413 protein-coding genes, 6 tRNA genes and 2 pseudogenes (2 of these 421 running past the window's edge) are annotated in these 461,373 nt (G+C 39.3%); 287 read left to right on the top strand and 134 right to left on the bottom strand.

All coding sequences use genetic code 11. From position 1 onward, the window contains the following. From RCC89_19860 to RCC89_19840, 5 genes are all read left to right on the top strand, one after another. Positions 1-125: the 3' portion of a hypothetical protein gene (locus RCC89_19860; GenBank protein ID WMJ75397.1), read on the top strand. The gene continues 379 nt to the left of window position 1, outside the view; 125 of the gene's 504 nt are visible here — the last part of the coding sequence; the start codon falls outside the window, past its left edge; it ends in the stop codon at positions 123-125. A 778-nt stretch (positions 126-903) separates the two neighbouring features. After that, positions 904-1,407, top strand: a complete 504-nt coding sequence (locus tag RCC89_19855; protein WMJ75396.1) for a hypothetical protein — start codon at positions 904-906, stop codon at positions 1,405-1,407. A 161-nt stretch (positions 1,408-1,568) separates the two neighbouring features. Further along, positions 1,569-2,528: a hypothetical protein gene (locus tag RCC89_19850; GenBank protein ID WMJ75395.1), complete on the top strand. Its 960-nt coding sequence runs from the start codon at positions 1,569-1,571 to the stop codon at positions 2,526-2,528. 1,899 nt (positions 2,529-4,427) lie between these two features. After that, positions 4,428-5,195, top strand: a complete 768-nt coding sequence (locus tag RCC89_19845) for an abortive infection family protein (GenBank protein ID WMJ75394.1) — start codon at positions 4,428-4,430, stop codon at positions 5,193-5,195. A gap of 221 nt (positions 5,196-5,416) precedes the next feature. Beyond that, positions 5,417-5,890 carry a hypothetical protein gene (locus RCC89_19840; GenBank protein WMJ75393.1) on the top strand — a complete coding sequence of 158 codons (474 nt, stop codon included), beginning with the start codon at positions 5,417-5,419 and terminating at the stop codon, positions 5,888-5,890. 291 nt (positions 5,891-6,181) lie between these two features. Here RCC89_19840 and RCC89_19835 read toward each other — a convergent pair whose 3' ends face one another. Together RCC89_19835 and RCC89_19830 are read right to left on the bottom strand one after the other, a co-directional pair. Next, complete coding sequence (locus RCC89_19835) at positions 6,182-7,330, bottom strand: IS91 family transposase (protein ID WMJ75392.1); 1,149 nt, start codon at positions 7,328-7,330, stop codon at positions 6,182-6,184. Further along, positions 7,327-8,031 (bottom strand): tyrosine-type recombinase/integrase, encoded by a 705-nt coding sequence (locus tag RCC89_19830; protein ID WMJ75391.1) that lies wholly within the window; start codon positions 8,029-8,031, stop codon positions 7,327-7,329. The genes RCC89_19835 and RCC89_19830 overlap by 4 nt, the downstream gene beginning before the upstream one ends. A 579-nt stretch (positions 8,032-8,610) precedes the next feature. On the opposite strand from RCC89_19830, the gene RCC89_19825 reads away from it, so the two are divergent. The 40 genes from RCC89_19825 to RCC89_19630 all read left to right on the top strand — a co-directional run bounded on the left by RCC89_19825 (position 8,611) and on the right by RCC89_19630 (position 56,062). Continuing rightward, a complete protein-coding gene (locus RCC89_19825) occupies positions 8,611-8,823 on the top strand; it encodes a helix-turn-helix transcriptional regulator (protein ID WMJ75390.1) in 213 nt (70 codons plus the stop codon). A 4-nt stretch (positions 8,824-8,827) separates the two neighbouring features. Next, complete coding sequence (locus RCC89_19820; GenBank protein WMJ75389.1) at positions 8,828-11,119, top strand: N-6 DNA methylase; 2,292 nt, start codon at positions 8,828-8,830, stop codon at positions 11,117-11,119. Positions 11,120-11,123: 4 nt separating this feature from the next. Further along, entirely contained in the window at positions 11,124-12,461 is a 1,338-nt protein-coding gene (locus RCC89_19815; protein ID WMJ75388.1) for a restriction endonuclease subunit S, read from the top strand. Further along, positions 12,458-14,143 (top strand): AAA family ATPase, encoded by a 1,686-nt coding sequence (locus tag RCC89_19810; GenBank protein ID WMJ75387.1) that lies wholly within the window; start codon positions 12,458-12,460, stop codon positions 14,141-14,143. The genes RCC89_19815 and RCC89_19810 overlap by 4 nt, the downstream gene beginning before the upstream one ends. A gap of 1,415 nt (positions 14,144-15,558) precedes the next feature. Continuing rightward, positions 15,559-17,361, top strand: coding sequence for a hypothetical protein (locus tag RCC89_19805; protein WMJ75386.1), 1,803 nt, complete (start codon positions 15,559-15,561; stop codon positions 17,359-17,361). Positions 17,362-17,547: 186 nt separating this feature from the next. Beyond that, a complete protein-coding gene (locus tag RCC89_19800) occupies positions 17,548-17,715 on the top strand; it encodes a hypothetical protein (GenBank protein ID WMJ75385.1) in 168 nt (55 codons plus the stop codon). 368 nt (positions 17,716-18,083) lie between these two features. Further along, the gene (gene ltrA, locus RCC89_19795; protein ID WMJ75384.1) at positions 18,084-19,325 is read left to right on the top strand and encodes a group II intron reverse transcriptase/maturase; all 1,242 of its coding nucleotides are present in this window, start codon (positions 18,084-18,086) and stop codon (positions 19,323-19,325) included. A 3,564-nt stretch (positions 19,326-22,889) separates the two neighbouring features. Next, a complete protein-coding gene (locus tag RCC89_19790; GenBank protein WMJ75383.1) occupies positions 22,890-23,765 on the top strand; it encodes a hypothetical protein in 876 nt (291 codons plus the stop codon). Positions 23,766-23,975: 210 nt separating this feature from the next. Beyond that, positions 23,976-24,143, top strand: coding sequence for a hypothetical protein (locus RCC89_19785; GenBank protein ID WMJ75382.1), 168 nt, complete (start codon positions 23,976-23,978; stop codon positions 24,141-24,143). 368 nt (positions 24,144-24,511) lie between these two features. Continuing rightward, positions 24,512-25,753: a group II intron reverse transcriptase/maturase gene (gene ltrA, locus RCC89_19780; protein WMJ75381.1), complete on the top strand. Its 1,242-nt coding sequence runs from the start codon at positions 24,512-24,514 to the stop codon at positions 25,751-25,753. Between the two features lie 167 nt (positions 25,754-25,920). Continuing rightward, on the top strand, positions 25,921-26,262 hold the full coding sequence (locus RCC89_19775) for a type II toxin-antitoxin system RelE/ParE family toxin (GenBank protein WMJ75380.1): 342 nt from the start codon (positions 25,921-25,923) through the stop codon (positions 26,260-26,262). Between the two features lie 2 nt (positions 26,263-26,264). Next, complete coding sequence (locus tag RCC89_19770; GenBank protein WMJ75379.1) at positions 26,265-26,585, top strand: helix-turn-helix transcriptional regulator; 321 nt, start codon at positions 26,265-26,267, stop codon at positions 26,583-26,585. 1,325 nt (positions 26,586-27,910) lie between these two features. Then, positions 27,911-28,534, top strand: a complete 624-nt coding sequence (locus RCC89_19765) for a hypothetical protein (protein ID WMJ75378.1) — start codon at positions 27,911-27,913, stop codon at positions 28,532-28,534. Between the two features lie 5 nt (positions 28,535-28,539). Further along, positions 28,540-29,895: a ParB N-terminal domain-containing protein gene (locus RCC89_19760; protein WMJ75377.1), complete on the top strand. Its 1,356-nt coding sequence runs from the start codon at positions 28,540-28,542 to the stop codon at positions 29,893-29,895. Beyond that, a complete protein-coding gene (locus RCC89_19755; protein WMJ75376.1) occupies positions 29,880-30,839 on the top strand; it encodes a DNA adenine methylase in 960 nt (319 codons plus the stop codon). The genes RCC89_19760 and RCC89_19755 overlap by 16 nt, the downstream gene beginning before the upstream one ends. Before the next feature lie 153 nt (positions 30,840-30,992). Further along, on the top strand, positions 30,993-31,892 hold the full coding sequence (locus RCC89_19750; protein ID WMJ75375.1) for a hypothetical protein: 900 nt from the start codon (positions 30,993-30,995) through the stop codon (positions 31,890-31,892). A 253-nt stretch (positions 31,893-32,145) separates the two neighbouring features. Next, positions 32,146-32,961: a KilA-N domain-containing protein gene (locus RCC89_19745; GenBank protein WMJ75374.1), complete on the top strand. Its 816-nt coding sequence runs from the start codon at positions 32,146-32,148 to the stop codon at positions 32,959-32,961. A gap of 309 nt (positions 32,962-33,270) precedes the next feature. Beyond that, positions 33,271-33,456, top strand: coding sequence for a hypothetical protein (locus RCC89_19740; protein WMJ75373.1), 186 nt, complete (start codon positions 33,271-33,273; stop codon positions 33,454-33,456). 205 nt (positions 33,457-33,661) lie between these two features. Then, a complete protein-coding gene (ltrA, locus tag RCC89_19735) occupies positions 33,662-34,912 on the top strand; it encodes a group II intron reverse transcriptase/maturase (GenBank protein ID WMJ75372.1) in 1,251 nt (416 codons plus the stop codon). 179 nt (positions 34,913-35,091) lie between these two features. Continuing rightward, entirely contained in the window at positions 35,092-35,931 is an 840-nt protein-coding gene (locus tag RCC89_19730; protein ID WMJ75371.1) for a hypothetical protein, read from the top strand. Between the two features lie 9 nt (positions 35,932-35,940). Further along, positions 35,941-36,174, top strand: a complete 234-nt coding sequence (locus RCC89_19725; GenBank protein ID WMJ75370.1) for a hypothetical protein — start codon at positions 35,941-35,943, stop codon at positions 36,172-36,174. Continuing rightward, positions 36,165-37,862, top strand: coding sequence for a DUF2326 domain-containing protein (locus RCC89_19720; protein ID WMJ75369.1), 1,698 nt, complete (start codon positions 36,165-36,167; stop codon positions 37,860-37,862). Before RCC89_19725 ends, RCC89_19720 begins: the two co-directional genes overlap by 10 nt. A gap of 211 nt (positions 37,863-38,073) precedes the next feature. After that, positions 38,074-38,934: a toll/interleukin-1 receptor domain-containing protein gene (locus RCC89_19715; GenBank protein WMJ75368.1), complete on the top strand. Its 861-nt coding sequence runs from the start codon at positions 38,074-38,076 to the stop codon at positions 38,932-38,934. Positions 38,935-39,007: 73 nt separating this feature from the next. Then, entirely contained in the window at positions 39,008-39,388 is a 381-nt protein-coding gene (locus tag RCC89_19710) for a hypothetical protein (GenBank protein WMJ75367.1), read from the top strand. Between the two features lie 10 nt (positions 39,389-39,398). Next, entirely contained in the window at positions 39,399-39,917 is a 519-nt protein-coding gene (locus RCC89_19705) for a hypothetical protein (GenBank protein ID WMJ75366.1), read from the top strand. A 158-nt stretch (positions 39,918-40,075) separates the two neighbouring features. Beyond that, the gene (locus RCC89_19700) at positions 40,076-40,633 is read left to right on the top strand and encodes a hypothetical protein (protein WMJ75365.1); all 558 of its coding nucleotides are present in this window, start codon (positions 40,076-40,078) and stop codon (positions 40,631-40,633) included. A 62-nt stretch (positions 40,634-40,695) separates the two neighbouring features. Then, positions 40,696-41,931 (top strand): phospholipase D-like domain-containing protein, encoded by a 1,236-nt coding sequence (locus RCC89_19695; GenBank protein ID WMJ75364.1) that lies wholly within the window; start codon positions 40,696-40,698, stop codon positions 41,929-41,931. A 747-nt stretch (positions 41,932-42,678) separates the two neighbouring features. Next, positions 42,679-43,497 (top strand): DNA alkylation repair protein, encoded by an 819-nt coding sequence (locus RCC89_19690; protein ID WMJ75363.1) that lies wholly within the window; start codon positions 42,679-42,681, stop codon positions 43,495-43,497. 647 nt (positions 43,498-44,144) lie between these two features. Further along, positions 44,145-44,238, top strand: a tRNA-OTHER gene (locus RCC89_19685). 55 nt (positions 44,239-44,293) lie between these two features. Further along, complete coding sequence (locus tag RCC89_19680; GenBank protein ID WMJ75362.1) at positions 44,294-44,980, top strand: hypothetical protein; 687 nt, start codon at positions 44,294-44,296, stop codon at positions 44,978-44,980. 209 nt (positions 44,981-45,189) lie between these two features. Then, a complete protein-coding gene (locus RCC89_19675) occupies positions 45,190-46,182 on the top strand; it encodes a virulence RhuM family protein (protein WMJ75361.1) in 993 nt (330 codons plus the stop codon). A gap of 213 nt (positions 46,183-46,395) precedes the next feature. Next, positions 46,396-49,740 carry an AAA domain-containing protein gene (locus tag RCC89_19670; GenBank protein ID WMJ75360.1) on the top strand — a complete coding sequence of 1,115 codons (3,345 nt, stop codon included), beginning with the start codon at positions 46,396-46,398 and terminating at the stop codon, positions 49,738-49,740. Beyond that, the gene (locus RCC89_19665; GenBank protein WMJ75359.1) at positions 49,740-51,074 is read left to right on the top strand and encodes a hypothetical protein; all 1,335 of its coding nucleotides are present in this window, start codon (positions 49,740-49,742) and stop codon (positions 51,072-51,074) included. The genes RCC89_19670 and RCC89_19665 overlap by 1 nt, the downstream gene beginning before the upstream one ends. A 159-nt stretch (positions 51,075-51,233) precedes the next feature. Further along, positions 51,234-51,809: a hypothetical protein gene (locus tag RCC89_19660; GenBank protein WMJ75358.1), complete on the top strand. Its 576-nt coding sequence runs from the start codon at positions 51,234-51,236 to the stop codon at positions 51,807-51,809. Positions 51,810-52,046: 237 nt separating this feature from the next. Next, a complete protein-coding gene (locus RCC89_19655) occupies positions 52,047-52,625 on the top strand; it encodes a zeta toxin family protein (protein ID WMJ75357.1) in 579 nt (192 codons plus the stop codon). Continuing rightward, positions 52,615-52,767: a hypothetical protein gene (locus RCC89_19650; GenBank protein WMJ75356.1), complete on the top strand. Its 153-nt coding sequence runs from the start codon at positions 52,615-52,617 to the stop codon at positions 52,765-52,767. The genes RCC89_19655 and RCC89_19650 overlap by 11 nt, the downstream gene beginning before the upstream one ends. A 211-nt stretch (positions 52,768-52,978) precedes the next feature. Further along, on the top strand, positions 52,979-53,146 hold the full coding sequence (locus RCC89_19645; GenBank protein WMJ75355.1) for a hypothetical protein: 168 nt from the start codon (positions 52,979-52,981) through the stop codon (positions 53,144-53,146). Positions 53,147-53,514: 368 nt separating this feature from the next. Further along, positions 53,515-54,756, top strand: a complete 1,242-nt coding sequence (ltrA, locus tag RCC89_19640) for a group II intron reverse transcriptase/maturase (protein ID WMJ75354.1) — start codon at positions 53,515-53,517, stop codon at positions 54,754-54,756. A 115-nt stretch (positions 54,757-54,871) separates the two neighbouring features. Further along, positions 54,872-55,300, top strand: a complete 429-nt coding sequence (locus RCC89_19635) for a hypothetical protein (GenBank protein WMJ75353.1) — start codon at positions 54,872-54,874, stop codon at positions 55,298-55,300. Positions 55,301-55,489: 189 nt separating this feature from the next. Beyond that, positions 55,490-56,062 (top strand): hypothetical protein, encoded by a 573-nt coding sequence (locus tag RCC89_19630; protein WMJ75352.1) that lies wholly within the window; start codon positions 55,490-55,492, stop codon positions 56,060-56,062. 276 nt (positions 56,063-56,338) lie between these two features. Here RCC89_19630 and RCC89_19625 read toward each other — a convergent pair whose 3' ends face one another. Continuing rightward, positions 56,339-57,487 carry an IS91 family transposase gene (locus tag RCC89_19625; GenBank protein WMJ75351.1) on the bottom strand — a complete coding sequence of 383 codons (1,149 nt, stop codon included), beginning with the start codon at positions 57,485-57,487 and terminating at the stop codon, positions 56,339-56,341. Next, positions 57,484-58,188, bottom strand: coding sequence for a tyrosine-type recombinase/integrase (locus tag RCC89_19620; protein ID WMJ75350.1), 705 nt, complete (start codon positions 58,186-58,188; stop codon positions 57,484-57,486). Before RCC89_19620 ends, RCC89_19625 begins: the two co-directional genes overlap by 4 nt. A gap of 493 nt (positions 58,189-58,681) precedes the next feature. Here RCC89_19620 and RCC89_19615 point away from each other — a divergent pair, with 493 nt between their 5' ends. From RCC89_19615 to RCC89_19595, 5 genes are all read left to right on the top strand, one after another. Next, positions 58,682-59,683: a PDDEXK nuclease domain-containing protein gene (locus RCC89_19615; GenBank protein WMJ75349.1), complete on the top strand. Its 1,002-nt coding sequence runs from the start codon at positions 58,682-58,684 to the stop codon at positions 59,681-59,683. 849 nt (positions 59,684-60,532) lie between these two features. Continuing rightward, entirely contained in the window at positions 60,533-61,264 is a 732-nt protein-coding gene (locus RCC89_19610) for a hypothetical protein (protein ID WMJ75348.1), read from the top strand. A gap of 166 nt (positions 61,265-61,430) precedes the next feature. After that, positions 61,431-61,616: a hypothetical protein gene (locus RCC89_19605; protein ID WMJ75347.1), complete on the top strand. Its 186-nt coding sequence runs from the start codon at positions 61,431-61,433 to the stop codon at positions 61,614-61,616. A gap of 107 nt (positions 61,617-61,723) precedes the next feature. Next, entirely contained in the window at positions 61,724-62,152 is a 429-nt protein-coding gene (locus RCC89_19600) for a hypothetical protein (protein WMJ75346.1), read from the top strand. 199 nt (positions 62,153-62,351) lie between these two features. Next, complete coding sequence (locus RCC89_19595) at positions 62,352-62,825, top strand: GNAT family N-acetyltransferase (GenBank protein WMJ75345.1); 474 nt, start codon at positions 62,352-62,354, stop codon at positions 62,823-62,825. A gap of 506 nt (positions 62,826-63,331) precedes the next feature. Here RCC89_19595 and RCC89_19590 read toward each other — a convergent pair. After that, positions 63,332-63,454, bottom strand: a pseudogene (locus RCC89_19590) (transposase). Between the two features lie 197 nt (positions 63,455-63,651). On the opposite strand from RCC89_19590, the gene RCC89_19585 reads away from it, so the two are divergent. After that, positions 63,652-64,989 carry a transposase gene (locus RCC89_19585; GenBank protein WMJ75344.1) on the top strand — a complete coding sequence of 446 codons (1,338 nt, stop codon included), beginning with the start codon at positions 63,652-63,654 and terminating at the stop codon, positions 64,987-64,989. Positions 64,990-65,282: 293 nt separating this feature from the next. Here RCC89_19585 and RCC89_19580 read toward each other — a convergent pair whose 3' ends face one another. Continuing rightward, positions 65,283-65,525 (bottom strand): hypothetical protein, encoded by a 243-nt coding sequence (locus tag RCC89_19580; GenBank protein ID WMJ75343.1) that lies wholly within the window; start codon positions 65,523-65,525, stop codon positions 65,283-65,285. Positions 65,526-66,281: 756 nt separating this feature from the next. Between RCC89_19580 and RCC89_19575 the strand changes: the two genes are divergently transcribed. The 13 genes from RCC89_19575 (at position 66,282) to RCC89_19515 (ending at position 93,096) form a co-directional block, all read left to right on the top strand. After that, positions 66,282-76,736 carry a hypothetical protein gene (locus tag RCC89_19575; GenBank protein WMJ75342.1) on the top strand — a complete coding sequence of 3,485 codons (10,455 nt, stop codon included), beginning with the start codon at positions 66,282-66,284 and terminating at the stop codon, positions 76,734-76,736. A gap of 9 nt (positions 76,737-76,745) precedes the next feature. Next, complete coding sequence (locus RCC89_19570; GenBank protein WMJ75341.1) at positions 76,746-77,873, top strand: glycosyltransferase family A protein; 1,128 nt, start codon at positions 76,746-76,748, stop codon at positions 77,871-77,873. Positions 77,874-77,884: 11 nt separating this feature from the next. Then, positions 77,885-78,730, top strand: a complete 846-nt coding sequence (locus RCC89_19565; GenBank protein WMJ75340.1) for a hypothetical protein — start codon at positions 77,885-77,887, stop codon at positions 78,728-78,730. 267 nt (positions 78,731-78,997) lie between these two features. Then, positions 78,998-86,266: a SpvB/TcaC N-terminal domain-containing protein gene (locus RCC89_19560; GenBank protein ID WMJ75339.1), complete on the top strand. Its 7,269-nt coding sequence runs from the start codon at positions 78,998-79,000 to the stop codon at positions 86,264-86,266. Positions 86,267-86,271: 5 nt separating this feature from the next. Beyond that, on the top strand, positions 86,272-86,835 hold the full coding sequence (locus tag RCC89_19555; protein ID WMJ75338.1) for a hypothetical protein: 564 nt from the start codon (positions 86,272-86,274) through the stop codon (positions 86,833-86,835). A gap of 222 nt (positions 86,836-87,057) precedes the next feature. After that, positions 87,058-87,594 carry a hypothetical protein gene (locus RCC89_19550; protein ID WMJ75337.1) on the top strand — a complete coding sequence of 179 codons (537 nt, stop codon included), beginning with the start codon at positions 87,058-87,060 and terminating at the stop codon, positions 87,592-87,594. Between the two features lie 177 nt (positions 87,595-87,771). Further along, positions 87,772-87,906, top strand: coding sequence for a hypothetical protein (locus RCC89_19545; GenBank protein ID WMJ75336.1), 135 nt, complete (start codon positions 87,772-87,774; stop codon positions 87,904-87,906). Then, the gene (locus tag RCC89_19540; protein ID WMJ75335.1) at positions 87,890-88,462 is read left to right on the top strand and encodes a hypothetical protein; all 573 of its coding nucleotides are present in this window, start codon (positions 87,890-87,892) and stop codon (positions 88,460-88,462) included. Before RCC89_19545 ends, RCC89_19540 begins: the two co-directional genes overlap by 17 nt. Before the next feature lie 11 nt (positions 88,463-88,473). Then, on the top strand, positions 88,474-88,647 hold the full coding sequence (locus RCC89_19535; GenBank protein ID WMJ75334.1) for a hypothetical protein: 174 nt from the start codon (positions 88,474-88,476) through the stop codon (positions 88,645-88,647). A 330-nt stretch (positions 88,648-88,977) separates the two neighbouring features. Next, the gene (locus RCC89_19530) at positions 88,978-90,918 is read left to right on the top strand and encodes an RHS repeat-associated core domain-containing protein (protein ID WMJ75333.1); all 1,941 of its coding nucleotides are present in this window, start codon (positions 88,978-88,980) and stop codon (positions 90,916-90,918) included. Between the two features lie 76 nt (positions 90,919-90,994). Beyond that, complete coding sequence (locus RCC89_19525) at positions 90,995-92,080, top strand: hypothetical protein (protein ID WMJ75332.1); 1,086 nt, start codon at positions 90,995-90,997, stop codon at positions 92,078-92,080. 69 nt (positions 92,081-92,149) lie between these two features. Beyond that, entirely contained in the window at positions 92,150-92,458 is a 309-nt protein-coding gene (locus RCC89_19520; GenBank protein ID WMJ75331.1) for a hypothetical protein, read from the top strand. Beyond that, positions 92,455-93,096 carry a hypothetical protein gene (locus tag RCC89_19515; protein ID WMJ75330.1) on the top strand — a complete coding sequence of 214 codons (642 nt, stop codon included), beginning with the start codon at positions 92,455-92,457 and terminating at the stop codon, positions 93,094-93,096. The genes RCC89_19520 and RCC89_19515 overlap by 4 nt, the downstream gene beginning before the upstream one ends. A 34-nt stretch (positions 93,097-93,130) precedes the next feature. Here RCC89_19515 and RCC89_19510 read toward each other — a convergent pair whose 3' ends face one another. Continuing rightward, positions 93,131-93,496, bottom strand: a complete 366-nt coding sequence (locus RCC89_19510) for a helix-turn-helix transcriptional regulator (GenBank protein WMJ75329.1) — start codon at positions 93,494-93,496, stop codon at positions 93,131-93,133. Between the two features lie 358 nt (positions 93,497-93,854). Between RCC89_19510 and RCC89_19505 the strand changes: the two genes are divergently transcribed. The 4 genes from RCC89_19505 (at position 93,855) to RCC89_19490 (ending at position 97,054) form a co-directional block, all read left to right on the top strand. Continuing rightward, positions 93,855-94,040 (top strand): hypothetical protein, encoded by a 186-nt coding sequence (locus RCC89_19505; GenBank protein ID WMJ75328.1) that lies wholly within the window; start codon positions 93,855-93,857, stop codon positions 94,038-94,040. Positions 94,041-94,314: 274 nt separating this feature from the next. Further along, on the top strand, positions 94,315-95,856 hold the full coding sequence (locus RCC89_19500) for an RHS repeat-associated core domain-containing protein (GenBank protein WMJ75327.1): 1,542 nt from the start codon (positions 94,315-94,317) through the stop codon (positions 95,854-95,856). Positions 95,857-95,862: 6 nt separating this feature from the next. Beyond that, positions 95,863-96,378, top strand: coding sequence for a hypothetical protein (locus RCC89_19495; GenBank protein WMJ75326.1), 516 nt, complete (start codon positions 95,863-95,865; stop codon positions 96,376-96,378). Between the two features lie 103 nt (positions 96,379-96,481). Beyond that, positions 96,482-97,054 (top strand): hypothetical protein, encoded by a 573-nt coding sequence (locus RCC89_19490; GenBank protein WMJ75325.1) that lies wholly within the window; start codon positions 96,482-96,484, stop codon positions 97,052-97,054. A 188-nt stretch (positions 97,055-97,242) separates the two neighbouring features. Here the strand turns inward: RCC89_19490 and RCC89_19485 are convergent, their stop codons facing one another. Next, positions 97,243-98,049, bottom strand: a complete 807-nt coding sequence (locus tag RCC89_19485) for an IS3 family transposase (GenBank protein WMJ75324.1) — start codon at positions 98,047-98,049, stop codon at positions 97,243-97,245. Between the two features lie 14 nt (positions 98,050-98,063). Then, positions 98,064-98,357: a transposase gene (locus tag RCC89_19480; protein WMJ75323.1), complete on the bottom strand. Its 294-nt coding sequence runs from the start codon at positions 98,355-98,357 to the stop codon at positions 98,064-98,066. Between the two features lie 324 nt (positions 98,358-98,681). Here RCC89_19480 and RCC89_19475 point away from each other — a divergent pair, with 324 nt between their 5' ends. The 9 genes from RCC89_19475 to RCC89_19435 all read left to right on the top strand — a co-directional run bounded on the left by RCC89_19475 (position 98,682) and on the right by RCC89_19435 (position 105,683). Next, positions 98,682-100,163: an RHS repeat-associated core domain-containing protein gene (locus RCC89_19475; protein ID WMJ75322.1), complete on the top strand. Its 1,482-nt coding sequence runs from the start codon at positions 98,682-98,684 to the stop codon at positions 100,161-100,163. A gap of 2 nt (positions 100,164-100,165) precedes the next feature. Continuing rightward, positions 100,166-100,528: a hypothetical protein gene (locus tag RCC89_19470; protein WMJ75321.1), complete on the top strand. Its 363-nt coding sequence runs from the start codon at positions 100,166-100,168 to the stop codon at positions 100,526-100,528. Between the two features lie 131 nt (positions 100,529-100,659). After that, the gene (locus RCC89_19465; protein WMJ75320.1) at positions 100,660-101,601 is read left to right on the top strand and encodes a hypothetical protein; all 942 of its coding nucleotides are present in this window, start codon (positions 100,660-100,662) and stop codon (positions 101,599-101,601) included. A gap of 11 nt (positions 101,602-101,612) precedes the next feature. Beyond that, positions 101,613-102,011 (top strand): hypothetical protein, encoded by a 399-nt coding sequence (locus RCC89_19460; protein WMJ75319.1) that lies wholly within the window; start codon positions 101,613-101,615, stop codon positions 102,009-102,011. 240 nt (positions 102,012-102,251) lie between these two features. Beyond that, positions 102,252-102,437 carry a hypothetical protein gene (locus tag RCC89_19455; GenBank protein ID WMJ75318.1) on the top strand — a complete coding sequence of 62 codons (186 nt, stop codon included), beginning with the start codon at positions 102,252-102,254 and terminating at the stop codon, positions 102,435-102,437. Positions 102,438-102,711: 274 nt separating this feature from the next. After that, complete coding sequence (locus RCC89_19450) at positions 102,712-104,223, top strand: RHS repeat-associated core domain-containing protein (protein ID WMJ75317.1); 1,512 nt, start codon at positions 102,712-102,714, stop codon at positions 104,221-104,223. A 9-nt stretch (positions 104,224-104,232) separates the two neighbouring features. After that, complete coding sequence (locus tag RCC89_19445; GenBank protein ID WMJ75316.1) at positions 104,233-104,763, top strand: hypothetical protein; 531 nt, start codon at positions 104,233-104,235, stop codon at positions 104,761-104,763. Positions 104,764-104,848: 85 nt separating this feature from the next. After that, complete coding sequence (locus RCC89_19440) at positions 104,849-105,181, top strand: hypothetical protein (protein ID WMJ75315.1); 333 nt, start codon at positions 104,849-104,851, stop codon at positions 105,179-105,181. 7 nt (positions 105,182-105,188) lie between these two features. Then, positions 105,189-105,683, top strand: coding sequence for a hypothetical protein (locus tag RCC89_19435; GenBank protein ID WMJ75314.1), 495 nt, complete (start codon positions 105,189-105,191; stop codon positions 105,681-105,683). Positions 105,684-105,932: 249 nt separating this feature from the next. Here the strand turns inward: RCC89_19435 and RCC89_19430 are convergent, their stop codons facing one another. Beyond that, complete coding sequence (locus RCC89_19430) at positions 105,933-106,298, bottom strand: helix-turn-helix transcriptional regulator (GenBank protein ID WMJ75313.1); 366 nt, start codon at positions 106,296-106,298, stop codon at positions 105,933-105,935. 292 nt (positions 106,299-106,590) lie between these two features. On the opposite strand from RCC89_19430, the gene RCC89_19425 reads away from it, so the two are divergent. From RCC89_19425 to RCC89_19400, 6 genes and pseudogenes are all read left to right on the top strand, one after another. Continuing rightward, a complete protein-coding gene (locus RCC89_19425) occupies positions 106,591-106,776 on the top strand; it encodes a hypothetical protein (protein ID WMJ75312.1) in 186 nt (61 codons plus the stop codon). 274 nt (positions 106,777-107,050) lie between these two features. After that, positions 107,051-108,505: an RHS repeat-associated core domain-containing protein gene (locus RCC89_19420; GenBank protein WMJ75311.1), complete on the top strand. Its 1,455-nt coding sequence runs from the start codon at positions 107,051-107,053 to the stop codon at positions 108,503-108,505. 19 nt (positions 108,506-108,524) lie between these two features. After that, complete coding sequence (locus RCC89_19415) at positions 108,525-109,664, top strand: WG repeat-containing protein (GenBank protein ID WMJ75310.1); 1,140 nt, start codon at positions 108,525-108,527, stop codon at positions 109,662-109,664. Continuing rightward, positions 109,633-110,649 carry a LysM peptidoglycan-binding domain-containing protein gene (locus tag RCC89_19410; protein WMJ75309.1) on the top strand — a complete coding sequence of 339 codons (1,017 nt, stop codon included), beginning with the start codon at positions 109,633-109,635 and terminating at the stop codon, positions 110,647-110,649. The genes RCC89_19415 and RCC89_19410 overlap by 32 nt, the downstream gene beginning before the upstream one ends. A 5-nt stretch (positions 110,650-110,654) precedes the next feature. Continuing rightward, the gene (locus tag RCC89_19405; GenBank protein WMJ75308.1) at positions 110,655-111,041 is read left to right on the top strand and encodes a hypothetical protein; all 387 of its coding nucleotides are present in this window, start codon (positions 110,655-110,657) and stop codon (positions 111,039-111,041) included. Positions 111,042-111,084: 43 nt separating this feature from the next. After that, positions 111,085-112,206: pseudogene (locus RCC89_19400) on the top strand (RHS repeat-associated core domain-containing protein). A 253-nt stretch (positions 112,207-112,459) separates the two neighbouring features. Here RCC89_19400 and RCC89_19395 read toward each other — a convergent pair. Further along, positions 112,460-113,797 carry a transposase gene (locus tag RCC89_19395; protein WMJ75307.1) on the bottom strand — a complete coding sequence of 446 codons (1,338 nt, stop codon included), beginning with the start codon at positions 113,795-113,797 and terminating at the stop codon, positions 112,460-112,462. Positions 113,798-113,931: 134 nt separating this feature from the next. Then, positions 113,932-114,954 carry an ISAs1 family transposase gene (locus tag RCC89_19390; GenBank protein WMJ75306.1) on the bottom strand — a complete coding sequence of 341 codons (1,023 nt, stop codon included), beginning with the start codon at positions 114,952-114,954 and terminating at the stop codon, positions 113,932-113,934. 296 nt (positions 114,955-115,250) lie between these two features. On the opposite strand from RCC89_19390, the gene RCC89_19385 reads away from it, so the two are divergent. Continuing rightward, positions 115,251-115,733, top strand: coding sequence for an Imm26 family immunity protein (locus tag RCC89_19385; GenBank protein WMJ75305.1), 483 nt, complete (start codon positions 115,251-115,253; stop codon positions 115,731-115,733). A gap of 1 nt (position 115,734) precedes the next feature. Here the strand turns inward: RCC89_19385 and RCC89_19380 are convergent, their stop codons facing one another. Beyond that, on the bottom strand, positions 115,735-116,130 hold the full coding sequence (locus tag RCC89_19380) for a DUF4259 domain-containing protein (GenBank protein WMJ75304.1): 396 nt from the start codon (positions 116,128-116,130) through the stop codon (positions 115,735-115,737). 39 nt (positions 116,131-116,169) lie between these two features. Beyond that, positions 116,170-116,508, bottom strand: a complete 339-nt coding sequence (locus RCC89_19375; protein ID WMJ75303.1) for a helix-turn-helix transcriptional regulator — start codon at positions 116,506-116,508, stop codon at positions 116,170-116,172. 152 nt (positions 116,509-116,660) lie between these two features. Between RCC89_19375 and RCC89_19370 the strand changes: the two genes are divergently transcribed. The 8 genes from RCC89_19370 to RCC89_19335 all read left to right on the top strand — a co-directional run bounded on the left by RCC89_19370 (position 116,661) and on the right by RCC89_19335 (position 124,486). Next, entirely contained in the window at positions 116,661-116,879 is a 219-nt protein-coding gene (locus RCC89_19370) for a hypothetical protein (protein ID WMJ75302.1), read from the top strand. Position 116,880: 1 nt separating this feature from the next. Beyond that, positions 116,881-117,582 (top strand): CHC2 zinc finger domain-containing protein, encoded by a 702-nt coding sequence (locus tag RCC89_19365; GenBank protein ID WMJ75301.1) that lies wholly within the window; start codon positions 116,881-116,883, stop codon positions 117,580-117,582. Beyond that, entirely contained in the window at positions 117,533-119,842 is a 2,310-nt protein-coding gene (locus RCC89_19360; GenBank protein WMJ75300.1) for an RHS repeat-associated core domain-containing protein, read from the top strand. Before RCC89_19365 ends, RCC89_19360 begins: the two co-directional genes overlap by 50 nt. 1 nt (position 119,843) lies before the next feature. After that, positions 119,844-120,398, top strand: a complete 555-nt coding sequence (locus RCC89_19355) for a hypothetical protein (protein WMJ75299.1) — start codon at positions 119,844-119,846, stop codon at positions 120,396-120,398. Between the two features lie 129 nt (positions 120,399-120,527). Continuing rightward, positions 120,528-121,688, top strand: a complete 1,161-nt coding sequence (locus RCC89_19350; GenBank protein ID WMJ75298.1) for an RHS repeat-associated core domain-containing protein — start codon at positions 120,528-120,530, stop codon at positions 121,686-121,688. Beyond that, positions 121,675-122,352: a hypothetical protein gene (locus RCC89_19345; protein ID WMJ75297.1), complete on the top strand. Its 678-nt coding sequence runs from the start codon at positions 121,675-121,677 to the stop codon at positions 122,350-122,352. Before RCC89_19350 ends, RCC89_19345 begins: the two co-directional genes overlap by 14 nt. Positions 122,353-122,648: 296 nt before the next feature. Beyond that, positions 122,649-123,998: a hypothetical protein gene (locus tag RCC89_19340; protein WMJ75296.1), complete on the top strand. Its 1,350-nt coding sequence runs from the start codon at positions 122,649-122,651 to the stop codon at positions 123,996-123,998. A 5-nt stretch (positions 123,999-124,003) separates the two neighbouring features. Then, the gene (locus RCC89_19335; GenBank protein WMJ75295.1) at positions 124,004-124,486 is read left to right on the top strand and encodes an Imm26 family immunity protein; all 483 of its coding nucleotides are present in this window, start codon (positions 124,004-124,006) and stop codon (positions 124,484-124,486) included. A 1-nt stretch (position 124,487) separates the two neighbouring features. Here RCC89_19335 and RCC89_19330 read toward each other — a convergent pair whose 3' ends face one another. Together RCC89_19330 and RCC89_19325 are read right to left on the bottom strand one after the other, a co-directional pair. Further along, the gene (locus RCC89_19330) at positions 124,488-124,883 is read right to left on the bottom strand and encodes a DUF4259 domain-containing protein (protein WMJ75294.1); all 396 of its coding nucleotides are present in this window, start codon (positions 124,881-124,883) and stop codon (positions 124,488-124,490) included. Between the two features lie 39 nt (positions 124,884-124,922). Next, the gene (locus RCC89_19325; protein ID WMJ75293.1) at positions 124,923-125,261 is read right to left on the bottom strand and encodes a helix-turn-helix transcriptional regulator; all 339 of its coding nucleotides are present in this window, start codon (positions 125,259-125,261) and stop codon (positions 124,923-124,925) included. 151 nt (positions 125,262-125,412) lie between these two features. On the opposite strand from RCC89_19325, the gene RCC89_19320 reads away from it, so the two are divergent. The 6 genes from RCC89_19320 (at position 125,413) to RCC89_19295 (ending at position 132,685) form a co-directional block, all read left to right on the top strand. Then, a complete protein-coding gene (locus RCC89_19320) occupies positions 125,413-125,631 on the top strand; it encodes a hypothetical protein (GenBank protein ID WMJ75292.1) in 219 nt (72 codons plus the stop codon). Between the two features lies 1 nt (position 125,632). Continuing rightward, positions 125,633-125,983 (top strand): CHC2 zinc finger domain-containing protein, encoded by a 351-nt coding sequence (locus RCC89_19315; protein WMJ75291.1) that lies wholly within the window; start codon positions 125,633-125,635, stop codon positions 125,981-125,983. A 301-nt stretch (positions 125,984-126,284) separates the two neighbouring features. After that, complete coding sequence (locus RCC89_19310) at positions 126,285-128,663, top strand: RHS repeat-associated core domain-containing protein (protein WMJ75290.1); 2,379 nt, start codon at positions 126,285-126,287, stop codon at positions 128,661-128,663. After that, entirely contained in the window at positions 128,650-129,327 is a 678-nt protein-coding gene (locus RCC89_19305; protein WMJ75289.1) for a hypothetical protein, read from the top strand. Before RCC89_19310 ends, RCC89_19305 begins: the two co-directional genes overlap by 14 nt. Positions 129,328-129,413: 86 nt before the next feature. Then, complete coding sequence (locus tag RCC89_19300; protein ID WMJ75288.1) at positions 129,414-131,864, top strand: RHS repeat-associated core domain-containing protein; 2,451 nt, start codon at positions 129,414-129,416, stop codon at positions 131,862-131,864. After that, positions 131,864-132,685 carry a tetratricopeptide repeat protein gene (locus RCC89_19295; GenBank protein WMJ75287.1) on the top strand — a complete coding sequence of 274 codons (822 nt, stop codon included), beginning with the start codon at positions 131,864-131,866 and terminating at the stop codon, positions 132,683-132,685. Before RCC89_19300 ends, RCC89_19295 begins: the two co-directional genes overlap by 1 nt. A 99-nt stretch (positions 132,686-132,784) precedes the next feature. Here the strand turns inward: RCC89_19295 and RCC89_19290 are convergent, their stop codons facing one another. Continuing rightward, positions 132,785-134,083, bottom strand: a complete 1,299-nt coding sequence (locus RCC89_19290; protein WMJ75677.1) for an IS4 family transposase — start codon at positions 134,081-134,083, stop codon at positions 132,785-132,787. A 347-nt stretch (positions 134,084-134,430) separates the two neighbouring features. Here RCC89_19290 and RCC89_19285 point away from each other — a divergent pair, with 347 nt between their 5' ends. The 4 genes from RCC89_19285 (at position 134,431) to RCC89_19270 (ending at position 137,262) form a co-directional block, all read left to right on the top strand. After that, the gene (locus RCC89_19285; GenBank protein WMJ75286.1) at positions 134,431-135,027 is read left to right on the top strand and encodes a hypothetical protein; all 597 of its coding nucleotides are present in this window, start codon (positions 134,431-134,433) and stop codon (positions 135,025-135,027) included. Positions 135,028-135,037: 10 nt separating this feature from the next. Next, on the top strand, positions 135,038-135,298 hold the full coding sequence (locus RCC89_19280) for a hypothetical protein (GenBank protein ID WMJ75285.1): 261 nt from the start codon (positions 135,038-135,040) through the stop codon (positions 135,296-135,298). A 295-nt stretch (positions 135,299-135,593) separates the two neighbouring features. Next, positions 135,594-135,938, top strand: a complete 345-nt coding sequence (locus tag RCC89_19275; GenBank protein ID WMJ75284.1) for a hypothetical protein — start codon at positions 135,594-135,596, stop codon at positions 135,936-135,938. A 673-nt stretch (positions 135,939-136,611) separates the two neighbouring features. Further along, on the top strand, positions 136,612-137,262 hold the full coding sequence (locus RCC89_19270; GenBank protein ID WMJ75283.1) for a hypothetical protein: 651 nt from the start codon (positions 136,612-136,614) through the stop codon (positions 137,260-137,262). Positions 137,263-138,039: 777 nt separating this feature from the next. On the opposite strand, the gene RCC89_19265 is transcribed toward RCC89_19270, so the two are convergent. The 8 genes from RCC89_19265 to RCC89_19230 form a co-directional block, all read right to left on the bottom strand. Beyond that, positions 138,040-138,951, bottom strand: a complete 912-nt coding sequence (locus tag RCC89_19265; protein WMJ75282.1) for an SDR family oxidoreductase — start codon at positions 138,949-138,951, stop codon at positions 138,040-138,042. A 26-nt stretch (positions 138,952-138,977) separates the two neighbouring features. After that, entirely contained in the window at positions 138,978-139,595 is a 618-nt protein-coding gene (locus tag RCC89_19260) for a peptidylprolyl isomerase (GenBank protein WMJ75281.1), read from the bottom strand. A 54-nt stretch (positions 139,596-139,649) separates the two neighbouring features. Next, positions 139,650-140,585, bottom strand: coding sequence for a hydroxymethylbilane synthase (gene hemC, locus RCC89_19255; GenBank protein ID WMJ75280.1), 936 nt, complete (start codon positions 140,583-140,585; stop codon positions 139,650-139,652). Between the two features lie 2 nt (positions 140,586-140,587). Continuing rightward, positions 140,588-141,466, bottom strand: a complete 879-nt coding sequence (rimK, locus tag RCC89_19250) for a 30S ribosomal protein S6--L-glutamate ligase (protein ID WMJ75279.1) — start codon at positions 141,464-141,466, stop codon at positions 140,588-140,590. A 12-nt stretch (positions 141,467-141,478) separates the two neighbouring features. Continuing rightward, positions 141,479-141,919 (bottom strand): RimK/LysX family protein, encoded by a 441-nt coding sequence (locus RCC89_19245; protein WMJ75278.1) that lies wholly within the window; start codon positions 141,917-141,919, stop codon positions 141,479-141,481. Between the two features lie 2 nt (positions 141,920-141,921). Next, on the bottom strand, positions 141,922-143,022 hold the full coding sequence (holB, locus tag RCC89_19240; GenBank protein ID WMJ75277.1) for a DNA polymerase III subunit delta': 1,101 nt from the start codon (positions 143,020-143,022) through the stop codon (positions 141,922-141,924). 97 nt (positions 143,023-143,119) lie between these two features. Next, positions 143,120-144,271: a GlmU family protein gene (locus tag RCC89_19235; protein WMJ75276.1), complete on the bottom strand. Its 1,152-nt coding sequence runs from the start codon at positions 144,269-144,271 to the stop codon at positions 143,120-143,122. A 63-nt stretch (positions 144,272-144,334) separates the two neighbouring features. Further along, positions 144,335-144,577, bottom strand: a complete 243-nt coding sequence (locus RCC89_19230; protein ID WMJ75275.1) for a type B 50S ribosomal protein L31 — start codon at positions 144,575-144,577, stop codon at positions 144,335-144,337. A 134-nt stretch (positions 144,578-144,711) separates the two neighbouring features. Between RCC89_19230 and RCC89_19225 the strand changes: the two genes are divergently transcribed. Beyond that, positions 144,712-145,218 (top strand): phosphoribosyltransferase family protein, encoded by a 507-nt coding sequence (locus RCC89_19225; protein ID WMJ75274.1) that lies wholly within the window; start codon positions 144,712-144,714, stop codon positions 145,216-145,218. A 9-nt stretch (positions 145,219-145,227) separates the two neighbouring features. Next, entirely contained in the window at positions 145,228-145,800 is a 573-nt protein-coding gene (nadD, locus tag RCC89_19220) for a nicotinate (nicotinamide) nucleotide adenylyltransferase (protein WMJ75273.1), read from the top strand. A 51-nt stretch (positions 145,801-145,851) separates the two neighbouring features. On the opposite strand, the gene frr is transcribed toward nadD, so the two are convergent. From frr to RCC89_19205, 3 genes are all read right to left on the bottom strand, one after another. Next, positions 145,852-146,412: a ribosome recycling factor gene (gene frr / locus RCC89_19215; GenBank protein WMJ75272.1), complete on the bottom strand. Its 561-nt coding sequence runs from the start codon at positions 146,410-146,412 to the stop codon at positions 145,852-145,854. Positions 146,413-146,444: 32 nt separating this feature from the next. Continuing rightward, complete coding sequence (gene pyrH / locus RCC89_19210; GenBank protein ID WMJ75271.1) at positions 146,445-147,155, bottom strand: UMP kinase; 711 nt, start codon at positions 147,153-147,155, stop codon at positions 146,445-146,447. A 124-nt stretch (positions 147,156-147,279) separates the two neighbouring features. Then, complete coding sequence (locus RCC89_19205) at positions 147,280-147,777, bottom strand: biotin/lipoyl-containing protein (GenBank protein WMJ75270.1); 498 nt, start codon at positions 147,775-147,777, stop codon at positions 147,280-147,282. A 140-nt stretch (positions 147,778-147,917) separates the two neighbouring features. Here RCC89_19205 and RCC89_19200 point away from each other — a divergent pair, with 140 nt between their 5' ends. From RCC89_19200 to RCC89_18945, 52 genes are all read left to right on the top strand, one after another. Next, positions 147,918-150,284, top strand: a complete 2,367-nt coding sequence (locus RCC89_19200; GenBank protein WMJ75269.1) for a M1 family metallopeptidase — start codon at positions 147,918-147,920, stop codon at positions 150,282-150,284. Between the two features lie 167 nt (positions 150,285-150,451). After that, a tRNA-Tyr gene (locus RCC89_19195) sits at positions 150,452-150,538 on the top strand. Positions 150,539-150,571: 33 nt separating this feature from the next. Continuing rightward, positions 150,572-150,644 (top strand) — tRNA-Gly (locus RCC89_19190). A gap of 60 nt (positions 150,645-150,704) precedes the next feature. Beyond that, positions 150,705-150,776, top strand: a tRNA-Thr gene (locus tag RCC89_19185). A 69-nt stretch (positions 150,777-150,845) separates the two neighbouring features. Further along, a complete protein-coding gene (gene tuf / locus RCC89_19180; GenBank protein WMJ75268.1) occupies positions 150,846-152,033 on the top strand; it encodes an elongation factor Tu in 1,188 nt (395 codons plus the stop codon). A 103-nt stretch (positions 152,034-152,136) separates the two neighbouring features. Next, a tRNA-Trp gene (locus RCC89_19175) sits at positions 152,137-152,209 on the top strand. Positions 152,210-152,238: 29 nt separating this feature from the next. Further along, complete coding sequence (gene secE, locus RCC89_19170; protein WMJ75267.1) at positions 152,239-152,421, top strand: preprotein translocase subunit SecE; 183 nt, start codon at positions 152,239-152,241, stop codon at positions 152,419-152,421. Between the two features lie 31 nt (positions 152,422-152,452). Then, the gene (gene nusG, locus RCC89_19165; GenBank protein WMJ75266.1) at positions 152,453-153,010 is read left to right on the top strand and encodes a transcription termination/antitermination protein NusG; all 558 of its coding nucleotides are present in this window, start codon (positions 152,453-152,455) and stop codon (positions 153,008-153,010) included. Positions 153,011-153,016: 6 nt separating this feature from the next. Next, positions 153,017-153,463, top strand: coding sequence for a 50S ribosomal protein L11 (gene rplK / locus RCC89_19160; GenBank protein ID WMJ75265.1), 447 nt, complete (start codon positions 153,017-153,019; stop codon positions 153,461-153,463). 12 nt (positions 153,464-153,475) lie between these two features. Continuing rightward, on the top strand, positions 153,476-154,174 hold the full coding sequence (gene rplA / locus RCC89_19155; protein WMJ75264.1) for a 50S ribosomal protein L1: 699 nt from the start codon (positions 153,476-153,478) through the stop codon (positions 154,172-154,174). Positions 154,175-154,184: 10 nt separating this feature from the next. Continuing rightward, on the top strand, positions 154,185-154,715 hold the full coding sequence (rplJ, locus tag RCC89_19150) for a 50S ribosomal protein L10 (GenBank protein ID WMJ75263.1): 531 nt from the start codon (positions 154,185-154,187) through the stop codon (positions 154,713-154,715). A gap of 54 nt (positions 154,716-154,769) precedes the next feature. Then, positions 154,770-155,147, top strand: a complete 378-nt coding sequence (gene rplL, locus RCC89_19145) for a 50S ribosomal protein L7/L12 (GenBank protein WMJ75262.1) — start codon at positions 154,770-154,772, stop codon at positions 155,145-155,147. A 164-nt stretch (positions 155,148-155,311) separates the two neighbouring features. Further along, a complete protein-coding gene (gene rpoB / locus RCC89_19140) occupies positions 155,312-159,181 on the top strand; it encodes a DNA-directed RNA polymerase subunit beta (GenBank protein ID WMJ75261.1) in 3,870 nt (1,289 codons plus the stop codon). An 88-nt stretch (positions 159,182-159,269) separates the two neighbouring features. Further along, a complete protein-coding gene (gene rpoC / locus RCC89_19135) occupies positions 159,270-163,580 on the top strand; it encodes a DNA-directed RNA polymerase subunit beta' (GenBank protein WMJ75260.1) in 4,311 nt (1,436 codons plus the stop codon). 5 nt (positions 163,581-163,585) lie between these two features. Continuing rightward, positions 163,586-163,921, top strand: a complete 336-nt coding sequence (locus RCC89_19130) for a DUF3467 domain-containing protein (GenBank protein ID WMJ75259.1) — start codon at positions 163,586-163,588, stop codon at positions 163,919-163,921. Positions 163,922-164,020: 99 nt separating this feature from the next. After that, the gene (gene rpsL, locus RCC89_19125) at positions 164,021-164,404 is read left to right on the top strand and encodes a 30S ribosomal protein S12 (GenBank protein WMJ75258.1); all 384 of its coding nucleotides are present in this window, start codon (positions 164,021-164,023) and stop codon (positions 164,402-164,404) included. Between the two features lie 15 nt (positions 164,405-164,419). Then, positions 164,420-164,887, top strand: coding sequence for a 30S ribosomal protein S7 (gene rpsG, locus RCC89_19120; GenBank protein WMJ75257.1), 468 nt, complete (start codon positions 164,420-164,422; stop codon positions 164,885-164,887). A gap of 9 nt (positions 164,888-164,896) precedes the next feature. Continuing rightward, positions 164,897-167,002, top strand: coding sequence for an elongation factor G (gene fusA, locus RCC89_19115; GenBank protein WMJ75256.1), 2,106 nt, complete (start codon positions 164,897-164,899; stop codon positions 167,000-167,002). Positions 167,003-167,006: 4 nt separating this feature from the next. After that, entirely contained in the window at positions 167,007-167,312 is a 306-nt protein-coding gene (gene rpsJ / locus RCC89_19110; GenBank protein ID WMJ75255.1) for a 30S ribosomal protein S10, read from the top strand. 198 nt (positions 167,313-167,510) lie between these two features. Next, the gene (gene rplC / locus RCC89_19105) at positions 167,511-168,149 is read left to right on the top strand and encodes a 50S ribosomal protein L3 (protein WMJ75254.1); all 639 of its coding nucleotides are present in this window, start codon (positions 167,511-167,513) and stop codon (positions 168,147-168,149) included. 5 nt (positions 168,150-168,154) lie between these two features. Beyond that, on the top strand, positions 168,155-168,781 hold the full coding sequence (rplD, locus tag RCC89_19100; protein WMJ75253.1) for a 50S ribosomal protein L4: 627 nt from the start codon (positions 168,155-168,157) through the stop codon (positions 168,779-168,781). Between the two features lie 5 nt (positions 168,782-168,786). Further along, entirely contained in the window at positions 168,787-169,074 is a 288-nt protein-coding gene (gene rplW, locus RCC89_19095) for a 50S ribosomal protein L23 (protein WMJ75252.1), read from the top strand. Positions 169,075-169,090: 16 nt separating this feature from the next. After that, positions 169,091-169,915 carry a 50S ribosomal protein L2 gene (gene rplB / locus RCC89_19090; protein WMJ75251.1) on the top strand — a complete coding sequence of 275 codons (825 nt, stop codon included), beginning with the start codon at positions 169,091-169,093 and terminating at the stop codon, positions 169,913-169,915. Between the two features lie 10 nt (positions 169,916-169,925). Further along, entirely contained in the window at positions 169,926-170,198 is a 273-nt protein-coding gene (gene rpsS / locus RCC89_19085) for a 30S ribosomal protein S19 (GenBank protein ID WMJ75250.1), read from the top strand. Between the two features lie 3 nt (positions 170,199-170,201). Continuing rightward, complete coding sequence (gene rplV, locus RCC89_19080; protein ID WMJ75249.1) at positions 170,202-170,723, top strand: 50S ribosomal protein L22; 522 nt, start codon at positions 170,202-170,204, stop codon at positions 170,721-170,723. A 5-nt stretch (positions 170,724-170,728) separates the two neighbouring features. After that, on the top strand, positions 170,729-171,451 hold the full coding sequence (gene rpsC, locus RCC89_19075; protein ID WMJ75248.1) for a 30S ribosomal protein S3: 723 nt from the start codon (positions 170,729-170,731) through the stop codon (positions 171,449-171,451). Between the two features lie 20 nt (positions 171,452-171,471). Then, on the top strand, positions 171,472-171,891 hold the full coding sequence (gene rplP / locus RCC89_19070; GenBank protein ID WMJ75247.1) for a 50S ribosomal protein L16: 420 nt from the start codon (positions 171,472-171,474) through the stop codon (positions 171,889-171,891). A 12-nt stretch (positions 171,892-171,903) separates the two neighbouring features. Next, entirely contained in the window at positions 171,904-172,098 is a 195-nt protein-coding gene (rpmC, locus tag RCC89_19065; protein WMJ75246.1) for a 50S ribosomal protein L29, read from the top strand. Between the two features lie 12 nt (positions 172,099-172,110). Further along, a complete protein-coding gene (gene rpsQ / locus RCC89_19060) occupies positions 172,111-172,368 on the top strand; it encodes a 30S ribosomal protein S17 (protein WMJ75245.1) in 258 nt (85 codons plus the stop codon). Between the two features lies 1 nt (position 172,369). After that, positions 172,370-172,738: a 50S ribosomal protein L14 gene (gene rplN, locus RCC89_19055; GenBank protein ID WMJ75244.1), complete on the top strand. Its 369-nt coding sequence runs from the start codon at positions 172,370-172,372 to the stop codon at positions 172,736-172,738. A 2-nt stretch (positions 172,739-172,740) separates the two neighbouring features. Then, the gene (gene rplX / locus RCC89_19050; GenBank protein WMJ75243.1) at positions 172,741-173,076 is read left to right on the top strand and encodes a 50S ribosomal protein L24; all 336 of its coding nucleotides are present in this window, start codon (positions 172,741-172,743) and stop codon (positions 173,074-173,076) included. Then, the gene (gene rplE, locus RCC89_19045) at positions 173,069-173,623 is read left to right on the top strand and encodes a 50S ribosomal protein L5 (GenBank protein WMJ75242.1); all 555 of its coding nucleotides are present in this window, start codon (positions 173,069-173,071) and stop codon (positions 173,621-173,623) included. Before rplX ends, rplE begins: the two co-directional genes overlap by 8 nt. A 24-nt stretch (positions 173,624-173,647) precedes the next feature. Then, positions 173,648-173,917 carry a 30S ribosomal protein S14 gene (gene rpsN / locus RCC89_19040; protein ID WMJ75241.1) on the top strand — a complete coding sequence of 90 codons (270 nt, stop codon included), beginning with the start codon at positions 173,648-173,650 and terminating at the stop codon, positions 173,915-173,917. Positions 173,918-174,051: 134 nt separating this feature from the next. Beyond that, positions 174,052-174,447, top strand: a complete 396-nt coding sequence (rpsH, locus tag RCC89_19035) for a 30S ribosomal protein S8 (protein WMJ75240.1) — start codon at positions 174,052-174,054, stop codon at positions 174,445-174,447. Positions 174,448-174,460: 13 nt separating this feature from the next. Beyond that, positions 174,461-175,015 carry a 50S ribosomal protein L6 gene (gene rplF, locus RCC89_19030; GenBank protein ID WMJ75239.1) on the top strand — a complete coding sequence of 185 codons (555 nt, stop codon included), beginning with the start codon at positions 174,461-174,463 and terminating at the stop codon, positions 175,013-175,015. 8 nt (positions 175,016-175,023) lie between these two features. Further along, positions 175,024-175,374, top strand: coding sequence for a 50S ribosomal protein L18 (rplR, locus tag RCC89_19025; GenBank protein WMJ75238.1), 351 nt, complete (start codon positions 175,024-175,026; stop codon positions 175,372-175,374). 5 nt (positions 175,375-175,379) lie between these two features. Next, positions 175,380-175,898 (top strand): 30S ribosomal protein S5, encoded by a 519-nt coding sequence (rpsE, locus tag RCC89_19020; protein WMJ75237.1) that lies wholly within the window; start codon positions 175,380-175,382, stop codon positions 175,896-175,898. A 4-nt stretch (positions 175,899-175,902) separates the two neighbouring features. Further along, positions 175,903-176,082 carry a 50S ribosomal protein L30 gene (rpmD, locus tag RCC89_19015; GenBank protein ID WMJ75676.1) on the top strand — a complete coding sequence of 60 codons (180 nt, stop codon included), beginning with the start codon at positions 175,903-175,905 and terminating at the stop codon, positions 176,080-176,082. 50 nt (positions 176,083-176,132) lie between these two features. Further along, the gene (rplO, locus tag RCC89_19010; protein ID WMJ75236.1) at positions 176,133-176,579 is read left to right on the top strand and encodes a 50S ribosomal protein L15; all 447 of its coding nucleotides are present in this window, start codon (positions 176,133-176,135) and stop codon (positions 176,577-176,579) included. A gap of 3 nt (positions 176,580-176,582) precedes the next feature. Then, the gene (secY, locus tag RCC89_19005) at positions 176,583-177,914 is read left to right on the top strand and encodes a preprotein translocase subunit SecY (protein ID WMJ75235.1); all 1,332 of its coding nucleotides are present in this window, start codon (positions 176,583-176,585) and stop codon (positions 177,912-177,914) included. Next, positions 177,914-178,690: a type I methionyl aminopeptidase gene (map, locus tag RCC89_19000; protein WMJ75234.1), complete on the top strand. Its 777-nt coding sequence runs from the start codon at positions 177,914-177,916 to the stop codon at positions 178,688-178,690. Before secY ends, map begins: the two co-directional genes overlap by 1 nt. Next, complete coding sequence (gene infA, locus RCC89_18995; GenBank protein WMJ75233.1) at positions 178,690-178,908, top strand: translation initiation factor IF-1; 219 nt, start codon at positions 178,690-178,692, stop codon at positions 178,906-178,908. Before map ends, infA begins: the two co-directional genes overlap by 1 nt. A 7-nt stretch (positions 178,909-178,915) precedes the next feature. Next, a complete protein-coding gene (gene rpmJ / locus RCC89_18990) occupies positions 178,916-179,032 on the top strand; it encodes a 50S ribosomal protein L36 (GenBank protein ID WMJ75232.1) in 117 nt (38 codons plus the stop codon). A gap of 6 nt (positions 179,033-179,038) precedes the next feature. Further along, entirely contained in the window at positions 179,039-179,416 is a 378-nt protein-coding gene (gene rpsM, locus RCC89_18985; protein WMJ75231.1) for a 30S ribosomal protein S13, read from the top strand. A gap of 11 nt (positions 179,417-179,427) precedes the next feature. Further along, a complete protein-coding gene (rpsK, locus tag RCC89_18980; protein WMJ75230.1) occupies positions 179,428-179,829 on the top strand; it encodes a 30S ribosomal protein S11 in 402 nt (133 codons plus the stop codon). Between the two features lie 36 nt (positions 179,830-179,865). Next, the gene (rpsD, locus tag RCC89_18975) at positions 179,866-180,471 is read left to right on the top strand and encodes a 30S ribosomal protein S4 (protein WMJ75229.1); all 606 of its coding nucleotides are present in this window, start codon (positions 179,866-179,868) and stop codon (positions 180,469-180,471) included. A gap of 37 nt (positions 180,472-180,508) precedes the next feature. After that, on the top strand, positions 180,509-181,498 hold the full coding sequence (locus RCC89_18970) for a DNA-directed RNA polymerase subunit alpha (GenBank protein ID WMJ75228.1): 990 nt from the start codon (positions 180,509-180,511) through the stop codon (positions 181,496-181,498). A 5-nt stretch (positions 181,499-181,503) separates the two neighbouring features. Beyond that, positions 181,504-182,064, top strand: coding sequence for a 50S ribosomal protein L17 (gene rplQ, locus RCC89_18965; protein ID WMJ75227.1), 561 nt, complete (start codon positions 181,504-181,506; stop codon positions 182,062-182,064). An 88-nt stretch (positions 182,065-182,152) separates the two neighbouring features. Next, positions 182,153-183,250, top strand: coding sequence for a glutamine-hydrolyzing carbamoyl-phosphate synthase small subunit (gene carA, locus RCC89_18960; protein ID WMJ75675.1), 1,098 nt, complete (start codon positions 182,153-182,155; stop codon positions 183,248-183,250). 27 nt (positions 183,251-183,277) lie between these two features. Beyond that, complete coding sequence (gene eno, locus RCC89_18955; GenBank protein ID WMJ75226.1) at positions 183,278-184,561, top strand: phosphopyruvate hydratase; 1,284 nt, start codon at positions 183,278-183,280, stop codon at positions 184,559-184,561. 267 nt (positions 184,562-184,828) lie between these two features. Beyond that, positions 184,829-185,146 carry a septum formation initiator family protein gene (locus RCC89_18950; GenBank protein WMJ75225.1) on the top strand — a complete coding sequence of 106 codons (318 nt, stop codon included), beginning with the start codon at positions 184,829-184,831 and terminating at the stop codon, positions 185,144-185,146. Positions 185,147-185,243: 97 nt separating this feature from the next. Then, entirely contained in the window at positions 185,244-185,573 is a 330-nt protein-coding gene (locus RCC89_18945; protein ID WMJ75224.1) for a hypothetical protein, read from the top strand. Between the two features lie 255 nt (positions 185,574-185,828). Here RCC89_18945 and RCC89_18940 read toward each other — a convergent pair whose 3' ends face one another. From RCC89_18940 to RCC89_18930, 3 genes are all read right to left on the bottom strand, one after another. Continuing rightward, a complete protein-coding gene (locus RCC89_18940) occupies positions 185,829-187,454 on the bottom strand; it encodes an alpha-amylase family protein (GenBank protein ID WMJ75223.1) in 1,626 nt (541 codons plus the stop codon). Positions 187,455-187,473: 19 nt separating this feature from the next. After that, positions 187,474-187,848, bottom strand: coding sequence for a sensory rhodopsin transducer (locus RCC89_18935; GenBank protein ID WMJ75222.1), 375 nt, complete (start codon positions 187,846-187,848; stop codon positions 187,474-187,476). A gap of 373 nt (positions 187,849-188,221) precedes the next feature. Continuing rightward, positions 188,222-188,926 (bottom strand): NUDIX domain-containing protein, encoded by a 705-nt coding sequence (locus RCC89_18930; protein WMJ75221.1) that lies wholly within the window; start codon positions 188,924-188,926, stop codon positions 188,222-188,224. Between the two features lie 173 nt (positions 188,927-189,099). Here RCC89_18930 and RCC89_18925 point away from each other — a divergent pair, with 173 nt between their 5' ends. The 5 genes from RCC89_18925 (at position 189,100) to ligD (ending at position 196,141) form a co-directional block, all read left to right on the top strand. Continuing rightward, entirely contained in the window at positions 189,100-191,433 is a 2,334-nt protein-coding gene (locus tag RCC89_18925; protein WMJ75220.1) for a glycoside hydrolase family 3 N-terminal domain-containing protein, read from the top strand. A gap of 127 nt (positions 191,434-191,560) precedes the next feature. After that, positions 191,561-192,097: a DUF4468 domain-containing protein gene (locus tag RCC89_18920; GenBank protein WMJ75219.1), complete on the top strand. Its 537-nt coding sequence runs from the start codon at positions 191,561-191,563 to the stop codon at positions 192,095-192,097. Between the two features lie 107 nt (positions 192,098-192,204). Continuing rightward, entirely contained in the window at positions 192,205-192,399 is a 195-nt protein-coding gene (locus RCC89_18915) for a hypothetical protein (GenBank protein WMJ75218.1), read from the top strand. Positions 192,400-192,685: 286 nt separating this feature from the next. Then, positions 192,686-193,510 carry a Ku protein gene (locus RCC89_18910; GenBank protein ID WMJ75217.1) on the top strand — a complete coding sequence of 275 codons (825 nt, stop codon included), beginning with the start codon at positions 192,686-192,688 and terminating at the stop codon, positions 193,508-193,510. A gap of 18 nt (positions 193,511-193,528) precedes the next feature. Further along, positions 193,529-196,141 carry a DNA ligase D gene (gene ligD, locus RCC89_18905; protein WMJ75216.1) on the top strand — a complete coding sequence of 871 codons (2,613 nt, stop codon included), beginning with the start codon at positions 193,529-193,531 and terminating at the stop codon, positions 196,139-196,141. Between the two features lie 454 nt (positions 196,142-196,595). Here the strand turns inward: ligD and RCC89_18900 are convergent, their stop codons facing one another. Beyond that, a complete protein-coding gene (locus tag RCC89_18900) occupies positions 196,596-197,171 on the bottom strand; it encodes a DUF4142 domain-containing protein (GenBank protein ID WMJ75215.1) in 576 nt (191 codons plus the stop codon). 447 nt (positions 197,172-197,618) lie between these two features. Continuing rightward, on the bottom strand, positions 197,619-198,386 hold the full coding sequence (locus RCC89_18895) for a cyclase family protein (GenBank protein WMJ75214.1): 768 nt from the start codon (positions 198,384-198,386) through the stop codon (positions 197,619-197,621). Between the two features lie 200 nt (positions 198,387-198,586). Between RCC89_18895 and RCC89_18890 the strand changes: the two genes are divergently transcribed. Next, positions 198,587-199,183, top strand: a complete 597-nt coding sequence (locus RCC89_18890) for a hypothetical protein (GenBank protein ID WMJ75213.1) — start codon at positions 198,587-198,589, stop codon at positions 199,181-199,183. Between the two features lie 69 nt (positions 199,184-199,252). Then, positions 199,253-200,143, top strand: coding sequence for an alpha/beta fold hydrolase (locus tag RCC89_18885; GenBank protein ID WMJ75212.1), 891 nt, complete (start codon positions 199,253-199,255; stop codon positions 200,141-200,143). 49 nt (positions 200,144-200,192) lie between these two features. Here RCC89_18885 and RCC89_18880 read toward each other — a convergent pair whose 3' ends face one another. The 8 genes from RCC89_18880 to RCC89_18845 form a co-directional block, all read right to left on the bottom strand. Continuing rightward, complete coding sequence (locus tag RCC89_18880; GenBank protein WMJ75211.1) at positions 200,193-200,978, bottom strand: methyltransferase domain-containing protein; 786 nt, start codon at positions 200,976-200,978, stop codon at positions 200,193-200,195. 24 nt (positions 200,979-201,002) lie between these two features. Then, positions 201,003-201,362 carry a DUF3127 domain-containing protein gene (locus RCC89_18875; GenBank protein ID WMJ75210.1) on the bottom strand — a complete coding sequence of 120 codons (360 nt, stop codon included), beginning with the start codon at positions 201,360-201,362 and terminating at the stop codon, positions 201,003-201,005. A 229-nt stretch (positions 201,363-201,591) separates the two neighbouring features. Beyond that, complete coding sequence (locus tag RCC89_18870; protein WMJ75209.1) at positions 201,592-202,314, bottom strand: DUF4136 domain-containing protein; 723 nt, start codon at positions 202,312-202,314, stop codon at positions 201,592-201,594. Between the two features lie 166 nt (positions 202,315-202,480). Beyond that, the gene (locus tag RCC89_18865) at positions 202,481-202,774 is read right to left on the bottom strand and encodes a hypothetical protein (GenBank protein ID WMJ75208.1); all 294 of its coding nucleotides are present in this window, start codon (positions 202,772-202,774) and stop codon (positions 202,481-202,483) included. Between the two features lies 1 nt (position 202,775). Continuing rightward, positions 202,776-202,997, bottom strand: a complete 222-nt coding sequence (locus RCC89_18860) for a hypothetical protein (protein WMJ75207.1) — start codon at positions 202,995-202,997, stop codon at positions 202,776-202,778. Positions 202,998-203,032: 35 nt separating this feature from the next. Next, positions 203,033-203,284: a hypothetical protein gene (locus RCC89_18855; protein ID WMJ75206.1), complete on the bottom strand. Its 252-nt coding sequence runs from the start codon at positions 203,282-203,284 to the stop codon at positions 203,033-203,035. Positions 203,285-203,349: 65 nt separating this feature from the next. Beyond that, a complete protein-coding gene (locus RCC89_18850) occupies positions 203,350-204,090 on the bottom strand; it encodes a hypothetical protein (protein ID WMJ75205.1) in 741 nt (246 codons plus the stop codon). Between the two features lie 139 nt (positions 204,091-204,229). After that, positions 204,230-204,670: an NADAR family protein gene (locus RCC89_18845; GenBank protein ID WMJ75204.1), complete on the bottom strand. Its 441-nt coding sequence runs from the start codon at positions 204,668-204,670 to the stop codon at positions 204,230-204,232. Positions 204,671-204,734: 64 nt separating this feature from the next. Here RCC89_18845 and RCC89_18840 point away from each other — a divergent pair, with 64 nt between their 5' ends. Continuing rightward, positions 204,735-206,111, top strand: coding sequence for an IS4 family transposase (locus tag RCC89_18840; protein ID WMJ75674.1), 1,377 nt, complete (start codon positions 204,735-204,737; stop codon positions 206,109-206,111). 253 nt (positions 206,112-206,364) lie between these two features. Here RCC89_18840 and RCC89_18835 read toward each other — a convergent pair whose 3' ends face one another. From RCC89_18835 to RCC89_18820, 4 genes are all read right to left on the bottom strand, one after another. Beyond that, positions 206,365-206,715, bottom strand: a complete 351-nt coding sequence (locus tag RCC89_18835; protein WMJ75203.1) for a hypothetical protein — start codon at positions 206,713-206,715, stop codon at positions 206,365-206,367. Positions 206,716-206,717: 2 nt separating this feature from the next. Continuing rightward, on the bottom strand, positions 206,718-208,124 hold the full coding sequence (locus tag RCC89_18830; protein WMJ75202.1) for an RHS repeat-associated core domain-containing protein: 1,407 nt from the start codon (positions 208,122-208,124) through the stop codon (positions 206,718-206,720). 857 nt (positions 208,125-208,981) lie between these two features. Continuing rightward, on the bottom strand, positions 208,982-209,428 hold the full coding sequence (locus RCC89_18825) for a hypothetical protein (GenBank protein ID WMJ75201.1): 447 nt from the start codon (positions 209,426-209,428) through the stop codon (positions 208,982-208,984). Positions 209,429-209,434: 6 nt separating this feature from the next. After that, positions 209,435-213,493: a DUF6531 domain-containing protein gene (locus RCC89_18820; protein ID WMJ75200.1), complete on the bottom strand. Its 4,059-nt coding sequence runs from the start codon at positions 213,491-213,493 to the stop codon at positions 209,435-209,437. Between the two features lie 703 nt (positions 213,494-214,196). Between RCC89_18820 and RCC89_18815 the strand changes: the two genes are divergently transcribed. The 4 genes from RCC89_18815 to RCC89_18800 all read left to right on the top strand — a co-directional run bounded on the left by RCC89_18815 (position 214,197) and on the right by RCC89_18800 (position 222,926). Further along, the gene (locus RCC89_18815; GenBank protein WMJ75199.1) at positions 214,197-214,982 is read left to right on the top strand and encodes a helical backbone metal receptor; all 786 of its coding nucleotides are present in this window, start codon (positions 214,197-214,199) and stop codon (positions 214,980-214,982) included. Positions 214,983-215,210: 228 nt separating this feature from the next. Beyond that, complete coding sequence (locus RCC89_18810) at positions 215,211-216,458, top strand: tetratricopeptide repeat protein (protein ID WMJ75198.1); 1,248 nt, start codon at positions 215,211-215,213, stop codon at positions 216,456-216,458. Between the two features lie 56 nt (positions 216,459-216,514). Further along, positions 216,515-220,426: a hypothetical protein gene (locus tag RCC89_18805; GenBank protein ID WMJ75197.1), complete on the top strand. Its 3,912-nt coding sequence runs from the start codon at positions 216,515-216,517 to the stop codon at positions 220,424-220,426. 226 nt (positions 220,427-220,652) lie between these two features. After that, positions 220,653-222,926 (top strand): TonB-dependent receptor, encoded by a 2,274-nt coding sequence (locus tag RCC89_18800; GenBank protein WMJ75196.1) that lies wholly within the window; start codon positions 220,653-220,655, stop codon positions 222,924-222,926. A 65-nt stretch (positions 222,927-222,991) separates the two neighbouring features. Here the strand turns inward: RCC89_18800 and RCC89_18795 are convergent, their stop codons facing one another. The 6 genes from RCC89_18795 to RCC89_18770 form a co-directional block, all read right to left on the bottom strand. Further along, positions 222,992-225,136, bottom strand: a complete 2,145-nt coding sequence (locus RCC89_18795) for a hypothetical protein (protein ID WMJ75195.1) — start codon at positions 225,134-225,136, stop codon at positions 222,992-222,994. A gap of 319 nt (positions 225,137-225,455) precedes the next feature. After that, positions 225,456-225,746, bottom strand: a complete 291-nt coding sequence (locus RCC89_18790) for a hypothetical protein (GenBank protein WMJ75194.1) — start codon at positions 225,744-225,746, stop codon at positions 225,456-225,458. Positions 225,747-225,833: 87 nt separating this feature from the next. Further along, positions 225,834-226,238 (bottom strand): DUF4783 domain-containing protein, encoded by a 405-nt coding sequence (locus RCC89_18785; GenBank protein WMJ75193.1) that lies wholly within the window; start codon positions 226,236-226,238, stop codon positions 225,834-225,836. Between the two features lie 307 nt (positions 226,239-226,545). Then, positions 226,546-227,775 (bottom strand): 3-phosphoshikimate 1-carboxyvinyltransferase, encoded by a 1,230-nt coding sequence (locus tag RCC89_18780; protein ID WMJ75673.1) that lies wholly within the window; start codon positions 227,773-227,775, stop codon positions 226,546-226,548. Positions 227,776-227,794: 19 nt separating this feature from the next. Continuing rightward, positions 227,795-228,829: a 3-dehydroquinate synthase gene (gene aroB, locus RCC89_18775; GenBank protein WMJ75192.1), complete on the bottom strand. Its 1,035-nt coding sequence runs from the start codon at positions 228,827-228,829 to the stop codon at positions 227,795-227,797. Position 228,830: 1 nt separating this feature from the next. Beyond that, the gene (locus tag RCC89_18770; GenBank protein WMJ75191.1) at positions 228,831-229,937 is read right to left on the bottom strand and encodes a bifunctional 3-deoxy-7-phosphoheptulonate synthase/chorismate mutase type II; all 1,107 of its coding nucleotides are present in this window, start codon (positions 229,935-229,937) and stop codon (positions 228,831-228,833) included. 269 nt (positions 229,938-230,206) lie between these two features. Between RCC89_18770 and RCC89_18765 the strand changes: the two genes are divergently transcribed. Both RCC89_18765 and lysS read left to right on the top strand, forming a co-directional pair. Then, positions 230,207-231,244: a proline dehydrogenase family protein gene (locus RCC89_18765; protein WMJ75190.1), complete on the top strand. Its 1,038-nt coding sequence runs from the start codon at positions 230,207-230,209 to the stop codon at positions 231,242-231,244. 73 nt (positions 231,245-231,317) lie between these two features. Beyond that, the gene (gene lysS, locus RCC89_18760; protein WMJ75189.1) at positions 231,318-233,045 is read left to right on the top strand and encodes a lysine--tRNA ligase; all 1,728 of its coding nucleotides are present in this window, start codon (positions 231,318-231,320) and stop codon (positions 233,043-233,045) included. Here the strand turns inward: lysS and RCC89_18755 are convergent. Further along, a complete protein-coding gene (locus RCC89_18755) occupies positions 233,042-233,464 on the bottom strand; it encodes a hypothetical protein (GenBank protein WMJ75188.1) in 423 nt (140 codons plus the stop codon). The two genes, lysS and RCC89_18755, sit on opposite strands and share 4 nt — an antisense overlap. Positions 233,465-233,515: 51 nt before the next feature. On the opposite strand from RCC89_18755, the gene RCC89_18750 reads away from it, so the two are divergent. The 3 genes from RCC89_18750 to RCC89_18740 all read left to right on the top strand — a co-directional run bounded on the left by RCC89_18750 (position 233,516) and on the right by RCC89_18740 (position 237,565). Then, positions 233,516-234,409, top strand: a complete 894-nt coding sequence (locus RCC89_18750) for a class I SAM-dependent methyltransferase (GenBank protein WMJ75187.1) — start codon at positions 233,516-233,518, stop codon at positions 234,407-234,409. A gap of 174 nt (positions 234,410-234,583) precedes the next feature. Continuing rightward, positions 234,584-234,910 carry a hypothetical protein gene (locus RCC89_18745; GenBank protein ID WMJ75186.1) on the top strand — a complete coding sequence of 109 codons (327 nt, stop codon included), beginning with the start codon at positions 234,584-234,586 and terminating at the stop codon, positions 234,908-234,910. 255 nt (positions 234,911-235,165) lie between these two features. Further along, entirely contained in the window at positions 235,166-237,565 is a 2,400-nt protein-coding gene (locus tag RCC89_18740) for a heavy metal translocating P-type ATPase metal-binding domain-containing protein (protein WMJ75185.1), read from the top strand. Between the two features lie 141 nt (positions 237,566-237,706). On the opposite strand, the gene RCC89_18735 is transcribed toward RCC89_18740, so the two are convergent. Beyond that, a complete protein-coding gene (locus RCC89_18735; GenBank protein ID WMJ75184.1) occupies positions 237,707-237,976 on the bottom strand; it encodes a hypothetical protein in 270 nt (89 codons plus the stop codon). 391 nt (positions 237,977-238,367) lie between these two features. Between RCC89_18735 and RCC89_18730 the strand changes: the two genes are divergently transcribed. After that, positions 238,368-240,566: a catalase gene (locus RCC89_18730; protein WMJ75183.1), complete on the top strand. Its 2,199-nt coding sequence runs from the start codon at positions 238,368-238,370 to the stop codon at positions 240,564-240,566. A gap of 99 nt (positions 240,567-240,665) precedes the next feature. Here RCC89_18730 and RCC89_18725 read toward each other — a convergent pair whose 3' ends face one another. Further along, complete coding sequence (locus RCC89_18725; GenBank protein WMJ75182.1) at positions 240,666-241,316, bottom strand: 2OG-Fe(II) oxygenase; 651 nt, start codon at positions 241,314-241,316, stop codon at positions 240,666-240,668. Between the two features lie 122 nt (positions 241,317-241,438). Here RCC89_18725 and RCC89_18720 point away from each other — a divergent pair, with 122 nt between their 5' ends. Next, positions 241,439-243,283, top strand: a complete 1,845-nt coding sequence (locus RCC89_18720; protein ID WMJ75181.1) for a DUF885 domain-containing protein — start codon at positions 241,439-241,441, stop codon at positions 243,281-243,283. A 29-nt stretch (positions 243,284-243,312) separates the two neighbouring features. Here RCC89_18720 and RCC89_18715 read toward each other — a convergent pair whose 3' ends face one another. Both RCC89_18715 and RCC89_18710 read right to left on the bottom strand, forming a co-directional pair. Continuing rightward, complete coding sequence (locus tag RCC89_18715; protein ID WMJ75180.1) at positions 243,313-244,434, bottom strand: serine protease; 1,122 nt, start codon at positions 244,432-244,434, stop codon at positions 243,313-243,315. Further along, positions 244,427-245,017 (bottom strand): sigma-70 family RNA polymerase sigma factor, encoded by a 591-nt coding sequence (locus tag RCC89_18710; GenBank protein WMJ75179.1) that lies wholly within the window; start codon positions 245,015-245,017, stop codon positions 244,427-244,429. Before RCC89_18710 ends, RCC89_18715 begins: the two co-directional genes overlap by 8 nt. Before the next feature lie 191 nt (positions 245,018-245,208). Here RCC89_18710 and RCC89_18705 point away from each other — a divergent pair, with 191 nt between their 5' ends. The 3 genes from RCC89_18705 to RCC89_18695 all read left to right on the top strand — a co-directional run bounded on the left by RCC89_18705 (position 245,209) and on the right by RCC89_18695 (position 247,223). Continuing rightward, complete coding sequence (locus tag RCC89_18705; GenBank protein WMJ75178.1) at positions 245,209-245,430, top strand: hypothetical protein; 222 nt, start codon at positions 245,209-245,211, stop codon at positions 245,428-245,430. A gap of 106 nt (positions 245,431-245,536) precedes the next feature. After that, positions 245,537-246,538 (top strand): WYL domain-containing protein, encoded by a 1,002-nt coding sequence (locus RCC89_18700; protein WMJ75177.1) that lies wholly within the window; start codon positions 245,537-245,539, stop codon positions 246,536-246,538. Positions 246,539-246,734: 196 nt separating this feature from the next. Continuing rightward, complete coding sequence (locus tag RCC89_18695; GenBank protein ID WMJ75176.1) at positions 246,735-247,223, top strand: hypothetical protein; 489 nt, start codon at positions 246,735-246,737, stop codon at positions 247,221-247,223. Between the two features lie 177 nt (positions 247,224-247,400). On the opposite strand, the gene RCC89_18690 is transcribed toward RCC89_18695, so the two are convergent. After that, positions 247,401-247,601 (bottom strand): hypothetical protein, encoded by a 201-nt coding sequence (locus tag RCC89_18690; GenBank protein WMJ75175.1) that lies wholly within the window; start codon positions 247,599-247,601, stop codon positions 247,401-247,403. 245 nt (positions 247,602-247,846) lie between these two features. Here RCC89_18690 and RCC89_18685 point away from each other — a divergent pair, with 245 nt between their 5' ends. Beyond that, a complete protein-coding gene (locus tag RCC89_18685; protein ID WMJ75174.1) occupies positions 247,847-249,028 on the top strand; it encodes a serine hydrolase domain-containing protein in 1,182 nt (393 codons plus the stop codon). 92 nt (positions 249,029-249,120) lie between these two features. Here RCC89_18685 and RCC89_18680 read toward each other — a convergent pair whose 3' ends face one another. Both RCC89_18680 and RCC89_18675 read right to left on the bottom strand, forming a co-directional pair. Beyond that, positions 249,121-250,374, bottom strand: a complete 1,254-nt coding sequence (locus tag RCC89_18680) for an ammonium transporter (GenBank protein ID WMJ75173.1) — start codon at positions 250,372-250,374, stop codon at positions 249,121-249,123. A gap of 78 nt (positions 250,375-250,452) precedes the next feature. Further along, on the bottom strand, positions 250,453-250,791 hold the full coding sequence (locus tag RCC89_18675; GenBank protein ID WMJ75172.1) for a P-II family nitrogen regulator: 339 nt from the start codon (positions 250,789-250,791) through the stop codon (positions 250,453-250,455). A gap of 803 nt (positions 250,792-251,594) precedes the next feature. On the opposite strand from RCC89_18675, the gene RCC89_18670 reads away from it, so the two are divergent. The 9 genes from RCC89_18670 to RCC89_18630 all read left to right on the top strand — a co-directional run bounded on the left by RCC89_18670 (position 251,595) and on the right by RCC89_18630 (position 266,535). Beyond that, positions 251,595-253,688, top strand: coding sequence for a hypothetical protein (locus RCC89_18670; GenBank protein ID WMJ75171.1), 2,094 nt, complete (start codon positions 251,595-251,597; stop codon positions 253,686-253,688). 351 nt (positions 253,689-254,039) lie between these two features. Further along, a complete protein-coding gene (locus tag RCC89_18665) occupies positions 254,040-256,130 on the top strand; it encodes a hypothetical protein (protein ID WMJ75170.1) in 2,091 nt (696 codons plus the stop codon). A 22-nt stretch (positions 256,131-256,152) separates the two neighbouring features. Further along, positions 256,153-257,910 (top strand): hypothetical protein, encoded by a 1,758-nt coding sequence (locus RCC89_18660; protein WMJ75169.1) that lies wholly within the window; start codon positions 256,153-256,155, stop codon positions 257,908-257,910. A 22-nt stretch (positions 257,911-257,932) separates the two neighbouring features. Beyond that, the gene (locus RCC89_18655; protein WMJ75168.1) at positions 257,933-259,042 is read left to right on the top strand and encodes a hypothetical protein; all 1,110 of its coding nucleotides are present in this window, start codon (positions 257,933-257,935) and stop codon (positions 259,040-259,042) included. 17 nt (positions 259,043-259,059) lie between these two features. Beyond that, positions 259,060-260,391, top strand: a complete 1,332-nt coding sequence (locus tag RCC89_18650) for a hypothetical protein (GenBank protein WMJ75167.1) — start codon at positions 259,060-259,062, stop codon at positions 260,389-260,391. 26 nt (positions 260,392-260,417) lie between these two features. After that, positions 260,418-261,014, top strand: coding sequence for a hypothetical protein (locus RCC89_18645; GenBank protein WMJ75166.1), 597 nt, complete (start codon positions 260,418-260,420; stop codon positions 261,012-261,014). A 104-nt stretch (positions 261,015-261,118) separates the two neighbouring features. After that, positions 261,119-263,458: a glycoside hydrolase family 3 N-terminal domain-containing protein gene (locus RCC89_18640; GenBank protein WMJ75165.1), complete on the top strand. Its 2,340-nt coding sequence runs from the start codon at positions 261,119-261,121 to the stop codon at positions 263,456-263,458. 126 nt (positions 263,459-263,584) lie between these two features. Then, entirely contained in the window at positions 263,585-264,949 is a 1,365-nt protein-coding gene (locus RCC89_18635; GenBank protein ID WMJ75164.1) for an NAD-dependent succinate-semialdehyde dehydrogenase, read from the top strand. Positions 264,950-265,320: 371 nt separating this feature from the next. After that, positions 265,321-266,535 (top strand): glycosyltransferase, encoded by a 1,215-nt coding sequence (locus RCC89_18630; GenBank protein ID WMJ75163.1) that lies wholly within the window; start codon positions 265,321-265,323, stop codon positions 266,533-266,535. Positions 266,536-266,765: 230 nt separating this feature from the next. Here the strand turns inward: RCC89_18630 and RCC89_18625 are convergent, their stop codons facing one another. The 5 genes from RCC89_18625 to RCC89_18605 form a co-directional block, all read right to left on the bottom strand. Continuing rightward, a complete protein-coding gene (locus RCC89_18625; GenBank protein WMJ75162.1) occupies positions 266,766-266,945 on the bottom strand; it encodes a hypothetical protein in 180 nt (59 codons plus the stop codon). 194 nt (positions 266,946-267,139) lie between these two features. Then, entirely contained in the window at positions 267,140-267,955 is an 816-nt protein-coding gene (locus RCC89_18620; GenBank protein ID WMJ75161.1) for an ion transporter, read from the bottom strand. Positions 267,956-268,097: 142 nt separating this feature from the next. Further along, positions 268,098-268,259: a hypothetical protein gene (locus RCC89_18615; GenBank protein WMJ75160.1), complete on the bottom strand. Its 162-nt coding sequence runs from the start codon at positions 268,257-268,259 to the stop codon at positions 268,098-268,100. 141 nt (positions 268,260-268,400) lie between these two features. Further along, positions 268,401-269,486, bottom strand: a complete 1,086-nt coding sequence (locus tag RCC89_18610; protein WMJ75159.1) for a DUF695 domain-containing protein — start codon at positions 269,484-269,486, stop codon at positions 268,401-268,403. A 289-nt stretch (positions 269,487-269,775) separates the two neighbouring features. Continuing rightward, the gene (locus tag RCC89_18605) at positions 269,776-271,752 is read right to left on the bottom strand and encodes a glycosyl hydrolase family 8 (protein WMJ75158.1); all 1,977 of its coding nucleotides are present in this window, start codon (positions 271,750-271,752) and stop codon (positions 269,776-269,778) included. 360 nt (positions 271,753-272,112) lie between these two features. On the opposite strand from RCC89_18605, the gene RCC89_18600 reads away from it, so the two are divergent. The 5 genes from RCC89_18600 (at position 272,113) to RCC89_18580 (ending at position 279,976) form a co-directional block, all read left to right on the top strand. Beyond that, entirely contained in the window at positions 272,113-272,556 is a 444-nt protein-coding gene (locus RCC89_18600) for a hypothetical protein (protein WMJ75157.1), read from the top strand. Between the two features lie 350 nt (positions 272,557-272,906). Further along, positions 272,907-276,002: an efflux RND transporter permease subunit gene (locus RCC89_18595; protein ID WMJ75156.1), complete on the top strand. Its 3,096-nt coding sequence runs from the start codon at positions 272,907-272,909 to the stop codon at positions 276,000-276,002. A gap of 6 nt (positions 276,003-276,008) precedes the next feature. Further along, positions 276,009-277,100: an efflux RND transporter periplasmic adaptor subunit gene (locus RCC89_18590; GenBank protein ID WMJ75155.1), complete on the top strand. Its 1,092-nt coding sequence runs from the start codon at positions 276,009-276,011 to the stop codon at positions 277,098-277,100. A 41-nt stretch (positions 277,101-277,141) separates the two neighbouring features. Beyond that, a complete protein-coding gene (locus RCC89_18585) occupies positions 277,142-278,452 on the top strand; it encodes a TolC family protein (protein ID WMJ75154.1) in 1,311 nt (436 codons plus the stop codon). A 459-nt stretch (positions 278,453-278,911) separates the two neighbouring features. Beyond that, entirely contained in the window at positions 278,912-279,976 is a 1,065-nt protein-coding gene (locus tag RCC89_18580; GenBank protein ID WMJ75153.1) for a hypothetical protein, read from the top strand. Between the two features lie 502 nt (positions 279,977-280,478). On the opposite strand, the gene RCC89_18575 is transcribed toward RCC89_18580, so the two are convergent. The 4 genes from RCC89_18575 to RCC89_18560 form a co-directional block, all read right to left on the bottom strand. Then, on the bottom strand, positions 280,479-280,937 hold the full coding sequence (locus RCC89_18575) for a thioredoxin family protein (GenBank protein ID WMJ75152.1): 459 nt from the start codon (positions 280,935-280,937) through the stop codon (positions 280,479-280,481). A gap of 16 nt (positions 280,938-280,953) precedes the next feature. Next, entirely contained in the window at positions 280,954-281,913 is a 960-nt protein-coding gene (locus RCC89_18570; GenBank protein WMJ75151.1) for a type IX secretion system membrane protein PorP/SprF, read from the bottom strand. 20 nt (positions 281,914-281,933) lie between these two features. Next, complete coding sequence (locus tag RCC89_18565; GenBank protein ID WMJ75150.1) at positions 281,934-288,770, bottom strand: gliding motility-associated C-terminal domain-containing protein; 6,837 nt, start codon at positions 288,768-288,770, stop codon at positions 281,934-281,936. A gap of 368 nt (positions 288,771-289,138) precedes the next feature. After that, the gene (locus RCC89_18560) at positions 289,139-295,993 is read right to left on the bottom strand and encodes a gliding motility-associated C-terminal domain-containing protein (protein WMJ75149.1); all 6,855 of its coding nucleotides are present in this window, start codon (positions 295,991-295,993) and stop codon (positions 289,139-289,141) included. Positions 295,994-296,477: 484 nt separating this feature from the next. On the opposite strand from RCC89_18560, the gene RCC89_18555 reads away from it, so the two are divergent. The 8 genes from RCC89_18555 to RCC89_18520 all read left to right on the top strand — a co-directional run bounded on the left by RCC89_18555 (position 296,478) and on the right by RCC89_18520 (position 306,919). Beyond that, entirely contained in the window at positions 296,478-297,893 is a 1,416-nt protein-coding gene (locus RCC89_18555; protein WMJ75148.1) for a hypothetical protein, read from the top strand. A 150-nt stretch (positions 297,894-298,043) separates the two neighbouring features. Then, positions 298,044-298,967 carry an SH3 domain-containing protein gene (locus RCC89_18550; protein WMJ75147.1) on the top strand — a complete coding sequence of 308 codons (924 nt, stop codon included), beginning with the start codon at positions 298,044-298,046 and terminating at the stop codon, positions 298,965-298,967. 517 nt (positions 298,968-299,484) lie between these two features. Continuing rightward, positions 299,485-300,519: a hypothetical protein gene (locus RCC89_18545; protein ID WMJ75146.1), complete on the top strand. Its 1,035-nt coding sequence runs from the start codon at positions 299,485-299,487 to the stop codon at positions 300,517-300,519. 8 nt (positions 300,520-300,527) lie between these two features. Further along, a complete protein-coding gene (locus tag RCC89_18540; GenBank protein WMJ75145.1) occupies positions 300,528-303,131 on the top strand; it encodes a hypothetical protein in 2,604 nt (867 codons plus the stop codon). Positions 303,132-303,134: 3 nt separating this feature from the next. Continuing rightward, positions 303,135-304,259: a hypothetical protein gene (locus RCC89_18535; protein ID WMJ75144.1), complete on the top strand. Its 1,125-nt coding sequence runs from the start codon at positions 303,135-303,137 to the stop codon at positions 304,257-304,259. A gap of 605 nt (positions 304,260-304,864) precedes the next feature. Beyond that, on the top strand, positions 304,865-306,139 hold the full coding sequence (locus tag RCC89_18530) for a hypothetical protein (GenBank protein WMJ75143.1): 1,275 nt from the start codon (positions 304,865-304,867) through the stop codon (positions 306,137-306,139). Positions 306,140-306,318: 179 nt separating this feature from the next. After that, positions 306,319-306,705, top strand: coding sequence for a hypothetical protein (locus RCC89_18525; protein WMJ75142.1), 387 nt, complete (start codon positions 306,319-306,321; stop codon positions 306,703-306,705). A 31-nt stretch (positions 306,706-306,736) separates the two neighbouring features. Continuing rightward, complete coding sequence (locus RCC89_18520; protein WMJ75141.1) at positions 306,737-306,919, top strand: hypothetical protein; 183 nt, start codon at positions 306,737-306,739, stop codon at positions 306,917-306,919. Here the strand turns inward: RCC89_18520 and RCC89_18515 are convergent. From RCC89_18515 to RCC89_18505, 3 genes are read right to left on the bottom strand one after another with little or no spacing between them, the layout of a single operon-like run. After that, positions 306,914-308,368: an IS66 family transposase gene (locus RCC89_18515; protein WMJ75140.1), complete on the bottom strand. Its 1,455-nt coding sequence runs from the start codon at positions 308,366-308,368 to the stop codon at positions 306,914-306,916. The genes RCC89_18520 and RCC89_18515 overlap by 6 nt on opposite strands. A 56-nt stretch (positions 308,369-308,424) precedes the next feature. Then, positions 308,425-308,784, bottom strand: coding sequence for an IS66 family insertion sequence element accessory protein TnpB (gene tnpB, locus RCC89_18510; protein WMJ75139.1), 360 nt, complete (start codon positions 308,782-308,784; stop codon positions 308,425-308,427). Positions 308,785-308,786: 2 nt separating this feature from the next. Further along, positions 308,787-309,086, bottom strand: a complete 300-nt coding sequence (locus RCC89_18505) for a hypothetical protein (GenBank protein WMJ75138.1) — start codon at positions 309,084-309,086, stop codon at positions 308,787-308,789. Between the two features lie 32 nt (positions 309,087-309,118). Here RCC89_18505 and RCC89_18500 point away from each other — a divergent pair, with 32 nt between their 5' ends. The 8 genes from RCC89_18500 to RCC89_18465 all read left to right on the top strand — a co-directional run bounded on the left by RCC89_18500 (position 309,119) and on the right by RCC89_18465 (position 315,616). Further along, positions 309,119-309,946: a transposase gene (locus RCC89_18500; GenBank protein ID WMJ75137.1), complete on the top strand. Its 828-nt coding sequence runs from the start codon at positions 309,119-309,121 to the stop codon at positions 309,944-309,946. Positions 309,947-309,980: 34 nt separating this feature from the next. Next, a complete protein-coding gene (istA, locus tag RCC89_18495) occupies positions 309,981-311,468 on the top strand; it encodes an IS21 family transposase (GenBank protein WMJ75136.1) in 1,488 nt (495 codons plus the stop codon). Between the two features lie 27 nt (positions 311,469-311,495). Continuing rightward, on the top strand, positions 311,496-312,230 hold the full coding sequence (gene istB / locus RCC89_18490) for an IS21-like element helper ATPase IstB (GenBank protein ID WMJ75135.1): 735 nt from the start codon (positions 311,496-311,498) through the stop codon (positions 312,228-312,230). Between the two features lie 114 nt (positions 312,231-312,344). After that, on the top strand, positions 312,345-312,605 hold the full coding sequence (locus RCC89_18485) for a hypothetical protein (GenBank protein ID WMJ75134.1): 261 nt from the start codon (positions 312,345-312,347) through the stop codon (positions 312,603-312,605). 32 nt (positions 312,606-312,637) lie between these two features. Next, a complete protein-coding gene (locus RCC89_18480) occupies positions 312,638-313,123 on the top strand; it encodes a hypothetical protein (GenBank protein ID WMJ75133.1) in 486 nt (161 codons plus the stop codon). Positions 313,124-313,176: 53 nt separating this feature from the next. Next, positions 313,177-313,623, top strand: a complete 447-nt coding sequence (locus tag RCC89_18475) for a hypothetical protein (GenBank protein WMJ75132.1) — start codon at positions 313,177-313,179, stop codon at positions 313,621-313,623. 478 nt (positions 313,624-314,101) lie between these two features. Then, positions 314,102-314,293 (top strand): hypothetical protein, encoded by a 192-nt coding sequence (locus RCC89_18470; GenBank protein WMJ75131.1) that lies wholly within the window; start codon positions 314,102-314,104, stop codon positions 314,291-314,293. A 513-nt stretch (positions 314,294-314,806) separates the two neighbouring features. Next, the gene (locus tag RCC89_18465; GenBank protein WMJ75130.1) at positions 314,807-315,616 is read left to right on the top strand and encodes a methyltransferase domain-containing protein; all 810 of its coding nucleotides are present in this window, start codon (positions 314,807-314,809) and stop codon (positions 315,614-315,616) included. A 209-nt stretch (positions 315,617-315,825) separates the two neighbouring features. Here the strand turns inward: RCC89_18465 and RCC89_18460 are convergent, their stop codons facing one another. Continuing rightward, entirely contained in the window at positions 315,826-316,131 is a 306-nt protein-coding gene (locus RCC89_18460; protein ID WMJ75672.1) for a DsbA family protein, read from the bottom strand. Between the two features lie 246 nt (positions 316,132-316,377). After that, positions 316,378-316,782 (bottom strand): DsbA family oxidoreductase, encoded by a 405-nt coding sequence (locus RCC89_18455; GenBank protein ID WMJ75129.1) that lies wholly within the window; start codon positions 316,780-316,782, stop codon positions 316,378-316,380. 90 nt (positions 316,783-316,872) lie between these two features. Between RCC89_18455 and RCC89_18450 the strand changes: the two genes are divergently transcribed. Continuing rightward, positions 316,873-317,586 (top strand): DNA alkylation repair protein, encoded by a 714-nt coding sequence (locus RCC89_18450; GenBank protein ID WMJ75128.1) that lies wholly within the window; start codon positions 316,873-316,875, stop codon positions 317,584-317,586. A gap of 64 nt (positions 317,587-317,650) precedes the next feature. Further along, positions 317,651-317,989 (top strand): hypothetical protein, encoded by a 339-nt coding sequence (locus RCC89_18445; protein ID WMJ75127.1) that lies wholly within the window; start codon positions 317,651-317,653, stop codon positions 317,987-317,989. A 100-nt stretch (positions 317,990-318,089) separates the two neighbouring features. On the opposite strand, the gene RCC89_18440 is transcribed toward RCC89_18445, so the two are convergent. The 3 genes from RCC89_18440 to RCC89_18430 form a co-directional block, all read right to left on the bottom strand. Next, a complete protein-coding gene (locus RCC89_18440) occupies positions 318,090-319,976 on the bottom strand; it encodes a sulfatase-like hydrolase/transferase (GenBank protein ID WMJ75126.1) in 1,887 nt (628 codons plus the stop codon). A 125-nt stretch (positions 319,977-320,101) separates the two neighbouring features. Beyond that, entirely contained in the window at positions 320,102-320,728 is a 627-nt protein-coding gene (locus RCC89_18435; protein WMJ75125.1) for a hypothetical protein, read from the bottom strand. Continuing rightward, positions 320,728-321,561 (bottom strand): metallophosphoesterase, encoded by an 834-nt coding sequence (locus tag RCC89_18430; GenBank protein WMJ75124.1) that lies wholly within the window; start codon positions 321,559-321,561, stop codon positions 320,728-320,730. The genes RCC89_18435 and RCC89_18430 overlap by 1 nt, the downstream gene beginning before the upstream one ends. Positions 321,562-321,815: 254 nt before the next feature. Here RCC89_18430 and RCC89_18425 point away from each other — a divergent pair, with 254 nt between their 5' ends. The 6 genes from RCC89_18425 to RCC89_18400 all read left to right on the top strand — a co-directional run bounded on the left by RCC89_18425 (position 321,816) and on the right by RCC89_18400 (position 328,986). Beyond that, entirely contained in the window at positions 321,816-322,052 is a 237-nt protein-coding gene (locus RCC89_18425) for a helix-turn-helix transcriptional regulator (GenBank protein WMJ75123.1), read from the top strand. Then, on the top strand, positions 322,039-322,371 hold the full coding sequence (locus RCC89_18420; protein WMJ75122.1) for a HipA N-terminal domain-containing protein: 333 nt from the start codon (positions 322,039-322,041) through the stop codon (positions 322,369-322,371). The genes RCC89_18425 and RCC89_18420 overlap by 14 nt, the downstream gene beginning before the upstream one ends. Next, on the top strand, positions 322,364-323,317 hold the full coding sequence (locus RCC89_18415; GenBank protein ID WMJ75121.1) for a HipA domain-containing protein: 954 nt from the start codon (positions 322,364-322,366) through the stop codon (positions 323,315-323,317). The genes RCC89_18420 and RCC89_18415 overlap by 8 nt, the downstream gene beginning before the upstream one ends. A gap of 254 nt (positions 323,318-323,571) precedes the next feature. Next, positions 323,572-324,777: a hypothetical protein gene (locus RCC89_18410; GenBank protein ID WMJ75120.1), complete on the top strand. Its 1,206-nt coding sequence runs from the start codon at positions 323,572-323,574 to the stop codon at positions 324,775-324,777. Between the two features lie 2 nt (positions 324,778-324,779). Then, positions 324,780-325,334, top strand: a complete 555-nt coding sequence (locus tag RCC89_18405) for a hypothetical protein (GenBank protein WMJ75119.1) — start codon at positions 324,780-324,782, stop codon at positions 325,332-325,334. Further along, positions 325,306-328,986: an ATP-binding protein gene (locus RCC89_18400; protein ID WMJ75118.1), complete on the top strand. Its 3,681-nt coding sequence runs from the start codon at positions 325,306-325,308 to the stop codon at positions 328,984-328,986. Before RCC89_18405 ends, RCC89_18400 begins: the two co-directional genes overlap by 29 nt. Before the next feature lie 293 nt (positions 328,987-329,279). On the opposite strand, the gene RCC89_18395 is transcribed toward RCC89_18400, so the two are convergent. Continuing rightward, the gene (locus RCC89_18395) at positions 329,280-329,660 is read right to left on the bottom strand and encodes a DUF2267 domain-containing protein (GenBank protein ID WMJ75117.1); all 381 of its coding nucleotides are present in this window, start codon (positions 329,658-329,660) and stop codon (positions 329,280-329,282) included. A 156-nt stretch (positions 329,661-329,816) separates the two neighbouring features. Here RCC89_18395 and RCC89_18390 point away from each other — a divergent pair, with 156 nt between their 5' ends. After that, the gene (locus RCC89_18390; GenBank protein ID WMJ75116.1) at positions 329,817-330,455 is read left to right on the top strand and encodes a hypothetical protein; all 639 of its coding nucleotides are present in this window, start codon (positions 329,817-329,819) and stop codon (positions 330,453-330,455) included. Between the two features lie 198 nt (positions 330,456-330,653). Here the strand turns inward: RCC89_18390 and RCC89_18385 are convergent, their stop codons facing one another. After that, the gene (locus tag RCC89_18385; GenBank protein ID WMJ75115.1) at positions 330,654-331,202 is read right to left on the bottom strand and encodes a DUF421 domain-containing protein; all 549 of its coding nucleotides are present in this window, start codon (positions 331,200-331,202) and stop codon (positions 330,654-330,656) included. Positions 331,203-331,525: 323 nt separating this feature from the next. Between RCC89_18385 and RCC89_18380 the strand changes: the two genes are divergently transcribed. From RCC89_18380 to RCC89_18365, 4 genes are all read left to right on the top strand, one after another. Next, positions 331,526-331,599, top strand: a tRNA-Ile gene (locus RCC89_18380). A 214-nt stretch (positions 331,600-331,813) separates the two neighbouring features. Further along, on the top strand, positions 331,814-332,449 hold the full coding sequence (locus tag RCC89_18375; protein ID WMJ75114.1) for an HAD family phosphatase: 636 nt from the start codon (positions 331,814-331,816) through the stop codon (positions 332,447-332,449). Beyond that, on the top strand, positions 332,433-333,617 hold the full coding sequence (locus RCC89_18370; GenBank protein ID WMJ75113.1) for a site-2 protease family protein: 1,185 nt from the start codon (positions 332,433-332,435) through the stop codon (positions 333,615-333,617). Before RCC89_18375 ends, RCC89_18370 begins: the two co-directional genes overlap by 17 nt. A gap of 42 nt (positions 333,618-333,659) precedes the next feature. After that, positions 333,660-334,418: a hypothetical protein gene (locus RCC89_18365; GenBank protein ID WMJ75112.1), complete on the top strand. Its 759-nt coding sequence runs from the start codon at positions 333,660-333,662 to the stop codon at positions 334,416-334,418. Between the two features lie 93 nt (positions 334,419-334,511). On the opposite strand, the gene RCC89_18360 is transcribed toward RCC89_18365, so the two are convergent. The 5 genes from RCC89_18360 to RCC89_18340 all read right to left on the bottom strand — a co-directional run bounded on the left by RCC89_18360 (position 334,512) and on the right by RCC89_18340 (position 341,300). Further along, positions 334,512-336,395 carry a T9SS type A sorting domain-containing protein gene (locus RCC89_18360; GenBank protein WMJ75111.1) on the bottom strand — a complete coding sequence of 628 codons (1,884 nt, stop codon included), beginning with the start codon at positions 336,393-336,395 and terminating at the stop codon, positions 334,512-334,514. A gap of 29 nt (positions 336,396-336,424) precedes the next feature. Beyond that, entirely contained in the window at positions 336,425-337,177 is a 753-nt protein-coding gene (locus RCC89_18355; protein ID WMJ75110.1) for a PASTA domain-containing protein, read from the bottom strand. Further along, positions 337,158-339,863: a D-alanine--D-alanine ligase gene (locus tag RCC89_18350; protein ID WMJ75109.1), complete on the bottom strand. Its 2,706-nt coding sequence runs from the start codon at positions 339,861-339,863 to the stop codon at positions 337,158-337,160. Before RCC89_18350 ends, RCC89_18355 begins: the two co-directional genes overlap by 20 nt. Before the next feature lie 74 nt (positions 339,864-339,937). Next, a complete protein-coding gene (locus RCC89_18345; protein ID WMJ75108.1) occupies positions 339,938-340,183 on the bottom strand; it encodes a NifU family protein in 246 nt (81 codons plus the stop codon). A gap of 22 nt (positions 340,184-340,205) precedes the next feature. After that, entirely contained in the window at positions 340,206-341,300 is a 1,095-nt protein-coding gene (locus RCC89_18340; GenBank protein ID WMJ75107.1) for an Mrp/NBP35 family ATP-binding protein, read from the bottom strand. A gap of 215 nt (positions 341,301-341,515) precedes the next feature. Here RCC89_18340 and RCC89_18335 point away from each other — a divergent pair, with 215 nt between their 5' ends. Further along, the gene (locus tag RCC89_18335; GenBank protein WMJ75106.1) at positions 341,516-341,866 is read left to right on the top strand and encodes a hypothetical protein; all 351 of its coding nucleotides are present in this window, start codon (positions 341,516-341,518) and stop codon (positions 341,864-341,866) included. A gap of 185 nt (positions 341,867-342,051) precedes the next feature. Next, a complete protein-coding gene (locus RCC89_18330; GenBank protein ID WMJ75105.1) occupies positions 342,052-342,576 on the top strand; it encodes a ferritin in 525 nt (174 codons plus the stop codon). Positions 342,577-342,654: 78 nt separating this feature from the next. On the opposite strand, the gene RCC89_18325 is transcribed toward RCC89_18330, so the two are convergent. After that, a complete protein-coding gene (locus RCC89_18325) occupies positions 342,655-342,936 on the bottom strand; it encodes a (2Fe-2S) ferredoxin domain-containing protein (protein ID WMJ75104.1) in 282 nt (93 codons plus the stop codon). A 170-nt stretch (positions 342,937-343,106) separates the two neighbouring features. Here RCC89_18325 and dnaG point away from each other — a divergent pair, with 170 nt between their 5' ends. Next, entirely contained in the window at positions 343,107-345,038 is a 1,932-nt protein-coding gene (dnaG, locus tag RCC89_18320; GenBank protein WMJ75103.1) for a DNA primase, read from the top strand. A gap of 27 nt (positions 345,039-345,065) precedes the next feature. On the opposite strand, the gene RCC89_18315 is transcribed toward dnaG, so the two are convergent. After that, complete coding sequence (locus RCC89_18315) at positions 345,066-345,800, bottom strand: FkbM family methyltransferase (protein ID WMJ75102.1); 735 nt, start codon at positions 345,798-345,800, stop codon at positions 345,066-345,068. A 57-nt stretch (positions 345,801-345,857) separates the two neighbouring features. Here RCC89_18315 and RCC89_18310 point away from each other — a divergent pair, with 57 nt between their 5' ends. The 6 genes from RCC89_18310 to RCC89_18285 all read left to right on the top strand — a co-directional run bounded on the left by RCC89_18310 (position 345,858) and on the right by RCC89_18285 (position 351,786). Next, complete coding sequence (locus tag RCC89_18310; protein WMJ75101.1) at positions 345,858-346,997, top strand: glycosyltransferase family 1 protein; 1,140 nt, start codon at positions 345,858-345,860, stop codon at positions 346,995-346,997. Continuing rightward, the gene (locus tag RCC89_18305; protein ID WMJ75100.1) at positions 346,994-348,184 is read left to right on the top strand and encodes a glycosyltransferase family 4 protein; all 1,191 of its coding nucleotides are present in this window, start codon (positions 346,994-346,996) and stop codon (positions 348,182-348,184) included. Before RCC89_18310 ends, RCC89_18305 begins: the two co-directional genes overlap by 4 nt. Further along, on the top strand, positions 348,181-349,350 hold the full coding sequence (locus RCC89_18300; GenBank protein WMJ75099.1) for a glycosyltransferase: 1,170 nt from the start codon (positions 348,181-348,183) through the stop codon (positions 349,348-349,350). Before RCC89_18305 ends, RCC89_18300 begins: the two co-directional genes overlap by 4 nt. Before the next feature lie 32 nt (positions 349,351-349,382). After that, complete coding sequence (locus RCC89_18295) at positions 349,383-350,603, top strand: bifunctional 3,4-dihydroxy-2-butanone-4-phosphate synthase/GTP cyclohydrolase II (protein ID WMJ75098.1); 1,221 nt, start codon at positions 349,383-349,385, stop codon at positions 350,601-350,603. A 169-nt stretch (positions 350,604-350,772) separates the two neighbouring features. Continuing rightward, complete coding sequence (locus RCC89_18290) at positions 350,773-351,387, top strand: porin family protein (protein WMJ75097.1); 615 nt, start codon at positions 350,773-350,775, stop codon at positions 351,385-351,387. 264 nt (positions 351,388-351,651) lie between these two features. Beyond that, entirely contained in the window at positions 351,652-351,786 is a 135-nt protein-coding gene (locus RCC89_18285; protein ID WMJ75096.1) for a hypothetical protein, read from the top strand. A 102-nt stretch (positions 351,787-351,888) separates the two neighbouring features. Here the strand turns inward: RCC89_18285 and RCC89_18280 are convergent, their stop codons facing one another. Together RCC89_18280 and RCC89_18275 are read right to left on the bottom strand one after the other, a co-directional pair. After that, the gene (locus RCC89_18280) at positions 351,889-352,779 is read right to left on the bottom strand and encodes a hypothetical protein (protein WMJ75095.1); all 891 of its coding nucleotides are present in this window, start codon (positions 352,777-352,779) and stop codon (positions 351,889-351,891) included. Positions 352,780-352,823: 44 nt separating this feature from the next. Then, positions 352,824-353,519: a DUF2490 domain-containing protein gene (locus tag RCC89_18275; GenBank protein WMJ75094.1), complete on the bottom strand. Its 696-nt coding sequence runs from the start codon at positions 353,517-353,519 to the stop codon at positions 352,824-352,826. 161 nt (positions 353,520-353,680) lie between these two features. Here RCC89_18275 and RCC89_18270 point away from each other — a divergent pair, with 161 nt between their 5' ends. Then, positions 353,681-355,219: an IS5 family transposase gene (locus RCC89_18270; protein WMJ75093.1), complete on the top strand. Its 1,539-nt coding sequence runs from the start codon at positions 353,681-353,683 to the stop codon at positions 355,217-355,219. 77 nt (positions 355,220-355,296) lie between these two features. On the opposite strand, the gene RCC89_18265 is transcribed toward RCC89_18270, so the two are convergent. After that, complete coding sequence (locus RCC89_18265) at positions 355,297-357,255, bottom strand: hypothetical protein (protein WMJ75092.1); 1,959 nt, start codon at positions 357,253-357,255, stop codon at positions 355,297-355,299. Positions 357,256-357,887: 632 nt separating this feature from the next. On the opposite strand from RCC89_18265, the gene surE reads away from it, so the two are divergent. The 4 genes from surE to RCC89_18245 all read left to right on the top strand — a co-directional run bounded on the left by surE (position 357,888) and on the right by RCC89_18245 (position 360,311). Further along, on the top strand, positions 357,888-358,658 hold the full coding sequence (surE, locus tag RCC89_18260; protein WMJ75091.1) for a 5'/3'-nucleotidase SurE: 771 nt from the start codon (positions 357,888-357,890) through the stop codon (positions 358,656-358,658). Positions 358,659-358,757: 99 nt separating this feature from the next. After that, a complete protein-coding gene (locus RCC89_18255) occupies positions 358,758-359,393 on the top strand; it encodes a TIGR02117 family protein (protein ID WMJ75090.1) in 636 nt (211 codons plus the stop codon). 66 nt (positions 359,394-359,459) lie between these two features. After that, the gene (locus RCC89_18250) at positions 359,460-359,993 is read left to right on the top strand and encodes a LiaF-related protein (protein ID WMJ75089.1); all 534 of its coding nucleotides are present in this window, start codon (positions 359,460-359,462) and stop codon (positions 359,991-359,993) included. Between the two features lie 111 nt (positions 359,994-360,104). Beyond that, on the top strand, positions 360,105-360,311 hold the full coding sequence (locus RCC89_18245) for a hypothetical protein (protein WMJ75088.1): 207 nt from the start codon (positions 360,105-360,107) through the stop codon (positions 360,309-360,311). 191 nt (positions 360,312-360,502) lie between these two features. Here the strand turns inward: RCC89_18245 and RCC89_18240 are convergent, their stop codons facing one another. Next, complete coding sequence (locus tag RCC89_18240) at positions 360,503-365,911, bottom strand: DUF2272 domain-containing protein (GenBank protein WMJ75087.1); 5,409 nt, start codon at positions 365,909-365,911, stop codon at positions 360,503-360,505. Between the two features lie 367 nt (positions 365,912-366,278). Between RCC89_18240 and RCC89_18235 the strand changes: the two genes are divergently transcribed. After that, complete coding sequence (locus tag RCC89_18235; protein WMJ75086.1) at positions 366,279-366,602, top strand: thioredoxin domain-containing protein; 324 nt, start codon at positions 366,279-366,281, stop codon at positions 366,600-366,602. Positions 366,603-366,645: 43 nt separating this feature from the next. On the opposite strand, the gene RCC89_18230 is transcribed toward RCC89_18235, so the two are convergent. The 3 genes from RCC89_18230 to RCC89_18220 all read right to left on the bottom strand — a co-directional run bounded on the left by RCC89_18230 (position 366,646) and on the right by RCC89_18220 (position 369,966). After that, complete coding sequence (locus tag RCC89_18230; GenBank protein ID WMJ75085.1) at positions 366,646-367,953, bottom strand: T9SS type A sorting domain-containing protein; 1,308 nt, start codon at positions 367,951-367,953, stop codon at positions 366,646-366,648. Positions 367,954-368,177: 224 nt separating this feature from the next. Continuing rightward, complete coding sequence (locus RCC89_18225; GenBank protein ID WMJ75084.1) at positions 368,178-368,981, bottom strand: type 1 glutamine amidotransferase; 804 nt, start codon at positions 368,979-368,981, stop codon at positions 368,178-368,180. Beyond that, on the bottom strand, positions 368,968-369,966 hold the full coding sequence (locus RCC89_18220) for an amidoligase family protein (GenBank protein ID WMJ75083.1): 999 nt from the start codon (positions 369,964-369,966) through the stop codon (positions 368,968-368,970). The genes RCC89_18225 and RCC89_18220 overlap by 14 nt, the downstream gene beginning before the upstream one ends. Positions 369,967-370,125: 159 nt before the next feature. On the opposite strand from RCC89_18220, the gene RCC89_18215 reads away from it, so the two are divergent. Next, positions 370,126-370,557 carry a DUF2267 domain-containing protein gene (locus tag RCC89_18215; protein ID WMJ75082.1) on the top strand — a complete coding sequence of 144 codons (432 nt, stop codon included), beginning with the start codon at positions 370,126-370,128 and terminating at the stop codon, positions 370,555-370,557. Positions 370,558-370,621: 64 nt separating this feature from the next. Further along, positions 370,622-373,063 carry a phosphoenolpyruvate synthase gene (gene ppsA / locus RCC89_18210; protein ID WMJ75081.1) on the top strand — a complete coding sequence of 814 codons (2,442 nt, stop codon included), beginning with the start codon at positions 370,622-370,624 and terminating at the stop codon, positions 373,061-373,063. 63 nt (positions 373,064-373,126) lie between these two features. On the opposite strand, the gene RCC89_18205 is transcribed toward ppsA, so the two are convergent. Continuing rightward, positions 373,127-374,179, bottom strand: coding sequence for a porin (locus tag RCC89_18205; protein WMJ75080.1), 1,053 nt, complete (start codon positions 374,177-374,179; stop codon positions 373,127-373,129). Beyond that, the gene (locus RCC89_18200; GenBank protein WMJ75079.1) at positions 374,180-375,061 is read right to left on the bottom strand and encodes a cation diffusion facilitator family transporter; all 882 of its coding nucleotides are present in this window, start codon (positions 375,059-375,061) and stop codon (positions 374,180-374,182) included. It abuts the gene before it with no gap. A gap of 70 nt (positions 375,062-375,131) precedes the next feature. Between RCC89_18200 and RCC89_18195 the strand changes: the two genes are divergently transcribed. Further along, on the top strand, positions 375,132-376,496 hold the full coding sequence (locus tag RCC89_18195; protein ID WMJ75078.1) for an MBL fold metallo-hydrolase: 1,365 nt from the start codon (positions 375,132-375,134) through the stop codon (positions 376,494-376,496). A gap of 224 nt (positions 376,497-376,720) precedes the next feature. On the opposite strand, the gene RCC89_18190 is transcribed toward RCC89_18195, so the two are convergent. The 4 genes from RCC89_18190 to RCC89_18175 form a co-directional block, all read right to left on the bottom strand. Then, the gene (locus RCC89_18190; GenBank protein ID WMJ75077.1) at positions 376,721-377,557 is read right to left on the bottom strand and encodes a universal stress protein; all 837 of its coding nucleotides are present in this window, start codon (positions 377,555-377,557) and stop codon (positions 376,721-376,723) included. 137 nt (positions 377,558-377,694) lie between these two features. Further along, on the bottom strand, positions 377,695-378,780 hold the full coding sequence (locus RCC89_18185) for an IS3 family transposase (protein WMJ75671.1): 1,086 nt from the start codon (positions 378,778-378,780) through the stop codon (positions 377,695-377,697). Between the two features lie 11 nt (positions 378,781-378,791). Next, positions 378,792-379,109 (bottom strand): transposase, encoded by a 318-nt coding sequence (locus RCC89_18180; GenBank protein WMJ75076.1) that lies wholly within the window; start codon positions 379,107-379,109, stop codon positions 378,792-378,794. Between the two features lie 172 nt (positions 379,110-379,281). Further along, positions 379,282-379,653 carry a DUF983 domain-containing protein gene (locus RCC89_18175; protein WMJ75670.1) on the bottom strand — a complete coding sequence of 124 codons (372 nt, stop codon included), beginning with the start codon at positions 379,651-379,653 and terminating at the stop codon, positions 379,282-379,284. Between the two features lie 314 nt (positions 379,654-379,967). Between RCC89_18175 and RCC89_18170 the strand changes: the two genes are divergently transcribed. After that, positions 379,968-381,185: a T9SS type A sorting domain-containing protein gene (locus tag RCC89_18170; GenBank protein ID WMJ75075.1), complete on the top strand. Its 1,218-nt coding sequence runs from the start codon at positions 379,968-379,970 to the stop codon at positions 381,183-381,185. Between the two features lie 110 nt (positions 381,186-381,295). Here RCC89_18170 and RCC89_18165 read toward each other — a convergent pair whose 3' ends face one another. Continuing rightward, positions 381,296-382,207: an ROK family protein gene (locus RCC89_18165; protein ID WMJ75074.1), complete on the bottom strand. Its 912-nt coding sequence runs from the start codon at positions 382,205-382,207 to the stop codon at positions 381,296-381,298. A 178-nt stretch (positions 382,208-382,385) separates the two neighbouring features. Between RCC89_18165 and RCC89_18160 the strand changes: the two genes are divergently transcribed. The 3 genes from RCC89_18160 (at position 382,386) to RCC89_18150 (ending at position 385,007) form a co-directional block, all read left to right on the top strand. Then, on the top strand, positions 382,386-383,231 hold the full coding sequence (locus RCC89_18160; GenBank protein ID WMJ75073.1) for a universal stress protein: 846 nt from the start codon (positions 382,386-382,388) through the stop codon (positions 383,229-383,231). A 61-nt stretch (positions 383,232-383,292) separates the two neighbouring features. Beyond that, entirely contained in the window at positions 383,293-384,120 is an 828-nt protein-coding gene (locus RCC89_18155; protein ID WMJ75072.1) for a universal stress protein, read from the top strand. A 29-nt stretch (positions 384,121-384,149) separates the two neighbouring features. Continuing rightward, complete coding sequence (locus tag RCC89_18150) at positions 384,150-385,007, top strand: universal stress protein (GenBank protein WMJ75071.1); 858 nt, start codon at positions 384,150-384,152, stop codon at positions 385,005-385,007. Between the two features lie 140 nt (positions 385,008-385,147). Here RCC89_18150 and RCC89_18145 read toward each other — a convergent pair whose 3' ends face one another. From RCC89_18145 to RCC89_18120, 6 genes are all read right to left on the bottom strand, one after another. Beyond that, positions 385,148-386,962 (bottom strand): gliding motility-associated C-terminal domain-containing protein, encoded by a 1,815-nt coding sequence (locus RCC89_18145; GenBank protein ID WMJ75070.1) that lies wholly within the window; start codon positions 386,960-386,962, stop codon positions 385,148-385,150. A gap of 184 nt (positions 386,963-387,146) precedes the next feature. After that, positions 387,147-388,001 carry an IS3 family transposase gene (locus RCC89_18140; protein WMJ75069.1) on the bottom strand — a complete coding sequence of 285 codons (855 nt, stop codon included), beginning with the start codon at positions 387,999-388,001 and terminating at the stop codon, positions 387,147-387,149. Then, complete coding sequence (locus tag RCC89_18135) at positions 388,001-388,318, bottom strand: transposase (GenBank protein ID WMJ75068.1); 318 nt, start codon at positions 388,316-388,318, stop codon at positions 388,001-388,003. The genes RCC89_18140 and RCC89_18135 overlap by 1 nt, the downstream gene beginning before the upstream one ends. A 320-nt stretch (positions 388,319-388,638) precedes the next feature. Continuing rightward, positions 388,639-389,376 (bottom strand): ribonuclease III, encoded by a 738-nt coding sequence (rnc, locus tag RCC89_18130; protein ID WMJ75067.1) that lies wholly within the window; start codon positions 389,374-389,376, stop codon positions 388,639-388,641. Next, a complete protein-coding gene (fabF, locus tag RCC89_18125) occupies positions 389,376-390,629 on the bottom strand; it encodes a beta-ketoacyl-ACP synthase II (protein WMJ75066.1) in 1,254 nt (417 codons plus the stop codon). Before fabF (RCC89_18125) ends, rnc begins: the two co-directional genes overlap by 1 nt. A 40-nt stretch (positions 390,630-390,669) precedes the next feature. Then, complete coding sequence (locus tag RCC89_18120; protein ID WMJ75065.1) at positions 390,670-390,906, bottom strand: acyl carrier protein; 237 nt, start codon at positions 390,904-390,906, stop codon at positions 390,670-390,672. A gap of 152 nt (positions 390,907-391,058) precedes the next feature. On the opposite strand from RCC89_18120, the gene RCC89_18115 reads away from it, so the two are divergent. From RCC89_18115 to RCC89_18060, 12 genes are all read left to right on the top strand, one after another. Further along, the gene (locus RCC89_18115) at positions 391,059-391,487 is read left to right on the top strand and encodes an IPExxxVDY family protein (protein ID WMJ75064.1); all 429 of its coding nucleotides are present in this window, start codon (positions 391,059-391,061) and stop codon (positions 391,485-391,487) included. Between the two features lie 2 nt (positions 391,488-391,489). Continuing rightward, complete coding sequence (gene pyk / locus RCC89_18110) at positions 391,490-392,929, top strand: pyruvate kinase (protein WMJ75063.1); 1,440 nt, start codon at positions 391,490-391,492, stop codon at positions 392,927-392,929. A 183-nt stretch (positions 392,930-393,112) separates the two neighbouring features. Then, positions 393,113-394,171 (top strand): M42 family metallopeptidase, encoded by a 1,059-nt coding sequence (locus RCC89_18105; protein ID WMJ75062.1) that lies wholly within the window; start codon positions 393,113-393,115, stop codon positions 394,169-394,171. A gap of 272 nt (positions 394,172-394,443) precedes the next feature. Continuing rightward, on the top strand, positions 394,444-395,580 hold the full coding sequence (locus RCC89_18100; protein WMJ75061.1) for a Re/Si-specific NAD(P)(+) transhydrogenase subunit alpha: 1,137 nt from the start codon (positions 394,444-394,446) through the stop codon (positions 395,578-395,580). 37 nt (positions 395,581-395,617) lie between these two features. Continuing rightward, entirely contained in the window at positions 395,618-395,911 is a 294-nt protein-coding gene (locus RCC89_18095; GenBank protein WMJ75060.1) for an NAD(P) transhydrogenase subunit alpha, read from the top strand. A gap of 3 nt (positions 395,912-395,914) precedes the next feature. Continuing rightward, positions 395,915-397,321, top strand: coding sequence for an NAD(P)(+) transhydrogenase (Re/Si-specific) subunit beta (locus RCC89_18090; GenBank protein WMJ75059.1), 1,407 nt, complete (start codon positions 395,915-395,917; stop codon positions 397,319-397,321). Between the two features lie 258 nt (positions 397,322-397,579). Continuing rightward, positions 397,580-399,109: a glutamine-hydrolyzing GMP synthase gene (guaA, locus tag RCC89_18085; protein ID WMJ75058.1), complete on the top strand. Its 1,530-nt coding sequence runs from the start codon at positions 397,580-397,582 to the stop codon at positions 399,107-399,109. A 7-nt stretch (positions 399,110-399,116) separates the two neighbouring features. Then, a complete protein-coding gene (locus RCC89_18080) occupies positions 399,117-400,868 on the top strand; it encodes an ABC transporter substrate-binding protein (protein WMJ75057.1) in 1,752 nt (583 codons plus the stop codon). After that, entirely contained in the window at positions 400,865-402,163 is a 1,299-nt protein-coding gene (hemL, locus tag RCC89_18075; protein WMJ75056.1) for a glutamate-1-semialdehyde 2,1-aminomutase, read from the top strand. The genes RCC89_18080 and hemL overlap by 4 nt, the downstream gene beginning before the upstream one ends. A gap of 38 nt (positions 402,164-402,201) precedes the next feature. After that, positions 402,202-403,005: a pyrroline-5-carboxylate reductase gene (gene proC / locus RCC89_18070; GenBank protein WMJ75055.1), complete on the top strand. Its 804-nt coding sequence runs from the start codon at positions 402,202-402,204 to the stop codon at positions 403,003-403,005. Positions 403,006-403,106: 101 nt separating this feature from the next. After that, positions 403,107-403,505 carry a hypothetical protein gene (locus RCC89_18065; GenBank protein ID WMJ75054.1) on the top strand — a complete coding sequence of 133 codons (399 nt, stop codon included), beginning with the start codon at positions 403,107-403,109 and terminating at the stop codon, positions 403,503-403,505. Between the two features lie 112 nt (positions 403,506-403,617). Next, positions 403,618-404,271: a hypothetical protein gene (locus RCC89_18060; GenBank protein ID WMJ75053.1), complete on the top strand. Its 654-nt coding sequence runs from the start codon at positions 403,618-403,620 to the stop codon at positions 404,269-404,271. 583 nt (positions 404,272-404,854) lie between these two features. Here the strand turns inward: RCC89_18060 and gldC are convergent. Next, entirely contained in the window at positions 404,855-405,190 is a 336-nt protein-coding gene (gldC, locus tag RCC89_18055) for a gliding motility protein GldC (GenBank protein ID WMJ75052.1), read from the bottom strand. Between the two features lie 71 nt (positions 405,191-405,261). Here gldC and RCC89_18050 point away from each other — a divergent pair, with 71 nt between their 5' ends. Further along, a complete protein-coding gene (locus tag RCC89_18050; GenBank protein WMJ75051.1) occupies positions 405,262-406,353 on the top strand; it encodes a hypothetical protein in 1,092 nt (363 codons plus the stop codon). Positions 406,354-406,467: 114 nt separating this feature from the next. On the opposite strand, the gene RCC89_18045 is transcribed toward RCC89_18050, so the two are convergent. The 7 genes from RCC89_18045 to RCC89_18015 all read right to left on the bottom strand — a co-directional run bounded on the left by RCC89_18045 (position 406,468) and on the right by RCC89_18015 (position 411,703). Then, positions 406,468-407,262 carry a M48 family metalloprotease gene (locus tag RCC89_18045; GenBank protein ID WMJ75050.1) on the bottom strand — a complete coding sequence of 265 codons (795 nt, stop codon included), beginning with the start codon at positions 407,260-407,262 and terminating at the stop codon, positions 406,468-406,470. A 35-nt stretch (positions 407,263-407,297) separates the two neighbouring features. After that, entirely contained in the window at positions 407,298-408,239 is a 942-nt protein-coding gene (locus RCC89_18040) for a bifunctional riboflavin kinase/FAD synthetase (protein ID WMJ75049.1), read from the bottom strand. Continuing rightward, a complete protein-coding gene (truB, locus tag RCC89_18035) occupies positions 408,226-408,909 on the bottom strand; it encodes a tRNA pseudouridine(55) synthase TruB (GenBank protein ID WMJ75048.1) in 684 nt (227 codons plus the stop codon). Before truB ends, RCC89_18040 begins: the two co-directional genes overlap by 14 nt. A 95-nt stretch (positions 408,910-409,004) precedes the next feature. Further along, positions 409,005-409,220 (bottom strand): DUF3098 domain-containing protein, encoded by a 216-nt coding sequence (locus tag RCC89_18030; protein ID WMJ75047.1) that lies wholly within the window; start codon positions 409,218-409,220, stop codon positions 409,005-409,007. 10 nt (positions 409,221-409,230) lie between these two features. Beyond that, complete coding sequence (locus RCC89_18025; protein ID WMJ75046.1) at positions 409,231-410,136, bottom strand: permease-like cell division protein FtsX; 906 nt, start codon at positions 410,134-410,136, stop codon at positions 409,231-409,233. 69 nt (positions 410,137-410,205) lie between these two features. Then, positions 410,206-411,162 (bottom strand): hypothetical protein, encoded by a 957-nt coding sequence (locus tag RCC89_18020; GenBank protein ID WMJ75045.1) that lies wholly within the window; start codon positions 411,160-411,162, stop codon positions 410,206-410,208. A gap of 1 nt (position 411,163) precedes the next feature. Beyond that, positions 411,164-411,703 carry a sigma-70 family RNA polymerase sigma factor gene (locus RCC89_18015; GenBank protein WMJ75044.1) on the bottom strand — a complete coding sequence of 180 codons (540 nt, stop codon included), beginning with the start codon at positions 411,701-411,703 and terminating at the stop codon, positions 411,164-411,166. Between the two features lie 211 nt (positions 411,704-411,914). Here RCC89_18015 and RCC89_18010 point away from each other — a divergent pair, with 211 nt between their 5' ends. After that, positions 411,915-412,352 carry a hypothetical protein gene (locus tag RCC89_18010; protein ID WMJ75043.1) on the top strand — a complete coding sequence of 146 codons (438 nt, stop codon included), beginning with the start codon at positions 411,915-411,917 and terminating at the stop codon, positions 412,350-412,352. Positions 412,353-412,542: 190 nt separating this feature from the next. Here RCC89_18010 and RCC89_18005 read toward each other — a convergent pair whose 3' ends face one another. The 3 genes from RCC89_18005 to RCC89_17995 form a co-directional block, all read right to left on the bottom strand. Beyond that, positions 412,543-413,733 (bottom strand): hypothetical protein, encoded by a 1,191-nt coding sequence (locus RCC89_18005; protein WMJ75042.1) that lies wholly within the window; start codon positions 413,731-413,733, stop codon positions 412,543-412,545. A 132-nt stretch (positions 413,734-413,865) separates the two neighbouring features. Continuing rightward, a complete protein-coding gene (locus tag RCC89_18000; protein ID WMJ75041.1) occupies positions 413,866-415,047 on the bottom strand; it encodes an aminotransferase class I/II-fold pyridoxal phosphate-dependent enzyme in 1,182 nt (393 codons plus the stop codon). A 20-nt stretch (positions 415,048-415,067) separates the two neighbouring features. Beyond that, positions 415,068-415,478: an OsmC family protein gene (locus tag RCC89_17995; protein ID WMJ75040.1), complete on the bottom strand. Its 411-nt coding sequence runs from the start codon at positions 415,476-415,478 to the stop codon at positions 415,068-415,070. A 355-nt stretch (positions 415,479-415,833) separates the two neighbouring features. Here RCC89_17995 and RCC89_17990 point away from each other — a divergent pair, with 355 nt between their 5' ends. Genes RCC89_17990 through RCC89_17980 form a run of 3 tightly spaced genes read left to right on the top strand, consistent with a single transcriptional unit; the run spans position 415,834 to position 419,413 of the window. Next, a complete protein-coding gene (locus tag RCC89_17990; GenBank protein ID WMJ75039.1) occupies positions 415,834-417,966 on the top strand; it encodes a nitrite reductase in 2,133 nt (710 codons plus the stop codon). A 5-nt stretch (positions 417,967-417,971) separates the two neighbouring features. Continuing rightward, positions 417,972-418,799 (top strand): uroporphyrinogen-III C-methyltransferase, encoded by an 828-nt coding sequence (gene cobA / locus RCC89_17985; GenBank protein ID WMJ75038.1) that lies wholly within the window; start codon positions 417,972-417,974, stop codon positions 418,797-418,799. Between the two features lie 5 nt (positions 418,800-418,804). Then, positions 418,805-419,413 carry a bifunctional precorrin-2 dehydrogenase/sirohydrochlorin ferrochelatase gene (locus tag RCC89_17980; protein WMJ75037.1) on the top strand — a complete coding sequence of 203 codons (609 nt, stop codon included), beginning with the start codon at positions 418,805-418,807 and terminating at the stop codon, positions 419,411-419,413. Between the two features lies 1 nt (position 419,414). On the opposite strand, the gene RCC89_17975 is transcribed toward RCC89_17980, so the two are convergent. Continuing rightward, the gene (locus RCC89_17975; GenBank protein WMJ75036.1) at positions 419,415-420,311 is read right to left on the bottom strand and encodes a DMT family transporter; all 897 of its coding nucleotides are present in this window, start codon (positions 420,309-420,311) and stop codon (positions 419,415-419,417) included. A 173-nt stretch (positions 420,312-420,484) separates the two neighbouring features. Here RCC89_17975 and RCC89_17970 point away from each other — a divergent pair, with 173 nt between their 5' ends. Continuing rightward, positions 420,485-421,750 carry a replication-associated recombination protein A gene (locus RCC89_17970; protein WMJ75035.1) on the top strand — a complete coding sequence of 422 codons (1,266 nt, stop codon included), beginning with the start codon at positions 420,485-420,487 and terminating at the stop codon, positions 421,748-421,750. 380 nt (positions 421,751-422,130) lie between these two features. Here RCC89_17970 and RCC89_17965 read toward each other — a convergent pair whose 3' ends face one another. Then, on the bottom strand, positions 422,131-423,708 hold the full coding sequence (locus tag RCC89_17965) for a tetratricopeptide repeat protein (protein WMJ75034.1): 1,578 nt from the start codon (positions 423,706-423,708) through the stop codon (positions 422,131-422,133). Positions 423,709-423,863: 155 nt separating this feature from the next. Continuing rightward, complete coding sequence (locus tag RCC89_17960) at positions 423,864-424,799, bottom strand: zinc dependent phospholipase C family protein (protein ID WMJ75033.1); 936 nt, start codon at positions 424,797-424,799, stop codon at positions 423,864-423,866. 148 nt (positions 424,800-424,947) lie between these two features. On the opposite strand from RCC89_17960, the gene rpsT reads away from it, so the two are divergent. The 8 genes from rpsT (at position 424,948) to RCC89_17920 (ending at position 432,401) form a co-directional block, all read left to right on the top strand. Beyond that, complete coding sequence (gene rpsT, locus RCC89_17955) at positions 424,948-425,199, top strand: 30S ribosomal protein S20 (GenBank protein WMJ75032.1); 252 nt, start codon at positions 424,948-424,950, stop codon at positions 425,197-425,199. 127 nt (positions 425,200-425,326) lie between these two features. After that, the gene (gene radC, locus RCC89_17950) at positions 425,327-426,031 is read left to right on the top strand and encodes a DNA repair protein RadC (GenBank protein ID WMJ75031.1); all 705 of its coding nucleotides are present in this window, start codon (positions 425,327-425,329) and stop codon (positions 426,029-426,031) included. Beyond that, positions 426,015-426,662, top strand: coding sequence for a DUF1684 domain-containing protein (locus tag RCC89_17945; protein ID WMJ75030.1), 648 nt, complete (start codon positions 426,015-426,017; stop codon positions 426,660-426,662). Before radC ends, RCC89_17945 begins: the two co-directional genes overlap by 17 nt. A 48-nt stretch (positions 426,663-426,710) precedes the next feature. After that, positions 426,711-429,125, top strand: a complete 2,415-nt coding sequence (gene pheT / locus RCC89_17940) for a phenylalanine--tRNA ligase subunit beta (GenBank protein WMJ75029.1) — start codon at positions 426,711-426,713, stop codon at positions 429,123-429,125. 2 nt (positions 429,126-429,127) lie between these two features. Then, the gene (locus RCC89_17935; GenBank protein WMJ75028.1) at positions 429,128-429,424 is read left to right on the top strand and encodes a hypothetical protein; all 297 of its coding nucleotides are present in this window, start codon (positions 429,128-429,130) and stop codon (positions 429,422-429,424) included. Positions 429,425-429,440: 16 nt separating this feature from the next. Beyond that, a complete protein-coding gene (locus RCC89_17930; protein ID WMJ75027.1) occupies positions 429,441-429,734 on the top strand; it encodes a cell division protein ZapA in 294 nt (97 codons plus the stop codon). Between the two features lie 87 nt (positions 429,735-429,821). Further along, positions 429,822-431,387, top strand: a complete 1,566-nt coding sequence (gene rny, locus RCC89_17925) for a ribonuclease Y (protein ID WMJ75669.1) — start codon at positions 429,822-429,824, stop codon at positions 431,385-431,387. A 417-nt stretch (positions 431,388-431,804) separates the two neighbouring features. Next, on the top strand, positions 431,805-432,401 hold the full coding sequence (locus RCC89_17920; GenBank protein ID WMJ75026.1) for a hypothetical protein: 597 nt from the start codon (positions 431,805-431,807) through the stop codon (positions 432,399-432,401). Between the two features lie 99 nt (positions 432,402-432,500). Here the strand turns inward: RCC89_17920 and sucD are convergent, their stop codons facing one another. Together sucD and RCC89_17910 are read right to left on the bottom strand one after the other, a co-directional pair. Beyond that, on the bottom strand, positions 432,501-433,388 hold the full coding sequence (gene sucD / locus RCC89_17915) for a succinate--CoA ligase subunit alpha (GenBank protein WMJ75025.1): 888 nt from the start codon (positions 433,386-433,388) through the stop codon (positions 432,501-432,503). A gap of 311 nt (positions 433,389-433,699) precedes the next feature. Beyond that, positions 433,700-434,191 carry a ferritin-like domain-containing protein gene (locus RCC89_17910; GenBank protein ID WMJ75024.1) on the bottom strand — a complete coding sequence of 164 codons (492 nt, stop codon included), beginning with the start codon at positions 434,189-434,191 and terminating at the stop codon, positions 433,700-433,702. Positions 434,192-434,335: 144 nt separating this feature from the next. Between RCC89_17910 and RCC89_17905 the strand changes: the two genes are divergently transcribed. After that, positions 434,336-435,721, top strand: coding sequence for an ATP-binding protein (locus RCC89_17905; GenBank protein ID WMJ75023.1), 1,386 nt, complete (start codon positions 434,336-434,338; stop codon positions 435,719-435,721). A gap of 32 nt (positions 435,722-435,753) precedes the next feature. On the opposite strand, the gene ettA is transcribed toward RCC89_17905, so the two are convergent. After that, the gene (ettA, locus tag RCC89_17900) at positions 435,754-437,427 is read right to left on the bottom strand and encodes an energy-dependent translational throttle protein EttA (GenBank protein ID WMJ75022.1); all 1,674 of its coding nucleotides are present in this window, start codon (positions 437,425-437,427) and stop codon (positions 435,754-435,756) included. Between the two features lie 194 nt (positions 437,428-437,621). On the opposite strand from ettA, the gene RCC89_17895 reads away from it, so the two are divergent. Together RCC89_17895 and RCC89_17890 are read left to right on the top strand one after the other, a co-directional pair. Then, entirely contained in the window at positions 437,622-437,843 is a 222-nt protein-coding gene (locus RCC89_17895) for a DUF2795 domain-containing protein (GenBank protein ID WMJ75021.1), read from the top strand. A gap of 13 nt (positions 437,844-437,856) precedes the next feature. Beyond that, positions 437,857-438,576, top strand: a complete 720-nt coding sequence (locus RCC89_17890) for an ABC transporter ATP-binding protein (GenBank protein WMJ75020.1) — start codon at positions 437,857-437,859, stop codon at positions 438,574-438,576. 19 nt (positions 438,577-438,595) lie between these two features. Here the strand turns inward: RCC89_17890 and RCC89_17885 are convergent, their stop codons facing one another. After that, positions 438,596-439,015, bottom strand: coding sequence for a transcriptional repressor (locus RCC89_17885; protein WMJ75019.1), 420 nt, complete (start codon positions 439,013-439,015; stop codon positions 438,596-438,598). A gap of 109 nt (positions 439,016-439,124) precedes the next feature. Here RCC89_17885 and RCC89_17880 point away from each other — a divergent pair, with 109 nt between their 5' ends. Together RCC89_17880 and menB are read left to right on the top strand one after the other, a co-directional pair. Then, the gene (locus tag RCC89_17880; GenBank protein ID WMJ75018.1) at positions 439,125-439,688 is read left to right on the top strand and encodes a VTT domain-containing protein; all 564 of its coding nucleotides are present in this window, start codon (positions 439,125-439,127) and stop codon (positions 439,686-439,688) included. A 42-nt stretch (positions 439,689-439,730) separates the two neighbouring features. Next, entirely contained in the window at positions 439,731-440,555 is an 825-nt protein-coding gene (menB, locus tag RCC89_17875; protein ID WMJ75017.1) for a 1,4-dihydroxy-2-naphthoyl-CoA synthase, read from the top strand. 54 nt (positions 440,556-440,609) lie between these two features. Here the strand turns inward: menB and RCC89_17870 are convergent, their stop codons facing one another. Both RCC89_17870 and RCC89_17865 read right to left on the bottom strand, forming a co-directional pair. After that, a complete protein-coding gene (locus tag RCC89_17870) occupies positions 440,610-440,945 on the bottom strand; it encodes a four-helix bundle copper-binding protein (GenBank protein WMJ75016.1) in 336 nt (111 codons plus the stop codon). 29 nt (positions 440,946-440,974) lie between these two features. After that, positions 440,975-441,211 (bottom strand): heavy-metal-associated domain-containing protein, encoded by a 237-nt coding sequence (locus RCC89_17865; GenBank protein WMJ75015.1) that lies wholly within the window; start codon positions 441,209-441,211, stop codon positions 440,975-440,977. 464 nt (positions 441,212-441,675) lie between these two features. On the opposite strand from RCC89_17865, the gene arsB reads away from it, so the two are divergent. The 6 genes from arsB to RCC89_17835 all read left to right on the top strand — a co-directional run bounded on the left by arsB (position 441,676) and on the right by RCC89_17835 (position 447,189). Then, positions 441,676-442,749, top strand: coding sequence for an ACR3 family arsenite efflux transporter (gene arsB / locus RCC89_17860; GenBank protein WMJ75014.1), 1,074 nt, complete (start codon positions 441,676-441,678; stop codon positions 442,747-442,749). A gap of 56 nt (positions 442,750-442,805) precedes the next feature. Beyond that, positions 442,806-443,474 carry a hypothetical protein gene (locus RCC89_17855; GenBank protein ID WMJ75013.1) on the top strand — a complete coding sequence of 223 codons (669 nt, stop codon included), beginning with the start codon at positions 442,806-442,808 and terminating at the stop codon, positions 443,472-443,474. Positions 443,475-443,627: 153 nt separating this feature from the next. Continuing rightward, positions 443,628-444,032, top strand: a complete 405-nt coding sequence (locus RCC89_17850) for a response regulator (GenBank protein WMJ75012.1) — start codon at positions 443,628-443,630, stop codon at positions 444,030-444,032. 14 nt (positions 444,033-444,046) lie between these two features. Continuing rightward, complete coding sequence (locus RCC89_17845; GenBank protein ID WMJ75011.1) at positions 444,047-444,454, top strand: response regulator; 408 nt, start codon at positions 444,047-444,049, stop codon at positions 444,452-444,454. Between the two features lie 587 nt (positions 444,455-445,041). After that, positions 445,042-445,569, top strand: coding sequence for a molybdopterin adenylyltransferase (mog, locus tag RCC89_17840; protein ID WMJ75010.1), 528 nt, complete (start codon positions 445,042-445,044; stop codon positions 445,567-445,569). Between the two features lie 168 nt (positions 445,570-445,737). Further along, on the top strand, positions 445,738-447,189 hold the full coding sequence (locus tag RCC89_17835) for a potassium/proton antiporter (GenBank protein ID WMJ75009.1): 1,452 nt from the start codon (positions 445,738-445,740) through the stop codon (positions 447,187-447,189). Between the two features lie 45 nt (positions 447,190-447,234). Here the strand turns inward: RCC89_17835 and menD are convergent, their stop codons facing one another. The 3 genes from menD to RCC89_17820 form a co-directional block, all read right to left on the bottom strand. Next, positions 447,235-448,914, bottom strand: coding sequence for a 2-succinyl-5-enolpyruvyl-6-hydroxy-3-cyclohexene-1-carboxylic-acid synthase (gene menD, locus RCC89_17830; GenBank protein WMJ75008.1), 1,680 nt, complete (start codon positions 448,912-448,914; stop codon positions 447,235-447,237). Between the two features lie 88 nt (positions 448,915-449,002). Beyond that, positions 449,003-450,199 carry a chorismate-binding protein gene (locus RCC89_17825; protein ID WMJ75007.1) on the bottom strand — a complete coding sequence of 399 codons (1,197 nt, stop codon included), beginning with the start codon at positions 450,197-450,199 and terminating at the stop codon, positions 449,003-449,005. A 13-nt stretch (positions 450,200-450,212) separates the two neighbouring features. Continuing rightward, positions 450,213-450,632 carry a hotdog fold thioesterase gene (locus RCC89_17820; GenBank protein WMJ75006.1) on the bottom strand — a complete coding sequence of 140 codons (420 nt, stop codon included), beginning with the start codon at positions 450,630-450,632 and terminating at the stop codon, positions 450,213-450,215. 34 nt (positions 450,633-450,666) lie between these two features. Between RCC89_17820 and RCC89_17815 the strand changes: the two genes are divergently transcribed. The 3 genes from RCC89_17815 (at position 450,667) to RCC89_17805 (ending at position 453,533) form a co-directional block, all read left to right on the top strand. Further along, positions 450,667-451,302, top strand: a complete 636-nt coding sequence (locus RCC89_17815; protein ID WMJ75005.1) for a histidine phosphatase family protein — start codon at positions 450,667-450,669, stop codon at positions 451,300-451,302. A gap of 84 nt (positions 451,303-451,386) precedes the next feature. Continuing rightward, a complete protein-coding gene (locus tag RCC89_17810) occupies positions 451,387-452,508 on the top strand; it encodes an acyl-CoA desaturase (protein ID WMJ75004.1) in 1,122 nt (373 codons plus the stop codon). 77 nt (positions 452,509-452,585) lie between these two features. After that, positions 452,586-453,533, top strand: coding sequence for an isoaspartyl peptidase/L-asparaginase (locus RCC89_17805; GenBank protein WMJ75003.1), 948 nt, complete (start codon positions 452,586-452,588; stop codon positions 453,531-453,533). 144 nt (positions 453,534-453,677) lie between these two features. Here RCC89_17805 and RCC89_17800 read toward each other — a convergent pair whose 3' ends face one another. Continuing rightward, positions 453,678-454,238, bottom strand: a complete 561-nt coding sequence (locus RCC89_17800) for a hypothetical protein (GenBank protein WMJ75002.1) — start codon at positions 454,236-454,238, stop codon at positions 453,678-453,680. Positions 454,239-454,264: 26 nt separating this feature from the next. Here RCC89_17800 and RCC89_17795 point away from each other — a divergent pair, with 26 nt between their 5' ends. After that, positions 454,265-454,582: a transposase gene (locus RCC89_17795; GenBank protein ID WMJ75001.1), complete on the top strand. Its 318-nt coding sequence runs from the start codon at positions 454,265-454,267 to the stop codon at positions 454,580-454,582. Beyond that, a complete protein-coding gene (locus RCC89_17790; GenBank protein ID WMJ75668.1) occupies positions 454,561-455,679 on the top strand; it encodes an IS3 family transposase in 1,119 nt (372 codons plus the stop codon). Before RCC89_17795 ends, RCC89_17790 begins: the two co-directional genes overlap by 22 nt. A 330-nt stretch (positions 455,680-456,009) precedes the next feature. Here the strand turns inward: RCC89_17790 and RCC89_17785 are convergent, their stop codons facing one another. Further along, positions 456,010-456,525 (bottom strand): hypothetical protein, encoded by a 516-nt coding sequence (locus RCC89_17785; GenBank protein WMJ75000.1) that lies wholly within the window; start codon positions 456,523-456,525, stop codon positions 456,010-456,012. A gap of 316 nt (positions 456,526-456,841) precedes the next feature. Further along, positions 456,842-457,777, bottom strand: coding sequence for a hypothetical protein (locus tag RCC89_17780; GenBank protein WMJ74999.1), 936 nt, complete (start codon positions 457,775-457,777; stop codon positions 456,842-456,844). Positions 457,778-457,872: 95 nt separating this feature from the next. Between RCC89_17780 and RCC89_17775 the strand changes: the two genes are divergently transcribed. After that, positions 457,873-458,211, top strand: a complete 339-nt coding sequence (locus RCC89_17775; protein ID WMJ74998.1) for an isoaspartyl peptidase/L-asparaginase — start codon at positions 457,873-457,875, stop codon at positions 458,209-458,211. Between the two features lie 492 nt (positions 458,212-458,703). On the opposite strand, the gene RCC89_17770 is transcribed toward RCC89_17775, so the two are convergent. The 3 genes from RCC89_17770 to RCC89_17760 form a co-directional block, all read right to left on the bottom strand. Further along, positions 458,704-459,111, bottom strand: coding sequence for a GNAT family N-acetyltransferase (locus tag RCC89_17770; GenBank protein WMJ74997.1), 408 nt, complete (start codon positions 459,109-459,111; stop codon positions 458,704-458,706). A gap of 40 nt (positions 459,112-459,151) precedes the next feature. Then, positions 459,152-460,390, bottom strand: coding sequence for a beta-ketoacyl-ACP synthase II (gene fabF / locus RCC89_17765; protein ID WMJ74996.1), 1,239 nt, complete (start codon positions 460,388-460,390; stop codon positions 459,152-459,154). A 337-nt stretch (positions 460,391-460,727) separates the two neighbouring features. Then, positions 460,728-461,373 carry the 3' portion of a sulfite exporter TauE/SafE family protein gene (locus tag RCC89_17760; GenBank protein ID WMJ74995.1) on the bottom strand. It continues 110 nt past the right edge of the window, so 646 of the gene's 756 nt are visible here — the last part of the coding sequence; the start codon falls outside the window, past its right edge; the stop codon is at positions 460,728-460,730.

Raw genomic sequence — 461,373 nt, 5'->3', positions numbered from 1 at the left:
GAGAGGGAAGTGATGGACGGTCGAATATTAAGGATTATGAAAAAAAGGATAATATCTGCTCTTTGGCTATTTACTTTAATGGAGGATATACAAATACAATGTACTCTAAAAATTTATTGAATTAGCAGAGATAGAGAATAAGATATGTTGAGTGAAAAATGATTAATCAAGCTATTGAATAAAGAAAGCCCAGCGCCCAACAGCATATATACCTCAGAGGGGGTGGGCGTTGTTAGTCTGACTGTTTCTCATTATCTTACTTCGGCATCGGCGGATAGTGCACTGCTTTGAAATCCCCCTCCGAAGGTATATATCAACGTTGGGGGCTATAGATTGCGAATCTCAGGCATATCTGCTATAAAACCATGTTCCTAAAAAGGGGCAGGTTGGTAAGCTATCGCAGGATAAAATACGATTCCTTTACTAACTTATAGTTACGGCGCCGGAACGGATTTTCTTTCGTCGCGGCAAAACGCAGCTGCTCATTAATATGATACTGCACCGCCAACAGGAAAGCTGTTAAAAGTTAAAAAATAAAGAGATATCTTTTTAACAGGAGAATGGCTTAAACCTAATATCTATACTTTCTTTAACTATCTAACCTGAACGGGTTTTTGGTATGTGAAGATAAGAGTTAACTAAACAGAACCACAAAAGCTGTGATTCTAAGATGCTCTTGCCGTCAGGTGTTAACCAACCGGAAAGAAAGCTGTTAAAACACCGATAGCCACCAGCAGAAGAGCTTTGTCAATATACTACAGCCCCCAACAATAGCTATAAGAGACCGCAGGTAATCGTTGATATTTCTCTGTTATTCGTTATATTTAAGCTTTACAAGGCTTCGAGGGTGGCGTACATAAACTGCGGCCTCTCATAGCCTGACGTTAGCAAACATTTAAAAAAATGAAGTATGCCTTTTTATTTTTTGTATTAGTATTGTTTAGTTCTCTCGATGGATTAGGATATACTTTAATCTTTGAAACAGAGAAGCATTTGATAAAAACAGATACGAATTCTTTTTATGACTTAGTCAGAAAAAATTATAGAGAAACGAGAATTCTTGAAATTAAAAATGAAATTAATTATAGAAGTAAAAAAAGTGATGATGGAAATGTAAAAATGGACGGCATAAATTTGAATTTATATCTGGACGAAAAAAGACTTTCTTATGAAGCATCATGCTTAAGATATAATGAAATTTATAAATTAATTGAAAATAATAAAGCCCAAATTATCTATAAAAATGATTTAAAAGAAGTATCTAAAATTAAGATAAAAAAGAAAGGTTCTAAGTCAAAAGGAGAAATTTTAAAAATCTATTATGACAAAAGGAATAAAGAGGTGATTTTAAAAAGAGTTATTTATAGAATAGTTTGCAGAGGAGGTCCACGGTGGAGAAATGAGTAAAAACGTTTGCTAACAGCATATATGCCTCAGTGGTGGCGGGCGTTGCAAGTCAGGCTGTTTCTCATTATCTTTCTTCTCTGCCGGCGGATAGTGAACTACTTTAAAATCCACCACCGAAGGCATATATCAACGTTATGTGGAATTAAAAATAACCCAATCAAGTGACAGTTGACAATTTAATAATTATAAAAGGTGGTGCTTACAACGACGTAAAGAGAGCGTTAAAGCAATGGATTGACCTTTATTCAAATGACCTTGAGGACGGTTTGACTTTTAAATTGTTTAAGAATGGTCGTGGTAATCATATGATACAAGCAGATGAACGACTTGATAATGACAAATTCTATTATCTCATAAACTACCTTAAATATCCTGAAGGTGTTGATTATAAAATTGATGTTGAGGGTTTTACAGTAGGCAAAGATGATAATTTGTTGAAAGGCAGGAGATTATTAGTTTATATTTCCCAGTCTGATAAAGATTATGATAATGTTTTTGTTGTTACTAATGAGAACAATAGCTATAAAGTTGACTTTGGTGGTAAAATATTAAAAGCATTAGAAAGTAGAGTTTTCGTATTTCCGGTAAATCTTTCATTTGAAAATCCTGAAATATTGAAAATCAATCAGAAAGAATTTGCTAAGAAGAAATTAGAAACTAATAAAAGTTACATAGATAAGCGATTCAAATTAATTTCCGTTATTGTACTTGGCCTAATGCTAATCAGTGCATTTACTTGTTTTTACGACCAGAAAGTATTTATTAAATTCACATTCTTTATTGGTTTGGGTTTAGGGGTATGGTTTTTTGGTGATTATAAAATGTTGCAATCAAACAAATATTATGCATACTGTTTGTTATTATCTATAGCTTTTTTGTCCTATTCAATTCTAATAAATCAAGAATTGAATTTAAAAGATGGAATTATTGACTTAGGGGCACTATGCCCAATAGCATTATTAATTGTTCAAAAGCCAACGAGGTTTATTTTTAAATCTCTTTTAAATAGAGAGCCAGTGATTGACAGACCACCTCCAACTTTTTGGGATGGGGTTTATACAGTAATATTGTTTTTAAGTTTTGTAATCGTGCCATTCATAATTATGGATAGCTTGAAATAGAATGAAAACGCCACATAACAGCATATATGCCTCAGAGGGGGTAAGCGTTGTTAGTCAGGTTGTTTCTCAATATCTTGCTTCGGCATCGGTGGATATTGAACTGCTATAAAATCCCCCTCCGAAGGCATATATAAACGTTGGCGGCTATAGATTGCGAATCTCAGGCATATCTGCTATAAAACCATGTTCCTAAAAAGGGGCAGGTTGGTAAGCTATCGCAGGATAAAATACGATTCCTTTACTAACTTATAGTTACGGCGCCGGAACGGATTTTCTTTCGTCGCGGCAAAACGCAGCTGCTCATTAATATGATACTGCACCGCCAACAGGAAAGCTGTTAAAAGTTAAAAAATAAAGAGATATCTTTTTAACAGGAGAATGGCTTAAACCTAATATCTATACTTTCTTTAACTATCTAACCTGAACGGGTTTTTGGTATGTGAAGATAAGAGATTGAATAAGAGTTGACTAAACAGAACCACAAAAGCTGTGATTCTAAGATGCTCTTGCCGTCAGGTGTTAACCAACCGGAAAGAAAGCTGTTAAAACACCGATAGCCACCAGCTGAAGAGCTTTGTCAATATACTACAGCCCCCAACAATAGCTATAAGAGACCGCAGGTAATCGTTGATATTTCTCTGTTATTCGTTATATTTAAGCTTTACAAGGCTTCGAGGTTGGCGTACATAAACTGCGGCCTCTCATAGCCTGACGTTGGGGGCTATAGATTGCGAATCTCAGGCATATCTGCTATAAAACCATGTTCCTAAAAAGGGGCAGGTTGGTAAGCTATCGCAGGATAAAATACGATTCCTTTACTAACTTATAGTTACGGCGCCGGAACGGATTTTCTTTCGTCGCGGCAAAACGCAGCTGCTCATTAATATGATACTGCACCGCCAATAGGAAAGCTGTTAAAAGTTAAAAAATAAAGAGATATCTTTTTAACAGGCGAATGGCTTAAACCTAATACCTGTTCTTCGTTTAACTGCCTGCCCCGAACGGGTTCTTGTTTGTAAAGATAAGAGGTTGAACAAGAGTAACTAAACAGAACCGCAAAAGCTGTGATTCGAAGATGCTCATGCCGTCAGGTATTAACCAACCGGAAAGAAAGCTGTTAAAACACCGGTAGCCACCAGCTGAAGAGCTTTATCAATATACTACAGCCCCCAACAATAGCTATAAGAGACCGCAGGTAATCGTTGATATTTCTCTGTTATTCGTTATATTTAAGCTTTACAAGGCTTCGAGGTTGGCGTACATAAACTGCGGCCTCTCATAGCCTGACGTTGGGGGCTATAGATTACGAATCTCAACCATATCTGCTATAAAACCATGTTCCAATAACGGGGGCAAGTTGGTAAGCTGTCGCAGGATAAAATACGATTCCTTTACTAACTTATAGTTACGGCGCCGGAACGGATTTTCTTCCGTCGCGGCAAAACGCAGCTGCTCATTAATATGATACTGCACCGCCAATAGGAAAGCTGTTAAAAGTTAAAAAATAAAGAGATATCTTTTTAACAGGCGAATGGCTTAAACCTAATACCTGTTCTTCGTTTAACTGCCTGCCCCGAACGGGTTCTTGTTTGTAAAGATAAGAGGTTGAACAAGAGTAACTAAACAGAACCGCAAAAGCTGTGATTCGAAGATGCTCATGCCGTCAGGTATTAACCAACCGGAAAGAAAGCTGTTAAAACACCGGTAGCCACCAGCTGAAGAGCTTTATCAATATACTACAGCCCCCAACAATAGCTATAAGAGACCGCAGGTAATCGTTGATATTTCTCTGTTATTCGTTATATTTAAGCTTTACAAGGCTTCGAGGTTGGCGTACATAAACTGCGGCCTCTCATAGCCTGACGTTAGCTGTCACCACAAAAACATCAATTATCAAACATGAACGAATTAATTTCGCCTAAATACCAAATGAAACTTGTAGCAGAAGTGGAAAAAGCTATTTGGGGTGAATATAACTCGTATAAAAATGCTAAAAATTATATCCTTAAATGGTATGTGTATGACGAGCAAAACTTTCATTGGGAAAATTTTAGAATTATAGAAAAGGAAGATAAAAATATTGATTTAAATTCCACCTTGCATTCAATGCCAGGAGATATTCTTTTAAAAATTGCAATAGACTTAGGGGTAGATACGCCTGATTTTATTCCCTCTATTCCTACTTTCAAAAACGAGATAAAGTCTGAATACAAAACTGCATATGATACTTTTAATAAAGCATATAAACAAATTGAATCAGACCCTGGTACAGCTATAGGGCTTGCAAACTCTGCACTTGAAAGTATTATCAAAGAGATATTAAAAGATGATAGAATTCAATCAAAAATAAAAGGCAATGAAACGCTCTATCAATTGAGTTCAATTGTACTTAAGGAATTTAAATTAACTTGCACAGAACATCCTAAAGAAATTAAGACAATTGGAAATTCTTTGCTTGCTATTAACCAAGCCATTGAAAAGCTAAGAAGTGAAAGAACTCATTTTCACGGAAAAACGAGTGATGATTTAGTGATTGAAGACACAATCTATGCATATTTCATTGTGAATTCTGTTGCAACCGTTGGATTATTTTTGAATAAATTTTTTAAATCAAAATATCCAAAATCCGAACCTGAAATTGATGATTATAATGATTTGCCATTTTGAAAAATAAAAAGGCGAACAGCTAGCACTGTGTATATGTCATGGGGCGGTTCTGCTTGTAAGTCATGCTGTTTATCTTTATCTTGCTTTGGTACTGTGGGATAGAGAACTGCTTTAAAAACGCCCCACGCCACATACACTAAACGTTGTGGTGCATTTTAAAAATGAGCTAACATTGAATAATAACACAATTTACTGCTTTATAGCTACAAAAGAATGAATTTATGAATTTGAGAATAACTGCATTAATTTTAGTACTGCTCACCTCTTGCGAATCTTTTAATCAAGAAAAAATTGAATCTATAACCCAAGGTTATTCAAAAGATAATTTTAGAGGTTTATGGCAGGCTCAACTGATTAATACTTATGAAATAAGTAAAGAAAATGATTCTGAAGGATCATTGGTTGATTATCTTTCAGCGGTTGAATTTGAAGAGGAAATTGCAATAGACTCTTTGAATTTTAATTTTTTTAAAGATTCTGTTGTGATTATAGCCAATAGAGAAAGATATAAGTTTTATTATGAGATTGATACTACTTATAATCCTAAAATCACTCTTATTGATAAAGGACAACTTTCTATCCTTGATATTGAAAAGTTTAACAATGATACAATTGTCTTAAGAAATATGGCTATAAGTACCGAAAGAAAAGAAGGAAAAAGATTTATAGGAAGTCATTATTTATTAACTAGATAATATTTAAAAAAACGCACCACAACAACTAAGGCTTCGTTGGGTATGTAATGCCCACAATGAAGCCAGTGTTGTACGAAACCGGGGGTAACGCTATGGGGATTGCTGTTCTGGGTTGGGGTTTTCTGTAGGTTAGAATTGAGGGCCAATGCAGTTTTTTGCAAATTATGATTTCGCAGTTTTGGGTTTATAAGTTAAATCTACCGCCTCAATTTTCGATTTTTTGACCTTTTAAAGCTGTTTTTGTTGCCGTATAGGCATACCTTTCCCATTGCCACCAATGTGGCTGTGTTTTTAATTGGTTATATAGTCCAGGGACTTTTTCCAGACAGGAGGGCCTCTTTTGTTTATGACACCAATCGGGATCAACGCTTCTTCTTTGCAACAAGGGCAAACTTTTGGGTTGTAGGTTTCCAGGGTTCGTACCTCCTTGGCTTTGTTGATATCTTTTTCCAGTTGCCCTAATATTTCCGGAATGCTTGCCTTTTTGGAGGAGCTGCTCAAAATACCATAATGCCTGATGCGCATAAAGCCTCTTGGCAGGACATGCATAGAGAACCTTCGTATAAACTCCATGGCATCAAGTTCCATCTCAAGCTTTTTGGCGCCTTGCCGGTAATCCTTATACCCGAACGTGACGGTGTCCTTTCCTACTTCCCTGATGCGGTGATTGCTTATGGCGATCTTGTGGGTGTACCTTCCGAGGTATTCCAGGACAGCTTTGGGATGCCCAAATGGACGTTTGGCATATATGACCCAATCTTTTTCAAAAAGGGAGCTTGCCAAAGCTTTGTCTAAATCCGGGATCTTATATTTCAGCTTTTCAACATATTTTGCCCTAAACACCTTGCTCATGGCCTTTACCGGAAAAAGGTATTTGGCCTTGCGTTTTCCTGACTTCTTTTTTCCTTTTGCCGCTTTCCACTTTCCCTGTTTTGTAAGCCCGCCCCCCGGGACGATACAGTGCAGGTGGGGGTGCAGGGACAAGGTCTGCCCCCATGTATGGAGGATCGAAACCATACCTGCCTTTGCCCCCAGGTGTTGAGGGTCTGAGGCAAAAGTGGCCACTGTTTCCCAGGCGGCCTCAAAAAGTGTGTCATACACTTCCTTGGGCTTGCCCATTGCCAAACCGTTCAGTGCATCTGGCAAGGTGAACACCACATGGAAATATGGTACGGGCAAAAGCTCCCCCTCCCGTTTTCGGATCCAATCTTCCCGGTTCTTGCCCTGGCACTTTGGGCAATGACGGTTCCTGCAACTGTTATAGCTGATCCGTTCCACGCCACATGCTTTACAGGCATATATATGCCCGCCCATGGCATTGGTACGGCAGCGCATAAGGGCACCTAAAGTGCGGAGCTGCCACCTGTTTATGTTGGGGTGGCTTTCCACTTTTGGCCAATGTTTTTTCAGGACATGGGCCACTTCATGTTGCGCCCTCATTGCTTAGAGGGGTATAAAGAGTCAAGCGGGCTGAACGGTTTTTGCCTGCCGGACTGGGCGACATGGAGGTAGACCATGGTTGTCTGGACACATGCATGGCCGAGGAGGTCTTTAATGGTCATGATGTTGAGCCCGTCCTCCAAAAGGTGCGTAGCGTAAGTATGCCGCAGGGTGTGTACGTTTACCGCTTTTTCAATGCCCGCATCTTTGGCAGCCTGTCTTATGGCCCACTGGACACCGCGCTGTGAATACCTGCCGTCAAAGTCTCCACCTGCACAGCCTTCGGGTTTTCCGTTAAAAAGCCATTCCTCGGGCCGCTCGGCATCAATATAAGTTTTTAGGCCTCTGATGAGCATATCGCTGAGGGGGACATATCGGTCTTTGTTGCCTTTGCCATGTACAAGGAGCGCTTTTCGGTCAAAGTCCAGATCTGCAAGTTTGATGCCCCGTCCTTCAAAACATCTCAGCCCACAGCCATACAGCAGTCCGATAAGGACCCGGTGCTTGAGCAGCTTTGGAGTGCACAGTAGCCGTTTTACTTCTTCACGGCTCAGTACGACAGGTAGCCTTTTGTCCTTTTTGATAGACGGTAGCTCGATGCGTTTGTCTTTGAGCCCTTCTATCCGGTAAGCATAGCGGAGGGCATAAACGGTAAATTTAAAATAGGTTTCCGATGGGCTTTCGTGCTGCTCTTTTACCAAGAAGAGGTAGTCGTTGATCTGGTCGGGGTCTACTTCTGTGGGAACTTGGTCAAAGTGGAGGGCAATTTTTGCAAGGTGCCGGGTGTAATTGTTGACGGTACTTTGACTCTTTCCGGCAACAGTTATTTTTTTGCGAAACTTTTCATAAAATTCCTGAAAACCTGCTACCTTAGAACATGCGGTTTGAATAATGGTTGGCTTTTTTTTTCATGGTAATTAATTTAAAGTGAAAATTTACTTTGATAAAAAGTTAACCTTTATTCGCTGCTTTCAAAAACTACCGTAGGTTTAGTACAACAACATATATACCTCAGAGGGGGTGGGCGTTGTTTGTCAGGCTGTTTCTCATTATCTTACTTCGGCATCGGTGGATAATGGACTGCTATAAAATCCCCCTCCGAAGGTATATATAAACGTTGTGCGGCATACAAAAAAAGCCAACGCTCGGTCAAGCACATTTGGTTTTTGCCGACACACAAAGCCAAACGCTGAAAAACCAAAAGAGCTTGCCCTTTCCCACCGCTGAAAAAGACGATATTTCATTAAAAGTTTATATATTTGCATCTGATGCTAATTAATATGAATAAAAAAGCAATTAACAGGCTGAAAGTAGTTTTAGTAGAACACGGAAAGACCAATAAATGGCTTGCCGAAAAACTAGATAAAAACGAAACGACTGTTTCAAGATGGTGCACAAACGAGGTTCAGCCTTCTTTGGAAACTTTGATACAAATAAGCGAACTGCTGAACATTGATGTAAAAGAACTGATTTACTCAACTCAAAAAGATTAAACGGATGAAATTAGAACTAAAAATAGAAGACAATAAAATATTTGCCCCATTAAAGGACAAATGGTTAGTGCTAACACCAGAGGAAAAAGTTAGACAGACCTACATCTGCCGACTTGTAAATCATTACGGTTACTCGCTTGAACAAATGCAACAAGAGGTTACTGTTGCCGAAGGCAACAAAAGAGGCACAGGCAGAGCCAGTGCCGATATTGTTGTTTGGAAAAGTAAAGAAGAAGTTGAGAAAAAAGCACCTTCGATTGTAGTTGAGTGTAAAGCTGACAATATTGATATTGTTGAGGGCGATTACTTTCAGGGTTCGCATTATGCTCGTTACGTAAAGTCACCGTTTTTTGTAACTACCAATCTAAAGCATACCAAAGTTTTTAAAGTAAATCTTGACGGCTATCCAAAAGACTTGGAAGATGAAATTCTTGATATTCCTACCAATCAAGATTTACAAAGTGAGAAAAAAGTAAAAGACTTATTAACTCAAACCAAAGCATTTACAAGAGACGAATTCAGTAATCTACTTTTTAGATGCCATAACATCATTAGAAATAATGATAAACTTTCACCCGAAGCTGCATTTGACGAAACAAGTAAAATTCTTTTTATGAAAATCCGCTACGAGCGGAATCCAGACGAAGACAATATATTTTCACTTAAACAATTCAAAAAACAAGAATCTCAATACGAGAAAAACATACGACCAATTAACGTAAAACGAAACGGACCAAAAGACGACATTCCGTATATGGATTATTGGTTTGAATTGACAAAAGACGAGTTTAAGGATGATGACCTTTTCGACTCAAACGAAAAGATAAAAATCAAACAAGGAAGTTTTGAAGCGATTGTAAAAGCATTAGAAATATATAACCTTTCAACAACTTCTGATGACATTAAAGGAATTGCCTTTGAAAAATTTCTTGGCAGAACATTCAGAGGTGAATTAGGACAATTCTTTACACCAAGAACTGTAGTTGATTATATAGTTGAAATTCTAGACCCACAAGAGGGCGAAACTGTTTGCGACCCTTGTTGTGGTAGTGGTGGATTTTTAATTAAGGCTTTTGAATATGTAAGAAGCAAAATTGAAAATGAAATCAAAGAAGCTAAAGATCAGGTAAAACTAAAATATTACACAGACGAGTATTACAATGCTTCAAAAAAGGAGCAAGAGAAAATTGACCAAAAAGTAAACGACCAATTTACACTACTCAATTCTGAACTTGATATATTAAATCCTGAAAGCCGTTTAAGACGTCTTTCCTATGATTGCATTTTTGGCACGGATGCCAACCCAAGAATGGCACGAACAGCAAAAATGAATATGATAATGCACGGTGACGGTCACGGTGGCGTTCACCATCACGATGGATTATTAAATGTAAACGGAATATTTGACGGTCGTTTTGATATTATATTAACCAATCCACCTTTTGGAGCAAGGGTTGAAAAATCTTTAAAAATTACCGAGCAAGACAAATACACAGATATCGAGCGTATTGCAAAATATACTGAACGCTACAAAGAGGATTATGTAAAAGCACTAAAACAAATCAATGACAACATTGGAAAGCCCGTTTTAAGTCTATTTGACACAGGCAAAATGAGCAGTTTAACAGAAGTGCTTTTTATAGAGCGTTGTCTTGACTTACTTAAACCAGGCGGGAGAATGGGAATTGTTTTACCTGAAGGAGTTTTGAATAATACCAAACTTCAAAAAGTACGAGATTATGTAGAAGGCAAGGCAAAAATCATCAACATTACTTCTATTCCGCAAGATGTATTTATTGCTTCGGGTGCTACTGTAAAACCAAGTTTGCTATTCTTCAAAAAATTTACTGAGGAAGAAGCAAAACAATATGCTTCCATTCTTAAAACAGCCAAAACAAACGCCAAAAATAAATACAGTAAAGAAATTGCCGACTTGCAAGAAAAGATAAAAACAAGAGGTCTTGATAAAGACGAGAAAAAAGAACTGCGAGACAAACTAAATCAAGTACAGCAACAAATGGAAGATGAAATTAAATTGGAAGTGAAGACCAATTTTGATTATGAAATCCCAATTGTTGAAGTTGAAAAGGCAGGTATTAGCACAACAGGTGCAAAAATTGAAAACGAATTAGAACCAGTAGCTAAAGAGTTCACCAAATACCGTATTGAGAAACAACTTTGGAAAGAACGTTATACCACAGTTCAATATGATGAGTATGATGAAAAATTTCAACGAGTAGTTGCGTTTGGCGAACCAGAAACATTTTACACGAATTATGCAAAAATCAATCAATAACACAATGGAATGGTTTAAAACAATCCCATTCAGTGATGTTGTGTTATGGGATGTAAAACGATATTCGTTTGAGAAAATAAAGTCGCAATACCCTATTGTAAAATTGGGAATGCACATTCAAGAAGAAAGCCATAAAGTTAAATTGGCTGACTATCCTGATGCAGAATTTGGCATTTTAGGCGTAAACAACAAAATTGGCATTTTTGATGCCTACAAAGAAAAGGGAGCTAACATTAACCAATCCTACAAGAAAATGGAAAAGGGTTGGTTGGCTTACAATCCGTATCGTGTAAATGTGGGTAGTATCGGTTTGCGAACGAATGAACACGAAAACGAATATATAAGCCCTGCTTATGTAGTATTTAGTTGCAAACAAACTTTGTTACCCGATTTTCTTTTTAAACTCTTTAAAACAGAACGATTTAATAAAGTAATAAACGCAAGCACCACAGGCTCGGTAAGGCAAAATTTGACTATTGATATTTTAAAGTCATTGGATATTCCTTTGCCACCAATTGAAGTTCAAAAAAAGATTCTTGATAAATACTATTCTGAAAGCAAAAAATCAATAGATTTTGCCAAAAAATCAAATCAGATTGGTTTTGAAATAGATGCATTCCTTTTAAAAGAGTTGGGAATTAACCTAACGTTAAAAGAGCGTAAAACAGGTTTGTCTTTTACTCAGTTCTCAACAATAGATAGATGGTCAGTAGATTATTTATTTAACCTATCATCAATTGATGGTTTACAGAACGCTAAATACCCTTTACACCCGATTAGTCGATACATCATCGAATCCCAGTATGGTTTATCATCAAAAGCTTCACCTAATCCTGTTGGAACTCCAATGTTAAGAATGAATAATATCAACAATTCTGAATTAGACATCAGTGACTTAAAATATATTACACTTTCCAAGGATGAAAAGAAGAAATATCTATTAGAAAAGGGAGATCTTCTTTTTAATAGAACCAACAGTAAAGAGCTTGTGGGTAAAACAGCAGTATTCAAAGAAGATGAGGAATACACATTTGCATCATATTTAATAAGATTGAAATTAAACAATCTAAAATTAGATGTTGATTACATAAACTTCCTTTTTAATTCACCAATAGGACGTGTACAGATTGACCTTATTAGTCGGCAAGTATTAGGACAAGCTAATGTCAATGCCCAAGAATTAAGAGAGTTTGTTTTCCCGATTCCAGATATTGATATACAAAAAAAGATAGCAAACGAGGCATTATTGATGAAGGAAAAACAAAATTCATTGCTTGCCCAATCTGAAGAACAGAAAATCAATGCCATTACTAATGTTCAAAATTCGGTACTTTCAATATGAGACTAGAAAAGCTAGAAATCAACACACGTTTTAAGAATTTGGAAAATTTCGAAATAGATTTTTCAAACAAAGAAGGCATTACGGTTTTGATTGGCAACAATGGAAGTGGGAAAAGTAATATTTTAGAAGCTATTAGTAGTGTTTTTGCAGGCTTGTACGATAATAAACACAATCCAAGTTTCAATTATGATCTTACCTACACAAAAGACACTTACAGTGTGCAGGTGAAATTTGAAAATGGTAATTATGAAACCAAAGTAAATGGAACTGATACTTCTTTAAAATCAGAACATTTACCGAGCCAATTAATAAGCTCATATAGCGGAGAAGAAAGTCGTCTTTGGGAAACCTACTACAAACCATTTTATGATGAATACACCAAAGCTTTAAAAGGTGCATCAATTCCAGATTCTGAATTAATTTACATCAATAAATATTATTGGAATATTGCTCTTTTAACTCTTCATTTCTACGATTTTGCCGCATTTGAAGATATTAGAAAGTTTTGCCACGCCACATTGGGCATTCAAACGGTCAACTACATCAAATTCGATTTTGATATTCCGACTCTAGGAACTTGGTTAAAAAATCCAAATCCTGTTACCAACTTGGTTATGACTTTGAACCCGAACAAAGACGCTTCGGTTCAAATGACTTTAGAAGAGTTTAAGGAAAAACTTGACTTCATTAACGAGATTGATTTGTTCAAATATCTTGCTGCGGCATTTATGCCAAAGGATGATAAGGTAATCACCAAAATTGAAATCGACTACAACACAGGATTAAAAGCCGAAAGTTTAAGCGAAGGCGAAAAGAAACTTTTACTCATAATGCTGATTTTGGAAGTTATTGGAGATGAGAATTCTTTGATACTTCTTGACGAGCCAGACAGTCATATCCACCTTTCCAACAAGGAACAAATTGAAAAGCTTTTAAAAGCCTATTCAAACCGAGAAAATATAATTACGACTCACTCGCCAACACTTACACATAATTTCGACTTAAAACACATTACAATGCTTTCTAAAAAAGCAAATAATGATGCACAAGTGGAAGCAATGGAAAAGCAGAAAATTGTTTACGAGTTAACGAAAGGCATTTGGAGTTATCAAGAGCAAAACATTTTTCTCAACTCTCAAAAAGATATATTACTAGTTGAAGGGAAAACAGATGAAGTTTTCCTTAAAAAGGCTTTGGAAGTATTGAAACAAACAGAACCTAGATACTCCAACCTTGAATTCGAATATCTACCTTGTGGCGGAGCTGAAGGAGTTAAATTGTTAACTGAAAAATTTACACCAAAAGTAGGACAACATATAATCGCTTTTTTCGATAGCGACCAATCAGGATGGGGTGCAGTCAATAAAATATTTAACCGAACAAGTGCAAATGCATTTAATAATGGTAATTTCAACAAATACCGCAAGAAGGGCGAAATATGGATTTCAATTTATCCAACACGCCAATGGTATAGAGGAGGTCTAAATTTTAATATAGAGGACTACTTTAGTAAAAATCTGCTAAATCAATATGTTTTAAGTTCATTTAAAGGATTAGACTCGATTGTCACTAAAAATCAAGTAAAAAGATTATTAGAGCAAGACTGTAATGGATTTCCCGACTCTGAATTCAAGCACTTTAAAAGTGTTTTTGATTTGATATTGGAAATAAAAACGAAATAATGCCAACGCTAAAGCCATACACATTTGCAATTCGCACAAGCCGACACGCAAGCCGAAATTTGCAAAAGAGTATGTCTTTGCCAACGCTGACAAACGACCGAAAAAAAAGTACGACCGCACAACATTGTATAAGAGCAATAGCGGGTGAAGCGGTAAAATCAAGGTCTGTGCATTTAATAAACTTTGGTGGTGTCGGACAGGTAATCGCCTTGAAATCCGCTACTGCTCTTATACTTGACCGTTGGGGGCTATAGATTGCGAATCTCAGGCATATCTGCTATAAAACCATGTTCCTAAAAAGGGGCAGGTTGGTAAGCTATCGCAGGATAAAATACGATTCCTTTACTAACTTATAGTTACGGCGCCGGAAACGGATTTTCTTTCGTCGCGGCAAAACGCAGCTGCTCATTAATATGATACTGCACCGCCAACAGGAAAGCTGTTAAAAGTTAAAAAATAAAGAGATATCTTTTTAACAGGAGAATAGCTTAAACCTAATATCTATACTTTCTTTAACTATCTAACCTGAACGGGTTCTTGTTTGTGAAGATAAGAGGTTGAACAAGAGTAACTAAACAGAACCACAAAAGCTGTGATTCGAAGATGCTCATGCCGTCAGGTATTAACCAACCGGAAAGAAAGCTGTTAAAATACCGGTAGCCACCAGCTGAAGAGCTTTATCAATATACTACAGCCCCCAACAATAGCTATAAGAGACCGCAGGTAATCGTTGATATTTCTCTGTTATTCGTTATATTTAAGCTTTACAAGGCTTCGAGGTTGGCGCACATAAACTGCGGCCTCTCATAGCCTGACGTTGGGGGCTATAGATTGCGAATCTCAGGCATATCTGCTATAAAACCATGTTCCTAAAAAGGGGCAGGTTGGTAAGCTATCGCAGGATAAAATACGATTCCTTTACTAACTTATAGTTACGGCGCCGAAACGGATTTTCTTTCGTCGCGGCAAAACGCAGCTGCTCATTAATTTGATACTGCACCGCCAACAGGAAAGCTGTTAAAAGTTAAAAAATAAAGAGATATCTTTTTAACAGGAGAATGGCTTAAACCTAATACTATACTTTCTTTAACTATCTAACCTGAACGGGTTTTTGGTATGTGAAGATAAGAGATTGAATAAGAGTTGACTAAACAGAACCACAAAAGCTGTGATTCTAAGATGCTCTTGCCGTCAGGTGTTAACCAACCGGAAAGAAAGCTGTTAAAACACCGATAGCCACCAGCTGAAGAGCTTTGTCAATATACTACAGCCCCCAACAATAGCTATAAGAGACCGCAGGTAATCGTTGATATTTCTCTGTTATTCGTTATATTTAAGCTTTACAAGGCTTCGAGGTTGGCGCACATAAACTGCGGCCTCTCATAGCCTGACGTTATCGGCAATAAAATAAGTACATGCCAAAAAAAATATCATATAATGTTCCTGGGATAGGGAATCTAACTGCCAATTTGTTTAACTATACAATAAATCTGTATGATTTTATTGACCAATATGGGCATATAAAACGATTTAGAAGAATACACCAATTGGGAAGACTAATTGATGTTTTTCAAGGGGCACATCATAATAGATATGAATATGTTTTTCTTCAATTGTCCTTGATTTCAGAATTGTGTGCTAATAAAAATTCCGATTTAGGCCTTTCTGGGAAGAGGGAATTTTGTGGTAAAATGAGTAATGACTCAAAATATCCTTCAACTGGAGAACTACTACAATGTTTAGTTCTATTAAATAATATGGGATACCTAGAAGGTACTTTTTCAACATCAAGGGCATGGTTAACCTTGCTTAAAGAACAAAAATCAATATATAAATTTTTTAAAAGTGGACTTGATCCTATCGATAGGCCATTTCTAAATGAGGTTGTGGAAAATTATGACTATTACAGATTTCACTTGGTAATTGCATTATTTCAGCTGCAACGTTATAAGAGGAAAGATAATCATATGGTCGAGTTCGCTACAAAACTTTTAAGAGTATATACAAATCCTGATTGGTCAAACATTCAAATGATTCAGTTAAGAAAGCTGTATGACACTATTAGGCAAATCTCTTTTATAACTCTTGATTCAATTTATGCACCTGTTCCATTTAATCTCGATCTATCTTCAATTCTGCTAAATTTTGATAGCCTCTTAGAGTCACTTTTTATAAAAAATACAACTTACAGGATTGCTTTACATAATTTGGAGCAAGTCTTGCAAAACTCAGTATATATGTCCTCGGACTCTTGTATTAATACAGCTAGGGCTTCTGAAATCATGCTTGTTCAAATTGAAAAGCATATTCCTGTTACTAAAGGAATAACTGATATTCAGCATATATTGAGTCCAAAACAAAGTTTTGAGAATGAAATTCATGACGTTTTAGAATTAGATTGGATAAGGGAGAGGAAAATAATTCAAGAGTTCAGGCTAAGGCCTCAGGATAGAGATAACCTACCAGAACCATTAAAGAATGAAGTTAGATGGGAAATGGAGATAAGAAAAAAACTGGGTGTTTCTAGAGCACGAGTTGGACTGCTAGTAAATGCAAGAAAGAATACAGTAAAACTTGCTTTTGGGATTACAACAATTGATAATCATCAAAGTATCAGAGTTGCCTTAAAAATTTGTTCAGAAATAATTAAATTTAAATCATATATACCTGATAATAGTCCTAATCTAAGAGCGATAGATAATGATGAATTATTATTATCATTTTTACTAAAATCAATTTTTGGATGGAACAAAAGATTTATTCTTGAGAATAAAAATAGGACTAGTAAAGCAGTTATGATTAGTAATGGTAAAACTTCAATGATAAAACAATTAGATGAATATCTTAAATCATCTCCTGATTATCTAAATCAGGATGAAATATTTGAAGTACAGAAGATGAAAGACCTAATTAATAATCTGAACTATTCTGGTTTAACAATCGCTTTCGTGGGAGGGGCCAAGTTATTTATTGAAAATAGCAATGATGGAAGTGCTGAGTTTGATGGAATAGTTTTTTTCCCTAGTATTAATCCGTTAACTAACTTTGGATTTATTCTTGAAGCCAAAAATTATAACAAAGGTGTAACAGATGCGAAAGCTCAACTAAATGATAGAATCAACAAACATATTTCATCTGAATTAGAAATGACTGTTATTGAATTGAATAATCGTTCTGCATTTGCGGGAATAAAATTAAAAGCCGATAACACTGTATAAAAAAGAGCAGCGGGTTCTGTGGTAGCGGAGCCTTCGGTTCTTTTCGCTGGCTGCGGTTTCGGGGGATACTTAACTGCTTGTAAAACCGCTGCCCGTTTTTTATACTAAACGTGTGTGTCTTGAATCTCCTGACACTAAAACAAAAGGAGAGTGCTGTACAAATGATGGAAGACATTTCAGGACATTGTGTTTCAGAAGGAGGTCGAGCGAACTGAACCGGCCAAAGAAGCAATGAATCAAGAAATGAATAGGCCTTCCGCAGACGGTTGTCAGAAACAGTTTGCAAACCACCTTATGCTGCATTGGGCGGAAACTTCCTTTGTGGTGAACGATAAGGAAAAACGGGAGCTATGATTCCCGTAGGTGCGGACTGAGGAGTTGAATAGATTAAACCAGCGGTTAAATTACGTCTCGTAATGTAAAAGAAACGGTGTTGAAAGCAGGTAAGTACGTTTGTACCTGTTATAAGTGCAATGGGCGCTCTGATTACTGATTGCATAACACCCGGGGCAAAGCTGGCAAGAACTCAGTACAGGCATTTGTATGGAACAAGAGAAGTCGCTGTTGCTCTGTGAACCCTAACAGGGAAGCAGACATGCAAGGATAGCATGAAACAGCGGTGGCGGACTAAGTCGTAGTAGTGATGAAGCTCCTGTAATGGGAGTGGAGCGAAGGGCTTAGCCTGTTTAGTCTTAGAATTATTAACAACCATTAAGAATGGGATGATTGACTATTACGAGACAAAGTCACAGCCAATAACCAGAATCATGGTGTGGCGTGCATATAAGAAAGTAAGAGCCAACAAAGGCAGCCATGGCATAGATAAAATGGACTGGGATATGTTAGATAAAGATCTACAGCCTCAGATCTATAAACTATGGAACAGGCTGAGCTCAGGCAGTTACTTTCCAATGCCCGTCAGAGAATCAGCGATTAAGAAAAAGTCAGGCGGGGTACGCAAATTAGGAATCCCCACCATTTTAGATCGTATAGCTCAGGAAGTAGTAAAAACCCATCTTGAGCGGATCATGGAACCTCAGTTTCACAACAGCTCCTTTGGGTATCGTCCAGGTAGAAACTGCCATCAGGCGGTAAATCAGGCATGGGCCAATGTCTTTAACCACGAATGGGCAATAGACCTCGATATCAAAAGCTTCTTTGATACAATTGATCATGACATGCTCCTAAAGGCAGTTGAGCATTACTGCCAGGATAAGTGGGTTCTGTTGTATGTGAAAAGATGGTTAGAGGCAGGGATCATACAAGGGGATGGATGCTATATAGACAGGACAAGTGGAACACCTCAGGGTGGAGTAATTAGCCCTTTACTGGCCAATATCTTTCTGCATGTATGCTTTGACAAGTGGATGGAGAAATACCATCCGCGAAAACCGTTTGAGAGGTATGCTGATGACATAGTGGTGCATTGCAAATCAGAAAGTCAGGCTCTATACATGCGTGACAAGATTCAGAGACGCATGTCAGCCTGTAAGCTGGAACTGAACAAGGAGAAATCTAAAATAATAAACCTTCGGGGGGAATCTGAAAATAAGTATTGCCGGAGCTTTGATTTTCTGGGCTTCACCTTTCGTCCGGAATGGACAAGACTGAAGTCAGGTCTGCGTTTAATGCCACGATTCCATATCAGCCATAAATCCGTAATCAGTGTGCTGGAAAAGTTCAGGAGAAAGAAAATTCATAAGTGGCGTAAAAGCCTTGAAGAACTTGCCCGTGAACTGAATCCTGTAATCAGGGGAGTAATTAATTATTATTGCTATAAATGGTCAAACCACACCCGCAGGATATGGTACGAACTAAACAACAGATTATTGAAGTGGGTGAAATGGGAGAAGGGGTTGTACAAGCGCTCTGCTAACAGATGGCTCAGGGAAAAGTATAAAGCAAAACCAGACTTATTCGCACACTGGAAATTGGTATATCCAAAAGTAGCAATACATTTGTGACTGAACAGGAAGAGCCGTATGAAGGGAGACTTTCACGTACGGTTCTGTGAGAACCTTGGGGTGAAACTCCCCGGGGTGACTCGACTGGGGGCTATAGATTACGAATCTCAACCATATCTGCTATAAAACCATGTTCCAATAAAGGGAGCAGGTTGGTAAGCTATCGCAGGATAAAATACGATTCCTTTACTAACTTATAGTTACGGCGCCGGAACGGATTTTCTTTCGTCGCGGCAAAACGCAGCTGCTCATTAATATGATACTGCACCGCCAACAGGAAAGCTGTTAAAAGTTAAAAAATAAAGAGATATCTTTTTAACAGGAGAATGGCTTAAACCTAATATCTATACTTTCTTTAACTATCTAACCTGAACGGGTTTTTGGTATGTGAAGATAAGAGATTGAATAAGAGTTGACTAAACAGAACCACAAAAGCTGTGATTCTAAGATGCTCTTGCCGTCAGGTGTTAACCAACCGGAAAGAAAGCTGTTAAAACACCGATAGCCACCAGCTGAAGAGCTTTGTCAATATACTACAGCCCCCAACAATAGCTATAAGAGACCGCAGGTAATCGTTGATATTTCTCTGTTATTCGTTATATTTAAGCTTTACAAGGCTTCGAGGTTGGCGTACATAAACTGCGGCCTCTCATAGCCTGACGTTGGGGGCTATAGATTGCGAATCTCAGGCATATCTGCTATAAAACCATGTTCCTAAAAAGGGGCAGGTTGGTAAGCTATCGCAGGATAAAATACGATTCCTTTACTAACTTATAGTTACGGCGCCGAAACGGATTTTCTTTCGTCGCGGCAAAACGCAGCTGCTCATTAATATGATACTGCACCGCCAACAGGAAAGCTGTTAAAAGTTAAAAAATAAAGAGATATCTTTTTAACAGGAGAATAGCTTAAACCTAATATCTATACTTTCTTTAACTATCTAACCTGAACGGGTTTTTGGTATGTGAAGATAAGAGATTGAATAAGAGTTGACTAAACAGAACCACAAAAGCTGTGATTCTAAAATGCTCTTGCCGTCAGGTGTTAACCAACCGGAAAGAAAGCTGTTAAAACACCGATAGCCACCAGCTGAAGAGCTTTGTCAATATACTACAGCCCCCAACAATAGCTATAAGAGACCGCAGGTAATCGTTGATATTTCTCTGTTATTCGTTATATTTAAGCTTTACAAGGCTTCGAGGTTGGCGTACATAAACTGCGGCCTCTCATAGCCTGACGTTGGGGGCTATAGATTGCGAATCTCAGGCATATCTGCTATAAAACCATGTTCCTAAAAAGGGGCAGGTTGGTAAGCTATCGCAGGATAAAATACGATTCCTTTACTAACTTATAGTTACGGCGCCGGAACGGATTTTCTTTCGTCGCGGCAAAACGCAGCTGCTCATTAATATGATACTGCACCGCCAACAGGAAAGCTGTTAAAAGTTAAAAAATAAAGAGATATCTTTTTAACAGGAGAATGGCTTAAACCTAATATCTATACTTTCTTTAACTATCTAACCTGAACGGGTTTTTGGTATGTGAAGATAAGAGTTAACTAAACAGAACCACAAAAGCTGTGATTCTAAGATGCTCTTGCCGTCAGGTGTTAACCAACCGGAAAGAAAGCTGTTAAAACACCGATAGCCACCAGCAGAAGAGCTTTGTCAATATACTACAGCCCCCAACAATAGCTATAAGAGACCGCAGGTAATCGTTGATATTTCTCTGTTATTCGTTATATTTAAGCTTTACAAGGCTTCGAGGTTGGCGTACATAAACTGCGGCCTCTCATAGCCTGACGTTGGGGGCTATAGATTGCGAATCTCAGGCATATCTGCTATAAAACCATGTTCCTAAAAAGGGGCAGGTTGGTAAGCTATCGCAGGATAAAATACGATTCCTTTACTAACTTATAGTTACGGCGCCGGAACGGATTTTCTTTCGTCGCGGCAAAACGCAGCTGCTCATTAATATGATACTGCACCGCCAACAGGAAAGCTGTTAAAAGTTAAAAAATAAAGAGATATCTTTTTAACAGGAGAATGGCTTAAACCTAATATCTATACTTTCTTTAACTATCTAACCTGAACGGGTTTTTGGTATGTGAAGATAAGAGATTGAATAAGAGTTGACTAAACAGAACCACAAAAGCTGTGATTCTAAGATGCTCTTGCCGTCAGGTGTTAACCAACCGGAAAGAAAGCTGTTAAAACACCGATAGCCACCAGCTGAAGAGCTTTGTCAATATACTACAGCCCCCAACAATAGCTATAAGAGACCGCAGGTAATCGTTGATATTTCTCTGTTATTCGTTATATTTAAACTTTACAAGGCTTCGAGGTTGGCGTACATAAACTGCGGCCTCTCATAGCCTGACGTTGGGGGCTATAGATTGCGAATCTCAGGCATATCTGCTATAAAACCATGTTCCTAAAAAGGGGCAGGTTGGTAAGCTATCGCAGGATAAAATACGATTCCTTTACTAACTTATAGTTACGGCGCCGAAACGGATTTTCTTTCGTCGCGGCAAAACGCAGCTGCTCATTAATTTGATACTGCACCGCCAACAGGAAAGCTGTTAAAAGTTAAAAAATAAAGAGATATCTTTTTAACAGGAGAATGGCTTAAACCTAATACTATACTTTCTTTAACTATCTAACCTGAACGGGTTTTTGGTATGTGAAGATAAGAGATTGAATAAGAGTTGACTAAACAGAACCACAAAAGCTGTGATTCTAAGATGCTCTTGCCGTCAGGTGTTAACCAACCGGAAAGAAAGCTGTTAAAACACCGATAGCCACCAGCTGAAGAGCTTTGTCAATATACTACAGCCCCCAACAATAGCTATAAGAGACCGCAGGTAATCGTTGATATTTCTCTGTTATTCGTTATATTTAAGCTTTACAAGGCTTCGAGGTTGGCGCACATAAACTGCGGCCTCTCATAGCCTGACGTTGGGGGCTATAGATTGCGAATCTCAGGCATATCTGCTATAAAACCATGTTCCTAAAAAGGGGCAGGTTGGTAAGCTATCGCAGGATAAAATACGATTCCTTTACTAACTTATAGTTACGGCGCCGGAACGGATTTTCTTTCGTCGCGGCAAAACGCAGCTGCTCATTAATATGATACTGCACCGCCAACAGGAAAGCTGTTAAAAGTTAAAAAATAAAGAGATATCTTTTTAACAGGAGAATGGCTTAAACCTAATATCTATACTTTCTTTAACTATCTAACCTGAACGGGTTTTTGGTATGTGAAGATAAGAGTTAACTAAACAGAACCACAAAAGCTGTGATTCTAAGATGCTCTTGCCGTCAGGTGTTAACCAACCGGAAAGAAAGCTGTTAAAACACCGATAGCCACCAGCAGAAGAGCTTTGTCAATATACTACAGCCCCCAACAATAGCTATAAGAGACCGCAGGTAATCGTTGATATTTCTCTGTTATTCGTTATATTTAAGCTTTACAAGGCTTCGAGGTTGGCGTACATAAACTGCGGCCTCTCATAGCCTGACGTTAGCAGCAACCTAATAAAACCACACATTCTTCAATTGAAAAATGAATAAACTTGAAAAACTTAAAGCGATTTTGACAGGCAAACAAAAACCAATGGAAATTGTCGGCAAATCAGTTGACATATATGCAAAGGAAATTTTGAAGTATACTCCGCAGTTATACACCAAATTATCAAATGAAACAGAGAACATAATACCTCAAGCAGAAGCAAGTGGCATTCTAATTGAAGTAAAGAATACAAGGTTTTTAATTACAGCAGGACATTTTTTGGTGTCAAATACACCTGATGACATCGGAATTATGATTGAGGACATGTTTTATGTTCTAAATGGAATAGTAAAATATGTCAATCCAAGCGAAAGTGAAGATGCTGACAAGACAGACATTGCTGTTTGGAAACTTGAAGATGATGTTGCAAATGCACTTTCGAGTAAATACTCATTTTTACAATACGAAGACATAGACTTCAACCACATAGTTTCTTCTGAATCAAAATACTTAATTGTTGGATTCCCTTGGCGGAATACAGTTGAGAAAAAGGAAACAAAAAAGCTGATTGTTTCACCATTTGTTTTTTTAACTAAAGCTTCCGCTAAAAATTTCTATAAAAATTTAAACTTTGACCAGCATTCTAATATTTTACTTGACTATCGACAAATGAAAGTAAAAAATTTTGGTAATGGAATGGTGCAAGCCAATAAAAGTCCTGAAGGAGTAAGCGGTTGTGGTGTTTGGTATCTGCCGACTTTCTTAATCAACGGAACTCCAAAACCAAAGTTAGTTGGTCAGATAATTGAACAAAATAAATTAAACTCAATTCTTATATCGACAAGAATTCATTTGGTATTGGAAGTATTGAGAACAGAATTTGAAATTGATATCCCTGCATCAAGCATTACAAGACTAAAAAATGAGTAAAAGGCTGCTGCTAACAATATATAAAAAAGAGCAGCGGGTTCAGTGGTAGCCGAGCCTTCAGTTCTTTTCTCTGGCTGCGGTTTCGGGGGATACTTAACTGCTTTTAAAACTGCTGCCCGTTTTTTATACAAACCGTGTGTGTCTTGAATCTCCTGACACTAAAACAAAAGGAGAGTGCTGTACAAATGATGGAAGACATTTCAGGACATTGTGTTTCAGAAGGAGGTCGAGCGAACTGAACCGGCCAAAGAAGCAATGAATCAAGAAATGAATAGGCCTTCCGCAGACGGTTGTCAGAAACAGTTTGCAAACCACCTTATGCTGCATTGGGCGGAAACTTCCTTTGTGGTGAACGATAAGGAAAAACGGGAGCTATGATTCCCGTAGGTGCGGACTGAGGAGTTGAATAGATTAAACCAGCGGTTAAATTACGTCTCGTAATGTAAAAGAAACGGTGTTGAAAGCAGGTAAGTACGTTTGTACCTGTTATAAGTGCAATGGGCGCTCTGATTACTGATTGCATAACACCCGGGGCAAAGCTGGCAAGAACTCAGTACAGGCATTTGTATGGAACAAGAGAAGTCGCTGTTGCTCTGTGAACCCTAACAGGGAAGCAGACATGCAAGGATAGCATGAAACAGCGGTGGCGGACTAAGTCGTAGTAGTGATGAAGCTCCTGTAATGGGAGTGGAGCGAAGGGCTTAGCCTGTTTAGTCTTAGAATTATTAACAACCATTAAGAATGGGATGATTGACTATTACGAGACAAAGTCACAGCCAATAACCAGAATCATGGTGTGGCGTGCATATAAGAAAGTAAGAGCCAACAAAGGCAGCCATGGCATAGATAAAATGGACTGGGATATGTTAGATAAAGATCTACAGCCTCAGATCTATAAACTATGGAACAGGCTGAGCTCAGGCAGTTACTTTCCAATGCCCGTCAGAGAATCAGCGATTAAGAAAAAGTCAGGCGGGGTACGCAAATTAGGAATCCCCACCATTTTAGATCGTATAGCTCAGGAAGTAGTAAAAACCCATCTTGAGCGGATCATGGAACCTCAGTTTCACAACAGCTCCTTTGGGTATCGTCCAGGTAGAAACTGCCATCAGGCGGTAAATCAGGCATGGGCCAATGTCTTTAACCACGAATGGGCAATAGACCTCGATATCAAAAGCTTCTTTGATACAATTGATCATGACATGCTCCTAAAGGCAGTTGAGCATTACTGCCAGGATAAGTGGGTTCTGTTGTATGTGAAAAGATGGTTAGAGGCAGGGATCATACAAGGGGATGGATGCTATATAGACAGGACAAGTGGAACACCTCAGGGTGGAGTAATTAGCCCTTTACTGGCCAATATCTTTCTGCATGTATGCTTTGACAAGTGGATGGAGAAATACCATCCGCGAAAACCGTTTGAGAGGTATGCTGATGACATAGTGGTGCATTGCAAATCAGAAAGTCAGGCTCTATACATGCGTGACAAGATTCAGAGACGCATGTCAGCCTGTAAGCTGGAACTGAACAAGGAGAAATCTAAAATAATAAACCTTCGGGGGGAATCTGAAAATAAGTATTGCCGGAGCTTTGATTTTCTGGGCTTCACCTTTCGTCCGGAATGGACAAGACTGAAGTCAGGTCTGCGTTTAATGCCACGATTCCATATCAGCCATAAATCCGTAATCAGTGTGCTGGAAAAGTTCAGGAGAAAGAAAATTCATAAGTGGCGTAAAAGCCTTGAAGAACTTGCCCGTGAACTGAATCCTGTAATCAGGGGAGTAATTAATTATTATTGCTATAAATGGTCAAACCACACCCGCAGGATATGGTACGAACTAAACAACAGATTATTGAAGTGGGTGAAATGGGAGAAGGGGTTGTACAAGCGCTCTGCTAACAGATGGCTCAGGGAAAAGTATAAAGCAAAACCAGACTTATTCGCACACTGGAAATTGGTATATCCAAAAGTAGCAATACATTTGTGACTGAACAGGAAGAGCCGTATGAAGGGAGACTTTCACGTACGGTTCTGTGAGAACCTTGGGGTGAAACTCCCCGGGGTGACTCGACTCTCGGCAAGTTCAAAAAATCCTACCCATTATAATTTGTTTCCTTATTAAGAAACTTTTACCTTTGTACAAACGTTAAATACTTGGAACAGAAATTTAAAGTTGAATTTCTGGAGGAGGCTGCGGAATTTCTTGATAGTTTGGATGATAAGGCAAGGGAAAAGATAATCTTTAACATCCGGAAAGCTCAGGTAATAAATGATAATGAGCTTTTTAAGAAACTATCCGGCGAAATCTGGGAATTCAGAACATTGTATAAGAAGACTTATTACAGGCTATTTGCTTTTTGGGATAAGTCTGATAAGTCCAGCACAGTTGTAATTTCAACGCATGGACTTATTAAAAAAACAGGCAAGACTCCTACGGGAGAACTTGATAAAGCAGAACGGCTTAGAAAATTATACTTTGAACAAAAAGGTAATTGAAAATGAAAAAAATAAAGAAATATACTCTTGAGGAGATAACAGATAAACATATTGGGGAAAGAGGGACTCCTAAACGTGAGGCTTTTGAGTATGAATTGCAACTTGATTTGATAGGAGAAGCGATTAAAAAAGCAAGAAAAGAAAGAAATTTGACTCAGGAACAATTAGGTGAACTTGTTGGGGTAAAGAAAGCTCAGATTTCCAAATTAGAAAATAGCCTTACCGATGCCAGATTTGAAACAATAATTAAGGTATTTAAAGCTCTAAATGCTAAAATCAGCTTTAATGTGGAATTGTTAAATCAAAAAATGGACATTGCCTAACCGGAAGAATAATAAAACCTGCCGAGAACAATGTGTAACCAATACTGGGGGGGTGAAGCTTGTAAGTCAGGCGTTTTCTCTCTATCTTTCTTTCTGCCGGTGGATAAAGAACTGCTTTTAAAATCCCCAGCATCGGTTACACCAACGTTGGGGGCTATAGATTACGAATCTCAACCATATCTGCTATAAAACCATGTTGCAATAAAGGGAGCAGGTTGGTAAGCTATCGCAGGATAAAATACGATTCCTTTACTAACTTATAGTTACGGCGCCGGAACGGATTTTCTTTCGTCGCGGTAAAACGCAGCTGCTCATTAATATGGTACTGCACCGCCAACAGGAAAGCTGTTAAAAGTTAAAAAATAAAGAGATATCTTTTTAACAGGCGAATGGCTTAAATCTAATATCTATACTTTCTTTAACTATCTAACCTGAGCGGGTTTTTGGTTTGTGAAGATAAGAGGTTGAACAAGTTCAACTAAACAGAACCACAAAAGCTGTGATTCTAAGATGCTCTTGCCGTCAGGTATTAACCAACCGGAAAGAAGGCTGTTAAAACACCGATAGCCACCAGCTGAAGAGCTTTATCAATATACTACAGCCCCCAACAATAGCTATAAGAGACCGCAGGAATCGTTGACTTTTCCCTGTTAATCGTTATATTTAAGCTTTACAGGGCTTCAAGGGTTGGCGCACATAAACTGCGGCCTCTCATAGCCTGACGTTGGGGGCTATAGATTGCGAATCTCAGGCATATCTGCTATAAAACCATGTTCCTAAAAAGGGGCAGGTTGGTAAGCTATCGCAGGATAAAATACGATTCCTTTACTAACTTATAGTTACGGCGCCGGAACGGATTTTCTTTCGTCGCGGCAAAACGCAGCTGCTCATTAATATGATACTGCACCGCCAACAGGAAAGCTGTTAAAAGTTAAAAAATAAAGAGATATCTTTTTAACAGGAGAATGGCTTAAACCTAATATCTATACTTTCTTTAACTATCTAACCTGAACGGGTTTTTGGTATGTGAAGATAAGAGATTGAATAAGAGTTGACTAAACAGAACCACAAAAGCTGTGATTCTAAGATGCTCTTGCCGTCAGGTGTTAACCAACCGGAAAGAAAGCTGTTAAAACACCGATAGCCACCAGCTGAAGAGCTTTGTCAATATACTACAGCCCCCAACAATAGCTATAAGAGACCGCAGGTAATCGTTGATATTTCTCTGTTATTCGTTATATTTAAACTTTACAAGGCTTCGAGGTTGGCGTACATAAACTGCGGCCTCTCATAGCCTGACGTTGGGCACAATATAAAACAACACTATGCCAATAGCAGACTTTAACGGAAATACATTTGTTGCATTTACTGACATTTCAGGTTTTAAAGAACTAATGAAAAATGACGCAACTGCACTAGAAGCCATAAAATATTTTTATCAGACGGGCTTCAATGTGCTAAGAGAAACTGACAATGTAGAAGGATTCTTTGTATCTGATTGTGGAATTTTGTTTTCTCGAAATGGAGACAACCAGACAAAACTTTTGAGTATTTTGGATGCCGTGAAGAAAATTAACAAAAGAATGATCGAAAGGAACTATATGTTGACGACATCAATTTCATTCGGTTCTTTTGATTATCAGGGAAAAATTGAATTTCAGGGAATTGAAAAGAATGCGATTTATGGTGGTGCATACGTTCAGTCATTTTTAGACAACGAAACGGGTAAGCCAAAAATTCAGCCCGGTCAATGCAGGTTGGTAAAGCAAAATTTACCACAGCTTAATATAGAAAACATTCCGCTTTTAGTAGAAAGGGGAAACGACAGACAGCATCTGTATTATTATTGGCATCTAGAGAACCCCGAAGAGATTCAAAACTTTGAAAATAATTATCGAGACAGTTATTCTTTAAAATATGCAGGAATGATTAACGCTTTAAAGTCATAAACAAAATGAGCCATAAACGAACATTATTGGACATAGCCGATTTACACATAAATATCGAAAATCCCAGATTTGAGATGGTCGGCAATCAAAGGGAAGCAATCAAGACAATGATTGAAGACCAAGGAGAAAAATTGGCCAAGTTAGCTGAAGACATTACCAATGAAGGGTTAAACCCAGGCGACCCAATTTTTGTAACAAAACACGAAAAACAGCCAAATCAATATAATGTATTAGAAGGTAATCGAAGAGTTACTGCACTAAAGCTGCTTGAAAATCCCGACCTAATTCCTGAAACGAATAAGTCCCTTTTAAATAAGTTCAAAAAGCTATCTGAACAATACTCAAAATCACCTATTGAAAAGGTGCCTTGTATACTTTTTGATGAAGAAAAGGAAGCAGAGCATTGGATTGAATTAAAGCATACAGGCCAAAACGATGGAGTTGGAACTGTTGTTTGGGATGCTCAACAAAAAGCCCGTTACGATGAGCGAGTTAAAGGAACTTCAAGTTATGCACTACAAGTAATTGATTTTTTGCAAAAAGAAGATTCCGTTGACTCTGAACTTAAAAAGAATTTAAGCAAAGTAAAATCTTCTTCACTTCAACGTTTGGTTACCGACCCTGACTTTAGAAGAGTTGCAGGAATTGATATCAAAGATGGCAAGGTCATTACTAGATATGAACCATCAGAAGTAGCAAAACCTTTAAGCAAAGCCGCAAATGATTTATTGAGAAAAGATTTTACAGTTAAAGACATTTACTATAAAGACGACCGTCTCAACTATCTTGAAACTTTTAAGAAAACAGACCTGCCTGACAAAACTCAGGAACTATCAGGAAATTGGGAATTGATTAGCACAACTAGACCAAAGAAAGCTGACCCCAAAAAAGACAAGCCAAAAGGCAAAAAAAGTAATCCGTTGATTTCTAAACGGCACACAATTATTCCTAAAAGCACAATAATTCCTATTAGTCAGCCTAGAGTTAATAAAATTTACCACGAACTCAAAGACCTTGATTTAAGGGATTTTGAAAACTCAGGTGCCATTGCTTTTCGTGTGTTCATTGAATTGTCGATGGATAGTTACATAGAAAAAAATCCAATTACAGGAGTTAACGAGAATAGTAAATTAAGTCATAAACTAAAATCCGTAGCATCAGACTTAGAAAGTAAAGGAGTGCTTGATAAAAACAAATTAAAAGGTGCATATACTGCTTCTACAATGAAAGACAGTATTTTTTCAATTGACACATTCAATGCCTTTGTACATAACAAAGACTTCAATCCAGATGCTGAACAGTTGAAAAAGAATTGGGATAACTTAGAAATATTTTTTGTAAAACTATGGGAATTAATTTAAACACAAATTATTATTCGCCCCTTCGTTACCCAGGCGGAAAAGGAAAACTGTCGCATTACGTTCAATTACTTATTGAATATAACCTATTGACAGATGGCCACTATGTTGAACCATATGCGGGTGGTGCGTCCGTTGCTCTTTCATTGCTATTCAACGAATACGTCCAAAAAATCCATATTAATGATTATGACTTTCGAATTTATGCATTTTGGGACAGCGTATTAAACCAAACAGACGAACTTTGCGAAAAAATAATTGAAACTGATATTACAATAAAGAATTGGGAAAAGCAGAAGGAAATACAGCAAGCCCCTAATAACTACAATAACCTTGAAATTGGGTTTTCAACTTTTTTCCTAAACAGAACTAATAGGTCAGGAATCTTAAAAGCAGGAGTAATTGGCGGTAAAAATCAAACCGGTGATTGGAAAATTGACGCAAGATTTAATAAAGACGATTTAATCCAGCGAATAAAGAAAATAAGCCGTTACAAAAATAGAATTGCCTTATACAACTTAGATGCGGTTGATTTAACGAATAGATTGGATAAGGAACTGCCCGACAAGACTCTTTTTTATTTTGACCCACCTTATTACAACAAAGGAAAAGACCTTTATATCAACTTTTACGAGCACGCAGACCATCAACAGATTTCTCAAATAATCTCAAAGCTAAAAAATAGATTTTGGCTAGTTTCGTATGACAATGACGTGAATATCAGAAATCTTTATCAACCTTTCCTACAAAGAACGTACGAGCTGAATTACCACGCAGCTAATGCTTCAAAAGGAACAGAAATAATGATTTACTCACATAATTTAATAGTACCTGAAATCCATAACCCGACAAATAAGATTGAAATAAAAAAGATTGACTTACTTGGTTTAAAGGCCAATTGGATTGAAAAAAGGAAGAATACTGTGCCCAACAAAGTGTATAAGTAATAGCGGGTTAAGTGGTAAATCGAAGGTCTGTGCTTCTAAAAAACCTTGTGCTAAGCGGAAAGGAAAGTGCTTCGAAATCCGCTACTACTTATACACTCAAACGTTAGGCGGCAGCTAGAATAAAGACACTACCCAATATATACCTGAATTAGAATGGAACAAAAACTAATAGAATATAAAAACGCAGGTTTCCTAGAAACAAGGACTGTTGATGACGATGAACTATTTCATTTGAGTACGCCATGCAGATTTCGAGTAAATGAAGAAATTGTGTCTGACTTAAAAAGAAACTATAAAACAGACGAAGAAATAGGTGGTGTTCTATGGGCGAAGCCAACTAGAAAAAATGAAGAATTTATTCTCATTATTGACAAAGTAAGCTACATTAGAAATGCTATTGAAGATAATCCGAGAAATGATGGCCGAAATAAATCAAACGCCTATTTGTCTGACAGAATACAATTAAATCAAGCCTTAAACGAACTTTTTTCACAAGGTTATCTTCCTGTAAAATTTCATACACACCCAGTTAAGGGAAAAAATTTTTTGAACTCCTTGACATACCCCAGCCTAAAAACTGAAACATCTAAGCAGGACAAACGAGAAAGTTCTTTGCCTCATATTATCGGAAATAAAAAATTATTAATGCCTCGTGCACTTATTGTTGGCAACGATATTTCAAGTAGTGACATTTTTTTTGGGGTTTACAGTGGATTTATTGCGCCAGCAGAATTTGAGAACAGTAAAAAGGAAGTTCAACATGAAAATTTTCAAAAAACCGCAGAACTTATTTCCTCAATAAAACTTTCTGATGGGGAAAAGATAGGGCTTGCAGTTGGTGCAGCATTGCTGCTTTTTGTAATCGCAAAATATCCGAAACATAGTGTAACGGTAATAATTGGACTTGTAGCTATTTTGCCATTACTTTTGACAAATACGCATAATATTGAAAACCCAAATTATTTCAACAAACTCTCATTTGGAAGTGTAGATATTTTTATTCCAAATCATGAGAAGATGAATAACGAACAGAAAATAAAGCCGTCCGCATAACAGTATATATACCTCAGTGGGGGCGGGTATTGTAAGTCAGGCTGTTTCTCATTATCTTACTTTGGTATCGGTGGATAATTAACTGCTTTGAAATCCCCCACCGAGGCATATATCAACGTTGGCGGTCATTGTAACGAACGACACAGCAATAAATCATGCTCTGACAAATACCAAACGAAAAATTAAAATTATAGGAAGATAGGGACACCAAATACCTTGTTTTTCTTAATTTTATTGTCTACAAGAGCTGAATATGGCAAAAAGTAAGAAAATACAAGTAGAAGGCAAAGAAATAACTATTATTCTTGACAACAAGCAAGAATATATTTCCTTAACCGATATGCTTAAAGCCAAAGACGGAGATTTTTTTATTTCCGATTGGCTTCGTAACAGAAATACTGTTGAATATCTTGGAATTTGGGAGACAGTTTACAACCCAGATTTTAATTATGGCGAATTCGCCATAATTAAAAGTCAGGCAGGATTGAATAGCTACAAACTTAGTGTCAAAGATTGGGTTGAAAAAACAAATGCTATTGGATTGAAAGCAACAGCAGGTCGATATGGGGGGACTTACGCACATCCCGACATTGCCTTTGAGTTTGGAATGTGGATTAGTCCGCAATTCAAAATCTATCTGATTAAGGAATTTCAACGCCTAAAGAACGAAGAAAACGACCGTCTGAAATTAGAATGGAACTTACAACGAACTTTGGCGAAAGTAAATTACCACATTCACACAGACGCAATCAAAGAAAACTTAATACCGAGTGAAATTACTAAACAACAAGCAAGTTATGTTTACGCCAACGAAGCTGATTTATTGAACGTTGCACTTTTCGGGGTTACCGCAAAAGAATGGCGAGACAACAATCCCAACAAAGACGGAAACATCAGAGATAATGCGACATTGGAGCAGTTGGTTGTGTTAAGCAATATGGAAAGCATAAACGCTTTACTTATCCGGCAAGGTTTGACACAAAACGAGCGACTAATCCAACTCAATAAAACTGCCATAACACAAATGAAATCATTGCTTGAAAGTAGAACAATGACGAAACTAAAATAGACGGACGAAAAAAACAACGAACCGCCAACAATGCATATAGCAGACCAGCAGGTTCTGTAGGAACCGAAGCTTTAGAGCTTTATCAATCCTAGTCTCGGAGGATACGTAACTGCTTTAAAAACTGCTGGCCATGCCATAGTGTGCCAAGAAGCAGTGTCGGCATTAAACACACTGCATGCTTTAATTGAGATGGTGGAGACCGTTTGTAAGGTTGGCCCACCGGAATCGTCTTACAGGAGAGGGTTCCAAACCACCTGAAGGTGCTGTAGTAAAGAGCTATGGTGCTGAGCGTTCAGGAAAAGTAGTACCATGAGTACTACAGGTAAGAATAAAAGAGATGAACTAACCGTAACCGCTGATGAGGTGTCGAGAACCAGCCACATTCCATCAAAAGCTGTAGAGTATGCTATGCAGTTAAGAGTTCAGCGGAAACCTGTCTACTGGCTGAACGATGGGCGTCATTCAGGCGGCATGACTTTATTCAGGCTCAATTAAGGAACTTGGGAACCTGCATAGTGTTGAGGCTGGGGACAGTTCCAGCCCTCAAAGGGAAATGCACAATAGGAACAACCTAAAGGCAAAATACCGGTGCATTATGCAGGGGCGGACTAACTCGTAGTAGTGATGAAGCTCCTGTAATGGGAGTGGAGCGAAGGGGTTAGGTTATACAGTCAATTACATTTAACAACTCCGAAAGAGGATGATTTTATGGAATGAGACAAAATCAGTACCCATAAGCCGTCAAATGGTTTGGGGAGCTTATAAGAAAGTCAAAGCCAACAAAGGGAAGGCAGGTATAGACTCTGTCAGCATGGAAGAATTTGATGCCGATAGGTCAAAATACCTGTACAAACTTTGGAACCGGCTGGCTTCAGGAAGCTACTTCCCCCCACCAGTTAAAGAGGTAGAAATACCAAAAGACGACGGTAAATTGCGGAAGCTGGGAATCCCCACCATAAGTGACAGGGTAGCTCAAATGGTAATCAAGGAATATCTGGAACCAAGGTTCGAAGAGGTCTTCAGTCCCGACTCATATGGTTATCGTCCAAGCAAGAGTGCACACCATGCATTACAAGCTGTTCGATTAAACTGTAAAAGGTCTGACTGGGTAATAGACCTTGATATCAAAGGATTCTTTGACAATATAGACCATTCCAAGTTATTACTGGCAGTAAAGAAGCATGTGCCGGAAAAATGGTGCCTGCTATATATCGAGAGGTGGTTAAAAGCCCCCGTGCAAAGTAAATCAGGTTCCCTGATTGAAAAGCAAGGAAAAGGCACGCCACAAGGAGGTGTTATCAGCCCGTTACTGGCAAACCTGTTTCTTCATTATGGTATGGATAAATGGCTTGACCGCAACCACCCTTCAGTGAAATATGTCAGATATGCCGATGATGCCATACTTCACTGTCGTTCAAAGCCTCATGCAGAATATGTTCTAAGGTCTCTTCAGTACCGTATGGAGGAGTGTAAACTAGAACTTCATCCAGAAAAGACCAAACTTGTCTACTGTCGCGACTATCGAAGAACAGAAAAATTCCCTGTTGTAAAGTTTGACTTTTTAGGTTTCTCTTTTCAACCACGAACCACAAGTTCGAAAGAAGCGGGGAAACTGTTCGTAGGTTATGACTGTGCTATCAGTATAAAGTCAAAGAAGCGAATTGCAGATAAATTGGAAGCGTTGGATTTTGAAAAGCTGAGTTTCCACTGCATTGTCGGAATAGCAGGATACTTAAATCCCTTTATAAGGGGTTGGGTAAACTATTATGGCAAATATCGGAAGTCAGCACTTCATCCGGTATTTCGTATACTGTCACAGAGGATTGTCCGGTGGGCAAGGAAAAGGTACAAGCGTTATAAAACAAGCCTGAAAAAGGCCTACAATTGGCTTGAGCAGATTAGAGAGCAATTTCCTAATCTATTTTACCATTGGCAATTAGGATTTAAATAGGCTAACGCTTAAGATTGTATAACAAGAGCCGTATGATGGGAGACTATCAAGTACGGTTCTGTGAGAGGCTTGGGGTGAAATTCCCCTTGCCTACTCGACTGCTAAACGTTATAGGGCATTTTAGGTACACAGAATGACAAACAAATTAAGTAACTTTGCAAAATATCAGTAGATGAATAATGGGGAAAAAGGAATCGAAAGACAAGGCTAGACAATACAAGCCTTCAACAGTAAGGAGGTTAGATACTCTTTCGGGAAATGAATGCGCCCATCCCAGTTGCTCAAAGAAATTGATTGCTGAAGATGGAATCTCAATAATTAGTAAAATTTGTCATATTGCAGCAGCTAGTAAGGAAGGCCCAAGGTTTGATGAGAATATGACCGATGATAAAAGAAGGGGATTTGATAATTTAATTTTGCTTTGTGACGAACATCACGTGATAATTGATAATAAGGAAAATGAAAATCAATATCCAACTCCTCTTTTAAAAGAGTGGAAAAGTACCCACGAAAAAAAGATATTAGAATTGATTTCAAGTAAAAATTTATTATCAAAACATCCATTAGCTTTAAACAAAGTAATTAATACAATTGGCTCTAAAATGGATGAAATTCTTGATTTACCTGAAACAGAAAGAGCGCCTAATACAGAAGTAAAGATTTTATTCAATAACGTCATAAGATATGAATCAGTAATAAGAGAGTTTGCTCCATATCAAGTGAAACTTAATAAGATTTATGAGATAATTGAGAAAGAAGGTTCCACCAAAAAGGAGTTAGTCTTACATAATATTAAACGAATTTATCTTAGTGTAAAATCGGAATACAAAGACATTGAAGAAATAAGGAATAATGCTGATATTATTCTGGATAAAGTGATTGAAACTGTTTGGGATAATGTATGTAAAGCACCAAACAAGTTAGATGAATTTGACCAAGAAACAATTGATTTTAGCTTAATGATAGTAATCGTTGATGCATTTATGCGTTGTAATATTTTGGAAGAACCTCCTAAATAGATTTAAGACATGATAATTGATAAAAATATTAATCCGGAAAGAGATTTGTATTATTTAGGTGGTATTCTAATTGATGTTCTTCAAAAAAAGGACAATAAAGAAGTCGATTATATGGATTTATACGCATTAATAAATAATGAAAAAGAAATTACTATTAATTTATATTCATTAACATTGGACTGGTTATTTATTCTAGGATTAGTAGCTAAAGGAGAAAACGGTAAAATAAAAAAATGTTTCTAAAGAGACTGAAAATAGAGAATAAGTTAGGTTTAATCCGTGAAATTGAATTTCATAAAGGACTTAATTTGATAGTGGATGAAACCGTAGAGAAGGATAAAAAAACTACTGGTAATAATGTCGGAAAAACGACGGTGTTACGACTTGTGGATTTTTGTCTGGGTTCAAGTGGAAAAAACATTTACCAAGATTCAGAATTCAAAGAGCAAGAAAATAGTACAATCAAGGATTTTTTAATTAACACAGAGGTTCTGGTTATTTTAACCATGGTTGACGACTTGGATTTTCCGATAGATTCGATTACCATAAAAAAGAATTTCTTAAAGTACGGAAAGAAAATTCAAGAAATTAATGGGGAGACAATCATAAACGAGAAAGAATTTGATTTAAAACTCAAGGAGTTAATATTTAATACAAGCGTTGAGAAGCCTACATTTAAGCAGATTGTTTCTAAAAACATTCGTGACGAAAAGAACAAGTTGGCAAATATTGTAAAAGTTTTAAATCCTTTTACAAAAATTGAAGAATATGAAGCTCTATTCCTTTTTTGGTTAGGAATAAATACAGACACACATAATCAGAAGGAACTTTTAGGTAAAGAAAAAACTCGAGAAGAAAGTTTCCAAAAAAGACTCAAAAAAGAAGGCGAACTATCATTAATTGAACAACAACTTGAATTAGTTCATACAAAAATTAAGGAACTTCAACAAACAAAGGCGAATTTCAATTTTAATGAGAAATTTGAAGCACAGTTAGATGAGCTAAATATTTTAAAGTTAAACCTTTCAAAACTTTCTACTGAACTAAGTAGATTAAATATGAGACGAGAATTAATTCTCGAAAGCAAAGCAGAATTAGAAAACGAAAGAACTAACATTGATGTCAACCAGATAGAATCATTATATAGTAAAGCGTCAAAACTAATACCTAATTTACAGGTATCTTTTGAAGAAACTGTTAAATTTCACAATGACCTTTTGGATGAGAAAATCAAATACATTGAAGTTGAGTTACCCTCATTAACAGAAAAATTAAAATCTATTTCAAAGGATATTTCTTCATTAAGAAGACGTGAAAAGGAATTGTCTGAGTTTGTAAGTGCTTCAGAATATAGTGATGATTATGACAAAGTTCTAATTGAATTGAATTCATTTTTTGAAAGGAAAGGCAATTTAGAAGAAAGAAAGAAACTCTGGATTACATCTAATGAAAAGCTTAATCGCATTAATGAAGAATTAGAAACTATTAATTCAGAAATTAATTCAAAGGACAGCATAATCCAAAAACGAATTACTCTCTTTAATAAGTACTTCACAAAAGTATCAAGTCAACTTTATGGGGAAGAGTATTTATTAAGTACTCAAAAAAGCGAAAAGGGTTACGACCTAATTGTAACAAATATTGAAGGAAACCCAAGTACAGGAAAAAAGAAGGGACAAATAGCTGCTTTTGATTTCGCCTATGTATTATTTGCAGAAGAAATTGAACTTAAATTTATTCACTTCATAATGCACGACCAGCTTGAAAATATGCACGATAATCAATTAAGTACTATTTTAGTTGATTTAGCTAACTCGATAAATTGCCAATTCATTCTTCCCATAGTTAGGGATAAAATTCCATCTGACATTGATATTGAAAAATACATAATATTAAGGCTTGCTGAGAATAACAAATTGTTTAAAAGATAAACGCCCTATAACACTGCATATACTCGACCACCGGGTGCAGTGGGAGCCGAAAGTTCAGAGCTTTTAGCTATCATCAGTTCTCGGCGGATACTTTTCTACTTAAAAACCGGTGGCCAGAGTATATGCTAAACGTTAGCGGCAAGCAAAGGAATACTACTGCTGACCATGACCTTTATTAAGACCTAAAATTATAGATAAAATAAGTGAAAGTATGAGTGTTTTTATCAGTTACTCAACAAAAGATAGTGAGTTTGTAACAAGGCTTTCAACTGAGTTAGTTAAAAGAAGGATCCGTGTTTGGCTTGATAAGTGGGAAATGCAGCCCGGTGATTCACTAGTTGACAAAATACAAGCAGGTCTTAGTGATTCCTCATATTTGCTTGTTGTCCTTTCTAATAATTCAATAAATAGTGAATGGTGTAAAAAAGAATTAAATTCTGGAATAATGAGGGAACTTGAGGAGAAAAAGGTTGTGGTTATTCCAATAATAATTGACGATTGCAAGATACCGATATTCCTAAAAGAAAAAGTATATGCCGATTTTCGGAAAGATTTTGACGAAGGTTTAAAATCATTATTGCGGCCACTTTCTAAGTTCTTTTCTGAACATATGGGAAGGTCTTCAAATGATGAAGTTATTTCTGATTATGCCATAAATTGGGGAATAAAGGATGACTTGTATTATATGACCATTGATATAGTAAACTGGATGGTGAAGGATAAAAAGTCAATTTTACTACAAGTTGAAATAAATGGTTGTGAAAATGCAACAGATAGGTTCATGATGCAAGTAAAATCAGGAATGGGATGGCTAATGAAGGAAACGATTATTTCTATGATGTTTATGAATGATGATTTTAGAAATTTAAATATTCTGGTTAAAAATGACGAAGTTTTTGTCTGTCAATTTAAAACTAAAGACATTAAAATGAACATTTTTTTTGATGTTAAATTTAGGGCAATTTTAATGGGTGAAGATAATGGGAATGATATTTTAGTGAATTTTATAGACTTTATAGAAATGCTGGATGGAAGTAGACAAGAACGAAAAGAAAAATATGGAAATCCTTAGTCTGGTTCTTTTTATATAATAGGGTGGATTAATGTTATTACAATAATTAAATAATCATCATATTATCAAATTAATGCTTACAGAACAGAATATATTATCTCTTTTTGAATCTCATGGAGTTCCACAAAAAGGAATACCATTAGATTTTTTACCATCAGACCAATTAGTTTTAAAACTTACATTGAGATTTAAAATTGAGTTTGCGGTTATGTTTACAATTGGCCAGTTTAACTACTACCTTTATTCCGGAAATCAAAATAGTGTTAATTTGCCTATTTCTTCAAATGAAATTCTCCTTAAACACACACATCCACGAGGGACACCTTTTCCAAGTCCAGATGATATAAATTGGTTGATAACTGCTCAATCTTTTGGTTTACCTCAAGTTCAATCAGTAATTCTTCCTATAGGTAAAAATAGAGTTACTTTTAGGTCAACTACACCAACAAGCTAAATTAGATATTATGAATATTCAACAAGAAATATTGAACAATATAAATAATAGATACATTCTTTTGAAAAAAGGGGACATATATTCTATAATTGATAAAATTAGACGAACGATGGTAGTGATTGATGATCCAATTATTGATAAATCTGAATTGATTAAAGCAATGTTAGACTTAAAGGTTGAAATATATGACGACCCTAAAAAACTGCCACTTGCAACTGAAAAACCTGTTTCAGATTTTAAATTTCCTGACACAATCAAGGTTTTCATTAAAAAAATTTATGACCAAAACACCAAGGAGACAGGATCAATAATTTCTGCAATTACCCAATCTATGGTCAATTATGAGCAGAAAAGAGAAATAGAATCTTTGCTTGAGCATTATGCCTTTACAGTTTTATACCCAGGAGAGGGTTTAAATTTATATTCAGACATAAATAGTGATACTGTATCTATTGTGGTTATAAAAGGAATAAACTATTTGCCTTATAAAGATATTGACGGACAAGAGACCAATTTATTTAACTGGTAATCAGTGTTAATTATATATGCCTGCCGCTAACATTAGGTATAAGCAAGCGGGCGGATTGTAGAAGACAAAACTGCATCGCTTTATATAGACTTTTTATCACGACGGATACGAACTGCAAGTCAAATGCCCGCCTGCTCATACCCGTAACGTTATGGGCAATGCAAAATTCCGTTATAGCTACTCTTAGCGGCAAAGAAATAAAAAAACATGTGCAACTCATGAATAAATTAAAACAACCAATTTTCTATCTACAGTGGATATTAATTATTTTTTCAACCGTAGCTTTTGCATTCGCATCTTTAGAAGGATTTAAAATGAGTTTTGAATTTTCAAATAATGCATTTAAAGAATACTTAGAATTATTTAATCCATATTCATTATTATTTGCGGCAACTTTTATTGTAATAACTGCACAATTAGCAATTGAACGGCTTGGTTTAATGAGTGATGCAAATTACACCTCTTTTAAAGCAGGTAATCGTACAATATGGATACAAACAACCAAAGAATTCTTGGGAGACTTGAAAGACGAAAATCCATTCATGTGCAAAGAGTTGACGAAACAACTCTTAACTATACATGACTATCTATTTGAAAAACAATATAAAATTTCATCGAAGGTTGATACACAAGAATTTTTTAATAAATTTTTCAAAAATAGAGTCCAATTTTTTGAAGAAATGAATACAAAATTTTATAAATGCTTCAACCTTTGAGTTTGGGTATAAAGAATATATTGATAAAAAGCTGAGAGGGGTTGAGCTTAAATGATTTTAACATGATACCATATTTTGAAAATATCGACGAACGATTAGTTGAACAATTAAATCTTGCAACAGACAATATTAAAGTTGCTGTAGCTTGGATTTCCGACCCAAAATTAATTAAAACTCTTGCATTTAAGGCTATGCAAGGGGTAAAAGTTGAGATTATTGTTTCCGCTAAACCATTTAGTGAAAACTTTAAACGTAATCAAGACTTGGCATTCAGGGTTTTATTTATGAATAAATGCAAAATCTATAAAATAGGAAGCTCTTATAATGATTTTTCGCCTTTAATGCATAATAAATTCTGCATCATTGATAATAATGTTATAATTACTGGTTCGTATAATTGGACAGTTAAAGCGCCAAAAAATCAGGAAAATATAATTATAATTAAAGATTCTAAAGTCGCAAAACAGTATGTTGATAAATTTGAAGAGATTAAACAAGGGGTTCATCAAAATATTCTGTGGTTTAATGAATTAGATATTAGGTGGCAAGAAAGAATTAAAGAAATTTTGAGTTTGTCAAGCGAACCAACAGATAAAGAAATCGAGGGATTGCTTAGATTATCAGAAATTGATATAAGTGATGCACCGTTTTCTATGCGCGAAATGTGGGTTGAAGACCGTTTAGATAATCTAATTGGGAAGGGGGAAATATCCAATAACGACATAAATTTTTATAAATCAATATTTTTAGATGAAGTTAGGTCAATAAGTGACCTTTCGCCATTGTCATATTTCAAGGAACTAAAAGCCTTAAATTGTTCTGGAACTGATGTGAAATCCTTGAAACCAATAAGCAATCTTATAAAGTTGGAGAAATTAGATATTGGAGGAATTGAATGTATTGAATTAGACTTTGAACATTTAAAAGAGCTAACAAATTTGAAGTCTTTGTCATGCGGCCATTTAAAAATAAAGAATTTTGAAGCTATAAGGTTTTTAAAGAATCTTGAGGAGATATGTTTTAGTTATGGAGTCATAACTAAAAATGATGATATACAATCTTTGGAACCATTAAGAAATTTGAAAAAATTAAAAATTTTAGATATATCAGGGCTACAGGTATCTAACATAGAACCTCTTTCTGACCTAATTGATTTAGAAATTTTTAGAGCTGAATATACTAATGTAAAAGATTTAAGCATTCTTTTTAGATTGCCTAAACTTAAGATAGTAGATGTCTTTACAGCTCCGGTTGATGAACATGAATTAAATAAACTTAAGAAACGACTTGCTGTATAGGATTTAAAAATATATGCACATGCCCATAACAATGCATATAGCAGACCAGCAGGTTCTGTAGTAGTAGATTCTTTAGAGCTTTACCTATCTTCTGTTTCAGTGGATAGTTTACTGCTTTAAAATCTGCCGGCCATGCCATATGCTCACGTTGGGGGCTATAGGTTACGAATCTCAACCATATCTGCTATAAAACCATGTTGCAATAAAGGGGGCAGGTTGGTAAGCTATCGCAGGATAAAATACGATTCCTTTACTAACTTATAGTTACGGCGCCGGAACGGATTTTCTTCCGTCGCGGCAAAACGCAGCTGCTCATTAATATGATACTGCACCGCCAATAGGAAAGCTGTTAAAAGTTAACAAATAAAGCAATCTATTTAACAGGAGAATAGCTTAAACCTAATACCTGTTCTTCGTTTAGCTGCCTGCCCCTAACGGGTTCTTGTTTGTGAAGATAAGAGGTTGAACAAGAGTAACTAAACAGAAACATAATGTCTAAAATCCAAAAAGTCTCTTACCATGAGGTGTAAATCAACCGGAAAGAAAGCTGTTAAAACACCGATAGCCACCAGCAGAAGAGCTTTATCAATATACTACAGCCCCCAACAATAGCTATAAGAGACCGCAGGAATCGTTGACTTTTCCCTGTTAATCGTTATATTTAAGCTTTACAAGGCTTCGAGGTTGGCGCACATAAACTGCGGCCTCTCATAGCCTGACGTTGTGCGTCATGCTAACAGACCGCTAATGCCAAACGAACAGATGACAGAAATTAAAAGAAAAGGTGCAAAGTCAATAAAGGATATTCCGAATGAAATTATGGGACAACTTAACCGTGGCGAAATTGAAACCGCAAATCTTGTGGAATGGCTTGCCATTGACCAAAGGGCATTGATTGAGAACATTTTGACCCAACACGACAGAAGAAAATATCTGAAACCAATTTTAGAACAAATTGACAATTTGAAAAAGCAAACCGTTAACACGATTAACGAAGCTATTGGGACAGGACTTTTTGAACAAGCAACCAAACACAAAGACAGCGAATTTTTACTGATAACTTCAACTCATCAATCGGACGTAGTTCGTTGTTGGGCAACATATACTATCGTAAGAGATGCTTCGCTGAACATCAAGCAAAAACTTCAAAAAATACAACAGTTTGCAGCAGACAAGCATTTTGGCGTTCGAGAAATTTCGTGGTTAGCCGTTAGAAAAACCATTGCTCAAAATTTGGAAGAAAGCCTCGAAATTTTGTCAAAGTGGACAAATCACGCAGACGAAAATGTTAGACGATTTGCAAGTGAAGCCACACGACCACGTGGCGTTTGGTGCGAACACATTGAAGAACTAAAACAGAATCCAGAATTAGGTTTGACAATTTTAGAGCCGCTAAAATCCGACAAAGCAAAATATGTGCAAGACAGCGTTGGAAATTGGCTGAACGATGCAAGTAAAACACGACCAGAATTTGTAATAAACCTTTGCCATCGTTGGGGAAATGAAAGCAACTCTAAGGAAACAAAATATATAATTAAAAGAGCATTAAGGACGCTTGAAAAATAAGCACGAACGCACAACAATGCATATAGCAGACCAGCAGGTTCAGTAGAAGCCGATACTTTACAGTTTTATCCATCTTCAGTTTCGGTGGATACTTTACTGATTTAAAATCTGCTGGCCGTGCCATTTTCTTTCGTCGCGGCAAAAGGCAGCTGCTCATTAATATGATACTGCACCGCCAATAGGAAAGCTGTTAAAAGTTAAAAAATAAAGAGATATCTATTTAACAGGAGAATAGCCTAAACCTAATACCTGTTCTTCGTTTAACTGCCTGCCCCGAACGGGTTCTTGTTAGTGAAGATAAGAGGATGAACAAGAGTAACTAAACAGAACCACAAAAGCTGTGATTCGAAGATGTTCTTGCCGTTAGGTATTAACCAACCGGAAAGAAAGCTGTTAAAACACCGATAGTCACCAGCTGTAGAGCTTTATCAATATACTACAGCCCCCAACAATAGCTATAAAAGACCGCAGGTAATCGTTGATATTTCTCTGTTATTCGTTATATTTAAACTTTACAAGGCTTCGAGGTTGGCGCACATAAACTGCGGCCTCTCATAGCCTGGCGTTAGCGGATATAAAAATAAATAGAGTGCCAACAAGAGCTCAAAAGAGAAAAATGCATATATTTAGGAAAAATATTTTTAGATGTCTCAATAGTTTAACGGGCAAAACATGGCGGCATTTAAACAAGGAGCAAAGACTTTTAACCATCATTTGTAGGTTCGAGTCCTGCTTGAGACACTAAAGCTCCTTGTTATAGACTGACTCTAAGCGGGGTCAGTCTTTTTTTTAGATTATGAGTAACTTAAAGAATATACAAAGAAAGATAAGCGAAGGTGTGTCAGGTTGGCTTTTGTTTGAGTTCAACTGCTTCAGGGGCTATTTATTTAATGAAAAGTACTTATCCTATCCTGTTGGTCAAATTTTAAATAGTATAGCAGAATATAAGACCCTAACTGAAATAAATCATCCATGTACTAATGATGGTCAAGGACGACCGCTTCAGGTTGACTTTGTTTTGATGGATGAAAAATCAAAGTGGAAATTTGCATTTGAGTCAAAGTGGATTGGCAATTCAATAATTTCTTTGGGTTCTGTTATTTGGGACTTAATTCGACTTCAAAATCTTGACATATATCACCAAGACATAAAGTGTTATTTTATACTTGCCGGTTTCAATAAGAAAATAAATATTCTACTCGAAGAATTTGATATCTGCTATGATAAGAATTCAGAGAAGAAAAATGAAATAGCAAAAGCAAACTCCACCTATTTAATTTTTGACTTATTCAAGCTTGATGATTCAACAAAAAGTTATATCAATGAGAAGGCAAAAAAGTATCCCAACTTTAAGATATACTCGAAAATTCGATGCAGACCTGCTCACAGATTTCCAAAAAATGATGTTATTAATATGACGTTTACGACTTACATTCTTGAAATTTTAAAACCAGATAAGACACACAAAATTAATGAACTGTGAAAAAATTACATCCGCTAACAATGTATATAAGCCAGAGGGCGTGTTGGTTGTAAATCAGGCTAATGTTGGGTATCTTTACTTTGGTATCGGAGGATAAGTCCGAATGGTAAAATTCGCCCTCCGTCCTATATACAAACGTTGGCATTCATGCAAAGAAACCATACATTAAAGGACATCAGTAAAAGTTTTATTTTTTGAATGAAAATTAAATGTCAAAAGAATCAGAAATAATTTTTTATAAGGGAGATGATGGCAGCATCAAAATAGAGGTATTCTATCAGGATGAAACTTTTTGGATGACTCAAAAAACTCTAGGCGAACTTTTTGGGGTTCAAAGACCCGCAATCACTAAACATTTAAAGAATATATTTGAAAGCGGTGAATTACAGGAAGATTCAGTTAGTTCCATTTTGGAACATACTGCCGATGATGGTAAAAAATATAAGACAACGTTTTATAGTCTTGATGCAATTATTGCAGTTGGATACAGAGTAAATTCAAGTAAAGCCACAAAATTTAGGATATGGGCAACTAAGGTATTAAAAGAATTTATTACCAAAGGGTTTGTTTTAGATGATGAACGATTAAAACAAGGAAAACAATTTGGCAAGGATTATTTCGATGAATTACTTGAACGAATTCGTGAAATCCGGGCAAGTGAGAGAAGGTTTTACCAAAAAATTACCGATATATATTCCCTCTCAATCGATTACGACAGTAATGATTCATTGACAAAAGATTTTTTTGCAACTGTTCAAAACAAGTTGCATTGGGCAATCACCGGAAAGACAGCAGCTGAGATAATATACAGTTCAGCTGATGCTACAAAATTATACATGGGACTGACCAATTGGAAGCATGCACCAGATGGTAAAATATTAAAATCGGATGTATCGATTGCAAAGAACTACTTAAATGAACAACACATTCGAGAACTTAACAGGATTGTTTCCGCGTACTTGGACTTAGCCGAAAGTAGGGCAGAACGACAAATTCCTACAACCATGGAAGATTGGTTAAAATTTTTACACCAATTTTTAGAATTATCAAACTATCCAATTCTAAATGATAAAGGAAAAATATCTGCATTAGAAGCTAAATTAAAAGCGGAACAAGAATTTGATAAATATCGAATCATCCAAGATAAGAATTACGAATCTGACTTTGATAAAGAGATAAAAAAGATTAAAGGAAAAGAATAAAGCACGAAATGCCAACAAGGTGTATAAAATATGCCTGGCTGTTGATGTAAAGGAAAGAGCAGAGCTTCTAAATCCCGCACATTTTGTTTATTTTTAAAGGTGTGCGGGGTTCAGTACTAGAGGATAGTTCAGAGCTTTTAAACCCGGCACATTTCATACACTTAACGTTAGCCACTATATAAACAAACCGTACTGCAAGCAAGAAATAATAGAATGATATTAAACAAATACCAAACACATAAAGAGATTGAAAACAGAGGATATTCTTCAACAGCAAGAGTTGAAAATCAAGATGGAGATGTGTTTTTTGCAAAGTGGTTAAAAGGGATTAAAAAGAACTCCCAACAAAGTAAAATCTTAAATGACAAATTAAGACAGTTGAAAAAGGCTGTTCACCCCTCTTTACCACAAATCATTGAATGCGATTGGGATGAAAGTCAAAATGCTTATTGTATAGTCTTTGAAAACAAAAATGCTCAAACACTCGAAGAAAAAGTTTGGGATATAAGACCAGTCTATTTCCTAAAAGGTATTGAGCAAATTATTGGTTGTTTGCAACAACTACAGCAGAAACACAGAATTTCGCACGGAGATTTAACTCCTGCAAACATTCTTGTAGATGACAGTAACGATTTTTACTTGATTGATTTTGGGATTTCAGACATAGCCAACACACTTAGTCAAGAACAAGAGTTAGAAGTATTTGCAAAAGAATTTGCTGCTCCTGAAAAATGGAATCGTGAGATACCCAAAGGGTTTGCTCATCAATCAGACATTTTTTCAATTGGAAAAGTTGTTGAGTGGTATTTTGAAAGCAAGAAAATAAAAGAACATAATATTATTGAAGAACTTGTAAATAATTGCTGTAAACAAATACCATCTGAAAGAACTAACTACAACTTTTTAATTGAAAGCATATCAAAAGTTAATAGTGAAACTTCTTTTGATAATCAGAATATTATTCACATCGCATTTTCAGATTACAGTAGTATCGAGCTAATTGATGAGTTGAATAATGAATATGTTGGAGAAGAAAGCTTTCTTCCAATATTTGATGTGTCGCCTAAAACAGGCGGAAATGTTCTGCTAGATATAAATACAAAAAGCTTTTCAATCCATTGCTTATGGATAATTGAAGAACAAAAATTACTTATCCGAAATTATTCTCACAAAACTGAAAATGAGGAAAAGTATTCTCGTGTTCAGAGATTTGGACAAAAATTAGGTTTGCCAGTTGTTTTTAAAACGGATTGTTACTTAAATGAGAAATTCAACTTAACACCAATTCTCCAAAAGATTCAGAAGGAAAAGCAACACGAAGGAAGTTACAAATCGGGAAAGAGAGAAATATCAAAAGAACTTCAATTCTTTAAGGATTTGTTGAATCAAGAACTAAAAGTAATTGAAAAGAATTCTTTAAAACTGCGTTTTTCGAGTTTTGACAAAAAAGGTAACTATGGAATCTCATTTAAAATTCAAGAAAATGAGAAATACTCATCCAACGGATTTATCTTTAATCATATTGATAAAGCAACTCCTCCAAACCCAGAAGAATTTGAATATATCATCAGCGAAACAGCCGATAAAAAACAAATGAAAGTCCCTATGAGGTTTTCGGGAATTGCTTTTGATTTCAATACCAAAGAAAGAATATTGAAATTCAAAGACTGTGAAAGGTTAGACTTTGATAAAATCCCCAAAAACGGTTACATATTTCAAAACACTAGCAAACAGGAAGAAGAAAAGAAACGTCAATTAGAGGCAATAAGAAAGGTTGAATTTAACGAGGTTCAAAACAGAGATTTAATCCACTACTTATTCAATCCGACTAGCTTACAAGGTAAGAACCTTGACATATACGAATTAGAAAAAATCTATCAGACTGACGAAAAAGGTAATGGTTTTCTTTATAGCTATAATCAGCAACAAGCTATTATAAATGCTATTCACCGAGAGCCATTAACAGTAATTCAAGGTCCACCTGGAACAGGTAAAACAACCGTAATTACCGAAATTGTTTATCAAATTATCGAAAAAAAAACAGATGCAAAAATTCTGATAACTTCTCAAACCAATGATGCGGTTGATAATGTTTTGGATAATCTTTTAGAAAAGGAAATCCCAATTGTTCGTCTAAGTGGAGTCAGAAAACCTAAAGAGAATCTAAGAAAGCATACTTTAGACAGGAAAATTGAAGGTTGGAAAGAGGAAGTAAAGAAAAAGGCAAAAGCAAATTGGAAACCTCAGAATGATAAGTTCAAAAAGCAATTAGAAAAGCAAAACATTCTATTGTTGCCAATTTTTGAAATCCTTTCATCCAACAAGCAATGGAAAGTAAAGAAACAACAGATTGAGAAACAGCTTGACCGCATTAGCCAATTCCGAAGCCTTACAAACTCACTAAATTCCGAAAGTGAATTTATAGCTTCATTAGAAAGTGAAGCAAATATTAACCTGACTGAGTATTTTCAAAAACAGCAGATATATAATGACTGGTTAGTTGCTATCAGCTCATTAGATGAAAATAGTAGCATAAATCAGAAGCTGATTGATAGTATTCGCGTCATAGGTGCAACAACAAATCATATTGCATCAAAGAAATATGCTAAGTATAATTTCGATTTTGATTATGTAATAATGGATGAAAGTGGTAAAGCAACTACTGCAGAAGCTTTGATTCCATTAGTTTTAGGAAATAGAGCGGTATTGGTTGGAGACCACCGCCAATTAAGGCCGATGCTGACATCAAATAGAGATGTTGAAAAGTGGCTTCGAGAAAAGTATAAATCTGAAACAGATGAATACGATAGTTGGGATGATTATTTTAACAGGCCAAGCTTGTTCGAGCAAATAATAACAAAAATAGATGGTGACTTTAAAAGCCAACTAGATGAATGTCGAAGAAGTTCAAAAGAGCAAGTCCTTTTAACATCAAAATGTTTCTATGAGCAATATGGAGATGAACCAATTCAGCCTGTAGATCGACCACAAGAAAAAGAACATAACTTAGATTTGAAAATTGACAGTTCAATTATATTCTTAAACACAGGAAATTCATACAAAAGCGAAGTTGATGGTAATGGTTCTACAAGAAACAGAGAAAGTGCAAAGCTGATACCTGAAATGCTTCATAATTTGGATGCATTCGACAAAATAAGGAATTACAACATAGGTGTCATTACAGGCTATACAGCACAACTTAAAGAAATTAGAAATAATATAAGAAGGCAACTTTACAACAAGAAGCTTAAAAATATTGACATACATAATCGCTTAGCTGTATCAGTTGTGGATAAGTTCCAAGGGCTTGAAAAGGATATTATAATCTTTGATTTAGCAAGAAGTCGTCAAAATACTCTTGGATTCTTAGCAAATGCAAATAGGATTAATGTTGCTTTATCAAGACAAAAGCGTTTGCTGATAATTATTGGTAATTATGATTGGCTTGTTCAGGCAAAAGCACCAAAATCAAGTATTAATGGTAAAGTTGCTTTGCAAGAATATTTGAAAGAGATAAAAAAGGAATGGGTTGTAAACAGCATTGAGCAGATATTTTAATGGATATAAAAGAAATACATAAAAAGCTAGTAAAGCAGTGCCCTTATGATTATAAAATTAATGAGATAATACCGTTTGCATACCCTTTTCGCAGAGTCAGAATAAATGCAACTGTTAATAAATCTCCCGAGAAATCAATTCAACAGGTTTATTCTGTTTTATTGAGGTCAATTCAGATTGGGTGCAATACAGAAATACAAATAATTAATTTTCTAGGCTTGCACAAAGAAGATTTCATTTTACGTGAATTGTACTTTTTACGTGAGAGAGGATTTGTAGATTTTGTTTCGGGTGTTTGGTTGGTTACAGAACAAGGTCAAGAATTTATAAAAGATAATAGCATATTAAAAGTACTTGAAGAGGTAGAGTATGAATTTCTAATTGATACGATTACCAACGATGCACTACAAAAAGAATTTAGACTTTTCTCTGACAAGAAGACCGAAAATAAACTTCAACCTGAATTTGACTTTGGAATAAAATCACCTGAACTACTGAATAATAAATCAGAACAGATATCTGACATTTACAAAAAAGAAAATAAAGGGAAAGCGTACTTGGTTGACTTTGATAAATCCAATATCCTGTTTGATAAAAAAGAATATCAGGATTTTTATTTAATCGAATACATACCCAATTCAGGAAAAGCGAATGATTTAGAACCGAGAATAGAAATCCGAAACACAGATAAAGACTATTCTCTTGATAGAAGATTAACTAAAATCTTATCAAACAGATACCCTTCCCTTTTATATGATTTCACCAATTCTGAGAGAGCTTCAATTGCTAGGATTGAAAATGAAAATACGACATTAGTAAATGAGTTTAAAGTTTCTGAAAAACCAGAAATTGAAACTCAAACCCTTTCTATTTGGGAGACTCAGGCAAAATTTGAAGAATCTTTAAAAACGGTAAAAAAGAGAATCCTAATTGAAAGTCCTTGGATAAAGCAAGCGACCCTGAGGTATGTTGGCTTAATGGAAAAAGCACTGACAAATGGAGTGACTATTTACATTCTCTACGGCATTGAAGGCAATGACGAACACCATCGAAAAGCAGAAAAAGAAATGGAACGTTTACAAAGAGAACATAAAGGATTTAATCTAATTCATTTGCCGACACATTTTGAAAGCATAGGAAATTATCAAATGACTGGGACACACAGAAAACTAGTAATTAAAGATGACGAATTCTTTATTCAGGGAAGTTTTAACTTTTTATCCTTTAACAAAAAAGAAGGACAGAAAGTAGCGAATGAAGAAAGCATTTTGATTACAAAAAACATTGATAATAAATGGAATAGTGTGTTTGAAGAATATGAAATAAGGAAATAAGGTGGCTAACATTTTGTATAGGTCATAGCGGATAAAGTGCTAACTTCAAGGTCGTTTCTCGCATCAACTTTGGTGCGGTATGACGGGAAATCACTCCGTAATCCGCTACGCCCCATACAATTTACCGTTAGGCGTCAGCTTATAAAAGGTACAACAAATATGGTATCATTAATTCATTTAATAATTACACTTTTCAAGATTACCATCCTTGCAATTATATATGCAACCTTAACTCTTTTGATATTTAAATTGATTGCCAAATTTCAACCAAACAGCTGGTTCGATAGAATTACAAGGAAGAAATTTAAATTTTGGTTTATAAGTGGTTTCATTATTTCTGGAGGACTTTTTTGGTTCATGTTTTCGCACTTTGGAAAGCACGGATTTGGGGACAGTGCAAGAATTCCAATAGGCCACTTTAGGAGCATTCAAGAAATAGATGGGATTCAAGCTTATATTCAAGATGTAGAGAACGGAGTTTATGCTTTGGATATTAATAAATTTTATATTACGGACGACTTTGTTTACGGAATTACTGGAAGCCATTATGAAAATTATAATGGTGGATACTTCCTCTATGACTTGGATAAAAATAAAGTGAGAACATTTGAGCTAATAGATGATTATAAAAACGAACTAATTAAAATCGGACTTGAACCAAATGTTGAGTATAAAGAATTTAATTATTACTACAAGCAATATTGGAATGGATGGCGATTTTGGTTACTTCCATAAGTAAAATGGTGAAATTATAAGAGCCGAACGCCTAACAATAGGTTGTAGCCAGTGCAGGGTGTAGTGGAATAGTCGAGTGTGAAGCTTTAAAACTCGCACTTTTTTATTGTTTTTATAAGGCGTGCTGGCTTTTGTGTAGGAGGATAGTAATGCTCATTCAAGTCCTGCACCGTCTACAACCATAACCGTTATGCCCTATGCAGAAAAAATCGTACTTTAGTCAAAAATAACAGCTGAATGCCAAATCTTTATATAATTTCTGGATGTAACGGAGCAGGAAAAACAACTGCTTCCTATAATATACTTCCTGAAATACTTAATTGTAAGGAATTTGTAAATGCAGATGAAATTGCAAAAGGACTTTCCCCTTTCCAGCCGGAAAAAGTTTCTTTAGAGGCCGGAAGGATAATGTTGGAAAGAATTGAAGATTTATTGAGAATTAAAGCTGATTTTGCCTTTGAGACAACTTTATCTACCAGAAGTTACGTTAATACTGTAAAACGGGCAAAAGAAAGTGGATATGAGGTGACCTTGTTGTACTTTTGGCTCAACTCTCAGGAACTTGCAATAGAAAGAGTAAAAGAACGGGTTAGAGAGGGAGGACATAATATTCCTGAGCAAGTTATAAGGAGAAGGTATAACAAAGGTATTAAAAATCTGATTAACCTGTTTATTCCTGTAGTGGGCAACTGGCTGGTTATAGATAATTCAGAGAATCCATTTCTAACAGTTGCTGAAGGACAACAAGGAGAGAATATGATAATTCATGATAAAAATATTTGGAACAGAATAATTGAAATTTCAAATGGACAATAAAGAATTAAGAGAAAAAATAATTTCAGGACTGGAACTAAGCTTTAAAAGACTGGTAAGTTCAAAAAGCAAAGAGGATAAAGAACTGGTTTTTTCTAAGGATGGCAAAATTGTGAAAATAAAAGCCAGAGACCTTGAAAAATGAAATGCACAAGGGCATAACAATGTATAAAAAAGAGCAGCGGGTTCAGTGCTATTAGAACTTTCTGCTCTTTTTCATATATTGGATTCGGGGGATACTTTATCGTATTTAATCCGCTGCCCATTTTTTATACTAAACGTGTGTGTCTTGAATCTCCTGACACTAAAACAAAAGGAGAGTGCTGTACAAATGATGGAAGACATTTCAGGACATTGTGTTTCAGAAGGAGGTCGAGCGAACTGAACCGGCCAAAGAAGCAATGAATCAAGAAATGAATAGGCCTTCCGCAGACGGTTGTCAGAAACAGTTTGCAAACCACCTTATGCTGCATTGGGCGGAAACTTCCTTTGTGGTGAACGATAAGGAAAAACGGGAGCTATGATTCCCGTAGGTGCGGACTGAGGAGTTGAATAGATTAAACCAGCGGTTAAATTACGTCTCGTAATGTAAAAGAAACGGTGTTGAAAGCAGGTAAGTACGTTTGTACCTGTTATAAGTGCAATGGGCGCTCTGATTACTGATTGCATAACACCCGGGGCAAAGCTGGCAAGAACTCAGTACAGGCATTTGTATGGAACAAGAGAAGTCGCTGTTGCTCTGTGAACCCTAACAGGGAAGCAGACATGCAAGGATAGCATGAAACAGCGGTGGCGGACTAAGTCGTAGTAGTGATGAAGCTCCTGTAATGGGAGTGGAGCGAAGGGCTTAGCCTGTTTAGTCTTAGAATTATTAACAACCATTAAGAATGGGATGATTGACTATTACGAGACAAAGTCACAGCCAATAACCAGAATCATGGTGTGGCGTGCATATAAGAAAGTAAGAGCCAACAAAGGCAGCCATGGCATAGATAAAATGGACTGGGATATGTTAGATAAAGATCTACAGCCTCAGATCTATAAACTATGGAACAGGCTGAGCTCAGGCAGTTACTTTCCAATGCCCGTCAGAGAATCAGCGATTAAGAAAAAGTCAGGCGGGGTACGCAAATTAGGAATCCCCACCATTTTAGATCGTATAGCTCAGGAAGTAGTAAAAACCCATCTTGAGCGGATCATGGAACCTCAGTTTCACAACAGCTCCTTTGGGTATCGTCCAGGTAGAAACTGCCATCAGGCGGTAAATCAGGCATGGGCCAATGTCTTTAACCACGAATGGGCAATAGACCTCGATATCAAAAGCTTCTTTGATACAATTGATCATGACATGCTCCTAAAGGCAGTTGAGCATTACTGCCAGGATAAGTGGGTTCTGTTGTATGTGAAAAGATGGTTAGAGGCAGGGATCATACAAGGGGATGGATGCTATATAGACAGGACAAGTGGAACACCTCAGGGTGGAGTAATTAGCCCTTTACTGGCCAATATCTTTCTGCATGTATGCTTTGACAAGTGGATGGAGAAATACCATCCGCGAAAACCGTTTGAGAGGTATGCTGATGACATAGTGGTGCATTGCAAATCAGAAAGTCAGGCTCTATACATGCGTGACAAGATTCAGAGACGCATGTCAGCCTGTAAGCTGGAACTGAACAAGGAGAAATCTAAAATAATAAACCTTCGGGGGGAATCTGAAAATAAGTATTGCCGGAGCTTTGATTTTCTGGGCTTCACCTTTCGTCCGGAATGGACAAGACTGAAGTCAGGTCTGCGTTTAATGCCACGATTCCATATCAGCCATAAATCCGTAATCAGTGTGCTGGAAAAGTTCAGGAGAAAGAAAATTCATAAGTGGCGTAAAAGCCTTGAAGAACTTGCCCGTGAACTGAATCCTGTAATCAGGGGAGTAATTAATTATTATTGCTATAAATGGTCAAACCACACCCGCAGGATATGGTACGAACTAAACAACAGATTATTGAAGTGGGTGAAATGGGAGAAGGGGTTGTACAAGCGCTCTGCTAACAGATGGCTCAGGGAAAAGTATAAAGCAAAACCAGACTTATTCGCACACTGGAAATTGGTATATCCAAAAGTAGCAATACATTTGTGACTGAACAGGAAGAGCCGTATGAAGGGAGACTTTCACGTACGGTTCTGTGAGAACCTTGGGGTGAAACTCCCCGGGGTGACTCGACTAGCACACATTAAAACAACCACAATCTGACATGGATAAATCAACGAAAATTTCCTTTTTAATATTTCAGTATGGATCTTTTGGATTTGTCCTTTTATACCTATTGGTTGATTTTTTAATACTAGCTTCCGGACATAGAAAATCTGATTCATTATCAATATATGCTGTCCTTGGATTTTCAGTAATACTATTTCTTATTATATACTCCTATGAAAAATATTCTTTAACAAATAAGAGATTTCAGACTAAATATCAATTATTATTTGCCCTATTTGCAATTCCTCCAGTAGGAGCTTCGATAATCCTATCAATCGGAATGTTTTTTACAGCAATAAAAAGCGGATTGTTGCCTACTTTGTTAGTTTCACCTGTTATAATAATTATGGGTCTTTTCGCATATTTTGGATTAATAACTCTCAAATATGTATTGAAAACTCATAATCAAAATTTAAAAAGATAACTGATAAAAAATGGAAGCAAGATACTATAAATGAAAATATAAATAGAAACGTGTGGTAACATTAGGTATAAGAGACTGCACAGAGGCGTTGTAATTCAGGCCTTTACTCTTTATATTTACTTCACTGTATGTGGATAGTAACTGCCACGTAAATGTGCAGCCTCTCATACCCTCACGTTGTGCTCAATTATGAAAAATATTCTACCATTCATCCTGATACCACTTATTCTTCTTTCATGTCAAGAAAAGTCAAGAACAGAAAAAGTTGGATTTGCTGTTAATGTTGATTCTTTAATTGCAAAAAATAAAGAAAAGGATTCAGTAATTGATTTGATGATAACTCAATTGAATGATTTGCGAACCTTAAGGTATACAGATAAAACACCTAAGAACAAATTATATGAAGTAATACAGGTTGAACCAATTAATGATTATGAATTTGCGGAACTGATTAACACATTTGATACGACAATATCTTATTGGAATGGCGAATTTTATACAAGAATAATTAAATCATGTAATGGACAATCTGATTTAGATTTTGAATATTGTAATTGCTCAGACAATATCTACATATCAACTGGAACAGAGGATATTCCAGAAGAATACTATCTTTATAAAGTTGGCCCTTATATGGAGGCTAAAATTGATAGTCTAGATAAGAAAAATATGGAATTAATTTTTAGTCATAAAGTAAAGGATAAGATGAAGAAAGAAAAAGTAAAAATTAATCTGACAAACGTTAAAATAATAAATAACTAGAGCACAACAACTAAGGCTTCGTTGGGTATGTAATGCCCACAATGAAGCCAGTGTTGTACGAAACCGGGGGTAACGCTATGGGGATTGCTGTTCTGGGTTGGGGTTTTCTGTAGGTTAGAATTGAGGGCCAATGCAGTTTTTTGCAAATTATGATTTCGCAGTTTTGGGTTTATAAGTTAAATCTACCGCCTCAATTTTCGATTTTTTGACCTTTTAAAGCTGTTTTTGTTGCCGTATAGGCATACCTTTCCCATTGCCACCAATGTGGCTGTGTTTTTAATTGGTTATATAGTCCAGGGACTTTTTCCAGACGGGAGGGCCTCTTTTGTTTATGACACCAATCGGGATCAACGCTTCTTCTTTGCAACAAGGGCAAACTTTTGGGTTGTAGGTTTCCAGGGTTCGTACCTCCTTGGCTTTGGTGATACCTTTTTCCAGTTGCCCTAATATTTCCGGAATGCTTGTCTTTTTGGAGGAGCTGCTCAAAATACCATAATGCCTGATGCGCATAAAGCCTCTTGGCAGGACATGCATAGAGAACCTTCGTATAAACTCCATGGCATCAAGTTCCATCTCAAGCTTTTTGGCGCCTTGCCGGTAATCCTTATACCCGAACGTGACGGTGTCCTTTCCTACTTCCCTGATGCGGTGATTGCTTATGGCGATCTTGTGGGTGTACCTTCCGAGGTATTCCAGGACAGCTTTGGGATGCCCAAATGGACGTTTGGCATATATGACCCAATCTTTTTCAAAAAGAGAGTTTGCCAAAGCTTTGTGTAAATCCGGGATCTTATATTTCAGCTTTTCAACATATTTTGCCCTGAACACCTTGCTCATGGCCTTTACCGGAAAAAGGTATTTGGCCTTGCGTTTTCCTGACTTCTTTTTTCCTTTTGCCGCTTTCCACTTTCCCTGTTTTGTAAGCCCGCCCCCCGGGACGATACAGTGCAGGTGGGGGTGCAGGGACAAGGTCTGCCCCCATGTATGGAGGATCGAAACCATACCTGCCTTTGCCCCCAGGTGTTGAGGGTCTGAGGCAAAAGTGGCCACTGTTTCCCAGGCGGCCTCAAAAAGTGTGTCATACACTTCCTTGGGCTTGCCCATTGCCAAACCGTTCAGTGCATCTGGCAAGGTGAACACCACATGGAAATATGGTACGGGCAAAAGCTCCCCCTCCCGTTTTCGGATCCAATCTTCCCGGTTCTTGCCCTGGCACTTTGGGCAATGACGGTTCCTGCAACTGTTATAGCTGATCCGTTCCACGCCACATGCTTTACAGGCATATATATGCCCGCCCATGGCATTGGTACGGCAGCGCATAAGGGCACCTAAAGTACGGAGCTGCCACCTGTTTATGTTGGGGTGGCTTTCCACTTTTGGCCAATGTTTTTTCAGGACATGGGCCACTTCATGTTGCGCCCTCATTGCTTAGAGGGGTATAAAGAGTCAAGCGGGCTGAACGGTTTTTGCCTGCCGGACTGGGCGACATGGAGGTAGACCATGGTTGTCTGGACACATGCATGGCCGAGGAGGTCTTTAATGGTCATGATGTTGAGCCCGTCCTCCAAAAGGTGCGTAGCGTAAGTATGCCGCAGGGTGTGTACGTTTACCGCTTTTTCAATGCCCGCATCTTTGGCAGCCTGTCTTATGGCCCACTGGACACCGCGCTGTGAATACCTGCCGTCAAAGTCTCCACCTGCACAGCCTTCGGGTTTTCCGTTAAAAAGCCATTCCTCGGGCCGCTCGGCATCAATATAAGTTTTTAGGCCTCTGATGAGCATATCGCTGAGGGGGACATATCGGTCTTTGTTGCCTTTGCCATGTACAAGGAGCGCTTTTCGGTCAAAGTCCAGATCTGCAAGTTTGATGCCCCGTCCTTCAAAACATCTCAGCCCACATCCATACAGCAGTCCGATAAGGACCCGGTGCTTGAGCAGCTTTGGAGTGCACAGTAGCCGTTTTACTTCTTCACGGCTCAGTACGACAGGTAGCCTTTTGTCCTTTTTGATAGACGGTAGCTCGATGCGTTTGTCTTTGAGCCCTTCTATCCGGTAAGCATAGCGGAGGGCATAAACGGTAAATTTAAAATAGGTTTCCGATGGGCTTTCGTGCTGCTCTTTTACCAAGAAGAGGTAGTCGTTGATCTGGTCGGGGTCTACTTCTGTGGGAACTTGGTCAAAGTGGAGGGCAATTTTTGCAAGGTGCCGGGTGTAATTGTTGACGGTACTTTGACTCTTTCCGGCAACAGTTATTTTTTTGCGAAACTTTTCATAAAATTCCTAAAAACCTGCTACCTTAGAACATGCAGTTTGAATAATGGTTGGCTTTTTTTTTCATGGTAATTAATTTAAAGTGAAAATTTACTTTGATAAAAAGTTGACCTTTATTCGCTGCTTTCAAAAACTACCGTAGGTTTAGTACAACACGAGGCTATAATCTATGGCCGGTTTGTAGGTGACGGATACTTTCCTGCTTTTCACTATCTTTATCTTGGGCGGATAGTGAAGTGGTTATAAGTCGGCCACAGATCATAGCCCAAACGTTGGGGGTTATTGAAATAAACTCCTGCACTATACCAGCGTTTTTCCTAAATTTAAGCCTTATTTTCTATTTTGCATTATGAGCGGATTGATTAATAAACAATCAGATTTTTTTGAAAGAATAGCAGGGTTACTAAAACAGGCCAGAAATTCAGTAATACGAACTATTAATCATACAATGGTTCGAACATATTTCGAGGTTGGAAAGCTCATAGTTGAAGAAGAACAGAATGGCAAAGACAGGGCAGAATACGGTAAACAGCTAATTGAGGAACTTTCTATAAAGCTAAATCAAGAGTTTGGAAAAGGTTTTTCTGTTACCAACCTGAAGCAAATGCGTTCATTTTACCAGATATATTCAAAAGGTCAGACACTGTCTGACAAATTTGAGTTAAGTTGGTCTCATTACCTAAAACTGATGAGGATTGATGATGAGAAAGAGCGTAGATTTTATGAGATTGAATCTATTAAAAACAATTGGAGTCTGAGGGAGCTTCAACGTCAGTATGATAGTGCACTTTATACTCGTTTGGCTTTAAGCAGGGATAAAGATAAGGTCTTGGAACTATCCCAAAAAGGATTAGTAATTGAACATCCTAAAGATGCGGTTAAAGACCCTTATGTATTAGAATTTATTGGCTTGCCTGAACATTCGGTTTATTCAGAAAGCCATTTAGAACAAAAACTAATTGATAAATTAGAACACTTTTTACTTGAACTCGGCACTGGATTTACATTTGTCGCTAGGCAAAAAAGAATAACTTTTGATGAGAAGCACTTTCGCATTGACTTAGTATTTTACAATAGAATCCTAAAATGCTTCGTCCTTATCGATTTAAAAATTGGAGAATTAACACATCAGGATTTAGGTCAAATGCAGATGTATGTAAACTACTATGACCGGGAGATGAGGCTGCCAGATGAGAATAAGACAATAGGAATTGTACTGTGCCAAAATAAGAGCCAAGCTGTTGTGGAATATACCTTGCCTGAAAATAATGAACAAATCTTTGCAAGTAAATATCAAACCGTTTTACCAAGCAAAGAAGATTTAAAACATATAATTGAAGACGAAGAATAAATCAACAAACCGCTAACAATGTGTAGCCAATACTGGGGCTTGTGGCTTGTAAGTCAGGTATTTTATCTCTATATTACTTTCTGCCGGTGGATAGGAAATTGCATAAAAATCCCCAGCATCGGCTAGTGTGCCAAGAAGCAGTGTCGGCATTAAACACACTGCGTACTTTAATTGAGATGGTGGAGGCCGTTTGTAAGGTTGGCCCACCGGAATCGTCTTACAGGAGAGGGTTCCAAACCACCTGAAGGTGCTGTAGTAAAGAGCTATGGTGCTGAGCGTTCAGGAAAAGTTATACCACGAGTATAACAGGTAAGGATAAAGGAGATGAACTAACCGTAACCGCTGATGAGGTGTCGAGAAGCTGGTACATCCCATCAAAAGCTGTACAGTAGCCGGTGCAGTTAAGAGTTCAGCGGAAACCTGTTTACTGGCTGAACGGTGGGCGTCATTCAGGCGGCATGACCTTTATCTAGGCTCAATTAAGGAACTTGGGAACCTGCATATGAGGCTGGGTACAGTCCCAGCTCTCAAAGGGAAATGCTCAATAGGAACAACCTAAAGGCAAAATACCGGTGCATTATGCAGGGGCGGAATAACTCGTAGTAGTGATGAAGCTCCTGTACTGGGAGTGGAGTACGGCAAATGAGTCATATAAACATGAAACAACTTCGAAAGAGGTGATTCTATGGAAGTGACGAAATCGGTACGCTTAGATTGTATAACAAGAGCCATACGATGGGAGACTATCAAAGCCTGTCCCGAAAACTTTCGGATACGGTTCTGTGAGAGGCTTGGGGTGAAATTCCCCTTGCCTACTCGACTATAAACGTTGGCAGTAAGCATAGAACAATGAAACATATTTGGTTAACAATATTCTTTATTTTGTTTACAATAGTAGCTGTTCAAGCTCAAGGACAGGAATCTTTTTCAAAACTGAATACCCTCAAGATTAATACTTCGGATTCTTCCATCAATAGCTTTATCAAATTTGAAGGACATAGTTCAGAGGTAATAAATAAAAAATTTGAAAAACTGCCTGACTTTCTAGTTGATTATTGTGGAAATGATAATGTTAGATTAATAAGGACTAAAATAAATAGTAGGAAGGATAAATATTATGTAATAACCTTTGGCGCTTATGATGGATGGTTGACTGGCTTTACTATTTATGAGGAAGAGAAACCTAACAGAATAGTTGGGCAGATCAAGGCTAATTCCATAATAGTTCCTGGGGATGGAAATGTTTATGCAGTGAGCAGGTATTATGAGAACTTTGAAGCTAAGAAGAAGTTTTCTTTAATAGACAACCAATTGAAAGAGGTAAAGCAACCTTTTTACTCTGTCAATTTGACTTCTTATGCGCTTAGGCCTATAAGTATCTACAGCGACATTGGCTTGTCAAATGAAATTGCAATAGTTCCTGAAGATGAAAGTATAGAAATAATTCTTTCAACAGATACTGACAGCAAATCAGATATTTATCTTGTACGTACAAGCATTGGTTTGATTGGTTGGGCGAAATTAAGAGCAGGCCAATATAAATCAGTTGATGTGGAAGGGTTATATTATTGGGGAGATTAAATATAGCTTACTGCCAACAAAACAAACAGGTTACTGGTCATATACTGGTGAATTCAGGCTTCACGGCCATTTACGAACTAAACATCAGGTGGATAAGTTCTCGCTCTTAACTGCCCAACACCCAGTTTGCTAATCGTTGGCAACAAGCCAAAAAGAACAGAACTCCATGAAACAGATTTCTACTGAAAATTTAAACCTCATTCCACCTCCCAAAGAATTACAGCGAATTTGTAAATCTATTTCTGTTTTAGAAGCTATCCTCTGTCAGGATTGGGAATACAGATATTATTCATACCAAAAGGAATGGGGCCAAAAAGAAGAAGTTTGTGAAATGCGAAACGGACAAGGGTAATTCTTTTCTCTGAAGTAGGAACTTGCATAAACGGCTTTGCCCACGAAAGTGAATTAAACGGTTGGAAAAAAAACACAATTGAAGAAAAGAAGTCATTTTTAGAAAAATTGTTTGGAACAAGAAAAGATCCGAAAAAGGAATTGGAGCAAGTAATCACAAATGGCATTTTAGAAGGTCTACCTGAAGTTTTTCACGATTTTATCTACGGTGAGCCTGTAAAAAGTATTGGAACCACATTCTGCATTTGGCAAACCAATACAGATAATGAATGGAAAACTGGTAAAATCAATTTGCCAAATGATGAATACAAAGACGGTTCGAGCGACTTACTGGAACTTCTAGATGGAAAACCATCAACTTATAAAAAATGGGCAGAAGATTACTATGACCTTGATCTTGAGCAAAAGCTAATCGAAAGAATATTTAACGGAGAAATTGTTACTAAAGAGCTGGTAGATAAGTTAAATCCAGAACTTGAAGACTATGGAAAATTAAAATATGATTTAGATGAAATTGGGTATAAATACAAAGTATAAAAATCCCTGCTGCATAACACGAGGCTATAATCTATGGCCGGTGTGTAGGTGACAGATACGTTCTACTTTTTACTATCTTTATCACGGGTGGGCTGAGAAGTGGTTTTAAGACGGCCACAGATCATAGTCCAATCGTTGGTGGCAACCCTAACCGACTACCGTGCAGACATTAAACGATTTACTTTGACCGATAAAAACAATGAGGCATACTGACAATATAAAAATTATTGACTTTTCGGACGACCTGACGGAGCCGATTAAGACATTGAACTACGAGTGGCTTCAAAAATATTTTCGTATTGAAAAAGGGGACGAAATTTCGCTTTCAAATCCGAAAGAACATATCATTGACAAAGGTGGACACATATTTTACGTTAAAAAGGACAATGAAATTGTAGGAACGGCTTCTTTGCTAAAAAAGACTGACGAAATTTTTGAATTAGGCAAAATGGCGGTTACTGAAAATTCGCAAGGTTTTGGCATCGGGACAATTTTGTTAGAATATTGCCTGAATTTTGCAAAAGAGAAACAAGTAAAAAAACTAATTTTGTATTCCAATACACAATTAGAATCTGCAATACATCTTTACATAAAGTACGGATTTGAAGAAATTGAACTTGAACAAGGACTTTACGAAAGAGCAAATATTAAAATGGCGAAAAGCCTCTCTTGACAATGATTGACACAATATTCAAGGACAACAATATACTAACAAAAAGGGCAGCCAACAACAACTAAGGTTTCGTTGGGTATGTAATGCCCACAATGAAGCCAGTGTTGTACGAAACCGGGGTAACGCTATGGGGATTGCTATTCTGGGTTGGGGGGTTCTGTAGGTTAGAATTGGGGACTAATGCAGCTTTTTGCAAATTATGATTTCGCAGTTTTGGGTTTATAAGTTAAATCTACTGCCTCAATTTTCAAATTTTTGACCTTTTAAAGCTGTTTTTCTTGCCGTATAGGCATACCTTTCCCATTGCTACCAATGTGGCTGTTTTTTTAATTGGTTATATAGTCCAGAGATTTTTTCCAGACAGGAGAGCCTCTTTTGTTTATGACACCAATCGGGATCAACGCTTCTTCTTTGCAACAAGGGCAAACTTTTGGGTTGTAGGTTTCCAGTGCACGTACCTCCTTGGTTTTGGTGATATCTTTTTCCAGTTGTCCTAATATCTCCGGAATGCTTGCCTTTTGGGAGGAGCTGCTCAAAATACCATAATGTCTGATGCGCATAAAGCCTCTTGGCAGGACATGCATAGAGAACCTTCGTATAAACTCCATGGCATAAAGGTCAAGTGCTATATAGCCTCTTTTTGCATACCGGTACTAAGCATAAGTATTTAGGGGATACTGGAAAATTGTTAACTGATTGTCTATTAGTATTCTGAACCGGTCAAAAAATAAAAAGAAACCCCGAAAATAGGCCAAAAAGGCTTTTTTCGGGGTTTTTCTTTTGTTATTTTTGATTTATCAGAAAAAAAACAACTCTTAAAAGTACAATGCAGATATCTATTTTTCAAGACCCGTACCAATATTCTTACAAGTGGCATATTTTTAAGGGAACTGACTTAGGGAAGATATATGATACGATTCCTTGGGATGACCTGGAAGAATGTTTGCCTACTCAAAATAGTCCTGTAGGGGCGCCACGATGGTTTAGCAACAAGGGAATGTTTGCCCTGATGTTTTTAAAGGCCTATTTAAACCTAAGCGATGAAAAGCTGATTGAGAGGTTCAATACCGACTTTAGCCTCCAATTCTTTTGCGGTAAAAATCTTAACAATGAGATTGTTAAAGACAAGACTATTGTAAGTCGGATTAGAACCTATATAGCAGATCATGCCGATATGGATAAAGTACAAGGAGCCCTGGTCAATGCCTGGAAAAAGGATATGGGCAATACCCATGTACTTTTGATGGATGCTACATGTTATGAAAGCTACGTTCGCTTTCCAACTGACGTAAAACTTCTTTGGGAGTGCTGTAAGTTTGTTTTTGAAAAGCAGCTATATAAGTATTGCAAGGTATTAAAGATAGCCCGGCCCAGGAGCAAATACTTTGTCCAGAAGAAGCTTCAGTTGGGTTATGACCGTATAAGGCGAAAGACTTATAACAAAGGGCTAAAGCGAAGAAAGTCATTGGTTTATTTATTAGAAAAAGGGCTTAAGCAGTTAGATGAATTACTGGAAACATACCCATCAATCACATTAAACCCTCTGCAAGCAAATTACTTGTCAACTTCAAAAAAGATACTTGAGCAACAAACTTTTTTACTAAGCAACCCTGCCAAAGAACTAAAAAACAGAATAGTAAGTTTGTCAAAGCCTTACCTTAGGCCGATAATAAGGGGAAAGGAAACCAAGCCTGTTGAATTTGGAGCCAAGGTACACATGATGCAGGTTGACGGAATCAATATAATAGACCACATCAGTTTTGATGCATTTAATGAAGGGACAAGGTTAAAAACCTGTGTAACAAAGCACAAAGGAATATTTAAAGAGTGCCATCAATTAGGTGCGGACAAAATATACGCTACCAATGCCAACCGCAACTTTCTTACAGAAAATAAAATATTTACCTGCTTCCCCAAAAAAGGCCCTAAAAAACACGGCAAGGCTGAATCTGTACTTCAATCAGCAATAGGGGCAAAACGGGCCACGGTTATGGAGGGGAGTTTTGGTGTTGAGAAAGAACACTATGGATTAAGAAAGATAAAGGCAAGGCAGGAAAAAACGGAAAGAGTCTGGATTTTCTTTGGAATTATGACCGCCAATGCTGCCAGAATAGCCAAAAGAAAATCCGTCCAAGACTCACCACATCTACAACAAGTGGCTTAGACTGATAACAAAGTATTAAAGTTACAAGGGATAGGTGCGTCCAATCCTCAAAAAATATAAATTTATCCTAGTCCCTGCCCTCTATAAACATCAAAATTGGAAATTTCAGACGAGTTAAAGAGCGATAACAAAAAGAAACGAAGTTATATGTTATTAGAAAAGTACAATTTTTATTTTTTAATGATTAATTTTCCAAGAAGCCCTATTTAAATCAAGGATAACAAGGTTTGAGCATGGCAATAACAAAGTGTCGTCTTTTTCTCCGGCAAGCTTTCCTGTTTTTTCCCTCACACTCAATATGTGAAAAAAGCTGTTGAGAATATAATATTGATAAAAAAACAAAAAGCAACTTTCTCTTTTTCTCGGTTTAAAAATCGTAAGGCTTCCTCAAGGTTGTTTTTGTCTTCAGGTAGAAGACCACCTTTATTAAAGCTATAGTTATCAAGCAACTTTATATAATATCTAGATTTTTCCTTTAAATCACCAAGTTCTACAAGAGATGCTTTTATAAGACTATCATACTTTACTGTTAACAAACTGTCAGACAGTTCTATTCTTTTTTGCTCCCTTTTAAGCTTTTTTGTCTCGTTTTTTTAATGTTTTATTTTAGTTCGATGATTTCCTGTAAATGCGGATCGTTATTATAACCACTTTGAGTTGTCTTGTTTTTAAATAAAAGAAATGCAAAAACAACTATTATGCAGAACCGAGTTACAGCTATTTATTTTTGAAAAGGCATTGCAAATATTATTTAAACATAGTTAAAATGAAACTTTTCAAAAACGCAATTTAGCTCCTTAATAACGACATATCGTTTCAATTTGGCATATTGAGAGTGACTAAGTTTTGTGCTGCTTTAAATTAGGTTTTATAGAAGTCTTTAATGGCGAAATGGCTATTGCATTAAAACTGATACAGATCATTGAACAGGCCAAAATTATTTTATATAGATGATGCTTTTTAAAGAATTTTAATATATCTATAAAAAATAACACACAAAACTTTGCATTCGTCCTAAATATAGTTAACTTGGTATTGTAATCTTTTCTTAAAGCAAATTTTTAATGGTGCATTTTTAGTCGCTAGCTAACAGTTTTATTAGTCTAATGGCAAACTTGTCTTGCGACTTTATTGCTTTAAAAGCCTCCATTAATTTTTATCAGTCTTTGTCTCTTTTGGCACCGCTAAAATACAGTGATGTATTTTACTAATGCATTTTTTTAAGGCTTGAATAAGAAAGGAATAATCTGATTGTAGAGTATGTTAAACCCCAACAAATAACATTAATTTTTATGGCTACTTGGAAAGACTTTAAAGATTTTTTTTCTGCTGAAGAGCAAGATCATGTAAATCATTTTATTGGAGCAATTAGCAGTTCATTAGGTGCTCATAATTTTTCAGACACCTACGAACTGCCTGAAGAGGATGTTGCAAACGCACTTCAATTTTCAAGTAGCTTTATAAATTCTTTTAGTTCGTATATTTTTGGGATAAGTCAAGAAATTGATACTACTGGAACAGATGATGAACAGTGGGATGCTTATCGCAAAGCATTTTCAGGAGATTTCCAACAGGCTATCGTTAGCATAATAGAAATTCTTCGGGTAAAAAAAAGCTACTCTTTTGCCTCTTTTAAAAGCAACTCTTCAGCGAGTGAGATAGCATCCTTGGTTTCTGAAGAAGAAAACCGTAGGCCTTTTTTTACCTACCTTTCGTCTGCTTTCGGAAACAGGATTAAGCAAGCTACTGATGGATATGTAGTCATAGAAAGCAAACTTCACGGCGAAAAAAAACTGGCAATCAGAGAATTTCTAGGTCTTTTTCAAAAAGTAGAAAAATATTACCAGTTTGAAAGTTTTGTTGATGCCGACATCACTGAGTTAGGCAAAAACATTAATTTTTATTTAAAACACTATGATACTTCTCGAACCTTATTGAACTTTTTAGTCAAAGAGTTTGGAGATAATTTAGAAACAGCGATAGAACTAAATAAACAAGAAGAAATTTCAGAAGAATATTTCTTTGATAGTTTTACAGAGTCTAAGGGAAAGGCTATTAGAGCCTTGTATCAAACTATCAGTGATTTAGGTTATGTAGACAGATTTTCAGACTTACATACTATCCCATTAAATAGCTGGATTGCAAATCATCCTACACCTTGCGATAACTCTACAGTCAATGGATTTCAGATACACCCTAATCCTGAGTTTAAAGAAGGGAGTAAGGCCTGGTTTACATCCGAAGGTAAAGCTTTCCCTCCTTCTTATACACTAAATAACACGCTATTATTAAATAATATTCAACAAGTTGTAAATTCCTCTCCTGTTTTAGAGCAAGGGAAACAATATTTGCTAGAGTTTAATATTACTACTGGTGACGCTGGATCTACAGTCCCTGTTGAGGTGTATGCTGGTGACACTTTAGTATTTTCAGATACACCTAATGCTGGCCTTCGCTCAGTAGAGTTTACATCAAATGAAGAAGGAGGCTTTAGGGTCGAGTGGAATTCAAGTTCAGGGTTAATTCGGTTAGGGTTTATAAAGCTGTATGAAAAGCTGCCTGTTTCTTGTCCGCCTCTAAGGACAGCCCAAGAAGCTTCCGAAGAAAACGAAAAGATAGTTGAATTACATCCTGAAGGTGGACTAAGCGGAGAAAAGTTTTTATTATACTTTAGTGGATCCGCTTTACTTTATACAAGTACCGGCAATTATTCGAATGACTTGACTGGACTGGCAGACGCCATTAATAATAAAGCATCTGAAGATGAAATATGGGAGGTGCTATCTGCATCTGTTGAGGGTAACCAAATACTTGTAACAGGCCCTATAGATTTGGACTTTCATCTTTTTCATGTAAGCTTGGCAAGTCTTATTCTTGATTTAGGGGATAACCATGACTACTTCAAATATCTAGCAGAAGACTTTAAAACACAAGCCCATGAGGCTATATCAGAAATCAGCACAATGGTACGTGTTGAAGGGTTCCTTTTTCACAATACTGAAGAAAACCCTATTGCAGATGTGGATGTTTCAATTACCGACATGGACGCAAGGCCTTTTCCTATTAACCTAGGGAGGTTTACTACAAATGGAGGTGGTTATTTTAGCTTTGATTATAAGCTTGTATATCCCTCAAAAGGGCTTCGAAATTTCAAGCTTGAGTTATTCAAAGGTATTAAAATTGGATCAGATATCTTTTTTCAGCAAGTAATTGAAAGTAATGAGTTAGTAAAGATCAACAGCTTTTTTAATGTTTCCACAGGAAGCTCTTCCCCTGCTTTGGTAAATGTTGCTTCAGAGGCAGGTTTTACAATTCCTGAAGAGCTTCTTGCTTTTTTAAGCAATAAAGGGATTCATAATTTAGAACAAGTGAGGCATGCAGGGGGAATTAAATATCTTGAGGATCTTCCAGTGGACAAACTGCATGACGCAGTTCGTTTTTTAGATGCTCATGCATCTTTGTACCCTTTTTCCCAGAAAATACAAGTTAACCAAGTGTTAATAGAAAAGGGTTATAGTTCTCCTTTAGCTATTGGAGATGCTACAAGGCCTGAAATAGTTAGTCTTCTAGAGGAGAATAATATTGGAAGCTTCAACTCTGCTTCACTGTACTACAAATCGAAGGCTTATGGCACCATGCTGCGAAATTTGGTCACAAGCTACCTCTCGGATAATGCAAGTGGCATAAAAGGAAAACTTTCCAATGAGCTAGAGCCTGTTTTTTCTCAATCATGTGGCTGTGACGATTGTTCTTCAGCAGTTAGCCCATTGGCTTACTTAACAGATCTAATTAACTATGCTCTTAATAATATAAAAAGCGGCAATGAAGAGATAGATATTCTATTTTTAGAAGAAACATTTTTCCAGAGCTTCACGTCCTTGCCCCACTCCTGCCAATCTTCTGAGGAGTTAATTTGTCAGCAAAGAGTTGCCGTTGAAATTTTGCGCAAATACCTTAACAGTGTAGATTTATCGCCTGAGACTGTTGCGACACTTAACAAAAAAATCAAAAAGTATTGCTTTATCGTTTACGAGTACTTGCTAAAGGAGTTAGGGACAAGTTTTGAAGAAATACGTGATATACGAAATGCAAGTGAGGCAGAACAAAAGTCTTTAGCTCGTTCTTTAGGATTTCCTTATAAGGAAAATTTCAACCCATTTTCTTCTGACTGCTTATTTGTTGACCCCTCTGATACTAGCGATGAATTATCGGAGGCTCGGTTGGAAGTGCTTTTTGGTTTACAAGATACTTCGCGAAACAAATTTTCATCAGGTTTAAAAATTGGCGACGAAGCAAACCAGCTACAAAGATGGTTATTAAGAGGTGTATCTTTCTTAAAAAACACCGACTCTAATGGCTTTATATATATTAGTATCCTGCACAGCACTTCACAAGTCATTTTTTATAAGGATGCTTCAAGGTCAAATGAATCAATCGTTGCTATTGCCACAGCTGGTAGCGAAGAAAGTATTAATATCATACCTGAAAACAATAGTGGTCTGTCAGGAGAGTTAGAAGTAAATTCATTCGACAATAACGGCCTAATTGAGATTTCTTTAGTGCCTCAAGTTTTGTGTTGGCGTCTTTTGTATCAAGAAGAGCAATGGAAAAAAGCTGACTGGCCTGCCAATAGGTATAAAGTTTTAGAGTTTCCTATTATTGAACCTGACATTATTGGCCCTGATGATTTTAGGAACCCTGATATTGAAAGCAATATTGTATTCAAGTTATGGGAAAACCGACGAAAATGGATAGACGAAGGGCTGGAGGAGTTTAGGGGTATTCGTGACAATGAATTTATAAGTGAACGCCCGCATCTACTAATGATAATGGATCATATGGCAGTTCCATATCAGTATACCGATATAGATATGTCGAGCCATACATTTACCGTTTGGGATACTGTTCCTGACCATAATTATTTACGGAATCTTAATCGGAAACTAACACAAGGGAGCAAAGGTCAAATAGAAGAAGCCAAAGAAGCAATAGAAGATTTGCACTTATCAAAAGAAGCTTTTGTCCGCTTCTTTGAAATTTACAATGAATGGTCGCGAAACGACGAACGTGGTATTTTAATTAATAAGAGCCAAACGACAGGAGGAAACACAGTAGCGCAAATTTCTGTTTTGAAGCCTAGCAAAGGTGATCTATTTGAACTGAAAATCAATAATAACAATGATTTAACAGTTGCTATTTTAGCCACATCTTCTGACGATGAGACTGTTCTTAGTCAACTTAAGGCAGGTGTCAATGAAAAACAATGGCCTGTGGATGCTGTTTCTATTGATGATGGGAAACTAAAACTGGAAGCTAGTGAAAGTTTTGTATTAACTAAAAAAGTATTAAGGGTTCCTTCTGACAGTGACTTCGAAGAAGTCTATTCAATTTTTGTTCAAGCGAGAAAACGTCAAGTTTTTGAAACTTGGATCGGGGAAGAAAATAACTCTGAAGCCTTATCAAGTGGAGGCGGAAGTGGCTTAATGGTTAATGTAAATGATTTTGTTGAACCTGTATTAGAACCAGCCGAAGGCACTTGGCCAATAGTTAAAGAAGAACCCCTAGTTGATCCAGAAGAACTTAGTGCTAAAGACTTACCTGAATTAAGAACTTTTTCTGCGACAAGTGACCTTTTTAGGTCTAGAAAAGAAGTGTTAAATGATATAAAAAATGAAGTTGGATATATCAAACATGTTGAAGGCGTTAATGCTGCCTTCGATTTTGCTTGGGGAGAAGGGTTCTTACAGGATTATGATAGCATTGAAGACATATGGTTTGATATACAAGATGTTTCAGATAATGATAAAGTCCAAGAAGCCTTAGGTTTTATTAAAAACAACCTCTTTATTGATGTGGACAATTTCGGTTTTATCATCCAGTTGTTAGAGAAAAAATCAGCTGGTAGTGATATATCGACCGACGAATGGAATACTCTCGCAGCTATATTAACATCTTCTTACAAAAGGCGCACCTTGTACCCACAGTGGCTTTCTGAGGAAGAGCCGTTTGGCTATTGGAAACTTTTGAAAGCCAAATTGCCATTGTGGAGGGCATCAAAAAGTGACAGGAACCAATGGCAAAGAACCTTATCTGATGTTTCTAAACCTGCCATTATAGACCCGGATAACATCCGCCCTGATTTTATTAGAAACATCCTTTCTGGTGAAAAAGTAATTAATTTATATAATGAAAGAAAGACACAAATTTCTGACCTGTTTAATCAAATAAAAAATGATATTAACAATGAAGGGCTTGAGTTGGCAATTAGTAAGTATGTTGCTATTAATGGTATAAACTACCTTAATACTTTAAACCAAAAAGCTCAAAACAGGGAAAATATTTCCAAAGAACTTGAGCAGCTTAACCTATCATTTGATTCTTTTCAGTTTATTTTGACTGTTTGGAATCTAGCTTCTGACTCTTCTAATATTATCCTTGATGAAGAATGGGATACACTTTGCTCAATAATGGTTCAGATCCATAAGGAAAGAAGCTACTCGATGTGGTTGTTCGAAGAAGAAGCTAACGACATCCTTTTGTCTCCAGACCTTTTCCGTAAATCTTCTTACTTTAGACAAGAGTTTTTAAGTGATATAGAGAAACGAAAGCTTTCTGTCAGGCGATCAGACGAATTTAGAAGGAACTGGTTTGATAAGCTTGACTCAAGGATAGTGGCAAGAGAAAAATTATCAAATTTTTTCAAAGAGCTTCCTCAAAAAGCTGAAGAAGTAGGAATGATCCTGTTAAGGGACTCTTTAATAGAATCAACTATTACTGATGACCTAAACATAACCGAACAAGCAGACCTTCTTGGAAAGCGTTTACTAATTGATTTGAAAAATAATTGTTGTGCAAAGGTCACCAGGGTTTCTCAAGCTATTGAAGCTTTACATTTACTTTTCTTCTCTATTAGAGCTAATATTATTCATCAGGCTTACCCTAACCTTGACCTAAAAATAGGTTCAGACTACTTTGATAAAGAGTGGGAGTGGATGGGGGCTTATGAAAAATGGCGTTCTGCCATGTTTGTAAACTTATATCCAGAAAATGTACTTCACCCTGGGTTTAGGCAAAATGCTTCAGGAGCATTTTTGACTTTATCAGATAGCTTACAAAACAACAACAGACTGACCCCTAGTAACGCTTGTCAAATTGTTTCAAAATATTATGAATATTTAAATGATGTAAAAAATTTAACCGTTGTCGCAACTATAAGCGCTAGAACAAAGGGCGACAATGTGGCAAAATGTGGCTCATCGCCTAACAATTACAAACCTTTACAGTTTATGTTTGCCCATACTGTTAATAGGAGAAAATTTTACTACTCAGTTCTTGACCCTGATAACTCTGCAAACTATTCGCCTGCCCCTTGGGAGCCTATAAATGCACTAAATGATGTATTTACAACTGAAATTTTAGGAGCTGTCTCCAGGACTGTTGGAGCAGAAAGGAACATGATGTTTTTTGTTCGTGGGCATAAAGCACAAGAAGAAGAGAAGATATACTTTGCAAAATTTAACCTTTCTGATGGATATTGGTATCCTGAAGCAGAAGAGCTTGATATACCTGAAGAAATCCAAAGCAATGTTAAAACCGAACGTTTTGCAGGCCCCGTTATCAAGATGGTGCTTAATAGAAGAAGCTCTAGTTCAAGCAACGTTCGAATAGCCATACAACGAGGTGAGGATTTTAGAATATTTCAATTAAACGACTCTGGGAATAATTTAGAAAAAACAGAACAATATTCCCACCACTTCCATTACAACATCCATAGGTTGCAATTTCTTATTGAAGGTAAACTGTGTTTTACGTACTCCAAATTAAGGATAAGTTATGAACCACAACCTCCTGTTCAAGAGGGATATATTCTAAGATATAATACACCATTCGGAAGTGAGGCAGAGATACAAATTAATAATTATCAGTACATACAAAATGTTTTGTGGTACAGTTCCAACCATTCAAATCTTCTGGAACGATGGGTTAACCTAGATCGCGTAATAAATATCAGAGAAAGATTTATCGCAAGACCCGATAGAGAAGTAAGGCGCATGGAGTATGGTGTTATCAATGAAAACGGAAGAATAGAAGTTTCTGACTCACCGCAAATATTAAACAGAGAATATTTATGTTATTTTGAATGGCGCTCCCCAAGAGGACCTGTGAGATATTTGTTTGGAAACCTCGGAGGAAGGCATGAGCTGACCTATCAAAAACAGACTCCGATTGTCTCTGAGCCAATCTCTTTCTTAAGTAACGTAAACTTCATAGACTATTTCACTGACAATAAGAGCAATTCATTCCTGCTTATCAACACAAGATCTTATAACACATTTATACTGCCGATATATAGAGATACTTTACAGGGTAATTTAAACAATATTGCTATACATCCAGCCATACCTTCAGTCAGAATTAACTATGGATTGGTTTCTCCTCCAGAGGTTTTTCCAGTAAAAAAACCAGATGACCTTGATGAACTAAAATTTAATGTTGAAAGAAGCTACAAAAACAACAGCTATCTTCCTAAATCACTGTTTTCTGTAATTGAAGAAGCTTATTACTTTGTACCCTTAATGGTTGCTTTGACACTTCAGGACAAAGGCTATTACTTAGAAGCCCTAGATTGGTATAGGCTAGTATACGCTTTTGATAGACCAGAAAATACGGAAGAAGGCGATTATAAGCCACGCAAGATATGGTATGGGCTTGTTCACGAGGAAAAAAACCTTCAAGAGTTCAAAAGGTCGGAAAACTGGCTTAAAGACCCTCTAAACCCTCATTCCATTGCAGAAACTAGAGCTAACTCCTATACAAGGTTTACTGTATATTCTATAGCTGGCTGTATTCTTGAATTTGCAGATAGTGAATTTACTAAAGACAATGCAGAGTCTATTCCTAAAGCCCGCATGCTTTATGAAACAGCTTTAAGATTGCTGGATGCAGAAGGGTTATTACCTGAAGATTCAAACTGTGCACCTATAATAGAAGATCTGGAGCCTCTATTGCCTAAAGACGATCATAACTGGCCTTATTGGAAGCCTGTATGGCTAGAAATAAAATCAGATCTTCTACGGGTCAAAAATAGAGAAAAACTCCTCAATCTTTCTGCCCTTATTCAGAATGTACTATCAGAGACTGAAAGCATTGACGAGAAATTTTCTCAAATACGCAATCTTGTCAATAGTGCATTTGAGACTCCTGAACAATTTACTTTTATACTTTCACTAATTACAAGTGGAAGAGTGCAGTCAGAAGATGCATTAAACAGGTTATTAGCTAACGCTGACTTGCAGGAAGGGTTAAAGCATTTCATTTCAGAAGCGGGCAAATACTACTTAAATGCAGTTATCAACGTTACTGGCATTATGCCTGAAGCTTTAACAAGTGATACTGTTGCCATTCCATGGTTAAGTCAATTACCAATCCTTGAAGAACAGACACCCGAACCAGCAAGTATAACTAATATTACTGGCACATTGCCATTAAGCCCTTATTTTGTAAGGGAGCGAGCGTATTACTATTTCACGCAACCTGATGCACAGCAGCTTCAGACACTTTCAGTCATTAACAACCCTGTTCGTGTTATTAATGACTACTACGGGAGAGATGTTTTCTATACACCTCAGCTAAACCCAGATTTTTGTGTACCTCCAAACCCGGTATTGAATAGCCTACGTTTCTCCGCAGAAGCAAACCTTTTCAAAATTCGTAATTGCATGAATATAGCTGGCATTAACCGGGAGGTACTTCCATATGCAGCCCCTGTAGATCAAGTAGCTGGAATGCCAGTACTTGGCGGAGGAGGTCGTTTAATCTCTACTGGCACAAGAGTTTTTACACCTTCCTTATATAGATTTGACGTACTTATTGAAAGGGCAAAACAACAGGTTAATATCGCACAGCAAATAGAAGGGGCACTTCTTTCAATTTATGAAAAAGAAGATGCTGCCACCTACGATGTATTACGTGCCCGACAGGATTTGAGAATGGCCAGGTCTGGAGTAAGACTACAAGAGCTAAAAATGAGAGAAGCGGAAAGTAATATAGTGCTTGCTCAATTACAAACAGACAGAGTACGGTTGTCAATGAACCATTTCAGCAACCTGATTTCGGCAGGAAGAAGCGGAAGTGAAGAGAATGCACTAAGGCTTTTATATACCTCGGCTACATTTCATACGATTTCTTCTACTTTATATACAATAGGTGCTAACCCAATGAATATTTGGGCACTGGGGGCAGCTGCTGCAAGTGTAGGACAGACAATGGGAGTTCTTTCGTCAATTAGCTCTATGATAGCCAGCTTTGAAAGAAGAGAAGAGGAGTGGCGTTACCAACTAGAGTTATCTCAACAAGACCTTATAATTGGTGAACAACAAGAAATAATCGCTCAGCAAAGATATGATATTGCAGACCAAGAAAGGGTTATTGCTCAGATGCAAGCAGATAATGCGGGAGAAGTTTTAGATTTTCTGTCAAGCAAATTTACAAATGCTGAGCTTTACCAGTGGATGAGCGGCATTCTTGAGAAGGTCTATAGTTTCTTTCTGCACCAAGCCACAGCCACAGCAAAAGCTGCGGCAATGCAGTTAGAATTCGAACGTCAGGAGCAGATTCCTGACTTTATCAAAGACGACTATTGGGAAGCACCATCTCGCAATACACTGTCAGGATCAGGGACAGGCCCTGACCGTAGAGGGCTCACAGGGTCTTACAGGTTACTTCAAAATGTTTCTGAGCTAGACCAGTTTGCCTTAGAAACAGACCAAAGGAAACTACAACTAACTAAAACCATCTCACTTACAAGAATGGCTCCTTCTGAGTTTCAGCGTTTTAAAGAAACGGGACAAATAAACTTTAAGACCACCCTGGACATGTTTGACCGAGACTTCCCTGGTCATTATTTGAGACTAATTAAGAAGGTTAAAACATCTGTTGTCGCTTTGGTGCCACCAACCGAAGGTATTAAAGCTACTTTAAGGAACCCAGGTGTTTCATATGCAGTAAACGGGACAAACTTTAGAAAGGACGTTATTGTGAGACCTCCTGACAGCATTTCACTTTCATCTGCTCATGAAGCCTCTGGTCTATTTGAACTCGAAGAGCAGCGTACAGATAAGCTGTACCCATTTGAAAATATTGGGGTCGAAACAAACTGGGAACTAATTATGCCAAAGGCTGCTAACTTTTTTGACTACTCTACTATTGCAGATGTTTTTATCACAATTGAATATACAGCACTTGACAGCCGGATTTATCGAAATGAAGTAATAAAACGACTTGGTAACTCATTCTCTGGTGATCGTATATTTAGTTTCAAAAATGCTTTTCCAGACCAATGGTATGACTTTAGCAATCCAGAAACGCCTGGGCAATCTGTAACTGTATCATTTAAAACGTTGCCTCGAGATTTCCCTGAAAATCTAATTAATCTAAGAATTAAAGGACTGTCCATATTTACAACCCTTGTTAATGGAGAAGACTCAGCCCCTTCAGGCGAGATTGTTCTAGGGTTTCGATCTAATGACGGAGATTTTATTTCAGGAGGAGCGTCTTTTGCAACCGTCCTAACAGCAGGAACAACCGCTCCAGGTTGGGGAGCAGTTATTGATAATAAACCGGCCGTTGGCGAATGGCAAATGTCTTTAAGCCCTGAGATAATTGATAAAATTGTTAATGAAGAAATTACAGACATTGTTATGGCTCTTACTATCAATGCTACAACTCCTGAATGGCCATCTTACTAATCAAAAAATATGAAAGAGTATTTTATAAGTTTTTTCACAATAAGCATGAACCGGCTTCATCATTTGAAGAAAACACTTCCGGCTAATATTAAAGACAATAATGAGTATAACAATCTTGAATTCGTTATTCTTGATTATAATTCTGATGACGGTATGGAAGAGTGGGTAAAGAATGAACTAGGAACTTATTTAGATTCTGGGAAGGTGAAATTTTTTAGAACTGAGGAACCGGAGTTTTTTAATAGAAGCCACTCTAGAAATATGGCAGTAAACTTATGTTCCGGTGAGCTTATTTGTAATGTTGATGCAGATAACTTCACAGGTCAAGGATTTGCCTCTTTCTTGAATGCCGAATTTAACAAAGATTCGAATATTGTTGTAAACAGCAACTTTCATGGCGAATACATGCCATACAAAGATGCTTTTGGAAGGTTTGGCGCATGGAGAAGTGACTTTCATAAGGTCGGCGGCTATGATGAATCTATGACCAGCTATGGGTATGAAGACATAGACCTTTATGAAAGACTTGTTATGATGGGCAGAAAAGAGGTTAAAATTAAAAACTTTGATTTTCTAAGGTCAATATCGCATGGTAACGAAGATAGACTGGAGCAGGAACATTTTAATAAAAACCTTGACCGTTTTTATGTTGCATATGATATAGGCTCTACTAAAGTAATTTTCCTATACAAAGATGGTACTTTTGAGTCTGGAACCTTAAATGAAAAACATGAGTTTTATCCGGGTCTTTTTACTATAGAAGGAGGGGTCTGGGATAAAGGAAGGTGGAAAGAAGAAAGTTCATTTCTGATGCTAAACTTTTCTATAGGGAGAGAGGAAAAACTTTTTACTGATAATCAAGGCTTGTGTTACCTTTTGAAAAAACCTGAAATTCGTCTTACGTTTTTTAAAGTTGAAGATTCAAATTTCCTAGAAAATGTAAAATCCTCCTACTCTATTGTTACAAATGCAAGTAAATATCAGAAAAATATGAATGAAAGGAGCCTATGGGTAAACACCGAGGGCTATGGCCGTGGTACTGTTTTTGGCTCACAATCAATGAAGGTAGTTAAAGAGCCTGCAAAGAAAGATTCCAAGGGTAAAGTTTCTTCTGAGTTTACTATTAACCAATTCTAAATTTTTTATCTATGGCAGCTAAAGACAGATCAACACTTAAAGAATATTTTCAAGACGGTGCCCGTCCTTCGGGTGCTGATTTTGCAGACCTTATTGATTCATTTTTGCTTATCAACGAGCTTTCGGGAGCACTTTTGGCAGGTTTAACTGCCCAGAATGCAGAAATTAATGAAACAGATAACATTCTCTCTGCTTTGGGCAAAGCACAGGGACAGTTAAACAACCGTGTTAAAAAAGATGGCGACGCTCTATCAGGCCCCCTTGCCTTACATGCAGACCCTGCTAGTGCCATGCACGCCGCTACCAAGCAATATGTAGATGCTGTGGCCGGAAGTGGAGGAGGTGGAAGTACAGGGGCGGTCAAAAGGGTTTACCATTTTTGTCATACCGGAAGCATCAACAATGCAACCTTGGGTTTATACAAAGTGAGTTCTGAAGCAATAACCAATAACAAGCCTACCACAGCGGAAGGCCATGGAATTAAAGATGGCAGCATAGACCCCTATGTCATCATGAATAATTGTACCATTAAAAAAATCAGGGTCACTTTTGCAGGTGCAGGTGTAGATGGGGGCTCTGTGGGCGCTAATCCGGTTATGAGGCTCAGGGTTTTTAAGTCTGGGTATGATGCCAGGACACAAGTAGGTACAGATGTCGATATCCCTGTAAGTAATTCAGGGCTGGGAACGTGGGGTAATGCTTCAGGAAACGGTTTTCAGACAGCGGTTTCTGGTGAACTAAACTTTGCTTTAAATGCTGGAGATGTGCTGGGGGTTGAGTTCAGGCATCAAACAGGGAGCGGAAATTCCATTATATCTGTCCAAAGACTTTTTGCAGTACTGGAAACGGAAGAATAACGGTTTTTTCGCGGAAGCTCTGAATTTTGCATTTTCCTAAGGGAGCAAAAAAACTTTATGAGGGTCTCATAGCATAATTAATTCGCATGTTAGCAAGTGATTTTCTTGATGTGACATGCTAGTTTATGGCATTGGAAAACATGGTTTTGTACAAAGGTATATTGGCCGTATCAGAAACCTTCTAAGGAATTTAAACAGGTAGGTTTACATATTTTTGTACTACCAGCCAGTTATTTGATTTTTTAAATTATTTTTAATATAGCAGTTATGTCAGAAAATACAGGCGTAGGTGGCAATATCATATCAGTACCGCAGGGTGGCGGTGCAGTGAGCGGAATGGGTGAAAAGTTTTCTCCAGACCTGTTTACGGGTACGGGAAATTTTTCTGTTCCTGTTGCTCTTCCGCCGGGACGTAATGGTTTTCAGCCAGAACTTTCCCTAGTATATAGTACCGGCAATGGGAATGGCCCTTTTGGACTGGGCTGGAACCTTAGTGTTCCCGGGGTTAGCCGTAAAACTTCTAAAGGAGTGCCTTTATATGATGACAAGAGAGATGTCTTTATACTTTCCGGGGCAGAAGACCTTATACCTGTGCCAGGTGCTTCTGAAGTGGCCCAAAGATACCGCCCCAGGACTGAAGGCTTGTTTGCCCGTATTGAGCATCATAGTGATTCTGACAATAATTTCTGGAAAGTTAAAAGCTCTGATGGCCTTACCAGCTGGTACGGTACGCCGGGACAGGCCAATTCCCGCAATTCTTTTAACGATCAGGCGGTACTTGCCGACCCTGAATATCGTACGAAAGTTTACCAGTGGAACCTTACTAAAACAGAAGATGTATTTGGCAACGCCATTGAATATATTTACGAGCGGGGAAATGGCACGGAAGGGCTTCATGCATGGGATATGCTTTACCTGAAAGAAATCAGGTACGGTGACTATATGTCTGAAGAAAAGAAGCAATGGATGGTACGTGCTGTTTTCCAGTATGAGGAACGGCCTGACCCGCTTTCATCTTACAGGCAGGGCTTCGAGGTTCGCACAACGAAAAGGTGCAGTAAGATTAAGATTTATACCAATCCTTCCTCTGGTGAAATACTTACAAAAACATACCACTTGACTTACCTGGATGAACGTGTCGAAGCAGGTGATTTTTCTAAAAATGTACTTCCTGTAAACGGCATTAGCCTGCTCAGCAGGGTCAGTATTGAAGGACATAATGAGGATGAAAGTGAATGGATGCCTCCATTAGACTTTGACTATACCCGCTTTACTCCTGAAACAAGGGAGTTTATGCCTGTGCGTGGCAGGGATCTTCCTCCTTTTAGCTTTGCAAATGGAGATTATGAGCTTGCCGATCTTTTTGGCAGTGGCCTCCCTGATATTCTGCAAGTGAGTGGCAATAACGGTGTGGTGCGTTACTGGAGGAATCTTGGCAACGGGAAATTTGATTTGCCGCGAAATATGAAAGATGCCCCGGCTGGTGCCAGCCTGTCAGACCCGGAAGTATCTTTAATGGATGCAGATGGTGACGGCCGTGTTGACCTGGTGGTTAACAAGCAGGGGCAGAGTGGTTATTTCCCAATGCAGTTTAATGGCCTGTGGGACAGGAAGTCTTTTAAACCCTATAAAAATATTCCTTCTTTTTCTTTGGCAGATCCTGAAGTACAGCTCCTTGACCTGGACGGCGATGGGGTTACCGACGTACTAAGGAATGGCAGCAGGCTGGAATGCTTTTTTAATCACCCGGATGAAGGGTTTTATAAAGTAAAAACTGTTGAGAAACAACGATTAGATAAATTCCCGAATGTAAGCTTTACTGATCCACGGGTCAGGTTTGCCGATATGACGGGAGACGGCCTGCAGGATATTGTGCTGGTACATGCTGGCCATGTGGAATACTGGCCTAATATGGGGCATGGGAAATGGGGTGCGAAGGTTTCTATGCGGAACAGCCCAAAGCTCCCTTTTCAGTTTAGCCCTGAACGTGTGCTTATTGGTGATGTGGATGGCGATGGAATGGCCGATATTGTGTATGTGGAAAACAACTCCCTGACGCTTTGGGTAAATAAAGGAGGTAAAAGCTGGTCTGACCCGGTCGTGATAAAAGGTACACCGGCATTTTATGATACGGCATCGATACGCCAGGCAGACTTGAACGGCAGCGGGGTAAGTGGTATTGTCTGGAGCTATGATTATGATGGACTGCGGCGCGACAGAATGTTCTACTTTGATTTTACAGGTGGAGTCAAGCCTTATGTCCTGAGTGGGATGGACAATAATATGGGTGCCCGTACCAGGGTTTCGTACCGTTCCTCTACAGATTATTTTGTAAAAGATTTTAAAAGGCCTGAAACCCGGTGGAAAACACCGCTCCCTTTTCCGGTACAGGTCGTGGCCAGTGTAGAGGTGCACGATGAGCTTTCTGGTGGCAAACTGGTGACTGAGTATAGTTACCACCACGGATATTGGGATGGAGGCGAAAGGGAGTTCAGAGGGTTTTGCAAAGTGGTCCAGCGGGATACAGAAACCTTTGACCGATACAATCAGACAGATGATGAACGAAGTACAGTACACCGCTCATATTATTCGCCGCCTCTCGAAACCCGTACCTGGTTCCACCCCGGGCCTGTAGGAGGAGAAAGGGGGGATTGGGAGGAACCTGATTTCAGCCATGAATATTGGCAGGAAGACCGGCAGGTGCTTCAGCGCCCGGCTGACATGAAAGCTATGCTGAGGCACTTGCCCCGGAGGGCAAAAAGAGATGCCCTCAGAACCCTTCGCGGCAGCATTCTGAGAACAGAAGTCTATGCGATGGACGGTAGTGCGCGGCAAAACCGACCTTATACCATTACCGAAAACCTGCAGGGGGTGCGTATTGAATTTTCCCCTCAGCCTGTCAGGCTACCTGCACGGGGTATAGAAAGGGAAAAGTTTCTTGAAGCCTCCAACAGGGCTGGCTCAGGATATATTTTCTTCTCCATGGCACTTGCCTCCCGTACTAGCCAATGGGAGCGGGGCAATGAACCAATGACCCAATACAGTTTTACCGAAGACTATGATGCCTATGGAAATCCGCGCAAACAAATATCTGTAGCATTACCACGGGGCAGGAACATCACCGGTGAACGGTTAGCAACAGACAATAACCTTGATGAACCTGATATTTTTTATGCGACCTTATCTGAAACCGAATTTATAAACAGGGACGATGACTTCCGTTACCTGACTGGCAGACCGGCTTCCGCCAGGGTATGGGAAATCAGGAATAACGGCAGCGGCTCTGTTGCAGAACTTAGAAAAAGAATTCTTGAAAAATCCCTGTTTCTTGAATTTAAACTTATCGGCCATTCCGTCTCCTACTATGACGGGCAGGCTTTTACTGGACTGCCTTATGGAGAGTTGGGCGATTATGGAGTTCCGGTACGGGGCGAAGTCCTGGCCTTTGAAAGTGAAACCATTGCTGACGTATTTGGAAATGGCCTGCCCCCCTACCTGACTGAAGGTGGTGAGCCTGTATGGACGGAGGAGTGCCCGGAAGGGTTTCGAAATGCCCTCCCTCCTGATGCAGGGTATGTTTTCAGAAACCCTTTGCTTCCTGACGAGTCTCATTACGAAGAAGGGTACTATGTAATAGAACAACGCCAGAAATTTGATTTCCATGTTTCCCCTGCCGGTGCTTCCGGCCTGGTGCTGGAAATGCAGGATGCACTCGGGAATACCGCCTCTGTGGAGTATGACACTTATAAATTGATGCCTGCTAAAGTAACCGACCCCGCCGGTATGGAAACACTTGCGGAGTACGATTACCGGGTCATGCAGGCAGCACAGATCACCGACCCGAACCTGAACAGGATACAGTTCGCTTTCACTCCCCTGGGCTTTCTTTTTGAAACAGCCGTCATGGGCAAGGAAGGGGAAGCGGCAGGAGATACCCCTGAAGTTCCGGGCACACGGATGGAGTATGATTTTTTTGCCTTTATGGACAGGGCAGAACCGGTTTATGTAAAAACCATACAGCGGGAGCACCACTACCATGACCAGGTGGACGAAACCATAAAGGACAACACACTAGTAAGTGTAGAATATTCCGATGGTTTCGGGCGCTTGCTGCAAACACGTTCACAGGCCGAAGAAGTTATTTTTGGCGACAGTTTACATGGCGACGCAGGGCTTCCTTCTGTCCATGGTGACAATGCCCCGGCCACAGGTGTGGAAAACACCTCTGCGGACAACCCCAATGTTATAGTCAGCGGATGGCAGGTCTATAACAACAAAGGCTGGGTGGTAGAAAAATATGAACCTTACTATGACCAGGGGTTCTCCTACCAGTTTCCTTTCAGGGCCCATGGCAGGAAAGTAAAAATGTACTATGACCCGCGGGGGCAGGTAATCCGAACTGTAAACCCCGATGCCACAGAACAGCGGGTTGTTTTTGGCGTGCCGCTGAGCCTGGACAACCCACGGGTATTTACCCCTACCCCATGGGAAAGCTACACCTATGACGCCAATGACCTGGGGGAGCTTTATATAGGGTCTGCGGGATCTGCCCCGGCAGAACACCATTATACCCCTTCCAGTGCGGTAATTGACGGCCTGGGGCGGACTGTCAAAACCATTGACCGCCTTGCGCGCAATGGCAACGATGTGGTGATGCGCTATGCTTTTGACATACGGGGCAACCTGCTTGAAGTCACAGACGCACTGGAAAGGACAACTTTCCGGCACAAATACGACCTGCTGAACAGGCCCTTATGGACAGCGCATATAGACGGTGGCGAAAAAACAGTATTTATGGATGCCCTCAGCCGCCCCCTGGAACTCAGGGATGCCAAAGGTGCCCTGGTCCTGAACAGTTATGATATACTCTCCCGCCCTGTAAAGGTATGGGCACGTGATACTGCCGGTGAGCCGCTTACCCTCCGGCAGAAAACCATTTATGGCGACAGTGCCGGCCTCGGCCAGCCAGAAGCGGACAACCTGATGGGCAAACCTTACAAGGTATATGACGAAGCCGGCCTTACCAGTATAGACCGCTATGACTTTAAGGGCAACCCTCCCGAAAAAACAAGGCAGGTCATATCCGATGCAACATTGGTCTCCGCAGGTACAGATGCCCCCCGTACAGACTGGGAAAGCCTCACAGAAGCTGTTCTGGACAGTTTTGCCTATGTTACAGGCATGAAATATGATGCCCTGAACAGGGTAACCGAAATGCAATTTCCCGAAGACGTGGAGCAGGAACGGAAAATACTCCTTCCTAGATATAACCGCTCGGGCGCACTGGAGCAAGTGGGGCTGAAGAATACAGAAGCTTCAGAAGAGCAGGTCTACGTGGAGCGCATTGCCTACAATGCCCGCGGACAGCGAACCCTGATAGCTTTTGGCAACGGCATGATGACACGCTACGCCTATGACGAGGACAACTTCCGCCTCAAAAGGCTGCGTACGGAAAGGTATGAGAAAAACGGCCTTGCCTATAACTACGCCAGCGGAACCGTGCGGCAGGACAATTTTTATGAATACGACCTTTCGGGAAATATCACCTCCATCATCAACCGTGCCCCCGGCAGCGGCGTAGGCGGCACGGACATACTGGAAAAAGACTATACATACGATGCCCTGTACCGGCTACTCTCCGCCACCGGAAGGGAAACAGCCACCACCGCTGCTGAGCCCTGGGACGATACGTACAGGAGCCATGACCCCACACTGACACGCGGATATACCCAACATTACAGCTATGACAAGATGGGCAACATTCAGGGACTGCAGCACATAGCCACCGGCGGAAACTTTACAAGAAGTTTTACATACACAGAAAATAAGAATATATTAGAAGACATTACCATAGGGCAGACGGCTTATGGCTTTATACATGATGTAAACGGCAATATCATAAGAGAAGGAGAGTCCCGGCATTTTGCATGGGACTACGCAGACCGGCTGAAGTCCTTCCGCATACAGGCAGGTGAGGGAGAACCAAGTCTCAATGCCTTTTATCTGTATGACAGTGGCGGCAACCGCATAAAAAAGCTGGTGCAAAAGCAGGACGGTTCTTATAAAAGCACTACCTACATAGACGGGATATTTGAGCATACCAGGGAAAGCATCAGTGCCGCTGCCTATGCCATCCCGAACCTGGAGATAGGCCAGTGGACTATTGGTGTATATGACCAGGGTACAGCGATACCGGATTTGGAAATAGGCCAGTGGATAATAGGGCAGTACGGTGGCAGTACCACAGAGCAGAACACCCTGCACATCATGGACGACCAGAGCCGCATAGCCACCATACGCCTTGGCGATGCCATGGGTGACATCACCCCTGCTATTAAGTACAACCTCGAAGACCATCTGGGCAGCAGCAGTATACAATTAGATACAAATGGTACGTTGGTAAACAGTGAGGAGTACTATCCTTTCGGGGAGACTTCTTTCGGGAGCTATGGGAAAAAGCGGTACAGGTTCTGTGGGAAGGAAAAAGATGAGGAATCAGGGTTGTACTACTATGGCATGAGGTACTACAATGCATGGACGTGTCGGTTTGTGAGTGTGGATCCGCTGGCGGAGGAAACAATTAATTTTTCTCCTTATACGTATGCCAATTGTAATCCTGTAATGATGAACGATCCAACAGGAGGTAAAGCTGAAGGGACTGGTGATGGTGATGGTGATCCTCCTGCCAATGATCCTCAAACCCATAGTGTTCAAGAAGGAGACACTTTGTCTGGCCTTGCTGAGAAATATGGCACAACTGTTGATAATTTAAGAACACTAAATCCTCAGACTCAGAAAAGGAAACAAAGTGATCAAATAAATATAGGAGAAACATTAAGTATTTCAGGCGAGTCTCCAGGTTCTTCATTACCATCTTCAGAAAAGGCAAAAACAATACAATCTAAAGCATATGTAATTGGTGAAAAAGAGCCAGTCGATGTGGATTTGCCGACTCCTGAAGCTTTGAAGGAAGGTAACTGGGAGCATCACAGGCAAGAATGGTTGGCTAAGAATGCAAGGTCTATCAGTCTGTTTAATACTAAAGGAGGAACTGTAGGCTTAAGAGCGAGCCAGGAAATTTTTGCTGACTATGCTGGGCCTATGATGATACAGGCTTATGCTGCCGCACTATTTGAATTAGCCTTTGCTGCACCATATGTTTTACCGGCTTCGAGAGTTGGGCGTGTTGCTCCGAAAGTGAAAGTTCCTGCTCCTCTTCCTAAAGTGGCACCGGCTAATGCCGCTAAGGAGGTGACGAACCTTCCCAAATTAGGAATAAAAAAATTCGATGCACTAGACTTGGCTAAAGCATCAGGAGATGACTTGTTTAATTATGCCAAAGTTTTTGAAAATCAATTTAAAGCAGGTAAAATTGGTGCAATGACTAGAGATCAAGCAGCCCGTTTTACTAAACTATTAAGACAAAAAGGAATAAAAGTAAGAATTGACGCCCCTCATTCACCTCCAAATCCTTGGCAAATGAAACATCTGAATGTTGGAGATAAAGGGCAAATTCATATTCCAATCTTAAATTAAAGTTTATGGAATATAAGATACTAGGGCTTCCCTTTAAAAAGGAAGAGTTTAAAATAAGCGATACTTATCGAGGGGTTTGCAGAAATGAAATTCCCGAATCGAAATTCAAAGAAAATTCGAAAATTGATTTTTTAGAAAACTTGTATGTGAAACTTCTTTCATCCGATAGTAAACAGATTCAAGTGTCTGATTTGATTGAAATAGCAGATAGTTTTACAAAATTGTCAACAGAGCCTTTTGAGCTGATACTTGTGAAAGGTATTAAGGAAGAGATACCTGAAAATATATTGTATAAAAAACTTGGTTATGAAGCTGTTGCAAGTAATGAATCTTCTATGATTCATTTTTGGTTAAGAAAAAAAGTTGAAGGTTTTGAAACCCTATACGAAACATTTATTAAAAAACTTAATAATAATTATTTGTTTTCATGTGTTGAGGATGCTCAATCTTTTATCAAAGAAATAAGACAATATACTCATATCATATCTCCTCCATCTCCTCATTTTCAAATAGATTTTGAAATCGTTGAAATAGTTCAAGTCAAAGGGATTGGTGTTAATAACCACTAGAAGTAGGGGAATGGGAGATTGGGATTTATGGAGAGGCCGTGATAGAGCAGAATATTTTGCATATCATGGACGACCTGGTTCTGTTGTACCTGCTCTCGGTACTGCTGCCGGTATGGGGCAGTTGGGTCTATATTAGGAGGAATTGCTGGCGGTATTGCAGGCTCTTATTATGGAGGAAAAGCTGTAGAATCTTTTAGTGATCACTTATTCGGGTGGTAAGTTATGGCATTAGAAATCAAAATACTCAAAAAGTTCAATGCTATAAATTTTACTCTTCCTTGGAAGCATAGTAATGTGGAAGGAGATGCATGGCAACCTATAGTAAAAGAAGTATTAGAGTATGCTTTTTTAAGTAAGGAAGGAAGTATACTTATAAATAATCCGTTAGAATCTTCTATTTATGATGAAATACCAACAGAAGCTTATCAATACTTAGAAGGTAGAGAAGATAAGTTTTGGGTATCTAAAGTGAGCAAGTTTTCAAAATGGCTACTTGACTTTATTTATGACGAAGAGTTTAATAGAGAATTAATGTGGATTACAACTGTGCCTTATTTAGCTAAAGAACGTATGCAAGAACTTGTTAATGCTCATGCTTATGGAGGAGGCTTACCTTCATTTAAAGATGAAGTAATGTTTTGTTCCGATGGTATGTTTTTGTTCTGGTTCAATCCTTGTTATCCGATACCAGAGATAGTAAACAAATATGAAGAGCTTGCAGTGAAATATGGCTGTGAGGTTATAGTAAAAGAAGAATAAGAATAAGAAAGAATGAGCCGCTTCAGCTACAGACAAAGGGAAGAATAATAATACTCGCTTCACCTCACATCCTATCATTATGCCAGTAATAACCCCATTAATAGGATAGATCCTTCGGGGTTACAGGATGAACCCGCATCTGATCAAGGAGGTGGAGGGGATAGTGGAAATGATAATATGGCAAAAGGTACATGGGTTCATACAGAATCTGGAGAAGAACTTGGTTTAGGAAAAGGAGATGGTACTTTAGAGCGGTCTATGAAGGAATTTGGTTGGGAGCAGAAAAATTCAACTAGTGACCGATGCCATTAGTAGCCTTCAATCCAGTTTTGAATGGGGATTGGGTTTGGTAGGTGGTGCTTTAGGTGCTTCTAATGAAAATGCTTTTGTAAATCGGGTAAATACTGATATCGCTAATGCTGAGAGTCTGATTATGAATGCACCTAATATGACAAGCAGGCAGTGGGGTAATGTTGCTGCCGGGACTACTGCCTCAGTAGGAAGTGGGTTGTTGTTTAGAAGAGGGCCTACAACTTCTTTAAGCAGTTCTTTAGGAAATATGAGCATACCTGTTTATAGAGTTTACGGGGGGGCTTCCAGGATTAATGGTTACTCTTGGACTTTTGTAAATCCTAAATTAATGCCAACAAACATGTATAGGAATTATGCAGGATTACCGAGTGGTAATTGGGGTACATCTTATATTAAAGGAAGTGCTCAAATAAAAGACATTAGTTTATTCAGAAGAGCATTGCCTCTTGATGGTAATGCAGGAGGTTTGCCAGAATTATTAATAAATCCCAACAAGGTGAATATGTATAATTATATGAACAGGCCTGGGAATTTCAAAAGTTATTGGGGATTTTAAATTTATTGATTATGAGTTTTGCAGGAATGACCGTTAATGAAAGATTGTTCGCAAGTGGTTTATATAAAGAATTTGAGTCTGCAAAAAAACAGAAAAATAAGGAAAGGGTTATTGCTATATTAAAAGAAATTAACGTTGATGAACCTTCCATTAATAAAATATTAAAAGAGATTGGTATTAAATAATGCCAAATAATTTATGAATGGAAACAGCGAATAATTTTGCCGACAAATATATATTTAAAGATTTAGCTATAGAGTATAGGGATTTAGAAGAAAAGTTTGGGATGCATGGTCCTTTAGTAGGTTCTTTGTTTATGGATGGTCATAATATTGGGTTGTTTTCTGGCCCTCCAAAATTATCAGAGGATAATAAAGCTCTACTACTACCTTATTATGAAAATGGTCTCTTTAGAATTATGGTATATGATTTTAAAGACCATTTATTTCATATAAGCAAAGGCTATTTTAGACTATTATTTTTTGGAAATATGGAAGAAGACCGCATAATCTTTTTTGAAGCGAATTATCCGTTATCTGATCGATGCCCTCTACCGGCTGCTCTCCGCCACCGGCAGGGAAACAGCCACCACCGCCACAGAGCCCTGGGACGATACCTATAGGAGCCATGACCCCACGCTGACACGCGGATATACCCAACATTACAGCTATGACAAGATGGGCAACATTCAGGGACTGCAGCACATAGCCACCGGCGGAAACTTCACCAGAAGCTTTCAATATTCCCCTGAAAAGAATATATTAGAAGACATTACCATAGGGCAGACGGCCTATGGCTTTATACATGATGTAAACGGCAATATCATAAGAGAAGGAGAGTCCCGGCATTTTGCATGGGACTACGCAGACCGGCTGAAGTCCTTCCGCATACAGGCAGGTGAGGGAGAACCAAGTCTCAATGCCTTTTATCTGTATGACAGTGGCGGCAACCGCATAAAAAAGCTGGTGCAAAAGCAGGACGGTTCTTATAAAAGCACTACCTACATAGACGGGATATTTGAGCATACCAGGGAAAGCATCAGTGCCGCTGCCTATGCCATCCCGAACCTGGAGATAGGCCAGTGGACTATTGGTGTATATGACCAGGGTACAGCGATACCGGATTTGGAAATAGGCCAGTGGATAATAGGGCAGTACGGTGGCAGTACCACAGAGCAGAACACCCTGCACATCATGGACGACCAGAGCCGCATAGCCACCATACGCCTTGGCGATGCCATGGGTGACATCACCCCTGCTATTAAGTACAACCTCGAAGACCATCTGGGCAGCAGTTGTATACAAGTTGACAGCAACGGTACGTTAGTAAGCAGAGAGGAATACACGCCCTTTGGGGAAACCTCCTTCGGGAGCTATGGAAAAAAGCGCTACAGGTTCTGTGGGAAGGAAAAGGACGAGGAAAGCGGGCTGTACTACTACGGTATGAGGTACTACAATGCCTGGACGTGCAGGTTTGTGAGTGTGGATCCGCTGGCTCCTAAATATGCTCATCTATCTCCTTTTGCTTATGCAGACAATAAGCCTATCAATCATACAGATATAGACGGAGCAGAAACCGGAAGCACAGAGCCCTCTCCGCAAAGTGGTGATGGAGGGGATAGTACACAAACCACAGATGCAGGAGCAAAAGAACCAAAGATTCATACTGTAGTGGCTGGAGATACTTTATCAGAAATTGCTCAAAAGTATGGAGTATCTACAGAGGAGTTAAGAAATGCTAATAACCTTGATCCTAAAAATGACAAGAAGTTACAAATAGGCACAAAATTAAAATTGCCAGAAGCACGAGGTATTATTTCTTCTGATGCACTTAATGAAGATAATATTAAAACTGCCGGGCCAAACGAAATGGCTCAGGGAAGAGCTGCCCACAGAGCATTAAGTGAGCATATTGAAAAAAGAGAGGATTCTAGATTTTGGAGGCCTAATAAGGCAGTAAATGCACCTGATGATAGGAGCCGTCCAGATATAGTTTATGAAAAAGGGGCGGTTGCAGGAGTTTGGGAATTAAAGCCAGGTATGGGGCCTTCTGCTGTTCTTGCTGCGAAAGAGGCAAAAGATTACGTTACTGCTTTAAATGAAGCTTATGGGACAGATAAATACAAAACTGGACAAAAAGGTGGAGCGCCAGCTCCTCTTCCCAATGGTATTATACTTACAGACCCAAAGACTAAACAATCATTTATGTTTATGATACCTGATGCAAATAACGGTGCTATACTATGGTATGCAAAAGATGGAAACAAAGATCCACAAACCCAACCTGTAGTAGCGCCTGAAACAGAAAGAAAGCATACACCTCAACTTGTACCTGAAAACAGATATTGGGCTGATCCTGATATTGATAAAAAAATGATATTAGTTAGTTTAGCTGCAATTGCTATTGTAGCTTATTATGTTGTTAGAAGTAGGATCATTCCTGTTCCTATACCTTAATAATATATTGAAGGCAGCGAAATAATTCTTTTTATTTTACTTGTATTTTTGTTAAAGATTAAGTGATTATTGTTAAATGAAGCTTGAAGAAAATTTTAGAATGGAGTTTGAGAAAAATTTGAAAGGAAGTAAATATACTTTTAAAGAACAGTGCATGAGCTTTATTAAAACAAATTTTGAGACTCCAAACAGAATTTTATTTGCAATTTTTTGTGCCAAAAAAGACCCCTTCACTATAGATTATAATACGACAGTCAAGGAAATTGATTACTTATTTGAAGATTCAAATAATTTCGGACTTCAGTTAAGGAATTCATTTTCATATATGCAACCTTCTTTTTTTAATAATGAAATTATGTTCAGGGATCCAGATGGTTTACCCACTGATGTTTATTATACCCCTCGTTACTATGATTATGTGAATAAGGTTAGGGATTTAAGTTACAACTGTGAGGATGAGTTTTGGAAAAAAGCGGACAACTGTGAATGGTATGAAGCAATCTCTGATTTCCCATGCTTTTTAGATATCGAAATTTCTATTTATGAATTAGAAAAATATAAAGAGATTGGAGATATAATTAATGTCAATGATTGGTTGAAATATCTGAGAGATTTACTTAAGCTCTTTTTCTCTGAATTTGTTTTTCTTGAAGAGTTCAGTACTAAAAAAATGGTTCGTTTTATGAAGCCTTTGAATGGTAGTGTTTACTTCGGATTTGAATACGATGAAGCTTTGCTCAAAAGAAAATATGAGAGAGGAGATTTGGGATTTCCGGAGTATTTTAATCTGATTTTGATTAATAATGACTTTAAAAAAGCCACAAAGAAGGATGAATATATCTACCGATTTCATGAAGATATTTTAAGTTTAGGAATATTAGGTAATCCTTTATTTTTTAATGAATGTATAGGTTTATCCCGATTTGCAGCATTAGATAGAACATATGAAAGAGGTAATCCTCAAAATAATAAATTAAAATACTTTAGAGAATATGTAAAAGTTAACGATAAAAAAATTCAAATTGTGCATCCAGAAGGTATTGGGGAGAAGATGAAAAAACATGCTTTTTTTTACATGGATCAGTTGAGCACTTCCTCTAAAAGTTATCTCAGTTTTTTGGAAGAAAACATTCTTAAGTCGTTACCGGGCTGGAGGACGTGAATCCGCTGGCGGGGGACTATCCGTTCTATACACCGTACCAGTATGCGGGTAACAAGCCGATAGTGGCCAATGACCTCAAGTCAAGGGGTGTTTTATAAAAACTTACCTCCTTATACAGGAATGGCTGTCCCTGTGACTGCATCCCCTGAAAGATTACTTGAGGTAGCACCTATAGGAAGCCGGGTAGCTATATCCACAGCTGGTGAAATAGATGACGAAGCTTGGAGAAACGAAAATGTTGTTAAGGTTGGACCGGATCAATATTCAGCTCACCCTTTCGGAATAGTTTCATTTCAACAATTGTTGGAGACAGCTGCTCCGCATAGTACAAAACCATATTTCTTAAAACAAGTAGAATTTTCAACATTTAAACGATGATTGGTAATATATATATTCTTGGTTTTCTAATTCTTTTTGGTTGTATTGGTAGGAAGCAAATGCACAAGGAATCAAGAAGTGAAGAGGTGTATATAAAAATTAAATCTCTTGTTCCTTCATCTTGGGAAGTAAGTAAACTTGATTCTGCAATTATCTTGAAGAGTAAAGATTCTGTATGGTTTGTTCCAGCTGTCAGTCCAATCAGATCAATGAATGAACCTGAAAATATATTGCAGGTGTTTATTGAAATTCAGTCAAAATGGTCAGACAAGAGAATGCTCGAAACACATCAATTAAATGATTCTCTTAGTAAAATATTAATAAGAGATTATGAAAGAATAATTGACTCTTTAAATATCAGGAAAATTGATCGAGATAATTTTAAAAAATATCCCATTGAGTATATTAAAAGATTAAATAAATGGGACAAGGAAAAGCAAGCATTAGTTGATAAGATAAAAAGGCTACCAGATATTAGTACAAAAGAATATAGTGTTTTTATTTCCGACAATCGTCCATCTTATGATGATCAAGTCTATCCAGAGGTTATAGCAATTGAAGAACAACAAATAATATCAAAAATAGCGAAGGACGTTTTTGGTCAGGATAGTTTTAAAATTGCTCATCCAAGATATTAAAATAAAACGAAAGCCCGGTGATCCGGGCTTTCGTTTATAGGGCAGCTACATTATTGTTAAAGAAATCCTTAAACTTCTTTTTTGTCAGCATACAATCAATCATACTATAGATGATTGATTTTTCTTTTTCATCGAGTTCGGAAAGCAGTCTTAATTGTTCGGAAGCTGTTTTGTCTTCTACTGTTACTTCTTTAGGTACGGATTTACCCATGTGAACAATCTGATCAATGGTAATACCGTAAAACTTGGCAAGCTTATCCAGAATCTCTACAGAAGCTTCTCTTTGTCCATTCTCAATTTTATTGTAATGAGAGATCCCCAAGCCTATTTCTGTAGCTAACTGTTTTTGTAAAACGCCTCTTTCTTCTCTTAATCGCTTGATATTGTTGGCTAAACTCATAGATGCATATTTTTAAGACAAGGCAAATATAGCCATATAGTATATTTTTAGCAAAAAATATCCACATAGTCATACTTATAGTTGCCAATTAGTACATTTTAATTTATCTTTGTGATGTACAAAACGGCAAAAAATAATTTCTATGAATAAGGATAAGGTCAAACAGGTAAAGCTCCAACTCCGCTGGCGGGGAAGTATCCCTACTATACGCCGTACCAGTATGCAGGTAATAAACCAATAAATTACAATGACCTGGACGGAGCAGAGGAAAATAAAGAAACTAAAACTCCTACTTGTTGGTGTTTTCACCAACAAGCTTCCAACATAGGGCTACACCCAGCACTACAGCTATGACAAGATGGGCAACATTCAGGGCCTGCAGCACATAGCTACCGGCGGAAACTTCACCAGAAGCTTTCAATATTCCCCTGAAAAGAATATATTAGAAGACATTACCATAGGGCAGACGGCCTATGGCTTTAACCTGAATTTTGTAATAGATTTCGTTATGAGGGGCAAAATAACAATAAATCAGCGTATTTGAGTAGAAAAAGCATAGCAGCGCTATGGTTTGATACGCAAATGCGAGCGAAGCGTCTGATTTGAAGTTATTTTGTCACGCAATAGAAAGTTCTATTACATATTTCAGGTTGTGACATGATGTAAACGGCAATATCATAAGAGAAGGAGAGTCCCGGCATTTTGCATGGGACTACGCAGACCGGCTGAAGTCCTTCCGCATACAGGCAGGTGAGGGAGAACCAAGTCTCAATGCCTTTTATCTGTATGACAGTGGCGGCAACCGCATAAAAAAGCTGGTGCAAAAGCAGGACGGTTCTTATAAAAGCACTACCTACATAGACGGGATATTTGAGCATACCAGGGAAAGCATCAGTGCCGCTGCCTATGCCATCCCGAACCTGGAGATAGGCCAGTGGACTATTGGTGTATATGACCAGGGTACAGCGATACCGGATTTGGAAATAGGCCAGTGGATAATAGGGCAGTACGGTGGCAGTACCACAGAGCAGAACACCCTGCACATCATGGACGACCAGAGCCGCATAGCCACCATACGCCTTGGCGATGCCATGGGTGACATCACCCCTGCTATTAAGTACAACCTCGAAGACCATCTGGGCAGCAGCAGTATACAATTAGATACAAATGGTACGTTGGTAAACAGTGAGGAGTATTACCCCTTTGGGGAAACTTCTTTTGGCAGCTATGGGAAAAAGCGGTACAGGTTCTGTGGGAAGGAAAAAGACGAGGAGAGCGGGCTGTACTACTATGGCATGAGGTATTATAATGCATGGACGTGCAGGTTTGTTAGTGTGGATCCGCTGGCGGGGAAAACGAAAAACTTCTCACCATATGCTTATGCCGACTGCAATCCGATAATGAAGAACGACCCTACCGGAGGGAAAGCTGAAAATGCCGGTGGTGGCGGTGGTGATGGTGGCGGAGGCGGAGAAAAAGCATCTGATGAGACAGGGGCTAGTCGGGAAGGCCGAGAAATAGTGAAAGTTAATGGAGTGAGTTACGAAACCTGGAAGGGTAAGGACGGCACTATTTATGCTCAGAAGGTTGAGGATGTTGAAACAGGTAAGGGGCACAGTAAAGTCCCTGTTAATAAAGTTGCTAATAAAGCAGAGCGTGAAGCTATTCAAAGTCATTGGGATTCAGAATTCTCCAAAGCTGAAAATACTGAAGTGGAGATTGATTGCGCTGAGTTGATTGAAGAAAATAGTTCTAAGTCAATATTAGATGTATTGGTAGATTCCGAGGAGGAGGCTTTAGGGGCTAAATTAGGTAATTCTACAAGCTTGGGAGGTGATGTAAAAGAAACTGTGGTTGAAGGTGTCAATAAAACTGCAGAATTTGTTTCTGAAGATTTAAAGGTAAAAGATGCAGATGCACCTTTGCTAGGGCTGGGAATTTATTTAGATAGAAAAGGGGATCAACTTAATAAGAAATATTCAAAGCCAATCAAGGAAGGTAAATATCCGAAAAAAGATGGGACAATGGGCGACGCCAATGATATGGCATCAAGAAAGCCTAAAAGACAGTCCCAAGCATATAGGAAAGCAGTGGCAGGGGATAAATTGGCAAAAGTTTTTAAAGCGTTAGGCCCAGTCATAGGAATTGCTCAAATAATGAGTGATTATAATTTATGGAGAAAAGGAGAAATGTCTGATGCTCGGTTTGTATTTAAATTGACTGTGTTTGCAGGTAGTCTTCATCCGGCAACCAAAGGGTTAAGTATGTTATTAGACATAATTGATTTTCTAATAGTTGATAATATGGATTTTATTCAAGATACCTTTGATGATGTAGTTAACTGGTGGAATAGTTGGTAATAATATATGAATAAGATTTTTGCAAAGCTTAAAGCTTATAACGAGTTTAGAGTATATATTGAATTAATAATTTTTATAATCTCTATAATTTTTATAAGGCTCTATATGATAGAGCTAATGACAATCAATTTAGTAGATGAATTTTGGTTTAAAGTTTTCAGAGGGTTGCTATATTTGACTTTTGTATCCATGGGGGTTTCCTATTTTTTTCAAAAGTATGATAGACTGTTTATTTTTTTTATGCGGTTTGCTTACATAATAGTTATCTTGGTAACAGCTATACTTGGCACTAATACATCATATGCATATGAACAACGTAATGTAAAAGCTGATGTGGTGGAAGTTGACAAAGATAAAGGAAGCAGACTAAATAATGTCGTTATTAATGTCTCCGGGAAAGAACTAGTTTGGAAAGATCATAAGGAAGTTCAAGAATGTGATTTAAATATAGGCGATGTAATGTTAGTTACTCTGGCTAAAGGCATTTTTGGAATTTGGTTTGTTAAGGATATTAATTGTTGAAAAATCTCCACCTCCCTCTTGTTGGTGTTTTTCCACTTGTTGGTGTTTTCACCAACAAGCTTCCAGCATAGGGCTACACCCGACACTACAGCTATGAACCGAAATGCAATTTCCCGAAGATGTGGAGCAGGAACGGAAAATACTCCTTCCTAGATATAACCGCTCGGGCGCATTGGAGCAAGTGGGGCTGAAGAATACAGAAGCTTCAGAAGAGCAGGTCTACGTGGAGCGCATTGCCTACAATGCCCGCGGACAGCGAACCCTGATAGCTTTTGGCAACGGCATGATGACACGCTACGCCTATGACGAGGACAACTTCCGCCTCAAAAGGCTGCGTACGGAAAGGTATGAGAAAAACGGCCTTGCCTATAACTACGCCAGCGGAACCGTGCGGCAGGACAATTTTTATGAATACGACCTTTCGGGAAATATCACCTCCATCATCAACCGTGCCCCCGGCAGCGGCGTAGGCGGCACGGACATACTGGAAAAAGACTATACATACGATGCCCTGTACCGGCTACTCTCCGCCACCGGAAGGGAAACAGCCACCACCGCTGCTGAGCCCTGGGACGATACGTACAGGAGCCATGACCCCACACTGACACGCGGATATACCCAACATTACAGCTATGACAAGATGGGCAACATTCAGGGCCTGCAGCACATAGTATAATACTACCCATCCATAGGACCACTACACTTCATTTCTAAGTTAATATTTTTTTTCTTTTTTTCCTTTCAATTGCATATTAGCAATGGAGGTTTAATCTGTCAAGGCTTCCGACCGGAGGGAGGAATTCACTTGGCCTTGACAGGTTAAATAACCATGCTACCTTTGCTATTGTAAGGAAAAACAGTATCTCATGCTGCTAAATAAACATCTGATGGCACCTGTCGCTCTATTCCCTGATGGTGTTTTTCATAATTGTAAAACTCAAAGAATATAGCAAGCCCTTGGTAAAGTTCCAAACCGTCTTTAGCAGGATGTAGGTATACATAGTCTTGCTTTACAGTTCGCCAGAGCCTTTCTATATAAATATTGTCAATGGCTCTTCCCTTGCCGTCCATGCTGATTTTAATTCTCATTTCTTGTAACAGGTTTACCCATTCTCCACAGGTAAACTGGCTGCCTTGGTCAGAGTTTATTATCTCTGGCTTCCCATACCTGCTTACTGCCTCTTTCAGCACCGATAGGCTCGACTGAGCGCTGAGTGTGTTTGATATTCCCCAGCCAACAACATATCTGCTATGGACATCGATAATGGCTGTCAAGTACATAAAACCTTTTTTCATCGGGATATATGTTATATCAATTTCCCAAACCTGATTTGTACGTTCAACATCCAGGTTTCTTAGTAAATAGGGATAAATATACTTAGCTTTGCCTAACTTGCTGAGGTTTTTTTTAGGGTAAATGGCCATAAGTCCCATAAGCCTCAATAGGCGGCGAACTCGCTTATGGTTTACTGTAAAACCAAGATCTCTCAGGTGGTCCTGCATTTGCAAAACACCATGTGTAGGCTTATGAAGGTACCGTTCATCTAAAACCCTCATTATTTTAAGGTTTTCTTCAGTTTCTCCAACAGGAGAGTAGTAAAACCTGCTACGGTTTATATTTAAAATCTCACATTGGGAGCGAATACTTAGCTTGTGATCAGTATCTACCATAGAACAAAGAGATTTTACTTCCCCAACTTTCCTAAGCTTTTTTTTAAAAAGTCATTCTCCAGTTCAAGCTTGCCAATTTTTGCATAAAGCTTTTCAGGATCAATAGAAGGCTCCTGATTTTGCTCTGAACTGTCTTTCTCAAAGACTGCTGAGGACCTTTCAAGAAACTCTTGCTTCCACTTACTGATCATATTAGGGTGAACCTCAAAACGACTTGCCAAATCTGCCAAGCTATCTCTTTCTTTTAAAGCTTCAACAGCAACTTGTGCTTTGAATGCGGCAGTAAACTTTCTTCTTTTTCCTTTCATATTTCACTAATTTAACGATTATAAATCAATTAAAGTAGTGGTCTGAAAATTGGGGAGTATTATATAGCTACCGGCGGAAACTTCACCAGAAGCTTTCAATATTCCCCTGAAAAGAATATATTAGAAGACATTACCATAGGGCAGACGGCCTATGGCTTTATACATGATGTAAACGGCAATATCATAAGAGAAGGAGAGTCCCGGCATTTTGCATGGGACTACGCAGACCGGCTGAAGTCCTTCCGCATACAGGCAGGTGAGGGAGAACCAAGTCTCAATGCCTTTTATCTGTATGACAGTGGCGGCAACCGCATAAAGAAGCTGGTGCAAAAGCAGGACGGTTCTTATAAAAGCACTACCTACATAGACGGGATATTTGAGCATACCAGGGAAAGCATCAGTGCCGCTGCCTATGCCATCCCGAACCTGGAGGTAGGCCAGTGGACTATTGGTGTATATGACCAGGGTACAGCGATACCGGATTTGGAAATAGGCCAGTGGATAATAGGGCAGTACGGTGGCAGTACCACAGAGCAGAACACCCTGCACATCATGGACGACCAGAGCCGCATAGCCACCATACGCCTTGGCGATGCCATGGGTGACATCACCCCTGCTATTAAGTACAACCTCGAAGACCATCTGGGCAGCAGCAGTATACAATTAGATACAAATGGTACGTTGGTAAACAGTGAGGAGTATTACCCCTTTGGGGAAACTTCTTTTGGCAGCTATGGGAAAAAGCGGTACAGGTTCTGTGGGAAGGAAAAAGACGAGGAGAGCGGGCTGTACTACTATGGCATGAGGTATTATAATGCATGGACGTGCAGGTTTGTTAGTGTGGATCCGCTGGCGGGGAAGTATCCCTACTATACGCCGTACCAGTATGCAGGTAACCAGCCCATAATTTTTACCGACCTTGATGGTTTGGAGCCTGATGGGAATAATAATGGGCAGGATGGTGGTTCTGATAATGAATCTTCTAAAAATGAAGTTGATGTTCAGCAAAAACAAAGAGGAAACGAAACAACCACAATAATTAATGGAGTGGAAACCAGGAGAGGTGATAATGGGATAGAAGTGTTTCATCCAGAAGGAGGGCATAAAGGGTTTTGGGAATCACTTAATGAGAGCAAGGTAGAAAAAGTAGAGAAACAAAAGGATAATATACAAAATTATTATGATGGCATTGAGGTAGTTGAAGAAGTTGAGGAAGATATAAGTGAAGATCTGACAGTGGAGGAAAGTGCTGTAGAAGAGGTAGATGTTAAAGTAGGTTCAAAAATTGGAAAAAATAATGAACAGGGTAAACAAGTTGGTGAAAATCAGAAAGTAGAAACAGAGAAAAGAGAGGATAAAATTGATAATACAAAGTATGCTCTTGACAGAGTGGGAGAAGGATTAGAATTAAGTAAGGATGCAGCTAAGAAGGCGAGAAATGATGTTGAGAAGGATCTTGGCAAAAAGAAGAATACTTTAGATAAACAGAAACAAAAAGCAAAAGTATCCCCTAAACTACAAAAGGCAATTAAGGTAATAGAGAATGCACTAAAGAAGATAAATAAGTTGCTAAAGGGGTTGCGGTTGGGTAGTTTGTTCGCTGATATTACCAGCACAGCTTTGTCTATTTTAAAAGCACTAAAAAACCCAACAGGTGAAAATATTTTTGATGCCATTTATGATACAATTGGTGTTGTTTTAAGTAATGTTTTTAAGTTCGGAGGTTGGGCAATTTCTTTGTTTTTTTCATCTTTCCAAGAAAGTGATACATATAAAGAAATTAGAAAAGAAGTGCTTGAATTTTAAACATGAAAAATCTTTTAAATTTTTTATATTATGTTTTTTATATCGTCTGTTGGGGGCATGACGGTATAGCTATGGTGATTTTGTCTGGTTGGCTTTATTTTATCTTGATAAACTTTGCATTATCAATATTTATAGATTATTTATTTTTAAGCATGTTTAACTTCTATGTTATTGTAGGTTTTGCTATTATCTTTTTTGCCTTTTGCATTTATTTTTACCGAGGCATTGAAAGAATGGATAGGATTATTAAAGAATATGATAAATTAAAAATTTCAAGATTAAAAATTCATTTGATTGGTTATGCAATAGCTTTTTTTCCTATAATAGCCTTTTTGTTAATATTGTATCTACATGTAAAAGTATAGATAAGTTGTTAAGCTGCCTTACAACGCAGCAATATTTTTTTGAAAGAAGTCTTTAAATTTTTTCTTTGTCAGGAACGTATCGATCATTTTGAAGACCATATTTTTTTCTTCGGGTTCCAGTTCATCCGATAATGAAAAATGACCCTACCGGAGGTAAAGCTGAAAACGCTGGTGGTGGCGGAGATGGTGGAGACGGCGGTGGTGGGGAAAAGGCATCTGATGGGACGGGAGCAAGTGATCGTGAGGGAAGAGATATTGTTAAGGTAAATAACGTCAGTTACGAAACCTGGAAAGGCAAGGACGGCGCCATTTATGCTCAGAAGGTTGAGGATGTTGAAACTGGTAAGGGGCACAGTAAAGTCCCTGTTAATAAAATTGCTAATAAAGCAGAGCGTGAAGCTATTCAAAGTCATTGGGACACTTCTGCACAAGAAAGTGAAAATATGGATACAGGGAATGATCCTTCAGACATTGCAGAGGATGTGGTTGATAATCCGATAGTAGAGGATGTTGTTATTGATGAGATTGAAATTCCTGAAGTTGCACCTACCAAGCCTGCTAATCCTAGCATTCAGTCAGGTTCTTCTGAAGAAGTGTCTCCGACACAAGCTGAAAAGACTGAAAAAGTTTCGGATAAAGTTAAAGATTATACTGACCCCGCAAGCGGTGTAACAGAATTGCTTGAAGATGCAGGTGAGTATCATAAAAAAAAGACCCAAAATGAAATAAAAAATAAAACCGAAAACGCACCTAAGGGGAAAAAATTTAATCCAAAGCAATTGTTAAAAGAATTAGATTCAATTGAAAAGTATCTAAAGCCATTGCGTAATATAAATAAGGCATTTGATGCAAAAACCATTATCGAAACGGTTATGGATTTGGTTACAGATTTTTCGCCTCGTAGTATTGTTAATGCTATTGTTGAGGCAGTAGGGATTATAGCAAGTGCGATTACAGGTTTTCTCAGTGGATTAGTAAATGTAGCATTAGAAGTGTTTAAACAGACTGACTTGTTTCAGAGTATGAAAAAACTCTTGGAAAATTTTATTGATAAAAAATTCTTTGCTCAATAAATAGATTTGCTATGAAGAAATGGTTTCAATTTAACAAATATATATTATACGCTACTTATAAAACAAACCCATTAATCGGTGATGGAACACGTTTAGGTACTGTTTTTGCCTTATTTATAGGGTTGTGGTTAATTAATGGTTTCTTATTATTTTCAATTATTTCAGGAAATAGCGTGGTTTTACTATGGTGTATTCTAATTGTCGGATTGTCTATATTGATAATTATGATTCACAACCTTTCATATGAGAATAATTGGAGGTCAGTAGAGGAACATTTTGACGCTATGGATATTCCAAGAAGTCGTTTAATTTTTCATGTAGTTTTATTTTATATAGGTTCTTTAATATTATTCATATCGTTACTTGAGATTAAACTTCAACTGCAAGGAAGGTCCTTATTTGTCGGGTAATGGTTATGGAACCCGCAGTAGCTCGGGTACACTCGCTTCGGCTTTGCCGAGTGAGGATCAGAAGTATGATAAAGGTAGCATAATCGGTACAGTTTCTAATTGCAGAAATAACCTGGTGGAGGCCTCTGGCCGGTATTGTAGTCCAGGAAGCATGTTTTTTCTCTACACCTCCTACTTGTTGGTGTTTTCACCAACAAGCTTCCAACATAGGGCTACACCCAGCACTACAGCTATGACAAGATGGGCAACATTCAGGGCCTGCAGCACATAGCTACCGGCGGAAACTTCACCAGAAGCTTTCAATATTCCCCTGAAAAGAATATATTAGAAGACATTACCATAGGGCAGACGGCCTATGGCTTTAACCTGAATTTTGTAATAGATTTCGTTATGAGGGGCAAAATAACAATAAATCAGCGTATTTGAGTAGAAAAAGCATAGCAGCGCTATGGTTTGATACGCAAATGCGAGCGAAGCGTCTGATTTGAAGTTATTTTGTCACGCAATAGAAAGTTCTATTACATATTTCAGGTTGTGACATGATGTAAACGGCAATATCATAAGAGAAGGAGAGTCCCGGCATTTTGCATGGGACTACGCAGACCGGCTGAAGTCCTTCCGCATACAGGCAGGTGAGGGAGAACCAAGTCTCAATGCCTTTTATCTGTATGACAGTGGCGGCAACCGCATAAAAAAGCTGGTGCAAAAGCAGGACGGTTCTTATAAAAGCACTACCTACATAGACGGGATATTTGAGCATACCAGGGAAAGCATCAGTGCCGCTGCCTATGCCATCCCGAACCTGGAGATAGGCCAGTGGACTATTGGTGTATATGACCAGGGTACAGCGATACCGGATTTGGAAATAGGCCAGTGGATAATAGGGCAGTACGGTGGCAGTACCACAGAGCAGAACACCCTGCACATCATGGACGACCAGAGCCGCATAGCCACCATACGCCTTGGCGATGCCATGGGTGACATCACCCCTGCTATTAAGTACAACCTCGAAGACCATCTGGGCAGCAGCAGTATACAATTAGATACAAATGGTACGTTGGTAAACAGTGAGGAGTATTATCCTTTCGGGGAGACTTCTTTCGGGAGCTATGGGAAAAAGCGGTACAGGTTCTGTGGGAAGGAAAAAGACGAGGAATCTGGGCTGTACTACTACGGCATGAGGTACTACAGTGCATGGACGTGTAGGTTTATTAATATAGATCCTTTAGCTGCAAAATTTCCTTTTTACACACCTTATCAGTATAGTGGGAATAACCCCATAACCTTTTATGATTTAGATGGACAGGAAACCTCTGATAATGATAATACAGGTACTCCTACAAATGGTCAGCAAGATCATGATGTGAATGAACATGGTGAGGCAATCCCAAAAACTGTCCGTATGATGCGGGGGAATTACGGAGAAGGAGAGAAAATAAAAGTAGCACCTACAAGCAAAGAGCCGGCTTCAACTAATTTAACTGAGATTGAACTATATCAATTTGCTCTTCTTCGATATTTAGAACCAGGTCAGCACCTTATTGGTGAAAATCAATATATAGATGAAACTTTTGAAACTGCAGAGTCAGAAGTTCAATACTTTTTTGGACATAATGTTCCCGCTTATTCTTCTTCGGAGGAAGGAACTAAAGTTGCCCATGAATCTACTCTTGCTGGTCTTTTAAGTTCAGATCCAATACAGAATCAACAGGCTGTTGAGCAAATTCAAAAGCAGAGAAATCTTTCATACTTTATTGATTATGGATCCGTTCTGGGCATGCTAATTGGTCCGATTAAAGGAAAAGCTGCAGCACCTAAAGTAGCAGCTTCTGCAGAACTTGCATTGAAAGAATATTTTTCAAAATTAAATGTCTGGAATTATATTAAATCCACTCAGCCTGTCTATAAAGGTACAGTTATCCCTAAATCATTTGAGCTTACTACTGCAAAAGGTTCTTCATTATGGGTTCATCCTAATGCTACTAAGCATATTGCGCAAGATGTTCATAGATCTGGAATATCTGGTTTGTCATCTTCTGTAAGATCTCAAATAAGTTTAAACAGTTTAAGAAGTGCGGTAAACCAATTAGAGACTCAAGGAGGAATAAAATTAGGAGAGATGCATAGGATAGGAAATTGGGAACTTAAATTTAGTGCTCCAAGACAAGCCGGTGATTTGCCAGTATTATACCATGCAAGACCAATTAGATAGAGTATGACTATGTTGAAGATTAAGGAAGTTTTAAATTTTGAGAGTGCTTATATTCAAAATATGGAGGATGAGTATATTCCTTTTAAGTTGGTTGGGAAAGATTTTGAATCTCAATTGGGAAAGATTTTGTATTGGAGTATTGCTTCAAAAGCAGGTTCATTAATTGAAATTGGCATTAATGAAATCACAGGTAGAATTGAAGATATTACCTGTACAACTTTAAGTAAAATTGATTATAAAGCTGATGGATTTGTTATAAAGAATCAATTGAAAGAAGGTTGTCAAACACCTATTGTTGATACGGCTATATGGAAGAAATCAAATGAAAACTATATTAGGGTTGAAGGAATTATATTATATAATTTATTTGAAAATAACTTTTCTTTAGATTTTTCTGGTGAAGTAGTCACGAAAGTTATCCGTTTATCGAACAACTTTTTTATCGGTTTTAACAATAAGTCTGAAATTGTTAACTTGAAGATATTAGATTTAAATGAAATGCAAGTTAAAAATTTTATTGAAATAATCCGCTCTTCGTGATGTTCCGTTAGGGCATCGCGAAGCATAGATAAAAAAAGGATTTATAATCCGGAATATAAAGAAGACAGGTGAGATTCTGTCTTTTTTGCATTATAACCCGGATGTGGATGGTCTTGTTAAAATAAACACTATCGTAAAATTTGGGGGTAATGCTTATGATGTCTATACCAGTATGGAAATTATGATTAAAATAGATGCTGCAATACAATCAGGAGATAATGATGCTTACAATGCTGCTGTCGGAGAAGGTGTTTTACAAGGATTGGTAATTGCAGCAGGAACCTATAATCCAATACTAGGCGGAGCGGTTTCTTTATCTATTTTTATGGTTCAGTATGAGTTGGCTAAGTTGCAACCAAAGCCTGCTACCTATATAGATAGATTAAGACGTGTTCAACTTATTGAGCCGAAAAGATAGTTATACCATGAAATATATTAGTTTATTTTTTTTGATAATCAGCTTTGTTCAAGGATGTGGTTCTGAAGGAGAAAAATCTTCAGAAGGTAAAAAAAATGATGTAAAAAGTAATCAATATGAAGAAAGACTTTCTGACTCTGTAGGTTTTTTTTATGAAGTTCAATATGCCCATTTTGAAAATGAAGAGGTAGAAAAAAAAGGAGCTACAAGTTTAAATCATTTTTTAGAAGAGGTTGAAAACTTTCCTTGGAAAGAACAACTAGAATTGGCTAAAAAATTTAAAAAGACCTCTCCGACATTGAATGTAGTAGACAGTCTATCTCAAACTGAATTAGGAATTTCCATTGTTGCAGAAAATGGCTATTGGCTTTTTTATGTTCCTGAAATTAACTCTGAAGAAACTTTTCTGCTCGAAGTATATTCGAAAGAAGACGTTATTGATGTGATTAACCTTTACTTTAATAGAGATAAACTTAGGTTGAAAGAAAGATTTAATTTTTGAAAAAACTAAATAAAGACAGGCTTCAAATAAAGACAGGCTTCAAACCTGTCTTATTTTTTATCCTGCGATCAGATTAGAAAGGCTGTCTTTCATTCTTTTATTAGCAATAGCCAGGTCAATCATTTTAAAGAGTGCTTTTTGTTCATCTTTTCCCAGCGTATCAATCATTTTTATTTTTTCCAGTAAAGGAAGGTTTACATCTTCAATGTCCTCAGCTGGCGCACGTGTTTCACGTGTGCCTTTTTTGTTTTATAACGCCGCAATATTTTTTTGAAAGAAGTCTTTGAATTTTTTCTTTGTCAGGAACGTATCGATCATTTTAAAGACCATGTTTTTTTCTTCGGGTTCCAGTTCCTGGATAAGCTTTACCTGCTCCATCAGGGTTTTATCTTCCACGGTAATTTCCTTTGGCACCGCCCCGTCAAAGTTAACGATCTGGTCAATGGTCATACCGAAATACTTTGCTACTTTATTTAATGCATCTACAGAAATGTCCCTTTGTCCGCTTTCTACTTTAGAGTAGTTAGAACGGTGCATATTTATAAGTTCGGCAATTTGCAGCTGTGTAAGGCCTTTTTCCTCCCTGATGCGCTTTATATTTTCCCCTATGCTCATGTTTTCTTGATTGTGAATACACAAATTTAGTCAAAAACGCTACTTATTTCCAATATTGTTCCGAATTGATAAATTATATGTTGTCGTTTTGGAACATATTTTATACTTTTGCTCAGTATCAAATCGGCACACAAAATTTTATGGCTAAAAACAGTAAAGAAGCATGAGAGATCCCCGCTACGACTACCGACAATTGGAAGAGCTTTTTCAGATAAGTTCACTCCTACTTGTTGGTGTTTTCACCAACAAGCTTCCAACATAGGGCTACACCCAGCACTACAGCTATGACAAGATGGGCAACATTCAGGGCCTGCAGCACATAGCTACCGGCGGAAACTTCACCAGAAGCTTTCAATATTCCCCTGAAAAGAATATATTAGAAGACATTACAATAGGGCAGACGGCCTATGGCTTTAACCTGAATTTTGTAATAGATTTCGTTATGAGGGGCAAAATAACAATAAATCAGCGTATTTGAGTAGAAAAAGCATAGCAGCGCTATGGTTTGATACGCAAATGCGAGCGAAGCGTCTGATTTGAAGTTATTTTGTCACGCAATAGAAAGTTCTATTACATATTTCAGGTTGTGACATGATGTAAACGGCAATATCATAAGAGAAGGAGAGTCCCGGCATTTTGCATGGGACTACGCAGACCGGCTGAAGTCCTTCCGCATACAGGCAGGTGAGGGAGAACCAAGTCTCAATGCCTTTTATCTGTATGACAGTGGCGGCAACCGCATAAAGAAGCTGGTGCAAAAGCAGGACGGTTCTTATAAAAGCACTACCTACATAGACGGGATATTTGAGCATACCAGGGAAAGCATCAGTGCCGCTGCCTATGCCATCCCGAACCTAGAGGTAGGCCAGTGGACTATTGGTGTATATGACCAGGGTACAGCGATACCGGATTTGGAAATAGGCCAGTGGATAATAGGGCAGTACGGTGGCAGTACCACAGAGCAGAACACCCTGCACATCATGGACGACCAGAGCCGCATAGCCACCATACGCCTTGGCGATGCCATGGGTGACATCACCCCTGCTATTAAGTACAACCTCGAAGACCATCTGGGCAGCAGCAGTATACAATTAGATACAAATGGTACGTTGGTAAACAGTGAGGAGTATTACCCCTTTGGGGAAACTTCTTTTGGCAGCTATGGGAAAAAGCGGTACAGGTTCTGTGGGAAGGAAAAAGACGAGGAGAGCGGGCTGTACTACTATGGCATGAGGTATTATAATGCATGGACGTGCAGGTTTGTTAGTGTGGATCCGCTGGCGGGGAAATTTCCACACCTAAGTCCGTACAATTATGCAGGTAATAAACCTATTACTCATAAAGATTTATATGGTTTGCAGGGAACGGGTGATGAACCTGTGGATAGCGGAAACGATAATATGCAGATTGATCCGGGAGATGAGAATTTTGGAAAGCACAAAGAAGGAGATTTAGTCCCTGAAAAAGAGTGGACAGATAAGGATGTAGGGAAAAGAATAAAAGTGAACGGAACGGAGTATGAAATTACAGGATTAAGAAAAGAGAACTATAAGTATTACAAAGATTCTGACGGGAATAAAAGATATACAAATAGACGAGCGGAAAGAGTCCCTATGTCAGAGATGGGAAAAATTCCTGGGGTTGACAAGAACCATCCTGATTTAGTTCCTATTGGAGGAAGAGCAAAAGAATTAGACTTTAAACCAGAATCAGCTTCAAGGAATGTACCTATTCTTAAAGAATATATTCCACCTCCACCGCCACCAGTAAAAGATCCAGATCCAATAGTAGGTCCAGATCCAATAGTAGATCCGCTAGACCCAGTAGAAGAACCGGTGGATCCGGGCCCTACTACAAGCAACCTTAATCTGGATGTTCCTTTTAAAGGTAATAGGGTTTCTATAAGAGATCCCAAAGCAGCAGAGCAAGTTTTAACTCCAATTCTTGAATCTCTTCTAGCTGATCCAAGAAATAATGTGACTTTAAGACCCAATACTAACTGGAGTCAGGGGCAGGATATTCCCGACCTTTGGGGCTTGATTGGAGATGCAGATACATCTGACGAATTAGTTCAAGGAAGAGGACATACAATAACAAAATGGTTTACAGATAGAGGTGTAGACCCTTCACAGATTAATATTGTTATTGATAAAGATAATTTTAATACAACAATAAATGTTACAGGAGTACTGCAAATGTTTAAGTAGCAAATTATAAGGATTTTCTATGAGCTTAAAAATTGTACTATTTTTATTTTTCTTCTTTTTGTTTAAGCAAGGCGTAGAGGCTCAGAGGGACACATTCTCTGAACATTATCCATTGTTAGTTAAAAAAAATAAGAAGTTTGGATATGTGAACAGAGAGAATATATTTATTATTCCTCCATCCTATGAACTAGCAGATTCATTCATCGGTGGATTGGCTCCCGTAAGAATGAAAGGTAAGTGGGGTTATATTGATGTGAATGGTAAAATAGTTATTGCTCCTCAATGGGATGATGCATTTGGTTTTGTTGAAGGAATTGCGGTAGTGTATAAGAATAAAAAGAGAATATACATTAACAAACAAGGGAAGGTTATTCTTCGAAAGAATAGATATGGTTACAATCCATGTTTTTCAGAAGGGTATGCTGTTGTAACTAATGGCAAGAAGTGGGGTTATGTTGATAGCACAGGGAAACAGGCTATAGGGTTTATATATGAAGAAGCGTATAGCTTTAGTGATGGATTAGCCAGAGTAAAACAACAAGGTAAGTGGAGTTATATTAATTACAGCGGGAAGGTTGTTTTAACTACCAACTTTGAGGAAGTATACGATTTTTCAGATGGTATGGCAGTTGTTTATTCCAATGGAAAAAAAGGGGTAATTGACAAGAAAGGAGAATTAGTAATTTCATTACATTATTCTGCTATCGGAGAATTTAAAACAGGTATAGCTTCTTATCAACTTGCTTCAAATGGCAAATGGGGGTATATAAATAAGGAAGGGGAAATTCTAACTGAACCTGCATTTACCCAAGCAAGAACCTTCTCTGAAGGTTTTGCAGCGGTAAAAATGAATGGTAAATGGGGGTATGTTAAATCCAACATCGACACCCTATCGTCATTAACTTTTGATGAGGCTTATCCCTTTTCAGATGAGAGGGCTTTTGTAAAGATAGGAAACAAATACGGTGTGATTGATAATGCTGGAAAAACTATTGCAGAACCAGTGTATGATGACTTTAATCTCAATGGTTTTAAAAATGGTGTAGCTATGGTATATATAGGAGGGACTGAGGAGGAATTTTTTACTGTTGATAACACCACTGTAAAAATGGGGTATATAGATAAAAATGGTAACTACATTTGGAAACCTTCAAATTAATTTAAACAATAACAAAGCCCCGCTGGCGGGGGGAACAATCAATTTTTCTCCTTATACGTATGCCAACTGTAATCCTGTAATGATGAATGATCCAACAGGAGGTAAAGCTGAAGGGACTGGTGATGGTGATCCTCCTGCTAATGATCCTCAAACCCATAATGTAGAAGAAGGGGACACTTTGTCTGGCCTTGCTGAGAAATATGGTACAACTGTTGATAATTTAAGAACGTTAAACCCACAAACTCAGAAAAGGAAACAAAGTGATCAAATAAATATAGGAGAAACATTAAGTATTTCAGGCGAGTCTCCAGGTTCTTCATTACCATCTTCAGAAAAGGCAAAAACAATACAATCTAAAGCATATGTAATTGGTGAAAAAGAGCCAGTCGATGTGGATTTGCCGACTCCTGAAGCTTTGAAGGAAGGTAACTGGGAGCATCACAGGCAAGAATGGTTGGCTAAGAATGCAAGGTCTATCAGTCTGTTTAATACTAAAGGAGGAACTGTAGGCTTAAGAGCGAGCCAGGAAATTTTTGCTGACTATGCTGGGCCTATGATGATACAGGCTTATGCTGCCGCACTATTTGAATTAGCCTTTGCTGCACCATATGTTTTACCGGCTTCGAGAGTTGGGCGTGTTGCTCCGAAAGTGAAAGTTCCTGCCCCTCTTCCTGCTAAGAGGATAAGTTTGAAGTCATTCAACAGTTTAGATGATCTGGGACAGTTATTCAAAAATAAGAACTTAACGAATGTATCGGATGATCTGGTTAGTAGTGGATGGAAAAAATTAGAGGGTGACTGGGGAACTCGAAGCGTCTTCGAAAAACAGATAGGGAATAAAAGATTTTATGCTCAATGGGAGACAAATGTTGTGCATTCAACCAACAATAAACCCGTAAGTTACTGGAAACTGACTTATGGTAAAATAAATGCAACTTCAAAAAATACAATCCGAGTATCACCTTATCCGAACTTTAAACCTTAATAAAAATGAAAAAAGAGATTTTGAAATTTCATTATGAAGAAATAGTTTACGTATTGATGATTCTGGGTACGAATTTGAATGAATATCCAGAAGAAGAACTAAAAAGTTTTGCAGAAGCAATCCATAGACTGGATACTCTTTCAAAGAGAGATTTTTTAAAAGAGTTAAAAGTTATTAATCCAAATATTGATACCAATGTCATATCAAATATTGTTGATTTGCAAAACACAATTTCTGAACTATATTCTGGGCAATGGTACAAAAAGTTGGCTAATAAAAGTGATGTAGTGAATAAAAGCTATGATTTATCAAGACAGTTGCTTAAGGATTTAAATGAAGAATATATAGAACCAATTAAGTATGCTAATGGAAATATGGATGTAAGCTGGTAAAGAAGCACGTTAGTAAGCAGAGAGGAATACACGCCCTTTCGGGGAGACTTCTTTCGGGAGCTATGGGAAAAAGCGGTACAGGTTCTGTGGGAAGGAAAAAGATGAGGAATCAGGGTTGTACTACTACGGAATGAGGTATTACAATGCCTGGACGTGCAGGTTTATTAATATAGATCCATTAGCTCCTAAATACGCAAACCTTACCCCGTACCAATATGCAGGTAACAGGCCTATAAATTTTGTCGATATAGACGGATTAGAAAGTGAAGGAAACAATCCTACACCACAAAGCGGTGAGGGTGGAGGTGGTGGAGGTGGTGAGCCAAATTCATCAGATAATATTGATGTAAACCCTGAGAACCTCCACGATATTGATCCGTTTGGTTCTGGGGAAGATGGATATATGTTAGATGAGGTGGAGATAATTGGTACAAAGGATCCTGATATTGGGCTTATTGAAGGTGCAGGTTTTACTAAGGCGGTTGAAAGTGGCAGTAAAGAATTGGCAAAGAGGCCAAATTTTTGGAGAGTGGTAGGTACTTTTTTTTCTCGGTTGGCAACAGTAGGAAATGCATTAATTGGTGCTGTTTCAATGCTCTTAAGAGGAGACACCGAGTCTTCTGCTCAAAAGGAAAAGATAAAAAGATATAAAATCGAAAGAATCTTATCTGATCCTGATGCAAACCCGGAAAAATTTTTAAAATATGAAGAAGAGCCAGATCCTTTAGCTCCAAGGGATAAGCAAAAAGATCCTAATAGAAGGTGGGTTACCTATACAAGAACAAATCCTGTTACTGGCCAAGTATATTCTGGAAGGACAAGCGGAACAACGGATCAAACCCCGGATGACATTGTTAAGAACAGGTACAGAGGCAAGGACGAGGCAAAATTAGAAGGATTCGACGATGCAGTGGTGGATAGATCTGCCGATGGAATTAAAGGCTATCTGGCTATCAGAGGAAGAGAACAACAATTAATAGACTTTCATGGAGGTGCTCAAAAAGATAGGGTAGAAACTGGAGGGTATTATGAGGGAGGAGGTACTTCTGCCAATAGTATTAGAGGAGTCAGCAGAAGAAACCTTTTGGGCAGAGTTTATCATCATTTTGCAAATGTTCACCCCAGGGCTGACGCATTTAAAAAACATCTAAAATTTCTTCCCTGAAAGCATCATTGAATATTGCCTTATACCTTTTTTTGGGTTTTGTTTCCTTAGGGCTTCTTGGAAAATTAATCATTAAAAAATAAAAATTGTACTTTTCTAATAACATATAACTTCGTTTCTTTTTGTTATCGCTCTTTAACTCGTCTGAAATTTCCAATTTTGATGTTTATAGAGGGCAGGGACTAGGATAAATTTATATTTTTTGAGGATTGGACGCACCTATCCCTTGTAACTTTAATACTTTGTTATCAGTCTAAGCCACTTGTTGTAGATGTGGTGAGTCTTGGACGGATTTTCTTTTGGCTATTCTGGCAGCATTGGCGGTCATAATTCCAAAGAAAATCCAGACTCTTTCCGTTTTTTCCTGCCTTGCCTTTATCTTTCTTAATCCATAGTGTTCTTTCTCAACACCAAAACTCCCCTCCATAACCGTGGCCCGTTTTGCCCCTATTGCTGATTGAAGTACAGATTCAGCCTTGCCGTGTTTTTTAGGGCCTTTTTTGGGGAAGCAGGTAAATATTTTATTTTCTGTAAGAAAGTTGCGGTTGGCATTGGTAGCGTATATTTTGTCCGCACCTAATTGATGGCACTCTTTAAATATTCCTTTGTGCTTTGTTACACAGGTTTTTAACCTTGTCCCTTCATTAAATGCATCAAAACTGATGTGGTCTATTATATTGATTCCGTCAACCTGCATCATGTGTACCTTGGCTCCAAATTCAACAGGCTTGGTTTCCTTTCCCCTTATTATCGGCCTAAGGTAAGGCTTTGACAAACTTACTATTCTGTTTTTTAGTTCTTTGGCAGGGTTGCTTAGTAAAAAAGTTTGTTGCTCAAGTATCTTTTTTGAAGTTGACAAGTAATTTGCTTGCAGAGGGTTTAATGTGATTGATGGGTATGTTTCCAGTAATTCATCTAACTGCTTAAGCCCTTTTTCTAATAAATAAACCAATGACTTTCTTCGCTTTAGCCCTTTGTTATAAGTCTTTCGCCTTATACGGTCATAACCCAACTGAAGCTTCTTCTGGACAAAGTATTTGCTCCTGGGCCGGGCTATCTTTAATACCTTGCAATACTTATATAGCTGCTTTTCAAAAACAAACTTACAGCACTCCCAAAGAAGTTTTACGTCAGTTGGAAAGCGAACGTAGCTTTCATAACATGTAGCATCCATCAAAAGTACATGGGTATTGCCCATATCCTTTTTCCAGGCATTGACCAGGGCTCCTTGTACTTTATCCATATCGGCATGATCTGCTATATAGGTTCTAATCCGACTTACAATAGTCTTGTCTTTAACAATCTCATTGTTAAGATTTTTACCGCAAAAGAATTGGAGGCTAAAGTCGGTATTGAACCTCTCAATCAGCTTTTCATCGCTTAGGTTTAAATAGGCCTTTAAAAACATCAGGGCAAACATTCCCTTGTTGCTAAACCATCGTGGCGCCCCTACAGGACTATTTTGAGTAGGCAAACATTCTTCCAGGTCATCCCAAGGAATCGTATCATATATCTTCCCTAAGTCAGTTCCCTTAAAAATATGCCACTTGTAAGAATATTGGTACGGGTCTTGAAAAATAGATATCTGCATTGTACTTTTAAGAGTTGTTTTTTTTCTGATAAATCAAAAATAACAAAAGAAAAACCCCGAAAAAAGCCTTTTTGGCCTATTTTCGGGGTTTCTTTTTATTTTTTGACCGGTTCAGAATACTAATAGACAATCAGTTAACAATTTTCCAGTATCCCCTCCTTAGATTTATGTTTTTGTAACAAGATCAGGGACACTTTATTTAAGATGTGGAAGTTTTGTGCTGTATATCCCTTTCTTCTTCTGGAACTATCTTCCCCAAAAACCACATCCAGGCTCCAGTGCAGCTTGTTTTCAATTGCCCAGTGGTTGCGTATTGTACCGTTAAGCCATTCAGCGGTCTTGTCATGGCTGCTTATATAATACCTCACCTGTTGCTCCTGCTTTCCTGTAAGCTTGTTATAGCGCTCTGACTCTAACCTTGCCACTGACTTTATGCCGCACCATTGATGTGCTGCATCTATGAACCTCAGGTCATTTATCAGTTTGCAGGTGCGGCTCTCCAACCTGCCATGTCCCGTGTCTATCTGTTTGTGCACATCTGCAATTACCTGTTTTTTAAAAGCCCTGTCTATTTGCTGGAATAGCTCTTTCTGGTTGTTCTTTACAGCAATTACATAATCACCGTTTTTCCGGATTATTTTTTCCGTAATATCTTTTTGGCAGCCCATGGCATCTATTGTCACTGTTGTGTTTTCAACAGTTATCATATCCAAAAGCTTGGGAATGGCTGTGATCTCGTTGCTTTTGTCTGGCACGGCCAATTGACCGAGGGTAAGCTGGTTAGCGGTGGCATAAGCCGATACCATGTGCAATGCATTGGCGCCCTTTCTGTTGTCATACGATCCACGGATCCGCTTCCCGTCAATATTGATTGTCTCGTTTTCGACTGGTCTGAACATGGTTGATGCCCACTCTACAAAACACTCGCCAAATTCATCCGGTACTATCTTTGCAAATACCCTTTCCAGGGTATCGTGCGAAGGGACACCGTTACGGTAAGGAAAAAATTTACGTAGCCATTCAATTTTTTCTTTGCCGAATGTAACAATCTCATGCCAGTCCCCCGCATTGCTGACAACGGCACTTACGCACAGAAACAGGATCTCCTGCAGCGGATATTTGAAATTGCCTTTGATGGTTCTTCTTGGTTCTGACACAGTGCCAAATATACGAACAAATGAATCGGAAACTGAATTTTTTAATTGAGTTCTCTATATAGAAAAAAGTCAAGCAAAAAATGTTAAAACACTGATTATCAATTAAAAAATTATTATATTTGTATCATCAGTGCCCCGTAAGGCACCCATATATTAAATAAACCCAATAAAGGTTATGAGACTTGCGGAACGCCCTGTAAGGCAGTTCCTTACACCCTGAAACTTAAATGCGTCAGCCTTGATGTTCACCCTCGAATGTTTGGTGGAATAAGTAAATATACAGGTTTATAAAAAATATGGGAAGAAAGAAAACATATGCTCCTATAGGTGGAGTCTTTAAGATAAAATTAGAAAATGATTATTTTATCTATGGTAGAATAATCACATCAGCATGGTGTGCTTTTTATGATTTTAAAACAAATAAGGAAATTGGAAATTTAGAATTTATTCTATCGAAACCCATTAAATATACCACTGCTGTTGATATTAAATCGATTGGTAGTATTTTTGAAATAATTGGAGAATTGCCTCTAGAAGATAAATTTCAAATATTACCATATAGAGCAAAACCAGACAAGTCCTTAAATCCGGATGGTACTTATAAGGAGATTTATATAATATTTGAAGCTGATGGCCGTATGCGTGTTACAGAAAACAAAGAAGAAGTAATAGGCATGGAAATGCCTATTGTTTGGAGCGAGGAGAATATTCAACAAATTTTGATAGATATGTATTCAGGCCGTACAAGTCCATTAAAAGAAAGATATACGATCCGTTAGTTTATTTAAGCCTATTAAGAAGGTCATTTATAGCCGCCCTCCATTCCGGATCTGGGATTGATCCATCACCTTCCCAAAGTTCCTGAAGTTCTGAACCGGATATTACTTTGTTTACTGCCTGAACAGCAAGTTTGTCTAAGCCATCAGGTTGGGATAAACTTGCTAAATTATCATGAATCTCCTTTGGAAAGTCAGAGGATGGTTTCCCCTTCAGGGCAGCAACAACTTCTGCAGCAGCTAAAGCAGAAGTTGCTTCATCAACCTCTATATAATCATCGTTTTCAATTACTTGTTGAAGAGTGTCCTGAACAAAGTCAATTGAGGGGCTTTCTAAGAATTCATTTACCCAATCTAAGGCACTATCGTTTCCGAAATTTTTTTCACTCCATGCTCCCATAGATTTACTGTTTTTATTTTAAGGCTCTTGTTCTTTAATTTAGTACGAATAAGCACTTTTAGTTTTAAAATCCCTGATATAGGCATTGATAACCTTCATGAGGGTATTTTTATCTTCATCGGGCATAGTGTCCACCTCTTTAAACTGCTTGAGCAGGGCAGTATCTTTAATGGTATTCGTCTCTTCGCTTCCCAGTAAATAATCAGTGGTGACCTCCAGGGCATCGGCAATATTTTTTAATACCACAGCCGAAGGGATCACCAGGTCTTTTTCATACTTGGAAATATTTTTTTGGTGTATTCCGGCCTTCTCACTAAGCTCTTGCTGTGAAAGCTTTTTCTTTGAACGTGTCAGTTTTATTTTCTCTCCAAGGGTCATAAATGCGATTTTTTAACGTATAAAACGCTTTTAAAGCGAATAATATACAAAAATACTCCTTTTTGTGGATAAAAAAAGACATAAAAGTCTTGCGTGTTAATACCTAAATGCTACCTTTGGAGCAAAAAGGTATAATTAAATTTTTTTTCCACATGAGCGAAAAATTTTCCTACCGCTACGACTACCGCCAATTGGAAGAGCTTTTTCAGATAAGTTCACCGGAGAAACTGTCCGGCCTGATGGACGAGCTGCTTTATGTGACCGTAGTCCATAGCGGAGAACATCACTTTAAGTTCGGGGAACTGTCGGACGTATTTTTTCATGTCATGCAGCTGAGGGACATCCTTTCAAACCTTAAACCTTTGAAATAACATGGAGATCAAAGAGCTTAAAGCGAGACTGGATATCATAGAAGTAGCCCGGCACTTAGGATTAACACTTGATAAGCATAAAAAAACCTGCTGCCCATTCCACAATGACAAAACACCCTCACTACAGTTCTCAAAAGAAAAACAGATCTGCACCTGCTTTTCATCTAACTGCACGACCGGGACCATGGACGTGATCAGCCTTACAGAGAAATACCTGAAAGTAAGTACACACGAAGCAATCAAATGGCTTAAAGAAAACCATCATATAGCCCCATCCAAACCCATGGCACAAGTAAAAACACCTGCACTTGACAAAATAGCACTGCTTACCAAAGTGTTCGGCTTTATGCAGAATGCGGTCACCAATAGCGAAAAAGCAAAAGCATACCTGCAGGGCAGAAACCTTGACTATGCAAAATCAGAAATCGGCTATAATACCGGCCAGTTCCATGTCAAAGAGAACAAATACCTTATAGGAACGGCAGAGAAATATGGTTTGCTCAAATCCCTTGGGGGCGGCAATTACAAAGCCTGGGCAAAAGACTGCCTGATCTTCCCCCTAAAAAATAAAGAAAACCTTTTCCACTTGTTGGTGTTTTCACCAACAAGCTTCCAGCATAGGGCTACACCCGACACTACAGCTATGAACCGAAATGCAATTTCCCGAAGACGTGGAGCAGGAACGGAAAATACTCCTTCCTAGATATAACCGCTCGGGCGCACTGGAGCAAGTGGGGCTGAAGAATACAGAAGCTTCAGAAGAGCAGGTCTACGTGGAGCGCATTGCCTACAATGCCCGCGGACAGCGAACCCTGATAGCTTTTGGCAACGGCATGATGACACGCTACGCCTATGACGAGGACAACTTCCGCCTCAAAAGGCTGCGTACGGAAAGGTATGAGAAAAACGGCCTTGCCTATAACTACGCCAGCGGAACCGTGCGGCAGGACAATTTTTATGAATACGACCTTTCGGGAAATATCACCTCCATCATCAACCGTGCCCCCGGCAGCGGCGTAGGCGGCACGGACATACTGGAAAAAGACTATACATACGATGCCCTGTACCGGCTACTCTCCGCCACCGGAAGGGAAACAGCCACCACCGCTGCTGAGCCCTGGGACGATACGTACAGGAGCCATGACCCCACACTGACACGCGGATATACCCAACATTACAGCTATGACAAGATGGGCAACATTCAGGGACTGCAGCACATAGCCACCGGCGGAAACTTTACAAGAAGTTTTACATACACAGAAAATAAGAATATATTAGAAGACATTACCATAGGGCAGACGGCTTATGGCTTTATACATGATGTAAACGGCAATATCATAAGAGAAGGAGAGTCCCGGCATTTTGCATGGGACTACGCAGACCGGCTGAAGTCCTTCCGCATACAGGCAGGTGAGGGAGAACCAAGTCTCAATGCCTTTTATCTGTATGACAGTGGCGGCAACCGCATAAAAAAGCTGGTGCAAAAGCAGGACGGTTCTTATAAAAGCACTACCTACATAGACGGGATATTTGAGCATAGCAGGGAAAGCAGTATGGCCACTGGAAATGCTATTCCCGATCTTGAAATAGGTATTTGGACTATAGGGGTCTATGATCAGGGCATTGCCATACCGGATTTGGAGATAGGGCAATGGATAATAGGACAATACGGTGGTACTGTTACGGAGCAGAACATACTGCACATCATGGACGACCAGAGCAGGATAGCCACCATACGCATAGGCGATGCCATGGGCGATACGAAGCCAGCGATAAAGTACAACCTGGAAGATCATTTGGGCAGCAGTTGTATACAAGTTGACAGCAATGGTACGTTAGTAAGCAGAGAGGAATACACGCCCTTTGGGGAAACTTCTTTCGGAAGCTTTGGCAAGAAGAGATATAGGTTCTGTGGGAAGGAAAAAGATGAAGAGAGCGGGCTGTACTACTATGGCATGAGGTACTACAATGCATGGACGTGCAGGTTCGTGAGTGTGGATCCGCTGGCGGGGGACTATCCGTTCTATACACCGTACCAGTATGCGGGTAACAAGCCGATAGTGGCCAATGACCTGGACGGACTGGAGGACGTGAACCAGGTGGAGAACAATCCTGATACTGGGAGTAATCCTCAAAATGAGAATAATACTGAGGGTGGTGATGATACTCCTATTCCTTATGCTTCAAGAGAAGCATTTGATGAATCAAACGAGTTAATTGAACATGGTTGGGATAATCTTAGTAATTACACAGATGAAGCTGTGCAAAGGGAGTTAAACAATTCTGATCCTAAAATAAGTCAAGAAGCAAAAGATATTTTAACTCAAAGAGCTCTTGACGCAGGAAGAACTTTTGCAAAAGAAGAAATTGAAGATTTAAAATCTTTGTTTACTGAGAATGCAGCAAAATCAAAAAAAGAAGGAAGAATGGATTGTATCACTATTCTAAATAAGGCAGTTAGGACGGTTTTAAACGATAATACCTTGAAGTTGCATAGTAATGGCAAAGATGGATACCTAATTGAAAAAGGGAAGAAAACAGACTCAAGAATTGATATTACCTATGGAAAATTAGGGGAATTAAATAAAGCAAGTAAACCAAAGACAATTGATTATTCTTTTAAAGGATCTGAGTTTACCTATAAGGGGCAAAAGCCATCAGAAACTTCTTTATCTATGACTAACGGTGATTTAGGGTATTCAATTTTTGGTTTGAGTATAAGTGGAGGGTGGCATTCCGTGACATTAATATTGGATACATCAGACCCGGATAATGTAAGATACTTCCTTTCAGACCAAAATCCTGTTTATCGTAATGAAAACCCTATTGGACATAGGTCGGGAACAGGGGGGTGGAGAGAGTTTTCTGCTTCTGAGCTTGATCAATGGCTATTGACTGAAACTCATATTTATAGCAGTTTATCTAAAAATAATCAAACAACTTTGTGGAGATTGAATAAATAAAATGAAAAACTTGCATTTAGTATTTATAGTACTTCTTTTTTTTTCATGTGAAATCTCTAACACTTCTGAGGAAATTGCAGATCAAAACTTAGTGGAAAAACATGAAGAAGAGATTGATCTTGAAGACGGAAAAACGAATAAGAGTTATTCTTTGCTAATGTCATTTAACGATAAATGGGAAAGTAGAAATTTAAAGGTTAAAGAGAATATTATTGAAGAAAACTTATGGAAAGAGAAATTTTGGGTGCATCTTAATAATACACAAAAAGTTGATACAGTTAATCTTTTTGTGTGTGAAAAGATATATTCAGTTGTTTTAATTGATTCATATAATAAAGAGTATATTATTAATGAATATGTGTTTAAACAGAAAGAGGATGCAGAAAAAATGTTAGATATATTTGGTGAGGGGGTAGATTTTAATTATCATTTCCATAAAGCTCCCCAAGATTTTTGGGTGTATGAGGATAGGATGTTTTATATATGGACAGGAGCTGAAAGTAGAAGGGGAGATTTAAATGAAATAAGTGATTTTATGCAGCAGAGCATAAAATAGCCAGATTGATAATATAGTTCCACTGCTGGCGCACGAGTTTCACGTGTGCCTTACAACGCAGCAATATTTTTTTGAAAGAAGTCTTTAAATTTTTTCTTTGTCAGGAACGTATCGATCATTTTAAAGACCATGTTTTTTTCTTCGGGTTCCAGTTCCAGGTTCTGTGGGAAGGAAAAAGACGAGGAATCAGGGTTGTACTACTACGGCATGAGGTACTACAATGCCTGGACGTGCAGGTTCGTAAGTGTGGATCCGCTGGCGGGGAAAACGAAAAACTTCTCACCATATGCTTATGCCGACTGCAATCCGATAATGAAAAATGACCCTACCGGAGGTAAAGCTGAAAACGCTGGTGGTGGCGGAGATGGTGGAGACGGCGGTGGTGGGGAAAAGGCATCTGATGGGACGGGAGCAAGTGATCGTGAGGGAAGAGATATTGTTAAGGTAAATAACGTCAGTTACGAAACCTGGAAAGGCAAGGACGGCGCCATTTATGCTCAGAAGGTTGAGGATGTTGAAACTGGTAAGGGGCACAGTAAAGTCCCTGTTAATAAAATTGCTAATAAAGCAGAGCGTGAAGCTATTCAAAGTCATTGGGACACTTCTGCACAAGAAAGTGAAAATATGGATACAGGGAATGATCCTATTGATATAGTGGAGAAAACAAAAGAGAATCCCGTAGTTGTAGAAACGGTATCTGAAGAGGTGGCAATACCAGAAAACGTTAGTTCAAATGAAGGGAATGATGCTGATAAAGAGGATACTGTATTAATGGATACCATCAGGGACAGCTTTAATAGTGAAAGCAATAAGGCTGTCCGAACAGTAATTAAGCATACTGATAAAGCTCTGGAAACAAAGCATAAATTAAATGAAAGAAAAATAGGTAAATTAGAGGCTAAAAAAGAAAGGTATAAGGATATCCAAAGGAAAAAAGGTATAAAACATGAAAAAGCAATAAGAAAAACCAATAGAAGCATCAAATCAATAGGTGCTCAGAATTCAGTTCTCAAAGAATTACGAAAAATAACTAAACCAATAAAAAAGTACCTTGATTATGCTAATGTTACAATTGAAGTAGCCAATGCTTTTGTAAAACAAACTGCAGAAGCTATAGCAAGTGCAATAATAGAAGTCTTTTTCTTTTTATTAAGCCAAGTAATGAAATTGGCAAATTTCTTTGTGGCTACTGCTATTGGACTTTTTCTTGATTGGTTTAAAACAACTGATACTTATAACGCTTTGAGGGAAACGTTTATTGATTTAATAAGGGGGTATGGGTATGAATGAAGTGCTACAATCGAAATATCAAACATTATTTGTTGTTCTAAACATATTTTTGATAACGTTTTTCGTAGGGGTCGCGGTTTTGGTGTCCATAAATCCCGAATTATTTTCTTTAGGTGTTTTAGTTGCAATAGTAGTCTTTTGTATACTTATCAGTATCGGACTGATTTTAAATGTAAAATTTGTAATAATAAAAAATGGCGAAATTAAGATTTACAGTTTAATAAAGAGATGGTCATCTAATCTCCAGAATGTAAAGATCAGAACTTATGATTTTTCAATAGATGATTCTTATATGCTTTTTAAGAAAATTAACTTAATTCTGATTAAAAGTCGAGAGTCGGTTACTATATCAGATATTCATTTTTCTAATCTAAGAGCAATTGAAGAGCTTATTCTTAAGCATTCTCATATGAGCAAGAAAGAAAAGGAAAGCTATAGGGAAAATTCTTTAAGTATAGATACGAAGCAAGCTAAAAGGATAATATTTTTTGGTATAGTAAATATTTGTTTTTTGGCTTTTTGTTCTACTTTGCTTGTTCTAAAATTTGAATTTGGAGTATTAATCGTTTTAATACAAACATTTATTTGGTCTTTATTGATTCTGTTAGCCCTTAAAACAATAAAATCCTTTAAAACCCTCCACCGGAAGAGATCCGGCTCGTGAGTGTAGATCCACTGGCGGGGAAGTATCCTTTTTATATCCATATATGGACAAAGTCATTATTTTGAGAAATAAACTTCGATGCAACATTGCTCTCCGCAGGTACAGATGCCCCCCGTACAGACTGGGAAAGCCTCACAGAAGCTGTTCTGGACAGTTTTACCTATGTTACAGGCATGAAATATGATGCCCTTAACAGGGTAACCCCTCCCTCTTGTTGGTGTTTTTCCACTTGTTGGTGTTTTCACCAACAAGCTTCCAGCATAGGGCTACACCCGACACTACAGCTATGAACCGAAATGCAATTTCCCGAAGATGTGGAGCAGGAACGGAAAATACTCCTTCCTAGATATAACCGCTCGGGCGCATTGGAGCAAGTGGGGCTGAAGAATACAGAAGCTTCAGAAGAGCAGGTCTACGTGGAGCGCATTGCCTACAATGCCCGCGGACAGCGAACCCTGATAGCTTTTGGCAACGGCATGATGACACGCTACGCCTATGACGAGGACAACTTCCGCCTCAAAAGGCTGCGTACGGAAAGGTATGAGAAAAACGGCCTTGCCTATAACTACGCCAGCGGAACCGTGCGGCAGGACAATTTTTATGAATACGACCTTTCGGGAAATATCACCTCCATCATCAACCGTGCCCCCGGCAGCGGCGTAGGCGGCACGGACATACTGGAAAAAGACTATACATACGATGCCCTGTACCGGCTACTCTCCGCCACCGGAAGGGAAACAGCCACCACCGCTGCTGAGCCCTGGGACGATACGTACAGGAGCCATGACCCCACACTGACACGCGGATATACCCAACATTACAGCTATGACAAGATGGGCAACATTCAGGGACTGCAGCACATAGCCACCGGCGGAAACTTTACAAGAAGTTTTACATACACAGAAAATAAGAATATATTAGAAGACATTACCATAGGGCAGACGGCTTATGGCTTTATACATGATGTAAACGGCAATATCATAAGAGAAGGAGAGTCCCGGCATTTTGCATGGGACTACGCAGACCGGCTGAAGTCCTTCCGCATACAGGCAGGTGAGGGAGAACCAAGTCTCAATGCCTTTTATCTGTATGACAGTGGGTCTTCTGCTCAAAAGGAAAAGATAAAAAGATATAAAATCGAAAGAATCTTATCTGATCCTGATGCAAACCCGGAAAAATTTTTAAAATATGAAGAAGAGCCAGATCCTTTAGCTCCAAGGGATAAGCAAAAAGATCCTAATAGAAGGTGGGTTACCTATACAAGAACAAATCCTGTTACTGGCCAAGTATATTCTGGAAGGACAAGCGGAACAACGGATCAAACCCCGGATGACATTGTTAAGAACAGGTACAGAGGCAAGGACGAGGCAAAATTAGAAGGATTCGACGATGCAGTGGTGGATAGATCTGCCGATGGAATTAAAGGCTATCTGGCTATCAGAGGAAGAGAACAACAATTAATAGACTTTCATGGAGGTGCTCAAAAAGATAGGGTAGAAACTGGAGGGTATTATGAGGGAGGAGGTACTTCTGCCAATAGTATTAGAGGAGTCAGCAGAAGAAACCTTTTGGGCAGAGTTTATCATCATTTTGCAAATGTTCACCCTCGAATGTTTGGTGGAATAAGTAAATATACAGGTTTATAAAAAATATGGGAAGAAAGAAAACATATGCTCCTATAGGTGGAGTCTTTAAGATAAAATTAGAAAATGATTATTTTATCTATGGTAGAATAATCACATCAGCATGGTGTGCTTTTTATGATTTTAAAACAAATAAGGAAATTGGAAATTTAGAATTTATTCTATCGAAACCCATTAAATATACCACTGCTGTTGATATTAAATCGATTGGTAGTATTTTTGAAATAATTGGAGAATTGCCTCTAGAAGATAAATTTCAAATATTACCATATAGAGCAAAACCAGACAAGTCCTTAAATCCGGATGGTACTTATAAGGAGATTTATGTAATATTTGAAGCTGATGGCCGTATGCGTGTTACAGAAAACAAAGAAGAAGTAATAGGCATGGAAATGCCTATTGTTTGGAGCGAGGAGAATATTCAACAAATTTTGATAGATATGTATTCAGGCCGTACAAGTCCATTAAAAGAAAGATATACGATCCGTTAGTTTATTTAAGCCTATTAAGAAGGTCATTTATAGCCGCCCTCCATTCCGGATCTGGGATTGATCCATCACCTTCCCAAAGTTCCTGAAGTTCTGAACCGGATATTACTTTGTTTACTGCCTGAACAGCAAGTTTGTCTAAGCCATCAGGTTGGGATAAACTTGCTAAATTATCATGAATCTCCTTTGGAAAGTCAGAGGATGGTTTCCCCTTCAGGGCAGCAACAACTTCTGCAGCAGCTAAAGCAGAAGTTGCTTCATCAACCTCTATATAATCATCGTTTTCAATTACTTGTTGAAGAGTGTCCTGAACAAAGTCAATTGAGGGGCTTTCTAAGAATTCATTTACCCAATCTAAGGCACTATCGTTTCCGAAATTTTTTTCACTCCATGCTCCCATAGATTTACTGTTTTTATTTTAAGGCTCTTGTTCTTTAATTTAGTACGAATAAGCACTTTTAGTTTTAAAATCCCTGATATAGGCATTGATAACCTTCATGAGGGTATTTTTATCTTCATCGGGCATAGTGTCTACCTCTTTAAACTGTCTGAGCAGGGCAGTATCTTTAATGGTATTAGTCTCTTCGCTTCCCAGTAAATAATCAGTAGTGACCTCCAAAGCGTCGGCAATATTTTTTAATACCACTGCCGAAGGGATCACCAAGTCTTTTTCGTACTTGGAAATATTTTTTTGGTGTATACCGGCCTTCTCACTAAGCTCTTGCTGTGAAAGCTTTTTCTTTGAACGAGTCAGTTTTATTTTCTCTCCAAGGGTCATAAATGCGATTTTTTAACGTATAAAACGCTTTTAAAGCGAATAATATACAAAAATACTCCTTTTTGTGGATAAAAAAAGGCATAAAAGTCTTGCGTGTTAATACCTAAATGCTGCCTTTGGAGCAAAAAGGTATAATTAAATTTTTTTCCACATGAGCGAAAAATTTTCCTACCACTATAACTACCGCCAATTAGAGGAGCTTTTCAAGATAAGTTCTCCGGAGCAGTTGTCCGGGCTGATGGATGAGCTGCTTTATGTGACCGTAGTCCATAGCGGAGAGCATCACTTTAAGTTCGGGGAGCTGTCGGACGTATTTTTTCATGTCATGCAGCTAAGGGACATCCTTTCAAACCTTAAACCTCTGAAATAATATGGAGATCAAAGAGCTTAAAGCGAGGCTGGATATCATAGAGGTAGCCCAAAACTTAGGCCTGAGCCTGGACAGGCAAAACAAAACCCGCTGCCCCTTCCATAATGACAAGACCCCTTCACTGCAGTTCAGTAAAGAAAAACAGATCTGCACCTGCTTTTCCTCTAACTGCACGGCCGGGACCATGGACGTGATCAGCCTTACAGAGAAATACCTGAAAGTAACTACACACGAAGCAATCAAATGGCTTAAAGAAAATCATCATATAGCCCCATCCAAACCAATGACACAGGTAAAAACACCTGCACTTGACAAAATAGCACTGCTTACCAAAGTGTTCGGCTTTATGTAGAATGCGGTCACCAATAGCGAAAAAGCAAAAGCATACCTGCAGGGCAGAAACCTTGACTATGCAAAATCAGAAATCGGCTATAATACCGGCCAGTTCCATGTCAAAGAGAACAAATACCTTATAGGAACGGCAGAGAAATATGGTTTGCTCAAATCCCTTGGGGGCGGCAATTACAAAGCCTGGGCAAAAGACTGCCTGATCTTCCCCCTAAAAAATAAAGAAAACCTTTTCCACTTGTTGGTGTTTTCACCAACAAGCTTCCAGCATAGGGCTACACCCGACACTACAGCTATGAACCGAAATGCAATTTCCCGAAGACGTGGAGCAGGAACGGAAAATACTCCTTCCTAGATATAACCGCTCGGGCGCACTGGAGCAAGTGGGGCTGAAGAATACAGAAGCTTCAGAAGAGCAGGTCTACGTGGAGCGCATTGCCTACAATGCCCGCGGACAGCGAACCCTGATAGCTTTTGGCAACGGCATGATGACACGCTACGCCTATGACGAGGACAACTTCCGCCTCAAAAGGCTGCGTACGGAAAGGTATGAGAAAAACGGCCTTGCCTATAACTACGCCAGCGGAACCGTGCGGCAGGACAATTTTTATGAATACGACCTTTCGGGAAATATCACCTCCATCATCAACCGTGCCCCCGGCAGCGGCGTAGGCGGCACGGACATACTGGAAAAAGACTATACATACGATGCCCTGTACCGGCTACTCTCCGCCACCGGAAGGGAAACAGCCACCACCGCTGCTGAGCCCTGGGACGATACGTACAGGAGCCATGACCCCACACTGACACGCGGATATACCCAACATTACAGCTATGACAAGATGGGCAACATTCAGGGACTGCAGCACATAGCCACCGGCGGAAACTTTACAAGAAGTTTTACATACACAGAAAATAAGAATATATTAGAAGACATTACCATAGGGCAGACGGCTTATGGCTTTATACATGATGTAAACGGCAATATCATAAGAGAAGGAGAGTCCCGGCATTTTGCATGGGACTACGCAGACCGGCTGAAGTCCTTCCGCATACAGGCAGGTGAGGGAGAACCAAGTCTCAATGCCTTTTATCTGTATGACAGTGGCGGCAACCGCATAAAAAAGCTGGTGCAAAAGCAGGACGGTTCTTATAAAAGCACTACCTACATAGACGGGATATTTGAGCATACCAGGGAAAGCATCAGTGCCGCTGCCTATGCCATCCCGAACCTGGAGGTAGGCCAGTGGACTATTGGTGTATATGACCAGGGTACAGCGATACCGGATTTGGAAATAGGCCAGTGGATAATAGGGCAGTACGGTGGCAGTACCACAGAGCAGAACACCCTGCACATCATGGACGACCAGAGCCGCATAGCCACCATACGCCTTGGCGATGCCATGGGTGACATCACCCCTGCTATTAAGTACAACCTCGAAGACCATCTGGGCAGCAGCAGTATACAATTAGATACAAATGGTACGTTGGTAAACAGTGAGGAGTATTATCCTTTCGGGGAGACTTCTTTCGGGAGCTATGGGAAAAAGCGGTACAGGTTCTGTGGGAAGGAAAAAGACGAGGAGAGCGGGCTGTACTACTATGGCATGAGGTATTATAATGCATGGACGTGCAGGTTTGTTAGTGTGGATCCGCTGGCGGGGAAAACGAAAAACTTCTCACCATATGCTTATGCCGACTGCAATCCGATAATGAAGAACGACCCTACCGGAGGGAAAGCTGAAAATGCCGGTGGTGGCGGTGGTGATGGTGGCGGAGGCGGAGAAAAAGCATCTGATGAGACAGGGGCTAGTCGGGAAGGCCGAGAAATAGTGAAAGTTAATGGAGTGAGTTACGAAACCTGGAAGGGTAAGGACGGCACTATCTACGCCCAGAAATCAAAAGATGCTAAATCGGGTAAAAAACATACCACTCGCCCTGCTGATAAGATAGCCAATAGGGCAGAACGTGAAGCAATCAAAGGCCATTGGGATACTTCTGCACAAGAAAGTGAAAATATGGATACAGGGAATGATCCTATTGATATAGTGGAGAAAACAAAAGAGAATCCCGTAGTTGTAGAAACGGTATCTGAAGAGGTGGCAATACCAGAAAACGTTAGTTCAAATGAAGGGAATGATGCTGATAAAGAGGATACTGTATTAATGGATACCATCAGGGACAGCTTTAATAGTGAAAGCAATAAGGCTGTCCGAGCAGTAATTAAGCATACTGATAAAGCTCTGGAAACAAAGCATAAATTAAATGAAAGAAAAATAGGTAAATTAGAGGCTAAAAAAGAAAGGTATAAGGATATCCAAAGGAAAAAAGGTATAAAACATGAAAAAGCAATAAGAAAAACCAATAGAAGCATCAAATCAATAGGTGCTCAGAATTCAGTTCTCAAAGAATTACGAAAAATAACTAAACCAATAAAAAAGTACCTTGATTATGCTAATGTTACAATTGAAGTAGCCAATGCTTTTGTAAAACAAACTGCAGAAGCTATAGCAAGTGCAATAATAGAAGTCTTTTTCTTTTTATTAAGCCAAGTAATGAAATTGGCAAATTTCTTTGTGGCTACTGCTATTGGACTTTTTCTTGATTGGTTTAAAACAACTGATACTTATAACGCTTTGAGGGAAACGTTTATTGATTTAATAAGGGGGTATGGGTATGAATGAAGTGCTACAATCGAAATATCAAACATTATTTGTTGTTCTAAACATATTTTTGATAACGTTTTTCGTAGGGGTCGCGGTTTTGGTGTCCATAAATCCCGAATTATTTTCTTTAGGTGTTTTAGTTGCAATAGTAGTCTTTTGTATACTTATCAGTATCGGACTGATTTTAAATGTAAAATTTGTAATAATAAAAAATGGCGAAATTAAGATTTACAGTTTAATAAAGAGATGGTCATCTAATCTCCAGAATGTAAAGATCAGAACTTATGATTTTTCAATAGATGATTCTTATATGCTTTTTAAGAAAATTAACTTAATTCTGATTAAAAGTCGAGAGTCGGTTACTATATCAGATATTCATTTTTCTAATCTAAGAGCAATTGAAGAGCTTATTCTTAAGCATTCTCATATGAGCAAGAAAGAAAAGGAAAGCTATAGGGAAAATTCTTTAAGTATAGATACGAAGCAAGCTAAAAGGATAATATTTTTTGGTATAGTAAATATTTGTTTTTTGGCTTTTTGTTCTACTTTGCTTGTTCTAAAATTTGAATTTGGAGTATTAATCGTTTTAATACAAACATTTATTTGGTCTTTATTGATTCTGTTAGCCCTTAAAACAATAAAATCCTTTAAAACCCTCCACCGGAAGAGATCCGGCTCGTGAGTGTAGATCCACTGGCGGGGAAGTATCCTTTTTATATCCATATATGGACAAAGTCATTATTTTGAGAAATAAACTTCGATGCAACATTGGTCTCCGCAGGTACAGATGCCCCCCGTACAGACTGGGAAAGCCTCACAGAAGCTGTTCTGGACAGTTTTGCCTATGTTACAGGCATGAAATATGATGCCCTGAACAGGGTAACCGAAATGCAATTTCCCGAAGACGTGGAGCAGGAACGGAAAATACTCCTTCCTAGATATAACCGCTCGGGCGCATTGGAGCAAGTGGGGCTGAAGAATACAGAAGCTTCAGAAGAGCAGGTCTACGTGGAGCGCATTGCCTACAATGCCCGCGGACAGCGAACCCTGATAGCTTTTGGCAACGGCATGATGACACGCTACGCCTATGACGAGGACAACTTCCGCCTCAAAAGGCTGCGTACGGAAAGGTATGAGAAAAACGGCCTTGCCTATAACTACGCCAGCGGAACCGTGCGGCAGGACAATTTTTATGAATACGACCTTTCGGGAAATATCACCTCCATCATCAACCGTGCCCCCGGCAGCGGCGTAGGCGGCACGGACATACTGGAAAAAGACTATACATACGATGCCCTGTACCGGCTACTCTCCGCCACCGGAAGGGAAACAGCCACCACCGCTGCTGAGCCCTGGGACGATACGTACAGGAGCCATGACCCCACACTGACACGCGGATATACCCAACATTACAGCTATGACAAGATGGGCAACATTCAGGGACTGCAGCACATAGCCACCGGCGGAAACTTTACAAGAAGTTTTACATACACAGAAAATAAGAATATATTAGAAGACATTACCATAGGGCAGACGGCTTATGGCTTTATACATGATGTAAACGGCAATATCATAAGAGAAGGAGAGTCCCGGCATTTTGCATGGGACTACGCAGACCGGCTGAAGTCCTTCCGCATACAGGCAGGTGAGGGAGAACCAAGTCTCAATGCCTTTTATCTGTATGACAGTGGCGGCAACCGCATAAAAAAGCTGGTGCAAAAGCAGGACGGTTCTTATAAAAGCACTACCTACATAGACGGGATATTTGAGCATACCAGGGAAAGCATCAGTGCCGCTGCCTATGCCATCCCGAACCTGGAGATAGGCCAGTGGACTATTGGTGTATATGACCAGGGTACAGCGATACCGGATTTGGAAATAGGCCAGTGGATAATAGGGCAGTACGGTGGCAGTACCACAGAGCAGAACACCCTGCACATCATGGACGACCAGAGCCGCATAGCCACCATACGCCTTGGCGATGCCATGGGTGACATCACCCCTGCTATTAAGTACAACCTCGAAGACCATCTGGGCAGCAGCAGTATACAATTAGATACAAATGGTACGTTGGTAAACAGGGAGGAGTATACGCCCTTTGGGGAGACTTCCTTCGGGAGCTATGGTAAAAAGCGCTACAGGTTCTGTGGGAAGGAAAAAGACGAGGAAAGTGGATTGTATGCAATGGGAGCCAGGATGTATTCTGCATGGACGTGCAGATTTACAAGTGTTGATAAAATGACTGGTAAGCATCCTAATAAAACTCCTTACCATTACGCAAGTAATAATCCGATAAATAGAATTGACCCTTCAGGTATGGAAGATGAACCTTCTGGAGGTGGAAGCGGAAATGATAATATTGCACAAGGAACGTATACCCATGAATCAGGGGAAGAGTATACTTATACAGGAGAAGAAGGAGTACCAGAAAAAACATTAAAGGAATTTGGGTGGTCAAAGAAAATTGATGTATCAAATGTATCGGACAAGTATGTAGCGCAAGCAGATAATACAAGGGTTGAAAAGCCTCAATTTAATCCTAAGGATATTAAACCTTCTAATGAAAATAAAGAGAGTCCTAAATTAAATTCTGCAGAGCAAGCTTTAAGAGATGAAACAGTTAAGGCTGCTACTGAAAAAGGCAGTCAACTTTTAGAAAAGAAAGCTGAAACTATTCAAAAGGATCTCCGCAAAGAAGGACTTGTTGGAAGTAGTAACGGTAAAAATTATCAAACTACATTAAAGAAAGACGGAACACCACGAGAGTTAGGGAATAAACATTTTAGAACAACTGGGCACATGCCTAATACTGCTACGACTAAAACTTTAAAACTTGTTGCAAAAGGATTGTCTGAGATTGGGAATATAATGGAACTTGTAAATATGGCTGAAGTGGTATTGGGCAAAGCAGAACCATATACCTTATTACCGCTTTCATTTGTAAATGATGAAATATTTACAAACATCGATCAAGCTTTATTGAGTGCAGCATTGTCCCAAGGGTATGAAGCCACTTTAAACTACAAGAATAATAATGAAAAGTTAATGAAAGATTTTTCAATGCTATATATGAATGAAGCAGACTTTAATTCATTAATGTCAGGAGAGATCACAGATCTAAGTCAAATAAAGAGTTTAGGAGATATGTCCCATGGTTTTGCTGCATTCGCACATAGGGGTAAGTCCTTAAGTGTATTAGCAGGATTTAAGTTTAAGTAATGATGATACAAAGATGTTTTATTTTCATTTCAATATTTTGGATTATCTCTTGTTCTGGCCAAAGCCATCAGAAGGATCTGTATTATGATCAGGGAATGAAGTATGTTAATTCTCAGAAATGGAAAGAGGCCGTAGAAGCTTTTACAAAAGCTGTAAATGCAGATTCTACCGATGCGGATGTTTATGATATGCGAGGATTTTCCTATAATAAACTTGGGGATTATGACCAAGCTATAAATGATTGGCAAAAAGCGTTAAACTTAGGGAAGTATGATGCTCCTATCCATATTAATATGGGTGATGCTTATTTCAGTTTGGGAGAATACCAAGATGCTAGAAATCTTTTTCTTATTGCTCGTAAAATTGATTCAACCAATCAAGTTGTAAATTTTGGTTTAGGAGTGTGTTACTCAAAATTAGGTAATTATAGTTCAGCAATTAAATATCTTTCATATGATATAGATTTAGATTCTACCGATGCAGAATCCTATTACGTAAGAGCTATTTCCTACCAAGAGATAAAGGAATATAAAAAGGCAATTGAAGATTATACAAAAGCAATAAAATTTGATTCTAACCAGTCTAAGTATTTTGTTGATAGAAGCGCAGCATTATTTTATTCAGGAGAATATCATAAAGCAATAGGAGATTGTTCTCATTCTATAAAAATTGACCCTTTAAACTTAGAAGCATTTTTTATTAGAGGATTAGCGTATAATGAAATTGGGGAAAAAGAGAAAGCTTGTCAGGATTTTTTGCATTTGGAAATAAATAACTTCTCAAAGGATATTAGTGAAGAATTAGAGGAGTGTAGGAAATAAATTAAAATACATAAAACCTAGGTTCTGTGGGAAGGAGAAAGACGAGGAGAGTGGACTGTACTATTATGGGATGCAATGTCGTTTAGTTAGTGATAATGGTCACAGTTTTTTATAGTTCATCGAGTGTGGTTTTTTTATTTTTTTAGGTCGATCTACTTTTCTGTCTGGCCTTACAACTTCTTTGGTTCTGGAGACAATATCATCAAATGCTTTAACGGCTTTTCGGTATTTTCTTTTAAGGAAAATTGGGATAAGCATGTCCATTAAGTTTGCTAAAGCATTTGTCTTATTAGGTTTTTGCCGGTATTTTCGCTTCTTTTTTCCTTTCTCTTCTTTCTGTTCCTCTTCCTTTTGTTCCTGTTCCTTTTGCTCCTCCTCATATTCAGCCAGGACTTTAGCTTCAATAGGATGGCAATATGCTGCACATAGTGTTAAAAGGAAAACTTTGGCATGAAAATCCTGACGTACAGCCTTTGCCGTTTTTCCAGAAAAAGATTCCAGATCAAGACGACTTTTCAGTAATTTATAGCACTCTTCCTCATTCCACCGATAATGATAAAGCCGCTTAAACTCCTCAATATCGTATTTTTTTAAATCTGTCAGGGAAGTACAAAGTATTTCTGTCTCACCTGTTTCAAGCTTTACTTTTATAAGCCTGCAGTCTATTTCTTGACTGATAATTTCCGGGTATTCACTCAGTTTACCATGGTCTTTTTTAGGGAGCCGAAACTTCACTATGCGTTCCTGTTCAGGGCTGGCCATCAGACTTTCAACTTCTTTCCACCATTCATTCTCAAGCCTTATGCAAAACTCTACCCCCTTGGCTTTAAGCAGAAAAAACAACCAAAAACAAGGATATCCCCTGTCCAGAAGGAGCAAATCGCCCTTTTCAACTTTTTTAAGGTGCTGTACAAGCAAATCTCTTTCGCTTGAAGCATAAGGTGCTATTTCTGCATCGAGAGTTATGTGATTAAGTACATCATAAAGCATAGAACCCATTGCCATAGAGCGAGGAGTGCTTGCTTTAGGCCCAAACATATATTCCCCAAATTCTTCTTTTACTGTGGGATGATTTGGAAGTTGAAGACGGGTGCCATCAACAGCAAGAGTACGCATGCCATGCCATGTGTAATAGGAGGCCTTTTTGTAGAAAAAATCCACACTTATTTCGTTCAACCTAACAAATGCCCATGGATTTAGCTTGGATCTGGACTGAGAAAGGGCGCTTTTAGTAACCTCGCGAATATTAAAATCGCTATTGGACATTGCTTTGTAAAATCTGTCAAGATCACGTTGCAATGCTGACTTAAAAGACATGATAAAAACAATTAACTTCCTGATATCCAGCTTTCTTTGTCTAGAGAATACCCTTTCACAGCCGTCTTTAACACGGCTAATGAACTCTTTACAGTTAATCTCATGGCTGATATGTTTGGTTAGTTCTTCTCTATAGTCAGGGTTTTTATTAGTCCCTATATACCCTCACAATTTACAAAAAAATATCTTACCAATACAACAAGAAAAGCTTAACTAAACGACATTGAATTGAATAAACTCTTTTGAAACTAAATATTTTTTAGATAATTTAATATATGGTATTAAAGGTTTGCAAATAATTTTATCATTGATAATCGTCGACCTGCTTTTTTAGATTATGAAAATATAAAGTACGTGTATCCTGTATTTTTGTATATACAATTGTTGTGTAGCATTTAAAGAAGTTTTACTTTAAACCCATATAAAACGTGAAAAAGACCATTTATTTATTTATTTTGGTAGTATTTGCATCGTGTGCAAAATTACCAATTCAAACGTTGACCTTGACAGATGCCATAATCAGTGAAGGAGAACGAATGCATGAGCTCAATCTAAGTCTACTGAACAAAATGTTTAATGACAAGCGAGAAAAAGTCGATAATTTTATAAAAAATGAATACACTCCTAAATATCTGAAAGAGTTCAAAACACGGATACCTAATGGTGTTAATTATGAAGAAGAATTTCCCAACATGATACAAAGTGTCGTTCCTGTAATTAGCTCTAGAAGAGATATGATGCAAAGTGCCCTAGAAAGTCAACGTATTAAGCTAATTGAAAAACTAAATTCCGACTACAAATTATTTAAGGAAGCCTCAACGGAATTAAGGAACTTGATAGAGTCAAATATAAAAGTAAATGAAGAGCGCCAAAAAGCATTTCAACATGCCAAAAATCTCACGCTGAGTAGGTTTGATTTAAACCAAATTGAAACTGAACTTGACGAGTTTATAATTAGATCAGGAGACATAACTGGAAATATTAACGAACTAAATAACTCTATCAACTCACTATTAAACAATTAATACAATGCCTATGAATTGGAACGAAATCGCCAATCAAGCTGGTCAATCGACAGATGATTATTTTAAAAGCCAAATGTCCAGTTTGACAAGACTTAATGATCAAGAAATTGAAGACATTATTAATGAGACTGGAATTAGTAAGCAAGATCTTGCTAATGTTTTAAAGGAAGTAAAAGATGCAACTAAGTCAAATGCTAACAAGGCTAATGCTATTAGAAATATAAGCAAAGGAATAGATGTATTGGTTGGGCTTGCTGGAAAACTGATTTAAAGCTGACCAATGAGTAGACTGCTCTCCTCTTTGGCTGGTAAAAATTACCCTTTCCTGGTCGTGCTCCACCTGGTCGAAGATTAGCGCTAGCGTATCTTTGACCTAAAACATTGTAAGCTTATAGTTTGTGTTATATTTTTCGGGCATTACTTTTAGTATAATACTCCCCAATTTTCATACCACTACTTTAATTGATTTATAATGGTTAAATTAGTGAAATATGAAAGGAAAAAGAAGAAAAAAATATTTAGAAATGAAGTGTAGTGGTCCTATGGATGGGTAGTATTATACTGTTATGTCGGAATACGCATTAGATAAAAACCGAAAATTAATCTTTTTTGACACCTTTTTTTGTGTTATTAGAAATAATGCTTTAATAGATTCTAATAAAGAGGTGAAATTTTGCTATGATGATATTAAAGCAATTAACTATCAGGATACTAAGGTGAATTGGGTTAAATCTACAATTAATTTTTTACCGATGACCTTTTTTGAAGCATATGGAAACCCTGTATCTGGGAAAGAAAAGACTTTTGAGATAACAATGAATAATGGCGAGAAAAGATTTATAAATATGGAAACTGCAAGTAAAACAGTCATTAGAGAACTTACAAAGGAATTTTCAATAAGAATAAGATGAAATTAAATATTTCTCTGGACCTTAGAAATACCTTTGTTATTAGCTTGTAATAGCACTCCCTTTAATTGTAATGAAATTAGAGATTCTGACTTATTGACAAACTATTATCGATACCATCAAATTAAATATGTTTCAATATTATCTATACTGGACAATATAGCCTCGACTGATTGACCGATACTACCTCTAACTATTCCCTGTTCTGGATCAATATGTCTTAAAAGTTTTAGCGCCGTTGCTTTATCAAAGTCCTTTATTTATCTTGATAGTTGGCTTAGAAGCCGTATAAGATAATGTATCTGGCATGATTAGAAAAGACCCCAAAGAAGAAGGGTAAATCTGACACGGTTAAGCATGCACCCATAAAAGGGCGTACCTATGGAGTAAGTCCTATATGGGAGGCTGGGCAATTGCTCAAAGTCCGATTATGGTCACGACTATTACATTGGAAAGGTTAAAGAGGAAAGGGTACGAATCTTTGCAGGAATATTACGAAAAAGTTTCTATATTACTTGACGAACCGCTGTATACGAGATCTCCCGATAGCTATCGGGATACAGTGGTGTGAGACCTGCCTGCCGGCAAAGGCAGGGGTGCACCGTGGGAGATACTCTCACGGCCGTCTACTATTAGCTGTAATGCGTCCAAGATTTCGTATAAAACCGTTAAATCCATGTATCCAATTATTGAAGTTTTGAAAAAACATTATGCTTTTTTAAATGATAATGACATACCGAATCTGCCAAGCAATACTCCTTATGGAAACTTAATCTTGAGTTGGGAAGAAATACAACAAAGATTTGATAACGTAAATGATTTGATAATTACGCTTTATGAAGATTTTGAAATTATAAATAATCGTGAAGATTACGACGTTAATGTTGCCATCAAATTGACTCATAAATATTACAAACAAAAATTCTTGACTGAGCAGATTATTTATTGGCTTAGGAGAACCGGTGACGAATTAATTTCTATGCTTTACATATTAGATTATCATAAAAAAAATCAAACTTATCCAGGTAGAATTAAAATTGAATCGATAGGAAATTTTATTAAATATGAACATTTTTTGCCAGAGTTGCGCAAACGTCATTTCAAGTTATTAAACTTATTAAATGAGATTTCGAATGCATATAAACATTCGTTCATCAACTCTGAAACTCATTTACATCGTGGATCGGAATTTCCTGTAGTCTTTGCATTATCACTAATCTATAATAACACCAAAAATGAACCTAAATTTTATAGTGTGAAACTCAGTGATGTTTTAAATGAATATACAATTTTTTTAGAAGATGTTAAAAAGCATTTATTAGTATAGCTGATAACTCTTATTTGATGGATTTTTGAAGATTACCAGATGGGAATCTTTTTTAAAGGAGGGAAAATAAAAAACCCTCCGTTTACCAGACGGAGAGCCCATTAACCATTTTATTAACCTATTTACCAACTAAACAGGAACCTAAAACCCTGAATATAATTGATCAATAAGACTTTTTATCCAATTCTGATTTCGCAGAACTTCGGAAATTTCATTTGTTGAACCTGTATATTAATACTCAAATACTATGCCATTTTCCGGCCTTGTCCTTGAGAAATATACATTCTTGCCATTTATTCATTTGACAAAAAGCTCCTTTCGAACTTCTCTGCAAAAATGGCATATTTTTTTTAGAATATCGAATATTTTCAACCTTTTTTGCGTCTTTTATTCTGTATTATAAGTAATTACAAGGTTTTTATATATTCTTGTTTTCTGAAAAACAGTCTGATTTTTAATGCAGTTTTGGTGTTTTTGTGTCGAAAAACTCTTATTGTGGTTTTTATTTAACCCTGTTCTTGGGTTTTTGTTGATGTTTTGCGGGAATTAAGTTGAAATTTAGGGGTGTGCTGAGGGTCGTTATAAGAAGTTTGCAGCAAAAACTTCCAGCGCAAACGATAGGCTGCTGTGTAATCAATAGTTTTCGGGAATTTTGACAGGTTCTTTCTTATGGCTAGTCACAAGTGTACAATTTTTGACCTCATGTTCGAAGTATTTAATACATCGTCTTTTGTAAGGTCGTGCATACCTTGCACACTTGCGACTTAGTTTTTGGTTTTACCGGTTAGCCATCTGCTCCGATATCAGCTTAATGCCTTCTTCAAAAGAGTTTGGATCATACCCAAGTTTGTTGATCGCTTTGTCAATCAAGAAACCTGTTTTCAAAGGTCTCGGTGCTCTTTGTTTGAATTTTGTCGAATCAGTTTTGGTAATTAAGCTTTTGTCCAAATTAAAGAACTCCGCAGTTTTAATCGCCATCTGGTATGGAGTGAGAACCTCTTTCCCGGAAATATTGTAAATACCTGTAGCGCCATTTTCCATGAGCAAATAGCATCCCATAGCCAGGTCTTCTGCTAAGGTAGGAGAGCGGAACTGGTCATCGACTACCTGAATAGGCTTTTTATCTTCCAAATTTTTCTTGACCCATAGGATAATATTGCTCCGGCTCATGTCGTGTGCAATGCCATATACCAAGACTGTTCTGGCTATCGCCCATTTAATTTTGCTTTGTTTGATTATTTTCTCAGCTCCTAGTTTAGTTTCTCCATAGTAGCTAAGCGGTTTTGGCGTAGCATCTTCATCATAAGGACCTTCTTGGCCATCAAAGATAAAGTCAGTGGAGAGGTGTATCAAAAAGCACTTGTTTTTTTCTGCTGCATCTACCATGTTTTGTACGGCCTGTACATTTTGCATCCAGCATGCTTCTCTGTCATCTTCACACTGATCCACATTGGTCATGGCAGCGGTATTTATAATCACCTCAGGTTTTAGTTTGGTAACTATCTCGTCTACTTGCTCATTGTCTGTGATGTCAAGTGAAACATACGTATAGCCTTTATCTTTATAAGGAAGGCGGTTGTCGCCTCTGCCTGTTGCTATCAAGTCATAGAGAGGGTCTTCCAGTAGGAGTTGTACTAGTTTTTGTCCCAGTAAGCCATTAGCGCCTGTTATAAGTACTCTTTTTTTCATATCGGAAGTTTTTTCAGAATAAAAAATTACAGTTTTTCGTAGTTGTATATCTTTTTAATTTTCTTCAAGGAGTATTTCTTTGTTTCGGTTGACATTTTTATGTCTTCGTGAGGCTTTCCCGCCATAGATGCAGGTTGTACGGCAATACTGTCCACAACTTCCATTCCCTTGATCACTTTGCCAAAAACAGTATATGATCCATTGAGGTGCACGCATTTTTTAGGGTTATGGACAATATAAAACTGAGAACCATTAGATTTCTTCTCAGGGTTTACATTGTCGCCTAACCTGGCAGCGGCCAGCGAACCTTTTTCGTGTACGATATGGGGATCTGTTTCAAGTGGTAGGGTATAACCTGGTCCCCCTTGGCCTTCATTTCCCGCTATGGTATCTTTAGAGTTTGGATCTCCTCCTTGAATCATGAAATTTTTGATAACCCTATGAAAGGTTGTACCGTTGTAAAACCCTTCCCTGCAAAGTTTTAAAAAGTTTTCTTTGTGGGCTGGTGTTTCATCATAAAGGATGACATGCATTTCGCCAAAATCAGTTTTAATGATGGCGATTTCTTCCTTTTTTCTCCAAGGCTGGCTATGTATTTCAGTTAATACTGAAAGTGAAAAGACTAACAATAATATAAACCTCATTGCTTTCATAGTGCTAATATCAAAATGACTAAAAACCTGTTTTTGGTCATTTTGTTATGACCTAACTCGTTTTATTTCTTCTAAAACCTTGCCTCCTCCCTTGCTTAGGATATCTTCTGCAAGTTTAAGACCCAATTGCTCAGGGTGTTCTGTTGATCCTGTCATAGATGTTTTGATCATTTCTTTTCCATCTAGGCTAATAACTCCACCGGAGATAGATAGTTGGTCATTGTTGATGGTGGCTAAACCAAAAACCGGTATGCTGCACCCGCCTTCTAATTTTTTTAAAAATGCCCTTTCTGCCAACAGACAAATTTCTGTGGTCTGGTGGTTTACTGCATTACGGATGGCCGCTCTTTTTTGCGGGTCTAGGTTCTTAGATGCTTCAACCGCAATACAGCCTTGGCCGACAGCAGGAGTAAACTCATCTGTAGCAAAGTTCTTGACGATATAAGACTCCATTCCCATCCGGTGTACACCTGCATAGGCAAGTATCATAGCTTGAAACTTGCCATCTTCAAGCTTTTTCATTCTTGTTTGAAGGTTTCCTCTTGCTTCGGTGGTTTTAGTATGTGGGTAATAGTACTTCAGCAGTGCATTTCTACGTGTCGAAGACGTCCCGATAAGCCAGTTTTCTGAAGAGTCGTCTATGTTAAAGTTCTTGTCAAGGCTCAGGAGTACATCATGGCAGCCTTCTCTTTCTGTAAAGGCTATTAGTTCCAGGTCTTTGCCCAGGTCAGTTTGCATGTCTTTGGCACTATGTACAGCTATATCTATTTCACCGCTGATAAGTTTGTCTTCTAGTTCTTCTGTAAACAAACCTTTGGTGCCAATTTCTGCAAATGATGTATGCAGGACTTTATCGCCTTTTGATTCAAGGGAAAAAATTTCTGTGGCAAAACCTGCTTGTTTTAAGCGGTCTTCAATATAGTAGGTTTGCCAAAGTGCTAATTTGCTTGCCCTGCTTCCGATTCTGATTAGTTCCTTCATTATTACTTATTTTGATTTTCTTCCAGGAATTCTATGATTTTTCCTGCTATATCTAATTTTGTTACTGTTTCAATACCTTGAAGGCCAGGAGAAGAGTTTACTTCTACGATAAGTGGCCCTCTTTCTGAAAGGAGCATGTCAACGCCAGCAATATTAAGCCCCATCACACTTGCAGCATTTAGGGCAGCCTCTTGTTCTTGGGGCGAAAGTTCTATTTGGTGACCCGCTCCGCCCCGGTGAAGGTTTGACCGGAACTCTCCTTCATGCCCTTGCCTTTTGATGGCGCCGACCACTTGCCCGTTGATGACAAAAGCACGAATGTCTTGGCCGGCAGATTCTTGAATAAACTCTTGGATAAGTATATCTGCTTTTAGACCATAAAAAGCTTCTATTACTGATTTTGCCGCCTTTTTTGATTCGGCTAATACAACACCAATGCCCTGCGTTCCTTCTAAAAGCTTAATGATCACAGGCGTGCCGCCCACATTGTTTATTAAACTGTCTATGTCTTTGGTTTGACTGGCAAAAGCTGTTTTGGGAACATTGATGCCAGCCAGGGAAAGTTCCTGTAGCGACCGCAGTTTGTCCCTTGACTTTACCAAAGCTTGTGCGTTGGTCGCGGAAAAAACATTCATGATCTCAAACTGTCTCACTATTGCAGCGCCATAAAAGGTCACAGAGGCTCCTATTCTAGGAATAATGGCATCGACACCTGTTATTTGCTCTCCTTTGTAGTACACTGTAGGGTTGTTGGCCTCTATGCCTACATAGCATTTTAAGTGGTCCAATACCCTAACTTCATGCCCCCGCTCTGCTGCAGCTTCCACCAGCCGTTTTGTGGAGTAAAGGTTGGGATTTCTTGATAAAACAGCAATATTCATTCTGATGGAAGTTTATTTTTGAGCTTTTTGTTTGTATGATAAATTGTATTTGGTAACATCTATTAAGAAATTACTTTTCAAGAACTTTCTTCCCAATAGAATAGGGTGCTTCATTGTAGACCTATTCGAAAGGGAGAACTCTGTTTCGTAAGTTTCGCCAAATAAGGTGATTTTTGTTCTTATAATAAAGCGCTTTTCAGCAAAGCCTGAAGAATTTTTTATTACCCTTACTGAAAAGCTTTGGGTGGTATATTCTTTATTAGGATCCTCAGGATTTATTTTGCCTAGTATAAAATGTAGTGTAACAGGATTGCTGCCTGTCGTCCAGTGTTTTTTACAGTGCAGCGAACAAGTCCAGGCGCCTGTGTCTACTTTTGCGCTAACATTGTACAGGTCGAGGTCGGGAAGATCTACTTTGTCACTTCGGCCAAGCAATTTTTTTTCTTTTGCCATAGTTAGTTCCCATGTAAAATAGAGGATACACTTAGGGAAACATCAAGAAATACGATTTTAGGACTGGCATTCCTTTCCAAATGAAAAGACGCTTCATTAAACTCTTTGTTCAATTTGTCAATTTTATGGTGGTCTAGAATTTTCGAAAAGTTGACAATGAAGTTTAAGTCCTCTTCTTTTAGTCTGAGAAAGTCTTCACTGGCATATTTGCAAACCAGAGATTCTCTGATAATGTTCAAGCTATATTGGAAAAATCCTTTTTGGCTGTCTTTGTTAAGCTTGTGGAAGCTCTCAGCCCTACTGATGAGTTCGGCAAAGTCCTTTTTATAGCAAGACCTCAACCAATTGCTTACTTGCCCTAGGTTATCTTCATTGAGGTCTGATAGCAGTTTGAGCGCTTCATTCAGGTTCCCATCGGCCAAATATGCGACCTGTTCGGCCTTGTTCTGCTCAATATTTAACTCATTGACCAAATGGGAAGAAATTTCCTGATCTGAGAAAGGAGGTATGCGAAATACCTGCGCTCTGGAAAGAATAGTAGGCAATATCTTCTCAAGATCACCTGATATAAGGAGAAATACGGTTTTTTCGGGCGGTTCTTCTAGAATTTTTAGAATGGCATTGGCAGCGGTTACGTTCATTTGCTCGGCCATCCACATGATCATTATTTTGTATTCTCCTTCATAAGCTTTTAGGGAGACTGTTTTAATGATATTTCTGGCTTCGTCGGCTGAAATATTTAGCTGTTTGTTTTCTGCGCCTATATGCTGCCCCCAGCCAGACAAGGTGTTGTATGGGTTTTCCAGTAAAAACTGCCGCCAGTCCTTCATAAAGGTGGTGCAGGTGGCATCTTTGGTAACTGTTTTTGTAGTATTTACCGGAAATATAAAGTGCAAGTCAGGGTGTATGAGCTTGTTGATTTTTAAGCAGGAGGGGCATTGTCCACAAGCGTCATGTTCAGTTTTGTTTTCGCAATTAATATAAGTGGCATAAGCCAATGCGAGTGCCAGGCTTGCACTGCCGTTTTGTCCGGCAAAAAGCTGTGCATGCGCAATATGGTTATTTTGTACAGAAGAAATCAGGGTCTTTTTAATCCCTGACATTCCGGGTATGCTAGAAAACAACAAAATTCTCTCCTTTTAGTGTGAGGTTCTAAAATACGGTAAATTTTAGTTTTGTGCCATACCTGACCGAGAGAATTTATTGCTCTGGGAAAGTATCTTTGTAAATATGTTCCAATATTTGGGCATCTGCTTGCTCAAATCCAATTTTCCTTCTTGACATGACTACTTCTGCCGTCTTTAAAGCTTTCTCTAATTGGTAAGGGACTGTCTTTTCATTGTCGCCCCATGAAAACGAAGGAATGAATTTAGGCAAGAAACCGCCGCCATAAATATTGGCAGACACACCTACAACGGTACCTGTATTGAACATGGTATTGATACCGGTTTTTGAGTGGTCTCCCATGACCAGGCCACAAAACTGCCTGCCGGTATTAACGAAACCTTGGGCAGCATAATTATACACTTGAACATTCCCGTAGTTATTCTTCATATTTGACGTGTTGGTGTCAGCGCCAAGGTTGCACCATTCGCCTATGACAGTGTTGCCAATAAAACCGTCGTGCGATTTATTGCTGTATCCAAAAATTACAGAATTGCTAACCTCGCCACCTACTTTTGAGCATGGGCCTATCGTGTTATCTCCTCGTAATTTTGCGCCCATATTTATAATGGCTTCATCGCAAAGGGCAAGGGGGCCTCTTATTATCGCACCTTCCAGCACTTGGGAATGGCGCCCGAGGTAGACAGGGCCGTTTTCTGCATTGATAATGGCTGCTTTTACCTGTACGCCATCTTCTACGAATACATTTTCAGGGTGGTATACTTTTGTATAAGGATCATGAATCTCCTGTGATTTCCTGCCAGCAGTTATCAATGTAAAGTCCGCCCTGATTTGAGCACCGTTATTGGAAAAGATATCCCAGGTATTTTTAATGACTGTTAGGGCTTCGTTATAGGGGATGGCTTGGTCATAAGCACTGCCGTTGTAAGCGATGATCGTATTTTCTTGCTGTAGCGCTTGTCCTGGTTTAAGCGATGAAATGGCTTGTAGTAAAGTTGGGGTGGGGCAGACAGCGCCATTGATACGTATGGCGTCCCCAGAAAAAGAGGGGTACTTTGGTTCAAGGTATTTTTCTGTACTATATCCAGCAGGGGCGGCTTTGTAATAATGCGCCCATTTGTCAGCAATGGTGAGTATCCCGACCCTGATATGTGAAACAGGGCGCGTAAACGTTAAAGGTAGAAGCGCGTTTTTTATAGCCGGGTCGTCGAAAAGAATATAGTTCATACCTTAAATAAAAAAAGAGTCTTTATAATAAGACTCTTTAGATTACGCTTTGTTGAGGTGTAATTATTTTTTGTACCTTCTGTTGAACTTCTCAACTCTACCAGCAGTGTCAACAAATAGCTTCTGACCTGTGTAAAAAGGGTGAGATGCAGAGCTAACTTCTATTTTAACAACAGGGTAAGTTTTTCCATCTTCCCACTCTACAGTTTCGTTAGACTTGATAGTGGAACGGGTAAGAAACTTAAAGTCGCTAGAAGTATCATGAAATACAACTTCTCTGTATTCTGGATGGATATCTTTTTTCATGCTTATTTTTACTTAAGGTTTTTCTCAAAAAGGACACAAAGGTACCTATAATATTAATTTTTAACAAATAATCTTTTGTTTTTTTAATTTGAGAACTATATATCTTATATTCGCTTACATTTTCTTAATAAAGAATGGTTTCAGACGCTAACTTAATATTAAATAAAAAGCAGGTTCTGCAGAAAATCAAGCGTATTGCTTTCGAAATATACGAGCAAAACGTTAATGAGCAGGAAGTGGTTCTTTGTGGTATTTACGACAGGGGATATTATTTTGCCAAAATGCTTGAAGATGCATTGCAAGAGGTATCTGACCTGAAGGTAAAACTGGTTAAGGTGCAACTGGACAAGCCTGATCCGGAGCAACATGAAGTGACATTTGATTGTGATCTTAAGTCATTGAAGCACAAATCTGTTGTTATTGTAGACGATGTCCTTAATACAGGCAAGACCCTTATTTACAGCCTTAGGCCTTTGTTGAATGTGGAAATTAAGAAAGTGCAGATAGCGGTGTTGGTAGACAGGAGCCACAAACTTTTTCCTGTATGGGCTGACTATGTTGGATATTCTTTGTCAACAACCATCAAAGAGCATGTGGAAGTGGTGCTTGACGAAGAGAATTTTGGTGTGTATTTACGTTAATTTTTTGCTATGAAAATCGGTTTGTTTTTTGGCTCATTTAATCCTATACATATTGGTCATTTAATAATTGCCAATGTAATGGCTAAAAATACAGACCTTGACAAGGTTTGGTTTATTGTGTCGCCACACAACCCCTTAAAATCCAGTAAAAGCTTAATCCATGAGTTCGATAGGTATGAAATGGTACGACTGGCTATTCATGACAATCTGGACCTGGAGGTCTCGGACATTGAGTTCCAATTGCCGCGCCCAAGCTATACGGTAGATACGCTTACTTATATTCAGGAAAAGTACCCCGAGCATGAGTTTGCTTTAATAATAGGGGAGGACAACCTGGTTCAGTTTCCAAGATGGAAAAACCATGATAAAATTCTTGAGTACTTTAAATTATATGTTTACCCTCGTCCGCGGTGCTCAGAATCCGAGTTGAAATCGCACCCTTCTGTAAAAATGTATGAAGCTCCTATGATGGATGTTTCGGCAACATATATCAGGAATACGATTAAAGACGGAAACTCTGTAAGGTATTTGATCCCTACAGAAGTAGAAGAGTACATTCATCGAAATAAACTGTATTCATAAAAAAAAGCGCTTGAATAAAGCGCTTTTTTATGACTTTGGAATGTCGACTTGTTAAACAGTCATGATCTCTTCTTCTTTTTTAGCCAAAGCTTTGTCAATTTTAGCTATAAATTCATTGGTCAATGTTTGGACATTTTCCTCAGCTTTCTTGATATCATCTTCAGCAGCACCTTCCTTTAGTAGTTTTCTCAGTTCATCGTTAGTTTCTTTACGAATATTCCTAACCCTGATTTTTCCATTTTCCCCTTCCGCTTTCGTCTGCTTTACCAGCATTTTTCTTCTTTCTTCTGTAAGTGGCGGTACGTTTAACCTTATTACTTCACCATCATTTTGAGGGTTAAGCCCCAGGTCGCTTTCTCTGATTGCTTTTTCTATATTTGGAATAACCTTTTTTTCCCAAGGTTTAATAACAAGTGTTCTGGCATCAGGAGTAGTAATGGAAGACATATTGGCGATTGGGGTCATGGTTCCATAATAGTCAACCAGCAAACCGTCAAGCATGGAAGGCATTGCTTTTCCGGCTCTTATTTTGGAAAGATCTGATTCTGTATGTGTTAGCGCCTTCTCCATAGACTCTCTTGCATCATCTAAAAAAATCTGTATTTCTTCCATGATTAATTGCGAATTTATATGTTAAAAGTTTTTTATTCCATTGAAACAAGGGTACCAACATCCTGCCCTTCCATTAATCGGGTTAGGTTGCCCGGTATGTTCATGTCAAATACAATTATAGGAAGTTCATTTTCTTTACACAAGGTAAATGCTGTCATATCCATAATTTCTAGCCCCATTTGGTATACTTCCCTGAAAGAAATATTGGCATAGCGTTTTGCCGAAGGGTCTTTCTCTGGATCTGCCGTGTATATGCCATCTACCCTTGTGCCTTTAAGAACTACATCTGCTTCAATTTCGATTGCTCTTAAACTAGCTGCAGAGTCAGTCGTAAAGTATGGGTTCCCTGTACCTGCACCAAAAATTACTATTCTACCTTTTTCTAAATGCCTGATTGCCCTTCTCCTTATAAAAGGTTCGCACACTTGTTCAAGTTTTATACCTGACATTAGCCTGGTAAAAAGCCCTTCTGCCTCTAATGCACTTTGGAGCGCCATTCCGTTTATTACAGTGGCCAACATGCCCATGTAATCGCCTTGCACCCTGTCTATACCAGTGGCCGCAGCTTGTATTCCTCTGAATATATTACCACCTCCTATTACTATGGCAAGTTCTACTCCTTTTTCATGTACTGCACGTATTTCCTTGGCATACATGGCAAGTCTTTCTGGGTCTATGCCATATGATTTGTCGCCCATTAGGGCCTCTCCACTAAGTTTTAAAAGAATTCTTTTGTATTTCATAAAGCTGAATTTTCAGGCTAAAAGCTGCGTTAATTTAAAAATTAGGAATAAAAGGTGGTAAATACATTTACCCATATTTTAGCAGACAAATATAATAAATGCATCTGAGTTTATGAGATTTTTTTTAAAATTGGAAAAGTACCTTGTTTTTTTCAACGCTTTCACCTTTGGTTACATTTATTGATTTTATGACACCATCGCTTGGCGATTTAATAATGTTTTCCATTTTCATGGCCTCTAGCACTATTACAGGGTCTCCTTTTTTTACTTCCGATTGTTCATTTACCAGAATGTCCAAAATAAGTCCAGGCATGGGTGCTTTCACTTCATTAACTACATTTGATATAGCCTTGTTTAAACCCATTTTTTCTAAAAGTTCATCTAACTCATCTTTGACATTTAGTTCATAAATTGAATTATTGATTTTTAGGGTCAGCCTTTTGGTTGGTTTGTCATAGCTAACTACCTCTGTATTATAGCTTTTTCCACTCCATATGATATGGTAAGTATTGGGGCCTGTTTGCCGTATATCTGGTTGAAAAGGAGTGTCGTTCAGATATATTGTTTCCCCTTCTTTTCTAAACCTTATTGAGGTTTTATTATTTATGTCTATTTTTAACATGAGAAAAAAAAATTTTCGTTCTAATATACCTAAATAATAATAAAAATAAACCCTATATGTTGTTGCGATCCCGTTCTGTTGTCATAGCCTTATTTTTTTTAGGCGGCCTTTTTTCATGTAAGAAAAGTGCTATACAGTCTGTGTCAGGTTCATCAGAGACTGTTTATGTAAAACCTGATACTACAGCTCCCGTTCAGGAAGTATACAATGAGTCAGCAACACGTAAGCATGACTTGCTGCACACCAGACTTGAAGTAAAGTTTGACTGGGAGAAGCAATATCTGCATGGCGAGGCTGATTTGTCCATTAGGCCTTATTTTTATCCGCAAGAAACACTAGAACTAGATGCGAAAGGTTTTGATATTCATGAGATCAGTTTGACTGGACTTAAGGGAAATGTTGTGCCGGACTATAAGTATGATGGAGCCAAATTGCTTATAGACTTAGATACCATTTATTCAAGGACTGATACTTTTTCTGTATATGTAAACTATACGGCAAAGCCTGAAGAATATGAGCAGGGGGGGAGTAAAGCAATAACTTCAGATAAAGGGTTGTATTTTATCAATCCATTGGGTGAGGTGGAAAACAAACCTAAGCAGATTTGGACACAGGGAGAGACAGAGGCCAGCTCTAAATGGTTTCCTACCATCGATAAGCCTAATGAAAGGTGTACACAGGAAATTTACATAACTGCGGATACCAGTTATTCTATTCTTTCCAATGGAGACTTTATTTACTCCATTAACAATGGGGATGGAACCAAGACAGACTATTGGAAAATGGACCAACCTCATGCCCCATATCTTTTTATGATGGCTATCGGCGAGTATGCGGTTGTTAAAGACTCTGTAGGAGACCTTGAGCTTTCTTATTATGTAGAGCCAAAATATGAACCTTATGCAAAAGATATTTTTGGCAATACACCAGAAATGATCCGTTTCTTTTCCGAAAAATTGCAATACCCTTTCCCTTGGTCCAAATATGCCCAAGTTGTAGTGCGTGATTTTGTCTCTGGAGCCATGGAAAACACGACAGCCTCTATTTTCATGGAGGATTTGCAGTCTGACGACAGAGAGTTGCTAGATGAATCATGGGACGGAATTATTGCCCACGAACTTTTCCATCAGTGGTTTGGCAATTTGGTTACTTGTGAGTCTTGGTCGAACCTTACTTTAAATGAAGCTTTTGCAAACTATTCAGAATATCTATGGACTGAATATAAATTAGGCAAGGATGAAGCAGACCATTTAGGTGTGAACGAATGGGAAGAATATTTGTCCGAAGCTAAAACTAAACAAGAGCCCCTGATCAGGTTCCACTACCATGATAAGGAAGACATGTTTGACAGGCATTCCTATAATAAAGGAGGCCGGGTACTGCACTATCTTCGCTATATCACCGGCGATGATGCATTCTTTCAAGCTTTACATGTTTATTTGACCGAGAATGCTTTTTCCCCAGTAGAGGTACATCACCTGAGACTTGCATTTGAGGAAGTTACAGGCCAAGATATGAACTGGTTTTTCAATCAGTGGTTCCTATCGCCAGGTCACGCAAACCTTAAGGTAGAGCACACCTATAGTGACGGAAACTTAGTAATTAAGGTTAAGCAGAAACAAGAAGAAGAAGGAACACCTATATACCGTTTACCAATGGACGTAGATATTTGGGCAGGAGGGGAGAAGGCACAGCATAGAATAGTTGTGGAGGGTAAAGAAAGTGTTTTTACATTCCCTATGGACAACAAACCGACCAATGTTGTAGTGGATCCATACTCTGTAGTTCCAGCTGTCATTACCCATAAAAAGTCAGAAGAAGAACTGGTCGCACAATTTTCAAACTATGAAAACTTCCTTCCGAAGGACAAAGCCTTAGAAGGCATTTTTTCTGCAGCCACCTCTAAGACCTTTGACCGGCCTGAAATAAAAAAGCTTTTGATGGCTTCATTAGAAGACGATTTCTGGGCTGTTCGTATGGCTGGACTAGAACAGTTTAGCTCCCATTATGTGTCAGGTCTTGATAAATATATTCCATTAATAGAAAAAATGGCACTTGATGACGAAAAGCCACAGGTTAGGTCAAGGGCGATTGGTTTGTTGGAGTCATATGCGCCGGATAAGTTTAGGCACGTTTTTAAAAAAGGACTTGACGCTAAACCTTATTCTGTGGTTGCCGCTTCTTTAAAAGGTGCTTTAAAGCTTAACATGAAGGATGTAGATATTGATCAGTTTGTAGATATGGACAATATTTATGTGATAATGAACCTGGCAGACTACTTTATTTATAAGAAAGACAAAGGGCGTTATGAATGGTTTAGTGAAAAGCTGACGAATAGCAGGTCAAGGTACCAGTATCCGTTGGTGCAGATGTTCGGAAACTATGTGCTTATGCTAGGAAAGGAAGAAGAGAAAGAAGATGCGCGCAAAGTATTGCAGAAGATTGCAGAAGATAATCCATTTGATGAAATAAAAATGCTGGCTCAATATTATGCTAATACCTTGTAAAACAGAAGTGAGAAGTATATTGAATAAATGAAAAAGAAATTTTTTTACATTTTTTTTTGAAAAGTATTTGAAGTTTCAAGAAAAGCGCATACTTTTGCAACTCCTTAAACAAACGAAGCACATATAAAAATGTTGTATCGAGTTTAAGGGAAGCCAAAAAAAAGGCCGGGGAGATACCAGAGTGGCCAAATGGGACAGACTGTAAATCTGTTGTCGTAATGACTTCGAAGGTTCGAATCCTTCTCTCCCCACCATACCATTGAACATTGGTCTGTGGTACATTCTATGCGGGAGTAGCTCAGTTGGTAGAGCGACAGCCTTCCAAGCTGTAGGCCGCGGGTTCGAATCTCGTCTCCCGCTCTATTTTTAGGGTTTGCGTGTGGATAACCTTTATTCACGCTCTTACCCTAAATTTATTAAGCCGATGTAGCTCAGTGGTAGAGTACTTCCTTGGTAAGGAAGGGGTCACGGGTTCAAATCCCGTCATTGGCTCATTATATTAGCATCATTAATTTTATCTGAAACAATAATTTAGTTAACCAAAAAGAGGATTTTTCAAATATGGCTAAAGCAACCTTTGATCGCTCCAAACCCCATGTTAACATAGGTACTATTGGTCACGTTGACCACGGAAAAACTACCTTGACTGCTGCTATTAGTAAAGTACTTTCTGAGCAAGGTCTGGCTGAGGTTAGAGATTTTTCTCAAATCGACAACGCTCCTGAAGAAAAAGAAAGAGGTATTACTATTAATACTGCTCACATTGAGTATCAGACAAAAGCAAGACATTATGCACACGTTGACTGCCCTGGCCACGCTGACTATGTAAAGAACATGGTTACTGGTGCTGCTCAGATGGACGGAGCTATCCTTGTTGTTGCTGCTACTGATGGTCCTATGCCACAAACTCGTGAGCACATCCTTCTTGCAAGACAGGTTGGTGTTCCTGCTCTAGTTGTTTTCATGAACAAAGTTGACCTTGTTGATGACCCTGAACTTCTTGAGCTTGTTGAAATGGAAGTAAGAGAACTTCTTAGCTTCTATGACTTCCCAGGTGATGACATTCCTGTTATCAAAGGATCTGCACTTGGTGGCCTTAACGGCGAAGCTCAGTGGGTAGAGAAGATCGTTGAGCTTATGGATGCGGTTGACAACTTTATCCCAATCCCTCCAAGATTGACTGACAAGCCTTTTCTAATGCCTGTTGAGGACGTGTTCTCTATCACTGGTAGAGGTACTGTGGCAACTGGTAGAATCGAAAGAGGTATCATCAACTCTGGTGACCCTGTAGATATTCTTGGTATGGGTGCTGAGAACCTTAAGTCTACAGTAACTGGTGTTGAGATGTTCAGAAAGATATTGGACAAAGGAGAAGCTGGTGACAACGTTGGTCTTCTACTTAGAGGTATTGAGAAAACTGACATCAAGAGAGGTATGGTAATCTGTAAGCCAGGTTCTGTAACTCCTCACACTGAATTCAAAGCTGAAATATATGTGCTTTCTAAAGAAGAAGGTGGTAGACATACGCCATTCTTCAACAAGTACAGACCTCAGTTCTATCTTAGAACTACGGATGTAACTGGAGAGATCATGCTTCCAGAAGGAACTGAGATGGTAATGCCTGGTGATAATGTTACCATTACTGTAAAACTAATCAACTCTGTAGCAATGGAGAAAGGTCTTCGTTTTGCAATCAGAGAAGGTGGTAGAACAGTAGGTGCTGGACAGGTTACTGAAATCTTAAAGTAAATTTAATATTTAAATGAGTGCGTTTTTGAAATTTTTTCGAAAACGCACTTGTTTGTTTATTGAATTATGCATAACTTTGCACTCCCTTTTTCGGGATCTATAAACGGGTGTAGCTCAATTGGTAGAGTAGCGGTCTCCAAAACCGTTGGCTGGGAGTTCGAGTCTCTCCACCCGTGCTAAGGACAAATAACTTCGATATTTGACGATGAATAAAATATTAGGCTTTATAAGAGAATCAATTGAAGAGATCAAAACAAAGGTCTCATGGCCAACTTACGGCGAGTTGCAGAATAAATCTGTAGTGGTTCTTATTGCCTCAATTATTTTTGCACTCATGATTTGGGCTGTAGATACAGTTTTTGAAAACGTGATGTCCTTTATATATTAATACTTGAAATTCTATCCTAAAGGAGTCAGAGATGAGTGAATTAAACTGGTATGTAATTAGAACGGTTAGTGGGCAGGAGAAGAAGGTTAAGAATTATCTTGAGAATGAAATCATAAGACAGAAACTTGAAGATTATATTCCTCAGGTACTGATTCCTTCTGAAAAAATATATGAAATGCGTAACGGAAAAAAACGCGTAAGGGAAAGAAACTTCTTTCCTGGATATGTGTTAGTTTCCGCAGATTTATCGCATGGAGAAGCAGGCCACGTTATAACCAGTATTCCTGGTGTAATTGGTTTCCTTGGCTCTAATGAAGGAGGCACCTCTAAAAAGCCTGTACCTCTACGTCAAAGTGAAGTAAACAGAATTTTGGGTAGGGTAGACGAAATGCAGGAAAGTGAAGAAACACTTGAAACACCTTTTATTGTAGGTGAAACTGTAAAAGTTATGGATGGCCCATTTAATGGGTTTACAGGATCTGTCGAAGAGGTTTTTGAAGAAAGAAAAAAGCTTAACGTAATGGTGAAGATATTTGGCAGAAATACACCAGTTGAGCTTAATTATATGCAAGTAGAAAAAATTCAGTAACAGAAAATGGCTAAAGAAATATCGGGTTATGTAAAATTGCAGATCAAGGGAGGTGCTGCCAACCCTTCTCCTCCTGTTGGTCCTGCCCTGGGTAGTAAGGGTTTGAATATTATGGAGTTCTGTAAGCAGTTTAATGCTAGAACCCAAGAAAAACAAGGTGTACTTCTGCCTGTCGTTATTACTGTTTATAAAGACAAATCTTTTGATTTCGTCATTAAAACTCCCCCAGCTCCAGTTTTGCTTATGGAAGCATCTAAAGCAAAAAAAGGATCTGCAGAGCCAAACAGAAATAAGATAGGTTCAGTAACCTGGGATCAGGTACAGTCAATCGCTGAATTAAAAATGCCTGACCTTAATGCATTCAAACTAGAATCGGCAATGAAAATGGTAGCCGGTACTGCAAGAAGTATGGGTATCACAGTTTCAGGAGACGCTCCCTGGGACAATAAATAACGAATTAAAATAATGGGCAAGTTAACCAAAAATCAAAAGCAGGCATTAGCAAAATTTGATGCTGAACAGCAATTTTCTCTTGCAGATGCTGCTAAACTTGTAAAGGACATTACATTTACTAAGTTTGATGCATCCGTAGATATAGATGTTAGACTTGGGGTAGACCCTAGAAAAGCTGACCAAATGGTCAGAGGTGTTGTTTCGCTTCCCCATGGTACAGGAAAAGAAGTTAGAGTTCTTGTCCTTTGTACTCCTGACAAAGAGCAGGAAGCTAAAGATGCAGGTGCTGACCATGTAGGTCTTGATGAATACATTAAGAAAATTGAGCAAGGATGGCTTGATATTGATGTAATTATCACTATGCCTACTGTGATGGCCAAAGTTGGTAGATTAGGACGTGTACTAGGACCTAGAAATTTAATGCCTAATCCTAAAGCTGGTACTGTTACTCTTGAAGTAGGTAAAGCTGTTAAGGATATCAAACAGGGAAAGATTGATTTTAAAGTAGATAAAACTGGAATCATTCATACTAGTGTAGGTAAAGTTTCTTTCTCTCCTGAAAAATTGTCTGAAAATGCACATGAAGTTTTGAATACTATTCAAAAACTTAAGCCTTCTTCAGCTAAAGGTACATATATAAAAAGCATTCACCTTTCTAGTACTATGAGTCCAGGTGTTGCTATCGATAAAAATACTGTTACAGGCCTATAATTAGAAAAGGATGACACGGGAAGAAAAAGCTCAGATAATTGAAGAGTTAAACCAAAAGTTCCAGGAGAAATCTTTCTTCTATATTACGGACGCTTCTGGTTTGACCGTAGAACAAGTAAACAATTTCAGGAGACTTTGCTATGAAAAAGGCGTTGAGTATAAAGTTGTTAAAAACACTTTGATACAAAAGGCCCTGGCTAATCTTGAAACTGATTACGCCCCTTTCGACGAGCAAGTTTTGAAAGGTTTCTCTGGAATCATGTTTGCAGATACCGGAAAAGTTCCGGCAGTTTTAATCAAAGAATTTAGAAAGTCGGTTCAAGATAAACCAGGTTTAAAAGGTGCTTCTATTGATGGTGCTTTATTCATTGGAGAAGAAAACCTTGAAGCGCTTGCTAAAATCAAATCTAAAGAAGAAGTTATTGGCGATATTATCGGCATTCTTCAATCACCTGCTAAAAATGTTGTTTCTGCGCTTCAAAGCGGTAAGACTACTCTTGCAGGATTGGTTAAAACTTTGTCAGAAAGACAAGAATCATAAAAGTATAATTGGAACAAGTAAATATTATTAATTAATTTTTAAATCAAGAATAAAATGGCAGATCTTAAAGCTTTTGCTGAGCAGTTGGTAAACCTAACTGTTAAAGAGGTAAATGAACTAGCTACTATCCTTAAAGACGAATATGGTATTGAACCTGCTGCTGCAGCTACAGTTGTTGCTGGTGGTGGTGGAGCTGCTGGTGGTGAAGAAGCAGCTGAAAAAACTTCTTTTGACGTAATCCTTAAATCTGCAGGATCTGCTAAACTAGCCGTTGTTAAACTGGTTAAGGATCTTACTGGACTTGGATTAAAAGAAGCTAAAGAACTTGTTGATGGCGCTCCTAAGCCTCTTAAGGAAGGTGTTGCTAAAGACGAAGCTGATGCACTTAAAAAACAACTTGAAGAGGCTGGAGCTGAAGTAGAGGTTAAATAAGTTTATCCTCTGGTTAAATACTTCTACAGCCTTATCAAATTAGGCCTGACATATAAAGTCAGGTCTTTTGCTGTTTGTAGCTACAAAATCTTTAATTTTTTAATCCTCTGAAAATCAGCGGATAGTGCTAGCATATAATATTGTTAACATAAACTGTGTGTGCCTTGGCTACTAATATACCTTTAAGAAAAAATTTTGCAAGTATAAAGAATGTAATTGACTATCCTGATTTTCTGGACGTTCAGTTGCAATCGTTTCAAGACTTTTTTCAGTTGGAAACTCCTCCTGAACAACGTAATAAAGAAGGGTTGTTCAAAGTTTTCGCTGAAAATTTCCCTATTTCTGACTCTAGGGAAAACTTTGTCCTTGAATTTATAGACTATCATGTTGACCCGCCTAAATATTCTGTTGATGAATGTATAGATAGGGGACTCACTTATTCTGTTCCATTAAAAGCTAAACTCAGATTATCCTGCAACGATGAGGATAATGAAGATTTTGAAACGATAGAACAAGAAGTATTCCTTGGTAACATACCTTATATGACCGAAAAAGGGTCTTTTGTTATCAATGGTGCTGAACGTGTTATTGTTTCTCAATTGCATAGGTCGCCTGGTGTTTTCTTTGCGCAAAGCAAACATACCAATGGTACCAAGTTATATTCTGCCAGAATTATACCTTTTAAAGGGTCTTGGATTGAATTTGCTACTGATGTAAACAATGTTATGTATGCTTACATCGATAGAAAAAAGAAGTTTCCGGTAACCACCCTTTTAAGAGCAATAGGTTATGGTACGGATAAAGATATCCTTGATCTTTTTGGACTTTCTGAAGAAATCCCTGCTAAAAAAGAAGCCCTGCAAAATGTGGTAGGTAGAAAACTTGCTGCAAGGGTACTGAGGACTTGGACTGAGGATTTTGTTGATGAGGATACTGGTGAAGTTGTATCCATCGACCGTAATGAAGTGATCCTTGAGAGGGATTCCATTATTCAAGATGTTGATATCGATATTATTTTAGATTCAGGCTCTGATGTTGTCATTCTTCACCGTGAAGATATCAACATTGCAGACTATACTATTATATATAACACTCTTCAAAAAGATAGCTCTAATTCTGAGAAAGAAGCTGTTGAAACTATTTATAGACAGTTAAGAAACTCTGAAGCTCCTGATGAACAAACTGCTAGGGATATTATCCAGAATTTGTTCTTCAGTGACAAGAGATATGATCTTGGTGAAGTAGGTAGATATAGAATTAACAAGAAACTTAATCTTGAAATATCTTCTGATACAAAAGTGCTTACTTCGGAAGATATTATTAACATTATTAAATATCTTATTGGTCTTATCAATAGTAAAGCTGTTATTGATGATATAGACCATTTGAGCAATAGGAGGGTACGTACTGTTGGCGAGCAATTGTATAGCCAATTCGGTGTTGGTTTAGCAAGGATGGCTCGTACCATCAAAGAAAGAATGAATGTTCGTGATAACGAAGACTTTAAACCTGTTGATCTTATCAATGCCAGGACTTTGTCTTCTGTTATTAATTCCTTCTTCGGTACTAACCAGCTTTCTCAGTTTATGGACCAAACAAATCCATTAGCGGAGATTACGCATAAAAGAAGGATGTCTGCGCTTGGACCGGGTGGTTTATCAAGAGAGCGTGCAGGTTTTGAGGTAAGGGACGTTCACTATACGCACTACGGTCGTTTGTGTACCATCGAAACTCCTGAAGGACCTAATATTGGTCTTATTTCCTCACTTTGCGTTCACGCTAAGGTGAACCACATGGGCTTTATTGAGACTCCATATAAAAAAGTTATTGAAGGGAAGGTATTGCTAGACGGTAGTGTTGTTTACCTAACAGCAGAAGAAGAGGACGGTCATAATATCGCTCAGGCTAATGCAATTATTAACGACCAGGGTGTCTTTGAGAATGATAAAGTTAAAGCCCGTTTTGAAGGTGACTTCCCGGTTACGGAACCAGATAATGTTACTTACATGGATGTGGCTCCTAACCAAATTGTTTCTGTTGCGGCTTCGCTTATTCCTTTCCTAGAGCATGACGATGCAAACCGTGCTTTGATGGGTTCAAACATGCAGCGCCAGGCTGTGCCTTTATTGAGACCTCAATCTCCGATAGTAGGTACTGGACTGGAAAAACGTGTTGCTTTAGATTCGAGAGCGTTGGTGCTTGCAGAAGGTGATGGGGTTGTTGAGTATGTGGATTCTAAAAAGATTGTGGTTAAGTATGAGCGCACTAGAGAGCAATCTTTGGTTAGCTTTGACAATGATTCAAAAACATACAATCTCGTTAAGTTTAGAAGAACAAACCAGGACACCTGCCTTAGTTTAGCGCCAATAGTCTTTAAAGGCCAAAAGGTTGTTAAAGGAGATCCGCTTTGCGAAGGTTATGCTACAGAAAAAGGTGAGCTTGCTTTGGGTAGGAACCTTATGGTTGCTTTTATGCCTTGGCAAGGTTATAACTTTGAGGATGCGATAGTTATTTCTGAAAAAGTAGTTAAAGAAGATATATTTACTTCTCTTCATATTGAAGAATTTGAGCTTGAAGTTAGGGATACTAAAAGGGGTGAGGAAGAGTTGACGTCTGAAATTCCAAATGTTAGTGAAGAAGCTGTTAAAAATCTTGATGATAAAGGTATTATCAGGGTTGGGGCAGAAATTAAAGAAGGTGATATTTTAATAGGTAAAATTACTCCTAAAGGAGAAACAGATCCTACACCTGAAGAAAAACTTCTTCGTGCAATTTTTGGAGATAAGGCTGGCGATGTGAAAGATGCATCGTTAAAGGCTTCGCCTTCTTTGAGAGGTGTGGTTATTGATACCAAATTGTTTTCTAGACCTAAGAAGGAAAAAGATCTTAAAGCTAGAAATAAGCAACAAGCTGATAGGCTTAAAGCGAAGTATAGCAAAGACCTTTCGGATCTTCGCGCAGTCATCATTGATAAACTTACTGATTTACTAGAAGGTAAAGTCTCTCAGGGTGTCAAGCATAAATTTGGCGACGAGATTGTATCTAAAGGTGTTAAGTTCAACAGAAGAAATATTACAGAAAATCTTTTCCCTGAGAAGAACAGCTATAGAGATGAAAGCTCTTATAATGTTCCTGAAGAAGTTAACCTTTTAGGAGATTTACTTCTTGAAAATTGGACAGATGAGCCTGAAACCAATGATCTTATTCTCAAAATGGTTAAAAACTACCATAAAAAGAGAAATGAGATATCTGGTAAGTTCAAGCGTGAGAAGTTTACATTGGAAGTTGGAGATGAACTTCCTGCTGGTATAGTTCAGTTGGCTAAAGTTTATGTTGCTAAGAAGCGTAAACTTAAAGTTGGTGATAAAATGGCAGGACGTCACGGTAACAAAGGTGTGGTAGCGAGAATAGTTAGGGAAGAAGATATGCCTTTCTTGGAAGATGGTACGCCTGTAGATATAGTACTTAACCCACTAGGTGTACCTTCAAGGATGAACCTTGGACAGATCTATGAAACTGTATTAGGTTGGGCAGGTCTGAAACTTGGACGTAAATATGCTACTCCTATTTTCGATGGAGCTACAGAAGAACAAGTAGATGCAGAACTTACAGAAGCTGGACTTCCTCATCTTGGCAGGACTCCTCTTTATGACGGACTTACTGGTGAGAAGTTTGACCAAAAAGTTACTGTAGGTGTTATTTATATGCTTAAACTAGGACACCTTGTAGATGATAAAATGCACGCGCGTTCTATTGGACCATACTCTCTTATTACACAACAGCCTCTCGGTGGTAAAGCACAGTTTGGTGGACAGAGGTTTGGTGAAATGGAGGTATGGGCATTGGAAGCATTTGGTGCAGGACATGTTCTTCAAGAAATCCTTACTGTAAAATCAGATGATGTGATAGGTAGAGCGAAAGCTTACGAGGCTATTGTTAAAGGAGAGAATATGCCTAAACCAAATATTCCTGAATCTTTCAATGTATTGGTTCATGAATTAAGAGGTCTTGCACTAGAGATCACACTCGATTAAGGTTCGGAACTATTTGTGAGTGCCGGTATGTTTAGTACCGGCACTATTTAATTTTTTGCATTAAATTCAAAAAAACTGCATTGTAAAAATGGGATTCAGAAAGAATAAAAAGATAAATCAGGACTTTACTAAAGTCACTATCAGCCTGGCCTCTCCTGAGTCAATTCTTGAAAGTTCTCACGGCGAGATTACCCAGCCTGAAACCATTAATTACAGGACTTATAAGCCTGAAATGGGAGGCTTGTTCTGTGAGAGAATCTTTGGACCTGTTAAAGACTGGGAATGTCATTGCGGAAAATATAAAAGAATCAGATATAAAGGCATTATATGTGATAGATGTGGGGTTGAAGTTACTGAGAAGAAGGTTAGAAGGGAAAGAATGGGGCACATTGAACTTGTTGTCCCTGTTGCACATATCTGGTATTTTAGATCACTACCCAATAAAATTGGTTACCTACTTGGGTTGCCTACAAAGAAACTTGACCAAATTATTTACTACGAGAGGTATGTAGTAATCCAACCTGGTGTTAAAGCTGAGGATGGTATCAACTATCTGGATTTCTTGACAGAAGAAGAGTATCTTGACATTCTTGATAAACTTCCTAGAGAAAACCAATTGTTAGATGATACTGATCCTAACAAGTTTATCGCTAAAATGGGCGCTGAGGGCTTGGAAATGTTGTTAGCCAGACTTGAGCTAGATGAACTTTCTTATAGCTTAAGACACGCTGCCGCTCACGATACGTCTCAGCAAAGAAAAGCAGAAGCTCTTAAGAGACTTAAAGTCGTAGAAGCTTTCCGTGATGCTAAGACTAGAATTGAAAACAGACCTGAGTGGATGGTAATCCGTATGGTGCCTGTTATACCACCAGAATTAAGACCTTTGGTTCCATTAGATGGTGGTCGTTTTGCTACTTCAGATCTTAATGATCTTTACAGAAGGGTAATTATTAGAAACAACCGTCTGAAAAGACTTATAGAAATAAAAGCTCCTGAAGTTATTCTACGTAACGAAAAACGTATGCTTCAGGAAGCGGTGGATTCCCTATTTGACAATTCTAGAAAAGTCAACGCAGTTAGGGCTGAAGGTAACAGGGCGCTTAAGTCACTTAGTGATATGCTAAAAGGTAAGCAAGGGCGTTTCCGTCAGAACCTTCTTGGTAAAAGAGTTGACTACTCTGGACGTTCTGTTATCGTAGTAGGTCCTGAGCTAAGATTGCATGAATGCGGGCTTCCTAAGGACATGGCAGCTGAGCTTTTTAAGCCGTTTATCATTAGAAAGCTTATAGAAAGAGGAATAGTTAAGACCGTTAAGTCTGCAAAGAAAATTGTTGACAGAAAAGATCCTGTAGTATGGGATATTCTTGAGAATGTCCTTAAAGGTCACCCGGTATTGCTTAACCGTGCTCCAACACTACACCGTCTTGGTATTCAAGCTTTCCAGCCTAAACTTATAGAAGGAAAAGCTATTCAGTTGCACCCATTAGTATGTACTGCATTTAATGCTGACTTTGATGGTGACCAAATGGCTGTTCACGTCCCTCTTGGACATGAAGCTATTTTGGAAGCTTCTACCTTAATGTTGGCTTCTCATAATATACTTAACCCTGCTAACGGAGCTCCTATTACTGTTCCTTCTCAAGACATGGTTCTTGGGCTTTATTATATTACCAAAGGACGTAGGACTACTGAAAAAGAAGTTGTGCCTGGCGAAGGACGTACTTTTTATTCGGCAGAGGAGGTAATTATAGCCATCAATGAGAAGAAGTGTTCGCAACATGCTTATATAAAGGTTAGGACAAAAGTCCGTAACAATAAAGGCGAACTGGAAACGCAAATAATTGAGACTGTCGCTGGTCGGGTTATATTTAACCAGTTCATTCCAGAAGAAGTAGGTTACATTAACGAACTTCTTACCAAGAAAAAGCTTCAGTCTATTATTGCCCTTGTGTATAAAAGATCAGGAATGGCCAGAACGGCTAAATTCCTTGATGACATTAAACATCTTGGATTCCAGTCTGCATATAAAGGTGGTCTTTCTATTGGTCTTGCAGATATCGTAATACCAAAAGAAAAAGATATACTTGTTGGTCAAGCTAAAGAAGATGTAGAGGCTGTGTGGAGCAATTATCTGATGGGTCTTATCACTGATAATGAAAGATACAATCAGGTTATTGATATTTGGACTAGGATCAACTCAATGATTACTGAGACTCTGATGACACGTCTTGAAAATGACGATCAGGGCTTCAACTCTATTTACATGATGATGCACTCAGGAGCGAGAGGTTCAAGAGAGCAGATTCGTCAATTAGGTGGTATGAGGGGGCTAATGGCAAAACCTCAGAAAAACCTTCAAGGATCCGTTGGTGAAATTATTGAAAACCCGATTCTTTCAAACTTTAAAGAAGGTCTGGATGTAATTGAGTACTTCATCTCTACCCACGGTGCTAGAAAAGGTCTTGCAGATACTGCTCTTAAGACAGCGGATGCTGGATACTTGACTAGAAGACTTGTGGATGTAGCGCAGGATGTTGTTATCAATGAGAATGACTGCGGTACTTTAAGAGGTCTTACCGTATCGGCATTGAAGGATAACGAAGATATCGTTGAGCCACTTTCTGAAAGAATCCTTGGTCGTGTAAGTGTACATGATATTTATAACCCAGAGAATAATGAGCTTCTTGTAGCTGCTGGGGATGAAATAAGTGAGGATGTTGCTGCTATTATTGACAACTCTTCAATTGAAACTGTTGATATAAGGTCGGTGCTAACTTGTGAGAGTAAAAGAGGGGTATGTGCCAAGTGTTACGGTAGAAACCTTGCTACCGGAAAAATGGTACATAAAGGTGAATCTGTTGGTGTTATTGCTGCACAGTCAATTGGTGAGCCTGGTACGCAGCTTACGCTTAGAACATTCCACGTGGGTGGTACGGCTTCTAACATTGCTGTTGATGCCAACATCAAAGCTAAATTTGATGGTGTTGTTTATTTTGATGACATCAGGTCTGTTAAAACTACCAATAAAGACGGTGATCAGGTTACTGTTGTAATGGGTAGATCTGGTGAACTTAAGATAGTAGAGGAAGGTACCAATAAGATCTTAAATACACACCATGTTCCTTACGGTGCATTTATTAATGTAGAGGAAGGAGCTAAGGTTAAAAAAGGAGATGAGCTTTGTAGCTGGGATCCATATAATGCGGTCATCATGTCTGAATTTGACGGTACGATCGAATTTGATGCTATTATAGAAGGTGTTACTTTCCGTGAGGAGTCAGATGAACAGACAGGGCACAGGGAGAAAGTTATTGTCGACACTAAAGACAAAACCAAAAACCCTGCTATTGTAGTACATCCTAAGTCAGGAGATTCTAAAGGATATAACATACCTGTAGGCGCTCACCTTGCTATTGACGAAGGCGATAAGGTTAAAGCAGGTCAAGTTCTTGCTAAAATTCCTCGTGCTATAGGAAAAACCAGAGATATTACGGGTGGTCTTCCAAGGGTAACAGAGTTATTCGAAGCCAGAAACCCTTCAAATCCTGCAGTTGTAAGTGAAATTGATGGGGTAGTAACTTATGGTGGTATAAAAAGAGGTAACAGAGAGATTTATATTGAATCTAAAGACGGTGTTAGGAAAAAGTACATGGTACCTTTGTCTAAGCACATATTGGTTCAGGACAATGACTTTGTTAGAGCTGGTGATGCCCTTTCTGATGGTGCTATTACACCTAATGACATACTTTCAATTAAAGGCCCTACTGCTGTGCAGGAGTATTTGGTTAATGAAATTCAGGAAGTATACCGTTTACAAGGTGTAAAAATCAACGATAAGCATATTGAAGCCATTGTGAGGCAGATGATGCAGAAAGTTGAGATTATAGAAGCTGGTGATACCAACTTCCTTCAAGGACAAGTGGTAGATAAGTTTAGCTTCAGGGAAGAAAACGATAAAATACTTGACATGAAGGTTGTAGAAGATTCAGGTGATTCTGAGAATTTGAAGCCAGGTATGATTGTCAGCGCTAGAAAACTTAGAGACGAAAATTCAAGCTTGAAGCGTCGTGACATGAAACTTGTTCAGGTAAGAGATGCACAACCTGCTGTTTCTAAACCAACATTACAGGGTATTACGCAGTCTTCTCTTGGTACTGAAAGCTTTATTTCGGCAGCATCGTTCCAGGAAACAACCAAAGTACTTAGCGAAGCTTCTATCAGAGGTAAAGTAGACTACTTACAAGGCCTGAAGGAGAACGTTATTGTTGGACACTTGATTCCAGCAGGTACTGGTCAAAGGGACTTCAGTAAAATTATCGTTGGTTCTAAAGAAGAGTATGAGGCTTTGGTAGCTTCTAAGGAAGCTAAGAAAAAAGAAGAAGTACTTGAAAATAAATAAATAATATGGACGGAGATAATAAAAAAACAAATCAGCAGGCTCAAAACCAGATAAACATTGAGCTTACTGAAGATGTAGCAGAAGGAGTTTATTCAAACTTGGCAATGATTGCCCATTCCAATAGTGAGTTTGTGATCGATTTCATTAGACTTATGCCTGGAGTGCCAAAAGCTAAAGTAAAATCTAGGATAATTATTACTCCCGAACATGCTAAAAGATTGCTTGCCGCATTGCGAGACAACATCAATAAATATGAGGAAACTTTTGGGGACATTAAGCAGAATGCTGAAGTCCCTAAATTTCCCATAAATTTCGGTGGTGGCGAAATGGGACAAGCTTAATTTAGTAGTAAAAAAATATAACGATTGATTTGCAGAGAAATATATTTTATGTACCTTTGCAGTTCTAAAAAAAATCTAGCCATAAATTAGTTTAGATAAATGCCTACAATACAACAATTAGTAAGAAAAGGTAGGGTTAAGTTGACTTCTAAATCAAAGTCGCCTGCCTTGGATGCGTGTCCGCAAAGAAGGGGTGTTTGTACCAGGGTATATACCACTACACCTAAAAAGCCAAACTCAGCTATGCGTAAAGTAGCTAGGGTAAGGTTGACCAATGGTAAAGAGGTTAATGCTTATATCCCAGGTGAAGGACATAATCTTCAAGAACACTCTATCGTACTTATCAGAGGAGGAAGAGTAAAAGACCTTCCAGGTGTTCGTTACCACATTGTGAGAGGTGCGCTTGATACCGCGGGTGTAAATGGTAGATTACAATCAAGGTCCAAGTATGGAGCTAAACGACCTAAAGAAGGTAAAAAATAATTCTGTCAAATTGTTATGAGAAAGTCAAAACCTAAAAAGAGATTTCTTCTTCCTGATCCTAAATTTAGTGATACAACTGTTACCAAATTTGTTAATTCGCTAATGTTTGACGGGAAAAAGAGTATTGCTCTTAAGATATTTTATGATGCTTGTGATCTTGTAGAGCAGAGAACTAAAGAAAATGGTCTGGAGACGTGGAAGAAAGCACTTAATAATGTAATGCCTTACGTAGAGGTTAAGTCAAGAAGGGTTGGTGGTGCTACATTCCAAGTACCTACCGAGGTGAGACCTGAGAGAAAAATGGCACTTGGTATGAAATGGATGATTAAGTATGCAAGACTTAGAAATGAGAAAACCATGACCGAAAGACTTGCAGGTGAGATCATTGCCGCTTCTAAAGGTGAAGGTGCATCTGTTAAGAAAAAGGACGATACGCATAGAATGGCAGAAGCAAATAAAGCATTTTCACACTTCAGATTTTAATCTAATTATATGGCACGTGATTTAAGATATACTAGAAATATAGGTATAGCAGCTCACATTGATGCAGGTAAAACTACAACTACTGAGCGTATACTTTTTTATTCAGGTGTAAGCCACAAGCTTGGTGAGGTTCACGATGGGGCGGCTACGATGGACTGGATGGAACAGGAGCAGGAGAGGGGTATCACCATTACATCTGCTGCTACTACTGTAAAATGGCCTTATAGAGGACAAGAATATCATATTAATATTATTGACACGCCAGGTCACGTTGACTTTACTGTTGAGGTAAACCGCTCTCTTCGTGTATTAGATGGACTTGTTTTCCTATTTAGTGCTGTAGATGGTGTGGAGCCACAGTCTGAGACTAACTGGAGATTGGCCAACAATTATAATGTTGCCCGTATTGGTTTTGTTAACAAAATGGACCGTTCGGGTGCAGACTTCCTTGCTGTATGTAAGCAAGTAAAAGAAATGCTTGGTAGCAATGCAGTAGCACTTCAGCTACCTATAGGTGCAGAAGATAACTTCAAAGGTGTTGTTGACTTGGTTACCTTCAAAGGTATGGTCTGGAACGAGGATGATTTTGGTATGACATTTACCGAAGTTCCTATTCCTGACGATATGATGGAAGAAGCTAAGGAATACAGAGAAAAACTTCTAGAGGCCGTTGCTGAATACGACGAAAGCCTTATGGAGAAATACTTTGAAGATCCTGAGTCTATTTCTGAAGATGAAATAATGAACGCTTTACGTAAGGCTACAATAGATTTAGCTATTGTTCCTATGTTCTGTGGATCTTCTTTTAAGAATAAAGGAGTACAGACAATGCTTGATTATGTTATGGCATTATGTCCGTCGCCTTTAGATAAAGAAAGTATCAAAGGTACAGATCCTGATACTGGTGCAGAATTGGCAAGAAAACCTTCTTTAGAAGAGCCTTTTTCAGCGCTAGCTTTTAAAATTGCAACTGACCCTTATGTAGGTCGTTTGTGTTTTATCCGAGCCTATTCTGGCGTGTTAGAATCCGGTTCTTATGTATATAACACTAGATCTGGAAATAAAGAGCGTATCTCAAGGATTTTCCAGATGCACGCTAACAAACAAAACCAAATCCCTCAATTGACAGCTGGTGACATTGGTGCTGTTGTTGGTTTTAAAGATATCAAAACAGGAGATACGCTTTGTGCAGAAAAATCTAAGATTGTTCTGGAATCAATGGTATTCCCTGAGCCTGTAATTGGTTACGCTATTGAGCCTAAGAGTCAAGCTGACGTTGATAAGATGGGTATGGCTATAGCTAAACTTGTTGAGGAAGATCCAACCTTAGTAGTTAATACTGATGAGGAAACTGGTCAAACTATCCTTAGAGGTATGGGTGAGCTTCACCTTGAAATTATCATGGACAGGCTTAGAAGGGAGTTCAAGGTTGATGTTAACCAAGGTGCTCCACAGGTGGCCTACAAAGAAGCCCTTACTTCTAATATTGAACACCGTGAAGTTTATAAGAAGCAGTCAGGTGGTCGTGGTAAATTTGCAGACATTGTCTTTGAAATTGGACCACGTGAAGGTGAAGAGCAAGGACTGGAGTTTGTAAACGAAATTGTGGGTGGTGTTATTCCTCGTGAATTTATTCCTGCTATACAAAAAGGCTTTGAGGACTCTATGAACAATGGACCTCTTGCTGGATATCCTGTAGAGTCTATGAAAGTTAGACTTTTCCATGGTTCCTTCCACGATGTTGACTCAGATGCACTTTCTTTTGAATTAGCTGCAAGAGGTGGATTTAAAGAGGCTGGTAAAAAAGCTACGCCTAAATTAATGGAACCTATTATGGCTGTTGATGTAGTAACTCCTGAAGAATATACGGGTCCTGTAACTGGTGACCTTAACAGAAGAAGAGGATTGATGAAGGGTATGGACACTAAAGCAGGAGCTCAAATTATTAAAGCAGATGTACCGTTGGCTGAATTGTTCGGTTATGTAACTGACCTTAGAACATTGACTTCAGGGCGTGCTACTGCTACATTGACGTTCTCACATTATGAGTTTGTTCCAAGTAACCTTGCTGAAACTATTATTGCAAAAGTTAAAGGAACAGCTGTAACAAAATAAGGATATGAATCAGAAAATACGGATCAAATTAAAATCTTACGACCATAACTTGGTTGATAAGTCTTCAGAGAAAATCGTTCGTGCTGTGAAGACAACTGGTGCTGTTGTTAGTGGACCTATACCACTTCCTACTGAAAAGGAAATTCATACAGTATTACGTTCACCACACGTGAACAAAAAGTCTAGAGAACAATTTCAACTTTGTACTTATAAAAGACTAGTTGATATTTACTCTACCAGTACTAAAACTGTAGACGCACTTATGAAGCTTGAGCTTCCTAGCGGTGTCGACGTAGAGATCAAAGTTTGATTTTATATTATTTTGGTTAAGGAAGAACCAATACCTGTATTGGTTCTTTTTTTTCTGCTTAGAGGTTATTTATAACTAAAATATTCCTTCCATTGTTTGATGTAGAATATTTTTTTACTAACTTTGCAGTCCCTTTGCGGAACCTTATATTTATTTAATTATTGTAAAGGTTTATAACTGGTTTTAATATACTCAAAAATGTCAGGGTTAATTGGAAAAAAGATCGGAATGACTACTATCTATGCTTCTGATGGTAAGAGCATTCCTTGTACGCTTGTAGAAACCGGACCATGTGTAGTTACGCAAGTTAAATCTGTTGAGACAGACGGGTATAATGCGATACAACTTGGATACGGTGAAAAAAAAGAAAAAAACACTAGCAAGCCTCTACTGGGACATTTCAAAAAAGCCAACACTACTCCTAAAAGAAAACTTGTTGAATTTAGGTATTTCAATAAACCTTTAGAAGCAGGTCAGACATTGACTGTTTCTGATGTTTTCGCAGAGGGAGAATCTGTAGAAGTTGTCGGAACTTCTAAAGGAAAAGGATTTCAGGGTGTTGTTAAAAGATATGGTTTTAGTGGTGTAGGAGGTCAGACTCACGGTCAGCATAACCGTGCAAGACATCCTGGTTCTATTGGTGCTTGTTCTTATCCTTCCAGAGTTTTTAAAGGAATGAGAATGGCGGGAAGAACTGGAGGTAAGAGAGTGAAAGTTCAGAATCTTCGTGTATTGAAGACCTATCCGGAAAAGAACCTTATGTTAATAAGTGGTTCTATCCCTGGACCTAAGAACTCTTATGTAATTATTGAGAAGTACGTTATTGTAGTGAAATAAGGACAATGGAACTATCTGTTATAAATATTGAAGGTAAGGACACAGGCCGTAAGGTTACCCTATCTGATGCTGTATTTGGTATTGATCCTAATGATCATGCTATATACTTAGATGTTAAGCAATACCTTGCTAATCAAAGACAAGGTACTCATAAAAGTAAAGAAAAAGCAGAAGTTGCTTATTCTACCAAGAAGATCAAAAAGCAAAAAGGAACAGGTGGAGCCAGGGCTGGTAGCCGTAAATCTCCTCTTTTTGTTGGCGGTGGTAGAGTTTTCGGCCCTAGACCTAGAAACTATAGGTTTAAGCTGAATAAAAAGCTTAAAGCACTAGCTAGAAAATCTGCATTGGCTTATAAAGCAAAGGACAAGAATGTTTCTGTATTGGAAGCTTTCAACCTTTCAGAGCCTAAAACAAAACAGTATCAGGATATTTTAAATAAGCTTGATGTCCTTAACAAGAAAAGCCTTTTAGTTCTTCCTGAGATTGATAAGAATATTTACTTGTCTAGTAGAAATATTCAAAGAGCTAAAGTGGTTACTGTGAATGAGTTAACTACTTATGACGTGTTACATGCAGACAGTCTTTTACTTTCTGAAGGCGCTGTTTCTAAGATTGAAGAAATTTTAAGCTGAAAATAATGAGTATTTTAATAAGACCTTTGGTAACTGAGAAAGTAGCTGCACTTAACGAATCAGGTAAGTATGGCTTTGTAGTGGATAAGAATGCAAATAAAATTCAGATAAGAGAAGCAGTAGAAAAGATGTATGGGGTTAATGTTGAGGAGGTAAGAACTATGATTGTTCCTGGAAAAAAGAAATCCAGGATGACTAAATCTAGAGTTATTGCCGGTAGAACTCCTAGCTATAAAAAGGCTATAGTTTCCTTAGCACAAGGTGAGATTATAGATTTCTACAGTGGTATTTAATTAGAGATTCAGAACAATGGCAGTAAGAAAATTAAGACCGGTAACACCAGGACAAAGATTTAGGACCGCTCCTACTTTTGAAGAAGTTACTAAGAAAGCTCCTGAAAAGTCTCTTTTAGCTGGAATAAAAAAATCTGGTGGAAGAAACAATCAAGGAAGGATGACCATGCGCTATCTCGGCGGTGGACATAAGCAGAGATACCGTTTTATTGACTTTAAAAGAGATAAAGAAGGTGTTCCTGCAGTAGTTAAATCTATCGAATACGATCCAAACCGTACAGCACGTATCGCATTGCTTTATTATGCTGACGGCGAAAAAAGATATATTATTGCTCCTGAAGGATTAACTGTAGGTAGCAGAATTCTTTCTGGTAAAGGTATTGCGCCTGAAGTTGGAAACTGTTTGCCTCTTTCTGAAATACCTTTAGGTACTATTGTTCACAATATTGAACTTAAGCCAGGTAAAGGAGCTGCTATGGCAAGAAGTGCAGGTGCATATGCACAGCTTTTGGCACGTGAAGGAAAGTTTGCTACATTAAAATTGCCTTCAGGTGAAATGAGACTAGTGTTGACTTCTTGTACTGCTACGATAGGATCTGTTTCTAATGGAGACCATATGAATGTTCGTCTTGGTAAAGCTGGTAGAAACAGATGGTTGGGTAAAAGACCTAGAGTTAGAGGTGTTGCTATGAACCCAGTAGATCATCCAATGGGTGGTGGTGAAGGAAGAGCTTCTGGAGGACAGCCTAGATCTAGAAATGGCCTTTACTCTAAAGGTTTGAAAACCAGAAGTAGAAATAAGTATTCTGATAAGTTAATTATTTCCAAAAGGAAAAAATAAGGTATAACTGATGGCACGTTCACTAAAAAAAGGACCTTACATAGATTACCGACTTGAGAAAAAAGTTGATGTAATGAATGAGTCAGGAAAGAAGTCTGTAATTAAAACTTGGTCTAGAAGATCAATGATTTCTCCTGATTTCGTAGGACATACTTTTGCTGTTCACAATGGCAATAAGTTTATTCCTGTATATGTAACTGAAAATATGGTTGGTCACAAACTTGGAGAGTTTTCTCCAACAAGAAACTTTAGAGGCCATATTGCTAAAAAAGGAAAAAGATAAGCTATGGAAGCAGTAGTTAAGAAAAAGAAATCTGTTCTTAGAAGGGAAAGAAAGGAACAGCAAAAATTAGATAATGCTAAAGGAGCTGCGATTGCTAAATTAAAAAACGTTCCTACTTCTACTCGTAAAATGCGTCTTGTCGCAGATCTTGTTAGAGGTCTGAATGTTAACCATGCACTTTCAATATTGAAGTTTCAATCGAAAGTCGGTGCTCAAAGCATAGAAAAATTGTTGCTTTCAGCTATTGCTAACTGGCAGGCTAAAAATGAGGATGTAAGGTTAGAAGATGCAGATCTTTATATAAAAGATATTCATGTTGATGGTGGAAGAATCCTTAAAAGATTAAGGCCTGCACCTCAAGGTAGAGCTCATAGAATCCGTAAAAGATCTAACCATATTACAATGGTTATCGATAGTATGAACCTTCCTTTTTCTAATGAAGTGACCGAAGTTACTGAAGAAGTTAAAGAAGATCAGAAAGAGTTAAAATCAGCTTCAAAAACTAAGAAGAATAATAAAGAATAATCAAGATGGGACAAAAAGTAAATCCTGTTAGTTTAAGACTTGGTATAGTTAAGGGGTGGGACTCGAATTGGTACGGTGGTAAGTCTTTCTCTGATAAGCTTGTAGAAGACGAAAAGATCAGAAATTATGTACATGCCCGTATACCCAAAGGGGGCATTTCCAGGATTGTTATAGAAAGGACTCTTAAAAGGGTAACCCTTACTATCAATACTGCACGTCCTGGAGTTGTTATAGGAAAAGGTGGTGCTGAAGTTGATAAAATCAGAGAAGAGCTAAAAAAACTTACAGGTAAAGATGTTCAAATAAATATATTTGAAATCAAAAGACCCGAACTTGATGCTGCTCTTGTTGCTGATTCTATTGCTCAACAACTAAAAGCAAGAATTTCTTACAGACGTGCTATGAAGCAAGCCATCGCAGCTACAATGCGTGTTGGCGCTCAAGGAATTAAAATTAAAGTTTCTGGTCGTTTAGGTGGTGCTGAAATGGCTAGAAGTGATCAATATAAAGAAGGTCGTATACCTCTTCATACACTTAGGGCAGATATTGACTACGCAATTGGCGAAGCTAATACTGTATATGGAAAAATTGGTATTAAGGTATGGATATTCAAAGGTGAGGTATTCGGTAAAAGAGACCTTTCACCTAACGTAGGATCTTCAAGTTCACAAGGAGACGGTGGAGCTCCTAGAAGGAAAAGACCTGAGGGTAGAAGAAAGAAGAGATAAAATTGTAAATATATAATACAATGTTACAGCCTAAAAGAACTAAGTTCAGAAAGCAGCAGAAAGGTAGAATTAAAGGTATAGCTACCCGTGGTTTTACTATTGCTTTCGGATCTTTTGGAATAAAGTCACTAGAACCGGGTTTTATTACTAGTCGTCAGATTGAAGCTGCCCGTATTGCCATGACCAGGGCCATGAAAAGAGAAGGTCAGGTTTGGATACGTATTTTTCCAGATAAACCAATAACCAAAAAACCGGCCGAAGTTAGAATGGGTAAAGGTAAAGGTGCTCCTGAGTATTGGGTTGCCTCTGTTAAGCCTGGAACTATCCTTTTTGAAGCAGGTGGTGTTAGTATAGAATTGGCAAAAGAAGCTTTAAGATTAGCAGCTCAGAAATTACCGGTAAAAACTAATTTTGTTGTAAGACCTGATTACGCAGGTTAATTAAATACCGTCATGAAAAATTCAGAGATAAAATCTTTAAGTATAGAGGATTTAAAAGAAAAATTGGCAGAGGAACAAGAGTCACTTGTTAAGCTGAAGTTTGCTCATGCTATTTCTCCAATAGAAAATCCTATGAAGCTCAAGCAGTCAAGGAAACTGATTGCCCGCTATAAAACGGAAATTAGAGCCAAAGAAATAAATTCATAATATTATTATCCAATGGTGACCAGGAATCTTAGAAAAGAAAGAATAGGGAAAGTTACTAGTAATAAAATGTCTAAGTCTATTACTGTAGCTGTAGTTAGAAAGGTAAAACACCCTATGTATGGTAAATTCGTTACCAGGACTACCAAGCTTACGGCGCATGATGAGAAAAATGAGTGTGGTATCGGTGATACCGTTAAAATCATGGAAACGCGCCCGCTGAGTAAAATGAAGCGTTGGAGATTAGTAGAAATTATCGAAAGAGCCAAGTAATATGATACAGCAAGAATCAAGACTTAACGTCGCAGATAATAGTGGTGCCAAAGAAGTACTCGTGATTAGAGTATTGGGTGGTACCAAGAAAAAATATGCCAGTATTGGCGATAAAGTTGTGGTTACGGTAAAGTCAGCTCTTAGTTCAAGTAGTCTTAAAAAAGGAACTGTATCCAGAGCTGTTATTGTAAGGACCAAGAAAGAAGTTAGAAGGCTGGATGGCTCTTATATACGTTTCGCTGATAATGCGGTTGTTCTGCTTAATAATAACGATGAGCCTAGGGGTACTCGTATTTTCGGACCGGTTGCCAGAGAACTTAGGGAAAAACAATTTATGAAAATAGTTTCATTGGCACCTGAAGTTTTATAATTATGAAAAAGCAAAATAAGTTTCATATAAAAAGAGGTGATACTGTTAAAGTACTTACCGGAGACAACAAAAATAATACTGGTATAGTAAAAGTTATCCTTCCAAAAGATAACAAAGCTATTGTAGAAGGAGTGAATATTGTTTCCAAGCATGTCAAGCCTGATGCTTCTAACCCTAATGGCGGTATTGTTAAAAAAGAAGCACCAGTTCACATAAGCAATCTAATGCTTATCGATCCGGCCACCAACGAACCTACCAGAGTTGGAAGAAAACTGGATAAAAATAATAAGTTACAAAGGTATTCTAAAAAAACTGGGGAGATCATAAACAATGGCTAATCCGAGGTTAAAAGATAAATACGTAAAAGAAATTGTCCCTCAGCTGAAAGAAAAGTTTCAGTATAAGTCAATTATGCAGGTACCAAAAATCACTAAGGTGGTTATTAATAAAGGTATCGGTGCTGCTGTTGCCGACAAAAAATTAGTCGACATTGGGGTAGATGAGCTTTCATTGATCGCTGGTCAAAAAGCTGTAGCAACTAAGTCTAAGAAGGCGATCTCAAACTTTAAGTTAAGAGAGAATATGCCTATTGGAGCAAAAGTTACTTTACGTGGCGAGATCATGTATGAATTTATCGACCGTTTAATGACTGTAGCGCTACCAAGGGTAAGGGACTTTAGAGGTGTTAACGACAAAGGTTTTGATGGTAGAGGAAACTATACCTTAGGCGTAAAGGAGCAGATTATATTCCCTGAAATCAGTATTGACAAAGTAGCAAAAATATCTGGTATGGATATTACTTTTGTAACGACAGCAACTACTGATGAAGAAAGCTTTGAGCTTCTTAAATCATTAGGTATGCCTTTTGCATCTGGAAAAAAATAATTGAATTAAACTTGTACTTATACAATGGCTAAAGAATCAGTAAAAGCTAGAGAAAGAAAAAGAGCAAAACTTGTTGCTAAATATGCAGAGAAAAGAGCTGCATTGAAAGCTGCAGGTGACTATCGTGGCCTTGACAAGCTTCCCAAAAATGCATCTCCAGTTAGATTGCATAACAGATGTAAGATAACTGGAAGACCTAAGGGATATATGAGAAAGTTTGGTATTTCCAGAGTAACTTTTAGAGAAATGGCTTCCGCAGGAAAAATTCCAGGTGTTACAAAAGCAAGCTGGTAAATTTTTTCTCCTTAAAGTTTTATTTTCAAAAAATAATACGTAGGTTTGCAGCCCTGTTTCGGGGCTTATTCTTTTTGAGAATAATTTATATAATTAAGATAATACAAGAAAAGCAGTTTTAATTAATTGAGATAATGACTGATCCAATTGCAGATTTGTTGACCAGGATACGGAATGCTATAAGTGCTCATCATCGTATTCTTGAAGTGCCTGCTTCTAACATAAAGAAAGAAATCGTAAAGGTACTATATGACAAAGGATATATTCAAAGCTATAAATTTGAAGATTCATCTGTCCAAGGTACGATAAAAATAGCATTAAAGTATAATCCAAGGACTAAACAATCAGCTATTGTTAGTCTTGAAAGGGTTAGTACTCCAGGTCTTAGGAAATATACTTCTGCAGAAGATATGCCTAGGGTTTTAAATGGCCTCGGTGTTGCTATTTTGTCTACTTCTAAAGGAATTATCACCGACAAGGAAGCAAGGCAAATGAACATAGGTGGTGAAGTGTTATGTTACGTCTATTAAGTTTATTTGAGTTATGTCACGTATAGGAAAAAAACCAATTGTTCTTCCTGCAAAAGTAGAGCTTACTGTAGATGCGGATAATAAAGTTGAGGTGAAAGGCCCGAAGGGAAGCCTAACACTTGACATGGATGCTGATATCACCTTAGAAGTAGTTGATCAAGAAGTTCTTGTTAAAAGACCAACTGAACAAAAGCGTCATAAAGCACTTCACGGTCTATATAGATCATTAATCAACAACATGGTAACAGGTGTAAACGAGGGGTACAAAACCCAGTTAGAGCTTGTCGGTGTTGGATATAAAGCTACGGTTAATGGAGGTGTTTTAGAGCTTAGCTTAGGGTACTCACACAGTATATTTATGGCTTTACCTCCTGATGTTAAAGCTACAGCTGTTACTGAGAAAGGTAAGAACCCTATTATAACACTAGAAGCTATTGACAAACAGTTGCTTGGTCATGTTTCTTCCAAAATAAAATCATTACGTAGGGTTGAGCCTTACAAAGGTAAAGGTATTAGGTTTGTTGGAGAAAATGTTAGAAGAAAAGCTGGTAAAACTGCTGCTAAATAACTAAAGTAATGGCATCACAAAAAGATTTAAGAAGATTAAAAATCCGTAGGAGTATCAGAAAGAAAGTTTCTGGTACTGGAAATAAGCCTAGATTATCAGTATACAGGAGCAATAAAGGTATTTATGCCCAAATTATTGACGATCTTAAAGGACATACACTTGTAAGCGCCTCTGTATCAGAATTATCTAATTCAAAAGGCACTAAAGTTGAATTAAGTAAAGGTGTTGGACAACTTCTTGCTGAGAAAGCGGTTAGTAATGGTATCTCTGAAGTAATATTTGACAGAGGAGGTTACCTATATCATGGTAGGGTAAAAGCATTGGCAGATGGCGCCAGAGAGGGTGGTCTTAAATTCTAAATATTATGTCTCAAGTGAATATCAGATCAGTAAAAGCTAGCGAAATAGACCTTAAAGAAAGGGTTGTATCTATTCAGCGTGTAGCAAAAGTAGTTAAAGGTGGTAGAAGATTTAGTTTTTCAGCTATCGTGGTTGTTGGAGACAACAATGGTGTTGTAGGTTATGGACTTGGTAAAGCCAATGAAGTTACTGATGCTATTACTAAAGGTATAGATGATGCCAAAAAGAACCTTATAAAAGTACCAGTATTAAAAGGTACCATCCCACATGAAGTTCTTGGTAAATATAGTGGCGGTTTTGTTCTTTTAAAGCCAGCCTCTCCAGGTACTGGTGTTATAGCAGGAGGTGCTATGCGTGCGGTACTTGAAAGTGCAGGTGTTAAGGATGTTTTAGCTAAATCAAAAGGGTCATCTAACCCGCACAATGTTGTTAAGGCTACATTTAATGCCTTAGTTAAAATGAGAGCTCCACACGTAGTTGCTGAACAAAGGGGAGTTTCTTTGTCAAAAGTTTTTAATGGATAATCAAATGGCAAAAGTAAAAATTACCCAGATTAAAAGTACAATTGACAGACCAGAGGTTCAGAAACGTACTATCAAGGCTCTTGGACTTGGAAGAATCAATAAAAGTGTCCAGGTGGAGTTAACTCCTCAAATCCAAGGCATGATCAACAAAGTGCATCATTTAGTTGCAGTTAACAACGCCTAATACGGCGCAGTGATATTACTCTTTGAAACTTTTTTAAAGGAAAAAATATTATGAATCTTAGTTCATTAAAACCAGCAGCTGGGTCTGTTAAAAATAAAAAAAGAATAGGACGTGGTCCTGGTTCTGGCAGAGGAGGAACTTCTACTAGAGGTCATAAAGGTGCTAAATCTAGATCTGGTTACTCTGTAAAAGGTGGTTTTGAAGGTGGTCAGATGCCTCTTCAAAGACGTATACCTAAGTTTGGATTCAAAAGCCCAAATAGAGTAGAATATAAAGCAATCAACCTAGATGCACTTCAAAATTTAGCTGAAAAAGCATCAGTTGATACTATTGATGTTGATGTTCTTGTCAACAATGGACTAATGTCAAAAAATGACAAAGTCAAGGTGTTAGGAAGAGGAGAGATTACTAAAAAACTGGAAGTAAAAGTTCATGCGTTTTCTTCTTCTGCTGTTAAAGCTATTGAAAAAGCAGGCGGGAAAGCAGTTACTCTTTAATTGATGAAAAAATTTATTCAGACCATACGTGATATCTTCTCTATAGAAGATCTGAGAATAAGAATATTGAATACACTCGGGTATTTGGTAATCTTTCGTCTCGGGTCTTTTGTAGTATTACCCGGTGTTAACCCTGATACAGTCGGAGCAGCACAGGATAATAATATTCTTGGTCTCTTTGATACTTTATTAGGAGGAGCATTTAGTAATGTTTCTGTCTTTGGATTAGGTATCATGCCATATATATCTGCATCTATTGTTATGCAGCTCTTAACTTTTGCAGTTCCTACATTTCAGAAAATGCAAAAGGAAGGGGATTCTGGTAGAAAAAAAATTAATCAAATTACCAGGGTACTAACTGTAGCAATCTGTTTGGCTCAAGGAATTGGCTATCTTTCTGCTACTGTTACACCAGATATGTTATATCCTGGAGGTGATACGGTCTTAATGAACGCTACCAGGTTAATTGTGCTTGTTTCAGGTACAATTTTCACCATGTGGTTGGGAGAGAAAATTACTGACAGAGGGATAGGAAATGGTATTTCTATGCTAATTATGATCGGTATTATATCTAGATTTCCTCAAGCCATTATAATTGAAGCATTAGCAAGAGAACTATCAGGTGCTTTCATTTTCTTAATTGAAATGGTTGCCTTGTTCTTTGTTATCATGGGCGTTGTTATGCTCACGCAAGCGATAAGAAAGATTCCTGTTCAATATGCAAAGCAGGTGGTTGGAAATAAAGTATACGGTGGTCAAAGACAGTATATACCTTTAAAGGTTATTGCAGCAGGTGTTATGCCAATTATATTTGCTCAATCTATTATGTTCCTCCCAGCTATGATAGCTTCTATATGGGCAGACACTAGTGACTTGGCTGGATCTATCGGAGCTACATTTGCAGACTTTACTTCGTGGCAATATAATGTGGTGTTTGCCATATTGATTATATTGTTCACTTTCTTCTACACCGCCCTAACGGTTAATCCAAATCAAATTGCGGATGACCTGAAGAGAAATGGGGGATTTGTTCCAGGTGTAAAACCAGGAAAAGCTACATCTGAGTTTATTGACAGTGTTTTATCAAAAATAACTTTGCCTGGTTCTGTATTCCTTGCGGTAGTTGCCATATTACCAGCTATTGCAGCAGTAACTGGTATTACCAGAGAATTTTCGTATTTTTACGGAGGAACATCCTTGCTTATCATGGTAAGTGTTATTCTTGATACTATTCAGCAAATAGATAGCTATCTGTTGATGAGAAATTATGAAGGAATGATGAAATCTGGCCGCTTGAAAGGCAGATCATCTAACAATATTGCAGCTGCGTCCTAATGATCTTTTATAAGACAGAAGAAGAAATTGATCTAATACGGCAAAGTGCTCAAGTTTTAGGTAAAGCGCACGCTGAAGTTGCCAAGTTAATTAAACCTGGCATTACTACAAATGAACTTGATAAATGTGCTTACGATTTTATCTTAAGCCAAGGTGGAAAACCTTCCTTCAAAGGTTATAATGGTTTCCCTGGTTCATTATGTATTTCAGTAAATGAAGTCGTTGTTCATGGAATCCCAGGAGATTATACCTTAAAAGAAGGTGATATTATATCAATCGACTGTGGTGTATTCTTAAATGGATTTCATAGTGACAGTGCATATACATATACTGTAGGTAATGTCGACGAAGAAGTAAAAGCCTTATTGCGTGCTACGAAAGAATCGCTCTATTTAGCTATTGAACAGGCTGTAGTTGGTAATAGGATAGGAGATATTGGCTTTGCAGTTCAAAATTATGTGGAAAATAAAGGGTATACTGTAGTTAGGGAGCTTGTTGGGCATGGCCTAGGGAGATCTTTACATGAGTCACCTGAGGTGCCAAATTATGGAAAGAGGGGAAAAGGTTTTAAATTGCAGGAAGGTTTGGTTCTTGCTATAGAGCCGATGGTTAATTTAGGCAAAAAGAACATAGTTCAGGAACAAGACGGTTGGACCATCAGAACAAGTGATAGAAAACCTTCTGCACATTTTGAACATACTGTAGTTGTACGTAAGAATGAAGCAGAAGTTTTGACAACTTTTGATTATATAGAAGAAATAATAGGGAGAAATTAATGGCAAAACAGTCATCAATAGAACAAGACGGAACTATCATAGAAGCATTATCCAATGCAATGTTTAGAGTGGAACTTGAGAATGGACATCAAGTTATAGCGCACATTTCCGGTAAAATGAGGATGAACTATATTAAAATTTTGCCTGGGGACAGGATCAAGCTTGAAATGTCTCCATATGATCTAACTAAAGGAAGAATAGTATACAGATATAAATAAAACAGTAATGAAAGTTAAAGCATCTGTTAAGAAGAGAAGTGTTGACTGTAAAGTCATAAGACGTAATGGCAAAATTTACGTCATCAATAAAAAGAATCCAAGGTTTAAACAAAGACAAGGTTAATACGCTATGGCTAGAATTGCTGGGGTAGATATTCCCGACAACAAGCGCGGTGAGGTTTCGCTTACATACATATTTGGAATCGGGCGCAGATCCGCACAACAAATCCTTACAAAGGCTTCCATAGACTGGAACAAGAAAGTTAGCGAATGGACAGAAGAAGAGTCTATTGCTATACGTAATATCATCAGTCAGGAATTCAAAGTTGAAGGTGTTCTTAAGTCTGAGGTGCAATTAAGTATTAAGCGTTTGCTTGATATTGGTTGTTACAGAGGCCTTAGGCATAGAAAAGGGCTGCCAGTAAGAGGTCAGCGTACTAAGAATAACTGTAGGACCAGAAAAGGTAAGCGTAAAACTGTTGCTAACAAGAAGAAAGCTACTAAATAATAATTAAGGTTATGGCTCAACAAGCAAGTAAGAGAAAAGATAAGGCTAAGAAGCGTGTGGTAGTGGTTGAACCTATGGGTCAAGCACATATTAAATCTACATTTAATAATATCATCATATCTTTGACCAATAGTTCAGGTCAGGTTATATCATGGGCTTCTGCCGGAAAAATGGGTTTCAGGGGGTCAAAAAAGAATACTCCTTATGCAGCTCAAGTTGCTGCTCAGAATTGTGCACAGACCGCTTATGATCTTGGGTTAAGAAAAGTAGAGGTTTTTGTTAAAGGACCTGGTTCCGGAAGGGAATCTGCTATCAGAACTTTACAGAATTCAGGTATAGAAGTTACCATGATCAAAGATGTAACTCCTCTTCCGCATAATGGTTGCAGACCTCCAAAGAGAAGGAGGGTATAAACTTCTATAACTTTTACAGATTATATAAATATTACAATGGCTAGATTTAGAGGACCAAAAACGAAAGTTTCCAGAAAATATAATGAGCCTATTTTCGGATCAAATAAAGCTTTGCAGAAAAAGCCTTATGGTCCGGGTATGCATGGCAGAGGGCGTAGAAGAAAACAATCTGAATACGCTGTTCAATTGGCTGAGAAGCAAAAAGTAAAGTATATTTATGGGCTGTTGGAAAAACAGTTCGCCAATCTCTTTGACAAAGCAGCGAGAAGAGAAGGTATCACTGGTGAAAACCTTTTGAAGTATCTTGAGTCAAGATTGGATAATGCAGTATATAGATTAGGGATTGCTCCAACAAGAAGGGCAGCCAGACAACTTGTTCTTCATAAGCATATCAAAGTGAATGGAGAAATAGTTAATATTCCTTCTTATACACTGGTTCCTGGTGACATTGTTTCAGTAAGAGAAAAGTCCAAGTCTCTTGAGGCTATTACAGACAGTCTTTCTGGAAGAGGTGCCAAGAAGTTCAGCTGGTTCGAATGGGATCAAGGCTCTATGGCGGGCAAGTATGTATCTTACCCTCAGAGAGATGAAATTCCTGAAAAAATTCAGGAACAATTGATTGTCGAGCTTTATTCGAAATAATTAATTTTTTTCCGGAAATCTTTTAAACTGATTACCTATGTCTATATTAGCATTTCAAATGCCTGAAAAAGTGGTTATGGAAAAAGCAGACGATTTCCATGGTCTGTTTGAATTCAAACCACTAGAGAAGGGGTATGGTGTCACCATTGGTAATGCTTTAAGAAGAATTTTACTTTCTTCTCTGGAAGGACATGCTATTACCGGCATTAAAATTCCGGGTGTTCTCCATGAATTTTCATCTATCGAAGGGGTTAAAGAAGATGTTACAGAAATCATCTTGAACCTTAAAATGGTGAGATTCAAAAAAATATCTGAGGCCAACGAAAATAAAATCGTTGTTTCTCTTAAAAAACAAGAAGTTTTTAAAGCTGGTGATATTGAAAAATTCACTACTGGTTATAAAGTTCTTAATCCTGACTTTGTTATTTGTCATCTTGACTCATCGGTCAATATTGATGTAGAGCTAAACTTAGAAAAGGGTAGAGGATATGTTCCGGCAGAGGAAAATAAACCTAGTGAGCAGGTTTTTGGATATATTCCTATTGACGCTATTTTTACTCCTATTAAGAATGTAAAATATAGCGTAGAGAATACTAGGGTAGAGCAAAAAACTGACTACGAAAAACTTTTATTAGAAATACAAACCGACGGATCAATACATCCAGAAGATGCATTGAAAGGTGCTGCCAATATTTTGATCAAGCATTTTATGCTGTTCTCTGATCAGAATATGACATTTGAAACCGCTAAGCCAGAAGAGCAAGAAACTGTAGATGAAGAGTATCTTCACATGCGTAAGTTATTGAAGACTTCTCTCAACGACCTTGATCTTTCTGTAAGAGCATACAACTGTCTTAAAGCTGCAGATATTAAAACGCTTGGCGACCTTGCAAAATTGAATCTTCAGGACATGATGAAGTTCCGTAATTTCGGAAAGAAATCTCTTGCGGAGCTTGAACAGCTAATTGCAGACAAGAACCTTCATTTCGGAATGGACCTGTCGAAATATAAACTTGATGAGGATTAACAATAATGAGACACGGAAAGAAATTTAACCACTTAGGAAGAACCGCTTCGCATAGAAGAGCGTTGCTTTCAAATATGGCTTCTTCTTTGATTTTGCACAAAAGAATCTCAACGACTGTTGCTAAAGCTAAAGAGTTGAGGAAGTATGTAGAGCCTCTTTTAACTAAAGCAAAGACTGATTCTACACATTCAAGAAGAACGGTTTTTTCTTACCTGCAAGACAAAGAGTCTGTTCGCGAACTTTTTGACCAGGTATCTCAGAAAATCGCCGAAAGACAAGGAGGGTATACCAGAATTATTAAAACGGGTGCCAGACTTGGTGACAACGCAGAAATGTGCCTTATAGAGCTTGTAGACTATAATGATCTTTATAGTCGTGGAGCAGGAAAAGAGGCTGGAAAAGCTAAAACTCGTAGAAGCCGTAGAAGAAAATCTTCTGGATCTGCTGAAGCTAAAGAAACTTCCGCTGCGTCTTCATCTGAACCAAAAGCTAAAAGTAAAGATGTTGAAAAACCAGCTTCTGCTGAGTCTAAATCTTCTAATACTGAAGGCTCTGAAAAAGAATAACTATATATACAATATATATTGTTTATTAGGATTAAAAAGGATTTGACTTTTGTCATATCCTTTTTTTATTTTGTAAAAAGTAGTTATGATGGAAAATCAAAGTCGCCGAGAGGCCTACCTTATGCTTGAGGATGGCACATTGTTTAAAGGTACTGCTGTTGGGAAAGTAGGAACAACTACCGGTGAAATTTGTTTTAACACTGGTATGACTGGTTACCAGGAGATATATACGGATCCTTCATACTTTGGTCAAATCATTGTTAATACCACTACCCATATAGGTAACTACGGTGTCATGAATGAAGAGCAGGAGTCTGATTCTGTTAAGTTCAGTGGTTTAGTTTGCAAGTCTTTTTCCGAACTTTATTCTCGAAAAATTGCTGATTCTTCTCTCCAGGAATATTTCGAAAATCAAAATATAGTAGGTATTGCTAATGTTGATACACGTCAACTAGTTAGATATATCCGTAGTAAGGGGGGGATGAATGCTGTCATATCTTCTGAAGTTGCTGATGTTGATAAACTTAGAGAGACAGTCAACAAAACGCCTTCTATGAAAGGACTTGAACTCTCCTCTAAAGTTTTCACTAATGAACCTTATTATTTTGGCGATCCAAACTCCCCTTATAGAATTGCGGTTTTGGACTTGGGTATTAAAAAAAGTATATTGAAAAACTTTATAGAGAGAGGTTGTTATTGTAAAGTTTTTCCAGGAAATACTTCTTTTGAGGAAATGCAAGCTTGGAACCCTAGTGGTTATTTTATTTCTAATGGACCTGGCGACCCTGCTGCCACTAAATATGCTATTAATACTGTTAAAGATATTTTAAAGGTTGAAACCCCTTTATTTGGAATTTGCCTAGGGCATCAAGTCTTGGCAGAAGCGAATGGAATTACTACTTTTAAAATGCACCATGGCCACAGAGGACTTAACCATCCTGTAAAGAACCTTATTACAGGAAAATGTGAAGTTACTTCGCAAAATCACGGTTTTAGCGTTAACTTGGATGATGTAAAGAAAAACCCTGATGTGGAGGTGACACATATTAACTTGAATGACAATACAGTTGAAGGTATACGTTTGAAAAACAAAAAAGCATTCTCTGTACAGTATCACCCAGAATCTTCTCCAGGCCCTCACGATTCGAGGTATCTTTTTGATGATTTTGTTTCACTGCTTAAATAAGAATTTTTTATATAACCAAAGAAAACAATGAGCTACATTGAAGAAATCAAAGCCCGTCAGATTTTTGACTCTAGAGGTAATCCTACTGTTGAAGTAGATGTTTATACCGAAACTGGTATTTTAGGAAGGGCTGCTGTCCCTTCTGGTGCTTCTACCGGAAAACATGAAGCTGTAGAACTTCGTGACGGCGATAAGTCTGCTTATATGGGTAAATCTGTGTTGAAAGCAATACAGAATGTTAATGACAAAATTGCCCCTGAACTTATTGGTATGTCCATCTTCGAGCAAAATTTGCTTGACAAGATGATGATCGACCTAGACGGGTCTGAGAACAAAGGTAATTTAGGTGCAAATGCCATCTTAGGTGTTTCTTTAGCTATCGCTAAAGCTGCGGCGGAAGAAACTGGTATTCCTTTGTATCGTTACATCGGTGGTGTTAGCGCCAATACGCTTCCTGTACCTATGATGAACATCATGAATGGTGGTAGCCACGCTGATAACTCAATCGACTTTCAGGAGTTTATGATTATGCCTACTGGTGCTTCTTCTTTCAGAGAAGCAATGAAGATGGGCTCAGAAGTATTCCATCATTTGGCTAAAGTGCTTAAATCTAAAGGAATGTCTACTAACGTAGGTGATGAAGGTGGTTTTGCCCCTAATATCCCTTCTAACGACGAAGCACTTCAAACTATCCTTCAGGCAATTGAATCTGCAGGTTACAGACCTGGAGAAGATATATTCATTGCTATGGATGCAGCTACTTCTGAATTCTATGATCCTGAAACTAAACTTTACCACTTAAAGAAATCAACTGGTGATAAGCTTACTTCTTCGGAAATGGCTAACTTCTGGAAAGAATGGGTTGATAAGTATCCTATTATTTCTATTGAAGATGGCATGGATGAGGATGACTGGGATGGCTGGAAAGAGCTTACTGAGTTAGTAGGAGACAAAGTTCAACTTGTAGGAGATGACCTTTTTGTTACTAATGTTAATAGATTGCAAAAAGGAATAGACCAAAATATCGCTAACTCTATTCTTATAAAAGTTAACCAAATTGGTTCTTTGTCTGAAACTATTAATGCAGTTAACCTTGCTAAGAAAAACAGTTATACAAGTGTTATGTCTCACCGTTCTGGTGAAACAGAAGATACTACTATTGCTGATTTAGCAGTAGCGCTTAATACAGGTCAGATTAAAACTGGTTCTTGCTCTCGTTCTGATAGAATGGCTAAGTACAACCAGTTATTAAGGATAGAAGAAGAGTTGGAAGATGCGGCTATTTTCCTAGGTAAAAACTTCCGTAAATAATATTATCCTTCAATAAGTAAAAAAAGCCCCTGTATGGGGCTTTTTTTATGCGCTATTATTTTATAACTTTATATAACCTGAAATATGCTATAGAACCTTCTATTGCGTAGAAAAATAACTTCAATTCAGTCGCTTCGCTCACATTTGTGTCTTAACCATAGTGCTGCTATGCTATGCGACCCAAATGTGCTGATTTATTGTTATTTTGTTCTTTTGACGAAGTCTATCGCATAATTCAGGTAAATTGGGCTTAAATATTATTCGCTTATGAATTTCTCACAACTTTATAAAAAGTACCAACCTGTTGTAATTAACGGGTTTAAGAATTTCTATATAATGTTTGCCCTTTCTTTTTTTGTATGGATGCTTTTTTTCGATTCCAATGATTTTATTAGTCAATACCGTACTAGTAAAAATCTACGGGAAATGAAAAAGGAAAAAGCTTATTACGAGTCTAAAATTGAAGAAGTGAAAGATGAACAGGCTGCACTGTTTTCTGACCCTTCTCGTCTTGAAAAATTTGCTCGTGAAAATTATCGTATGAAAAAAGAAAATGAAGATGTTTTTATAATTGTAGAAGAGTAAGCTGTTGTTTACGACGCTTTGTTGATAATGTCTTTATAATTGGCTAATAACCTCTTGTAGGTTTAGTAGTTAATTATATAAAGGAAATGTGAAAGATATGAGGAAGTTGGTATGTGGAGTCCTTTTGATAGCAGGAGGGCTTAGCTTTTCTGCTAGTGATGCTAGGGTAGCTGACGTTTATAGTTACCATACTAGCGAAAAAGTTGAAGTTGATCCAGGAGATCGCCAAAAAAGGAAAGCCGAGAGAAATAAAAGGAAGCTTGAGCGGAAAGAGCAGCGTTTACTTCGCAAGCATAAGCGAAAAGCTAAAAGGCTAAAGAAAAAAAACAAAAGAAAGTATTTCAGAGGAAGAAAAAAAGAGGTCAAAAGAAATACAAGTCGTTTTGGCCCTTCACCTTTTAAATCTAAAAAGGAATATAATATTTGATTCAACAGGGGGGATTTAGTGGTCTGACTTCGACACTGTAACTTCAAAATTTAAAAGAACGGTCAGTCTGCCCTACGTTTCCAACCCAAGTAGTTTGTAAAGTCTTTTTAACCTGAAATATGCAATAAAAGAAATTTCTATTACATATTTCAGGTTATTTCTTATTCAGCAATAAAGTTTAATGGTTGCTGTAGGTTTAGTGGTGCGATGTAGTTTGCCACTACATCTACGGAGGTTCCATAAGAAAACTTGATTTTAGGCCTTCTGAAACACTTTTATCCACCTGTACCCATATCCTTCAATTGAGAATACTTCTTGGCTGTCTTCTGTTTTGTAAACCCGGTCTCCAAAAATATTTACAAGTTGAGCGTTTTTTAGGTATGGTGTTTTTATTTTTACCTCAGCTTTTGCCTCACCAAAATTATGTAGGCAAAGCAATTTTTGATCCTGCCATTCTGCTTCACAGGCAAACACTTGTGCGTTATTGGTTGTTAAGGTCTTCCAGTTTCCATTGCCTATTTCAGGACATTTTTTTCTTACCCTGATTAGGTTCTCCATCCAATGCATCAGGGAATCGGGTTCGCTCATTTGTTGGAGTACATTGATTTTATGGTAGCTAAAAGCACCTTCGGTGACTAAAGGGCATACAAGTTTATTGGTTTCTGCCTTTGAAAAGCCTCCATTTTTTGCATTGGACCATTGCATAGGCGTTCGTACACTTGTTCGGCCTGAAAGGGCTAGGTTATCTCCCATGCCCAACTCTTCGCCATAGCTTATCATCGGTATGCCCTGCAAACTAAACAGCAAACTATAGAACATTTCTATTCTTTTGCGGTCACCGTTAACCATTGGAGGAAACCTTCTGCGTATACCATGACCAAATATCCGCATTTCCTCTTGTGGAGCAAAGGTTTCAAAAACCTCATTCCGTTCTTCTTCGGTTAGGTATTCTAAGTTTAGCTCATCGTGGTGACGAATAAAGTTTACCCATTCGGCTGGTTCAATATTACAGATTTCTTTATATGTTTTATACAGGGGAGACGCATCTTTTCTGGCCAGGGACAAGAACATATTTTTATTTACCATAAAATTGAAAAGCAAATGGAGCCTGTCTTTCTGGCCAAAGTATTCCTTAAGCTTATCATATTCAACATTAGCCTCTCCTATAAGAACAGCTTCTGCATTTCTCCCTTTCTGAAAATCTCTAAAAATATTTAGAATGTGGTGCAGGTTATCTTTATCCTCATGGACTTGCTCTATTGTTTCTGTCAGAATATGTGCTGCATCTATTCTAAACCCTGAAATACCTAGCTCAAGCCAAAAGCCCATAATTTTAAGGATTTCTGCTTGTACTGTAGGGTTGTCAATGTTTAGGTCTGGTTGTTCCTTGAAAAAGTGGTGGAGGTAATAGGCGTCAGCCATTTCGTCGTATTCCCAAACGCTATGTTCTATCCCGTTGAAGACAACCCGCTCCTTCTTTTCACTTTTAGGTTCTTTGACCCAAATATAATAATCCCGATATGGAGAATCGGGGCTTTTTCGGCTTTCTTGGAACCAGGGATGCTCTATCGATGTGTGGTTTACTACCAGGTCAATAATCACTTTGATTCCAAATGCTTTTGCTTGATGGACAAAATCTACAAAGTCGCCTAGGTTTCCTAGCCTTGGATCAATGTTAAAATAATCTTTAACATCATAGCCATTGTCTCTGTTTGGCGTAGGGTAAAATGGCAGGATCCAAATACAGTCAATGCCTAGACCTGCCAAATAATGAAGTTTTTGCTTGAGTCCTTGAAAATCGCCTATTCCATCTCCATTTGCATCATAAAAGGATTCAACATCTAACCTGTATATAATAGCATTTTTATACCAGTTCTTCATATTTTACCCTATCCGTTTTTTATTGTGCGTAGGCCATGGTGGTCAACAAAGCATTTTCTGATTGTCTGGAGTCTAATCTAGTGTGCTGTACCACTATTGGAACATCTGACAAGATTACACTCGCATAGTCTGTGTCTCTTGGAACAGGTTCTGGGGTCTCTAGTTCATTAAACCTGATGTGTCTTGTCCTTTGGGCAGGAACGTTGATTTTGTAAGGGCCGGCAGGTTCTCGGTCTTCAAAATAAATGAATACCTGTACTTGGGCATCCTTCTCACTTGCATTTAAAATACATGCAGTTTCATGACTTTCCATTTGGGGTTCTGGGCCAGTGCTGTCACCAGGAATATAGCCTTCCGCTATTGCCCAATGTGTTTTTCCTATTGTCTGTTTCATACAATCAAAGTTGTTTTTTTTAGAAAAAACTGATTGTACGTGTGTATGTTTAAGCTTGAACCCAAATTATAGCCACTTCTTTTTTTGCAAAGCAGAATTGAATCAGTTATTTGCTTGCCTTATGCATTAGATTTCGTTGTGAGGGGCAAAAGAATAAAAATCAGCGTATTTGGTATGCAAAGCATAGTGGTTCTATGGTTAAAAACCAAATACGAGCGAAGTCTGATTTGAAGTTATTTTGCCACGCAATAGAAAGTTCTAATGCATATTTCAGGTTCATCATAACCACAGCTATGCTCTGCAACACAAGTGGGCTAAATATTTGTATTAGCCCCTTATGATGGCACCTCTTGGCGCAATTAGGGGTTAAAGACTAAATTTCGAAATGGAAGCCTTTTTCTTTCAGTGAATGGTAAATGGCAGGGTCAAAGCTATACAATCTTGCCGCTCTATGTGCAACATTCTGTTGTATTTCATCTAGAGGCAGGAGCAAGTTCATTTTTAGGAGCTTTTTTCTGAAATTCCTTTTGTCCAACTTTTTTAAAAGTGTGGCTTCGTATAGCTGTTGAATTTCCGTTAAGGTAAATTTTTCAGGTAATAGCTCAAAGCCTATAGGCTCGTACCGGACTTTTCTTCTGAGTTTTTGCAGTGAAGTGTCAAAAATATCTTTATGGTCAAAAGGTAGTTCAGGTAGTGTGTTGATATTGCACCACTTTACTTCTGTGGCCAAAGGGCCAGGTTTTAGTTGATAAGCTTCAGGTTTAACTAATGCATAATAGGCAATGGTAATAACCCGGCGCAGTGGGAAACGCTTTAGCTCTCCAAAGGTATGTACCTGTTCCATATAAAGATTGGATACGCCAGTAAGTTCCTCCAAGATTCTCCTGGCCGACTGGTCTAAGTCTTCATCCTCTAATACAAACCCGCCAGGAAGTGCCCATTTGCCAAATTCAGGTTCTTGGGCTCTCCTAATTAGTAATACTTTTAACTCTGCATTCTCAAAACCAAAGATTACACAATCGATGGAGAGCGATGGTATTATTCCTTCTTCAGTCACTTTGCTATTATAACTTTTCATTAAAAAAGACTCTAATATAGCAAAAAAATGTTAGAATTGCACAATTTGAATATTGTGGGGTTTGCGTTCGCTTAAATGGTTTAGAACAAAAAGGACACTTTTTTACAATATTTTTGATAAGTATACTTTTTACTATAGTACTTTTATGTCCATGTCTTTTTTGAAGGATAATAATGAATAAGAATCGAAGGTGGTCTTTTAGGTTGTTTTATGTGGTCTTTAGCACAGCCTTATTGGCTTGTAGTGATAAGAAGGGTATTGCAGATTATAAAGATGCAAATTTGCCGGCAGAGGTGCGCGCAGAGGCTTTGTTGCAGGAAATGACTATCGAAGAAAAAGTTGCCCAACTTACATGTATTTGGCAGGACAAGGTCAATATGCTGCATGAAGACGGTAGCTTTAATGAAGAAGGGGCAATAAAGTACTTTGGCGGCCACAGCATAGGACAGATAGCCCGTCCGTCGGAAAAGAAAAATGCCCGGCAGATGGCAGAGTTTACTAATAAGGCACAAAAGTTTTTTACTGAAAATACCCGATTGGGCATACCTGTTATTTTCCATGAAGAGTGTTTACATGGTCATGCAGCACCTGACGGTACCAGCTTTCCTCACCCAATAGCTTTGGCAGGCACTTTTGATCCTGAGCTGGTTGAGTCGCTTTACCGAATGACTGCCAAAGAGGTACGTTTAAGGGGAGGGCACCAAGCTCTGACGCCTGTTGTGGATATAGCAAGAGATCCGAGATGGGGAAGGGTAGAGGAAACTTTTGGAGAGGATCCTTATTTGGTAAGTAGAATGGGCTTGGCATCTGTCATAGGTTTTCAGGGGCGAGAGAAAAATATTGGGAAGGAAAGTGTGTTGGCTACTTTGAAGCACTTTGCCGCACATGGTGAGCCGGAGTCTGGTACAAACTGTGCCCCTGCGAATATATCTGAAAGGGTTCTTAGGGAAGTGCACCTTTTACCTTTTAAAGTGTGTGTGGAAGAGGGTGGGGTACGAAGCATTATGGCTTCTTATAATGAAATTGATGGCATTCCTTCTCATGTTAACCATTGGCTCTTGAAAGATGTGCTACGGGGAGAGTGGGGCTTTGATGGTACCGTCGTTTCTGATTATTATGCCATAGAGGAGCTTATGACGAGGCATAAGGTAGTAGGAGATAAAAAAAGTGCTGCCATTAACGCTTTGCGTGCCGGAGTGGATATGGAGTTGCCCAATCCTTCTTGTTATAATAAACTTGCAGAAGCCGTGAAAGAGAACCCGGAACTTCTGAAGTTTATTGATGCTGCTGTTTTAAGAGTTCTGAAACTCAAGTTTGAACTAGGCCTTTTTGAAAATCCTTATGTTGAACCTGATGCCGCAGAGGAATTTACTGGTTGTGAGGATAACCGCAAGTTGGCATTGGAGGCTGCTAAGCGGTCAATTGTTTTGTTGAAGAATGAAAACAACCTTGCCCCTATTGACAGAAACAGTATAAAAAAGCTTGCTGTGATAGGCCCTAATGCTGATAAAGTTTTGTGCGGTGGATATAGTGATAAGCCAAAACAATTTATTAGCATACTTCAAGGGATTCAGGAAAAAGTAGGGAAAGACATTGAAGTTTTATACAGTGAAGGATGTAAGATTACAGAAGATGGAAACTGGTATGAAGCCCCTGTGCATCTTAGCGATGCCGCAGAAGATAGAAAGAAGATTAAAGAGGCTGTAAAGATCGCTCAACAGGCAGATGCGGTTGTACTTTGCGTGGGCGGAAATGAACTAACTTCTAGGGAAGCATGGGATGATAGTCACATGGGCGATAGGAATAGCTTGGAAATGGTCGGGCTTCAGGAAGAACTTATTAAAGCGGTTCTAGAAACGGGTAAGCCAGTTTATACTTTTCTTTTTAACGGTCGGCCTTTGAGTATAAATTATTTGGCAGAACATGCTCCTGTTATTTTTGAGGCTTGGTATTTGGGACAGGAAACAGGGTATGCAGTGGCTGATGTTCTGTTTGGTGATTACAATCCAGGCGGAAAGCTTGCTATTTCAATTCCCCGTTCTGTGGGACATGTTCCTGCATATTACAACTATAAACCTACCGCGCGGAGGGGATATTTATTTGAGGATGTTTCACCTCTTTACCCTTTTGGGCATGGGCTAAGTTATACATCTTTTGATATCAGTAACTTGAAAACGAAAGTGGATAAAATTCATTCAGGAGATAGTTTACATGTATCTGTGGATGTTGTCAATACAGGCTATCTGGCAGGGGATGAGGTCATACAGTTATACATAAGAGATGTTGTAAGTTCTGTAACACGTCCAGTCCTTGAATTAAAAGATTTTCAGAGAATCTCTTTGGAACCAGGGGAAAAAAAGAACGTATCTTTTTATATCACTCCTGAAAAGTTGGCTTTTTATAACTTGGAGATGAATTTTGAAGTAGAACCCGGTGAGTTTGAAGTTATGATTGGAAATTCTAGTACAAATTTGCTCACTGCCACATTTGAAGTGTTAGCTCCTTAGTGTTAAGCAGTAGTGTGAGATAACTGGTTTGGTTTTTACAGTGGAAACACTTACTTTTCGATGTAAATGATATTATTTTCATAAATTATTTAACTATATTTATTTCTTTAAACAAACAAAAGGCGTTATGAAAAAAGTTATGTTGTTCTTTTTGATGATTATGGTAGGTAAGTTTGCCATAGCTCAGGGTGTTTTACCTATAGACGAAGAAACTGGGAAAGTTATGTTTTCTGAAGTGGTTCCGGTAGATAATAATAACCAGAAAGACCTTTTCACTAAGGCAAGAAATGTAGGTAGTTCTAAAAAGGAAGACATATTAAAAGATGATGAGGCTGAAGGGATCTTTAAAACTAAGGGGAAGTTTGGTGTTAAGTACCCAAGCCCGATGAGAGGGATGATGCATGACGGAACCGTAAGCTATACGTTAAGTATAATGGTGAAGGATGGAAGGTATAAGTATGAAATTACAGATTTTGAGCATTCTTCTCCTAAAGCAAGTGGAGGAAAGTTAGAAAGCAAACTCCCAGAATGTGGTAAGTATACACTTACAGAAAGTGGTTGGTCAACAATCAAAAAAGAGACTAAAAAGGAAGTTGAAGGTATTATTGAAAACTTAAAGGCGGCAATGGCTAAGGCTCCTGCTGCTGATAAAGATGACTGGTAGGATCTATTGAACTGACGTAGTCTAAAAAACTTTAACATTACGGTTGTATTGCCACAGGGACACTTTTCTAAAGTGTCCTTTGTTTTGATGGTAGGGAGGAAGTAATTATGGATCGTAATCGTGGTAATAAATCGTCTCCCGAACTTTCAGCGATATGGATTAATCAGGAAGGGAAGTTGTGTGAAATGTTCCGTATGGGAGATGCAGTTGTAAATCGGCTGTTTAATTGTGTGAAATGGAATTGGGACGGAAGCTTAAAACTTAGCTTTAACCCAGAATTTATAACCCAGGCAGGGTGGTGAAAAAAGAGGCAGGGCATATTGTTCTGCCTCTTTTTTTGCTGAGGTGTATAATATGGACTAGGAATTTCAAATCAGTCGCTTCGATCGTATTTGTCTGTTAACTATAACGCTGTTATGTTTTGCGACCCATAAGTGCTGATTTATTGTTATTTTAAAATCTGTCGTATAAGTGACATCTAGAAATTAGCTTTCTGCTTACACCGGAGCTGTTGTGTGTTGCTGATTAACTTTTCTCTTTTTTTTATTGTTTTTACTTCAGAGGGAAGAAAATGTGAAAGGAGGGGAAATGCGATCAATCTGGTCTGGAGCCATTAGTTTTGGCCTTGTCAATATTCCAATTAAGCTATATAGTGCCGTAGGGGATACTTCGCTAAGTTTTAGGCAGCTTTCTGCCAAAGACCATGCGCCTGTTCGGTATAAGAAGGTCTCATCGGCTGATGGTGAAGAACTACAGGCCAATGATATTGTTAAAGGTTATGAGTATGCCAAAGGGCAATATCTAATTGTAAGCGAGGAAGACTTGGAGAAGGTGAGTCCTGAAAAAACCAAGTCTGTAGACATACAGCAGTTTATTTTCGAAGAGGAAATTGATCCCATTTTTTTTGATAAACCATATTATTTAGAACCTGACAAGACAGCTTCAAAACCTTATGCTTTGCTAAGAGAGGCATTGGCTAAAAGCAATAAAGTTGGAATCGCTTCATTTGTATTGCGAAACAAGGAGCATATTGCTGTGATAAAGCCAGTGGACAAAGTATTGGTGTTAAGCATTCTTAGATATGCCGATGAAGTACGTGATCCCAATGAGTTAAATTTGCCTGAGCATGATGTGGTCAATGACAAAGAACTGGAAATGGCTGAAATGCTGATAAACCAGCTGACAGATGATTTTGATCCACAGCAGTTCCGTGATACCTATTCTGAAGAACTTCGTGAGATCCTTGATGCAAAAGCAAGGGGAGAAGAAGTTGCAGAACGTAAAGAGGAAAAAGTTTCTGTTAAGGCAGATAATTTGTTGGATACGTTACGGGCGAGTTTAGAAGCAGGCAAATCAACTGATCGTCCACCTGCAAAACGTAAAACCTCTGCTAAGAAAAAAGTTAAGAAATAGTACTGAAAACTAGGGCTTATGACGCTGAAGAAGTATGCAGAGAAAAGGGACTTCACTAAAACGCCTGAACCATCAGGTGCTAAAGGGCGGAGTAGTGGTGGATTGAAGTTTACGGTTCAGAAGCACCACGCTAGGAGGTTACACTATGACTTGCGCTTAGAGCTGGATGGGGTAATGGTAAGTTGGGCTGTACCCAAAGGGCCATCAATGCGTCCAGCAGATAAAAGGTTGGCAATGATGGTAGAAGATCATCCCTTAGAGTATCGAGATTTTGAGGGTATAATCCCCAAAGGAAACTATGGAGCAGGTACGGTAATGGTATGGGATGAAGGTTCTTATGCTGTAAAAGAAGTAGATGGGCGCAAGCAGACAGAGGCTACTGTCACAGAGGCTACTGTCAGACAAATGCTTGAGGATGGAAACCTAAAGGTCGTCTTCTATGGCGAGAAAATTAAGGGGGAGTTCGCTTTGGTAAAAAGCAGTCGGGGCGAAAAAGGAAATGAGTGGCTTTTGATTAAGAAAAGGGATGAGTTTGCTACAGAAGAGGATATTCGTGAATGGGACTATTCTGTTAAAACCGGTAGGACATTAGATGAAATAGCGGAAGAAGCCGAAAGGGAAGGCCAGGTATGGTATGGTGGTAAAAATGAATTGACCAACTCTTTTGATGATTCCTTGAAAGGTACGATGCCTACTAATGTGAAGCCTATGTTGGCTACTTTGCTGGATGAGCCTTTTGATTCTGATGAATGGCTTTATGAAATAAAATGGGATGGCTATAGGGCTGTAGCTGAAGTGGTTTATGATAAAGTATACTTATATAGTCGCAATGGGAAAGCTTTTAATGATCACTTTCCAAAAATCGTAGATGCTCTGAAAAAAATGGGAGTTAAAGCGGTTTTTGATGGTGAGGTGGTTGCGGTTGACGAGAAAGGAAGTGCAAGGTTTGATATTATACAAAACTATAAAAGAACTCAAGAAGGAAATATAGTTTACTATGTGTTTGATATCCTTTATCTGGAGGGGTACAATCTCACTTCATTAACCTTATCGGAGCGAAAAAAAATATTAGAAAAAATTCTGCCTGACGATAATGGTATCATTCGATACAACGGGCATGTAGAGCGGGAAGGTAAACGTTTTTTTGAACTGGTAGAAAAAAACGAGCTGGAAGGTATTATTGCCAAAAGGAAAGCGGGTGTTTACCAAACTGGCACTAGAAGCCGTGAATGGCTTAAGATAAAAACTCAACGTAGGCAAGAAGCTGTTATAGTAGGTATTACAGAACCTAAAGGTGGTAGGAAACATTTTGGTGCGCTTTTGTTAGGGCTGTATGAAGGTAATGACTTAAGGTATATTGGAAGGGTAGGGGGCGGTTTTGATGAACGGTTGTTGAAGGAGGTGTACCAAGATTTGGAACCGCTTTTTTCAGATACAACACCCTTGAAAAATGTTCCCAAGCTTAATCAGAAAGTGCAATGGGTAGTGCCTGAAAAGGTTTGTGAAGTGAAGTTTCAGGAGTGGACTTCAGAAGGACTGTTGCGTCAGCCTATCTTTTTAGGCATGCGCGAGGATAAGCCGGTTGAAGATGTCGTTATGGAAAAAGAAAAGCCTGTTGCAAAAGTGCTTAAAACGGCAGAACGTAAAACAGAAGAAAAGACCCAACTGCGCCCTCCTATGGCTCGGCGAGGAAAAGTTGATTTGCCATTTAAGCAACTTTTCAAAAACGGGAATGAAGGTATTGTTGAGATAGATGGTCAGCAGCAGAAAGTAACTAACCTTCAAAAGGTTTATTGGCCTGATGAAGGTTATACTAAAGGAGAGCTGCTGGAATATTACTTTCATATAGCGCCAGTTATTCTGCCTTATTTGATAGACCGGCCTCAGTCTTTGAAACGAAACCCAAACGGGGTGAATAGTAAAGGTTTTTTTCAAAAGAATATGCCAGCTTCTACACCTGATTGGATCTATACAAAAGGTATATTTTCTGAGCACAACCAAGGAGAAATTAATTTTATGTTTTGCCAAAATGTAGCTTCTTTGGTTTATATGGCAAACCTTGGCTGTATAGAAATAAACCCTTGGAGCAGTAGGTTAAATAGCTTGGAGTATCCTGATTATATAGTGATAGATTTAGATCCGCAGGATGTGCCTTTTGAGCAAGTGATAGAAACTGCTTTGGCTGTAAAAAAAGTATTGGATCAGGGAGGCATACAGGGGGTATGTAAAACTTCAGGTTCTCGTGGGTTGCATATTTACATACCACTAGGAGCAAAATACGATTATGACCAGGGGAAAGATTTTGCCCATCTTCTCGCTACCTATGTACATGAACTGGTACCTAAGTTTACAAGCTTGGAACGAAGTCCTTCTAAAAGACGAAATAAAATTTATCTCGATTTTCTTCAAAACAGAAAAGGACAGACTTTAGCGGCACCTTATTGTGTAAGGCCCCGCCCTGGTGCTACGGTATCTACACCGTTGGCCTGGGAAGAGTTAAAGCCCGGGTTGTCGCCTGCTCAATTTACCATGAAAAATATCTTTTCTAGGATAAAGGAAAAAGGAGATTTGTTTCGGCCAATATTGTCTATGGAAAATGACCTTGCAGAGATTTTGGCACGCATTAAATAAAAAAAATTAGGGTTGCCCACTTAGATATCTTATGTGTTATTAGCTTACTTAGGCTCGCTAAGTTACTTTTTGCCTCGCCGGCAGGGCCTTACTTTTTTTCTTAGACAAAAAAAGTAAGCAAAAAAGTCAAGGCCCTGAAATTTGCTAAACTTTATAACCATTACGCTATCCCGATAGCTATCGGGATGAAACTCACCCTCCTTGCGTCGGGCTCAAACAGCAAATTTTTTGGCCGTTTCATGCTTATAAAGTTCTTAACGCAATTTCATCAATGGCCACCTTGTTTTCTAACAATGGCACATATCGCCATTTTAGAAAGGCAGCTTAAAGCATTTTATCCTACAAAAAAACTTATTACTTCCTAGAGACTTAAATGGGTAATCCTAAAAAAAATAAAGGGCTCCATAAAGCCCTTTATCCCTTTTAACCAAATACAATAAATCAACAAAAAAAATTAGCTTTCCTGCTGAGCTTCTCTTTGTCTTTCTACAGCTTCTTCAACATTTTCAGCAGTTTCTACCTGTGTTCTTAAGGCAGGAACAGTGTTTTGCGCCCATTGTCTGAGCTGTTCATCTTCAGTGTTTTCAGCTCTGTCCTCAAAACGGTCAACGGCGTCTCTGTTTCTTTCGACCATACGGTCCATAAATTCTTCATCAAAGTCAAAGCCTTCTTCTTGCGCTAGTTCGTTAAGGTCTTCTCTTTGATCTTCGTCTAAGGAGTCAGGAAGAAATACGTTTCTTTGTTCTGCAAATTGAGCTAACTCCTGATGTATATTCTGATGCTCTGTTTGAACATTGTTGGCATATTCTCTAACTTCTTCTGTTACGGCTCGTTCTTGTGCCAGTCTTGCCAGTTCAATGTTAAACATTTTTTCTTTAGCAGTTTCTTGAAGAAAGTCTCTGTCTTCTTCAGCAAGTCCTGTGGCTTCGGTCGTTTCCTGCGCAGTCTCTTCTTCTGTTCTTTCAGGTTGTTCGCATGAGTATGTTAAAAATGCTGCTAATAACAAACCTGTAAATGCTAGCTTTTTCATCTTCTACAGTTTTAAGTTCTAAAAAAATAATCAATACTTTAGCTTTAACCTGCTGCTGTGGAAAATGTTTATGAAGTGCTTTATTTTTTCCTCGAAAATTAATAAAAGATTAAGCTATTTCTTATGTTGGATCTGTTTGACTATTAGGTGTGTTAAGTATTTGTGAAAATGATTTTTATAGTCTGAAAAGTTATATTTGATAGACTGAATTTATTGTTTGTAGCATAGGTTTAGGGGGAGCAAACTCCTCTCTTGGAGGAGTTAAACCTGAAAAAAAGGCTTTCTATTATATATCAAAATAACTTCAAGTCAGCCGCTTTGCGCACCTTTGTGTCTTAGCCATAGCGCTTTTATGCTTTGCGACCCAAAAGTGCTGGTTTATTGTTGTTTTGCTCTTTATGACAAATCCTAGCGCATCATTCAGGTTAAAAATATGTGAGAAAAGGGTCAGTCAAAAATTGCTACTACCCTTGCAGGGGCTGCTGATGCTCCTTTTATTTTAAGGGGAAACACAGCTACCTTAAAACCAGAAGGAGGTAGTGCGGAAAGGTTTACGAGTTGTTCCATGTGGCAATACTCTTTTTCAAGGCCTACCAAATGCCCTTCCCAGAAGAGTTCAGGGTTTTGGCTTTTCTTGGCTTTTTCAGCCATAAATTTTAAAGGTAGGTCCCATCCCCACTGGTCAATTCCCATTACTTTAACACCTTTGTCGATTAGCCATTCGGTAGCTTCACGACTCATTCCGGTACCTTTTTCAGGATACTCTCTTGTTCCGGAGTACTTATCTCTTCCTGTTTTGATCAATACAATAGTGCCGGGTGTTATCTCAGCTCCAGTTTTTTCCAGGTCAGCTTTAAGATCTTTAACAGTAACAGGTATATTGTCAGGGATATGGCTTACGTCAATGACTACCCCTGGGCCATAACACCAATCAAGTGGCACTTCATCAATAGTTTTTGCTCTTTTGCCATTTACCTCGGGGCCATAGTGCCAAGGGGCATCTATATGTGTGGAAGCATGTACGCCTAAGTGCTTTATAGCATCATCTGCCCAGCCAACAAAGTTTTTGGGAAATAATTTTGCCGGAAGGCCTAAAAATAACCTCACCAGCCAATAGCCTTTCTTGTGGGATTTGTGTTTGATCTTGACCCTCATATACCAAGGGTCTTCCTTTCTGTAAGCTATTGTTTTAGAAAGGTCAACTACTTTTGTCATTCGCTACTATTTGTTAATCTGGTTCAAAAAATGAAGTTATATAATAAAATAGACAAAAGTCAATTTTTGGCGAAATAAGTCGGTGGGCTTAACAAACTTCTCTACAAATAGGTTCATTAAATGTGAGGGCACTAGCTTACATATCGATAACTACTTGTTTTTTTGTTTTTTCATGTGCACCCGTGCGAATGGTGAAGCCTTTGGAAAAAAAGGAGAAAGCAGTGTCGTTTTCTGTAGGAGGTCCTTTGGTAAATCTTCCAGGACACCCTTACACTTTTGCGCCTATTCCAATGACGTCTTTCTCAGGAGCTGCTGGCATAGCTGACGATTTGACGGTGTTTGGTGGTGTTAATACTACGGGACTTTTATTTGGTGTTTTCAATGCTGATGTTGGAATGGTAAAAGGGCTATGGAAGCCAAAAGGTATGATTCCTGGTTTGACCATCTCACCTATTGGGAATTTTATGATTGACAGATGGGATTGGAATTTTCGCTTTTACCCTCAGTTGGACTTAAACGCTTACTGGGATTATGGTGATACGGGAAACTTCTTTTATCTGGGAACAACTAACTGGTTTGACCTAAGAGAGCAATCGGTACATGGTGAAGAAAGGTACAACTATTGGGTGCCCGGCTTTCATACGGGGCATACATTTACAACACCACGGATGAATTATACACTTGAGTTGAAATATATGGGGCCTGGGGCAGATGTTGAGCGTATGGCTCTGGACTTTTTAAGTATTCGCTCTCACGGGGTCTGGGGTTTTTATTTTGGGGTATCAAGAAGGTTTTAGTATGCAGGGCCAGGTTTGACTGGGAATTGTGCTGAGTATATGTATTGAAGGTTTAGTAGAGGAGGTCATATGAGGAAGATAGGAGTATTTCCGGTAGTAGGTGTTTTAATGTGTTTGGTTTGTTCATGTATGCGAGTGGAGGATGTATTGTTTGAGCCAGAACAAACCGACTTTTATCAATTTGATGATTACAAAGGGAAAACGGACTTTACTTTAGGGTCTTATTTTGATATTCCTGAAGAGAAAATACATTTGGTGCAAATGACTTCGAACCTGAATGGGGATGAGGCTAAGATTTATGCCACCTATGTTGGGGATCTGGAAACTATTAGTACAGATACGGTTATTGTTTATTGTCATGGAAATCATATGCATATGGACTATTACTGGCCAAGAACTAAGTTGCTGGCCAATACTGGTTATGGAGTATTAACTTTTGACTACCGAGGGTATGGAAAGTCTGAGGGGCAAGCTACGGAGGAAGGTTTATATGCTGATACGCGGGCGGTGCTTCAATGGCTGAAGGAAAGAGGCCTAACCGACGACCGGCTGGTGATTTATGGTTTTAGTTTAGGATCAGCGCCTGCTACAAAACTTTCAGCGCATCCGCAGGTTTTAACCCCTTCTAAATTAATTTTGGAGGCACCTTTTGCGTCCGCAGAGGCTTTCGTGAGAGATGCGGTACAGCTTTCTCTTCCGGCTTCTTATATCACTAACCTTGAAATAAACAATGCTGATGAAATTAAGAAGGTGCAGCAGCCTTTGTTGTGGATGCACGGTACCGAAGACCGCTTACTTCATATAGAGGCGCATGGAGAACTTGTCTATAACAATCATAATGGTGCTTTTAAAGAGGGGTATCGGGTAGAAGGGGCTTGGCATCAGTCTGTGCCTATAGATATGGAGTTTATCAACTATGTATATACTATACAGGGGTTCGTCCGTAGGAACAATAAATAAATATTAGAGAGTAATACTGTAAGCTACTCTCTAATATTTACTGGGCTGTCTATGGTTTTTTATGGGCTACCACAATGATATCATTGCAAAAGCCAAACCTTTCAAAGGCCTCTGTCGAAAACTCCTTACCGTATCTGTTCATTTCAACAGTAAACCCATGTTTTTCAAGTCGGTCTTTAATGTCTGGTGCATACCATCTTACATGATCCCATTGGCCAAAATGTTCTTTTCTATCCTTGGGTGAGGTGATAGAGGGGTTCTCATACGTCTTTTCAAAACTTTCATTTATCGGTACTGTTATGATAGCAGTGCCTTGACTTTTAAGAACCCGATAGATTTCTGACATGGCCGCCCCATCGTCCGGGATATGCTCTAATACGTGGTTGCAAAGAACAAAATCAAACTCATTGTCAGGAAATGAAAGCTTTGTCAAGTCGATGTTTTGCACACCTTTTTGATTCGAATATCCGTCTACCATTTTGTCACCAGCTACATAGGTGAGGTTTTTTTGATTTTTAAAAACCTGATAAAATGCGTGTTCTGGTGCTACATGCAGAAGTTTGGCATTTCTATTTAGAATAGCTAATTTGTTTTCAATGAAATGCCATACCAGCCTCTGTCTTGCCCGCGCTCCGTTGGTTGGAGTAATAAGTTCGTTTTGAAGCCTTACAAAAGCTTTGAACTCTCTTTTGGCAATGGGGCAATAAACTTTCGGCTTTTGTGCCTGAAAAAGGTTTTGCAGTATGTAGTGACGCTTCCAGTTTAACTTTCTAAAGAAAATCCGGATATCATGTGGAACTACCTTTTTTACAAAGTTGACTATTTTTTGATCCATTCCCTGTTTAAATAAACTATTTCGTTAAAAAGGTAAGTCGTCTGGGTCTCCGCCAGAAAATGAAGATGCATTTTCGCCTGGGAAATCATCTGCCGGGGGTGGTGGGGGAGGGGTACCTTCTGAGTCTTTCTGTATTTTCCATGCGCGTACATCGGTATACCAGCGCCCGTTGTATTCTCTACTTTCTATTTCTATTGAAGCTGTTATTTGCTCTCCTTCTTGAACATTAAATTGATCAATCTTGTCTCCCCATAAATTCATACATACCTTTTTGGGGTATTGAGAGGCTGTTTCTATAACAAACTCTTGCTTTTTCCATTCACCATTTCTTCCTTGACCTTTCTGAAGGGGAAGGAGCTTAATTACGGTTCCTTTAACTTCCATTTACTAATTATATTATTTTTGGTCCAAATACAAAGATAACATAACCAAAGAGGAATCCTTTAGTATGCTCATCTAAAAATCTGATAAAACTCTATTTGTATAAAACCAATCTTTATAGAATGGGGTTCGTGCAGGTATTAATATTCAAAAAATCAGTAAAATATAATCATCGCTTAAGCAGGGGTAGTGTTAGGGGGAGGGAGGCGGCAAAAAACTAAAGAGGCCGATTTTACTTTCGGCTCATACCTACTGGATCTACGGGGTATCTTGTAAAAATGTCCCGGATCATGACGGGCAGCTTTTGTTTGTAAATATGAGGAGAGTCGAGCGCACCAGTACTCCAACCCCTCCAGACTAGACTATTGTCGTTGCTGTCTATAATGTCTATAATCAGCATCCCTTCTGTAAATGGGATTTCTTGTATATACTGTCCTATAATATAAGGCTTTTCTGGTGTTCCTACGGGTACATTCCAGTCGTACAAGTACGGTGTCTGGTGTGGATTGTATGGGTTGTTATACCTGAAGTTCCAGAAATTACTATGTGGATTGTTATACATATGGGTTGTATATGTGTACGGATTTGGTGTTAGGTCTCTGGCTGTGGGCGCATAAGCATAAACTGGCAACTGGAACGTATTGATCTTGTCTTCCATTTGAAAATAATAAACTATGTAGAGGTCAGGGTCATAATTGTCTTCAAACATACCTCTGGCCCTCAATTCTTGGTTTACCAAGTTATTAATTTCTTTTTCTACCAGTTCATTATCATACTCAGTCCCGTAAACCGGGAATGAATCTCGAGGAATCCATGAGAAGCTTTTGTATTCTGCAAAGTCTGCTTCTGCATCTAGGTCTGCATAGGTGTTGTATATAGAAGTGCACCCTTTTATAAAAGATACCAGCGTAAACAAACCAATTATAAGTCCTGCCCATCTTCCTGTCTTCTTCATACCTCGCCTCCTAACTTTTTATCCCTTCTCAATAAAATAAGAGGTTGGAAAGAAAGATTGTTTGGCTTATAGTTATGATTTTTCTCAATGTAGCAGATTATTTATATTACTCCCTTGAGCAATTGAACGACTAAATATGGCTTTGTCTGGCCACCGTAGATGAAAATCAGGGCATTCTTAATAAGCATTCTCTTAACCTGAGCATTAGTTCCTTTGTTTTCAGGCATTCAATTGGAGTTAGGTTTTCCAACGCAGGAACTTCCTTGCTAAGCCAGCAAATACTTCCTTTACCATGTTTTGCATAAATTACAACTGCTAGGTCAAAACTTTTATCCAGTAGAGATAGTAGCTCTTTTTGATAATCTGTATTTTTCCAATAATCCTCCTTAGCCTTCTGTACCCAATTGTCCCATACTTTATCTCCTGAATAATATTGCTCAAGACCTCTTTCTTTACTCATTTCAACAAATCATTTCTTTACGCTCCGCCCCCCCCTGAAATCTGAAAGGTGTAAAATCCACCTCCCCTTCGCAACTTTTCACCTTCCCGTATGCTTCATGCTCGCACTTCCAGACGCAGTCGCTGTATTTGTCATAGGCTTCCTTCGGGGTGCCAAGATAATCATTGATGATGGAATAATACTCTCCGTCTACAATTTTTGCCGCTGGCTTGAGTGCTCCCACTACAGGCTGGCTCGTCGCTAAAATGATTTACCAAATCATTTTTTAACGCTCCGCCCCATCGAAACCCAGGTAATGAGGTTTTCTACAGGCTCTTCTCTGTCCTTAGAAATAAACCCGAACTCGTCCACCACGTCTATTGGACGGTCTTCTGTTTTGTAATGCCATTCGTGAATTGGCGTATTCCCGTCCCAGACCCATCTTGTAATCTTTCCGTCAAATAACTTGGCGGTCCTGCGCCCTAAAGCATCATACTCGAAACTGACGGTTTTGTTATCGAGGCGGGTCACTTGTTTCAGGCTGCCGTTGCCGTTCCACTCATAATGCCAGTTGCCGTCTTTGGTGGACTTCTTTATTAAATTGCCTTCTTCATCATAAGTATACTTATCTCCCTTATTTTCCAGCAGTTTTCCGCCCGCGCCGTATTTCCGGTCTTTCTTTTCTTCTTCACGGAAGATGTTGCAGCCCTGCAAGCTGGCTCGTCGCTAAAATGATTTACCAAATCATTTTTTAACGCTCCGCCCTCTCTAAAATAGTTTTCCTTTCCCTGTATACGATATTCCTGAACGGTCAGGCTTTCGATCAGGTTGCCGAAGCTGTCGTGCCGGAACCTAGTGGCAGTGTCTGTCAGCACGTCGTGGATGCGCTGCAGGCGGTCGTTGGGGTGCCAGTAATATTGCTTGTGGCGGTGCAGGCGACGGGCACCGGTGCCGTTCCAGGTCTTCTGTTCCCTCGGGCGTCCCGACAGGTCGTAGGCGAATTGGTCCTTTACGTTGCCGATGCCGAGTACCCTGTCCAGTTCCTGTCCAAGGCTGTTGTAGGTGATCTCTGCCTGCCAGGGGAGTTTCATGCCCTGCTGGCCGGCCTGCATACTGGTGACAAAACCTGACTCGTTGCGTCCCAGCTGTATGTCCGCACCGAGGCTGCTGCCAATGTGCTGTCTCAGCCCCAGTTTGTCGTACTTATCTCTCTGGAAGTAATGAGCGGAAAAGCGCCCGATATACATCAGTTCTCGGTTCAGGTCGCCGAAGCTGGCAAGGAAAGGGTGAAAATAAACCGGATCGGTTGCGGGATTTGTTAAAACCCGGCAACCCAAAAGCCATTTAAGAAACTGTCAATAAGAGAAATATATAACCAGCAGATCATTAAAATGTAATTGTTTGATAATCTAATATTTAGAATATTTATAAGGTAAATATGGTTTTGCCTGGTGTCGTGCAGGATACTGTGCATTCTTATTTAAAGGGTTGATATCCTGTTCTTATACATTCTCTTACTTTCATTAAAACTTCTCCAAGCAAGTTTTCTCCCCTCCATTTAGATTCATCAAATTTATAAGGACTATCTTCAGGTAACCCTATTCCCCATATTAAATCTGTCGGGCTAGATTCGGCTAGTTTTTTATTTCCGGTATTTAATAAATACACTTTAAGTTTATCATTTTGTGTGAACTTAGCATAATTTCCTTGAAAAACAATCCTATATCGATATTGCAGCCACTTTTCTTCTTTAAAAAAACGAACTTGTCTCCCAAGCTTTCGTTGAACATTTGGTCTTTTTTCTTCCAAAATCTGCTTTGCCTTATCTTTGTCGCCAAATAAAAAAGCTTTGTTGTACATCATCCACTGTTCACAACAATTAAATATATTTCCCTCAATTGTAAAATCTGATATCAATGTCGTTTAGTTAAGCTTTTCTTGTTGTATTGGTAAGATATTTTTTTGTAAATTGTGAGGGTATATAGGGACTAATAAAAACTCTGACTATAGAGAAGAACTAACCAAACATATCAGCCATGAGATTAACTGTAAAGAGTTCATTAGCCGTGTTAAAGACGGCTGTGAAAGGGTATTCTCTAGACAAAGAAAGCTGGATATCAGGAAGTTAATTGTTTTTATCATGTCTTTTAAGTCAGCATTGCAACGTGATCTTGACAGATTTTACAAAGCAATGTCCAATAGCGATTTTAATATTCGCGAGGTTACTAAAAGCGCCCTTTCTCAGTCCAGATCCAAGCTAAATCCATGGGCATTTGTTAGGTTGAACGAAATAAGTGTGGATTTTTTCTACAAAAAGGCCTCCTATTACACATGGCATGGCATGCGTACTCTTGCTGTTGATGGCACCCGTCTTCAACTTCCAAATCATCCCACAGTAAAAGAAGAATTTGGGGAATATATGTTTGGGCCTAAAGCAAGCACTCCTCGCTCTATGGCAATGGGTTCTATGCTTTATGATGTACTTAATCACATAACTCTCGATGCAGAAATAGCACCTTATGCTTCAAGCGAAAGAGATTTGCTTGTACAGCACCTTAAAAAAGTTGAAAAGGGCGATTTGCTCCTTCTGGACAGGGGATATCCTTGTTTTTGGTTGTTTTTTCTGCTTAAAGCCAAGGGGGTAGAGTTTTGCATAAGGCTTGAGAATGAATGGTGGAAAGAAGTTGAAAGTCTGATGGCCAGCCCTGAACAGGAACGCATAGTGAAGTTTCGGCTCCCTAAAAAAGACCATGGTAAACTGAGTGAATACCCGGAAATTATCAGTCAAGAAATAGACTGCAGGCTTATAAAAGTAAAGCTTGAAACAGGTGAGACAGAAATACTTTGTACTTCCCTGACAGATTTAAAAAAATACGATATTGAGGAGTTTAAGCGGCTTTATCATTATCGGTGGAATGAGGAAGAGTGCTATAAATTACTGAAAAGTCGTCTTGATCTGGAATCTTTTTCTGGAAAAACGGCAAAGGCTGTACGTCAGGATTTTCATGCCAAAGTTTTCCTTTTAACACTATGTGCAGCATATTGCCATCCTATTGAAGCTAAAGTCCTGGCTGAATATGAGGAGGAGCAAAAGGAACAGGAACAAAAGGAAGAGGAACAGAAAGAAGAGAAAGGAAAAAAGAAGCGAAAATACCAACAAAAACCTAATAAGACAAATGCTTTAGCAAACTTAATGGACATGCTTATCCCAATTTTCCTTAAAAGAAAATACCGAAAAGCCGTTAAAGCATTTGATGATATTGTCTCCAGAACCAAAGAAGTTGTAAGGCCAGACAGAAAAGTAGATCGACCTAAAAAAATAAAAAAACCACACTCGATGAACTATAAAAAACTGTGACCATTATCACTAACTAAACGACATTGAATCTGATATATACCATTGCGACAAAGGATGATAATACCCATAAAAAAATTCATATTGGGCAGAAGTATCCATTTAAGAAATTTCTCTTTTAGTTTTAAATTTCATCTTTACTAAAGATTTGTACAGTTATTTACTAGTAAACTTTTAGAAATAGTCCCTATTATTAAATCTAGTATTTTTATAACATAATAAATTACTTTTTAGCAATATTATGGTGTATCTATATTTAGCTCCTTTTTCCCAAAAAAATCCTTTGTAGATTTTTTAAAGTTTCAAGTTGATTTATTAAATAACTACTATATTGCTCAGAGGAAAAATTTGCTGGTGGACTTTTATAAAACAAAGGGTTTGAAATTATTCCTTCAATTAATTTTAAATCTAAATAAAAAAAATGCAACAAAGTTTTTGGAAAAACAGGCTCTTCGGAATATTCATCTAAAACACTTTTAATTAGTTTTACTAATACGTCAAACTTGGACTGATCCCACTCATAGTTCAATCTCAAATAACTTAAAAAATCATTATCTGAATTATAATACTCCTCAAAGAGTTTAGCTTTTTCTTTTAAAGTAATCATATTTAATGACATTTTGGTTTATACCTGTCAACAATGGCTGCTTGAGGAATATTTCCTTCAACTAGTAACTCTGCTGCGTTTTTAGCAAATTTATTTGCTTTGACAATGTCTGGGTCACCTAATCCTGCATTTCCAAGATGAGTTACTCTTCCAGCAGAAGTTGTTAAATCTAATTTACTGTTAGGTACTTGATCCAAATCTATTTTTACAACTTCGGTTCCAGACTTTCGAGCCCACCGTTCCGCAAAGGCTTTTTCTTTAGTTAATGAAATATATTGATCATTATACCCATCAGTTGATCCATGTAAAACATGTTCTAACGGAGAATTATTGGCAAATGGATCTTTGGGTATTTTTCCATTACCACTATTTAAACTATTTATATCAGCTTGGCTTAATGCTCTATACCAAATATCGACCCAACCTAGTACATCAATTCTACAATTTGGATCATAAACATAATTATACAACCTATCTCCCCCCTCCAACCCAATCGGATCCTGGCTCACATACATCGCCTCGTCAGGTGCATAGTAGCGGAAGCGGTTGTAGTACAGGCCCGTCTCTACGTCGTGATACTGGCCTTGAAAACGGAACGGAATAAAACCAACCTCCCCTTCACAGCTTTTTACCTTCCCATAAACCTCGTGCTCACACTTCCAGACGCAGTCGCTGTATTTGTCATAGGCTTCCTTCGGGGTGCCAAGATAATCATTGATGATGGAATAATATTCACCGTCTACAATTTTTGCCGCTGGTTTAAATGAGCCATCATCGAAGACCCATGTGACGAGGTTCTCTACGGGCTCTTCTCTGTCCTTAGAAATGAACCCGAACTCGTCCACCACGTCTTTGGGCCTGTCTTCGAGGTCGTATTTCCACTCGTTCAGCGGTACGTTGCCGTCCCACAGCCATCTTGTAATCTTTCCGTCATATATTTTTGCTGTCCTTCGCCCCAGTGCATCATACTCGAAACTGACGGTTTTGTTATCGGGGCGGGTCACTTGTTTCAGGCTGCCGTTGCCGTTCCACTCGTAAATCCAGTTGCCCTCTTTGGTCGTCTTTTGTATTAAATTGCCTTCCTCGTCGTAACTGTACTTGTCCCCTTTGTTTTCCAGCAGCTTTCCGCCCGCGCCGTATTTCCGGTCTTTCTTTTCCTCTTCACGGAATATGTTCCCGACTTCGTCACGGAAGTAGTTTTCCTTTCCCTGTATACGATATTCCTGAACGGTCAGGCTTTCGATCAGGTTGCCGAAGCTGTCGTGCCGGAACCTGGTGGCAGTGTCTGTCAGCACGTCGTGGATGCGCTGGAGGCGGTCGTTGGGGTGCCAGTAATATTGCTTGTGTCGGTGCAGGCGACGGGCACCGGTGCCGTTCCAGGTCTTCTGTTCCCGCGGACGGCCGTTCATGTCGTAGGCGAACTGATTCTTTACGTTGCCGATGCCGAGTACCCTGTCCAGTTCCTGTCCAAGGCTGTTGTAGGTGATCTCTGCCTGCCACGGGAGCTTCATGCCCTGCTGGCTGGCCTGCATACTGGTGACAAAACCTGACTCGTTGAGCCCCAGCTGTATGTCCGCACCGAGGCTGCTGCCAATGTGCTGTCTCAGCCCCAGTTTGTCGTAGCCGCTCTCTACCGTGTAGCCGTCCTGGTCTTCTTTGGTTACCCTGCCGTTCTTGTCCCGGGAGAGGATTACCTTGCTGTGCTGGTTCACCGCCTCTACTAGCTGGCCGTCTTTGTCGTAGGCATAGGTCTCCCAGGTACCGTCGCTGTGTTCGGCGCGCCAGATCTGGCCCTTGCGGTTATATTCATAGGTGGTGTGCCTGCGCCCGGCCTTTCCACTTTTATTACCTTGCCCGCTTTGTCGCGGACGTATCTGTCTGAACCATGATTTTAATGATTCATTTGATGAACATGATAAACTTTCTGGTCACGGTTCCCTTTGCATACTTGCTCATAAGGAACTAAATGAGCATAAAAATACCGGACAAACACTTATAGCCCTTTCAAACTCCCGAGGCTGACAGGGGAAAAGTAAGGATATTAGATTGGGTTGGGGAATCTCTTTAAAATCACCAAGCCGAAAATGGTTCTTTAAAAAACTTTCAATAAAAACAACAATAGAAAACAGACCATCAGACTGCAAACATCTGATGATCCGACAATTCGGATATTTGAAGGGTTAAATATGGTTTTGTCTGGCGTTGTGCAGGGAAAAGTATTGTCCAAATACCACGTTGTTTTAAATACTGTAGTTAAATTCTATAGTTAAATTCTATACCACCACCAATCTTTTTTCCAATCCTCCCATCTGTCTTCTACAACCATTTTTGCTCTTGTAAATTCCTTTTGAAGAAAAATTTTTAATTTTTGCTCATAAATGTGGCACAAAAAGTCTGTTTTTAAGCCTAATTTTTTTAATGCGAAGATCTCATCCACTAAAGAAAAAACTTTATGTACCTCCTCATACTCTAGTTTAGAATTATGATCCATAAGCTGAACAGCATATTCAATTTGGATATCTAAAAGATTCTCCTGATTATTTCTAGTTACATAATCAAGGAATTTATTTTTAATAAGTTCGTCATCTACATCTTCATAATTTGAGATCAAGTAAAAAATATCATATGCTAAAGAAGAAACAATATGGGGTAAACAATTATTCTTCTTTAGTCTAGTGTTCACTGAATGTAACAATTTGTTTTTATTTTTCATAGATATCTACCCTGCTGAGAACCCTGGTAACTTTCTTAGGTTATCCCAACTTTCTGCAAAATGAGTATGAATTATGGCATTATTTCCTCTTTGGGTAGTTGCTGTAAAAAGTCCTGTTTCAGAATCGTAATATCCAATTCGTCTTTTACCAGTGGACCTATCCCTATAGTTAAACCTACGCCCATTCCTAATTGTTTCTCTTGCACTCTTATCATAGGCTTTTCTTGAAAACGCACCTACCTGTGATCCATGTTTTGCAAAATGGTCACTTATGCCTGGCCCATCAATTCCTTGTACAGCTTTCTGCCATTTTGCGACTTTTGAAACTTTTGCATTGCACATTTCCAGCCCAAAAGGATCGATTTCATTATTAGCATCAAAAACATATCCATAAATAGTCGGATTTCCCCCTTCCAACCCAATTGGATCCTGGCTCACATACATGGCCTCGTCAGGGGCGTAGTAGCGGAAGCGGTTGTAGTAAAGCCCCGTCTCCACATCGTGGTACTGTCCCTGGAATCTAAATGGAATAAATCCCACTTCTCCTTCGCAACTCCTTACTTTTCCGTACGCTTCATGTTCACACTTCCATACGCAGTCGCTGTATTTGTCATAGGCTTCCTTCGGGGTGCCAAGATAATCATTGATGATGGAATAATACTCTCCGTCTACAATTTTTGCGGCAGGTTTGAATGAGCCATCATCGAAAACCCAAGTAATGAGGTTTTCTACAGGTTCCTCTCTGTCCTTAGAAATAAACCCGAACTCGTCCACCACGTCTATTGGACGGTCTTCTGTTTTATAATGCCATTCGTGAACGGGGTTGTTCCCGTCCCAGACCCATCTTGTAATCTTTCCGTCAAATAACTTGGCGGTCCTGCGCCCTAAAGCATCATACTCGAAACTGACGGTTTTGTTATCGGGGCGGGTCACTTGTTTCAGGCTGCCGTTGCCGTTCCACTCGTAAATCCAGTTGCCCTCTTTGGTCGTCTTTTGTATTAAATTGCCTTCCTCGTCGTAACTGTACTTGTCCCCTTTGTTTTCCAGCAGCTTTCCGCCCGCGCCGTATTTCCGGTCTTTCTTTTCCTCTTCACGGAATATGTTCCCGACTTCGTCACGGAAGTAGTTTTCCTTTCCCTGTATACGATATTCCTGAACGGTCAGGCTTTCGATCAGGTTGCCGAAGCTGTCGTGCCGGAACCTGGTGGCAGTGTCTGTCAGCACGTCGTGGATGCGCTGGAGGCGGTCGTTGGGGTGCCAGTAATATTGCTTGTGGCGGTGCAGGCGACGGGCACCGGTACCGTTCCAGGTCTTCTGTTCCCTCGGGCGCCCCGACAGGTCGTAGGCGAACTGGTTCTTTACGTTGCCGATGCCGAGTACCCTGTCCAGTTCCTGTCCAAGGCTGTTGTAGGTGATCTCTGCCTGCCACGGGAGTTTCATGCCCTGCTGGCTGGCCTGCATACTGGTGACAAAGCCTGATTCGTTGCGCCCCAGCTGTATGTCCGCACCGAGGCTGCTGCCAATGTGCTGTCTCAGCCCCAGTTTGTCGTAGCTGCTCTCTACCGTGTAGCCGTCCTGGTCTTCTTTGATTACCCTGCCGTTCTTGTCGCGGGTGAGGACCACCTTGCTGTGCTGGTTTACCGCCTCTATCAGCTGGCCGTCCTTGTCGTAGGCATAGGTCTCCCAGGTGCCGTCGCTGTGCTCGGCGCGCCAGATCTGACCCTTGCGGTTATATTCATAGGTGGTGTGCCTGCCGCCCGGCCTTTCCACTTTTATTACCTTGCCCGCTTTGTCGCGGACGTATTTTCTGGTAAGGCCGTCGAAGCCCGCCTCTTCCACGATATCGCCCCTGCCGTTCCTTTTGAAGCGGTATACCTCCCCGTGCTCGTTGATTATGGCGTTTAGCTGCTCTTCGGTATCGTACCTGAAGTGTACCTTGGCGCCGTCCTCCTCCCGCAGCTTGATGCTGCCGAGGGGCGTGTACTCAAAGCGCACCTTGTGCTGCATGTCCTCGGCACGGACCACCTCGTCATAGGCATTGTAGGACAGCTTTATGATGTTGCCGTCGGCCAGGCACACGCGCACGGGCCGCCCGAGGTCGTCATAGTAGAAGTTCTGCTCGCGCTTTTCGGGGTCTTTGGAGTAGAAGCACCGCCCGAAGGCGTCATAGCCCCATTCCTGTTCTGCACCGTCGGGGAAGGTGACCTGTGCCAGGTTGTGGTCCCCGTCGTACTTGAATGTTGTGTGCCGCCCTTTGTTGTCGCGTATGCTTTCCACCAGCCCCTGTCCGTTGTACTGGAAGCTGCTGACGCTGCCGTCGGGGTCTTCCACCGACCACAGCAGGCCCTGTTCGTTGTAGACCTTTACCGTGCTCCTCCCTTCGGGGCTGACCGACAGTATCTGGCGGTCCTGGTCGTCATAGACGAACACGGAAGAGGTCATGTCGGGGTACACCACCGACTTGAGGTTGCCCCGGTCATCGTAGGTATAGCCCGTCAGGTTGCCTTCTTCGTCAATGTCCCGGTAGGGTTCAAAATAGTCGGTGTACTCGTGGAAGATATGGTTGCCCTCCGGGTCTGTTATCTGTGTACAGAGGTTGTCTGCATTGTAGTAACACACGGTCTTGCGGCCCAGGGAGTCCGTCATCACGTTTTTGCCCTGTCCGTAATCCAGCCTGACTTCCAACAAGCCCCCGTCGCCCCAGGTGTGGATGCACCTGGCACCGGTGGAGTGGCCGTCGTACTCCCAGTAAAAAGTCTGTCCGTTGCGGTCGGTCTTGGACACCATCAGGTGGTTGCGGTACTGCATCCTTGTTTCCTGTCCGAGGGCATCGGCAACCGCCTCCATGTCGCCGGCCTCGTTATACCGGTATTCCACCAGGGTCTTTTCTTTCTTTTTGTGCCTGGCGGTAATTTTCTTGATCCTGTCCCCATGGTCCAGGTGCAGCCTGATCTCTCGGCCTGCCGTGTCGGTGATCCAGGTCAGGCAGCTGCGCTGGTTATAGGTAAAGCGCAAGGCCTGTCCGGCCGTATTTTCAAGTTTTACGGGGCTGAAAAACTCCCTGCCTTCTTTCCGGAAGGTATAGGTCAGGTTTTTTTCATGGTCTTTGAGGCGGTATTCCCTAAAGTTTACACAGGTAAGCGTGAGCTTTTCCATGCGGTTGTAGAAGGATTCGCCCTCTGCCACCAAAAACGGGAAGGAGGCTGTCCTGCCGTCGGGCAGCACCAGCATGATGGCCTCTTCTTCTTTGAAAAAGTGCAGGGAAAGGTCGTAACAGTGGTGCATGCCGTGCCCCAGCGGCCCTTCATAGGAGGAGTCCGAGTACCAGTTCCTTTCCCAGGTGACCGGCAGTGGCCCGGGGAGCTCAAAGTCCGTGCCCCCGTAAATAACGCGCCCTGTGACCATATCGACAGGGTCACCGATACATTTTGTAAGGCTGTCTTTTTGCCCTTTGGTATGTTTTCCTGCGGCCTTTGTCTTTTTCTTGCATGCCGAAAGGCCAGCTTTCCCAGCTTTTCCCCCTACTTTGAGCAGCCCGCCGAAACCGTAGGACATGGCCAGCCTTTTGGCGGCACCGGCCAGGTCGGGCGCATAAGGGCCGCCTACCATGACAGGCTTTCCGCCCGGCAATGGGACGGTCTGCGAACTTGGCAGGAAGAGGCTCGGCCTGGGCTTCATCTTTTTGCCGGGTGTGGCGGTGAGCGGCATGCCGATGTCGTTGCAGCTCATGACCATATATCCTGCGGGGCTGAGGGACATCCCCTGCGCCTTGACGGTAAGGCTGCCGAAAAAGTTGACGGACTCGTGCCCGATCATGGGCATCATGGTGAAGGGGCCGCCCATAGGGATATGTTTTGTTATACCGAGCATCCCGTTGGTGTCGCTGGTGCCACGGGGCACGCCGTTGATAAACACCGTGGATCCGATAAAGGGCACATAGTCCATAGGATCCATGACAAAGCCTATGAAAGGGTGCGGTATGGGCGTCGGTACACCGGGTGGTATGGTAACCATGTGGATGTCCATACCCATGACCATGGTATAGTGCTTGTTGGCTAAAAGCATATAGAAAAAGGTAAAACAGACTGCGCCTGCTGGTTAGTTAATATTAAAGGCCTTTCTTAAAACAGCTTCTTTTATCTTTCCCTCAAAAAAAATCTAAACATCAAAAAAAAACATAGCTGAAGGGTAAAGGCTTGAAAACGAAAGCAAAATAAATTAAACTATTGATAATTACCAGTTTTTGGTCATAAAAAAAATATGATTTTTTTGTTTTTGTTAAACAACCTGCTTTTTTCAGGTAACATCGTTGTTTTACTGTTGCATAAATCCTAATTAATGAATGGATAAGTAAAGTGAGTGGGGAGATTTGTACGCTCAATTATTTTTCACCTCGCTTTCCAGCCCTTCGAGAAAGAGGGTTTGTAATCTAATGCATAGTGGAAAATAATGCCAGAAAGTTTTTATAGGCTTTTCGTTTTTTGAATGTGAATGGCCGCAAACTAGGTGGTGAGGATTTTTTGTGGGGTATGTAATCTAAGTCCGTCCTGGATCCTAAGGCATAATACTTAAACTGGCGGTTTTGTTACCGGGGTGGGCACTTGCTCAACCTTCCGTTGGTGGTTCAATTTTTGCTGCTGTGCTTTAGAAATTTCTGGTGTTGTTTCTGGGATAATTGTATTTTGCCACGCAATAGAAAGTTCTAATGCATAATCCAGGTTTAATGAACAAAGTCATTGAATAATAAAAACATTTGAAAATACATTAAATGGCGAGTAAAGTTTTTCAAGATCAGATGGGATATAAAGTCAGTATTGACTTCCCCCCTAAAAAAATAGTTTCGCTTGTTCCATCTCATACAGAACTGTTATTCCACTTAGGGTTACAAGATCGTATTTGTGGGGTTACAAAGTTTTGTACCCATCCCAAAGAACTTATGAAAGGTGTGCCTAAAGTAGGAGGGACAAAAGATTTTAAGGTTGATCATATTATAAAATTGCAGCCCGATTTGGTTATAGCCAATAAGGAGGAAAATGAAAAAACAGGTATTTTGGCCTTAAAAGAAAAGCTTCCGGTCTGGATGAGTGATATTCATGATGTCGAGGAGGCGCTTGATATGATAGAAAAGGTAGCCACAGTAACAGCAACGCCTGATGAAGGGAATAAACTTATAAAAGAGATTTCTTCAGGATTGGAAGTGCCGATAACTCCCCAGCCTTTAAGCGTGCTTTACTTTATATGGCAAAAACCATATATGGTAGCCGCAGGGAATACTTATATTGATGCAGTTTTGGAAAAAACAGGCTTTGTAAATGTTGCTAAACACTTGAAGCGGTACCCGGTCCTCTCAGATGAAGAAATACGCCAGTTAAACCCTGACCTTATTTTTCTTTCCTCCGAACCATATCCTTTCAAAGAAAAACACAAGGCAGCATTTCAGGAGTTGGCGCCTTCCAGTAAAGTGGTTTGTGTTGATGGTGAAATTTTTTCATGGTATGGCGCTCGGATGAGGTATATAAAAGGATATGTTTCTGAATTGGTTGAAAGTTTATAAAAGGTTGGTGCCAATAAGCTGCCTACGATGGAAAACATAGATATGCGATCTGCCTGAGAAACTGGCTGAAATAGCAGTGTTACAGACAAATATCTTAAAAATATGTTTTATAAAAAAGGTGTTTTTGTGTTAAATGGTTTTAATTCTGATAGTTGTATGGTGGAGTAAACCATTTCTTTCGGTTGCCGTAAAATGACAAGGTGCCTTAATATTTTTTTATTGCTAATTATGAAGAAACTGCTTATACCGTTTTTGCTTATGGGCTTCGTGCTTGGAGGGCCTTGTTATGCGGTATCTTCTTTGGCAGATGATTTGGACAGCTTAAGGGCGAGTGGAATGCAAAAGGTGGAGCAGGAGCTTTTTGAAGATGCTATTTCGGATTTTTCAGTTGTTTTGGAAAGTAGGCCTGATGATACTTTAACTCTAAAATTGCGGGCCGACGCCCATTTTAAAGTTGGAAATATGTTTTCAGCTATTCTTGATTATGATAAATTAGTAAGTACTAACGCTAAAGATTTCCAGTATTTTATGCTTCGTGCCCGTGCGAAAGAAGCCGCCGGTTTGGAAGAGGAGGCTATAGATGACTATGCCCAGGCTTTAAATTTAAAACCTGACTTGCGGGATGCTTACTATCAGCGTGGTATGCTTTATAAAATGGCCGGGGAATATGAGTATGCGCTCTTTGATTTTAAAAAGTGCGTCAAGCTTAAACCTTCTTCAGAACTATACTTTTTGACAGGTTATTTAGAAAGTAGACTGGGGCGGGATATGGCATCTTTAATGTACTTGCAGAAGGCTGTAGATGCAGAGCCAAACAATCTTACTTATGCCTTGTTCCGGTCTAGAGCTTTGAACAGGCTTGGTAAGTACAGTGATGCTTTGAAAGGGCTGAACAAAGCATTGTCAAAAAACAAAAAAAATCCCGAACTACTTGTTCAAAGAGGGCTTACTTTGCATTACTTAAGAAAGTATGACAAAGCAATCGCTGATTTTAACGTTGCGGAAAAGATAGACTCTTCTTTGGCCGATATTTATTTATACAGGGCAAGAACCTTAGTAATGACCGGTGAACAAAGGCAGGCAGTGGAAGATTATGGTAAGCTCATTGCACTTAAACCTGACTATATGGATGCTTATTTGTTCAGGGCCAATATTTACTTGGATATGAACAGCTTGCATGCTGCTATTGCAGATCTTACCGCTTATAATTCGCTAAACCAGTATAATTTTTCAATATACAATAAGAGGGCTGAGGCTTACCTACGTCTAGGTTTGTATGAAAAAGCTGTAGAGGACTTTGATCAAGCGCTGGAATTGTTCCCAGAGTATGGTAGAGCTTTTTACTACAGAGGACAAACTTGGCTCTTTTTGGAAGACCCCGAACAGGCTTGTGAAGACTTTTTTGCCTCATTAGAATTAGGGTTTTCTCAAGTATCTAACGAGTTTTCTCCTAGCTTACATTCTGCCTGCAAATAACACTTAACATTTCTTAGTCATATTGGCTTAATTATTTAGGAGGGATAATTATAGCCATGGAAGAGAATAAAGGTAAAAGAAGAGAAGGAAAGGCTTTAAAGATTATATCTATTGTTTTTCTGTCCTTAGCTTTTCTGGTATTGGGGGTCTTAATTGTTGCAGATGCATTTCTGGATGATTATATAAAAGATACCATTACTCAGGAAGTGCGAGAGGGTACTGATGGGGTTTATGAAGTAGAGATTGGCGAACTTGATCTGAATGTACGTACATTTCGGATTGAGGTGAACGATATACGGTTTTGGACAAACGAGGATGAACACGCTGCCCAGCTTGACGACCCTGACCCTATGCCTTATATAGACCTTGAGGCTGACCGGCTAACCATTAGCAATATCAACGTGTGGAGTTTTTTACTTGCCAATCGTCTTCAAATTGGTGCTGTTAGGCTGTTCAACCCTGTGTTAAATGTCCGTGCCTATGAGCAAGAAACGGAGTTTCACATAGAGGATATTTACCGTGACCTTGAAGAGTTTGCTGATGCATTAATTGTTAACACTATCGAAATTGATTCTATTTTTCTTACCATGGCAATTCAGGATGGGCAAGCCTGGAACAATGTTTCTTTGGCGAACGGAGGTTTAGATGTAAATAACCTAAGGATTGACTCAGCATCTGCTTATGATAAAGACAAGTTTCTTTATACTGATCGCATTCAAATAGCCATTCAAGATACAGCAACCTTTGACTTGGTAGGGCTTTATGATGGTGCTTTGAAGTCTTTTTACTGGGATTCTGATGATAAGTTACGTGCCTTTGGAGTCAATGTGCGTACAGACGACTCGCTGTATCAGCATAAGGTAAATATGCGGGTTTTAGAGGAGCCTTATATAAGTTTGGCTTTGGACAGTGTAGAACTTGCTTTTGATGAATGGGGAAAGCTGCAACAGGGGGGCGAGGAACTTCATGTGAACCACTTGGTGGTGAATAACCCTAATATTTATATGGTAGCCCCGCCAATGACTCCTGGTAATGGAGGTAAAGAGGTGGGATATCCAGATGAGCAGGGTTTTAGAATGACATTTCATGAAGAGTTAAATGATTTATATCCTTCTATTACGGTAGGCGCCGTGCAGATGTGGAATGCACATATACATGCCTTGCTTCCTGAAGGTGCCGATACGATGGATGTGCAGGTTCCTGATTTAAATCTCAATTTGGCAGGCATACAACTTGATTCAGCAGGGGCGGTGGATACTGACCGTTTTATGTATGCTTCAGAAGTTTCTGTACTCACCAGAGAAGGAATGGTAGTGCGTCAGGGAGCGGAGATGGCTGCAAGTACGGATATGTTTTTGATGGCTTCTGACAGCGGTGTATTTGTCAATAATATCCAGTTGTCAGGTGCTGAACTGCCTTTTTCTGAAGCGTCTTTAGCTAGTCTGAATATCCATTTTACTGAGTGGGGAGCTTTACAGCAAGGCGATACTACCAGAGTTGAATCTATAGCTTTGCATAGGCCTGTATTTAGTGGCAGGATGCCAATGGAGAATGGCGAGGCTTCTGCACCAGAGCAAAGGGGATTTCAGCTAGACTTGCATCATGATGTAAATGATATCGTGCCTTTATTGACTATTGGGTCTGTAGCTGTTTCGCAAGCTAACTTGTCTGCTGTTCTTGAAAATGGAGAAGGTGAAGCGCCTCTTCAGGTAGAAGTTCCTCATATAGACATTTTGTTTTCTGAATTTAGGATAGATGGTTTAGGAGCCTCCGATCCAAGCCGGTTTATGTATGCGCAGAGAGGTTCTGTATTGGCACGCCAAGGCTTGAACGTGCAGCAGGGCGATGAAATGGCTATGCGGACTGGACTATTTGTGGCTTCTACTGATAGCGGGGTGTTTGTCAGGAATATTGATTTTTCGGGAAGTGCTTCTGCCCAATTAGATGCCTCATTGGCCCGCATGGATCTTCACTTTACGCAATGGGGACAACTTCAGCAAGGGCAGAATACCAGAATAGAGGCTATTGCACTGCGTAGTCCGGTAGTTAGGGGTGACTTTGAACTGCCTGATGATGAGGAAGCGGTGAATGAGGAAGCTGGGAACGATAGAGGTTTTAAGCTTGATTTTCATGAGGGGCTAGATGAGTTTGTGGCATTGTTGACTGTCGGATTAATTGATATATCTAATGCAGATGTCCAGGCTAGGCTGGTTAATGGGGAAGATGTGTCTGAGCTGGTTGTTCCTGATTTTAACCTTTTAGCCTCAGAATTAAGACTGGATGCTGTCGGAGCTAGCGATGCCAATCGTTTTGTTTATGCTCAGGAAGCCTCTTTAATGATGCGCCAGGGGATGAGCTTCAATCAAGGAGGTATGCTTTCAATGTCCACAGATCAAGTCGTTTTTGCTACTGACAGCGGTTTTTTTGTTAATAACTTGCAGTTTGAAGGCACTGCCTCGCCTGAAGTAGCGGCTTCTCTTGAGGCGTTGAATATAAATTTTACCCAGTGGGGGAATCTGCAGCAAGGAAAAGATACACATGTTGAAAGAATTGCCATACTATCTCCCCAAATTACTGGTTTTGTTCCAGGGACAGAAGAAGAAGAGGAGGTAGATGATGAGCAGGATGATAGGCCGTTGGACTGTGAGCAAGAACCCGATCTTTACATAATACCAGAAGAGCTTTCAGCTTTTGTGTCTTTGCTCACTGTGGGGGATTTGCAAATCTCTAATGGTTTCTTTGATGTGAAAATGGAAACGGAAGATAATGAAGAACCAGCGCATTATGTTGTCGAAGGGCTTCATCTTGCTATGGACAACATTAGGTTTGACTCAGCGGCTGTTGATGCGGATGACCGGTTTTTGTTTGCTAAAAACTTTGACCTTAACATGGATAAGGTAGAGGCGCTTCCCGATCATCTTTATACAATTAAGCTGGAAGACTTTAAGGCCAATAAAGAAAAGAGGGTATTGAGTATGAATAACTTTGAGCTGATACCGAATTACCCTAAAATTGAGTTTGCAGAGATATTGGGTGAGGCAAGTTTACGGATGGACATAGAGGTGCCATTTATTGAAATGACAGGCATTGAGTACAACAGAGTGTTGGACTTAGAGTTTGTTGCTGACCAAATCAATATACGAGGTGCACAGGCAGGGATGTTCCTCGACCGCCATTTGCCGCCAGTTGAGGCAGAGCCGCCACTGTATCCGCACGATCAGTTGACCACACTTCCAATACGACTTAATATAGGAGAAATTGTGCTGGAAGATGGGTTTCTTGTTTATGAAGAGCTTGCTGAAGGTGGTTATGAATCGGGCGAGTTTACCTTTGAAGATTTTAATGCTACCATCCGTGATGTGGTCAATCGTCCCACTGAGGGTTATGAAGAAACGGTGGCTGAAGTTAACTTCGACCTAATGGGAGTAGGAGATTTTGAAGGAGTTCTAGCATTTCCAGTGCTTGACCCTGACAAGTCGTTCACTTTTTCAGGAGAGCTGCAACCCCTGAACCTTGAAAAGTTAAACCCTGCTCTTGAGTTTATAGCTTTTGTGCGAATAGAGGAGGGAAAAATGCACAGTTTAAGGTTTGAAATGGAAGGTAATAGGAGTGAAGCTAATGGCGATATGTATGCTAGCTATGAAAATTTAAGTATAGAGCTGCTCGAAGAAGGGCCTGAAGAACCTGGTTTCCCTACTACAGTAATAAGCAGTATCGCCGATAGGTTATTGGATACAGATAATTTAGAGGGTACTGATGACTTTACAGTGGGTGATATGTCTGCTGAAAGAGAACCTGAAATGGAGTTTACCGGTCTTTTGGTAGAAGCGTTAAGTAGAGGAATGTTCGACTCTTTTGGGGTAATTAACTTGCTGGATATTGTAGACGAAATCCAGGACAGGTTGCCGTTTATAGGAGGCTCAGGAGAAGAGGGTGAATTCTATCAGAAAACTAAACAAGATAGATAGAACCTTCTGAATAATTTACATGTGTGCGCAGCCACAAAATAAAGAGTTTTCTTAGCTCGGAGAAGGATTAGCACTTGGCTTGTATAGTCAAGTGCTTTTTTTATGCTTTTTTTTAACCTAAATATATGTAACGTTGTTGCCTTAAAAAATATTTTGCTTACCTTTGTTTTAAGTTTAGGTGATTCTAAAAATATTATTTAATAACTTAAAACAATTATTGAGATATATGTCACGCTTATTTTTGTTATTGATTTTTTTAAAGACTGCTACTTTAGTTATGGCTCAGGTAGATGGTACAGTGCTTATAAAAGGCACAATTTTATCAGAAGAGGATGGTAAACCTGTGGCAGGTGCTACTGTTTCTTTCCCTGAGCTAAACAAAACGGCTATTTCAAACGATAGTGGGGTGTTTGTTTTTAGAAACCTTCCTTCTGGAAGATTTACTCTTAAAATTGAACACCTTTCTTTTCAGGATATTATCGAACCTCTAATCTTGGCCGAAGGGAATAACGAGAAAACATTTATGATGGCCGAATCTTGGGGGATGGAAGATGAAGTGGTTGTTTCCGCAGGTCGTTTTGCAGGTAAAGACGAAACTCCTTACCAAGTTTCAAGTCTTTCTGGCAGGGAAATTAAAGAAACAGGCGGTTTTGATATGATGGATGCACTGGAAAGGGTACCTGGAGTGACTCAAATCTCATTAGGCCCCGGAGTAGGAAAACCTGTTATCAGAGGATTGTCTTTTAGTAGGATTTTAACCATGTATCAGGGCATAAGGTTTGAAAACCACCAATGGGGAGAGGATCATGGCTTGGGCTTAAATGACTTTTCTGTTGATAGAATCGAAATAATTAAAGGGCCTGCTTCTTTAATGTATGGTTCTGGTGCTATTGGTGGAGTACTGAATTTTATTGATGCACAACCCTCCGACAGGAGGTTTGAAGGAATGGTGGGTATGCAAGCTTTTTCTAATACCTTAGGTCACAGGAATGAAGTGCTGTTAAAGGGGAGTGCTGACAATGGTTTTTACTGGCAAGCTTATGGGAATCTCCAATCACATGCTGACTATGTTGATGGTAACAATAGGGCTGTTGGCAATTCCAGGTTTCAATCAGGTATGGGAAAAGCCACTGCTGGTATCAATAAGGAGCGGTTTCAAAGCAAGTTGTCTTACACATACAATAAGCAGCGTATTGGGATGATCGAGGATGATGAAATGGAAGAAACCATGGCTACGCACCGTTGGGATCGGAGTATTATGGTTCCTTATATGGACGTGACAGACCATTTAGTTACTTCTCAAAATACAATTTTTTTAGGGAAGTCTAAACTTAACCTAACATTAGGCCACCATTTAAACTTAAGGGAGGAAAATGAGGAGGTTGATGAGATCGATTTAGGCCTTATATTAAATACCTCTACCTATGACCTTCGCTTTTCTAATAACGCTCTTAAAAATACTGAGTTGGTTATTGGAGCTCAGGGATTTAGAATGTCTAACACGAATATGGCAGAAGCGGATGAAATTTTGATGCCTGATGCTGTTATGTATGACAATGGTATTTATTCTTTGGTTATTAAAGACTTAGGAAAGCTTAACCTGCAGGGTGGTTTGCGGTATGACTATCGTCACACAAGGGCAAGTACAACAGCGCTAGAAGAGTTTGAGCTCCCTGGTTCCCCTGAGTCGGAGATGATGAGTAGGACTTTTGGTGGCTTTACGGGTTCGGCAGGCTTGTCTTGGGAGATAAGTAAGCAACTTTTATTAAAGTCTAATATCGCTTCCGGTTTCAGGGCACCTGATTTGGCTGAACTCTTTTCAAATGGACATCATCCGGGAACAAGGAGGTTTGAAATGGGTAATGCTGAATTTGATAGGGAGCAAAATCTAGAGGTTGACTTGAGCATGCTTTTCAGAAGAAAGAGTTTTTCGTTTGAGGCAGCAGGATATTTTAATCACATCCAAAATTACATATTTTTTAACCCTACGGGAGAAACCATTGGAGAGGGAGCTGGTGAGTTGGATATTTGGGCTTTTGAACAAGATGATGCACGCCTGTATGGTGGTGAGGCAGGGGTACGCATTCATCCACATAATTTGAGGTGGTTTGAGTACAAACTTGCTTATGCCGGTGTTAGGGGGACTAGGCTTTCGCTTAACGAACCTTTGCCTCTTATTCCTGCTGATAGAATTATTAATGAACTTAGGCTTTCTGCCGATAAGGCTGGATTTGCGGAAGCTCCTTATTTCTTTGCAAGGGGTAATTATGTATTTGCACAGGATCGGGTGGCGTCTGATGAACTGGCCACGCCTGGCTACTTTTTATTTTCCACTGGCTTAGGGGCTACAGTACCTTTTTCTGGATATGCTCTTCAGTTAAATCTTACTGCTAATAATTTGCTTAATGCAGTTTATTTTGACCATCTGGCGATTACGAGGCAATGGGGTATTTATAATATGGGGCGTAATATTACCGCAGGATTAAAAGTGATTTTTTGATCTAATGTGGCATTTCCTAAACAAACGACAGGAAATGCCACATTTCTTTACTTCTTGTCAGGAAGCTAGAAGTTGAACTGAATACCTGGGCCAAGTATTAGGAACCAGGTATTGTTTTTAAGCAGGTATCCGCCACCTACATAAAGTGGGATGCTGAACTTAGAGTCTTTTCTCACCGGTAGGAGAGAGCCTAGAACAACAATTCCTATGTCCCGGGTTACATTGGGGTCTTCGCTAAAGTTAAAAGCATTAAGCGCTATAAACCCTGCCCCAACTTTATACGGTCTCAACCGCCCTATCCTTTCTTTGTCATAAAAAGCAAGTTGTGCAAGCACTGCGGTACTTATACCTGACAAGTTACCTATACCTTGTTGGTTAAACTTCTTTACCAAAAGACCTGCTGGAAATGAAACCTGCATGTCAAAGTGAATACTTCTTGTCATTATGAATTTCACTTTTCTAGTATACCCTACGGCGCCTTGTTTGGGTTCATTATGGCTCACGCTGATTTGTAGCTGTGTAAATGCTTCCAAATTGTAGGTTTTCTGCATTAGGTAATCATTAAGGCTTATGGTTTTGAAACGGCAGTCTTTGGTGTCATAATAAGAAAATCGAGGAGACGCTTCCCCAGGGCAAACTACTATATTGTTAATAGTCTGATAGTCTACCAGCTGGTTTCGGTTGTCCATAACCCTAATTTCGATATTGATATATTGTTTCCCGTATAGCTTGTTATCCTTGTCTATTTTATTGCCATCAAAGGTTAAATTTATATCTTTCAAAGCATCTTGAATGAAAATGGGTTTGTCTAACTTTTGATTGTTTAGAGGAATATTATTGCCGTCGTAGTTAATATATACAAAATCAAAATCGGAAGGTTGCTGGTATTCTTTTATCAAAAGCTCGTAAGGCGTAACCTTTTTGTTCATAAATAGAGACACCTTGCGTTTTGAAATATCTACAGGTATTTTAAATTTATAAAACAAAGTCTCGTCCGAGAGCCTGGTGCTGTCAGGGTGGATGATGGGTAAACCGTCAAATTGGAGTGAGGAATTTTTTAGCCCTGTGCCCTCAATACGTACCTCTATATTTTCACCTGGATTTACAGACAGGTTATTAGTCCAATCCTGTCCTTCATGCATGATATGTATTTTGTCTATGCGTGGCTTTTCTACAATATTAAAGTTCGTTATAAACCGGTTTTTGTCACCATCTTTAATGTATAGATATCCGTCTTCCACTCTGTGTAAAGCATAGGGCTTTACCCTGCAAAGCACCTTGTCGGTATTGGCTATTTGAGAAACTGTAAAAAGTTCGGCAATTAGTCTTCCTCCTCTTTCTTCTTGATCTTCTAGCCTATAGGTTTTTTTTAACTGTAGGTTTTTGTTATTGTCCAACTGTATTTCCTCGCCGGACTTGTGGCTGATGTCCAGGTAGATGTAGCTTCTGTCGGTGTTTAAAAAGTCGATCCTAGATGGAAGCACATGCAGCTTTAAGCTAAGAGGGTCTAAGTTGTAAGAAAGGAGACTATGTTCATTGACATAAGGACGAATAGTTCTTAGCTTATGAGAAAAAAACTTAATTCCTGTAGTTTTGGGTTTGATTTGTAGGAAATAGTTGCCGTCAGTTTTTACAATTCTGTGGTCGTAGCTGCTTTCTTCTATCCAAGTATCGTTGGTTTTTAGGTTAAACAAGTTTTTTCCATGAAGCTGTATTGACTTTTCTTCATCTTGAAACAATTGTGTTTCCTCTTCCTTTATATAAACCACTGGTTCATAGTATGGCAGCAACTTTATTTCTTTTATAAGTACTTTTTTTTCTGTATGTACCTGAAAAAGAAGGTGAGGGAAATCAGTATTGTTGGTATTATGTAATTTTATTTTCCCACGGAAAAACTTGTCATCTATGAACAACATTGAGTCAACTATAGAAAAGTCGGGAGAATTCAAAAGGTGGATTTCGTTAAAATTATATACTGAATCCGGATAAATAGTTATTTCAAGCACTGGTTTTTCACTTTCGGCTCTAAATGCGAAGTGTTTTTCGTGCATATATGTTATAGCGTTTTTGCTAAAGAGATACTCTGAAGTATCAGTTTTTATAACCACTTCATTGAAGTGGTTCTGCGCATAATTTTTTGTAGGGAACATTGATGCTCCTACAATCAACAAAAACAGGAGAATATACTTTTTGAAAAAGCCAGGTTTCATGTCAAAGAAACGAATATTATATACTTGATCTTTTAAGGTATTTGAGTAAATATAGTAAAAACGTATACAAGGCCTAAATTATGATGCTGGATTTATATTTAAGGCGTGTAGAAAAATGCTCAAAGCTTCACTTAAAATATATTTTGTAAACGCAAGGGGGGAAACTTACTGTTATTTTGCTCCTGATGGTGAAATCTATCGCCATAATTCAGGTTGAAAATCAATAGAAATGTTAATGTGGGGCATAATAAATAAAAGACTGCTTTAGTAGAAAAACAGTCCTTTATTTACACAAAAGAAAATATGACGTAAAGTTTTATTAATAATTGAATGTTTGGATTCTCCTGTAGTCGTCATCTTCCTCCTCTCTGCTCCTGTCCCAGTGGTCTTTTTCTTCCTGGGGAGTGTCTGACTCATGTCTTCTGTCCTGGTTAGGGGATTGAAGTGTATCTTCTTCTACGGGTTCTTGAAAACAAGCAATTGTATTTTCATCTATGAAAAAACATGCGATTTCGCCTTCTTCCTCTAACTCTTCTAGTTCCTGACCTGATTGAGCCAATGATGTGGAGATCATCCCAAAGGAGATCATTAGTGCTATTAAATATTTCATACCCTTCAATTAAATCCATCTACTACAATACTTAATATTTTAACCATCAGAAGATGTGAAATGTTACCCTTCTTAGAAAAAAAATACCTATTGTTCTTCTATTTTTATTTCTTGTATTACAAGGGATGCGTCTATAGTCTTAAGGTAAATGTATACCCTAAAGTTTTTATCCTCAGAAGAGTAGTTTGCTATTCCATATTGGGCATCTTTATTGGATTTTCCTTTGTGTAGTAAAGACAAATTTGAAGGGGGATGTTTTTTGAAAAAGCCATCAAGTACGCTTGCTGCCTGGGTATTTTTGTAGTTTTTTTCCTCTCCTGGCAGAATAACTTTGACTTCTTTGTCCAAATAACCGGTTAGCTCTTTTAGGTTGGCAGTACGTATAAGACCCATTATATTGTCAAGAGGCTCTTGTTGGGAATTATGAGAAAAGCTGCATAGCAGTAAAAGCGAAAAAATGCCAAAATAGTAAAAAGTGTTATGTAGTTTCATATATACTGGCGTAATAAATTGACCCTAAAATGGGAAAAAAAAATATAATATTAAATTAAATCAGGTTAAATATTTGTAACCAAAAAGTAAATATTTAGGGGATTAATCTTCTGAAATACGTTTCTAGCCTATTAATTCATGTATTTTGGTGTATTTGGTGCGGTAAGCTGAGGCGTAGGTAGGTGCGGGATATGAAAAGGTGAATTTTCGGTACTAAGCCTGAAATATATAATCCAGTTAAACTATAAACCTGAATTATGTAAAGGACCTTTTACATAATTCAGGGCTAATATGAAGAGGGCGCTAGTTAGTCTTTATAGCTAAAGCCTGCTACAGACAAATCTTTCCAGAAGTCTGGATATGACTTGTCCACCACATCAGGTTGCTCAATGGCAATTTCGCCTAGTAAGGCAAGTGGGGCAAAAGCCATAGCCATCCTATGGTCTTTATAAGTGGCTATTTGTTGATTGTCAATCTTAAAGTCAGACTTTAAGACCTTGTACGTAACATCTTTTTCAACTTCCACCATTTCGGTGCCAAACTTCTTTAACTCGTTTTGCAAAGCGGCAATTCTATCGGTTTCTTTTATGCGCAAGCTTTCTAGCCCTGACATAGTGCATTCAATACCTTTTGCGGCGCATGCCACAGCAATGGTTTGTGCTAAATCTGGGCAATGGGTAAAATCGAAAGAAAAGTCAGAAGCAGTCCCACTTTTTTGCAAAAGCAATCCGCTTTCCGTAAAAGTGGTTTTTACGCCTAAATGCTCCATGATCTCAGTAATGACATGGTCGCCTTGATAGGAGTCTTTTTTATACCCTTCTAGTTTAATTTCAGCTTCGTCTGCAAGAGCTGCTATGCTGAACCAGTAACTTGCCCCCGACCAGTCAGACTCTATTTTATAAGTGGCCGGTTTATATTCTTGGTGTTTGATAGTAATTGTGTTCCCGGTCCAGTCAGCTTGGATACCAAATTTGGCCATTAGGCTCAGGGTCATTTCTATGTATGGCCGTGAACCGATTTTACCGGTAAGTTCTAGTACTAGCCCTTCGGGAAGCACAGGTGCTACCATGAGCAAAGCTGTAATGTATTGGCTGCTTACATCTCCTCTGATGCTTAACTTGTTGGTAGGTACCTTAGACTTGTCAAAATGGTGTATTTCTAGCGGTGGATAACCTTCGTTGCCCAAATAAGTAATATTGGCACCCAATGTTCTTAGAGCGTCTACCAAAAGTTTGATAGGGCGCTCGCACATTCTCTTGGTTCCGGTTAATATCTTGTTTTGACCCGTAATGGCAAGGTAAGCCGTTAAAAAACGCATGGTTGTCCCAGCGTCTATTACATCTAATGTTTTTTCTTCCGACTGTAACAGCCTTATCATGGTCTGTGTGTCACGGGCATTAGACGCATTTTGTATGTCTGACTTAAATCCGGTCAATGCATTTATTATTAATGCTCTATTGCTTTCGCTTTTTGAAGACGGAGGTGTTATTGTACAGTGTACTTTTCCAGAATGTTTTTTAATTTCCAGAATGTTCATTTTGGCCTGAGACATACCTTTATAATGAATAAAATTTTAGCGCATCTCTTATTTCCCTAAACTGGACAGGCTGGTTATAATTGGCCTTTCCAGGCTCCTCTAGCAATGAGCACAAGATGGCGTTGCGTTCATTTTTTTTGTCTTGGAGGGTCAGGGTGATTATTTTTTCCAAATCATATTCAAAAAGTTCCCTATGTCCAAAAACGGACAGAATATAAGACTTGATCTTGTTTAGGTCATTTTCACTTATAAAGCCTTTGTCATGGGCTATAAAGGCTTCTGCTATCATACCAATAGCAATAGCTTCACCGTGTAAAAGCTTTTTGCCCGGAATGTTCAGGAAATAGCTTTCTATGGCGTGGCCTATGGTATGTCCAAAATTGAGGATTTTTCGGAGTCCACCTTCAAAAGGGTCTTCTGAAGTGATTTTTGCCTTCATCTGGATAGAATGTTTTACCAAATCATTCCAGTTCTGCTCTTCAAAGCTTTTTAGGCTAATTTCTTCCCACTTTTCACTATCAGCGATGAGGCAGTGTTTGATTACTTCAGCATACCCCGATCTTAGCTCGTTTACTGGCAAAGTTTTAAGGAAAACAGTGTCAATAAAAACTGCTACAGGCTCACAAAAAACACCAATATGGTTTTTGAAGTGTTGGAAATCAACACCTAATTTTCCCCCTACACTTGCATCGACTTGCGATAGGAGGGTGGTAGGTACTTGAATAAAGTCTATACCTCTTTTATATGTTGCGGCACAGAATCCGCCCATATCTCCTATAACACCGCCACCGACATTAATGACCAATGCCTTCCTGTCTAGTTGAAGGTCAGTCATCTTTTGCCAGATATGCTCACAGGTAGCCAAATTTTTGTTTTCTTCACCACTTTTAATGGCAATGATATTGGCTCCTGGCAGTGAGGGTAAAAGTAAAGGGAGGCAATGCTCCTCTGTATTTTCATCTACGATAATACAGATTCCGGAGTACTGCTTCCCCTCCAGATACTGCCGGATTTTACCGGCAATATTACTGGTTATAAAAATTTCAGAAGGCATTTTAAGCTTTAGATTCTTCCTCTTTTTTCATTATTTCTGTTTGTCTCCTTACGGATTCTTCATGAACGATCTTGTAGATCTCACTTATATAAGCTTCGTTAAGGTTCATCTTCTTAGCAAGCTCTGTTCTGTTTTTCATGATTTCATCCCATCTCTTCACCTGAAATGTGGTTACATTGTTGCCTTTCTTGTATTCGCCGATTTTTTCAACAATGTGCATTCTGGCCGCAAGGATCTCGATAAGCTCTCTGTCGATGTTATCAATCTTCTTTCTTAAATCATCCAGTTGACTGTTGAACTCCTGGTTGTCTATAGAAGCTTCCCTGATTTGTAGGTCGCAAAGGATTTCTTTTAACCTAGCAGGTGTTACTTGCTGAGCTGCGTCACTCCATGCATTGTCAGGATCTATGTGTGTTTCGATCATCAATCCATCGAAAGTTAGGTCCATTGCTTTCTGCGAGATTTCAAAGATATAATCTCTTGCACCAGCTATGTGGCTAGGGTCGCAGATGATAGGAATTTGCGGAGCAACTCTTCTAAGTTCAATAGGAATTTGCCAGAAAGGTTGGTTCCTATATTTAGACTTGTCATACACGGCAAACCCTCTGTGAATAGCTCCTAAGTTGGTAATCCCAGCCTGGTTCAATCTTTCGAAAGCGCCTATCCAAAGACCCAGTTCAGGGTGCGTAGGGTTTTTCACCAATACGGTAATATTCTTTACTCCTTTTAGGGCATCAGCCATTTCCTGCATAGCAAATGGGCTAACAGTAGTTCTGGCGCCTATCCAAAGTACGTCAATATCGTATTTTAGGGCTTCTTCAATATGTTCAGGGTTGGCTACTTCAGTTCCAACCGGAGTTTTAAGTTCATTCTTAACATCTTTAAGCCACTGAAGACCGTCAGCACCGGCACCCTCAAAAGAGTTTGGCCTGGTTCTTGGTTTCCATATACCAGCTCTGATTACATCAACCTTTAGGTCCTTGAGTCCTTGGGCTGTTTTCATTAGCTGTTCTGGGGTCTCTGCACTGCATGGCCCTGCTATTACCAAAGGTTTTGAACTCAGATTAGCCCATTTGTCAAGAGGACTAACATTTAAATTAACTTTCATATTATTAAAAGTATAGAATGAATTAGGTCAACAATTAAATAAAATAACCGTTCTAATAGAAATATATTGTTTTATTTATTTTTTATATGATACAGAATCCCGACATATTATCGTTCGAAGACACTTCCAAAGCGTTTGTGCATAAAACTAATGGAGACCTGCGGAGAATGCATTTGCTGTTCTCTCTTATGAACTGGAAACACCCTGCAAAGATAGGGAGTTATTTTGTAAAATCCGCTCTGAAATATAAACTTCCGATAAAAACTTTGGTGAAAAAGACACTTTTTTTTCATTTCTGTGGCGGAGAAACTTTGGAAGAGTGTAAAACAGCCATTGATGCACTGGCTCAGTTTAACATCAAAACCATTCCTGACTATGCTGCTGAAGGTGGTAGCTCTGAGGAGGCGTATAAAGATGCCTTTGAAAATATCTTGGATACCATTGAGTTTACCGGTCAGCAGGAAAATGTTGCTTTTACAGTTTTCAAACCTTCCGCCATTGGGTCTGTGGCTGTACTTGATAAGGTTCAGAGTGGTAAGGTTTTGAATGATGAGGAAACCAAAATGTTTGATTTGCTCAAGGAAAGGATTGACATTCTTTGCCATAGGGCAGCTGAACTTAAGGTGCCGATAATGGCGGATGCTGAGGAAAGCTGGATCCAAGATGCTGTGGATGCTATTATTACTGCCATGATGAGCAAGTATAATAAAGAAACAGCTATTGTTTATAATACTTTTCAGATGTATAGGTCGGATATGCCCAAAAACCTGGAAAATGTTCTCCGTCTGGCAAAAGACGAACAGTTTTACCTTGGAGCAAAATTGGTTAGAGGGGCTTATTGGGACAAAGAGCGTGAAAGGGCAGCTAAGTTGAAGTACAAAAGCCCAGTCTTTGAAACTAAGCCTGAAACTGACGAGGCTTTTGATAATGCTTTGAAGTTATGCGTAGAGAATATAGACCGGGTACATGTCTGCTGTGGTTCTCATAATGAAAAGAGCAATATGTTATTGACTGATCTTATGCGGGAACACAACATTGAACCTGATGACCCAAGGGTTTCTTTCTCTCAGTTATATGGGATGGGAGACCATATTTCGTTTAACCTGTCTCAGAGAGGGTACAATGTTACTAAATATTTGCCTTGGGGCCCTGTGGAGGCAGCAGTGCCATACCTGATTCGTAGGGCCAACGAAAATCAGTCTGTCGCTGGACAGGCCAGTAGAGAACTGTCGCTGATCAGAAAGGAACTTGATCGCCGAAAAATGGAATATAGCAAAGATAATCCTGCTGATATGACAAAACTTTAGGTGCTTATTATTTTTATTCGGGTAATTCATTTATTTTTGCTATCTGATTAATTGAATAAGCCCGCTTACTAATATGCATCTAAGTGAACAAGAGATTATAAGAAGAGAAGAGAGAGAAGAACTGATGAAAATGGGGTTAGACCCTTATCCATCAGAAACTTTTAACGTCAATGTATCTGTTCAGGATATTTTTCAGAACTACGAAAAGCGAAAGACTGACTATAAAAATATATCCATTGCTGGCCGTTTGATGAGCCGTCGTATAATGGGGAGTGCTTCTTTTGCTGAAATTCAGGATGCTACAGGGCGTATCCAGATATACGTTCGCCGTGATGACATTTGCCCTGATGAGGACAAAACTTTATATAATAAGGTTTTTAAAAAACTTCTTGATATAGGTGACATTATTGGTCTGCAAGGTTATGTATTTACTACGCAGACTGGAGAAGTTTCTATTCATGTTACCAACCTAAAGGTGCTTACCAAAGCCCTAAAGCCACTCCCTATTGTAAAAGAGGCTGTGGATGAAAATGGGAATAAGGTGGTTTATGATGCCTTTTCTGATCCAGAAATGCGCTATAGGCAGAGGTATGTAGACTTAATTGTAAACCCTGAGGTAAGGAACACCTTTTTTAAAAGGACACAGTTAATCAACTCTATCCGCAACTACCTAAACGATAAAGGATATTTAGAGGTTGAAACCCCGGTACTTCAGCCTATTTATGGCGGTGCATCTGCCAGGCCTTTTAAGACGTATCACAATACGCTTGATATGCCTTTATACCTTCGTATTGCCAATGAGCTTTATCTTAAGAGGCTTATTGTCGGAGGTTTTGAAGGTGTATATGAGTTTGCCAAAGATTTCCGTAATGAGGGTATGTCCAGGTTCCATAATCCTGAATTTACGCAGGTAGAGCTTTATGTAGCCTATAAAGATTACTACTGGATGATGGACTTGGTAGAGGAAATGGTGGAAAAAGTGGCTCTTGCCTTAAACGGAAGTACTGAAGTGAAGGTGGGAGATAATGTGATTAACTTTCAACGTCCTTGGCAACGCTTTACCATGTTTGAAGCTATAAAGCACTTTACAGGTTACGAGATCGATGAAATGAACGAAGAAGAACTTAGGGAAGTGGCTCAAAAGCTTGACATACCTGTAGATCCTTCTATGGGTAAAGGTAAGATCATTGATGAAATCTTTGGTAGTGAATGTGAGCCTAAGCTTATCCAGCCAACTTTTATTACCGACTACCCTGTAGAAATGTCGCCGCTTGCTAAAAAACACAGAAGCAAAGAAGGGCTGGTAGAGCGTTTTGAGGCTATTTGCAATGGGAAAGAGATTTGTAACTCATTCTCAGAGTTGAATGACCCTGTAGACCAGCGTAAACGCTTTGAAGAGCAATTGGAACTTGGCAAAAGAGGTGACTCTGAAGCCATGGTGCTTGATGAAGACTTCCTTCGGGCTTTAGAATATGGTATGCCGCCTACTGCTGGTCTTGGTATCGGTATAGACAGGTTAACGATGATTATGACCAATTCTGCATCTATTCAGGATGTATTGTTTTTCCCTCAAATGAAGCCTGAAAAGAAAGCAACAGTTTCCTCAGAAGAGGACTATCTGGAAATTGGTGTGCCTAAAGAATGGATTCCCGTTATTCAAAAATTAGGCTTTGTTACTGTCTCTGATTTGAAAGCTGCCAATCCTAATAAATTGTTTAATGACCTTTGTGGCATGAGAAAAAAACTAAAACTTGACATTCCGGCACCAAAAGCCGAAGATGTTAAGGGATGGATTTCTTAATGAAAATCTAAGGGGACCATAACATACTCGTAGTGTGTTATGGCATTCCTTTTTCCAAAGCGAAATTTCTCTTTGCTGAGCTCAAATATGGTCTCTATATTTTCTATGGTGTAGCCGTCGTCAATAATTATTTGAGAGCCGTCAGGAGTTACTTCGAAAGAAATATACAAGCTTTCTCCTTCACGAATCCATTGGGCAGTTCCGTCTCTGTTTATTTTCAGGCGTAAGTTGTCATATTTGGGATCATTGAGGACTAGCTTTCCGTTTTTGTAAAACTTCTTAATTTGCCATGTTTGATAAAGGTTTTCAGTATCAAAAGCCTGCTTTTTTGAATCTAAATTATAGGTAAAAAAAAGAGAAGCCATAAATATACTGACCAATGAAAAGCAGATCAGAATGATATATCTTGTTTTTTGCATGGGAAGAACCTTTTTCTGTTATTCTTTCACTAACTGTTACACTTTAACGCTATGCTTCTTTTAAAGCCCCTTCATTGGAATGATTACGAATTAATAGATAGTGGTGGTTATAAAAAATTAGAAAAATTCGGTGAGTTTTTTCTTGCTCGTCCCGAACCTCAAGCGGTATGGCGACCTTCACTGTCTGAGCAAGAGTGGGATAGTAAAGTGAATGCTACTTTTAAGCGGGCGAGCAACGGTAAAGAAAAGCTTGATGGCGAAAAAGGCGAATGGTTGCTGAAAAAAGGAATGGCACAGCAGTGGTATATTAATTATCCTTTAAATGATACCAAGATTAGTTTCCGCTTAGGGCTTACGGCTTTTAAACATGTGGGGATATTTCCGGAACAAGCTTCTAACTGGGATTATATTTATAAACGCATCAAGGAAATGCCTGTAGAAAAACCAAAGGTTTTGAACTTGTTCGCTTACACCGGCGGTGCGTCACTTGCAGCTAAAGCCGCTGGGGCTGATGTGGTGCATGTGGACTCTGTAAAACAGGTAATAAACTGGTCAAGAGAGAATATGGAAGCCAGCCAGCTCAATGATATTAGATGGGTGGTAGAGGATGCTATGAAGTTTGTGCAGAGAGAGGCAAGAAGGGGGAATAAGTATCATGGGATAATTTTAGATCCGCCTGCTTATGGCCGAGGCCCGAAAGGCGAAAAATGGGTAATTCAAGAACAGATCCATGAAATGATTTCTGCCTGCAAAGAATTGTTAAGCCCAACACATCATTTTTTTATACTTAACCTGTACTCTATTGGTTTTTCTGCCCTTGTTCAGGAAACACTTGTGCAATCAGTATTTGGTACAGTAAGCCACCCAGAAATGGGTGAACTTTACTTAGAAGACTCTTTTAATAAAAAGCTGCCTTTAGGTACCTTTTATAGGTTCTATAAATAAAGAACCTTATTTGTCTTGCCCTTTCGTTTAATGAAAATGGCAAAAATAGCACCTTGTCATCGGGTGCTGGACAGTATTGGATGTTTTTTTGCCTTTTTTCTTTGAATCTTTCTGTGTTTAGCTTATTTTTTATGATTGTATAAGTAAAGCACATTGTTAATGTAACAATTGACCATGGAAAAAGAAGAAGGTTTTTTTACATACCTCTTTAAAGAAATAGCTGAAAACTTTGTAGGTTTCCTGACTGGTATGGGCGTAGCTGGCTTACTTTCTAGTTTTTTTGAAACTCGCAGCATTAAAAACCTATGGGGTTTGGCTTCCAAGAAGACCATTGTTTCCAAAACAGAGTATGAATTTATGGAAACGGCCATATCCTTTATTGCAGGCTTTATTGTGCTCATGTTAGTGCGCTACCTGTTCAGGAAAAAGCTAAGGCCTTATTTCCCTGTTATTAAAACCCGCCTCAAAGAAAGTATCCGGCGGAGATTAGATGCCATGTAAAGGATTCTGCTTTCTACTTCAACCTGGATTATACATTAGATTTCGTTATGAGGGGCAAAAGGATAAAAAAATCAGCGTATTTGGTTTGTAAAGGATCGTGGTTCTATGGCTAAAAACCAAATGCTAGCGAAGCGTCTGATTTGAAGTTGTTTTGCCACGCAATAGCAAGTTCTAATGCATACTTCAGATTCAATCATTTTTTTCGATGATCCTAGTCATTTAAAAAGTCTTTATAAGAGGTGATATTTGCTTTTAATGGATACCACCTCACTTAAAGCAATCGAAGAAAAGAAATGCTATCATTGTGGTGATGACTGCAAAGATCAAAGCATTTCCCTTGATAGCAAGTTTTTTTGCTGTCAAGGTTGTAAGGCTGTTTATGAAATACTGAATACAGGAAATGCCTGTGAATATTACCAGTTGCAGGAAAACCCTGGGGTTAAATCAAATCAACCTTCACAGGACCTCAGTTTTCTTGATGATGATGGGATCAGGCAAAAGCTTCTTTCTTTTTATGACGGAACCATAAGTAGGGTTACCTTTTATATACCGTCAGTCCATTGCAGTTCATGCATTTGGCTACTTGAAAATTTAAGCCGCCTCCATGCTGGTATTATTCATTCTAGGATAAACTTTATACGCAAAGAGGTTACCGTTACCTTTAAGGAACAAGAAGTTAGTTTAAGGGAAGTAGCCGAATTGTTAGGCAAAGTTGGTTATATGCCTTTGATTAACTTAGAGCACGCCGATGGTAGCAAAAAGAAAATTGACAGAAGCCTCTATTATAAAATTGGTGTTGCCGGATTCAGCTTTGGTAATATAATGATGCTTGCACTGCCTGAATATTTGGATGGTCAGGCGGTAATGGAAGATTCGCTCAAGAAATATTTCTCCTATTTGAGCCTTTTGTTAGCTGTGCCTGCTTTCGTATATGGTGGTTCTGACTATCTGGTTAACTCATGGAGAGGGTTGAAAAAACGTATTCTAAATATAGAGATCCCCATAGCCTTGAGTATGTTCGCCCTTTTCTTTAAGAGTGTATATGAAATACTATCTCATACTGGTGCGGGGTATTTAGATTCTTTGTCAGGTTTGGTTTTCTTTTTGTTGGTAGGGAAGTGGTTTCAAGCACGTACCTACGAAGCGTTGTCTTTCGACCGTGATTTTAGATCATATTTTCCTGTTGCTGTAAAAGGTATTAGAGACGGTAAAGAAGTAAATATTGCGGTTACTGATCTAAAGTCCGGAGACCATATAAGGATAAGGAGCAATGAACTGATCCCGTCCGATGCTGTCATTAGGAGTGGTAAGGGGAGTATTGACTATAGTTTTGTTACTGGCGAATCACGTCCTGTCACTAAATATGAAGGCGACAAAGTATTTGCAGGCGGAAGACAGAAGGGGGCAATTTTGGAATTAGAAGTGCTTAAAGAAGTCTCTGCCAGTCAAATTACAGAATTATGGAACGATGAGGCTTTTGCCAAACCATCAGTAAGTAAAATTTCGGGAATAACCGATAAGGTAAGCTATTATTTTACACCAGCGGTTTTACTGACAGGTGTGGCTGTTTATCTATTTTGGACTCTTACTGACCCTTCGCTGGCTATGCACGCATTGGCTTCAGTGTTTATTGTTGCTTGTCCTTGCATATTTGCCCTGGCTATTCCTTTTGCCTTTGGCAATAGTATGAATACTTTGGGGAATAGAGGTTTTTATCTACGAAAGCCAGATTTATTGGCTAATTTGGCTAAAGCTGATACGATTGTTTTTGACAAAACCGGAACACTTACCCGCACGGACGTGTCTGAGGTTACTTATGAGGGAAAGCCTTTGTCGGAGGAAGAGCTGGCAATGGTATATTCTTTAACAGAACAGTCTACGCATCCATTGAGTGAAGCGCTGTACAGTCATCTTCAAGACAGGAAAAGTTATGTGATATCAGAATTTAGAGAGGAAGCGTCTGAAGGAATTACAGGGAAATGCAATAAGCACATAGTGGTTCTCGGGTCTGCCAAATTTGCTGGGGCGAAGGATGTTTCAGATTGTATCCGAAAGAGTTCTCAGGTGCATGTAAGCATCGACGGGGATTATAAAGGTGTGTTTCTGATTAAAAATAAATATCGCAAGGGGTTTGATGAAATGATCGTGTCATTAGAAAAGGATTACAACCTGCATTTGCTATCTGGCGATAATGAGTCTGAAAAGCCTTACCTGCAAACACTTTTCAGAGACCCTGATAACCTGCATTTTGATATGAAGCCGGCAGATAAGTTGAATTATATTAAAGCGCTAAAGAAAAAAGGACATACTGTAATGATGATCGGGGATGGCCTGAATGACGCAGGTGCTTTAAAGGCTGCTGATTTTGGAATAAGCATTTCGGACAATGTCTATAATTTTTCACCAGCATGCGATGCTATACTTGACTCTAGAAAATTGAGTAGGTTGCACCGATATGTTAGGTATGCCCGTCAATGCTTGACCATTGTATGGATTGCATTTGTACTGTCGCTGGTGTACAATTTCACAGGGCTCGGTTTTGCAGTTCAGGGTATCTTGAGTCCGCTTATAGCTGCCATATTAATGCCTTCAAGTGCTATTCTTATAGTATGTTATGTTACTTGGGCAACTTCTTTAAAAGGAAGGAAGCTGTAAAAAAAAAGGGGAAAATGTCCCCCTTTTTTTTTACAGCTTATGCAATCAATTCAGGTAGAGTGGTCAAAGAAATAACAGTGCTCTTTTGGAACCACTCTTACTTAACTGCTAAAACGAATCCCTGATTGCGTGTTTTTGAATTTATGGTAATTGTGAATGATAACTTTTTAATGCAGGGCCTGGCACACCCTCTATTTTCACAATTCTATCCAGCCTTATTTTTTCTTTGTTATTGGTTATAAGATAGTCACCCTCCTCCTGTAAGGATGCAATACCCTCTATTACGCCTTTGGAGGTATGAAGGACTTCGTGTTCATCAAAATAGAATATTTCAGAGAATATTTCCTTGGTCTTAATATCCTCAATGGTATTTCTGAAGTCCTGCGGAACAGGTACATAGTTTTTGTTCATAACGCTTCCCTTTTAAATGACTATGTTTATTATAATAACAAATTTTCTTTCCCGACTTTCACAGGATCTTCTGCATTTTTCAGTTTTATAAAACCTTTTTGCCTGATGGGCTTTTGGAGTGTAAGTAAGGAGTAAACTCCCTTATTGGCTATTTGATAATTATTTTCTGGCTAATTTGTTTAAGTTTTTTTATTAATCCTGCTTCATTTATTTCTGTAAAAACATATTTCTTAATGCGTCTTTTTTAATAAACATTTCCAAATGTTCCTTGTTGATTTTTTCTAAGCTATGTAAAAAGATAAAGGGTATGCCAACTTTGATAAGGGCAGGAAGGGCAGAAGGTTGGATGTTCGCTTGGTAACGACAAACTAACGCTAATAAATAAGGACTTATGGAGAATAAAGACAATCAAGGCAATTTGAAAGGTACAAGAAATGTAAATGAAAACACAAAGAATGAGCAGTTAGAGCCTTTTAGAGAAGACCCCAAAGACCAACCTATGACTACAGATCAGGGTGTGAAGGTTACAGATGTTGACAATTCACTTACTGCAGGATCTCGAGGCCCTACGCTAATGGAAGATTTTCTGTTCCGTGAGCGAATGACACATTTTGATCATGAGTCTATACCCGAAAGGGTAGTGCATGCCCGGGGTGCTGGTGCCCATGGGTATTTTCAGGTATATGAACCTATGGCTGAATTTACCAAAGCTAAATTTCTGCAAGACCCTAATGTTAAAACCCCAGTTTTTGTCAGGTTTTCAACGGTAATAGGATCCCGTGGCTCGGCCGATACCGTGAGGGATGTTCGTGGTTTTGCTACTAAATTTTATACCGAAGATGGAAATTATGATTTAGTAGCTAATAATATGGCGCCATTTTTTATACAGGACGGAATGAAGTTTCCTGATGTGGTTCATGCTTTAAAGCCTATGCCTGACAACGAAATGCCACAAGCGTCTGCAGCGCACGATACTTTTTGGGATTTTGCATCCCTTATGCCGGAAATATCTCATATGATTATGTGGGTTTTGTCTGACCGTGCTATTCCTAGGAGTTTTCGTATGATGGAAGGCTTTGGTGTACATACTTTCCGTTTTGTTAACGATCAAGGTAAAGCACGTTTTGTTAAATTTCATTGGAGACCTACACTTGGTACCCATTCTCTTGTATGGGACGAAGCGCAAAAACTGGCCGGAAAAGACCCTGATTGGTTGAGAAGGGATTTGTGGGAGGCCATAGAGTCTGGTGATTATCCTGAATTTGAACTTTGTGTTCAAATGGTGGAGGAAGAAGATGAGCATAAGTTTGACTTTGATCTGTTAGACCCGACGAAAATTATTCCAGAAGAGCTTGTTCCTCTTAAAAAAGTAGGAAAGATGGTATTGAACCGCAATCCGGATAACTTTTTTGCAGAAACAGAACAGGTGGCTTTCCATCCAGGCAATGTAGTTCCAGGTATAGACTTTACAAATGATCCGCTGTTGCAGGCCAGGTTATTTTCTTATCTTGATACGCAACTTAATCGGTTTAACAGTGCTAATTTTACAGAAATACCTATCAATAGACCTGTTACACCTGTGCATAATCAAAATGGTGGTGGCTTTATGAAGCAAACCATTAACAAAGGGAAAGTGAACTATTGGCCAAATAGTCTTGGTGGTGGATGTCCAGTAATGGCCAATGGCGATATGAGTGGATTTGTCCACTATATGGAAAAAGTAGAAGGTCAAAAAATTCGCAAAAGAAGCGAAAGTTTTCAAAATCATTTTTCTCAGGCTACTTTGTTTTGGAATAGTATGTCTATGCCTGAAAAAAAGCATATCATTAAAGCTTTGCATTTTGAACTAGGTAAAGTAGAGTCAAAAGAGGTAAGGCAAAGAATGGTCAACGAAATTCTTAACAATATAGACCATGAGCTAGCAGTAAAAACAGCCGAGGGCATAGGAGTGGCTCCTCCAAGCACTTCTACCATGGATAAAATCAAAGAATCTATAAGCAATGCAGTAGCTTCCGGTAGAATGGTGGAAGACTCACCTGCCTTGAGTATAGAACGGAATAAAAAAGCTGATTCTATTAAAAGTCGTAAAGTAGCTGTACTTGTGTCTGACGGTTTTAACTATGATGAAGTAGAGCAGGTAAAAAATAAAATTATGGAGTTTGGAGGTAAGGCAAAAATTATTTCCAAGTTTAAAGGAAAAGTCAAGAGTGCTGAAGGTAAGGAGTTGGAAGTTGATAAAAACCATATTACCACTGGCTCTATTATGTTTGATGCGGTGTATGTGCCAGGAGGCAAAGAGAGTGTAGAGGCTATGAAAAAGCAAGGAGACGCACTACATTTTATCAACGAAGCTTTTAAGCATTGTAAACCAATAGCTGCCAGTAGCGAAGGGGTGGAGCTTCTTGCCGAGTCTGATATCAAAGGTGTAGAAATAGCTGACCAAACCATTGGAAGTGAAATCAAGAAAAGCGAAGGAGTGATTTCATGTGCCAGCCCTGATAATATTCAGCATTTTGGCTGGGAGTTTGTGGAAGCTATAAAACAGCACAGGTTTTGGTCTAGGGAAGAAAAAACCATGGTGCCTGCATAAGAGAAATTAAAAAAGGTAGTGGCTGGAAATTTCAGTCACTACCTTTTTTATTTTCAACCTGGATTATGCAATAGAAAGTTTTAATGCATAAATTCAGGTTCAATACAAGATTTTTCTGTTTAAAAACCACCCGGTAATGCTGCATCGCTCTCGATTTGCAGGCATTACTTCATGTTCCAGGCTGCTGTCAAATATGACTAAGGTCCCTCCATTTGGCGTAACAGTGATGACTTCCTCCCGTCCATTGTCTTTGGGTAAGTATATGGTCAGATGCCCTCCATCTTTTTCTTCCCATTGCTCATTTAAATAAAAGACAGCCGATATTTTTCTTCCTCCATCATTTTTAAACTGGTCCGAATGCCTTTGATACCCTTTGCCTGCGGGATAAATAGCAAAGTGCATTTCCAAGTCTTCCAAGCCGAGGAAGAATGATTGGTTTAAATGCTGGCGGATTTTTTCCAACTGGATAAAATAGGGGTGATTTTGAAAGACATGGTCATTTTGGTCAATCCATTTAATATAGTCTCCCCGGATTTCTTCTTTGACCACTGTGTTTACTTTGTTACCAATCCCTGCTTTTTTGAAATGGCCATATTCGAGATGGCTAAACATTTCATTTTTTAGTAGGGCAATTGAAGTCTCACTGATGAAATGCTCTAGTATCGCATATCCTTTTTCATACAGGTCAGTGCTTACCCTGTTCAGCATATCATCTTCCAGATGACTTTGCTGCAAAATGTTGGTCTCCATTGTTTCTAAGAACAGTCTGCAAAAGGTAACAATTTTTTTATATTGCAAGTGCTTTTAAACGATAAATAGTGTAAAGTTGTTTATATAATCACATACTAAAATTTTGATGGTTTATGAATGTAATGAAGTACATTTTTCTAGCTTTAATGGCCGGTATACTGGTTTCCTGTGCAGGAAGTACCGGAAAAGAAGTTGTTTTTTCTCAGGAGGAAATAGATGAAGAATCCGAACGGCTGAATGAATTTTTTGAAAAAAGATTTAATGAAGGTGTTGAACGGAGTCCCCAATATCAGTCGCGCCTGGGGATCAAGAAAGATTATGATAAATGGGACGACATTTCTGATGAACATGAACTGGAAGAGTTTGAGATAAGCAAACGGAACAACCAGATCATGCGTGACAGTTTTAATTTTGAAAAACTAAACCGCCAGGCACAAATTAGTTACAGGCTCTCTGACTATAATTTTAAAATGAGAGAGGAGGGTATGCAATGGAGGTTTCACAACTATCCGGTAAACCAGCTTTTTGGCCTACACTCTTCAGCGCCTTCCTTTTTGATCAACGTACACAGGATCGACAGTATTCCTGATGCTGAAGACTACATAGCCAGACTAGAGGGCATGGAACCGTTGTTTGAGCAGTTTATGGAAAAAGTAAAGGTTAGGGAAGAAAAAGATATTATGCCACCTAAATTCGTTTACGAAAGGGTAATCAATGATTGTAAAAGCCTACTGCAAGGTGTGCCATTTGACGACTCTGATAAACCTTCAAGTTTGTGGAAGGACTTTACATCTAAAGTAGAAAGCCTGGACATTTCTTCCGAGGAAGAAGAACGGTTGTTAGCTGAAGGACGCAGTGCTTTGACAGGTAAAGTCCAACCTGTTTATGAAAAGCTCATTGATTTTTTACAGGAATCTTCTGAGAATGCTACTACAGAGGATGGCGTTTGGAAGTTGCCTGATGGAGATGAGTTTTACCAATATGCTTTAAGACGAAACACTACTACAGAACTTACTCCTGAAGAAATATTTGAAATAGGAAAGACTGAAGTAGAAAGGATCAGGGGGGAGATGAAAGAGCTGATGGAACAGGTAGGTTTTGAAGGGGACTTGCAAGCGTTTTATGAGTATTTAAGAGAAGATCCTAAGTTTTACTATCCAGATACGGAAGAAGGGCGACAAGCTTATATTTCTCGGGCTGAAGCAATCTTGGATAGCATGAAAACGCTGCTGCCTCGTATTTTTAATACCTTGCCTGAAGCAGAGCTTGTGGTAAAACCGGTAGAGCCTTTTCGTGAAAAATCCTCACCAGCGGCTTTCTATCAATCTCCAGCTCCTGACGGATCTCGACCAGGTATTTTTTATGCAAATACCTCTGATATGCGTGCCATGCCAAAATATGAGATGGAGGCTTTGGCATATCATGAAGGGCTGCCTGGCCATCATATGCAAATTGCCATTGCCCAAGAATTAGAAGGTATCCCTACATTCAGAAGGCTGGGCAATTACACTGCTTATGCAGAGGGGTGGGGGCTATATTCTGAGCTTTTACCTAAGGAAATGGGGCTGTATGAAAACTCTTATTCTGACTTTGGACGTCTGACTATGGAAATGTGGCGTGCATGCCGTCTTGTGTTAGACGTGGGAATTCATTATAAAAAATGGACACGTGAAGAAGCGATTGATTACTTATGTACGAATACACCAAATGCACAAGAAGATTGTAGAAGAGAGATAGAACGTTATATTGTATATCCTGGTCAAGCAACATCTTATAAAACTGGTATGTTGAAAATACTGGAGATAAGGGATTTCGCAAGACAAGAGCTAGGTGAGGACTTTGATATTAGCAGGTTCCATGATGCAATACTTACAGATGGAGCATTGCCTTTAGATATACTTGAAGAAAATATGCAAAATTGGATAGAAAAAGAGAAACAGCAAGAGGAGCTGAGTGGAAGCAAATAAAAAAAGAGGGGTTTTAAGCCCCTCTTTTTTTATGAATATACCTTTATAATAAATACGTTATCTTTTAACTTCTTAATTTGCTGTGGCCGTTTTAGGCTTTTTAGTTGATTGTATTTTGGTAAGTTTATTGGCTCTGCCAGTGAGTCTGCTTTTAGTTCTTCTATAATTTGAAGTAAATATTGAGATTTTACGGCAAAAGCAGCACTTTCTACGCCCATATGTTTCCCACTGATAATCCCTATTACCTGTCCTTTTTCATCCAGAAGAGGGCCACCGCTGTTTCCAGGATTTACAGGTACGGATATTTGGTAAGAAGTGGTGTCGCCTTCATATCCTGTAGATGAGCTTATCGATCCTTCGCCGTAAACAACGTCTTCTTTAGGGAAGCCTAATGTGTAAACCCTTTCTCCAAGGTCGGCTAGATAACTTTCATTAATGGTGTAGGCAAGGTTGCCGAAACCTGTAAATGTGGTGTCTACAATTTTCAGGATCGCTAAATCTCTTTGTTTGTCTTTGTATACCACTTTTGCAGGGTAAACTGTTTCGTCATAAGAACGTTCTACTATAATACCTTTGGCTCCTTTTACCACATGGTAGCTTGTGACAAGGTAACCATTGTCAGAAATGGCAAAACCAGATCCGCTGCAATTGGCTTTAACCGGTGGCGCATTTTTTTCTTCATCAGCCGAATGTATATCTTGCAATATCTCTGATTGGTATTTCTTTATTTTATCTAAATCTCTTCTTAGTTGTTTATAGTGAACACTTTGGCTCTCTTCTAGCGATTTTAGATAGGTAGAGAAAAATGTGAAAGACCAGCCAAGCAATAACAAGATAGAGGCTGCTACAGCTAGCTTGGTAAAATTAAACTTTTTAACTTTCCTTTTAGGAGGCTTTTCTGTTTTTGCTTCTTTATATGGAGGGATTCCCTCATCTAACATTTCTTTATGAAACTTGTTCAGTTGCTTTTTCAATTCTATCCTTCTTCCGTAAAGCTGAAAGTTTTCATAAGTGTCCAGTTGAGATTGGAACAAATCATGAAGCTCAGGATTGCTCTTCAGTTCTTTTTCAAAAGCAATCTTTTCGTTTTCTGTCATACGCCCGGTGATCCAAGCGTCTATTTTTTCCAGTATCAAAACATCTTCATTCATGATCGTCTAAGTTATCCTGGTTGTTGTAAGCACTGAAGAACATTTTTTTTAGCCTCATCAGGCACTTATATTTTTGGTTTTTGGCATTGTCTGGGTTAGTATATCCAAACTTTTCGGTAATCATTTCCATGTTCAGGTTCCTTATGTAAAAATCTTCCAAAATAGTCCTGCAAGGTTCTCCTAACCGACTAAGTGATTTATACATAATGTTAAACCTGATCTCATTGTCCTTTGCTTGGCTGTCTTCTTTTTCTATCTCCAGAAACTCTTCAAAGTCTTCAACTCTGCCAGTATTCTTCGATTTTTCTAACAGTTTTTTTAGCCATTTTCTTCTGCATACCGAATATATATACGTTTTGACCTTGCAGTTAAGTAAAAAGTCGCTGTCTTTTACCTTTTCATACAAGTTAATAATGGCTTCCTGATAGATATCTTTTGCCTCCTGTTCTGAACCATTGTTTTTGGCAATAAAGTGAAGGATCATCGGAAAGTATAGTTTGTAGACTATTTTTAGCACCGATAAGTCCCCTTCTTTAATCCCAGCCGTTATTTCTTCGTCAGAAAGGTGGTTGCTTTTGCTCATTAACTTCAATATTTAATACTTTATTCTTATGTAAGTAACCCAAATTAAAAAAAAATATTTTTTCGTGGGTTACCTTTAATTACTTTTTGTATTAAGGGTACAATTTATATTATTTAACTAGGATTAACTAACCACTTACAATTATGAAAAAAGTATTTGCAAAATTCAGCGCGATCGTATTTTTAGCTTCTATGATGTTTGCTTGTTCTGCTCCAGAAGAAGAGACTGCAAACGATGCTACTGCTGAAACTGAAATTTCTGATGAAGTAGAATTAGAAGGTGATGTTGAAGAACTAGATGCTGAAGTTTCTGCAACTGAAGAAGATGTTGAAGATCTAGATGAGGCTGCTGATGTTGAAGAAACTGAAGAAGAAGGCGCTGAGGACGAAACTGAAGAAGAGGACGCTGAATAATTGATATTATAATACAGCTCTTAAAAAAAAGGCTTGATGGATTTTTACTCCTTCAGGCCTTTTTTTATTTTAGAAGCACATAAAGTTTATTTACTCAACTTCTATTATGCCTATTAACAAAGATGCATTGGTAAGGTATAGGATTATCAATAAATGCCTTACTAATAAAATGCGTAAGTATCCTTCTAAAGAGGAGCTTTGTGAAGCCTGCATGGATGCGCTAGGCTGTAAAGTGTCTTTTCGCACCATTGACAAAGACATCGAAGATATGAGGCATAACGAAGAGTTGGGATATTTTGCCCCAATTGCTTATGACAGAGTGAAAAAAGGGTATTATTATTCAGAGCAAGACTTTTCTATTGACAAGATTCCGCTTAATGAAGAAGAGGTAAATGCGCTTCAGTTTGCCGTTGCTGTGCTGGATCAGTTAAAAAGCATTCCTCTGATGGGACAGTTTTCTGGTGCTGTGGGGAAAATCGTTGAGGCATTTAATTTAAATCGTATCAGTGATAGCGAAACTTTTGACTTTGTTGAGTTTGATAACCCCCCTTATCTGTCCGGCGGCCATTTGTTGAACAAGATTGTAGAGGCGATTAAAGCAAAACAATTGATTGAATTCAGCTATAAAAAACACGGCGAGCAGGTGCTTAAATCTTATAAGCTAGAACCTTATTTGCTTAAAGAATTTAGAAATAGATGGTATGTAATAGGCAAAGATACCAATCATGATAAAGTAAAGGTCTTCGGCTTAGACCGAATTGTTGAATTAGAGATGCTAACCGCTTATTATGAGTCGGATAAGGGGTTTGATAGAGATAAGTATTTCCGACATGCCTTTGGAATTACGTCCATGCAGGATGACCCTGTTGAACTCCTCCTTTCTTTTACCCCTAAAGCTGCAGATTATATAAAGACACTTCCTTTGCATCATTCGCAAAAGGTTGTTAAGGAGTCTGAAGATGAGTGCTTGATACAGCTTTATGTTTTTCCTACCTATGAACTTATGATGCAACTGCTGAGCTATGGTGAAAATGTAAAAGTGGTTGAGCCTGAATCGGTCAAGCAGCAAATGATTGCCATGTTACAAAATGCCTTGGCAAACTATTGACTTTGCTTAACCTTTGTGCATATTTTTTACAAAATTTTCTACCACGCAGTTTCAATGCGTTGTGACGGCTTTTTTTTGTTATAAGTAAACTAAATATGCCTGCTCTTTGATGTTTAGGCAAGGAGTCGGTGGTTAAACTGCGAAATCTATTGCATAATTCAGGTTTAAGATTTTTTACTCATAACAAAAAAGCCTTATGAAGAACAACGACGTAGTTCAGTATATAGAAAAACTGTGTCAAGTGGCAAAGGAAAAAGCTTTGCTGCAGGACAATGAAGATGCGCAAATGTATTTTAATTATGCCTTAAAAAATTGCCAAAGCTCAAACGATTGTCTTGCTGTGTTTCAGCAGATAAACAATTCAGCGCTTGAGAATAAGGAATACTTGGCATATTATGCTTTGTATAAGGCACTGGATAAATCTGATGATGCAGTTATGGAAATGTTTGCTTTAATACGGCATTCGGAAACTGCTGAGGATATAAACAGTCTTTTACAAATATTTCCAGACCCGATATATCACTTTCTTCTTAATAAAGCAAAAAACACTCAAGATAAGAGTTTGGTGGCTTGCATGTTCCTTCCCCAAAGCAGGTATATCTCAGACCCTGATCCAGAAATGGTCCTCGAAGAAATAAACCACTCGCTCGATATTGCATATGATTATTGGAAAAAAGCCTGTTGATTAGTAAACAAAGTTACTGGTAGAATTTCTAGTTGGGGCAAAACGCTAAATCTGACTGTAACCTCGATTGGCTGAACTGGTTGTTCTGGCTAACAGGTACCGTATTGATTTATTTTTTGCCACCTCTTAGAAATTTGCACTTTGTTTTTGATAATTAAACAGACTTTTTTCCTTGTGTTACCATCCTACACTTCTTGAAATAAACCTCGGGTTAAAACTAAAACTTATACCAACCCAAGGGTCTTCTCTTAAAGAATTAAATACATGTACAAATATTGTGCTACCTAAATCTAGTATTTCACATAGTTGTCCTTTTGAGTTTATTACCAGATCAGATAGCTCCCTGTCCCCGTTCATATTATTTCTCTTATCACCCATATCTGTAAACCCTTTTAAAGTAAACAGTCGGCATCTCAGAAAAGTTAATGTTTATGTATGAAAATTTATTTTTTCTTTCATTTAAGTGGTAGCAGCGCTGAAATAGTTAAAGCCTTCAAGCGTTAAAAATAGGCTGACACTTCTGTCTTTTGGAAAAGGGTAAATGGTTTTGGCGCTATATTCCTATATTTGCAGGCAAATGGTGGTGTTTGGAGAAGTCCAGCTTGCTGTTAATTGTGAACTTGATGAAATACGGTATAATATTAATGTTGCTGGGTTGTCTTTACTTATCTGGCTGTGAGCTATCGAAGATTGAGGGGAGTCAAGATGTTTTAGAATCTGCAAAAGTAGACGAAGATTCTATAAGTGGTACTTTTGATGTTTCAGTAGAAGTGGTTAATTATCCAGAGTTTTCCGCTCATCAAAAAAGAATAGATAGCTATTTGCAGAGGCTTCACAAGAGACGACTATTTAATGGGAGCGTGCTTGTAAGCAAAGGTGGAGAAATTATTTTTAAAAAATCTTACGGGTATAGCAACTTTGAGAGAAAGGAGCCTTTGCTGCCAGAATCTTCTTTTCACCTAGCCTCTGTATCAAAGCAATTTACGGCGGTTTCGGTTTTGATGCTTAGGGATGAAGGCAAAATCAATCTTGATGATGACATTACTGAGTATATGCCTGAACTTCCATACGAAGGTATTAAGGTAAGACATTTGTTGAACCATACTTCTGGCCTAATTAACTTTTTGAACTATGTGCCTACTTATTTATGCTATTGGGACAGTTGTAAAATAGCTACCAATACTGAAATGCCGTATATTTTAAGTGATAAACAGCCGAGACTTCAGTTTAAGCCAGGTACAAGGTTCGCTTATAATAACACAGGGTATGTGCTGTTGGCACATCTGGTCGAGAAGGTTTCAGGTATGACTTTTCAGGGTTTTGTGCAGGAAAGGATTTTTGATGTATTAGGAATGACTAACTCTAGAGTAGTTAGTTTGGCTAATGAACCTATAATTCCCAACCGTGTCTATAATTACCAATTGAACCGGTGGGGGTATCAACCTTTCGATGATGATATTAGGAACGGATTTGTTGGAGAAAAAGGGATATATTCGTCTGTAGAAGACCTCTTTAGGTGGGATCAAGCCTTGTATAGTGAAATCTTATTGAAAGAAGAAACCCTTGAGGAACTTATGGGGTATACAAACCTGGATAATGGCAGAAGGGTGCTGTATGGTTTTGGTTGGAGAAAAATCAAAGACAATCCTGATATGGTTTATCATTATGGACATTGGAAAGGAGCTCGGGCTTGTATTATTCGTTACTATAAAGACAATGATGCTATTATCATACTAAATAATACAGGGAGTAGCACTCTTAAAGGAATAGCCAATAAAATCAAGAAAGAGTTGGGTCAAAAATAGTTGTTTGTGACGGTTTTCACTGAAAGTGATATTGAAAATAAAAAAAACCTGTGCTTCTGCACAGGTTTTTTTTTATTGAGTGTTGGAAAATATTAAGCCTTTTCATAATCAATGTTATAGGCACGCATTCCGTGTTCTCCTAAATCCAAGCCTTCAATTTCTTCTTTGCTGCTTACTCTTAGTCCTAGAGTTTTGTCAATTAGGAATAAAAGGCCTAAAGATACTGGGAAAATAAATATTCCAGTTGCTGCAATTCCGATTAGCTGGCTTATGAGCTGTGCTCCACCTGCTTCGCTTCCAAAGATTCCTACAGCCAACGTTCCGAACATCCCACATACAAGGTGTACCGATATAGCTCCTACAGGATCGTCTACTTTAATTTTGTCAAAGAACAAGACAGAGAAAACAACAATCATTCCGCATACAAGCCCAATGATAGCTGCATCAAGTGGAGTCATCAGGTCGGCACCTGCTGTTATACCCACTAATCCGCCCAAGATACCGTTTAACACCATGGTTAAGTCATGAGTTTTTGTAATAATGAATGATGTAATCATTGCGCCAAAGGCACCTGCCGCTGCTGCAAGGCTGGTGGTTACAAGCACTAGAGAAACTTCGCCTGGGTCCGCAGATAGGACAGATCCACCGTTAAAACCAAACCAGCCTAACCATAAGAAAAATACCCCCATAGTGGCAAGAGGCATGCTGTGACCTGGAAGAGGTCTAACTTTTCCGTTTAAGTATTTGCCGATACGTGGCCCTAAGACAATAGCTCCAGCTAATGCAGCCCATCCACCCACAGAATGGACAATAGTAGATCCAGCGAAGTCAATAAATGGCGTTTCAAGCGTTTCAAGGAAACCTCCGCCCCATTTCCACATGCCTACAATTGGGTACATTAAGCCTACAAGAATCAAAGAAAAAAGTAAAAAGCTTTCAAGTTTTATCCTTTCTGCTACAGCACCTGAAACGATAGTGGCTGCAGTAGCGGCAAACATAGCCTGAAATAAGAAATCTGTCCAATAAGTATATTGGCCGTCTTCATATGCGATAAGTCCAGCAGCTCCTTCTGGTGAGCTTACGCCCCAGCCAGCCCAGCCAAAAAATGACCCTTCAAAAGCCTCGCCTGGATACATAATGCTAAAACCCCACATGGCATAGGTAAGTAGGCCTAAGCCTGGAATTATCGAGTTTTTGAAAAGAATGTTGACAGTATTTTTTGCCCTGGATAATCCTGATTCAACTGTGGCAAAGCCCAAGTGCATGATAAATACAAGGGCTGTAGCGATCATAAGCCACAGGTTGTTTACGGTAAATAGTTCATTTGATACTGTTGTTGGTTCCATGTTTTTCTATTTAGCTAGTAATTAGGTTAATAAAATGGTTTGGTATAAAATGGTTATTGGTAATGGTATTGGTAACTTTTAAAGGGCTGAAATGTCCTTCTCGCCAGACCTTATCCGGTAAGCTTCTGTAATGGTCGAAACAAATATTTTACCGTCTCCTATTTCGCCTGTTCTTGCACTTGACATTATAGAGTTGATAATTTCGTCCGCTTTATCTTCTGGTGCTACGATAGTGATTTTTGTTCTCGCAATTGAGCCCAAGTCATATTCATGGCCTCTGTAAACCGTCTTTTCACTTTTTTGATTTCCCACACCTTTTACATCCTCAAAAGTGAAAAAGTCGATCCCGATGGTGTGCAAGGCTTCTTTTACATTGTTGAAATGCGAAGTCCTGATTATTGCTTCAATTTTTTTCATGTCAATGGTCTTTTAGGTTCCTAATTGTAATATGAAGATAAATTTATAATAAATGTTTTAAATTTTCATCATGAATTTATTGAAAAAATTATAAAATAAGGTATTATCTTTAATTGTTTATGTTTTCTATTCTTAAAGTGCAATCTTATGGTCGTGTGTTTTTGAGTCTATCGGATATTTTCAATTTTTTAGTCAAGTTTACTCTTTTTTAGTTAAGTGTTTTATTGGACGGCATTTTTTAAATTTTTTATAGTTTTTTCGATATGTAGTTTAAAATTAAACGGTCTTTTTTAGTTTTTGGTATTTTTGTCTGTTTGTTGGTTTGCGTTTTATAGTAGTTGGTGTTGTTAAAATTTATTGTTTGGATTACCATTTCTTGTTTAAGATAAAATTGTAAATATTTGTTTATAGTCTTTTTTTAGAAAGTTTTTAGGTGTTATTTAAGGTTTTGGATAAAATACTTCCTGTGTATTTGAGTTTTTGTATTGGAAAAGTACAAATACTTGTTCTTGTTTTCCTTATTTATTCGATTATACATTTTTAACCTTTCTTCATTTGCCTTTATGGCTGGCGTTGCTATAAGATTCACTGTTTGGGCTTATTTCGGTTCTGCAATGGTGTTTTTCTTAGGTGAAAAATGCCAGGTGCTTTGTGAATATTATCATTAGAGGGTGGGAAATACTTGAAAAGTTGTTGTGCCAGCTTCAGCTTTTTTTTTACCCGGGATATGGATGGCTAAATATTAAACATTTTACAGTCTGAACTACTTTTTAAAGGAGGTTATCCTATTTTTTACAGGTGGTATGTCTCAGAAAACCGCATATCTTTTTATATTATCAGGCTTATGTTTTACCTACTTTTTGTGTGGATGTTCTGCTTTTAAAGCACAGCAAGGGCAGATAGAAAGCGATTTAGGGGTAAAAGATTCGCTTGTGCATATTCCTTTAGATGATGTTTTTATTTCCATCAAAGATACCGCATATACTCCTTCTGATTCTTTCTATGTTGCCAATTATTATTATATAACCTTCTCTGATTCTTTAATGGCTTATAAGGAAGTCAATGTAGATTCTGCCGGTACTATTTATGTGGACTATAAAGATTCGCTCATATCCTTCCGTGACAGTATTGTAACCTCTAGGGATACATTGTATAAAAAAGACAAGCTGATGTTGATGAAGCTTGAAGATTATGTGCAAAAGGATAATTATATAGCTAAGTTGCTTAAAAATGTGGTAAGGTTTGACAGGAAAGGTGAGGTGAAAGAAGGGGCAGAAGAGACGACCGAGCAAAGCGATAGCTATTTCCAGCAATACGAAGATCGTGTTATCAGAAGTATAGAAATTAAAGTGTTGGATCCTTTTGGGGCTACCATTACAGATCCTGAAAGGCAGGCTAAAAACTTATTAGAAAAAACTGGGAATGTCGTCCATATTAAAAGTAGAAAGTGGCTTATAAAAAATAAACTGCTTTTTGAAGAGGGGGATAAAGTCAACGCGTTTGAAATTGCAGAAAACGAGCGATTGCTTAGACAGTATGAGTATACTTTTGATTCAAAAATAGATATTCTTAACTATCAGGAAGATAATGATAGCGTAGATGTGGAAGTAGTTGTTCAGGATGTATGGAGTAAGTCCATCGGAGGTCGTTATGACCCTCCGATGACGGGAGGGAACCTATCTCTTGGAGATGCCAACTTTTTGGGAACTGGTACTACTATTTCTAATCAAATGCTGATTAGCCCTATGTTGCCTGCTGGCTACAATTACAATGGCAATTTACTGGTAAATAATATTTATGACACTTATTTTACCGGTCACGCACATTATGTTCTAGAAGACGGTGTGAAAAGGTACGGGGTTAGTCTAAACCGTGAATTTATTTCTCCTGCGATAAAGTGGGCAGGAGGCGTTAGTTTATCCTGGCTTGAACAAGGGCATTATCCTTTGCCTTGGGATGATGACCCACCACGTAGTTATATGAATCATCAGGAGGCATGGATAGGTTATTCGAGTAAATTGATTCAGAGCAACAAGCAAAAGCTTAAGGGTAATCGATGGGTGGCTGCATTAAAAGCTTCTAGGGTGCACCATACCGTAATGCCGCCTGACGGTTTTAACAGCCATCAGTTGTTGGGTAGCCTTGGGTATATCAATACCCGTTTTTTCAAGGACAAATATATTTTCCGTTTCGGCCGGACAGAAGATGTGCCAGAAGGTGATTTAATAGCATTTGTGAGCGGCTTTGATCAAGGGCTGAACAATATCCGCAGGCCCTACTTTGGGGTGAACATGGCTTGGAGCCGTTTTAATAGAAACTTAGGGTATTTCTATGGGAACTTTACCCTCGGAGCCTATAGAAATGGAGCCATATGGGAAGAGGGGGCGCTTCATGGTCGATTTATGTACTTTACCCCAATTATGAATATGCACCGATGGAAGTCTCGGGTTTATGTCGGGCTTAGGTACACAGAAGGTATCAATCCGTTACCATGGCTTGAGGTTGATGTAAATAGAAGTATGGGGGTGCGTGGCTTTAATGCACCTGATCTAAGAGGTATCAAAAAAGGGGTTTTAAACCTGGAGTTGAACCTTTTCCCACCACTTAATTTTTTTGGCTTTAACTCAGCGCTGATATTTTTTGCCGATATGGCTTATATAGGGAATGAAGGTTTTTTATTTAAAAACGAAAACCTACAGACAGGTTTTGGTTTTGGTCTCCGCTTTCGAAATGAGCACTTGATTTTTGGAACACTTCAGTTTTTGGTTGGCTTTTACCCTCAAGCCCCCCACGTTGGTAGGCCAGGCTTTCAGTTTTTTGAGCGCAGCCGCTTTTTCTACGAATTTAATCAGTTCCAGTTCCCTAAACCTGCTGCTGCTTATTTACGCCAAATGTAATTCATAGTGTATGATTGACATTTTGAGTTTAAAAAATTTGTTGTTGTTTTATTTTTAATTAATATTGCCCCTTCGTAAGATTAAATTTAATGATACAACTGTGTCATTTAATCTTTTCCTGCTTTTTCGTCTAGGTTACAAAGGTTATTGCAAAAAATACCTCGCTCAGATTTGGGTGCTTCTCATGAGGTAGAATATCCGTGATTACGTAATCTAGGCCAGAAAGGTTTTTTTAGTATTTAGAATATTAATTTTTTTATATAATTTTGAAGGTTGTTGTCATTGTGTAAAATCAGGATTAACCCATAAACTATTTAATATTTATCAATATTGAAAACTAATACCATTTTATTGTCAGTATTTTGCATTTTCCTGATAGCCTTCAGTGCAAATGCAAGTGGAGGCCCCGGTAAAGGAGGTTCTAGCAGTCCGGACAGTACAGGTGAACAAAAGACTGTGCTTCTTTTGGATAATCAAAACTTTGCCAAGCGTTCCAAAGCTCACACAAAGAAAAGTGCTCCTCAAGAAGCAAAAGAGTCAACTTATAAACGATGGACTAACCTAAAATATTCTGGTTATATCAGAAGTTATAACCAAATGCTTAATATGCCTGTCAGGTACGAGGAGCTTCCTGCACAGACAGTTTTCACCTTTAACGGTTTGGATAGACGAGCCGGAGTTTTTACAGGTTATCAAGAACCACTTTTTCTTCTTCGGTTAGAAGGGGCGCCCACCTCAAGAACACACTTCAAGGTTGAATACCACATGGACCATCAGTTGTTCGGTAACTTTTTTGAGAATACCATAGAGCTAGGGACAGGGCCTGGTAGTACAGCCAACAGGAGGATAATGAACTACAGGATTTTTGAATTTACAGCCGGAGCCAATACCAATTTTGGCGATTTTACCTTGACTTCAGGTGGTGGTGTTATTTGGCAAAAAATGAGTCCTTTTACCCTATGGAACTATGAATATAGAGATGATATGTTCGAGCGGTTTCCTTGGGAACCCGAAGGTGCTTCTTGGGCTAGGTATAATACATATTACGCTGACCAAAATATTGCAAGGGACCAAAGATGGGGAAATACTGGTACTCAAGGTTTTGTCCTAGATGGTAGAAATTTGCCGGGAGGTTTTAATTTCAAGGTAATGTATGGTAAAACGGACAATAGTGGTGGTTTCCAAACTTATCTTGCTAGGACTCCTAAGAATATGTTTGCATTTAAAGTAGACAAGACACTTGGCAGGCATAAAGTCGGTGTTAACTATTTTGGTCAAAATGGATTTACAGACAGCCGAGCAAGGTATAGGATAAATCAGGAAATTTTAACTGCTGACGCACGATTAAATTTTAATGATATCAAAATTTATACAGAGTTTGGTGTCGGGCGTTGGAGAGATAGTGTAAATGTATACGATAACCCAGCCAGAGGGGAGTTTGAGGGGGAGATAAGGCCTGGAGGTATAGACTGGGATTGGGACAGAGAAAACATTCTTAACAACCACTGCTTTAACATGCAGGTAGATGTTGCCAAAAGTTTGTTCGGGGTACCCCTTAGTCTTCAAGCATATAGTATAAAAAAATCAGTTGTCAATGTAAATAGCCAAGTGTTAAATACTGCTAACCCTCATGCAGTTGCTACGCCTGCCCTAATATATAGCCCTAATGATATTATGACTATATATAATGGTATCACAGATGTGGGGCAAATGGCTAATAATAGATGGGCTACCAATGCAAAGTATGAAGATACGCATGGCAAGTTGAAAGTCCTGTTTATGATCAGTGCAGGCCAGGAACATGACAACTTGTTTAGTAGTGATACCAACAGTGTTTTCAATAACCCCGATTTTAATTCTGTATCCTTTCATCACAGATCCAACCATTTTACCCGGTCAAGATTTGCATACTTTCAAAGAGATTTAGGACCTTACAACCGGATCATAAGTCAGTTTAGGAGAACTTTTGAGACTATTCGGATTACTGATCCGGTGGCTGATTATAAAAAAGGCTACAACAGTATTGAATATTCTTTGAAGTATAAGTTCAGGGTCTTGGATAGGGACTTAATTGTGTCTAATTACGGTAACTATAATTCGGTTAGGGAAGGTTTCTCTCCTGTCCCGACATTTACAGAGGAAGCTTTCGTAAGAACATTTTATGAGGAGCTTATGACCTTTTATGCAGTTAGCCCCAAGCTAACCATTATAAAGTTCTTTAGCCTTGAAAGGAACTTTGGTAACATGAGGACAGAGCTCGCCGAAAACGGAAAACCGATGAACCAAACGGCATACGGTTATGGCATTGGTCTGGACTATGACTTTTCTAGCCGTGCAGGTCTTTTCTTGAGACATAGGTGGTTAAGCCATACCGATAAAAACTTTGAACTCGACAGGTTCAGAGGTTCAGAATCAACAGTAGAACTTAAAATCTTTTTCTAAATATTCCTAATTCCCAAATATAATGATCAGAAAGTTAGTTTTAATTGCTTTTGTACTTTTGAGTGCTGGCAATATTCTTAAAGCACAGGTTGTTTACTTCAACGGGCTTGGAAGGGCTCTGGTTACCACTGATAATATAGGCGGTGTTGCAATGGATCCTGATCCGGCAGCTGGCCTTACTGATACTATTAACCCAAGAAGTGGTACAGGTGGATATACCATATTTGACCTTGGTGTAAATGCGCAACCAAACGAAAACTTAAGGGCGCATGCGCTTCTTAGAATAAGAAATGAGTTTGGGGGCTTCTATGGAGATGGTAGTTTCCTTGAATTTCGTCAGCTTCGCTTAGACGGGGTATTAGGAAAGGTTTTTAAATACGAAATAGGCGATGTTGATTTAATGTTGACTCCTTATACCTTATATAACTTTGAAGAAATGTACAATGATTTTGAAGCAGATGTTTTTGCTATCAGAAGAAGCATTGTTCATTATGAAAATTTTAATTTTGGAAACAAATGGAGGCTTCAAGGGTTTAATGGTTCGGCAGCTTTTCAATATGAGAAGGGTATCGAAAGGCTTGGTTTCAGAGCTTTTGCCACAAGGACCAATAGAACAAATTTTCTTAATGTGCCTGACCGTGTCCTTGCAGGTGGTAGAATTGATGTTAAACAAAGTAAATACTTGAGTGTTGGTTTGAATGCAACAAACTTTTTTGATATTGTAACTACCGTACCTTCTGATCTAACCAATTATAATAATAGAGTATTTACTGGAGACTTTGCCAGTACTTTAGATCTTGATGCTTTTAGGTTTAAGCTGTTTGGGGAAGGTGGTCTTTCTAACTATAGCTATGACCTTGATGGGGTAAATGTTACCAGAACGGATGACAACTACTTCTACGACATGGGATTGTCTGGGGAATACAAGCCTCTTCAAGCTAAAGTGGCGGTGTCTTATAGAAATGTTCAGCCTGACTTTCTCAGTCCTGGAGCACAAACCAGAAGAATATTTGATGGTGGAATTGGAGATTTAGATCATCAAATTTACCCGTTCCTTGGCAATCAAGAGGTGTATAGGAATCCAATGTTGTTTGATAGGATTACTCAAGAGTATGGCTTAAGAAACCTTACTATCCAACCTACGTTAATGCCTTTTTTGCCGCAGTATAATAATATTACTCCATATGGAACAGCAACACCAAACAGACAAGGTTTTACTGCTACAGTTTCTGCTGGAGAGGATGATAAAATACTTAAATTTAATGCAACGGCTGACCTTTTAACTGAGATTGTGGGGGTTGGTTCGCCTGGAACTAGGACTTTTACCGGACTAAGAGGAGGTATGGTTCTTAATGTAAATCGTATATTAGGATGGGAAAAGGCGATTGCTTTGAATGGTGGAATTAGGTATGAAGATACAAGGAGAGAACAAAATCCAATTAATTTCCAAAGTACTTTGTATGATGCGGGATTATCTATTGAAGTTTTGACAGGTTTAGATATTTTAGGTGGATATAAATTGTTGGTTGCAAGTGGAAATGAATTTGTTCCAGTATATGATTCATTTAACTTTATTTCTGATTATGACGATCTTAGCCTAGATTTAACTGAAGATATACTTGCCTTTGGTGTAAGGTATAGGTTTAGTAATAATAGCTATTTTACCTTCCAGGGACATTTTGCAGGTTTTACAAATAGAGTAAATATCACTGGTGATGAACGTTTCCCGGGCAATTATAGCATTAATCAGGCGTTCTTAAACTACACTATGGTTTTTTAATGCCATTTACTAAAATTTAATTATGAGCAAGGGTTCACTTATCTACAACTGTTTTAGGAAAGGATTTGCTGTTGCTACTCCTTTTCTTCTCTATCTGGTTTTCTCCACATCTGGGTGCGGAACCAAGCAAGAATTTTCCGGTACAGAGCTTGTTGTAGCACCAGATGATTTTGAGGTTTTTGAAAATTCGTTTGAAGTTTCTCCGAAATCGGTAAACTTAGAACGAGAAGATGTGTCTTTTAAAGCGGAATTTAACCACCGTGTTTCTTGGCGGATAAGGTTAAAAGGCCTTACCTCTGGTGCTGAGAAAATGATTAAAGGAGTGGATGATCATATCAATGCTGATCTCGTCCGTTGGGATGGAGGACATGATGAGCTTTACTTTTTTAAAAAAGATGAAAATGTGGCCGTGGAGCTTTCTTTTATGGGTAGCAAGTTGGTAAAAAGGGACACAATAAAAATTTCTGCGGCTAAATTGTTTAGTCCACCTGGGACAAGAAGTAGCATTATGCTTAGTAATGATGATAACCGTAACTCTCGTGAAGGCTTTGAAGGTATCTTTAATTTTAACTCAGCTACTTGGACATTTGGTCCTTATCCGGATCCGGGAGAACAGATTTTCTTTGGTCAGGATAAAATGGAACGTGATAACCATCCTCCTGTGCAAGGAGAGTTCGCTTTGACGCTCCATGGAAATGATAGGAACGACGATTATTTCGTTACTGGTATCAAACGTGCATTGACTAACCAAGAAATAGAGCGTATGCCTTCCGATCCCGATTCTGTTTATATCAACATTTATATATATGGCCGAGGACATGCTGCCACTAAAATGAATGTGTCGTGTGAAGAAGCAGATGATGGAGGTTCTGAACATATAGAGAATAAACATGATGCGTGGGAGCACCAATTGAGTTTCGATCATCGTGGCTGGAAACTGTTTAGCATTAGATACTCTGACCTTACTAGGTCTGCTAACCCTGACTATGGTGGTAACGGTAATGGAAGAAGAGAACCGCAGTATTTGAGAGGTGTTGGGTTCAACCTTGTTTCGTCTCCTCCGGGAAATGAAGTAAAAGCTACGTTCGATTTTCCAATAATTACCTTCGGAAAACCGTTTAATCCTAAGTAACAGCGTAAATAACACCTATGAACAACATATTTCTAATATCAGCTTTATTGCTGTCATCTTTAGCACTTAAAGATTGTTCAAATAACTTTGTAGAAGTCGCTTTGGATGATAGTCATCAAATTGCAGTCCCAGAAGACCCTGAGTATGGGATAGACCCTTTATCTTATAATAAAGGTATACTTGAAGATTTTACAGGAGAAATCTGGAGCTGGTGGACTTCTGGAGAAAAGATTGGTATTCAAAAAGTCGGCGATACTTTAAAATTGCAGCTTAAAGAAGCTGGTGCTAATTATGACTGCTGGGGAAGAGAGTTTTCCAGAATGTATGATATGAGCGAAGTTTCAGCGCTTAAAGTAAGAATGCGTTTTGAAGGTGGACTTTCTCCTATGGTTAATATCCAGGTTAAGGATATGAACGGAATTGCCACCAACATGAACCCGCCTCAAGCCATGGTTAAAAGAGGAGGCTTTACTGACTATTACTTTGACTTTAATAATAAGTGGAAGCAAATTTGGCCTGCAAGTGATGTAGTGGATAATACCAAGATCAGAGAAATCTTATTCTTTGTTAACCCTGGTAAAATGAACTGGACAGGTACGCTTTATATAGATGATATTGTTTTTGTTCATCCTGATGATGTAGTTGACCCACGTAAACAGAGGATGGAAGCTCGTAAAAAGAAAGAGGAGGCTAGAAAAGCTAAAGAGAAAGCTGAAAAAGAAAAAGCTGACGCTGAAAAGGACGAAGATGAAAATGAGGGAGAGGATGATGGTGGCAAAACCAATCGTGAGCTTCCTGAAACTGGAGATATGGCCACAGATATTGATGGCTCTAATTTAAATGTAAGCGGAAGTGCTGACCCTGTAATGCTCGATGATTTTTCTGAAGAAGGTATATCTGATTGGTGGTCAGGTGATAGGATTACACTTCAACAGGAAGAGAACGGCTTAAAAGTTATTGCTGATGAAGCAGGGCCTGCTTTCGAGACTTTTGGTATGAAGTTTGATGAAGCTATTAACTTCAATAGAACTCCTGTGATCAGAGTCCGTTTCAAACCTATTTGTGAAAAACCTGGAGAACTAAGGGTAGATATTAAAGATATGGAAGGTTTTTCAACAAATGCACGTCCTATAGTAATGAAGTTTGAAAGTGGTACGGATTTTGTTGAATACTATTACAATTTTACCGGGCGCTTTGAACAAAGTTTCCCAAATGTAACCAGGGTAAATCCTAATGAAATTATCGAGGCAATATTTTTTATCAATCCGGGAGGAGAGCCTTTTACAGGGAATCTTCTTATTGATGAGATAGAAGCTATTAGCCTTGAAGAGTTTAACCGTGTAAAGTAAATTGTATAAATAAAACAGATTGATTTATGGTAAATTTTAGCTCTATTTCAGCTTTATTCTTGTCTCTGTTTATGGGTGCTGCACCTGTAGCGGAAAAGGAAACAAAAGTAGCTTCAGAAAAGCCTCTTGTGCTTGTTGAAGATGCAACTAACAAAGGTGGTGTACTTATCGATGATTTCTCTACAGAAATTTGGAGCTGGTGGGACAGTGGCTCTGAAAAATGGGACAGAGAAAGAGATGGTGAAGTGCTTAAAGTTAAAGCTAAAGGTGTTGGTAAAGATTATGAATGTTTTGGAAAACAGTTCGATCCAATTGATTTTACCAAGAACCCTGTAATGAGACTTAAAATTAAGTCTGATGAAGATGTTAAAGTAAGAATTGACCTAAAAGATGTTGATGGTTTTGTTGCTAACGCTAAGCCTATCGTAAAAACTATTGAGAAAAGCGATGAATTCCAAACTGTAGAGTTTGACTTTACTGGTAGATGGACTCAGTCTTGGCCTGACAAGCAAGAAGTTGACGCTGTTGAGATTGTTGAGCTTCTTGTTTTCTTAAATCCAGGTGGACCAGCTTTTTCTGGAACTGTTTGGATGGACGACATCATAGCACTTCCTGCTGAATAAGATAATAACTAACAGAGAATCTGGTTATACTATACTGGTTCTCTGTTTTTTATTGCCCAATGTTTAGCCACTTATCTTTAACTTATCTAGTATTTTAATAATTTATGATGAAAATCAGCTTACTAAACAAAGTTTCAGCTTGTGTATTGGCTGTTTCTTGTGCTTTTATGGTCAGTTGTTCTGAACCAGAAAATAGTGCGCAAGTAAAGAAAGCTTCTGCTAATGCTGTTAAATATCCGCTTACAGACGCTGAAACTGATAAGCGCGTACAGGAATTAATTTCCAAAATGAGCGTTGAGGAAAAAGTTGGGCAAATGACCCAAGTTAACCTTAATGTTCTTTTAAAAGGAGGATACGCCAACCAAGATGGTACTATAGATGACGAGTTGCTTAAGAAGGCCGTTTCTGAGTATAAAGTTGGTTCTATTCTAAACGCGATCAACCATGCTTATGATCTTGACACATGGCATACTATCATTAAAGCCATTCAGGACGAAGCAACTAACAATACTCCTAATAATATCCCTGTTCTTTACGGAATTGATGCTATTCACGGTGTTACATTTACGCTAGAATCTACTCTATTCCCTCAAAACATTGGTATTGGTGCGGCTCGTAACAAAGAGCTTTCTAGACTTGCTGGAGAAATCACTGCCAAAGAAACTAGGGCTTCTGGTATCAGATGGAACTTTGCTCCTGTACTAGATGTAGGAAGACAACCGCTTTGGCCTAGATTTGGAGAAACTTATGGTGAAGATGTTAACCTTGTTAAGGAACTTGGTGTAGCTTCTATCAAAGGTATGGAAGGTGACGGTGAGCTTAACAGAGTTGATAGAGTGGCTTCTTGTATGAAGCACTATATCGGTTACTCTGATCCTAGAAGTGGTAAGGACAGAACGCCTGCTTTCATACCAGAAAGACAACTAAGAGAGTTTTTCCTTCCTCCTTTTATTGAGGCTGTTAAGTCAGGTTCTCATACAATTATGATTAATTCTGGTGATGTTAATGGTATTCCTGTACATGGTAACCATTACCTTCTGACTACTATCTTAAGAGATGAGCTTGGTTTCGAAGGTGTGGCTGTTTCTGACTGGGAAGATATTATCAGACTTCATACAAAACATAGAGTGGCGCGTACTCCTAAGGAAGCTGTAAAAATGGGTGTTATGGCTGGTGTAGATATGAGTATGGTTCCTCATGACTTTTCTTTCCATGAACTGCTTGTAGAGTTAGTAAATGAAGGAGAAGTTCCTATGTCTAGAATTGACGAGGCGGTTTCTAGAATTCTAGCTCTTAAATTTAAGGTAGGTTTGTTTGATAATGCTTATCCTGAACCAGACGCTATCGAGCAGTTTGGAAAAGGAGAATATAAAACTGCTGCTTTAGATGCTGCAAGAGAGTCTATAACTCTTCTTAAAAATGCAGACAATACACTTCCTTTAGCGAAAGGTAAAAAAGTTCTTGTAACTGGCCCTGCCGCAAACTCTCACTCTTCTCTAAATGGTGCTTGGTCTTATACTTGGCAAGGTACTGACGAAAAATGGTACCCTGAAGGAAACAGAACTGTTGTTGAGGCTATCCAAGATAAAGTTGGTGAGGAAAATGTTGTCTTCACTAAAGGTACAAGGTTTGAAAGAAGAGACTTTGATATCAAAGAAACTGCAGAAAAAGCAAAAGATGTTGACTATGTTGTAGTTTGTATCGGTGAAGATGCTTATGCAGAATCTCCTGGAGTAATTGATAACTTAGACCTTCCTGAAGTACAGCAGAGACTTGTAAAGGCTATGTATGCTACTGGTAAACCAGTTATCCTTGTTCTTGTAGAAGGTAGACCTAGAATTATCCGTGAAATCGAAGAAGATGCTAAAGGTATTGTTTTAGCTTACATACCTGGAAGCCAAGGTGGCCCAGCTATCGCTGACGTTCTTTTCGGAGATTATAACCCTAACGGTAAGCTACCTTATTCTTACCCTAGGTTCTCTGGTGACTTGTTAACTTACGATCATACTCAAAGTGACAGAGTTACTGAGCTTGCTCCAGGTAAAATGGGCGAAGGAGGATATAAGCCACAGTGGCCTTTTGGTTTTGGTCTGAGTTATACTACTTTCGAGTATAGTAATATCAAAACTAGCTCTGCTAAACTTTCTGATGACAACTCAATTAAAGTTAGCGTAGACGTTACTAACACAGGTAAACTTGCAGGTAAAGAAGCTGTAGAACTGTACAGCAGAACTTTATATGCTTCAGTAGTTCCACGTTACAGAAGACTAAGAGACTTTTCTAAAGTTGACTTAGAGCCTGGTGAAACTAAGACTGTAAGCTTTGAGATCGGTGCTGATGACTTGAAGTTTGTTGGTACTGATAGCAAAACCTTTGTTATTGAACCTGGTGATATTGAATTGCACATTGGTAACCAATCTGCAACCATTTCATATGGTAAATAAACATTTCCTTCTTTAGAGGGTTAAAAAAAAGCAACCGGAAACGGTTGCTTTTTTTTATATATTTACCGCTGTGAGAAAGAAGGGTACGAACGTATATTAATTGGATAAAACAAAAGTATAAGCAATATGGCTCTGGTCTCAATAAATCCATCAAATCAGGAAGTTATCGACAAATATCCAGTGTTTTCTAAAGCAGCTGTAGATTTGGCCCTTGTTCAGGCAGGAAAGGCTTTTTTAGAGTGGCGTGACACTGGTTTTAATTTTAGAAGAACATGTTTTATGAAATGTTCTGAATACTTGCTCGATAATAAAAGCAAGTTTGCAAGCCTGATTACAAAAGAAATGGGCAAACCAATTACACAGTCGGTTAGTGAAATTGAAAAATGTGCTTGGGTTTGCGAATATTATGCTGTAATGGCGCAGGATTTTCTTAAAGATGAACATATTGAAAGCGATGCGACCGAGTCTTTTGTTTCTTATGAGCCATTAGGGACGATTTTTGCCATAATGCCTTGGAACTTTCCATTTTGGCAAGTCTTTCGTTTTGCTGCACCAGCTCTGATGGCGGGAAATACAGCTGTATTGAAACATGCCTCTAACGTTCCTCAATGTGCGTTGGCCATAGAAGAGGTTTTTAAAAATAGCGGTTTCCATGACAATGTTTTTCAAAGCTTATTGATTAATAATGATATCGTTGAAGATGTTATTGCTGACCCGGCAATCAAAGCTGTTACTATTACAGGGAGTGAAGCAGCTGGTTCAATAGTTGCCTCTACCTCAGGAAAACATATAAAGAAAACAGTATTGGAACTCGGAGGCAGCGACCCTTTTATTGTCTTGCCAGATGCAGAAATAGATCGGGCAGCGCAAGTTGCGGCTGATTCCAGATTGTTGAATTCTGGACAAAGTTGCATAGCAGCTAAAAGGTTTATTGTTGTTTCTTCTGTTTTTGATGAGTTTTTAGATTCACTAAAAAAATATGCCTCGGAATATGTACCGGCAAACCCTTTGTCTCCTGATGCGAAACTTGGTCCCTTGGCTAGGGAAGATTTAGTGCAGTCACTTCTTAGGCAAGTTGATAAAAGTTTAGAACAAGGTGCAGTACTAACATGGGGTGGGGGAAGACCTGACCTAGACGGGAGTTTTGTTAACCCTGCTATTTTAACCAATGTACAGCCTGGCATGCCGGCTTGGGAGGAAGAATTGTTTGGCCCAGTTTTTTCTTTGATCAAAGTAGAAAGCGAAGAAGAAGCTATCAGGGTGGCCAATGATAACAGATATGGCTTAGGGGCTTCCTTGTGGACTTCTGATATGCCTAAAGCTATTGAGTTGGCTAAAGGTATAGAGTCAGGTGCTGTATTCATTAATGGTTTGGTAAAGTCTGATCCTCGGTTGCCTTTTGGAGGTATTAAAAAGTCAGGATATGGACGTGAACTTTCTACACTTGGCATTAAGGAATTTGTAAATGCCAAAACAGTGTGGATTAAGTGATATTATTTACGACTTGATCGCATATGTCCATGTGAGACTGTTACAGTAGATTGATGGGTATCTTTAAAGTGGACGAAACTATACTTTTTTAAGCGGCGATGTTGTATCTCAATCTTTTTTATAATGCATTGGGTACAGTGGCAGCCTTAACTTCTCCTGATTAATTTATTGTCATTATAATAAGTTCTACCTGCCTATTTTGTAAAATTTGGCATTTGTAAAGTACTGTGGTATAGATCTGACCATGTGTTTTTGAACTACACTTTTATAGACTTACGTTTTAATAACAGGTTTGTAAGTGATATGTTTGGCGAATTTTGAAAAAAATTTAGAACCTAACGTTATTTGTAAGTATTCTAAATAGATGTCAGATGGTAAGAGGGAGAGATTTTGTAATTGTGGGGTTGACACCTTATGATGTTGAGTTTGGTAGCAACTGTAAAAATATTGCAGAAGAGATTGCAAAGCATAACAGAGTGCTTTACATTAATAGACCAGTAGACAGGGCTTCACTAATTACTAGGCGAAATAATCCCTCTATGCAGAAAAGGATCGCTATTAATAAAGGGGAAAAGGAAGACCTAGTCCAAGTTTCCGAAAACCTTTGGAACCTTTATCCAAAGACTGTAATGGAGTCTGTGAACTGGCTAAATATTAATAGTATATTTGACTACATAAATAAAGTTAACAATCAGCGTCTTGCAAATAAAATTCTTGGAGCAATAGAACGTTTGGGGTTCAAGGATTTTATATTATTTAATGATAATGACTTCTTTAAAGGCTACCACTTAAAAGAGCTTTTACAGCCAAGCCAATATGTGTATTATATACGGGACTATCTGGTTGGTTTGAAGTATTGGGCAAAACATGGTGAAAGAATGGAAAAGAAGCTTATTGGCAAGGCTGATGTGGTGGTAACCAATTCTACTTACCTTTCTCAATATGCAGAGGCTTATAACCATAAGGTGTTCTATGTTGGTCAAGGTTGCGATTTGAGTCATTTTAAAGAAAGGGCAGGTGTAGGAGCTCCTGAAGATTTGCAAAATATACAAAGTCCAGTTGTAGGTTATGTTGGAGCTTTAAACAGTCATCGATTAGATATATCTATTTTAGAATATATTGCAGATAACATGCCTGAGTGGAATCTTGTACTGGTAGGTCCAGAAGATGAAAACTTTCAAAAAAGTTCTTTGCACAAGAGGAAGAATGTACACTTTCTTGGAAACAAGAGCATACAAGAGTTGCCCCAATATATTCAACGTTTTGATGTCTGTCTTAACCCGCAGCTTGTCAATGCTCTTACAATTGGCAATTACCCTCGGAAGATTGACGAATATCTAGCTATGGGTAAACCATCGGTGGCTACTAAGACAAAAGCTATGGAGGTTTTTAAGGATCATGTTTATTTGGCAAACTCTAAAGAAGAGTACGTCCAGCTGATCAGAAAAGCCTATAATGAATTTACGGACGACAGGGCTAACATGTTGAAGGCGTTTGCGGCCACACACACTTGGGAAAACAGTGTGAGGGGAATATATAATGCTATCTTAGCTGTTGAAAGATTTGAATACGCTCTTGCTGTTTAAGCTTGGTGCTTCAGACAATAGATGAAACAACAGCAGGTACTTTCGGATAAGTTTAAAAGTACCTGCTTGGAGGTTGTCTGCTTTTGTAAAGGAGTCTAGTTATATCATCAATAGGTTAAAGGACAGGTTTATGATCTTTTAACCTATTTTTTTTAACCTGAAATGGCAAATAGGTTTCTGTTATGTTAGCAAAATAACTTCAAAATCAGTTGCTTTGCTCATGTTTAGGTTTATGCATGAACCCAGAGGTCTGGACGGCTTTTCCCAAACTTGTTTCTGCACCAATCTATCAGTTCTCTTTGCTGTAGGTAGTTAAGGTTTATAAGTGACTTTTTTAATTCCTTTTCAAATAAACCACGGTCAAAGCTTACTTTTTCCAGTATCAGTTTAGAATAGCTTAAAATATCCATATTTCTACCATTTTATTGTCCTTAATTTTCAAGGATTTATCCCTTTTTTCTTATACAAAGGAACAAATCTTTGGTGTATGAAAAAATGACTTTTATTAGTGCAGAATGTGATGATTGTATGGTTTTATATGCTTTTTCTGGGGTGTAGGTTATTTATACGAGCTTTTGGGGCGGGTTTGATATGAAATACAGTATTATTGACCTTTTAAGCTTTTTCCGCAATGAGGGCATTTGCCGTTCGCTTTATTTTTATGAGGTTTTGTTTTCCTTTTTTTAATTTCTTCCGCAAATCCTGATGATAATATACCGGCAGGCAAAGCAAAGAAACCAAGTCCTAGTACTGCGATGACAGCCCCTAAAAACCTGCCTAATGGAGTAAAAGGGTACATGTCTCCATACCCTACTGTTGTTAATGTAGCCACACCCCACCACATGGTGGCAGGTATGCTAGAAAATGCTTCTGGTTGTGCAGTGTGTTCAACAAAGTACATTAAGCTGGATGTAAATATTAATATTAAAGCTAGCAACGTAATGGTAATGGACAGTTCGACCCTTTTGTTTTTTACCACGTTAGATATTAACTCTAAGGTTCCAAAATACCTGGTAATTTTCATCAGCCTGAAAAGGCGGAGTAAGCGTAACATTCTTATAAACCTGAAATCAATACCTAAAAAGGGGAGAAAGAATGGTAAAAATGCAAGCAAATCTACTATGCCTAAAAATGAATACATGTAGTTTAAACGGCCTTTAATAGGGTGTCTTTTTTTTGGTGATTCGATAATGGCCCATACGCGGAGTAGATATTCAATGGCGAAAAATGTAATGGAAAAGTATTCAAACCCAGTAAAGAAAATACTTAAAGGGTTATAAATACCATCTACTGTTTCTAAAATTACAGCTACAACATTTAATACAATAAGATTTATCAGAAATAGGTCGAAATACCAACTAAGAGACTTTGGTTCAGTGGTTTCTTCTAAAACTAAAAATACTTTTTTTCGAAAAGTCATTATTTGACCTAGGTATAAATGTCAATCTTTCGCTGATAGCAATTACTTTGGTGGATATTTTTTTGGTAATATTTTTTCCTTCTACAAACTAATGTAAAAGCAAAACCGCCAATGTGTTAAACTGGCGGTTCTTGTTTTAGTTTTAATTTTCTGAATATAAATTTATAATCTCGTGTATCTCTGGCATCTCTTTAAGGTTTATCAGTCCAGCATATTCATTTTTAATAGCTGAGTTTATAAGGATGCGTAAAGTAATTTCATTTTTGTTTTTGAAGATGAGCTCATTTTCGTTGAATCTGTTCATAGTTCTGTAGTTTGGAGGTATTGGGATGTTTATAAAAAATACCCGTTTTTTTATATAAATAACTTGTAAAGGGCCGGATTAGTTATAAGTTTTTAAAAATTTCCCTTAAAAATCAGTACTGCTTTTTCTAGGAGTGTAGTCTCACTTGTTTGGCAAAAAGCGCTTAAAGGTTTTCCAGTATTTGTCTTTGTAGATATGATAGTCGAAGCCGAATAACCCCGAATATTTTTGTTGTGCCATATAGAGGATTTTGGAAGGTTTTCTGAAGTCTTTACAAGCGAAATATATTTCTCTTGAGTTTCGAGTTGTTTGTCGGCCAATGTAAAGGTAACCCTCGGCGTCTTTTAACTTTATATCTTCTTCTATTTCATTAAGCTTTTGGTAATCCTCAGTGTTGGGCATTCCGGTATTTGTATCACCATTGAATTGCAGTTCTACAATAACTATCCATGGGTGAGAAGCTTTACAATCCCATTGGAGTAAATCTGTGTTAATAGCTGCCAATAGCGGGTCGCCATTTTCCAAGCTTGCTTCTAAAATAGCATGTGCATCATTGCTGGTGTCCAGCCGGATTCCATGGTACTTTTCGGTAAACTCTTTCTGGCGCCAGTTGAGGAAAGCCTTTAGCTTTTCTATAGGGATTAACTCTTCTTTTATGTTCATGTCTTCTGAAACAGACAGGTTGTCAATTGTTTCTACAAAATTCAGTTCCCCAAGATAGTTGTCAAGAAAAATTAGTACACCGTGATTGATAACTTCTTTATTATTTTCGCTATAATCCCTGTGGACAATATTGATGTTTATTTCGTCTGGATAGCTAGTGTTTACAGTTGGGTAGAAAAACAGGTTGTCTTTACTGAACTCAATACCTTCCATCATTATGCATACGTTGCTAATGTCTAGTGAAGGTTTTAATGCAGTAAACTTCCAACCTTCTATAGGCGGAGCTGCTTTTATGAGTTCTTCTGTGAAAACTATGTTTTTAATAATTCCTTCTGGGGTAACTATTAGCTCTGCGGTATGGTCATCCATCATTCCGGCCAAAAAGTAGAACCCTTCGTTCAGTTCCGCAAGCTTTGGGTGCAATTTGTTGAAAAATTTAGCTTCAATATGCTCGCCTTCCTTAATTGCTTGATGAAAAGGTTTTTCATTCTCCTGAAACCAGTTCCAGAAATCTGCATAGGATGTAGCTTTTCCCTTAGTCGGAAGTTTTTGTACAAATGACATGTTGTTTTATTTTAATAATTAAAAAATGGGGTTAATAACTATGAAAAAATAATAAAAAAGAGTTTTATATGCAAGGTGCTCAGGATTAGTTGCTTTAGTTAGGCTGTTTGCGTTTATTCATAGTTATCCTTAGGGGGTCAGGATTTTGAAATTATAAGAACTGAAACAGATAGAGTGGTTAGAGGAGTAAGAACTGTTCTATTGATATTTCAGGTTTAAGCACAGAGCCCTGATTGGACTCTGTGCTTTTGTTATAAGTTTGCAAAAGGTTTTGCGGTTTTTATTGGTTTTACTGAACAATTACTTTCTTAACATAACTTCCTTTAGAAGAGGTTACCTGAATAAAGTACATTCCTTTTGCTAAAGATTCTGTAGCTATTATTCCTTCACCTGAAACTAGTTCAGTAGAACGTAAAATTCTTCCTGAAGAATCTTTAAGCAAAGCAGTTCCCTTTTCTAGGTCTTCCGACTTTATAACAATGCCTTGGCCGGCGTTAGCAGGATTTGGGTAAACTGTTACAGAAAATGCGTTTTCAGACTTTTTAGCGGCGGATGTAGTTTCATCTGGTGCCCAGATCCTGAAGTTTCCAGACGTATGTAAAAGGCCTAGCATATGCAAAACACCGTCATAGTATCTATGCTCACCTGTTGGTACGGATTGGTTATAAAAGCTGTTAAGGAATGTCCAAGCATGCTCTTCAGCAGAAGCCAATGTGCCCGCTGCATTCATAGCCACCAGCCCTGGGGAACTGTGGTTGTCCTCGAGCGGTGTGCCGTCTTGCTCATAAAGGGCAGGGTAGGTGGTGCCTTGTGCATTGAAGAAGGAAAGAACTTTGTCTGCCTGCTCTGTGTGCCAGTCTTCCCCAAACCAATGTGCGTCCATTGCTACGTTACCAACAACTCTCCATGAGTCATAGGCGAAGTAATGTGACTTATCATTAAAAGATGTTTCTTTAGGTTGAGCATCAAAAGTCATGTATTCTGTTGTCAGGCCGGTTTCAGGGTGCATTGCTTTTAGCAGGAACGATCTGCTGGTATCAGCTATATCGCTCCAAAGCTCATTGTCATGCTCAGACCATTTTGCAAACAGTTTAAAGAAGCCAGGCACGTGGTAAGAAGGGTCGGTATATTCTGCATTTTCACCTTCAGGGACGAATACAATCTGCTTTTCATCTCTGTTAAACATGTTGGTCAAACCGTCTACTATGCCACCGTTTCTTTCTTCCAGGTTTAGCATGTCATAAAGCAGGGCCTGAGCTTCTGCTTGATAATCAAAAATGCCTTCTCCGTCGCCCCATCTGTGAGAAGCAAAGAAAAGAGACATGGCAAACCATACCTCACCGTCAGGAGCTGAGTTATTGTCAAGTTTTTCATAGGTGTCGGCATCTACCTGCCATGCAAAGTATCCCTTTCTTGGTCCCTCCTGATGTTGCATATATGTTTTTGCAAACTTCCATAGTTTGTCAAATTCTTCCTGCTTATCCAGTTGTACGGCAATCATCATTCCATAAGAAACACCTTCTGTACGGATGTCATTAGCGGAAACATCTAAAATGTAGGCCATGTCATCGTCCGTTTCATAGTAGATAGCTTCATTTTCTGGATTGCCATAAAATAATTGGTTAAATGCCTCGTCAATTTTGCTGTTAATCTGTTCTGGAGTTTTCCCTAGTTCTGCAAGCATGTTTCTATAGACATCCGATTCCCATGCTCCTTCTGTTGGTGGGGTAGGGGCTGGTAGTTCGATATCGTCTTCTGCTACCAAGCTAAAATTGTCAAAATAATAGTCTCCTGTTTGCGCTCCTAAAAAGAAGTTGAATCGCACAACTCCTTCGCCACTTGTATCTGCCGTAAAGCTGTACTCAAATCTCCTCCATTCTGTGGTAAGGGAAATATCAGTCCCTGCTCTATAAGCATAGCCGGGAGGACCATCCTGGGCTGCCAAATGAAAGCTTTTGTTTTCGTCAGTTTTTGCATAAAAAGAAATTGTGTAAGTCACCCCTTCCTCTGCTACCCAACCGGACGGAGTATTTAGTTGAATTTGGTGGTTTTCTTCAGAGGTTTCAATAACCTGGACATGAAGTCCATAGGAACCTGTATAAGCTTCACCTGATTCGTAGTTAAACGTAGCTTGGCCATCGCCTCCCACTTGATCATGCCAGCCGTCGTCGCCTTCTTCAAAATCAGGATTGTAGAATAGATTCTGTGCGCCAGCGCTAAATGAGAAAATTAAAAAGAAGAGAAAAAGAGATAGGTGTTTAATCATGATGTGTTGTTTTTATTTGCCTGCAAGATAATGCAATATGGCCTGTTTTGAAATGATATTATTGGATAATTCAAAGAAAGTTGAAGCAATTGAAGTTTTGCTTAAAAAGGCGTTACTTTTTAAACTTGAGAATGTTTTAACTTATTAGGGCTGCTTATTTTTTGAAAAACTTTGTCGGGTATGTTTTGCAGCCCTTGGTTTAAATGGTGAAAAACATATCTCTTACATACAATCAAGCTAACTCTTTTATTTTTGCTAGATGGAAACGGTAAAGTACTGTGAGCCTATGGAATTTAAAGTCATTATTCACACTTTCCCAAATATTTGGTCGTTTACTTGTCAAGGTCTATCTTTGTCTTTGTGAAAAAAGTATTATCCTACATATTACTTTTCCTTTTCTGTTTCTCCATTTTCCCTTTACAATGGTTTAACTTCTGTACGGTTCATCCTTTTGGGCATGAGCATTCCCATGAAGAGCATGACTATGTAAATGATGGACCTCGCACACATGGTACGTGTGAGATTCGTTTTATTGATTATGGCTATTGGCCTCCTATGGAGTGTTTTAAAATTTTCGTAGATACGGATGATAGCCAACTCCCTGACAATACAATTCATTTTAGTTCATCAGCTCAGAATATAGTTTTAAATGTTCTTCTCTGTGAAATATTAGGAATTTCTTTTGAAGATGAGCTACTAGACAAACCGCCTGACCCTGGTGGTGGCTTTAGTTTAAAAGATACATTTTTAACCGCTTTTTCTTTCCGTGGTCCTCCGGATTCACACCTGAAAACTCAGGTTTAAGCCTGAATAATGCGATAGGTATCGTCATGAGGAGCAAAATAACAATTAATCAGCACTTTTGGGTTGCAAAGCATAGCAGCGCTATGGTTAAGACACAAATGTGAGCGAAGCGATTGATTTGAAGTTATTTTGCTACGTAATAGACAGTTCTATTCCATATTTCAGGTTCTTGTGAAGTTGTGGAATTATATTGCCTTTACAATCTGAATATTCTGCTTTTCCGGGACTGTTTTATGTCCTGATTTACCTCCTGAGTTTTCTGCTCTCCGGCCTTAGTCTTTTTGCTGCAAGTTTTCTTGTTGTTCCTATTTATTTACTTCTAAGATTCTAAATCTTAACCTTATTGTGAAATGATAAAACTGTCATTTAAAAACCCATATCTGGTGGTGGTGTTTTCCGTCATTGTCATCATTCTTTCCGGGGTGCTGATACCCCGGATGCCGGTGGACATACTGCCACAGTTTAAAAAATCTGCCATGCAGATTCTGACCCTTTATCCAGGCATGCCTGCTGAAGTGGTAGAAAAAGACATTACCAGCCGTATGGAACGGTGGACCGGCCAATCGCCCGGAATAGAAAAGCAAGTTTCCAAAAGCATAATGGGGGTAAGCATCGTTACCAACTTTTATGGTGAGGATGTGGACCCTGCCGAGGCCATGGCCAATACGTCTTCTTATGCCATGTCTGATATGTATTACCAGCCACCGGGAACACTTCCGCCAATGGTGCAGCCCTTTGACCCTACGGCTTCTATTCCTTTAATGCTACTTACGGTAAGCAGTGATGAGAAAAACGGGAAAGAGCTTTATGATGTGGCTTATTATGCCCTGCGGCAGATGCTGAGTGGTGTGAAAGGCATAATTGCACCTGCAGCTTATGGTGGTTCACTGCGCCGGATTACTGTTTATGTAGATCCTGCTAGAATGGAAGCACTGGGCATATCTCAAACACAGGTAAGCGATGCTATTCAAAAAAACACTACCATGATTCCTTCAGGCATTGCGCAGGTAGGCGACATCAACTATGGGGTTGATGCAAAAGGTATGATTGGAGATATCAGGGAGTTTGATGACATAGTGGTAACCTACAAAAACGGCAAGCCTGTTTATATAAAAGATATTGGCCGTACGGAAGATGCCAGTGTCATCCAAACCAACATTGCGCGGGTGGATGGAAAGGAGCAGGTTTACCTTCCTATATTCAAGAGGCCCAATGCCAACACCATTGAATCGGTGGAAGCGGTCAAGGAAGCCATTCCTCAACTTCAGGCACGTCTTCCTGACGATGTGAAGCTAAACGTCATCTTTGACCAGTCTTCTTATGTGCGGCAATCCATCTCCGGACTTGCCTGGGCCGGTATCGGAGGACTTGCGCTTGTAGTGGTTGTTCTGGTGCTGTTTTTAGGAAATTTCAGGTCGGCACTGGTCGTTTCTATAAGCCTTCCTTTGTCGGTGCTTTTTGCCTTTATCGTCCTTTACGCAACGGGGCAGGCCATCAACAGTATAACTCTTGGAGGAATAGCGCTTGTGCTGGGGCTTCTGGTAGATAATTCCATTGTGGTGTTGGAAAACATTGACCGGCACATGAAGATGGATAAAAAGCCTTATCAAGCAGCCCTTGATGCATCCATGGAGGTTTCTATGCCGGTGCTTGCATCCACATTGGTTATTATGGTAGTATTCCTTCCCGTTATGTTCCTTACGGGAATAGCCAAATTCTTGTTTTCTCCGCTGGCAATTACAGTGGCAGGTGCCATGGTTGGCTCTTATATTTTCTCTCTCACACTTATCCCCCTTGCGGCTGCTTATTTATTTAAAGATAAACTGCCCAAAGCTGGAGAGCGGCCAAAGAGAAATTTTCTTGGGTTTTTCCAGAGGTTTATAGATAGACAGAAGGACTCTTATCAGAAGATATTGGGGTATGTACTTAAAAAACGTGTGGCTGTTCTGGTTGTCACCGGTGGGCTTTTCGGTTTTTCTCTGTATATATTAAGTAACCTTGGCTATGAGCTTTTCCCGAAAGCGGATGTCGGGCAAATGGAGATTCAGGTGAGGATGGAATCCGGTATGCCGCTTCCACTGACAGAAAGAACCATTGCACAAATGGAAGAAGCGATAAAAGAGGAGCTGGGCAGTGATCTGGAACAGGTGATTTCCAACATTGGTATATTTTATGACCTTCCGGCTGCTTATACACCTAACTCCGGTACGCAGGATGCTTTTATCGGGGTGCAGTTAAAAGAAGACCACCGGATAAGTACTTTTGACTATGTGCCTGTGCTCAGGGAACGGTTCCATAAGGAGTTTCCGGGCGTGGAAATCAGCTTCAATACAGGTGGTATGATTACGGCTGCACTCAACGAGGGCAAGCCTGCCCCTATAGATGTGCAGGTAAAAGGTAATGACCTTAAAGTGCTTCGTAATATTTCCGAAAGGATAAGGGATACGGTTGCACTTATTCCCGCTACCCGCGATGTGCGCGTGCTTCAGCGTATTGACCAGCCATCTAAGGATATAAGCATAGACCGGATAAAAGCTGCCGAATTGGGTGTGGAACCGTTGGATGCGATTAAAAATATGGTGGCTGCACTGAACTCTACCGCTACTTATGACAAAGCTTTCTGGATTGATGAAGGAAATGGCAACCACTATTATGTAGGTGTGACCTATCCTGAATTCCTTATTAACGATGAGCAGGTTTTCAGCAATGTAACTGTAACAAGCAAAACCCATGATAAGCCGGTTCCATTCAGGAATTTCGCCAGAATTACAGAAAAAAATTCCCCTGTGGAAATAAACCATCATAATCTTAACCGGGAGTTTAATGTCTATGCCAATGTGGAAGGTATGGATGTGGGGCGTGTATCGGATGAAATCCGCAGAAGGATTGACGCTATGGAGCTTTCCAAAGGATATTCTGTCAGTTTTGAAGGTGAAACGGGTATTATCGACAAGTCCTTTTCGGAACTTGGCCTCGGGCTTGTTCTTGCGGCAATTCTGGCATTTCTGATCATTACGCCGCTCTTCCGCTCCTTCAGGCTTCCGTTTATCATTATCCTTGCTTTTCCTTTGGGAATTATCGGAGTGGCCTTCCTGATGTGGGGGATAGGTACTTTGCTCAGCATTCAATCCATTATGGGAATCATCATGATGGTGGGGATTTCAGTTTCTTACGGAAATATTCTCATAGACCGGATGAACAGCCTGAGACAGGAAGGAAAGGCGCTGACAGATGCTATCATCTCAGGTGCCGGAGACCGTTTCCGGCCGGTGCTGATGACAGCAGCGACTACTATTTTTGGCCTTCTGCCTACAGCCATAGGGCTGAGCAAGGGTAGTGAAGCCAATATGCCACTGGCCATTACGGTTATCGGAGGTACTTTTATGGCTACGCTTCTCACGCTTTTTGTAATTCCTGTTCTTTATTCTTTCATAGCTAAAAAATAGTTTCTGATGAAATTTACAAATAATATAAAATTATGGATGCTGATAATGCTTTTTGCAGTTCAGATGTCCTGTACTTCTTCAAAGCCTGAAGAAAAGGGTGTTGTAAAAGCTGATGCCGGTAAAATAACAACGGTAGAGGTTGTAAAGCCTCGTAAAACCAGCTTTACGGGCGAAATTCATATAACAGGTACCGCAAAGCCTAATCAAGTGGTAAAAGTACATGCCATGGAAAGTGGTTATGTCCACTATATCCGCAAGGACATCGGTGATGCCGTGAGGGCAGGGGAAGTAATAGCTGAACTCAGAAATCCTGAGCTGGTAAGGCAGTCCCAGAAACTGCAGGCGCAGGTGAAGGCTAAGCAGGCAATTTATGAGCGCCTTAAGTCAACCCGTGAAAAAACACCTGCCATCACTACCATTCAGTTGGTGGAAGATGCCGAAGCGGACTATCTTTCTGTAAAGGCTGAACTTGATGCAGTAAATGACCGCATCAGCTTCCTGAAGGTAAAGGCACCTTTTTCAGGAGTAATCACCCAAAGGTTTGTAGACAAAGGGGCTCTTGTCCAGAGCGGTATTGCCAATTCTGGGGCAGCAGCCATTGTGGAGGTTCAGGAAATAAATCCTGTAAGGGTAACGATTCCCCTTCCGGAAACCGATGTAGCCGCAGTTCGGGAAGATATGGAAGTAAACGTTCAATTTCCTGAGCTGGCAGGCGAGGCATTCACAGCAAAAGTCAGCCGTACATCCAAGGCACTTGACCCGGCTTCTAAAACCATGCAGGTGGAGATAGACGTGCAAAATCCTGATGGAAAAATCAGGCCGGGCATGTATGCTAAGGCACGGATGCAGGTTAGCAGCAGGGAAAACATTCTGTCCCTGCCCGTATCAGCTCAGACAATCTATCAAAACCAGCCTTTCCTTTTAGTTGTGAGGGACAATAAGGTAGAAAGAGTGTCTTTGCGCAAAGGCTTATCCAATAAAGATTTTTTTGAGGTACTGAATTCTGAAGTGGGAGAGGAAGACATGGTCATAATTCAGGGAAAAAGCCTTGTGAAGCCTGGACAAATTGTTGAACCTGTTATAAAAGCTGAGAAATAATGTTTTTGAAGAGTAATTTTTTTAGAACCTCTCTCGTCCTGATGCTTCTGACTTGTTTTCAAGGAATAGCGCAGGACGAAAATGTGGTTCCTGTAAACTTAGAATATATACTTACTGCAGGAGGTGCCAACAACCTGACCATTCAGGAGTACCGCCAGCGACAGGAACTGGCAAATGCAGACCAGAGACGGGCAAGAGAGTGGTGGCTTCCGGAGCTTTATGCCGGATTTCAGGGACACCAGCTTGGCGGTGCAGCCATGAATGCCGATGGTCGTTTTTTTCTTGATGTAAACCGCCGTACTTTCTGGTCTGGCATGGGATTAAATGCTTCGTGGGACTTTGGCAGCGGGATTTTTGCGGCTCAGTCAGCACAGGCGCAAAGTCAGGCTGTAAAGCATCAGGCACAGGCAGAGCGTAATCAGGCACTGCTGGAGGCGGTAGAGGCTTATTATGATTTTATGACAGCCCAGCTTAACTATCAGGCTTATGAGCAACTTTACCACCAGGCAGATACCATTGCAAGGCAGGTGGAGGTGCAGGTAGAAGCAGGTATGCGCTATGAATCTGAATTGCTTCTGGCCAGGAGCAATATAAACCATATGCGGGTTCAGATGCTCAGTGCCCGCAGGGATTTTGCCAACCATAGCGCCCGCCTCAAGCGCCTGCTGAACATGGAGCCGGAGGCCAGATTGATAAGTGTGGATACAGTGCTTGTTCCGCTGGAGTTGGAAGAAGGTGAGGAGCTTTTTACCGATTTTGCTGAGGCACGTCAAAGAAGACCGGAAGTTAAGGAAGCGCAATTACGGCTTCAGGCTGTGCAGCTGGAAAGAAAAACTACCACCACCGGACTCTTGCTTCCAACCTTAAGTTTCAACACCTGGGGAGCGGCATTCGGAGGTTTGTTCTCTCCGGTTCAGCCTATGTTTTCCGACCAATATCCCGAAACTCAGACATTTTATCCCACCGGAGCATGGGATGCCTCTTTGATGTGGAGAATCCCTCTGGGCCGGATTTTCAGCGGTGGAGAACTACAGCAGTTTAATGTCGGTGTGGCACTGCAGGAAACACGTCTCAGGCAGGCAGAGAACAGGGTTAATGAAGAAGTCTTAAGGGCTAGAGAAAATATGGTTCTTTCCAGAGAGCAGATGGAGGTGGCAGAAGAGGGGAGTATATTGGCGCGGGAAGCGCTTCAGCAAAGCATACTCCGTCAAGAAGTCGGAACGGTAAGGCCTTTTGAAATTCTTCAGGCGCAGGAAGCTTACCTGCAAAACCGCCTTGATTACATCAGGTCAGTTTCTGATTATAACAAAAACCAGTACCGGTTGTACGTGGCGGAGGGGAATGATTTGTAGCTTTCATAAAAGGGGTAACCATTGCAGCACTACCCCATTCCGGCAGGCTGGAAACCTGGGGTCTGCCGGGAGCTTACCGGAACGGCAGTTATGTAATAAGAGGGGAGGAGGTGTTTTATGGCCTCTGCTCATAGTCCGAATTCTTATAATTATATAGCGTAACTTCTCAAAAAATTTTAAACAAATATGAGGATATTTCAAAAAGTGTTCATCATTCAGTTGTCTTAATTGATTTATTAGTGTATTTTCAGCATTACAACAAGCGTCTGATATTTTTCTGTGTTTAGCCGTCTATAGTCGTTCACCAACTTGGAATGCCTGAGACTATTTTAAAGAAGGTGGGTGTTTGAAGCAATGTGAAGGTTGAATAAATAAATCATACCACCGCTACATAGGTTGAAAGCCAGTGTTTGATGCTGTTTTTAAAACTATTTAAATAACTCAATCCCAATTTAAATAATGAAAACCTTTCTGTTGATATTTTTTATAGGGTGTCTTCATGGGCTTGCACTAGCTCAAAGTGTTAAAATAACACTGGGGTATCAGACAATTACGGATGAATATTTTGATGAAAAGAAGACAGTTCTTGATGATTCTACATCTTTATTCAATATTATTTATCATTTTGATTCACTTTCAGAAAGATATAATGGAGAAATTAACCATTATTACAGAAGGTACAGGTATGATTTCGATTCCACCTATATTTTCAGGGAAGACAGATCTGTAGAAAAACTAAATATTAGTTTTTCCCAAAAGGATATAGACAGAATTGTAAAAATATTAGGAAAAGAATATAAGATTTCTGATCGTAAAGTCAAAATGCTTAATAGTCCTTTTGCAATAGAACTTAAATTAGCAGTTGGAGGAAAAGAGTATCAGCTACGTAGAGAAATTAGTAGTTGTGATTATGAGTTTTATTGGTATGTTAATAATAGCTACTTTTTTAATCCTGAACTTGATAAGTTTATCTGGAAATTACTTCCAGAGAACTTAAAGATAGATTGTCCTTTAATAAAAAAGACTATCAGAAAACAAAAGGAGTTTCACGGTGAAGAATTAAAAGTTAAGGCAAATGATATTTATTCTCTCTATCTGAAGGGAGACCAGAATAAACTTAAGCTGGCAATAAAAGAATTACTTCCAACGGAACAGACTTATAAATATATGTTTGAAAAGAACGTAGAATCCAACATAAGTGGAGAGTTCTATAGAAAAGTAATGGTTGGTAATGGTATGCCTGATTTAATTGAGCAATTACAAAATACCTTTATGAATGATCTGAATAGGACTTTTGGAAGGAATGAAGTGGAACATTTAACTTTAGACAGCATAAATATAGAAGTTGGATATCAGGATTTCCTGATGAAGCAAAGAAACGTACCTGAGAGGAGTGGGTGCTATGAAGTCGCCATTGTTACATATTATTTTGAAGATGTTTATTCTGAATTTCCTATAGAAGTCCTTCTTAGTCATTTTATCCGGTTTAACGATATGTGGTACGCTATTTCCTACCCTCGTTAATAGATAGCCATTACGAGCCAAGATTATTTTGGGAAGAGTTGGTAAAAATTTCGGTTTTGAAAACGCTTGTTGCCATTGTTACAACAATTTCTCTGTTTTTTTCAGTCTCAGCAGCTTTCTAAAGAGTTGCAAACGGTTGGCTCTTGAAAATCTTAAAAAATGACTTTTGAGGGTAACCAGTAACTGCTTTTCAGGCTTTGCTCTAGGGGCTTGCTTACAGCCTTGTTCAAACCAGCAGTGCAAAGCATAGTAGTTCTACGGTTAAAAACCAAATGTGAGCAAAGCGTCTGATTTGAAGTTATTATGCCACGCAATAGAAAGTTCTAATGCATATTTCAGGTTCAATAGTTTCTGGTGATAACTTTATCAGATAGCTATGGCACACCTGACCGCCTTGATTATATCAGGTCGGTTTCTGATTATAACAAAAAACAGTACCGGTTGTACGTGGCGGTGGGGAATGATTTGTAAAATGGTCACCGGGTCGGCTTTTGTAGCCGGCCTAATGACTATTTTTTATATTTCCCAATTCAATAAGTTCTTCTGCAGAAAGAAATCCATTGTGTTTTTGAACAAGATTTCCGGCTTGATCTAAAATTAGTAATTGTGGATATTGTCGGAATTTCATCCGTGGATCTTCCTCGTCGGTGAGTATATACTTTTCTAATAGTTTTTTGCCTTCTTTACTTTCCCCGTCTACCGCATAATTTATATAGTTGGTGTTAAAAAACTCCGCAGCTTTTGCATCACTAAAAGTTTTTTCTTTAAGAGATCGGCACACGCCACACCATGAAGCATACAAATCAATAAAAATTGGTTTGCCCTCTTTGGATGCTAATTCCTGTACCTCTTCCCACGAGCTTGTATGGAATTTGATGCCTTCGTTTATTGATTTTTCTTGAGGAATAAAGGCAGTACTAAAGATTAATAAAGGAGCAATTATAGTAAACAAATGTTTCATTTGAGCTAGTTGTTTCTTACCAATACTTAGAAGGACATACAAGTCCTGGAGCGAGTGGCATTCTATAACCTATCACAATTTCGTGGCTACCTCCTGTATAGTGCCTGATATTGGAGGTGATGAAGTCATAAGAATAACTAATGTCAAACCTGTCGTTCAATATAAAGCCTACCATGGCTGCCACTGCATCTGTACGTCTGTAGGAGATACCGCCCCATGCAATGTTTTGGTACCTGATCTTGCAGTTTACGTCAAAAGATAGTGGGGCAGGGGTGACGCCTTTAAGTAGTACCGATGGCACCAACGACCAGTCATGATCCAATGGGATCCTTACACCGGAAGTTATGAAGTAATGGTGGTTAAGCCTTCCATGGTTTTCCATCTCATTGGTATGGTGGTTGAAAATAACAGGGTTGAATATCTGGCTAATGGAACCGCCCACAAAATAGTTAGGGTTGTACAACCAGAAGCCTGTGCTTACATCTGCCAACGAGGTATTTGAAATCCCGTGAATCATCGGGTCGTTGTCCACTACAGTGGTCAGTTGTGACTCGTCCAACATATATTGCTGCATTCCACCCGATATACCCATGGAGATAAAAGTTTTAGGGGCAATTTTTAGGTGGTAAGCGTAGGAAGCGGTAATTGTCAACCTGCTGCTTGGCCCTGTGACATCGTTTGACACGACACCACCTACAGCATGGAACCCGTTCTTTTTGACCCTTGTCCTGTTGTTCTGTACCATTCCCTTTCCTATGGGGGCATGTCCACTAAGGTAGATAGTGGTCGGTGCGCCTGGAAACCCGATCCATTGATTTCTGTAACCGGCCCTGAAATCAGCATAGTCTTCCGTTCCTGCCACCGCGGGGTTGAGCAGGAACGGGTTCACCATATACTGGGAGTACTGGGGCCTTTGCTGGCCAAATACTGCAACTACAGATAATTGCAGGAAAAAGAATATTAGTAGTTTTTTCATGTTTTATCTTTGTCTTATAATTATCTCACAATAGTTACATGGCCAGTATATGGCTTGTCAAATATTTCAGAATTAAGGATGATGACATAGTAATAAGTGGCCACCGGCAAATCTTCGTTGTTCCTGAAGTTTGTACCGTCCCACTCGGCAGGGCCATCTGACAACCATACAAGACTACCCCACCTGTTGTATATCTCGATCCTTGCGTCCGGGAACCTTTCCAGGTTCTCGATGTACCAAGTGTCGTTTATGTTGTCACCGTTTGGCGTGAACGAGTTGCGTACCACGATCGGCTTTTGGACCGTAATGTTCACTTCGTCCTGTCCCTCACAGTGCTCGTTTGCCACCGTTACCGTATAGGTAATGTTGTCTTCCGAAATGAAAACCGGGTTAGGGATGTTCGGGTCGTCCAGCCCGTCTTCAGGGTACCAGCTAAATGTTTCCCCGCCAGTTGCCGTCAGTTGTACCGGATCCCCTTCTATTACCGTCACGTCTTCCCCGGCATATGGAACAGGGTTTGGTATCACTACCAGCGGCACTTCTGTAGACCTAGTGTTGCATGTCCCGTTGTCTTCGACTACCGTCAGCAAGCCCGGCTCGTTGATATGTATGGTATGGCCGGTCTCACCGTCTATAGGCATACCGTTCAGGTACCACTGTATCGAGTTGTTGTTGTCAGAGGCGTCCACAGTGAAAGTAGCATATTCGTCTTCACAAATGGTCGTGCTGTCTTCGTTGATCACAGGGTCAGGCTCAGGCAGTACGGTCACCTCTGCCGGCTCCGACTCCTTGCCGCATCCGTGCGGGAAGTCTACCCATACAGTATGTGTTCCAGTCTCAGAAGCCATGTAAGTCCTTGAGTTATGTCCTGTGCTTGTACCGTCGATAAACCATTCATAGGTACTTCCTGATTCGTTAACGTCAGGTGTCAATAGCTGAGAACTTCCTTCGCACATCACCACAGGTGTTGGGGTGACATTGATATCTGGCATGGTAAATATGTCGGCAGTGAAGTTGTCGCTGGCCGTGCCGTCCGGGCACATTTCGCTTGAGGTAAGCCTTACCTCAACTTCATCATCGTCACTGAGCTCGTCGCTCACAAATACGTCGCTTGTTTCGGCTTGCAACTGTCCTTCTACAAACCACTGGTATGTAGGGTTTGACCCGCCATTGGTCGGGGTAGCGGTAAAGGTGGCTTCTGCACCTTCGCAAATGGTTCCTGAAGGCCCTTGTAGGGAAACAGAAACGGGTACTATCGGCTCGACTTCCATCTCATGGATGTTTGAGGCAGCATCCCTTTGCACGACACATCTAAGCGACGACTCCATCTCTACCCATACCTCGTCTTCGTCTTCTAGGTCGTCCGCTTCAAATACCGGATTGTTCATCCCTGTTGGCTGCCCGTTGACATACCATTGGTAAGTAGGGGAGGTGCCTTCGTTGGTCGGAGTGGCCGTAAAGGTGACCGGTGTGCCTTCGCACTCCCTTGAAGCAGGGTTGGCGCTTATGGACACACTTACAACCGCATTCTCGATCACTTCCATCTCATGGGTGTTGGAGGTTGCTTCATCGCTAACGCTCGCATCGATACATTGTGAGCTAGAGGTCATGACCACGTGTACCTCGTCTCCATCTTGCAACTGGTCGCTTGACCATGTGGCAACTAAGTCTTCCGGTCCTTGCGATACACCGTTTACAAACCACTCGTAGGTAGGAGTGTTCCCGCCACCAGAAGGGTTGGCCGTAAAGTTCACTTCTTCACCTTCACAGATATCATCCGGGTTGTTGATCGTTACGGCAGGGATCACTGAAGTGGTGATGTCCGCCACTTCTTCGTTTGACTCTGCCGGGTTGTTTGTTGTACATTCTATAGAAGAAGTAAGTATCACTTTTACCCTGTCCCCGTCATTGAGGTCATCGGTAGTGAAACTGGATCCTGTTCCCCCCGGTACTTCGGTATCATTGACATACCAGGCATATACAGGGGAATTTCCTTCATTTTGAGGGGTTGCATTGAAAGTCATGTTTTCCCCGATACACGTATTCCCTGGGTTGGTGATTGAAACGTCTACCGCTTCATTTGGGGTCACATCGATTTCTACCATGTTCGATGTTACCGTGCCACAGTCGCCCGAAGTCACGTTCCTTCTGTAGATAGTGGTCTGGGTAAGCGCGCCAGGTGCATAGGTTGCAGTCGTTGCGCCACTTATTGTTGTCCAGGTAGTGCCATTGTCTTCTGTCATTTCCCAAGTGTAGGCATAGTCACCGTCTCCTCCTGCAGCAGGCGTAAGCTCTGTGATCGGCTCAGGAGTTTCGTCCTCGCAAATTTCCTGGTCATCTTCGATAGCGCCAGGGGTCAAGTCTTCATATACCTCGATGAATACAGGCATGGTAACAGAAGTGTTACAGTCGCCCGTACCGGACACTACCATTCTGGCAAAATAGGTAGACTCGGTAAGGTTGTCCGGGGTATAGGTAAGGCCATCTTCGCCAGTTATTGGGTTCCAGTCGTCATTTGCGATATCGTCTTCGGTCGCATAGAGCCAAGAGTAGTCAAAATCTCCTGTACCGCCCTGTGCCGATGACACGCTAATGATCTCGTCTGGCTGGGTATCGTAACAGATGGCCTGGTCATCGGCAATCTCTCCTGGGTCAAGCCCTGGCAGTACAGAGACTGTGACGATATTTGACTCTTCTGCATCGCAAACATCGGTGGACACAATCCTTCTGTACCTTGTATCGACAAGGACATTGTCAGGGGTGTATTCAAAAGCTGTTTCGTCATCTATCACTTCCCATGGGCCGTTGTCCTCAGATTTTTCCCAAACGTAGGTATAGCCTCCGCCACCGCCTTCGGCAGGGTCAATTTCCGCAATAGTGCCAGGCGAAGAACCTGCGCATATGGTTGTGTCGTCCCCGATAGCGCCCGGCTCCAGTGGGTCTGTAACAGCAATCTCTATAGGGTCAGACTCTACAGGAGGGCAGTTGCCAGAAGTAACTTCCCTTACAAACCAAGTGGTTTCGGTAAGTTGCCCCGGCTGGAAATTCTCTCCCGTTCCTCCGGCAGCGGCCCAAGAGCCTGGTGCGCTTTCTTCTGCATATAACCAGCGGTATGTATAAGGTACAACCTCTTCGGTATCGCCTTCCGTAGGCAGGTCAACATTGATCAGTTCCGAAGGCGTTCCGTTATAGCAAATGATCTCCGGGTCACCGATGGTGCCTGGTTCTGTCATCTCATAAACAGTAACAGTGACGGTGTCGGAATAAGCAGTATTACACTCTTCGTTGTCACCCGACACTACCATACGTCTGTACATCCTGCTTTCGGTAAGGGCACCAAGTACAAGTTCACTGCCATCGGCAGCACTTTCCGGTGTCCAGTTCTCAGGATCGTCCAGAGAGGCAGACTGCCAGGTGTACTCATAGGTTCCGTCCCCGCCATCGGCATCTTGTTCGCTTACCAATGGGAAGTCAGGTTCTACATCGTAGCAGGTTCTTTGGTCTTGGCTGATGGCGCCACCTGTCAGTACTGGGGTAATAGATATAGTAACAATGTTAGAGTAAACAGAGTCGCATGGTCCTGCTGAAACTCTTCTTCTATAATAAGTCTCTTCACTTATTGGGTCAGACGGAGAATAATCTATACTTGTTTCACCATCTATTTCATCCCAAGTGTCTCCGTCTATTGACACCTCCCACTGATAAACAAAATCCTCATCTCCGCCGCTTGCAGCAACGGTTTCTTCAATTGTTGGAGGAATTGTATTGATACAAATTTCTACGTCTTCTCCGATCTCACCAGGGTCAACTTCATCTATAACAGTTACAAGGACTGGATCTGTATAGGTTGGAGGGCACTCCCCTGAAGTTGCCATTCTTCTAAAATAAGTACTTTCTTCTAGTGCATCAGGTGTAAAGTCTTCCTCATCTGCACCGGCAATGTCATCAAAATCTTCCTCGTCCCCGGTTAGGGAGCTTTGCCACTGGTAATCGAAGTCTCCTGAGTCGTTTCCGCCTGATGCAGGTTCGTCAGAAAGTAGGGCATCTGGTATTGTGCCAACACAGATGACTTGTTCTTCATCAACAATAGATCCCGGGTCTACAGGTTCGTCGACAATGACGTAAACAGAGTCTTCTAAGTAGCAGCTAGAGTTTCCGGTAGTACCGTCTTCCACTCTAATTCTGTAAAGTCCGCTTTGGTCAACAGTGATTTCGGCAATATCAATATCTTCATAATCTACAGAAGGTGCGCCAAGCTGATCTTCGTCTAAGTACCAAGTGAAGTAATATGCATCATTTACCGGGCTTAAACCTGTGGTATCTACAGTAGCTTCAATGTTTAGAGCTTCACCTTCGCAAAATATTAGGGTGTCGCTTGGGGTTACTGAAACTTCATTAGGTGGTAAGCATGGACATTCTTCTGTTATAGTTACAGGCACTCTTTCACAAAAACCCTGATTTGCTGTAAACTGGATATTAGCAAATTGTCCCCATTCAACGTCACTTTGATGATTGCCATGCTGATCGGCTCGTATAAGGTGTATGTAATCTTTGTTGTCAATATCATCTATGGCAGGTCCTGGGGGGCATGTGAAGTATTGAGATCTGATCCCGGTGGTATTGTCTCCAAATCCTATCCAGTATTCACGACCTACTCTGGCCCCTTCAAGGGTGATATTGACCGGGATTTTTAATTCGAGATATTCATCTTGGTCATCATGTGAGGGTAGTGTTACGACTTCTCCACAAGCAATAATATTATCTTCATCTGATACTTCGTTTCCGTTCGGATCTAATTTTGAACCATATATACAGACCTGCCAATCATAATTTGTAGAAGAGCCTTGCCATTCGCCTTCATGAAAAATTGATATAGTATCTATGGTAATAGAGCCTTCAAAAACCCTTATCATGGTATTAGATGTTGTGGTTCCATGCAAATCTTCGGAATCGCATGAAGAGGAAACAGGACCTACATTGCCATTTCCCAAACCTACTTCTTCTACATATACAGTGTGTTCAGTGCCAGAGACTTCAGTGACTGAACTTTTCGGGAATCTAACCTCATTTGTTCTTGTGCTGGTACCTATTAATTCTCCTCCAATCTCTTCTGTATACCATTCGTAAAGTCCATATCCTGATTCAATATGTGCAGTTATCGTGTCACCGCAGAAAGTTAAGTCTTCAGGTACTTCAAACTCTCTCTCGTAAATTAAAATTTCTATGTTGTCAGTAGCTGTTTCATAAGGTTCGCATGGTGTGTCATTACCTATATATTCAATATTTACCGAATAAATGCCTGGCTCTGTAGCTTCATATGTTAACGGATCGGTAGAGGGATTGGTTAAAGGCTGACTGTTTCTAAACCATGTAATGGTATAATCGTCAATTAGGTCTGGGCCTACTGAAAAGCCTGAGTTAAGCATGGTGCCATCCCAGTTTAGCGGACAAACATATAATCCTGCCGGAGAAATCCGTGCTTCAGGGAGCGGGGCTGGCAGTCCACAATCTGGTAAGGTTAAGGGTACTGCATAGTCTTGACATTCGGTACTGTTGATACCTAGTTGGCCTAATGCATTATTTCCCCATGCGTAAATATCGTTGTTGTCTGTAATATAATACCCCCAAGTGTCAGCAGCAGATATTTGAATTACATTGGTGTGGTATGAGTTGGCGTCAGTTCTAACTATTACAGGGGCAGGGGAGTCGCCTCCGCCTCCATTTCCTAGGTTTCCACCAGCAGCAGCTCCTCCACAGGCTCCATCATTCCCCCAAGCAACAGGTATTCCATCAATAGTTACTGCTGTACCAAAGCCCTGTCCACCTGATATAGACCTGGCTCTTAAATATGTTTGTCCAAATCCTGCAGTGCCTTCGGTTGTACCCCATTCGCCAGCTACTACTCTTTTAGGCTCTTCATGTTGATTGGTAGGGGTACCAGTTCCAGCAGACCCTCCCCAGCCATGGTCGCCCCAAGCCCAAACAAAACCTTCGTCATCAAGGGCAAAACTCATTACGTCTCCGGCATTTAATGAAACAATATTACTTAATGGTTCTCCGTCCCTTAATACAGGTCTTGCATATTCATTATTGTTATCTGGGCGTCCAAGGTAAGCATTTCCATAATTACCCCATGAATATACAATACCATCCGCCGTTAAAGCATATGCTGTTTCGTCTCCAGCTCCTACTTCTATAACGTTTTGGAGCCTTTCTCCTGGACCTGTTAATACATAGCGGGGGGTGGGAGAGTCATCAAAAGTTCCATCGCCTAATTGTCCATCTGCGTTTTCCCCCCAGGCCAAAACTTCTCCCGTATTGGTTACTACATAGCTGGAGTTGTTGCCTCCTGCAATAAAAGCCACATCAACTAAATAATCTTCAAGACTAGGATGTATATCTCCGCCACCAGGATGTTGTCCTCTTCTTACTCGTTGTGGCCGGTTTAGCCTTTCGTCCGGACTGTTGGTGCCTGTTTGTCCATGGTTATTGTTGCCCCATGACCATACACCTCCTTCACAATCTGAAGCAATAAAGTGGGCGCCAGAACCTGCATCTACATTCCTTAAGCGAATACCACTGTTAAGATAATCAAAATAAGGGTCGTTTGCTGGAAATTCAACTTCTTCAGGTGCCAAAGTGTATCCGTCTGCATTTGACTCATCATGCCCTAGCTGCCCTCCTGTATTTAATCCCCATGTAAACATTTTGCCGTCAGCACATAAAGCTGTTGATACAGTATTTCCCCCAGAAATCCTCAAATTCTGAGCATAGCTTTCATTGATTAATATAGAGCAAAAGGCAACCAAGAAGGCCTTTGTTAAATTGATGTAATTGAACCGCCTGTTAATTTTCATGGAATCTAAAGTATATTTCAGAGCTGTGAGGCTTTCACGTTGAGCTTTATTCTTTTTTTACTGGTTAATATATCTAAAAGTAGATATGTAACCATAAAAATTGAACTTTTTTGGCTTTAAATGTGAAAAAGGTAGTGCTTTTTTATTTTGGTAGAATAACTTTAATAATCTTTAATTATTGTTGGGTAGGTAGTTTGTTGTTGATTTGTAGCTGCTTATATATTATAATCCATGCCGTTTGTATTGTAGAGGTTAAGGTGTGACGAAAATAGGTCTAGTGCATTCAAATGGTTTCTCTATGGTTGACCATTGAATGCACTAGTTTGGTTATATTAATGGGTATTTAGGATCGAAATGAAAATTTATAATTATCTCACAATAGTTACATGGCCAGTATATGGCTTGTCAAATATTTCAGAATTAAGGATGATGACATAGTAATAAGTGGCTACCGGCAAGTCTTCGTTGTTCCTGAAGTTTGTTCCGTCCCACTCGGCAGGGCCATCTGACAACCATACAAGGCTTCCCCACCTGTTGTATATCTCGATCCTTGCATCCGGGAACCTTTCTAGGTTTTCGATGTACCAAGTGTCGTTGATGTTGTCACCGTTTGGCGTAAACGAGTTGCGTACTACGATCGGCTTTTGGACCGTAATGTTCACTTCGTCCTGTCCTTCACAGTGCTCGTTTGCCACGGTTACCGTATAGGTAATGTTGTCCTCCGAAATGAAAACCGGGTTAGGGATGTTCGGGTCGTCCAGCCCGTCTTCAGGGTACCAGCTAAATGTTTCCCCGCCAGTCGCCGCCAATTGTACCGGATCTCCTTCTATTACCGTCACGTCTTCCCCGGCATACGGAACAGGATTTGGTATCACTACCAGCGGCACTTCTGTAGACCTGGTGTCGCATGTCCCGTTGTCTTCTACTACCGTTAGCAAGCCCGGCTCGTTGATGTGTATGGTATGGCCGGTCTCACCGTCTATAGGCATACCGTTCAGGTACCACTGTATCGAGTTGTTGTTGTCAGAGGCGTCCACAGTGAAAGTGGCATATTCGTCTTCGCAAATAGTCGTACTGTCCTCGTTGATCACAGGGTCAGGCTCAGGCAGTACGGTAACATCAGCCGGATTTGACCAAGTTTCGCAGTCGTCGTACGGGAAATCAATATGGACAGTATATGTTCCAGTCCCAGCCGTCGTGAAACGGCTATCTGTAGATGGTGGGCCTTGGGGATCATTATCGATATGCCATGTATAAAGACTTCCTTGTTCGGTTACATCAAGGTCTAGTTCTTCAGTGCGTCCTTCGCAAAGCACCACAGGGTTAGGGGTGATATTTATTTCCGGCTTAGTAAATATGTTAGCCGTGAAGTTGTCGCTGGCCGTGCCGTCCGGGCACATTTCGCTTGAGGTAAGCCTTACCTCAACTATATTCTCGTCATCAAGTTCGTCGCTCTCGAACTCGTCGCTCGTTTCGGCTTGCAACTGTCCTTCTACACGCCACTGGTATGTAGGGTTGGAGCCACCATTGGTCGGGGTAGCGGTAAAGGTGGCCGGTGTGCCTTCGCAAATGGTACCTGAAGGCCCTTGTAGGGAAACAGAAACGGCCACTATCGGCTCGACCTCCATCTCATGGATGTTTGAGGCAGCATCCCTTTGCACAACACATCTAAGTGACGACTCTATCTCTACCCATACGTCGTCTCCGTCTTCTAGGTCGTCCGCTTCAAATACCGGATTGTTCATCCCTGTTGGCTGCCCGTTGACATACCATTGGTAAGTAGGGGAGGTGCCTTCGTTGGTCGGAGTGGCCGTAAAGGTGACCGGTGTGCCTTCGCACTCCCTTGAAGCAGGGTTGGCGCTTATGGACACACTTACAACCGCATTCTCGATCACTTCCATCTCATGGGTGTTGGAGGTTGCTTCATCGCTAACGCTCGCATCGATACATTGTGAGCTAGAGGTCATGACCACGTGTACTTCGTCGCCATCTTGCAACTGGTCGCTCGACCATGTGGCAACTAAATCTTCCGGTCCTTGCGAGACACCGTTTACAAACCACTCGTAGGTAGGAGTGTTCCCGCCCCCAGAAGGGCTGGCCGTAAAGTTCACTTCTTCACCTTCACAGATATCATCCGGGTTGTTGATCGTTACGGCAGGGATCACTGAAGTGGTGATGTCCGCCACTTCTTCGTTTGACTCTGCCGGGTTGTTTGTTGTACATTCTATAGAAGAAGTAAGGATTACTTTTACCCTGTCCCCGTCATTGAGGTCATCGGTAGTGAAACTGGATCCTGTTTCCCCCGGTACTTCGGTATCATTGACATACCAGGCATATACAGGGGAATTTCCTTCATTTTGAGGGGTTGCATTGAAAGTTATGTTTTCCCCGATACAAGCATTTCCCGGGTTGTTGATCGAAACGTCTACCGCTTCATTTGGGGTCACATCGATTTCTACCATGTTTGAAGTCACCGTGCCACAGTCGCCCGAAGTCACGTTCCTTCTGTAGATAGTGGTCTGGGTAAGCGCACCAGGTGCATAGGTTGCAGTCGTTGCGCCACTTATTGTCGTCCAGGTAGTGCCATTGTCTTCGGTCATTTCCCAAGTGTAGGTATAGTCACCGTCGCCACCTTCTGCAGGGGTCAACTCTGTTATTTCTTCTGGTGTATCGCCTTCACAAATCTCTTGATCCTCTTCGATTGCACCTGGGGTCAAGTCTTCATAAACCTCGATGAATACAGGCATGGTAACAGAAGTGTTACAGTCGCCCGTACCGGACACTACCATTCTGGCAAAGTAGGTAGACTCGGTAAGGTTGTCCGGGGTATAGGTAAGGCCATCTTCGCCAGTTATTGGGTTCCAGTCGTCATTTGCGATATCGTCTTCGGTCGCATAGAGCCAAGAGTAGTCAAAATCTCCTGTACCGCCCTGTGCCGATGACACGCTAATGATCTCGTCTGGCTGGGTATCGTAACAGATGGCCTGGTCATCGGCAATCTCTCCTGGGTCAAGCCCTGGCAGTACAGAGACTGTGACGATATTTGACTCTTCTGCATCGCAAACATCGGTGGACACAATCCTTCTGTACCTTGTATCGACAAGGACATTGTCAGGGGTGTATTCAAAAGCTGTTTCGTCATCTATCACTTCCCATGGGCCGTTGTCCTCAGATTTTTCCCAAACGTAGGTATAGCCTCCGCCACCGCCTTCGGCAGGGTCAATTTCCGCAATAGTGCCAGGCGAAGAACCTGCGCATATGGTTGTGTCGTCCCCGATAGCGCCCGGCTCCAGTGGGTCTGTAACAGCAATCTCTATAGGGTCAGACTCTACAGGAGGGCAGTTGCCAGAAGTAACTTCCCTTACAAACCAAGTGGTTTCGGTAAGTTGCCCCGGCTGGAAATTCTCTCCCGTTCCTCCGGCAGCGGCCCAAGAGCCTGGTGCGCTTTCTTCTGCATATAACCAGCGGTATGTATAAGGTACAACCTCTTCGGTATCGCCTTCCGTAGGCAGGTCAACATTGATCAGTTCCGAAGGCGTTCCGTTATAGCAAATGATCTCCGGGTCACCGATGGTGCCTGGTTCTGTCATCTCATAAACAGTAACAGTGACGGTGTCGGAATAAGCAGTATTACACTCTTCGTTGTCACCCGACACTACCATACGTCTGTACATCCTGCTTTCGGTAAGGGCACCAAGTACAAGTTCACTGCCATCGGCAGCACTTTCCGGTGTCCAGTTCTCAGGATCGTCCAGAGAGGCAGACTGCCAGGTGTACTCATAGGTTCCGTCCCCGCCATCGGCATCTTGTTCGCTTACCAATGGGAGTTCAGGTTCCTCATTGTAGCAGGTTCTTTGTGAACTTGAAATTCTACCTCCGGTAACTTCAGGTTTTATGGTAATGACGACTGGATCTGACGGGATTGAGTCGCAAGGGCCATTGATGGCTATCCTTCTGAACCATGTTTCTGAATCAATGGGGTCAGTAGGCGTAAATTCATCAGCTTCTTCATTGTCAATAATGGTCCAATTTTCACCTTCGTCTATGGAGTATTCCCATAAGAAAGAAAATTCCTCACCAGGGTCACCGCCGGTTGGGTCTGTGTAATTTATAATAGCAGGAGGTATCGTGTTGGCACAGATTTCAGAATCCCCGTCAACTTCAATTTCTCCTGGCAATACCTCGTCTATAATAGTAAGTACAGCTTCATCCGAAATTATCTCAGGACAGGTGGTATCTGTTTGTACTATTGTACGGAAGAGGTAACCGTCCATAGACGCTATCGCATCAATAATAGTTAACGTGTCTTGATCAACACCTGAATAAGAAGCTCCGTTTTCCAAGGTTGCCCATGTATCCCCATTGTCAGTACTTACTTCCCATTGGTAAATATATGTTTGTTCAGGAGCAGGGTTTGAAGTAGTTAACGCTGCTTCAACAGTGAAAATAGCATTGTTGCTTACACATGCACTGGTTGGCTCAGGGTGTGTGACAATTTCAAAAGGAGGGCAGCAAGATTCAATTTCTACAGTATCCTTCTTGATAATTTCTGAAATTGGACCAAAAGAAAGGTCGTCCATGGCGAAAATATTACCATTCCTTTCTGGGTTATGTTGGGCTTGCAGGTTCCTAACCTCTATGTCAACTGTTCCGGTAGTGGTGGCAGTCCAAAGTGCAGAAAAGTTATGCCAGTCATTGTCTCTTTGAAGTACAACTGGAGCGACTAATTCTCCATCAATAAAAACCCCAACGTTAGTAGTCATAAAATTTTCATCAGGCTCTTCTCTGGAAAATTCCTGGTGGATATTAGCAAACCATGCACTAAACCCGTATTCCACCCCATTTTCTACTTCTACTTCGGTATTGTAGATGACTCTATTATCATAACGAGCATGCGCGATAAACATATTTCCTGAGTCACTCGTACGATCTCCTATATTTAGCCAATTGTTATTGACGGAGTTTGGGTTGTCAGTAACAGCATAATTGCCTTGGTTTTGATCATACTGCATTGATCCAAAATCGGAGTCAAATCCCCCATGGTCTTCAAAGTCGCCATTTTCAATTAAGTTTCCTAATGGAAACTTAGCGGTAGCTTCAAAAAGTGTGTAGCCTAGGGCTGCATTAACCATAGTGGTAGCACTTTCAGGGTTTCCTATTCCTTCGGTACCATCAGTAGCTATATTTCTCCAGCCAGCAAATACACCGTTAGTATAAGCCTGAACCATCACAGAGTCACCATCACACGTTCCTACTTGTTCGGCTTCTATTTCAAAGCAATCTTTAACTACAATAGAAATGGTATCTTTTTGAGGGCCAGGTGCTCCGAAACTAACGTCGTCAATGGCAAAATCATTGCCACTTCGGGTGTTTCTGACAGTAGCTATTTTAAGCCTTACTGTACCGCTAGTATTGCCGGAGTTCCATACTTGGTTAATCCTGTTCCATTCGCAAACCTCACCATCTACTTCATAAGGGTCTGCCAAAAGTGGCTCATCATTAATATAAAGTTGGACTAGTGGTGTCGGCTCATCCGCCATATTAAAGTTCATTGCCCATACAGAAAAATCATACTCAGTATGAGGTTCAACCGAAACTTCTTGACTCCAAAAATAGCTGTCATACCCATTTCCACCAGCAGCACCATCTACATACATGAACTTGCCTGTCCCAGTGGTGTGGTCTGCGCAGGGTTGCCATGAGTTAAACCCTGGCCAGAATACAAACTCGTTTATTGTCCACCTTCCTGGTTCTGCTACATCTAAAAAAGGGCGTGGTGGGTCTGCCCAATTTTCAGGTTCAGTTGCATCTGCCGGATCTATATAGTTTGGGTAATAACTACTTGGATTTACTCCCACATTACCTTGTTCAAAATCGCCATTGATGACCTGATTGCCCAATGGGACAATTGCTTCAACTTCGAATTGGTATACGCCTGGAGTATCGGGTATGAAAACAGGATTTGAGAGAGTAGTGTCAGGTAGGTAGGTGCTTGGAGACCATTTTATGGAGTCAGTTGCGCCTCTTGCATTTAATCGGGCGCTTTCTCCCAGACAAATTTCTTGTTTATCTGCTTCTGCAAATAAGATTCTTTCCTGAATCCATATTGAGCGTTCCTGATAACAAGCTATCCTATGTGCATGTGATTCATCCTCAACAACTCTTACTCTATATCTTCCTGGCTCAGTTATAGGAATTTCTTTAACCCCTACACCTTCATATTGACTCCCTCCTATTGGCTGTTCATTTAGGTACCATATGTAATAATAAGAGTCTGCTGTTCCTGATGCGGATATATAAAAATCAGGGTCAATAGGCGATCTTACGATATTGCTACCTGTGCTTGTATTTAATACTGGTGCATCGGCTACAGGAGTACAGCATCCTTCGGTGGTTTCTTCGGCAATGGCTGTAACCCGATCACATATGGTAGTGATATCTAAATCGAATAGCGCAGGGATTCTTGTATTGTTGTGAACTGCTTGCGTGCTTTCGCCAAATTCAAGAGTTAACTGGTCTATGTCATAGGTCTCATCAAGAAAGTTCTCTTGGACCCATGGAAAACCCACAGCGTTTGAATTTGCTTCTTCCATTCCATCTTCGGCAGAAAATACGCGTATGGTATTTGTGCCGGCTTCCCCTCTGATTCCTGCTATATTTTCAGCCTCCATCACCTGCATGGTGATTAGGTAAACATTATTGTGGTTTGTATTGGTAACCTCGTTGCCTCTAAAATAAAACCATGTAGAAAAATTTCCATTAATCTCTATTTTGATTCGATATAAGTTGTTTGCCTGAAGTCCATTTACGTAAATAGGAACTGTTAAGCTATTAAGCTTGAAATCACTTGTGGCGGTATAAGTGATTTCATAATCTAGATTGTTGTTTTCAAGGACTCCAGCATTGTCAAAATCAGGTACAGGGGTTGCTGACGGTCCTCCGCTAGCAGGAGACTCTCTTTGGTAGTAATACTCTACTGTGCCAGAGCCAGAAGGATATGGTACGGGTGAAACAAATGCATTTGAAACCCCATTATCGTTTAGATTACCATCACTGTCTCTTACAAACCACCTGAATTGCGCATCCGGATCTGTTGATTGTATTTCATATTCAGCATTTTGATCCGCACAATAGCTGCCCGTATAGGTTTCTGTGCCACACTGGCCAAAAGCAACCATGTTAATGCATAATAGGGCAAATAAGATAAAGTAATGTTTCTCCATGTTTCTTCTATATCAATCATACCTAGACATACATACCAAAAATAGCAAAAAAGTAAGTTGTTTTGTAAGTTTTTTTATTATTCTGCCATGATATAAAGTAGCTGAAGCCAAATTATTGCACAAACTAAATTAAGGTTATGAATAATACTCGCCAGTTCTCAGGTCTCTACTTTAATTGATTTATAATCTTACCGCCATATTCCCCTTAATCATCTATTGGTGTTTATTGAGTCTGTTTTATTGTTGGTCTTTACTTTTTAAATGTTTATCTTGGTTTCTGTTTGTGTTCTTGATCTTGTTCCACAATGTCACACACCCATAAAACAGTTATAGAACCCTGCAATAGCGAGGATAAAGACCTTGAAAACACTACCGACAACCTTACTGGTGTCATTTTGGGAGTCGAAGGGACAGTATCTGCACCTATACCAGGGAAAACTTTTGAACCATTTTGTTTAATACGAAATCAATAATTTTATAAACTATGAACAGACTTCTTGTTTTTATATTTGTTATTGCTAATGTGCAATCTTTTGGGCAAAGCTTTGAAGATTCTACTTTAGTTAATGGCCATATTGAATCTTTGGTAAGGCCTTTTAAATATGTGGAGTATTTTCAGGAGTTTAAATATGTAGTCCATGGTGAGGATGACATTGACTTGCCTCTTATTAATGATGAAAGTTTTAATAAAAAACATTTGGAGTCTCCATATCTGGTTTTGCAGTCTTTGCTTGCTGCTAATAGCAATGAGTGGATTGATGAAATAAGCGAAATAAAGGGGAAGGGCCGTATAACTGAAGATTTTTCTAATTATAAATCTTCAGAAGAGTTTAGGGAAAATTACGTTTGTAAAGTTGTTTCAGAGTTTTATTTCAAAATGCATGATAAAGAATATTGTATTCTTCTATCCTATGTCCATACACCAGAAATGGGAAACAGGATGTATACGTTAGTGCTAGGGAAAAATAAAAATGTATGGAAAATCTCTTATGATAAGCACCTTTCTGCCTTTTCTTATTTTTTTTATTTAGAGCCTAAAAGGTTTAAAAATTTATTGTTTGGTAATGTCTCTTATTTCAATACAGTATCGCCGGAGTTTTTTGATTATTACTTCTATGGTGGGGTGTTTAATGTTACAGGTACTAAAAATTTCGGAATGCTTTATGAGTATAGTAAGGAGCGTCCTCTTCCTAATGTAACAATTCCCAAAGACAAATATTTTCAAACAAATCTGAAGTTTAATGTCAGTTCTGATGAAATACCCCATAAAATAGGAATAACGACTGACTGGTCTAAGAATGATGGAATGTTTTTTAATTACGAAACAGCAGATAAACGGACATTATATGCCGGTTCTTATAGGGAACGAAAATTTGATGGAACTCCAGAAGCTGCAGCTGCTAGCTGGATATTCTCTAATGATTTACAAGAAATGAAGAAATACTCCCTTGGGTCCAATGGTTATACCAATAATGAGTTGAAGGCTATGGGGAGCTTTGATCGTGAAGCGTCTATGGATTTTGACTATAAAATTATGTTTTACGATAAAAGTGATTTATATGTACTGATGTTTTTTCACGAAAGAGAAAATTTTTCTATGCAAGAAGGTGGCTATAAGGTATATAAATATAAGGGCCATAATTCTATTCTTTTAACTGCAGGGGAAGATTCCTGGAGAGTTAATTTGAATCCTTCCGATGAAATAAAAGCATTAGTTTCTGCATTGAGTAAGTTGAATTATGAAGGATTAAGAATGCTGTTTTCTGGTGAGACTACAGGCGATCCTAAAGTAGATCAATTTTTTAGGGGAGTGTATTTAGGAAGGTACCCAGATGGAACTATTTATATAAACTCTATTTATATTCCTGAAACAATACCCAGTTTGATAAAGAAAGACTGACATTTGAATTTGCTGACTTGTAAATATTTTCCCTATGATCCTGCGTCTCGCTTAGACCTACCATTTGCAGCGGGCGTTATTGTAATACAGGACTGGATAAGGTACAAAAATAAAGTATTATAGGATTTTTTCACGTTAATATAGTTGTTTATGAAAACTTATTGTTTGTGCTTGTTAATGTTTTTATGGAGTAATCTTTATTCTCAAGAGTCGATAAATCAGTTTATTGAAATTTTCCCTCAGTATAAATGGGATGATCTTCCTGAAATGATCTATAATTTGCCTTTGGGTGATAAACTGGATATTGATAAAGCAAATGAATTCATGTGGGATGATAAAGCTGTTGCTGATCGGAAAAAGGTTACAAATTATAGTTGGGCTGTAAAAGGTCCTCACTATATAACAGTTGACGGTTCTTATGCTAAAAGTGAACTAGGAAGGTTTCATAAAAAATCAGGATTCCCTGATAAGCCATATAACAATTTATTCGCTTTAGGTAGGGTTGATATTAACCCTGAAATAGTTTTGCTTATCTTGTATTATGATGGATTTGACTGGGAGGCTGGGTATCTAAAGTATTTTGATATTTACTCTTACAACCGAAAACAAGGAAAGTTTATTTCTGCAACAAGTATATCCCGATCTGTTATAGATAAAGATTTTACTTTTACTCAGTATGATACATTTTATGACTTTAATGAAGAGTTACAGGATATGGAAGAGTATTTTGTTGAAATTAAATATTCCCTAAACTCCGAAGGATATTTTCAGCAAACTTCCATTCAAAAAGTTCAGGAGATATCATCAATTTTTAGAACGAAAGTAAATGATACGGACGGTTGGGTGAATGTTCGAGAAAAGCCCAATATTAACTCTAAAGTAGTTTTTAAGGTTAAGGATGAAAAATATTTATTGGTTGAAGACATTGATAATAAAGACTGGTACCGAGTTATAGAAGTTTGTTTGTGTGCTCTAAAAGGTGATATTCCTTTGGATGTATTTAATGATGGAAATAAAAAGTTAATAATGCTTACAGGAGGATATATTCATAAAAGCAGAGTGGGGCGGAGGTGAAAATAGCAATTAACTTTCCCTTCCCTCCCTATGGTTTTAGCGTCCTGCTAAGCTTCTCCCATATAACCTGGCCTAAGATTGCGTAGTATCCTAGACCCAGCTTAATGCAAGGTTGTGGCTTGCGTTACGTATTCCCAGCCTTACTTTGCGTCTTTTGCTACCATCAAATGTAGTGATGTATTTGTAAGGTGGGTATATATATAGCAGTGCAATTGATTATAGCGAGGTTTGCTGAGTATTATACACGCAAGTCTAAAAGCTTGCATAGGTTATGGGTCAAAGTTATGCTTCGCTGAAATTTTACCAAAGGCGTATGGTATTAGTAATCAGATTCTTATTTTAAAGTTTTGAAGTGAAGTTCCATTGGGAAATATTGTGGAACTACTAAACTTGAACAGCAATGAAAAATATGAAATTGTTTCAGAGGTATTGCCCTCTGGTCGTACAATTCGATATTGTAAAAAAAAGTAAGACTTATGTAGTTCTTTGTCTACTTATATTTAAATCATGTTTCTCTATGGGGCAAAAACTTCCTTGCTTAAGTTCAGCTTCCTTAAAATGGAAAGTGCCTATAGAAGAAAATATTTTCTTTTCTAGTCCATTAATTCATGATGGATTAGTTTTCATTCATGGAGAAAAGCATAGAGCTTTTGACTTATCCTCTGGAGAAGAGCTTCTTTTTAATGATCCTCAAAAACAGCAGGTTTTTAGAAGTAAGATTTCTAACCCTTTTTTGTGTTTTCGCAATACTGCCGAATTATATATTGTAAATTTACATTCAAATGAAACTTATACATTTAAGAATAACTGCTGGTATAACGATATGAGGCCGTTTTTTTTGAAGGGGAATATTGCGATTACAGTAGAGAATCATAAGTTAATAAAAGCATATGATTTAAACAATAGTGAAGTTTTGTGGAGCAAAGAATTTATTAATTGCCGAGCTTTTTTTATTCACCAAGGAGATGAAGTTTTTTTCTATACAGACTCCTATCTGTTTTGTCTAAATGTTTTGTCTGGAGAAATAAAGTGGAAAACTAAAATTTCTGGAATTGATAAAAAACCAATCATTATTAGTGAAAACCTGTTTTGGCTTTACTCTGAGGTAGGGGTTTGGGAAATAGATATTCAAAAGAAGGAAAAAAAGCTTATTTTTGAAAGGGATATGCGTGATCTCGAAAATGGTGTAATTGATAACGGTTTTTTATATAATCCTGATTGTGGGTTCGCAGTAGATGTTGGTAATCGGAAAATTGTTTATGATGAGTGTAAAACAAACTATGAGAAATTTGAATTTCAATGTTTTTTAAAAGGAAGTAGCGTTTCTCAAAAATATCTTATTTCTAATTTTGGGGATGGTGAAGGTTGTGGGAATTTTGAAAGGACTGTATTTTATGATAAGGAAACAGGAACTCCCCTATTTGATGGTTTATGTCCTGTTAATACAGAAATGCATTTTGATAAATATTTGTTGTTTGCTGACAAAGTTTATAATGGATATTTGATCGCTATTGGTAATGGTGAACTTTCTTGTTTTTTGATTGATGAATAATAAAAGCTATGGTATTAGCGTCCCTGATTCCTGTAGGGCAGCATGAAATGAACGTTCAGGCTTATGAAGATGCAATGAACAATACCTATGCCCCGCTAGGCATTACGTATAGCGTTACATTAGACGAATCTTTTAGAAACAACAAAGATTGGGACTTGAATGGTGATGGTAGGGTGCAGGCTTCAGGAACCCGCAACTTTAGCGTGGAATACAAAGGCGAGGAGGCCGAAATGATCTTTAGCTATGTGGAATCTAAAGGTGGAGAAGATGAAATGGATCCTGAAACCGCCTACATATTGGCAGTGAATGAGGTCTCCAATATAGAAGATGATCAGTTGGGCAAAATGCCGCCTACGCAACAGTTCGGCTTTATTTATACCGCCAATGTTCGAGAAGAAGCATTAGCACGTACCGTAGCCCATGAAATAGGGCATGGGGCATACCATTTGGAACATACCTTCCTGAGAATATACTTAGGCAAGAATTCAGAAGGTGCCACAGACAATCTGATGGATTATGGCTCTGGTATAGATTTATGGAAGCTTCAGTGGGACATTGTGCATGATCCGGGACATGTATGGGGGATTTTGAGAAGGGATAGGGATCATGAGGCTTACTTAGTTGATTGGATACAAATAGATAGAGCTAATTCAAATTTTGTAAATGGAATGCAATTTGATAATCCGGTAGCTTATGGCCTAAGGAATGAAAATATAAGTATCAAATATAAAATTACCAATAGTGAATTAGATAAAGCCTTAAAGAATATAAAGAGTTATAATATGCCAGATTTGGAGAGTGATTACGTAGTTTCACTTTTAGTCTATAATAGTAATAATTTTGAAATATTAGATTATAGTATTACTGGCTTGGTCGAAAGAAACCCTGTTAGTTGGACAGGGTTTATTTATCCGATAAAAAATGATTTTTCTTATAATGAGAGAGTTATAGCAGCTAATCGTACTTCAAATAATAGTTGTGATTTTGCATTAGGAGTCTTCCCTACTACCTATCAAGCCAATGATGAAATAAGATGGCAGTCTTTGCGGTTTGGTGGTAGACCTGAGACTTCCCTTCTAAGTAATGAAACGCTAAATATTAACTCTCGTTTTTTAGGACTGATTAATGAAATTCCTGAATTATGGTTTGGTTTTGAATTTGAACAATTGGCTCTAAGGAGACCTAACCTTAGGCATGGCGTATATTCCAAAAGGAATAGAAATCCCTACCCTAACTTTCCTAACTTATTGAAATATTACGATATTGATGATGCAGTAAGTTATAATCATTATTTAAGATATTTAAATGAAGAACCTGTAAATCCAATTAATTATTTAAACAAATATCTTGTTGATGCTGGTACATGGACTTTTTTAGGGAGAAAGCCAGATTTTTCAATTAATATTTACTTGTATTATCTATTGAAAAAAGCAGAAGCAGAAATTAAACTAGATCCTCCTACTTACCTCGACTTAAGTAATTCAATAAGGTTTGCGGCACCTCCATCTTCACATGCTAATCATAATCTTGGACTTGCCATCGATATTAACCCTGTAAAAAACCCAATGTTTCAAATTGTTGAGCTGCATTATTTAGTTTGGCTACTCACTAATGACCACTTATTTAACTATAATACTACAGGGGGGAATGCTATAAATCATATGAAATCGATTCATAATAACTTTATTATGAAATGTGATGAATTAGCTAATATTGAGGGAATAGAAAGATCAGCTCAGTCTGCTAATAATATTCCGCTACTCAATGAAAAAGTTTCTTTGAGGATGGATTTAATGAAAGATTTAGATAGTTATTTTAATTGTAATGACTGTATTTCTATTTTGGATTTACAAGAAGGAGAGCTTAATGTTTTAATTGAGAATATAGTAGATGAGGTTGTTGACTATCAAATGTTAAGACCAAAGGATGATATTGTTCAATTTATTAATGTAAAACTTTCTGAATTAAATGATTTAGAAGAAAAGATTGATGGATTCAAAGATTACTTTAATGCTAAAGTAAAATTAGCTCTATTTTTGGATGTAACGCATGAATATGATTGTAATGTTTTAAATGAATATTTGAACTCCCTCTTGATGGCTATTGCTTTGATAAAAGATGATTTAAGCGAATATTCAGTAAATATTTATAATAATGATGATTTGTTTGAATCCAATGTTTATTTAGTTAGGTTAGAAAATACTTTAGATGTTTTTAATAAAATTCAATCCTCTATTTTAGTGAAAAATGAAATTAGTAATAGTAAAAGTTTTGAAAGTGTGGGAAAAAGAATAATTGAAGGTATTAACAGTGATGAAGCAACAGGAGGTAAGTTGTTAAAGTATGGCTTTTTTGAACTAAATACAAGTTTTGTAGAAAAAATGATGGAATCAGGGCATATGTCGTGGGGAGGTTATTTCCCCAGACAAAAGGACTGGATGCACTTTGAAGTAAGAGAGGATAGCAAAACTTTTGGTGCATCACAACCAGAATCTGCAAGGTTGATATATGAAATGTATCCGTTGCCTAAACTTAAAAATGAACTCGAAAACCTTGGGATTGTGGTTGAGTGGGATTCAGAAGAAGAATATTTAATTATAATTAATGATTAATTTATGAATTATAAAGCTATTTTATATACTATTTTAATGTTTTGGGCTTATGTTTCTGAAACCAATGCTCAAAAAGAATATCCAAGTATTAGTAATTATTTAGAGGAAGAAGCTTTTATAAGCTCTAATGGTATTGCTGATCTAAGTGTACCTATTAAGATTGTTAATGATCATATTTTGTGGAAAAACAAGATTTGGAGCCTTGCTTCAGGAAAAGAAGTTGATATTTCAGGCATAAAGAATTGGACAAGTAAAGGGAAGTATTATATTTTTAGTGCTCCTCATTACTCAATTTTTGATATATCCTTAGGCAAGATAATTTACAAGTTTGGTCTTCCATATTATAAATGCATAGCTGAAAATAATTTCTTTAATAAGGATGAAGTTTTAATAAGTGAGATAAATAAAGTCTTCTTATTTGAAATTTCTTCAGGTTTTCGTCTGTGGGAAAAGGAATATAAAGGAAATGTTATTTTTTCTAGAGAATTAAAGGATGGTTATTTAGTAATGGAAGAAATAGTAAGAGATCATATGACTAACTGCTATTTATATGAAAAAGAATCGGGGAAACTTATTTGGAAAACCCAAATAGGATCTGGAAGTAGATTTACTCCTCAAAGTTTAAGAATAGATGGGAAATGTGTGTTTGTAGAGATAGAATATAAAATTAAAGGTGACGGTTTTAGTACTGAGAGAACAGGGACATATGTAAAGTTTTTAGATCTAAAAAATGGATCCGTTCACACTATTTCAGAAGGTAGTGACTTCTATATTTGTAAAAATAAATTGTATGTCACAGATGACTTTGGAACAAATATTTTTGATGTAGATAAGTTAAAACCTATAGCTAAATTTGCCTCAATGGGAAGTGTTATTGCTGCATTTGACGATAAATTATTGTATAGTTACTTTGATGATTTTAAACTTTATTCGGTATCTGGAGAGGTTATAGCAGAAGGCTTTTATGATATGAATTTTTATAAGGTTTTAAATAGTGATGAGGATCATTATGATGAACATGGTGATGGTTACCGGCCTTTCGAATTATTTTTCTCCTCTGAAACTGATGGGAAGCTCATTGCTTTCACTAATATGGGTGGCGTTATTATATTTAAAATAATAAGATGAAAAACCTTACAAGTACGAACTTGTTCTTAAGGTCTTAGCGTCCCACTAAGGCCTACCATTTGCAGCGGGCGTCATACCGTCCCTCTGGTCTAAGAGATTAGCCTAGCGTATCCTACACCCAAAATAATGCAAGGTTGTGGCTTGCGTTGGGTATTTCCAACCTTACTTCGTGTCTTTTGCTATTATCACGCAAACAGATTTTTTTACGAGGCGTGGGTTGTGGATGTTCAGGCGTGGCGGAAACAAGAATGCTAACAATGAAGAATATCAATCTCCCATGGCCTGTCCTCCAGCAGAGCATGGGGTAAATATAATTTATATCCGATAACTTGCGCTATCAACCCTCCAAGGGTTTTAGAACCCTTGGAGGATTATTGGAGGCAGGTGGATTGAAGTAAACCTGATAAGAATGCCCCTAGTATTTTTTTGCCTCTTATTTTACCTGTAAAACCATAGAGGACAGCAAAGCGAAAATCTGTTTTATTCCGAAAATGAGCAATTAATAAATCTGTTTCTTATTTATACCTTCCTAATTTGCCCATTATTTTTTATCTTTAACTTTGGCCTTTATATAGATCTCCTTACGCAACATGTCTTTTGCTTTAATGAAGAAAGTTCTGATTATTCTTTTTGTATTTTTTGCCTTTCAAACTCATGCCCAAAATGCCTGGCAATTGGGTACAAGACAGTATGATATTCCTAAATTCCTCAAGCGGGTATACTTTAAAGATGTCTCTTACTGGGCCTATTCCGAACCTAAGAAACAAAAAGCATTAAAAAAAATCAAACTTTCAAATAAAGCTCTTAAAGATCCTGTAAAAGTAATTCAGTCATACCTCGCTGCAACTGATACTGCCTGGCTGGCAAAACTATATGCCGGGAAAGGTAACGCCAATTTGAGTGAAAAGAAACTAGCTTTCAGAAACAGTAAGGAATATAAAGACGGATACCTTTTTGAGATTTGGATAGAATTTTGGTTTACGCTAGAAGGTAAGAATTATAGGGGTTATGTGATAAGGCACCAGGTGGAACCGGAGGGGTATTACGTTTTTCCATACATCGTAGAACAGGTGGGCGAGGAATGGAAGATTACGACTGATAAACAGATAGCAGGTTTGTCTTATTTTATGTTATTAGAGCCTTTGCACTTTGAGCGCTTTTTGTTTGGGGCATTTGATCTTGATGATGTGCATGAGGACTATAAAGAATACATATTCAAGCAAACTTTTCGGGTGGACAAAGGATTTTCATTTAAGTCTTTAATAGGCCGGAATGCGGGTGCGCCAGGGGTTGCAGACAATCAGATACCCAATTCAGGACAAATCATAAAGCAAGACTTTGAAGTTTCTTATAGGGGAAATACAAGGGTTGGCATTAGCTATGTTATTTCTGAACAAAGGGGGACTCTATTTAAATATGATAATAAGAAAGTCTCATTTTTTGATAATAATAGGAAAGGAACTGTAATGAATGAAAACCCTGAAGAGGCTGTTGCGTCATTTATGTTTGCGAAAGGGTTTGAAAATAAGGGGAAAGTATCAATCGGCGCTCCCAAGGTTAAAGAGCAATTATTGGGGAAAGAATATCATAATGATAATGAATTTGGAGATATCAAACTTTTTCGGAAAACCGTATTTCATTCTGAAGGGGTTTTATACGCTATTGTTTATTTCCATAATTATGAACCCAAACCTCGAGGATCAAATATTAGCTATACTAATATAGGAAGATACCGTCTCCTTCTTAGATGGCAGGATGGTCAGTGGTGGGTAGACTTTGATCCTACGTGGATAATTCGGAGATCATTGTGCCACCCATTTCGGGCCATGTTGTGCCACCCATTTCGGACGTCATTGTGCCAGTTTATAGCTAGCCCTTGAGCATTGTTTCGGAGATCATTGTGCCACTTTCCATAATACTTATTAGTCTTGCCATAAAAAGCAATGGCAGGTCAACGATTGGACATTATGGAAATACTTCAAATAATTCAATTAAAGAAAAAAGGGCTCACACGTAAAAGTTGGGGAGTTTTGGTTTGATTTGTTAATTTTAAGGCAAGATGAAAGAAAATATTATTGCCCCTTTTTTGCCGGAAGGCATACTAGATTTTTTTGAAATAGAAGCTGTAATAGAGCTATGTGACCTGAACAGCAAAAGATCCTTTTATAAAATCAACCTCATTGAGCAGAACCGGCTATTAGGAAAACATAATCCTGAAGAGTACGAGTCTAAAGGTTTTTATGAACCTAAAATTGTGCAAGATTTCCCTATAAGGGGAAAAGCCGTTTATCTTGAATTTAAGCGACGAAGGTGGAGGCATAAAACATGCAAGAACAAAATAGTTTACAATGACTATTCATTTGTAGCTGAAGGCTCTAAAATCACTCAAGAGCTTTCAGATTTTTTAAAAGGTACAGGTCGAGACCCGCGAAGATACCATTGGTAACATTGGCAGCTATTATGAGGTCAAAGGGGATTTGTTGAGGAGGCACTATAAGAAGAAAAGCAGTGGGTTTAAGCAGTGGGAACAAAAAGAGCATGCAGAAGACTATTTGGTCTTTCCGGACAATATCGGAGAGCATCTCAGTATAGACGAAGTTGCACTGTCAAAAGGAGAGTTGTACAGTAAGCCTTCGGGCAAGTGCATGTTGATTTTATAATTTTACCCACTTCCCGGGTAGCAGTTCTTCCAGCCTGTTTACCGGGTGATTGTCTATTCTTTCCAGAACATCTTTCATCCATTCCAATGGGTTTACACCGTTGATTTTGCAGCTTGCCACAAGCGAGTATATTTGGGCGGCTCTCTGGGCAGCATCATGTGAACCGGCAAACAGATAATTTTTCCTTCCTATGGCTACTGGCCTTATTGAGTTTTCCACCAGATTGTTATCTATCTCCAGCTTGCCATCCTCAAGATATATGGAGAGCCTTTCCCATCTGCTCAAGGAGTATTCGAGCGCCTTTCCAATAGGACTCCTAGGGGCAATATTAGGGTACAGGTTTTTCATCCATTCTTCCAGGTCGTCCAATGTTGTTTTTGCATCAAGCCTTGATTCCTTTCTTTCTTCAAAAGACATCCCGGCCTCCCTTGCTTTACGCTCAATATCATATAACTTCTGAAATTCTTTCAAGGCATGTTCTGCATTTTCTTTGTCATTGTCCAATGCTTTCTCAAACATCCTTCTGGCATGTGCCATACAATGGAACAATGTTATGCCCTTGATGTTGGCAAACATATCATATACGTTATACCCGTCACATTGCAGGTATCCCTGAAAACCCTTCAGTATATCTGATGGCCCTTCGCTCCCGCGCCCGGGACGATAGTCGAACAGCACCTGTTTCCCGACAGGGTCATAATATACCCAGTAATACCCCCGGTGGATTTTACTTTTTTTATCCTTGTCGAGAACTTTTATGGGTGTCTCGTCTGCCATCAGGTAACCGGCTTGCAGTGTCCTCTTTTTATGCAGTTCGTATAAGATTTTAAGCTTGTTTACCCCTTGTTTTACCCAGTCTGACATTGTGGAAGAAGGAAAATTAAGGCCTTCTCTCTTAAATATCTGTATCTGGCGGTATAAAGGAAGGTGGTCAACATACTTGCTGACAACAAGGAAAGCGACAAGGCTTGCTCCGGCTATCCCTTTCTCTATCGCCCTGTATGGCAATTCTCCAATGGCAACACCCTCCCCTTCAGGTTTTGCGTATTTCGGGCGTACAATTTTGCGCACATGAAACTTTCCGGTGGTATATTCAAGAACCTCTGTCACCTCTTCCCCAATTTTTTTCATGCCTGAGGTATCTTCTTCAGGCTCAACAATCTCTTCCACCCTTGGTACATGTGCCGGTATAGGGAGGCGGCCCGGGTGCTTGCGGGCTGTTTCTTTTTTGACACGCTTAAACCTGACGACCTCCTCTTTTTCAGGGGCAGTTGCCTGCTCTTCACCAAGTCCCAGGTTTAACTGTTCCGGTGCGGACGAAGGCACAAAACGCTCGCTTTTGGTGCCATATATGAGGCGCTTCAGCTCTTTGAGCTCAAACTTCAAAAGTGCGATCTCGGACATCGCCTCCTCATATTTTTCTTTATAGTCTATACCTTCGGCAAGCATGTTGCAAAGATAAATAATATACCTATGTAGGTGGTATTAGGAAAAAAAGAATAAGTTTAAAGATTTCCAGGACTTTTATATCTTTTGCGGTGCCTGACCGACTCAAGGGAAATCCCTTGTAAGACCAGTTGCAATACCGAGGCGGATATTTCAGATTTGGTCACATTTTTGCAATGGACAGGTATTTCATAAGTCCCTCTTTCAAGGCGTTTGTGATACATACTGAAACCGTCGCCTTCCCATAAAAGGAGCTTGACATGGTTTCGGTTTCGGTTCAGGAAAATAAAAATGTCCCCGTTCATGGGGTTTTCGTTAAGTTTGCTCCTTACAATACCTGATAGGCTGTCAAACCCTTTCCGCATGTCGGTTTTGCCCGAATAGAGAAAGTACCTGCACTGGTGAGACAATGAAAGCATGGCTAGCTGACTAATTGTTTAACAAATGATGGATCTGCCATGCCGTGGAATATGACCTTGGCACCGGAAGGAAAGACAACTTCCATGTTGCCGGCCGCAGGGTTAATTTCATCAGGGCTGCTTACTTTCAGAGGGACAAATCCGGTACCGGGCTCCTCTGTTCTATATTTGCCGCACCAATAGATGAATTTTTGATAATTGATGTTCTGCCGAAGGCTAAATTCTTTTTTACTGATACCGCTTTGTTGCCAGAGCTGATAAAGCTCACGCATCTGGTCAGATACTTTTGTGTTTGTTGCCATTATTTTGCTGTTATAGTTTGTAATGCAAACTTATGGCGTTATTTTTTGGGAATAAAGATGTACTTGGCCGTAGGTATACGTTGTACACTTTTATTACCAATAAAAACGGGAGAGGCAAAAGAGGCTCTTTGGTAGCTTCTGTAAAAGGCACATTGTCGGCAAATATCATACAAGTTCTGGAGAAAATCCCTCTGGAACAAAGGAATAAAGTAAAGGAAGTAACCCTTGACATGGCAAAAAACATGGAGTCATCCGCAAGAACATGTTTCCCCATGGCAAATTTGGTTACAGACCGCTTTCATGTAGTAAGGCTGGCCCTGGAGGCTCTACAACATATAAGGGTCAATCAAAGATGGGTTGAACTGGATATGGAAAACAAGGCTATCGAAGCTGCCAAAAAGAATGGCGTTAGGTATAAAGCACCCTTATTGCCCAATGGGGACACCCCAAAGCAACTTTTGGCCCGCTGCAGGTATGTCTTTGCCAAAAAGAAAGCTGATTGGACTCAAAGCCAAGAGCAGAGAGCCAACATAGCTTTTGAAAATTATCCAGACCTCAAAAAAGCTTATGACCATGTTCTTGAGTTTAGGCTAATATATGAAAGCAACACAAAAATTTCCGCTGAAAAAAAGTTTAATGAATGGATCAATAAAACTCATGAGATGGAAATTAAAGAATTTTTAACGGTAGCAAATACAGTAAGCAACCATATGAGCAATATTCTAAACTTCTTTGACAATAGATCTACCAATGCAAATGCGGAATCTTTTAATTCAAAAATAAAGCTCTTCAGGGCAAACTTAAGAGGCGTTGTAGATACCAGGTTTTTCTTGTTCAGGCTCTCTAAGCTTTTTGCTTAAATCCCCAGAAAAATACGGTGACCCGAAAAAAGGAATGAGCAATCGTCAGATTGCCTCTGCCCTTGGAATTAGCCGCAATACGGTCAATTCCTATTTTAAAACCTTCAAAGAGCACCAGCTCAGCATTGAAGACCTTGAAGGGCTTACTGAGACTGATTTGGCCGACCTCTTCCCTAAAGCGGACTATAAAGATAGCACTCGCTACGAGCAGCTAATTAAATGCTTTCCTTATTTCCAAAAAGAGCTTAATAAGCCCGGCTGTACCTTGCAGGTACTTTGGCATGAATATCTCAGTAAACATGCTGATGGTTACCGCTATACACAATTTGTCACTTATTACAACCAGTGGAGCAATGCAAAGAATGGTAGTGGAATATTAATACATAAGGCAGCAGAGAAGCTTTATGTGGATTTTGCAGGTAAAAAACTCAGCTATGTTGACCGAAGCACCGGTGAAGTAAAAGGAGCTGAAGTATTCGTAGCAATCCTTCCCTGCAGTCAATATACCTATGTTCAGGCGGTTGAAAGTCAAAAAAGGGAAGATTTCATCTCCTGTCTCAATGGATGCTTGCAATGGCTTGGAGGAGTACCTAAAGCTATTGTGTCAGACAACTTGAAAGCGGCAGTTAGCAAAGGGCATAAATATGCTCCGGTGATTAATAAAACACTCAAATCACTCGCCTTGCACTATAAATGCGTAATAGACCCCACAAGGCCATATCATCCACAAGATAAAGCCCTGGTAGAAGGAGCTGTAAAGCTCGTTTATCAAAGGATTTATTACCCTTTATCAAAACACACCTTTTTTAGCCTCAAAGAGCTCAATGATGCCATTGCTGAACAATTAATTAGCTACAATGACAAATACTGTTTTCAAACCAGTAGGGTGACCCGAAAGCAGCGTTTTCAGGAAATCGAAAAGGAGTTCTTGGCTCCTTTGCCTTCGTCCCCATACCTGATAAAAAACTATAAAAGAGCTAAGGTTCAGAAGATTGGCCATGTCTTTTTAAGTGAAGACAGAAACTATTACAGTGTTCCTCACCGGTATATAGGTCAACATGTCGAAGTTCAATATGACGCTTGTAATGTTGAGGTATTCTTCAATAAAGAACGCGTTGCCTCCCATAGAAGAAGTTATAAGGCAGGCGGGTATAGCACTGTAAAAGAGCATCTACCTTCTAGCCATCAGGCTTATAACGATTGGAATCCGGAGTACTTTATCCAAAAAGCTGAAAAAGTCGGCAGGTATACCTGTGATTATATTACCAGGTTAATCAGCCAATACAATTATCCTGAGCTAGCCTATAAACAAGCACAAGGCATTTTGTCATTCTTGAAGGCTTACTCTGCAGAAAGACTAGAAAGTGCTTGTAAACGAGCCTTGCAGTACCATAAGGCCAGCTACAAGACTATTGATCGAATACTGAAAAACAACTTGGACCAAGAGGCAAATTTTACCTGCAACCTCCAAAGTAACACGCCTGACCATGATAATATCAGGGGAGCTTCTAACTACATATAAACTATTTAACATCAAAACAATACATAAATGAACCAACACAACACAGTAGAAAAACTTCGGCAGATGCAACTTTCGTCTATGGCAACCCTATATCATCAAGCCATAACCGAGAACCTGTATAAAGACATGAGCACGGATGAATTCATGACCTTGCTTGTTGATAATGAATGGGAAGAACGCCAAAGAAAAAAGATCGCCAGGCTAATCAAACTGGCCGGTTTTAGAACGGATGCTTCTGCAAACAATATTGATTACCAAAGCAATAGAAGCCTTGATAAAACTTTTTTACAGCGGCTCTTTACCTTAAACTTTATAAAGAACAAAGAGAACATCATTGCTACAGGCCCTACAGGTGTAGGAAAGAGTTACATCGCCCAAGCTATTGGAAATCATGCTTGTCAAATGTTATATAAAACCCGCTATTATATAGCCGCAAGGTTCTTTGATCAAGCTAAACTAGCCAAATTAAACGGTACATACATTAAGCTTTTGAATCAGTTGCATAAAACGCCTCTTTTAATCCTTGATGACTTTGGGCTACATGCAATGGATCAGTTTGATAGACAAATACTTTTAGATCTTATAGAAGAAAGGCATCAGAGAGCTTCTACCATATTTTGTTCTCAAATACCAGTAAGTAAATGGCATGAACTAATAGGTGAAGGAACCATTGCTGATGCTATTTTAGACCGTGTTGTCTACTCCTCTCACAGGTTAGACTTGCAAGGTGAATCATTGCGTAAAAAACAAAACTTGAACTAGAGAAATTATATTCGTAATCTTGTACTGGAAAGTGGCACTATATCCTCCGAAATAACTGGCACCATATCACCGAAATAACCACCTACGGAGACAGTCAGACGGTTTGTTTGGTCTATGGACGAATTTAATGCTGAAGAAATGTTTGCCTATTGTAGTGGAAAAGGAACAGAGGAGAGCAGAGGATTTTGGGATCAGATAAATATCTGTTCAGAGGATTATTTTGATGTTAATGAGGTTTTTTGGGTTGCAGATAAATTCGCAGTAGATATTCCGCGAAAAGCAAGAAGAAACTTCAGTATAAAAAATCCTTATCCTGAGGTTTTTTGGGACCCCTTGGCTGAAAGAAAAAGGTGGGCGAAGTTTGGGAAGCCGTAATAAATGCAAAACAACAAACAGTTTCAGGGTTTATGAAAACTAATTTGTCATTGGCAATATTTGTCATTAGTGCTTTTTTTACTGTCAATTTATATGCACAAGATGAAGCTCTTAAAGATTCTCTTCTTCAGGTTTATTCAAGTGAGGAGTTGTCTTCTATGACTCCATTTGAGTTGTATAATGCTATAAATGTAATTAGAGGTCAACCTGTCTTAAAAAAATCTCCTCAGGAAATAAATGAATCTTTAACATTTGAACAGAAATATCAGCTTCTAGGGATATTCAATCAAGAAGTCACAAGATTGGAAGAAGAGAAAAGATATTTTCGTCAAGTAGTTTTTCCCAATTCGTATAGAGATGTTTATGATGGTTATTATGATGTTTTTTATAAGTCTCAATCTACCAGAGAGCTTCTTCAAGATAATTTTAAGGAGATAATTGATCCCATAAAGGAAGAGGAAAACCTTCATAGCAATTCAACTAAAAGAACTTTTTTTATGATGAGAACGGTATACTGAAAGTCGTAAGTGTTATTTATAGCTATAATATTAATAAAGGCAGACAAGTTGAAATGGCGAATTTATACCCATACAGTTTTTATGAAGAGGTATATTATATTATAAATGATTCTATGGTATTTTATACTTATTTATCAGGAAAGCAAGAGATTGACCTGGATGACTTTATATCAAAAGAAACTTTAGATACTACCAGTATTACGGTAAACTCAGGGAGAATGTATTTTTATAATAAAAAATGTTTTCAGCGATACGAAAGAATTGGAATTTTACAAAGGAAAAATTGGAAATCAGGAGTTAATTCATTGGAGGATACTCCCAAAGGTTGTAATGACATATCAACTGAGTTTTTGGATGTGTATGTGTCTGAGTTAGAGGAGTATGTTGATGGGGTAAATGATTATTTAAAGCCTGTGAAAACCTCCTTTTTTTCGCCTTATGAAGTAGTCCCAGAAAATAACCAATCCTCAGACTCTTTAGAAAGAAATTCTGAGGATTGAAGATTTTACAGTTTCCCAGTGGTCGAAGTTTAACGCAGTGTAACTTATACCTACAGTTCTGGCGAGCTTTTAACTTGCCTTGATAAATACTTTCATTGCTTTTAGCTATGGCTAGATAAAAGCTTACATAGGTTATGGGTCAAGGTTATGCTTCGCTGAAACTTTGACTAGGTGGGGCAAAATAACTTCAAATCAGACGCTTCACTCGTATTTGATTTTTAACCATAGAACCACTATGCTATGCAAACCAAATACGCTGATTTTTTGTTCTTTTGCGCCTCATAACGAAATCTAATGCATAATCCAGGCTAAATCATTTTTTTTCAAACCATCTGAGGGTTTTGAGGTTTTCTGTATAGACCAATCGGGGTATCTGCTTTTTATGTATAAAATAACTTTATAAAGATTTTTTTGAATTAAAAGATGTAACATTCCGCAAAAAACGTTAAATTTGTTAGTTGCAAAAATATAGTGTCTCATGAAAAAATTATTTGTATACACTTTTACGGTTTTAATGCTTACAGGTTTTGGTATGACCTTCTCTGGATGTGGTAATTATACTGGAAAATTTCATAAAGAAAACTGGGGGCCAAGAAAAGGTAAGAAACCTAAAAAAGGAAAGAACTATACAGGGCAAATAATTATATTAGAGAAGGCGTTGGAAGCCTAAAACCCAGGGTTCTTCTTTTATTGTACAATAGAAGAAGAACCATATTTATCCCTTAACAACCAGTTTTGAAGCTTTAAGTCGGACAGCTTGTATTCTTGAAGTTATGGTCAAGTACAGGATAGCTGTTTGCTTATAAGGTAATATACTCCTCTTGTCTTTTGTCATTTAATGGAGGTTTGTGTCTTTATTGGTGCAACCTTTCATTAGGCTCTCCTATAGCAGTGGCTGTATTGCTGTTTAGCTTTTGTATAGGTCTGACTATATCAGTACTTACAATAATCCATACTTTCCTTTCCATTTATAGAACAAACCTCTTGATACATGTGGGTTTGCAGTTTTTTTTACCCCTCTTGTTTTGCTGAAAATCGCTTTGAAAGTATGCTAGGGCGAATTTCCTGATCCGGTTAATATTTGCTTTATAACTATTCCACTGGAATTTATTACTTTGCCCGTGTTTTTAGGGCAAGATGACGTGAAACGTATAGTTTAGGCATTTGCAAATATGTTGTTAAAATGAAGGAATCTAAAAGGCATCCGGAAATGTGGAAATCGGCCAGCGGAGCGCTGGAAAGGAGAAATGTGTGGAACAGTAATAAAAACCTGTTGGATCTTGTAAAACCTGGACACCGGGTGCTGGATGTTGGATGTGGCGCAGGAAATATCACCAAAGGTATTAAGGAGCTTGCTGGAAAGTTTGGGGTGGTTACAGGGATCGATACCAGGGACTATATGATCGAAATGGCGCAAAACATGAACAAAGGTGTTTTTGGACTTTCTTTCTTTAAAGCAGATATCAATTTTTTTAGCTCGGAAGATAAATACGACGTGGTAACTTCTGCTCGTGCATTGCAATGGGCGCATAACCCTTATCAGGTTATCTGTATTATGAGAGATCTGGTTAAAGAAGGAGGCTGTCTTTCGGTATTGGATTTCAGCCTTGAAAAAAATGAGTTCATTCCTGCTTTACCTGAGCCTATGGAGATTTTTTATAAGGCTTTTTTAAATTGGAGAGAAGATGCAGGAATGGATAATGTGCTTGCTGATAATCTTGCTGATTTGTTCGAAAAGGCTGGATTGAAAAATATAGCTGTTTCTGACCAGTCGGAGTTTATTCAAAAGCATGATGCAGGATTTGTTGACGAAGCGGTTGCCTGGAGTAAAATTGCGGAAACCCATGGTCTCCAAATGGTGATGGACGGCTATATTTCGGAAGAGTTAAGGAAGAAGGCGGTGGATGCTTACGACTGGTGGATGGAGGAGGAGGGGGAAGGTATAAAGCTATGCCTTAAAGCTGTGACAGGCTATGTAGAGGGTGCTGAATAAAGTTAAAATTGTTGATTTGTAAATATTTGTAAAAGCTTTTGAGGTATAAGTGAAAGGCTTTTTCGATGCACAGTAAACTGAGAAAACCTGATCCAAAGTTTCTTTTTGCGTAGCCACAATCGTAGCCACAAGGCATGCCTTGTGGCTACGATTGTGTGAACTTTTCAGCAGGCTCTATGTGTATATGATTGGTCAAGAGAAGTCCTTACCTAAATGTCGCAACTCCCCCCATTACATGCGTTGCCTTCTTGGGAGTTTATATTTTTTGGCTCTGGCATTTCCTTCCATGCTTCTTCTAGGGCCTGAAGAAAAGCTTCTTCGGGTTGTGCACCTGGAATCCCATATTTTCTGTTAATGACAAAAAACGGGACACTGTTAATCCCTAAATTTCGCGCTTCTAGTATATCGGATTTAACTTCATAAGCATACTGGTCTGAATTTAGCATTGTCGTAATTTCTTCTGGAGGCAAGCCTACCTCACTACCTAATTGAACAAGTGTGTCATGGTCGCCTATTTAGGGCCTGCTGAAAAAGTCACAAGTGTGCAAGATACGCATGGCCTTGCATGAAGACGTATTGGAATACTTCGAATGTAAGGCCATAAAGTAGATTGTGCGCTTGTGGCTAGCCCAAAAAAAGTATTGGCGTTAAGGCTTCTCACTTTAATGTGCACGGGAAAATAAGAAATAACCGAAAAAACCTTGCGCCTATAGATCCTAATTCTTATAGAAATATCAACAGTTCAATGTTTTGGGCGTTTTTCAGCGTGCCCTATTTGAGCCTTCTGTGAAATAGGCGCTAAAGAGCCTTTCTTCTATTTGGTGCTGTAGTCTATATTTTTCAGCTAAATGGGTAAGTCTATGGGCATCCATGGTGTTGGCTACTATAGCTTTGTCAAAGTCATAGTGAAGCCCTGCGTCAAATGCCATTTTAGTGACATTTTCGTGTATTTGTTGAGACTTTTCCAGGCTTATCCCTTTCACTTCAGCTAAAAACTCTTTTACACTTTTTCCTGGCTTTGTCTCAATATCTGGCTGTAATTGAAAGCTGTGCCATTGTATCTGAACTTTGTCTTTATGAGGAAACTTTTTTAATGCTTTGTCAAAATGCCGCTTGCCAATATAGCAAAACGGGCACATGATATCAGACCAAATCTCAATTTTCATAATTTATACGCTAGCTTTTTATATAATAACAATTCAATTCTATGAGTTGTGTTTATCTTTACAAGATTACTCATAAAAAATGCAAATACAGTGTCTGTTGAAGATAGCATAATCAAATCCTTGGCCAGTCATGCCGATGCGACAAAAGCTGCTTTTTTGCCCCAGTTCTTCAAGGCTTTGCCAGGAGGGTATGGAGAAGGGGATGCCTTTATTGGCGTTAGTGTGCCTAATCAAAGGAAAACGGCCAAACAGTTTTATAAACAAGCTGACTTGAATGATGTAAGCGCTTTGCTTCAACACCCTGTGCATGAACATCGGCTTACGGCACTTTTTATTTTAGTGCTTAAGTATGAAAAAGCAAAAGGTGAAAGTGAAAAGCAGGAAATTGTTGATACTTATTTGCGTAACCTTCATGCGGTAAACAATTGGGATTTGGTAGATTCGTCTGCAGACAAGATTCTTGGGAGCTATTTGTATGATAGAGACCGTGAGCTATTATATGATCTTGTCAATTCGGGAGAATTATGGAAACAGCGCATTGCAATAATTAGCACCTTCTATTTTATCAAGAAGAAAGATTTTTCTGATACATTAAAACTGGCAGAGATTCTTCTGTCTCATGAACATGACCTTATCCATAAGGCAGTTGGATGGATGCTGAGAGAAATAGGCAACCGGAATTTTGATGTTGAGTATGAATTTTTAGCTAAGTTTTATCGGCAAATGCCAAGGACTATGCTCAGGTACGCAATAGAAAAGTTTGAGGAAGATTTGAGGCAAAAATTCTTAAAAGGAAAAATATGAAATAGCATGAATGCATCGTTTATAGAAATATTTCTTATTTTTACTGTGTATTAAGTGTGTCTTTATGAAAAAAGTATTGGTTTTTGCCGCTTTTATAAGTCTGTTTTTTTCTTGTGGAAAAGATGACGGCTGTATTCACGGATTTTCAGACAATGAAGGGAATGTGTTGGAAATGGGAATCTTTATTACTGGTAGTGAGGAAAAAGCCCGTATCATTAACAACACATGTAAAAATGAAGATATGGATGGCTGGAGAATTGTAAACGGTAGCAATAGTGCTTCTTTGCCCGCTAGGGAGCTGCGTGCAGGTAATGTTGAAGTGATTGATCTACGCTTTACCATTGACGACGATAAACCCCTTCAAGTAGTACATGACGGCGAAGTCATCTCAAGGCAGTTTTAGCCGAACTAAGCAATAGGAGTTTAGATAAGGTTAATAAGGGAAGGCAAAACTTTTAAAGTTTAAAAAATATTGGAGTGTACTTTTGAACACACATCATGTTTTATTCACCCAGCAGGTTTTGGTTAAGCGCAGAGTGGTATATTTTTAAATAAGCTTTCAAGCCTGTTTCGAGATTGCTTTTTTTCTCGTCTAGGTAGCTTTTGTCTGTATTGCCTTTGGTGTTACTAACGTTGAATGAAGTAACTTTCTCACCGTTATACTCGAGCCCATACCCATCTTTTTCATAAATAAATGTGCCAAAATTGTATGCCAGCACCGGCATGTTTTGAGGAAGATCATCATTGAAAATATTGTTGCCAAAGAAGTTGCCGCTCGTGCTAAAGCCTAGGTAAGAAAGTACAGAAGGCATAATGTCAATATGTTGCATAGTGCGATATATTGAATAGTTTTCTTCCTGTTGAGGGTCGTAAATAAAAATGGGGACCGAGAACATTCCCAGGCCTGATTTGTAATAGTCTTTCTCGGCCTGTGCCGTATGATCTGCCGTAATTACAAACACAGTATTTTTAAACCAAGGCTTTTGGGAGGCAATGGTAAAAAATTCTTTTAAAGCATGGTCTGCGTAGCCTATGCTTTCATGTATTTCCAGTGTGCCTTTAGGAAACTTGTCCTGATATTCTTCTGGAATGAGGTATGGGTGGTGAGAGCTTAGTGTGAAAATAGTACTAAAGAAAGGTTCGGGAAGGGTTCCCATAGTTTCTGCTGAATACTTTAAATAAGGGCCATCAAAAATGCCCCAGTGTCCGTCAAAATCTTCTTTTGCACCAGTATATTCATTTTTTCCAAAATAATCATCAAAGCCAGCAAGACGACAAAAGGAGTCAAAGCCCATCGTTCCATTTTTGCCTCCATGGAAGAAGGCGGAATGGTAACCATGGGCTTTTAGTAAATTGGGCAAGGTTTTTAGCTTGTTTGATGCATAACGGGAATATACATAGGGGTCGTTCATCATAGAGGGCAGACCTGCTATAATGGATGGCATAGCATCTATGGATCTTTTGCCATTGGCATATGAATTTTCAAAAACAATGGATTGGCCAATTAGGGAATCCAAAAATGGTGTATATCCCTTGCCTTCGTTAAAGTATCCAATATATTCAGAACCAAAGCTTTCTAAAATAATTAGCACTACGTTCTTCCCCTGGTTGTCGGTATTAAAAGGCTTGATTTCTTTATGAAAGTTGAAGTGTTTGAGCGCTTCTTGTTCCTCCATAGAAACTGTTGGTATACTTGAGGGTTGTCCTACAGTGTTCATTACAGAAAAGGGCGTATTGACAATTAACGGAACAAGGTTGGCCTTAGAGAAAAGGGACGCATCAATAATTTGGATGGGCCTGTTTTGAAGGCCGCCTCTCCCAAACATGATGACCATTGGTATGGCCAGCAGCAAGGCAAAGGTTTTGAGACTGTAAAATGTTGTAGAAGGATAGCTTACAGGGTATCTTGGTGTAATGGTTCTACTGTAAAGGACATTAGATAGAATAAGTAGAGCGCCAAAAAAAATGGTCAGGTACCAGTAATCATACAAAAAGCGGGGCATCATGGTCCAGCCTTCTCCCGAGTCAGTAAAAAAGTGGAAGACATCAGCAGTAGTCCTTCTGAATATAAATCTGAAATAGATGATATCTGCTAAATTTAAAACTATGCAGAGTGCATTTATACCCAGAAACGTGTGCTTGAGGACTTTTTGATAACTTTTGGCATCAGTAAACTTGAAGGGTAGGAGGTGTAACAATATAAAAGGTGAGAATAGATAGGCCACGGCACTAAAGTCGAACCTAAGCCCAAGAATAAACACCCAGAAATTCGCATCGGGAAAGTATGAATGGTTAAATACATAAAATAGAACCCTCAGTATAGAAAAGCATAACAGTGCAATTCCAAGACGACGAAGTAAGGTCCAGATATGGGCCAGCTGGTATTTCATGAATGGAAAAACTTAAAAAGCCGTATTGGGGCTTTTGTTAATTTATTATTAACGTAAAGTTAAGCCAATATCATCAATAATAACAAAGAAAAAGCTGGGTCTTTGAGAGGTTTTAGTGTGCTTTACTATTCTTCTTGATGCCTTCTGGAAGGGTTTTTTATACCAAAACGAATACCTGTACCTATATACATTACATCATAAAATGTAAAATAGTCCGGGTTGTCCAGGCGGGCATAGAGGTACATGTCTTGCACATTGGCTTCAATATAGGCTGCTACATAGCTGAATATGGTTTTCTCGAAGGAATGAAAACGCACCTCCGACGATAATCCCAGGTGCCAGCGCATGGCTGAATTCCACCAGTAATAGCCTGCTCCGTACTGGTCGCGTGGCCAGATAAGGTGGTGGTTGCGGTTGAGGGTAAAACTGAGGAAGAAAACAGGGTTTACAGGGCGCAGGCTGATGTTTTCTGTTATTCTTATGTCAAAAGGATTGTATTGGAACTTGGTGGTTATCTTGTTCAGTTTTCCACCAAATTTAGGAGGTACATGCCCATAGAGGAAGCTGAGGTCAAGTTTGTTGTTGGCCATGGGGTAGTTAATGCCTGCACTAAACATGCCTATGCCTCCGGCATACTGGACGGTAAAGTCACGGGGTATCAGACGTTCTAAAAAGTTGTTCTCCTGCGCTCTCGCGGTTGAAGCGACCAGCAATAAGAAAATTGTGATATGTTGTAGTAATTTTCTTCTCATCAGAAATCGTACTCTTTTATAGTCCAATTGCCATTCACAATCTCTGCTATCTTATACTTTCTCATGGCAGGGGCAAAGGTGTTTACATAAATTATATCGTCCTGATAGAACTCCCGTATTCCCCCGCCATGCAGGTGGCCGTGTATCGGAAAAAGAAGATTTTCGCTTTCTCTCATTATTTTTGAATACTCTTCTTCCAGATTGGTGTCAAAGTCCTCATCAAAAGGAGGAACATGGCAAACAGGGATTATATAGTCCACACCTTCTTCTGGTTGCATTTCACGACGTAAAAAGTCCAGATTTGGAACAGTGCCGTCAAAATTATACTCACGACTGTTGGTGTTGTGGTACACAAATTTTATTCCTCTATAAATAAAGGTAAAGTCCAGCGGGCCATACATTCTTTTGAAAATCTGTTCTCCGTTATTCAACAGGTCATGGTTGCCTATGACGGTAATGTAGGGCATGTATAACCTGGAGAAAATATCGTGCATCCAATGGAATTCCTCCAACATACCAAAGTCCACCAGATCCCCTGTATGGAGCATAAAGTCAATGTTGGGAACTTGATTTAGCACATCCACTAAATCTGAAGAATTGTCATAATGGTTTTGCGAATCGCCTATAATGGCTATACGGATGGTATCGCCGTGGGAGGGATTGGCCAGCAGCTTTTCTATGTTTTTTTGGTTGATGTCCTGAGGCGTGTCGGATCTGAAGACCGCATTAGGGCTGTAGTTCATCTTCTGACAGGAAAGTGCCAGCAGAAAAAATAGCGTTAGCGACACTTTTGTTAGGCTAACGGTAATGAGGTTCTTTTTTGAGAAAGCCATCAGTTATGTTGATTACCTGAGTGCTGTTCTTTATAACAGCTGGTATATAACCACAAAGTTACCGAATTGTTCAGTTTAAACCGAACTAAATTTTTAAAGGTTTTAGGTATTGGGAAAAAGGGTTGAAAAGACATTTGTATTTTAATAATTATACCCAATAGGGTATAAATTGCCCTAAAATAGTTGTTTTTATACCCGAATGGGTATGATTTTAACTTTTTTAATTATATTTATACCCGAACGGGTATTTGTTTATGGAAAAAGAGCATTTGACAATAAGTGAACTGGTTAGGAATAAACGAAAAACACTAGGTTTAACACAGGTTGAGCTGGCGGATAAGGCTGGGGTAGGATTGCGCTTTGTTCGTGAATTAGAGGGTGGTAAGCCTACCTTGCAGATGAACAAGGTAAATCATGTTTTAATGTTATTCGGGTATGAATTAGGGCCAGTACCTTTAAACCGTGAAAAGTTGTTCAATGAAAAAAGCTAAGGTATATATGTATGACCAATGGGTGGGGGTTTTGTGTGAAGACGAAGAAGGGTTTCATTTTCAGTATAGAACTGAATATGTAAGTTCTGAAAGGGCGGAAGCTATAAGCCTTACCCTCCCGTTGAAGGAAGAGGCATATCATAGCAATGTATTGTTTCCATTTTTTGACGGATTGATTCCTGAAGGTTGGCTTCTAGAGATTGTGGAGAAAAACTGGAAGGTAAACCCTAGAGACAGGATGGAGCTTTTGCTTAAAACCTGTAAAGATTGCATTGGTGCGGTTAGTATTGAGCCTTTAATGGAAGATAAGGATGAATAATAGATGTTTGTATTGTTATAAAGAATTAACCGAGGAAAACTTTGGTTATCATCCTGCCTGTAGTAGGAAATTTTTTACTACTACTGTTCCTCCTGTTTTAGATTATTCTAACGACGAGATGGTACATCTGGCACAGAAAGTGGTGCAAAGTCACATAACTGTAACTGGTGTGCAGCCCAAATTATCACTGGGACATAAACTTTCGTCTGATAAAAATGTGCCATCTAAACTGACCATCGTTGGGGTCTGGCCGGATTATATCCTGAAGCCTCCTACAGAATTTTATCCAAACTTACCGGAGTTAGAAGATTTAACTATGCATTTGGCTGAATTAGCGGGCATAAAAACAGTTCCTCATACACTAATAAGGTTGAAGTCAGGAGAACTGGCTTATTTGACGAAGCGTATTGATAGAAAGGGAAAGCAAAAAATTCATATGGAAGATATGTGTCAGCTTACTGAGAAGTTGACAGAGTTTAAATATAAGGGTTTATATGAACAGATAGGGAAAGTAGTTGGAAAATATTCTGAAAATCCGGTATTAGATATTGTTGCATACTTTGAACAGGTTGTTTTTTGTTTTTTGACAGGCAACAATGATATGCACTTGAAGAATTTCTCTTTAATAAAGAAGGTAGGAGGAGGTTATAATTTGAGCTCGGCTTATGATATGGTAGCTTCTGAGTTGGTGGTGGAAGGTGACGATGAGGAATTGGCATTGACACTTAATGGAAAGAAAAAAAAGATAAAGTTTAGCGATTTTGAGGTTGCAATGAGTCGCTTTGAAGTGAATGAAAGAGCTTTTAAGAATATTTTTAACCGGTTTGTAAAGGCCCTACCTAAGTGGCAAGAATTTATTGAAGAAAGTTTTCTTCCTGAAGATATGAAAGAAGCTTATCAGGAAATGCTTGTTAAAAAATTTAAGCAGCTCGGCTTGACGGAATAAGTTTCGCAAGCAATAACCTCCAGCCTTTGCTATCCGCGCCAGGGATAGGAGCGGTTACCCCGCAGCGAAGCGAGGAGTAATAGCGGATAGCCCGGTGACCCGGGGCTAGTCTATCTTTTTATTAACAGCAGGTATTTACAGCCCCGGGGCAGGCGCCCTGATAATTATCATGGTGGATAAGTTTTTGACCCGCCGTTTCAGAATGAGCGGGATTTTTCGTTTTTTAGTCTGTTGGAATCATCAGAATCTTACCCTTGAAACAGCCACTTAACATTAGGGACTTGTTAGGCCTTCTTTATCAGCATAAAGAAGTGGTGGAGGTATTGTTTGGCAACAAGGACTCCGTCAATAAATACGAGCTGCTGGCGCGTGAAGATATGTCTGATGAGCGGCTGGAGAAGTTGGTGGCCTATGAAATTATCCACGAGAATGACAAAATCGTAAGCCTTGATGACAGGATTGTGACCTTTGTGGAGGAGTTTCTGGAGATAGGGGAGGTGACTACCAGTTTTATAAACGACAACGTACAATCGCTTACCGAAAACCTGAAATACTACCGGATTGACAATAACTACCGTTTTCTTCGGAACATCAAGCGCTCACTGAAGAAGATTGATTCTACAACCTCACGGGAGGTGATTAAGCTGCACAAGAATATTGACGACACGTATAAAAACCAGTCGAACTACTATATCAAACTGCAGGAACTGGACAAATACAAGCAGAAGCGGGACGATATCATTAACCTGATTAAGGAGACGGAGCAGATAATTTTTGAATCTCAGGGCTTTTTTAATACCATTATCGATGCGGAACTGAACTCTATTGTGTTGAACCTGAGGCATACACTTGTGCGCAACAGGGACTACCTGAATGAGATTCAGTCGCAGATTATCGACTATATCAATAAAATTCAGTATCAGGCAGATGTGTACCGCAGGGTGCAGCGGCTGAAGGAGTTGAAGGACTACGAGGAACTGAAATATAAGACCAATTTTGTGGAGGTGGCCGAGGGGCAGGAGGCGCTGATATTCGGAAAAAAGCCAGGGTTCCGCTCGAGGGTTTCGCTGGACTACCTGTATTCTGACGAAGGTTATTATCTGGCAACTAAGGTGGCTACGCGCTTGCGCTTGCTTCGGGGGATTGATAGAAAACCGGCGGGACAGTTTTCGGAAGATTTGGAATCGGGTAATGAGCAGTCGGTAAAGTTGAATGTGGACGCACTGGTGGCAAAATTTATGGAGAGCGACAGGGATTTGTTTTCTTTTATTCAGGAGTTTCCTTTCCCAAAAGAAGTCGGGGAGCTGAGTTTTGAGAAGAAAATTTCGCTGTATGTGGGTATTTCGGTTGACCACGAGAAAAAGCTTGACTTTAGCGGAGGGTTCGGGAATTTGGTTTTTGTGAATGAAAAAAATGAAAAACAAAGGGTAGGCTACGCGCTGATTTATCCTGATAAATAATCATGAATATACCTAAACAGACAGCGGAAATATTCGGCCTGCTGAGCAAAGGGCAGTTTATAAGCTCCAACGGGAGCAACGGTAAGCTGTTTGATGTGCTGCACGACGAGGAGAATTTTCGGGTATTGAAAGAGTACTTCGGCCATATTGGCTATACGCTGGAGAGTGGCTACAATTACTACTATTTCAGTCAGAAGGGTGAGCAGAATATGGTGCTGGAGAAGAAGCTTGAGCAACTGGCTTCTTTTATAGACCTGCTGGATTTCTTTTCCTGTCTGGACTCCAAGCCTGTGCCCGGTACGCGCTACCGTGTGACCAAGGTGGCCGAGGAATGCTATGCCAACGAGCGCCTGAAGCAGAAGATATTTGCGCTGAGCCGCAAGGAGAAACTGGCAGACAAGGTGACGGAGGCGGCAGACAGTTTTTGCTCGGCTGGTTTTTTTGAAAAAGAAGATGAGGAAACTTATAAAGTAATGGACGCTATTCATTACCTGGAACAGGTGATAATGCTGATAACCATTGAAGAAGATGGAGAAAAGAAGACGGATTCTCAATAGAATTGTATTTATAAATATTGCCAACTCGGATTATTCGGCAGCGGAAATTGCCGGTAATACCTGTTTTGTGGGCACTAATAACCTTGGAAAAACCACCTTGCAGCGGGCAATCCTGTTCTTTTACAGTGCCAACACCCGCGGATTGGGGATTTCCAGTTCTCAGCGCTCTTTTGAGGACTACTATTTTCAGTATCCAAACTCGTACATTATCTATGAAATAGCTACGGAAGAAGGCTTTTTTCATGTGATGGTATACCGGAACAACAAGATTTGCTTCCGCTTTGTAAACAGTGCCTTTGACCCTGAATTGTACATTGCCAATAAAGAGGCCCTGCTTATTAAGGAGGTTCTTGGAAGGTTTAATGAGCAGAAAATTGACTATTCTGACCAGATAGAGACCTACGAGCGGTACCGTAATATTATCTATGGGGCTGACCCTGACAAAAGGTACAGGAAATACGCCCTTCTAAAAGGTAATAGCATGTACCAGAACATTCCTCTGGCTATTACTTCCATTTTCCTGAGTTCGGAATCAGAAATACGTTCGGAGTTTGTAAAAGACTGTATTGCCAATTCCATTAACACAAAGCACTCTACCATCGAGCTGAAGACCATTGAAAGGCAGCTTAGGCAGTTCAGCGAAAGGTATCAGGATATTGAGGCTTTTTTCAGGAAGGACAATGTGCAGCGGGGAGAGCTTATCAAAGATAACTTTCAGCGGATTAAGAACCTGAAGCAGACGCAGCGTTCGTTGGCGGCGGAACTGGGTGGTGCTTTGAAATATACGGAAGGGCAGAAGGAGATTCTGGAGAAGGAGCTTGCGGAAAAAGATGAAATTTTGGGACAGATGCGTGTGGAGTTCAGGGAAAAGGAGCGGGTGTTTCAGGAAAGGCTTGGAGAAATAAATGAAGAGCGGGGTGTGGTAAAAGCCAAAATACGGGAGGCGGAGAAAAAGCAGAAGGAGTACGACCAGAAAAATATTCATGAGCTGATGAAGCTGGCCGAAACAAAGGCTTCGCTGATGAGCTCGCTGAAAGCCCGTGAAGAGGAATACCTGACGCTGACTGCCGGCTTCAGAGATACCGAACTCCAGTTTAAAGTGCGGTTTGAATCGCTGGAAAACGAAAAACGTGACTTTGTTACCCTTATAAAGGAGCAGGGGCTGGAACTGGATAAGCAGTTCCAGAAAGATAAGGCAAAACTGAAGGAAGACCTGCAACGGGAAAAGGATGACTTACGTGAACAGCATACGGAAGCTACGGAAGGCTATCGGGAAGAACTGAACGCAGCAGAAATTCAGCTTCGGGAGGTTAATTACAAAATAAAGGATGTCAAGAACAAGGTTTATTTTAAAGCAGAAATATCCATCATAAAAAAACAGTTGGATGAAATACGTGAGCGGAAAAGACAGCGGAAATCTGCCTTTGAGATAAACAACAATAAAATTGCTTCATTCCAGCAGCAGGCCGACCACCTGAAAGAAAAGCACCGTCTGGAAACAGAAGGCAAAAAAGCCCAAAACAGGGAGGAGATAATTGCTACGGAAGACCTTGTAAAGGAAATAGAAAGCAAACTCTCTATTTATCAGGATGCACTGTTCGGTTATTTGCAGGACAACTATCCAGACTGGTACCAGACGATAGGTAAGGTGGTGAACGAAGAACTGCTTTACCGAAAAGACCTGAAGCCTGAGAAAGTGCAGGAGGCGGTACAGACCCTTTATGGCCTTAAGCTTGATTTGGGCGAAGTGGAGGTGCACTGCCGGTCGCTGGAGGAGCTTGAAAAAGAAAAATCTGAATATCTGGACTATATAAACCAGCTCAATGATGAGTTTCAGGAATGGCAGGAGGCAAAGGACAAGGAGCTTTACGCTGCCCTTTCGGCAACCGGTAAGAAAATCGGGGAGTTGAAGAATGAAATTTCCCGCATGGAGTATGAAGAGGAGCAGGATGAGAAAAAGGAGAAGCAGGCGGAGCTTGACCTGATGGACTGGAACCAGAAGGCTCAGAAGCAGAAGGAAGAAGATACCACTGCTCTCTATGTGGAAGAACAGGACTTGCAGGGGGAAGTAAAAAGAATAAAGGGGCTTCTCAATGAAGTAAAGGCGCAGTTTGACAGCAAGCTTGCCTCTCTTGAAAAGTCATACAATGAAAAACTGGTTTTGGTACGGAGAAAATTTGAGGAGAAGGCCGGCGAGCTTTCGCACCAGCGTGAGGATAAACTTAATGAGCTTGCCGAGCGCAAAGCCCGTCTTGAGAAGGAGAAGAAAGAACAGCTTAAGAAGAAAGGGGTGGATGATTCGGTGCTGCATAAGCTGAAAGAAGAAATAAACCAGCTTCAGTCGCGCCTTGAGCAGATTGAGAAAAATGCGACACTGGTCAGCGATTACCTTAAAGACAAGCGTGAGTTGTTTGACAGGCTGGAGGAGTTTAACGAACGCAGAGAAAAGCTGGACTATCTGGGCGAGGAGGTAGAGGCACAGAAAAAGTCGGAGCAGCTGAAATATGACAAACGGAAACATAACCTTCAGGAGGGCAGACAGGTAATAGCGGACGAAATAAGAAAGTGCAACGAGGGGTTTGATTATTTCGAAAAGCGGTTTAAAACCATCTCCTTGTACGACCGTTTGAAGCACATTCTGGAATTAGCTGAGGCAACCCCTTCTGCATCGTCGGTGATTGACCTTTGCACACAGTTGCAGGCCAATGATACAGAATTTCATACGCAGTTCAGGGTGTTCAGGAACCACGTTACGGAGTATGCGGGCAGGTTCAGGCCGGACAATCACTTCAACTTTAAACTGTCGCACAGTGCGGGCGATTCGGAATATGAGCGCTTTGCCGGTCAGTTGCAGGACTTTTATAATGAAAATAAAATACAGACTTCAATAGCGGAAGTGGCTAAAAGTCACGGCATGCTCATAGATGCCATTGCCACCAAGGTAAAGACGCTGACGGAAAACAAAGGCCGCATTAACCGGATGGTGAGCAAGATGGAAGCGGACTTTGGAAAGGCTTCTTTTGAAAGCTCTAAGCTTATTGAGTTTATCAAGCTGCGCTCTGAGGATAGTGAAAATAAGGTGTTGCGGAAACTACAGAAAATTGCGGATTTCCGTGAACAGAATCCGTTTTCTTATGGCGAAACCAACCTTTTCAACCTCGACAGCAAGTCTAAGTCTGCCATTGACAAGCAGTCGGTGGAGCTGCTGAATGACCTGCTGCACACGATTGCGGAGGAGCATAAGGAGGAAATCAGGGTTCAGGACTTGTTTGAACTGAAGTTCCGTATCAAGGAGGGTAAAAACGATACCGGCTGGATTGAGAAAATCGATAAGGTGGGCTCTACGGGTACGGATATGCTGGTGAAGGCGGTTATATATATTACCCTGCTCAATGTCTTCATTAAGGAATCTACAGAAAGAACGGCAGTGGATTTCCACGTACACTGTATCATTGACGAGGTGGGACAGATTTCAGCCAATTATCTTAAGGAATTAATTGCCTTTGCCGAGGAAAGGAATATTTATCTGATAAATGGTCTTCCGAACGAGAGCAAGCTGGAAACGCATTACAATTATACGTATAAGTTCAAGAAAACCGCCAGCGGAAGCGTCAGGGTTATTCCTTTGCTGACGATGAATGTGGAGCCTTGATTTTTGATGATACGATGATGCGATGATTTGATAATGGGATGATGGACCAATACCCGTCAGCGTTCATAAAACCTGACGGCGTATTGAAGGAGGAGGTTTTTTGATGGTACAATTGTTTGAATGATACGATAAAGGTTTGACTCATTTTTGATGGATATAGTTACTGTTAACCTGAATGCGGAATTTTATTTGGCTCTTCTGCTAGGGGTAACAGCTTATGGTATTATAGCTCTAATCAGAAAGAGGAAGGGATAATCCCTGTCAGGTTTTATAATCTGACAGGGATTTTAATTTTACGACTGCTGTACAAGCCCCAATAACTCTGGGTTTAGTTTTTCTTCCATAGCCCTTTTGCTTTCGTCGGGGAATTGCTCTTTGGCATTTCTGAAAATACACATTACCAGTCTTTCCGCATCGCTCTGGTCAAGGTTGAATTGAGCAGCAATTTCAAGAATGAGTTCTTGGCCTCTGAGGTTTGTCGTACTAGCTTGATGGCTTCTTAACCTTTCGTAAGAAAGAGGTTCAGATAAACTGCTCGTGAATTTTTTTGCTCCATCTTCATCCATGCTGCTTACGACTTTTCCAAGTGTGGCTTTAATGGCAGCATCTGCCAGCTCGTCATTTTGTACAAACTCCAAGGATTTAACAGATTCTAACAGTTGGTTGTATTCCATAGTTTTTTCGTTTTTAGAGTAAACCGGAAGGTGTGGGGGAGGTTTGAAAAAAATAGGTTTTAGAAAATATTTTAGTCTTAAGTGCTATTCTCTCTGAGAAACTTAAACTTTCTGTGCTCTGTTTTAAAAGGTATAGGGAAAAAAATGAGCTGAGGTATGACAGGAGAATCAAAAGTTACAATCGACCATAATCAGATAAGGAAGTGGGCAGAAGCAAGGAAAGGGAAGCCTGTAGTGGTAGAAGAAACGCAGAAAGGGAAAGGCACTGGTATTGTGCGCATAAGCTTTCCTTACGGAAAGTATAAAACAGCATTGAAAGAAATTTCCTGGGATGAGTTTTTTGAAATGTTTGAAGAAAACAATTTGGCAATGGTGTACCAGGAAAAAACTAAAACAGGAAATATTAGTAGGTTTAGCAAGTTTGTAGATAGGGATGCGGTCAAAGAAAGTGGAGCCTTAGAGACATCTTTAGAAAGCCCTAGGCCTAAGGTGGAAAGGAATGTGCCGGCAACAAACAGACCGCCTGCAAATAGAAAGCCGCGTCTATCACCTAAGAAAGCTATTCCTGAAACTACCGATCCAGGGATCAATTATATAGAATACACAAGTCCTGACACAGGTCCAGGGGAAATTCGCAGTGCAGATGATCCTCATGGCGCAGAGTATAGCGGTATTCCAGGGACAGATTCCAATGATGATATCGGTGAGCCACTTTCAGGAGGATCTGCATCAGGAACTAAAGGCCGTGGGTCGGCCAGTCATGGTAAACCTGGTGGCGGTGTTCCAGAAGAATAATTTGAACTGAAATATGCAATAGCACTTCCATTGTTTAGCAAAACAAATTCAAATCAGTCGCTTCGTTTGCGTATGTGCCTTAACTATATCGATTATAAAGTGCTGATTTATTTTTATTTTGCTTCTCATTACGGGATCTATCGCAATAGTTCAGGTTTAACTTTGGAAAGGATTTTCTGACATACATGTTGGGAAATCCTATTGTTTGTTCCTTTGTGCTTCTTCTTTAAGTATTTTCTCATAAGTAGAGCTGGATGAAATGCTGTTCTTTTTTAGTACAGAAAATGATCCACTGCTTTCCAGTATTACAGCTTCTACTTCCTCTAAACCTGTAAACATCCTTTTTCGCACAGCGCTCATGATATCGTCCTTCCTGATTCGTTCTTTTATCATGTTTTTCTCTATAAATGCGCCCTTGTAATACAGGAGCGTAGGGGGAGCTGTTACCATTCTTGAGAGTTTGGCTGATTTTATTTCAATAAATGCTAGTATATATTGGAGCGTAAATAATAGCAGGAAGGTTGTAATGGACTCTGTAATAGAAACCTCTGTAGCAGTTAAGATACGCCCAAAGGCTGAACCTATGGTTACGGTTATAATGAAATCAAAAGCATTCATTTGGGCAAGCGTCCTTTTGCCAGAAACCCTCAGCATTATAATAATAGATATAAAAGTGACGGTTCCTACCAGTAAAATTCTTAAAATTGGTAAAGCCCCATCCCAAATAAAAGCGACTTCTTTTTCCATGTTCTTTTGTTAACAATCCTTATATTAGAAACTTGGGGAGCAAATAACTGTTTTGGGTATACTATTTGCCTTTCTCTTTGAGCATGCTTTATAAAAGCTTATTCATTGGAAGGTTGCTTTGTTTTAACTTTTCAGTGGTTTGCTAATGTTGCTAGTGTTTGGATATAGTAAGTTATGCTTGAAGAGGTTATGATTTGCTTATAAAAACCTTAATAAAAATAAACTAAATATATAAGAAGATTTGTTTGACATTGTAGAATCAAATATGTAAAATTGCATCCTCAAATGTAAAAAGAGGACAGCAGTTATACTGACCTCTTATTGGGCCCTTAGCTCAGTTGGTTAGAGCACCTGACTCATAATCAGGTGGTCGCTGGTTCGAGCCCAGCAGGGCCCACTTAAAAAGGAAAGCATCCGCTTTCCTTTTTCTTTTAGGCCTTTTTCTTTTCTTATCTAATGCTTTACTTTTTGCTCACTGGACTGGTGGTTGTTGGTTAGAAGCTAGTATGGGTTCAATATAGTTTCCTATATTTGCATGTGCAATTCAGGCAACCTCTTTTAACCTGAAAACATGCTATAGATTTCGTCATGAGATTTAATTTATTCTTTTAATGGATTTAGCAAAAATCAAAAATATCATATTCGACTTAGGCGGTGTCATTATCAATATTGATTTTGATGTTACTTTTCAAGCAATAGCGGATATGTGTCAATGTTCTGCTCAAGAAGTAATTGTGAAGTTTGAAGCCTTGAACATAATACCTGCCTATGAAACCGGTCAAATCAGTGACGCAGAGTTTCGGAACCTCGTACGGAAAGAATTTTATGAAAACCTTACAGATCAGCAGATAGACAAGGCTTGGAATGCGCTTTTGATGGACATCCCCAAAGAACGGCTTGAGCTGCTGAAAGTATTGCGGAAAAACTATAGGACATTTTTGCTTAGCAATACCAATGCTGTCCATATTCAAGGTGTCAATGAAATCTTATATAATACATCAGGTGAGAAAGATTTTTACCAAATGTTTGATAAGGTTTATTATTCTTATGAAATTGGGATGCGCAAGCCAGATCCTGAGATTTACGACTTTGTTTTAGAACAAGAAGGTTTAGATTGTAGTGAAACATTATTTCTGGATGACAATATTGATAATGTCAACAGCGCATTAAAAAAGGGGATTCATTCTGTAGTTGTCAAAGCCCCCCGTGATATTTTAGAAATTCTTAAGAATGCAAAAAAAGCATAAAACCTGGATACTTCAACTATTTCTTCTTGTACTAACTTTTTTTACTACTACCCTTGCAGGTGCTGAGTGGATTTTTGGGCGTACGTTGCTACTGCCTGGTTTAGGGGAGTGGTTTACCTGGGAACATTTTCAAAGGGGGCTACATTTCTCTATTCCTTTTCTCGGTATCCTTACTGTTCATGAGTTTGGACACTATATAGCTGCCAGACTGTACAAAGTGAAAGTTTCGCTGCCTTATTATTTGCCCTTTTTTCTTGGCTTTGCGAATTCAATAGGCACTTTTGGGGCATTTATTAAAATCAAGAGTCGCTTAGTCAGTTCAAAGCAGATATTTGATATAGGAATTGCTGGGCCTTTGGCAGGTTTTGTGGCCGCCATGATACTGTTGTGGTATGGGTTTACAAATTTGCCACCCATGGAGTATATTTTTGAAATACATCCAGAATACGCACAATATGGAGAAGATTATGAGAAATATGTATATGATAGGGAACATTTAACTCGTGATATTGACTACGAAGGTGAGATCCCCTTGATAAGCGTCGGTAGTAATTTGATTTTTGAGTTCTTTACACGTTTTGTTGCTCCTGACCCTTCGCTTGTGCCGAATAGGTTTGAGCTAATGCACTACCCTTATCTTTTTGCAGGCTATTTAGCCTTATTGTTTACCGCTTTAAATCTATTACCTATTGGGCAGTTAGACGGAGGGCATATCCTTTATGGCCTCATAGGGGGAAGGCGTCATTATTTATATGCACCTTGGCTGTTTTTTGCCTTTGTTGTTTTTGCTGGCTTGGGGATTTTTCAGAACAATCCATTTGGAAACGCCTTCGAAGATACGGGAAGTTTTGTTACCTTCTCGGTTATTTACCTGCCGTTTCTTTACCTTCTGTTTTCCAGGCTCCATGCGCCTACACAAGTAAAATTCATGAATGCCTTTATTGTTTTCCTGTTGCAACTTGTGGTTGAATTGCTTATCCATGATGTAAATGTATCAAGTGGATGGTTTGTCTTCGCTTTTGTGGTAGGCCGCTTTTTAGGTGTTTACCACCCACCTGCTTTAATAGAACAGCCTTTAAGTCCTAAAAGGAAAATCTTGGGATGGTTTGCACTTATTGTTTTTATCTTGTGCTTTACACCAAGAATGTTTATTATTGAAATGGTTTAACCTAGAACATACAATGGAATCTAGGTAATAAATATTTTTCTTATGTTCTTGCGTACTGCCCTCTTGATATGTTGTTGTGCACTATTTGTGTTCTTTGATGCCAGCAGCCAAAGTAGTTTTAAAGACCAGCAATTAAAATACCCTAGGGTAAGGGAAGCTTTTAAGAACAGAGAAAGTGTATTGGCTGATGAATTTGATGAAAAAGGTGTTTCATTGAATAATGCAGAAATTTTTTTGAGAGGTTTTAAACAAGAACAAATACTGGAACTATGGGCTAGAGAAAAGGGAAGTGGCGCTTTTAAACATATCAAGGACTATGCTTTTTGCAGTTCTTCTGGAACATTCGGCCCTAAAAGAGCTCAAGGAGACAAGCAAATACCAGAAGGGTTTTATTATATAGATCGATTTAATCCTGCAAGCTTTTATCACCTTTCTTTGGGGATCAACTACCCTAACCAATCTGATAAAATTTTATGTGGTAGCAACAAGCCTGGAGGTGATATTTTTATTCATGGCGCTTGTGTTACTATTGGTTGCATTCCGATTACTGATGATAAAATAGGGGAACTTTATGTGGCGGCTGTTGAAGCCAGAAACAATGGACAGACTAAAATCCCTGTACATATATTCCCAGCAAGAATGAACAAGGGGTATATTCATGTTTTAGGAGTAAAAGGGCCAGAGAGTTTATTCCTGTTTTGGGAAAACTTAACTACAGGATATACTTTTTTTGAGGAGAACAAGCGAATCCCTGCCGCTTCTGTTAATGAGCAGGGGAGGTATATTTTTTATGAAGAGTAGCGTATTGCATCCGTAGCGACATAGGGCTAAGGTTAAAATACCAACAGTCGTATGCACCTGTACCTTTATAATCAGTATTTTAATAGGCTTAGTTTACTTTCTATACATGACTTTCTCTACGCCGACAGACTTCCCATCATTGATATGTAGTAGGTACATGCCATCTGGAAGGTTATAAGGCAGGTCTATCGACTGTCCATCACCAAAAGGGAAAGTTTCTTTGTGAACCATTTTTCCGCTCAAATCATAAACAGCTACATCTTGTATTGGGCTCCTAAATATTATTTTTCCAGATGTTGGATTTGGGTAAAATTCAGGTGCTTTTTTCTCTTCAAAAGCGTTTTCATCTATTGGTGGAGAAGGCCTTCTGGTAGAGAGTACAAGGTTGTCTGTTCTAAAGACAGGGCGCATCATCATACTTCCAGGCTCTTTGTCGTATTGTCGCCATATTCTACCTATTCTGTAAAACATTTTATCCGAGTTGTCTGTGTTGACATCAAATCCTACAGGGATCTCATCCAAGGTGAATTGTTCAAACCCTATATAAAAAGAACCATCTATCACCAAAGGTCTATCGAGAATATACCTTTGCATTTTGTTTAAGTCATCGCTGTACTTTAATATCATAATCTGAGTGAGCAGGGTATCTTCTTTATAACTGCCTACTTGGATATCTTTCCAGACATGCAACCTAAGGTTATAATTGTTTACATTTTTATTGATTCTTGGAAAGTAGATGTCAACGGCAGTTAAGGTGTCGGGAACATTCAGGTCAAATTTATAAGCCAATTTGCCACCATATTCATTTGCTATAGCTATGCTAAGTTCGGCAGTGCTATCATCATATGCTAAATAGTTGCTGAAATTGGTAATGACAGAAGCTGTGTCGTTTAAGCGGTAGTCAACAGTGTTTACTATTTCATCGCCAGTATTTCCTTGAATAAAATATTTAAGAGAGAAAGGTGATTCTGAGAATGGAATGGCTCCGTTGGGTGTTTGTTGCCATTGCAGGTTGTTATTTTGATAATGAGATGTAAATAGAATATCCTGAGGTCGGTCAGGAATTGCGCTTATAAATTCAGAATTTCTGTAAAGATAAATTGCATCATCATATGTCCTGACTTCTTCTGGGCTGTCTAGGTTTCTAAGGCTGTAACTTAGTTGAGGGTTTAACTCTGAACTTCCTTCGGGTGCAGCAAAAAATTGTTGCGGGGGCATAGATGTATAATTTTTTAATACAGATACAGGTAGTTTTGAAAGCCCCATATCTATATTGTAGGGTGTACCATCTCTTCCTTTACTAAAAAAGATATAATCAATATTCCATACGTCAAAATTTCCTGACAATCTTCCGTGGGAGGTGAAACGGAACTGAAAGCCTTTATATAAATATTCAGGCTCGTCAATTTTGATGGACTTATATTTGAATTGGTTTGGGTTTGAAAAAGCAGCGGTATCTCCTCGTTGAGTCCAGATATTTTCCCATACGCCACTTTCATTCCTAAACTGTAAGTTGATAAAGTCGCCCGGGTCTGGCCTTTCTCCTCTGCCTGCTGCTTGCCAATAAAAGCTAAAGTATAAGGAATCATAGTCTTCTGGAATTTCAGAAAGATCTATTGGACGGGAAGTTAAACGGTCCGCTGTGCCATCCTGATTTAATGTTGTACTATAAGGTTTTCCATTGGCATCTAGACCATCAAAGGTTGCTGCATTATAAGTAGGAGGGTTTATAGGGTACTCTCTGTTGATATGCACGCCACTACCCGGCATCCATTTAGATGTATCGGCATGGCGGGAGAGCTGTGAAAAATCTTCGAAAAATGGCAAAGCAAGGGTATCAACAACCGCATTGATACGCATGTTTTCTGTTTTCCTGTCCCTCGATTCGTCATATTCAAGGGGTTTAATTACAATATCTTGCGCAAAGCCATATAGACAAACTAAATAGCTAATTGAAAATGCAAGAATATGTTTCATGGAAAACTTAATTTAATTATGTATAGGTATTACTCTGCCACCCAAACATCTATTACTTCTCCAGACTTCATTTTTTTATCTGGAGTAGAGGCTGGTTTTTGCTTAATTATGGTTCCTGGTTCATGATCAGGAGAAAACTCCTCCCTTATCAGGTTTATTTCTAAATCCATGCCAGATACTTTTACTTTTGCCTCGTCAAAAGGCATACCGGTAATATTAGGTATTTCACGGTCGTCTTCTCCAACGCCATTTCCTACTAATAGTTTTATCTTCGAGCCTTTTGATATTTCTGTACCTTCCTCAATAGGTTTCCCTTTAAAGTGTTGTTCCAGTACAAGGTTAGAAAACGGGCTTGGAACATATTTTACCTCCATGAGTAAACCATAGCTTTTCAACGCCATTTCCGCATTTCTCAATGAGAAATCTTTGAGATTGGGCATTTTTACCAATGGCGGTATTTTGGAGCTTACTGTTATATATATTTTTCTGTTCTGCTTTACTTTGGAGCCAGGTGCCGGATGTTGGCTGATAACCGTATGTGGTTTAACCTCTGACGAGTAGGCAGAATCGTTGATTTGATAGCGGAGCTCTCTGGTCGTCAGGTACTGCTCTACTTCATCTATGGTCATGCCCGCAATAGAAGGCACTGTTATACTTTCTCCATGCCGAGTAGTATTGGGCAAGTAGTAATAGAAAAATATCATTGCAAGGACAAAGACTATAGAAGCCATAATGCCCAGGTGTAGTCCTGTTTTTAATAATTTATTTGCCTTGAACTGCATGTTTTGGACGGTTTTGTTCTCTGTGGATTCCAAATGTCAGAATTTTATCAATAAAATCATAAGGCTTGTACCCGCTAATAGCCGTCTGATGAAATATGCAGGTGGCTGGCGTCATACCTGGTAACGAGTTTACCTCAATGATTATTGTTTCTGTACGTAAGTCGTCATAGATGCGCACAAAAGCATCTATTCTTGCATAACCTTGTACATTAAGTATTTTTGCCGTTTTCTCAAGCTCGGCCTTTACCTGTGAGGCTATTTTCTTATAGCTTTCCGGGTCTGAAGCAAAACGCGCCGGGGTGATATTTTGTCCTTCTCCGGCAAGGAATTTTTCTTCAAGAGAAAGCACATCGCCACTGGCCAAGGCTTCAGAAGGTTCAAAAACCTCATACCTTACTTCTCCTTTGTCGTTATATTGGGTCATTAGACCGCCGGTTATCTCCAAGAAGTGCTTGGCGTTCCCTTTGGAAACAAGGTCTTCTATCAAAAAGAAGGTTTTTTGCGGGAACTCCTCATTGTACTTAATATTTAAAAGCTTGGCGGAAGGGGAGTCGTGTATATCCTCCAGGCCAAATATCAATTTGGTGAAAGCTTCTAACTCTTCCCTGCTTTTGATTTTTTTTACTGCTGAACTACAGCCATCATCGGCAGGTTTGGCTATAATTGGGTAAGAGAAGCCAGACTCGACCTTGTCCAAGACGCTTTGCGCATCTTTTTGCCATTCATTCAGCATGATTAGCATATGGTTGGCTACTTTTACACCATTTTCACGGAGTATCCTGTTGGTCTCAAACTTGTTGATGGTGGTTTGAGAGCTTTCTATGCCTGAACCATTATATGGCACTGCATATTTTTCTAGTTCGTTTTGAACAGCCCCGTCTTCGCCTGGCCGGCCATGTAACGCAATGAATACGGCATCTACCATTTTAGACAAGTCTTCATAGTTGATGCGTTGTGGTTGCGATATAATGTTGCTTACGTATTTTTTGGTAATGTCATTCGCTTCGGTTACTATTTTCTTAAGCAGCGGGTGTTTTTCATAGCTGCTGGCTTTTACTTTTTCCTTGATATCATCGGCATTGTCCTTTAGCATGATATTTACCGGAATAACGTATAGCTCGTGCGCCTCTTCACTTCCTGTTAAGAAAACAGGTATCGGTTCATATTTTTTGCTGGAAGCAAGTTTTTCATAAATGTTTCTTCCACTTTCAACAGAAATATGCCTTTCTGAAGAAAAACCTCCCATGATAACCGCTACTTTCTTTTTGGTCACTTTTTCAGAAGCTAGTTGTTGAAGCTTGTCATCAAGCCCATTCAGCAACTGCTTCATTTTAAATGTTTTTTTGCCAGTTTTAATCCTTTCAGATAGCGAAGTTCTGATGATGTAAGTCAAGAACTGACTTGGGTTCATGCCTATTTCGGCTGCCTGGTGGAAGAAGAAAGACGATGGGAGCATACCTGAGGTTGTGTTAGGGTCGTTCAGGAAAATCTCGCCTTGTTCATTGATAAAGCCGTCTATCCTTGCGTAAACATTGCAGTTTAAGGTTTTAAACAGTCTCGAACATTCTTTTCTAATGTTTTCAATTTGTTCTTCAGGAATGTTGATAGGTGTGATCTTACGGCTCATTCCTGGCAGGTACTTAGATCGGTAATCAAAAAGGTTGTTGCCTTTGATTATTTCTGTTGGAGGAAGTGCCAACGGATTGCCTTCTTCGTCTTGAATGACAATGCATGAAAATTCTTTACCTTTCAAAAAGCTTTCTGCAATGATGGTTTCTTCATTGTCAAGGCTTTCTAGGGTAATGTCTTTATCTGAGCTTCCAAACTGTTCTTCAAGGTAAGCCAATAAGTCCTCAGGATGGTTTATTTGCTGACCTTCGGATATAACAGGCATGCCAATTCCCTCTCTGATATCGGTCAATTGACGGATAAAAAGTACCTTTTTCTCAGTGGGCATGCTCGTCCATTCTGATTTTGTGATCGTATGAAGGAAAAAGGCCTTGTTAACGGATTTGGTAAACTGCTCTATATTGTCATCACTTACAACGGCAATTCCAATGGAAGAACCTTGATAGGGTGCTTTCAAGACAAAAGGGAGTCCTAACGCATCATGAAGCTGGCCGAAAAGCGCTTTTTTATTATCAGTTTGGAGCCAATCTTTTTTGGACAAAGTAGTATGCACAGGGCCTGCAAAATTTGCATTGGCCATGATCCCTTTTTGAACCAATTTGTTGATGCCGATGGCTGAAGGCAAAATGCCACATCCTGAGTATGGAATATTGTACCACTCCAGCATGCCTTGCAGGTTCCCGTCTTCGCCATAAGGGCCGTGCAAGCTAAGGAAGGCAAAATCCATTAGCTGAGCCAGTTCGTCGGGAGAAACTTTTCTGCCTACCTTATTGATCAGTTTTTCCTGTTCTTCTGGGCTCAATGAGTCAAGCGACTCTATATATATTTGAAATCCATTTGGAGAGTCAGGAATTGCATCTAAAGGAGGGTAAAAATCTCTGATTGTACCTTTGTATATATATTGCCAGTCCAGAAGGATCAAATTTCCGGTACTGTCCACAAATATAGGCACAGCCTCAAAGAGGAGTTTGTTCAAATTGTCATATATAGTACGGCCACCGGCAAAGGAGATTTCCCTTTCCCGTGATTGGCCCCCAAAAAAAATACCTATTCTCATACTAAATGATAGAATTGTTTTTATTGGCTGAAAACATCAGCCCAAAAGACATTAGTTCAGTAGTTAGGCTATTTTTACTTAGTAGTATTAATAGCTTCTATGGCTTTAATTTGCGGCACAGCCTTTTTGATGGCCTCTTCAACCCCTGCTTTAAGTGTCATAGGGGACATAGGACAAGTGCCACAGGCTCCTAAAAGCTCTAGCTTTACCACATTGTCTTCTGTTACGTCCAATACCCGCACATTGCCGCCATCTGCCTCCAGATAAGGCCTGATACTGTCCAGTGCCTGTTCTATCTTGTCTATAAGTTCTGATTTCACAGCTAAATTCTCCACGTCTTGTTTAAATTTTTGTTTCAACTGGCTTGGTAGAGTCCATGGTGGCATTTCTAATGGCTACCTGCTGGGCAACTGTTTGGGCCAAGTTGGTAAAAGCATTTGTATGAACATCATGATCCAGTACTGCCGGACGACCTGAGTCTCCACTCTCCCTTATACCTTGTACCAACGGGATTTGTCCTAGAAATGGTACATCAAACTTCTCAGCTAATTCTTTTCCGCCGTCTTTTCCAAATAAATAGTACTTATTATCAGGAAGTTCTGCGGGTGTAAAATACGCCATATTTTCTACAACACCAAGTACTGGCACATTGATTTGTGGCTGTACGAACATGGCCAGACCTTTGATAGCATCTGCCATGGCTACTTTTTGTGGCGTAGTGACTATAATAGCACCTGTTACCGGAACGCTTTGAACCAAAGTTAGGTGTATGTCGCTGGTCCCTGGAGGTAAGTCTACAAGTAAGTAATCTAGCTCGCCCCATTTAGAGTCACCGATAATTTGCTTCAGTGCCGAACTTGCCATAGGACCTCTCCAGACAACGGCGCTTTCAGCAGGGGTCAGAAAGCCTATAGACATAAGTTTGACACCATACTGCTCCAGTGGGATGATTTGCTGCTTGCCTGCTTCATCTTCCTCAATCCTTGGCTTTTCGTCTTCCAGGCCAAACATGACCGGCATAGAAGGGCCAAAGATGTCAGCATCTATCAAACCTACACTGGCACCGGTTTTAGCAAGGGCTATGGCCAAGTTTGCCGTAACAGTTGACTTCCCTACGCCACCTTTTCCAGAGGCTACAGCTATTATATTTTTGACGCCTGGTAAAACAGGACCTGTACGCACACTCGTAACATCGGCAGTAAAGTTCACTTCAACGTTTACTGATTCTCCTACATGTTTATGGACAGCATCCACGCAATCCTTTCTTATTACTTCTTTCAGCGGACAAGCAGGGGTGGTCAAGACTACGGTAAAAGAGGCTTTGTTTCCCTGTACCTCAATATCTTTTACCATATCGAGCGTTATCAGGTCTTTCTTTAAGTCGGGCTCTTGTACTGTGCTTAGCGCTTTTCTTATATCGTCTTTTGTGAGGCTCATAATTTTATTAGGTATTGGTGATTCTCAATGCAAGTTAATTGTTTTAGCTAAATTTAGTAACAAATAATCTTTTTAATAAGTTGACTTTCGCCACTGGATTTGAATTATTCTTTGCATGGTGGTGTTATTGTGATGAATTTATTTGGACTAATTACAAATAGTGTTTATTTTTGTAATAGATATTAGGAATAATTCTTTACTTAATCTTTTTACCAATGACAGGAAAGTCTGACCTTCAAGAGATTTACCGCACTTCGGCAGGGTGTGTTTATCAGTCTGATAAAAATCGTAGGCTTATCGTTGAATTTGCAGGCACGACGGCTGAGCTTAATGTACCGTTTTTTACCTGTCTTAAAAAGATGGTAGAAAAAATAGATGTACACTCTATGCTTGAAAATCCTTCCAGAGCTGCCGATGTGGAAGTAGTAGCGCCATGTGGCATCCAAAACTGTTATGTACTTACTGTTAGGGATGTGATTCAGTTTAAGGAACTCTTGTCTGGGGCTAAAGTTATGCTTGAGCTGAATAGCATTATATACGAACGTCTTTATAGTATTCCTGTTTAATTTCATGTTAAAGTAAGAAGTTAGATATCGCCCCTTTTGCCTCCTTAAGTCAATTTAGACTTATTCCATATTTCATTCTGTTATAACAGAATTGCAAACTTTCACGTAAATTTGAGTGTTAATAAACATAAGTATTCCCAAAGGGGTTGCTCTTAGGGAATTTTTTATCCTAAATACTGGAAATTATGAAAGACTTATTAAGACTCAGAACTTCTTTAACTGAAGAAATAGAAAACTTGCTAAACGAGCAGGTGAAAAGAGAAGCAGTGTCTTCTTCTGCTTATCTGGCCATGGCTTCTTGGTGCGACCAAAAAGGTTATGACTACAGCGCTGATCACTTTTACAAGCAGTCTGGCGAAGAGCGCGAGCATATGCTGAAGCTTTTTAAATATATTAATGATGTGGGAGGTAAAGCTATTTCTCCTGACTTGCCTGCTGTTCAGCAAGATTTCGAATCTTTAAAGAGTGTTTTTGAAACTGCCCTTGAGCATGAAATTTCTATCACTCAGTCTATCAATATGATTGTAGACCGTTGTTACAAAGCCAAGGACTTTACTACTGTTAATTTCCTTCAGTGGTTCTTGAATGAGCAGATTGAAGAAGAGTACATTGCAAGAAGAGCGCTTGAACTGTTTGATGTAATTGGTGAAGAAGGTGTAGGTACATTCATGATTGACAAACAAGTCAAAAACCTTAAATATGAAGGGTAATATAAATAATTAATTATAAAAAAAAGCCTGAGGAATTGATCTTCAGGCTTTTTTATTCTTTAGACTTTTGGGCAGAAATTACCCAAGTTTTTTCTCACCTGTTTCTTCTTCAAAAGCTTTCATGGCTTCTGGCAAGCTGAGTTGGTGGTACCACTTGTTTTGAGGTTGAAAACACATGACCGGAGCAAATTTGCAGCGGTCTGTACAGTCTGTTTTTATAACCTCTATCTCGTTTTTTAGCCCATTATCTTTAATATGGCTTTTGAAAAGCTTGCTTATCTCTTTGCCGCCCCTCTTGCCACATTTGCTTCCCGTACATACATATATAATTTGTGAAGGTGTTTTAAATTCTTTGCCCATAGGTTATTTTCTTATATCCCGTTAATTTAATAAAAAAGTTTTTATGGTAATGGTTCGAAGTATAAAAACTCTAAGTATAACGTTAAACTCAATATGTTCAATAGAAAGTTCTTTTGCTTATTCCTGCTTTAAATAAGATTCCTTAAATTAGTAGGCTATTTCCGTTTTATATGCGAATATCTCCAGAAATAATAGATCAGGTCCATCAGCATGTTTCCATAGAGGAGGTTGTGTCTGACTTTATTACCCTTAAGAAAAAGGGGCAATATCTGATGGCTTGCTGCCCTTTTCACAATGAAAAAACACCTTCTTTTACAGTAACCCCTTCCAAGGGTATTTATAAGTGTTTTGGGTGTGGCAAAGCAGGAGATGCTTTTAACTTCCTTATGGATATTGAAGGCATCAATTATCTTGAAGCTGTAAAATGGCTTGCTGGGAAATACGGTATCGAAATTAAAGAGGAGGAGGAAAGCCCTGAAGTTCTAGAGCAGAGAAATGAAAAAGAAAGCCTTTTTATCATTCTTAATTATGCCAAAGATTATTACCATGACCTGTTGCTCAATAACGAGGATGGGAAGGCTATTGGGCTTTCTTATTTTCGGGAAAGGGGGTTTTCTGATCAGACCATCAAAAAATTTGATCTAGGGTATAGCCTGGATATATGGGATGGGCTAACAAAAAGCGCATTAGAAAAATCTTATAGTGTAGAATACCTTGAAAAGGCGGGCTTGTCCTTGAAAAAAGAAAAGCCTGGCGGCACTGGCACACAATATGACCGTTTCCGGGGGCGGGTTATTTTCCCTATTCACAACCTGACCGGTAGGGTCATCGCTTTCGGGGCAAGGATACTTAAACAGGATAAGAAACAACCTAAATACTTAAACTCTCCTGAAACAGAGGTCTACCATAAAAGCCAAGTGTTGTATGGTATTTATCAGGCCAGGCAAGCAATAAGGCAGAAGGAAAATTGTCTTCTAGTGGAAGGGTATACCGATGTGATCAGTCTGCATCAGGCGGGTATTGAGAACGTGGTCAGTTCTTCTGGTACCTCTTTGACGGTAGAGCAGATAAAACTGGTGAAGCGGTTTACCGATAATATTACTGTTTTATATGATGGTGATGCGGCAGGTATAAAAGCATCGCTTAGGGGAACAGATCTTATACTTGAAGAAGGGCTAAATGTGCATATCTGTGTTTTCCCGGATGGTGATGACCCTGATAGTTTCATTAGGAAAGTAGGGGGAGAGGCTTTCGCAAAGTTTATAGAAGAAAACAGTAAGGACTTTATCACATTTAAAACAGAGCTGGCGCTTAAGGATGTCAATGGAGACCCAGTTAAAAAGGCGGTTGTGATCAGGGAAATTGTTGATAGCATTTCTAAAGTTGCCGACTCTATTAAAAGGTCGGTGTTTTTTAGGCAGTGTGCGGTGTTATTAGACATTGATGAAGGGGTACTGATTACTGAATACAATAAAATAGCACTCCAGAAAAGGCTTAAGAAGAAGAAGGACTTTGAGGAGGAGGAAGTGCCTGTAATAATGGGCGATGAGATCCAGAAAGCCCTACAAGAGCCTGCTCAGGACCAGGCAACGCTCTCATACCAGCAGGAAAGAGAAATTATGCGTTTGCTGGTGAGTTATGGAAAAGAGGTAGTAGATGAGCAGTACCCACTTTTGGAGTACATTGTTAGCGAAACCCAAGATATATCTTTTTCGACCCCTGCCTTTGCTAAGCTAATCGAAATTATCCGCAGCAATGCAGAAAAAGGAATCCTGACTGATGAGCAATATTTGTTGCGGCATGCAGATGAGGATGTTCGAAAAACAGTAATTGACCTAGTTACCAATAAATATTCTATCAGTGAAGGCTGGACTAAGTTTGAAGTGTTTATCCCTTCAGACCTGGAGCTGCTTTCCAATATTACTCATAAAATCATTCTTCGACTTAAGAAAAAGGAGATTGAAAAACTGATCAAGGAGAATCAAAAAACCATGTTGGAGTCTGTGAGCGACGAGGATTTGCTTCATGCTCAACAGGTGCATATGCATTTAAAATCACTTTTGAAAGAAATTGTTAAAGAGCTTGGGACTGTAATAGGGTGAGGTAGCTTTTTATAAGTTATCTAGCTTTTATGGAATAAAGAAAAAGTTTTGGGTTTGGTGTTTTTCTTCATCAAAGTCCACCAATGTTTTATTTTGAAAAACCTTTACAGAATAGTTTAGGCTTTTGGCAAAGTTGATGCAGTCAGTCCTGTTCTTATTTTTCCACAGTTCTGTGTAGATGATCGGACGGTCTTTTTTTATTCTTTTTTCCCCTCCTTTAAGTACAAAATACTCGAAGTTCTCCACGTCCAGCTTTATGGCGGAAATAGGTTCTGGATTATTTGCCAATTCAGGAAAAGTATCAAGCTTATAGATAGGGACATCAAAAGTTTCCCCTTCATTGAACTCTGTTATAGACTTGTGCATTACATGGCTTAGCCCTTGCATTTTCACTGAACTTAAAACAGGCATGACCATTTTTACTTTTCCTTCTTCATTGCCAAGTGCATAGTCAAAAATTTTGACGTTGTTTAGCTTATAATAAGCTGTGATTTTTCTCAATGCATGGAGGTTATGATGTACTGGTTCGAAGGCCAAGATTTTGGTATGGGGCAATCTTTTGGCAAGTTTTACAGTCATTATACCTATATTTGCACCTATATCCAGGACAATGCCATGATTGGGTATCATGTTCAGGAAGTACAAAAAATCATTCTCCTTTCTGTCAAACTCCAAAGTCTTGATTTTGATCAGTGAGAAAATGAAAAGGTAATTCTCAAAACCGAGAATTTTCTGTAAAATGTATTTAAAGTAATTTTTCATGTCTTAAAGCTAAAATTAGTGAAGCTTTTGGCATTTTAAAACAATTAAATTTAAAATTTGAAGATAGCGGTTAATACACGATTGTTGCTTAAGGGTAAATTGGACGGTATAGGGTGGTTTGCACTGGAAACCTTGAGGAGGATAACTGCTGCTCACCCCGAGCATCAGTTTTACTTTATTTTCGACAGGAAATATGATAAGGACTTTATTTTTTCAAAAAATGTTACACCAATTGTAGCTTATCCCCAGGCAAGACATCCTTTCTTGTACTACATCTGGTTTGAATTTTCTGTAAAACGGGTGTTGAAGGCAATCGGTGCCGATGTATTTGTCTCACCTGATGGATATTTGTCGTTATCGTCTGCTATTCCCTCTGTAGCTGTTATCCATGATCTTAATTTTGAGTATTATCCCAAGGACTTGCCATTGCTGGACCGTGCGTATTACCGTTATTTTTTTCCGAAATTTGCCGCTCATGCACAGCGGATCGCTACGGTGTCTGAATTTAGCAAGTCTAACCTAGTTGACTTGTACAATGTCCCAGCGGACAAAGTTGATGTCATTTATAATGGTGCTAATACCCGTTATGTACCGGTTTCAGTCCAAGAGCAGGAGTTGACGCGCGCAAAGTATACCGATGGGAATTCTTATTTTTTGTTTATTGGCTCTTTGCATCCTCGAAAAAACCTTGTGAACTTGTTCCAGGCCTTTGACTTGTTTAAAAGTACCACGGATAATTCCTATAAACTTCTTATAGTGGGCAGGAAAATGTGGTGGACAGGCAGTATTAGGGAAGCTTTTGAAAATATGATCCATAGAGAAGATGTGATCTTTGCTGATTATTTGCCATCCGAAGATTTGAGCAAAGTGATCGGTTCTGCACTGGCTTTGACTTATGTTTCTTATTTTGAAGGTTTTGGTATTCCTATTATAGAAGGCATGTATTGCGATGTGCCAGTCATTACTGCCAATGTGACGGCCATGCCTGAAATTGGCGGCGATGCAGTACTGCAGGTAGATCCATTCTCTATCGAATCAATAGCAGAGGGCATGAGAAAAATTGCTCAAGACCCTGTTTTTAGCAAAGCTTTGGTTGAAAAAGGTAGGGAGAGACGCACTCTTTTTACATGGGACAAAACGGCTGCACGCTTTTGGGATTCTATAGAAAAAGTGCTAAATGAAGGGAGGGGTAGGTGAAAATACTACAAATAACGAATAGAATTCCATATCCGCTCGATGATGGAGGGAACATTGCTACCTATAGCGTTACCAAATATTTAAACCGCTTTGGTCATGAGGTGACCATGGCTTCGATGAACACAAAGAAGCATTTTCAGGATCCTGAGGTGATGAGCAGTGTTTGCGATATCCGCGCCATGTATTGGCCAGCTCCTATTACTTTTTTGGGAATGTTTCTGGGACTATTTAAAAAGATGCCCTATAATGTGTGGCGTTTTATGTCCAAAGAATTTTCAGGCCTTCTGGTCAAATTGCTTGCTGAAAAGAAATTTGACATTATTCAATTGGAAGGTAGTTATATGCTCTTGTATGCAGATCTTTTAAAGCAACATACTGCCGCGCCTGTTATCCTCCGCTCTCATAATATTGAATATCAGATTTGGGGAAGGTATGCCGATTCGGAAGGAAACAATCTTCTGAAAAAGTTTTATTTAAAGCACCTCAGCAAGCAGATCAAGCACTTTGAATTGCAATATTTGCACAAAGCTGATGGAATTATAGCCATTACTGATCAAGATGCCGAGTTTTACCGGCAGGCAGGATACAAAAAGGAATTAACGGTAATAAGTGCCGGTGTGGATATGGATTTTGTGGATGTTGTGGGACAAAAAAAGCCTATTCCTGACTCCGTTTGTTTTTTGGGCAGTTTAGAATGGATGCCTAATGCACAAGGGCTTGATTGGTTTATTGAGCATGTTTGGCCGGTTATACGCAGGTTTAAACCGCATGCACAATTGCATATAGCTGGCAAGAACCCGCCTGAGCGGTACAAAAACTTAAAAGGAAATGGTATTTTCTTTCATGGAATGGTACCTGATGCCGCAGATTTTGTCAGTACATATCAAATAGTCATTGTACCTTTGTTTTCTGGGGGAGGTATGCGCCTCAAAATTGTAGAAGCCATGGCCTTAGGGAAATGCATTGTTTCTACCCCTGTAGGTGCTGAGGGTATCGATGCTGCGCATGACAAGCAAATCCTTTTGGCCGATAATGCAAAGGACTTTCAAAAAAACATTTTGTGCTTGATGGAAGAGCCAAGTAGATACAATAGGGTCGCTGATAACGCAGTTTCTCTGGCACGTTCAAAATATGATTGGGAAATACTTGTAAGGCAGTTCGAAAAATTTTATTTTAAGTTTAAATGAAGATTCTTTTTGCCTTATCCAGATTTCCATATCCAACTGATAAAGGGGATAAACTGAGGGCCTATTATCAGTTGAAGTGGCTCGGGCAGAGACATGATCTCTATTTAGTCTGTCTTGCTGGCGAGGAACCCTCTCGTGAAGACTTGGCGCATATAAATTCTTTTTGCAAAAAGGTTGTTGTAGTCCGTAAAGGGTTGTTTAGAAGAGTATGGGATCTGGTTTGCGGTTTTTTTAGCCTAATGCCTTTTCAGGTACACTATTTCGCTTCTCCTGAAATGAAAAGAACAATCTCAACACTTGTAAATGAGGAAAAGATCGATATTTGTTACGTGCAATTGGTCAGGTTGCTGAAAAATATTCCTGAAAATCTGCCAGTAAAGTATTATCTTGATTATATGGATGCTTTGTCTGAGGGCATGAGGAAAAGGTATCTGGCTTCCTCCTGGTACGAAAAGCTACCTGTATGGATAGAATACCGAAGGCTGAAAAAGTGTGAGGCGTCAGTATTAGATGATTTTGATCGGTTTAGCATTATTTCGGAGCCTGATGCTCAAGTGATAGCTGTCAAAAAAGCATTAGACGTGATACCAAACGGGGTCAATGAAGCCTTCTTTACTGACAGGAAGGAATCAAAAGATTTCCATTTGATATTTACGGGCAATATGAGCTATCATCCTAATGTGCTTGCTTGTAAATTTTTGGTTAAAGAAGTGCTGCCTTTATTGGCAAAGGGCGAGGTATATGTGAAGGTTTGTCTGGCAGGTACCAACCCATCCCCAGAAGTCAAAGCTTTACAAAGTGAGCAGGTGATAGTTACGGGGTATGTAGAGGATATGGTAGGTTATCTTTGCCGAAGTATGATATTTGTAGCACCTTTGTTTACAGGTTCTGGGCTTCAAAACAAACTGCTGGAGTCAATGGCTGTTGGCTTGCCTGTCGTTACCACTCCTTTGGCAAACAGTGCACTGCAAGCCAATCCCGGACAACAAGTCGTTATTGCTAAAGATGCTCAAGGCTTTGCAGATAGCATTATAGAACTTCTGCACAACGAAGAGGAAAGGGAAAAAATAGGCCTTCAAGGTAAAGCTTTTATACAAAAGCAATATAATTGGGACGATTGTAACAGAAAACTTGAAAATGCATTTTACAATCTACTGAAACAGTAATATTAGAATATTAGAATATAAAGATCTATCAAATGCTTGATACTATAGAAGAAGCCATAGAAGATATAAAGAAAGGTAAGGTCATTATAGTTGTAGATGACGAAGACCGTGAAAACGAAGGGGATTTTATATGTGCTGCCGAAACGGTGACTCCTGAGATTGTAAACTTTATGGCTACCCATGGAAGGGGACTTATTTGTGCGCCTTTAATTGACGACAGGTGCGAGGAACTTGGCCTGGAGTTGATGGTGGGGCGTAACACGGCCTTGCATGCTACTCCATTTACCGTATCGGTAGACTTGCTTGGACATGGATGTACTACAGGAATTTCCGCTTCAGATAGGGCAGCTACCATTAGGGCTTTGGTAGACCCAGAGACCAAACCTGAGGAGTTAGGCCGCCCAGGTCATATTTTCCCTTTGAGAGCGCTTAAAGGTGGAGTACTTAGGAGAGCTGGACATACCGAAGCCTCTATTGACTTTGCAAGGCTTGCAGGATTTAAGCCTGCCGGTGTGCTGGTCGAGATTATGAATGAAGATGGTACAATGGCCAGACTGCCAGACTTAAAGAAAGTAGCTAAGAAGTTTGACCTGAAAATTGTTTCTATTAAAGACCTGATCGAATACAGGTTGCGCAACGAAAGCCTTATAAAAAGCGAGATTGGGGTGAAGATGCCTACCGATTGGGGTAACTTTGACCTAGTGGCTTACAGGCAGATTAATACGGACGACATACATTTAGCCTTGGTTAAAGGCAGTTGGGACAAGAACGAACCTGTGCTTGTGCGGGTACACTCTTCTTGTATTACTGGTGATATCTTCGGCTCTTGCCGTTGTGACTGTGGCCCTCAGTTGCACAAAGCCATGGAAATGGTAGAAAAAGCTGGTAAAGGCTTGGTTCTTTATATGAACCAAGAGGGTAGGGGCATTGGCCTGATCAATAAGTTAAAAGCGTATAAGCTGCAGGAACAAGGAAGGGATACGGTAGAAGCTAACGTGGACCTAGGGTTTAAAATGGATGAAAGGGACTATGGTGTCGGTGCGCAAATTATCCGGGACTTAGGAGTAACTAAAATCAAGCTCATAACCAATAACCCTGTCAAACGTGCAGGACTGGTAGGCTATGGGCTGGAAATTGTGGATACTGTTGCCTTGGAAATACCTCCTAATGAGTATAACGAAAAGTACCTTACCACTAAAAGGGATAAAATGGGGCATCATATTTTGAAAAATATTTTGCCAAAGAAATCTTAAGTTTTTGATAAGTTAATGATATTCCTGATAAAGTTATATATCAGGAATATCATTTTATCCGTTGTTGTTAGAGAGGATGGGTAGATGCAAATTTTGTCAGCTTCATGTTGCCGAAAATGTTTTTCTGCATATACTATACAAAGTTCCTCGAAAATTGTTATTTTACCGTATGAAAAAAGCGATTTTGGCAATTAGCATTTTTTTATTGATGCTATTTGTTATACCTAATTCTTACGCTCAAGATGCCCATAGTTTTGGTGTTAAAGGTGGAGCAACCGTAACTACTTTGTCAAATATGGGGAAATCTAGTATTAAACCCGGTCTACAAGTAGGCGGTTTTGCTAAACTAGGGGGGGGCGAATCAATATTTTTTAAGGCAGAACTTCTTGCCACTCAGAAAGGTGCTTGGACTTTGGGTAGAAGCGAGGTGAACAACTTTAATTTAAACTATCTCGACTTGGCTTTAATGTTTGGGATAGAGCTATATAAAGGGCTATCCATGAACGTTGGTATGCAACCAAGTATGCTTGTGAGAGGTACCCATCGGTCTTCTGGGGCTGAAAATGGAGATACAAGATCTATCGGGAGCGAAATAGCAAGGTTTGATTACTCATTGTTGATTGGCGCCGAATATTTTGTTAACCCTGATTGGTTCATTGGGGCAAGGTATAGTCATGGCTTTGTGCCTCTCCAGAATCGTCGAGGAGAGTTTACTATCAATAATAACAATCAATTGTTGTCTAACAGGGTAGTTCAGTTTTATGTGGGCTATGTTTTAAAGTAAATATTACTTTTTTTAAGCCTTGATGATTAAGTCCAGCTTAAGAGTAAGTATTTTGGCTAACCCTGCTTGTATGTGCCTTAGTTAAAGTTAATATCAAGTCCTTTTATCCTCTTACCCTTGTGAATTTTATTAGCCATATCTATAAGAAAGCCGTTAGTAAAGCTTTCTTCATTTCTGGCTAAACTCTTTGGACAGGTCAAATTATATGGGTTTGCTTTAGGAAGTTGTGGGAATAAGAATAGCAGAGACTAGTAGGTGTGGTTGATGAGGAAATATTCAGCTGGTGAATATTTTTACCATTCTTTATTTATACCGCTTGCCGAGCCTGTTAAGTTTGCTTGGGTGCGTAAAAGTGTGCTGGTCAGAAACAGAATTGCAGTATGGACTGACTTGGCATAAAGGGAGCAGCAGCAATAGGGGAGAAGCTATCCATGGTTGAAAATGCTCCATCACGGATGAACCTCTTTTGCTATTCAGAATCAGGTTACAAACTAGCCGTAGTTAATTTACAGCCTCTTCTAATTCGTTATCTTTCCAATTACCTTTTAGTATAACTTTGTTGTCTCTGTCATATAGTATCCCGAAACCACTTCTTTGATCATTTTTCCATCCCCCTTCATATCGGTTCCCATTGGCCCAGTGGTAGGTACCTTGTCCATCCCTTTTGTCATTCACAAAACTTCCTTCATAAACATCCCCTTCTTTCCACTTGTATGTGCCTTTCCCATGTTTCTTGTTGTTTCTCCACTCTCCGTCATAAATGCTGCCAGTAGTATAAATACCGATGCCCTGGCCGTTTGATTTGCCATTGAGTACCTCGCCAAAGTAGCTGATCTTAACCCCTTTGTTATTATAAAAAGTAATTCTGTCAATTTCAGGCGTATTGCTCAGTTCTTTTTCTTTTTCGGAAATCTTTTCATTTAGATGTTTTATTGTATCGGTTAATATAGCTAGCAAGGAGTCATTTCGGTTTTTGTATTGTAGCTCAAGAGAAGTAAGCTGCATGCCATACATGTTTTGGTTCACCTTTGCTTTTCGCTCAGCGTTTTTGGCTTTATTTTTTAGTGAATTTTGAAATTCGTTCATTTTCCTCAAAAGGCTTTCCCTATTCTCTATTAGATAGTTTTCTTGTTCACTATGTGGCATTTTTTTATAAATGGTAATAGCCGAATCATATTGGCCATGAATGAAAAAATCATCCGCCTTAGATTTTTTTAACAGCGAATCTAGGGTGAACTTCAATTGTGAAATGGTTTGTTCACTGTGATTTTTGCTCCTTTCAGCCTCTTGAAATGCTGAGAAATATTTAAAAGCGAGTGCTGAAGATATGCCGCACAACAAAACCATCACAGGAATAGATATATTTATAATTTTCTTTTTAGAACTATCCATTTTACTATTTTGATAAAAAGTGCTGTTGTTAATTTTTTTTAGTTTTAGTCGAGCAACTTTATAGAAGGAACCCTTTTGTGATTTTTTCTAAAGTCAAGCGATACATAGGCGTTGATACGCATGACCCATCTTTGTCTATACAACGTCGGGTCGCCCATCCTTTGGCCAGTGGTATACATAATGCCTGCGGAGTATGTTACTCTTGGGCTACTGATATATGCCAACGAAGGATAGATCCTTAAGTCCTCAATGTGGCTTCCTACAACATTTCTACCCGTTTGTAAAATGACTTCTACATCTGGGTTAAAGTAAATGGTGCCAGGAACGAGTTGCTTGTTGTTAAGCGGTATTTTCATAAAAAACTTATAACGCCAACGGTTTCGGAATATCCAACCATCATCAATTCGGTTAGACCTGCTCCACCTGTGTTCTATCCTGATCCGGTGGTAAATTTGAAAGCGCGAGTAAGGTATAATCCACATATACTCATGCCAAATCCTTGGTTCGTGTATTACTTCTTCAAACTCATCGTTGCCAGGATCTGGTGTAAAGTCCAATCTAAGTACACCTCCTAAGGACATGTAAAAGTTTGGCGTAACCAAGTAATCTATCGCATGTCTGTTATATATCTGAGACATTCTGCCTACAAAAGGCATGTCATCATGGTTACCCCTTCTGTAGTGCATTTCAGCACGCCAAAACATCTTTTCTGTAAGACGGAATGTGTTATATGATCCCATCCACAAATTGTTTTGCCAAGTATCCATGGTTCTTGATCTTTCTTCCTGTGCCTGCAGTTGGGATGGGATACTTAGGGTCTGCTTAGAAATAAAAAATAGCGGCATTAAGAGGATTTTAGAACTATTTTTATGAATTTGAGGGAGTCCAAGTGCAAAGAAATATGCAGAAGACCCCTAAAAGGCGTGCACCACGCTGCGAATATTCAAGTCCCAGCCAGTTGTCAATTATTGGTTTCGAGACACCGTTTCATAATCAGCTTGACCCCAACAACCGGTGGGTTTTGCTCAGCAACAAAATTCCATGGGATGAACTTGTCAATCTCTACAACAAACGCAATCCTCCAAAAAAGACAGGGAGACCGGCGCTTAACCCTCGTGTGCTGATTGGAGTGGTGATCATCAAGCATATCCTCAACCTGGATGATCGTGAGACAGTTGCCCAGATTACCGAAAACATGTATCTGCAATACTTTCTGGGGTACAGTTCTTATATCAAGGAGCCTCCATTTGATCCATCTTTGTTTGTAGATATCAGAAAACGGTTGGGGCAGGAACTTATCAATGCGATGAATGAAAGGATCCATGAGTTTTACATGGAAAAAGCCCCAAAAAAAGTTGACAAAACTACGAAAGGAAAAAATGACCCTCCTTCCTTTGCCAGTGGGCAAGAGTCTAACAAAGGAGAGGCAATCTTTGACGCAACTGCCTGTCCTCAAGATATCATTTACCCAACCGATTTGGGGCTGCTGAACAAAGCAAGGGAAATCACCCAACAGATCATAGATGAGCTTCATTGTAAAAATACCCAGGGGAAGAAACCAAGGACTTACAGAAAAATAGCTCGTAAAACCTATCTGAAGGTGGCCCAGAACAAGAATCCATCAAGAAAAGTAATTCGCAAAGGGATAAAAGCCCAGCTCCAATACCTTAGAAGAAACTTCAAGACCATTGAAAAGCAGCTGGACAGCTTTGAGGTTTTTCCTTTGTGTCATCGTACACAGCGGTCATACTGGGTCATTCAGACACTTTATGAACAACAGCTTGGCATGTTTAAGAACCGGGGCCACCATGTAGCAGATCGGATTGTTAGTATCCATCAGCCTCATGTGCGACCTATTGTACGGGGAAAGTCACGAGCCAAAACTGAATTTGGAGCCAAGATCCACCTTAGCATGGTGGATGGTTTTTCCTTTCTGGACACTGTGTCCTGGGAGGCTTTTAACGAGGGCAGTCATCTTGTTGATTACGTTGAAAAATATCGGAAACGGTTTGGTTTTTATCCTGCCAAAGTACTGGCAGACAAAATTTACTGCACCCGTGAAAACCGGAAGTGGTTGAAGGGAAAAGGAATAAAACTGGCAGCCAAACCTTTGGGCAGGCCATCCGCAAAGGCAGTGGAAAACCACGTAAGTCCAGGAGAGAGGAATCCGGTTGAAGGAAAGTTTGGACAAGCAAAAAACAGCTATGGGATGAACCGTATCCGTGCCAGACTTAAGAATACCAGCCAAACGTGGATCGCCTCAATAATCCTGGTGCTCAACCTGGTCAAATTGACCAGGCAGGCACTCTATTTTCTGAGTTTTTCAGCATGGCATAAGTCAATTTTTAACATAATTCGGGGTCTGAAAGACGTATTTGAAAGGATGACAATAAAAAACCGGCCTGGCGAGCGCTCAGGGCCGGTTTTTTACATATGTTAAATTTGAGTTTTTCAGCAGACCCTACTTAATGCGCCAACCAGTATAAGCAATAAAAAAAATCTATTCAACATAGTCATTTAAAATTCAAGATTTAGGCCCAGGATTTCTGCAGCTCTTGATGCGTCTTTCGTTCTTTTTATTTTTCTTTCTTCTCTTCTCGTATTTCTTTTCAAAATATCGATCATGCCTTCAAATATTATGTTGAAGTTGTTACTATATGGTTTGACATTATCGCATTCCATATCTTTCAAATTAGCAAAGATGCCAGGGAGAATTACCTTGGTAAATGAATTGTAGATGGGTTGCTTCACCTTTTCCTCCATGTCTCTCATTATATATGGGTTAAAGACCTGTCTGGTATAGGCGTCTCTTACCATGTACTTGTTTTCAGGAACAGCCTCTAGGGTTTTTACCAAGTTCTCAAGCTTGTTCAGGCAGTCCAATGTAGGTTCTACCTGTTGAATTTTTTCTTGAGTTTTATCTAAAGAAGAATAGTCCTTGAGAACCCTTTGGGCAAAATTGTTTAGTTCATGGCTAACATTAAACCCTGCTAGCTGATCATGTTCCTCAGTAATTAATGAGTCGGTTAAGTGTTTTACCTGTTCATATTTGCTAAATAGCGCAGCTTCTATTTCTGAAAGCTTTTTTTCTTGTTTTATTTCCTGTATGTAAGGGTTTATGCTATCGGAAAGACTGTTTATCTCTTTGATAATGTCCTCTGAAAGTGTTTTTAGTTGCTCTAGCGGTGCAGAGTCATTGTTAGTGTTGATATTGTTAAATTGGTAATTCCCCTGTAAGGTATCTTCATTGAAGATATAAGTTACCTGCACTTGCTCTTGTCTGCTTGTTTTGTTTTTGATAAAGAGGTCTCTGTTAAGGTATTCTAATGTGCCATCGTTATAATGTTGGGTCACCTCTTTGTTCCGCTCTAGGAAAAGTTCATCAATTGAATTTAATACAGCTAAATAAAAAGATACTTTTTCATTCGACAGGCTTGCAAGGTTTATTTGTGGATTTTCTGTAACAGAAACCATTAAGCTGTCTGCGGCAGATGTGTTTTCTTTTACCGTGTCTAATAAAGCCGCTTCTGATTCTGAGTAAGGGAATTTTGCAATTTTAGTTTTAATGCGTGGTGATATTTGCGCGCGTGCTATAGGCTTAAATATGGAGTCAATTACCTTGGCCCGTTCCATCACATCAAAAAATAACTCTCTGATATGTTCTTTCTCTGTATATTTTTCATATAAAGGAGCGTCTTTTACTGATGCTTTAAGGTCAATAATTTTTAAATAGTGTAGGTCTAAAGGAACTTCTTCCAAGATCATATCATCGCTTGGAGGCTGGGTAATGTCCAATACTTCACGTTCACCATTTTCGTAAAGTACTTTTCTTACAAGTCGGTTGTTTTCAAACTCCCACTCTTTCAGCATGACTTTCTCTCCTTCGTCATCAAAGATATAAAAAGACCAGTTGTTAGATGTAAACTGCTGGTTGTCTACAGACCCTTCCAGGTGCTCATTGTGATGAGATAAATGAAAGTCTCCAGCAATTCTATTGTTTTTGTAAGGGAAGTGTGCAGAAAATAAGGTGTCCTGTATTTTAGAGTCTTTTATTTCCCACTCATAAATTTCCCATGGCGAGTTTTTTGCACCTTTGTCAAGTTCGCCTTTTGCAATAAACTCGCTTCCGTTGATTTTAAAAGAATAGTTATAGTCTTTAAATACGCCTTTCCCGGAAGGGGTAAAATATCCTTTCCTGAGAGTCCATGGTCCATCAGCCTTATGTTGGTGAAACTTTCCTTCAATGGCTGAAAAATAGAAGTCGTGTTTTTCTGAACTTTCTTCTATTTGTTTAGTTAAAGAAAAAGGGCCGTGGTACAGCGTGTCGCCATTTTCGGTATAGAACTCGAAATCGGCCTCATAAGTGTTGTCGTTTAACTTGAAAAGTCCGTCGTATGTTTCGGTTTTCTGGCTGAATGCCAACTGGCAGCCTAATGTGAAAAAGGTTAAAAAATAAATTTTTATGCCTAGGTTCATAGTCTATCAATTTTACAAACGATAAAGTTAGTTATTCTCTCCAGCCTAATCAACAGGGTGTAAACAAAATTATCAACAGAAAAATGCCTTTTGTTAGACAGACTCTGTGAATTATAAGGTGTTTGTGTTTTTTATGCTGATAATTGTCGATGGATACAATAATGTTCTTTAAGATCTAATACTTAACCGGCTGGTGAATATATGGCTGTTATCGTTTTTGTTTAGCGTTGTACTACTGATAATTTGCTCAAATTTACTGAAAATTAATTTATCCTAAATGCTTGTCGTGAATAAAAAACTATTCTTAACATATAGTTAATACGAAATCAAAGGTAGGTATTGTATTTTTGAGATGCTTTATTTAGTCGGGGAATGTACAATAGAAGCATCTATGGACGTTAAAATAGCTTAAAGTCAATTGCTTGTAGGTGTTTGTATCTTTAAATCATCATGTCGTGTACGTTGTACCAAAGTGCGCGATTTTGTTGTATGCCCAATGAAGCCTTTGTTGTTATGGTGATGCTGGTTACTTTTTTATAAATTTAATTGATTACTTTTTTGAATGAGGAGTTAATATAGTAGATTCACCTGAGTTTTTTTGCTCGCTTATTATTAATAAATTAAAGCTAATTATGTCCGCAAAACCACTTATTCTGGTCACAAACGATGACGGTATCACTTCTAAAGGAATCCGTACACTTATAGATATAGCCAAGCAGCATGGAGAAGTGCTAGTAGTGGCTCCAGATAGCCCGCAGTCAGGAATGGGGCATGCTATTACCATAGGAGAGACCCTTCGCCTAGATCCAGAAGATATTTTTGAAGGGATAAAAGCCTGGAAATGTTCTGGAACTCCTGTAGACTGTGTGAAAATGGCCAACCATATTGTTTTGAAAGAAAGAACGCCGGATTTGGTTTTAAGTGGTATCAATCATGGAGCAAACTCTTCTATAAGTGTCATTTACTCTGGCACCATGTCGGCAGCCATAGAAGCAGCCGTAGAAGGTATTCCGGCAGTAGGGTTTTCCTTATGTGACTATTCTTTGTCGGCAGAGTTTGACCATTGCCGGGAGCATATTCACAAAATCATAGCCCAAGTATTAAAGACAAAAATACCTAGAGGGGTGGCACTTAATGTGAATATACCTAAAAAAGGAAAGAAAATTAAAGGGATCAGGGTGTGCAGACAGGCCAATGCCAAGTGGCAAGAAGATTTTGATGAAAGGAAAGACCCGCATGGAAGAACATATTACTGGATGACCGGGAGTTTCAGCAGCTTCGATAAAGGAGAAGATACAGATGAGCATGCTTTGGCGGAAAACTATATCTCTGTAGTGCCATGTGCTTTTGATTTGACTGCCCACCATGCGGTGACTATTCTGAACGAGGAATGGGATGTCTAGCAGCACCCGATAACAAAATCTAAATCTCATAGTTAAGAATCTATCAAAAGGTTTTTAATATATATAGGATTTGTTTTAGGGGTTCCTGTTGGGTTTATTATGCTGTATTCTGTATTGTTATTTCTGCTTGGAGTAATTCCGGTAAATCGGGATTTTGAACCCTTGGAATCTGGCGACGTCCTCGTTTATGTTGCTTCTAGAGGTAGCCATACTTATTTTGTAGTGCCGGTAAAAACTGATATGATAAATTGGACAGAGCCTTTTCCTACAGAGGAGTTTGCTGCTGTCGATACTACTTTTCAATATATCTCATTTGGTTGGGGAGAAAGAAGGTATTATACACAAGCAGCAGACTGGAGTGAGCTAAACCTAAGGCTAGCGCTACCTGCTGCGCTTTTGCCAACGGCTAGTGCTATGCATGTAGAATACTATCCTGACATTAGTAGTCAAAGGCTCAACCTTATCCCGCTTTATCTCCACTACGATGACTACAAAACTTTGACGGAATATATCTATAGGTCTTTTCAACAAGATGAACATGGAGAGGTCATGATCATACCTGATGCCGCCAGGGAGTATAATGACAATTTTTATGAAGCGACTGATTATTACCATATGTTCAGGACTAGCAACAACTGGACTAGCAATGGTTTGAAAAAGCTCAATGTTCGGACACCTGTATGGTCGCCGCTGGACGAGCCTGTAATGAGGGAATTGCGAAATGCTTATGATTGATGTCATTTTGGAATGCATGAAACAAGCTTTATCTTGCTCCCTGTTATATCGGTAAATGTTATGAAAATGGCCATATTGTCTAGTGCAATGTTCTGGGGCATACTGCTTATTTTGGCTGGTGTCTCTATTATCCTGAAACTTGTATTTGGGATAAACTTCCCCTTCTTTAGGGTACTTTTTTCTTTGTTCCTTATTTATATGGGCGTTAGAATGTTGCTAGGGACATCATTTAAAAGCACTGATCAGAAAGAAAGGGTCGTGTTTAGCAAAACAAATGTCCAATACGATAGGAGTAACCCTGAAGTAAATGTGGTCTTTGGAAGTGGTGAAATTGACTATACCCAAGTGGAAGTTGAAAAGGGAATGCCTAAAGGAAAGGTTAATGTCATTTTTGGAAATGGAAACTTGTATATCAATGAAAACATTCCCATGCGTATCCAAGTAACCACTGTCTTTGGCGGCAGCCGCTTTCCCGACGAAACGGTCATCGCTTTTGGGGAATATGTGTATCGGACGAAGGCTTTTGAAGAAGGAAAACCTTATTTGAAAGTAAAAGCAGATGTGGTTTTTGGAGGGTGTAATATCATTTCTGAAAAGTAAGAATACAGAAGCGGGGTTTAATTTTCTTCTTTGCCTCAGGAGAATTTTTTGCCTAAAAATGAGATTAAGGTTGTGTTATTTTTTCGGGAATTTTCATAGCTTTAAAAAGCTATGGCTTTTATCAAGAAATATGTGTTTTTGGCAATTACTGCATACTTTATGTGCGGTTGTGGGCTGATATCGTACTATATAACTTTTTCTTCTTATAAAACATGGTATTTCACCAGTGACTTTGACAAAAAAGCAGATCCTGCTGATTGTGATGCTTTGGCGGATTCGTCTCATATTTCAGGCTTAAGGCCTTTTGAGCTGGGTTGAAGAAAGTTTTTCTGGTAGTATCAGATTTAATGACGAAGACTGGCATTAATCTGTGCCGCAATTTGTTGAAATCAGCGGTGAAGTTTTCAGGCTGGAAATCCTAAACAACTCACATTAATGGATTGAAAAACCGCCAAAGTTTATCCTCAATATTGGCAGGATAAATTTAGCGGTTTTTGTATTATCCGGACTTAAGCTTTAATAACAGGAGAGGACTCTCCGGAAAGATCTGCAAGTATGGAATTTATGTTGCATGGCTCAATGCCAAGAATCCCGAAATAGTTGCGGTTTTCCACTTCCCCTTCATCGTTACGTGTTTCCATGTCAATTTTTCCATCTTCATTCAGTCTCACATCTACCCGGAGTATGGTATCGCTTAGATTGCCGCCCATTGTTTCTAAATATTTTACTCCGTCTTTTTCCTTTGTTCCCAAAACTATATCACAATGTGAATTGCCCTGAATTGGAGGGTTAATCTCATACTTGCCTTCATTATTTTCCTGAAGAAAGTCATTTCTCAAATTATTAAAGTTCCAGGTACCGCCTCCGGGCCTGTTTACGCAAACCAGATCACCTGGCTGGGGAGTCCGTTCATCAACTCTGTACAACCAGAATATTTTTTCCTGGTCTTTATTTAGGCGGTTCATAAGGGCATGGACAATGTATGTAATATGCCTGTTACTGAATTCAAATCCATCGGATATCTTAATTCCGGCTTTGGCAAAAACATAGCAAATAAATGCCGCGCTCCACGCATTGTTGTCTTTAGCAGCCTCTTTTGCGTGTTCTTCAGGGTCGCTGTTGTGCCCGAAAAGGTTTGCTTCTGGTATGGCTTTAAAATAGTCTGTTAATTTGTTCAGCATGATAAAATTGCCTTCGTCGTCTTTGTCGCCTTCTTTTATTTTGTTGCCATCTTCATCTGTCCAACCCTTTTCTTCCTCCAAAGCTATTTTTAAAACATTGGCATTAGTTTTTATCAGGTGCAGGTTTCTTTGGAAACATTCTACCAGTTGATTGATTTTTTGTTGGTGAAAAAAGCTACTTGTTGGAGAGGAACCTGTCATGGTGAGTTTTGTCAGTTTGCCCTCAGGTGTTGTTGTTTCTGCTGAAAAAGAGCCTACAGAAGGAATCTTTTCTCCGCCTGTTGTCAGTAGGTCCCGCAGGTTTTCAGTGCCGCCATTTTTATGCATAGACTTCGTCAGGTTTTTCATAAGCTCTTGTCCTATATCTCCGGGAATATCGTTTCTCTCTATCATTTCCTGAAGTCTCTTAATATTATTTAAACCTGAGTTTGTCTGGTCTGGCTTTTCCTCATAAAAGTTTCTGATAGCTTTTTCCGAAAGTTCACGCGTCAGGTCGTCCGGAATCATGTTGTGTCTCCTTGCCTCCCTGATTGCGTCAAGCTGAGCGCCCAGTGCTGTGAGACCCGAAGCCTGAGTGCCGAATTTCTGAGCTGCTTCCATAGTTGCCTGAAGTGCCTTAATAGCATTAGCCTGATTGCCCTGCAGACCGGTAATGTCGCGGAAGGAAGCATTGCCCAACAGTTCTGCAGCTGCGCCGAAACCTTGTGGATTGGGTGCTTGTGGGGCGTTCTGGATATTGACCATCGGGTTCGGGAAAGAGGTTACGTCAGTATCTGCCGGAGTTGTACGGCGGGTATCGGTGCTAACAGGCATGATCGGTGTCGGACTATGTGGAATTGGCTCTTCGCTCCACCGCCAGAACCGGTCCTCATTAATTTTTTCACAGCTATTGCATTGCCCCATCACAGCTTCTGCATAAACTCCTTTGGTAGGAATGCTGACACTGGCAGGGGCTGCTGGAGTAAGAGGCTGATACAGGGAAAACAGGTCTACTTCCTTGCCACGTGTATTTGGATCAAGCCGGAAGCCAGGTGCTACAGGCATAACAAGGTTGTTGCCGATAATTCCGATTACCCTGTTTTCAACTACAGATGCCACACTTCTGATGACTCCCTGAGGATAATTTTCAACATCAGAATAATCTGTTATTCTGATACCATCCAGGAACATAAATCTTCTTTCTGCGCTCATGTTCATCCAGATGGCACTATGGTATTTTTCAACGTTATCATTAAGATGGTCCTGCAGTGCACTTGCTATTTCAAGATCCTCGTTTCTGGGGTTGCGCATTTCGGCTCGCGAAAGTGGTGTTGCAATTCTTACTTTTTCCCGGTCATTACTCAGGCCTGAGTATCCCACCAGATCATCCATTATATTGGAGTTTCGGAACAAATGTCCGGAAAAATGTGCCGTATTATAACGGATTGTGCCTGAGGTGATCATAATCTGGGAATTGACAGGGAGGACATCAGCCAGCGATTCTCCATTCTGTAGCATAATGCCTGATGCTTTCCGGATTACTACAGCCTTAATTTCGGATCTTCTTAAAGGGCCGATAGATCCATTTTGTCTTAATGAAACAAACAATGGCTTCCCGTTTTCAAATCTTGTTACCATCGTTGTTGACAGTGGAAGGATTTGTTCAGACTCTACCCCGTCTGTTCCGCTTTGAACAACAGCTTCAATTTTTAACTTCTCAATAAAAGCAGCAGCAATTTCCGGAGCCACATGTTCGTAGAAGAGTTCATTTCTTAATTCAATTTTTGCATCTACTATCCGGTTCAGATGACGTTGTATGGAAGGAACAATGACCATAAACCGCTCTAAAGCTTTCAACAGCTCTTCCTTTTCTTCCAGGATGCTTAGGTCTTGGGGGGCCGGTATTTCAAATTTAATATATATTCCCCCTTCCAGATATTCCAGGTTGTCATCAGCAAATCTGTTTTCAGGCAGATCACTGCCTTCGTAGTCATTTTCAATTCTTTGTATGGCTCCAAAACCTCTTTGTAGCCTTCTGTTGATACTTGAAGACAGTGACTCCTGCCATCTAAGAATCTTTTGATAGTCAAAGTGAGAGATCATCAGAGGTATAAACAGGCACTCCTGAACACTAGCCAGCCGTTGTTGAACCTTTAAGTGCCGCAATACTTCAAAATACTGAATGGTAAGAGAGTGGCAGCGGTTATAGTTTGCTACCGTTTCTGTTTCAGCCGAAAAACGCTCTCCCTGTGTGGCAGTAGTAATAACGGAGGCCCTCTGGCTCCTGATGGCATTGGCAGACTGTAGTGTCCTGTCCCTGAGTTGCTGGAGATCACTTAGGGTAGTATGACGGGATGAATCCTGCCATGCTGTAGAGCTTGCCTTGCTGCTTCCTCCAGATACACCGAGCAAGCCTCCTACGGGACCAGCCACAAAGCCTAATCCAAAGCCTCCTGAGGCAGACGAGGTCCTGGCTGAAGATCCGCCTCTGATATTTTCCCTGAGAGACCCTTGTACTACTTCATTTACATCCCGGTCTCTGCTCAGGGAGTTATACAGGCTTTCTTGGTAGTCCAGGCTTTCCCTTCTTGTGGCCGACTCTCTTCTCTCCCAGTCAAAAACCACGATTTGTTTTTTCTGGCCAGGAGCTAGAGGAAGGCTATATAGAAGGTCTCCTGTTGAATAGCCGTCGTTTAGCCACTCTTGTTTATATTGTAGTAAATGGCCATGTGCAATAGAGGTAGCCTGATAAATAGTAGGGTCTTTGTCCCAATCTATGGAAGTGTTAAGGTTTAGGTTGTGGCGCCCGATGGCCCTGTTTTCACTCCGGGGCTTTATCTTTTCCCTCAGTTTTTGTGCATTGCTCTCGTTCAAAGCTTTCTTTAAGGTAGTTAATGTCAGCCCCTTTTTATTATTAACATGTTTCATTAACACATTTTTTCTAATGCTCCTGTGCAGATATGAAGCAGGTATACTTACTTCTTCATGAGTACGGTCGCTGGCAAGAGGGACTATGTCTATAATATTCTGTACAGAAACTTCTCCATCTTCTTCAAAAGTATATCCCTGAATATCTGGTTCTGTTGTCCTGACGACAGTGTAAAATGAAAATTCATCCACAGCCTTTTTTGGTCTCAGGTAATTCTGTGTTTCACACTCACTGCATGTTTCTTTTTTTTTCTCTTCGTCTTCGGCTTGCACTACCAGAATCATATTGGCAGGAAAGAACAATTTTTCCTCCATTACGGCCTTTTCATCTTTCATTAGCCATACCCTGTCTTTTTCAAGCCTTACCGGAACGTCTGTTGGATGGTTGTTTGTGCTAAGACCTATCCTGGCAAAAGCACCAGTGAAGTACAGTTTGGGCATGTCCATTACAAAATACCCTTCTGTTTCAGAACGGGTAAACTGTAACGGAAAGAAATCTTTTTCCGCAGGGCCTTCCACTGTAGAAGCATAAATGATGATCTGGATATTTTCCAGCTTCTTTTTCCCCTGTGCATCAATAAGCCGTCCTGTTATTTTTTCAGGTCTTTCAGGTATGGTATGTATGCCTTCTGCTCCTGCCAGTTTGCGGGGCAATACCTTTACCTGAACTTTTCCGTCATCATCTGATTCTGTAGCCTTAAGTGTTTTTCTTCCTATGACTTCTCCGGCAGGCGCTTTGACTTCAAGTTCAAGTTCTTGCACCAGCCCGTAGTGTTCAATATTCACGTGCGAAAGTCCGTTAGAGTCAATGGGGAATCTTTCTTCTATTCTCCTTATAAGCTGTAAATTCTCTTTTCTCAATATGTTGTAAAGCACGATAAGGGAATGGTCCAGATAAGGATTTTCCAGAGAATCTATATCGACTATCAGTTGAATTGAATAGCTTAGACCCGAAGGACGGGGCAAAGAAATATGTACTTGCTTTGCTTCTTCTGTTTCTTCTATTTCCTTCCATTTATACTTAGATCTGGTAACCAGTACTTCATTTGGTGCCATTACTTTCAGGTCAACCTCAACAATTCCCTCAAAAGGATCTGACTTAATAAGTATTTCATCCTGAAAAGAAATATCAAACTCCTCTTTAATTACATCCAGGCTGGAACTGCCCCTGTCAACATAAAAATAGGCTTTTAGGGTATAGCCGTTGTAATTAATGCCTTGTTGCTTTTCCAGCTTTACAAGCAGGTTGTTGTTAACAGAGAAAGGTAAATCGATTTTGATGGTTTGGGAATCTTCCAGGGTGATGTCAGTTTTCTTATAAACAGGCTCCCCTTTGGGGGAGTTGACAAAAATATCAAAGGACTTTCCAAGGTAAGTTCCTACTTCTTCTGTAAGGTGTACTTCTACAATGCCATTCGGGGCAATTGAAAACTTTTTAGTATGGCTTGTCGGAAACATGCCTGCAACTCCCGAACGCCATAACTTGTACCCCACTACTACCCTATATCCTGCATATGGATTTTCTCCTTCATCTGATGGGATGTCTGGAAACTGTATTCTGAACAGAGGTTCTACGGTAAGATCCTGAGCCGACGGGGTTTCCTTTTTTGGGTTTCCGTCATCTCTTCCATCTTCAAAATCTACTACATCTGTAAGTTCGTTTAAGTAATTCGGACGGATTTTACTTATTTTTTGTAAATCATCCAACGAGTTTATCACCCCGCCTTTTTCCCTGAAGTTCAGAATGCGGTCAGCTGTAACATCTGCTATGCCTTTTATAGAAGTTAGTTCTTTTTTGGTAGCCTTATTAATGTTTATTTTATCCGCCATGGGCATAAGGGTTATAATGTTTGAAAAAGTAAATTATTGACAGAAAGTGAATTACTTTACCGGAAAAGAATGGATATGTTTATTTTTTAATTCAAAATCTTGTTTGGTGAAAAAACTGAAAAAACTCTTAGCTCAGGGAGGAAATATGAAAAATCAGTATTACTACAGTCAAAAGTTATGTTTTCGGATCCTCTGTTTGTATTATTATACAGGTATTAAACTTTGTTTTTAATGAAAACCTTATAATTTTAATTTTTGCTTGGTTCTCTTTATTTTTTTTGCTTAATATGGTGACAATTGTAACGCTCTGTTTTGTTTAAATTATTAATAGAAATAAACTGGGCTTGTTAATCAGGTGAATTGTTTCATGAAAGAACACAATAATAATCAAATTAACCCTCAGGAGCTTATCCTGACCTCTGACTTGCCAGTGCTTGTTGATCTCTATGCAGAATGGTGTGCGCCTTGCATGGCCATGATGCCTGCGTTAGAAAGAGTGGAGAAGGTTTTAGAAGGAAAGTGCTTGGTGATCAAAGTGAACGTCGATGATCATCTTGATTTGGTAAGCGAATATAAAGTCATGGGGGTGCCAACTATCGCATTATTCTCTCAGGGAAAACTTAAAGCGAGCGTGCCTGGGCCTCTTACTTCTGAACAGATGCTGGAGTTGGTTGAAAAAGAAGCGCTTTAGAATACCAAAGCCCTTCCTTGGTGGTAGGGCTTTAGTATATGGTTTATTTTAATTTCAAAAACCTTTTCTTTACAGGGGCTTCATCCGTATTGATGAGCACAAAATAATGTCCTTCCCGAAGATTTTGGACGTCTAGTTTTGTTTTTCCTGTTATTCCATTTTCAATAGGGCTGTCCATAACAAGTCTTCCCATAGCATCATAAATCGTAATGCTTGTAATGGCTACCGGGGCCTCTATTTGCAAGTAATCAGCGGTAGGGTTAGGGTAAACCTGTACTATAATCTCTTTTGGTGCCTCTACATGGGTAATAAGCTCTTCGTTCCATTGGAAATAAGGATACCCATCGTAATATTCAGGGTCATGGAGCCATAGTTCTTCGAAGTCCCAGTTTTCGAACACGTCTTTAGCTTGGCCTCCGGTCATTTCTTGTGTACTCCTGCCATAGGCACCTTGTTCATACGAAGAGCCAACGCCTTGGTCACGGCCGCTGGTTTCGGTATTCCAATAACTATTAATGATTTCACCTTCTTGAAGTTCACCTACAAGTCCACCTTTTAGTTCACTGCCAATCACTTCTCCGGTGGCATATACATTGGTAATGGTGTCGCTGCTGATTCCAGCAATTCCTCCTACTTGTTCAACACCTCTGACAATACCGGTAGCATAGCTGTTTTCCAAAGGACCTAAAAGTCTTCCAGCAAGTCCTCCAGCAATATTTCCAGAAGCTGTTACATGGCCTCTTGCGTAACATTTGCTTATAAGAGCAGATCCTGCTGACACGCCTGTTAAGCCTCCTATAGATTGGATTCCAGAAGCATCAGCCATGGAGTAGCATTGCATTAACATTCCACCGTTGTGTCTGCCTACAAGCCCACCTACGATCATGTTGCCTTCTACTTCACCAGTCGAGAAGCAGTTAAACACCACGCCGTCATTTCGGCCAGCCAAAATACCAACCCGTCTGTTTCCTTTAACCGTTGCATGTCTTAGTCCAAAATTTATAACTTCAGCGTCTTCGCCAATGTGTTCAAAAAAGCCCACATAATCGTCGTCTGCTTGATCGATGACAAGACCGTTTACACTATGCCCGTTTCCATTAAAATGGCCAGAAAAAATACCAGCAATCGGCTCCCAGTTTTCGTCACTGTCCAAATTAATGTCTTGGTTGAGGATGTATGCAGCCTCTAAATTATGCCTGATAGCATTAAGGTGCTCTGGTGTTTCTACTTGATAAGGATGGTCTTCAGAACCGTCACCTCCGGCAAATTCTGCATAGGTCAATGAACTGTTGAAAAGTGATACACTAAATACAATTAGTGTAAGTAAACTTGGGTGTAAAAGTTTTTGCATCTATTGTAATGTTTAGGTTTGTTAAAAGTGAAGCTCGGGAACAGTAAATTCTGCTCCATGTTTCTATAAGCTTATGTAAAAAACTTTTATCGAAAAAATATTTATTCCGATGTGCGAATTTAAGAAGATGTTTAGTTTGGTCAAACAGTTTTATTTATAACTTTCAGGGTAAAGTTGCTTGAGCCTGAGTTTTGTAAGTTGTTGTGTGAGGCTGGGGGAGGGGATTATTTTCTGGTTTCCTGTACAAGTGCCGAAAAAAGGTTCCTTTGGGCTTTGATGCCAGGCAGGTATTCTGGATGCCACTGTACACCAACAATAAAGCGATGTGAAGCTGACTCTATAGCTTGTACAACTCCGTTTTTCTCTTTAGCAGTAATGATAATGTCTTTTCCTTGCTCTTTTACCGCCTGGCGGTGCAGCGCGTTTACTACTAGCTCTTTTGATTTTAATATCTCCTTGAGCTTTGTTCCTTCATTTACTGTAATGTGTTTGACAGGGAATATGCTTTCTCTGTTAGGTTCTTCAAGGTAAAAAGGGGTGATGTCTTTATGAAGTGTTCCTTTGAAATAGACGTTGATCAATTGGGCGCCCCTGCATATGCCTAAAACCGGGAGGCCATTTTTTACAGCTTGGTCTAGCAACTTGAATTCAAGGGCGTCCCTGTTTTCGTCTAGTCTATGAGATTTACGACTGAATATTCTTCTGATAATAAAAAGTAAGGGGAAAGACAGTAACTGAAAAAACCTTTTTATTCTTTCAAAAAAGGAAATACGTTTGTTCTTAAGGGTTTCATTGAGGTATTCTTGAATAAACCCTTCTTGTTCGTAAGCACCAGGTTGCACATCTGCGCCTCCACCAATGATCAAACCATCAAGTTTTTTCCCTCTTTGGGCTTTGGCAGGCCTTATTCTAACTGGTTTGCCACCTGCCCGCCGAACTGCAAATGCAGTCATTACCCAGGATACGGTTCCCCCTTTGTCAGGCCCTGTTACCCCTATAACTGGTTTATGTTTTTTAAATCCGATCATCTATCAACTCCTCTGTTTTTTTTATCCAATTACTTTCGAACCCTAAAAATGTATTTTCTTTAAGCTCCAAATAATCCCTGCATAGCTGATGGAGAAGGACATGGTCATGGGCTAGGTTTTCTACCCTTACCCACCTGTTCCATTCTGTAGCTAATGACCATTTGGAGAAATTGATCATACTATTGGGCAAGCGGTAGTGAAATGTAGGCCGTGGTTTTACATTGCCAATATCCGTATACTTGTTAATAGTCTCATAGTCCATCCAGGCTAGTATCGGATACAGATCCAATGGCCTGTTTCTATCAGGATTATATATGTGGTAGTCTTCTGCAAATGTTTTGAGATCTGGCTTATAGCTTTCTTTTAAAACCAATGATATATAATCCTCTGTAAATGGATTGATGAAAGCTGTTAAGCGTCTGGTAAAGTTTACTTTAGAGGTTTGGAAGAGCCAAGGGTAAAGTAGCAAAAACGCCTTAAGATAGCTCAGTAAAACTTCTACTTTTTGGTCAGGAACTTCTGGATTGATATGCGTGGCATAGGCCGCAATGAAAGAGTTTTCGGTGCCTTGGGCATTTCTTTTCCAAAGCGCTTCTCGAAGTTTGTCTATTTCGGCCATCTCCGTTAAAGGAACAGGTGGTGTGTCTATTTCATAAGGGACTACCGCAGATGCAAAATATTCTGACAAGTTTTCTATATCCTGAAGCACGGTACCCTCAGATGGGTTGAAACCTGCTTTGATTAATAATTTTTCATAAGACTTTTCAGTCAGGAAGCTGGTATCTATTTTAAGTTTAAAATTGCCTTTTGATGTGTCTTTTATTTCCTGGAGGAACCTGTTGTGTTTAATAAGCTCTCCTCCATAGATCTCTTGTATGCACGCTGCCACTGAATTGAGGTCGAGTTTCCCAAATTCAAGTTCAAAGCCGACTTTGCGGATTTCTCCTTTGGCATTGTTTAAAACTGGTGGTAATATGAATTCCATGTTTAATTAACCGTGGTTGAGTTTTTTATGTTTTTAATACAAAAAAAACAGATGTTGACATATCTCATTTTTTTTGCTATCCCCCATCATCTTTTTCCTGCTGTTTACTTTTTAGCTTTGTAATGTTCGGAATTTTCATCCATTAAACATTTGATGCTTATGACACTTCAATGCTTAAAACCAAAAACCCAGGAATACCTACTTTCTTTATCAAGATTTCTAGGATGTCCTGGAGATAGAGATAAATCGAAAAGAATTCTTGTAGCGGTCTTCCATGCCTTAAGGGATCACCTTTCTTTTGACCAGTCTTTGCAGGTATTGTCAAGTCTTCCTGTAAACTTGAAGTCTATTTATATTTATGATTGGAAGATGACAGAATACCCTTGCGAATCAGATTCTGTGAGTTTTGTCAAATCTGTAGTTCAAAGAGCTGGAAAATTTTCTCACTATGATTTCTCAGACCAAGAGAAAACCTTGAATTACATTCGCCAGGTATTTGAGTTTATGGAAATTAATATTCCTGCTTCAAAGATGGAAATCATTAAAGCTCAATATCCTGAGGATTTAAAGCAAATCCTTAAGTGCGCTTAATGATAAACAAATTAAATACAATTTTATTAGAATACTAAGTGCACATTTAAATTTTTAGCTTATTATGAAACCGTATATCCTTAAGTTTGAAGACATAGACCTTAATAATTTGGCTGATACAGGTGGGAAAAATTCCTCGCTAGGGGAGATGTACCGCAATTTGGCTTCCAAGGGGGTTAATGTCCCAGATGGGTTTGCTACGACAGCCCATGCCTGGAGGATTTTTCTTGAAAAGAATAATTTAGAGCCTGTAATTGAATCAATTCTTTCAGAACTTGATACTGAGGAGTTTTCAAACTTAAATGATATTGGTGAAAGGATAAGGACTGAAATTCTTAAGTGTGATATACCTGACGATATTGCCGAGGATATCCGCAAGGCTTACAGAAGTTTGTGTGACAAGTATGACAGTGAAATACAAGTGGCAGTGAGAAGCAGTGCTACGGCCGAAGATTTGCCACACGCTAGCTTTGCTGGTCAGCATGAGTCTTATCTCAATATTTTTGGGGAAGAACAATTGCTGGAAACTTGCCTGAAGTGCTATGCTTCACTTTTTACAAACAGGGCTATCAAGTACAGACACCATCATGGATTTGAACATTTACAGGTGGCCCTTTCTATAGGTGTACAAAAAATGGTAAGAAGTGACTTATCTAGTGCAGGTGTGTGCTTTACTATTGATCCTGAGTCTGGATTTAAGGATGCCGTTTTGATCACCGGGGCATGGGGGCTTGGCGAAAACGTAGTCCAAGGTGCTGTTGACCCAGATGAGTTTTACGTGTTCAAGCCAACACTTAAAGAGGGGTATAATGCCATTATTAATAAAAAACCAGGTGCCAAACAGCGCACTATGATATATGTTACGGACAAGGATGGACGTAACAGTACGGCAAATATTGATACACCTGCTGAAAAAGCAGAGCAATATGTACTTTCTGATGAGGAAATTTTGACTGTTGCCAAGTGGTCTGTCATTATAGAAGAACACTATCAAAAGCCTATGGACATTGAGTGGGCAAAAGATGGTATGACGGGAGAAATCTTCATTGTCCAAGCAAGACCTGAGACTGTGCACAGCCAAGTGACCTCTACTTTGAAAATCAGCGAATATTCGCTTAAGGAAGAAGGGAAAGTGTTAGCTAAGGGAAAAGGTATAGGCAATAGAGTCGTTTCTGGCATTGCAAGAATCTTGGACTCCCCGAAAGATGCGCACTTATTGCAAAAAGGGGAAATATTGATAACAGAAATTACCAACCCTGACTGGGACCCTATACTGAAAAAGGCCTCGGCTATTGTTACCAACAAAGGTGGCCGTACCAGTCATGCGGCTATTGTAGCCAGAGAGCTGGGTGCATTGGCGGTGGTAGGCGCTGCGGGAGCCACTGATAATATTAAAGATGGAGAATGGGTGACGGTTAGTTGTGAAGATGGTACCAATGGAATTATCTATGAAGGAAAGCTGGATTTTGAGGAGCATGTTACGGAAATCAACAAGTCTGACATGCCTGACACAGAAGTCAAGTTTATTATCGGTGATCCTGATAAAGCATTTAAGCTTGCCGCTTACCCTAACAATGGTGTAGGGTTAATGAGGCTTGAGTTTATTATCAATAATTCCATTCAGGTGCACCCAATGGCATTGGTAAAGTTTGATGAGCTTAAAGATGAATCTGTCAAAGAGCAAATAGAGCAGATCACACATCATTATCCTGATAAGAAGGAGTATTTTGTGGACACCCTTGCACGTGCGGTAGGTACTATAGCAGCAGCTTTTTACCCTAAAGAGGTTATCGTGCGAATGAGTGACTTTAAGACTAATGAGTATGCCAATTTGATAGGTGGATCTGATTTTGAGCCAAAAGAAGAAAATCCAATGCTAGGGTTTAGGGGTGCCTCAAGATACTACAGTGAAGCCTATAAGGAAGGATTTGGCTTGGAATGTAGGGCTATGAAAAAGGTTAGGGATGAAATGGGATTGCACAATGTCAAGCTGATGGTTCCTTTTTGTCGTACGGTAGAAGAGGGGAGAAAGGTGCTTGATATCATGAAGCATTATGGTTTGCGTCAGGGGGAAAATGGCCTGGAGGTGTATGTTATGGCAGAGCTTCCTTCTAATGTGCTTTTGGCAAGGGAGTTTGCTGAAATATTTGATGGGTTCTCTATAGGTTCCAACGACCTCACCCAATTGACGCTTGGAATTGACCGTGATTCTTCTACAGTCAGCGAGTTGTTCAATGAGAATGACCTTGCTGCCAAGAAGATGATCTCTATGGTCATTCGAGCCGCCAAGAATGCAGGTAAGAAAATAGGTCTGTGCGGACAGGCGCCTAGTGACTTCCCTGAATTTGCAAGGTTTTTGGTCCGCCAGGGTATTGATAGCATTTCTTTCAACTCAGATGCGTTGTTAAAAGGCATCTCTAATATTAAAGCTGCCGAAGATGCCGTGCAAAAAGGTGTAGAAGAACTTGATGAACTTGAAATAAAAGTGCTTAATACTGGTTTATAAATTCCGAACAAAAACCGCCAAGCCTGTGTAAGGTCTAGCTTTTAGACTTTATCCAGGCTTTTATTATTTCTTGTTGATATTTACGGCTAAGGAAGCCGTAGCCATAAAATAGTTGTCTCTTCTGTCTTCTTCGAAAGCAAAAACTGGATCCGTGTTGTAAAAGTTCCGACCTTCTAGTCTTGCTAAAACAGTTTCTGAGATATGATAATCAATATTTATAGATAAACCTACCATATTGACGCCGGCTGGCTTATCTATAATAATGTTCGAACGGTCATGAAAATATTCTGCACGTATGGCGGTAGCCAACGTTTGAGAAAGTTTGTATTGGCCAATGACAACAGGCGTAAACCATCGGAAGTATTCATCTAAAATTTTTTCATGCCCGATGTCTAAACCGCCTATGAGCGAGAGTTTCTTTGTTGGAGACCATATTCCATAAAAATTGTTGAAGATCCGTAACCTTTCGTAGTCATCAGGATGGTCAGAACCTAAAAATGTACTCCAGTTAAGTGTAAACTTGTCAGATGGAGAATAGGTTACTTGAGTTCCGAAGTGGGGGCGTTGATTGCCTGGTATTCTTTGTATGCGTTGCCAACCGTTCATAAGGTATACCGCTAGGGTCAGGGAGGTGTCAGGTTTCCAAGAAAGACTAGCCCCTGAAATATAATATGGAGAGTTTTCCGCTGCCAATGATCTTGTAAGGGTTAAATTTTCTGAGGAAATAGCACTTTCAAAACCCATGTAGGATGGTAGAATGCCTGCATCTAGCCAAAGATTGTCGTAAAGCTTTACTCCTGCATTGGCTTCAAAAACATGCCTTAGCAAGATAGGTTCATGTGCTAAGTTATATTGGGCATAGTTTCCGGCCATAAGTCCTATATTGGCTCTGTAATGCTCGTTTTCTGTTGAGAATTTTATTAGCCCCAAGTTTAAGTTGACTTCATTATGACGCTTGTGGTTAAAAATAAAACCTGGACGTTCGTGTATAGCAGGACGTGCAGCATCATACCCATAATAAATATCTGCAAAAATTTGGGTGTTTATTTCTGGTAATTGGGCTATTGCGGGATTAACTGTTCCTAAAAAAATAAGTAAGGCGAAAAGTTTTTTCATTTAATCAGCAGGTTCTATATGTACCAATACATCCCGGATCCTGGGATTTTCTTGCTTTAAAACATCTTTTACTTTGTGGGCTATGTCATGGCCTTCCCTGACACTTTTTTCTCCATTTACCAAAACATGTAAGTCTATATAATACTCAAAACCCATTTTTCGCACAAAGCACTTATCCAAGCCTTCAACGCCTTCGATTTGAGCGGCAATTTGTTTTGTTTGCTCATTCAGCTCTGGTGGAGGGGCTGTGTCTAAAATCTCAGCAAAGGCGGGGGTGAAGATCGTCCATGCATTGTAAAGGATAATGGCAGCGGCAAACAAAGCAGCCCAATCGTCTGCGCTTTCATAACCTTCGCCACCAATGAGTGCTATGGTTATTCCTATAAATGCAGCAGCAGAGGTGATCGCATCGCTACGGTGGTGCCAAGCATCAGCTTTCACAGCGCTACTTTCTGTTTCATGACCTATTTTGATGACATACCTGTAAAGCAGTTCCTTGATGAAGACCACTACGAGAAGAACCACTAATGTATAAGGTCTGGGCAATTCATGGGGCGTCATTATATGCCTGATGCTTTCAATACAAATGTAAATAGCAGCCCCTATCATGAAGAAGGATATTACGATACCGGCTACTGGTTCCGCTTTGCCATGGCCATACGGGTGATTTTCGTCTGGCTCTTTGGCAGAAACTTTCAGCCCAATGATCACTATTACGGAAGTAAAAACATCGGCGGCAGATTCTACAGCATCAGCCACTAACGCTTGGGAGTGGCCAAGTACACCTGCTACCCCTTTAATGACAGCAAGAAAAAAACCTGCAACAATTCCAATAACTGATGTTTGAATCCCTTTGTCCGATGGATGTATTTTTTCTTCCATATTTTCGGATTTATGGTTTAAAACTACGTACAATAATTGTAATAGACCATTAAATTTTTAAATTTCCGGCATGGATAAAATAAAGATCTCTTTCCCTGGAGGAGCGGGTACTGTAACCGGTTCCAAAACACTTGTGGAGTACAAGTCGCATAAAATACTTATTGACTGCGGCTTGTTTCAGGGACTTAAACAACTAAGGCTGATGAACAGGGAGCCTTTTCCGGTTGCTCCTGAGGAAATTGATGCTGTACTGCTTACTCATGCACACCTCGACCATTCCGGATACTTTCCTTTGTTGGTAAAACAGGGGTTTAAAGGTAAAATTTACTGTACAGAACCCACGCGAGACTTGACCTTTATTATTTTACTTGACTCAGGAAAAATTCAAGAGGAAGAAGCGGAGCTTGCCAATAACGAGGGCTTTTCTAAACATCACCCTGCGCTTCCTTTATATACAGTGGGAGATGTTGAAAAATCCCTGAGGCACTTTGAAATGAAACGTGAAGGAGAGTGGATAGAGCTTTTTCCAGAGGTGAAGTTTTGTTTTAGGCATAGTGGGCACATTATCGGTTCGGCACTTATAGAAATGCAGGTAGGGGGCAAGAAGTTGGTTTTTTCAGGTGATCTAGGACGCAAATCTCCTTTATACCTCTACCCATCAGTGGTCCCTAAGGAGGCAGACCTGCTTGTGATGGAGTCTACTTATGGTGATAGGGCTCATCCTGAAGCTAGTACAGACGAAATTTTGTCTGAAATAATCAATGACACCTTGAGGAAGAAAGGAAGCCTTGCCATTCCCGGGTTTACAGTAGAGCGCGCACAAGAACTTATGGTGAGGATTAACAGGTTAAAGAAGCAGAATAAGATACCTGACGTGCCAGTATTTCTGGATAGCCCTATGGCGGCAGATGTAACGGAGGTCTTTTGGCGCAATGGCACTTGGCACAGGCTATCGGATGAGGATATCAATGATATGAAGCAAAAAGTAGTCATTGTGCGGGACATCAAAACTACCTATAAGGTTATTAATAGTGTACAAAACAAAATTGTAATTGCTGGCAGTGGCATGATTACCGGAGGGAGAATCTTAGAGTATTTAAAGGCTTGGCTTAACAATCCTAATAACACTATTTTATTGTCAGGGTATCAGGCAGAAGGTACTAGAGGACGACATTTGTTGGAAGGGGCGAGCGAAATAAAAATTCATGGAAAGTACTATCCTGTTAAGGCTGAAATCAAGACTATTGGGGGATTGTCGGGGCATGCAGGACAAGATGAATTGTTAGACTGGGTCGGGGCTTTTGAGAAACACCCTCAAAAGATACTTCTTAACCATGGAGAGCCTAAAGCTGCTCTTGCATTGAGAGATATGATAATAAATAAACATGCTTTAGATTGTGAAGTGGCAGAAATGAATAAGGATTATGAAATCTAGAAAGGTTCTATGAAGCTGATGGTTCAGTAGCAAAACGATAGGTTTGAATATCGTTTTGCTATGAATTTAATATTTAGGATTACCTATTTAAGTCTCTAGGAAGTAATAAGTTTTTTTGTCTAAGAAAGAAAGTAAGGCCCTGCTGGCGAGGCAAAAAGTAACTAAGCGAGCCTAGGTAAGCTAATAACACATAAGATACCTAAACGGGTAACCCTATTAATTTTTTAGTCAACATGGCTTGCCAGTAGCGGTACTTCGCTTTGATATGCTACTACTTTGGTAATGCTTCTGTCGTACAATTTCTCTATGAAAGTACGTTTACGAGTGCTCATGGCCAACAGGTCAGTAGGGAGATTGGTCATTTGATCCAATAGTCCGTCTAAAAAATGCTCCTTTCGGACAATCTCAAAGGTAAACTTAACTTTTTTGTTAGCCCGCTCTCTCACGTCTTTTTCGAACTGCATCATTTTTTCCATTGATTTCTCTGGCTTTTCAGCTACATGTATAACTCTTATATGACTGTCAAATGGAGCTAGCAAATTAGAAAGAATAGTAATTGAGGTTATGTCTTTTGCTTTAAACTCGGTTGCAAAAATTGCTGAGGAAAAACCTGTTAACCTAGCATGCTCAGGTATGGCCAAAACAGGACAAGGTGCACTTTCTATAAGTTCCGCAGTAAAGCTCCCGAACAATACAGAGTTTACGGCTCCAGCACCTCTGGTTCCGGCAATGACCATGTCAATATCGTCATCTTTTACCACTTTTTTTACGGCTTCTATAGCCTGACCTGTTCCGACTTTATAAGTATATTTAATAGCATCACACTTACTTTGTATATGTGTAACCAATTTTTGTAGTTTGTTTTTGGCTACTTTTTCATCTTCCTGTATGTCAAAAGATACCTTATTCCGCTTTGGATCAGTATTTACCAGTACTGCTTGGTATACATGATAAAGCATGATTTCTGCCTTATGTTTTTCGGCTAACTTAACAGCATATTCTAATGCATTGATGGAGTTTTTAGAAAAATCTGTTGGGACAAGTATTTTGGAGAGTTTCATAAAAATTATAGTTTTTGTAATTATACTATACAGTTTAAGAATATATTATGACAAAGACACCTTGGTTTAGCCCCCTATTAATCGGACTATTTTATTTTTGAATTTGTATTACTCTTACCACCCACCATATCTTTGTATCAGCAGGAAACGACTGACGGTGACCTTTGAACCGATGTCGTGTAACTTGGAGTGTTGGGCCCATTCACTTCTTTTTGCAAATTCTCGCCCTCATTGAGAGGGCTCGTATTTGAGCAGGAAACTTCCCTCCGGCTCCCATTACCCGATATCTCCTGATATGGTATTGATAGCTTAAATTTAACTCTTTTTTTAGCTTTTTCAATACGAATAACTTTTCCTTCATTCCATAACTCCCAGAACTTCATTGGCCAGAGGTATGCTATAGAAGAATGCAGCCTTACGTTGTTGTACTTGTAGTAGAACACATTCAGGCGTTCTTCTAATTCATCAAGGGACCAGAACGTATGCCCTTCTAACGCGTGCTTCAATATGCTATGAAAGCTTTCCACATGACCGTTTTCCTGAGGTGTATATGGATGTGTAAACACCTGATTTATATGATTCTCCTTAAAAAAACCTCTTATTTCAGCAGCACTGAACTGAGGTCCATTGTCATTCCTTAACTCCACATGAACACCTTTTGATAGCTGGTCAGCAGCTTGTAAATGCTCGGTTATCACTGCTTCCCAAGCCTGTTTTATCTGACTTTTTCGCATACTGAACCCGACAGACCAGTGCAGAACCGCACGGGTAAAAGTGTCGATAATTGTAAGAATGTAGGCATACCGCCGCTCTCTGGTGATCCAGACTTGTTTAATATCCATTTCAAGAACCTCCAGAGGGCCTTCGGGTGTAACAATACGATATTTGATATATGTTTTTCCAGTTGCTTTCTGTCTGGCTTTAAGCAATAAAGCTTTTTTCATCAACCTGTACACCTTCTTATGGTTGATCACGAAGCCAAGCAGCATCAGCTGTATTGTCATTTTCCGATAGCCATAATCTGTGTCCGGATCTAATTGTATTCTGGAAATTTCTGCCACCACATCCTCATTTGTACACTCGGTGTGTTCATCATCAACACGCCTGAAGACCACAGAGCTTTTCTTACGGCCTCTGCGTCCTGCCTTAGGTATATAGTAAAACTGGTGCCTTGTAAGTTGTAGAATCTCAAGAACTCTATCCCTTGTTAATCCCTGGCCGATGTACTTTACAGCTAATTCTTTTTTTTCGGACAGGGATACTTCTTTTTTAGCAGATCATCTTTTAAACGGGCTTCCAGCTCCTTTTCAGCTATTATTTTCTTCAGATAGTCATTCTCTTTTTCAAGTCTTCTGATTTCCTTCAGATGTTCCGGGGTCATGCCGTGCCGGAAACCTGCATCGCCCATGCTTTCAAATTTTTTCTTCCAGTTGTAATATGTGGCAGGATATACTCCATACTTGTCAAGGGTCACCTGAACGCCATTGCTTTCAGCTTCTTTGAGGATCTTGACTTTTTCTTCTTTGGTAAATGTTCTCTTTTTCACGGACATAAAATTACTAATTTTAAACTATAATTGTGTCCGATCTTTTAAGGGGCTTAATCACACCTAAGTATAATGATTTAACTCCTATTTATGTTTCTGTAAAATGTGAGTGCTACTGGTGTTTTAGCTCTAACGTCAGGGTTGCAAGTGTATAAAAGGGCTATAGGACGCTTTAGTTTTATGTGTCAAGAAGGTGCTTTTCTTTATATTTGGTTATTGCCTGAGGGTCGAAACGGACAAATATATATATATAAATAACTCTTGCGTATTTGAATATTGCCCCCCATAGTGTAAGCATTAGAAATATATAAGTACCCAAAAATACAAGGTCTGGGACTTCGAAAAACAAGATCATGCTAAAAAACAGTGTTAAAAACAATGCTGTGCCCAACGCATAGCTAACGTACATGGCCCCATAGTAAAAACCTGGTTCTGGTTCTGTACGCTGACCACAACAGCCACACTTTTGAGGCATACTGTCCAATTTTTTAAAATTAAAGGGGTTTTTAGTGACAAAAAGCGCTCCTTTATGACAACGGGGACATTTCATCTGGAGTATGGATTTTAGCATGTCGTATTCTATTTTTCCTGTTTTAGTAACGAATTTACAAATATGTTAATTCATATTGATGTAGGTGTCCGTGAAATTTTAACTTGAAAGAGGCGATAGAGCTTTCTTGCGTAGCAAAGTAATTTAAAATCAGTAGCATCGCTCACATTTGTGTCTTAGCCATAGCGCTGCTATGCTTTAGCATAGATCGGATATTTTGAATTGACTTTTATTGAAGTAAATTCTTTTTGTTGTCGATCAGGTGGGTATATTTGTAGATTGTTAAAATGTTGTTTAATGTTAAATTTATTTTTATGAAAAGAATTTACTCGGTTTTTTTTGCTTTTGCCCTTCTAATGGCCAATAGCCTTTATGCGCAATGCACATTTTATGGCTTTGTTGAAAATGATGCTGGAGACGGGTATTATTTAAAAGAATTTGATGAGACTGATATGTTTGTCGTAAAGGAAATTGGCGTAGTAGATCATGAAGACTTAGATGAACAGTTAGGTGTGAGTGCTTTTCGAGAAGCCAACCAAACCATTATTTTGGGTGCTTATGAAGAATATATAGTTGTAATTAACACTGATGATGGGAGTTATGACTTACACCCTCTTTATGAAAATGAAGAGGATGATGAAGTTAATATAGTAGGCCTTTTTATGGACAACCTTAATGATGTGCTGTATGGGATTATTATGAATTTTGATCAGGAAGAGACGCAGTTAGTGGAGATCAATCCAGAAAATGGTAATACGAGATTGATTGGAGCTATCGCTGATTTAGAAGAACCAATGGGGTATGGAGAGTTACCAGCAGGTGCTTATGACAGACATTCTAATAGAATTTACCTTGTAGGAATGAATGACGAGGATGAGCAGGCTTTGTATGTAATCAATCCTGATGATGCATCTAGTGTTACAGTAAAAACAGACAAGGAAATTATTGAAGCTATTTTTGCCGATGATAAAACTGGTGATGTTTTCTTGTTGCAGGGATTGGAAAGCGATCCTTTTCAGTTTGTATTTCACAAAATCGATAAAGGTGATTTGACATTTGAGGAGGATTTTAGGTTAACGCCTGACGGATTGTTTGTGAATGAAATAGGTGCTTCTTTCAACTTTCATTCTAAAAATTTAGTTATAGGTGGCTGGGAGAGCCCTTCTGAGGTTTTCCATGTGATCAATATCGAGACACAGGAGTTTACCGCAAAAGGTTTAGAAATATCTGATTTTCCTACTTTAATAGTTCATGGGAATTGTGGAGTGCCTACTTCTGTGTCTGTGCCAGCTTTAGTCGGTGCAATTAGCTACAATAATCCAGCTTCGGGCATACTGAATATAAAATCGGAAGATGTCAGCGCAGGAGAGCTTGTTTTATACAATAGTGTATTGCAGCCTGTTTATAAATCTGTATTAGAAAATGGAGAAGCAAGTGTGGCTACTGGAGGTTTTAAACCAGGTATGTATTTCTTCCGTATCATGGGCGAAGGGAAATCTTCGGAAATGAAGAAAGTAATTATTGTTGATTAAGGCAACCCTTCTGTTTAAGAAAATAAGAGATAGCTATAAACCCAGATTCTATTATAGAAGTTTTTTTCTATTCAGAATCTGGGTTGTATTAATATTATAAGGAAACTGGACTATTTGCCTGGCTTATCACCTAAAACATCTGCTATTAGTGCCGCAGCACCGAGAACGCCAGCTTCATTTTTAAGGCTTGCATGCTCTATAATCAGCGAGTCGGTATAATAAGGAGGAAGGTAGGTCTTTAATACTTCTTTTGCTTCAGGGACGATAAATTCACTTGCTGCCGCAATGCCGCCGCCAATTAAAATTTGATCTACATCAAGTATTCTTACGATAGTTACGATAGCTTCACCCAATACATGTCCAATGTTTTTTAGCACATGAAGTGCCACATCGTCTTTTTCAAGCGCGGCGTCATAGATCATTTTAGGGGTAATTTCTTTTCCAGCCAAAGATGACTTGCCTTGAGCTGCCTGTATTTGTGCATAGCAATTGGAAATGATCCCCTTTGTGCCGATATGCTCTTCTATAGTTTTCCCCCCAGGACCTACAATATGACCAGCTTCCATTCCATTGCCTCTTCCGCCGGTAAATAGTTTTCCATTGATAACAGCCCCGCTACCAATACCTGTCCCTAAAGTCATCAAAAGCATGTTTTCTTTGCCTGTGCCATAAATATATTCTCCAAGTGCAGCACAGTTGGCATCATTTTCAATTCTGACAGGAAGGTTCAGTTCCTTTGTTAAATAAGGGACAACTGAAACTTCTCCAATGTTTGGAATATTGGGAAGGAAAAGTACTTTTTCTTTAGCTTGGTCAAGCAGGCCAGGGAAACCAATACCTACACCTCTTATGCCAGGAGTTTCTTGTTGAAAGTCTTTGATCACTTTCAGTAGGTTTTCAGTAAATTTATTATCAGCCGTAACCTCTGGTGTAGGGATTTTTTTTGAAGCACTTATCTCGCCCTGCTCGTTTACCAAACCTGTTTTAATATAAGTTCCTCCGATGTCTATGCCTAGTATCATTTTAATAGTTTTTTGATTGTAATTTATAAAAAAGATTCATAAATAGTGATTATAATCATGAGCCTTACTGACTTAAGTAATTCTCTTCCTGAAGTCTTTTGTAGACCTTTGTTTCAATCCAAAGGCAATATAGCCCGAAGAATAAAAAGAATCCAAAACTAAATTAATTTTAATTGTTATGAAAACTATTCTTGTTCCTACAGATTTTTCGAAAGAAGCCAATAATGCACTTGATGTTGCTTATGTAATCGCTAAACAAACCGGTGCAAAAATCGAATTGTTGCACATTGTGGAAGGAATTTTTGAAGAGAAATTCTCTCCTGGCGGAAATTACATGAAAGAAGATGGGATGAATAAGGTCTTTATTATTAAGCTTATTGAAAAAGCCCACAAAGACATGAAGAAGCTTATTGAGAAAAAAGGCTATAAAGACATTTCGGTAGCTTTTGATGTGAAGGTGGGAAGTGTTTTCAATCACATTTCCGAGATCATTACAGAAAAGGAAATCGATATGATCGTGATGGGTACTAAAGGTCAGGGTGGCCTTAAAGGGCTACTGGTTGGATCCAATACGGAAAAAGTGGTAAGGCTTGCTAGATGCTTAGTATTGGCGGTTAAGGATAAAACCGAAAATTTTGCACTTCAGAATGTTGTTTTAGCTACTGCTTTAGATGACTACTCTAGCGAACTTATAGTTAGCGTAAGGGAGTTGCAGAAAATTATGAACTTTAAGCTACACTTACTGTATGTAAATACGCCTTCTGAGTTTCATTCTACCGAAGAAGCAATGGTTTCTCTTAAAGAAATATGCAGGCTTTACAAACTAGATAACTGTACACTTAATGTGATCAATGAGTATAGTGTGGAGAATGGTATTATGGACTATGCTTACCAGGTGAAAGCAGACTTAATAGCAATGTCTACACATGGTAGAAAAGGTATTTATCACATGTTCCAAGGCAGTATAAGTGAGGATATGGTTAAATATTCTGGCAAGCCGATATTAACACACCTTTTAAGCTAATAAGCTAAAACAAGGTGACAGTTTTAAGGTAAATAAATATAAGGCCAATTCGCTAAGAAACATGAAGAATATCTTGTATTGTGCAGACTTTTCCCCAGCTTCAAATGCTGCATCTGCTTTTGCAGCTGGGGTAGCTCATGTGAGCGGTGCTACGCTTGGGCTTTATCACGCTTATGCCATTCCGTTAATAGATCCTTATGCCCCTGTATATAAATATGAACAGGTGGTAGAGGCTGAGGAAAAAGCAAGTGAACTACGACTGCAAGGTATATGCGATAAAATTCAAAGTGGAGCTAATAATGTCAGGGAATGTCAGGTTTTTACAGACAGCTCTCCTGCTGTCGAGGCAGTGCTAAAATTGTCCGAAGAGCATGAAAGTGACCTGATTGTTATGGGAGCCGCAAGTGCTGGTGGTTTGACTAAAGTGTTTGGAAGTACCACTGCCGGTGTAGTGTCCGATAGCGATAAGCCTGTGTTGATTGTCCCGCCAACGGCTACTTACAAAGGGCTTAAGAAGATCGTGTGCGCTACCGATTTGGGAAAGTATGACTACAAGTGCTTTAAGTTTTTAGGAAAACTTGCGGCCTTATTTAAATCTGAAATTGTGTTTGTTCACATCGGTGAAATGAAGCATGATGAGCAAAAGAATAGTTTGTACCATGTTCAGGATGAAATCCTGGGCAATATAGGCTATGACAAAATCAGGTTTGAAGAGTTTCACTATAAAGATCCAGAAGAAGGGTTAAAGCTAATTATTGATGCCCAAAGCCCTGATCTTTTGGTTATGGTGAGGTATGAAAGAGGATTTTTTGATCAGTTGTTTCATAGGAGCCTTACCCGAAAAATGATTTATAAAGCCAATGTCCCTCTTTTGGTGCTCCATGGCTAATTGTTTCACAGAAAGAAAATGTTAAAAATATGAAAAAGATTTTATGCCCTATAGACTTTAGCGAATGCTCTGAAAATGCTGTTGCTTATGCTTATGAGCTTGCATCTTCTGCAGGTGCGGATATTGTACTCTGCTTTGCCTATCCTTTGCCTTATACCGAAACAGAGTCAGAAAAGAAAGCTTGGGCCAGCAATCATGAAGAAGGTATATTGAATGTAAGGAATGAGCTTGAGTTAGCTTCTCGCAGGCTGAGCAGGCTAAATCCTGAAAGGAATATTAAAGTTGACTATATCATCAGGGAAGGGCTGGCTGCTGATATTATTCCCAATGTAGCCATTAGTGAAAGTGCAGATATTATTGTAATGGGCACCAAAGGCGCTGAAGGCTTTAGGGAAACTTTGGGAACGGTCTCTGCCGCGGTAATCAATAAAGTGAAAGTGCCTGTACTAGTTATACCAGAAAATTCGGTATATAAGCCTGTGAAGGAAATTGTATATGCTACTGACCTGGAAGGGGTGGAGAACCAAGCAGTGGAATTTACCATTAAGTTGGCAGAACTGTTCAATGCACATATTTCTTTCTTGAGTATTCAAAAAGAGTCTGATAATGTAAAAGATATTGGGCAAGTTGTAGAATATGCTATGGACAATCTCCTGAACCGTTCTTCTTATGACAATATATCTTTTCATTTGAATGAAGGGAAAGAAGTTTCTGAAGGTATTTCTATATTTGCAGAAAGGAAAAGAGCCGACTTAGTGGTCATGGCTTCTTATGAAAAATCTGCTTTTGATAGGCTGTTTGGTCGTAGCCATACCAGAGAAATGGTTTATCACGCAAGTATCCCTGTGTTGGCTTTGCACAAGACAAAGGAGCAGGTGGGTGCTTAACCTGAAATCTATCGCATAATTTAGGTCAATACAGTTTTAGTTTTGGAGGCTGTTTCTGTGCAGAATGCCGGGAGCAGTCTTTTTTTTGTTCAGGTTCAGAGTGTTATTGTCAATGTCCTAAGCTTTTAAACCTCATTTTCTCACCTCACCAAGTGCAAGTAGCCTTTGTAGGTATCATTTAGAAGGTGGTCATATATGGCATAGTAGTAGACACCTTCGTTTAAGCTGTTCAAGTCCCAGTTGTTGGTGTTTTCTTCCATGAACACCAGTTTGCCCCACCTGTTGTACAGTCTTAGCTCATACTGCCTGTCGATTTCAGAGACAATCTGGAATAAGTCATTGTGCCCATCGTTGTTTGGGGTCACCAGGTTTGGTATAATTGGCGTGCATTTGGTAAACTTTACATTGATGCTGTCAGTTGCCGAAAAGCATTGGTTTGATACCGTCAGCTTATAGCTTCCTTCTTCCGTTGCCTGTAGTGTGCTTTCTCCCAAAGCGCCGTTCCATTGATAACTGTAATATGACGGCTGCTCTGTGGCAACGATTTCCAGGGGCAGTTCCTTACAGGCCAGAGTGTCTTCCGGTAGCAGGGGGAGGTTAGGTGGCCTGTACAGGACGAGGGTTACAGAATCTTTCAATACACACCCTTCTGGTGAAACGGCATGCAGGGAATAGGTGCCGGGTTCCGATACTTGTATGCTTTGTGAGGAGTCTTCCGTGCTCCATGTATAATGGTCATAGCCTTCGATAGCGGTTATGTGCGTTTGCCGGTTCTCGCATATAACGGTATCGGTGTTGTTTTGGACCAATGTTTCAGGCCTGGTGTAAGCCTTAATGTTGACCGTATCACTGTATAGCCCGCATATATGTTCTGCAAGTATTGAATAAGTACCGGGTTTTCGTATCTCCAAGCTTTGGGACTGGTTTCCTGTACCCCATGTGTATGAGGTATATCCTTCCGGGGCGGAAATTGTAAACGGGAATCCGCTTTCATGGCACAGTGTCGTATCGGTAAAGCTTTTATGTGGCGGAGGGGGCGGAACGGTACCGATATTGATGGTGTCATAGAGGGTGCCGCACCCATAGTCTGCTTTGATCCAGTAAGTGCCGGGCGTCCGTGCTTCTATAGAAGACGTTGTGTCTCCGGTAGACCAAAGGTAGCTTTGAAACCCTTCCGGTGCGGCCAAGGGCAGGCTTATATCTGTGGTGTCACATATAGTAGTGTCATTGCCAATGTTGAGTGCCATGCCTTCCGGGGGGACAGGTGTTACAGAGACATCGTCTACCAGATATTGGGCAGAATGACTCCTATCTGTAGGGGGAGTGTCTTTTAAATATCTGTTCGGAGTGTTAGCGTTGTCTTTAAAGTTTCCCAGGAGCAGGAACTGCTCCCCCCCCTCGGCCACAAAGGTGCCTGAAACTTTGGTATAGTGTATGGTATCGTCAATGATCACGCCATCGGTGGGGGCTATTTGTGGGGTGAACTGCGTCAGCGGCCCCCTTGTTTCCACCAAAACACTGTCTGTAGAGAAGTAGGCACTTACCCCGTCTGAGACCATGCTTTGTCTTGAAAATCTGGTCAGAGAATGGCTCCCGTAGGCCCTGACATAATAGGTGACTTCATAGGTACAGCCAGCTTTTAGCTGTTCCTTTAATTTTACCTGAGCATAGCTTCTGCTTTCATATCGTTCTCCGTCAAAAGAAGTGTTGCCATAGGTTGTTAGTATGATAAAAGCATGGCCTGATCTTGGGTAGAGTACTTCCGTAAAAAGGTGGTAACCAGTAATGTTTGCTTCGTTTATTGAGCTGGCATGGTTGAGAGTTGAAGAGTACCAATATAGGGTGCCAATTCCCCTATGGTAAGTTAAAGGGGTTGCTAATAATTCAGAATACGCACAAGTTGGTCTCAGAACACATGCACTTGAATCATATTGCTCAAACCCGGGGTTCGGCACCAGGTTGGTCTGGGCCGGGGCAAGTTGGGGTAATAAAAGTAAAATAAAAACTGGAATTGCAACAAAAAACCGTACAAATAATTAAGCCCTTTTTTTGATTAATTAATGCCTGCCGCAGGGCTCCTCAAATCCTCCTATGATTTAGAAGAAAAATCATAGGAGGATTTCGAGGTTTATGCTTCTTTTACGCAGCACTTTTTCTATGAATATTATAAAATTCTTCAGGAGAAAGATATCCAAGAGAGGAATGTCTTCTGGTCCTGTTGTACCATATCTCAATGTATTCAAACAATCCCTTTTTTGCCTGCTTTATTGATTCATATTTCCGGTAACCAGTTTCAGATTTCAGGGTTTTGAAGAAGCTTTCAGCCACTGCATTGTCCCAGCAATTCCCTTTTCTGCTCATGCTCTGAGTAACATTTAGCTTACCAAGCTCATCCCTGAACTCTTTGCATGCATACTGCACGCCTCTGTCTGAATGAAAAACCAGCTCTTGAAAAACAGGTCTGTTTATCAGTGCCATCCTCCATGCAGGCACTACTGTTTCATATGCATGCATCGAAGTGGACATAGACCATCCTATTATTTTCCTATCATATAAGTCCATAATCATGGTCAGGTATAACCATGCCTCATTTGTCCGGATATAAGTTATGTCTGATACCCATGATTTTGAAGGGCTTTCAGGTTTAAAAGATCTATCAAGAACGTTAGGACTGATGCTAAATCCATGGTTTGAATCAGTTGTGCAGACTTTAAATTTTTTACTTACAACACTCCTGATTCCGTGGTCTTTCATGATCCTGGCAACCCTTGGCCTGGATACTGCAAAACCCTTTTTTCTAAGATCTAATGTAATTCTAGGACTTCCATAGGTACCATTGCTTAACTCATGCACTGTTTTGATTTCCTTTAGCAATATCGCTCTTTGTTGAGCCAGTTTGAGTTGTTTCTCCTTCTTCCACTCATAAAAGCTGTTCCTGGCAACATTAAATGTCCTACACATCTTTTCAACAGCATACTCTTTTCTATGATCCATTATGAATTGGTATATTTGCTGTCTCCCCTGGAAAAGATGCTTACCGCCTTTTTTAGGATTTCCCTTTCAAGCTCAGATTCCTTTAAGGCTTTCCTCAAGGCATGAATTTCTTTTTGTTCTTCTGAAAGGTTCTGTTTCCCATTTCCTGGAAAACTGGCAGCGCCATTCGTCTTCATTTCACGTGACCATCTCCTTACTAAATCAGGACCAATGCCTAATTCTTTCCCAACAGCGGTACTGGTCTTCCCGCTTAAATGCAGCTCTACAGCCATTGTTTTAAATTCGTGGTCATATGACCTTCTTTCTCTTTTACTCATCGTTCCAAATTTAAGAAAAAGAGCTTAACTTACTGTCCTATCAAATATATACATTCCAAACAGTTAAAAAAAGTTTGTGCTCCATAAAGTAAAAAGTTAAAGAAGGCTTAAAGATAACGCCCTCTTTAACTTATATAGTATGGGATAAGAGCAGGATTTGAGCAATGAAGGTTAGAAATGAGCTTGGATGCTGAAGTTATTGAGGTGGAGCATGAAAGTTGATGTTCGTGTTCGGCCGAGTTGATCTATAGATGAAAATAACAATGAGACATGTCTGAAGCTAAGAAAGGGTTACCCTAAAAAATCACTGTTATCAACCCCTAAGCTTCCACAATCGCCAGTTTCTTGCAAGCTTTTTCTGCTGCGGCCTGCTCTGCTTTTTTCTTACTGAGCCCGATGCCGTTACTTATCACTTCTTCATCTAAAATGACTTCTGCAGTAAACTCCCTGTGGTGGTAACTGCCTACCTCTTTAGAAATCACGAATTTGATATTTCGGTTATATTTCTGCGCCCACTCTATGAGCATACTTTTAAAGTTGGTGTTATTCTCAATTAACTCATCAAGGTCAAAATGAGGGTTGAGCAGTTTTTGAAGGATAAATGTCCTGCTACTTTCAAAACCTTTGTCTAAATATACAGCACCCACCAAGGCTTCCAGTGCGTCACCATACATTGATTTGTGGGAGTTAATACCTTTTCTGGCACTATATTCAATGATATGTGCGAGACCAATCTTTCTACAAAGGTTATTTAGAGACTCCCGGTTAACGATTCGGGAACGTATTTCAGTGAGGAAGCCTTCGTTTTTGAAGGGGTATTTTTTAAAGAGAAACTCGGCGATGACCGCACCTAGTATGGCATCGCCGAGGTATTCAAGTCTTTCGTTAGAAAGTTTTCTGCCCGACTCTTCTTCTTGAGAAGCAGACGTATGTTTAATAGCAAGCTTATAAACCTCAAGGTTTCCAGGATACATTCCGGTTATATGCCTTAATGTACTGATCAGCCTTCGGTCCTTTTCAGGCCTTAAATAATATAAGAGCCTTTTAAGAAGCGCCATTAATCAGGTTTTTTTCTGAAAATAATAGAACTGTTATGTCCTCCGAAACCAAAAGTATTGCTTAGAGCAACATTTACTGTACGTTTTTGAGCCTTGTTAAAGGTTAAGTTTAACCTGTTGTCAAAGCGCTCGTCATCAGTAAAGTGGTTGATAGTAGGAGGCACCAAGTCATTATATATAGACAATACAGAAGCAATTCCTTCTATAGCACCAGCCGCACCCAATAGGTGACCGGTCATAGATTTAGTGGAACTTACATTTAGTTTAAAGGCATGTTCTCCAAAAACGCTTTGTATCGCAGTAATCTCACTTATATCTCCCAGTGGAGTAGATGTTCCATGAACATTGATATAATCCACATCTTCGGGTTTGATATTGGCGTCTTGCAAAGCATTGGTCATTACAAGTTTAGCTCCAAGACCTTCAGGGTGAGGTGCTGTCAGGTGGTGGGCGTCTGCAGAGAGACCTCCGCCAATCATTTCAGCATAAATCCTTGCCCCACGTGCTTTGGCATGCTCATATTCTTCCAGCACTAAAGCGCCAGCTCCTTCTCCAAGTACAAAGCCATCACGGTCTTTGTCAAAAGGTCTGGATGCTGTTTGCGGGGAATCATTTCTTTCCGATAAAGCTTTTAGTGCGTTAAAGCCACCTATCCCTGATTCAGTTACAGCCGCTTCTGAGCCACCAGTTACCATTACATCTGCTTTATTTAACCTGATATAGTTAAAAGCGTCTATGATAGCATTGGTAGAAGAAGCACAGGCCGATACTGTAACAAAGTTAGGCCCTCTGAACCCATATCTCATAGATATGTGTCCTGCACTAATGTCTGCAATCATTTTTGGGATAAAGAAAGGGTTAAACCTAGGAGTACCGTCTCCTTTGGCAAAGCTCATTACTTCATCTTGAAATGTTTTCAGGCCACCTATACCAGATCCCCAGATTACGCCTATACGGTCAAGGTTTACCTTGTCTAGCTCTAAGTTTGAATCAGTTACCGCTTGCGAAGAGGCAATTACTGCATATTGGGAAAAAGGATCCATTTTACGGGCATCTTTTCTCTCAATATAGTCTTCGACATTCAGGTTTTTTACCTCGCAGGCAAATTTGGTTTTTGATTTTGATGCATCGAATTTCGTAATAGGAGCAGCGCCACTTACCCCATTGGATAGCCCGTTCCAGTAGTCCTGAACCGAATTGCCAAGTGGTGTAAGTGCGCCTAGTCCTGTTACAACAACTCTTTTTAACTCCATAAGAGAATTTTAAGAGGAGAGAATTAGTGTAGTATTAATGTTATTTTACGTTTGACTCTAGGTAAGCAATAGCCTGGCCTACAGTCGAAATGTTTTCAGCCTGCTCATCTGGAATTGAGATGTTGAACTCCTTTTCAAACTCCATGATTAGTTCAACAGTATCAAGTGAGTCAGCCCCAAGATCATTAGTGAAGCTTGCATCTGGAGTAACCTCTGACTCTTCAACTCCAAGTTTGTCAATGATAATACTCTTTACTTTTTGTGCAATTTCTGACATTTTTCTAATTGTTTAGTAAAACACGAGTGCAAAGAAATGTTAAAAAGTTTTGATTGTCAAACAAAATTTGTCATTAGTTTATCAAAACCCTATTTATTTTTCATTCCCAATATTTTCATCTTATATTTACGCTTCAATATTCGGGACTGCGGATGAAGCCTGTAAAATTATCTGTCGAATATGAATTTGACTTTGAAATACTCGGAATTATTTCTCCTGTCAAAGATTATAAGCTGGCATTGCATATTAATAGATGCCTGGATATTTCTTTGAAGAGAGACGAGGATATTAATTTAGAATTTTTAAAAGAAGGTAAAATCGTAATTTCGTGTTTCCTTTCGGAAAGTGAGTACAGTTGTCTTAGACTTCTTAAAAATAAATCGGTGGAGCACTCTAATGTGGCAAAGCCTTACCTTATTCCAGAACTTAAAGAATATGACTATTTTATACACCTAAGTGGAGAAGGGGATATGTGGGATGCAGATGAAACTGTCAGCAAACTCAGAGAAATTCCCATTATTCAATATATCCAAAAACTAAATACGAGTAACCTTAAATCCAGAGAAAATTTAATATTTTAACAATGAATCCGATAAGTAAAAAAACCAAGATCATTGCAACCGTCGGGCCGGCCAGCAACACCAAAGAAAAGTTATGGGAACTAATACAGGCCGGAGCTAATATTTTTCGCCTCAACTTTTCTCACGGTTCGCATGAGCAACATCTTCAAGTTATTAAATATATTAGAGAAATTAACGAAGAACACAATGTTAATGTTGCTATCCTTCAAGACCTTCAAGGACCAAAAATCCGAACCAATGAGGTTGAAAACAATGGTGTAGAGCTGAAAGAAGGTGAAAAGATTATTATTACCCGCGAGCAGTGTTTAGGTACAAGTAGTAAGATCAGTACTTCTTACCAAGGGTTAACTTCAGATGTTAAGCCTGGTGACACGATCCTTATTGATGATGGTAACATAGAACTGAAAGTGCTTTCGTCTAGTGGAGACGAAGTAGAGGCGCTTATCGTTTACGGTGGTTTGCTTAAATCTAAAAAAGGAATTAACCTGCCTAATACAGAGGTTTCAGAACCTTCCCTTACCGAAAAAGATAGAGAAGATTTACTTTTTGGCTTAGAAAATGACGTGGACTGGATCGCACTTTCTTTTGTTAGAAAGGCCGAAGACATCGCAGAGCTGAAGGAAATTATCAAGAGCAAAGGAAAAACCACGAAAGTAATAGCTAAGATTGAAAAACCTGAGGCTATTAGGAATATTGATGGTATTATCGAACTTACAGATGCTGTTATGGTGGCTAGGGGCGATTTAGGTGTTGAAATTGCAATGGAAGATGTTCCTATGATCCAGAAAATGATCGTAGAAAAATGTTTGAGACTTGCTAAGCCTGTAATTGTTGCTACTCAGATGATGGAAAGTATGATAGGCAACCCTAGGCCAACTAGGGCTGAAGCAAACGATGTTGCCAATGCCATTACTGACGGTGCTGATGTGGTCATGCTTAGTGCGGAAACCGCTTCTGGACAGTATCCAGTGCTTGCTGTTAAAGGTATGGCGAGAATTTGTCAGGCTGTAGAAACACATCCTACTTCTACTATATATAATAAAAACTTAACAGTAGATCCAGAAGACCATAACCCTTCTGTTCTTTCTGACAGTGTTATTACTACCGCTTGCAGCTTGGCCAAAAAAACACAGGCTAAAGCGATTATCGGACTTAGCCAAACTGGATATACAGCTTTCCGTATTGCGTGCCATCGTCCAGAAGCTAAAATATTTATATTTACTAAGAGCAAAGAAATGGTCGCAAGGTTAAATCTGATTTGGGGCGTAGCGGCCTTTTATTATGAAGATTTTGCATCTGCTGATGAAACCATTGAAAATGTTAAAAATATCTTAGTTGAAAAAGGACTACTAAAGAAAGAAGATATTTATGTAGCTACCGGATCTATGCCTTTGACCAGCCAGCATCACTCAAATATGCTGAAGGTTGGAGTGGTAGATTAATTAGTTTTTTAAACATTTTACTTAAAAAGTGGGTATTAATACAGTTATTGCCCACTTTTTCTTTTTTAATGCACCCGGGTAAGTAATGTTTTTCAGATTTTTATGGTACAAAGAATGCTTTTGCCAACCATCTGAAGCCTATTTACGTATTGCCGGGTTTAACCGCCTAAATTTTTTTTAGAAATGACTGAAGTAGATATTTCTCTTTTAGCAAAAGTTTGTGAACTCCCTGGTGCGCCAGGTTTTGAACAGCCAATCAGAAAGTTTATTTGTGAAACTGTAGCGCCTTTTGTCGACGAGTTGAGGGTTGACAATATGGGAAATGTGATTACACTTAAAAAAGGTAATGCCAACCCTGATGGGAAAAAAGTTATGGTCGCTGCACATATGGACGAGATTGGTTTTATTGTAACACATATCACAGAGCAAGGTTTTTTGAAGTTTCATACACTCGGAGGGTTTGATCCTAAAACATTGACAGCCCAAAGGGTTATTGTTCATGGAAAGCAGGACTTGATAGGCGTAATGGGCAGTAAGCCTGTCCATGTAATGAAGCCTGAAGAAAGGAATAAACCTGCGCAAATAGATGAGTTTTTTATTGACTTAGGGTTGCCTAAGGAAGAAGTGGAAAAGTTCGTGCAGGTAGGTACTCCCGTGACCAGAGAGCGTGGTTTGATTGAAATGGGGGATTGTGTGAACTGTAAGTCGCTGGACAACCGCGTTTCGGTCTATATTCTTATAGAGACATTAAAACAGTTAAAGAATGTCCCTTACGATGTCTATGGTGTTTTCTCGGTACAGGAGGAAGTAGGGCTTAGAGGGGCTAATGTAGCTGCTCACCAAATAAACCCCGACTACGGAATAGCACTTGATACTACCATTGCATACGATACCCCGTCAGCATCAGCGCATGAAAAAATTACCAGCCTTGGAAACGGTACGGCTATCAAGATTATGGACTCCTCTGTAATTTGCGATTATAGAATGGTAGCCTTTTTGAAAGCTACTGCTGAGGATAAAGGTATAAAATGGCAAAGTGAGATTTTAACAGCTGGCGGTACAGATACGGCATCAGTCCAAAGAATGGGCCAAAATGGATCTATCGCTGGAGCTATTTCTATTCCTACCAGACATATTCACCAGGTAATTGAAATGGTGCACAAAAAAGATGTCGCTGGCTCTGTGGGCCTTCTAAAGGCGGCGCTGGAAAATATCAATGCCCATAATTGGGAATTTTCCTGATTCTGATAACACCGGATATTTGAATAAGTAATTCCTGTCTATAAATTATTCAATTTATAGACAGGAATTTTTTTTATGTTCTATGAATAATTATAAAATAAAGAGCCTTATATTTGCCGGCTCTTTTATAAATGTAGCTGTAGTGGTGGAAAAGTGTAGATGCGGAAAGAGATCGTAGGGTAGTGCTTGAACATCCATTAGGAAGCATTTTACATATTTCGTTTTTTTATAACAACATACATAAATACCTGTTTACAACTAAAAAAAATACGGTGATAGTTTCAGTACCAAAAGAAAAACGACAGGGAGAAAATCGGGTAGCATTGACTCCTGATACAGTAAAGCAACTGGTAAAAGCAGGCTATACATGTATCGTAGAGGCGGGTGCCGGCGAGAAATCTTGGTTTGCAGATGAAATATATATCAGTGCCGGAGCAGAAATAATTGCTGATACCAAAAATGTTTGGGGGCAGGCAGATATTGTGCTTTGTGTAAATGCGCCCGGTATTGGGGAAGTAGCTTTGATGAAAAACCATGCGGCATTGATTGCTTTCCTTTATTCCTATACCCGACCTGAGCTGGTGGAGGCATTGTTAAAAAAGAACATCTCTTCCTTTGCAATGGATGCAGTTCCCAGGATAACAAGGGCACAGAAGATGGATGCCCTGAGCTCTCAGGCCAATCTTGCAGGCTATAAGGCTGTGTTGTTGGGAGCTAACGCATTAGGGAAGATATTCCCTCTGATGATGACTGCCGCTGGTACAATTACTCCTGCTAAAGTGCTCATTTTTGGTGCTGGTGTTGCCGGCTTACAAGCATTGGCGACGGCCAGAAGGCTAGGGGCTGTAGTAGAAGTCACTGATGTAAGGCCAGAAACCAAAGAGCAGGTAGAGTCTTTGGGTGGAAGGTTTTTAGAAGTCAAGCAAGAGGGGAAAGGTCTGGAAACTGAAGGCGGTTACGCCAGAGAGGTAAGCGCAGAATTTCTGCAAAAACAGCAAGAATTGGTGAAAAAGCATATTAAGGACGCCGATATTGTTATTACCACTGCCTTGATAATGGGTAAAAAAGCGCCAGTGCTTGTGACTGAGGAAATGGTGAAATCTATGAAACCGGGTGCGGTGATTGTAGATATGGCGGTAGAAATGGGAGGCAATTGTGCACTGAGCGAATTGAATCAAACGGTTGTAAAGGAGGGGGTGACGATTATTGGAGAGGGGAATCTACCTTCTTTATTGCCGGTCAATGCCAGTGAGCTTTACGCAAGGAACATTACGGCACTGTTGACCCACCTTTCAGATAAAGAAGGGCTAAAGCAAGATTTGGAGGAGGAGATTACCAAGGGGTGCATTATAACACATAATGGCATGCTGATGCACGGGCTTACAAAGTCTATTTTACAGAAATCTTAAAAATAATTAATTAACCCAATAATATAAATAAAAGAAAATGAGTACAGAAAGCTTATTGGTACTTATATACGTGCTTGTTCTGGCTACTTTTGTCGGCTTTGAATTGATATCAAAAGTTCCTCCTACTTTGCACACTCCTTTAATGTCAGGGTCAAACGCTATTTCTGGCATTACGGTAATTGGGGCAATTATCTGTTCTGGCCCTGCTCCGGGAAGTTTCCCTTTAGCTAAAGTGTTAGGGCTTTTGGCTTTAACATTGGCTACTGTCAATGTTGTGGGAGGTTATATGGTGACCGACCGTATGCTAAAGATGTTTAAAAAGAAGAAGTAAACAATGGACCAGAAGATAATTATTCAAATAGTATACCTGACGGCATCTGTACTTTTTATAACAGGTATTAAGATGTTAGGAAAAACACATACTGCCCGCAAGGGTAATGCTTTTTCCGCTATTGCCATGTTTTTGGCCATTGCTGCTACCTTATTTGACAATCGGGTATTGAGTTTTGCCGAAATCTTTGCCGCAGTTTTGGTAGGGTCTGTGATAGGGGTTTATGTTTCTAAAAAAGTAGAAATGACCGCTATGCCTGAAATGGTGGCCATCTTTAATGGTCTAGGAGGCGGTGCGTCTGTTTTTGTGGCACTTTCAGAATATTTTCGTGTGCAAAACTCGAGGTTTGAGATGTTAGACAGTATAACAGGAGTCACTGTTGCACTTAGTATTTTTATTGGCGCCCTTACATTTAGCGGCTCTTTGATAGCTTTTGGAAAACTAAGTGGTACTATAAAAGGTGGCGCTTTTAAGTTTGCAGGGCAGCACCCACTTAATGCCGTGCTTTTACTAATGGCAGTTGCCGCTGCTAGTATGATGGTGGTTGCACCGGATTTTCAGCTATACATGATCGGGTTGCTTGGTGCTGCACTTCTCTTAGGTGTATTGACCGTAATGCCTATAGGCGGAGCCGATATGCCTGTGGTTATTTCTTTGCTTAACTCATATTCTGGTATTGCGGCATGTGCTACAGGTTTTGTATTGAACAATCAATTGCTGATTATTACAGGTTCTTTGGTTGGAGCGTCAGGGATTATCCTGACCCAGATTATGTGCAAGGCGATGAACCGCTCTTTAGTCAATGTCCTATTAGGAGGTTTTGGCCAAGCTCCTGGAGAGGCAAGCAGTGGGGGCAGTGGAAGTGATATGGTAGTAAAAGAAGTAGGAGTCGAAGAGGCCGCTATGATTTTTGACTCTGCCTCTTCGGTTATTATAGTGCCAGGCTATGGAATGGCGGTAGCTCAAGCACAACATGTGGTAAAAGAAATGTCTGACCTTCTTGAAGGGAAAAATATAGATGTACGCTTTGCCATTCATCCTGTAGCTGGCCGTATGCCAGGACACATGAATGTACTGCTGGCAGAAGCTAACGTTCCTTATGACAAGTTGGTAGAGATGGAAATGATCAATGATGATTTTTCTAATTGTGATGTCGTGTTGGTCATCGGCGCTAATGATGTGGTGAACCCAGCGGCAAAAACTAATCCTGGTAGCCCAATTTATGGAATGCCTGTGCTAAATGTCGAAAAGGCACGCACAGTTATCGTTTCTAAAAGAAGTATGGCTTCTGGTTACGCAGGTATTGAGAATGAACTGTTTGGTAGCGACAACTGCCTTATGCTCTTTGGTGATGCCAAAGTTAGTTTAACAAAGGTGGTGGGCGAACTTAAGTCAACAGTGCCTGCTTAATTGCTAAATATCCTTGATGTAAAGAAATAGTTAATCTGCTTTTTGTAGCGGTTTTTGTCGAGTATTTAAAATATAATAAAAAAGTCCTGGAATGAGCTTTCCGGGACTTTTTTATTTTATAGGATTGGTTCGGGTTCTGTTTTATTGGTGGTTTCTGGTATCTAAAATTTAATAAAAACAGGGAACTTAAGGGGGGCTTATTAATGTCTCTTAAAAAAACATTAGTAAAACCTGCTAAGGTGTGTTATTTTTGCGGGCATGACAGAAAAAGTTTTAATTCTAGATTTTGGTTCGCAATATACCCAGTTGATAGCTCGCCGGGTCAGAGAACTTAATGTTTATTGTGAAATACACCCATATAATAAAATGCCAGAAATAGATGGCACAATAAAAGGTGTTATACTCTCAGGAAGCCCATGTTCTGTAAGGGAACAAGATGCCCCTTATGTAGACCTTGAAGGGGTAAAGGGTAAATTGCCATTGTTAGGCATTTGCTATGGCGCACAGTTTATCGCCCATAAAGCAGGCAATGAAGTAATGCCGTCAAAAATCAGGGAGTACGGTAGGGCCAGGCTTCAGCATATCCATACCACAGATTTGCTTATGAAGGAAATGACCCCATATTCACAGGTATGGATGTCTCATGGCGATACTATTTCAGGACTTTCTGACGATTTTGAAATTCTTGCCAGCACTGAAACGGTTTCTGTGGCCGCATATAAGGTGAAAAATGAACCTACCTATGGAATTCAATTCCATCCAGAAGTTACGCATTCTGTAGAAGGAAAGACTATTCTACGAAACTTTATCGTTAATATTTGTGGGTGTTCACAGGATTGGACGTCGGATGTGTTTATCGACTCCACTGTAAACTGGATTAAGAACCTTACCGGAAATGACAAGGTGGTAATGGGACTTTCGGGAGGTGTTGATTCTTCTGTAGCTGCGGTACTTATCCATAAAGCAATAGGAGATCGCCTGACTTGTATATTTGTAGACAATGGCTTGCTTAGGAAAAACGAATATGAAGAGGTGCTTGAGTCTTATAAGAGCATGGGACTGAATGTTATTGGTGTTGATGCAAAAGAGCGTTTTTATACAGCTCTGGAAGGTTTGACAGACCCGGAGTTGAAACGTAAGGCAATTGGTCGTACATTTATAGAAGTTTTTGATGACGAAGCCCATAAAATATCGGACGTTAGCTGGTTGGGACAAGGGACTATTTACCCTGATGTTATCGAGTCTGTATCAGTAAAAGGACCTTCAGCGACTATAAAATCGCACCATAATGTTGGAGGTTTGCCTGATTTTATGAAACTTAAGGTTTTAGAACCTCTCAATACTTTGTTCAAGGATGAAGTAAGGGTGGTTGGGAAAACCTTGGAAATAGATGAAAAAATCATTCAACGCCACCCTTTCCCAGGGCCAGGTCTCGCAATTCGTATTTTAGGGGACATAACCAGGGAGAAAGTTGCCATTTTACAGGAAGTTGATGCTATATTTATCAATGGCTTGAAAAAAAGCAACCTATATGATGAGGTTTGGCAAGCAGGTGCAATATTGCTACCGGTGCAATCGGTAGGTGTAATGGGAGACGAAAGAACTTATGAAAATGCTGTCGCTTTAAGAGCGGTGACCAGTCTGGACGGTATGACGGCAGATTGGGCGCATTTGCCATACGAGTTCCTTGCTGATGTCTCTAATGAAATAATTAATAAGGTAAAAGGTGTGAACAGGGTCGTTTACGATATCAGTTCTAAACCACCTGCTACCATTGAATGGGAATAAAAGTATTATGAAAAAACTGAAATTCTTTTTACCGCTGCTTTTCTCTGTTGTGTTATCGGTCACGACGGTAAACGCACAGGACGAATATGGAGAAAAGTACTTGCATGGCAAAAACCTCTATGAGGAAGGGAAGTATACTCTTGCCATGGAACTGCTCAAGCCTTTGACTTCTCCGGCAGATGGTAATAAGTATACCGAGTATGCGCATTACTTCTATGCTCTGTCTGCTTTTAAAAGCAAGCAATATGACGAGGCACGTCAGATGCTGCTTCAGTTAACTACAAGGTATCCTAACTGGAACAAGCGCAATGAAGCATATTACTTGCTGGCTAATACAGCTTTTGAGCAAGGAAAATTGCATCAGGCAATGGAGTTTGCAGAAAAAGCTGCTAGCTCTAAGCAAATGCGTCCTGACCTGGAAAATATGAAGACTTACTACTTTAGAAAAGTTAAGTCTTTAGATACCTTGATCGACCTGCAAAGAAAGTACGACGAGGAGCTTTCTTTGGCTGTTGTGTTGGTAGAAAGACTTTCAGGGCCTTTCATAGGCGAAAAAGAGTATATGCTTAGGGAATACCTTATGCAGGAGTTTAAGTTGGACCGTTCCATAATAGCAAGACCCAAAAAAGTTTCTGAAAAGAAAGATGTATACAATGTAGCAGTGCTGTTCCCTTTTATGGTTAAGAATCTTGACCCTGAAAAATCTGGCCGTCCCAACCAGTTTGTTTTAGATATGTACGAAGGGATGCGCATTGCTGTTGACTCATTAAAAGAACAAGGCGTCAATATAAAGCTTCACGCTTATGATACCGATAAAGATACTGCTAAGTTTTCAGCCTTGCTTGATAAGCCTGAAATGAAGAAGATGGACCTGATTGTAGGCCCTGTTTACTCTTCTCATAATGAGATATTGGCTGAATTTGCATGGAAGAACCAAATCAATGTAGTCAATCCTTTTGCAAACAGCAACAGTCTTATAGAAAACAACAACTACGTATACCTTTTTCAACCGTCTGTAGAAACCCAAGCTTTTAAAATAGCAGGTTATGTAGGCAAAGCGGATACTGCCCGTAACAATGCTATTATTTTATATGGTGAATCTGTTAAGGACTCTCTGCTTGCACATGCCTATCGCGATACCATTGAAAGAATGGATTATGAGATTGCGGCTTTTAGAAAGGTTAAGAAAAGTAGTGTAAAAGATATCAAAGAATTGCTCGGCGATTCATTGCTCATGACCAAAGTAAGCCATTTGTTCGTCCCATCGTCAGAACAGATTGTAGCGGCTACTGTGGTCAGTTCTCTCGATGTGTTAAGGATGGACATACCAGTTATTGGCTATGCAGAGTGGCTAAATGTACAACTCATGTCTTTTGATCAGCTTGAGAGAAGGCAAGTGCACTTTATAATGCCAGAGTATATGGATTATGGCAGTAAAAAGGTGAAAAAGTTTAAGAAAGCGTATGTCAAAAAAATGGACATATATCCTTCTTCTTATGCATTTCAGGGATATGAGCTAATGTCCGCTTTTGGCAACTATCTTGGAAAATACGGTAATATGTTCAATGAAGATCTTCAGAAATGTGGTCGTACTGACGGAAAAGTGATGGGGGCTGTAGATTTCTCCTGTTCTAATAGCAATCAAGTAGTGCCGTTGATAAAGTTTCAAAATTCTTTCCTCGGGCCTGTAACTTCTGTCAAAAAGCCATTACCTTCACCAGAAGTTTCTGAAGACAAAAAAACTAAAAGAAAAAGATGAATAGCGAAATAAGTCGAAGTCTTTTTGAAAGGGCCAAGTCAGTAATTCCAGGAGGGGTCAACTCTCCAGTAAGAGCTTTTAAAGCCGTAGGGGGAGATCCTATTTTTATCAAAAATGCCAAAGGCGCATACTTATTTGATGAGGATGGCAATAAGTTTATTGAGCTTATAAATTCATGGGGGCCAATGATACTTGGTCATGCGCATGAACTTGTGGAAAAAGCGGTAAGTGATGCCATTAAAGATTCTTTGTCTTTTGGTGCTCCTGGTAGAAAAGAAGTAGAAATTGCAGAGCTGATTACTTCTATGGTGCCTTCAATAGATAAAGTAAGGATGGTAAACTCTGGTACAGAGGCTACCATGGCTGCTATACGTGTGGCTAGAGGATTTACAGGACGCGAAAAAATCATTAAGTTTGAAGGCTGTTACCACGGACATGGTGATTCTTTTCTTATCTCGGCTGGAAGCGGTGCTGTTACAATGGGTTACCCAGACAGTCCTGGGGTGACAAAGGGAACAGCCAATGATACGCTTACTGCTCCTTATAACGACCTTGCTGCTGTTGAAAAGATTATTTCTGCCAATGAAGGAGAAATCGCTGCCATCATCATTGAACCGGTGGCAGGCAATATGGGGTGTGTGCTTCCTCACGACGGTTACCTTCAAGGTTTACGTGATATTTGCGACAAAGAGGGAATTATTCTTATCTTTGACGAGGTAATGACCGGTTTTAGGTTATCGGCTGGTGGTGCTCAAAAAGTGCTTGGTGTAACACCTGATTTAACTACACTCGGTAAAATCATAGGTGGCGGTATGCCTGTAGGTGCCTATGGGGGCAAAAAAGAAATCATGGACTATGTATCTCCAGCAGGGCCTGTATATCAAGCCGGAACGCTTTCTGGTAACCCGGTTTCTATGGCTGCTGGTCTTGCTGTGCTTAATTACCTCAATGAAAACCCTTCTGTTTATGAAGGTTTAAATCAAATGACAGGTAAAATAGTGTCTGGACTTAGGCAGTCGCTGGCAGGTATGGGGCTTAATTATACGATCAACCATATCGGGTCGATGTTTACTTTGTTCTTTACTGAAAGTCCAGTAAATAATTTCGCAGATGCAAAAGCGGCTGATGCAGGGTTGTTTGGAAGTTATTTCCGTGCAATGTTGAAGCGTGGCGTTTATCTTGCCCCTTCGCAGTTTGAAGCCTTGTTTATTTCTGCATCTATTACCGAAGAGCATGCCAGTGAGATTGTAAAAGCTGCAACAGCATCTCTGGAAGAGGTGCTTCAAAGATCATAAATTTTTATATTTTATAAGTTTAAAAATTAATTACTATTATGAAAATTGCCGTATTGGGTGGAGGAAACATGGGTTATACTTATGCTAAGGCATTTGTAAGAAGCAACATTGTAGAAAAAGAAAACCTTTTAATTATTGAAAGGTTCAGTGAGAGAAGAGCTGAATTGGAGAAGGACGGTTTGGCAACCATAACAGATAAAATTGAACCAGGTCTAGGTGATTATAATATCTTAATCCTGGCCACTAAGCCTCAAGATTTCAAAAAAGTTGCCGAGGAGCTTAAGCCTATTCTTAAAAAAGAGCAGTTGGTTATTTCGGTTATGGCCGGTGTAACAATCGCGACAATGTCTAAGCATCTCGGACATGATAAAATTGCACGTGCAATGCCAAATACTCCTGCCCAGCTTGGTTTTGGTATTACTGCATTTGCCATCAACAAAGATTCTTCTTATGAAAATATCAGTGAGGTAGATACTTTACTGGAAACTACCGGAAAGTCTATTTTCATGAAAGATGAAGCTATGTTGGACGCAGTTACTGGTATCAGTGGCAGTGGCCCTGCTTACTTCTTCTACATTGCTAAACACATGATTGAGGCAGGTAAAGAAATGGGCTTAGATCCAGCTATTGCCGCAATGTTGGTGAAACAGACGATGTTGGGGTCGTTCCAAATATTGAACAATAACAAATCATCTATTGATGACCTTATAGCTTCAGTTGCTTCTAGAGGCGGAACTACACAAGCCGCTCTTGACAAATTAATCGAACGCAAGGTTGGCGAAGGTATCAATGAGGCTGTAAAAGCTGCTGAGAAGAGAGCTAAGGAGCTTTCTGCTGAATAATATTGCACGCATACCAAGATAATCTATCTGGTCTGCAATAAACCTTTTGGCAAGGTAAGCCGTTTTTTTATAAAAGTGTATAACAGAAAGTGGGGTAGGGTATGAGTAGAATGTTTAAACTTTTTACGGCTGCAATATTTGCTTTATTATTTATGAATAAAGCGGATGCACAATTTCTTGAAGATATAGAGCATCTGAGGCATCCAGGGGGAAACCGTGCATTTGACATAGATCAGGAAATTAATGCTTATGTACAGGGGCCGGTTGACTTAAACTATTTAAGTTATCCAGACAATGAGCAACCTGAAAATCTCGTTCCTAAATATTCTCAGGACAATCCTAAGTTAATTTATGACGATCCTGAAGATATGGAAATAGAGCCAGATCCAGAGCAGTGTCCGGCTACTGTCAGGTGTCCTAAGGTAGAGCCAGATCCAAATTTCGAATACGAAATGGAGCTTGAAGATCCACTGGATGAACAATTTGAGGAAGATATTTAAAGAATGCCACACTTAGGTGTGGCTTTTTTTATGCAGTGTGGGTAACAATAATCTTTTGAGCAAGTTTTCTTAATAAAGAAGAAAGTTTAGGGAAGGAAAGGAGAAGTTGGATATGAGAGTAGTAGCATCGTTAGTGTTTGCTTTTTTTGCATGTTTTACCATAAATGCACAAGATAATAAGGCCAAAATAGATTCTTCAAAATTGGCACGGGAGAAAGCGGAAAAACAGGCAATGTTTTTAAAGCAGGAGCTTAATCTTTCAGACAATCAAGTTCAGGAAATAATATCAATCAATTATACGCACGGAAAAGAGCTTAAGAATGCTTGTCAAGGGCTTTCAGGAACAGAAGTTGCCGAAGTGTATGACCAGATACAGCATTCTAGAGAGGAAGCTATGAAAAAGGTGCTAACCAAAGACCAGTATCAGGTTTATCAAAAGATCAGGTATAGGTCAGAGTGGGCCAATCTTGACTTTTATAAAAAATCTGAATTAGAAGGTAACGAGTTTTCAGCCGATACGCTTGACAATTTGCATTACGCCGATGCTTGTGTGAAAGATAGCACAAAGAATAAAAAACCAAACCTGAAAGCAAGGAAAGACAGCGACAAAAATGCTGGTGAAGAGAAAGACGAGGTGAAGCGCGAAGATGAGGAAGGAATATCGTTAAGAACCAGAAAAAACTCGTTTTCTTACCCCTTGCCTGAAGAAGGGTTTGACAATGAAGATTATGCCAAAGCTATGAAAGATAGCACTGAAGTTTATTAAAAACAATAGGCTTACTCTTTAATTACGAGTATTTTATGGGTGAATGCTAAGAAGTATAAACAATTTTACAAATGACCTTGTTGTTTTAATAAAGATATAAAAAACATTAAGGTTAGGTAAGGTTGATTAAGTTAGGTTTAGTTTATAAGTGGTTAATTTGATGTTTGTTCTATAAGGGGGATGCAAAAGCATCCCTCTTTTATTTTTATGATTGTCCATTTAAGTCTCTAGGAAGTAATAAGTTTTTTGTATGATAAAATTCTTTTTACGTCCTGCTTAAAATGGAGGTAGGCGCCGTTGTTAGAAAATTAGGCGGCCATTGATGAAATTGCGTTAAGAACTTTATAACCATGGAGCGGCCAAAAAATTTGCTGTTTGAGCCCGACGCAAGGAGGGTGAGTTTCATCCCGATAGCTATCGGGATAGCGTAATGGTTATAAAGTTTAGCAAATTTCAGGGCCTTGACTTTTTTGCTTACTTTTTTTGTCTAAGAAAAAAAGTAAGGCCCTGCCGGCGAGGCAAAAAGTAACTGAGCGAGCATATGTAAGCTAATAAAAACATAAGATATCTATGGATAGCCCTATTATTTTTTACTTTCCTCTTGTACATGTTTGACAAGTTTCGTGCAGAGGCTTTTAATTTCATCTGACATTACTTCATCACCAGTAGAATTTTTGATGGTATCTGCCATCCCGCCCAAAGTCTCAATGCAGAACTGCTTCATTTCATCTACTGTCATATCTTTTGCCCATAAATCTATGCGCATGGTGTTTTTTTGCTTAGGATCCCATAGAGATACAGAAAGTGCTTTGGTTTCCGTTAGTTTACCTGAAGGGCTATCGGTCGCGTCCCAATAAATCTTTTCGGGTATATTTTTCTCGTCTAGATCTATTTCAAATTTTATCTCTGATTTTTTCATGTGGCTTAGTAATTGATTTGAAAATATAAAATTAAAAATTATTTTACTTTCGATAAGTATTAATTGAAAATATGAGAAATTTTCTTCTGTTTTTGGCTTTATTAATAAGCCTAGGCACCATTTTGGCCATTATTTTTTATGAAGAGGGTGGTGCTAATGATATAATTGAGGCAAATATTGTTCAAAATGAAGAGGTTTATGAACCTCTGCAACCTAGAGATGTTTATACGGTTGCCTTTTATAACTTAGAGAATTTGTTTGATATTTATGACGATCCCCACACCAACGATAACCAATTTCTTCCCGATGGCAGCAAAAAGTGGACTGAAGAGAAGTATCAGAAGAAACTGGACGACTTGAGCAAAGTAATTTACCAATTAGGAGATGACGATGGGCCTGAAATAATGGGGATATGTGAGGTGGAAAACCTCCAAGTGATGGAAGATCTCATTGGAACAGAGTTGCTCAGCGAGTACAACTATGATATTGTTCATTATGACTCGCCGGATGTAAGAGGTATAGATGTGGGGCTGATTTATAAAAAGGATGCCTTTAAGCCCTTTTACTCAAATGCCTATGCTGTTAAGGATTTTGTGAAAACACGCATGCGCACAAGAGATATTTTGGTGGTAGGGGGAGTAGTGGGCATGGATAGCATATTTGTATTTGTAAACCACTGGCCATCTAGGATTGGGGGGAAAGAAGCGACTGAAGTAAAAAGGGTCACTGTTGCTGAAATTGTCAAAAGCCTTAAAGATTCCCTTTACCAGCAATTTCCAAATGCTGATTATCTAATCATGGGCGATTTTAATGATGAGCCGGCAGATACCAGTATTTTACATGTGCTAGGGGCTTCTAAAGATCAAGAAGGCAGATTGTTTAATCCTTATTATGCCTTGGCCAAAGAGGGGAGAGGGACTAGCACCTACAGAAGAAATTGGTTTATGCTTGACCAGATTATTTTATCGACCTCCATGTTAGATGTAGAGAAAAGTGGTTTGAACTTTCAACCTGGAAATGGACATGCCGATATTTATAATCCTGAATGGCTATACCATAAAAAAGACCCTTCAAAAGGACCTTTTAGAACCTATGCTGGCAATAAGTATCAAGGTGGTTTTAGCGACCATTTCCCTGTTTATATCAATTTTAGCTTAAACTAGGGACTGCTGAAAAAGCCACAAGTGTGTGTGGCCGAAAAACCTTGCACCTACATCTCCTAATTTTTATACAATTATAAACAGATCAATATTTTGGACGTTTTTCAGCGCCCTAAACTAAGGAAGACTGTTTCTGAAGTCTCTCCAACTTTGAGGGCTTTTCAGATCCGTATCACAAGAAAGGGAAACGGCTTTTTCTGTAATGTTTTTGACCCGGTTTTCTCCTGAAGGGTGGGTACTTAGGAAAGCCCACCCTTTACCTCCTTGGCCTTCGTCAATTAGTTTCTGGAAAAAGCCCGCTGCCCCATCAGATTCATACCTGGCAGGTTCTTGACAAAGGTATTTTACAGAATATGCATCGGCATCATTTTCATTGGCCCTGCTAAAGCCTAAGTTCATCAAACCCTGGGTTATATTTCTTACAGCAGAAGGGTCTTTGCCAAAAACAACATCAAACAGTAAATTCCACCCATACACTTCGCTTAAGCGGTTGGTGGAATGTCTTCGGTCAGAATGGGCGATTTCATGGCCGAGAATACCTGCAAAATGGTCTTCATGTTCTAAGTATTTGATCAGGCCTGTGTAAATGTAAATATACCCTCCGGGTGCGGCAAAAGCATTTAGCGTGTTGTCGTCATGGATGATGCGCATATGCCATTCAAAACGATCTTTATACCGCACTTTCCCTGAGTTCAATATATAGTCTCTAATGCTAAAGAGGTAGTCGTAGGCAAACGGGTAGTCTTCTGGTTTTAAAACAATCATTCCAGAAGAATCTGGGTTTTCTATAAAGTCCCTTACTTGTTTGCCAAAATTTATATCATCTTCAATGGTAAAGATGTTGGGCTTCTTCTTGCAGGTAACCATGACCGTTGAAGAAAGCAGCAGGAGCAGCAAATAAAACCTTTTCATTTTGGTGAATTTTCTGCCAAATAAACGGAAAAAAATTAATTGGTATGCGAGAACTTATTAAAATATTTCAGGGTATTTTCTTTGTCTTGGTCAATGGCTTTAACTAGCTCTTCAAGAGAATCAAACTTAAGTTCAGGTCGTAAGTATTCATAAAAGTAGACTTCTATGGCTTCTCCATAAATGTCTTCATTAAAATCAAAAATGTTGACCTCTACCGTACGTTTAGTGCCACCTACAGTAGGTCTGATGCCAATGCTCATCATTCCATCATGAACATTGTTTTTTACTTTAACTTTTACAGCATAAATACCATTTCCAGGTATCAGTTTTTCTGGGTAGTTGGTTACTACATTGGCAGTCGGATAGCCGATGGTACGACCCAGTTTATTTCCATGAACCACTTTCCCGGAAATCGAATAGTTTCTTCCTAGGTAAGGCACTACGTTGGCTACATCGCCTTTAAGGATAGACTCCCTAATAAAAGTAGAACTAATGGTGTTGTTATTGATATCTTCCCTCGGAATCTCTTCCACCTCAAATCCAAAAGCGGATTCGTTTGCCTTTAGATACTCAAATCCTCCTTCCCTGTTTTTGCCAAACCGGTGGTCGTAGCCTATTACAAGTTTTTTCGTTCCAATTTTATCGGCAAGTATTCCTCTGACAAAGTCATAAGATGAAATGGCGGCAAACTCTTTGCTGAAAGGGATCATGATCAGGTGGTCAATGCCTGCGTCCTCTATAAGCTGTATCTTTTCTTCAGGAGTAGTTAAGATTTGTATATCATCATCTGGCTTCAATACCATTCTCGGTACCGGCCAGTAAGTTATGACCACACTTTCTCCATGTTCTTGTTGGGCAATAGTATTTAGCCGGCGCAAGATTTTTTGATGGCCTTTGTGGACACCATCAAAAGTTCCTCCGGTAACTACTGCAAAAGGCAGTTTTTGAAATTCATCTGTGCCTTTATATAATTTCATTTTTGACAATCTTTATGAAGTCTTCTGGTTTATAGGCACTGGCTACATTAAACCCACCGATTCGTGTTCTTCTTAAGTCCAACATACATCCTCCAGTACCTAACGCTTTGGCAAAATCCCTAACCAAGCTCCTTACATATGTTCCTTTTGAACATACAAGCCTAAAAGTAATTTCGGGCAGGCTAATATCTGTAATTTCCAGCTCTCGGATAAATATAGAACGAGGTCTGACAGCGACATCTTCTCCACGACGTGCTTTTTCATACGACCTGACACCGTTAACCTTAACTGCTGAAAATACAGGTGGTATTTGCCATTGAGTACCTAGAAAGTTTACAAGGTTTGCCTTGATCATACTTTCGGTTATTGCAGAAATGTCATATTCACAGTCAAATGGTGTTTCAAGGTCAAATGAAGGCGTGGATTTCCCTAAGAGCATCCTGCAAACATACTCTTTTTCCTGTGCTTGAAAACTTTCAATTCTTTTTGTGAATTTTCCTGTGCAAAGCACCAATAAGCCCGTTGCCAAAGGGTCTAAAGTGCCTGCATGTCCTATTTTTTTTACTTTTAATTGGTTGCGGAGTTTTTTTACTACATCGAAAGATGTCCACTTATAAGGTTTGTCTATCAATAAAACCTGCCCGCTTTCAAAATCTGTATTTATATTCATTTTCTATACAACACGCTTTTGTCCACCGTAGATTAACTCCTTTGGAGGAGTGTTTTTCTTATCATAAAAAAGGACAAATGTGTGCGAGTCAAGTCCTATTGTTTATTCTTAGGTTGGTACATTATTGCAAATAGCTCCACTATAAAGCCAAAAAGTACAATAATTGGGCCTATGGTCAAGCCTGCTGCGCCAAAACCAAACTCTTCGCCGTCAGATGCCATAACTATAAAACCTAAAGCAAGGAAACCTATCCCTACTAGCATGATAACGTAGTTGATCTTTTTAAACGCCAGGTTTTTTTTATCGTCCATATTATTCATTTTAATATAATTCGTCTAAAGACATATTTAAATACTTATTTATTGACCGCAGCGTACTGAAGAATCCGATAAGCATTCCGATGACCAGTAACTTGCCGTAGACAGCTAATATCAAATAATTGTCCCGGAGAATCTGCATATCAGGTATTTCTTTGTACGCAATGTACAGCAAAGTCGACAACATTAAAACGGCTACCATGCCGCTGATCAGACCATGTAAAAGTGCATGTTTTAAGAATGGCCATCTTATAAAGCCCATTCTTGCTCCTACCAGCTGCATACTTCTGATCAAGAAGCGCTGTGAGTACAAGGCCAGTTTAATGGTGTTATTGATCAATAAAACTGATGAAAGCACCAGGATAAAAGAAAAACACAAAAGTATAGCACTGATGTTCCTTACATTCTTGTTTATCTGCGTGATCAAATTCTCTTTGTACTCCACCTCAAAAACTCCATCCATTTCTAGTATCTCAGATTCAATGGATTTAAGGCTTTCTGCCTCAGTATAGTCGGGGTGTATTCTTATTGAAAAAGAAGGGTGGAGTGGATTGTTGCCCAAGATTTTTGAGAAATCCTCACCTGTTTCCGCAATGAACTTTTCTGCGGCCTCTTCTTGGGAAATGTAATGGATGAGCGGCGTGTTTTCTTTTTTCTGGATGTAAGGCTGCTCAGATAATAGTTTTTGAAGCGTAATTAGCCGTGTTTCAGCCAAATTGTTTTGGAGGTAGACATGTATTTCAAACTTCTCTTTGACTATGGTGGAAAGTTTGTCGGCATGAATGAGCAGCAATGAAAAAAGTCCCATGACAAAGAGTGCCATGGAAATGCTGAAGATAACTGTAGGGTAGGGGTAACTACCGAGCTTCTTCTTTTTTCTTTTCTTTATGTTTGGGTTTCCAGCCGTCATTACTTCTATGCGATCAAATTTAATAATAAATTATACAACGAAGTAATAACGACCGGATAATCTCTTTATTTATCTTTCATTCTCTTTTAGCTGTTCCAGTTGGTCTTTCTCTTTCAACTGCTTCAGCTGCTGGATAAGCTCCTTATCTTTTATTTTTTCTAGCGGAATGATATCCTGAGTTTCTTTAATTTCATAAATGTCCTCGTCGAAAAACAGGTACATGTGTTTTTTGCTGTATGGTTTAAATTCTCTTAGATAATACTCCTTGAAGGAGCCATATAAGAACAGCTTATTGTTATAATACTTATAGTGGAACTTGAATTTTTCGCTGTCAGACACCTTTACATCAGTTCCTTCCACTTTCAAGTCAGTACCTTGCGAAGGGTTGGCTGACGGAAGTTCCAAACTATTGTCAGGTGAATATGAAGGTTCTGTGATATTGCCCATTTCAGGTTCAAAGTTCAGATTTTCAAGTGCTGTCGACTTTTCTGCAGACACTTCCGGTGCTTTTTCCTTGGCTGGCGTTTCAGTCTTTTTAGGCTCTAGAGGTTTAGGTGTTGCTATTTCCTCAGTCTCCTCTGGAGCGGCCATCGCAATTTCAACTTCCTCTTCTATAGGCTCAGCCTTTTCTTTAAACTGTTCCTGTTGTTCAGAATAAGTAATTTCAGGCTCTATCAGTTCTGAAGGCGGAACAGCTTCTACAGCCGTTTCTTGGCGGTCATTGTTGGTGGTAAACAGGAAGATCGTTGCTCCTGTAACTGCTGTCAAAATTATGGAGGCAGCTATTTTGACACCGTTCAATGAACTGCTTGAAGAAACCGAAGGTACCTCTATTTGATTTAAGCGGTCTTTTAATTGGGCTTTTCTGGCATTTTTTATTGAACCAACAATATCGCGCTGCACTTCCACTTCGTTTTTCAGAAGCGGATCTTTCTTCATAGCCTCCTCAAAAGCGGCTTTCTCTCTGGCAGATATCTGTCCGGTGAGAAAATTATCTATAAGTTCGCTATTTATATCTCTGTTCATATTAATCTAAAAAATCACTAGCCGTAAACAATGATTTTACTTTTTTGTCAAGCTCTTTTTTACACTTATATTTTTTTGTTTTTGCAGTATCGGCATTGGCAAAACCCATTTTATCAGCGATATCTGTCATCGATAGTTTGTCAAAGTAGTAGTACATAAGGATCTTTTGACAGGTATCGCCCAAACTATTTATACACCTATTTATTATATCAATCCTTTCTTGCTGCTCAATGTTCATGAATTCTGGAACGTCCGCTTCTTCATTAGAGTGGCGGCTTTTTCTTTCTAATTCTTTTCTCCAGAGGTTCAGACAGATACTATAAAGGAAGGTGCTTATTTTTGAGGTTAGGATAAAGTTTTTGTCTGTCACCTTTTGCCAAAGCACTATTAACGCTTCTTGATAAATATCTTTGGCTTCTTCCTCATTACCACTGTTTTTGAGGATCAGTTTTACCATCATACGGTAGTGCTTCTTGTAGAGGTAGTCCAAGGCTCCCTCGTCACCTTTCCGTATTCGTTCAATGACTTCCTGATCTTTCATACTATATATACTTTAATGGGCGAAATGGTAACCTTAATCATTTTTTTTCTTTATAAAAATTTGAGAAGACTTTTTTTAATTTACTTATTATAAATTGATTATGATTGATTTAAGGTTGTTAAAATAACTTAAAAAAAAATAAAAAATTATACTTTTCTTAAACAAAATAATCAATGATAGGTTTTGTAAGCACTTAGCAAATCATTTTTTTATGGCGGACAAAATTAAAAACTATCCTTTCCCTTCTTACATTTTTGAAGGGGATGCTAAAATAAAAGCTTGTGAAATTTCTGATTTTTTAAAAAGCAAAGGGGTTGGATCTGATACCAATGAAAATATCTCTGTGGAGGTAGTGATGAATTTAAAAGATCATCATGCGTTAAGGAACAACAGCCCAAGCGTCAACCGCCATTTAATCCCTACAGCTAATGGTTGGGGACTGCTAGACCCTGGAACTTTAAGGTTTCTTCCATTGTCAGGCACAAGAAAAGAAATTATCCGGTTTGCGAAAAGCATTGCAAAACTTGAAAAGTACAAGCTGTTTATTCACGCAGCCAATGGGCTGGTCTCTGATTGTGTATGTTTCAGGGTTAATATGCCTTACGCATCCATGCGTGAATCATTGACCAGAAGGGCGGGCTGGGTTTAATTTAACCCAAACTTAAATCTACTTTTGAAAACAACAGGTGTTATGATAGACCCGAAGTATGCACTTGGCACTTAGTATGTCTGTATTTTTTTCTTTCAGCCATTAAGTCCTGATGCATAGTTCGGAGAAAAAAAATCCTGCAGTTATTTATACACCTGCAGGATTTTCCATTTTACTACTCCATTTTTCACTAGTACCTATATATAGCACACATTTTTGGAGAAACATCAGTCACTGGCATTTTTTCTTTAGGAACTATATAAACATCCCCACTATTTTTGACAGTCTCGCAGCCACTCTCGTTAATGAAATCTATCGTGTTTTCCCTTATGGAACTGTGGATTTTTATTCTTTCCTCTTCATAGTCACCCCAGATATGCGCTCCCTCTTCAATAAATAAGGTTTCTATCCGGCCTGCTTTGGCAGAGAGGTAAATGTCTTCCAGTTCGTAAGAGGTTTTACCTGTGCCTGCAAATGCGCTATATTTTTCAAGTGATTTTTTAAAAGGTTTGTTAAACCTCGAACCCATAATTTCACAAGCTTTTTGGTGAAGCTCATGCTCATGCGTGTGGTCAAAGTTTCCTTTGATAGCTTCTGGAATAAGCTGATCGTACGTATTGGCCCGCTCGTATAACGGGATAAAATAATCAACACCGGCTACTACCAGTGGCAGCTTGTGCTCATTGAGTGTTTTAGATATTTCATTATTGACATACCTGAAATACTCAAATATGTAATCGTTTTCGGAAACAGTGTCCCCTCCGTGAGAATGGAAAATTACATTTCCAGGAGATCCATTAGGAGAAGCTGCACTTGTTCCTATAATGGTATTGCCGCTGGTGCCTTTTTGCCATTTTCTGCCAAATTCATAATATTTCAGCGTAGAGTCCATTGTTTCAGGCACTTTTGCTTCATGCGTAATCTCCTGAATATTATGCATGTCGGCTTTAAAAAACCTTGTGTTTTCCTTACTTAAAGACAGAAGGAAAAATTCCCCGTTTCCAGTTAGAAGAGGAAACATCTGGTTCAAAATAAACTCTCTAGAAATATAAGAAGTAGTTTGGAAGTCTATTGGCACTTTATAGCTTTTGATATAGCCCGGGTAAAGGAATATTGCTAATCCTTTATCCTGATGTTGCCAAAAGAATACATCTTCTAATAAACGAAATGCAGGACCCAGTAGCTCCTCAATTTGGTTTTCATGCCAATTCCGGTCTCTAAAAGTACTTCTCAATTTAAGAAGTTCATTTTTTAAAGAAAGGATATCGGTTCTATTGTTCGCTTCTTCTCCGTCCCTGTGCGTATTGATGTATATTGATACACATGATTCATTTCTTACTTCCGCCAGTTTCTCAAGCTCCTCTCTGTTGAATACATCCATACCTTCAAATTTTTTTATTAATCTCCTAAAATATTAACATGGGCATGGGCTATAAAGTTTTTCAGGGGGCTTTACAAAACAAAAGCCGGAAAAAATCCGGCTTTTGGTGAATTAAAAGGAAGGATTGGAGAACTATGCTTTAGATGCTTCCAATGCTTGCTCAACCTCTGTTATAATATCGTCAATATGTTCCAGGCCGGCAGAAACCCTGATAAGTCCTGGCAATATACCTACCGAAGCTCTATCTTCATCAGTTAGCTTTGAATGCGTGGTAGATGCCGGGTGGGTAATAATGGTTCTGCTATCGCCAAGGTTTGCAGTATGGGAAGCCATTTGCAGTGCGTTTAGAAACTTTCGGCCTCTTTCTATACCACCTTTTACGATAAAAGTTACCACGCCTCCGCCTGCTTTCATTTGTTTTTTGGCTAGTTCGAATTGTGGGTGGCTAGGCAAGAAAGGATATTTTACCTGTTCGATTTCTGGATGGTTTTCCAGATGCTGGGCCAACTTTAAGGCGTTTTCACAATGCCTGTCCATTCTTAAAGCTAATGTTTCAAGGCTTTTAGAAAATATCCAAGCATTGAAAGGGGATAAGGCAGGTCCCGTGTGGCGACAGAAAAACCTGACTTCCTTGATCAGTTCTTTACTGCCTAAAATAATACCTCCAATAGCTCTTCCCTGACCATCAATAAATTTAGTGGCCGAATGGGTTACAATATGTGCCCCCCATTTAATAGGTTGCTGGAGATAAGGCGTAGGAAAGCAGTTGTCTACGTTCAACAAAATATTGTGTTTATTTGCCAATTTCCCCAACCATTCCAGATCTATAAGGTCGAGTGCGGGGTTGGAAGGTGTTTCAACCATGATCATCTTAGTATTTGGTTGAATAAGGCCCTCCCAAGTTTCCGGCTTTCTTATGTCCGCATAACTATAAGAAATTCCCCACTTAGGAAATATTTGGCTGACCACTTGAATGGTTGAGCCGAAGACAGATTTAGAAATCAGAACATGGTCGCCTGCGTTCAAAAAAGGAGCCATGCTGCTAAATACAGCCGACATGCCTGAAGCGGTAGCAAAGCCATCTTCAGCCCCTTCTAGCAGCGCCATTTTTTCTATAAACTCAGAGCTGTTAGGGTTAGAGAACCTGGTGTAAATATTCCCAGGTACTTCATCGGCAAACATGGCCCTGGCTTGTTCGGCATCTTCAAAAACAAAGCTCGATGTCATGTACAGCGGGACAGAATGCTCTCTGTTGTATGACCGTTCTGCTTGTGTTCGGACGGCTTGCGTTTCAAAGTTTTTATTTTCTTCCATATATATTCAGAAGGTAAAGGTTATTCAAAGTGTGTGGTATAGGTTATTTTGGCAGTTTTTTCCAAAGTCTTGGCAACCGAACAGTACTTGTCCATAGATAAGGCAGCGGCCCTTTCGGCCTTTTGTTTGTCTACGGTGGCAGGGAGGATAAACTCCACATGTATATTGGTGAAAAGTGATGGTACAGCTTCTGGATCCCTGTCTGCGTTAATCCTGATTCGCATACCCTGTACTTCAATTTTCTGCTTTTTTAGAATATTGATGACATCAATGGCGCTGCAACCGCCCAAGCCCATGATTAAAAGCTCCATGGGTCTTGCTCCCTTGTTTTGGCCGCCTATGGCCGGAGATGCATCTATATGTACTATTTGCTCGGATTCATTTAAAGCTTCAAAATGAAAGCCGTCTTTTTGGGAAAGTTCTATTAACATGACTACTTATTGAGTAAAACTTTATTGGTCTTAACTGCCGTAATTTAATTTAAAATCAGGAACAAAGATAATATAACAGAATTTTATTTGGTATTATTAAGTAGAAATAATTTTAGCAAAATTTTATTTTAGAAAATTTGATCAAAGTAGAATTTTCTGTATTTTTGGAGTAGTCTATGAAATAATGTTTAACGTTATTAAGTTGTTTTGATATGTCAACATGGAAGTGTTGCTGTTGCATTTTACGTTATTCCCTCTTTCCTAAGAGCGGAAATGTTTTATTCTAGGCTTAAACCTGCCACTATATAATATTTCTTATTTATTTTCTTAAGTATAAAATACAGCGATCAATATAATGAGTACAGATTTAAAGAACACAGGATTGGAACTTTCCGAAAAGATTTCTTCGGCAGCCAAAGAGGATATTCTTGAACTGAATGGTAAGATATCGGCTTTTCGCAATTTGCAAATCGATGAAGAAAAGTTTAGGGCTTTTCGTCTTGCCAGAGGGGTGTACGGACAGCGCCAGCAAGGCGTTCAGATGGTTAGAATCAAGCTGCCTTTTGGAAAAGTAAGTCCTGATCAGTTGATTCGTATTGCTGATATTTCTGATAAATACGCTTCTGGAAACCTGCACTTGACTACCCGTCAAGATATCCAAATTCATTATGTAAAGCTTGACGATGCTCCTAAGGTTTGGGCTGCTCTTGAAGAAGTAGGGGTTACGCTTAGGGAAGCTTGTGGTAACACGGTCAGGAACATTACTGCTTCTCCGGTTGCAGGCATTGACCCTAATGAACCTTTTGATGTTTCTCCTTATGCCTATGAGCAGTTTAGGTATTTCTTGCGCAACCCGATTTGCCAGGAAATGGGAAGGAAATTTAAAATGTCTTTTTCCTCAGGAGAAGGTGACGATGCTTTTGGCTTTATGCATGACTTAGGTTTTATTCCTAAAGTTAAAATTGAGGATGGCAAAGAAGTTAGAGGGTTTAAAGTGTTTGTAGGTGGCGGTCTTGGTGCGCAGGCTTTTCATGCCCACCTAGCCAGCGAATTCCTTCCAGAAGACCAAGTGATCCCTTTTACAGAGGCGGTGATTAGGGTTTTTGACCGTTTTGGCGAAAGGGCTAAAAGAAATAAGGCCCGTCTTAAGTTTTTGCTTAATAAAACTGGTATTGAGGAATTCCTTAAACTTGTTGAGCAAGAGCGTTTGGCTATTAAGAGTAAATCTTATGTTACCGATAGAGATGTGCTTGGAGAACCTGTATTGCCAGAAGGTTCTTTTGCGGAAGAAGCTCCTGTTGACGCTGACAAGTTCGAAACTTTCTTAAAAACCAATGTTTTTGAACAAAAGCAAAAAGGTTTTTATGGCGTATATGTAAAAGTGCATTTGGGCGACATGTCTACAGATACTGCTCGTAAGTTTGCGGCTGTTATTAAAAAATATGCTGCCGACGATGTGCGTATTACGGTAAATCAAGACTATTTGCTACGTTTTGTTAAAAAAGAGGCCTTGGCTTCTTTGTTTAACGAGTTAAATGCGCTTGGCTTGGCAGAGCCTGGTTATGATAGCATAATGGATATCACCGCTTGCCCTGGTACTGATACTTGTAACCTTGGTATTTCTAGTAGTACAGGTGTTTCTACCGAACTGGAAAGGATCCTTAAGGAGGAGTACCCACAACTTGTTTACAACAAGGATATAAAAATAAAAATTAGTGGTTGTATGAATGCTTGTGGACAGCACACCATTGGAAATATAGGTTTCCATGGTATGTCTATCAAGAATGGCCCTTATGTACTGCCTGCTATGCAGCTATTGTTGGGAGGTGGCCTTGAGCCTGATGGTTCAGGATCTATTGCTGACAAGGTAATCAAAGTTCCATCTAAAAGATGTCCTGAAGCGTTAAGGTATATCCTTAATGATTATCAGGAAAACTCAAAAGAAGGTGAGCGTTTCAATGACTACTACCGTAGGCAAAAAGAGGCTGACAAAATGTATTTTTACAGATTACTTAAGCCTTTGGCCGATCTTAGCAGTATAACAGACTTAGATTACATTGACTGGGGGCATACTGAAAAATATGTTAAAGAAGTAGGTGTGGGAGAGTGTGCTGGCGCTATGGTAGACCTTGTGGGAACGCTTATCAACGAAACCAAAGAAAAACTGCAGATAGCTGAAAGGTTTCTTGAAAGAGAGACTTACGCAGACGCTATTTATCAGTCATATACTACATTTGTGAGTGGAGCTAAAGCACTTTTGACTTCAGAGGGTGTGAGCTGCAATACGCAAATGGGTATAATAAATGATTTTAATGAACAGTTTGTTGAAAAAGGAAACTTTTTTGTGTTTGAAGGTGATTTTGCAAAGCAAGTGCTTAAGATGAAAGAACACGAACCTTCCAAAGCTTTTGCAGAGCAGTACTTGAAGGAGGCTCAGGATTTTGTTAAGCAAGTAATCGCTGTTAGAGAAAAACAACTGGTAAAATAATTTTAATGAGAAAACCCAAACTGACGCTAGTAGGGGCAGGTCCGGGAGATCCGGACCTGATTACTGTAAAAGGATTAAAAACACTTGCCGAGGCCGATGTAGTGCTTTACGATGCCTTGGCACACCCAGATCTTCTCAATTATGCTCCTGCCCGTGCCATCAAAATATTTGTCGGGAAGCTCAAAGGAGTATGTCAGTTCCCTCAGGAAGATATCAATCAGCTTATTGTTGACAATGCCAAAAAGCATGGCCATGTAGTAAGGCTAAAAGGGGGTGATCCGTTTATTTTTGGCCGTGGTCATGAGGAAATCTTGTTTGCTCAAAGCCATGGAGTGGAAACAGAAATAGTTCCAGGCATTTCCAGTAGCATTGCCGTCCCTGAACTTCAGCAAATACCTCTTACCAGAAGGGGGATCAACGAGAGTTTTTGGGTTGTTACCGGTACTACCAGAAACCATCAACTGTCCGAAGACATTAAGGATGCCGCCCGCTCTAAAGCTACTGTTGTGATTCTGATGGGTATGACCAAACTTCGGGAGATCATGGGGATATTTGCCAATGAAGGCAAGTCTGAAGTGCCTGTGGCTATCATCCAACATGGTACACTCCCCAAAGAAAAGTACTTGATAGGCAAAGTCGGTTCTATAGTAGAAGTAGCAGAAAACGCTGGTATCGGTTCCCCTGCTATTATTGTTGTTGGAGAAGTTGTGAGCCTTCACCCTGATTGGATCGCTGAAACTGTAAATGAACTAAAAACGGTTCCGGTTAAATCTTCCAAAAAGGTGAGTCTTTCTGAACTTCCTGGAATTTTTGAAAATGCAAAAAAAGAGTAGGTAGTATGTCTACGGAAAACAGCAACCATAGCAATACGGGAAATAAACTGTTTCCTGTTTTCTTTAAGCTCGAAAACCTACATTTGTTGATTGTAGGAGGGGGATATGTAGGGCTTGAAAAAGTATCTGCTGTTTTGAAAAACGCCCCTGAAGCTTCTGTAACTATAGTGGCTCCTGAAATACGGGGTGAAATCAAGGAACTGGCCCATCTACATAAGGGCCTTGTTTTAATCGAGGAGCCTTATAACCCCGTTTTTTTAGAAGGAAAAGACTTGGTTATTGCTGGTACGTCTCTAAAAGAATTGAATCATCAGGTTTGGGCAGATGCCAAGGAAAGGCATATTTTGATAAATGTGGCAGACACTCCTGACCTTTGTGACTTCTATTTAAGTTCAGTGGTGAAAAAAGGTGACTTAAAAATCGCTGTTTCTACCAATGGAAAGTCTCCTACATTTGCTAAACGGATGCGTGAAATGCTGGAAGAAATACTGCCCGAGGAAATCGACGATGTGTTAGAGAACCTGCAATCCATCCGTGACAAGCTCAAAGGCGATTTTGACTTTAAGGTAAAAAAGCTGAATGAAATAACCTCGGTTATGAAGGATAAGAAGTAGTTTACTTTGCTTTTACTGCTTTTTGAGATCTTTTATGGCTGACCATATAGACACCTGTTACAATTAGGCTGGAATATAATATCTTCTCATTGGTAAATGTGTCTTGGTTAAAGCTGACAGCTATTAACGAAGCAACTACAGGTTGGAAATAAATATATGTCCCAGCTACCGACGGGTTGACATATCTAAGCACCCCCACATTAAGGTAGTATGCGCCAATAGTGGCAAACAATACAATAAACCCCAAAGATAGCAGGGCATGTGTTGGAATGACACCCCAGTTTATAGCTCCTACGTCTTTTACACCAAATGGCAGCACCATAAAAAAGCCCAGGTAAAACATCCATTTGATTATAGTGATAGCATGGTATTGTTGCAAGAGGGGTTTCGCAATAACTAAGAACACCGCCCAGCTGGCAGCATTGATCAATACAAACAAATCACCTTTAAACAGCTCGCCAGTAGCTGTTCCTGACTGCAAAAGTAGAAGTATGGCGCCTGTGGCCGCTAGCAATATCCCTAAGGCTTTAGGTAGTGTTATTCTTTCCTTAAGCATATAGGAAGAAATCAGGAGTACCAGTACAGGGGCGGTAGTCATCATCAATGCGGCATTGATAGGAGCGGTCAGGTTTAGCCCTTCAAAAAAGAGCAATTGGTTTATAGCAATGCCAAATAATGCACATGGGAAGATCTTTTTTATATCTTTGAAGGCAATGGGTTCTTTAATAAAGATGTGGTGTAATAGACCAAAAAAAATAGCAGAAGTTAGCACCCGTATAACTATGATGGCTGACGGTTGAATGTATTCGGGCATAACAAATTTTGAAAGGGTTAGGTTAAACCCGGCAATAAGTGTACTGGCAATAAGTAAGGCGTGTGCCTTGAAAAGGTCATTCATGAAGTAAAATTATACATTTTTTAATTGTAATTTCATGTAATTGTTTAACTCGCAATTGCCCACTGTTTGTTAATGGCAATGACATATTTTGTTTTGCTACGCAATAGAAAGTTCTATATTTCAGGTTAAACACGGTTACAAGATCTGGGTTTAACATAAATTAACTGATTGAAATGTTTGATAATCAAATTCCTTTGGCAGAACGTTTACGGCCTTCAACGCTAGATCAATATATTGGTCAAAAGCATTTGATTGGTGAAGGAGGTATTATTCGGAGGGTCATTGAGTCAGGGAGCATTCCTTCTATGATTTTTTGGGGTCCTCCTGGAGTGGGAAAGACTTCTTTGGCCAATATTATAGCCAATACTGTTAAAGTACCTTTTTTTGTGTTAAGTGCTGTAAGTTCCGGTGTCAAAGAAGTTAGGGAGGTAATAGGGCGTGCTAAAGGAAAAACAAAGACTATTTTATTTATAGATGAAATTCACCGGTTTAGCAAATCGCAACAAGATGCTTTGCTAGGGGCGGTCGAGAAAGGCGTGATCACCCTTATAGGTGCTACAACTGAAAATCCATCTTTCGAGGTTATTTCTGCGCTTTTGTCCCGCTGCCAAGTGTATACTTTAAAACCTCTGACAGAAGATGATTTAAAATCCCTTGTTCAATATGCCCTTACGTCAGACGTAGAACTGAAGAAGCGAACTGTTAGCATTAAAAGTTATTCTGCACTGTTCAATATATCAGGAGGGGACGCCCGTCGTCTGCTGAATTTATTGGAACTGGTTATTGAAGCCAACGTCGACCCTGTAGAAATTACGGATGAGGCCGTGATGAAGGTAGCCCAGCGGAAAGTTGCCCTTTATGATAAGCAAGGCGAAATGCACTATGACGTCATATCGGCCTTTATAAAGAGCATTAGGGGAAGCGACCCGAATGCGGCCGTTTACTGGTTGGCAAGGATGATTGAAGGGGGAGAAGATGTTAAATTCATCGCGAGGCGGCTTATTATATCAGCCTCTGAAGATATAGGTAATGCCAATCCCACTGCTTTGGTTATGGCCACCAATTGTTTCCAGGCAGTACAGGTGATCGGCTATCCTGAAGCAGAAATTATACTTTCTCAATGTACTACTTACTTAGCTGCTTCTCCTAAAAGTAATGCATCTTATGTGGCAATCAAGAAGGCTGGACAGCTAGTCAGGCAGTATGGCGACTTGGCTGTACCTATGCATCTTAGAAATGCCCCAACCAAATTGATGAAAGACGAAGGGTATGGTAAGGGGTATAAATATTCCCATGATTATGAAAATAATTTTGCACCTCAGGAGTACTTGCCGGATAAACTGAGCGGTACAAAACTTTATAACCCCGGTAATAATGCCAGGGAGAATGAACTGCGGCAAAGGTTAAAGAAGTTCTGGCAAAATAAGTACAAGTACTAATTTTTCAACCTGGATTATGCATTAGATTTCGGGTGTAGGAATAAAAAAAGGATCACATTTACTGCGACCCTTTTAATTAGGGCGCGCTGAAAAACGCCCAAAACATTGATCTGTTGATATTTGTATAAGAATTAGGAGGTATAGGTGCAAGGTTTTTTCGGTTATTTCTTATTTTTCCGTGCACATTAAAGTGAGAAGCTTTTAACCCAATACTTTTTTTGGGCTAGCCACAAGCGCACAATCTACTTTATGGCCTTACATTCGAAGTATTCCAATACGTCTTCATGTAAGGCCATGCGTATCTTGCACACTTGTGACTTTTTCAGCAGGCCCTAATTAAAATATTTACGAACCGGTTTTAAAAGCCCCGCAGCATTATTTTATTTGCAGTGTTTCTTTGTGTACTCTTCAGCTTTTGAGTTACCTAGAGAAGATGCTTTTTTCCAGTCGGCACATGCTCCTTCTTTGTCTTTTGCGTTTTTCTTGGCTATGCCTCTATATAGGAAATATTCCGCATTGTTGTTATCAAGCTCAATAGCCTTGTCATAATCGTGAATGGCATAATTGGCCCTTCCAAGCTCCATAAAGAACTGCCCTCTTGTTACAAAGACTTTTGGGTCTTTAGGGTTTCTTTCAACATACCTGTTAAAGTCGAAAATAGCACCTTGAACATCCTTCATTTTAACTCTTGTATTGGCAAGTTCATAATATGCTTCACTTAGTTCTGGGTCTAAGGTGATGGCTTTGTTATAGTCGTAAACAGCTTCTTGATACTGGTTTAGTTCTCTTCTGGCGGTTGCCCTGTTGTACAAAGATTTTTTGTCTTCAGGGTCTAACAGTATTACTCTTGTGAAATCTTCTACTGCAGCGTCAAATTTTCCAAGACTATTAAAGGTTAGCCCTCTTTGGAACCAGCCATTATTGTATTCAGGGTAAAGTGCTATCACTTTGTCATAATCTTTAATGGCTTCCGAAAGCTGTGCGTCGTCGTTTTTGACAAGCCCTCTTCCATAGTAGTGCATAAAGTTTTTCGGCTCAAGCTTAATGGCTTGGGTGTAATCATCAATAGCGCCAGTATATGCTTCCAGCTTATATTTAGAATTTCCCCTGCCACTCCAGGCTTCTACAACAGAACTATCTTTGTTGATCACTGTAGAAAAATCTTCAACCGCCAATTCATGTTCGCCTTTCCCAGCCCTTGCTTTGCCTCTTTTTAGAAAGGAATTCATATGGCTTGAGTCCATAGCAATGGTTTGGGTAAAATCCTTGTCAGCTGCATTGAACTTTTCAAGTTCCAGATTTGAAATGCCTCTATAGTAAAAATAGTCAAAATGCGAATCGTCTTTTTTAATAGCTTGATCCAAATAAGCTATAGCCATAGTGTAATTGCTTTTCTTGTACGCATTCATCGCTTTTTCGTACAGCTGTTCATGCGACAAGAACTCATCATTAGCGGAAGGGGCTACAAACCTTTTATAAGTAAAGCTGATGTAGTCATTGTTATGACCATTTTTGTGTGTAATGGTTTTGCCGTCATCTAAAACTTCATCAATTTTCATTATCACATAAACATCTTCATCTCTGATGCGGGCAATATAAAGGTCGCCTTCTTTTACATCTGTGATTTCAGCAGATGCTTTCTTCGGGTCAAAGGCAGCTTGAATCGCTTTTAGGCTTGCATCTTCAAAAGAAATGTCGGTTTTTATAAAAAGCGTACTAGTGAGGCTTTTCCACCCATTGACAAAGGCAGGAAGGTCTTTCTTGGATGTTAAATTGACCAGGTCCTTATGTTTGCTCTCGTCAAGATAGAACCTTTCTTTGTCAGCCAATAAATCCCATGCTCCAGCCCTTGGGCCTTGCATATTATAGATCTTGCCAGCTATTTCATTTGATTGTGCTTTCGAAGAGCAAACTGATAAGATTAATAAAACTATAGTTGAAAGTATTCCGTGTCTCATAGATGATGTTAGTTACTCTTCAAATATAGTTTGAAAACCGATGAAGAAAAAGGATGATAGAAGTACTTGTTTGAGATTGTTTGTTTATTCCAACTAAAAGTTGTTAAAGTGAAAAAAGTACAGTTTTAATAGCCAACGGTGTTAGTTAAACTGGTTTAGTGGGTACATTGCGTGTGAGGTTGAAATGTGGTGTCTGAAGGTGCTTCTAAGTTCGGGATCTTAGTATTTCCAAGGTCTGGCTGCCCTGCATCAACCCAGCAAGTGTACCAAAAGCTTGCGACCAATTTTATAGATGCCCTCAGGCGTTTTTCTACCATATTGTTGAGCATGCGGCGGTATTCTGTGGCATATTCCTGGGAATATACTTTTATAGTTGAGTTCCCCCTTTCTTCAAAGCTATATTTCTTGTCCGAAGGGAAACGGTCGTTGAGCATTTTTTCAAGTGTTAAAACAGAGTCTACGGCTGCATGTGATGTATACACGGCTTCCCAAGCAGCTTTTTGCGTGTTTTCTATATATGTTGCTTTTCCTAAAAATAGGTCATACTCATCAAAAAATAGCTCTGGAAGCCTGGATTCCCAAAAGCCATGTATGCCCACCTGATTTGTCAGTTGACCATTGTAGTTTTTCGTGGTATGTAAAGGGACATGCGCGTCAGCAATGTAATGACCTATTTCTGCGGAATACCGGATGATTTTTTCGTGATCTTTATTTTTAAAAGCATTTGTTAGCCTGTGTTTCATGGTTTGGATATGCCAAGGTACTATGCCATGAGCAAGTAGCGTGTCCTCAGAAAATTTCTCTACAGCACTTTCCCAGTCTTGAGGCAAACCTGTGGCAAAATCATCGTACTCATCAAGGTCGATATAGTGTCTTGGGGCTTCTTCTTTTACAGCATACCTTCTTTTGTCAGGGATTACCGCTGCTTCTTCTAAATAAGTAATGTGGCTTTTGTATAAGCCCACCATTTCATAGGGGAGTAGGTAAACCGCATATCGGTTGATTTTTTTGTGTGCAAAAAATCCCCACCCCAAACAGTGGTGTCCAGAGGCAAACAATAACAGAATAGCTAAAAATCTTGTAATAAACATCTTAAAAAAATAACTTTGGTATAAAGTTAAGAAGGAGGGTAATGGTTTGTCAAATCTCAGTGAAAAAAGTGAGGCGTTTTTTGTTTTTGTAAATATTTGAATTACCTTTGCATTCCTTTTGGATAGATAAAAGTTTATTTAAGATATTATGGCCAATCATAAGTCAGCATTAAAAAGAATCAGGTCTACAAAGAGTAAGACATTAAGAAACAAGTATCAGGCGAAGACCACGCGTACTTTTATTAAGAAGCTTCAGAATACTACTGATAAAGCGGAAGCTCAGGAGTTATTCAAGAAAGTTACTGGAATGATTGATAAACTTGCAAAGAATAGGGTTATTCATAAGAATAATGCTTCTAATAAGAAGTCTAAGCTTGCCAAGCATATAGCAGGTTTATAATATAAAAAAAATATATTGTGTCTAGCCTTATATCTTTGTTGATATAAGGCTTTTCGTGTTGTTGGGCAATTAGGTATTCTGGTTTTTTCTGAGTTGTTGATTTTTTAAAATTAATTTTTTTACAATAATGACCAGTTCTTATACGACCACCTCTTTAAAGATTCCAAGTTGGGCAGAGGAGGATCGCCCTAGGGAAAAACTTTTGTTGAAAGGCAGAAACGCACTTTCCGACGCAGAACTTATTGCTATTCTTATTGGCTCTGGTACAGTTTCAATGAGTGCTGTAGATGTTTCTAAGCTTATATTGAAGGAAGCCGGAAATGACCTAAATGAGTTGGCAAAGTATTCTGTAAAAGACCTTCAAAAATTTAAAGGGATAGGAGAGGCCAAAGCTATTGCCATTGTGAGTGCGCTTGAATTAGGCAGAAGAAGAAAAGAGCAGGTTTCTATGCAAAAGTCCGTGATCACTTGTTCTAAGGACGTTTATAATGTTATGAAACCTCATATGCTTGATTTGCCTCATGAAGAATTCTGGATTGTGTTGCTCAATCGGGCAAACCATGTGATGAAGAAAGTGCCTATTAGCAGTGGCGGCATAACAGGCACCGTGGCCGATCCTAAAATTATTTTTAAAGCAGCCCTTGAAAATCTGGCATGTTCTGTGATATTAGTACATAATCATCCATCAGGAAACCTCAAGCCTAGCGATGCAGATTTGAGACTTACTACAAAATTGAAGCAAGCCGGAGCTTTTCTTGAAATTCCTGTGTTGGATCATATTATATTTACAGATCATTCTTATTACAGTTTTGCAGATGAAGGCACCCTTTAATATTAATTCTAAATCCATTCTTACTGGTCTGATTGGCCTCGTTGTCATCATGATCTTTGTGTCTCTTTTTTCCACTGAGCAAACAGAAGATCCTGAGGCTTATATAGAATCAGTACAGGCTTTTAGGAAGGAAAAGGATAAATACTTTGGCAGAGATAAAGACTCCCCAATTGAGAATCAAGCTGAGTTTGAAGGTTTAAACTACTATGATCCAGACCCTTCTTATAAAACTACAGCTTCTTTAGAGCTTCTGACCGGGGATGAACAGGTAATTTCTATTAAAAGAAGTGATGGCAAAAAAGAAGATTTTATTAAATATGCCTATGCCTCTTTTGAGTTGAATGAGCAACCTGCTCGTGTCCTGCTTTTGAAAAGGACAGGCAATGAAGTGGACACGACCATGCTTTTTTTGCCTTTTACAGATAAGACCAGTGGGGAAGATACTTATGGTGGGGGCAGGTATCTGGATCTAAAATATGATAATGAGGAAGAAATTGAGATAGATTTTAACCTTGCTTACAATCCTTATTGTGTTTATAACATCAGATATAGTTGTCCATTGCCTCCAGAAGGTAATTTTATTGACCAAGAAATACGTGCAGGAGAAAAAAATTACAAGGCTTATGAATAAAGAACGGGATTTCAGTATTTTTGCAGCTTGAATTAATACTGCGGTAATATGAAAATCTCGTTTAACTGGTTAAAAGAATTTATAGATATACAAGAATCTCCTGAAACTGTAGCAGAATTACTTACTCATTCAGGTCTGGAAGTTGAAAAGATAGAAAAGTTTGAGTCCCTGAAAGGGGGGCTTGAAGGGGTGGTTATTGGAGAGGTGCTTACGTGTGAACAGCACCCTAATGCAGACCGCTTGAAGAAAACTACGGTAGATGTTGGTTTGGATGCGCCTATCAATGTTGTTTGTGGGGCACCCAACGTGGCTGCAGGACAAAAAGTGGCTGTGGCGACTATAGGGGCTACATTATATACAGCAGAAGGGGAGGCTTTCCCTATTAAGAAGTCAAAAATAAGGGGAGAAGTGTCAGAAGGTATGATATGCGCAGAAGATGAATTGGGTTTGGGGCAGTCACATGACGGTATCATGGTGTTGAAGACTGATTTAAAACCAGGCACTCCGGCAGCAGATTATTTTGATGTTTATAAGGATGTGATTTTTGAAATTGGCCTTACTCCCAACAGGGCTGATGCAGCCTCTCACTTTGGCGTTTCCCGCGATTTAAAAGCATTGCTAAAAAGGTCGCTTAAAAAAGCCCACGAAGAAATTACCTTGCCTGAAAAGAAATCAGATCAGGGGCAGACGCATATTGCTATTGAAGAACAATCTGGTTGCGTCCGTTATGCTGGTATTTCTATTACAGGAATTACTGTCAAAGACTCTCCAGAATGGCTAAAGAATAAGCTCAGAGCCATTGGGCTTGCACCTATCAACAATGTGGTAGATGTTACAAATTACATCCTCCATGGACTGGGGCAGCCTTTGCATGCATTTGACTTGGAGGAAGTTAAAGGCAAAAAGGTACTTATTAAAACTGTTGCAGAAGGCACTCCTTTTGTCACTTTAGATGGCGTTGAAAGAAAGCTAAAGGCGACAGACCTTATGATCTGCAATGAAGAAGCGCCTATGTGCATTGCCGGTGTATTTGGTGGTGCTGATTCTGGAGTGACTTCGGAGACTACATCGGTATTTATTGAAAGTGCTTGCTTCTCTCCTGATTATGTCCGTAAAACCAGTATGGTGCACGGGCTGAAGACAGATGCTTCTTTCCGGTTTGAGCGTGGTACAGATCCTCGTATGGTAGTCGACGCTTTGAAAAAAGCGGCTTCTTTAATACTGGAGGTTGCCGGTGGGCAGATCGCTTCTGATCTGACAGACTTGTATCCAAGCCCGGTGGCTGATGCTGATGTAAAAACTAGCTATAGCAGAATATGTGACCTGATTGGGGTGGATATCCCTGCCAGTGAAATCAAAGAGATACTGGCTAATCTTGATATAGACATTCAAAAGGAAGAAGACGGTAAGCTATCCTTAAAAGTACCCCCTTATAGGGTAGATGTAAAACGTGAAGCTGATATTATAGAAGAGGTTATCCGTATATATGGATTTGATAAAGTTGAGGCTGTAGACAGGCTTAGCGCAGCTTATATTGCAGATTTTCCAGAAAAAGATAAAGAAAAGCTTTATGCTGGGCTTTCTACGATTTTGACAGGAAATGGCTTTAATGAGATAGTTACAAACTCTCTTACCAAACCAGCTTATGCCGAATGGTTAAAAGAGGCAGAGACTTCTGTGAGTATTTTGAATAAATTGAGCGAAGACCTTGGAGTGATGAGACAGCGTTTGCTGTTTTCCGGTCTTGAAGTTATTGCTTGGAACATTAACCGTAGACAAAAAGACCTTAAATTATTTGAACTGGGTAAAATATACCAGAAAGACGGAGAAAGTTATAAGGAACATAACCGACTGGCCCTATTTTTAACAGGTAATAAAACCCATGAAAGTTGGACTGCCCCAAAAGGTTCTATTGATTATTATGGCTTAAAGCAAATTGTCGATATGTTACTTTCTAAAGCAGGCTTGGAAAATCTTTCTTCGGGAACGCCCCAACAAGGAATCTTCAGTGAAGGAGTTTCGTTTTATTTGAAAGATAAGGAAGTGGTAAGCTTAGGCAAAGTGAGCAATGATCTGCTTAAAAAAATGGACATAAGTCAGCCTGTTTATTATGCAGACATTGATTTTGATGGGCTTTTAAATTATTCAGGAAAAGATTTGGTATATCAGGAGATAAGCAGGTTTCCTGAAGTGCGTAGAGATTTATCGTTGGTGCTTGATACAACGGTTACTTTTGAGCAAATTGAAACATTGGCAAAAAAAATAGAGCGAAAACTATTGACTAATGTGAATGTTTTTGACGTTTATGAAGGTGAAAACTTGGGAGAGGGCAAAAAGTCTTATTCTGTAAGTTTCATTCTTCAAGACCTTGAGAAAACGTTAACCGATAAAGTAATTGACAAAACTATGAACCGCCTAATGACAGCTTTTGAGAAAGAACTGGGAGCGGTGATTCGGAAATAAAAATGGACAAAAAAGCCACCATAGAAAGGTTAAACCAGTTGGAGCAGAAAGTAAGGATTCTTTTAAGGGATTATAACAACCTTAAAGGAGCGCTGAAATCTGCTGTGGAAGAAAATAAACTGTTAAAAAATGAGGTGGAAAGTCTGAATGAACAGGTAAGAAATTTTAATAATCAAGATAAAATTAGTAAAATTGTGTCATCTGTAAAGGATGACCCTCAGAAAACAACTGAGTTAAAAAATACATTGAATGAGTATATCAAAGAGATTGATAAATGTATAGCTCATTTAAGTGAATAAGTACAAGTAGTCCCCTATGGAGGAACTATCTATAAAGATAAAGATCGGAGACAGAGAATACCCTATGAGGGTAGCTCCAGCTGAAGAAGAAAGAATCAGGCTGGCAGGGAAGGTAATAAATGAAAATTTGAAAAAATATAAAGACCAATTTGGCATAAATGATAAGCAAGATCTTTTAGCCATGGTTGCATTTCAGTTTTTAGTGGAGAAAATGAAAAAAGAAGCTGAAGAAACTGGAACAACTGGTTTTATTTTCTCTAAAATTGACCAACTCGACAAGCTGATATCTGACAATCTCGGCTCCGATTAATTTTTTGGCACCTTATTCATTTTTTTGTCTGTACATTCGTTAGTCTACTAGATTAATGTTGTAAACTTTTAATTTTAACGTAGTAGAATTGTGGATATAATTTATTTAATCGTTGCGGCGATTATTGGACTGGCTATAGGTGTGGTAATCGGACGCATGTTACTGGCCAAAGTTTTTTCAAAACAGGAAGAGGATGCGAGGGAAAAAGCGAAAATGATCGTGAGAGAGGCAGAACTGCAGGCGGAAAGCGTCAAGAAAGACAAAATTCTGGAGGCTAAAGAGAAGTATTTGCGGCTAAAATCTGATTTTGAAGAAGAGGTTAACAAGAAAAAGAACATTATCATCCAAAATGAGCAGAAGCTTAAGCAAAAGGATGCTAACCTTTCCAGGGCTGCCGAACAGAACCAACGTAAAGAAGCTGAGCTGGACAGCATGAAGGAAAACCTGAATGCTCAAATGGAGATTGTTAACAAAAGAAAAGATGAGCTGGAAAAGTTAAGGTTACAGGCTGTTGCTAAGCTGGAGAAGTTGGCAAACCTCACTGCCGATGAAGCCAAAGAGCAATTGGTAGAAGCTTTGAAAGATGAAGCTAAAACTAAGGCCTCGTCTTATGTCAAAGATATAGTGGACGAAGCGAAGTTGACAGCGACAAAAGAAGCTAAGAAGGTGGTAATAGAAACCATTCAGCGTACCGCTACAGAACATGCCGTAGAGAATTGTGTTTCCGTCTTTAATATTGAAAGTGACGATATCAAAGGTAAGATAATAGGCCGGGAGGGAAGGAACATTAGGGCGCTTGAAGCAGCTACTGGTGTCGAAATTATTGTAGATGATACGCCAGAAGCAATTATCATTTCAGGGTTTGACCCGGTAAGGCGTGAAGTGGCAAAGTTGGCCTTGCACCGTTTGGTAATGGATGGAAGAATCCACCCTGCAAGAATTGAAGAGGTAGTTGCTAAAACTTTTAAAAACGTAGAAGAGGAAATCATTGAAATAGGGGAGAGAACAGTCATTGACCTTGGTATTCATGGATTACACCCTGAACTGATCAAGTATGTTGGTAGAATGCGTTTTAGGTCTTCTTACGGTCAAAACCTGCTTCAGCACTCTAGGGAAGTTGCTAAAATGTGTGCCACTATGGCCTCTGAACTTGGGCTTAATGCCAAGCTTGCTAAACGTGCTGGCCTTTTACATGATATTGGTAAGGTTTCTGTTGATGAGCCTGAATTGCCGCACGCCATCATTGGTATGGAACTCGCCAAAAAATATAAAGAATCTCCGCAGGTTTGTAATGCCATTGGTGCCCACCATGATGAAATAGAGATGACAACCCTGATATCTCCTCTCGTTCAGGTGTGTGACGCTATTTCTGGTTCCAGACCTGGCGCACGACGTGAGGTAATGGAGTCTTATATTAAACGTCTTAAAGAGCTAGAAGAGCTGGCCATGTCTTTTGAAGGGGTAACAAAGTGTTATGCCATACAAGCTGGCCGTGAGTTGAGGGTAATGGTAGATGCTGAAAATGTATCTGATGATAGGGCTGGCATTCTTTCTTTTGAAATAAGTCGGAAAATTGAAAACGATATGCAATACCCTGGTCAAATAAAAGTGACAGTAATCCGAGAAATGCGTTCGGTGAATTTTGCAAAATAATTTTAAATATTACGATCTCTTAGGGCAGGCTTTCCGTATACTATGGAAAGCCTGTTTTTGTTTTGGGCATTCGTGCAACCTGGACTATGCATTAGATTTCGTTATGAGGGGCAAAAGAGCAAAAAATCAGCGTATTTGGTTTGCAAAGCATAGTTGGTTCTATGGTTAAAAACCAAATGCGAGCGAAGCGTCTGATTTGAAGTTATTTTGCCACGCAATAGAAAGTTCTAATGCATATTTCAGGTTCAACTAAACCCGGAGTATGCAATAAACTTCTTTTAGTGGTATGAAGTTATTTTGATCAGCTAAGGAGTCGAAGACAAAGTGCTTCAAGTTAAGTGTCTAGCTCGTATTTGTTTTCTTCTGCCACTCAAATGAACCTTTGTTCGTGAACCGGGCTAAATAAGGAGGTTCTGTATGAAATCAAGTTTTGTATGTAAAGGTTTGGTGCTGATCTTTATTTTTGCATGTCAAAGGGAAGATGTTGATATAGATAAAGTTCAAGAGGATCATAATCATGAGGAGCGAAGTAGTAAGTCTAGCCCAACTGCCCACCTAGCCTCCGATGATGACATAGATAGCCCACTCTACCTCGTTAAAGAAGACTTTGTTTCCAAGCCATTTGGTTTTAGCCCCATTCTCAAGAATTTTTCCCAGCACCTGTCTCATCAAAGTTTTGTTATAGATACCCTTTTCGAAAATCTTTTTAACGATACCATAGTCTATTATAAGATCGAAGTTAATGATACCGAACTTTTTTTTGTTGATGGTTATTTAAACGAGTCTCCCGCTATATTTCTTTCTGCAGCTGTTATAAAAGATAAAGAAATTGAGCTTTTGGGAGGTATTCGTGTGGGTATGACCAAAGAAGAGTTTGCCCGAATCATTGATGATGATAGGGTACTGGAAGAGGAGGTGGTGGAAATAGGTGATTTGGAATATAATGCAGTCTACAAGTTTTTGTTTTCGGAAAACCGCTTGGTAGAGATCAGCTATTTAGGTTATACCGGGTAAAGTAGCTTTTACCTGAATTGCTTTGAGTGAATGATTGTGTATAAAAAAAAGCTGCTTCTATATTAAAAAGCAGCTTTTTTTACTTGAGATTATGTTTTGTTAAGCTAATTCTTTTTGCTTTAACGCCTTTACCATAACATCTCCAATTTCGGCAGGAGACTCTGCTACTGAAAGGCCACATTCGCGCATGATCTTCATTTTAGCAGCGGCGGTATCGTCAGCTCCACCAACAATAGCACCGGCATGCCCCATTCTTCTACCAGCAGGCGCGGTCTGCCCTGCAATAAAGCCTACTACTGGCTTTTTGTTGCCGTTTTCTTGGATCCATTTAGCAGCTTCTGCTTCATAGCTACCGCCAATTTCTCCAATCATAACAATAGCATCAGTTTCATCATCTTCCATTAGAAGCTTAACGGCTTCTTTTGTAGACGTACCAATGATAGGGTCTCCTCCTATACCTATGGCTGTAGAGATTCCAAGACCTGCTTTTACAATCTGGTCAGCAGCTTCGTAAGTTAACGTACCAGACTTAGATACAATTCCTATTCTGCCTTTTTTGAATACAAAGCCTGGCATGATGCCAACTTTTGCCTCTTCTGGAGTGATAACACCAGGACAGTTAGGGCCAACAAGCGTTACACTTTTGTTCTTGATATATTCTTTAGCATATATCATATCTTTAACAGGAATTCCTTCGGTAATACAGATGATTACTTTAATTCCTGCATCAGCAGCTTCCATGATCGCATCAGCAGCAAATGCTGGTGGTACAAAAATTATAGAAACGTCAGCTCCGGTTGTTTTGACAGCATCTTCTACTGTATTGAAGACAGGCTTGTCAAGATGAGTAGTGCCCCCTTTGCCTGGAGTAACCCCACCTACTACATTGGTTCCGTATTCTATCATCTGGCTAGCATGAAAAGAGCCTTCAGAACCTGTAAATCCCTGAACTACGATCTTGGAATTCTTATTTACTAATACACTCATATCTTTTGATTAAAAATGGAAATGAATCGACTGTTGTACAAAAATATTAAAATTTAGTTTCTGTCAAAAAAAAGCCAGTTATTTTAAGACGGAATATCCATTTGGCACTTCTATATATTGGCTTGCATACACTTAAATGATGATATAAATCAGTTTTTATGAAACGATTAATTGGGCTTCTGGTGTGTGGTAAGCGAGTAAATAGCCACTTGTTCACAATTTTAATACATGATTAGGTAATTAAATATGGTATGTTAATAGTGTTAAAAAAAGCCCTGGCAAACAGGGCTTTTTTTAATATTCTTGTATTTTTATGCTGTTGCTTTTACATTGACAACTTTTTCGGCTATCTGTGTCAATTTCATGTCAGTTTCTTTTTCTTCTTCAAGCGTTTCGTTCAAAAGGTTTGCTACCTCATTTTCGCCCAAGATTTTTGCAAATGTTTTTGCAGTGCCATAGCTTGCTATCTCATAATGTTCTACTTTCTGTGCTGCTCCTATTAACCCAGCGTCCAGGGTGTCTGGATCTTTTATTTCTTCAAACATTTCTTCTGCTTCATGAACCAGCCCTTCCATGGCAGCACAACTTTTTCCTTTAGGAGAAATCCCCATTTTTTTTGCAATTGTTTCCAAGCGCTCTTTTTGTTGTTTCGTTTGGTCTAGGTGGTGTTTAAAGCTTTTTTTAAGCTCCTCGTTGTTTACTTTGTTAGCCATTTTGGGCAGGGCTTTTTCTAACTGAGTCTCTGCACTGTAAAGGTCTTTTACAAAATCTACTAACAGGTCATTAAGGTTTTTTACGTTCATGTTTTTTCTGTTTTGTTTTTTAGGAAAACAGGGGCTGGGCGTTAATGTTTTATTAGGAAATGTTTACTAAAGTAAAGAAGTTTTGAATTTATTAAACATAATATAAGTGTCGGTGTATTTAAGTAAAAGGTATACAAACACCCTATGAAACTTCTATCCAGGCATAAAATCGTTTTTACCTACGGGTTATCTATTGTTAATCTGGTGGTTATCGTTTTGTTTACCCTGCTCCTTACTAATCATAAGTACAACAAGCTGCATAATGAGGAGAATGTATTTAAATTAATACATGCGCTAGAGAACCTGGAATTAGCCCTGACACGCAGTGAAACAGATGTCAAAAACTATCTGCTTACTTCTGACAAAAGGTATATTGAAGAATATAATGGGTTGAAAAGTGAATTATATGATAAAATTGATTCATTAAATGGTTTGCTGGTCGTTGATGATAAAAAACACAGTTCCCGTTTTGATGATTTGAATGAGCTGATAGAAGCAAGGCTTTTTTTGCTTGATTATGCTATTGAAATACAAGATAAAGGTGGCGTTGAAGATGCCTCTTGGTTTTTAAAAACTTTTAATGACAAAGAGTATTCCGAGAAAATATCTGAAATAAAGAGTGAAATCATTAGCATGCAGAAGGATATGATCAGAGCGGAAAAGGCTGAAAAAGAGTTGAACCTTCAGGTGAGGGAATACATCATTGTATCTGCTAGTATGGCTTCGTTGTTTATATCTATCATAGCAGTAGGAACTATTGTTAGGGACTTAAATCACCGGATTCGCAATGAAAGGAAGCTTATGCGGTTGAATAAGGACAAAGACCGGTTTTTCTCAATCATCAGCCATGATCTCAGGGGGCCTGCTCACAACCTGATTGCTTTATGTGATATTATGCAAAATGATGATTTAAGTGATGGGGAACGGAAGCATTTGGTACAAATGATGCAGTCGTCGTCCAGGCAGAACTACAACTTGCTTATTAGTCTGTTGGATTGGGCAAAAATGCAGTTGGGTGACTTTAAAGCCAAGCCTGTTATGGCCGACTTGCATGATATAGCAGCTGAAAACCTGAATATTTATGCAGGAAATGCGCGGCAAAAGGGCATTAAAATGCTCAATAAGGTCCCTAGAGGGGCAATGGCATTTGTTGACCCCGATATGATGAAGACCATTTTAAGAAATACCATTACCAACGCCATAAAGTATACCAATTCTAGGGGTGAAGTTTCTATATCTGCCGAAACAACTAAAGACCATGTTACTTTAAAGGTAGTTGATACTGGTGTTGGAATGGATAGGAAAACAATGGACAAACTGTTTAAGCTTGGTTATCAAAGAAGCAAGAAAGGGACTGCCGGGGAAGAAGGGACTGGTTTAGGGCTGCTTTTATGTGAAGAATTTGTAAAGAAATGTGGAGGCAAGATCATGCTGGACAGCCAGAAGGGGAAAGGTACTACGGTTTCTATCTCCCTGCCTTTGACAGAAAAAGTTGGAAGTTATAAAAAAGGGTCCAGAATGTGGCTCTGAACCCTTTTGGTAATTAACTTTTTCAGCAGGCCCTATTTAACAAGTTTTTTGTACTTGAACTTCTGCGGCTCAGCATTGCCAAGTCGCTTTTTACGGTTTTCCTCGTAGTCAGAGAAGTTTCCTTCAAACCAATATACTTGGCTGTCACCTTCAAAGGCAAGGATATGTGTAGCAACCCTATCCAAGAACCACCTGTCGTGCGAAATAATGACAGCGCAACCACCAAAGTTTTCCAGCGCATCTTCCAGTGCCCTCAGAGTGTTTACGTCCAAGTCATTGGTAGGTTCATCCAGAAGGAGCAAGTTAGCGCCCATTTTTAATGTCATGGCCAAATGTACCCTATTTCTCTCTCCACCGGAAAGTACGCCTACTTTCTTTTCTTGGTCAGAACCTGCAAAATTAAATTTGCTGACATAAGCCCTAGCATTTACTTGACGACCACCTAGGTTTATGAGTTCATTGCCATCAGAGATCAATTCATAAACTGTTTTTTCTGGATCTAAGCTATGGTGTTCCTGGTCTAAATAACCGATTTCTACTGTTTCCCCAACTTCAAATTCGCCAGTGTCAGGTTTTTCTTGGCCAGTAATTAACCTAAAAAGAGTAGTTTTTCCTGCGCCGTTAGGGCCAATAATGCCGACAATACCACCTTGAGGGAGTGCAAAGTTAAGGTTTTCAAACAAGATCCTGTCTCCAAATGCCTTAGATACATCTCTTGCCTCTATTACTTTAGAACCTAGCCTGTTGCCCGGTGGGATAAATAATTCCAGCTTTTCTTCCTTTTGTTTAGCTTCTTCCCCTAATAGTTTTTCATAAGAGCTGATACGGGCTTTGGACTTGGCCTGTCTGGCTTTAGGGGACATCCTGATCCAGTCAAGCTCCCTTTCTAAGGTTTTTTGTCGTTTAGATTCTGTTTTTTCTTCCTGAGCTAGACGACTTTGTTTTTGCTCTAACCAAGAAGAGTAATTCCCTTTCCATGGGATACCCTCGCCTCTGTCTAGTTCTAGGATCCACCCGGCCACATTGTCTAGGAAGTAACGGTCGTGGGTAACAGCAATTACAGTTCCCTTATACTGCTGTAGATGTTGTTCCAGCCACAATACAGACTCTGCATCCAAGTGGTTGGTAGGTTCGTCCAATAGCAATACATCAGGTTCTTTAAGGAGGAGCCTGCACATTGCTACACGCCTTTTTTCTCCACCGGAAAGGTTTTTAATAACAGCGTCCTGCGGAGGGCACCTTAGCGCGTCCATGGCACGTTCCAGCTTGCTGTCAATGTCCCAAGCATTCAGGTGGTCGAGTTTTTCCTGTACAGTTCCTTGTCTCTCAATAAGCTTGTTCATCTCATCGTCAGACATAGGTTCTGCAAATTTCAGGTTGATTTCCTCAAACTCCTTTAGAAGGTCCATTACTTCTTGCACCCCTTCTTCAACGATTTCTTTAACTGTTTTCTCAGGGTCTAGCTGAGGTTCTTGTTCAAGAAGCCCAACTGTATAGCCGGAAGAGAAAGCGACTTCGCCTTGATAGTCTTTGTCTATACCTGCAATGATTTTTAATAAGGTAGACTTTCCAGAACCGTTTAGGCCAAGTACACCTATTTTTGCTCCATAAAAAAAGGAGAGGTAAATATTTTTTAAAACTTGCTTTTTAGGAGGGAATACTTTACTTACCCCCGCCATCGAAAAAATTATGGTTTCGTTGCTCATCAGGAAATTTGATTGGTTACAGGTACAAATATGGAAAAAATACAGGAGCTGAAAAATAAAAAGCGTTCTGATGATGCTTGGGAAACTTTTTTATATATAATTCGTTTTCTGGTAAAGTAAAATAGGTCAGGTACCTGTTTGAAAAGTCAATAAAAAGTTTATTTTTGCACGTCTTTAAAAAAACAGTAAATATTATGTACTGGACATTAGAATTGGCTTCATATCTTGAAGATGCTCCTTGGCCTGCCACAAAAGATGAATTGATAGATTTTTCAGTTCGTTCGGGGGCTCCTATGGAAGTAGTAGAAAACCTGCAGGAATTGGAGGATGATGGACAACCTTATGAATCTATAGAGGAAATTTGGCCTGATTATCCTACCAAGGACGATTTCTTTTTCAATGAGGATGAATATTAATTAAAACTAGCCCTTGGCAATACTTTCTGCAGAAAAGCTTAATACAGGTTATAATGGCAATGTATTGCTAAGGGACTTTGATCTTCGTATTGAAAAACCTTCTTTTGTAGTAATTGCAGGTCATAATGGGTGTGGTAAATCTACACTGTTAAAATCATTGGCTGGCAATCTTCCTTTTCAAGGAACTGTTACCCTATTGGGAAAAAACCTAAAAGACTATTCTGCCCGATCGCTCAGGAAGAGTATGGCATTTCTTTCTCAACAAAATGCGCTCAACTTTTCTATGCCTGTGGAAGAACTGGTCGTTATGGGGAGTTTTTGCCATAAAAGCTTTTTTCAAAATTATGACCAGCAGGACTATGCTCATGCTGAGCAGATACTTGCTTCTATAGGTATTGAACATTTGAAGAATAAAGACTTTAACGCCTTGTCTGGTGGTGAGCAGCAACTTGTGTGGATTGCGCAATTGTTGATGCAAAATACACCTGTTGTAATGTTAGATGAGCCCACTCAACATCTTGATGTTTATTATAGAAAAAGAATCCTCGATATTTTATATGCCGAAGTGAGGCAAAAAAGGAAGACGGTGCTTTTTTCCACACACGACCTTTTGTCTTTGCGCAACTATGATGGTATTCTCTTGAGCTTGAGCAATGGAAGGGGAGTGACTGAAGCCCTTTGTGAAGAAAAACTTAATGAAGTTGTCGCTGACTTAGAGCAGAGGCGCTTATAAACCTGCCTTTTCCAAGTAACTATTTATTGCATTTTTCACAAATTCCTTCTACTAAATAATTATATCTTGATATCTTAAAGTTCTCGTTGAGTTTAATTTCAGGGGCTTTGACTTGGTCTAAACACAAGGTAGTATTGCAGTTAGTGCATTTGAAGTGCACATGGTCGTCATTGTGGTGCTCGTGGTTGCAGTCGTGGTTGCAAAGTGCATAATTGACTTGTCCTGAGTGGTCTGGTATTTTATGGATAATCCCTCCTGATTCAAAAGTATTCAGTGTTCTGTACAAAGTGACCCTGTCAAAGTTTTCTGGAAGTTTGCCCGAAATTTCCTGTAGCGTTAGCACTTTTGATGCTTTCAAAAATTCATCGAGTACCATAACCCTGGTCGATGTAACTTTAATTTTATTATTCTTTAAAATTTTCTTGGCTGTAGAGGTCATAGTTTTAAGAAACTCGCAGTAAATTTGATAAGATTTTTAGTTTAACGCAATAAAACTGATTACTTATAGCAAATATGCTGATAAATGCCCTATAAGGGCTCATGTACTTATGTCAGATACGCAATTTAAAAAATTTTTATTAACAAATCTTGTCAAAGGGCTTTTAGGGTTTGCCTTAATAATTGCAGCGGTGATTTTTTTCAGGAAATACTCTCCCGAAGGGGTGGAAACCTATTTGGAACCGTTCACCTCAAGGCCTTTGCTGATGTTTTTAATTTTTTTTACCTCAGAGACTATTATTGGAATAATTCCGCCTGAGTTTTTTATTGTCTGGTCTCTGGATGATAACATCTTGAAGTTTATTTCTTATGTCTTACTTTTATCGGTGCTTTCATTTAGCGGAGCAGTTTTGAACTATGGTGCCGGAAGGGTCATTAACAAGAATCTATATTTTCAAAAGTTTGCCAGGGGTACTATGGAGAAATATGCACCTTATTATTATAAGTGGGGTGGTTGGGTGATTGTGATGGCATCTTTTACACCTATTCCATATGCGACTATAAGTTTGGTTTCTGGTGCACTGAATTACCCGGTGAAGTCATTTTTTATCTATGCTTTGTCTAGGTTTTTGAGGTTTGGTATTTATAGTTGGATTATATTTAACACATTATAAATTACTTTTAAATTATATTCTTGATTATTATTTAATTGAATTATGGAGAGTAAATATTCTTGGAAGGAAATTAAAAAATATGAGGAAATCATATTTTCTTTTTACGAGGGCATTGCTAAAATTAGCATAAATAGGCCTCAAGTTCATAATGCATTTACCCCTAAAACTGTACAGGAGATGATAGACGCCATGAATATAGTTCGGGACACTCCTGAGATTGGCGTTGTTATCCTGACAGGAGAAGGTGGAAAAGCTTTTTGTAGTGGTGGAGACCAAAGTGTACGTGGACATGGTGGGTATGTAGGACAAGATGAAGTGCCTAGGTTAAACGTGCTCGATTTACAGAAGCTGATCCGTTCGGTGCCTAAGCCTGTTATAGCCATGGTGGCTGGATGGGCTATTGGTGGTGGCCATGTATTACATGTTGTTTGCGACTTGACAATAGCGGCAGAAAACGCCCGTTTTGGTCAGACTGGCCCTAAGGTCGGCAGCTTCGACGGTGGTTTTGGTGCATCTTATTTGGCCCGGATAGTAGGACAGAAGAAAGCAAGGGAAATTTGGTTTCTATGTGACCAATATGACGCTCAAGATGCTTTGCAAATGGGACTCGTTAACAAAGTGGTGCCTTTGGATAAACTGGAAGAAACTACGATAGAGTGGTGTAATAAGATATTGGAGAAAAGTCCGCTTGCACTACGTATGCTCAAGTCTTCTTTCAATGCTGAACTTGATGGGCAGGCAGGTATTCAAGAGTTGGCAGGCAATTCCACTCTTTTGTACTATCTTTCTGAAGAAGCTAAAGAAGGGAAAAACGCCTTTTTGGAAAAAAGAAAACCAGACTTTTCCAAGTTCCCTAAATTCCCATAAGTATAAAGTTTTAGCGGGAAGTTTTATAAAGTTTCCCGCTAACTGGTTTTGTGTTTAGTCTTGCTCTATCGGCTTATGATGCTGATGGCATGCATCTGCGCACTCCAAGCATTTTTTTGCACATGTTTGACAGTGGTCGTTTTCGTGCTTCTTGCATTCTTCAGCACACATACGGCATATTTTCTCACATAGCAGAAGATAAGGAAGTGCTATTTCAGACTTTCTTTTTAACAAGCGTGCTGCTTGAAAACAAATATCTGCACAGTCTCTGTCCAATTGGATACATCTGCTCATTTCAGCAACATCTTCTGCTTTCAGGCATGATGTTGCACAATGCTCACAAGCCTGAGCACATTCTAGAATGGTGTTTATTAATGACCCGTTTTGCATTTTTTTTATCTGTTTATGGTTAACACTTTTTATTTCACTGTCTCTATTTTAAAGCCCGCCTCTTCCACCGCTTTAATAACATCTTTTTCTTGTACCTCATCCCCGCGTACAGTCAAAATTTTGTCATTGTCAGCAATATCGACATCCCATTTCTTTAGATTGTCGACCTTGTCAAGAAAAGGCTTCACTTTTTTTATGCAACCTCCACAATTAATGTTGGTCTTAAACTTTATCTTTTTCCCCTTCTCCTTAAACAGTCCAAACATTTGGCAATTGTGTTTTTCTTTAATAGAGAACCGTTATGTTTGGATAGTGTTATTGGGTTTGCGAACAAAATGCTCAGGCTTAAGCTCAGAAAATAAAGCTGGTTAGGGTAAATTCAAAAAACAGCATTTTTAGCCACTTTAATTGTTTCCAGTTAAGCTGTTCTACGGCATAAGGATACTGTTTTTAGCTTTTTGTCCATTTTCTTAATGACTTCTTGGGGGCTTTCACATTAAAAAAAGTTTAATCATTTTGCTTATAAAAAAGTTGATATATATAAGTAAGGCGAATTTTTAGGACACGGGTTCTGTATATGGCTATGCCTGAAATGTTGATTAAAATTAGTATTAGTGATTTTTGTGCGATTTAAAATGTTTCGGGGTGAAAGAATTGGACATTTGATCAACTAAAATAAGTGTGAAAAATAGTTAGAAACGGAGCGACTTTAGGATTGAGGGCTAGAAATATGAGTTTATCAGATAATATAGTAAGTGAAGTACGGGAGTCGAGACTTAAGAAGAACCTAGGTTTTTTTGAAGGTAACCTGATATGGTGGGCGGTATTGAGCATAGTGGCAGGGCTAACTGTGGGTTATTTTGCAGAAGATAGGGTGGCAACGTTCGCTGAGGGTAACTTTCAGTCCCTAAATATACTGGTAGTTGTGCTTGTTTGGCTGATGATATTTCCCAGGATGGTGCAGATAGACTTTTCTTCAATAAAAAAAGCGGGAGACATGCCTGGAGGAATTAGTTTGGCGGTAGTGATTAGCTGGTTGGTAAAGCCACTTTTTATGGCTGTTTTTGCCTGGCTGTTTTTTGAGAATGTATTTGCGGCTTTTTTTAGTTCTTCGCAAGCACAGCAATATGTGGCAGGGGCTATTGTTTTGGGAGCAGCTCCTTGTACGGCTATGGTGTTTGTCTGGACATATTTGACCAATGGCAACCCGATTTATTCGCTTGCCCAGGTTTCTGTCAATGATTTCATTCTTTTAATAATTTATGTGCCTGTAGCTGGTTTTTTGTTGGGAATATCTGGTGTAAGCATTTATTTCCCTAAGCTGCTTACCGCTGTTTTGCTTTTTATAGCCTTGCCTTTAACAGCAGGTTTTTTAGCTAATCTGGTATTGCGTAAGCTAAAAGGGGAAGTTTGGTTTAGGGAGGTTTTTCTTAAGAAACTTAAGGCTGTTTCAGTCATAGCTTTATTGGCTACTGTTTTTGTCCTTTTTGTATTTCAAGGGAGGTCTATCATTGATCAACCGCTTCATTTACTATTTATAGCTATACCTATCGTGCTACTTGCTTATACAATGTTTTTTTTAACATGGATATGTGGCAAGGCTTTAGATTTGCCTCATTCGATTAGGGCTCCGGGAGCTATGATAGGGGCAAGCAATTTTTTCGAATTTTCGGTAGCTGTCTCCATAGTTTTGTTTGGGTTAAACTCCGGAGCTGCTTTAGTGGCAGTCACAGGCATGTTGATAGAAGTTCCTTTAATGCTTTCTTTGGTAAGGATTGCCAATAAATTGTCCAGAGGCGAATAAACATTATAGATTATTGTTTGTTTCTAAGTTAAGGGGGATTTGAAGCGAATTGGATTATGAAGAGAGTATTCTTGGTATTAGGAGTAGCAGGGTTGTTGTTTTCCTCATGCGGCGAAAGACATAGAGAGACGCCGGGGGATGAATATGGGGCACCAAGAACTGTTGACCCAGGAGTTCCTGCGGGGGAAGATACTGTAATTTATGAGCATGAGCATGGAGTAGATACAGTGACTGACCCATCCTTTGGAGAAAGGGGTGAGCAGGAAAATCCAGGTATGGAGAATGGGCAACAAGAGATGGAAGGGCAGCAAGAGTCGCCCGGTATGGAAGAACCACAGCAACCCAATGGTGCTGAGGGAAACGATGGTAATGCCGGTCAACAGCAAGATCAGCAAATAGAGCAGCAGCAAGGTGCGGCTGTAGAGGATGATCAACCTGAGGTTGTAATGGGAGATCCTGAACATGAGCCGGTCACTGAAGAAGGGCATGCAGGGTTAGGTGCTGTAGGTACAGAAGGGGCTACACGTGAGCCTGGCCGTGTGCAAAGAAGGCACGGCTTTGGTAGGACTGGTGCTACAGGACCACGCCCTGAAAGACTGGAACCAACTACAACGCCAGGGGCGCCAGAAGAGCCTGAGTTTCCTAGAGACAGAACCGGAGCTGCGGATCCTGAAACGGAAGGCCCAGGACCTGATGCAGATGCTGGGCCTAGGGGTGAAGACTAAAGTTATTAACATTGTATATCCAGTAAAGGCATTGTTTATGAAAGACATATTCAATGTCTTTACATTATTGTGAAGAAAAATTGTTGAAATTGAAATGAATCTGTTGTTATTTCGACCCGGTAAAAAAATAAAAGTAAATTTAAACCCAATCGTATGAACACGTTGGACAGTGTCCTGCTGGTTGATGATGATAATATAAATAATTATCTTAATGCTCGACTTATCAAGAAGTTGCGCATTACTGACAATGTGAAAATTTCTTTGAATGGGGCAGAGGCTTTAAAGTATCTTTCAAGTGAAAATAAAGGGGGAAATTGCCCTTCTTTGATTTTTCTGGATATCAATATGCCTGTGATGAACGGCTTTGAGTTTTTGGATCAGTTTAGGAAAGAAAAACTTTGTGCCTCAGATCCGGTTATTATCATGCTTACAACATCTACAAATGATAAGGATGTGGAAATTATCAAAAAAGATGCTTCAGTGGCTGGGTTTATTAACAAACCATTGACTGAAGATAAGCTAAAAGGGATTTTGGATAAACATTTTTCATATCAATAATTTAGAGAAACTCTATGGACAAAATCAATACCCTGCTTTTGGTAGATGATGATGAGATAAACAATTTTTTAAATGAGCGCTTGTTGAAAGGGCTCAATATTGCAAATCAAATTAAGGTGGCAAAAAATGGAAAAGAAGCGCTGTCTTTTATCTTGGACGAGTGCATTGCCCGTACAAATCTATGTCCTGAAATCATCCTGTTAGACCAAAATATGCCGGTTATGGACGGCTTTGAGTTTCTTGAAGAGTTTCATAGGTTGGACTTTGAGAATAAACATGATGTAGTTATTTATATGCTTTCAGCGGCATCTGAACCTGCCGATAAGGAAAGGATGGATAGCCTTAAAGTAAACGGTTTTATAATGAAGCCACTCACCAAAGAAAGACTCTTGGAAGTAGCAGGAGCGTACTTTAAAGAATGAAGTTTTAATTACCATCAGCCTTGTAAAGGCAGTTCGTTTATACCGTACGTACATTTTTTTGAGTGCCGCAGATGGAAACATAAGTTTTATATACTTTCGGGGTATTGCTTATTATGTGCTTTTACTGATTTTTTTAGCCCAGTTCCATCTCCTTAGTTAAAAAGGAAAAGTGTTGCATAGCAGCTTAAAACCATCTATTTTGCTATGGACTTATTGCTGCTAATCCTTATCTCTAAAAGGCATTTCAATCCAGCTAGTTTCACTATCAGCGATATTAAACCTGAAATATGCATTAGAACTTTCTATTACGTGGCAAAACAACTTCAAATCAGACGCTTCGCTCGCATTTGGTTTTTAACCTTAGAGCCACTATGCTTTGCAAACCAAATACGCTGATTTTTTGTTTTTTTGCCCCTCATAACGAAACCTAATGCATAATCCAGGTTAAATCATAAAATACCTCCCTAAATTGCTTTTGTTGTCTAATACATTTTTAAATTTGCAAGACTTCTTGTAAGCTTTAGTAAAGCTTCTGTGAAAAATTCACAGTTTATTAAACATACTTAATCGTTTAGTTTTTTGAAGATATGGTAAGAATAGGAATCGTTACAGTCAGTGACAGAGCTTATAATAAAGAATATGAAGATTTAGGTGGGCCGGGCATTCGCCAATGGTTAGAAAATGCACTTGTTACAGAGTTTAAAGAGTTTTATACGGTTGTGCCAGATGAGCAAGATATGATTGAGAAAACCCTTATAGATTTGTCAGATCAAAAGGAGTGCTGTTTGATTTTAACTACCGGAGGTACAGGGCCGGCTTCTAGAGATGTAACCCCGGAAGCTACCTTGGCTGTTGCTCACAAGGTTTTGGATGGTTTTGGGGAACGTATGAGAGGTATAAGCCTTAAATATGTCCCCACGGCTATTCTTTCCCGTCAGGTCGGGGTGATAAGAAATAAATCGCTCATTGTTAATTTGCCAGGACAGCCAAAGGCTATTAAGGAAACTTTGGATGAGCTTTTTGAAGCAATCCCTTATTGTATAGACTTAATCGAAGGGCCTTATATTGAGACTAGACCTGAAGTTGTAAAAGCTTTCAGACCAAAGAAAAAGTAAACTTAGTTCAGTAAGGTGTAAATCGTTCTTGAAAGCCCGACTGTTTGAATGGATAAACCCCATTGAATATTTGGGGTTATTAAAACATAGACACTAAGTTTTTGGTATGGTTTCAAGCTAATTGATATCGTTTGTTAAATAATTAAACTGATTTTTTCTTTTTGAGTTATGCCGCAATTGGAGACTTTTTTATTGACAATTTCCCTGCTCATAATTTTGAGTGTGGTTATTGCCAAGGTCACAAATAATATTGGGGTCCCAGTTTTGCTGCTTTTTTTAGGTGTTGGAATGTTGGCAGGAGAGGAAGGTCTGGGCGGTATAACCTTTACTGATGCACAAGCTGCCCAGTCTATAGGTATTATGGCTTTGATCATGATACTTTTTTCTGGTGGTTTAGATACCAAATGGCCGGTGGTCAAACCCGTGCTTTTTCCTGCCCTCAGTTTGGCCACCTTAGGGGTGTTTGCCACCACTTTTTTTGTAGGTTTATTCCTTTGGCTGGTTTTGGATTTGCCGTTTTTGGTCAGCATGTTGGTGGGGGCGGTAATTTCTTCTACAGATGCTGCTGCTGTATTTTCTATACTTAGCTCCAGGAATATAAATTTAAAGGGTAATTCTGGCCCACTGTTGGAACTAGAGTCTGGGAGTAACGACCCCATGGCTATATTTCTTACCATCAGCTTTCTGCAGCTCATTACCACCGAAACATCTTCGGTATTGTCGTTGATACCATTGTTCTTTTTGCAAATGGGCTTAGGGTTGTTTGCAGGTGCTGTGTCGGGAAAGGTTTTAGTCATTCTTATTAATAAACTAAAGTTTCCCGTAGAAGGATTTTACTCTGTTTTTACCCTCGCTTTTGCAGTTTTTACCTATGCTTTAACCACTACCTTTCAAGGCAGTGGCTTTTTGGCCGTTTATGTGGCCGGTGTAATTGTGAGCAATAACGAGATCGTTTTTAAAAGAAGTCTTTTCCGTTTTTTTGACGGCTTGGCTTGGCTGAGCCAAATTGTCATGTTCCTTACTTTGGGACTATTGGTGTACCCAAGCCAAGTAGTACAGGTTACAGGTTTAGGTATAATGATTTCATTGTTCCTGATTTTTGTGGCACGTCCTGCCGGTGTTTTTCTTTCACTTGCTTTTTTCAATTTTAAATTAAAGGAAAAACTGCTTATTTCGTGGGTTGGCCTGAGAGGGGCTGTACCAATTATTCTAGCTACTTTCCCTTTATTGGCAGGTATTCCTGAGGCTGGCTGGATTTTTAATGTAGTTTTCTTCATCGTTTTAACCTCAAGTTTGCTGCAAGGTTGGACTTTGCCTGCCGCCGCCAAACTGTTTAAGCTTGATATGCCTTCAGAGCAAAAGCTTCAGTCGCCGTTGGAGTTCAGTTATCCTGAGAAACTAGACATGAAACTTGTAAACCTTCGGGTTCCCGACAACTCTGCGGTAGAAGGAAAGGCTTTGGTTGAAATCTCAGAACTTAAAGGAAACCTGGTAGTAGTGATTTACCGTGATGGTAATTATTTTGTCCCTGGCGGAGGTACTGTTTTAGAAAGTGGAGATGTTATACAGGTGTTGGCACAAAAAGAAAAGTTGAAAAGTTTGCGAGAGTGTTTTAATTAATTCCCCCTTCAGTTCGTTTTTTGTTCCTAGTGCTTTCAGCAGATCCTACATAGATTTTAGTGTTTCTTTAAAATCGCAGAAAACTTGGTGGCTGACTTTTCCGTCAAATTCTGCTTCCAGTATATATGGTTTGTTGTTGCTATAGATTTGTTTTAAACCTTCTTTTAGCTGCACGCTATTATTTACCTTAATGTAATTAAAACCTGCGTCTTCGGCAGTTCTTCTGGCATTTAAAGGTTGGTGCGTTTCAAAATATTCTTCAAGTTCTGGCTGCTGATTAGGGCCGTCAATAATCCTGAAAATATTACCACCATGATTGTTAAGAAGAATGATTTTTAAATTGCCCGGTAAATAGTTGTTCCAAAGGGCATTTCTGTCATAGAAAAAACTTAAATCTCCTGTAATTACGGTGATGGTTTTGGAAGACAAAAGGGCCATTCCGTAAGCCGTACTAATGACCCCGTCAATACCACTGGTACCTCTGTTGGCAAAGCATTCTACGCCTTTCATTTCTTGTCCTGCAAAAACAAAACCTGCATAACGAACAGGCATGCTATTGGCCAAATGTAGTGATGAGTTTGCTGGCAAATGTGCTATAACTTGATTTACGGCAGAAATCTCTGACCACTCTTTATTGCTGTTTAAGAAATGGTTTAACTTTTCTACACCTTTATTCGATGCTTGTTTCCAGAGATTTCCAAAAGCTTCATTGTGGTATAACAAGCCAGCGTTAATGGCTTCTCTTAAGAAATGAACAGGTGTCTCTCGGACAACCATGGTAAGTGATTGAAAAGGATCTGCGGCTATGCCTTGGGGATCCAGGTGGATATGAATGGTGGGTTTGTTTTTTCTTAAAAAAAGCTTCATTCCTTTAGATATCAGGGACATGCCAAACGTGATGAGCACCTCTGGTTGGTACTGTGCAGGGTTGATGTTATTAATAAAAAGGTCATGGCCGTTAATAAAGTCTGGATGCTTTTGATTGGCTATTATATCAGCTACAATTGGTATATTATAGTTATTGCTAAATTCTGTTAAAACTTCTGTCAGTGCAGTGTCTGTAGTGTTCTGCCCAGCTACTACCATGATTTTTGAATAGGTAGAAATCTGTTTTAAAATGCGGTTTCTGTCTTCTTCTGCTATAGAAGGTGAACCTGATAGCTCTGTGATTACTTTTACATTCTGGTCAAATTTGATAGTGCCAGATGGGTAAAGCGGTTCTCTCAGCGGGATATTGATATGTACAGGGCCCGGAGGGTACGCTTGTGCTTTGTTCGTCGCTTCACTCAGGGTCCGTTCTACGAACCAATTTGCGTCTGGGTGTGAAAAGTCGGAAGGTAGTTGATAACTGCCTTTGACATGTTTGCCATAGATGTTTTGTTGATAGATGGTTTGCCCGTCTTGTTGCGCAATCCATTCCTGGGGCCTGTCCGCTGTCAGGATCAGTAAGGGGACTTGTTGGAAGAACGCTTCTGCGATTGCAGGGGCATAATTTAAAGTCGCAGTGCCTGATGTGCAAACTAGTACAGATGGTGTTTTTGTTTGTAAGGCCATGCCCAGTGCGATAAATGCCGCTGAACGTTCATCGCTTATGGTGTATGGGCGGAAGTTTGGGTGCCGGGCAAATGCAATGGTTAGTGGAGCACACCTGGAACCTGGAGATAGGACAATGTTTTTTATACCTTTTTGGGCACAAATTTCCGCTATATTATAAATGGCCTGCATGTCAATAAAGGGTAAGTACAGCTTTTTTAAAATGGGTTTTTAACCTGCGTAAAGTTAAACCATTTAAAAGATCAATAAAAGGAGATGTTTAAGATGTTGGGTTGATCAAATCGCCAATGGTTTTTATTTTCAGGCTTGTTTCCAGCCATTCCTTGTCAGGGTTCGAGTCTCTGGTAATTCCTGCTCCCGAAAACAATACAATTTTCTCCTGGTCCAGTCTTGCGCATCTCAGGTTGACAAATATATTAATTTCATTATCTATGTTTACAGGGCCTGAAAATCCTGAGAAATACTCCCTGTCAGTATCTTCTTTATCTAAAATAAACTGCATGGCTTCATTGCGAGGCATGCCACATACAGCCGAAGTGGGGTGGAGTAGCTTGAGCATGTCATTACCTAGGCCTTTATATTCTATTTGGTTTAGGTCAACAGAGAAATAGGTTTTTAAATGCAAAAGGCCTGCGGCACGTACAGTAAGCGGTCCCTCTTCCTCAAACTCCCTTAGCCTGATCTGCTTGAAGCAGTTGATGATATACCTGCTTACCAAAGCTTGCTCTTCGATCTCTTTTTGTGTCCAGACTGCATCGCTGGTGTCTTTTCCTTCTGACGACTGGGTGCCAGCAAGTGCAACTGTCTTGAAAGTATTTTCTTTGGTTACCTGAACAAGTATTTCAGGAGTGGCGCCCATCCATGTACCGAAAGGGGAGTATGAGAATAGAAAAGCAAATGCATGAGGATAGGATTGAGCTGTTTTCAAAAACAAATCTGTGGGCGAAAAATCAGATGGAGGGTCAACAAATTGATTTCTTGCCAGAACTACCTTTTTAAAATCCCCCTCTTTTCTGATTTGCTCCCTTGCCTGGACCACTATTTCTTTAAACCGGCTTTCTGAGCTTTCTGTAAGGTTGTTTTTCCCTTTGTTGTTTTCTGTTACTTGTCCAGAGGTTAATATTTCCATAAAGGTTTTGAAAACCTTTATGCCCTCCTCTGAAAGAATATTAATGTTTGCGCCTTCAAAAGAAAGCAATATAGTGGGCTGAATGAGAATGCCAGGAGTGTCTTCACTTGTTCTAAAAGGGAAAAAGCAAAACCCAGGACCTACATTTTCAGGTTTAAAATCTTCGTTTTCAGAAAATCTTTGTGCTTGGCCGCAAATCATGTAGAGCTTGTCCTGAAGAGGAAGCCTCCATGCAGCCATGGCCAATTGATGGTCATCGGCAGTTTTTTGTAAGGCCAGAAGAACCTGATTTTTGGAGTGTTTTTTCAGTATGTCTGAAAAGCTCATTGGGATTGCCCTTTTATTTTTTGTCTAATATAGCTACTGTAAGCCTACTGACACATACCAATTCTTCTTTTTCATTGGTTATGCGTATGTCCCAGATGTGTGTTTTTTTTCCAAAATGAATTAATGTAGCCTCTCCATACACATAGCCTGACGACATACTTTTGACATGGTTGGCATTTATTTCAAGACCTACAGGATATTGTTTCTCCAAATCAATGCAGAGGCTTGAGCCTATACTGCCAAGGGTTTCTGCCAGAGACACAGAGGCACCGCCGTGTAACAGTCCCATAGGTTGGTGTGTTCTGGCGTCTACAGGCATTTTGCCTTGAACCTTTTGTTCTGTTAAATTTGTTATTTCAATTCCAATGTAGGAAATGAGTGTATTTTGAACAGATTTATTAAGTTCCGAAATACTTATTTTCGTATTAATCATTATAGTTTTGTAATAAAACAAAAGTAGGATAAAATTGAAGAGTAAAAAAATTTATCTGATCCGTCACGGACAAACGGATTTTAACCTTAAGGGTATTGTACAAGGCGGTAGGGTAGATACTGACCTAAACGAAACTGGACGCAAACAGGCCAAAGCTTTTTTTGACCAGTATAAGCATATCCCTTTCAAGAAAATATATACATCTGCACTAAAAAGAACCGTTCAGTCTGTTCAGCATTTTTTAGACTTGGGTATCCCTCATGAATGTCATGCAGGGCTTAATGAAATCAGTTGGGGGGACAAGGATGGGAAAATTGTTACTTCTGAGGATACCAAGTATTATTGGACAATGCTCGAAGCCTGGGGGCGAGGTGAGCTTGACCAGTGCATTGAAGGGGGGGAAAGCCCCATAGATGTCCAAAAAAGATTGCGAAAAGTGATGGATGTCATTGCTTCTAGAAGTGATGAAGATGTAATTTTGATTTGTATGCATGGAAGGGCTATCAGGATTTTGCTGGCTACGCTGCTTAATTACGAGCTGAAGTTTATGGATATGTACCCACATACTAATTTGGGCCTATATATTCTGGAGTATTCGGGAAGTAATTATAGTTTGGCGCTAAAGAATGATAGTACACACCTTGATGATTTGAACGTAGATAAAATATAGCTTTTGTTTTTTTTCTGTTTATTTTTGTCAAACCTAACGGCTTTCTGCTGAGTTATAAATCATAATTATTTATTTTATTGAGATATGCCAGAAAAGGTAAAGTTTAAAAGTACATCTAAATCACAATTTTTCGCTACGGTAAGAGCAAGAGTAGATGAATATTTTGAGAAGAACAGCCTTTCTAAAAATGCCAATGGGCTAATGGTTGCTAAAACCATCTTTTTTTTAGGGGCATTTGTTGGTTTGTATGCATTGATTGTTTCGGGGGCTTTTTCGCTATGGGCAATGCTGGTAATGGCCATACTGCTAGGAATGGTTACTGCTTGTATCGGATTTAATGTATGTCATGATGCTATTCACGGTAGTTATTCTTCCAATCCGAAAGTAAATAAAGCACTTGGTTTCTTGTTCAATATCATTGGAGCCAATGCTTATGTTTGGAGTATTACCCATAATATTATACATCACACTTATACCAATATTCATGGGCATGATGAGGACTTGGAAATAGCACCTGGTTTAATACGTTTGAGTGTGCATGAAAAACCCAAAAAGATCCAGCGTTATCAGCATATTTATGGGTTGTTTCTTTATGGACTGGCCAGCCTTTCGTGGGTGTTTAGAAAAGACTTTATCAAGTTCTTTAAAAAAGAACTAGGGAGTTACGATAACTCCAACCCTCCTAAACAGGAATATTTTAATTTGTTTTTCTTTAAAGGGTTATATTATGTACTTTTTATTGTGGTTCCGTTGATTGTGCTTGACCTTGCATGGTGGCAGTTTTTGATAGGATTTCTTGCCATGCACCTTGCAGAAGGCTGGGTATTGGGGCTAGTGTTCCAACTTGCTCATGTGGTGGAAGATACCGAATTTCCTGAACCGGATGAAAACAACATTATAGAAGAAGCTTGGGCAGCACATCAAATGAAAACTACAGCCAATTTTTCTACTGGTAAGTTTCTTGCTACTTGGTTTTGTGGAGGGTTAAATATGCAGGTGGAACATCATCTGTTCCCTAAAATATGCCATATCCATTATCCTCAAATAGCGCCTATTGTTAAGAAAACAGCCCATGAGTTTGGGTTGCCTTACATTGAGAATAAAACTTTTGTGTCTGCCATAGGGTCTCATTATAGGATTTTGAAAAAGTATGCTGAGGACGCGAAGAATTTATCGTCAGGTGCCAAACAGCCTACTGTGGCATGAATAAAAAGGTGAAATACTTTTGGATTCTGCTCATCACGATGTTATTTGTATCTTGTAAGGCATACAAAACTTCAAAAGTGAAATCACCTGAAAATAATATTGTACTTCTTGTACATGGCGGAGCCGGTAATATAACACCGGCCCATTTAAATGCACAGCGACAGAAAGAATATGAAGAAGCCTTAAAGGAGGCGCTTCAAGCTGGTTATTCCATTCTCCAAGACGGAGGAAGTGGACTGGATGCGGTAGAAGCGTCTGTACACATTCTTGAAAACTCCCCTTTATTCAATGCAGGACGAGGGTCTGTGCTTACCAGAGAGGGAAATATAGAAATGGATGCCTCTGTGATGAGTGGGAAAGACCTTAATGCCGGGGCGGTTTCTGGTGTTACCACTATCAAAAATCCTATTTCTGGAGCTAGGGCGGTAATGGAGCAGTCGCCCCACGTGCTGCTGTCAGGCAAAGGGGCAGAGCAATTTGCTTCTGAGGCAGGTGTTGAAGTTGCTGATAAATCATATTTTTTTACCGAAAGAAGAAAGCAGGAACTGAAAAGGATCCGTGAAAGACAATCTTCAGATACTACCGGAAATATTCACCTTTCAGAAGATCTTGATAAGTATGGAACAGTAGGTGCTGTTGCTTTAGATAAAGAGGGTAATTTGTATGCCGCTACATCCACCGGCGGTATGGCCAACAAGCAATATGGTAGGGTAGGAGATTCACCTATTATAGGTGCCGGTACGTATGCCGACAACCGTACCTGTGCCGTTTCCTGCACGGGCCATGGCGAATATTTTATGAGACTTCAGGTTGCCAAAGAAGTTTCCGTGCTCATGGCTTATAAGGGTCTGTCCCTCGCCGAAGCTGCCGACCATGTCATAAACCACCAACTTTCAGAACTTGGCGGAACCGGTGGCTTAATAGCTGTTGACCGCAACGGGAACTTTTCCATGCCTTTTAACACGTCCGGGATGTTCCGTGGTGTTATCAAGGATGGAGAAGTGAAGGTGGAGATGTTTGAGTAGACCTTTTACACCTCCAAGGTTTTAGAACCTGGAGGTGTAAAAGGTTAATTATCTTTAGCCCACCTCTTCACTCTGATTGGATAAAATAGCTGAACTCCCAGGACAGTCCCTCTTGAGGTTAAGCGGGTGTTATAAGCGTTAGAGTTAATCCGATAATTTAAATCTGTATATTGAAGCGATGTCAGTCCCTGTGAATAAAAAAGTCTGATACTGATAGAAGGCTTTACAATCTTTATTGTGTACAGGTCTAAACTTACTATAAAAGAAACCCCCTGACCTATTTTGTACTTGGGTTTGCAGATTTATCTCTAAAGTGTCTTCAAAAAAATCATCTGCAGAATCGATTGGAGGAGGTTCTTTATACCCAGGTGCTCGAAAATCTATACTGATGCCACTTGTAATGCGGAGATGGAAGTCGCAAATCGATTTAGAAACAGTGGCAATTCGTTTGGATACCATCAAAGGGAATCGGAAATGCGGAGTAAATGTTGAATAACTTCTCTGATAAGTACCTGAAGAGTTGTTTTCTGGAATGGTAGAAACTATAAAACTGTAACCGAGGCCTCCATTGGAAAAACCTGTCATAAAATGCCAGTCATTGTCCAAATCCAACCTAAGTAAAGCACCAAAGTTTCTCATGATTTCAATTCTGTTATCCTTAAAAGTTGAGGCTTGTTTGATTAAGCCCCTTAAAAGATCGGACACAATTATAGTTTAAAATTAGTAATTTTATGTCCGTGAAAAAGAGAACATTTACCAAAGAAGAAAAAGTCAAGATCCTCAAAGAAGCTGAAAGCAATGGCGTTCAGGTGACCCTTGACAAGTATGGAGTATATCCTGCCACATATTACAACTGGAAGAAAAAATTTGAAAGCATGGGCGATGCAGGTTTCCGGCACGGCATGACCCCGGAACATCTGAAGGAAATCAGAAGACTTGAAAAAGAGAATGACTATCTGAAGAAAATAATAGCTGAAAAGGAGCTGGAAGCCCGTTTAAAAGATGATCTGCTAAAAAAGAAGTATCCCTGTCCGAAAAAAAAGAATTAGCTGTAAAGTACATCGGCCAGGGATTAACAAGGGATAGAGTTCTTGAGATTCTACAACTTACAAGGCACCAGTTTTACTATATACCTAAGGCAGGACGCAGAGGCCGTAAGAAAAGCTCTGTGGTCTTCAGGCGTGTTGATGATGAACACACCGAGTGTACAAATGAGGATGTGGTGGCAGAAATTTCCAGAATACAATTAGATCCGGACACAGATTATGGCTATCGGAAAATGACAATACAGCTGATGCTGCTTGGCTTTGTAATCAATCATAAGAAGGTGTACAGGTTGATGAAAAAAGCTTTATTGCTTAAAGCCAGACAGAAAGCAACTGGGAAAACATATGTCAAATATCGTATTGTTACACCCGAAGGTCCTCTGGAGGTTCTTGAAATGGATATTAAACAAGTCTGGATCACCAGAGAGCGGCGGTATGCCTACATTCTTACAATTATCGACACTTTTACCCGTGCGGTTCTGCACTGGTCTGTCGGGTTCAATATGCGAAAAAGTCAGATAAAACAGGCTTGGGAAGCAGTGATAACCGAGCATTTACAAGCTGCTGACCAGCTATCAAAAGGTGTTCATGTGGAGTTAAGGAATGATAATGGCCCTCAATTCAGTGCTGCTGAAATAAGAGGTTTTTTTAAGGAGAATTATATAAATCAGGTGTTTACACATCCATATACACCTCAGGAAAACGGTCATGTGGAAAGTTTTCATAGCATATTGAAGCACGCGTTAGAAGGGCATACGTTCTGGTCCCTTGATGAATTAGAAGAACGCCTGAATGTGTTCTACTACAAGTACAACAACGTAAGGCTGCATTCTTCAATAGCATACCTCTGGCCAATGAAGTTCTGGGAATTATGGAATGAAGGAAAGATTATTCGTATTGAAAAAGCTAAAAAAAGAGTTAAATTTAAGCTATCAATACCATATCAGGAGATATCGGGTAATGGGAGCCGGAGGGAAGTTTCCTGCTCAAATACGAGCCCTCTCAATGAGGGCGAGAATTTGCAAAAAGAAGTGAATGGGCCCAACACTCCAAGTTACACGACATCGGTTCAAAGGTCACCGTCAGTCGTTTCCTGCTGATACAAAGATATGGTGGATGGTAAGAGTAATACAAATTAAAAAATAAAATAGTCCGATTTATAGGGGGCTAAACCATTGTTCTGATGAATTGGTAGAGCTGGTGAAAGGTGTCTGTATGCCAATGTGAGGTTCTAGAAATAAAGTCTTTTGGGCAAAGCACCCAAAAGACTTTAAAAACAAGCCGATGCATAAAAGATATTTTGTTTGCAAGGATTTCTAGTTCAAAATGTCCTAACTCTTTCTCAAACTGAAACTAAACCAATATTGACCTAGTCTACTCGTGGAAGTATAAAAAATGAAGATAATACAGTCTGTTGTTTCTAAAAAAAATTAATCCCACTTTTTTAGCCTTATTGGATAACTTAAATGTATTCCTGCCACTGTTCCCCGAGATATTAATGTGGTTGCAAAGGTTTCTCCATTTAGTGTATAATCAATTTCAAAATTTACTAACCTTCTTAGACCTTGTGAATAATAAAGCGTAAGGTTCCACGTGGGTCTGTTTTTTTTATTATAAAGTTGGAGGATTACACCTGCAGTTAAAGATGCTCCAAAACGTTGAATAGTGTTGTTGGTTCTGGAAATCTCAATAGTATCCCCTGAAAAAAAAGCTCCTCCAAGACTTAATGATCCAGCGTTGGATGGAGGCGTGTAACTAATACTGGCTCCTATTATTGAGTGAATGGAAATATTATGCCGGTATAGCCCTTCTGAGTTTGCTCCAAATCCTAATCTTTTTATTTCACGAGAATAAATGATAGGGAAATGCCGGGTAAGTAAACCCGTGGACTGGCTTCTTCGAGGTGCCCCTGAAGGGTTCCTGGTGTTGTCTGGAAGGGTTGTCATTGTATAACTGACCCCTGTTTTACCGTTTAATATTCCTGTACTGATAGAGTATTTATCTGTGGTGTATGTAATAAGTAAACTGTAACTAAAGTATTGCCTGACTCTGTTGTGCCGAAAAGTAGGGGCTTTGCTTGTGTTTTGATCAAGGGATGTAAAAGGGGTTTGGAAGCCGATTCCGGGATGTAGAGTCAATTGTTGGCTAAATGAATTTATGGAAGAAATTAATATTAGTATAATTATTAGGTAAAATCTCATAAATATATATATGGGTATAAGCTCATAATTTAATGAACTATGAGCTTATAGATAAATGTTATTATCCTGATATGCTAAATAATCTTGTGTCCCAGCCAGCAAAATGATTAGTAAAGACAATATTGTAAGAATAATTGTTTAGTCCTCTTACTGATTCATATACTCTTATACGTAAGCTACTGGTTGTTTCTATTCGGCTGTCAGAGACACTTCTTGCTGTTCCGCATCTAGGTTTCCAATTAGCAGAATAGTTAGCTGTCATGGTAATCGGATGGTTAACGTACCATCCAAATACAGACTTTACTCTGCCGTCAGCTCTCCCTATAAGACTAAAATAAATACCTGCTGTTTGATAAACTACTTTGCAGTTCATTCTATACTCTCCATTCCCATAGTCAATAGTTGCTCGGTCATCGTCATTATTTGCTCTAGTTTCTCCGCAGAAGAGCTTTTCTTGTGCTGAACTATTTCTATCTTCGAGCAAGGTAAGTACCTCATCATTTGTGCTAAATTCCAAAATAGCATTATTCCTTTTCTCTTCATAGAGATCCTGTAGGTTTTCTTTTACCTTTTCTTTATGCAAGGCATAAACTTTTTCGTCCGGCATATTGATTTTAAAGACATAGTCTCCAATTTCTATTATACCTTCAGGGGTTAGGAAGTTTGCAAGGTAATCATCTTCAAAAGGTAATGTGTCACAAGTTATTTTTCCTTTTGTTCTATATGAACTTTTATTTTCATAATATTCGTTCATTGAAATAAAGCCTTCAAACTTTCCCTGCCTTGTGTTTTTGGATGAATTAGTGGACAAGTATTCTTCAAAAAAATCTTTATCCTTAAAAGTAAGACGTCCATTAACCACTTTTATTTCATCTTGATTTGTATTTGACAACTCCATTTCATCATCAGGTAACAAATCTTCTGTTTCTTTTTTACATGAGAGGGTTAGAGTTGATAGGATTAAAAAAAAAATCGCTGTTTGTAATTTTTGTCTCATAAGATAATAATAAATGCTTCTATGTTTTCTTTTATGCAAAGAAAAGGTGTTCGTTGTAATTATACAAATTGAAGACAAGGTATAATTGGTCAGGTATGGCCAACAAGCAATATGGTAGGGTAGGAGATTCACCTATTATAGGTGCCGGTACTTATGCCGACAACCGTACCTGTGCCGTTTCCTGCACGGGCCATGGCGAATATTTTATGAGACTTCAGGTTGCCAAAGAAGTTTCCGCGCTCATGGCTTATAAGGGCCTGTCCCTCGCCGAAGCTGCCGACCATGTCATAAACCACCAACTTTCAGAACTTGGCGGAACCGGTGGCTTAATAGCTGTTGACCGCAACGGGAACTTTACCATGCCTTTTAACACGTCCGGTATGTTCCGTGGTTTAATTAAGGATGGAGAAGTGAAGGTGGAGATGTTTGAGTGAGGTCTCTTTAATCCAAATTGGTTATGAACAGCGCCAAAGGTGCGCAATATATATCAATGGGCGGTAGCCTTTTGTTGTAGATGACAGGGACTGCCTAAAGACCTAATGTGGCGAAATATCTCATTTTTCCCCAATCAAGAATCTTCTATTACGCCGCCTTCGGGGCTTGTTTGAGAATGCATTTTTCTTCTCAGGGCCATGTCCCTGAGTTTTTTATTACGCTCCTTTGGAGCTTTTTGCATTAGTATTGAATATCAATCATGGAGTACAAATACAGAAATGTTTTAGCGCCAACGGTGCGCAATATATAACAGTGGGCGGTAGCCCATTGTAGTAGATCATAGGATTGCCTTAAGCCCCAACCGGATCGGAATATCTCATTTTCCACCAATCAAGCATCTTCTATTACGTCACCCACGGGGCTTGGTTGAGAGTGCTTTTTTTCAATCAGCTAGCGGTGGTTGCATTTCTAGACCCGTCAGGGTTTTAGTTTCAATGATCATCCCCCTCATAAACCCACATGGCCTGAGCTTGTCCTGCTGGTTTAAAGCCGCACTTTATGTAAAAATCGGTAGCTTTGGCGTCAGAGACCAGCATTTGCTGATGAAATCCAGCGTATTTTTCCTGTAGTTTTTCAACAATCATTTTGCCTATTCCCTTACACTGATAATTGGGGTGAACAAGCAAATGGGGGTAATATACTACCAGATGTCCGTCTGAAATGGCATTGCCCAAACCTATAAGTTTATCCTCATGCCATGCCGTAACTAATGCATCTGAGTTTAAAAGCGCCTTTACAAGGAGGTCTGGCTTTTCTGCAGAAGACCATTTATTGGCCTTGTAGATTTCCAGGAGCTGGTCGCGGTTTACTTTTTTATTGTCGCTAAAGTGGATTTTCATAAAGGTAAAGCAGGCCGGAGGGTTGATGCTCCGGCTGATGTTAGTGCTTTTTGAAAATAACGATGGCATTATGCCCGCCAAAACCAAAGGCGTTGCTCATGGCAACATTTACTTTATGTTCTACAGCTTTTCCTATAACGATATTTAAGCCTTCCGGAATTTTTTCATCCAGTTCGGAAGTGTTGATAGTAGGCGGAATAATGTTGTTTTTGACGGCTAAAATAGAGGCAATGGCTTCTATAGCACCAGCACCACCTAGGAGGTGACCTGTCATGGACTTGGTGGCACTTATTTTTATCTTGTCCAAGTGTTTGGCAAATACTTTCGCAATGGCGTTGGTTTCGCTAAGGTCGCCAACAGGGGTAGAGGTGGCGTGGCAGTTGATATAGCCCATGTCAGCGGCTGTTAAGTTGGCATCTTGTAGGGCTAGTTCTATGGCACGTGCCGCCCCTTCTCCCTCAGGGTGGGTGGCAGAAATATGGTAGGCATCGGCAGTCATAGCAGCGCCCGCCACTTCGGCAATGATGTTGGCACCTCTTGCTACAGCATGCTCATATTCTTCCAGAACCAGCGCTCCGGCGCCTTCGCCCATAACAAAACCGTCTCTTTGTGCGTCAAAAGGGCGGCATGCTCCTGCTGGATTGTCATTGTTGGTAGACAAGGCTTTCATGGCCGAGAAACCTCCCATAGTGGCTGGGGTAATGCCCGCTTCAGAGCCTCCGGTAACGATCATTTTGGCTTTGCCCCAACGGATGTAATTGAATGCATCCATAATGGCCGTATTTGCCGCAGCACAGGCAGAAACAGCGGTAAAGTTTATACCTGTAAGGCCGTGCTTTATGGCTATGATGCCAGAAGCCATGTTCGGTATGGTTTTAGGTATGAAGTATGGATTGAAGCGTGGTGTACCGTCTCCTTCTACATATTCAGTTACCTGTTCCTCAAAGGTAGCGAAGCCTCCGTTCCCAGTGCCCCATATTACGCCAATGTCATGCTTGTTGGCTATAGATTCTGCCCCGGACATATCTAGTGCTTGTTGAGCTGCTGCCAAGGCATATATAATAAAAGGGTCGTATTTGCGGATTTCTGGCTTTTTTATGTATTCCAGCGGGTCGAAGTTTTTTAGTTCGCAGGCAAATCGTGTTTTAAATTTTGATGCGTCAAAGCGGGTGATTTCTGCTGCTCCGCTTCTTCCGTTTATCAATGAATCCCAATATTCAGAAACATTGTTCCCGATAGGGGTCACGGCACCAAGGCCGGTAATTACTACTTTTTTCATTCCGGATATACCTTTATTTTACCAAGTTTTTTGGGCTTGTGTATGGAATATAGCCCATCAGCTTGGTACAAGTTATTTTTCCCAGGCACAAACCTACATACTTGTAGCGAATTTTCAAGCTAATTTTTTTATACTTCTATTTTTTGTCATTGTTTTTTAGAGTTGGATTGTTCAAGAAAGAAAGTCTTGAGTGATTAAAACAACGCTTGGCAATGGCTGAGCTACGGTGTGACGAATGTTGGCCTTTCTGCTGAACAAAAGTAATTTGTATGCGAACGAAGCGTCTGATTTGAAGTTGTTTTGCCACGCGATAGAAAGTTCTAACGCATATTTCAGGTTATAATAATTGCCTTACAATCATTATAATGCCACTTATGAACATTACGCCAATGAGCCAATATCTAAAGGCTTGGTTGTTCATTTTTCCTAGAAGGTTTTTTGCTAAGATATTTCCAGTAACAGCACCTAAGCCTAAAGCAACCCCCATTATCCATAGCTCACCATAGAGTATGCCGAAAAAAGCATAACTGCCAACTTGGGTAAGTGAGACTAGAAAGGAATTTACCGTTTTGGTAACGACAAGCCGTTCCTTATCTATTCCAGCATTTAAATAAAAAGGATTTAATACAGGGCCTATAGCGCCCACAATGGTACTAAGGATGGCGAAAACCATACCTATTGGGGCAAACCAGTAAAGAGGCATTTTAAAAGATCGTGTTTTTTTGCCAAACCTAAACTGGAAAATGGTGCTGATCAGGAACAGTCCTACAATGATTTGCAGCCAGTCTAAGCGTACAGTTGCAAGAAACCAAGCGCCAATTAAAGTGCCTATAATGGCAGGAGGTACATAATATTTTGTTATTCGCCAGTCAATGAAATTTCGAAAAATGAAAATTCTTGCAGGTTTGCCTATAAAATTTCCAAGGTTTAAAACTGGTGGTGTAATTCTGGCGCCAATGAGGAAGTTTAGTATTGGAACTAAC

It is taken from the genome of Cytophagaceae bacterium ABcell3, assembly GCA_030913385.1.
Classification (GTDB): Bacteria; Bacteroidota; Bacteroidia; order Cytophagales; family Cytophagaceae; genus ABcell3.
This window is presented reverse-complemented; position numbering and strand designations above follow the sequence as displayed.

What these genes read in the sequence shown, in the direction of transcription:
- RCC89_19855 (WMJ75396.1), top strand. Translation starts at nt 904, where the DNA reads ATGAAGTATGCCTTTTTATTTTTTGTATTAGTATTGTTTAGTTCTCTC.
- RCC89_19845 (WMJ75394.1), top strand. Translation starts at nt 4,428, where the DNA reads ATGAACGAATTAATTTCGCCTAAATACCAAATGAAACTTGTAGCAGAA.
- RCC89_19840 (WMJ75393.1), top strand. Translation starts at nt 5,417, where the DNA reads ATGAATTTGAGAATAACTGCATTAATTTTAGTACTGCTCACCTCTTGC.
- RCC89_19835 (WMJ75392.1), bottom strand. Translation starts at nt 7,330, where the DNA reads ATGAGGGCGCAACATGAAGTGGCCCATGTCCTGAAAAAACATTGGCCA.
- RCC89_19825 (WMJ75390.1), top strand. Translation starts at nt 8,611, where the DNA reads ATGAATAAAAAAGCAATTAACAGGCTGAAAGTAGTTTTAGTAGAACAC.
- RCC89_19820 (WMJ75389.1), top strand. Translation starts at nt 8,828, where the DNA reads ATGAAATTAGAACTAAAAATAGAAGACAATAAAATATTTGCCCCATTA.
- RCC89_19815 (WMJ75388.1), top strand. Translation starts at nt 11,124, where the DNA reads ATGGAATGGTTTAAAACAATCCCATTCAGTGATGTTGTGTTATGGGAT.
- RCC89_19810 (WMJ75387.1), top strand. Translation starts at nt 12,458, where the DNA reads ATGAGACTAGAAAAGCTAGAAATCAACACACGTTTTAAGAATTTGGAA.
- RCC89_19805 (WMJ75386.1), top strand. Translation starts at nt 15,559, where the DNA reads ATGCCAAAAAAAATATCATATAATGTTCCTGGGATAGGGAATCTAACT.
- ltrA (WMJ75384.1), top strand. Translation starts at nt 18,084, where the DNA reads ATGATTGACTATTACGAGACAAAGTCACAGCCAATAACCAGAATCATG.
- RCC89_19790 (WMJ75383.1), top strand. Translation starts at nt 22,890, where the DNA reads ATGAATAAACTTGAAAAACTTAAAGCGATTTTGACAGGCAAACAAAAA.
- ltrA (WMJ75381.1), top strand. Translation starts at nt 24,512, where the DNA reads ATGATTGACTATTACGAGACAAAGTCACAGCCAATAACCAGAATCATG.
- RCC89_19770 (WMJ75379.1), top strand. Translation starts at nt 26,265, where the DNA reads ATGAAAAAAATAAAGAAATATACTCTTGAGGAGATAACAGATAAACAT.
- RCC89_19765 (WMJ75378.1), top strand. Translation starts at nt 27,911, where the DNA reads ATGCCAATAGCAGACTTTAACGGAAATACATTTGTTGCATTTACTGAC.
- RCC89_19760 (WMJ75377.1), top strand. Translation starts at nt 28,540, where the DNA reads ATGAGCCATAAACGAACATTATTGGACATAGCCGATTTACACATAAAT.
- RCC89_19755 (WMJ75376.1), top strand. Translation starts at nt 29,880, where the DNA reads ATGGGAATTAATTTAAACACAAATTATTATTCGCCCCTTCGTTACCCA.
- RCC89_19750 (WMJ75375.1), top strand. Translation starts at nt 30,993, where the DNA reads ATGGAACAAAAACTAATAGAATATAAAAACGCAGGTTTCCTAGAAACA.
- RCC89_19745 (WMJ75374.1), top strand. Translation starts at nt 32,146, where the DNA reads ATGGCAAAAAGTAAGAAAATACAAGTAGAAGGCAAAGAAATAACTATT.
- RCC89_19740 (WMJ75373.1), top strand. Translation starts at nt 33,271, where the DNA reads ATGAGTACTACAGGTAAGAATAAAAGAGATGAACTAACCGTAACCGCT.
- ltrA (WMJ75372.1), top strand. Translation starts at nt 33,662, where the DNA reads ATGATTTTATGGAATGAGACAAAATCAGTACCCATAAGCCGTCAAATG.
- RCC89_19730 (WMJ75371.1), top strand. Translation starts at nt 35,092, where the DNA reads ATGGGGAAAAAGGAATCGAAAGACAAGGCTAGACAATACAAGCCTTCA.
- RCC89_19725 (WMJ75370.1), top strand. Translation starts at nt 35,941, where the DNA reads ATGATAATTGATAAAAATATTAATCCGGAAAGAGATTTGTATTATTTA.
- RCC89_19720 (WMJ75369.1), top strand. Translation starts at nt 36,165, where the DNA reads ATGTTTCTAAAGAGACTGAAAATAGAGAATAAGTTAGGTTTAATCCGT.
- RCC89_19715 (WMJ75368.1), top strand. Translation starts at nt 38,074, where the DNA reads ATGAGTGTTTTTATCAGTTACTCAACAAAAGATAGTGAGTTTGTAACA.
- RCC89_19710 (WMJ75367.1), top strand. Translation starts at nt 39,008, where the DNA reads ATGCTTACAGAACAGAATATATTATCTCTTTTTGAATCTCATGGAGTT.
- RCC89_19705 (WMJ75366.1), top strand. Translation starts at nt 39,399, where the DNA reads ATGAATATTCAACAAGAAATATTGAACAATATAAATAATAGATACATT.
- RCC89_19700 (WMJ75365.1), top strand. Translation starts at nt 40,076, where the DNA reads ATGCAAAATTCCGTTATAGCTACTCTTAGCGGCAAAGAAATAAAAAAA.
- RCC89_19695 (WMJ75364.1), top strand. Translation starts at nt 40,696, where the DNA reads ATGATACCATATTTTGAAAATATCGACGAACGATTAGTTGAACAATTA.
- RCC89_19690 (WMJ75363.1), top strand. Translation starts at nt 42,679, where the DNA reads ATGCCAAACGAACAGATGACAGAAATTAAAAGAAAAGGTGCAAAGTCA.
- RCC89_19680 (WMJ75362.1), top strand. Translation starts at nt 44,294, where the DNA reads ATGAGTAACTTAAAGAATATACAAAGAAAGATAAGCGAAGGTGTGTCA.
- RCC89_19675 (WMJ75361.1), top strand. Translation starts at nt 45,190, where the DNA reads ATGTCAAAAGAATCAGAAATAATTTTTTATAAGGGAGATGATGGCAGC.
- RCC89_19670 (WMJ75360.1), top strand. Translation starts at nt 46,396, where the DNA reads ATGATATTAAACAAATACCAAACACATAAAGAGATTGAAAACAGAGGA.
- RCC89_19665 (WMJ75359.1), top strand. Translation starts at nt 49,740, where the DNA reads ATGGATATAAAAGAAATACATAAAAAGCTAGTAAAGCAGTGCCCTTAT.
- RCC89_19660 (WMJ75358.1), top strand. Translation starts at nt 51,234, where the DNA reads ATGGTATCATTAATTCATTTAATAATTACACTTTTCAAGATTACCATC.
- RCC89_19655 (WMJ75357.1), top strand. Translation starts at nt 52,047, where the DNA reads ATGCCAAATCTTTATATAATTTCTGGATGTAACGGAGCAGGAAAAACA.
- RCC89_19650 (WMJ75356.1), top strand. Translation starts at nt 52,615, where the DNA reads ATGGACAATAAAGAATTAAGAGAAAAAATAATTTCAGGACTGGAACTA.
- ltrA (WMJ75354.1), top strand. Translation starts at nt 53,515, where the DNA reads ATGATTGACTATTACGAGACAAAGTCACAGCCAATAACCAGAATCATG.
- RCC89_19635 (WMJ75353.1), top strand. Translation starts at nt 54,872, where the DNA reads ATGGATAAATCAACGAAAATTTCCTTTTTAATATTTCAGTATGGATCT.
- RCC89_19630 (WMJ75352.1), top strand. Translation starts at nt 55,490, where the DNA reads ATGAAAAATATTCTACCATTCATCCTGATACCACTTATTCTTCTTTCA.
- RCC89_19625 (WMJ75351.1), bottom strand. Translation starts at nt 57,487, where the DNA reads ATGAGGGCGCAACATGAAGTGGCCCATGTCCTGAAAAAACATTGGCCA.
- RCC89_19615 (WMJ75349.1), top strand. Translation starts at nt 58,682, where the DNA reads ATGAGCGGATTGATTAATAAACAATCAGATTTTTTTGAAAGAATAGCA.
- RCC89_19610 (WMJ75348.1), top strand. Translation starts at nt 60,533, where the DNA reads ATGAAACATATTTGGTTAACAATATTCTTTATTTTGTTTACAATAGTA.
- RCC89_19605 (WMJ75347.1), top strand. Translation starts at nt 61,431, where the DNA reads ATGAAACAGATTTCTACTGAAAATTTAAACCTCATTCCACCTCCCAAA.
- RCC89_19595 (WMJ75345.1), top strand. Translation starts at nt 62,352, where the DNA reads ATGAGGCATACTGACAATATAAAAATTATTGACTTTTCGGACGACCTG.
- RCC89_19585 (WMJ75344.1), top strand. Translation starts at nt 63,652, where the DNA reads ATGCAGATATCTATTTTTCAAGACCCGTACCAATATTCTTACAAGTGG.
- RCC89_19575 (WMJ75342.1), top strand. Translation starts at nt 66,282, where the DNA reads ATGGCTACTTGGAAAGACTTTAAAGATTTTTTTTCTGCTGAAGAGCAA.
- RCC89_19570 (WMJ75341.1), top strand. Translation starts at nt 76,746, where the DNA reads ATGAAAGAGTATTTTATAAGTTTTTTCACAATAAGCATGAACCGGCTT.
- RCC89_19565 (WMJ75340.1), top strand. Translation starts at nt 77,885, where the DNA reads ATGGCAGCTAAAGACAGATCAACACTTAAAGAATATTTTCAAGACGGT.
- RCC89_19560 (WMJ75339.1), top strand. Translation starts at nt 78,998, where the DNA reads ATGTCAGAAAATACAGGCGTAGGTGGCAATATCATATCAGTACCGCAG.
- RCC89_19555 (WMJ75338.1), top strand. Translation starts at nt 86,272, where the DNA reads ATGGAATATAAGATACTAGGGCTTCCCTTTAAAAAGGAAGAGTTTAAA.
- RCC89_19550 (WMJ75337.1), top strand. Translation starts at nt 87,058, where the DNA reads ATGGCATTAGAAATCAAAATACTCAAAAAGTTCAATGCTATAAATTTT.
- RCC89_19545 (WMJ75336.1), top strand. Translation starts at nt 87,772, where the DNA reads ATGGCAAAAGGTACATGGGTTCATACAGAATCTGGAGAAGAACTTGGT.
- RCC89_19535 (WMJ75334.1), top strand. Translation starts at nt 88,474, where the DNA reads ATGAGTTTTGCAGGAATGACCGTTAATGAAAGATTGTTCGCAAGTGGT.
- RCC89_19525 (WMJ75332.1), top strand. Translation starts at nt 90,995, where the DNA reads ATGAAGCTTGAAGAAAATTTTAGAATGGAGTTTGAGAAAAATTTGAAA.
- RCC89_19520 (WMJ75331.1), top strand. Translation starts at nt 92,150, where the DNA reads ATGACCTCAAGTCAAGGGGTGTTTTATAAAAACTTACCTCCTTATACA.
- RCC89_19515 (WMJ75330.1), top strand. Translation starts at nt 92,455, where the DNA reads ATGATTGGTAATATATATATTCTTGGTTTTCTAATTCTTTTTGGTTGT.
- RCC89_19510 (WMJ75329.1), bottom strand. Translation starts at nt 93,496, where the DNA reads ATGAGTTTAGCCAACAATATCAAGCGATTAAGAGAAGAAAGAGGCGTT.
- RCC89_19505 (WMJ75328.1), top strand. Translation starts at nt 93,855, where the DNA reads ATGGGCAACATTCAGGGCCTGCAGCACATAGCTACCGGCGGAAACTTC.
- RCC89_19495 (WMJ75326.1), top strand. Translation starts at nt 95,863, where the DNA reads ATGAATAAGATTTTTGCAAAGCTTAAAGCTTATAACGAGTTTAGAGTA.
- RCC89_19490 (WMJ75325.1), top strand. Translation starts at nt 96,482, where the DNA reads ATGCAATTTCCCGAAGATGTGGAGCAGGAACGGAAAATACTCCTTCCT.
- RCC89_19485 (WMJ75324.1), bottom strand. Translation starts at nt 98,049, where the DNA reads ATGGTAGATACTGATCACAAGCTAAGTATTCGCTCCCAATGTGAGATT.
- RCC89_19480 (WMJ75323.1), bottom strand. Translation starts at nt 98,357, where the DNA reads ATGAAAGGAAAAAGAAGAAAGTTTACTGCCGCATTCAAAGCACAAGTT.
- RCC89_19470 (WMJ75321.1), top strand. Translation starts at nt 100,166, where the DNA reads ATGAAAAATCTTTTAAATTTTTTATATTATGTTTTTTATATCGTCTGT.
- RCC89_19465 (WMJ75320.1), top strand. Translation starts at nt 100,660, where the DNA reads ATGAAAAATGACCCTACCGGAGGTAAAGCTGAAAACGCTGGTGGTGGC.
- RCC89_19460 (WMJ75319.1), top strand. Translation starts at nt 101,613, where the DNA reads ATGAAGAAATGGTTTCAATTTAACAAATATATATTATACGCTACTTAT.
- RCC89_19455 (WMJ75318.1), top strand. Translation starts at nt 102,252, where the DNA reads ATGGGCAACATTCAGGGCCTGCAGCACATAGCTACCGGCGGAAACTTC.
- RCC89_19445 (WMJ75316.1), top strand. Translation starts at nt 104,233, where the DNA reads ATGTTGAAGATTAAGGAAGTTTTAAATTTTGAGAGTGCTTATATTCAA.
- RCC89_19435 (WMJ75314.1), top strand. Translation starts at nt 105,189, where the DNA reads ATGAAATATATTAGTTTATTTTTTTTGATAATCAGCTTTGTTCAAGGA.
- RCC89_19430 (WMJ75313.1), bottom strand. Translation starts at nt 106,298, where the DNA reads ATGAGCATAGGGGAAAATATAAAGCGCATCAGGGAGGAAAAAGGCCTT.
- RCC89_19425 (WMJ75312.1), top strand. Translation starts at nt 106,591, where the DNA reads ATGGGCAACATTCAGGGCCTGCAGCACATAGCTACCGGCGGAAACTTC.
- RCC89_19415 (WMJ75310.1), top strand. Translation starts at nt 108,525, where the DNA reads ATGAGCTTAAAAATTGTACTATTTTTATTTTTCTTCTTTTTGTTTAAG.
- RCC89_19410 (WMJ75309.1), top strand. Translation starts at nt 109,633, where the DNA reads ATGGTAACTACATTTGGAAACCTTCAAATTAATTTAAACAATAACAAA.
- RCC89_19405 (WMJ75308.1), top strand. Translation starts at nt 110,655, where the DNA reads ATGAAAAAAGAGATTTTGAAATTTCATTATGAAGAAATAGTTTACGTA.
- RCC89_19395 (WMJ75307.1), bottom strand. Translation starts at nt 113,797, where the DNA reads ATGCAGATATCTATTTTTCAAGACCCGTACCAATATTCTTACAAGTGG.
- RCC89_19385 (WMJ75305.1), top strand. Translation starts at nt 115,251, where the DNA reads ATGGGAAGAAAGAAAACATATGCTCCTATAGGTGGAGTCTTTAAGATA.
- RCC89_19380 (WMJ75304.1), bottom strand. Translation starts at nt 116,130, where the DNA reads ATGGGAGCATGGAGTGAAAAAAATTTCGGAAACGATAGTGCCTTAGAT.
- RCC89_19375 (WMJ75303.1), bottom strand. Translation starts at nt 116,508, where the DNA reads ATGACCCTTGGAGAGAAAATAAAACTGACACGTTCAAAGAAAAAGCTT.
- RCC89_19370 (WMJ75302.1), top strand. Translation starts at nt 116,661, where the DNA reads ATGAGCGAAAAATTTTCCTACCGCTACGACTACCGCCAATTGGAAGAG.
- RCC89_19365 (WMJ75301.1), top strand. Translation starts at nt 116,881, where the DNA reads ATGGAGATCAAAGAGCTTAAAGCGAGACTGGATATCATAGAAGTAGCC.
- RCC89_19360 (WMJ75300.1), top strand. Translation starts at nt 117,533, where the DNA reads ATGCAATTTCCCGAAGACGTGGAGCAGGAACGGAAAATACTCCTTCCT.
- RCC89_19355 (WMJ75299.1), top strand. Translation starts at nt 119,844, where the DNA reads ATGAAAAACTTGCATTTAGTATTTATAGTACTTCTTTTTTTTTCATGT.
- RCC89_19350 (WMJ75298.1), top strand. Translation starts at nt 120,528, where the DNA reads ATGTTTTTTTCTTCGGGTTCCAGTTCCAGGTTCTGTGGGAAGGAAAAA.
- RCC89_19345 (WMJ75297.1), top strand. Translation starts at nt 121,675, where the DNA reads ATGGGTATGAATGAAGTGCTACAATCGAAATATCAAACATTATTTGTT.
- RCC89_19340 (WMJ75296.1), top strand. Translation starts at nt 122,649, where the DNA reads ATGCAATTTCCCGAAGATGTGGAGCAGGAACGGAAAATACTCCTTCCT.
- RCC89_19335 (WMJ75295.1), top strand. Translation starts at nt 124,004, where the DNA reads ATGGGAAGAAAGAAAACATATGCTCCTATAGGTGGAGTCTTTAAGATA.
- RCC89_19330 (WMJ75294.1), bottom strand. Translation starts at nt 124,883, where the DNA reads ATGGGAGCATGGAGTGAAAAAAATTTCGGAAACGATAGTGCCTTAGAT.
- RCC89_19325 (WMJ75293.1), bottom strand. Translation starts at nt 125,261, where the DNA reads ATGACCCTTGGAGAGAAAATAAAACTGACTCGTTCAAAGAAAAAGCTT.
- RCC89_19320 (WMJ75292.1), top strand. Translation starts at nt 125,413, where the DNA reads ATGAGCGAAAAATTTTCCTACCACTATAACTACCGCCAATTAGAGGAG.
- RCC89_19315 (WMJ75291.1), top strand. Translation starts at nt 125,633, where the DNA reads ATGGAGATCAAAGAGCTTAAAGCGAGGCTGGATATCATAGAGGTAGCC.
- RCC89_19310 (WMJ75290.1), top strand. Translation starts at nt 126,285, where the DNA reads ATGCAATTTCCCGAAGACGTGGAGCAGGAACGGAAAATACTCCTTCCT.
- RCC89_19305 (WMJ75289.1), top strand. Translation starts at nt 128,650, where the DNA reads ATGGGTATGAATGAAGTGCTACAATCGAAATATCAAACATTATTTGTT.
- RCC89_19295 (WMJ75287.1), top strand. Translation starts at nt 131,864, where the DNA reads ATGATGATACAAAGATGTTTTATTTTCATTTCAATATTTTGGATTATC.
- RCC89_19280 (WMJ75285.1), top strand. Translation starts at nt 135,038, where the DNA reads ATGAATTGGAACGAAATCGCCAATCAAGCTGGTCAATCGACAGATGAT.
- RCC89_19275 (WMJ75284.1), top strand. Translation starts at nt 135,594, where the DNA reads ATGTCGGAATACGCATTAGATAAAAACCGAAAATTAATCTTTTTTGAC.
- RCC89_19270 (WMJ75283.1), top strand. Translation starts at nt 136,612, where the DNA reads ATGTATCCAATTATTGAAGTTTTGAAAAAACATTATGCTTTTTTAAAT.
- RCC89_19265 (WMJ75282.1), bottom strand. Translation starts at nt 138,951, where the DNA reads ATGAAAAAAAGAGTACTTATAACAGGCGCTAATGGCTTACTGGGACAA.
- RCC89_19260 (WMJ75281.1), bottom strand. Translation starts at nt 139,595, where the DNA reads ATGAGGTTTATATTATTGTTAGTCTTTTCACTTTCAGTATTAACTGAA.
- hemC (WMJ75280.1), bottom strand. Translation starts at nt 140,585, where the DNA reads ATGAAGGAACTAATCAGAATCGGAAGCAGGGCAAGCAAATTAGCACTT.
- rimK (WMJ75279.1), bottom strand. Translation starts at nt 141,466, where the DNA reads ATGAATATTGCTGTTTTATCAAGAAATCCCAACCTTTACTCCACAAAA.
- RCC89_19245 (WMJ75278.1), bottom strand. Translation starts at nt 141,919, where the DNA reads ATGGCAAAAGAAAAAAAATTGCTTGGCCGAAGTGACAAAGTAGATCTT.
- holB (WMJ75277.1), bottom strand. Translation starts at nt 143,022, where the DNA reads ATGTCAGGGATTAAAAAGACCCTGATTTCTTCTGTACAAAATAACCAT.
- RCC89_19235 (WMJ75276.1), bottom strand. Translation starts at nt 144,271, where the DNA reads ATGAACTATATTCTTTTCGACGACCCGGCTATAAAAAACGCGCTTCTA.
- RCC89_19230 (WMJ75275.1), bottom strand. Translation starts at nt 144,577, where the DNA reads ATGAAAAAAGATATCCATCCAGAATACAGAGAAGTTGTATTTCATGAT.
- RCC89_19225 (WMJ75274.1), top strand. Translation starts at nt 144,712, where the DNA reads ATGGTTTCAGACGCTAACTTAATATTAAATAAAAAGCAGGTTCTGCAG.
- nadD (WMJ75273.1), top strand. Translation starts at nt 145,228, where the DNA reads ATGAAAATCGGTTTGTTTTTTGGCTCATTTAATCCTATACATATTGGT.
- frr (WMJ75272.1), bottom strand. Translation starts at nt 146,412, where the DNA reads ATGGAAGAAATACAGATTTTTTTAGATGATGCAAGAGAGTCTATGGAG.
- pyrH (WMJ75271.1), bottom strand. Translation starts at nt 147,155, where the DNA reads ATGAAATACAAAAGAATTCTTTTAAAACTTAGTGGAGAGGCCCTAATG.
- RCC89_19205 (WMJ75270.1), bottom strand. Translation starts at nt 147,777, where the DNA reads ATGTTAAAAATAGACATAAATAATAAAACCTCAATAAGGTTTAGAAAA.
- tuf (WMJ75268.1), top strand. Translation starts at nt 150,846, where the DNA reads ATGGCTAAAGCAACCTTTGATCGCTCCAAACCCCATGTTAACATAGGT.
- secE (WMJ75267.1), top strand. Translation starts at nt 152,239, where the DNA reads ATGAATAAAATATTAGGCTTTATAAGAGAATCAATTGAAGAGATCAAA.
- nusG (WMJ75266.1), top strand. Translation starts at nt 152,453, where the DNA reads ATGAGTGAATTAAACTGGTATGTAATTAGAACGGTTAGTGGGCAGGAG.
- rplK (WMJ75265.1), top strand. Translation starts at nt 153,017, where the DNA reads ATGGCTAAAGAAATATCGGGTTATGTAAAATTGCAGATCAAGGGAGGT.
- rplA (WMJ75264.1), top strand. Translation starts at nt 153,476, where the DNA reads ATGGGCAAGTTAACCAAAAATCAAAAGCAGGCATTAGCAAAATTTGAT.
- rplJ (WMJ75263.1), top strand. Translation starts at nt 154,185, where the DNA reads ATGACACGGGAAGAAAAAGCTCAGATAATTGAAGAGTTAAACCAAAAG.
- rplL (WMJ75262.1), top strand. Translation starts at nt 154,770, where the DNA reads ATGGCAGATCTTAAAGCTTTTGCTGAGCAGTTGGTAAACCTAACTGTT.
- rpoC (WMJ75260.1), top strand. Translation starts at nt 159,270, where the DNA reads ATGGGATTCAGAAAGAATAAAAAGATAAATCAGGACTTTACTAAAGTC.
- RCC89_19130 (WMJ75259.1), top strand. Translation starts at nt 163,586, where the DNA reads ATGGACGGAGATAATAAAAAAACAAATCAGCAGGCTCAAAACCAGATA.
- rpsL (WMJ75258.1), top strand. Translation starts at nt 164,021, where the DNA reads ATGCCTACAATACAACAATTAGTAAGAAAAGGTAGGGTTAAGTTGACT.
- rpsG (WMJ75257.1), top strand. Translation starts at nt 164,420, where the DNA reads ATGAGAAAGTCAAAACCTAAAAAGAGATTTCTTCTTCCTGATCCTAAA.
- fusA (WMJ75256.1), top strand. Translation starts at nt 164,897, where the DNA reads ATGGCACGTGATTTAAGATATACTAGAAATATAGGTATAGCAGCTCAC.
- rpsJ (WMJ75255.1), top strand. Translation starts at nt 167,007, where the DNA reads ATGAATCAGAAAATACGGATCAAATTAAAATCTTACGACCATAACTTG.
- rplC (WMJ75254.1), top strand. Translation starts at nt 167,511, where the DNA reads ATGTCAGGGTTAATTGGAAAAAAGATCGGAATGACTACTATCTATGCT.
- rplD (WMJ75253.1), top strand. Translation starts at nt 168,155, where the DNA reads ATGGAACTATCTGTTATAAATATTGAAGGTAAGGACACAGGCCGTAAG.
- rplW (WMJ75252.1), top strand. Translation starts at nt 168,787, where the DNA reads ATGAGTATTTTAATAAGACCTTTGGTAACTGAGAAAGTAGCTGCACTT.
- rplB (WMJ75251.1), top strand. Translation starts at nt 169,091, where the DNA reads ATGGCAGTAAGAAAATTAAGACCGGTAACACCAGGACAAAGATTTAGG.
- rpsS (WMJ75250.1), top strand. Translation starts at nt 169,926, where the DNA reads ATGGCACGTTCACTAAAAAAAGGACCTTACATAGATTACCGACTTGAG.
- rplV (WMJ75249.1), top strand. Translation starts at nt 170,202, where the DNA reads ATGGAAGCAGTAGTTAAGAAAAAGAAATCTGTTCTTAGAAGGGAAAGA.
- rpsC (WMJ75248.1), top strand. Translation starts at nt 170,729, where the DNA reads ATGGGACAAAAAGTAAATCCTGTTAGTTTAAGACTTGGTATAGTTAAG.
- rplP (WMJ75247.1), top strand. Translation starts at nt 171,472, where the DNA reads ATGTTACAGCCTAAAAGAACTAAGTTCAGAAAGCAGCAGAAAGGTAGA.
- rpmC (WMJ75246.1), top strand. Translation starts at nt 171,904, where the DNA reads ATGAAAAATTCAGAGATAAAATCTTTAAGTATAGAGGATTTAAAAGAA.
- rpsQ (WMJ75245.1), top strand. Translation starts at nt 172,111, where the DNA reads ATGGTGACCAGGAATCTTAGAAAAGAAAGAATAGGGAAAGTTACTAGT.
- rplN (WMJ75244.1), top strand. Translation starts at nt 172,370, where the DNA reads ATGATACAGCAAGAATCAAGACTTAACGTCGCAGATAATAGTGGTGCC.
- rplX (WMJ75243.1), top strand. Translation starts at nt 172,741, where the DNA reads ATGAAAAAGCAAAATAAGTTTCATATAAAAAGAGGTGATACTGTTAAA.
- rplE (WMJ75242.1), top strand. Translation starts at nt 173,069, where the DNA reads ATGGCTAATCCGAGGTTAAAAGATAAATACGTAAAAGAAATTGTCCCT.
- rpsN (WMJ75241.1), top strand. Translation starts at nt 173,648, where the DNA reads ATGGCTAAAGAATCAGTAAAAGCTAGAGAAAGAAAAAGAGCAAAACTT.
- rpsH (WMJ75240.1), top strand. Translation starts at nt 174,052, where the DNA reads ATGACTGATCCAATTGCAGATTTGTTGACCAGGATACGGAATGCTATA.
- rplF (WMJ75239.1), top strand. Translation starts at nt 174,461, where the DNA reads ATGTCACGTATAGGAAAAAAACCAATTGTTCTTCCTGCAAAAGTAGAG.
- rplR (WMJ75238.1), top strand. Translation starts at nt 175,024, where the DNA reads ATGGCATCACAAAAAGATTTAAGAAGATTAAAAATCCGTAGGAGTATC.
- rpsE (WMJ75237.1), top strand. Translation starts at nt 175,380, where the DNA reads ATGTCTCAAGTGAATATCAGATCAGTAAAAGCTAGCGAAATAGACCTT.
- rpmD (WMJ75676.1), top strand. Translation starts at nt 175,903, where the DNA reads ATGGCAAAAGTAAAAATTACCCAGATTAAAAGTACAATTGACAGACCA.
- rplO (WMJ75236.1), top strand. Translation starts at nt 176,133, where the DNA reads ATGAATCTTAGTTCATTAAAACCAGCAGCTGGGTCTGTTAAAAATAAA.
- secY (WMJ75235.1), top strand. Translation starts at nt 176,583, where the DNA reads ATGAAAAAATTTATTCAGACCATACGTGATATCTTCTCTATAGAAGAT.
- map (WMJ75234.1), top strand. Translation starts at nt 177,914, where the DNA reads ATGATCTTTTATAAGACAGAAGAAGAAATTGATCTAATACGGCAAAGT.
- infA (WMJ75233.1), top strand. Translation starts at nt 178,690, where the DNA reads ATGGCAAAACAGTCATCAATAGAACAAGACGGAACTATCATAGAAGCA.
- rpmJ (WMJ75232.1), top strand. Translation starts at nt 178,916, where the DNA reads ATGAAAGTTAAAGCATCTGTTAAGAAGAGAAGTGTTGACTGTAAAGTC.
- rpsM (WMJ75231.1), top strand. Translation starts at nt 179,039, where the DNA reads ATGGCTAGAATTGCTGGGGTAGATATTCCCGACAACAAGCGCGGTGAG.
- rpsK (WMJ75230.1), top strand. Translation starts at nt 179,428, where the DNA reads ATGGCTCAACAAGCAAGTAAGAGAAAAGATAAGGCTAAGAAGCGTGTG.
- rpsD (WMJ75229.1), top strand. Translation starts at nt 179,866, where the DNA reads ATGGCTAGATTTAGAGGACCAAAAACGAAAGTTTCCAGAAAATATAAT.
- RCC89_18970 (WMJ75228.1), top strand. Translation starts at nt 180,509, where the DNA reads ATGTCTATATTAGCATTTCAAATGCCTGAAAAAGTGGTTATGGAAAAA.
- rplQ (WMJ75227.1), top strand. Translation starts at nt 181,504, where the DNA reads ATGAGACACGGAAAGAAATTTAACCACTTAGGAAGAACCGCTTCGCAT.
- carA (WMJ75675.1), top strand. Translation starts at nt 182,153, where the DNA reads ATGGAAAATCAAAGTCGCCGAGAGGCCTACCTTATGCTTGAGGATGGC.
- eno (WMJ75226.1), top strand. Translation starts at nt 183,278, where the DNA reads ATGAGCTACATTGAAGAAATCAAAGCCCGTCAGATTTTTGACTCTAGA.
- RCC89_18950 (WMJ75225.1), top strand. Translation starts at nt 184,829, where the DNA reads ATGAATTTCTCACAACTTTATAAAAAGTACCAACCTGTTGTAATTAAC.
- RCC89_18945 (WMJ75224.1), top strand. Translation starts at nt 185,244, where the DNA reads ATGAGGAAGTTGGTATGTGGAGTCCTTTTGATAGCAGGAGGGCTTAGC.
- RCC89_18940 (WMJ75223.1), bottom strand. Translation starts at nt 187,454, where the DNA reads ATGAAGAACTGGTATAAAAATGCTATTATATACAGGTTAGATGTTGAA.
- RCC89_18935 (WMJ75222.1), bottom strand. Translation starts at nt 187,848, where the DNA reads ATGAAACAGACAATAGGAAAAACACATTGGGCAATAGCGGAAGGCTAT.
- RCC89_18930 (WMJ75221.1), bottom strand. Translation starts at nt 188,926, where the DNA reads ATGAAAAGTTATAATAGCAAAGTGACTGAAGAAGGAATAATACCATCG.
- RCC89_18925 (WMJ75220.1), top strand. Translation starts at nt 189,100, where the DNA reads ATGAATAAGAATCGAAGGTGGTCTTTTAGGTTGTTTTATGTGGTCTTT.
- RCC89_18920 (WMJ75219.1), top strand. Translation starts at nt 191,561, where the DNA reads ATGAAAAAAGTTATGTTGTTCTTTTTGATGATTATGGTAGGTAAGTTT.
- RCC89_18915 (WMJ75218.1), top strand. Translation starts at nt 192,205, where the DNA reads ATGGATCGTAATCGTGGTAATAAATCGTCTCCCGAACTTTCAGCGATA.
- RCC89_18910 (WMJ75217.1), top strand. Translation starts at nt 192,686, where the DNA reads ATGCGATCAATCTGGTCTGGAGCCATTAGTTTTGGCCTTGTCAATATT.
- ligD (WMJ75216.1), top strand. Translation starts at nt 193,529, where the DNA reads ATGACGCTGAAGAAGTATGCAGAGAAAAGGGACTTCACTAAAACGCCT.
- RCC89_18900 (WMJ75215.1), bottom strand. Translation starts at nt 197,171, where the DNA reads ATGAAAAAGCTAGCATTTACAGGTTTGTTATTAGCAGCATTTTTAACA.
- RCC89_18895 (WMJ75214.1), bottom strand. Translation starts at nt 198,386, where the DNA reads ATGACAAAAGTAGTTGACCTTTCTAAAACAATAGCTTACAGAAAGGAA.
- RCC89_18885 (WMJ75212.1), top strand. Translation starts at nt 199,253, where the DNA reads ATGAGGAAGATAGGAGTATTTCCGGTAGTAGGTGTTTTAATGTGTTTG.
- RCC89_18880 (WMJ75211.1), bottom strand. Translation starts at nt 200,978, where the DNA reads ATGGATCAAAAAATAGTCAACTTTGTAAAAAAGGTAGTTCCACATGAT.
- RCC89_18875 (WMJ75210.1), bottom strand. Translation starts at nt 201,362, where the DNA reads ATGGAAGTTAAAGGAACCGTAATTAAGCTCCTTCCCCTTCAGAAAGGT.
- RCC89_18870 (WMJ75209.1), bottom strand. Translation starts at nt 202,314, where the DNA reads ATGAAGAAGACAGGAAGATGGGCAGGACTTATAATTGGTTTGTTTACG.
- RCC89_18865 (WMJ75208.1), bottom strand. Translation starts at nt 202,774, where the DNA reads ATGAGTAAAGAAAGAGGTCTTGAGCAATATTATTCAGGAGATAAAGTA.
- RCC89_18835 (WMJ75203.1), bottom strand. Translation starts at nt 206,715, where the DNA reads ATGATTACTTTAAAAGAAAAAGCTAAACTCTTTGAGGAGTATTATAAT.
- RCC89_18830 (WMJ75202.1), bottom strand. Translation starts at nt 208,124, where the DNA reads ATGAACGGCCGTCCGCGGGAACAGAAGACCTGGAACGGCACCGGTGCC.
- RCC89_18825 (WMJ75201.1), bottom strand. Translation starts at nt 209,428, where the DNA reads ATGAAAAATAAAAACAAATTGTTACATTCAGTGAACACTAGACTAAAG.
- RCC89_18820 (WMJ75200.1), bottom strand. Translation starts at nt 213,493, where the DNA reads ATGCTTTTAGCCAACAAGCACTATACCATGGTCATGGGTATGGACATC.
- RCC89_18815 (WMJ75199.1), top strand. Translation starts at nt 214,197, where the DNA reads ATGGCGAGTAAAGTTTTTCAAGATCAGATGGGATATAAAGTCAGTATT.
- RCC89_18810 (WMJ75198.1), top strand. Translation starts at nt 215,211, where the DNA reads ATGAAGAAACTGCTTATACCGTTTTTGCTTATGGGCTTCGTGCTTGGA.
- RCC89_18805 (WMJ75197.1), top strand. Translation starts at nt 216,515, where the DNA reads ATGGAAGAGAATAAAGGTAAAAGAAGAGAAGGAAAGGCTTTAAAGATT.
- RCC89_18800 (WMJ75196.1), top strand. Translation starts at nt 220,653, where the DNA reads ATGTCACGCTTATTTTTGTTATTGATTTTTTTAAAGACTGCTACTTTA.
- RCC89_18795 (WMJ75195.1), bottom strand. Translation starts at nt 225,136, where the DNA reads ATGAAACCTGGCTTTTTCAAAAAGTATATTCTCCTGTTTTTGTTGATT.
- RCC89_18790 (WMJ75194.1), bottom strand. Translation starts at nt 225,746, where the DNA reads ATGAAATATTTAATAGCACTAATGATCTCCTTTGGGATGATCTCCACA.
- RCC89_18785 (WMJ75193.1), bottom strand. Translation starts at nt 226,238, where the DNA reads ATGAAACTACATAACACTTTTTACTATTTTGGCATTTTTTCGCTTTTA.
- RCC89_18780 (WMJ75673.1), bottom strand. Translation starts at nt 227,775, where the DNA reads ATGAACATTCTGGAAATTAAAAAACATTCTGGAAAAGTACACTGTACA.
- aroB (WMJ75192.1), bottom strand. Translation starts at nt 228,829, where the DNA reads ATGCCTTCTGAAATTTTTATAACCAGTAATATTGCCGGTAAAATCCGG.
- RCC89_18770 (WMJ75191.1), bottom strand. Translation starts at nt 229,937, where the DNA reads ATGAAAGTTAATTTAAATGTTAGTCCTCTTGACAAATGGGCTAATCTG.
- lysS (WMJ75189.1), top strand. Translation starts at nt 231,318, where the DNA reads ATGCATCTAAGTGAACAAGAGATTATAAGAAGAGAAGAGAGAGAAGAA.
- RCC89_18755 (WMJ75188.1), bottom strand. Translation starts at nt 233,464, where the DNA reads ATGCAAAAAACAAGATATATCATTCTGATCTGCTTTTCATTGGTCAGT.
- RCC89_18750 (WMJ75187.1), top strand. Translation starts at nt 233,516, where the DNA reads ATGCTTCTTTTAAAGCCCCTTCATTGGAATGATTACGAATTAATAGAT.
- RCC89_18745 (WMJ75186.1), top strand. Translation starts at nt 234,584, where the DNA reads ATGGAAAAAGAAGAAGGTTTTTTTACATACCTCTTTAAAGAAATAGCT.
- RCC89_18740 (WMJ75185.1), top strand. Translation starts at nt 235,166, where the DNA reads ATGGATACCACCTCACTTAAAGCAATCGAAGAAAAGAAATGCTATCAT.
- RCC89_18735 (WMJ75184.1), bottom strand. Translation starts at nt 237,976, where the DNA reads ATGAACAAAAACTATGTACCTGTTCCGCAGGACTTCAGAAATACCATT.
- RCC89_18730 (WMJ75183.1), top strand. Translation starts at nt 238,368, where the DNA reads ATGGAGAATAAAGACAATCAAGGCAATTTGAAAGGTACAAGAAATGTA.
- RCC89_18725 (WMJ75182.1), bottom strand. Translation starts at nt 241,316, where the DNA reads ATGGAGACCAACATTTTGCAGCAAAGTCATCTGGAAGATGATATGCTG.
- RCC89_18720 (WMJ75181.1), top strand. Translation starts at nt 241,439, where the DNA reads ATGAAGTACATTTTTCTAGCTTTAATGGCCGGTATACTGGTTTCCTGT.
- RCC89_18715 (WMJ75180.1), bottom strand. Translation starts at nt 244,434, where the DNA reads ATGAATGAAGATGTTTTGATACTGGAAAAAATAGACGCTTGGATCACC.
- RCC89_18710 (WMJ75179.1), bottom strand. Translation starts at nt 245,017, where the DNA reads ATGAGCAAAAGCAACCACCTTTCTGACGAAGAAATAACGGCTGGGATT.
- RCC89_18705 (WMJ75178.1), top strand. Translation starts at nt 245,209, where the DNA reads ATGATGTTTGCTTGTTCTGCTCCAGAAGAAGAGACTGCAAACGATGCT.
- RCC89_18700 (WMJ75177.1), top strand. Translation starts at nt 245,537, where the DNA reads ATGCCTATTAACAAAGATGCATTGGTAAGGTATAGGATTATCAATAAA.
- RCC89_18695 (WMJ75176.1), top strand. Translation starts at nt 246,735, where the DNA reads ATGAAGAACAACGACGTAGTTCAGTATATAGAAAAACTGTGTCAAGTG.
- RCC89_18690 (WMJ75175.1), bottom strand. Translation starts at nt 247,601, where the DNA reads ATGGGTGATAAGAGAAATAATATGAACGGGGACAGGGAGCTATCTGAT.
- RCC89_18685 (WMJ75174.1), top strand. Translation starts at nt 247,847, where the DNA reads ATGAAATACGGTATAATATTAATGTTGCTGGGTTGTCTTTACTTATCT.
- RCC89_18680 (WMJ75173.1), bottom strand. Translation starts at nt 250,374, where the DNA reads ATGGAACCAACAACAGTATCAAATGAACTATTTACCGTAAACAACCTG.
- RCC89_18675 (WMJ75172.1), bottom strand. Translation starts at nt 250,791, where the DNA reads ATGAAAAAAATTGAAGCAATAATCAGGACTTCGCATTTCAACAATGTA.
- RCC89_18670 (WMJ75171.1), top strand. Translation starts at nt 251,595, where the DNA reads ATGTCTCAGAAAACCGCATATCTTTTTATATTATCAGGCTTATGTTTT.
- RCC89_18660 (WMJ75169.1), top strand. Translation starts at nt 256,153, where the DNA reads ATGATCAGAAAGTTAGTTTTAATTGCTTTTGTACTTTTGAGTGCTGGC.
- RCC89_18655 (WMJ75168.1), top strand. Translation starts at nt 257,933, where the DNA reads ATGAGCAAGGGTTCACTTATCTACAACTGTTTTAGGAAAGGATTTGCT.
- RCC89_18650 (WMJ75167.1), top strand. Translation starts at nt 259,060, where the DNA reads ATGAACAACATATTTCTAATATCAGCTTTATTGCTGTCATCTTTAGCA.
- RCC89_18645 (WMJ75166.1), top strand. Translation starts at nt 260,418, where the DNA reads ATGGTAAATTTTAGCTCTATTTCAGCTTTATTCTTGTCTCTGTTTATG.
- RCC89_18640 (WMJ75165.1), top strand. Translation starts at nt 261,119, where the DNA reads ATGATGAAAATCAGCTTACTAAACAAAGTTTCAGCTTGTGTATTGGCT.
- RCC89_18635 (WMJ75164.1), top strand. Translation starts at nt 263,585, where the DNA reads ATGGCTCTGGTCTCAATAAATCCATCAAATCAGGAAGTTATCGACAAA.
- RCC89_18630 (WMJ75163.1), top strand. Translation starts at nt 265,321, where the DNA reads ATGGTAAGAGGGAGAGATTTTGTAATTGTGGGGTTGACACCTTATGAT.
- RCC89_18625 (WMJ75162.1), bottom strand. Translation starts at nt 266,945, where the DNA reads ATGGATATTTTAAGCTATTCTAAACTGATACTGGAAAAAGTAAGCTTT.
- RCC89_18620 (WMJ75161.1), bottom strand. Translation starts at nt 267,955, where the DNA reads ATGACTTTTCGAAAAAAAGTATTTTTAGTTTTAGAAGAAACCACTGAA.
- RCC89_18615 (WMJ75160.1), bottom strand. Translation starts at nt 268,259, where the DNA reads ATGAACAGATTCAACGAAAATGAGCTCATCTTCAAAAACAAAAATGAA.
- RCC89_18610 (WMJ75159.1), bottom strand. Translation starts at nt 269,486, where the DNA reads ATGTCATTTGTACAAAAACTTCCGACTAAGGGAAAAGCTACATCCTAT.
- RCC89_18605 (WMJ75158.1), bottom strand. Translation starts at nt 271,752, where the DNA reads ATGATTAAACACCTATCTCTTTTTCTCTTCTTTTTAATTTTCTCATTT.
- RCC89_18595 (WMJ75156.1), top strand. Translation starts at nt 272,907, where the DNA reads ATGATAAAACTGTCATTTAAAAACCCATATCTGGTGGTGGTGTTTTCC.
- RCC89_18590 (WMJ75155.1), top strand. Translation starts at nt 276,009, where the DNA reads ATGAAATTTACAAATAATATAAAATTATGGATGCTGATAATGCTTTTT.
- RCC89_18585 (WMJ75154.1), top strand. Translation starts at nt 277,142, where the DNA reads ATGCTTCTGACTTGTTTTCAAGGAATAGCGCAGGACGAAAATGTGGTT.
- RCC89_18580 (WMJ75153.1), top strand. Translation starts at nt 278,912, where the DNA reads ATGAAAACCTTTCTGTTGATATTTTTTATAGGGTGTCTTCATGGGCTT.
- RCC89_18575 (WMJ75152.1), bottom strand. Translation starts at nt 280,937, where the DNA reads ATGAAACATTTGTTTACTATAATTGCTCCTTTATTAATCTTTAGTACT.
- RCC89_18570 (WMJ75151.1), bottom strand. Translation starts at nt 281,913, where the DNA reads ATGAAAAAACTACTAATATTCTTTTTCCTGCAATTATCTGTAGTTGCA.
- RCC89_18565 (WMJ75150.1), bottom strand. Translation starts at nt 288,770, where the DNA reads ATGAAAATTAACAGGCGGTTCAATTACATCAATTTAACAAAGGCCTTC.
- RCC89_18560 (WMJ75149.1), bottom strand. Translation starts at nt 295,993, where the DNA reads ATGGAGAAACATTACTTTATCTTATTTGCCCTATTATGCATTAACATG.
- RCC89_18555 (WMJ75148.1), top strand. Translation starts at nt 296,478, where the DNA reads ATGAACAGACTTCTTGTTTTTATATTTGTTATTGCTAATGTGCAATCT.
- RCC89_18550 (WMJ75147.1), top strand. Translation starts at nt 298,044, where the DNA reads ATGAAAACTTATTGTTTGTGCTTGTTAATGTTTTTATGGAGTAATCTT.
- RCC89_18545 (WMJ75146.1), top strand. Translation starts at nt 299,485, where the DNA reads ATGGGGCAAAAACTTCCTTGCTTAAGTTCAGCTTCCTTAAAATGGAAA.
- RCC89_18540 (WMJ75145.1), top strand. Translation starts at nt 300,528, where the DNA reads ATGGTATTAGCGTCCCTGATTCCTGTAGGGCAGCATGAAATGAACGTT.
- RCC89_18535 (WMJ75144.1), top strand. Translation starts at nt 303,135, where the DNA reads ATGAATTATAAAGCTATTTTATATACTATTTTAATGTTTTGGGCTTAT.
- RCC89_18530 (WMJ75143.1), top strand. Translation starts at nt 304,865, where the DNA reads ATGAAGAAAGTTCTGATTATTCTTTTTGTATTTTTTGCCTTTCAAACT.
- RCC89_18525 (WMJ75142.1), top strand. Translation starts at nt 306,319, where the DNA reads ATGAAAGAAAATATTATTGCCCCTTTTTTGCCGGAAGGCATACTAGAT.
- RCC89_18515 (WMJ75140.1), bottom strand. Translation starts at nt 308,368, where the DNA reads ATGCTTGCCGAAGGTATAGACTATAAAGAAAAATATGAGGAGGCGATG.
- tnpB (WMJ75139.1), bottom strand. Translation starts at nt 308,784, where the DNA reads ATGCTTTCATTGTCTCACCAGTGCAGGTACTTTCTCTATTCGGGCAAA.
- RCC89_18505 (WMJ75138.1), bottom strand. Translation starts at nt 309,086, where the DNA reads ATGGCAACAAACACAAAAGTATCTGACCAGATGCGTGAGCTTTATCAG.
- RCC89_18500 (WMJ75137.1), top strand. Translation starts at nt 309,119, where the DNA reads ATGGCGTTATTTTTTGGGAATAAAGATGTACTTGGCCGTAGGTATACG.
- istA (WMJ75136.1), top strand. Translation starts at nt 309,981, where the DNA reads ATGAGCAATCGTCAGATTGCCTCTGCCCTTGGAATTAGCCGCAATACG.
- istB (WMJ75135.1), top strand. Translation starts at nt 311,496, where the DNA reads ATGAACCAACACAACACAGTAGAAAAACTTCGGCAGATGCAACTTTCG.
- RCC89_18485 (WMJ75134.1), top strand. Translation starts at nt 312,345, where the DNA reads ATGGACGAATTTAATGCTGAAGAAATGTTTGCCTATTGTAGTGGAAAA.
- RCC89_18480 (WMJ75133.1), top strand. Translation starts at nt 312,638, where the DNA reads ATGAAAACTAATTTGTCATTGGCAATATTTGTCATTAGTGCTTTTTTT.
- RCC89_18475 (WMJ75132.1), top strand. Translation starts at nt 313,177, where the DNA reads ATGGCGAATTTATACCCATACAGTTTTTATGAAGAGGTATATTATATT.
- RCC89_18470 (WMJ75131.1), top strand. Translation starts at nt 314,102, where the DNA reads ATGAAAAAATTATTTGTATACACTTTTACGGTTTTAATGCTTACAGGT.
- RCC89_18465 (WMJ75130.1), top strand. Translation starts at nt 314,807, where the DNA reads ATGAAGGAATCTAAAAGGCATCCGGAAATGTGGAAATCGGCCAGCGGA.
- RCC89_18455 (WMJ75129.1), bottom strand. Translation starts at nt 316,782, where the DNA reads ATGAAAATTGAGATTTGGTCTGATATCATGTGCCCGTTTTGCTATATT.
- RCC89_18445 (WMJ75127.1), top strand. Translation starts at nt 317,651, where the DNA reads ATGAAAAAAGTATTGGTTTTTGCCGCTTTTATAAGTCTGTTTTTTTCT.
- RCC89_18440 (WMJ75126.1), bottom strand. Translation starts at nt 319,976, where the DNA reads ATGAAATACCAGCTGGCCCATATCTGGACCTTACTTCGTCGTCTTGGA.
- RCC89_18435 (WMJ75125.1), bottom strand. Translation starts at nt 320,728, where the DNA reads ATGAGAAGAAAATTACTACAACATATCACAATTTTCTTATTGCTGGTC.
- RCC89_18430 (WMJ75124.1), bottom strand. Translation starts at nt 321,561, where the DNA reads ATGGCTTTCTCAAAAAAGAACCTCATTACCGTTAGCCTAACAAAAGTG.
- RCC89_18425 (WMJ75123.1), top strand. Translation starts at nt 321,816, where the DNA reads ATGGAAAAAGAGCATTTGACAATAAGTGAACTGGTTAGGAATAAACGA.
- RCC89_18420 (WMJ75122.1), top strand. Translation starts at nt 322,039, where the DNA reads ATGAAAAAAGCTAAGGTATATATGTATGACCAATGGGTGGGGGTTTTG.
- RCC89_18415 (WMJ75121.1), top strand. Translation starts at nt 322,364, where the DNA reads ATGAATAATAGATGTTTGTATTGTTATAAAGAATTAACCGAGGAAAAC.
- RCC89_18405 (WMJ75119.1), top strand. Translation starts at nt 324,780, where the DNA reads ATGAATATACCTAAACAGACAGCGGAAATATTCGGCCTGCTGAGCAAA.
- RCC89_18400 (WMJ75118.1), top strand. Translation starts at nt 325,306, where the DNA reads ATGGAGAAAAGAAGACGGATTCTCAATAGAATTGTATTTATAAATATT.
- RCC89_18395 (WMJ75117.1), bottom strand. Translation starts at nt 329,660, where the DNA reads ATGGAATACAACCAACTGTTAGAATCTGTTAAATCCTTGGAGTTTGTA.
- RCC89_18390 (WMJ75116.1), top strand. Translation starts at nt 329,817, where the DNA reads ATGACAGGAGAATCAAAAGTTACAATCGACCATAATCAGATAAGGAAG.
- RCC89_18385 (WMJ75115.1), bottom strand. Translation starts at nt 331,202, where the DNA reads ATGGAAAAAGAAGTCGCTTTTATTTGGGATGGGGCTTTACCAATTTTA.
- RCC89_18375 (WMJ75114.1), top strand. Translation starts at nt 331,814, where the DNA reads ATGGATTTAGCAAAAATCAAAAATATCATATTCGACTTAGGCGGTGTC.
- RCC89_18370 (WMJ75113.1), top strand. Translation starts at nt 332,433, where the DNA reads ATGCAAAAAAAGCATAAAACCTGGATACTTCAACTATTTCTTCTTGTA.
- RCC89_18365 (WMJ75112.1), top strand. Translation starts at nt 333,660, where the DNA reads ATGTTCTTGCGTACTGCCCTCTTGATATGTTGTTGTGCACTATTTGTG.
- RCC89_18360 (WMJ75111.1), bottom strand. Translation starts at nt 336,395, where the DNA reads ATGAAACATATTCTTGCATTTTCAATTAGCTATTTAGTTTGTCTATAT.
- RCC89_18355 (WMJ75110.1), bottom strand. Translation starts at nt 337,177, where the DNA reads ATGCAGTTCAAGGCAAATAAATTATTAAAAACAGGACTACACCTGGGC.
- RCC89_18350 (WMJ75109.1), bottom strand. Translation starts at nt 339,863, where the DNA reads ATGAGAATAGGTATTTTTTTTGGGGGCCAATCACGGGAAAGGGAAATC.
- RCC89_18340 (WMJ75107.1), bottom strand. Translation starts at nt 341,300, where the DNA reads ATGAGCCTCACAAAAGACGATATAAGAAAAGCGCTAAGCACAGTACAA.
- RCC89_18335 (WMJ75106.1), top strand. Translation starts at nt 341,516, where the DNA reads ATGACAGGAAAGTCTGACCTTCAAGAGATTTACCGCACTTCGGCAGGG.
- RCC89_18330 (WMJ75105.1), top strand. Translation starts at nt 342,052, where the DNA reads ATGAAAGACTTATTAAGACTCAGAACTTCTTTAACTGAAGAAATAGAA.
- RCC89_18325 (WMJ75104.1), bottom strand. Translation starts at nt 342,936, where the DNA reads ATGGGCAAAGAATTTAAAACACCTTCACAAATTATATATGTATGTACG.
- dnaG (WMJ75103.1), top strand. Translation starts at nt 343,107, where the DNA reads ATGCGAATATCTCCAGAAATAATAGATCAGGTCCATCAGCATGTTTCC.
- RCC89_18315 (WMJ75102.1), bottom strand. Translation starts at nt 345,800, where the DNA reads ATGAAAAATTACTTTAAATACATTTTACAGAAAATTCTCGGTTTTGAG.
- RCC89_18300 (WMJ75099.1), top strand. Translation starts at nt 348,181, where the DNA reads ATGAAGATTCTTTTTGCCTTATCCAGATTTCCATATCCAACTGATAAA.
- RCC89_18295 (WMJ75098.1), top strand. Translation starts at nt 349,383, where the DNA reads ATGCTTGATACTATAGAAGAAGCCATAGAAGATATAAAGAAAGGTAAG.
- RCC89_18290 (WMJ75097.1), top strand. Translation starts at nt 350,773, where the DNA reads ATGAAAAAAGCGATTTTGGCAATTAGCATTTTTTTATTGATGCTATTT.
- RCC89_18285 (WMJ75096.1), top strand. Translation starts at nt 351,652, where the DNA reads ATGAGGAAATATTCAGCTGGTGAATATTTTTACCATTCTTTATTTATA.
- RCC89_18280 (WMJ75095.1), bottom strand. Translation starts at nt 352,779, where the DNA reads ATGGATAGTTCTAAAAAGAAAATTATAAATATATCTATTCCTGTGATG.
- RCC89_18275 (WMJ75094.1), bottom strand. Translation starts at nt 353,519, where the DNA reads ATGGGATCATATAACACATTCCGTCTTACAGAAAAGATGTTTTGGCGT.
- RCC89_18270 (WMJ75093.1), top strand. Translation starts at nt 353,681, where the DNA reads ATGCAGAAGACCCCTAAAAGGCGTGCACCACGCTGCGAATATTCAAGT.
- RCC89_18265 (WMJ75092.1), bottom strand. Translation starts at nt 357,255, where the DNA reads ATGAACCTAGGCATAAAAATTTATTTTTTAACCTTTTTCACATTAGGC.
- surE (WMJ75091.1), top strand. Translation starts at nt 357,888, where the DNA reads ATGTCCGCAAAACCACTTATTCTGGTCACAAACGATGACGGTATCACT.
- RCC89_18255 (WMJ75090.1), top strand. Translation starts at nt 358,758, where the DNA reads ATGCTGTATTCTGTATTGTTATTTCTGCTTGGAGTAATTCCGGTAAAT.
- RCC89_18250 (WMJ75089.1), top strand. Translation starts at nt 359,460, where the DNA reads ATGGCCATATTGTCTAGTGCAATGTTCTGGGGCATACTGCTTATTTTG.
- RCC89_18245 (WMJ75088.1), top strand. Translation starts at nt 360,105, where the DNA reads ATGGCTTTTATCAAGAAATATGTGTTTTTGGCAATTACTGCATACTTT.
- RCC89_18240 (WMJ75087.1), bottom strand. Translation starts at nt 365,911, where the DNA reads ATGGCGGATAAAATAAACATTAATAAGGCTACCAAAAAAGAACTAACT.
- RCC89_18235 (WMJ75086.1), top strand. Translation starts at nt 366,279, where the DNA reads ATGAAAGAACACAATAATAATCAAATTAACCCTCAGGAGCTTATCCTG.
- RCC89_18230 (WMJ75085.1), bottom strand. Translation starts at nt 367,953, where the DNA reads ATGCAAAAACTTTTACACCCAAGTTTACTTACACTAATTGTATTTAGT.
- RCC89_18225 (WMJ75084.1), bottom strand. Translation starts at nt 368,981, where the DNA reads ATGATCGGATTTAAAAAACATAAACCAGTTATAGGGGTAACAGGGCCT.
- RCC89_18220 (WMJ75083.1), bottom strand. Translation starts at nt 369,966, where the DNA reads ATGGAATTCATATTACCACCAGTTTTAAACAATGCCAAAGGAGAAATC.
- RCC89_18215 (WMJ75082.1), top strand. Translation starts at nt 370,126, where the DNA reads ATGACACTTCAATGCTTAAAACCAAAAACCCAGGAATACCTACTTTCT.
- ppsA (WMJ75081.1), top strand. Translation starts at nt 370,622, where the DNA reads ATGAAACCGTATATCCTTAAGTTTGAAGACATAGACCTTAATAATTTG.
- RCC89_18205 (WMJ75080.1), bottom strand. Translation starts at nt 374,179, where the DNA reads ATGAAAAAACTTTTCGCCTTACTTATTTTTTTAGGAACAGTTAATCCC.
- RCC89_18200 (WMJ75079.1), bottom strand. Translation starts at nt 375,061, where the DNA reads ATGGAAGAAAAAATACATCCATCGGACAAAGGGATTCAAACATCAGTT.
- RCC89_18195 (WMJ75078.1), top strand. Translation starts at nt 375,132, where the DNA reads ATGGATAAAATAAAGATCTCTTTCCCTGGAGGAGCGGGTACTGTAACC.
- RCC89_18190 (WMJ75077.1), bottom strand. Translation starts at nt 377,557, where the DNA reads ATGAAACTCTCCAAAATACTTGTCCCAACAGATTTTTCTAAAAACTCC.
- RCC89_18180 (WMJ75076.1), bottom strand. Translation starts at nt 379,109, where the DNA reads ATGTCCGTGAAAAAGAGAACATTTACCAAAGAAGAAAAAGTCAAGATC.
- RCC89_18175 (WMJ75670.1), bottom strand. Translation starts at nt 379,653, where the DNA reads ATGAAATGTCCCCGTTGTCATAAAGGAGCGCTTTTTGTCACTAAAAAC.
- RCC89_18170 (WMJ75075.1), top strand. Translation starts at nt 379,968, where the DNA reads ATGAAAAGAATTTACTCGGTTTTTTTTGCTTTTGCCCTTCTAATGGCC.
- RCC89_18165 (WMJ75074.1), bottom strand. Translation starts at nt 382,207, where the DNA reads ATGATACTAGGCATAGACATCGGAGGAACTTATATTAAAACAGGTTTG.
- RCC89_18160 (WMJ75073.1), top strand. Translation starts at nt 382,386, where the DNA reads ATGAAAACTATTCTTGTTCCTACAGATTTTTCGAAAGAAGCCAATAAT.
- RCC89_18155 (WMJ75072.1), top strand. Translation starts at nt 383,293, where the DNA reads ATGAAGAATATCTTGTATTGTGCAGACTTTTCCCCAGCTTCAAATGCT.
- RCC89_18150 (WMJ75071.1), top strand. Translation starts at nt 384,150, where the DNA reads ATGAAAAAGATTTTATGCCCTATAGACTTTAGCGAATGCTCTGAAAAT.
- RCC89_18140 (WMJ75069.1), bottom strand. Translation starts at nt 388,001, where the DNA reads ATGGATCATAGAAAAGAGTATGCTGTTGAAAAGATGTGTAGGACATTT.
- RCC89_18135 (WMJ75068.1), bottom strand. Translation starts at nt 388,318, where the DNA reads ATGAGTAAAAGAGAAAGAAGGTCATATGACCACGAATTTAAAACAATG.
- rnc (WMJ75067.1), bottom strand. Translation starts at nt 389,376, where the DNA reads ATGGCGCTTCTTAAAAGGCTCTTATATTATTTAAGGCCTGAAAAGGAC.
- fabF (WMJ75066.1), bottom strand. Translation starts at nt 390,629, where the DNA reads ATGGAGTTAAAAAGAGTTGTTGTAACAGGACTAGGCGCACTTACACCA.
- RCC89_18120 (WMJ75065.1), bottom strand. Translation starts at nt 390,906, where the DNA reads ATGTCAGAAATTGCACAAAAAGTAAAGAGTATTATCATTGACAAACTT.
- RCC89_18115 (WMJ75064.1), top strand. Translation starts at nt 391,059, where the DNA reads ATGAAGCCTGTAAAATTATCTGTCGAATATGAATTTGACTTTGAAATA.
- pyk (WMJ75063.1), top strand. Translation starts at nt 391,490, where the DNA reads ATGAATCCGATAAGTAAAAAAACCAAGATCATTGCAACCGTCGGGCCG.
- RCC89_18105 (WMJ75062.1), top strand. Translation starts at nt 393,113, where the DNA reads ATGACTGAAGTAGATATTTCTCTTTTAGCAAAAGTTTGTGAACTCCCT.
- RCC89_18095 (WMJ75060.1), top strand. Translation starts at nt 395,618, where the DNA reads ATGAGTACAGAAAGCTTATTGGTACTTATATACGTGCTTGTTCTGGCT.
- RCC89_18090 (WMJ75059.1), top strand. Translation starts at nt 395,915, where the DNA reads ATGGACCAGAAGATAATTATTCAAATAGTATACCTGACGGCATCTGTA.
- guaA (WMJ75058.1), top strand. Translation starts at nt 397,580, where the DNA reads ATGACAGAAAAAGTTTTAATTCTAGATTTTGGTTCGCAATATACCCAG.
- RCC89_18080 (WMJ75057.1), top strand. Translation starts at nt 399,117, where the DNA reads ATGAAAAAACTGAAATTCTTTTTACCGCTGCTTTTCTCTGTTGTGTTA.
- hemL (WMJ75056.1), top strand. Translation starts at nt 400,865, where the DNA reads ATGAATAGCGAAATAAGTCGAAGTCTTTTTGAAAGGGCCAAGTCAGTA.
- proC (WMJ75055.1), top strand. Translation starts at nt 402,202, where the DNA reads ATGAAAATTGCCGTATTGGGTGGAGGAAACATGGGTTATACTTATGCT.
- RCC89_18065 (WMJ75054.1), top strand. Translation starts at nt 403,107, where the DNA reads ATGAGTAGAATGTTTAAACTTTTTACGGCTGCAATATTTGCTTTATTA.
- RCC89_18060 (WMJ75053.1), top strand. Translation starts at nt 403,618, where the DNA reads ATGAGAGTAGTAGCATCGTTAGTGTTTGCTTTTTTTGCATGTTTTACC.
- gldC (WMJ75052.1), bottom strand. Translation starts at nt 405,190, where the DNA reads ATGAAAAAATCAGAGATAAAATTTGAAATAGATCTAGACGAGAAAAAT.
- RCC89_18050 (WMJ75051.1), top strand. Translation starts at nt 405,262, where the DNA reads ATGAGAAATTTTCTTCTGTTTTTGGCTTTATTAATAAGCCTAGGCACC.
- RCC89_18045 (WMJ75050.1), bottom strand. Translation starts at nt 407,262, where the DNA reads ATGAAAAGGTTTTATTTGCTGCTCCTGCTGCTTTCTTCAACGGTCATG.
- RCC89_18040 (WMJ75049.1), bottom strand. Translation starts at nt 408,239, where the DNA reads ATGAAATTATATAAAGGCACAGATGAATTTCAAAAACTGCCTTTTGCA.
- truB (WMJ75048.1), bottom strand. Translation starts at nt 408,909, where the DNA reads ATGAATATAAATACAGATTTTGAAAGCGGGCAGGTTTTATTGATAGAC.
- RCC89_18030 (WMJ75047.1), bottom strand. Translation starts at nt 409,220, where the DNA reads ATGGACGATAAAAAAAACCTGGCGTTTAAAAAGATCAACTACGTTATC.
- RCC89_18025 (WMJ75046.1), bottom strand. Translation starts at nt 410,136, where the DNA reads ATGACGGCTGGAAACCCAAACATAAAGAAAAGAAAAAAGAAGAAGCTC.
- RCC89_18020 (WMJ75045.1), bottom strand. Translation starts at nt 411,162, where the DNA reads ATGAACAGAGATATAAATAGCGAACTTATAGATAATTTTCTCACCGGA.
- RCC89_18015 (WMJ75044.1), bottom strand. Translation starts at nt 411,703, where the DNA reads ATGAAAGATCAGGAAGTCATTGAACGAATACGGAAAGGTGACGAGGGA.
- RCC89_18010 (WMJ75043.1), top strand. Translation starts at nt 411,915, where the DNA reads ATGGCGGACAAAATTAAAAACTATCCTTTCCCTTCTTACATTTTTGAA.
- RCC89_18005 (WMJ75042.1), bottom strand. Translation starts at nt 413,733, where the DNA reads ATGGATGTATTCAACAGAGAGGAGCTTGAGAAACTGGCGGAAGTAAGA.
- RCC89_18000 (WMJ75041.1), bottom strand. Translation starts at nt 415,047, where the DNA reads ATGGAAGAAAATAAAAACTTTGAAACGCAAGCCGTCCGAACACAAGCA.
- RCC89_17995 (WMJ75040.1), bottom strand. Translation starts at nt 415,478, where the DNA reads ATGTTAATAGAACTTTCCCAAAAAGACGGCTTTCATTTTGAAGCTTTA.
- RCC89_17990 (WMJ75039.1), top strand. Translation starts at nt 415,834, where the DNA reads ATGAGTACAGATTTAAAGAACACAGGATTGGAACTTTCCGAAAAGATT.
- cobA (WMJ75038.1), top strand. Translation starts at nt 417,972, where the DNA reads ATGAGAAAACCCAAACTGACGCTAGTAGGGGCAGGTCCGGGAGATCCG.
- RCC89_17980 (WMJ75037.1), top strand. Translation starts at nt 418,805, where the DNA reads ATGTCTACGGAAAACAGCAACCATAGCAATACGGGAAATAAACTGTTT.
- RCC89_17975 (WMJ75036.1), bottom strand. Translation starts at nt 420,311, where the DNA reads ATGAATGACCTTTTCAAGGCACACGCCTTACTTATTGCCAGTACACTT.
- RCC89_17970 (WMJ75035.1), top strand. Translation starts at nt 420,485, where the DNA reads ATGTTTGATAATCAAATTCCTTTGGCAGAACGTTTACGGCCTTCAACG.
- RCC89_17965 (WMJ75034.1), bottom strand. Translation starts at nt 423,708, where the DNA reads ATGAGACACGGAATACTTTCAACTATAGTTTTATTAATCTTATCAGTT.
- RCC89_17960 (WMJ75033.1), bottom strand. Translation starts at nt 424,799, where the DNA reads ATGTTTATTACAAGATTTTTAGCTATTCTGTTATTGTTTGCCTCTGGA.
- rpsT (WMJ75032.1), top strand. Translation starts at nt 424,948, where the DNA reads ATGGCCAATCATAAGTCAGCATTAAAAAGAATCAGGTCTACAAAGAGT.
- radC (WMJ75031.1), top strand. Translation starts at nt 425,327, where the DNA reads ATGACCAGTTCTTATACGACCACCTCTTTAAAGATTCCAAGTTGGGCA.
- RCC89_17945 (WMJ75030.1), top strand. Translation starts at nt 426,015, where the DNA reads ATGAAGGCACCCTTTAATATTAATTCTAAATCCATTCTTACTGGTCTG.
- pheT (WMJ75029.1), top strand. Translation starts at nt 426,711, where the DNA reads ATGAAAATCTCGTTTAACTGGTTAAAAGAATTTATAGATATACAAGAA.
- RCC89_17935 (WMJ75028.1), top strand. Translation starts at nt 429,128, where the DNA reads ATGGACAAAAAAGCCACCATAGAAAGGTTAAACCAGTTGGAGCAGAAA.
- RCC89_17930 (WMJ75027.1), top strand. Translation starts at nt 429,441, where the DNA reads ATGGAGGAACTATCTATAAAGATAAAGATCGGAGACAGAGAATACCCT.
- RCC89_17920 (WMJ75026.1), top strand. Translation starts at nt 431,805, where the DNA reads ATGAAATCAAGTTTTGTATGTAAAGGTTTGGTGCTGATCTTTATTTTT.
- sucD (WMJ75025.1), bottom strand. Translation starts at nt 433,388, where the DNA reads ATGAGTGTATTAGTAAATAAGAATTCCAAGATCGTAGTTCAGGGATTT.
- RCC89_17910 (WMJ75024.1), bottom strand. Translation starts at nt 434,191, where the DNA reads ATGAACGTAAAAAACCTTAATGACCTGTTAGTAGATTTTGTAAAAGAC.
- RCC89_17905 (WMJ75023.1), top strand. Translation starts at nt 434,336, where the DNA reads ATGAAACTTCTATCCAGGCATAAAATCGTTTTTACCTACGGGTTATCT.
- ettA (WMJ75022.1), bottom strand. Translation starts at nt 437,427, where the DNA reads ATGAGCAACGAAACCATAATTTTTTCGATGGCGGGGGTAAGTAAAGTA.
- RCC89_17895 (WMJ75021.1), top strand. Translation starts at nt 437,622, where the DNA reads ATGTACTGGACATTAGAATTGGCTTCATATCTTGAAGATGCTCCTTGG.
- RCC89_17885 (WMJ75019.1), bottom strand. Translation starts at nt 439,015, where the DNA reads ATGACCTCTACAGCCAAGAAAATTTTAAAGAATAATAAAATTAAAGTT.
- RCC89_17880 (WMJ75018.1), top strand. Translation starts at nt 439,125, where the DNA reads ATGTCAGATACGCAATTTAAAAAATTTTTATTAACAAATCTTGTCAAA.
- menB (WMJ75017.1), top strand. Translation starts at nt 439,731, where the DNA reads ATGGAGAGTAAATATTCTTGGAAGGAAATTAAAAAATATGAGGAAATC.
- RCC89_17870 (WMJ75016.1), bottom strand. Translation starts at nt 440,945, where the DNA reads ATGCAAAACGGGTCATTAATAAACACCATTCTAGAATGTGCTCAGGCT.
- RCC89_17865 (WMJ75015.1), bottom strand. Translation starts at nt 441,211, where the DNA reads ATGTTTGGACTGTTTAAGGAGAAGGGGAAAAAGATAAAGTTTAAGACC.
- arsB (WMJ75014.1), top strand. Translation starts at nt 441,676, where the DNA reads ATGAGTTTATCAGATAATATAGTAAGTGAAGTACGGGAGTCGAGACTT.
- RCC89_17855 (WMJ75013.1), top strand. Translation starts at nt 442,806, where the DNA reads ATGAAGAGAGTATTCTTGGTATTAGGAGTAGCAGGGTTGTTGTTTTCC.
- RCC89_17850 (WMJ75012.1), top strand. Translation starts at nt 443,628, where the DNA reads ATGAACACGTTGGACAGTGTCCTGCTGGTTGATGATGATAATATAAAT.
- RCC89_17845 (WMJ75011.1), top strand. Translation starts at nt 444,047, where the DNA reads ATGGACAAAATCAATACCCTGCTTTTGGTAGATGATGATGAGATAAAC.
- mog (WMJ75010.1), top strand. Translation starts at nt 445,042, where the DNA reads ATGGTAAGAATAGGAATCGTTACAGTCAGTGACAGAGCTTATAATAAA.
- RCC89_17835 (WMJ75009.1), top strand. Translation starts at nt 445,738, where the DNA reads ATGCCGCAATTGGAGACTTTTTTATTGACAATTTCCCTGCTCATAATT.
- menD (WMJ75008.1), bottom strand. Translation starts at nt 448,914, where the DNA reads ATGCAGGCCATTTATAATATAGCGGAAATTTGTGCCCAAAAAGGTATA.
- RCC89_17825 (WMJ75007.1), bottom strand. Translation starts at nt 450,199, where the DNA reads ATGAGCTTTTCAGACATACTGAAAAAACACTCCAAAAATCAGGTTCTT.
- RCC89_17820 (WMJ75006.1), bottom strand. Translation starts at nt 450,632, where the DNA reads ATGATTAATACGAAAATAAGTATTTCGGAACTTAATAAATCTGTTCAA.
- RCC89_17810 (WMJ75004.1), top strand. Translation starts at nt 451,387, where the DNA reads ATGCCAGAAAAGGTAAAGTTTAAAAGTACATCTAAATCACAATTTTTC.
- RCC89_17795 (WMJ75001.1), top strand. Translation starts at nt 454,265, where the DNA reads ATGTCCGTGAAAAAGAGAACATTTACCAAAGAAGAAAAAGTCAAGATC.
- RCC89_17785 (WMJ75000.1), bottom strand. Translation starts at nt 456,525, where the DNA reads ATGACAACCCTTCCAGACAACACCAGGAACCCTTCAGGGGCACCTCGA.
- RCC89_17780 (WMJ74999.1), bottom strand. Translation starts at nt 457,777, where the DNA reads ATGAGACAAAAATTACAAACAGCGATTTTTTTTTTAATCCTATCAACT.
- RCC89_17775 (WMJ74998.1), top strand. Translation starts at nt 457,873, where the DNA reads ATGGCCAACAAGCAATATGGTAGGGTAGGAGATTCACCTATTATAGGT.
- RCC89_17770 (WMJ74997.1), bottom strand. Translation starts at nt 459,111, where the DNA reads ATGAAAATCCACTTTAGCGACAATAAAAAAGTAAACCGCGACCAGCTC.
- fabF (WMJ74996.1), bottom strand. Translation starts at nt 460,390, where the DNA reads ATGAAAAAAGTAGTAATTACCGGCCTTGGTGCCGTGACCCCTATCGGG.